This window comes from Mobilibacterium timonense, assembly GCF_900155555.1.
Classification (GTDB): Bacteria; Bacillota; Clostridia; order Peptostreptococcales; family Anaerovoracaceae; genus Allobaileyella; species Allobaileyella timonense.
In genome coordinates, this window is sequence record NZ_FUHN01000008.1 from 173,014 (window position 1) to 634,386 (window position 461,373).

The 461,373-nt window shown below is 53.6% G+C and carries 433 protein-coding genes, 5 tRNA genes, 2 other RNA genes, 2 pseudogenes and 3 riboswitches (2 of these 445 cut by a window edge); of the genes and pseudogenes, 187 read left to right on the forward strand and 255 right to left on the reverse strand.

What is annotated here, in order from left to right; all coding sequences use genetic code 11:
- The 3 genes in view from BQ7382_RS06815 to BQ7382_RS06825 are tightly spaced (at most 53 nt apart) and all read right to left on the reverse strand, a layout consistent with a single transcriptional unit that may run on beyond the window.
- Positions 1–2,021, reverse strand: partial view of an ABC transporter permease gene (locus BQ7382_RS06815; protein ID WP_077391374.1) — the 5' portion only. Its footprint begins 583 nt before the window's first position; 2,021 of the gene's 2,604 nt are visible here — the first part of the coding sequence; its start codon is at positions 2,019–2,021; the stop codon falls past the left edge of the window.
- A 53-nt stretch (positions 2,022–2,074) separates the two neighbouring features.
- The gene (locus tag BQ7382_RS06820; protein ID WP_077391375.1) at positions 2,075–2,803 is read right to left on the reverse strand and encodes a PrsW family intramembrane metalloprotease; all 729 of its coding nucleotides are present in this window, start codon (positions 2,801–2,803) and stop codon (positions 2,075–2,077) included.
- 21 nt (positions 2,804–2,824) lie between these two features.
- Positions 2,825–3,994 carry an iron-containing alcohol dehydrogenase gene (locus BQ7382_RS06825; protein ID WP_077391376.1) on the reverse strand — a complete coding sequence of 390 codons (1,170 nt, stop codon included), beginning with the start codon at positions 3,992–3,994 and terminating at the stop codon, positions 2,825–2,827.
- 186 nt (positions 3,995–4,180) lie between these two features.
- On the opposite strand from BQ7382_RS06825, the gene BQ7382_RS06830 reads away from it, so the two are divergent.
- From BQ7382_RS06830 to BQ7382_RS06855, 6 genes are all read left to right on the forward strand, one after another.
- The gene (locus BQ7382_RS06830) at positions 4,181–4,639 is read left to right on the forward strand and encodes a RidA family protein (RefSeq protein ID WP_077391377.1); all 459 of its coding nucleotides are present in this window, start codon (positions 4,181–4,183) and stop codon (positions 4,637–4,639) included.
- Between the two features lie 225 nt (positions 4,640–4,864).
- A complete protein-coding gene (locus BQ7382_RS06835) occupies positions 4,865–5,830 on the forward strand; it encodes a DMT family transporter (RefSeq protein ID WP_077391378.1) in 966 nt (321 codons plus the stop codon).
- 85 nt (positions 5,831–5,915) lie between these two features.
- Positions 5,916–6,782, forward strand: a complete 867-nt coding sequence (locus tag BQ7382_RS06840) for a nitroreductase family protein (protein ID WP_077391379.1) — start codon at positions 5,916–5,918, stop codon at positions 6,780–6,782.
- 281 nt (positions 6,783–7,063) lie between these two features.
- A complete protein-coding gene (gene rd / locus BQ7382_RS06845; protein WP_077391380.1) occupies positions 7,064–7,222 on the forward strand; it encodes a rubredoxin in 159 nt (52 codons plus the stop codon).
- A 1,244-nt stretch (positions 7,223–8,466) separates the two neighbouring features.
- Entirely contained in the window at positions 8,467–8,679 is a 213-nt protein-coding gene (locus BQ7382_RS06850) for a DUF1858 domain-containing protein (protein ID WP_077391381.1), read from the forward strand.
- A 6-nt stretch (positions 8,680–8,685) separates the two neighbouring features.
- A complete protein-coding gene (locus BQ7382_RS06855) occupies positions 8,686–9,276 on the forward strand; it encodes a hypothetical protein (RefSeq protein WP_077391382.1) in 591 nt (196 codons plus the stop codon).
- Between the two features lie 145 nt (positions 9,277–9,421).
- Here BQ7382_RS06855 and BQ7382_RS06860 read toward each other — a convergent pair whose 3' ends face one another.
- The 10 genes from BQ7382_RS06860 to BQ7382_RS06900 form a co-directional block, all read right to left on the reverse strand.
- Positions 9,422–10,570 carry a DHHW family protein gene (locus BQ7382_RS06860; RefSeq protein ID WP_235847975.1) on the reverse strand — a complete coding sequence of 383 codons (1,149 nt, stop codon included), beginning with the start codon at positions 10,568–10,570 and terminating at the stop codon, positions 9,422–9,424.
- Positions 10,571–10,582: 12 nt separating this feature from the next.
- On the reverse strand, positions 10,583–11,986 hold the full coding sequence (locus tag BQ7382_RS06865) for an MBOAT family O-acyltransferase (RefSeq protein WP_077391383.1): 1,404 nt from the start codon (positions 11,984–11,986) through the stop codon (positions 10,583–10,585).
- Entirely contained in the window at positions 11,976–12,539 is a 564-nt protein-coding gene (locus tag BQ7382_RS06870; protein WP_077391384.1) for a DUF4358 domain-containing protein, read from the reverse strand. The genes BQ7382_RS06865 and BQ7382_RS06870 overlap by 11 nt, the downstream gene beginning before the upstream one ends.
- Before the next feature lie 36 nt (positions 12,540–12,575).
- Complete coding sequence (locus tag BQ7382_RS06875) at positions 12,576–13,391, reverse strand: GDSL-type esterase/lipase family protein (protein ID WP_159437254.1); 816 nt, start codon at positions 13,389–13,391, stop codon at positions 12,576–12,578.
- A gap of 257 nt (positions 13,392–13,648) precedes the next feature.
- Entirely contained in the window at positions 13,649–14,815 is a 1,167-nt protein-coding gene (locus BQ7382_RS06880) for an aminotransferase class I/II-fold pyridoxal phosphate-dependent enzyme (RefSeq protein WP_077391386.1), read from the reverse strand.
- A gap of 312 nt (positions 14,816–15,127) precedes the next feature.
- Positions 15,128–15,922, reverse strand: a complete 795-nt coding sequence (locus BQ7382_RS06885) for a basic amino acid ABC transporter substrate-binding protein (protein ID WP_159437255.1) — start codon at positions 15,920–15,922, stop codon at positions 15,128–15,130.
- A gap of 220 nt (positions 15,923–16,142) precedes the next feature.
- Entirely contained in the window at positions 16,143–16,616 is a 474-nt protein-coding gene (locus BQ7382_RS09680; RefSeq protein ID WP_235847976.1) for a threonine/serine exporter family protein, read from the reverse strand.
- Positions 16,617–17,375: a threonine/serine exporter family protein gene (locus BQ7382_RS09685; protein WP_235847977.1), complete on the reverse strand. Its 759-nt coding sequence runs from the start codon at positions 17,373–17,375 to the stop codon at positions 16,617–16,619.
- Positions 17,376–17,493: 118 nt separating this feature from the next.
- Positions 17,494–19,164: a putative manganese-dependent inorganic diphosphatase gene (locus BQ7382_RS06895; protein WP_077391388.1), complete on the reverse strand. Its 1,671-nt coding sequence runs from the start codon at positions 19,162–19,164 to the stop codon at positions 17,494–17,496.
- 92 nt (positions 19,165–19,256) lie between these two features.
- Entirely contained in the window at positions 19,257–19,733 is a 477-nt protein-coding gene (locus tag BQ7382_RS06900; protein ID WP_077391848.1) for a peptidylprolyl isomerase, read from the reverse strand.
- 350 nt (positions 19,734–20,083) lie between these two features.
- On the opposite strand from BQ7382_RS06900, the gene BQ7382_RS06905 reads away from it, so the two are divergent.
- Positions 20,084–20,617, forward strand: coding sequence for a MarR family winged helix-turn-helix transcriptional regulator (locus BQ7382_RS06905; RefSeq protein ID WP_077391389.1), 534 nt, complete (start codon positions 20,084–20,086; stop codon positions 20,615–20,617).
- Positions 20,618–20,751: 134 nt separating this feature from the next.
- Here the strand turns inward: BQ7382_RS06905 and BQ7382_RS06910 are convergent, their stop codons facing one another.
- The 3 genes from BQ7382_RS06910 to BQ7382_RS06920 form a co-directional block, all read right to left on the reverse strand.
- The gene (locus BQ7382_RS06910) at positions 20,752–21,288 is read right to left on the reverse strand and encodes a flavodoxin family protein (protein ID WP_077391390.1); all 537 of its coding nucleotides are present in this window, start codon (positions 21,286–21,288) and stop codon (positions 20,752–20,754) included.
- A 142-nt stretch (positions 21,289–21,430) separates the two neighbouring features.
- A complete protein-coding gene (locus BQ7382_RS06915) occupies positions 21,431–22,486 on the reverse strand; it encodes a D-2-hydroxyacid dehydrogenase (protein ID WP_077391391.1) in 1,056 nt (351 codons plus the stop codon).
- 379 nt (positions 22,487–22,865) lie between these two features.
- Positions 22,866–23,510 (reverse strand): flavodoxin domain-containing protein, encoded by a 645-nt coding sequence (locus BQ7382_RS06920; protein WP_077391392.1) that lies wholly within the window; start codon positions 23,508–23,510, stop codon positions 22,866–22,868.
- A 248-nt stretch (positions 23,511–23,758) separates the two neighbouring features.
- Between BQ7382_RS06920 and BQ7382_RS06925 the strand changes: the two genes are divergently transcribed.
- Positions 23,759–24,082 carry an ATP-binding protein gene (locus tag BQ7382_RS06925; protein WP_077391393.1) on the forward strand — a complete coding sequence of 108 codons (324 nt, stop codon included), beginning with the start codon at positions 23,759–23,761 and terminating at the stop codon, positions 24,080–24,082.
- Positions 24,083–24,111: 29 nt separating this feature from the next.
- On the opposite strand, the gene rlmD is transcribed toward BQ7382_RS06925, so the two are convergent.
- The 11 genes from rlmD to BQ7382_RS06980 form a co-directional block, all read right to left on the reverse strand.
- On the reverse strand, positions 24,112–25,599 hold the full coding sequence (rlmD, locus tag BQ7382_RS06930; RefSeq protein ID WP_077391394.1) for a 23S rRNA (uracil(1939)-C(5))-methyltransferase RlmD: 1,488 nt from the start codon (positions 25,597–25,599) through the stop codon (positions 24,112–24,114).
- Positions 25,586–26,560, reverse strand: coding sequence for a DNA-binding protein WhiA (whiA, locus tag BQ7382_RS06935; RefSeq protein ID WP_077391395.1), 975 nt, complete (start codon positions 26,558–26,560; stop codon positions 25,586–25,588). The genes rlmD and whiA overlap by 14 nt, the downstream gene beginning before the upstream one ends.
- Entirely contained in the window at positions 26,560–27,438 is an 879-nt protein-coding gene (gene rapZ / locus BQ7382_RS06940) for an RNase adapter RapZ (RefSeq protein ID WP_077391396.1), read from the reverse strand. Before rapZ ends, whiA begins: the two co-directional genes overlap by 1 nt.
- Positions 27,435–28,223, reverse strand: coding sequence for a PHP domain-containing protein (locus tag BQ7382_RS06945; RefSeq protein WP_077391397.1), 789 nt, complete (start codon positions 28,221–28,223; stop codon positions 27,435–27,437). Before BQ7382_RS06945 ends, rapZ begins: the two co-directional genes overlap by 4 nt.
- A gap of 45 nt (positions 28,224–28,268) precedes the next feature.
- The gene (murB, locus tag BQ7382_RS06950) at positions 28,269–29,231 is read right to left on the reverse strand and encodes a UDP-N-acetylmuramate dehydrogenase (protein WP_077391398.1); all 963 of its coding nucleotides are present in this window, start codon (positions 29,229–29,231) and stop codon (positions 28,269–28,271) included.
- Between the two features lie 9 nt (positions 29,232–29,240).
- Positions 29,241–30,707, reverse strand: coding sequence for an AI-2E family transporter (locus BQ7382_RS06955; RefSeq protein ID WP_077391399.1), 1,467 nt, complete (start codon positions 30,705–30,707; stop codon positions 29,241–29,243).
- A gap of 156 nt (positions 30,708–30,863) precedes the next feature.
- A complete protein-coding gene (locus BQ7382_RS06960; RefSeq protein ID WP_077391400.1) occupies positions 30,864–31,136 on the reverse strand; it encodes a DUF3343 domain-containing protein in 273 nt (90 codons plus the stop codon).
- Positions 31,137–31,157: 21 nt separating this feature from the next.
- Positions 31,158–31,742: a sulfurtransferase-like selenium metabolism protein YedF gene (yedF, locus tag BQ7382_RS06965; RefSeq protein WP_077391401.1), complete on the reverse strand. Its 585-nt coding sequence runs from the start codon at positions 31,740–31,742 to the stop codon at positions 31,158–31,160.
- A gap of 299 nt (positions 31,743–32,041) precedes the next feature.
- Positions 32,042–33,064 (reverse strand): 3D domain-containing protein, encoded by a 1,023-nt coding sequence (locus BQ7382_RS06970; RefSeq protein ID WP_077391402.1) that lies wholly within the window; start codon positions 33,062–33,064, stop codon positions 32,042–32,044.
- Positions 33,065–33,114: 50 nt separating this feature from the next.
- Positions 33,115–34,554 (reverse strand): nicotinate phosphoribosyltransferase, encoded by a 1,440-nt coding sequence (locus tag BQ7382_RS06975; RefSeq protein WP_077391403.1) that lies wholly within the window; start codon positions 34,552–34,554, stop codon positions 33,115–33,117.
- 36 nt (positions 34,555–34,590) lie between these two features.
- The gene (locus tag BQ7382_RS06980; RefSeq protein WP_077391404.1) at positions 34,591–34,872 is read right to left on the reverse strand and encodes a hypothetical protein; all 282 of its coding nucleotides are present in this window, start codon (positions 34,870–34,872) and stop codon (positions 34,591–34,593) included.
- 285 nt (positions 34,873–35,157) lie between these two features.
- Here BQ7382_RS06980 and BQ7382_RS06985 point away from each other — a divergent pair, with 285 nt between their 5' ends.
- The 3 genes from BQ7382_RS06985 to smpB are packed head-to-tail and all read left to right on the forward strand — an operon-like array spanning position 35,158 to position 37,468.
- A complete protein-coding gene (locus BQ7382_RS06985) occupies positions 35,158–36,405 on the forward strand; it encodes an RluA family pseudouridine synthase (RefSeq protein WP_159437256.1) in 1,248 nt (415 codons plus the stop codon).
- 12 nt (positions 36,406–36,417) lie between these two features.
- Complete coding sequence (gene lepB, locus BQ7382_RS06990; RefSeq protein WP_077391406.1) at positions 36,418–36,972, forward strand: signal peptidase I; 555 nt, start codon at positions 36,418–36,420, stop codon at positions 36,970–36,972.
- Between the two features lie 25 nt (positions 36,973–36,997).
- Positions 36,998–37,468, forward strand: a complete 471-nt coding sequence (gene smpB / locus BQ7382_RS06995) for an SsrA-binding protein SmpB (protein WP_077391407.1) — start codon at positions 36,998–37,000, stop codon at positions 37,466–37,468.
- 271 nt (positions 37,469–37,739) lie between these two features.
- Here the strand turns inward: smpB and BQ7382_RS07000 are convergent, their stop codons facing one another.
- The 9 genes from BQ7382_RS07000 to BQ7382_RS09755 form a co-directional block, all read right to left on the reverse strand.
- Entirely contained in the window at positions 37,740–38,417 is a 678-nt protein-coding gene (locus tag BQ7382_RS07000; RefSeq protein WP_077391408.1) for an HAD family hydrolase, read from the reverse strand.
- A 121-nt stretch (positions 38,418–38,538) separates the two neighbouring features.
- Positions 38,539–40,098 (reverse strand): glycosyltransferase family protein, encoded by a 1,560-nt coding sequence (locus BQ7382_RS07005; RefSeq protein WP_144082104.1) that lies wholly within the window; start codon positions 40,096–40,098, stop codon positions 38,539–38,541.
- Complete coding sequence (gene gtfA / locus BQ7382_RS07010; RefSeq protein ID WP_077391410.1) at positions 40,068–41,591, reverse strand: accessory Sec system glycosyltransferase GtfA; 1,524 nt, start codon at positions 41,589–41,591, stop codon at positions 40,068–40,070. The genes BQ7382_RS07005 and gtfA overlap by 31 nt, the downstream gene beginning before the upstream one ends.
- 18 nt (positions 41,592–41,609) lie before the next feature.
- Positions 41,610–43,943 (reverse strand): accessory Sec system translocase SecA2, encoded by a 2,334-nt coding sequence (gene secA2, locus BQ7382_RS07015; protein WP_077391411.1) that lies wholly within the window; start codon positions 43,941–43,943, stop codon positions 41,610–41,612.
- Positions 43,940–44,389, reverse strand: a complete 450-nt coding sequence (gene asp3 / locus BQ7382_RS07020; protein ID WP_077391412.1) for an accessory Sec system protein Asp3 — start codon at positions 44,387–44,389, stop codon at positions 43,940–43,942. The genes secA2 and asp3 overlap by 4 nt, the downstream gene beginning before the upstream one ends.
- A 1-nt stretch (position 44,390) precedes the next feature.
- Complete coding sequence (gene asp2 / locus BQ7382_RS07025; RefSeq protein ID WP_077391413.1) at positions 44,391–45,884, reverse strand: accessory Sec system protein Asp2; 1,494 nt, start codon at positions 45,882–45,884, stop codon at positions 44,391–44,393.
- Entirely contained in the window at positions 45,850–47,460 is a 1,611-nt protein-coding gene (gene asp1, locus BQ7382_RS07030) for an accessory Sec system protein Asp1 (RefSeq protein WP_077391414.1), read from the reverse strand. Before asp1 ends, asp2 begins: the two co-directional genes overlap by 35 nt.
- 21 nt (positions 47,461–47,481) lie before the next feature.
- On the reverse strand, positions 47,482–48,675 hold the full coding sequence (locus tag BQ7382_RS07035; RefSeq protein WP_077391415.1) for a hypothetical protein: 1,194 nt from the start codon (positions 48,673–48,675) through the stop codon (positions 47,482–47,484).
- 245 nt (positions 48,676–48,920) lie between these two features.
- Complete coding sequence (locus BQ7382_RS09755) at positions 48,921–49,106, reverse strand: hypothetical protein (protein ID WP_077391416.1); 186 nt, start codon at positions 49,104–49,106, stop codon at positions 48,921–48,923.
- Between the two features lie 16 nt (positions 49,107–49,122).
- Between BQ7382_RS09755 and BQ7382_RS09760 the strand changes: the two genes are divergently transcribed.
- The 4 genes from BQ7382_RS09760 (at position 49,123) to BQ7382_RS09730 (ending at position 54,990) form a co-directional block, all read left to right on the forward strand.
- Positions 49,123–52,719, forward strand: a complete 3,597-nt coding sequence (locus BQ7382_RS09760) for a hypothetical protein (protein ID WP_205408173.1) — start codon at positions 49,123–49,125, stop codon at positions 52,717–52,719.
- A gap of 69 nt (positions 52,720–52,788) precedes the next feature.
- The gene (locus BQ7382_RS09765; protein WP_077391418.1) at positions 52,789–53,259 is read left to right on the forward strand and encodes a hypothetical protein; all 471 of its coding nucleotides are present in this window, start codon (positions 52,789–52,791) and stop codon (positions 53,257–53,259) included.
- A gap of 87 nt (positions 53,260–53,346) precedes the next feature.
- Positions 53,347–53,514 carry a hypothetical protein gene (locus tag BQ7382_RS09770; protein WP_159437257.1) on the forward strand — a complete coding sequence of 56 codons (168 nt, stop codon included), beginning with the start codon at positions 53,347–53,349 and terminating at the stop codon, positions 53,512–53,514.
- 624 nt (positions 53,515–54,138) lie between these two features.
- Positions 54,139–54,990 carry a hypothetical protein gene (locus BQ7382_RS09730; protein WP_159437258.1) on the forward strand — a complete coding sequence of 284 codons (852 nt, stop codon included), beginning with the start codon at positions 54,139–54,141 and terminating at the stop codon, positions 54,988–54,990.
- A 570-nt stretch (positions 54,991–55,560) separates the two neighbouring features.
- Here the strand turns inward: BQ7382_RS09730 and BQ7382_RS07065 are convergent.
- From BQ7382_RS07065 to BQ7382_RS07085, 5 genes are all read right to left on the reverse strand, one after another.
- Entirely contained in the window at positions 55,561–55,803 is a 243-nt protein-coding gene (locus BQ7382_RS07065) for a DUF3955 domain-containing protein (RefSeq protein WP_077391421.1), read from the reverse strand.
- 86 nt (positions 55,804–55,889) lie between these two features.
- Positions 55,890–56,294, reverse strand: coding sequence for a C-GCAxxG-C-C family protein (locus BQ7382_RS07070; protein ID WP_077391849.1), 405 nt, complete (start codon positions 56,292–56,294; stop codon positions 55,890–55,892).
- 231 nt (positions 56,295–56,525) lie between these two features.
- On the reverse strand, positions 56,526–56,756 hold the full coding sequence (locus tag BQ7382_RS07075) for a hypothetical protein (protein ID WP_077391422.1): 231 nt from the start codon (positions 56,754–56,756) through the stop codon (positions 56,526–56,528).
- Positions 56,757–56,786: 30 nt separating this feature from the next.
- Complete coding sequence (locus BQ7382_RS07080) at positions 56,787–58,790, reverse strand: DNA/RNA helicase domain-containing protein (RefSeq protein ID WP_077391423.1); 2,004 nt, start codon at positions 58,788–58,790, stop codon at positions 56,787–56,789.
- 469 nt (positions 58,791–59,259) lie between these two features.
- Entirely contained in the window at positions 59,260–60,399 is a 1,140-nt protein-coding gene (locus BQ7382_RS07085) for an ATP-binding protein (protein ID WP_235847978.1), read from the reverse strand.
- 808 nt (positions 60,400–61,207) lie between these two features.
- Positions 61,208–61,370, forward strand: a riboswitch (Lysine riboswitch).
- A gap of 172 nt (positions 61,371–61,542) precedes the next feature.
- Here BQ7382_RS07085 and BQ7382_RS07090 point away from each other — a divergent pair.
- On the forward strand, positions 61,543–63,009 hold the full coding sequence (locus tag BQ7382_RS07090) for an APC family permease (RefSeq protein ID WP_077391425.1): 1,467 nt from the start codon (positions 61,543–61,545) through the stop codon (positions 63,007–63,009).
- Complete coding sequence (locus tag BQ7382_RS07095) at positions 63,002–64,630, forward strand: amidohydrolase (RefSeq protein ID WP_077391426.1); 1,629 nt, start codon at positions 63,002–63,004, stop codon at positions 64,628–64,630. The genes BQ7382_RS07090 and BQ7382_RS07095 overlap by 8 nt, the downstream gene beginning before the upstream one ends.
- Before the next feature lie 120 nt (positions 64,631–64,750).
- Here BQ7382_RS07095 and BQ7382_RS07100 read toward each other — a convergent pair whose 3' ends face one another.
- The 4 genes from BQ7382_RS07100 to BQ7382_RS07115 form a co-directional block, all read right to left on the reverse strand.
- The gene (locus BQ7382_RS07100) at positions 64,751–65,419 is read right to left on the reverse strand and encodes a helix-turn-helix domain-containing protein (RefSeq protein WP_077391427.1); all 669 of its coding nucleotides are present in this window, start codon (positions 65,417–65,419) and stop codon (positions 64,751–64,753) included.
- Between the two features lie 27 nt (positions 65,420–65,446).
- Positions 65,447–66,070, reverse strand: coding sequence for a class I SAM-dependent methyltransferase (locus tag BQ7382_RS07105; RefSeq protein WP_077391428.1), 624 nt, complete (start codon positions 66,068–66,070; stop codon positions 65,447–65,449).
- 213 nt (positions 66,071–66,283) lie between these two features.
- A complete protein-coding gene (locus BQ7382_RS07110) occupies positions 66,284–67,630 on the reverse strand; it encodes an MATE family efflux transporter (RefSeq protein ID WP_077391429.1) in 1,347 nt (448 codons plus the stop codon).
- A gap of 66 nt (positions 67,631–67,696) precedes the next feature.
- On the reverse strand, positions 67,697–68,974 hold the full coding sequence (locus BQ7382_RS07115) for an ATP-binding protein (RefSeq protein WP_077391430.1): 1,278 nt from the start codon (positions 68,972–68,974) through the stop codon (positions 67,697–67,699).
- 189 nt (positions 68,975–69,163) lie between these two features.
- Between BQ7382_RS07115 and BQ7382_RS07120 the strand changes: the two genes are divergently transcribed.
- A complete protein-coding gene (locus tag BQ7382_RS07120; protein WP_077391431.1) occupies positions 69,164–70,240 on the forward strand; it encodes a M24 family metallopeptidase in 1,077 nt (358 codons plus the stop codon).
- Positions 70,241–70,743: 503 nt separating this feature from the next.
- On the opposite strand, the gene BQ7382_RS07125 is transcribed toward BQ7382_RS07120, so the two are convergent.
- The 7 genes from BQ7382_RS07125 to BQ7382_RS07155 all read right to left on the reverse strand — a co-directional run bounded on the left by BQ7382_RS07125 (position 70,744) and on the right by BQ7382_RS07155 (position 79,327).
- Complete coding sequence (locus BQ7382_RS07125) at positions 70,744–71,502, reverse strand: EFR1 family ferrodoxin (RefSeq protein ID WP_159437259.1); 759 nt, start codon at positions 71,500–71,502, stop codon at positions 70,744–70,746.
- A 254-nt stretch (positions 71,503–71,756) separates the two neighbouring features.
- A tRNA-Val gene (locus BQ7382_RS07130) sits at positions 71,757–71,832 on the reverse strand.
- A 168-nt stretch (positions 71,833–72,000) separates the two neighbouring features.
- A complete protein-coding gene (locus tag BQ7382_RS07135) occupies positions 72,001–73,413 on the reverse strand; it encodes a Na+/H+ antiporter NhaC family protein (RefSeq protein ID WP_077391433.1) in 1,413 nt (470 codons plus the stop codon).
- A gap of 127 nt (positions 73,414–73,540) precedes the next feature.
- Positions 73,541–75,916, reverse strand: coding sequence for a glycyl radical protein (locus BQ7382_RS07140; RefSeq protein ID WP_077391434.1), 2,376 nt, complete (start codon positions 75,914–75,916; stop codon positions 73,541–73,543).
- A 72-nt stretch (positions 75,917–75,988) separates the two neighbouring features.
- The gene (locus BQ7382_RS07145) at positions 75,989–76,912 is read right to left on the reverse strand and encodes a glycyl-radical enzyme activating protein (protein ID WP_235847979.1); all 924 of its coding nucleotides are present in this window, start codon (positions 76,910–76,912) and stop codon (positions 75,989–75,991) included.
- A gap of 150 nt (positions 76,913–77,062) precedes the next feature.
- Positions 77,063–77,240, reverse strand: a riboswitch (Lysine riboswitch).
- 174 nt (positions 77,241–77,414) lie between these two features.
- Positions 77,415–78,599, reverse strand: coding sequence for an oxygen-binding di-iron domain-containing protein (locus BQ7382_RS07150; RefSeq protein WP_077391435.1), 1,185 nt, complete (start codon positions 78,597–78,599; stop codon positions 77,415–77,417).
- Positions 78,600–78,673: 74 nt separating this feature from the next.
- Positions 78,674–79,327 carry a cupin domain-containing protein gene (locus BQ7382_RS07155; RefSeq protein WP_077391436.1) on the reverse strand — a complete coding sequence of 218 codons (654 nt, stop codon included), beginning with the start codon at positions 79,325–79,327 and terminating at the stop codon, positions 78,674–78,676.
- A 160-nt stretch (positions 79,328–79,487) separates the two neighbouring features.
- Between BQ7382_RS07155 and BQ7382_RS07160 the strand changes: the two genes are divergently transcribed.
- Together BQ7382_RS07160 and BQ7382_RS07165 are read left to right on the forward strand one after the other, a co-directional pair.
- A complete protein-coding gene (locus BQ7382_RS07160) occupies positions 79,488–80,162 on the forward strand; it encodes a Crp/Fnr family transcriptional regulator (protein ID WP_077391437.1) in 675 nt (224 codons plus the stop codon).
- Between the two features lie 139 nt (positions 80,163–80,301).
- Positions 80,302–81,624: an MATE family efflux transporter gene (locus BQ7382_RS07165; RefSeq protein WP_077391438.1), complete on the forward strand. Its 1,323-nt coding sequence runs from the start codon at positions 80,302–80,304 to the stop codon at positions 81,622–81,624.
- Positions 81,625–82,084: 460 nt separating this feature from the next.
- Here the strand turns inward: BQ7382_RS07165 and BQ7382_RS09870 are convergent.
- A pseudogene (locus BQ7382_RS09870) lies at positions 82,085–82,336 on the reverse strand (nitroreductase family protein); the annotation flags it as partial.
- A 145-nt stretch (positions 82,337–82,481) separates the two neighbouring features.
- On the opposite strand from BQ7382_RS09870, the gene tnpA (BQ7382_RS07180) reads away from it, so the two are divergent.
- Positions 82,482–82,967, forward strand: a complete 486-nt coding sequence (tnpA, locus tag BQ7382_RS07180; protein ID WP_077391440.1) for an IS200/IS605 family transposase — start codon at positions 82,482–82,484, stop codon at positions 82,965–82,967.
- A 267-nt stretch (positions 82,968–83,234) separates the two neighbouring features.
- The gene (gene tnpA / locus BQ7382_RS07185; RefSeq protein ID WP_077390623.1) at positions 83,235–83,720 is read left to right on the forward strand and encodes an IS200/IS605 family transposase; all 486 of its coding nucleotides are present in this window, start codon (positions 83,235–83,237) and stop codon (positions 83,718–83,720) included.
- 127 nt (positions 83,721–83,847) lie between these two features.
- Here tnpA (BQ7382_RS07185) and BQ7382_RS07190 read toward each other — a convergent pair whose 3' ends face one another.
- Positions 83,848–84,237 (reverse strand): nitroreductase family protein, encoded by a 390-nt coding sequence (locus BQ7382_RS07190; RefSeq protein WP_077391441.1) that lies wholly within the window; start codon positions 84,235–84,237, stop codon positions 83,848–83,850.
- Between the two features lie 12 nt (positions 84,238–84,249).
- Entirely contained in the window at positions 84,250–85,020 is a 771-nt protein-coding gene (locus BQ7382_RS07195; RefSeq protein WP_159437260.1) for an EFR1 family ferrodoxin, read from the reverse strand.
- Positions 85,021–85,111: 91 nt separating this feature from the next.
- On the opposite strand from BQ7382_RS07195, the gene BQ7382_RS07200 reads away from it, so the two are divergent.
- Together BQ7382_RS07200 and BQ7382_RS07210 are read left to right on the forward strand one after the other, a co-directional pair.
- A complete protein-coding gene (locus BQ7382_RS07200; RefSeq protein WP_330618580.1) occupies positions 85,112–85,513 on the forward strand; it encodes a helix-turn-helix domain-containing protein in 402 nt (133 codons plus the stop codon).
- 228 nt (positions 85,514–85,741) lie between these two features.
- Positions 85,742–86,653, forward strand: a complete 912-nt coding sequence (locus BQ7382_RS07210) for a patatin-like phospholipase family protein (RefSeq protein ID WP_328587317.1) — start codon at positions 85,742–85,744, stop codon at positions 86,651–86,653.
- On the opposite strand, the gene BQ7382_RS07215 is transcribed toward BQ7382_RS07210, so the two are convergent.
- The 11 genes from BQ7382_RS07215 to BQ7382_RS07265 all read right to left on the reverse strand — a co-directional run bounded on the left by BQ7382_RS07215 (position 86,615) and on the right by BQ7382_RS07265 (position 97,904).
- Positions 86,615–87,391 carry a hypothetical protein gene (locus tag BQ7382_RS07215; protein WP_159437261.1) on the reverse strand — a complete coding sequence of 259 codons (777 nt, stop codon included), beginning with the start codon at positions 87,389–87,391 and terminating at the stop codon, positions 86,615–86,617. The two genes, BQ7382_RS07210 and BQ7382_RS07215, sit on opposite strands and share 39 nt — an antisense overlap.
- A 301-nt stretch (positions 87,392–87,692) precedes the next feature.
- Positions 87,693–88,715: a DMT family transporter gene (locus BQ7382_RS07220; RefSeq protein WP_144082107.1), complete on the reverse strand. Its 1,023-nt coding sequence runs from the start codon at positions 88,713–88,715 to the stop codon at positions 87,693–87,695.
- Between the two features lie 36 nt (positions 88,716–88,751).
- Complete coding sequence (locus tag BQ7382_RS07225) at positions 88,752–89,045, reverse strand: hypothetical protein (protein WP_077391445.1); 294 nt, start codon at positions 89,043–89,045, stop codon at positions 88,752–88,754.
- A gap of 115 nt (positions 89,046–89,160) precedes the next feature.
- Positions 89,161–89,406, reverse strand: a complete 246-nt coding sequence (locus BQ7382_RS07230; protein ID WP_077391446.1) for a hypothetical protein — start codon at positions 89,404–89,406, stop codon at positions 89,161–89,163.
- Between the two features lie 266 nt (positions 89,407–89,672).
- Positions 89,673–90,030, reverse strand: a transfer-messenger RNA (tmRNA) gene (gene ssrA, locus BQ7382_RS07235).
- Positions 90,031–90,235: 205 nt separating this feature from the next.
- Positions 90,236–91,129 carry an L-serine ammonia-lyase, iron-sulfur-dependent, subunit alpha gene (sdaAA, locus tag BQ7382_RS07240; protein ID WP_077391447.1) on the reverse strand — a complete coding sequence of 298 codons (894 nt, stop codon included), beginning with the start codon at positions 91,127–91,129 and terminating at the stop codon, positions 90,236–90,238.
- 120 nt (positions 91,130–91,249) lie between these two features.
- Positions 91,250–91,912: an L-serine ammonia-lyase, iron-sulfur-dependent subunit beta gene (gene sdaAB, locus BQ7382_RS07245; RefSeq protein WP_077391448.1), complete on the reverse strand. Its 663-nt coding sequence runs from the start codon at positions 91,910–91,912 to the stop codon at positions 91,250–91,252.
- Between the two features lie 166 nt (positions 91,913–92,078).
- Complete coding sequence (locus BQ7382_RS07250; RefSeq protein ID WP_077391449.1) at positions 92,079–93,356, reverse strand: Sapep family Mn(2+)-dependent dipeptidase; 1,278 nt, start codon at positions 93,354–93,356, stop codon at positions 92,079–92,081.
- Between the two features lie 48 nt (positions 93,357–93,404).
- A complete protein-coding gene (gene pepD, locus BQ7382_RS07255) occupies positions 93,405–94,844 on the reverse strand; it encodes a beta-Ala-His dipeptidase (protein ID WP_077391450.1) in 1,440 nt (479 codons plus the stop codon).
- Positions 94,845–94,877: 33 nt separating this feature from the next.
- Entirely contained in the window at positions 94,878–96,077 is a 1,200-nt protein-coding gene (locus BQ7382_RS07260) for a hypothetical protein (protein WP_077391451.1), read from the reverse strand.
- Between the two features lie 264 nt (positions 96,078–96,341).
- A complete protein-coding gene (locus tag BQ7382_RS07265) occupies positions 96,342–97,904 on the reverse strand; it encodes an MFS transporter (RefSeq protein ID WP_159437262.1) in 1,563 nt (520 codons plus the stop codon).
- Positions 97,905–98,231: 327 nt separating this feature from the next.
- Between BQ7382_RS07265 and BQ7382_RS07270 the strand changes: the two genes are divergently transcribed.
- Together BQ7382_RS07270 and BQ7382_RS07275 are read left to right on the forward strand one after the other, a co-directional pair.
- Complete coding sequence (locus tag BQ7382_RS07270; RefSeq protein ID WP_077391453.1) at positions 98,232–99,248, forward strand: M42 family metallopeptidase; 1,017 nt, start codon at positions 98,232–98,234, stop codon at positions 99,246–99,248.
- A 120-nt stretch (positions 99,249–99,368) separates the two neighbouring features.
- Entirely contained in the window at positions 99,369–100,043 is a 675-nt protein-coding gene (locus BQ7382_RS07275) for a GntR family transcriptional regulator (protein WP_077391454.1), read from the forward strand.
- Here the strand turns inward: BQ7382_RS07275 and BQ7382_RS07280 are convergent.
- From BQ7382_RS07280 to BQ7382_RS07315, 8 genes are all read right to left on the reverse strand, one after another.
- Entirely contained in the window at positions 99,999–100,655 is a 657-nt protein-coding gene (locus tag BQ7382_RS07280) for a GntR family transcriptional regulator (RefSeq protein ID WP_159437263.1), read from the reverse strand. The genes BQ7382_RS07275 and BQ7382_RS07280 overlap by 45 nt on opposite strands.
- Positions 100,656–100,812: 157 nt before the next feature.
- A complete protein-coding gene (gene uvrA / locus BQ7382_RS07285; protein WP_077391456.1) occupies positions 100,813–103,665 on the reverse strand; it encodes an excinuclease ABC subunit UvrA in 2,853 nt (950 codons plus the stop codon).
- A gap of 56 nt (positions 103,666–103,721) precedes the next feature.
- Positions 103,722–105,695, reverse strand: a complete 1,974-nt coding sequence (gene uvrB / locus BQ7382_RS07290) for an excinuclease ABC subunit UvrB (protein WP_077391457.1) — start codon at positions 105,693–105,695, stop codon at positions 103,722–103,724.
- Positions 105,696–105,723: 28 nt separating this feature from the next.
- Positions 105,724–106,935, reverse strand: a complete 1,212-nt coding sequence (locus tag BQ7382_RS07295; RefSeq protein ID WP_328587318.1) for a cation diffusion facilitator family transporter — start codon at positions 106,933–106,935, stop codon at positions 105,724–105,726.
- Between the two features lie 36 nt (positions 106,936–106,971).
- Positions 106,972–107,355, reverse strand: coding sequence for a thioesterase family protein (locus BQ7382_RS07300; protein ID WP_077391458.1), 384 nt, complete (start codon positions 107,353–107,355; stop codon positions 106,972–106,974).
- A 220-nt stretch (positions 107,356–107,575) separates the two neighbouring features.
- Positions 107,576–108,361 (reverse strand): mechanosensitive ion channel family protein, encoded by a 786-nt coding sequence (locus BQ7382_RS07305; RefSeq protein WP_159437264.1) that lies wholly within the window; start codon positions 108,359–108,361, stop codon positions 107,576–107,578.
- 60 nt (positions 108,362–108,421) lie between these two features.
- On the reverse strand, positions 108,422–109,021 hold the full coding sequence (gene thrH, locus BQ7382_RS07310; protein WP_077391460.1) for a bifunctional phosphoserine phosphatase/homoserine phosphotransferase ThrH: 600 nt from the start codon (positions 109,019–109,021) through the stop codon (positions 108,422–108,424).
- A gap of 197 nt (positions 109,022–109,218) precedes the next feature.
- Entirely contained in the window at positions 109,219–110,577 is a 1,359-nt protein-coding gene (locus BQ7382_RS07315; RefSeq protein ID WP_077391461.1) for a Na+/H+ antiporter NhaC family protein, read from the reverse strand.
- Between the two features lie 204 nt (positions 110,578–110,781).
- On the opposite strand from BQ7382_RS07315, the gene buk reads away from it, so the two are divergent.
- Together buk and BQ7382_RS07325 are read left to right on the forward strand one after the other, a co-directional pair.
- Positions 110,782–111,951 carry a butyrate kinase gene (gene buk, locus BQ7382_RS07320; protein WP_077391462.1) on the forward strand — a complete coding sequence of 390 codons (1,170 nt, stop codon included), beginning with the start codon at positions 110,782–110,784 and terminating at the stop codon, positions 111,949–111,951.
- 177 nt (positions 111,952–112,128) lie between these two features.
- Positions 112,129–114,585, forward strand: coding sequence for an EAL domain-containing protein (locus BQ7382_RS07325; RefSeq protein ID WP_159437265.1), 2,457 nt, complete (start codon positions 112,129–112,131; stop codon positions 114,583–114,585).
- A 101-nt stretch (positions 114,586–114,686) separates the two neighbouring features.
- On the opposite strand, the gene BQ7382_RS07330 is transcribed toward BQ7382_RS07325, so the two are convergent.
- On the reverse strand, positions 114,687–114,875 hold the full coding sequence (locus tag BQ7382_RS07330; RefSeq protein ID WP_077391464.1) for a ferredoxin: 189 nt from the start codon (positions 114,873–114,875) through the stop codon (positions 114,687–114,689).
- A 192-nt stretch (positions 114,876–115,067) separates the two neighbouring features.
- Here BQ7382_RS07330 and BQ7382_RS07335 point away from each other — a divergent pair, with 192 nt between their 5' ends.
- Positions 115,068–115,763 (forward strand): DUF542 domain-containing protein, encoded by a 696-nt coding sequence (locus BQ7382_RS07335; RefSeq protein WP_077391465.1) that lies wholly within the window; start codon positions 115,068–115,070, stop codon positions 115,761–115,763.
- Positions 115,764–115,848: 85 nt separating this feature from the next.
- Here the strand turns inward: BQ7382_RS07335 and recR are convergent, their stop codons facing one another.
- From recR to BQ7382_RS07530, 39 genes are all read right to left on the reverse strand, one after another.
- Positions 115,849–116,451: a recombination mediator RecR gene (gene recR, locus BQ7382_RS07340; RefSeq protein WP_077391466.1), complete on the reverse strand. Its 603-nt coding sequence runs from the start codon at positions 116,449–116,451 to the stop codon at positions 115,849–115,851.
- A gap of 1 nt (position 116,452) precedes the next feature.
- The gene (locus BQ7382_RS07345; RefSeq protein WP_077391467.1) at positions 116,453–116,803 is read right to left on the reverse strand and encodes a YbaB/EbfC family nucleoid-associated protein; all 351 of its coding nucleotides are present in this window, start codon (positions 116,801–116,803) and stop codon (positions 116,453–116,455) included.
- Between the two features lie 54 nt (positions 116,804–116,857).
- Positions 116,858–118,942, reverse strand: a complete 2,085-nt coding sequence (gene dnaX / locus BQ7382_RS07350) for a DNA polymerase III subunit gamma/tau (RefSeq protein WP_077391468.1) — start codon at positions 118,940–118,942, stop codon at positions 116,858–116,860.
- A 97-nt stretch (positions 118,943–119,039) separates the two neighbouring features.
- Positions 119,040–119,139, reverse strand: an RNA gene (ffs, locus tag BQ7382_RS07355) — signal recognition particle sRNA small type.
- Positions 119,140–119,292: 153 nt separating this feature from the next.
- Positions 119,293–119,634 carry a 50S ribosomal protein L17 gene (rplQ, locus tag BQ7382_RS07360; protein ID WP_077391469.1) on the reverse strand — a complete coding sequence of 114 codons (342 nt, stop codon included), beginning with the start codon at positions 119,632–119,634 and terminating at the stop codon, positions 119,293–119,295.
- A gap of 19 nt (positions 119,635–119,653) precedes the next feature.
- Positions 119,654–120,601 carry a DNA-directed RNA polymerase subunit alpha gene (locus BQ7382_RS07365; protein WP_077391470.1) on the reverse strand — a complete coding sequence of 316 codons (948 nt, stop codon included), beginning with the start codon at positions 120,599–120,601 and terminating at the stop codon, positions 119,654–119,656.
- Between the two features lie 51 nt (positions 120,602–120,652).
- Complete coding sequence (rpsD, locus tag BQ7382_RS07370; RefSeq protein ID WP_077391471.1) at positions 120,653–121,240, reverse strand: 30S ribosomal protein S4; 588 nt, start codon at positions 121,238–121,240, stop codon at positions 120,653–120,655.
- Positions 121,241–121,262: 22 nt separating this feature from the next.
- Complete coding sequence (gene rpsK / locus BQ7382_RS07375) at positions 121,263–121,658, reverse strand: 30S ribosomal protein S11 (RefSeq protein WP_077391472.1); 396 nt, start codon at positions 121,656–121,658, stop codon at positions 121,263–121,265.
- Positions 121,659–121,678: 20 nt separating this feature from the next.
- Positions 121,679–122,044, reverse strand: coding sequence for a 30S ribosomal protein S13 (gene rpsM / locus BQ7382_RS07380; protein WP_077391473.1), 366 nt, complete (start codon positions 122,042–122,044; stop codon positions 121,679–121,681).
- Positions 122,045–122,290: 246 nt separating this feature from the next.
- A complete protein-coding gene (gene rpmJ / locus BQ7382_RS07385; protein ID WP_077391474.1) occupies positions 122,291–122,404 on the reverse strand; it encodes a 50S ribosomal protein L36 in 114 nt (37 codons plus the stop codon).
- Positions 122,405–122,486: 82 nt separating this feature from the next.
- Complete coding sequence (infA, locus tag BQ7382_RS07390) at positions 122,487–122,705, reverse strand: translation initiation factor IF-1 (protein ID WP_077391475.1); 219 nt, start codon at positions 122,703–122,705, stop codon at positions 122,487–122,489.
- A gap of 15 nt (positions 122,706–122,720) precedes the next feature.
- On the reverse strand, positions 122,721–123,467 hold the full coding sequence (gene map / locus BQ7382_RS07395) for a type I methionyl aminopeptidase (protein ID WP_077391476.1): 747 nt from the start codon (positions 123,465–123,467) through the stop codon (positions 122,721–122,723).
- 11 nt (positions 123,468–123,478) lie between these two features.
- On the reverse strand, positions 123,479–124,123 hold the full coding sequence (locus tag BQ7382_RS07400) for an adenylate kinase (protein WP_077391477.1): 645 nt from the start codon (positions 124,121–124,123) through the stop codon (positions 123,479–123,481).
- Positions 124,124–124,176: 53 nt separating this feature from the next.
- Positions 124,177–125,451 (reverse strand): preprotein translocase subunit SecY, encoded by a 1,275-nt coding sequence (gene secY / locus BQ7382_RS07405; RefSeq protein ID WP_077391855.1) that lies wholly within the window; start codon positions 125,449–125,451, stop codon positions 124,177–124,179.
- Positions 125,452–125,458: 7 nt separating this feature from the next.
- Positions 125,459–125,899 (reverse strand): 50S ribosomal protein L15, encoded by a 441-nt coding sequence (rplO, locus tag BQ7382_RS07410; RefSeq protein ID WP_077391478.1) that lies wholly within the window; start codon positions 125,897–125,899, stop codon positions 125,459–125,461.
- Positions 125,900–125,914: 15 nt separating this feature from the next.
- Positions 125,915–126,097: a 50S ribosomal protein L30 gene (gene rpmD / locus BQ7382_RS07415; RefSeq protein WP_077391479.1), complete on the reverse strand. Its 183-nt coding sequence runs from the start codon at positions 126,095–126,097 to the stop codon at positions 125,915–125,917.
- 12 nt (positions 126,098–126,109) lie between these two features.
- On the reverse strand, positions 126,110–126,613 hold the full coding sequence (gene rpsE / locus BQ7382_RS07420) for a 30S ribosomal protein S5 (RefSeq protein WP_077391480.1): 504 nt from the start codon (positions 126,611–126,613) through the stop codon (positions 126,110–126,112).
- 12 nt (positions 126,614–126,625) lie between these two features.
- A complete protein-coding gene (rplR, locus tag BQ7382_RS07425; protein ID WP_077391481.1) occupies positions 126,626–126,991 on the reverse strand; it encodes a 50S ribosomal protein L18 in 366 nt (121 codons plus the stop codon).
- Between the two features lie 18 nt (positions 126,992–127,009).
- On the reverse strand, positions 127,010–127,555 hold the full coding sequence (rplF, locus tag BQ7382_RS07430; protein ID WP_077391482.1) for a 50S ribosomal protein L6: 546 nt from the start codon (positions 127,553–127,555) through the stop codon (positions 127,010–127,012).
- Positions 127,556–127,565: 10 nt separating this feature from the next.
- Positions 127,566–127,964 carry a 30S ribosomal protein S8 gene (rpsH, locus tag BQ7382_RS07435; RefSeq protein WP_077391483.1) on the reverse strand — a complete coding sequence of 133 codons (399 nt, stop codon included), beginning with the start codon at positions 127,962–127,964 and terminating at the stop codon, positions 127,566–127,568.
- A gap of 70 nt (positions 127,965–128,034) precedes the next feature.
- Entirely contained in the window at positions 128,035–128,220 is a 186-nt protein-coding gene (locus BQ7382_RS07440; RefSeq protein WP_077391484.1) for a type Z 30S ribosomal protein S14, read from the reverse strand.
- A gap of 8 nt (positions 128,221–128,228) precedes the next feature.
- Positions 128,229–128,771 carry a 50S ribosomal protein L5 gene (gene rplE, locus BQ7382_RS07445; protein WP_077391485.1) on the reverse strand — a complete coding sequence of 181 codons (543 nt, stop codon included), beginning with the start codon at positions 128,769–128,771 and terminating at the stop codon, positions 128,229–128,231.
- Positions 128,772–128,788: 17 nt separating this feature from the next.
- Positions 128,789–129,094 (reverse strand): 50S ribosomal protein L24, encoded by a 306-nt coding sequence (rplX, locus tag BQ7382_RS07450; protein WP_077391486.1) that lies wholly within the window; start codon positions 129,092–129,094, stop codon positions 128,789–128,791.
- An 11-nt stretch (positions 129,095–129,105) separates the two neighbouring features.
- Positions 129,106–129,480, reverse strand: coding sequence for a 50S ribosomal protein L14 (gene rplN, locus BQ7382_RS07455; RefSeq protein ID WP_077391487.1), 375 nt, complete (start codon positions 129,478–129,480; stop codon positions 129,106–129,108).
- Between the two features lie 12 nt (positions 129,481–129,492).
- A complete protein-coding gene (gene rpsQ, locus BQ7382_RS07460; RefSeq protein ID WP_077391488.1) occupies positions 129,493–129,747 on the reverse strand; it encodes a 30S ribosomal protein S17 in 255 nt (84 codons plus the stop codon).
- Between the two features lie 18 nt (positions 129,748–129,765).
- The gene (gene rpmC / locus BQ7382_RS07465; protein WP_077391489.1) at positions 129,766–129,969 is read right to left on the reverse strand and encodes a 50S ribosomal protein L29; all 204 of its coding nucleotides are present in this window, start codon (positions 129,967–129,969) and stop codon (positions 129,766–129,768) included.
- Positions 129,969–130,403 carry a 50S ribosomal protein L16 gene (gene rplP, locus BQ7382_RS07470; protein ID WP_077391490.1) on the reverse strand — a complete coding sequence of 145 codons (435 nt, stop codon included), beginning with the start codon at positions 130,401–130,403 and terminating at the stop codon, positions 129,969–129,971. Before rplP ends, rpmC begins: the two co-directional genes overlap by 1 nt.
- A gap of 21 nt (positions 130,404–130,424) precedes the next feature.
- Positions 130,425–131,294 carry a 30S ribosomal protein S3 gene (gene rpsC, locus BQ7382_RS07475; protein WP_077391491.1) on the reverse strand — a complete coding sequence of 290 codons (870 nt, stop codon included), beginning with the start codon at positions 131,292–131,294 and terminating at the stop codon, positions 130,425–130,427.
- Complete coding sequence (rplV, locus tag BQ7382_RS07480) at positions 131,278–131,655, reverse strand: 50S ribosomal protein L22 (RefSeq protein ID WP_077391492.1); 378 nt, start codon at positions 131,653–131,655, stop codon at positions 131,278–131,280. Before rplV ends, rpsC begins: the two co-directional genes overlap by 17 nt.
- Positions 131,656–131,680: 25 nt before the next feature.
- Positions 131,681–131,959, reverse strand: coding sequence for a 30S ribosomal protein S19 (gene rpsS / locus BQ7382_RS07485; RefSeq protein ID WP_077391493.1), 279 nt, complete (start codon positions 131,957–131,959; stop codon positions 131,681–131,683).
- Between the two features lie 14 nt (positions 131,960–131,973).
- Positions 131,974–132,807, reverse strand: a complete 834-nt coding sequence (rplB, locus tag BQ7382_RS07490; RefSeq protein ID WP_077391494.1) for a 50S ribosomal protein L2 — start codon at positions 132,805–132,807, stop codon at positions 131,974–131,976.
- Positions 132,808–132,827: 20 nt separating this feature from the next.
- On the reverse strand, positions 132,828–133,118 hold the full coding sequence (rplW, locus tag BQ7382_RS07495; protein ID WP_077391495.1) for a 50S ribosomal protein L23: 291 nt from the start codon (positions 133,116–133,118) through the stop codon (positions 132,828–132,830).
- Positions 133,118–133,741: a 50S ribosomal protein L4 gene (gene rplD, locus BQ7382_RS07500; protein ID WP_077391496.1), complete on the reverse strand. Its 624-nt coding sequence runs from the start codon at positions 133,739–133,741 to the stop codon at positions 133,118–133,120. Before rplD ends, rplW begins: the two co-directional genes overlap by 1 nt.
- 23 nt (positions 133,742–133,764) lie before the next feature.
- On the reverse strand, positions 133,765–134,400 hold the full coding sequence (rplC, locus tag BQ7382_RS07505; RefSeq protein WP_077391497.1) for a 50S ribosomal protein L3: 636 nt from the start codon (positions 134,398–134,400) through the stop codon (positions 133,765–133,767).
- 74 nt (positions 134,401–134,474) lie between these two features.
- Entirely contained in the window at positions 134,475–134,786 is a 312-nt protein-coding gene (gene rpsJ, locus BQ7382_RS07510; RefSeq protein WP_077391498.1) for a 30S ribosomal protein S10, read from the reverse strand.
- Between the two features lie 1,540 nt (positions 134,787–136,326).
- Positions 136,327–137,856, reverse strand: coding sequence for a Mur ligase family protein (locus BQ7382_RS07515; RefSeq protein ID WP_077391499.1), 1,530 nt, complete (start codon positions 137,854–137,856; stop codon positions 136,327–136,329).
- Between the two features lie 169 nt (positions 137,857–138,025).
- Entirely contained in the window at positions 138,026–138,526 is a 501-nt protein-coding gene (locus BQ7382_RS07520) for a zinc ribbon domain-containing protein (RefSeq protein ID WP_077391500.1), read from the reverse strand.
- A gap of 33 nt (positions 138,527–138,559) precedes the next feature.
- The gene (locus tag BQ7382_RS07525) at positions 138,560–139,891 is read right to left on the reverse strand and encodes a metallopeptidase TldD-related protein (RefSeq protein ID WP_077391501.1); all 1,332 of its coding nucleotides are present in this window, start codon (positions 139,889–139,891) and stop codon (positions 138,560–138,562) included.
- A gap of 134 nt (positions 139,892–140,025) precedes the next feature.
- Positions 140,026–141,459: a TldD/PmbA family protein gene (locus tag BQ7382_RS07530; protein WP_077391502.1), complete on the reverse strand. Its 1,434-nt coding sequence runs from the start codon at positions 141,457–141,459 to the stop codon at positions 140,026–140,028.
- 139 nt (positions 141,460–141,598) lie between these two features.
- Between BQ7382_RS07530 and BQ7382_RS09555 the strand changes: the two genes are divergently transcribed.
- On the forward strand, positions 141,599–141,832 hold the full coding sequence (locus BQ7382_RS09555; RefSeq protein ID WP_083708779.1) for a hypothetical protein: 234 nt from the start codon (positions 141,599–141,601) through the stop codon (positions 141,830–141,832).
- A gap of 94 nt (positions 141,833–141,926) precedes the next feature.
- Here the strand turns inward: BQ7382_RS09555 and BQ7382_RS07540 are convergent, their stop codons facing one another.
- The 4 genes from BQ7382_RS07540 to BQ7382_RS07555 are packed head-to-tail and all read right to left on the reverse strand — an operon-like array spanning position 141,927 to position 149,857.
- Entirely contained in the window at positions 141,927–142,856 is a 930-nt protein-coding gene (locus BQ7382_RS07540) for a site-specific integrase (RefSeq protein WP_077391503.1), read from the reverse strand.
- Positions 142,857–142,902: 46 nt separating this feature from the next.
- Positions 142,903–146,094 carry a type I restriction endonuclease subunit R gene (locus BQ7382_RS07545; protein WP_077391504.1) on the reverse strand — a complete coding sequence of 1,064 codons (3,192 nt, stop codon included), beginning with the start codon at positions 146,092–146,094 and terminating at the stop codon, positions 142,903–142,905.
- Positions 146,095–146,109: 15 nt separating this feature from the next.
- On the reverse strand, positions 146,110–147,273 hold the full coding sequence (locus BQ7382_RS09695; RefSeq protein ID WP_077391505.1) for a restriction endonuclease subunit S: 1,164 nt from the start codon (positions 147,271–147,273) through the stop codon (positions 146,110–146,112).
- Positions 147,266–149,857, reverse strand: a complete 2,592-nt coding sequence (locus tag BQ7382_RS07555; protein WP_077391506.1) for a type I restriction-modification system subunit M — start codon at positions 149,855–149,857, stop codon at positions 147,266–147,268. The genes BQ7382_RS09695 and BQ7382_RS07555 overlap by 8 nt, the downstream gene beginning before the upstream one ends.
- Positions 149,858–150,383: 526 nt before the next feature.
- On the opposite strand from BQ7382_RS07555, the gene BQ7382_RS09700 reads away from it, so the two are divergent.
- A complete protein-coding gene (locus BQ7382_RS09700; protein WP_235847981.1) occupies positions 150,384–150,941 on the forward strand; it encodes a TM2 domain-containing protein in 558 nt (185 codons plus the stop codon).
- Between the two features lie 55 nt (positions 150,942–150,996).
- Here BQ7382_RS09700 and BQ7382_RS07565 read toward each other — a convergent pair whose 3' ends face one another.
- The 15 genes and pseudogenes from BQ7382_RS07565 to srtB all read right to left on the reverse strand — a co-directional run bounded on the left by BQ7382_RS07565 (position 150,997) and on the right by srtB (position 168,711).
- Positions 150,997–152,358, reverse strand: coding sequence for a CCA tRNA nucleotidyltransferase (locus tag BQ7382_RS07565; protein WP_077391507.1), 1,362 nt, complete (start codon positions 152,356–152,358; stop codon positions 150,997–150,999).
- A 316-nt stretch (positions 152,359–152,674) separates the two neighbouring features.
- On the reverse strand, positions 152,675–154,531 hold the full coding sequence (locus BQ7382_RS07570) for a Cna B-type domain-containing protein (protein WP_235847996.1): 1,857 nt from the start codon (positions 154,529–154,531) through the stop codon (positions 152,675–152,677).
- A gap of 285 nt (positions 154,532–154,816) precedes the next feature.
- On the reverse strand, positions 154,817–155,341 hold the full coding sequence (locus BQ7382_RS07575) for a nitroreductase family protein (RefSeq protein WP_077391509.1): 525 nt from the start codon (positions 155,339–155,341) through the stop codon (positions 154,817–154,819).
- A gap of 254 nt (positions 155,342–155,595) precedes the next feature.
- Positions 155,596–155,943 (reverse strand): DUF488 domain-containing protein, encoded by a 348-nt coding sequence (locus BQ7382_RS07580; protein ID WP_077391510.1) that lies wholly within the window; start codon positions 155,941–155,943, stop codon positions 155,596–155,598.
- Between the two features lie 75 nt (positions 155,944–156,018).
- Positions 156,019–157,656, reverse strand: a complete 1,638-nt coding sequence (gene hcp, locus BQ7382_RS07585; RefSeq protein WP_077391511.1) for a hydroxylamine reductase — start codon at positions 157,654–157,656, stop codon at positions 156,019–156,021.
- Between the two features lie 452 nt (positions 157,657–158,108).
- Positions 158,109–158,417, reverse strand: coding sequence for a type II toxin-antitoxin system RelB/DinJ family antitoxin (locus tag BQ7382_RS07590; protein WP_077391512.1), 309 nt, complete (start codon positions 158,415–158,417; stop codon positions 158,109–158,111).
- A gap of 110 nt (positions 158,418–158,527) precedes the next feature.
- Positions 158,528–158,965 (reverse strand): annotated as a pseudogene (gene msrB, locus BQ7382_RS07595) (peptide-methionine (R)-S-oxide reductase MsrB); the annotation flags it as partial.
- A 267-nt stretch (positions 158,966–159,232) separates the two neighbouring features.
- Positions 159,233–161,167, reverse strand: a complete 1,935-nt coding sequence (gene lysS, locus BQ7382_RS07600; RefSeq protein WP_077391514.1) for a lysine--tRNA ligase — start codon at positions 161,165–161,167, stop codon at positions 159,233–159,235.
- Between the two features lie 39 nt (positions 161,168–161,206).
- A complete protein-coding gene (gene greA / locus BQ7382_RS07605; protein WP_077391515.1) occupies positions 161,207–161,683 on the reverse strand; it encodes a transcription elongation factor GreA in 477 nt (158 codons plus the stop codon).
- Positions 161,684–161,699: 16 nt separating this feature from the next.
- Complete coding sequence (locus tag BQ7382_RS07610) at positions 161,700–162,809, reverse strand: alanine racemase (RefSeq protein WP_077391516.1); 1,110 nt, start codon at positions 162,807–162,809, stop codon at positions 161,700–161,702.
- Positions 162,810–162,866: 57 nt separating this feature from the next.
- Complete coding sequence (locus BQ7382_RS07615; RefSeq protein WP_159437266.1) at positions 162,867–164,720, reverse strand: AMP-dependent synthetase/ligase; 1,854 nt, start codon at positions 164,718–164,720, stop codon at positions 162,867–162,869.
- 62 nt (positions 164,721–164,782) lie between these two features.
- Positions 164,783–166,600: an AMP-dependent synthetase/ligase gene (locus BQ7382_RS07620; protein WP_077391518.1), complete on the reverse strand. Its 1,818-nt coding sequence runs from the start codon at positions 166,598–166,600 to the stop codon at positions 164,783–164,785.
- A gap of 27 nt (positions 166,601–166,627) precedes the next feature.
- On the reverse strand, positions 166,628–167,050 hold the full coding sequence (locus BQ7382_RS07625; RefSeq protein ID WP_077391519.1) for a hypothetical protein: 423 nt from the start codon (positions 167,048–167,050) through the stop codon (positions 166,628–166,630).
- A 46-nt stretch (positions 167,051–167,096) separates the two neighbouring features.
- The gene (locus BQ7382_RS07630) at positions 167,097–167,690 is read right to left on the reverse strand and encodes a phosphoribosyltransferase family protein (RefSeq protein ID WP_077391520.1); all 594 of its coding nucleotides are present in this window, start codon (positions 167,688–167,690) and stop codon (positions 167,097–167,099) included.
- A gap of 223 nt (positions 167,691–167,913) precedes the next feature.
- Positions 167,914–168,711 (reverse strand): class B sortase, encoded by a 798-nt coding sequence (srtB, locus tag BQ7382_RS07635; RefSeq protein ID WP_077391521.1) that lies wholly within the window; start codon positions 168,709–168,711, stop codon positions 167,914–167,916.
- A 139-nt stretch (positions 168,712–168,850) separates the two neighbouring features.
- Here srtB and BQ7382_RS07640 point away from each other — a divergent pair, with 139 nt between their 5' ends.
- Entirely contained in the window at positions 168,851–170,365 is a 1,515-nt protein-coding gene (locus BQ7382_RS07640) for a phosphohexomutase domain-containing protein (RefSeq protein ID WP_077391522.1), read from the forward strand.
- A 191-nt stretch (positions 170,366–170,556) separates the two neighbouring features.
- Here the strand turns inward: BQ7382_RS07640 and BQ7382_RS07645 are convergent, their stop codons facing one another.
- The 21 genes from BQ7382_RS07645 to BQ7382_RS07745 form a co-directional block, all read right to left on the reverse strand.
- Entirely contained in the window at positions 170,557–171,279 is a 723-nt protein-coding gene (locus tag BQ7382_RS07645; RefSeq protein ID WP_077391523.1) for a Crp/Fnr family transcriptional regulator, read from the reverse strand.
- A gap of 193 nt (positions 171,280–171,472) precedes the next feature.
- Positions 171,473–176,434 (reverse strand): Spy0128 family protein, encoded by a 4,962-nt coding sequence (locus tag BQ7382_RS07650; protein ID WP_077391524.1) that lies wholly within the window; start codon positions 176,432–176,434, stop codon positions 171,473–171,475.
- Positions 176,424–178,148, reverse strand: a complete 1,725-nt coding sequence (locus tag BQ7382_RS07655; RefSeq protein WP_077391525.1) for a hypothetical protein — start codon at positions 178,146–178,148, stop codon at positions 176,424–176,426. Before BQ7382_RS07655 ends, BQ7382_RS07650 begins: the two co-directional genes overlap by 11 nt.
- Before the next feature lie 312 nt (positions 178,149–178,460).
- A complete protein-coding gene (locus tag BQ7382_RS07660; RefSeq protein WP_077391526.1) occupies positions 178,461–179,150 on the reverse strand; it encodes a V-type ATP synthase subunit D in 690 nt (229 codons plus the stop codon).
- 27 nt (positions 179,151–179,177) lie between these two features.
- Positions 179,178–180,569 carry a V-type ATP synthase subunit B gene (locus BQ7382_RS07665; RefSeq protein ID WP_077391527.1) on the reverse strand — a complete coding sequence of 464 codons (1,392 nt, stop codon included), beginning with the start codon at positions 180,567–180,569 and terminating at the stop codon, positions 179,178–179,180.
- Positions 180,566–182,341 carry a V-type ATP synthase subunit A gene (locus tag BQ7382_RS07670; RefSeq protein ID WP_077391528.1) on the reverse strand — a complete coding sequence of 592 codons (1,776 nt, stop codon included), beginning with the start codon at positions 182,339–182,341 and terminating at the stop codon, positions 180,566–180,568. Before BQ7382_RS07670 ends, BQ7382_RS07665 begins: the two co-directional genes overlap by 4 nt.
- 15 nt (positions 182,342–182,356) lie before the next feature.
- On the reverse strand, positions 182,357–182,677 hold the full coding sequence (locus tag BQ7382_RS07675; protein WP_077391529.1) for a V-type ATP synthase subunit F: 321 nt from the start codon (positions 182,675–182,677) through the stop codon (positions 182,357–182,359).
- A complete protein-coding gene (locus BQ7382_RS07680) occupies positions 182,670–183,665 on the reverse strand; it encodes a V-type ATP synthase subunit C (protein WP_077391530.1) in 996 nt (331 codons plus the stop codon). Before BQ7382_RS07680 ends, BQ7382_RS07675 begins: the two co-directional genes overlap by 8 nt.
- 35 nt (positions 183,666–183,700) lie before the next feature.
- Positions 183,701–184,276 carry a V-type ATP synthase subunit E gene (locus BQ7382_RS07685; protein WP_077391531.1) on the reverse strand — a complete coding sequence of 192 codons (576 nt, stop codon included), beginning with the start codon at positions 184,274–184,276 and terminating at the stop codon, positions 183,701–183,703.
- 46 nt (positions 184,277–184,322) lie between these two features.
- Entirely contained in the window at positions 184,323–184,796 is a 474-nt protein-coding gene (locus BQ7382_RS07690) for a V-type ATP synthase subunit K (RefSeq protein ID WP_077391532.1), read from the reverse strand.
- A 2-nt stretch (positions 184,797–184,798) separates the two neighbouring features.
- Complete coding sequence (locus tag BQ7382_RS07695) at positions 184,799–186,781, reverse strand: V-type ATP synthase subunit I (RefSeq protein ID WP_077391533.1); 1,983 nt, start codon at positions 186,779–186,781, stop codon at positions 184,799–184,801.
- Positions 186,768–187,094, reverse strand: coding sequence for a hypothetical protein (locus BQ7382_RS07700; protein WP_077391534.1), 327 nt, complete (start codon positions 187,092–187,094; stop codon positions 186,768–186,770). Before BQ7382_RS07700 ends, BQ7382_RS07695 begins: the two co-directional genes overlap by 14 nt.
- Before the next feature lie 171 nt (positions 187,095–187,265).
- The gene (locus tag BQ7382_RS07705; protein WP_077391535.1) at positions 187,266–187,463 is read right to left on the reverse strand and encodes a hypothetical protein; all 198 of its coding nucleotides are present in this window, start codon (positions 187,461–187,463) and stop codon (positions 187,266–187,268) included.
- A gap of 200 nt (positions 187,464–187,663) precedes the next feature.
- Entirely contained in the window at positions 187,664–188,617 is a 954-nt protein-coding gene (locus BQ7382_RS07710) for a DUF975 family protein (protein WP_077391536.1), read from the reverse strand.
- Positions 188,618–188,698: 81 nt separating this feature from the next.
- Complete coding sequence (rlmH, locus tag BQ7382_RS07715) at positions 188,699–189,178, reverse strand: 23S rRNA (pseudouridine(1915)-N(3))-methyltransferase RlmH (RefSeq protein WP_077391537.1); 480 nt, start codon at positions 189,176–189,178, stop codon at positions 188,699–188,701.
- A 98-nt stretch (positions 189,179–189,276) separates the two neighbouring features.
- Positions 189,277–190,083 carry an MBL fold metallo-hydrolase gene (locus tag BQ7382_RS07720; protein ID WP_077391538.1) on the reverse strand — a complete coding sequence of 269 codons (807 nt, stop codon included), beginning with the start codon at positions 190,081–190,083 and terminating at the stop codon, positions 189,277–189,279.
- A 3-nt stretch (positions 190,084–190,086) separates the two neighbouring features.
- Positions 190,087–193,464: a PD-(D/E)XK nuclease family protein gene (locus tag BQ7382_RS07725; RefSeq protein ID WP_077391539.1), complete on the reverse strand. Its 3,378-nt coding sequence runs from the start codon at positions 193,462–193,464 to the stop codon at positions 190,087–190,089.
- Positions 193,465–193,474: 10 nt separating this feature from the next.
- Positions 193,475–194,119 carry an HAD family hydrolase gene (locus BQ7382_RS07730; protein WP_077391540.1) on the reverse strand — a complete coding sequence of 215 codons (645 nt, stop codon included), beginning with the start codon at positions 194,117–194,119 and terminating at the stop codon, positions 193,475–193,477.
- Positions 194,119–195,262 (reverse strand): peptide chain release factor 2 gene (prfB, locus tag BQ7382_RS07735; RefSeq protein WP_144082111.1). Its coding sequence is split into 2 segments (ribosomal slippage): positions 194,119–195,198 and positions 195,200–195,262, totalling 1,143 coding nucleotides; the frame shifts between segments, so codons are not numbered across the junction. Before prfB ends, BQ7382_RS07730 begins: the two co-directional genes overlap by 1 nt.
- An 84-nt stretch (positions 195,263–195,346) precedes the next feature.
- The gene (gene secA, locus BQ7382_RS07740) at positions 195,347–198,142 is read right to left on the reverse strand and encodes a preprotein translocase subunit SecA (RefSeq protein WP_077391542.1); all 2,796 of its coding nucleotides are present in this window, start codon (positions 198,140–198,142) and stop codon (positions 195,347–195,349) included.
- The gene (locus tag BQ7382_RS07745) at positions 198,139–199,374 is read right to left on the reverse strand and encodes a hemolysin family protein (RefSeq protein ID WP_235847982.1); all 1,236 of its coding nucleotides are present in this window, start codon (positions 199,372–199,374) and stop codon (positions 198,139–198,141) included. Before BQ7382_RS07745 ends, secA begins: the two co-directional genes overlap by 4 nt.
- Before the next feature lie 333 nt (positions 199,375–199,707).
- Here BQ7382_RS07745 and BQ7382_RS07750 point away from each other — a divergent pair.
- Positions 199,708–199,783 (forward strand) — tRNA-Arg (locus BQ7382_RS07750).
- A gap of 438 nt (positions 199,784–200,221) precedes the next feature.
- Here BQ7382_RS07750 and BQ7382_RS07760 read toward each other — a convergent pair.
- The 5 genes from BQ7382_RS07760 to BQ7382_RS07780 all read right to left on the reverse strand — a co-directional run bounded on the left by BQ7382_RS07760 (position 200,222) and on the right by BQ7382_RS07780 (position 203,994).
- Complete coding sequence (locus BQ7382_RS07760) at positions 200,222–200,608, reverse strand: hypothetical protein (protein ID WP_077391543.1); 387 nt, start codon at positions 200,606–200,608, stop codon at positions 200,222–200,224.
- Positions 200,595–200,921 carry a hypothetical protein gene (locus BQ7382_RS07765; RefSeq protein ID WP_077391544.1) on the reverse strand — a complete coding sequence of 109 codons (327 nt, stop codon included), beginning with the start codon at positions 200,919–200,921 and terminating at the stop codon, positions 200,595–200,597. Before BQ7382_RS07765 ends, BQ7382_RS07760 begins: the two co-directional genes overlap by 14 nt.
- Before the next feature lie 100 nt (positions 200,922–201,021).
- Positions 201,022–201,525: a pyridoxamine 5'-phosphate oxidase family protein gene (locus tag BQ7382_RS07770; protein WP_077391545.1), complete on the reverse strand. Its 504-nt coding sequence runs from the start codon at positions 201,523–201,525 to the stop codon at positions 201,022–201,024.
- Positions 201,526–201,606: 81 nt separating this feature from the next.
- Positions 201,607–203,298: an autotransporter outer membrane beta-barrel domain-containing protein gene (locus BQ7382_RS07775; RefSeq protein ID WP_144082113.1), complete on the reverse strand. Its 1,692-nt coding sequence runs from the start codon at positions 203,296–203,298 to the stop codon at positions 201,607–201,609.
- Positions 203,299–203,430: 132 nt separating this feature from the next.
- A complete protein-coding gene (locus tag BQ7382_RS07780; RefSeq protein ID WP_144082114.1) occupies positions 203,431–203,994 on the reverse strand; it encodes a biotin transporter BioY in 564 nt (187 codons plus the stop codon).
- 274 nt (positions 203,995–204,268) lie between these two features.
- Here BQ7382_RS07780 and BQ7382_RS07785 point away from each other — a divergent pair, with 274 nt between their 5' ends.
- Entirely contained in the window at positions 204,269–204,910 is a 642-nt protein-coding gene (locus tag BQ7382_RS07785; protein ID WP_077391547.1) for a histidine phosphatase family protein, read from the forward strand.
- 3 nt (positions 204,911–204,913) lie between these two features.
- Here the strand turns inward: BQ7382_RS07785 and BQ7382_RS07790 are convergent, their stop codons facing one another.
- Positions 204,914–205,858, reverse strand: a complete 945-nt coding sequence (locus tag BQ7382_RS07790) for a DMT family transporter (protein WP_159437267.1) — start codon at positions 205,856–205,858, stop codon at positions 204,914–204,916.
- Complete coding sequence (locus BQ7382_RS07795; RefSeq protein WP_077391549.1) at positions 205,858–206,772, reverse strand: DMT family transporter; 915 nt, start codon at positions 206,770–206,772, stop codon at positions 205,858–205,860. The genes BQ7382_RS07790 and BQ7382_RS07795 overlap by 1 nt, the downstream gene beginning before the upstream one ends.
- 355 nt (positions 206,773–207,127) lie before the next feature.
- Here BQ7382_RS07795 and rplM point away from each other — a divergent pair, with 355 nt between their 5' ends.
- Together rplM and rpsI are read left to right on the forward strand one after the other, a co-directional pair.
- Positions 207,128–207,556: a 50S ribosomal protein L13 gene (rplM, locus tag BQ7382_RS07800; RefSeq protein WP_077391550.1), complete on the forward strand. Its 429-nt coding sequence runs from the start codon at positions 207,128–207,130 to the stop codon at positions 207,554–207,556.
- 17 nt (positions 207,557–207,573) lie between these two features.
- Complete coding sequence (gene rpsI / locus BQ7382_RS07805; protein ID WP_077391551.1) at positions 207,574–207,969, forward strand: 30S ribosomal protein S9; 396 nt, start codon at positions 207,574–207,576, stop codon at positions 207,967–207,969.
- 156 nt (positions 207,970–208,125) lie between these two features.
- Here rpsI and BQ7382_RS07810 read toward each other — a convergent pair whose 3' ends face one another.
- The 3 genes from BQ7382_RS07810 to BQ7382_RS09735 all read right to left on the reverse strand — a co-directional run bounded on the left by BQ7382_RS07810 (position 208,126) and on the right by BQ7382_RS09735 (position 211,049).
- On the reverse strand, positions 208,126–209,346 hold the full coding sequence (locus tag BQ7382_RS07810) for an ATP-binding protein (protein ID WP_235847983.1): 1,221 nt from the start codon (positions 209,344–209,346) through the stop codon (positions 208,126–208,128).
- A 152-nt stretch (positions 209,347–209,498) separates the two neighbouring features.
- Positions 209,499–210,635 (reverse strand): Fic family protein, encoded by a 1,137-nt coding sequence (locus tag BQ7382_RS07815; RefSeq protein ID WP_077391553.1) that lies wholly within the window; start codon positions 210,633–210,635, stop codon positions 209,499–209,501.
- A gap of 288 nt (positions 210,636–210,923) precedes the next feature.
- Positions 210,924–211,049: a hypothetical protein gene (locus tag BQ7382_RS09735; RefSeq protein WP_268874719.1), complete on the reverse strand. Its 126-nt coding sequence runs from the start codon at positions 211,047–211,049 to the stop codon at positions 210,924–210,926.
- Between the two features lie 139 nt (positions 211,050–211,188).
- Here BQ7382_RS09735 and BQ7382_RS07820 point away from each other — a divergent pair, with 139 nt between their 5' ends.
- The 5 genes from BQ7382_RS07820 (at position 211,189) to BQ7382_RS07840 (ending at position 216,896) form a co-directional block, all read left to right on the forward strand.
- Positions 211,189–212,013 carry a polysaccharide deacetylase family protein gene (locus BQ7382_RS07820; RefSeq protein ID WP_077391554.1) on the forward strand — a complete coding sequence of 275 codons (825 nt, stop codon included), beginning with the start codon at positions 211,189–211,191 and terminating at the stop codon, positions 212,011–212,013.
- Positions 212,014–212,093: 80 nt separating this feature from the next.
- Positions 212,094–212,753 (forward strand): YdjY domain-containing protein, encoded by a 660-nt coding sequence (locus tag BQ7382_RS07825; protein WP_077391555.1) that lies wholly within the window; start codon positions 212,094–212,096, stop codon positions 212,751–212,753.
- Positions 212,753–213,886 carry a glycosyltransferase family 2 protein gene (locus BQ7382_RS07830; RefSeq protein ID WP_077391556.1) on the forward strand — a complete coding sequence of 378 codons (1,134 nt, stop codon included), beginning with the start codon at positions 212,753–212,755 and terminating at the stop codon, positions 213,884–213,886. Before BQ7382_RS07825 ends, BQ7382_RS07830 begins: the two co-directional genes overlap by 1 nt.
- Positions 213,887–213,902: 16 nt before the next feature.
- The gene (locus BQ7382_RS07835; protein WP_077391557.1) at positions 213,903–215,315 is read left to right on the forward strand and encodes a flippase; all 1,413 of its coding nucleotides are present in this window, start codon (positions 213,903–213,905) and stop codon (positions 215,313–215,315) included.
- Between the two features lie 21 nt (positions 215,316–215,336).
- A complete protein-coding gene (locus BQ7382_RS07840; protein WP_077391558.1) occupies positions 215,337–216,896 on the forward strand; it encodes a hypothetical protein in 1,560 nt (519 codons plus the stop codon).
- A gap of 19 nt (positions 216,897–216,915) precedes the next feature.
- Here the strand turns inward: BQ7382_RS07840 and arsS are convergent, their stop codons facing one another.
- The 11 genes from arsS to BQ7382_RS07895 all read right to left on the reverse strand — a co-directional run bounded on the left by arsS (position 216,916) and on the right by BQ7382_RS07895 (position 233,295).
- Positions 216,916–217,839 (reverse strand): arsenosugar biosynthesis radical SAM (seleno)protein ArsS, encoded by a 924-nt coding sequence (gene arsS / locus BQ7382_RS07845; protein WP_408633459.1) that lies wholly within the window; start codon positions 217,837–217,839, stop codon positions 216,916–216,918.
- A 62-nt stretch (positions 217,840–217,901) separates the two neighbouring features.
- Complete coding sequence (locus BQ7382_RS07850; RefSeq protein WP_077391560.1) at positions 217,902–218,231, reverse strand: arsenosugar biosynthesis-associated peroxidase-like protein; 330 nt, start codon at positions 218,229–218,231, stop codon at positions 217,902–217,904.
- A 72-nt stretch (positions 218,232–218,303) separates the two neighbouring features.
- Positions 218,304–219,452: an alginate O-acetyltransferase AlgX-related protein gene (locus BQ7382_RS07855; protein WP_159437268.1), complete on the reverse strand. Its 1,149-nt coding sequence runs from the start codon at positions 219,450–219,452 to the stop codon at positions 218,304–218,306.
- Positions 219,453–219,527: 75 nt separating this feature from the next.
- Positions 219,528–221,126, reverse strand: a complete 1,599-nt coding sequence (locus tag BQ7382_RS07860) for an MBOAT family O-acyltransferase (protein ID WP_159437269.1) — start codon at positions 221,124–221,126, stop codon at positions 219,528–219,530.
- Positions 221,123–222,427: an O-antigen ligase family protein gene (locus tag BQ7382_RS07865; protein ID WP_077391563.1), complete on the reverse strand. Its 1,305-nt coding sequence runs from the start codon at positions 222,425–222,427 to the stop codon at positions 221,123–221,125. Before BQ7382_RS07865 ends, BQ7382_RS07860 begins: the two co-directional genes overlap by 4 nt.
- Entirely contained in the window at positions 222,424–224,556 is a 2,133-nt protein-coding gene (locus BQ7382_RS07870; protein WP_077391564.1) for a glycosyltransferase, read from the reverse strand. Before BQ7382_RS07870 ends, BQ7382_RS07865 begins: the two co-directional genes overlap by 4 nt.
- The gene (locus BQ7382_RS07875; protein WP_077391565.1) at positions 224,556–226,613 is read right to left on the reverse strand and encodes a TIGR04283 family arsenosugar biosynthesis glycosyltransferase; all 2,058 of its coding nucleotides are present in this window, start codon (positions 226,611–226,613) and stop codon (positions 224,556–224,558) included. Before BQ7382_RS07875 ends, BQ7382_RS07870 begins: the two co-directional genes overlap by 1 nt.
- Positions 226,613–227,611 carry a (Fe-S)-binding protein gene (locus BQ7382_RS07880; RefSeq protein WP_235847984.1) on the reverse strand — a complete coding sequence of 333 codons (999 nt, stop codon included), beginning with the start codon at positions 227,609–227,611 and terminating at the stop codon, positions 226,613–226,615. The genes BQ7382_RS07875 and BQ7382_RS07880 overlap by 1 nt, the downstream gene beginning before the upstream one ends.
- Before the next feature lie 18 nt (positions 227,612–227,629).
- Positions 227,630–228,400 carry a TVP38/TMEM64 family protein gene (locus BQ7382_RS07885; protein ID WP_077391566.1) on the reverse strand — a complete coding sequence of 257 codons (771 nt, stop codon included), beginning with the start codon at positions 228,398–228,400 and terminating at the stop codon, positions 227,630–227,632.
- Between the two features lie 18 nt (positions 228,401–228,418).
- Positions 228,419–229,222 (reverse strand): TVP38/TMEM64 family protein, encoded by an 804-nt coding sequence (locus BQ7382_RS07890; RefSeq protein ID WP_077391567.1) that lies wholly within the window; start codon positions 229,220–229,222, stop codon positions 228,419–228,421.
- 410 nt (positions 229,223–229,632) lie between these two features.
- Entirely contained in the window at positions 229,633–233,295 is a 3,663-nt protein-coding gene (locus tag BQ7382_RS07895) for a MucBP domain-containing protein (RefSeq protein WP_077391568.1), read from the reverse strand.
- 420 nt (positions 233,296–233,715) lie between these two features.
- On the opposite strand from BQ7382_RS07895, the gene BQ7382_RS07900 reads away from it, so the two are divergent.
- On the forward strand, positions 233,716–234,045 hold the full coding sequence (locus tag BQ7382_RS07900) for a helix-turn-helix domain-containing protein (RefSeq protein WP_235847985.1): 330 nt from the start codon (positions 233,716–233,718) through the stop codon (positions 234,043–234,045).
- A 19-nt stretch (positions 234,046–234,064) separates the two neighbouring features.
- Here the strand turns inward: BQ7382_RS07900 and rarD are convergent, their stop codons facing one another.
- Positions 234,065–234,973: an EamA family transporter RarD gene (rarD, locus tag BQ7382_RS07905; protein WP_077391569.1), complete on the reverse strand. Its 909-nt coding sequence runs from the start codon at positions 234,971–234,973 to the stop codon at positions 234,065–234,067.
- Between the two features lie 274 nt (positions 234,974–235,247).
- On the opposite strand from rarD, the gene BQ7382_RS07910 reads away from it, so the two are divergent.
- Together BQ7382_RS07910 and BQ7382_RS07915 are read left to right on the forward strand one after the other, a co-directional pair.
- Complete coding sequence (locus BQ7382_RS07910; RefSeq protein ID WP_077391570.1) at positions 235,248–236,510, forward strand: ArsB/NhaD family transporter; 1,263 nt, start codon at positions 235,248–235,250, stop codon at positions 236,508–236,510.
- A 22-nt stretch (positions 236,511–236,532) separates the two neighbouring features.
- Entirely contained in the window at positions 236,533–237,036 is a 504-nt protein-coding gene (locus BQ7382_RS07915; RefSeq protein WP_077391571.1) for a hypothetical protein, read from the forward strand.
- Between the two features lie 184 nt (positions 237,037–237,220).
- On the opposite strand, the gene BQ7382_RS07920 is transcribed toward BQ7382_RS07915, so the two are convergent.
- The 5 genes from BQ7382_RS07920 to BQ7382_RS07940 all read right to left on the reverse strand — a co-directional run bounded on the left by BQ7382_RS07920 (position 237,221) and on the right by BQ7382_RS07940 (position 246,125).
- Positions 237,221–240,241: a translation factor GTPase family protein gene (locus BQ7382_RS07920; RefSeq protein ID WP_077391572.1), complete on the reverse strand. Its 3,021-nt coding sequence runs from the start codon at positions 240,239–240,241 to the stop codon at positions 237,221–237,223.
- Positions 240,242–241,582: 1,341 nt separating this feature from the next.
- Positions 241,583–242,548: a TIGR03943 family putative permease subunit gene (locus BQ7382_RS07925; RefSeq protein ID WP_077391573.1), complete on the reverse strand. Its 966-nt coding sequence runs from the start codon at positions 242,546–242,548 to the stop codon at positions 241,583–241,585.
- Between the two features lie 21 nt (positions 242,549–242,569).
- Positions 242,570–243,703, reverse strand: coding sequence for a CobW family GTP-binding protein (locus tag BQ7382_RS07930; RefSeq protein ID WP_077391574.1), 1,134 nt, complete (start codon positions 243,701–243,703; stop codon positions 242,570–242,572).
- Between the two features lie 145 nt (positions 243,704–243,848).
- On the reverse strand, positions 243,849–245,834 hold the full coding sequence (locus BQ7382_RS07935) for a heavy metal translocating P-type ATPase (protein ID WP_077391575.1): 1,986 nt from the start codon (positions 245,832–245,834) through the stop codon (positions 243,849–243,851).
- Positions 245,835–245,891: 57 nt separating this feature from the next.
- Positions 245,892–246,125: a cation transporter gene (locus tag BQ7382_RS07940; protein ID WP_077391576.1), complete on the reverse strand. Its 234-nt coding sequence runs from the start codon at positions 246,123–246,125 to the stop codon at positions 245,892–245,894.
- 246 nt (positions 246,126–246,371) lie between these two features.
- Between BQ7382_RS07940 and BQ7382_RS07945 the strand changes: the two genes are divergently transcribed.
- A complete protein-coding gene (locus BQ7382_RS07945) occupies positions 246,372–246,788 on the forward strand; it encodes an ArsR/SmtB family transcription factor (protein ID WP_077391577.1) in 417 nt (138 codons plus the stop codon).
- A 149-nt stretch (positions 246,789–246,937) separates the two neighbouring features.
- Here the strand turns inward: BQ7382_RS07945 and BQ7382_RS07950 are convergent, their stop codons facing one another.
- From BQ7382_RS07950 to BQ7382_RS07960, 3 genes are all read right to left on the reverse strand, one after another.
- Complete coding sequence (locus tag BQ7382_RS07950; protein WP_077391578.1) at positions 246,938–247,510, reverse strand: DUF3793 family protein; 573 nt, start codon at positions 247,508–247,510, stop codon at positions 246,938–246,940.
- 121 nt (positions 247,511–247,631) lie between these two features.
- A complete protein-coding gene (locus BQ7382_RS07955) occupies positions 247,632–248,063 on the reverse strand; it encodes a flavodoxin (RefSeq protein ID WP_077391579.1) in 432 nt (143 codons plus the stop codon).
- A 902-nt stretch (positions 248,064–248,965) separates the two neighbouring features.
- Positions 248,966–249,835, reverse strand: a complete 870-nt coding sequence (locus BQ7382_RS07960; RefSeq protein ID WP_077391580.1) for a phosphoribosylaminoimidazolesuccinocarboxamide synthase — start codon at positions 249,833–249,835, stop codon at positions 248,966–248,968.
- Positions 249,836–250,229: 394 nt separating this feature from the next.
- Here BQ7382_RS07960 and BQ7382_RS07965 point away from each other — a divergent pair, with 394 nt between their 5' ends.
- The 4 genes from BQ7382_RS07965 to BQ7382_RS07980 all read left to right on the forward strand — a co-directional run bounded on the left by BQ7382_RS07965 (position 250,230) and on the right by BQ7382_RS07980 (position 253,890).
- On the forward strand, positions 250,230–251,084 hold the full coding sequence (locus BQ7382_RS07965; RefSeq protein ID WP_077391581.1) for a YlmH/Sll1252 family protein: 855 nt from the start codon (positions 250,230–250,232) through the stop codon (positions 251,082–251,084).
- A gap of 215 nt (positions 251,085–251,299) precedes the next feature.
- Positions 251,300–252,571: a double-cubane-cluster-containing anaerobic reductase gene (locus BQ7382_RS07970; RefSeq protein ID WP_077391582.1), complete on the forward strand. Its 1,272-nt coding sequence runs from the start codon at positions 251,300–251,302 to the stop codon at positions 252,569–252,571.
- 110 nt (positions 252,572–252,681) lie between these two features.
- Positions 252,682–253,014, forward strand: a complete 333-nt coding sequence (locus BQ7382_RS07975) for a DUF3343 domain-containing protein (protein WP_159437270.1) — start codon at positions 252,682–252,684, stop codon at positions 253,012–253,014.
- A gap of 102 nt (positions 253,015–253,116) precedes the next feature.
- Positions 253,117–253,890 (forward strand): acyl-CoA dehydratase activase, encoded by a 774-nt coding sequence (locus BQ7382_RS07980; RefSeq protein ID WP_077391584.1) that lies wholly within the window; start codon positions 253,117–253,119, stop codon positions 253,888–253,890.
- Positions 253,891–253,937: 47 nt separating this feature from the next.
- Here the strand turns inward: BQ7382_RS07980 and BQ7382_RS07985 are convergent, their stop codons facing one another.
- Together BQ7382_RS07985 and BQ7382_RS07990 are read right to left on the reverse strand one after the other, a co-directional pair.
- Positions 253,938–254,687: a metallophosphoesterase gene (locus tag BQ7382_RS07985; RefSeq protein ID WP_077391585.1), complete on the reverse strand. Its 750-nt coding sequence runs from the start codon at positions 254,685–254,687 to the stop codon at positions 253,938–253,940.
- A 106-nt stretch (positions 254,688–254,793) separates the two neighbouring features.
- Positions 254,794–255,252: a C-GCAxxG-C-C family protein gene (locus tag BQ7382_RS07990; protein ID WP_159437271.1), complete on the reverse strand. Its 459-nt coding sequence runs from the start codon at positions 255,250–255,252 to the stop codon at positions 254,794–254,796.
- Between the two features lie 235 nt (positions 255,253–255,487).
- Here BQ7382_RS07990 and BQ7382_RS07995 point away from each other — a divergent pair, with 235 nt between their 5' ends.
- The 4 genes from BQ7382_RS07995 (at position 255,488) to BQ7382_RS08010 (ending at position 261,965) form a co-directional block, all read left to right on the forward strand.
- Complete coding sequence (locus BQ7382_RS07995) at positions 255,488–255,739, forward strand: type II toxin-antitoxin system Phd/YefM family antitoxin (protein ID WP_077391587.1); 252 nt, start codon at positions 255,488–255,490, stop codon at positions 255,737–255,739.
- A 241-nt stretch (positions 255,740–255,980) separates the two neighbouring features.
- Entirely contained in the window at positions 255,981–257,486 is a 1,506-nt protein-coding gene (locus tag BQ7382_RS08000; RefSeq protein ID WP_077391588.1) for a type I restriction-modification system subunit M, read from the forward strand.
- A 21-nt stretch (positions 257,487–257,507) separates the two neighbouring features.
- Entirely contained in the window at positions 257,508–258,653 is a 1,146-nt protein-coding gene (locus BQ7382_RS08005) for a restriction endonuclease subunit S (RefSeq protein WP_077391589.1), read from the forward strand.
- A gap of 15 nt (positions 258,654–258,668) precedes the next feature.
- A complete protein-coding gene (locus tag BQ7382_RS08010; RefSeq protein ID WP_077391590.1) occupies positions 258,669–261,965 on the forward strand; it encodes a DEAD/DEAH box helicase family protein in 3,297 nt (1,098 codons plus the stop codon).
- A 30-nt stretch (positions 261,966–261,995) separates the two neighbouring features.
- Here the strand turns inward: BQ7382_RS08010 and BQ7382_RS08015 are convergent, their stop codons facing one another.
- Complete coding sequence (locus BQ7382_RS08015) at positions 261,996–262,907, reverse strand: LysR family transcriptional regulator (RefSeq protein WP_077391591.1); 912 nt, start codon at positions 262,905–262,907, stop codon at positions 261,996–261,998.
- Between the two features lie 480 nt (positions 262,908–263,387).
- On the opposite strand from BQ7382_RS08015, the gene BQ7382_RS08020 reads away from it, so the two are divergent.
- Positions 263,388–263,675, forward strand: coding sequence for a Dabb family protein (locus BQ7382_RS08020; protein ID WP_077391592.1), 288 nt, complete (start codon positions 263,388–263,390; stop codon positions 263,673–263,675).
- Positions 263,676–263,733: 58 nt separating this feature from the next.
- Positions 263,734–264,873, forward strand: a complete 1,140-nt coding sequence (locus BQ7382_RS08025; RefSeq protein WP_077391593.1) for a hypothetical protein — start codon at positions 263,734–263,736, stop codon at positions 264,871–264,873.
- A 204-nt stretch (positions 264,874–265,077) separates the two neighbouring features.
- On the opposite strand, the gene tyrS is transcribed toward BQ7382_RS08025, so the two are convergent.
- The 15 genes from tyrS to rho form a co-directional block, all read right to left on the reverse strand.
- Positions 265,078–266,409, reverse strand: coding sequence for a tyrosine--tRNA ligase (gene tyrS / locus BQ7382_RS08030; RefSeq protein WP_077391594.1), 1,332 nt, complete (start codon positions 266,407–266,409; stop codon positions 265,078–265,080).
- Between the two features lie 379 nt (positions 266,410–266,788).
- A complete protein-coding gene (upp, locus tag BQ7382_RS08035; RefSeq protein WP_331465917.1) occupies positions 266,789–267,430 on the reverse strand; it encodes a uracil phosphoribosyltransferase in 642 nt (213 codons plus the stop codon).
- Positions 267,431–267,619: 189 nt separating this feature from the next.
- Positions 267,620–268,051, reverse strand: a complete 432-nt coding sequence (gene rpiB / locus BQ7382_RS08040) for a ribose 5-phosphate isomerase B (protein ID WP_077391595.1) — start codon at positions 268,049–268,051, stop codon at positions 267,620–267,622.
- 96 nt (positions 268,052–268,147) lie between these two features.
- Positions 268,148–269,143, reverse strand: a complete 996-nt coding sequence (locus BQ7382_RS08045) for an L-threonylcarbamoyladenylate synthase (protein WP_077391596.1) — start codon at positions 269,141–269,143, stop codon at positions 268,148–268,150.
- A 20-nt stretch (positions 269,144–269,163) separates the two neighbouring features.
- The gene (gene prfA, locus BQ7382_RS08050; RefSeq protein WP_077391597.1) at positions 269,164–270,228 is read right to left on the reverse strand and encodes a peptide chain release factor 1; all 1,065 of its coding nucleotides are present in this window, start codon (positions 270,226–270,228) and stop codon (positions 269,164–269,166) included.
- 225 nt (positions 270,229–270,453) lie between these two features.
- Positions 270,454–270,651, reverse strand: a complete 198-nt coding sequence (gene rpmE, locus BQ7382_RS08055; RefSeq protein WP_077391598.1) for a 50S ribosomal protein L31 — start codon at positions 270,649–270,651, stop codon at positions 270,454–270,456.
- Between the two features lie 238 nt (positions 270,652–270,889).
- Positions 270,890–272,284: an NADPH-dependent glutamate synthase gene (gltA, locus tag BQ7382_RS08060; protein WP_331465918.1), complete on the reverse strand. Its 1,395-nt coding sequence runs from the start codon at positions 272,282–272,284 to the stop codon at positions 270,890–270,892.
- Positions 272,277–273,125, reverse strand: a complete 849-nt coding sequence (locus BQ7382_RS08065) for a sulfide/dihydroorotate dehydrogenase-like FAD/NAD-binding protein (RefSeq protein ID WP_077391599.1) — start codon at positions 273,123–273,125, stop codon at positions 272,277–272,279. The genes gltA and BQ7382_RS08065 overlap by 8 nt, the downstream gene beginning before the upstream one ends.
- Positions 273,126–274,127: 1,002 nt before the next feature.
- Positions 274,128–276,374, reverse strand: coding sequence for an SHIRT domain-containing protein (locus BQ7382_RS08070; RefSeq protein ID WP_077391600.1), 2,247 nt, complete (start codon positions 276,372–276,374; stop codon positions 274,128–274,130).
- Positions 276,375–276,714: 340 nt separating this feature from the next.
- Positions 276,715–277,509 (reverse strand): pyrroline-5-carboxylate reductase, encoded by a 795-nt coding sequence (gene proC, locus BQ7382_RS08075; RefSeq protein ID WP_077391601.1) that lies wholly within the window; start codon positions 277,507–277,509, stop codon positions 276,715–276,717.
- Between the two features lie 53 nt (positions 277,510–277,562).
- Complete coding sequence (locus BQ7382_RS08080) at positions 277,563–278,264, reverse strand: L-2-amino-thiazoline-4-carboxylic acid hydrolase (RefSeq protein WP_144082117.1); 702 nt, start codon at positions 278,262–278,264, stop codon at positions 277,563–277,565.
- A gap of 107 nt (positions 278,265–278,371) precedes the next feature.
- Positions 278,372–279,448, reverse strand: a complete 1,077-nt coding sequence (locus BQ7382_RS08085; protein WP_077391603.1) for a D-alanine--D-alanine ligase family protein — start codon at positions 279,446–279,448, stop codon at positions 278,372–278,374.
- 117 nt (positions 279,449–279,565) lie between these two features.
- Positions 279,566–282,052: a peptide chain release factor N(5)-glutamine methyltransferase gene (gene prmC / locus BQ7382_RS08090; RefSeq protein WP_144082118.1), complete on the reverse strand. Its 2,487-nt coding sequence runs from the start codon at positions 282,050–282,052 to the stop codon at positions 279,566–279,568.
- Positions 282,045–283,073, reverse strand: coding sequence for a DUF1385 domain-containing protein (locus BQ7382_RS08095; protein ID WP_077391605.1), 1,029 nt, complete (start codon positions 283,071–283,073; stop codon positions 282,045–282,047). Before BQ7382_RS08095 ends, prmC begins: the two co-directional genes overlap by 8 nt.
- Before the next feature lie 9 nt (positions 283,074–283,082).
- Positions 283,083–284,639, reverse strand: a complete 1,557-nt coding sequence (gene rho, locus BQ7382_RS08100; protein ID WP_077391606.1) for a transcription termination factor Rho — start codon at positions 284,637–284,639, stop codon at positions 283,083–283,085.
- Between the two features lie 423 nt (positions 284,640–285,062).
- Here rho and aroB point away from each other — a divergent pair, with 423 nt between their 5' ends.
- Complete coding sequence (gene aroB / locus BQ7382_RS08105) at positions 285,063–286,181, forward strand: 3-dehydroquinate synthase (protein ID WP_077391607.1); 1,119 nt, start codon at positions 285,063–285,065, stop codon at positions 286,179–286,181.
- Positions 286,182–286,266: 85 nt separating this feature from the next.
- Here the strand turns inward: aroB and BQ7382_RS08110 are convergent, their stop codons facing one another.
- The 20 genes from BQ7382_RS08110 to BQ7382_RS08205 form a co-directional block, all read right to left on the reverse strand.
- Positions 286,267–288,369, reverse strand: coding sequence for an LTA synthase family protein (locus tag BQ7382_RS08110; protein WP_077391608.1), 2,103 nt, complete (start codon positions 288,367–288,369; stop codon positions 286,267–286,269).
- Complete coding sequence (gene rsmA / locus BQ7382_RS08115) at positions 288,370–289,218, reverse strand: 16S rRNA (adenine(1518)-N(6)/adenine(1519)-N(6))-dimethyltransferase RsmA (RefSeq protein WP_077391609.1); 849 nt, start codon at positions 289,216–289,218, stop codon at positions 288,370–288,372. It abuts the gene before it with no gap.
- A complete protein-coding gene (locus tag BQ7382_RS08120; protein ID WP_077391610.1) occupies positions 289,215–289,862 on the reverse strand; it encodes a toprim domain-containing protein in 648 nt (215 codons plus the stop codon). Before BQ7382_RS08120 ends, rsmA begins: the two co-directional genes overlap by 4 nt.
- A 44-nt stretch (positions 289,863–289,906) precedes the next feature.
- Positions 289,907–290,269, reverse strand: a complete 363-nt coding sequence (locus BQ7382_RS08125; RefSeq protein WP_159437272.1) for an FtsB family cell division protein — start codon at positions 290,267–290,269, stop codon at positions 289,907–289,909.
- A 69-nt stretch (positions 290,270–290,338) separates the two neighbouring features.
- Entirely contained in the window at positions 290,339–292,282 is a 1,944-nt protein-coding gene (locus tag BQ7382_RS08130; RefSeq protein WP_077391612.1) for a peptidoglycan DD-metalloendopeptidase family protein, read from the reverse strand.
- Positions 292,252–293,700, reverse strand: coding sequence for a DnaD domain protein (locus BQ7382_RS08135; RefSeq protein WP_077391613.1), 1,449 nt, complete (start codon positions 293,698–293,700; stop codon positions 292,252–292,254). The genes BQ7382_RS08130 and BQ7382_RS08135 overlap by 31 nt, the downstream gene beginning before the upstream one ends.
- A gap of 58 nt (positions 293,701–293,758) precedes the next feature.
- Positions 293,759–295,126 carry a replicative DNA helicase gene (gene dnaB / locus BQ7382_RS08140; RefSeq protein ID WP_077391614.1) on the reverse strand — a complete coding sequence of 456 codons (1,368 nt, stop codon included), beginning with the start codon at positions 295,124–295,126 and terminating at the stop codon, positions 293,759–293,761.
- Between the two features lie 21 nt (positions 295,127–295,147).
- Complete coding sequence (gene rplI / locus BQ7382_RS08145; RefSeq protein WP_077391615.1) at positions 295,148–295,594, reverse strand: 50S ribosomal protein L9; 447 nt, start codon at positions 295,592–295,594, stop codon at positions 295,148–295,150.
- A gap of 71 nt (positions 295,595–295,665) precedes the next feature.
- A complete protein-coding gene (locus tag BQ7382_RS08150) occupies positions 295,666–297,549 on the reverse strand; it encodes a DHH family phosphoesterase (RefSeq protein ID WP_235847986.1) in 1,884 nt (627 codons plus the stop codon).
- Positions 297,546–298,532 (reverse strand): ParB/RepB/Spo0J family partition protein, encoded by a 987-nt coding sequence (locus BQ7382_RS08155; protein ID WP_077391616.1) that lies wholly within the window; start codon positions 298,530–298,532, stop codon positions 297,546–297,548. The genes BQ7382_RS08150 and BQ7382_RS08155 overlap by 4 nt, the downstream gene beginning before the upstream one ends.
- Positions 298,525–299,307, reverse strand: a complete 783-nt coding sequence (locus BQ7382_RS08160) for a ParA family protein (protein WP_077391617.1) — start codon at positions 299,305–299,307, stop codon at positions 298,525–298,527. The genes BQ7382_RS08155 and BQ7382_RS08160 overlap by 8 nt, the downstream gene beginning before the upstream one ends.
- 325 nt (positions 299,308–299,632) lie before the next feature.
- Entirely contained in the window at positions 299,633–300,472 is an 840-nt protein-coding gene (gene rsmG / locus BQ7382_RS08165) for a 16S rRNA (guanine(527)-N(7))-methyltransferase RsmG (RefSeq protein ID WP_077391618.1), read from the reverse strand.
- On the reverse strand, positions 300,438–302,393 hold the full coding sequence (gene mnmG / locus BQ7382_RS08170; protein ID WP_235847987.1) for a tRNA uridine-5-carboxymethylaminomethyl(34) synthesis enzyme MnmG: 1,956 nt from the start codon (positions 302,391–302,393) through the stop codon (positions 300,438–300,440). The genes rsmG and mnmG overlap by 35 nt, the downstream gene beginning before the upstream one ends.
- A 72-nt stretch (positions 302,394–302,465) precedes the next feature.
- Positions 302,466–303,866 (reverse strand): tRNA uridine-5-carboxymethylaminomethyl(34) synthesis GTPase MnmE, encoded by a 1,401-nt coding sequence (gene mnmE / locus BQ7382_RS08175; protein WP_159437273.1) that lies wholly within the window; start codon positions 303,864–303,866, stop codon positions 302,466–302,468.
- A 184-nt stretch (positions 303,867–304,050) separates the two neighbouring features.
- Positions 304,051–304,917, reverse strand: a complete 867-nt coding sequence (gene jag, locus BQ7382_RS08180; protein ID WP_159437274.1) for an RNA-binding cell elongation regulator Jag/EloR — start codon at positions 304,915–304,917, stop codon at positions 304,051–304,053.
- A 24-nt stretch (positions 304,918–304,941) separates the two neighbouring features.
- On the reverse strand, positions 304,942–305,703 hold the full coding sequence (locus BQ7382_RS08185) for a YidC/Oxa1 family membrane protein insertase (protein ID WP_077391621.1): 762 nt from the start codon (positions 305,701–305,703) through the stop codon (positions 304,942–304,944).
- An 18-nt stretch (positions 305,704–305,721) separates the two neighbouring features.
- Positions 305,722–305,952: a membrane protein insertion efficiency factor YidD gene (gene yidD / locus BQ7382_RS08190; protein ID WP_077391622.1), complete on the reverse strand. Its 231-nt coding sequence runs from the start codon at positions 305,950–305,952 to the stop codon at positions 305,722–305,724.
- Between the two features lie 46 nt (positions 305,953–305,998).
- Positions 305,999–306,352 carry a ribonuclease P protein component gene (gene rnpA / locus BQ7382_RS08195; protein ID WP_077391623.1) on the reverse strand — a complete coding sequence of 118 codons (354 nt, stop codon included), beginning with the start codon at positions 306,350–306,352 and terminating at the stop codon, positions 305,999–306,001.
- 28 nt (positions 306,353–306,380) lie between these two features.
- A complete protein-coding gene (rpmH, locus tag BQ7382_RS08200; RefSeq protein WP_077391624.1) occupies positions 306,381–306,515 on the reverse strand; it encodes a 50S ribosomal protein L34 in 135 nt (44 codons plus the stop codon).
- Between the two features lie 236 nt (positions 306,516–306,751).
- Positions 306,752–308,527: a Cna B-type domain-containing protein gene (locus BQ7382_RS08205; RefSeq protein WP_159437275.1), complete on the reverse strand. Its 1,776-nt coding sequence runs from the start codon at positions 308,525–308,527 to the stop codon at positions 306,752–306,754.
- A gap of 352 nt (positions 308,528–308,879) precedes the next feature.
- On the opposite strand from BQ7382_RS08205, the gene dnaA reads away from it, so the two are divergent.
- The 6 genes from dnaA (at position 308,880) to BQ7382_RS08235 (ending at position 318,285) form a co-directional block, all read left to right on the forward strand.
- Complete coding sequence (gene dnaA / locus BQ7382_RS08210) at positions 308,880–310,220, forward strand: chromosomal replication initiator protein DnaA (RefSeq protein ID WP_077391626.1); 1,341 nt, start codon at positions 308,880–308,882, stop codon at positions 310,218–310,220.
- A gap of 159 nt (positions 310,221–310,379) precedes the next feature.
- Complete coding sequence (dnaN, locus tag BQ7382_RS08215) at positions 310,380–311,483, forward strand: DNA polymerase III subunit beta (protein WP_077391627.1); 1,104 nt, start codon at positions 310,380–310,382, stop codon at positions 311,481–311,483.
- A complete protein-coding gene (gene recF, locus BQ7382_RS08220) occupies positions 311,484–312,623 on the forward strand; it encodes a DNA replication/repair protein RecF (RefSeq protein WP_077391628.1) in 1,140 nt (379 codons plus the stop codon).
- Positions 312,624–312,974: 351 nt separating this feature from the next.
- Positions 312,975–314,900 carry a DNA topoisomerase (ATP-hydrolyzing) subunit B gene (gene gyrB, locus BQ7382_RS08225; RefSeq protein ID WP_077391629.1) on the forward strand — a complete coding sequence of 642 codons (1,926 nt, stop codon included), beginning with the start codon at positions 312,975–312,977 and terminating at the stop codon, positions 314,898–314,900.
- Between the two features lie 21 nt (positions 314,901–314,921).
- Positions 314,922–317,414 (forward strand): DNA gyrase subunit A, encoded by a 2,493-nt coding sequence (gene gyrA / locus BQ7382_RS08230; RefSeq protein WP_077391630.1) that lies wholly within the window; start codon positions 314,922–314,924, stop codon positions 317,412–317,414.
- A 277-nt stretch (positions 317,415–317,691) separates the two neighbouring features.
- Positions 317,692–318,285 carry a nitroreductase family protein gene (locus tag BQ7382_RS08235; protein WP_077391631.1) on the forward strand — a complete coding sequence of 198 codons (594 nt, stop codon included), beginning with the start codon at positions 317,692–317,694 and terminating at the stop codon, positions 318,283–318,285.
- A gap of 307 nt (positions 318,286–318,592) precedes the next feature.
- Here the strand turns inward: BQ7382_RS08235 and BQ7382_RS08240 are convergent, their stop codons facing one another.
- Positions 318,593–319,351, reverse strand: coding sequence for a lysophospholipid acyltransferase family protein (locus BQ7382_RS08240; protein WP_159437276.1), 759 nt, complete (start codon positions 319,349–319,351; stop codon positions 318,593–318,595).
- A gap of 243 nt (positions 319,352–319,594) precedes the next feature.
- Between BQ7382_RS08240 and dtd the strand changes: the two genes are divergently transcribed.
- From dtd to BQ7382_RS08275, 7 genes are all read left to right on the forward strand, one after another.
- A complete protein-coding gene (gene dtd / locus BQ7382_RS08245; protein ID WP_077391633.1) occupies positions 319,595–320,065 on the forward strand; it encodes a D-aminoacyl-tRNA deacylase in 471 nt (156 codons plus the stop codon).
- Between the two features lie 127 nt (positions 320,066–320,192).
- Positions 320,193–320,477, forward strand: coding sequence for a 30S ribosomal protein S6 (gene rpsF / locus BQ7382_RS08250; RefSeq protein ID WP_077391634.1), 285 nt, complete (start codon positions 320,193–320,195; stop codon positions 320,475–320,477).
- A gap of 50 nt (positions 320,478–320,527) precedes the next feature.
- Entirely contained in the window at positions 320,528–320,989 is a 462-nt protein-coding gene (locus BQ7382_RS08255; protein ID WP_077391635.1) for a single-stranded DNA-binding protein, read from the forward strand.
- Between the two features lie 46 nt (positions 320,990–321,035).
- The gene (gene rpsR / locus BQ7382_RS08260) at positions 321,036–321,287 is read left to right on the forward strand and encodes a 30S ribosomal protein S18 (protein WP_077391636.1); all 252 of its coding nucleotides are present in this window, start codon (positions 321,036–321,038) and stop codon (positions 321,285–321,287) included.
- Between the two features lie 147 nt (positions 321,288–321,434).
- Positions 321,435–322,043, forward strand: a complete 609-nt coding sequence (locus tag BQ7382_RS08265; protein WP_144082119.1) for a cyclodeaminase/cyclohydrolase family protein — start codon at positions 321,435–321,437, stop codon at positions 322,041–322,043.
- A 16-nt stretch (positions 322,044–322,059) separates the two neighbouring features.
- Positions 322,060–322,365 carry a hypothetical protein gene (locus BQ7382_RS08270; RefSeq protein WP_077391638.1) on the forward strand — a complete coding sequence of 102 codons (306 nt, stop codon included), beginning with the start codon at positions 322,060–322,062 and terminating at the stop codon, positions 322,363–322,365.
- A gap of 51 nt (positions 322,366–322,416) precedes the next feature.
- Entirely contained in the window at positions 322,417–323,748 is a 1,332-nt protein-coding gene (locus BQ7382_RS08275) for an MATE family efflux transporter (protein ID WP_077391639.1), read from the forward strand.
- An 830-nt stretch (positions 323,749–324,578) separates the two neighbouring features.
- Here the strand turns inward: BQ7382_RS08275 and BQ7382_RS08280 are convergent.
- Positions 324,579–325,280: a TetR/AcrR family transcriptional regulator gene (locus BQ7382_RS08280; protein WP_077391640.1), complete on the reverse strand. Its 702-nt coding sequence runs from the start codon at positions 325,278–325,280 to the stop codon at positions 324,579–324,581.
- Between the two features lie 339 nt (positions 325,281–325,619).
- Here BQ7382_RS08280 and BQ7382_RS08285 point away from each other — a divergent pair, with 339 nt between their 5' ends.
- Positions 325,620–327,758, forward strand: a complete 2,139-nt coding sequence (locus BQ7382_RS08285) for an efflux RND transporter permease subunit (RefSeq protein WP_077391641.1) — start codon at positions 325,620–325,622, stop codon at positions 327,756–327,758.
- Between the two features lie 22 nt (positions 327,759–327,780).
- Positions 327,781–329,607 carry a hypothetical protein gene (locus BQ7382_RS08290; RefSeq protein WP_077391642.1) on the forward strand — a complete coding sequence of 609 codons (1,827 nt, stop codon included), beginning with the start codon at positions 327,781–327,783 and terminating at the stop codon, positions 329,605–329,607.
- 135 nt (positions 329,608–329,742) lie between these two features.
- On the opposite strand, the gene BQ7382_RS08295 is transcribed toward BQ7382_RS08290, so the two are convergent.
- Entirely contained in the window at positions 329,743–330,729 is a 987-nt protein-coding gene (locus BQ7382_RS08295; protein ID WP_077391643.1) for an ROK family protein, read from the reverse strand.
- Between the two features lie 249 nt (positions 330,730–330,978).
- Between BQ7382_RS08295 and BQ7382_RS08300 the strand changes: the two genes are divergently transcribed.
- The 10 genes from BQ7382_RS08300 (at position 330,979) to BQ7382_RS08345 (ending at position 338,777) form a co-directional block, all read left to right on the forward strand.
- The gene (locus BQ7382_RS08300; RefSeq protein ID WP_077391644.1) at positions 330,979–331,893 is read left to right on the forward strand and encodes a phosphate ABC transporter substrate-binding protein; all 915 of its coding nucleotides are present in this window, start codon (positions 330,979–330,981) and stop codon (positions 331,891–331,893) included.
- 132 nt (positions 331,894–332,025) lie between these two features.
- Positions 332,026–332,916: a phosphate ABC transporter permease subunit PstC gene (pstC, locus tag BQ7382_RS08305; RefSeq protein WP_077391645.1), complete on the forward strand. Its 891-nt coding sequence runs from the start codon at positions 332,026–332,028 to the stop codon at positions 332,914–332,916.
- Between the two features lie 9 nt (positions 332,917–332,925).
- The gene (gene pstA / locus BQ7382_RS08310) at positions 332,926–333,822 is read left to right on the forward strand and encodes a phosphate ABC transporter permease PstA (protein ID WP_077391646.1); all 897 of its coding nucleotides are present in this window, start codon (positions 332,926–332,928) and stop codon (positions 333,820–333,822) included.
- A gap of 77 nt (positions 333,823–333,899) precedes the next feature.
- Positions 333,900–334,751 (forward strand): phosphate ABC transporter ATP-binding protein PstB, encoded by an 852-nt coding sequence (gene pstB / locus BQ7382_RS08315; protein WP_077391647.1) that lies wholly within the window; start codon positions 333,900–333,902, stop codon positions 334,749–334,751.
- Between the two features lie 139 nt (positions 334,752–334,890).
- Positions 334,891–335,562 carry a phosphate signaling complex protein PhoU gene (phoU, locus tag BQ7382_RS08320; protein ID WP_077391648.1) on the forward strand — a complete coding sequence of 224 codons (672 nt, stop codon included), beginning with the start codon at positions 334,891–334,893 and terminating at the stop codon, positions 335,560–335,562.
- A gap of 186 nt (positions 335,563–335,748) precedes the next feature.
- The gene (locus BQ7382_RS08325) at positions 335,749–336,234 is read left to right on the forward strand and encodes a hypothetical protein (RefSeq protein WP_077391649.1); all 486 of its coding nucleotides are present in this window, start codon (positions 335,749–335,751) and stop codon (positions 336,232–336,234) included.
- Positions 336,235–336,377: 143 nt separating this feature from the next.
- On the forward strand, positions 336,378–336,596 hold the full coding sequence (locus BQ7382_RS08330; RefSeq protein WP_077391650.1) for a helix-turn-helix domain-containing protein: 219 nt from the start codon (positions 336,378–336,380) through the stop codon (positions 336,594–336,596).
- A 337-nt stretch (positions 336,597–336,933) separates the two neighbouring features.
- Positions 336,934–337,009 (forward strand) — tRNA-Arg (locus BQ7382_RS08335).
- Between the two features lie 914 nt (positions 337,010–337,923).
- Positions 337,924–338,439 carry a hypothetical protein gene (locus tag BQ7382_RS08340; protein WP_077391651.1) on the forward strand — a complete coding sequence of 172 codons (516 nt, stop codon included), beginning with the start codon at positions 337,924–337,926 and terminating at the stop codon, positions 338,437–338,439.
- Complete coding sequence (locus BQ7382_RS08345; protein ID WP_159437277.1) at positions 338,439–338,777, forward strand: hypothetical protein; 339 nt, start codon at positions 338,439–338,441, stop codon at positions 338,775–338,777. Before BQ7382_RS08340 ends, BQ7382_RS08345 begins: the two co-directional genes overlap by 1 nt.
- Positions 338,778–338,885: 108 nt before the next feature.
- Here BQ7382_RS08345 and BQ7382_RS08350 read toward each other — a convergent pair whose 3' ends face one another.
- On the reverse strand, positions 338,886–339,356 hold the full coding sequence (locus BQ7382_RS08350; protein WP_077391653.1) for a tRNA (cytidine(34)-2'-O)-methyltransferase: 471 nt from the start codon (positions 339,354–339,356) through the stop codon (positions 338,886–338,888).
- Positions 339,357–339,479: 123 nt separating this feature from the next.
- Here BQ7382_RS08350 and BQ7382_RS08355 point away from each other — a divergent pair, with 123 nt between their 5' ends.
- The gene (locus tag BQ7382_RS08355) at positions 339,480–340,268 is read left to right on the forward strand and encodes a CPBP family intramembrane glutamic endopeptidase (protein WP_077391654.1); all 789 of its coding nucleotides are present in this window, start codon (positions 339,480–339,482) and stop codon (positions 340,266–340,268) included.
- 162 nt (positions 340,269–340,430) lie between these two features.
- Here BQ7382_RS08355 and BQ7382_RS08360 read toward each other — a convergent pair whose 3' ends face one another.
- Together BQ7382_RS08360 and BQ7382_RS08365 are read right to left on the reverse strand one after the other, a co-directional pair.
- Positions 340,431–341,312 carry an SDR family NAD(P)-dependent oxidoreductase gene (locus BQ7382_RS08360; protein WP_077391655.1) on the reverse strand — a complete coding sequence of 294 codons (882 nt, stop codon included), beginning with the start codon at positions 341,310–341,312 and terminating at the stop codon, positions 340,431–340,433.
- A gap of 150 nt (positions 341,313–341,462) precedes the next feature.
- Complete coding sequence (locus BQ7382_RS08365; protein ID WP_077391656.1) at positions 341,463–344,273, reverse strand: oxidoreductase; 2,811 nt, start codon at positions 344,271–344,273, stop codon at positions 341,463–341,465.
- A 242-nt stretch (positions 344,274–344,515) separates the two neighbouring features.
- Here BQ7382_RS08365 and BQ7382_RS08370 point away from each other — a divergent pair, with 242 nt between their 5' ends.
- From BQ7382_RS08370 to BQ7382_RS08410, 9 genes are all read left to right on the forward strand, one after another.
- Positions 344,516–346,021: a PucR family transcriptional regulator gene (locus BQ7382_RS08370; protein WP_144082121.1), complete on the forward strand. Its 1,506-nt coding sequence runs from the start codon at positions 344,516–344,518 to the stop codon at positions 346,019–346,021.
- A 213-nt stretch (positions 346,022–346,234) separates the two neighbouring features.
- A complete protein-coding gene (locus tag BQ7382_RS08375; protein ID WP_077391658.1) occupies positions 346,235–347,608 on the forward strand; it encodes an acetyl-CoA hydrolase/transferase family protein in 1,374 nt (457 codons plus the stop codon).
- Positions 347,609–347,825: 217 nt separating this feature from the next.
- A complete protein-coding gene (locus BQ7382_RS08380) occupies positions 347,826–349,103 on the forward strand; it encodes an adenylosuccinate synthase (RefSeq protein WP_077391659.1) in 1,278 nt (425 codons plus the stop codon).
- A 236-nt stretch (positions 349,104–349,339) separates the two neighbouring features.
- Positions 349,340–350,497, forward strand: a complete 1,158-nt coding sequence (gene alr / locus BQ7382_RS08385; RefSeq protein ID WP_077391660.1) for an alanine racemase — start codon at positions 349,340–349,342, stop codon at positions 350,495–350,497.
- A gap of 794 nt (positions 350,498–351,291) precedes the next feature.
- Positions 351,292–352,671 (forward strand): sodium-dependent transporter, encoded by a 1,380-nt coding sequence (locus BQ7382_RS08390; protein ID WP_077391866.1) that lies wholly within the window; start codon positions 351,292–351,294, stop codon positions 352,669–352,671.
- A 252-nt stretch (positions 352,672–352,923) separates the two neighbouring features.
- Positions 352,924–353,481: a phosphatase PAP2 family protein gene (locus tag BQ7382_RS08395; protein ID WP_077391661.1), complete on the forward strand. Its 558-nt coding sequence runs from the start codon at positions 352,924–352,926 to the stop codon at positions 353,479–353,481.
- 9 nt (positions 353,482–353,490) lie between these two features.
- Positions 353,491–354,177: a uracil-DNA glycosylase gene (locus BQ7382_RS08400; RefSeq protein ID WP_077391662.1), complete on the forward strand. Its 687-nt coding sequence runs from the start codon at positions 353,491–353,493 to the stop codon at positions 354,175–354,177.
- A gap of 116 nt (positions 354,178–354,293) precedes the next feature.
- Positions 354,294–354,818 carry a hypothetical protein gene (locus BQ7382_RS08405; protein ID WP_077391663.1) on the forward strand — a complete coding sequence of 175 codons (525 nt, stop codon included), beginning with the start codon at positions 354,294–354,296 and terminating at the stop codon, positions 354,816–354,818.
- A 188-nt stretch (positions 354,819–355,006) separates the two neighbouring features.
- Positions 355,007–355,082, forward strand: a tRNA-Ala gene (locus BQ7382_RS08410).
- Positions 355,083–355,227: 145 nt separating this feature from the next.
- On the opposite strand, the gene BQ7382_RS08415 is transcribed toward BQ7382_RS08410, so the two are convergent.
- From BQ7382_RS08415 to BQ7382_RS08435, 5 genes are all read right to left on the reverse strand, one after another.
- The gene (locus BQ7382_RS08415; RefSeq protein WP_077389500.1) at positions 355,228–356,322 is read right to left on the reverse strand and encodes a tyrosine-type recombinase/integrase; all 1,095 of its coding nucleotides are present in this window, start codon (positions 356,320–356,322) and stop codon (positions 355,228–355,230) included.
- Between the two features lie 134 nt (positions 356,323–356,456).
- Entirely contained in the window at positions 356,457–357,626 is a 1,170-nt protein-coding gene (locus BQ7382_RS08420; RefSeq protein WP_235847895.1) for a DUF4041 domain-containing protein, read from the reverse strand.
- 72 nt (positions 357,627–357,698) lie between these two features.
- Positions 357,699–358,769: an IS30 family transposase gene (locus tag BQ7382_RS08425; protein ID WP_077389887.1), complete on the reverse strand. Its 1,071-nt coding sequence runs from the start codon at positions 358,767–358,769 to the stop codon at positions 357,699–357,701.
- 68 nt (positions 358,770–358,837) lie between these two features.
- Positions 358,838–359,113, reverse strand: a complete 276-nt coding sequence (locus BQ7382_RS08430; protein WP_077391664.1) for a hypothetical protein — start codon at positions 359,111–359,113, stop codon at positions 358,838–358,840.
- Positions 359,114–359,202: 89 nt separating this feature from the next.
- Entirely contained in the window at positions 359,203–359,829 is a 627-nt protein-coding gene (locus BQ7382_RS08435) for a LexA family protein (protein ID WP_077391665.1), read from the reverse strand.
- A 175-nt stretch (positions 359,830–360,004) separates the two neighbouring features.
- On the opposite strand from BQ7382_RS08435, the gene BQ7382_RS08440 reads away from it, so the two are divergent.
- From BQ7382_RS08440 to cytX, 51 genes are all read left to right on the forward strand, one after another.
- The gene (locus BQ7382_RS08440) at positions 360,005–360,208 is read left to right on the forward strand and encodes a helix-turn-helix domain-containing protein (protein ID WP_077391666.1); all 204 of its coding nucleotides are present in this window, start codon (positions 360,005–360,007) and stop codon (positions 360,206–360,208) included.
- 38 nt (positions 360,209–360,246) lie between these two features.
- Positions 360,247–360,438 carry a hypothetical protein gene (locus tag BQ7382_RS08445; RefSeq protein ID WP_077391667.1) on the forward strand — a complete coding sequence of 64 codons (192 nt, stop codon included), beginning with the start codon at positions 360,247–360,249 and terminating at the stop codon, positions 360,436–360,438.
- Positions 360,439–360,466: 28 nt separating this feature from the next.
- Entirely contained in the window at positions 360,467–360,667 is a 201-nt protein-coding gene (locus BQ7382_RS08450; protein WP_077391668.1) for a helix-turn-helix domain-containing protein, read from the forward strand.
- 48 nt (positions 360,668–360,715) lie between these two features.
- Positions 360,716–361,009, forward strand: coding sequence for a hypothetical protein (locus BQ7382_RS08455; RefSeq protein WP_144082122.1), 294 nt, complete (start codon positions 360,716–360,718; stop codon positions 361,007–361,009).
- Positions 361,009–361,287 carry a hypothetical protein gene (locus tag BQ7382_RS08460; RefSeq protein ID WP_077391670.1) on the forward strand — a complete coding sequence of 93 codons (279 nt, stop codon included), beginning with the start codon at positions 361,009–361,011 and terminating at the stop codon, positions 361,285–361,287. Before BQ7382_RS08455 ends, BQ7382_RS08460 begins: the two co-directional genes overlap by 1 nt.
- Positions 361,280–361,465: a hypothetical protein gene (locus BQ7382_RS08465; protein WP_144082123.1), complete on the forward strand. Its 186-nt coding sequence runs from the start codon at positions 361,280–361,282 to the stop codon at positions 361,463–361,465. The genes BQ7382_RS08460 and BQ7382_RS08465 overlap by 8 nt, the downstream gene beginning before the upstream one ends.
- A gap of 13 nt (positions 361,466–361,478) precedes the next feature.
- Positions 361,479–361,667, forward strand: a complete 189-nt coding sequence (locus tag BQ7382_RS08470; protein WP_077391672.1) for a hypothetical protein — start codon at positions 361,479–361,481, stop codon at positions 361,665–361,667.
- Complete coding sequence (locus tag BQ7382_RS08475) at positions 361,657–361,839, forward strand: hypothetical protein (RefSeq protein WP_077391673.1); 183 nt, start codon at positions 361,657–361,659, stop codon at positions 361,837–361,839. The genes BQ7382_RS08470 and BQ7382_RS08475 overlap by 11 nt, the downstream gene beginning before the upstream one ends.
- A 179-nt stretch (positions 361,840–362,018) precedes the next feature.
- Positions 362,019–362,219, forward strand: a complete 201-nt coding sequence (locus BQ7382_RS08480) for a hypothetical protein (RefSeq protein WP_077391674.1) — start codon at positions 362,019–362,021, stop codon at positions 362,217–362,219.
- A 3-nt stretch (positions 362,220–362,222) separates the two neighbouring features.
- The gene (locus BQ7382_RS08485; RefSeq protein ID WP_077391675.1) at positions 362,223–362,447 is read left to right on the forward strand and encodes a YdbC family protein; all 225 of its coding nucleotides are present in this window, start codon (positions 362,223–362,225) and stop codon (positions 362,445–362,447) included.
- A 3-nt stretch (positions 362,448–362,450) separates the two neighbouring features.
- On the forward strand, positions 362,451–362,807 hold the full coding sequence (locus BQ7382_RS08490; RefSeq protein WP_077391676.1) for a hypothetical protein: 357 nt from the start codon (positions 362,451–362,453) through the stop codon (positions 362,805–362,807).
- Between the two features lie 2 nt (positions 362,808–362,809).
- The gene (locus BQ7382_RS08495) at positions 362,810–363,094 is read left to right on the forward strand and encodes a hypothetical protein (RefSeq protein ID WP_077391677.1); all 285 of its coding nucleotides are present in this window, start codon (positions 362,810–362,812) and stop codon (positions 363,092–363,094) included.
- Between the two features lie 29 nt (positions 363,095–363,123).
- Positions 363,124–363,564: a RusA family crossover junction endodeoxyribonuclease gene (locus BQ7382_RS08500; protein ID WP_077391678.1), complete on the forward strand. Its 441-nt coding sequence runs from the start codon at positions 363,124–363,126 to the stop codon at positions 363,562–363,564.
- A gap of 202 nt (positions 363,565–363,766) precedes the next feature.
- The gene (locus BQ7382_RS09485) at positions 363,767–363,985 is read left to right on the forward strand and encodes a hypothetical protein (protein WP_144082124.1); all 219 of its coding nucleotides are present in this window, start codon (positions 363,767–363,769) and stop codon (positions 363,983–363,985) included.
- A complete protein-coding gene (locus BQ7382_RS08510) occupies positions 363,964–364,332 on the forward strand; it encodes a hypothetical protein (protein WP_077391680.1) in 369 nt (122 codons plus the stop codon). The genes BQ7382_RS09485 and BQ7382_RS08510 overlap by 22 nt, the downstream gene beginning before the upstream one ends.
- Before the next feature lie 83 nt (positions 364,333–364,415).
- A complete protein-coding gene (locus BQ7382_RS08515; protein WP_144082125.1) occupies positions 364,416–365,246 on the forward strand; it encodes a rolling circle replication-associated protein in 831 nt (276 codons plus the stop codon).
- 28 nt (positions 365,247–365,274) lie between these two features.
- Positions 365,275–365,661, forward strand: a complete 387-nt coding sequence (locus BQ7382_RS08520) for a hypothetical protein (RefSeq protein WP_077391682.1) — start codon at positions 365,275–365,277, stop codon at positions 365,659–365,661.
- A gap of 106 nt (positions 365,662–365,767) precedes the next feature.
- On the forward strand, positions 365,768–366,064 hold the full coding sequence (locus tag BQ7382_RS08525) for a type II toxin-antitoxin system RelE/ParE family toxin (protein ID WP_077391683.1): 297 nt from the start codon (positions 365,768–365,770) through the stop codon (positions 366,062–366,064).
- A gap of 23 nt (positions 366,065–366,087) precedes the next feature.
- Entirely contained in the window at positions 366,088–367,140 is a 1,053-nt protein-coding gene (locus BQ7382_RS08530; RefSeq protein ID WP_077391684.1) for a HigA family addiction module antitoxin, read from the forward strand.
- Between the two features lie 155 nt (positions 367,141–367,295).
- Positions 367,296–367,652, forward strand: a complete 357-nt coding sequence (locus BQ7382_RS08535) for a hypothetical protein (RefSeq protein ID WP_205408174.1) — start codon at positions 367,296–367,298, stop codon at positions 367,650–367,652.
- A 129-nt stretch (positions 367,653–367,781) separates the two neighbouring features.
- Positions 367,782–368,018: a hypothetical protein gene (locus BQ7382_RS08540; RefSeq protein WP_077391685.1), complete on the forward strand. Its 237-nt coding sequence runs from the start codon at positions 367,782–367,784 to the stop codon at positions 368,016–368,018.
- An 82-nt stretch (positions 368,019–368,100) separates the two neighbouring features.
- Positions 368,101–369,369 (forward strand): terminase large subunit domain-containing protein, encoded by a 1,269-nt coding sequence (locus BQ7382_RS08545; RefSeq protein ID WP_235847999.1) that lies wholly within the window; start codon positions 368,101–368,103, stop codon positions 369,367–369,369.
- Positions 369,370–369,378: 9 nt separating this feature from the next.
- Positions 369,379–370,812 carry a restriction endonuclease subunit S domain-containing protein gene (locus BQ7382_RS08550; protein WP_077391687.1) on the forward strand — a complete coding sequence of 478 codons (1,434 nt, stop codon included), beginning with the start codon at positions 369,379–369,381 and terminating at the stop codon, positions 370,810–370,812.
- Entirely contained in the window at positions 370,812–372,245 is a 1,434-nt protein-coding gene (locus tag BQ7382_RS08555) for a VG15 protein (RefSeq protein WP_077391688.1), read from the forward strand. Before BQ7382_RS08550 ends, BQ7382_RS08555 begins: the two co-directional genes overlap by 1 nt.
- Positions 372,245–372,445, forward strand: coding sequence for a hypothetical protein (locus BQ7382_RS08560; protein WP_077391689.1), 201 nt, complete (start codon positions 372,245–372,247; stop codon positions 372,443–372,445). The genes BQ7382_RS08555 and BQ7382_RS08560 overlap by 1 nt, the downstream gene beginning before the upstream one ends.
- Before the next feature lie 81 nt (positions 372,446–372,526).
- On the forward strand, positions 372,527–372,928 hold the full coding sequence (locus BQ7382_RS08565) for a YjcQ family protein (RefSeq protein ID WP_077391690.1): 402 nt from the start codon (positions 372,527–372,529) through the stop codon (positions 372,926–372,928).
- A 268-nt stretch (positions 372,929–373,196) separates the two neighbouring features.
- Positions 373,197–373,751 (forward strand): hypothetical protein, encoded by a 555-nt coding sequence (locus BQ7382_RS08570; RefSeq protein ID WP_077391691.1) that lies wholly within the window; start codon positions 373,197–373,199, stop codon positions 373,749–373,751.
- Between the two features lie 11 nt (positions 373,752–373,762).
- Positions 373,763–374,596, forward strand: a complete 834-nt coding sequence (locus tag BQ7382_RS08575) for a hypothetical protein (protein WP_077391692.1) — start codon at positions 373,763–373,765, stop codon at positions 374,594–374,596.
- 14 nt (positions 374,597–374,610) lie between these two features.
- Positions 374,611–374,868: a hypothetical protein gene (locus BQ7382_RS08580; protein WP_077391693.1), complete on the forward strand. Its 258-nt coding sequence runs from the start codon at positions 374,611–374,613 to the stop codon at positions 374,866–374,868.
- Positions 374,865–375,248: a Gp19/Gp15/Gp42 family protein gene (locus BQ7382_RS08585; RefSeq protein ID WP_077391694.1), complete on the forward strand. Its 384-nt coding sequence runs from the start codon at positions 374,865–374,867 to the stop codon at positions 375,246–375,248. The genes BQ7382_RS08580 and BQ7382_RS08585 overlap by 4 nt, the downstream gene beginning before the upstream one ends.
- On the forward strand, positions 375,241–375,594 hold the full coding sequence (locus BQ7382_RS08590) for a hypothetical protein (RefSeq protein WP_077391695.1): 354 nt from the start codon (positions 375,241–375,243) through the stop codon (positions 375,592–375,594). The genes BQ7382_RS08585 and BQ7382_RS08590 overlap by 8 nt, the downstream gene beginning before the upstream one ends.
- 261 nt (positions 375,595–375,855) lie before the next feature.
- Positions 375,856–376,146, forward strand: coding sequence for a hypothetical protein (locus BQ7382_RS08600; protein ID WP_235847988.1), 291 nt, complete (start codon positions 375,856–375,858; stop codon positions 376,144–376,146).
- Between the two features lie 14 nt (positions 376,147–376,160).
- On the forward strand, positions 376,161–376,715 hold the full coding sequence (locus BQ7382_RS08605) for a phage tail tube protein (RefSeq protein WP_077391698.1): 555 nt from the start codon (positions 376,161–376,163) through the stop codon (positions 376,713–376,715).
- A 9-nt stretch (positions 376,716–376,724) separates the two neighbouring features.
- Positions 376,725–376,988, forward strand: coding sequence for a hypothetical protein (locus BQ7382_RS08610; RefSeq protein WP_077391699.1), 264 nt, complete (start codon positions 376,725–376,727; stop codon positions 376,986–376,988).
- A 14-nt stretch (positions 376,989–377,002) separates the two neighbouring features.
- Positions 377,003–377,365: a DUF5361 domain-containing protein gene (locus BQ7382_RS08615; RefSeq protein WP_077391700.1), complete on the forward strand. Its 363-nt coding sequence runs from the start codon at positions 377,003–377,005 to the stop codon at positions 377,363–377,365.
- A complete protein-coding gene (locus BQ7382_RS08620) occupies positions 377,365–379,236 on the forward strand; it encodes a phage tail protein (RefSeq protein WP_077391701.1) in 1,872 nt (623 codons plus the stop codon). Before BQ7382_RS08615 ends, BQ7382_RS08620 begins: the two co-directional genes overlap by 1 nt.
- Positions 379,237–380,091, forward strand: coding sequence for a phage distal tail protein (locus BQ7382_RS08625; protein ID WP_077391702.1), 855 nt, complete (start codon positions 379,237–379,239; stop codon positions 380,089–380,091). It begins immediately after the preceding gene.
- A complete protein-coding gene (locus BQ7382_RS08630; protein ID WP_077391703.1) occupies positions 380,088–381,218 on the forward strand; it encodes a Gp37-like protein in 1,131 nt (376 codons plus the stop codon). The genes BQ7382_RS08625 and BQ7382_RS08630 overlap by 4 nt, the downstream gene beginning before the upstream one ends.
- Positions 381,219–381,226: 8 nt before the next feature.
- Entirely contained in the window at positions 381,227–382,168 is a 942-nt protein-coding gene (locus BQ7382_RS08635) for a hypothetical protein (protein WP_077391704.1), read from the forward strand.
- 2 nt (positions 382,169–382,170) lie between these two features.
- The gene (locus BQ7382_RS08640) at positions 382,171–382,485 is read left to right on the forward strand and encodes a hypothetical protein (RefSeq protein ID WP_077391705.1); all 315 of its coding nucleotides are present in this window, start codon (positions 382,171–382,173) and stop codon (positions 382,483–382,485) included.
- Positions 382,486–382,538: 53 nt separating this feature from the next.
- A complete protein-coding gene (locus tag BQ7382_RS08645; protein ID WP_144082127.1) occupies positions 382,539–382,844 on the forward strand; it encodes a hypothetical protein in 306 nt (101 codons plus the stop codon).
- 52 nt (positions 382,845–382,896) lie between these two features.
- Positions 382,897–383,196: a phage holin gene (locus BQ7382_RS08650; RefSeq protein WP_083708781.1), complete on the forward strand. Its 300-nt coding sequence runs from the start codon at positions 382,897–382,899 to the stop codon at positions 383,194–383,196.
- 56 nt (positions 383,197–383,252) lie between these two features.
- Positions 383,253–384,038, forward strand: coding sequence for a peptidoglycan-binding domain-containing protein (locus BQ7382_RS08655; protein ID WP_159437278.1), 786 nt, complete (start codon positions 383,253–383,255; stop codon positions 384,036–384,038).
- Between the two features lie 9 nt (positions 384,039–384,047).
- Positions 384,048–384,389: a hypothetical protein gene (locus tag BQ7382_RS08660; RefSeq protein ID WP_077391709.1), complete on the forward strand. Its 342-nt coding sequence runs from the start codon at positions 384,048–384,050 to the stop codon at positions 384,387–384,389.
- A gap of 445 nt (positions 384,390–384,834) precedes the next feature.
- Positions 384,835–385,059 carry a chemotaxis protein gene (locus BQ7382_RS08665; RefSeq protein ID WP_235847989.1) on the forward strand — a complete coding sequence of 75 codons (225 nt, stop codon included), beginning with the start codon at positions 384,835–384,837 and terminating at the stop codon, positions 385,057–385,059.
- Positions 385,060–385,287: 228 nt separating this feature from the next.
- Positions 385,288–385,542, forward strand: a complete 255-nt coding sequence (locus tag BQ7382_RS08670) for a hypothetical protein (protein ID WP_235847990.1) — start codon at positions 385,288–385,290, stop codon at positions 385,540–385,542.
- An 18-nt stretch (positions 385,543–385,560) separates the two neighbouring features.
- Positions 385,561–385,923 carry a hypothetical protein gene (locus BQ7382_RS08675; RefSeq protein ID WP_205408175.1) on the forward strand — a complete coding sequence of 121 codons (363 nt, stop codon included), beginning with the start codon at positions 385,561–385,563 and terminating at the stop codon, positions 385,921–385,923.
- A 217-nt stretch (positions 385,924–386,140) separates the two neighbouring features.
- Positions 386,141–386,243: riboswitch (TPP riboswitch) on the forward strand.
- 83 nt (positions 386,244–386,326) lie between these two features.
- Positions 386,327–387,148 (forward strand): hydroxyethylthiazole kinase, encoded by an 822-nt coding sequence (gene thiM, locus BQ7382_RS08680; protein WP_077391711.1) that lies wholly within the window; start codon positions 386,327–386,329, stop codon positions 387,146–387,148.
- Between the two features lie 38 nt (positions 387,149–387,186).
- A complete protein-coding gene (gene thiE, locus BQ7382_RS08685) occupies positions 387,187–387,867 on the forward strand; it encodes a thiamine phosphate synthase (RefSeq protein ID WP_077391712.1) in 681 nt (226 codons plus the stop codon).
- A gap of 81 nt (positions 387,868–387,948) precedes the next feature.
- Positions 387,949–388,764, forward strand: coding sequence for a bifunctional hydroxymethylpyrimidine kinase/phosphomethylpyrimidine kinase (thiD, locus tag BQ7382_RS08690; RefSeq protein WP_077391713.1), 816 nt, complete (start codon positions 387,949–387,951; stop codon positions 388,762–388,764).
- A 51-nt stretch (positions 388,765–388,815) separates the two neighbouring features.
- Positions 388,816–390,000, forward strand: coding sequence for a putative hydroxymethylpyrimidine transporter CytX (gene cytX / locus BQ7382_RS08695; RefSeq protein WP_077391714.1), 1,185 nt, complete (start codon positions 388,816–388,818; stop codon positions 389,998–390,000).
- 141 nt (positions 390,001–390,141) lie between these two features.
- Here the strand turns inward: cytX and BQ7382_RS08700 are convergent, their stop codons facing one another.
- The 5 genes from BQ7382_RS08700 to BQ7382_RS08720 form a co-directional block, all read right to left on the reverse strand.
- The gene (locus tag BQ7382_RS08700; protein WP_077391715.1) at positions 390,142–390,432 is read right to left on the reverse strand and encodes a hypothetical protein; all 291 of its coding nucleotides are present in this window, start codon (positions 390,430–390,432) and stop codon (positions 390,142–390,144) included.
- Complete coding sequence (locus BQ7382_RS08705) at positions 390,429–390,818, reverse strand: hypothetical protein (RefSeq protein ID WP_077391716.1); 390 nt, start codon at positions 390,816–390,818, stop codon at positions 390,429–390,431. The genes BQ7382_RS08700 and BQ7382_RS08705 overlap by 4 nt, the downstream gene beginning before the upstream one ends.
- Positions 390,818–391,450 (reverse strand): DUF4417 domain-containing protein, encoded by a 633-nt coding sequence (locus BQ7382_RS08710; RefSeq protein ID WP_077391717.1) that lies wholly within the window; start codon positions 391,448–391,450, stop codon positions 390,818–390,820. Before BQ7382_RS08710 ends, BQ7382_RS08705 begins: the two co-directional genes overlap by 1 nt.
- A 209-nt stretch (positions 391,451–391,659) precedes the next feature.
- On the reverse strand, positions 391,660–392,211 hold the full coding sequence (locus tag BQ7382_RS08715) for an ImmA/IrrE family metallo-endopeptidase (RefSeq protein ID WP_077391718.1): 552 nt from the start codon (positions 392,209–392,211) through the stop codon (positions 391,660–391,662).
- A gap of 3 nt (positions 392,212–392,214) precedes the next feature.
- Positions 392,215–392,526: a helix-turn-helix domain-containing protein gene (locus BQ7382_RS08720; RefSeq protein ID WP_077391719.1), complete on the reverse strand. Its 312-nt coding sequence runs from the start codon at positions 392,524–392,526 to the stop codon at positions 392,215–392,217.
- 147 nt (positions 392,527–392,673) lie between these two features.
- On the opposite strand from BQ7382_RS08720, the gene BQ7382_RS09560 reads away from it, so the two are divergent.
- From BQ7382_RS09560 to BQ7382_RS08735, 3 genes are all read left to right on the forward strand, one after another.
- Positions 392,674–392,868, forward strand: coding sequence for a hypothetical protein (locus BQ7382_RS09560; protein WP_159437279.1), 195 nt, complete (start codon positions 392,674–392,676; stop codon positions 392,866–392,868).
- 29 nt (positions 392,869–392,897) lie between these two features.
- Positions 392,898–393,923 carry a Maf family nucleotide pyrophosphatase gene (locus tag BQ7382_RS09800; RefSeq protein WP_077391721.1) on the forward strand — a complete coding sequence of 342 codons (1,026 nt, stop codon included), beginning with the start codon at positions 392,898–392,900 and terminating at the stop codon, positions 393,921–393,923.
- 122 nt (positions 393,924–394,045) lie between these two features.
- Complete coding sequence (locus tag BQ7382_RS08735; protein ID WP_077391722.1) at positions 394,046–395,410, forward strand: ATP-binding protein; 1,365 nt, start codon at positions 394,046–394,048, stop codon at positions 395,408–395,410.
- Positions 395,411–395,465: 55 nt separating this feature from the next.
- Here BQ7382_RS08735 and BQ7382_RS08740 read toward each other — a convergent pair whose 3' ends face one another.
- A complete protein-coding gene (locus BQ7382_RS08740; RefSeq protein ID WP_077391723.1) occupies positions 395,466–396,083 on the reverse strand; it encodes a hypothetical protein in 618 nt (205 codons plus the stop codon).
- Positions 396,084–396,118: 35 nt separating this feature from the next.
- Positions 396,119–396,313, reverse strand: coding sequence for a DUF1858 domain-containing protein (locus BQ7382_RS08745; protein ID WP_077391724.1), 195 nt, complete (start codon positions 396,311–396,313; stop codon positions 396,119–396,121).
- 223 nt (positions 396,314–396,536) lie between these two features.
- Here BQ7382_RS08745 and BQ7382_RS08750 point away from each other — a divergent pair, with 223 nt between their 5' ends.
- Together BQ7382_RS08750 and BQ7382_RS08755 are read left to right on the forward strand one after the other, a co-directional pair.
- Positions 396,537–397,421, forward strand: coding sequence for a DUF2156 domain-containing protein (locus BQ7382_RS08750; protein WP_159437280.1), 885 nt, complete (start codon positions 396,537–396,539; stop codon positions 397,419–397,421).
- Position 397,422: 1 nt separating this feature from the next.
- Positions 397,423–398,484, forward strand: coding sequence for a GNAT family N-acetyltransferase (locus BQ7382_RS08755; protein ID WP_077391726.1), 1,062 nt, complete (start codon positions 397,423–397,425; stop codon positions 398,482–398,484).
- Between the two features lie 54 nt (positions 398,485–398,538).
- On the opposite strand, the gene BQ7382_RS08760 is transcribed toward BQ7382_RS08755, so the two are convergent.
- Positions 398,539–398,934 (reverse strand): hypothetical protein, encoded by a 396-nt coding sequence (locus BQ7382_RS08760; RefSeq protein ID WP_077391727.1) that lies wholly within the window; start codon positions 398,932–398,934, stop codon positions 398,539–398,541.
- A gap of 439 nt (positions 398,935–399,373) precedes the next feature.
- Here BQ7382_RS08760 and lpdA point away from each other — a divergent pair, with 439 nt between their 5' ends.
- On the forward strand, positions 399,374–400,765 hold the full coding sequence (lpdA, locus tag BQ7382_RS08770) for a dihydrolipoyl dehydrogenase (protein ID WP_077391729.1): 1,392 nt from the start codon (positions 399,374–399,376) through the stop codon (positions 400,763–400,765).
- Positions 400,766–401,442: 677 nt separating this feature from the next.
- Here the strand turns inward: lpdA and BQ7382_RS08775 are convergent.
- The 6 genes from BQ7382_RS08775 to BQ7382_RS08800 all read right to left on the reverse strand — a co-directional run bounded on the left by BQ7382_RS08775 (position 401,443) and on the right by BQ7382_RS08800 (position 407,799).
- Positions 401,443–402,441: a lipoate--protein ligase gene (locus tag BQ7382_RS08775; protein WP_077391730.1), complete on the reverse strand. Its 999-nt coding sequence runs from the start codon at positions 402,439–402,441 to the stop codon at positions 401,443–401,445.
- A 104-nt stretch (positions 402,442–402,545) separates the two neighbouring features.
- The gene (gcvPB, locus tag BQ7382_RS08780) at positions 402,546–403,979 is read right to left on the reverse strand and encodes an aminomethyl-transferring glycine dehydrogenase subunit GcvPB (protein ID WP_077391731.1); all 1,434 of its coding nucleotides are present in this window, start codon (positions 403,977–403,979) and stop codon (positions 402,546–402,548) included.
- A 2-nt stretch (positions 403,980–403,981) separates the two neighbouring features.
- Positions 403,982–405,298 (reverse strand): aminomethyl-transferring glycine dehydrogenase subunit GcvPA, encoded by a 1,317-nt coding sequence (gene gcvPA / locus BQ7382_RS08785; protein WP_077391732.1) that lies wholly within the window; start codon positions 405,296–405,298, stop codon positions 403,982–403,984.
- An 84-nt stretch (positions 405,299–405,382) separates the two neighbouring features.
- Positions 405,383–405,763 carry a glycine cleavage system protein GcvH gene (gene gcvH / locus BQ7382_RS08790; protein ID WP_077391733.1) on the reverse strand — a complete coding sequence of 127 codons (381 nt, stop codon included), beginning with the start codon at positions 405,761–405,763 and terminating at the stop codon, positions 405,383–405,385.
- Between the two features lie 93 nt (positions 405,764–405,856).
- Positions 405,857–406,951, reverse strand: coding sequence for a glycine cleavage system aminomethyltransferase GcvT (gene gcvT, locus BQ7382_RS08795; protein WP_077391734.1), 1,095 nt, complete (start codon positions 406,949–406,951; stop codon positions 405,857–405,859).
- A gap of 215 nt (positions 406,952–407,166) precedes the next feature.
- Positions 407,167–407,799 (reverse strand): CvpA family protein, encoded by a 633-nt coding sequence (locus BQ7382_RS08800; RefSeq protein WP_159437281.1) that lies wholly within the window; start codon positions 407,797–407,799, stop codon positions 407,167–407,169.
- Positions 407,800–408,183: 384 nt separating this feature from the next.
- Here BQ7382_RS08800 and BQ7382_RS08805 point away from each other — a divergent pair, with 384 nt between their 5' ends.
- The 12 genes from BQ7382_RS08805 to BQ7382_RS08860 all read left to right on the forward strand — a co-directional run bounded on the left by BQ7382_RS08805 (position 408,184) and on the right by BQ7382_RS08860 (position 424,072).
- Positions 408,184–409,275 carry a M24 family metallopeptidase gene (locus tag BQ7382_RS08805; RefSeq protein WP_077391736.1) on the forward strand — a complete coding sequence of 364 codons (1,092 nt, stop codon included), beginning with the start codon at positions 408,184–408,186 and terminating at the stop codon, positions 409,273–409,275.
- Positions 409,276–409,384: 109 nt separating this feature from the next.
- A complete protein-coding gene (gene pepI, locus BQ7382_RS08810) occupies positions 409,385–410,278 on the forward strand; it encodes a proline iminopeptidase (protein WP_077391737.1) in 894 nt (297 codons plus the stop codon).
- Between the two features lie 292 nt (positions 410,279–410,570).
- A complete protein-coding gene (locus BQ7382_RS08815) occupies positions 410,571–411,044 on the forward strand; it encodes a nucleoside deaminase (RefSeq protein WP_077391870.1) in 474 nt (157 codons plus the stop codon).
- Positions 411,044–411,931, forward strand: a complete 888-nt coding sequence (locus BQ7382_RS08820) for an Ig-like domain-containing protein (protein WP_077391738.1) — start codon at positions 411,044–411,046, stop codon at positions 411,929–411,931. The genes BQ7382_RS08815 and BQ7382_RS08820 overlap by 1 nt, the downstream gene beginning before the upstream one ends.
- A gap of 49 nt (positions 411,932–411,980) precedes the next feature.
- Entirely contained in the window at positions 411,981–412,943 is a 963-nt protein-coding gene (gene ispE / locus BQ7382_RS08825; RefSeq protein ID WP_077391739.1) for a 4-(cytidine 5'-diphospho)-2-C-methyl-D-erythritol kinase, read from the forward strand.
- Positions 412,944–412,945: 2 nt separating this feature from the next.
- The gene (locus BQ7382_RS08830) at positions 412,946–413,620 is read left to right on the forward strand and encodes a GntR family transcriptional regulator (RefSeq protein WP_077391740.1); all 675 of its coding nucleotides are present in this window, start codon (positions 412,946–412,948) and stop codon (positions 413,618–413,620) included.
- A 321-nt stretch (positions 413,621–413,941) separates the two neighbouring features.
- A complete protein-coding gene (locus tag BQ7382_RS08835; RefSeq protein WP_330618723.1) occupies positions 413,942–415,036 on the forward strand; it encodes a carbamoyl phosphate synthase small subunit in 1,095 nt (364 codons plus the stop codon).
- Positions 415,029–419,075, forward strand: a complete 4,047-nt coding sequence (carB, locus tag BQ7382_RS08840; protein WP_077391742.1) for a carbamoyl-phosphate synthase large subunit — start codon at positions 415,029–415,031, stop codon at positions 419,073–419,075. The genes BQ7382_RS08835 and carB overlap by 8 nt, the downstream gene beginning before the upstream one ends.
- Positions 419,076–419,081: 6 nt before the next feature.
- Positions 419,082–419,714 (forward strand): TetR/AcrR family transcriptional regulator, encoded by a 633-nt coding sequence (locus tag BQ7382_RS08845; RefSeq protein ID WP_077391743.1) that lies wholly within the window; start codon positions 419,082–419,084, stop codon positions 419,712–419,714.
- A gap of 352 nt (positions 419,715–420,066) precedes the next feature.
- Complete coding sequence (locus tag BQ7382_RS08850; RefSeq protein WP_159437282.1) at positions 420,067–421,221, forward strand: iron-containing alcohol dehydrogenase; 1,155 nt, start codon at positions 420,067–420,069, stop codon at positions 421,219–421,221.
- A 48-nt stretch (positions 421,222–421,269) separates the two neighbouring features.
- Entirely contained in the window at positions 421,270–422,658 is a 1,389-nt protein-coding gene (locus tag BQ7382_RS08855) for an aldehyde dehydrogenase family protein (protein WP_077391745.1), read from the forward strand.
- Between the two features lie 235 nt (positions 422,659–422,893).
- The gene (locus BQ7382_RS08860; protein ID WP_077391746.1) at positions 422,894–424,072 is read left to right on the forward strand and encodes an MFS transporter; all 1,179 of its coding nucleotides are present in this window, start codon (positions 422,894–422,896) and stop codon (positions 424,070–424,072) included.
- A 77-nt stretch (positions 424,073–424,149) separates the two neighbouring features.
- Here BQ7382_RS08860 and BQ7382_RS08865 read toward each other — a convergent pair whose 3' ends face one another.
- The 3 genes from BQ7382_RS08865 to BQ7382_RS08875 are packed head-to-tail and all read right to left on the reverse strand — an operon-like array spanning position 424,150 to position 428,170.
- Complete coding sequence (locus tag BQ7382_RS08865; protein WP_077391747.1) at positions 424,150–425,991, reverse strand: acyl-CoA dehydratase activase; 1,842 nt, start codon at positions 425,989–425,991, stop codon at positions 424,150–424,152.
- Complete coding sequence (locus BQ7382_RS08870) at positions 425,984–427,255, reverse strand: 2-hydroxyacyl-CoA dehydratase subunit D (RefSeq protein WP_077391748.1); 1,272 nt, start codon at positions 427,253–427,255, stop codon at positions 425,984–425,986. The genes BQ7382_RS08865 and BQ7382_RS08870 overlap by 8 nt, the downstream gene beginning before the upstream one ends.
- A 3-nt stretch (positions 427,256–427,258) precedes the next feature.
- Positions 427,259–428,170: a LysR family transcriptional regulator gene (locus BQ7382_RS08875; protein WP_077391749.1), complete on the reverse strand. Its 912-nt coding sequence runs from the start codon at positions 428,168–428,170 to the stop codon at positions 427,259–427,261.
- 229 nt (positions 428,171–428,399) lie between these two features.
- Between BQ7382_RS08875 and BQ7382_RS08880 the strand changes: the two genes are divergently transcribed.
- On the forward strand, positions 428,400–429,515 hold the full coding sequence (locus tag BQ7382_RS08880) for a 5-methyltetrahydropteroyltriglutamate--homocysteine S-methyltransferase (protein WP_077391750.1): 1,116 nt from the start codon (positions 428,400–428,402) through the stop codon (positions 429,513–429,515).
- A 248-nt stretch (positions 429,516–429,763) separates the two neighbouring features.
- A complete protein-coding gene (locus BQ7382_RS08885) occupies positions 429,764–430,324 on the forward strand; it encodes an ECF transporter S component (RefSeq protein ID WP_077391751.1) in 561 nt (186 codons plus the stop codon).
- A gap of 137 nt (positions 430,325–430,461) precedes the next feature.
- On the opposite strand, the gene BQ7382_RS08890 is transcribed toward BQ7382_RS08885, so the two are convergent.
- Positions 430,462–431,955, reverse strand: a complete 1,494-nt coding sequence (locus BQ7382_RS08890; RefSeq protein WP_077391752.1) for a monomeric [FeFe] hydrogenase — start codon at positions 431,953–431,955, stop codon at positions 430,462–430,464.
- Positions 431,956–432,334: 379 nt separating this feature from the next.
- Positions 432,335–433,462 carry a S1C family serine protease gene (locus BQ7382_RS08895; protein WP_235847992.1) on the reverse strand — a complete coding sequence of 376 codons (1,128 nt, stop codon included), beginning with the start codon at positions 433,460–433,462 and terminating at the stop codon, positions 432,335–432,337.
- A 299-nt stretch (positions 433,463–433,761) separates the two neighbouring features.
- Here BQ7382_RS08895 and BQ7382_RS08900 point away from each other — a divergent pair, with 299 nt between their 5' ends.
- The 13 genes from BQ7382_RS08900 to BQ7382_RS08960 all read left to right on the forward strand — a co-directional run bounded on the left by BQ7382_RS08900 (position 433,762) and on the right by BQ7382_RS08960 (position 447,366).
- Positions 433,762–434,964: an FprA family A-type flavoprotein gene (locus BQ7382_RS08900; RefSeq protein ID WP_077391753.1), complete on the forward strand. Its 1,203-nt coding sequence runs from the start codon at positions 433,762–433,764 to the stop codon at positions 434,962–434,964.
- A gap of 8 nt (positions 434,965–434,972) precedes the next feature.
- Positions 434,973–435,587: a DUF1934 domain-containing protein gene (locus BQ7382_RS08905; RefSeq protein WP_077391754.1), complete on the forward strand. Its 615-nt coding sequence runs from the start codon at positions 434,973–434,975 to the stop codon at positions 435,585–435,587.
- Positions 435,588–437,342, forward strand: a complete 1,755-nt coding sequence (locus tag BQ7382_RS08910) for a ClC family H(+)/Cl(-) exchange transporter (protein WP_077391755.1) — start codon at positions 435,588–435,590, stop codon at positions 437,340–437,342.
- Between the two features lies 1 nt (position 437,343).
- Positions 437,344–438,561: an Mbeg1-like protein gene (locus tag BQ7382_RS08915; protein WP_077391756.1), complete on the forward strand. Its 1,218-nt coding sequence runs from the start codon at positions 437,344–437,346 to the stop codon at positions 438,559–438,561.
- 279 nt (positions 438,562–438,840) lie between these two features.
- Positions 438,841–439,935 carry a DMT family transporter gene (locus BQ7382_RS08920; RefSeq protein ID WP_077391757.1) on the forward strand — a complete coding sequence of 365 codons (1,095 nt, stop codon included), beginning with the start codon at positions 438,841–438,843 and terminating at the stop codon, positions 439,933–439,935.
- Between the two features lie 91 nt (positions 439,936–440,026).
- On the forward strand, positions 440,027–440,422 hold the full coding sequence (locus BQ7382_RS08925) for a flavodoxin family protein (protein ID WP_159437283.1): 396 nt from the start codon (positions 440,027–440,029) through the stop codon (positions 440,420–440,422).
- Between the two features lie 152 nt (positions 440,423–440,574).
- On the forward strand, positions 440,575–441,075 hold the full coding sequence (locus BQ7382_RS08930; protein ID WP_077391759.1) for a metallophosphoesterase family protein: 501 nt from the start codon (positions 440,575–440,577) through the stop codon (positions 441,073–441,075).
- A 131-nt stretch (positions 441,076–441,206) separates the two neighbouring features.
- Positions 441,207–442,229 carry an asparaginase gene (gene ansA / locus BQ7382_RS08935; protein WP_077391760.1) on the forward strand — a complete coding sequence of 341 codons (1,023 nt, stop codon included), beginning with the start codon at positions 441,207–441,209 and terminating at the stop codon, positions 442,227–442,229.
- A 70-nt stretch (positions 442,230–442,299) separates the two neighbouring features.
- Complete coding sequence (locus BQ7382_RS08940) at positions 442,300–443,028, forward strand: DUF6873 family GME fold protein (protein ID WP_077391761.1); 729 nt, start codon at positions 442,300–442,302, stop codon at positions 443,026–443,028.
- Between the two features lie 164 nt (positions 443,029–443,192).
- Positions 443,193–444,317, forward strand: coding sequence for an elongator complex protein 3 (locus BQ7382_RS08945; RefSeq protein WP_077391762.1), 1,125 nt, complete (start codon positions 443,193–443,195; stop codon positions 444,315–444,317).
- Positions 444,318–444,339: 22 nt separating this feature from the next.
- Positions 444,340–445,302 (forward strand): acyl-CoA dehydratase activase-related protein, encoded by a 963-nt coding sequence (locus BQ7382_RS08950; RefSeq protein ID WP_235847993.1) that lies wholly within the window; start codon positions 444,340–444,342, stop codon positions 445,300–445,302.
- A 1-nt stretch (position 445,303) separates the two neighbouring features.
- On the forward strand, positions 445,304–446,383 hold the full coding sequence (locus BQ7382_RS08955) for a 2-hydroxyacyl-CoA dehydratase (RefSeq protein WP_077391763.1): 1,080 nt from the start codon (positions 445,304–445,306) through the stop codon (positions 446,381–446,383).
- Entirely contained in the window at positions 446,383–447,366 is a 984-nt protein-coding gene (locus tag BQ7382_RS08960) for an acyl-CoA dehydratase activase (protein WP_077391764.1), read from the forward strand. Before BQ7382_RS08955 ends, BQ7382_RS08960 begins: the two co-directional genes overlap by 1 nt.
- A 196-nt stretch (positions 447,367–447,562) precedes the next feature.
- Here BQ7382_RS08960 and BQ7382_RS08965 read toward each other — a convergent pair whose 3' ends face one another.
- Positions 447,563–449,206: a CTP synthase gene (locus BQ7382_RS08965; protein WP_077391765.1), complete on the reverse strand. Its 1,644-nt coding sequence runs from the start codon at positions 449,204–449,206 to the stop codon at positions 447,563–447,565.
- Positions 449,207–449,375: 169 nt separating this feature from the next.
- Positions 449,376–450,032, reverse strand: coding sequence for a SanA/YdcF family protein (locus BQ7382_RS08970; RefSeq protein ID WP_077391766.1), 657 nt, complete (start codon positions 450,030–450,032; stop codon positions 449,376–449,378).
- A gap of 278 nt (positions 450,033–450,310) precedes the next feature.
- Between BQ7382_RS08970 and BQ7382_RS08975 the strand changes: the two genes are divergently transcribed.
- Positions 450,311–450,385, forward strand: a tRNA-Thr gene (locus BQ7382_RS08975).
- Between the two features lie 118 nt (positions 450,386–450,503).
- Here the strand turns inward: BQ7382_RS08975 and BQ7382_RS08980 are convergent.
- A complete protein-coding gene (locus BQ7382_RS08980) occupies positions 450,504–451,409 on the reverse strand; it encodes a hypothetical protein (protein WP_077391767.1) in 906 nt (301 codons plus the stop codon).
- Positions 451,410–451,454: 45 nt separating this feature from the next.
- On the opposite strand from BQ7382_RS08980, the gene BQ7382_RS08985 reads away from it, so the two are divergent.
- The 11 genes from BQ7382_RS08985 to queE all read left to right on the forward strand — a co-directional run.
- On the forward strand, positions 451,455–451,742 hold the full coding sequence (locus BQ7382_RS08985; RefSeq protein ID WP_144082128.1) for a hypothetical protein: 288 nt from the start codon (positions 451,455–451,457) through the stop codon (positions 451,740–451,742).
- Positions 451,743–452,286: 544 nt separating this feature from the next.
- Positions 452,287–452,829 (forward strand): glutathione peroxidase, encoded by a 543-nt coding sequence (locus tag BQ7382_RS08990; protein WP_077391769.1) that lies wholly within the window; start codon positions 452,287–452,289, stop codon positions 452,827–452,829.
- A gap of 740 nt (positions 452,830–453,569) precedes the next feature.
- Positions 453,570–455,036: an alanine/glycine:cation symporter family protein gene (locus BQ7382_RS08995; RefSeq protein WP_077391770.1), complete on the forward strand. Its 1,467-nt coding sequence runs from the start codon at positions 453,570–453,572 to the stop codon at positions 455,034–455,036.
- A gap of 260 nt (positions 455,037–455,296) precedes the next feature.
- Positions 455,297–456,700: an MATE family efflux transporter gene (locus BQ7382_RS09000; RefSeq protein WP_077391771.1), complete on the forward strand. Its 1,404-nt coding sequence runs from the start codon at positions 455,297–455,299 to the stop codon at positions 456,698–456,700.
- A gap of 42 nt (positions 456,701–456,742) precedes the next feature.
- Positions 456,743–457,360, forward strand: a complete 618-nt coding sequence (locus tag BQ7382_RS09005; RefSeq protein WP_077391772.1) for a 5-formyltetrahydrofolate cyclo-ligase — start codon at positions 456,743–456,745, stop codon at positions 457,358–457,360.
- 109 nt (positions 457,361–457,469) lie between these two features.
- Positions 457,470–458,543 (forward strand): tryptophan--tRNA ligase, encoded by a 1,074-nt coding sequence (gene trpS, locus BQ7382_RS09010; RefSeq protein ID WP_077391773.1) that lies wholly within the window; start codon positions 457,470–457,472, stop codon positions 458,541–458,543.
- 148 nt (positions 458,544–458,691) lie between these two features.
- Complete coding sequence (locus tag BQ7382_RS09015; protein ID WP_077391774.1) at positions 458,692–459,516, forward strand: 4Fe-4S dicluster domain-containing protein; 825 nt, start codon at positions 458,692–458,694, stop codon at positions 459,514–459,516.
- A gap of 72 nt (positions 459,517–459,588) precedes the next feature.
- Positions 459,589–460,074: a preQ(1) synthase gene (queF, locus tag BQ7382_RS09020; RefSeq protein ID WP_077391775.1), complete on the forward strand. Its 486-nt coding sequence runs from the start codon at positions 459,589–459,591 to the stop codon at positions 460,072–460,074.
- Positions 460,074–460,772: a 7-cyano-7-deazaguanine synthase QueC gene (gene queC, locus BQ7382_RS09025; protein WP_077391776.1), complete on the forward strand. Its 699-nt coding sequence runs from the start codon at positions 460,074–460,076 to the stop codon at positions 460,770–460,772. Before queF ends, queC begins: the two co-directional genes overlap by 1 nt.
- A 43-nt stretch (positions 460,773–460,815) precedes the next feature.
- Entirely contained in the window at positions 460,816–461,148 is a 333-nt protein-coding gene (gene queD / locus BQ7382_RS09030; RefSeq protein ID WP_077391777.1) for a 6-carboxytetrahydropterin synthase QueD, read from the forward strand.
- Positions 461,149–461,170: 22 nt separating this feature from the next.
- Positions 461,171–461,373, forward strand: the start of a protein-coding gene (gene queE / locus BQ7382_RS09035) for a putative 7-carboxy-7-deazaguanine synthase QueE (RefSeq protein ID WP_077391778.1). The gene runs 439 nt beyond the window's last position; only the first 203 of its 642 coding nucleotides appear in the window; its start codon is at positions 461,171–461,173; the stop codon falls past the right edge of the window.

The window sequence follows — 461,373 nt, forward strand, 5'->3', positions numbered from 1 at the left end:
AAATACCTGTCGGACACAACGATGATGTTCTCCTGCCTGCCTCTTCCGAACTCGCCGGTCAGGATCGCATATTCCCTGCTCTTTATCTTATGGGGAGGAAAATACCGGTCTCTCGCGTGCCAGTTGTAGTCATTCAGCGGCTGGCCGATGCGGAAGTTCGGATCTCCGTACTCCATGAACCATTCAAGCGGATGTGAGGACCTGGAAGAGTCCTGCTGGAAGACCACGTGGATCTCATCGCCCTTCAGGTCGAGGCGCTCGTTGAAGGTATTGGTGGTGTATCCCCTGTGCTGCCTTCTGTCTCCAGAGGCCATTTCCTTGAGCTTGTAATACTCCGATTCGGGGATCATCACCTGCTGGCCCTGAGGCCACATCACATCCATGTATGCGTTGCTCAGCACATCGGCCCAGGAATAGGGAGCGCCGTGGGCAGTTGTCACCCTGATCATCGGGAACTCCTTCACCGCTGCTCCCAGGTCCCTCAGAGCCGCCACGTCCTCCTGGTCTCCGGCGTCGCTGGAACGACCCATCATGACGTAGTCATATGGAAAAAGGTCCGACGGATCCTCGGCGGTCTTCTCTCCGCCGAACTCAGCGGCAAATGGTCCCAGGATGGCGAACTGTATCCCCGTGAGGAGCATCACCGTGAGAACGGTGGTCATGAAGTGATACATCAGAGAAGAGCGGCTGACCTTGTTCAGCGTGCCCCTTTTCCTCGTCCTGATGGCGATCATCGCCGACGCTCCGTAGATCACCAGCCCGATGCCGGCAATGAACAGAAACTGATATTTCAAGTCCTCAGATGACAGTTCTCTGTGGAACATGGACGCCTCTGCGGCCGCCAGCACGGCTCCGGCCGCCGCAGAAACTATGGCCTCCCACTTCCATGGGCTCCTTTCCTTTTTCACCGCAGCCCTCTCGCTGGAAGTCTGCCACACCGCCACCTGATAGTTCACCATCAGCGAAAAAAACGTAAGTACCGCATAGAACCCCAGCGTCTCGAGATATATCACCGGGGAAAAACTTCCCGCGGCTACACCTGCGGCATCTTTTGCCCATGCACCGATGGCGAGAGCCGCCACTGTCCCTGCCGCGCAGCCGATGGCTACACTTATCAGAGAGCTGATCGCGTACTCCATCACCTCGTCTGCGGCCAGCAGCCGTGACCTGGCTCCGAGAGCCCTGAGGGTCCCGACCGTCCTGCGCCTCTTCGCCCCGTAGACACCATATGCAAAGGCCATGAGCAGAACATTAAGTATTATCGCCGTGACCACGGTGTCCTTGAGTATCTCCTCAAGGCCGCCCCCGATCAGTATCTCTTCGGTGCTGTGCACCGACATGAACATCTCACGCAGGCCGAGGGCTGTGCACAGGAACGCGGATGACAGGGCACCGCAGAATGTGAGCAGGATGTACTCCTTTCTGTAGGCCCTGGCGACCTTCCGATGGATCCTGTATATACCGGAAGAATAGCGGCCAGCAAAGGCCAGCCGCCTCTTCTTTTCCTCCTCGTACTCATGGTGCTTCCTGTCCAGCTCTCTGTTCTTCACGGCCAGGTCTTTGTATTCCAAGGCGTATTTGTTGAGGAGAAAGTCCAGTATCGTCAGGAACGGCCAGGCGTAGCCTATGAAGGTGCAGGATATGTAAAAGGCGAAAAAGTACGCCATGTACAGTACCGCACAGCCGCACATGAAGTGGGTGACGCGTATGAGGCGGGGAGTGAGGCCTTTGCCCCTCAGCAGTTCGACCCCCTTGTACAGGCCTGCTGCGCCGCCCGCCAGAGGCGCTATGGACATGACTCCCGACAGGACCGAATATCCACCTTCCCCGTTCACCACGTGGAGCCCGTACTGTATTATGCTTTCAGCGCTGCCGGACTCCCGGGTCCAGGGAAGGAACACAAAAACAAACAGGGCCAGATCTATTACTGCCCCTGTGAGTTCCAGGATCCTGTCCTTCCTGGTCTTTGTCGTTTCTTCTTCTCTGTCTGTTTTATCTGTTCTGTCTGCTCTGCCTGCCACCGGATCTGTCCTCCCTGATATACAGCTCGATTATATGCCCTGAAAGGGTGGCATTACAACGGTGCATCTTCCGCGGATTCCTTCTTGATCAGGTGGTATATCCTCCAGTACATGAAGACCACGAAAACGAAGAAGAGTGCCGACGCTCCCGGCGTGCCCATCATGGCACAGGTGTCGTAGAAGCCGTGGGCCAGCACCGAGAGCACATAGCCCTTGAGTATTTCCGGCTTCACCATGCCGTAATTCCCGTGGACCTCGGCCCTCTTGGCCCTGCCGTAGTAATAGCCGAACACCACCGCGAAGGCCATGTGCCCCGGTATCGAGAGAAATGCCCTGGACAGAGCGACTCCCAGTCCGTAGGTGAAGACGTACATGACGTTTTCGAAGGCGGCGAATCCGAGTGACACGAATACGGCGTAGACTATGGCGTCGAACATGTAGTTGAAGGCCGGGTGGTTCCAGGTGGCCTTGTAGAGCAGAAAGTACTTCGCAAATTCTTCCGCACAGCCCACCACCAGAAAAGCCAGCAGTATTGTGTACATCGGGCTGCGCCTGCTCAGGCTGAAGGAGCCAAGGATGCTCTCACCTATGGTCTCCAGGATGATGGCCAGGAGAGCCGCAAGGACCCCGCACATCAGCAGTTTAAATAGCAATCCAGCAGGCTCTTTTTCCACAGTATCTTTTTTGTATATGTACCTGAGCAGCACGATCGCCGGCAGCAGGGCCGCAAGCATGTACACCCAGTACTGTATTGTAATTGCTTCGACGAAGAATAAGATCATGTTTCCTCCCTTACAGGCGGCCTACAGGCACTCGAGAAATATCTGATAGATCTCGTCCTTCGTGAGCTGTCTGTAGGCTCCCTGAGAGATGCCGGACGAGTCGGCAGCCTTCCTCAGGATGTCCCTGTCGGTGATCCCGAGATCCGTGAGCGTCCCGGGGAGCCCGCAGTCCCTTATGAACTTTTCCAGGGCGTCTATCCCGGCGAGGGCCATCTCCTCGTCCGTCATGTCTCCCTGATCTATGCCCCAGACGTTCCGGGCGAAGCGGACGAACTTTTCCAGGCCATCCTTGTATATGTGCCTGTAGTACACCGGATGGAGGACCGCCAGGCCTTCTCCGTGGTTGCAGTCAGTGAAGGCACTGAGCTGGTGCTCCATGTTGTGAGCCTGGAAATCCTTGTCCTTGCCCAGCTTGATGATCCTGTTCTCCGCCATTGAGGAGTCCCACATCAGATTGCTCCTGGCCTGATAGTCCTCAGGATCCTCGATGGCCTTCCTCATGCTGGCGATGGTGTTCCTCATGAGGGCCTCGGAGATGTCGTCGGAGACGTTCCCGTCGTCAGGCCCGGAAAAGTACGTCTCCATTATGTGGCTCAGTATGTCGAAGCTTCCGGCACGGAGCTGTCTCGCGGACACGCTCATGGTGTAGACCGGATCCAGAAGTGAGAACCTGGCGTTGGCTTCCGGATAGTCGATGTCCGTCTTGATCCCGGTCTCTGTGTTGGTGAGGACCGAACCGCCGTTGACCTCGCTCCCCGTGGCCGCCGCCGTGACTATGATGCCGAGGGGTATCAGCTCGTGGGATATCTTGCCTTTTTTTGCCCAGTACTCCTCCCACGGGTCGCCATCGTAGTTCGCGGTCATGGCGATAGCCTTGCAGCAGTCCATCACGCTGCCGCCCCCAACGGCGAGGATCAGGTCAGGGCAGAACTCACGGGCGAGATCCCTCCCCTCCATCATCTTCTCGTATGTGGGATTCGACATTATTCCGCTGAACTCGATCACGTTCTTACCCGAATCCCTGAGGACGGAGATCACGGTGTCGTAGATGCCGTTTTTCTTGATGGATCCGGTGCCGTAGCCCAGCATCACGTTCGGGCCGTAGCCCTTCAGGATCTCCGGGAGGTACCTGCGGACGCAGTCCCTGCCGAAATAAACTCTGGTGGAATTTTCAAATACAAAATCTTTCATCTCCGGGCTCCTTCTCGTCTTCCTCCTGCTGAGGATGTTGTCCCGCTAATTGTATATTCTCACCGGGAAAACCGTCAACAAATAACCGCACTTCTGTGTAATGTGGTATAATCGTCTGGCGATGATTGTCAGATATCACAAATTCATTGCCATCATAATGTGGAAATTTCCAAGGAGGTGCTTGATATGAAAGTGGAGAACAAGATCAAGGAAATGGGCATCACCCTGCCCCTGTCCTCGCCGCCAAAGGCCATGTACGTACCGGTAAAGAGAGCCGGGAACCTGATATTCGTTTCAGGACAGCTGCCGACGAAGGACGGCCAGCTGCTCCACACCGGCAAGGTCGGCGAAGACGTCACCCTGGAGCAGGCTCAGGAGTGCGCAAAGTACTGCATGATCAACCTGCTGTCGGCTCTTAAGGCCGAGCTGGGCGACCTGGACAAAGTCAAGAGCATAGTGAAGCTCCAGTCCTTCGTTGCCAGCAAGACCGGATTCGACCAGCAGCACATCGTGACCAACGGCGCCAGTCAGCTCCTGTTCGACGTGTTCGGAGAGGCCGGAAGGCATGCCAGGACCGCCGTCGCCGTAAACCAGCTGCCCCTCGATTCACCGATCGAGATCGAGGCCATCGTGGAGGTGGAGTAGGCTCCGGGCATTCGCGTGGAAAAAGCCGTGTTCCCGCTGCGTGACAGCGCGGGGATGCGGTTTTTTTCGTTTGTCGCCCCGCTTCCCGGTGTGTGAAAAATTTGTTTTTCTCTTATGGATAAAACCAATACCATGGTGTAGAATCATTCCGTAACGTGCAGTCTTGTGATCGGAAAGTCCGGAAAGTCCTGAAAAGACTGCTGACAGCACCGCGGGAGGCATGAAATGACAGCAAGACGGGGATACTTTTACGCGGCCATGGCCAATATCGGCTGGGGCAGCATGTTCGTTGCCACGAAAATCGCGTATCAGGTCATCACCCCCTGGGACATTCTTTTTCTCAGGTATCTGATAGGATCCATAGCACTTTTCCTGGTATACAGGCATCAGCCACGCAAGCCCGTGCAAAAAGATGACTACGGCGCCATCGCATTCATCGGCATCTTCGGATACTTCTTTTCCATAGCCCTGCAGATGATCAGCATCAAGCTCATAAGCTCATCGCTCGCTTCGATCATAAACACCCTTGGGCCTGTGGTAGTGATGATCCTGGCCATCCCGATCCTTCACGAGGTGAGCACCCGGGAAAAAAGCGCTTCTATCATCGTCACCGTCATCGGTGCCGCGATCGTCATCGGCGGGTCCGGGTCAGGCAACAGCCTCATCGGCATCGCCATATGCTTCGGCGGAATGGTGGCCTGGTCTCTCACATCGGTCATGATAAGGAAGACCTGCTCTAATTACGACGGCATCTGGCTCACCATCTACACCCAGGTGATCGCATGTATATGCTCGGCGCCCCTGGCCTTTTACGACATGGCGAAGAACGGGTTTGGCGGGCAGATCCGCCCCGTGCACATCGCCGCGATACTTTTCGTGGCTATCATCAGCACCGCCGGGGCGAACCTCTGGTGGACGAAGGCCCTCGAGATCAACGACGCTAACACCAGCTCACTTTTCTACGCAGTGATGCCGCTGACCGCAAGCATTCTCGGAATAATAATTTTCCACGAGAGCATCACCCCGAACTTCATCGCCGGGAGCCTGGTGATAATCGCCGGCATGATGCTTGCCGCCTTCAGCGAGGTCATCCGCCAGAAGCGCAGGGAATTTCTGGAGCGCATCACCGGCGCGCGTCCCGTTCCTCTCCAGAGGGCTTCCGACGACGGGCCGGACAGGGATCCGAGATAGATTTTTCGAAAATTAATCTTTGACAGCACCTGAAACCCTAGTACAATGATTCTGAAAGGCAAGTCCAATACAAGGAGGGTATGATATGGAATATATCGAATACTTTGAAGAGATCAAGAAGCATCAGTCCTGCCGGGACTTCACGGATAAGGCCGTGGGCACCGACGAGCTGAAACAGCTCCAGGAGTACTTTCACAGATGCAGGAGACTCATTCCGGAGCTGAAGCTGGAGATGCTTGTTTACAATGCCACCGCCGCTGACAAGATCGGACGTGCGGCCGGATACAACGGTTTTCTCATCGGCGCTCCTAACTACCTGCTCCTCTTCTCCGAGACAGGTGACCACTGGCTGGAGAACGCGGGGTTCGTGGGAGAGGCTCTCACGCTCAAGCTGACCCAGATGGGCATCGACTCATGCTGGATGACCATCAACGACGGAAAGGCTATCAGAGACAACCTCGTTCCTGAAATGGAGAAGGAGCTCGGCGTTCTCATTGCCTTCGGATACAAGGCAAAGGAAGAGAAGCTGGCAAGGCTCGACATCAAGAGCCCATCGAACGTGAAGATGCACAAGAGGACAGGCCCTTACGCCGCTCCTAAGATCGAGCTCAGCGATCTGCTGTACGACAAGAAGTGGGGCAAGCCTGTCGACGTGGACCTCATCTACAGAGATCTGAAAGAGCCGCTGCTGGCCCTTGGAGTTTCCCAGTCCTTCTTCAACCGCCAGCCATACAGAGTGATCCTGGACGACGACATCATCAGCCTTATCGCCATTCCTGACGAGATGACTTCTGAGCACGACACCAAGCTGGGACAGGGCATCGCCATGTTCAACTTCGAGGCCGTTCTGGCAGCTCACAGGCCAACGGATACAAAGTGGCACTTCGAGGCCCCTGACAGAGACCTGGGTCTGCCTGAGGACGCCGAGTTCGTAGCATGGTGCGCCATCTAGTGCCACCTCTGCGCGGCGGATCTACGGTGAAAATAAATTCACCAAAATGTTGTTTACTGAGTCGGTATAGTATGCTATCCTAAGGACAGATAAGCAAAAGATAACACAGGGACCGAGCGGTCGTCCTGTCGACTTCAGACAGATATCTGAAAAATGCCGGCAGGAAGCCGATCAAACGCGGATCAGGGGCTGATCGAATACCGATCGGGGGCCATTCGGACGCGAACACCGGTTCCTTCACCAGGCAGGGGCCAGAGGCCCGTGTGAAAGGAGAAAACGAAATGAAGTATGTATGTGACGTATGCGGATATGTTTATGATCCTGCTGTAGGCGATCCTGACAACGGAGTTGCACCTGGAACAGCATTCGAGGATCTGCCAGAGGATTGGGTATGTCCACTCTGCAGCGTAGGTAAGGATTCCTTCTCACCTGAGGAGTAATTCGGGCAGGCGCCATCAGAACGCCATCGGCAGATGCCGAAGAGTAAGATTTGATGAAAAAGGACCGACGCATTTGTGAAGATGCGCTGGTCCTTTTTTAGCTGTTGTTTTCTAGTCGGGTCTCATAACACTCCTCACTGACACACTTTGCGGAGGTCTCACAGCACTCGAACAGTGGGGATTCCAGGTGCCCCCTGAGGCCATCAGAATACCTGTAAAGTCCGCAACCTCATTGGCGGCAGTTGCGAGCACGCGAGGCCTCGGGTCTCATTTGTCAGTCACATGACAATTAAGATATATGAAAATGAGACTATTTTGTGTGACCAAAAGGATGGGAGTCCTGGCGAGTTGTGTTTGTTGCATGTTTATGCAGATTATTGCATAGAAACATGCACAATTTCGGAAGAAATTGTGCACACCGCTTTTGTGGGATGAGGATTTTTCAGGGGAAACGCGGATTTTCGGCGTTTCCCCTGGAAAATCTACCGATCGAAGACCTGAAAAAGAAGGTCAGCACAATGCGATCCTCGACCTGGCAGCTGGAAATCGCCAGACGGTCACATAGATCAGATTTTTAGGTCTCACGAATATGGTAATGAGACTAAATGCTCTGATATCGTAAGACCGGGGAGCACCTGAAGACAGAATATATATACTTTTTCTATTCATTACCTAGTCAGCACCTCCGATCACTTAAAAAAATTCCAGGGGAAACGCCGAAAAAGGGCATATTATATGGAATCAAGATTTTGCATAAAAATCCACAGCCATTTTTCGATCACTTCATGAGACCCACCACGAAGCCAACGAACAGAATCTGCAAATTCCCGCCACATCTACTGCATCCGCCGATTTCGTAGAACTGCTATGCACAGGTAAGCCGAACCGGTTGCCATGGATGTCTCTGTTGAACTCGTTGGCCTGGCAGCGCCGACCGGAAGACCGAAGTGATTCGAGTGCGATGCAAAGGAATGCGCTTAGTACTCTGCGCACAGTTAAGGGAGGCGCCTAGCGCCCAGGCGCACAGTTAAGGGAGGCGCTTAGTGCCCAAATGCGCGAAGCAATAAGCAATGCGACACCCGAAAGCGCCCGACATGCGAAGAACTTTTTTCCAGAAATATCCATGCGTTGTAATTCCAACATACATGACCTCGCCTTTCCTCTACAATACGACCAGAAAGCAAAATGAAACCAAAAAGATACAGATAATCATGAAGTTCTGAAAGCAAAAGGAGGAACGCTCAATGAATAACTACGTAACGGACGCCACTCTGGTAGGCGAGATCGTTGAATCATATCCGGAAGCCATCGACGTGCTGCTGAGCAGCGGCATGCACTGCCTCGGCTGCCCGGCTTCCCAGGCCGAGAGCCTTGCAGATGCCTGCGCCGTTCACGGACTGGATCCTTCCACGCTGGTGGATTCCGTCAACACGAAGATCGCAGAGATAAGGGGGTAAGAAAACATGAGCATGTTTTTGGGCCCCGTACACTACTGGCTTTACGGCAAGATCGGCAACCAGGAGGAGCTGACGCGCCTCTTCGCCGAGTCCGCCCTCGAGAACGGCAGGCTTGACGACATCAGCGAATACGTCAGCGAGCTGCCTCAGCTGGAGACCGTTATCGACGAGGGGAACATCCACGGCTGGCTCCAGTCCAGGATCGGAGACGCGGAGCGCAGGTATGCTGCGCTGGTGACCGCCCTCACATCAAAGGATCCGGACGCCATAGACAGCCTTACCGAAAAAGCCTACGCTTTTGGAGCGCAGCACGCGCTGCCGGAAGGAACGGCGCCGGCGGAAGCCTACAAGGCTTTTGAGGACTTTTTTGTGAACGGCATGCCGTGCGACCAGGTGAACATGGTCACGGAGAGCACAGACCAGTCCCTGTCCTGGGAGCAGACCCAGGACCTGCACGCCGGAGCCTGGTCCTCACAGGGCGGCGACGTCAGCACCTACTATCAGCTGCGTAAGAGCGTCATGGACGGAATGCTCTCCGGGAGCGGACTTCAGCTGTCCATGCCGGATACAGACCACTACACCATAGAGCTCGCGTAGGAGCTCGCGTAGGAGCCCACGACGACCCACACACAAAAAAGCCGGACAAGGCACAGACATTCTGGTCTGATTCCTTATCCGGCTTTTTTATATTTTCGAAAAGCAACATTGAGCGCGTTATCTGCGACGCTCTCCGTCAGTCTGCCTATTCCACCTGCTCCAGTGCGAGAGCCAGAGAATCGTCGCCGAAGAACGTGTCGCTGTTGTACAGGAACAGCACCTTGGTGATCCCCTCCGAATCCATGAGATCATCGATGTTCTCAAAATAGTATCTCGGGTCCACCACCACTATCTCGAAGTAGTCCTGGGTCAGGAACGGTATGAAGCAGTTGGCGTAGGAATCCTTCACGATCAGCAGGCGCTCCTTGGACTCCACCGGCGTCTTGATGGTGTACTTCGGGTGGTTGCTGCCGCCGAATACCGTGTACTGATCCTTTTTCTTAAGGTTACCGAAACGGTAGAACTTGGTGGTCCTGGTCTGGGTGTCATCGTAGAAGATGACGGACTGCTTATAGCCGTCGTAGTCCGGGAGGTACAGGGAGATGGCATCGTTTTTTCCATTGGAAAAGCCGCTCTTGGATGCCAGGGTGCCCCGGAAGTCCTTGGAGACTACGGCCTTGCGGTACTTTCTCGGCGTGAGGCCCATTGTCGGCGCCGCCTTCTGATAGGCCAGGTATGCGCCCGTGGTCGTCCAGTGGTGATCCGTGCGGTAGTATACCTGAGTGCCCTTATCTGCCGCCTTTCTCAGCTCCGACCTCACGTCGATGGTATTGATACCACCGGCCTGTACCGACTTGAAGAACTGGTCCATATAGGCGTCCTGGTCTGCCACCCTGACAGACCTCGGAAGCTTGTCCGACATTATGTTCCCCGCCGTCGGAGCCAGGAGAAAGTACATGTCCACGTTTGAGTGGCGGGCCTTAAAGTCCGCCAGGGCCTTCTCGGTCCTGGACAGGCTCTTCCTGTCCGGCTTCGTCACGTCCTCGATGAGGTAACCGTCACGCCCCTTGTAGACCCCGTTGGCCTCCAGGCCGCCGGCAGTCACGTCCGCGGCGGATTTGATTTTTACAAAAAGATCTCTTCCCGGGAACTGGTCGTCGGCGTAGCTCTCCATGCGCTTCTCGAAGCGCCCCTCCATGTACTGTGAGATGGAAAACCCCGGAAACTGCTGGAGTGCCCGGTTTTCCGTATCAGAGAACGACCTGTCCTTCGAGAAAAGGCTCAGCAGAACGATGGCCGCCACCATGACTATGAAGCAGATCCCCGCTTTTTTGTAATAGCCTTTATTATCCATTTAAACCTTCTGTCAGAATCTGAAATACAGGAACGGATTGTAGGATCCGAACACCAGATACGCCACGGACAGCACGAACACCCCCGCCATCACCGCGATGGACCAGCGAGGATACCTGTCGGCAAGCTTTTTGAACTTTTCCAGGACGACAGGCGTGCTGCACAGGGCCGAGGCCCCGAGGAGCACCAGAGAGGTCCTCAGGAAGTACAGGGTCTTGATGTTCGCCACCGGATGGCCGCCCATGAAAAACATGGTCTTCAGGTATTCCAGGGCCTGGCCGATGTCGGTGATGCTGAAGAACACCCAGCTGATGATCACGATCACCATGGTGTAAAGGTGCTGTCCCCAGGCAGGGAGCTTTTCGATCTTCTTTCCGTATACGTATTTCTCCAGTATGAGGAGCACTCCGAAGTAGGTGCCCCACATGATGAAGTTCCAGTTCGCACCGTGCCACAGCCCGGTGAGAGACCAGACTATCAGCAGATTCAGGATGTGCCTCGGCACCGTCACCCTGTTGCCTCCCAGCGGGATGTACACGTATTCTCTGAACCAGCTGCTGAGGGACATGTGCCACCTGCGCCAGAATTCAGTGATCGATTTCGAAATGTACGGATAATTGAAGTTCTCCATGAAGTGGAACCCCATCATCCGCCCGAGTCCTATGGCCATGTCGGAGTATCCGCTGAAATCGAAGTAGATCTGGAAGGTGTATGCCAATATGCCTATCCAGTATGTGAGCACCGATACCTGCCCGTCTGGCAGTGCGGTGATGCTGGAGTACAGAGCCCCCAGGTTGTTTGCCAGGATTATCTTCTTGCCCAGTCCGAAGACGAACCTCATGGATCCGGCCCCGAAGTCCTCCAGGGAGTGGGTCCTGTCCTCAAGCTCCTCCGCCACGTCTCTGTATCTCACGATCGGTCCCGCTATGAGCTGAGGGAACAGCGACAGATACAGGGCGAACCTGAAGAAGTTCTTCTGAGGCCCCACGGTGCCTCTGTACACGTCGATGACGTAGGACATGGCCTGAAAAGTGTAGAAGGAGATGCCGATCGGCAGCGCCAGTGCGGTGTATTTGATGTTCGCTCCGGTGATGTCGTTGATGGTGTCCATCAGGAATCCGTAGTACTTGAAAAAGCCCAGGATGAACAGGTTCATCACCACGGCGAAAAGAAGGTTCTTCTTACCCGTGCCTCCATCGTGCTGCTCTCTCCTCACCTGAAGTGCGGAAAAATAGTTGAGGAATGCGCTGTATATCATGAGGAAGACGTATACTGGCTCTCCCCAGCTGTAGAAGATCAGGGATGCGGCCAGCAGTACCCCGTTTCTCGCCCTGAGGTACCTCTCCGGTATCGCATAGTAGATCACCAGTGTTATCGGCAGGAAATAGAATATGAAGATGGTGCTGCTAAATAGCATCTCTGAACACCTCCTCATACTTCTCCGGGGACTTCGCCGTGCAGTAGAAAAGGTACTTTCCCTTTTTCTCGATGATGGCGTTGTTCAGCTCCCTAACCTGAGACGGCCCGTAGCTGTCGAACTTTGTGATCTGGCTGCTTATTCTTTTGTCCACAGCATCCTCGACGCCCGTGAGATCGCTCCTGTTTTTCACCTTCACGATGAGGAGCTCGTCCACGCCCAGCGCCTCGCTGGTCTTGTAATACACATAAGAGTCGTAATCGCGGTAGTCCAGTCCCATGAACTGAAGCAGATCCCTGTCACCGCAGGGCTCCATGATCTTCTCTATGTTCGTCTGCTTCACGAGAGCGGTCTCTATGTCCTTTACCGGAACATCCTTTGCGGAGTTCCCACGGTATACAAAAAACAAGAAGAGAAGGAGGACCGCCACAAGTACGATCTTTATGACCAGTGCTCCTCTCTCTGCCGTTGTCATCTCAACTGTGCTGCTGTTACCGTTCGTGTTATTCGTATCTGTTTCTGTTTTCGTATTTATATTATTCTTTATATTCATCTGGCCCTTTCGGCAAGCCTTTCTCAGAAGAAGTTTTTACAGCTGCGCCGCCTTCGCAAGGGAGTCCAGCCACAGCGGATAGTACTCGGAGCTGGCGTGGATGCCGTCTCCTGCATACAGTTCAGGATGATCTGCAAGGATCGAAGTGTCGTCCACGAAGGTATATCCCTTCTTCTCGCACATCTTTCTTATAGCCTTGTTGAACTTCTTGTAATCTCCCAGGGAGCTGTTGTTCTTGATCGCGTCGGCATCAGGTGTGGATATGGAGCACACGTAGATCTCGGAATCCGGGGACTTCTTGTGGAACCTCTTGAGGAGAGACTCGTACTGCTTCACGAAGGCCTTCGCATTTCCGGAGTAGTTGCCCATGTCGTTCATCCCGAAGGCGAAGAATGCGGCCTTCGGATACGTCCCAGCGGCCTTGTCAAAGAGATCCTGACTGTTCAGCACAGAGGCTCCGATCTTGCTGTAGACCTGTTCCTCAGTCAGCCATCCGTAGACCGTCAGGCCCTCCGTGAGGGAGTCTCCCGTGACGGTGCAGTTCTTGAACAGCTTCTTGTATCTTCCCTGCCTGTCTTCCGACTGGGTGCCTCCGTTGGCGGCAGCGTCCAGCTGGTCGACGGCGTGTTCCACGTCCACCACGCTGGCGTTCTGGACTGCCTGGGCGGCAGAAATGTTCTTTTTTATGCTCTTGTCGCTGTATGCAGCGTCCACATTGGGACGGAAAAGCTGGAACACGAAGACTATCAGCAGCACCGCAATGATGACGTACACCGCCGTGGAGCCTCTCCTCCCCGGCTGCAGCGCCTCAGCCACCGCATTTTTCAGCTGTTCTTTTTTCCTGTCGTCCATCGCCAAACACCTCTGTTTCCGAAACCGCTCAGGGATACATCCCATCCTGAGACACCTACTTATGATAACAAATTAAAGTATTTTTGCAACCGGACCGAAATCCGCCGCGGCCCTGACCCGCGCGTTGCCGAAAGTCCCGTAGGCATTGAAAAAAGCGGCTTTCGCCGCTCTTTTCCAGGTTGTCATATCGCGGGGCTGCCCGAAGCCCTGACCCCTTGCGCCAGGCGGGAATGCCCTATCATTTCTCCCCTGCGGTTCTATTTTCTGAACAGGCTCATCTTGCCCAGCCTGTCGAAGGCCTTGCCAAGCTCCTCCACCGGAAGCGTGCAGCACATCCTCACGTAACCTTCGCCGCACTGGCCGAAGCCGATGCCCGGTATCATGAGCACATGGGCCTCTTCCAGGATCCTCTTGCAGACCTCCGTTGACGTGAGGCCCGTGTCCTTGATATTGATGAACAGGTAGAAGGTCCCCTTCGGCGGATAGATCACGTGCATGTTGTTCAGGGCGTTGATCCTCTCTGCCGCATAGTACGCTCTCTTTTTGTACTCGGCTATGATCGGAGGCTGTATCTCGTGCCTCATCCTCAGCGCCGCGATGGCCGCCCTCTGGGATACCGAAGGAGGTGTGAATGTAACCGCCTCATTGATCGTGGCGATGGTGTCGATGATATTCTTAGGCGCCACGATGTCCCCGACCCTCCAGCCGGTCATCAGGAAGTCCTTGGAAAATGAGTTTATGACGATGCTCCTCTTGTCCATCCCCGGCAGAGTCATGAAAGGAACGAACTTTTCCTGGTAACTGAAGGCTGTGTAGATGTCGTCGCAGACCACCAGCAGGTCGTATTTCTCCACTACCTTAGCCAGCTTCTTCATGGTGTCCAGGCTCAAGGTGCTTCCCGTCGGGTTGTTCGGGGAGTTGATGACGATAGCCCTGGTGCGCTCGTTGATCATGCTCTCCAGCCTGTCCACGTTGAACTGGTAGTCTTCTTCTTCCTTGGTGACGAACTCGATCGGGATTCCTCCCGCCATCTTCACCTGGTTAGGATACGGCAGATAGTACGGGGACTGGATCAGGACCTCGTCGCCCGGATCCAGGATGGCCTGCATGGCGTAGAACATGCCGATGTTTCCGGAGGCCACTATCATCACGTTATCGATAGGCAGATCGTAGCCGTACTCGTCCCTGTAAAAATATACCAGCTCTCTTCTCAGCTCCACGTCTCCTCTCTGAGGCGTGTAATGAGTGTGCCCGGCCATGGCATCCTTGAAGGCTGCCTCGGTCACCCTTGGGTCTGTGGTGAGGTCAGGGTCGCCGACGCTCAGGTTGATTATGTCGTCGTAGGCTGAAGCCATCTCGTATACATTCTTCAGTGGCGTTGAAACATCCTTCCAGTACTTCTTTGCAATATACTTATCCTTCATATCTCTTTCCTCTGCTGCGGAATAATACCGTTAAAAACTGCGGCTGAGTTTTGGCCGTATCTCTAATTTCTGTAATAATATATTGCATGTCACCACAATTTTCAATAGATTTTTGTGTTTTATTTTAAATAAATCACTGTTTTTTGATTTTATAAACAATTCGGTGTTTCGTTAGAAAAAAGCTCGTGTCGGTCTGGGAGACGGCGATATCGGGCGGCGTCGCAAGGCGCAAAAAAAAAACGACGGGAGAATGCCGCCCGCACGGGCAGCGTTCTCCCATCACTTTATTAAACGGTTTTACTTAAAAGATCTCTATTCGTGATCCAGTCCTGTGATGCCCCACTTCTTGCAGAGCTTGTCATAGGTGCCGTCCTTCATAACGTCTTTAAGTCCGGCGTTGATCTTGTCCAGAAGCTCGTCGTTGTCCTTGCCGACGGCTATCTTCATCAGGCTGTCCTCATCTGCAGCTGTGGAGATCTCTCCTGCCAGCTTGTAGGTGTCGGCCTTCTTGTTCATGTACTCGTCCAGAACAGGCATGTCTCCGGCAACGGCGTCAACGTCTCCGTTCTCCAGCATGAGGACGCATGTGCTGTACTCGTTCAGCTCCTTGACCTCGCCGATCTTACCCTCCTTCTGGAGTTCCTTTACGTAATCATCAGTAGTAGTGCCCATCTGAACGGCTACCTTCGTGCTGGATGTGAAGTCGGACTCGGAATTGATGGCGCTGTTCTTCATCACCATGTAGTACTGGCCGGCATCATAATATGGATCGGAGAACTGCACGTGCTTGTCCCTGTCAGGAGTTTCGTTGAATCCAGCGATGATCAGGTCCGCATTTCCGGCCTCAACGGCAGGCACAAGAGAATCGAAGCTCATGGTCTTCATCTTCACCTTGAAGCCCTGATCCTTTGCGATGGCCTTGATCAGATCGATGTCGAATCCCACCAGCTTTCCGTCGTCGTTGGTGCTCTCGAACGGAGGGTATGTAGGCTCAGTTACGGCGATATATGTCTCTTCCTTGCTGCTGCTTCCACAGGATGCCAGCATGAATGCCATCATACATGCAAGGGCAGCCAGGAACACCTTCTTGAAAACGTTCTTGTTCATATCTTGCTCCTTTATCATTCTGTCATAAACTTCAGTCGTTATCGTAGTACACAATGTGATGGTCTGTCCTTCACACCGGCATCACATTTTGCATAGGAACAATATAAAACAGAGCCGTCCCCTTGTCAATAATTAATATTAAATTTTATGTATATTTTTTCATTCCTCTCCGGCTGACATCGTTTCGCCCCGGTAAGCGTCAGCGACTCGCCGGCTCAGGCTAGATCGTCGCCTTTTTTCCCCTGATCTTTCCCCAGAGCATGGACAGGTACTTGTTCAGGATCTCCACGATCATGAAGCCAAGGGCGATGGCCACGCAGCTCACCAGGAGCTCGATCGCCTGGGACTTGGCTATGTTCATGTCGCGAAGGGCGACGCCGTACATCATCCAGTAGAGCTGGGCTCCCGGGATGACCGGGAAGATGGATGCCGTGAGGAACACGGTGGCAGGAGCCTTGTTGATCCTCGCCATTATCTGGGCATAGCCGGCCACGAAGATGGATGCGCCCATGGTGGCGTAGAAGTTGCTCGGGTCAAAGTGGTATACGGCCAGATATACGGCCCAGCAGAAAAAAGCTCCGATACCTGAATAGATGACCTGTTTTCCTCTGATGTTGAACCAGAGCGCAAAGCCTGTACAGGCTATGGTACTTGATATGAGCTGTACCCATATGTTTGGATTCATCGGTGCCATTTATATTATCCCCCTGAAAAGCATAAGTGAAACTACGATGCCAGCTGCGATGCCCGTTGCTCCCAGGATCGAGTTGGTGATATTCAGGATGCCCGACAGGATGTCCCTGTGGAGGGTATCCCTGATCCCGTTGGTCGTGCCCAGGGCGCTGACCAGGAGCATTACCACTCCCGTGGTGATCCTGCCCACGTGCTGGGCGGCTCCGAAGTATACCATCCAGACGATGAATGTCTCCGTGATGAACGCCAGTATTGCGTTGTAGATCATAGGATTGGACTCGACTTTTCCGAGCTTCACGCCCAGGAGGACTACTATAGCCGAGGCTATTATCGCGATAATGGTGTCGGAGACGGTACAGTCGAAGAACACGCCGAATCCGGCGCCTCCCATGATGCCGGCCATCACCGTGATCCAGAGAGGCTGCTGCTTCCTGTTAAGGACCTCACGCAGCTTTGCGTCCAGCGTCTCTCTGTTAGGCCTGGCCGCACACACGTATCTTGACAGATTGTTGAGATAATCCAGCCTGTCCAGGTTCATGCCTCCGAGAGGAATATGCCTGATCTGGGTTATGATCCTTCCGTCCGGCGCCTCCACCGTCGCCTGGATATTGGAAGAGATCACCCAGACGTTGATCCTGCGGAAGCCGTACGCAGAGCACATCCTGTACATGCTTTCCTCTACCCTCTTGATCTCGGCGCCGCTTTTCATCATCTCTTCGCCGATATCCAGAAGCCCCTGTAAAATTCTTTCCGGTTCCATGTTCACATCCTTTCGACTGTCCCGGCGCCGCGCGCCCGTAAAGCCTTACCACAATATCTTCTGTATTTTTATACGATTACCCGCAATAACTTCTTATAACCTTACCGGAATGCATGAGTCACATGTAGTTGATCGCCGTCATGAAAGCCGGGATAAGCTGCTTTTTCCTGGAAAGGAGCCCCGGCACGTTCACACAGCCGTCCTCCGCCTCCAGACCCGGGTAAGCGCTCCTTATCACGTCCGAAGCACGGTCCCCTGCAAATAGTATCTCTGACGAGCTGGTCTTGATGTTCGTCAGCAGGAAAAACGCCATCGAGATGTCCGTCTTGTTCAGTTCCTTCTCCAGCACCGGCTCGATGCTGCTCTTGATGACGTCAAGCTCCTGCTTGTCCATGGAACTGATCTGTCCCACACCGAAGGTATATCCGGAGATGGTGAACTTCTTGTAGTCCTGGAAAAAGATCTCTTCAGGCGATTTGTTCCTCAGGTCGGAGCCCGCCCGGAACATGGCCTCGGCGAACTCTTCGATGTTTATCTCGGCGATGAGAGCCAGCGCCCCCGCCGCCATCTTGTCCTGGAGCGTACAGGTAGGAGACCTGAACATCAGCGTGTCCGAAATTATGGCTCCCACCAGGAGACCTGCGATCTCCTTCGGGATGTCCAGTCCCTTTTCCACGTACATCTGATAGAGGATCGTGGCTGTGCACCCTACCGGCTGGTTTATGAAATAGATCGGCTGCAGAGTCTGCAGCGTCCCCAGCCTGTGGTGGTCGATGATCTCCAGTATCTCGCCCTCGTCGATGTTGTCCACGGCCTGCGACTTCTCGTTGTGATCCACCAGGATCAGCTGCCTCTTCTTGATACCGAGCAGGTTTCTCCTGGAGACCGTGCCCACGTAGTCGCCCTTGCTGTCCACTACCGGAAAAGCCCGGTGTCTTGTGCTCGCCATGACAGACCGGATCTTGTCCGTGTAATCATCCAGTTTGAAGGAATTGATGTCCTCCGTGATCATGATCGCCCTCAGCGGCACGCTCTTGTTGATCTCCCTTGTCACCGAATAGGTGTCCAGGTCGGTCTCCATTATCACGGCCCCGATGGCCTTCGCCTCTTCCACCGTCTCCCTGCTGGCGTGGGCGCCAAGGCAGATGATGAGGCAGGCGGCCTTCTTTTCCAGGGCAGCGGAGTGGTTCTCACCCCTGTCTACCAGGATCACCAGGTCCCCTTCGTCCACCACGGCCTTCATCCTATCGGGAACGGCCGCTCCCACCAGGACCTTGCCGTGGTCGAAGATCTTTTCCGGATCGCCGGTCACTATCTCCGCCTTCACCGTCTCGGCGATGTCGCCGAAACGCGTCCTGGAGTCGGACAGGAAGTGGGTATTGTCCATGTCCATGAATGTTCTGGCGATGTCGCCCTTTGTGACCAGGCCAACTACCTTGTTGTTCTCGGTCACGGGCAGCGTCACGGCGTTGGTCTCGTTCATCAGATCCCATGCCCTGCCGATCGTCATGCTGGCAGGAACACCCGGAGTCATCCTGATCTCCATGTCCCTGACCTGTGTTGACACGTCCCCCACGTACTCCGGATCCGGAACTCCGAAGTAGTCAAGGACGAACCTGGTCTCCGAACTGATCTCCCCGGCCCTTCCCGGGATGTACTTGTGGCTGTGGCTGACCCTGTTCTTGATATCGGCGTAGGCGATGGCGGAGCAGATGGAATCCGTATCCGGGTTCTTGTGCCCGATGACCGTGACCTTTCGCTGTATCTTTCTGTACTCAGCTTTGCTCATATGATGTCTTCACCTTTCGAATCTTTCTTTAAAAAGCCCGGGCCTCGGCCCGGACTTCGCTTTTCCCTTTTGTGACGGGCTTTCCAGGGAAGCTATTTCATCCGAATGGATCTGATCTTCTGATCCTTCAGAGGCTTATCAAAATAGTCTCTCTTGGCGTTTACGATCCTGTCAGCCACGTCCATGCCGCTGGTGATCTTACCGAAGGCCGCATACTGGCCGTCGAGATGCGGTGCGTCCTCCGTCATGATGAAGAACTGGGAACCGGCCGAATCCGGGTCGGCGGCTCTCGCCATGGATATCACACCTCTTGTGTGCTTCAGGTCGTTCCTGAAGCCGTTTGCGGTGAACTCTCCCTTGATGGTGTATCCCGGGCCGCCCATTCCGTTCCCCTGAGGGCATCCTCCCTGGATCATGAACCCTGGGATCACCCGATGGAAGATCAGGCCGTCGTAGAACTTCTTCTCGATGAGGCTCTCGAAGTTCTTCACCGTCTCGGGAGCGATGTCTTCGTAAAGCTCGCCCTCCATAACTCCGCCGTCTTCCATTTCAATGATAAATTCCTTCATATTCTCTTCCTCACTGTTATCTGAATTTTTCATGCCCTTCCGGCCTTCTTTTGATTTTTCCTATACACTCATCACTTAAAAAGGCCCCAAGGCATTGTTATCTTACCATGTTATCCATTTTCTCTCAACGCCCGGAACACTGTAATTCACTGTGAAAAGTGATTATTTTGGTGAGGTTGTCACATTGAAAAAAGGGCGTCGAAACGCGCCTGCCGGCGGGGATGGAGAAAAGTTCTTGCATTGCGGGCGGTTTCACTATAAAATGTCCTGTAAATTCAATGTTGCGCAATTAAATTGCCGTTTATTGAATTGCAGGCTGGATCTACTTGATGATATAAAAGGAAACTGAAATGGCAACTCCTGAAGATAAATACGACAGATTGAAGCTGGACAACCAGCTGTGCTTCCCTCTTTACGCCTGTGCTAAAGAGGTGGTGAAGCAATACAAGCCTTTTCTGGAACCGCTGGGCCTCACCTACACGCAGTACCTGGTGATGATGGTTCTGTGGGAAGACGGCGAGATCAGAGTCAAGGACCTCGGGCAGAAGCTTTTCCTTGATTCCGGCACACTGACACCGCTGCTGAAGCGCATGGAGGGAAAAGGCCTCATAACCAGAGAGCGCCCTCGCGAGGACGAGCGCAACCTTGTCATACGGCTCACCGAAAAGGGACAGGACATGCGTGAGGATGCAGTGAAGATACCGACCCAGATGGCCTGCTGTCTCCCTCTCGGGAAGAAAAAGGCAAAAGCTCTTTACTCCACACTGTACGAGCTCCTGGGGATAATGGGCGGATGCTCAGAAGAGAGTGCCGGTGGCTCACGACCTGCGAAGAAGGTGTCGGCTGCCCCAATGAAGAAGTCAAAGTCAGAAGCAGACGAATAACACAACAAGAGAGCATCAAACGCAAACGAAAAAGCAGGCCGGGATCAGCCGGATGGTGCGCCGTTCAGCGCTCCCTCCGGCCGGTCCCCCCTGCTTATTTCATTGCACTGTCCCGCAGACGTCACGACCCGTGCTTAAAAGTTTTTTCCAAGCCTGTAAGCCTGAGTCGGATAGCTGGACTGGAGAACGTCGTCCGCGTTGCTGCAGCCCTGTGCCGCCACGATGCCCCTGTCTTCCCAGCCCATGTACCTGAGGGTGAGCTGATAGGTCTTGACCAGACCGCTGCAGGCATCCTCCTCGTCGTCCGCAAAGGCGGTGATCAGCGCGGCCTTCTTGTCCTGGGTCATCAGCTTGTCGTTGAAGGCGTAGAACCTGTCTATCGCCGCGGCCAGCTGGGCGTTCATCCCGAAGTAGTACACGGGAGATACGAAAACGATGGCGTCGGAGTTCAGCACCTCCGGCCTCAGCTCCTCCATGTCATCCTTGAAAACGCAGCCGTCACCAGTCTTGTGACAGCGCTCGCACCCCATGCACGGATGGATGCTCTTGAACGATGCGTCGAAACGACAGACTTCGTGCCCCGCTTCCTCAGCGCCTGCTATAAAGTTCTCCGTAAGAAGTGCGGTGGAACCGCTCTTGTGCGGGCTTCCGGAAATGACCAGTATCTTCATTGCAAACACTCCTTCCTGTTTTTATCGTCCCCTCATCATTCTCTGTTTTCTGAATTGTACTCCTGCTGAAAAAATAATGCCAGCCAGCCACCGCGGCCGGGGGCTGACAGGCATTTTCGTCTCTGTTGCTCTGCGGCACCCGCTAGTACCCGCGGGTGAGGTCCATGAGGTTTTCCAGCCTCTCGCCGTTCACGTAGTGCTGCAGGTTCCTGCAGAAAAGGTCGACTATCAGCTGCCTCGTGGTCTTCAGTGTCATGTTCCCGGCAACGTGCGGGGTGATCACGCAGTTTTTTGCGGTCCAGAGAGGATCGCCCTGAGGTAGCGGTTCCTTTTCCATCACGTCCACGGCAGCTCCGGCGATGATCCCGGAGTTCAGCGCCTCCACCAGGTCCTTCTGTACCACCGACAGGCCGCGGCCGACGTTAACAAGAATGGCCGACTTTTTCATGAGTCTGAACATGTCCATGTCCATCATCCCCACGGTCTCCTTAGTGCCTGGCAGGCTCATCACCACCGCATCCGCCTCCGGGAGGACACCGGCCAGCTCCGTGAAGCTGTGCATCTCGTCATAAACTCCCGGATAGCGCACCCTGCCGGTGCGGCTGACGCCGATGATGCGGGCGGCACCAAGGGCCCTGGCCTTTTTTGCAAACGTCGTCCCGATGTCTCCGGCGCCCAGCACCACGAAACTGGACCCCATAATGGAGCCAAGCTCGAGCCGCGGCCCCCATGTCTGTTCGCGGTGGCACTCGATGTATTCGGGCTCACGCCTCCACAGCATCAGCAGCGCCATGATGATGTGCTCGCTGATGGTAGGGCCGTAGACGCCCGAGGAGTTTGTGAGGAAAATGCCCTCGTGGGGCAGGATGGATGTGCCGTCTTCCCGGGGATAGTACACGTCCATACCCGCGTAGGTGTCGGCGGCCCACTTCAGGTTTTCGCTGCACTTCTCCACGTGGCGGCCCCTCGATGTCAGTATCACTTCGGACTCCCTCAGCCACTGCAGCTGCGCCCTCTCACCGGCGTCCGCCTGTTCTTCGGTCTTCTTTTCCAGGAGATGCCTGTCGATGAACTTCACGCTGAAGCCGAGTTCTGCCGCTCTTCTGCTCAAGTCGTCGCGGAGCTCCTGCTCCAGGTGGCTCACGGAAACGGATATTTTTCTGGTTCCGCCGGCGGTGTTTTCCTTCTGAATGCTCATATTGTTCCCTCCTCCTCTTCAATGACGGGAGCAGTCAAAAAAAACGAAAAGCACGGCTGACGCCGCACTCCCCGTCGTTGTCACTATAAAGTTCCGGCCCGCGCCGCTGCAGGCGTATCAGCCGAGAACCGCTGTTGGCATGAGAAACATTATAACGAAATAGATCAGTACCAGTACGACGATCATCTTCATCGCTCTTGTCTTTCTCATTTCGCACCTCCCTGCGTTTCCCCTTCGCAAAGGGGTAAATGTCTCAATGCCCGAAAGGAGATCACTTCCTTCACCTGCATTATAGTCTCAGGGATATATTTGGTCAATACCCCAAATTTTTTATTTGTTTTTAGGGTGTATTGACAATTTAATTATATTTTTTATGTTGTCACTTTCTCATCCTGCGCAGAGTATGCTGGAGGATGAGAAGCGGCGTGGCGATGGAGATGCCCGCGGCCACTTCTGCTGCGGTCTTCACCACCTTGTCCTCAGGATCCTGTGGTGAGTTTCCTGATCCGCCTGACGGCGGCAGGTTCGCCACCATCCCGGCCCTTCCCCCTTCCTCGCTTCTCTCGGACTCAAGGCGATCCATCATCTCATTGTAGAAATTCACCGCACTGCGGATCTCCTTGAAGGACGGGTGTCTCTTGCCGCCTGTCTTTCCAGGCATCGAAACACTGCCCCTGCAGCTGTAGACTCCCGCGACGCCGGCGCCCTTTTTCTTAGCCTCCTGCATGAGAGGTTTTACGTAGGACGACCTGCCGGAACCGCTGGTACATACGAAAAAGACCTTTTTCCCCCTCGGAAGATCCCGCTCAAGTATCTTCATGACGGACCGGTCCGGGCTCCCGTAGTATATCCCGGAGGCGAAGCCGATGACGTCGTAACCTCTGAGATCAACGTGCTCCACGGATCTGGCGTTGTAAAGGTCTATATCATTTCCCGCGGCGATGGCGTCTACGAGTATACGGGTGTTACCCTTGAACTTAGAGGCGTAGACGATGGCCGTCTTCATTCTCTCATTCTCTTCCATAACTCCTCCTGCCGGGGATCCCGTATGTATCTCATATCGTGAGAAAGGCCCCGGACGATACAGCCTTAGGGATACCACAGGAGAGAGTATGTGTCAAGGATATGGACCGCGAACGAGCCGGCATGGCGATGCCCCCCTTCCCCATTTGCTACTTTACAATATTGCCGCCTGTCGCAAAATTGTAAAGTACTGCTTTACGATTTTATTGATTTCTGAAAAATCGTAATGTTTCTCTGAACAGCATCCGGGTGTCCGGAAACCGGTATGATGTTACGCACAACCTGGAAAACATCGTCCTGAACGAATTGATCTACCTGGGATACGAAGTGACTGTGTTCGACAACAGAGGGAGGGCGATCGACTTCAGAGCGACAAAAGGCGACAAGCTGTACCTGATCCAGGTCGCCTACAGCGTTGCAGAAGAAAAAGCCTATGACAGGGAGTTCTCCGCATTTGCGGGGATCGATAACACGGCGAAAAAGATCATCATCACAAACGATGATATCGATTACTCGACCAGCACAGTATACCATTACAAGCTCAGGGATTTTCTTCTGATGGATGAGCTGTAAAGACCTGCAGCACGACAGTACCTCCAGTCCTACCGCCTCTTCAGCACGCTCACGCACTCGATCTCCGTCGTCCAAGGGAACATGTCGAAGGGCGTCGTCTCCACGAGATCGTAGCCCAGCTCCCTGAGCCTCGCCACGTCTCTGGCCATGGTCCCCGGATCGCAGGAAACATAGACGATGCGATCAGCCCCGGTGGATGCGGCGGAAGCCAGCAGGTCGGGATCGCATCCCTTCCTCGGCGGATCCAGTATCACGATGGAACCCGACGCGTCCTTCCAAGGGATGCCGAAGGTGTCCTTGATGGCCTGGGAGAGAGCATCGGCGGAGCTATCAGAGTCATCAGCCCCACCAGACCCGGCGGCCTCGTCGAGTTCCCTCATGAGTCCCGGCATTACCTCCTCTGCTTTTCCACGATAATACCGCGCGTTCACGATCCCGTTGATCACCGCGTTCCGGTTTGCGTCCACCACGGCGGACTTCACGGTTTCGATGCCAACTATATATCTGCACCTGTCCGCCAATGGCAGGCCCATGGTGCCGATGCCGCAGTAAAGATCGAAGAGTATCTCATTTCCATCCGGCCGGGCATAGTCATACACCCGGGTGCACAGGTTTTTCATCTGCAGAGGGTTCACCTGGTAAAAGGCCAGTGGCGAGATCTCGTATTTCACCGAGCTCTTCATCCCCGGCTCCCGGAACTCCACCTCGTCCACTATGGTCGGCGACCCGGCGATGGTGATCACCTTGTCGGAAAAGTCATACAGGCTCTTGTTCCTGTTCACGTGTAGCACTACGCTGGCCAGGTAAAAATCGTCGTCGGCGTCTTCCACGGCCTGGTCCATCGCTTCCACGAGCGCTTCTGCGTGAGGCAGGCGGCTGTCCGCTCCGGTCAGCACCACCATCATCTGGCCCGTTCCGAAGGCACACTTCACCGTGACCTCCCTGAGGAATCCCTTTCCGGACCTCCCGTCGTAACACGAGATCGATCTGTTATTTATAAATTTACGTATCTCATTGATAACGGCCATCACAGATACCGGCAAAAGCTGGCAGTCCTCTATATCTGCTATGTCGTGACTGCCCCTTTTGTAGAATCCGATATGGCCAGATTTTACTGCAAAGACACCCTTGTTCCTGTACCTGCCGGTCATGGGCGACGGCACCGTGTCCCTGACGACAGGATCCTGTACGCCGCCGATCCGGCTGAGCTTGTTCCGGACCTGTGCGGCCTTCAGCTCCAGCTGCTTGTCATAGTCCAGCTCCCGGAATGAGCACCCGCCGCATTCTTCAGAGTACGGACATTCGGACTGCCGGCGAAACGGAGAAGGCTCCACGACCTCCACGACCTCCGCCGAGGCGAATCTCTTTTTTGCCCGGGTGACCCTGGCGTCGACCACATCTCCCGGCAGAGCCCCGTTCACAAAAACGGCAAGGCCCTCTGCCCTGCCGAAGCCCTTGCCTTCATCACTGACATCGGTGATCTCGAGACGGATCACCTGTCCCTTATTCATCTCCATTTTCTTTTCCCTCAAACTCCTGTGCCAGTTCTCTTATCCTCTTGAATCTCTTGTTCACGCCGCCCTTCTGGATTGGCGGGTCCAGCGCCTCGCCGATCTCAGTGAGGCTGGCCTCCGGCCTCTCCAGCCGCAGCACGGCCACCTGGCGCAGCTGCTCCGGGAGCTCGTCCAGAGACATGTGCTCCTGGATCATTCTTATGTTCCTGACCTGCTCTTCTGAGGCGTTCAAAGTCCTGTCCACGTTTGCGTTGTCGCAGTTGGCGATCCTTGCAGCCTCTCCCTTTATGCCCCGGCCGATCTTGATATTCTCGAACTCCAGCATGGCACCGCTGGCTCCCATGATGCCCATCATGTCGCCGATGTAGTCGGCCTTCTTGATGTACACCACCCAGTCGCCGCCCCTTTCGGTGATGCCGGCGCTGAGGTCGGTGAAGGATCCGATGAGCTTCTTGAGATCCAGGGCCACCTGATGGCTGTCCAGTACGAACTCCATGTGGTATCCCTTGTGGGGGTCGGAGATGCTGCCGCACCCCAGGAAAAGGCCTCTTATATACGCCCTCTTGCACCCCTTCGTGCGGACGATCGGCTGGTAGATGCCGTCCGACAGGTAGTCGTTGCCCTCACGGATGAGCATCATGCCCGTCTCCCGGAGGATCTGCTCGCTCTTGTCCTCCGGCCGTATCCTGAGGGAATACCGGTAGCCCTTTTCGCTGCGGCCCGGCACCTGGGAAAGCCCCACCTCGAGCCCCGGATTGCAATCGAAGTAGTCGCGGATCAGCTTTTTGTAGTGGCGTGCTACCGCCGGGTTTTCCGTGGCCGCCAGGATGGAGAACTTTCCGCCACCCGCCAGGCGCAGGCTGCCGGACACCCTGAGGAACCCGGAGATCTCCGCCAGCATGTGATCCTTGTTTTCCACGTTGAGCCGCGACAGCTCCCCCTTGAGTTCCGACGAAAAGGACACTACTTCCCAGCTCCCTTCTTCACATAGCCCAGGTCTCTGTGGTTCACGGTGACCCTGTAGCCCTGCTCTTCAAATATCCTCGCCATCTCGTTGGCGACCGCCACCGACCTGTGATGGCCCCCGGTGCACCCGAAGGCGATGTTGAGATGATACTTTCCTTCCTTGATGTACCCCGGTATCAGGGTGTTTATCAGCTTGTCGGCCTGACTGATGAAATCCTTCGTGATGTCGAATTTCATGACGTAGCTGCTCACCTTCCTGTTGTTCCCGGTGAGTTCCCTCAAACTGTTCACGTAAAACGGGTTCGGGATGAACCTCATGTCGAAGGTCATGTCCGTCTCAGTCGGGATACCGTATTTGTATCCGAAGCTGGTGATGTTGATGTTGAAGCGGCTGCCGCTCTCGTTGCCCAGGAAGATCCTGTTCATCTCCATGTTGAACTCGGCGACCTTCTTCTTGGTGGTGTCGATCACCACGTCGGCCTTTTTCCTGATCGGCTCCAGCTCCTGCCGCTCCTTCTCGATGACCTCTCTGGTCGCCTTGCCGCTGGTGAGCGGATGCTGGCGCCTGGTCTCGTTGTACCTGTGGACGATGGAGTCGGTGGATGCCTCTATGAAAAGCACGGTAGTCTCCACGTTGTCGGCCTTCCGCAGGTTGTCGATGCAGGTCTCCAGGTCCTTGAAAAAGTTCTTTCCCCTCAGGTCCGCGACGAAGGCGGCCTTTTCGATGCCGGTGTCTCCCGCGGAGGTGAGTTCCAGAAAATTCGACACCAGCGCCGGCGGCATGTTGTCGATGCAATAGTACCCCTGATCCTCGAACCAGTCTGCCGCCTTGGTCTTGCCTGCGCCGGACATTCCGGAAATGATCACTACTTTCATAGGTCCTCCTCCCGTTCCCTCAGATTCACTATCCTTCCGGGGTCGATCCCCCCTTCAATGGCCCTTGCCACGCTGGCCGCGTATCTGCCGACGTGCTCGGGCCTGTGGGCGTCGCTGCTAATTACGAAGCTCACGTCGAACTTTCCTGCCACTTTCAGATCCTCCACTGTCATGTGGGTATGACGGGCGTTTATCTCCATCCAGATCCCCTGTTCCTCGCAGGTCCTGGCGATAACGGCAATATCGAAAGGGCCCTTGTCGCCCGGATGGGTGAGGATCCAGATCTTGTTGGACTCCAGGGCGTTCACTGTCATCTCGGTGTTGATGGCTCTGAGGTGCTCACGGCTCCCCGACGGCCTGCCGAATTTCGAGTCGATCATGTTCCTCGGCATGTGGCACCCTGGCAGACCGTAGTGGTAACCGCAGTTCACGAAGTCGAACTGATCGAACCACTCAGGCTTCACGTCCAGGCCGTTCGGTTTATTTGCGACTATGTTCGCCTCGACACCCAGCCAGATCTTCACCTCGGGAAAACTCTTCTGCGCTTCCTCTATGTCCCGTCTCACCTTAGGGATGTCCCTCATGCTTATTCCGTAAAATCGGTGTCCCGGCCCGTGATCGGTGATGGCGATCTCCTTCAGGCCTCTCTCCGCCGCTACCCTCACGTTGTCCATGACCTGGCCCTTGGCGTGCCTGTACGGCCCCATGTGGGAATAGATGGTGTGGGTGTGGTAGTCGAAGGTGAGGCACCACTTTTTCCTTATCGTATCCAGATCCGTGTTCAATCCGTCCTCCTTTTTTCAGAGAATTACCTGTCCGGTCTGTTCAGGTCAGAACCGCTCGTTGAGCTCCGTCCCGTCCCTTCCTATGATGCGCACCTCGGGCTCCAGACGGATGCCGGAATCCTCCAGCACCTTGTCCCTCACCTTTTCCATGAGCGTCACCACATCTCTGCAGGTGGCACCACCGGCGTTTATCACGAAGCCAGAGTGTTTTTCGGATACCTGTGCGCCTCCCACCGAAAAGCCCTTGAGACCGGAGTCCTGGATAAGCGCCGCGGCGTATCCTCCCGACGGTCTCTTGAAGGTGCTCCCGGCACTTGGAAACTCCACCGGCTGCTTTGCGTTTCTCTTTCTGTTCAGCTCCGCCATGGACGCCTTTATGGCGTCGCGGTCTCCCTTTTCCAGTGCGAAGTCGGCGGACAGGACGATCAGCCCCTCATCCTGCACCGCGCTGTGCCTGTAACCAAAGTCCATGTGTTCTGCGTCTCTGGTAAAGGTCTCGCTGCCGTCGGCCCTCATGAGTCTAACGGAAAGCACGGTGTCCTTCATCTCTCCGCCGTAGGCTCCCGCGTTCATGTACACGGCCCCTCCCGTGGAGCCGGGTATACCGCAGGCGAACTCCAGTCCTGTCAGGCTGCTTTCCGCCGCAAAGGCGCTGAGCCTGGACAGGCGAACCGCACTTCCGGCCCTGATGACGGTCCTGTTCTCGGGAGCACCGCTCTGATCGGGGAGCTCCAGCTTCATGAAGTCGCCGTCGAGGAGGATCACCACTCCGTCGTACCCCTCATCGCTGAAGAGGATGTTCGAGCCGTTTCCCATCAGCATGTGCTGGATTCCCTCGGACGTGAGGAGGCCGAGCAGAGCCGAAAGCTCCTCTTCTGTCGCCGCCCTCACCAGCAGCTCCGCAGGGCCGCCGATCCGGAATGTGGTGTGTCCGGACAGCGGTTCATTTTCCAGTATCCTCTCCTCCGGTATGCGGAGGGCCATTATCTTCTGTTTGATGTCTGTCATCTCTTTGTATTACTCCTTTGGGCGGGAGATCACCTCGTCGGTGTCCTCAATTCCGAATTTCGAGAAGTCGTAGTACCCGTCTGTAGCGGAAACTCTCTCTTTTTTCTTCAGGCGCTTTATGGCTATCTTGTTCACGTACTGGTATATCACCGCGAACACAGGAACGGCCAGTGCCATTCCAAGGAAGCCAAAGAGACCTCCGCCTATAAGGACGGATATCAGCACCCAGAAGCTGTTCAGGCCGATGGCGTCCCCCACTATCTTCGGGCCGATGACGTTTCCGTCCAGCTGCTGGATGACGAGTATCATTATTGCGAAGTATACGGCCTGCATCGGGTCTCCCTGGATCAGAAGGAGGCAGAAAGAAGGTATCGCCCCCAGGAAAGGTCCGAAGAATGGTATCACGTTGGTCACTCCTACGATGACGCTGATGAGCAGAGCCAGAGGCATGTTGAATATGCTCATCACCAGGAAGGTGAGGATGCCGATGACGAGCGCGTCCAGGATCCTTCCGACTATGAAGCCGATGAACGTCGTGTTTATTATGTTGGCGAACTCATAGAGATTCCTCGCCGTTCTCTCCGAGAAGTTTGCTGACGTGATCTTCCTGGCGATGGCGCACAGCCTCTCCTTGTAGTTGAGAAGATAGATGGCGAGAAGCATTCCCACGAACACGTCGATGATGGTGCTCACAAATGCGAATATCTGGTTGGAGACCACCGCGGCGATGCTTGTGGCGTGTTTTTTGAGGATGTTCGTCTGCACCCAGGTGATTATCGCCGTTCCCCCTGAGTTCGATATCTCGTCGATCTTCTTGACCACGGCAGGGTATTTAGACAGGTGATGATGTGACCACCTGGCGAATGTCTCGAGCCTGTGCGGCGCAGTCTCGACCAGGTTCATCATGGTGGAGACTATCTGGGGCATGACCGTGTACATGAGAAGAGCCGCAGCTCCCAGGACGATGGCGAGACAGCACACCGACGCGATCACTCTCGCCCTGGACAGCATCTTGTGGTTATCACGGACTTCCTTTTCCTCCTGGGTGATCCCCTTCTTATCGCGCTGTTTCGAAACGGCCTCGTAAACGCCTTTTCTATATCCTGCAGCTCCAGCTCCCGTAAGGATCTCTCGACCCTGGTCGTCAAGTTCATCCCCGGCCCTGGCCACGAGACCCGGGCTGAAAGTTTCTCCTGGCTTCTTGCTGTTCACGACCTCCTTGTGGGCCCTGTTCAACTCTCTGTTTTCCTTGAAAAAAGCATAGCAGTGCCTGACTATCGAATTGTAGATCGGGCACAGAACGAAGGCCAGCAGCACTCCGATGTATACAGGCATCAGCGTGTTGTTGATGCTGTCCACAACAGCACTCAGGCTGGTGGTCTCCATTATCCTCCTGAGTATCAGCAGGAGAGTCCCCGCCAGCAGCAGTGTCCCCGCCGCCTTCACATATGCGCTTCTGAAAAAGTTTCTGAACATTTTCTGTTTCGTTTCCTCCGGTACAGCACTTCATACTGCATATCAAGTAATGATACATCAAATTCCGTAACATTTGAACCCGCACAAGAAAAGGCCGCTCCTTCGAAAAGGAACAGCCTCGTCGTATTCTGCTTTTCGGTCCGCCTCAGCCCCGGTCTACAGTTCAACTTCTTCATAGTCGAAGATCCCGGCCTTCTTGTCGCTGTGGATCAGGTACACCGTGTACTCGTCGGGACTCAGGTCGCTCTCCTTCTCGAAGATCTCCCTGGACTCCCGGAACTTGTCCGGCTGGATCCTCACGGATATCCCGCAGCTGGTGGAAATGGCCCTGGGTACCGGCATGACCGTGCAGTTCAGGGGCTTCATCAGTTTCTCTGTGGAGATTGCTCCATGGGTGGACTCAAAAGTATAAAGATAATATTCTTCCATATGTCAGATGATCATCTGGCCTTACAGTGTGATGACCTTGGATACCTCCTCCATGGCGTTGAGTATGTCGTACATGTTGCTGACAGTGCCCACCTTGCAGTCGTCCTTCAGACCGTAGAAGTTCAGGCATGTTCCGCAGACCAGTACCTTCGTTCCCTTCTCGATCAGGGTGTTCAGGTTGTCCACGATCTGAGGCTCGATGCCCGTCGTCAGCTTTACACCGCCGTTCATGAACAGGATGTAGCTAGGAATGTTGTCCTCCTGCTCGCTGAGGGTGAAAATAGCCATCTTGGCCAGGTTCTGTCCCAGCTCGTCGTCTCCAGTGCCTACGCCGATCTTGTTGAAGAACACGGCATAGCTTCCCTCGTCGTAGTTCTTCGCGTTCTCAGGGATGGTGCCGTCTCCGTCCTCGAATGTCACCAGGAACTTGTCTCCCTCAGGTGCGGAAGTGGCCTTCCTGCCGTATGTATCTCCAAGGCGTGTCAGGTTGTCGATCTGAGTCTGTCCGTCGACCACGATGGAAAGGTCCTGTGTTCCCTTGTCCATCTCCTTCTTTGCCATGATCACTGGAATCGGGCATGCCTTGCCTGCTGCATCTAACTTCATTGGTACTACCTCCCATTGTCTTTATCTGTTCAGGGGCCTGGAAAAAAATTCTTTCGCTATGCCTTCTCTTCCGGCATTCCGGCGGAGAGCGATCCCGCCCCGGTAATAATTTTACTCTAACGCGACCATATGTACACAGCCCGCGGGACGAATAGATTTTTTCTATAATCAACGCAGCGCTGCCGCGCAAACAATAATATCTCCCTCTCGAGGGACTTCAAAAGGCTGCCACATTCCGTCCAAATGCAACAGCCCCGAATAGTAAGATCAGATGTTGATCTGTGGTCACCTGAAACGCATTATTCCAGCACGTACACCTTCACGTGGCGCCGTCCCCATGAAATGCATTCCGCGGTGCTGCGCATGTACAGGTCCACGACATTTCCTTTTACAGCGCCACCGCAGTCGTTTGCTACCGCGAAGCCATATCCCTCTATGTAGAGCTTCGTGCCGTAAGGGATCACCGACGGGTCCACGGCGCAGGTCCCGTACTTGCACAGGCCTCCTGTGGAGCCATGGGCATTTTCACCGGCATAGTATGCGGTGGTGTTCCCCGTGAAGGTCCTCACCACCTTCACCGATCCGGACTGGCCGGTGAGCGAAGTGCCGAGCCTGAGGCCCTTGTTGGTGACTGGGGTCACCACTTCCTTCAGTGTCTTCGAGGTGCCTGTCTCCTTGCCGTCCACGATCGTAGTCGTATAGGTGTAGATGGACTGGCCGTCCTGTCCGTCAGACGAGACCACTTTTCCAGATGCCAGGCTCGGGTCCAGCACCGTGTCCTCTCCCGCTGGCTCGGTCTCGGTGACGTCCTTCGTCTGTGTCTCGACCCTCTGGACCTGTATCTTAGTGTCCTTGTCCACCTCTGTATCCAGTGACGGGGTGATGATGTCGTCATCATCGTATTCGATATTGTTGAACTTGAGGTTGTCAGCGACGGTGCCCTTGGTGAGGTTGAAATCCTCCTCCTGGCCGCCGATGATGGCAGTGGTCTTGATGGACTCCGTGACCTTTACGGTCATGCCGTCCTTCACAGAGTGCTCACGGCAAGGGTAGACCTTGTCCTCGTCGGTGACCTTGATCCCCGCATCCTTGATGGCTCCCGCCACGTCGGAGGCGCGGGTCTCCACCACGTCTTTTTTGTCATCCGATCCGATGGCCGCATAGACCACCGTCACCTGGGACGGGATGATGTACCGGATGCATGCGGTCATCAGAGCCGCCGTGCCCAGGATGAGCATCACCCCCAATACCTTTCTGTGTACGTTCTCTGTGAAGTAGGCCCAGATGTTGAAGTGCCATATTCTGCTAAGTGCTCTTCTCATTGTACCTCTCTTTCTTCCGGCTCCCGATCGGCTCAGGAGCCCCGCAAAAACTACTGCAGAGCGTGGTGCCTGTTCAGCAGCTCGTGCTTCAGGCTCCACAGAGGCTTGGACAGGTCGACGTAGTAGGTCTGCGGGTTCTCGAAACGCAGGGTCTCGCCCCACAGGGTGTCGATCTGCTCCTTGCAGTAAGCCTTGATGTCGTCCAGGGCAGGCGACTTGTAGACGCACTTCCCCTTGTCGAAGATCTGCACGAGGAGCTCCTTCGCTGTGAAGTTCCTGAGTTCCTTCCTCTTCCACACGGCGTGCTCATCGAAGATCTCGTAGCTCTCGTGGTATTTGATAGGGCCTTCTTCCCTCAGTGTTATGACGTCCGCCAGGGCCTTGCCCGTCTCGTTGTCGTACAGGCGGAACACGTTCTTGAATCCCGGGTTGGTGATCTTCTCGATGTTCTCGGAGATCTTCATCTTAGGCTCCATCACGCCGTTCTTCTCGATGGCGGCCAGTTTGTACACACCGCCGAAGACAGGCTCTGACTTCGATGTGATCAGCCTCTCGCCCACTCCGAAGGAGTCGATCTGTGCCCCCTCCATTATCACGTCCCTGATCAGGTACTCGTCCAGGGAGTTGGAGATGACGATGGAACATTCCTGAAGGCCCTCTTCGTCGAGGATCTTCCTGCACTTCTTGGTGAGGTAGGCGATGTCTCCGCTGTCGATCCTTATTCCCATCTTCGCAGGCTTCAGCTCCTTGAACACCCTGATGGCGTTAGGAAGTCCCGACTTCAGCACGTTGTAGGTGTCGATGAGGAGCACCGCGTTGTCCGGATATATCTCCGTGTACGCTTTGAACGCCTCGTATTCGCTGTCGAAGGTCTGGACCCAGCTGTGAGCCATGGTCCCGAGGGCGGCCACGCCGTAATCCCTGTCAGCTATGGCGCAGGCAGTTCCCGCACAGCCCGCTATGTAAGAAGCCCTGGCGCCGTAGATGGCTGCCGATGCCCCCTGGGCTCTCCTGCTTCCGAACTCCATGATAGGACGCCCCTGAGCCGCCCTCACTATCCTGTTGGACTTGGTGGCGATCAGGCTCTGATGATTGATGGTCAGCAGCAGCATCGTCTCCACCAGCTGGGCCTGTATCAGAGGTCCCTTCACAGTTACGATGGGCTCGTGAGGAAATATAGGCGTGCCCTCCGGCACCGCCCACACGTCGCAGGCGAATTTGAAGTTCTTGAGGTACTCCAGGAATCCATCGCAGAACTGGTGCTTCGATCTCAGATAGTCGATGTCCTCCTGGGAAAAGTGGAGATTGTCCAGGTATTCGATGAGCTGCTCCACGCCGGCCATGATGGCGAATCCCCCGTCATCAGGCACCTTGCGGAAGAACATGTCGAAGCAAGCTTCGCTGTCTCTTACATCAGACTGAAAATAACCGTTGGCCATGGTGATCTCGTAAAAGTCCACCAGCATGGTCAGGTTCTTTGTTTCTATCATGGTTCTGTTCTCTCCTTAAAATGAACGATAGAACGCCTAGGCCATAACCTCTACAGGCGAGTCCGGAGACTCCGGCAGGGCTGATGTCTCCTGAGATGAGGAAGTACTGTTCTTCTGCTGTGCCATTACGGCCGGGTAGTTCAGGATGGCCTGGAGCCTCCACGCCACCAGGAACGCCGCCACCAGTATGATCACCACCGCCAGGAGTATGTCGTTGTAATCGTGGATCCTGTCTCTGAAAGAACCCTTCTTCTTACTGCCATGGCTGCGGCCGGTCCGCCGGTCCCCAGATCCTGCGCGCCTGTCTCTTCTGGACATTCTCTCCTCCTTATCTCAAAAAACTCTGCGTATACTTTGTCAAGTATAACCCTTATGCAAATTCTTTGCAAACTCTCTAAGCCTTGAATTTGCAATGCTGCGCCACTAGTGATAGAATTTACAGACGATTGCGGCCTCCGTGCCGGCGGCGCCACGCTGTGTTGTGGCCCGCCCCGGAAAAAGGGACGATATGTTGCCGGATCTTTTCCGGTCATGCGTGACCGGCCCGTGCCGCCAGCAGAAGCATCAAACACGACGATCGATATATCGGACTTTGCATATATTATGAAAGAATTTACCATCGGGCCTGACGACGGCGGCCAGAGGCTTGACCGCTTCCTCCGGAGATACCTGTCCGGCGCCGGCCTCGGATCCATCTACAAGATCATCCGGAAGGACGTGAAGGTCAACGGACGCCGGGAGAAGAAGGAATACATTCTCCAGGCCGGGGATACGCTGACGCTGTACATTGGAGACGCCACGCTGGAACAGCTCACCGGCGATACCGGTAAGGCCGGCGCCGGGACCCGCCGCGGAGGGCGGCCGGGCAACGCAAATTCCCGGAAGGCCCGCAGGAACTTCAAGATCATATACGAAGACGAGAACATCCTCATCGCGGACAAGCCCTTCGGGCTGCTGACCCACGGCGACAGCCACGAGAAAAAGAACCATCTCGCCAACCAGGTCCTGGACTACCTCATCGAGACCGGACAGTACGACCCGCGGGGCTCGCGTACTTTTTCCCCTGCTCCCGCCAACAGGCTCGACAGGAACACCACCGGGCTGGTCCTCTTCGGGAAGAACGCCTCTTCTCTCCGTGCACTGAACGCCATGATCCGGAACGGAGGCATCCACAAGTACTACGAGACCGTGGCCTTCGGGAACATCCCGGAGCCGATCATACTGGAAGGCGCCCTCACCAAGAACGAGGAGCAGAACCGGGTGAAGGTCTCGGGTGTCCAGGTAAAAAAAGCCTCTGATCCCGCCTGCGCCGGCGGTTCTCCCGACACGGACCGGGATGCGAAGGGCTCTGCAGATCTCTCCGGCCTCAGAGGGCATGTAAATCCGGACGGCTCCCGGAACATACGGACCGTAGTCACGCCGGTAAAGCACTTTTCCGATTCCACCCTGCTGGAGATCCGCCTGGAGACCGGCCGGACCCACCAGATCAGGGCCCACCTGGCGTCCATCGGCCACCCTCTGGCCGGGGACTTCAAATACCAGACCAGGGCATCCGCAGGCTTCGACCGCAGACTCAAGGAGGCCACCGGGCTCTCCACCCAGCTCCTCCACAGCGCGAGGCTGGAGTTCTGCGATTGCACGGAACCGCTGGAGTACCTGGAGGGCCGGGAGTTCACGGCGCCTCTGCCGCCGGGTTTTCAGAGGGTCCTTGGGTTCCTGGAAAAAGGAGATGCCGGTCCTGTGAAGGGCAGGCGAGCCGGGCGATCGGACAGGTATCGGGAGCCGGACGATCCAGGCGCAGATTACCGTGGCAGGAAAAAAGCAGAATTTACAAAAAGGAAAGACAGATAAGGAAACAGATAAATGAGTGATCCCAGCACGACAACACAGAAGAGACCGCCATCGGTCACAGTAAGCCTATTGAAAGATATCCTGATAGCCGCTATCATCGCGGCGGCGATACTCTTTTTCATAAGGCCTACCATCGTGAAACAGACATCGATGCAGCCGACGCTGAACCCCAACGACTACCTGATAATGTACAAACGCGCGTACGTTCATCATCAGCCTCAGCGGGGGGATATCATCATTTTCCAGTCTCAGCTGCTGGATGACCGCGGCCGGGAAAAGCTGCTGATAAAACGTGTCATCGGCCTTCCGGGAGACACGCTCACGATCACCGACGGCAAGGTCTACATCAACGGCAAGGAATACGACGAGCCGTACCTTAAGGACGGTTACACTCCGGGCGAGATCTACGACTATACCGTCCCCGATGGGCAGTATTTTGTAATGGGAGACAACCGTGTAGTCAGTGTGGACAGCCGCAGCAGTGAGGTCGGCACAGTCGCGGCCTCTGCCATCAAGGGCCGGGCGGTGGTCCGGCTGTATCCGTTCAACCAGATAACGAAGCTGTAGGAGATCCCTGCAGCAGGAGCGCATCATGGCAAAAAAAGGAAGAAAGCTCGTGGCGGCTAACAAAAAGGCACGCCACGATTATTTCATAGAAGAGACTTACGAGGCCGGGATAGTTCTCACCGGCACGGAGATAAAATCGGTGCGGGCAGGCAAGGTCAGCATCAAGGAGAGTTTTGCAAAGGTGGAAAACGGCGAGCTGATAATATACGGCATGCACATTTCCCCGTATGAGCAGGGCAACCGCTACAACGTGGAACCGCTGCGGCCGCGAAAGCTCCTTCTCCACAAAAAGCAGATAATGAAGCTCATGGGCCAGACAAAGAACCCGAGCCTCACCATAGTGCCCCTTTCCATGTACATCAACGAGGACGGCCGTGCCAAGGTGGAGATCGGCCTGGCCAGGGGCAAGAAAAACTACGACAAGCGAGAATCCATCGCTAAAAAAGACGCCGCGCGGAAGATGGACAGAGCGATCAAGGATTCGCGGCGGCGGTGACGGGCGCAGCTGAGGCAATCGGCGCAGCTTAGGCAATCGGAGTAGCTGATGTGACCGGCGTAGTTGATGATCGATCATAACGCTTAGTAAAATGATGCGGGCATCTGTACCCTTCGCTTTTATTCATTTGATGAAATTGCGAGGGTACAGATGCCTTTTTGTTATTCACGGGTCGTGGGCTCTGGGGGCGATGTCTGGCACGGGCACGAGAACTAGAGCTAGTGCTGGCACAAGTGTAGGGGCTGGCCGGAACGCCGATAAAACGCCTCTTTTACTGGAAAACTGATTTGTTCACCTTGTCCACCACGGCCGGGAAGTCCGCGGCGGAATCGATGATCATGTCTGCGTGGTAGTCCTCCAGCTCTTTTCTCGGCCTGAAGCCCCAGGTGACCCCAACCGTGAAGAGTCCTGCGTTGTGACCTGTCATCATATCGGTGTTGGTGTCGCCGAAGTACAGGGCTTCAGACTTCTTCACGCCGAAGATGCCCAGGATCTCGAATACCCCCGTCGGGTCCGGCTTGATCGGGATCCTGTCGGTCTGGCCCTGGACGTGATCGAAGATGCCTTTTCCGAAAATGGTCTCGACGACGTTTATCGCGCTGTTGTGAGGCTTGTTGGAAAAGACCGCCAGCTTTATCCCCCTGCGCTTCAGCTCGTGCAGCGAATCAACCACGTGGGGATACGGCTCCACCTGGTACAGTGGATCCTCGTCCATCCACTTCCTGCACATCGGGAGCCCATCCTCCAGATGTGAGGCGCCGGCGTCTCCGGACGCGATGAGCGCCCTCTCCAGGGCGTTCTTGATCCCGTCACCCGCAAAATAGTTGAACTTTTCCACGGGCTGCTCCGGCAGTCCGTAGTACTTCAGCGTCATGTTGATGGGTCTGGCGATGGACGCCTGAGTCCTTGTCAGAGTACCGTCAAGATCGAAAATACATGCTTTTATCATAATAATCTCCAGTTTCTTTTTTCGACTCTCGAATCCCGGCTTCCGAATTCCGGTTTTCGAATCTCCATCTCGCAGGTGCTGCCTGTGCGGCGACCGCCTCATGTCTCCAGATGCCGCGCCGTCAGCGAATCAGCGCCCGGTACGCCTCAGCCTTCTCCGCCATGGCCCCCCGCCGCTGCAGCTCGAGACGCTCATCCATCTTTTCCGGGTGATCCGCCACCTGCCGGAGAGCGGCGCAGAGCGCACCTTTTTCCTGAAAAACGTTCTCCTCCCCGGTGAAGGCCCTGCGGTGCATCGTGTTCCTGAAGGCCAGGATCAGCTGATCGTTCAGGAAGGCCTCCTTCACCGATGACAGGATCTCGCCGCCGTGATTGATGTCAAGGTAGATGTCGCACCTGTCCATGAGCTGGCGGACCTTAGACTCCCAGGCGACGGGATAGAGCCTGACGTTCGGGTATTTTCCGAAAGCCATCAGGCGGCTCGACATCTCCGTCACCGCCGCGATGTGGAACGTCAGATCAGGGAACTCCGTGACCAGGGTGTCCAGATCCCTGATCTGGTCCGAGTTGGTGCAGATGAGGATGTTCTTAGAATAGCGGTTTTTCCTCCTGAGATCGTAGGCGAAACCCATCGGGCGCAGCATGCACTCCGGCGAGCCCGGCACGCGCCGCGGGTCGGATGCACCCGGGTCCAGGAGGCCGTCGGCCACGCAGAGTTCCATCAGCCTGTTACAGCTCTCCCTGTTCTGGACGATGATGAGATCCGTCTTCGAGCGTCCCTCCAGGATCATGCGCATGTTCCCGGGGATGTCGTCACGGGGGCCCTCCTGCCAGAATAGGATGTTGCCGCGTCTGCCGCCTATGCCGCCTCTGCCAGCTCTGCCGCCTATGCCGCTATCGGTGCCATCGGTACCGGCTGGCCTTTTCAGGTCTTCAGTCACGAAAAGGGGCACCGACAGAGAGTTATAGAAAAAGGTGCTGCCTTCCAGGCCGGCTTCCCGAAGCATTGCGGCGGCCATGGCCGGGAGGCCCTTGAAAAGACGTGTCTTTTCGCCCTCGCCCCAGCCGCTGACGATTATGTCGCCTGTGACGAAGTTCTCCACTATACGCTCCCTACCGCGCCGGTCGAACCAGGAACGGCAGAACTTTTTTCCGCTCCTGTTGAAGACCGTTCTGGAATATATGTACCCCTGGCGGTCGTAGTGGTCGGTGAAGGCCACCATGCCGTTCTCGCCGAGCCAGTCCACGTCGCTCACCAGGCGATGGCCCTGCTCTTCGGAATAGAAGATCTTTCCCCGCAGGCGGTGGAGATCCTTCACCTCTCCCGAGGCCGAGCTCCCGCTGATCTCCCAGTACTCCGGGCACTCGATCTGGTCGAAAAACCGGGCTTTTCCCGGAGTCCATCCTGCGTGGTTCAGGGCATAGCTCCTTCCGGATGGATCCGCCGAACTCCAGGGAGCCTGAGCCTCATCGGCCTCCTCTGAAAACCACTGGTACACCGACATCACGTCATCCGGCAGAAAGCCGCCGCCCGAGATCACGAACACCGGGCCGGAAAAGCCCGCAAGGCGAAAGGACTTTTTCAGCGCGTCCGCCAGCTCGTCGTAGTGGTCCAGCAGAAGCACGCCCTGCTCGCGGCCCTTTTCCATCTCTATATTTCTCCAGCTAAAAGCCTCTCCCATCTCCTCATCACCTTTTCCGTCAGATACTCCGAAGCCACCTGATAGGACTTTTCCCGGAAAGCCCTGCGGCCGTCCCCAGAATGAGTGAAGAACTTCTCCACGGCCCGCGCCAGGGCCTCCACGTGATCGTTCACCGACATTTCGTCGGTCACAGGGATCAGATATCCGTTCTCCCCATCGCTGATGAACGTCGGATCGCCGTATGGCACGTCGAATCCGATGATCGGCAGACCGCTGCCCACCGCCTCCATGAGGCTGAGGCCGAATCCCTCGCTTGTGGATCCGGAGAGATACAGCTCGTAATTCCTGTAGACGTCCGACATGTCATGCTGACCCATGAGGCGGATGTACCCTCCGGCCTGGTTTTCCTTGATAAGATCGCGCAGGCTGTTGTACTCACCGCCGGCACCGTATATGTCGAGTGTCAGCTCCGGGAACTTCTCCCGGGCAATGACGCAGGCCCTGATGACCCAGTCGAGGTGCTTTTCCGAGGCAAGCCGCGACGCTGTGACGATGGAAAAAGGCCTCCGACCTTCGCAAGTCCCCGCGCCGGTCTCCGGATACGTGAGCTTTTCCAGGCTTCCCACCGGGATGGTGCAGATCGCGGGCGCCTCCCCCACGTATTTCAGGAACTGCTCCCTCATGAGATCCCTCTGGGCGTCCGTGGACGTGATGAAAAAGCTGATATGCCTGTACATCCTGAAGGAATACTCGTAGTAGTTGTTCCACAGTATATAGTCGTCCGTGGTGTTCCCGGCGCTGTAGTGGTCGGCGTGTACAACGATCCCGGTCCGTGCGTCACCGCAGTTTTCAAGGATCGCCTGGCCGATCCCGGTCGTCCTGTCGATGATCGCCACATCGTCACCGGTCATGTTCATCCGGCGGGTCATGTATCCCACCAGCTCTTCCTTGGAAAAGAGGATCTCGTCAGGGAAGCGATACACCGGCTCCTGCCCGTCGAGGTACTCTTCGTAGGCCGTGGTCCCGTCGGTGTTGAAAAATCTCCTCATGTACAGATGGGCCTTCCCGTCCAGCGGCGCATAGTATTCAGTATACAGTCTGCCTCTCGTGAAGTAGTCCTTCCTTATGAGAAAGCCTCCTGACACGTATTCCACCCTGTGCAGACGGTTGCAGTTCTCATCCACGAAATACAGGGTGCAGAAGTCCCCGCCGCCGTTGAACACCAGCCGGCCAGTCCTGCCCGTCCTGTTAAATCGAAAGTCCTGATCCGCCAGGGTCTTTTCGAAGTCCTCCAGCGTGTATGTCACCGGAGCGATCTTCTGGTCAGTAAAGAATGTATACAGCCAGATCACCTCATCATCCCGGAACCCCAGGTTGCTCGTGTAATGCTGGATGTTCTCCTGGGGGAACATGTCCGTAAAAACGAACCGGGCCGGCTCCCCCAGCTCCCGGAAGATCCGGCAGCGGTACAGCTGGGCGTATTCCACCCCGCTGGAGGCCCACCCGATCCCAAGATCAAAGTTGTATATCATATGAAGGCTCCTTAATTCCTAAGGAAATACAATATTCATCCTGCCGTCTTTTCCAGTTTGCGGGTCGCCCAGGAAGAAGTTCCTGACGATCTTCTTCTTCATGGTCTTCTTCATGTCCCCGAAAGACTGGTAGGCCTCGCGGCTGTACTCGAAAATAGGGTTCCGCTGGGCCGTGCCCCTCGTGGTTATGGCGTACTGGAGCTGCTGCAGGTAGTCCACCTCGTCGATCCAGCAGTCGTCAAGGGCATTCAGGATGCACTGCCTGAGGTACTCCTGAAGCTGCTCCTCATCCTTGAACATCGCCGTCTTCCTGTCGTACAGCTCGTCGGCGTAGTTTTCAAGACGCTCCAGCAGCCTCTGCCTGTCGGACCTGGAGCGCCCCGGTTCGGGAAGCTTTTCCGGATCCAGTTCATAGGTGAGGTTGTCAAGAGCGAACCGGGTGAGCTCGCCGTGGGTGAGCTTCGGGTTTTCGTCCATGAAGATCCTGAGGTCATCGATGATGAGTCTCCTGACCACGTCCTTCTGGATGGTGTCCCTGTCCAGCAGCCTGTCCCTTGCCCCGTACAGGATCTCACGCTGGCGGCGGAGGATCTTGTCGTAGCGGACGGACTGCTCTCTGGAAGAAACGCTCTGCTCCACCATTGTCTTCTGGGCGCCGTTGATCAGCCGCCGCAGCTTTCCCTGGGAAATGTGCCGCTCACCGTCGATGTACGGAGCAGTCTTTTCCCCGGTCATGGCCGTGACCACCTCGTCTTCAAGAGAGACGAAGAACTGGCTGGAACCGGGATCTCCCTGACGGCCCGCCCGGCCTCTGGCCTGCCGCTCGAGGCGCAGGTTCTCCATCCTTCCGATACCTATCACCGCAAGGCCCCCGAGCTCCTGTACTCCATCCTGGAGCCTGATGTCGGTGCCGCGGCCCGCCATTCCGGTGGATACCGTGACCGCGTTCATCTGGCCCGCCTCGGCTATGATCTCGGCCTCCCAGTACGCGTTGTTGGCGTTGAGCACGCTGTGCGGCACCTTGTGGTCCACGAGCATCCTGGAAAAGATCTGCGTGTCCTGTATGGTGGCGGTCACCACGAGGACGGGCTGTCCCGCGCGGTGTCGCGTGAGGGTCTCCTCGAGAGCCGCCTCGAACTGCTCCTGAGCGGATGCGAAGAACCGGTCCTTCCGGTCCACCCGCTGCACTTTTTTCCTCGGAGGGACCACGAACACCAGCTTGTGATAAACGTCAAAAAGCTCTCTCTTCGCGTCGGAGATCGTGCCGCTCATGCCGCACATCTTCGGGAACATGAGGAACAGGTTCTGGTATGTGATCGATGCCACCGAGCGCTGCTCCTGGGAGAGCTTCACGTGCTCCTTTTCCTCCAGGGCCTGGTGTGCGCCTCCCCGGAGCTTCATCCCCGGAAGGCTGCGGCCGGTGCTGTTGTCCAGCAGGACGATCTCCCCGTCGTCGGAGAGCATGTAGTCGCTCTGTTTCTCGAAAAGGACGTGCGCCCTCAGGGCCAGTGTCACATGGCGGTTGATCTCGAAGTTCTCGTGGGCGTAGAAGTCCGATATCCCGAAGAACCGCTCCGCGTATTCCACTCCCCGGTCGGTGAGCCACACTGACTTGTCTTCCTTCTCGTAGTCCCTGTCCTCCTTGAGGGTGGTCACGAAAAAGTCGGTCATGGCATAGAGGTTGGACTGGACCCTCGGGGATCCCGATATCACCAGAGGCATCTGGGCCCCGTCCAGGAGGACTGAATCAGCCTCGTCGATTATCACGAAGCAGAATTCCCTGAGGAACCTGTCCTCCGCCCTGTCCACCAGGTTGTTCAGCAGGTAGTCGAAGGCCAGGATACTGTGTGTGGTATACAGGATGTCCGCGGCGTAGTTTTCTTTTTTCTGTGCGTTCGTCAGGGGTTCTCCAGGTTCCCGGGGAACTCCCGCCCGCTCAGTGAGGCCCATGAAGCTGAAAACGGGTCTCAGGTCGTCGGCATCTCTGGAGGCAAGGTACTCGTTGGCGGTGACCAGTATGGTGCTCTTTCCCGTCAGGGCATTGAGATAGAGCGGCAGCGTCGCCATGAGGGTCTTCCCCTCTCCTGTGAACATCTCCGCCAGATAACCCTTGTGGAGCGCTATCGCCCCCAGTATCTGGACGTCGTATGGCATGGTCCCCAGTATACGCCTGTCCGCCTCACACATGGCCGCATAGGCCTCCGGAAGGATCTGATCCGTGGTCTTCCCGTCCTTGAGCTGAGCCTTCAGCTTTGCCGTCATCCCCTGGAGATCCTCGTCCGTCATGGACCTCATGGTGCCTTCAAGAGACTTTACTTTTTCCAGGATCTTGTATATGCGTCTGTCTTTCATGACTGATCCGTTCTTTCTGTAATGGTGATGGAGTGGAACCGGAAATGATGGGCGCCGGCGCAGATGAGCTGGGCCTCATAGCTGTAGGCCTTGAGCGGGCATCGGAGATCCATCTCAGCGCCGTCCATGATCACCTGCCCTGCCTCTTCTCCGTTTTTTCCACGGAAGACGAACCTCAGAAGGATCCCTTCCGGCACGTCGCACTCGATGTCAGCAGAGACGTGATACCGTCCCTCTCCATCGATTATAGGCAGAGAAGGCTCGATGCGCCCCGCCTGATAATTCACCCTTGAATACCAGGTCTTGATGACGGTCCCGGGAGGCATGAGCTGGTTCCTGAACTCCACGTCCTCCCTGCTGTGGAACGTGATCTCAGACCCATAGAGGTATGCGTCGTTGACGAACTCGTTCCAGTATATTTTCCAATGCTTGATGCGTTCTGTCATTTCAGTTCTGCTTCCTGTCGTATTCATCCCGCAGGATCCTGTTGTACTGTCTCAGGAACCAGCCCACGATTCCCGAGGTGTCGTCGTTGTGCCTGCCGTGAAGGCCCCGGCCGATGACCCTGGCACCCTTTCCCTTTACCCGTGAAAGGAGCTGCTGATAGGCCGTCATGTCGTAGTCGTCCTCGATCATGTACGCCGCACACATTGTCCGCCCCGACCAGTCGGTCTTGTCGAACCGTTCCCAGAATCGTTGATTCATCTTGTCTATGGCCTCCTGATCCAGGCCTCCGTACTGCTTCCACATGACGTCCAGAGAGGTCGGGAACCCGCCCGGACGGCTGAGCCGCTCGGCTTCGGCCATGTTCCCCAGGCTCACCAGCGGCTTGCCGACTATCAGATAGGCCGGCCTTATCATGGTGCCGTAGTAAAGGGCCCCGAAGGTGCCCATGGAGAGCCCTGAGAAGATCACCTGGTCGTTGTTGAATCCCAGGTTATTCATGCATTCCAGAATATAGTTCCTGAGTTTGTCCTCGTATTCCTGAGAGCCCAGATAGAAGGCACCTCCCTCAAGCCTGGCCTCGCTCACCAGGATGAACGGACACCCCATCCTCCTCATCATGCGGTATCCCTCGAATCCCTCCATAGTCTTATACCCCGAGAAATACACGCACAGCGGCGGCTTCAGGTCCCCCGGGTCCATGTAGGCGAAGATCTCCTCTCTGTCGCTCGTCACCATGCGGCGGCTTCCCGGGAAAAAAGTACCAACGCCCCGGCGAGACCAGCGGTCGTGGAGAGACGTTATCCTCAGAGTTCCTCTGCCCCTCGCATGGAGGCACACGAACACCGGGCCTGCCTCCCGGCCCTCGATGGTCACCGGCTTTTTCATGTCTTCCTCTGTGAAAGTCCAGGTATCTTGAACAGAAGACACGCTTCCGCTGACGAACTGGATGATCTCCATCCGGATCTCAATGGCTCCTTCTTTCCTGTACTCGAGCCAGAAGTCTATGGCCTGGTTTTTTTCCACCGGGATGTTCCCCTTCCAGAAGACTATCTGTTTGAAGCCATCTCCGAAGTCCCCCTTCAGGACCGCCTCGGTGTATCCGTGCCAGCAGATGCTTCCGCGAAAATCCGGAGATATGCTCATGCTGTGAGAGTCGAATTTCTCCCCGTACGGCCTGCCGTAGTAATTCGGGAGCCAGTCACGGAGGAAGGTCTCCAGGTCTTTTCCCATGAGCTTCTTGCCGCAGCGGCTCCTGATGAGAAACTTCATTTTTTCTGAAACCGGAACATCACTCAGCACGAAAAGGCAGTGGGCCCTCACGATCCTCGCGAGTATGTCCGACTCTTCGTCTGAAAGGACCCTGTCTATTATCGCTATGTCGTACTCCGGGTCCTTCACGGAGAGCTCCGGCTCGTAATTCCATTCAGCCTCAGGGCAGATCTCGAACCTCTGGGAAAAATCAGTTCTGCCCAGCTGCAGTGCTGTTATCTTCAACGCTCTGAAGCACCTCCTTCCAGGCCTTTACCAGCTTGTCCGTGGTGAACTGGTCTCCCAGGTCGTAGGACGCGATCTGGGCTTTGTTGTAGTTGGCGATGCTGCTCAGATAAGTATCCAGCGCATCCGGCAGATCCACTATGTCTCTTATCACCAGTCCGTTCCTGCCGTCCTTCATATAATCAGTCTCCATCGCCGTTATCTGTGGTATCCCCATACTCATTGCAGCGATCTGAAGAAACTGGTCAGGGATCTGCTGGAGATCCACCACCAGGCGCTGTTCTCTCAACGTTCTGCTCACGGACATCTCGTCCACGCACTGGGCCACGGAGAACACAGAGCGCACCTGTCCCACGGAATCTATGAGGTTCTCGGAAACACCCTTGTCGTCTCCCGCCAGTTCAGGATCGAGGCCGGCCTTCTCAAGGGCTCTCCTGCTCTTTTCCATGAGATTTCTCCTGGCGCTGTAGCCCGCTGATCTGGTGAAGAGGCAGACCCTGGCCCGACTGTTCACGTTCTGTATGTACGCTCCGAGGGCCGCGGCCATATCGTCGAACAGTTGATCTTCAACGCCGTCCACAGCGACCATGATGTTCTGCACCCTGAGCTGCTGGCTGATGCCGAACTCTACCCTGGAATCGTAAGGGGTGATCACCTTCAGCTTAACGCCCCCGGCTTCTGGATGTTTCCTGATCCTGTCAGCCGTCTCCTTCTTATCTGCCACTATATAGTCCGCATACTTGAGGAGCTGGCTGTCGGTCTCTCCGATGCCGTGCTCTTCCATGCGGCGGCCGAAAAAGGACAGCACCAGCTTGTGTTCTCTGAACGCCCTGAGCAATATCCCGGAGTGGAGCGGATCCATAGCAGCTATGAAAATATCCTCTTGCCAAACGTCCTCCAGGTGTTTTCTCAGGACCTCCTCGATCATCTCCTCGATATTACCGTATCTTTCCTTTCTGTAAGGGATCTTTTCCCCGTCGTTACCGTAAAACCAGGCGCGCTCCGGGTTGATCACCACATGGCCGTCCTTCAGGAACCTGGCGAATCGCCAGTTTCCCGCCTCGTCGAAATACTGTTCGCGAAAAGAAATGCCTTTTTTGTAGACCACCTGACAGGAGATGAAGCCCCTGTCGTCGTAAATGTTGCTGCAGGTCTTTTCGCCGTCGAACATGTCCACCCTGAACACGTTTCCGTCCTCGGCGAACTCCACCTGAGCGTATTTTTTTCCATCTTTATTGACTATCACCGCGAACGGCGAATATATGAACTCAACTCCCTCCGGCCAGTCCAGATCCCTGAAGGAAAACACCTGCATGTCCTGGCTCTCTATGCCCTGCATGGCGTCGAAGCAGGACCAGTACGGGGCGTGGTACACCCCCTGGCGGTGGAGAAAATGCCGGAAATTCGGGGTGAACCCGAGTATCAGCATCTTGAACGGCGCCACTTTTTTCCTGAAAAAAAGCTGCACCTGCTTTACGGTATCATCGAATTCCGTTACGGATCTGGATCTGTACCAGACCTGCTCTTCCTCTTTCCAGTCATCCTTCTGATACCAGGCAGGGATGAAATACTGCATACGTGCTCCTCGATTCCTGTGCTAGAAAAAGAATTTATACGCGTCGTACCGGCGGTAGGAGGCGATCTCCTGGGCGGTACTGCAGATGATGCTCACCAGTATCATCGCCGAGGATGGCATCATCGCCAGCGGCAGGGACACCTCGCCCCTCAGGACCATGATGAGCGAAAGGGCCATGCCCGCCGCCTGCAGCAGGCCGCTTACCAGGCTGAGCCGCCACACAAGGCTCACAAGATACTTTTTCGTCTTTTCCCCTGCATATACACCTATGATGCTGTCTCCATTTCTCTGGAGCTGCCTTGCGCTCTCCATCGGGTTCAGCATGATGAAGGAAAAGGCTACCGACAGCACGACCACGATCACCAGGTATATGGCTATCCCCTCCGGTTTAGTCATCACCATGTCCTTACGGATCTCGGCCAGCCTGACGTTCTCAGGGAAGATCAGCGTCAGCATGCGGACGAAATACCTTGGGATCACAAAGGCCACCGTGGCGAACATCACCGGCATGATGCCGACAGGATTCCGCTTGTAGGCCATGTAGTTCTGATCGGCGTGTATGTTGTGGATGGACACCCTCTGCAGAGGTATCTTGATGATGGAGTTTTCCATGAAGACCGTTGCCGCAACGACCACGGCACACACCACCATGAGCCTCGGATACCTGAAAAAATGGTTGGCGCTTATGCTCCCGGCCAGACTGGTCAAGATGTTCACCAGAATGATCGGCATGGACGCACCGACGCCGAGATCTTCGTTTTTCATGCAGAGGAAATACGTGATCATGGCTCCTGCGAACATCTCCAGCATGACCACTCCCCTCACAATGGTCTCCGGACCTGCGCCTGGCAAAAGGCTGACGTCCGCCGACTGGATCACGGCCATGAATGCGGCGATGACGACGGTCGTTATGAACATCCACCTGTCGCTCCTCTGCTTGGATATCTTCGCCCTGGCATCGGAGCTCCTGAAGGCCGTGATGATCTGCACCAGCAGGGATGCGTTGATATACGGCATGATGCCCAGAGCCATCAGTGTGTTGTGATACCTGTCGCCGCTGAACATCATGGTCACCATGTACTGGCCATTCATGCCTGACCGGTCGCTGGTGTCGACGCCGTACAGTAAAATGCTTTTTCCGAGCAGGTACACGGCAAGCATAAAAACCGTAAATAATATTCTGTTTCTCAGTTCGTGGGTCTTGCTGCTCCCCATTACTGGTTTCCTTCCTGTTATGACGAACGGATCCCGTGGCACCGAGGCCCGGCACGAGGCGTGTTCTCATACGCGGCACCGCATTGTTCGATCTGCCACATGTACGCTTTTTCTTTTTCCAGAAAAGCACTGCGCCACTTCGTCTATTTTAAGACTATCGAAAAAAATGAGCAACACTCAGCGTCAGTCAGCAAGTCGATCTATGACCTAAGCCCGGGTATTGCTCATATTTAATTCGACGGCCTTTACTTTAATACTTTGAGAGGCACGACGTTGTTCAGATCCTCCAGTTCTTCCGGCGATGCCTGTGACTCGCTCGATGCCGCGCCGGCTGTCCTGGATGCGCTGACCTCACCGTTATCCGCTGACGCTCCCGTTCCGTTGCTCATCCTGTTACTTGAGGATGCGCTGAGGGAATCCTCGACCGACATGCTGATGCTCTCTGAGATGCTGTTGCTGTTCTCGGTCTCGGACTCTGAAGCCGCTGTAGATGCGGAAGCCGACTTGCTCTCGCTGGCAGCTGCGCTTGCGCTGTCGCTGGAGCTTGCCCTCTGGCTAGCCGTTGACTGTTCGGTCGCGAGCGACTGGAGTCCGGCCGGAGTCTCAGAGCGGCTGATGGTCACCAGGGTGCTCCCTGCTGCCGGGGCTGCGGCTGCGGTGATCGCACCTGCAGGCGCTGCCGTGGCTGCGGCCGTTGTCACAGCTGCTGTCGTTGCTGTGACTGTTGCCGCTGCGGCAGCAGATGTGGATGCGCTGGCACTCGCGCTGGCTGACGCGCTCTGGCTCTCTGCGGCCGATGCCGACTGGCTTGTGGAGGCCGATCCTGATCCGCTGATGCTGGCCGACTCGCTTGCACTCCTTGCCGATTCTGACTCCGATATCGACGCACTCTCGCTTGTCGATGCGGACTCGCTTGCGCTACGTGCGGATTCGCTTTCCGAAGTCGATGCGGACTCGCTTGCGCTACGTGCGGATCCGCTTTCCGAAGTCGATGCGCTGGCCGAGGTGGATTCACTTACGCTAGTCGATGTGCTCTCGCTGGTGCTAGCGGATGTCGAAGCGCTTTCGCTTGCAGACGTGCTGGCACTTTCGGATGCACTTGTGCTTCCACTCAGTGAAGCGCTCGTTGAAGCGGATTCGCTTTCGCTCATCGATGTGCTCTCGCTGGTGCTAGCGGATGTCGAAGCGCTCTCGCTTGCTGATGTGCTGGCACTTTCGGATGCACTTGTGCTTCCACTCAGTGAAGCGCTCGCTGAAGCGGATTCGCTTACGCTTGTCGAAGTGCTTGCGCTGGTGCTAGCGGATGTCGAAGCGCTTTCGCTTGCAGACGTGCTGGCACTTTCGGATGCACTTGTGCTTCCACTCAGTGAAGCGCTCGTCGAAGCGGATTCACTTGCGCTTGTCGAAGTGCTTGCGCTGGTGCTAGCGGATGTCGAAGCGCTTTCGCTTGCAGACGTGCTGGCACTTTCGGATGCACTTGTGCTTCCACTCAGTGAAGCGCTCGTCGAAGCGGATTCACTTGCGCTTGTCGATATGCTCTCGCTGGTGCTAGCTGATGTCGAAGTGCTCTCGCTTGTCGATGTGCTGACACTTTCGGATTCGCTCGTACTTACGCTCAGTGAAGTGCTCGTTGAAGCAGATTCGCTTACGCTTGTCGACTCGGATTCACTTACACTTGTCGACTCGCTCTCGCTCGTACTTACAGATTCGCTCTCAGATTCGCTTTCGGATTCTGACGCGCTAGTACTGATAGACTCAGATTCACTCTCTGATTCGCTTGTCGATTCGGATTCACTTGCGCTTACTGACTCGCTTTCTGATTCGGACTCACTTGCGCTAGTCGACTCTGATTCGCTTGTGCTTACTGACTCGCTTTCTGATTCGGACTCACTTGCGCTGGTCGACTCTGATTCGCTTGTGCTTACTGACTCACTTTCTGACTCGGACTCACTTGCGCTGGTCGACTCTGATTCACTTGCGCTGATCGATTCGCTCTCTGACTCACTTGTGCTAGTGGATTCACTCTCGCTTGCGCTAGTCGATTCGGACTCGCTTGCACTTATCGATTCGGATTCACTTGTGCTTACTGATTCGCTCTCTGACTCACTGGTGCTTGTCGATTCAGACTCACTTGCGCTGGTCGACTCCGATTCACTTGTGCTGATAGATTCACTCTCAGACTCGCTAGTGCTCGTGGATTCGGACTCACTTGCACTCGTCGACTCCGATTCACTTGTGCTGATAGATTCACTCTCAGACTCGCTAGCGCTCGTGGATTCGGACTCACTTGCGCTGGTCGACTCTGATTCACTTGCGCTGATCGATTCGCTCTCTGACTCACTTGCGCTCGTGGATTCGGACTCACTTGCACTCGTCGACTCGGATTCGCTTGCGCTGATCGATTCGCTCTCTGACTCGCTTGTGCTCGTGGATTCGGACTCACTTGCACTCGTCGACTCCGATTCACTCTCACTTGCGCTGGTCGACTCTGATTCACTTGCGCTGATCGATTCGCTCTCTGACTCACTTGCGCTCGTGTATTCGGACTCACTTGCACTCGTCGACTCGGATTCGCTTGCGCTGATCGATTCGCTCTCTGACTCGCTTGTACTCGTGGATTCGGACTCACTTGCACTCGTCGACTCTGATTCACTTGCGCTGGTCGACTCTGATTCACTTGTGCTGATAGATTCACTCTCAGACTCGCTAGCGCTCGTGGATTCGGACTCACTTGCACTCGTCGACTCGGATTCGCTTGCGCTGATCGATTCGCTCTCTGACTCGCTTGTACTCGTGGATTCGGACTCACTTGCACTCGTCGACTCTGATTCACTTGCGCTGGTCGACTCTGATTCACTTGTGCTGATAGATTCACTCTCAGACTCGCTAGCGCTCGTGGATTCGGACTCACTTGCACTCGTCGACTCTGATTCGCTTGCGCTGATCGATTCGCTCTCCGACTCACTGCTGCTTGTCGATTCACTCTCGCTTGCGCTGGTCGACTCCGATTCACTTGTGCTGATAGATTCACTCTCAGACTCGCTAGCGCTCGTGGATTCGGACTCACTTGCGCTGGTCGACTCTGATTCACTTGCGCTGATCGATTCGCTCTCTGACTCACTTGTGCTCGTGGATTCGGACTCACTTGCACTCGTCGACTCGGATTCGCTTGCGCTGATCGATTCGCTCTCCGACTCACTAGTGCTTGTCGACTCTGATTCACTAGTGCTTATCGATTCGCTCTCTGACTCCGACTCGCTTTCGGATTCAGACTCACTTGCACTCGTCGACTCTGATTCACTTGCGCTGATTGATTCGCTCTCTGACTCGCTCGTGCTAGTTGATTCGGACTCGCTGGCGCTGGTCGACTCTGATTCACTTGTGCTGATAGATTCACTCTCCGCCTCGCTCGTGCTAGTTGATTCACTCTCGCTAGCGCTGGTCGACTCTGATTCGCTTGCGCTTACTGATTCGCTCTCTGACTCCGACTCGCTTTCGGATTCGGACTCACTTGCACTCGTCGACTCGGATTCGCTTGCGCTGATCGATTCGCTCTCCGACTCACTGCTGCTTGTCGATTCACTCTCGCTTGCGCTGGTCGACTCCGATTCACTTGTGCTGATAGATTCACTCTCAGACTCGCTAGCGCTCGTGGATTCGGACTCACTTGCGCTGGTCGACTCTGATTCACTTGCGCTGATCGATTCGCTCTCTGACTCCGACTCGCTTTCGGATTCGGACTCGCTTGTGCTTACTGATTCGCTCTCGGATTCGGACTCACTCGCGCTAGTCGATGTGCTCACGCTGGTGCTTACGGACGTCGATTCACTTTCACTCGCCGATGTACTTGCGCTTTCAGATGCGCTCGTGCTTCCGCTCAGTGACGCACTCGTCGACTCGGATTCTTTTATGCTTGTTGACTCGCTCTCGCTCAAAGACGCGCTTGTCGATGCCGATTCGCTTGCGCTCGTCGATGTGCTCGCGCTGGTGCTGGCGGACGTCGACGCACTTTCACTCGCCGATGTGCTGGCGGAGGTGCTCTGAGAAAGCCTTTCGCTCTGGCTCCTCGACAGTGAATCCGACCTGCTGGCGCTGAGGCTCTGGGATGCAGAGGTGCTCTCGCTGGCGCTGATCGATTGGCTTATCACTGTGCTCAGGCTCTCGCTGCCGCTTTCGCTTGCACTCGTGCTGCTGGACTCCTGTGCCGAAGCACTCTCGGACGCAGAGACTGAAGCGCTTTCGCTGAGAGACTGGTTTTCCGAATCCCTCTGGGAAACGCTGTTGCTCACGCTTGTGGAGGCTTCGCTCAGAGAAGTGCTCCTGGACGCTATGCTCTCGCTTTCAGATGCAGACGTCGAAAGGCTGAGCGACTTGCTCGTGCTCGCGCTTTCGGACTCGCTCGCCAGGCTGCGGCTCTGGGAGGCGGACTCAGACGCCGCGCTTTCGGACTGCGACAATACCTCAGACAGGCTCTGCGATGCCGACCTGCTGGCGCTGTCAGACTCAGAAGCCTCTATCGAGGCGCTGGCCGAGGCGCTGGCATCGCTGGCAATGCTCCTCGAAGCACTCTCGCTCGCCCGCTGAGACAGGGATTCACGCTCAGATGCTTTTTCCGACTGAGACCTGCTCACCGATGCTGAACGGGAGGCCTGCTGGGAAATGCTCTGCGAAATGGATCTGCTCGTGCTCTGCGAGGCGCTGGCGTGGCTCTGGCTCTGGGAAAGAGAAGTGCTGGTGCTGGCGCTCAGGGAGCGGCTTTCCGAGTTGGAAAGGGACTGGCTCTCCCGCGTGGAGGCCGAAGCACTCTGCTTGTTCGAAACAGAGGCAGACGTGGACTGAGACATGGAAGTCAGCTCGCTGACGTTCCTCGCCTCGTCTGTGTAGTTGCCGCTGTATGAGACCACCACAACGCCCCTGTTCGTCCCTTCAGCGCTGGTGCTTTCACCAACGGTAGGATGAACAGTATATCCTCCGGCGTTTCTGCTGTAGTGTGATGCCGATGTGCTTGATGTGGCCTGGATGCTCACCGCAACATTGGCGATGGTCTTGCCCCAGTTCTCGTAGTCTCCGAGCTGCGTGTCGAACTCGATGGTGACAGGGCCGGAAACATCGATTTTTTCAGTCGTCGAATAGCTCTGGCCCCAGTATCTTCCGGTGTAATCCAGAGTGTTTATGTTGGAGCCGAGAGATGTTTTCTTCAACTCTCCAGATGGGCTCCACTGGGTCCTGCTGAATGAATCCTCGTTGTTGTAAAGGCCTTCTTCCAGAGTGTAGGTGTTGCCCGATGCATCGGTGACGGTGATGTTCTCCTGGGAGCCCGCTCCGGCGATGACATTGAGATAAAGGCCGAAGTACTGGTACTTGTTGCTGCTCCACCAGAAATAGGAGTTTACGTCCTTCGCCTGGAACACGGCGGTCCAGTGGATCACGCCAGTCTCCAGGTCGAGAGTGCCGACAAGATTCTTGATAGTACCGTTGGATGTAGCCTCGAACACCTTGACCTTGGTCACTTTTTCAATTCCCGCGGCCTCGCTCATGGATGCGGAGGTGCTGGCGCTTATGGACGCCGACTCCGAGGCGGACTGCGACGCACTGGCGCTTGCTGAGGCGGAAAGGCTCTGCGACCTGCTTTTTTCAGCCGAAACAGACCGGGAAGCGGAAGCCGATGCACTCATGCTCTCGCTCTCGGATACAGACATTGAAGTACTCTCGGAGTCCATCTGGCTGAGATGCCTGGATCCCTCCAGCGACTCGGAAATGATGGCGCTGGTCTCCAGCGATTCCTCCATTGATGCGGAGGCCGATGCACTGGCCTCTGCTGAAACTGATCCGTTCATCATTCTCCTGCTGGTGGACGCCGATGCGGACTCGCTGGCGCTGGCGCTGGCCGACTGCGACTGGCTCAGGGATGCACTGGTGCTGGCCTCTGCGGAAGCCGAAAGGCTCCTGCTCTGCTGCTCGCTGGCTGCCGTGGAAAGGGAGTCGCTCTCGGAGGCGGACTCGCTTGCCTGCCTGTGGGAGACGCTCACCGAAGCCAGCTGGCTGGCCGCCTCGGAAAGGCTGGCCTTGTCCTGCTCGTCCTGCTCGGAGTTCACGTTCGACACGGACTGGCTGGTGGCTGCAGACTCTGCTGTAGACTGTGCCGCAGAAGCGCTCATGTTGGTGCTCGCCGAAGTCGACATGGATGCCGACTGCACGCTGCTGTCTGATGCGGCGCGGGAAGCGCTGTCGGACTGGGCAGTGCTGGCTGAAGCTGATTCGTACGCCTCGCTGTCAACGGCGCTGTTGGACTGGCTTATTGAATTCGCTTCCTGATCCGACTGGGAAAGTGACAGCGACAGGGAATCCGTCTCGTCGGTGTCAGATTCGGATAGGGATTCAGTACGTGAATCCGAGGCCGATTCCATCAGGCTCTCTGAGAGCTGACTTTCGGACTCCGTCTGCGACTCAGCGCCATAAACAACGTTCCCCTGCGCATACATGGTGGTGCCGCCGATGACCACCCCGGCAGTCGCTGCGCTTTTAAGAAGTGCGTTTTTTCTCTTTCTCTGGGCGGTTGTTTTTTGCTTTTTACTCTTCTTGCTCATGATGACACCCGTTTTGTTGAAAAATATAATTGCTTATCTGTTTGGTGTTCAGTTGGTAACAAATCGATAGAACTACCCACCGGAACCGCTGTTCCGTGTGACCAGATTTATTGTTTTTGTGACATAACACAAATTATCGTTATCTGTTTATCTATTGTAACACAAACAAAATACGCTGCTTCACCCAAAGGTGTAAAAACAGCGTAAAATGTGATTTTTTTTGTGTCCAAAATCTTGTCCGGACATGCTTAAGGGGAAGGAACAGGCCGTCGCCTCTCTCACCCCGGTCCCATGACGCTTATCGATGATCTCCTTCCATCGGATTTTCTTTTTTCCTGGTCCTGGACCAAGAGACAACCCCGGTGACCACCATCTCCGCGGCACCGGCGAAGATCATCAGGAAGCCGACCGGGATCAGGTAAAAGTTTTCGTGGAGCATCCCCGATGCGTACACGTATTCCACGGAGTTTGCCTTGATGAACAGACACATAAGTCCCATGATCACCAGCATCAGCCCGATGGCCGCCGCCGTGCGGTTCATATGGGCGCGGCAAGCAAGTGGCCCTTGCAGCGCCGCCGCAAATGGTATTTTACAGCGCAAGCGGTGCTTTACAACACCTGAAAACTCTACAGCCCCAGGAACTCCTCGGCCACCTCGACGCCTGCCCTGATGCAGTCCTGGCAGCTGCAGATGACCACTCCCGTATCGATCCCCTTGAGATCCTTACAGACGAGCGCACCAGTCTTTTCCTTAAAAGCCTCTGTCATATCCCTGCACAGCTTGTACGTGGACGCCTTGGTCTTCGGGCTCTCCAGGTCCCCGTCGCTGTACTTCAGGCCGGCCAGCATGATGGCGCCGGACAGGGCGCCGCAGGTGTTCTCCATGCTGCCCATCCCGAGGCCGAACCCCTCGGCCATCTTGAAGGCCGTCTGCGGGTCCACTCCCAGCTCATCGCACATGGAGAGAAGCACCGCCTGAGCGCAGTTGTATCGCTTGTCGTGGAGCGCTATCGCTTTTTCTTTATTAGTCATGACTTTTTTCTCCTCTTCGAAAAGTTTCCTGAAAAAAAGGCTCCCGGCACTGCCACAGCACCCGGCGCCTTCGCAGTACATTTTACACCTTTTGAAGGGTTTGCACACTCAACTTATCATTCAACTTATCATTCAACCTGACGACACGATCGTCCGGAGCTGTAAACTTTATCATGATGTCTCAGGGTGAAAGATAATCATTTATTTCAAGTAGAATATCGTGTTCTCAATTCATTTCACCAGGTGAGCCACAGCCAGCAGCGAAGCCACTCCCGCGATCAAGATCGCCGGCAATACGAATATCGCAAATCCAAGCAGGCTCACCGCGATCACGCCAAGTATCAAATAAAATACCATCCCAAGGAAGAATCCAAGGACAGTCCCAACAACGTGGAAGACAAGGCCTGCCACCTTGAAGAGCACCCAGAGCATGAAAATAATAAATATCGTACTTAGCAGCATATTATCCTCCCCTCAACGAATTGCGTCATTCTAACACTGTTGAGGGAGATCTTCAATTCCACAAGATTTAAGATAATCATAAATTTCGTCGTAGAACTTGTGATTTCTGGTTGGATCTTCTTCCGGGTCGACGCCCCTCGGAACGAAGATCACCATTCCCTGCCGGGCCCTGGTCAGAAGTACGCGATAGGAATTCACCAGGTATCTCTGTTGCTCCGGTTTTTTCCTTCTTTGCCAGTCCTTGCCTCTAAAGTTGAAATATCTCCATCCCTCACCGCTCTCGTTTCGCCTGAGATCAGCATCCCAGCATACGACTGACCAGTCCAGTTCCAGTCCCTGAACATCAAACTCGCTGGCCACCACCTCCATAGCATTCGAGGACCTGAGATCATCGCTTGAGGCCAAGAACCAATTTTCAACGTCCATGTTCTTGATGATATATATGCCCTCCGGCCTGAGCCTCTGGGCGTCACTGCACGCCAGAACGCCGCACCGCTGAGAACCCCGGACCTGTCCTCGTGCCCATTTTTTTGCAGAGGCGTAATCTCTCGTGATAAACACTGGATATTTCTTTGAAATTTCCCTGTAAGTCTCTGCTGCACTGACGGGATCATTGTCCAGAAGAGCATCCACAAATCGGCACTGCTTGTCCGCCCTGAATGATCTGATAGAGGTTTTCAAATGCAGATCCTTCAGCGGATGGCAACGGGCGCAATTCTCAATCATCTCCCTGTCGATGCTTTTGTCTTCTACCTGATTGAAGATGTCCGGTGAATAGTAAATCTCCCAGCCCGGAAAGTCCTCCACACCACACCTGAACCACTCGTTAATTCCAACCTCTCCGTCATAAATGTCCTGGCCCAGACCAACTAGACCTATCACCACGGCCCAGTCCTGGTGCCTGTCCATGACATCGATTATCAGGTGCGGCTCGCTCACGTCCATTGCGGGATTGTCCGCGTGTTTTCTTTTCATTTTTCCCTGATTCCACACACGCTGGGCTTCATCAAAGATCAAAATGTGTTCAGCCGTGGGCATGTTGTGTGATGCGTTATCATTCTTAAACGCGAAGCTGCTCTGTATCAAGGCTTCTATCGCAGTTTTCGTTTCCCGGTTAAGCTGCTTCCTTGCCTTCACGCTTTTCTTGAGCGCCTCCCGAAGCACCTTGACCAGCGGGCCATTTCCAGAAAGATACACGCTCAAGTTTCCAGCGCCGCGATCCATGTTTTTCGCAACTACATCGAGGCCCACGAGAGTTTTTCCTGCCCCCGGAACCCCCGTGACAAAGCACATGCACTTTTTCTTGTTCTCCCTGGCGTAATCGATCAGCCTGAAAATCTTCTCTTCGCAGTTATCGATGTTTGTCTGTCCCGCTTCTGACTGGGCGATATCGCTGAGATTGTGGGAACTGTAGGCCTCCACCGCAGCAGCGATTATCGTGGGGGTTGGGTAATAGGGAGAATTGAACCACTTGTCAAAATCGATACTCTCGTCATCGCCGTACAGGTCGACGATCTGCGAAATTTTCGGGATCACAGTCTCGATGTTTTCCCGCTGGAGATGAACCTGCTTGTCCGGATAGCAATCCAGAGACTGGTGCTTTTTGTACGGTTTCGCATCGGTGGCAATCAAGATCGGGCACACGTATAGGTTTTCCGATTCCTTGTGAAAGTTCTTTATGTCAAGTGCGTAGTCTTCGGCCTGCTGGGCGTCCTGTGCGGTAAAAACATTTTTTCCGTTCTTGAACTCCAGCGAAAAGACCATGTGGCGGATCAGCAGAATGACGTCGATCCTCTTTCCCAGCCTGACTATGTCGTACTCAAAGATGATGTCGCCTTCCATCTCGCAGGCTTCCAGCCTCGTCTGAAGCTCGCTTACCTGATTTTCCCATGCATTGGACTGCTCTTTGTTGATTTCGAAGGAATGCTTAACCAGCTGGCCGATGATCGAACTCGAGTTATCCTTGATAAAACCCGGGATTGAGTTGCAGTAATAGGCCTTGCCGGACTGCGTCGAAAAAGTATATTTGTTCACCCTTGTGCCACCTCGTTCTTATTCTCTGAATACGTTGATTTTACCCTATTACACGTCATGCGGTCAAAAGGAGCGCTTGATTTTTCGGCGAGTTGGCAAGATATTTTTCGGCGAGTTGGCCGATTATTTTTCGGTGAGTTGGCCAATTATTTTTCGGCGAGTTGGCGTTTTTTCAGGCTGGCTGTAAGCCGCGTCGGAGATCTCTCACTATCCACTCCGCTTATACCGTCTTCAGCCATCGGCAGTGTACTCTTTTCTCTTCTTGAATCATCATCTTCAGTGAGGCCCCGACGGCCGTAACTGGAAGGATCGTTAAAGGCCGACGCATGAAATACAGATGCGCCGACATTCTTTTCCGATTACTTCAACAAATTCGAAGAGCACGACATCTCAAACAGAAAGGTGATCCCGATCAGCGACCCGGAAGCCTCCGTCGATCCAGTCATTCTCGCCCGTTGCTACGGTATTCTCAGTCTTCGTCTCCTGTGTCTTCAAAGCCATAGTCGTCTACCGTGTAGTACCTCTGGTTCTTGCTGCGCGGCCTGTCGGCGAGGGTCATCCCAAGCTTTCCGGACTCCAGCAGCGGCTGCACGTATTTGGACATGGCGTAAAAGACCGTTTTCACATGCATGTGGTCGGCGATCTCCTGGCGGGACTTCGGGGTCCGGCAGTATGAGAGCAGCTCCTGCTCCGCATCCTCCAGCGTCATTTTCTCCCGTGGGCTCTCAGGCTCCTGCGATCCATGAGGATCCTGCGATATTCGCGGATCCTGCGGCCGGCCGCCCTCTGGGTGTGCGACTTTTTTTTCATTATAAAAAGTAACTACGAACTCATCTCTCCTGTTCTCGAACACCGGTTCCGGAAGGCCGTATTCCCTCATGGCCCTCCTCATGGTCGGTATCCCTGAATACCTGTTTTCGGCGCTCGTGAGGGTCTCAGCCATCACCGCCAGTGCCGGGTTCCTCTGATCCGGCTTCGCATAGCCCAGCTGCTCCAGGCTCATCCTCCCGTACAGGTCCCCCGGACTGTGTATCTCAAGCCTGTCCGCAAAGATGTCGATCTGCACCGGCGTCCCTTGCGTGTAAATGCTGTAGTCCCTGTGTATCAAGGCGTTCAGGATAGCTTCCCGCAAGGCCTCCACGGGATACTCCGTGCGGTCCCGGCGCAGGCCCGTCTCCGGATCTATCACCGTCCTGGTCTTCATGTTCCTGCGGCAGAACAGAAGCGCCTCCTCTATCATCCCGGGGATCGTTCCCTCGATCCGCCGGTTATCCAGGAACCGGGCATCCTGTTCGTCCGTATCCCCTATCTCAGTTCCTGGAACAACGATGGCTGTAATGCAGAGCTGCGGGAAATATCCCTGGGGATATATGCCGAAGTTCATGACCGCGGCAAGCGTCGGCCTGTCTCCCCGTGTAAGGTTGAGCATCTCGCAGGCCTGATCGTGGGAGAGCCTTGAGAATCCCGGCCGCTCCTGCCGCCGGAGCTCGATGTACTTTTCCATCTCCTCTTCGTCCAGGCTGTCGATGCACGCCCTCTCCACGGGACGTTCGTCATCGTGAAGGTGCTTCCGGAAGGCCTCAAAGCTGTACAGCTCGTACTCGGTCATTTGCATGTCCGCATCCCCGACCCGGACATACGAGCCCCGGACTTTCCCGACGCCCCTGTAATAACAAGGCCTTTCGGATATGTCGATGGCCGGTATCTCGGCGGAACAAATCCATTTTCCATCTATATAGGATCTGGTTCGGTCTTAGGCTCGAATTCTTATCTGATCACAAGTTTTCAATCAGATGTCACGGCCGATGTCAATACACAGTTCTGGCTAATTTTAGATGATTCAAGGAGTACAGCCTCATGGATATTTATGCAAAATAATAATTCCACTCCACATGCCCTTTTTTCGGCGTATCCCCTGGAAAATATTAGAATAGTTGAGCTGCGGCGATTCAGAAATTTTAAAGGAGTCTCATTATTTGGTCTCAACAGCGTAGTTATCTGTTCCGATGTGACCATGTCGTGTGACTTTTCTGGGACAGGCAAGGTCAGAAGCCACATGATGTGAATAAATATGTAAAGTAATCAGAAAAAATACTAAATTGTTTGGTAATGTACTTTTTCTTAGAGGTGAGCAGAAGAAATTTTCCAGGGGATACGCCGAAAAGCACGTCTTTTACTGGAAAATGGATCCACTCAAGAAACCCAAAAGCCCACTTCCTGCAACTAGAAGTCTCACGGCACCCGAATCTCTATATCTGAGAGCGGCTCATGTGACCTGGTTCCTATCTGTGGTCTCACAATACTCGAACGGCCCATGTTTGTGATTTTGCATTAATTCGCGTTCGAGATAAATTGTTTTTTAATTAAATTTTACAAATTTCCCCTTGCCATAGCCTTTTCCTGTGTGTATAATCTCCCCAATAGATAGAGGCGCGACTGACAAGAGTATCCGGAGCGCGGCGCAGGGGCCGCCGGAGAAAGGGGATGTCGCCGAAGGTTTCGCACCTCCTGAAGGTGCGGATCCTGGGCCGCAGGTCAACAGCCTGCGGACTGTCGCGAAAGCGGAGCGCTATCATGTTAAGAATAAGCTAATTGGTGTATCTCTTCCTGGAATGCCGCACGGCGGCTTTTCGGGAGGCGGTCGGCCTGACTAGTAAATTCTGGAGTCATGATGGTGGCATCATGGCTCCATTTTTCATGATGCCTCTATTGTACGTTTCATTTTCACAACGTTCGACAGGAGGAAAAAACCATGAACGACGAGAGAAACCTTACAGGGATCAACGCCATCCCGGTGGGACATCCCCACACCAGATCATCCGCCCCGGATGCGGGAAGGATCGCCGAGCTTACTACTGATAAGACCGATTTCAAGAGAGAGATCGGCGTCTTCGGGGGAGTGAGCGTCATCGGAGGTATCATGATAGGCTCAGGCATCTTCTACCTGGGTGCCTATGTGCTCCAGAGGACCGGCATGAACAGCGGCCTCGCCCTGATATGCTGGATCGTGGCAGGCATCATCTCCCTCTTCGGAGGCCTGTGCTACGCAGAGCTGGGCTGTGCCATGCCGAGAGCAGGCGGCTCCTTGGTCTACCTCAACGAAGCCTATCACCCGGTAGTCGGATTCATGTCCGGCTTCACAACATTTCTCATCGGCGGCCCCGGCTCTATCGCGGCCGTGGCCATCGCCATGATGACCGTGCTCCAGTCCCTCCTCGGGATCAGCTCGGCCGGCGTCAAGATCGGCGCAATCGTCCTCATAATCGGAACCACAGTTTACAATCTCTACGGAGTGAAGCTCGCTTCCACCGTACAGAACGTATCCATGATCGCAAAGCTGGTGCCGATCGTGATAATACTGGCAGCCGCCCTTTTTGCAGGCTCACAGACGCCTGACCTCTCTCTGGGCTCCGCCTCCACATACGCCACGGACAACAACACCAGCATTTTCGGGATGATGGCACTGGCCATCGTAGCGGCCCTCTGGGCATACGAGGGCTGGACCAACCTGAACACCGTCACCGAGGAGATGAGGAACCCTAAGAGGAACCTGCCTCTGGCCCTCATCATCGGCATCGGCGGAGTCACGCTCCTGTACACGCTTTTCAACTACGCCATCATGAGGGTGCTCCCTCACAGCACGATGGTCTCCATGATCAACAGCGGCGACGTATACCTGGGCACGGCCGTGGCAAGACAGGTGCTCGGAAGCGCCGGAGCCATGGTCATCGCAGTGGGCATGATCCTCGCTATGTTCGGATCGCTCAACGGCATGACGCTTGCTTTTCCAAGAATGTACTACGCAATGGCGAAGGAAGGCCACTTCTTCCAGAGCTTCGGACGCCTTCACCCAGTCCACAGGACACCGACCACGGCGATCCTGGTGCAGTGCGTGATCTCCTGCGCCCTCGTCCTCATGAGGGACCTCGACCAGCTCACGAACCTGGTGGTCCTGTCGAGCATGCTTTTCAACATCCTCGTGATCATCGCTGTGCCGATCCTCAGGAGAAAGTACCCTCACATAGAGAGGCCTTACAAGGTCTGGTTCTACCCTGTGTCCGTCATCATCGTGGCCGCGATCTTCATCGCCCTGTTCATCCAGGGTGCTGTGGACGACCCGGTGAACGGCTTCGCCGGATTCATCGTGCCTGCAGCCGGAGCAATTGTTTACTGGCTCTTCGACAGGAGAAACGCAAGAGAGGAGCAGATCAATGGCTAGAATGCTTTTATATAATGGAAAAGTCTATGTCTCCCGCGGACATTTCGAGGAGGCGGTGCTCGTCGAGGACGGCGTCATCAGCGCCGTTGGAAAAAGCGAAGAACTGCTGGCTCTTGCCGGCCCGTCGGCGGAGCTGCGGGACTGCGGTGGCAGAACGGTGATCCCGGGTCTCAACGACACCCACATGCACCTGATGCAGTTCGCCCAGGCCAGGAACCAGGCCCAGATAATGGGGGCCACGTCCATCGCTGAGCTGATCGACATCTGCCGCAGGTTCGCCGAGGAGCACCCGGAAAGGGTGACCGGCGGCCTCCTTGCCGGAGGCTGGAACCAGGACTGCTTCACGGACAGCAGCCGGCTGCCTGATCGCCACGACCTGGACCAGATCAGCACGGAATATCCGGTGATGCTGATCCGAGCCTGCTACCACATCTCCGCGGTGAACACCAGGCTGCTGGAGATGCTCAACGTGACAGAGGATCCACGGTTCAGCGAGCGCGATTACGGAGTCGATGAAAACGGCGAGCCAAACGGCCTGCTCTACGAAAACGGAAGCAACATCGCCCAAGGGATCATGACGGAACTCACCTCTGGAAGTGTCAGGCAGGACATCCTCGATGCCATGGATTACTGCGTTTCCCGCGGTGTCACATCGATGCACAGCAACGATGCCGGCAGCAGCGTAATGGAACGCCAGGACGTCTTCGATCTTTTCCACGAAATATACAACAGCGGCGAGGGCAAGCTGCGCTACCGCCATCAGGTATGCTTCGACACTCCGGAGCAATTTCTGGATTCATTGGAAAACGGCGAATATGCTCGCCAGGCTGAGCTCTATCCCGAAGGATCATGGCTCACCCTGGGACCTCTCAAGCTCTTCAAGGACGGAAGCCTCGGCGCCCGCACTGCGCTCATGAGCGATGGATACGTCGGCGATCCTGACAACCACGGGCTGGAAGGTGTTTCAGACGGACAGATGGAAAGGTTCTGCTCCATAGCAAAAGATCACGGTATACAGATGGTAACCCACGGCATCGGCGACGAATCCATCAGGCGCATCGTGCGCAGCTATAGAAACGGTTTTGTGAATGGCAGGAACACGCTGCGCCATTCCGTGAACCACTGCCAGATCACGGATCACGAGATCCTCGATCAGATCGCACGGGACGACATCCTGGTTCAAGCTCAGCCGATCTTCCTGAATTACGATATGCACATCGCCGAGGATCTGGTCGGGCACGACCTCGCCTCCACCTCTTACGCCTGGTCCACCCTTCAGCGGAGCGGCGTTCACGTTTCCTACGGCACGGACTGCCCGGTCGAAGACTGCAATCCGTTCCCGAACATCTACATGGCCGTGACGAGAAAAGATCTGAACGGGTATCCGGAAGGCGGCTACTTCCCGCAGGAGTGCGTGGATGTAGAGACGGCGATCGACGCCTACACGCTGGAGAGCGCTTACCTGGAGTTCCAGGAAAACGAAAAGGGACGGATCAAGCCGGGGTATGTGGCTGACATGGTGGTCCTGGGCAGGGATATCTTCACCGTTGAACCGGATGAGATCAAGGACATATTGCCGGTTATGACGATGGTTGGCGGACAGATCGTCTTTGAAGGCTAGCGGCAGCTGCAGAAAGGCGGTTGCCTGAATACAGTCGAAAGAAAGCAGTTATAGAGGGGCGTCAGCGCCTCATCTGCTGAGAGCCCGGGGCGCCAGTGACTGGTGCTCCGGGCTCTTCATTTATTTTTCCGGGTTTTCAGGGCGCTCCGGGCGGATGCCTATCTGGATCAGCACTATCACGAGCAGCAGCACCGAGAATGCGATGACGGCAGACAGCGCCGAAAATTCAAAGAAATAGGTGCTTATCCCAAAGACACAGGCGCTGTTCACCACGCCGTTGCCGTTCCAGTTTGGACCGTAGGAATAGAAAAAATCCAGGTTTTTCCTGCGTTCTATTACCGCCAGCACCACGCCCGCCGCGGCGATGATGAAGCCGACCACGACGGATACTTTTCCCGGGATGCCCTCGAACATAACATCGCCGGCGAAGTTCCTGATGAAGGCCACAAAAAGGCTGACCACCGCAAAGTATATGAGATTTCTCCGCAAGGAGAGGCGCATGCCGCGCTGCCAGGCCTCTTCCCTTGCGAGGCTGATAAAATTGTTCTCCGCATTCGCTTGATAGCTGCTTTCGTCCGGGAGCCTTTTCCCCGAAAGCAGCTCATTTACTGTTATTCCAAGCTCATGGCTGAGCGGCAGCATCAGAGACGGATCAGGAAGGCCGCGGCCGGTCTCCCACTTGCTGATGGTCTTGTCGCTGACCCCCAGGGCGTCGCCCAGCTCCTGCTGAGTCATGTGCTTTTCCCTGCGGACATCCGCGATGAATTTCCCGATAGCCTTCTGATCCATGGTAAAACTTCCTTTCTTGCATTTTTCTTATTTTACGCTTCTTACCGCCACCCATGGCTTTGATCCGTGGCCGATCACTTCGACCTCAGTGAAACTGGCCTCCATGAGGGCGGCCCTGATCTCCTCCGGGGGATAGATCTTCATTCCGTCTATGATCTTTTCGTATTTCAGGCTGGATGGATCCGAACCGTCGGTCTCGTTCACGATCAGGAAAGTCCCTCCCGGGCGGAGGACCCTGGCCACCTCTGAAAAGCAGTGTGCCAGCCCCGGCCAGAAGTATACCGTCTCGAAGGCGGTGGCCAGGTCGAAGGAAGCGTCTGGGAACGGCAGCTGCGAAACGTCTGCCTGCAGCACTGTGCACCGTCCCCTGTCCACGTTCTTCCGGTTATACTCGATGGTCTTCTCCACGGAAAGGTAAGAATAGTCCACGGCGGTGACGGTGGCGCCAGCGTATTTTTTAAGGAGCTCGTCGGCGTTCCGGCCGCCGCCGCAGCCGATCTCGAGAATGCTCTCCGGCTCCACTCCGCCCAGGCAGCTCATCCCCCAGTCGGAGACCCTGGCGTGACCGGAGTTCATGCTGCTGATCATCATTTTTCCAAGCCTGCCCTCAGGCTTGCGGGTCTGGTTCATAAGGTCCTTGATCATTCCCATTTTACAATCCTCCTTACAGTAAAAAGAATCGCATCGCAGGCGCAGGTATGCGGCCGGTGCACGTGGCAAGCACCCGTAGCGGGTCATTCGCAGCACGTGCATGCTACAGACCGTACGCAGTATAGACTAGCCTATTCACGCTTAGTCGTATCTAACACGCATACTACCATCAATTCTTTTTCCTGTAAAGCACGCGCGGCGAGGCACCCGCGATCACCTAACGACTGCCGATCCCGCCTTTTTCCCGCGCCCCATCCTGATGAAGCACAGGTAACCGGTCACGTCGGCCAGGGCCCAGCCGATCGGCACCGACATCCAGATCCCGGTCTCTCCGATCACCGGCGCCAGCGCATATGCCAGCGCGACCCTCGTCCCCAGGGATATGATCGTGAGCACAAGAGAGACGCCCGGCTTCCCCATACCGCGGAAAAGCCCGTAGAGCAGGAACAGGCAGCCGATACCCAGGTAGAACGCTCCCTCGATGTGGAGGTACCGCACCCCGCAGCGGATAACCGCTGTCTCGCTGCCGTCAACGAAGATCTTCATAAGCGGCTCCGCGAAGATCCACACGAGAGCCGAGACCGCCAGGGAAAACGCGACGCTGATGGCCGTCCCCTGGCGGACGCCCTTTTTCTGGCGTTCGGTCTCCCCCGCACCGCAGTTCTGAGAAATGAACGTGGAAAAGGCGTTGCCGAAATCCTGCACCGGCGGGTACGCGAAGGCGTCGATCTTCACGCCCACCGCGAAGGCGGCCATGGTCACGGCCCCGAAGGTGTTCACCAGGCGCTGCACCAGCAGGATGCCGAAGTTCATGCAGGACTGCTGGGCGCAGGTCAGGAGCGACAGCCCGAGGATCTCCCGTAGGATGCCGCCGTTATAGGAAAAGTCTTTTCGCCTCGGCACGAGTTCCCGGCATTTCCACAGGAAATAGATCAGGATGCCCGCCCCGGAGAAGAGCTGTGCGATCACCGTCGCCGCAGCCGCGCCCCGGACGCCCCACCCGAACCCGATGATGAACCACAGGTCCAGGCCGATGTTGATCGCTGCTGAGCACCCCAGGAAGATCAGCGGCGTCAGGGAATTCCCCGCGGCCTGGAGCGCGCAGGCAAAAAAGTTATAAAGAAACACCGCCGTCATCCCCACGAAGATGATCATAAGGTATGCACGCATGTCCCCGTACACGCTCCGCGGCACCTCCAGGAACCGGAGTATCGGATCTACGAAAGCGAAAAGAAGCGCGTTGAGGACGACCGTTATCAGCAGTATCAGCACGAAAGCGTGGGCGATGGCCGCACGAAGCCCCGCCATGTCGCCGCGGCCTTTTTCCATTGCAAAAAGAACCCCAGCTCCCATGGACATCCCCAGGAATATCGAAGTGAGAAAGGTCATGAGCGAATAGGCGGAGCCCACCGCCGCCAGCGCCTGGCTGCCGATGAATCTGCCTACTATCAGTGTGTCCGCGATGTTGTAGAGCTGCTGGAGAAGATCTCCGGCGATCATGGGAAGGGCGAAGAGGATGAGGTTCCCCGCGATGCGCCCCTTTGTGAGGTCGATGTACAATGTTTTTCCTTTCCCGGGGCCTTTGAAAAAAGGGCTCCGGTGTGCGATGGGTCTTCGGTTTATCTATTAATTCCTGAGTGCCGTTATCGGTATAACGTAAACGCCATCCGGCCGACGGTATGCGGCATTTAACATACCGCATATCACTCCCAGGAATTTCGGCGGGCGACCCTTAGGATCATTGCTGAAGTCGTCCTGCAGCTTCAGGAGGCCTTCTGCCGCGGCGTCTATCTGATTCGCCCCGAGTTTTATCTCAAAAGCAGCCCACTCTCCATCAGGGTGCTGAACTACCGCGTCGATCTCTTTTCCTCTATAGTCCTGATAATGATACAAGGCACCTCCAAAGGACTCTGCGTATATCCTCAGATCACGCTCGCACAGAGCCTCAAACAGTAACCCCAGAGTGGTCAGATCTCCCATGAGACTTTCCACTGTGCAGTTCAGCAGAGATGCCGCAAGAGACGGATCGACGAAATGTCTTTTTGCTGACTGCTTCAAGCGGACCGACGACCGAACCTCCGGAGAAAACGGCGGCTGATCATCTATTATGAACAATCGCTCCAGAATGTCCAGATAATCACTGACTGTATCAATATTTATATCTTCATCATCTATTTCTTTCATGTCTTTTTTTATGGTCCTGTTGGTGACCGTCGTGCTCTCGTTCCTCGCCAGAGAGCGCAGGAGTTTGTTCATTTTTACCGCATTTCGTTTGATACCATCGATGCGGAAAACATCATCTTCCACCACTGCCTTCAAATATTCCTCTGGCAACAGCGATGCTTGTTCCAATGTGAGTCCAAGACTTCCAGGCCATCCGCCCCTGATGATGTACTCTATCAGCCGGTCCAGCCCAACTTCACCGGTGAGCGCAGGTGTGAATTCATTTTGAAAGAGCGCCTCCAGGGAAATATTTCCCGTGGAATCTCCGGATTCGTACAAAGACATAGGTCGCATCCGTATCCTTGCGATCCGCCCGGCGCCGCTGTGAAGTATGCCCTTGTGGTTAGGTGTAGCCGAACCTGTAAGGATGAAAAGCCCCCTTTCACTGCTCTTGTCCACCTTGAATCTGACTGCATCCCAAAGCGATGGCGCCTCCTGCCACTCGTCCACCAGATGCGGCGCTTCTCCTTCCAGGACAAGTTCCGGTGCCATCTCTGCAAGCCTCCGGTTCTGGAAATTATTGGCAGGATCCCCCAGGAAGATAGCACTGTTGCTGTGGAACTCCGATGTCCATGTCTTTCCGCACCATTTTGCTCCTTCCACGCAAACAGCGCCAAAGGCCTTCAGGTATTCTTCGATCTTCTTGTCTATCAATCTCGGCATGTAACCTTTAATATCCATAGCGGGTACCTCCATGGACTCATTCTAGCCCAACCCGACAGATTTCGCAATTTCAACCTGACAGATTTCGCATTTTCAATCCGACAGATTTCATCGACCGCGGTATGAAATCCCGTACAATAAATTCTTGTTTATCAGCCCGCGCAAGACTATAATTTCAGTAGCGTTCAATAGCTAGGAGGTTTAACAATGAGCAACGAAAGAATCGAACGAGTTATCGAAAAGATGAAGAAAAAGGGTCTCACCCAGCTTCTGGTCTCTGATCCATTCAGCATCAGGTTTCTCACGGGCGTAAACGTAAATCCGGGCGAGAGACTGTACGCGCTGATCCTCAGGACCAACGGCAAACACACCTTCCTCCTGAACTACCTGTTCTTCGTGCAGGACACAGGTTTCGAGGAAGTATGGTTCGGAGACACCGTTGACCAGATCAAGATCATCCTCGACAACATCGATACAAAAGAGACTCTGGGCATCGACAAGACATGGCAGGCAAGATTCCTCATCCCGCTCATGGAGGCTTGCCCTGAGCTGAAGGTAGTCTGGGGTTCAGACTGCGTCGACGACGTAAGGGCCGAGAAGGATCCGGAGGAGATCGCTCTCATGAAAAAAGCTTCCGAGATCAACGACTCCGTCATGCTCAAGGTCAGGGATTTCATCAAGGAGGGCATGACCGAGAAGGAAGTTGCCGAGTTCATCGACAACGAGTACCTGAAGGCCGGAGCCGAGGGCGTATCCTTCGACACAATAGTCTGCTTCGGTGAAAACGCCGCCGACCAGCACCACATGCCGAGCGAGACCCGCAAGCTCGCCGCCGGTGAGTGCATCCTCATAGATATGGGCTGCAAATACAAGGGCTACTGCTCCGACATGACCAGGACCTACTACTGCAAGTCCGCCGACCCTGAGCAGACCTTCGCCCACGACATCGTCCGCGAGTCCGTAGAGAGAGCCGAGGCACTCTGCAAGCCGGGAACACCTATCTGCGACATCGACAAGGCCGCCAGAGACCTCATGGACGAGCACGGCTACCTCAAGTACTGGACTAACAGGACCGGCCACTTCATCGGCCAGGAGGACCACGAGTACGGCGACGTATCCCCTCTCAACAAAAAGCCTGCAGTTCCGGGCATGATCTTCTCCATCGAGCCGGGCGTTTACATCCCTGGAAAATACGGAGTAAGAGTCGAGGACCTCGTCCTGATCACAGAGGACGGACACGAGATCCTCAACCACGTGGAAAAGAAGTGGGAGATCGTAGGCTAGTCCTGCGTACCAGGGAAAAAGCGGTGCGGTCCGCCGAAGGTTTGCGATGGATCGCCTGACGAAAGAAGGGTGTAGCATTTGGACAGATATGCTACACCCTCCTTTATTTGTAATTATCTGTATACTCTCTTCAGCAGTTCTACTGCCATCTCATTGCTGAGTCCGTACTCTTTTGCTACGCGGTTTGAAAAAATGTTTTTCCAGTAATAGTCATGTTTTTTCGGCGTTTCCCTGGAAAATTGATGCCGATCACCTCTTGAAAAAAGTACATCAGCATACAATCTGGTGTTTTTACATTTTTTTATGCATATTTATTTACGGAGCGTGATGCGCGACCATGACGTTCCTCGAAAAGTCACACAGTTTGGTCACAGCACAATAGTTTTTCTCCATGCCGCGACCCTGTTCTTGTTCATGTCCGATCCCTCCTGTTTTTCAGTAATTACGGGGCTTCATTATACACGGAAAAGATCTCGTGCAGGAAGCAAAGTCCGCGGGAAGCACTAGTTGTTCGCCTCCACCAGATCCCTGATGCTCACCTCCGGGTTGCGGAACCTGGCGTTGCTCTTCTCGTTCTTCAGGTGGATCGCATTCTTCGGACAGTTGTGCACGCACCCCAGGCATCCCTCGCAGTGATCCAGAAACTCGACCTTTTCCTTCGTCACAATAATATTGTCCGCCGGGCACACCCTGGCGCACGTCCCGCAGTGTACGCACTGGTCGTTCACTATGTGGGACTTTGCCTTTTCCGGAGCCACCTGTGACGCTCCCGCCGTGTGGTACAGCCAGTCCACGAACTTGTCTCCGGCGCCGACCTTAGGCGTGCTGTGCCTGCGACTGGAGATATTGGAAAGGATCCTCTCCATCTGCTGATCCACGTGCTTCTCAGGCAGGGTGTCTATCTGCTTCTGGGACTCGAACCTGGTGAGAGCGGTGTCCACCATGATGATCTTGTCCACGTAGTCCGCGTGGCCCGCGGCCTTCTTGAGGTATTCTGCGGCGTGATCGGTGTACGCACCAGCCATGTAGCCGTATGTCCCTATGAAAAAAGTATAGTCCGCCTCGATTGTGGCTTTTGCGAGGTACTCCCTCACCATCCTCGGCACGTCAGCGCAGTAGGTAGGACAGACCAGCCCCACCACATCGTCCTTGATCTCGTATCTTCCTTCTCTTACCAGCTTCGGTATGGAGAGCAGCTCCCCACCGATCTTCTTTGCCACAAAAAGACTGTTTCCTGTTGCCGTGAAATACAAAACCGTCATGTCCATCTCCTCCTCGTCTTCGGCATCCTGGCTGCTGTCCTTGTGCGGCGACAGTCCACTGCCTCTCTCAGGCGACCTCGCCGTTCCAAGAGCTGCTGGCCGCCTCCTTTTCCTTCATGCTGAGTAGATTATAGGACATCATCTGCGTCGGCAGAACATCATAACGTGCCATGCATTATCATTTCGTGCCAGATCCAGCATGAAATAGAAAGAAAAATCCCCTGGACCGTTATCTGCGGTCTCAGGGGATCTCCTGGTGGTCCATACAAGACTCGAACTTGTGACATTCTGGTTGTGACCCAGACGCTCTCCCAGCTGAGCTAATGAACCATATTGTTGACGAATGCACAGCGCCTGTCCAGGATCGTCAGACCCTGTCTGCAACTTTGCACAGAACAATATAGCAGAATAGCGCGGCGACGTCAACCTTTTTCACCTGCCGCGGGTGTCAACTGTATTCCAATTGACACAGTTGACACCCTTTGACACGTTCTCTTGCTACGCCATCATAAATCCTGCGATGATATACATCACGAAGGTGATGGCCGTTACTATCCCGATATATGGCAGCTGTGCCACCGCGTAGTCCACGTTGCTGATCCTGCAGGCCGAAGCCGACAGCAGCGTAACATCAGAGTAGAAGCAAGCCTGAGCCCCGAAGCAGGCGGCGGATATGATAGCCCCCAGTGTAAGAGGTATGCTGGCTCCTGTGGAAACTGCCAGAGGCAGGATTATCGGAGTACACACCGCCGGAACGCTCCAGATGTTTCCAGTGGCGAAGCACACCAGGCCGATGAGTATAAATGCAATGGCCGGCAGCCAAACAGCGTTCATATAAGGTCCCGCCAGCTTGATGAGGTAGTTCGGCAGTCCGATCAGGTTGATGGAGTCCCTGTAGAACAGCGATGTCACCAACACCACCGCTATGAAAAGCATGTCCTCCAGGCCCTTGTAGCATGCGTCGCAGAATGAGCTCAGGCTCATGATCCGGGTCGGCAGGTACAGAACGAAACACGCTGCGATCCCAAGTGTCACGCCGTACAGGATGTCGTCCAGCCACAGCGCCGCGACAATCACCACGGCCATCGGGATCACGAAGGTCCAGAGGTGAGGCTCCACCTCCTTTTCCTCCTTCTTGCTGTTGTCGGTGATGGCTCCCATAACCTCTCCCAGCTCGTCTCCCTGATTCTGCATGTTGCTCGACTCAGGCCAGAGCTGTCCGGTGGTCTCCACCCTTTCGTAGGCCTTCTTGATGCCTCCCATCTTCGGCACTATGCCCAGGATCACCAGGAGCACGAAGAACACGCACAGGAACGGATAGAAGAAATACGGCATGATATGGTAGTAGATGCCCATGGCGCTGCTTCCCACGACGGCCGCCGCCTTCTGCTGCTCGAAAATGCCTGAGAAGAACACCACCCACGCAGAGATCGGGATGATCAGGCACACCGGCGCGGAAGTCGTGTTGATGATGTAGCAGAGCATCTCACGGGGAGTTTTTTTCTCGTCTGCCAGATCCAGGACGCAGTTCGCCGTCACCAGGATGCTGAGATAGTCATCGATGAAGATGATGATACCGCACAGGTATGTCAGCAGCAGCACCTGTTTCTGAGTCTTGATGTATTTTCTGGCCAGGTTCCCCACGGCCAGCGCGCCTTTTGACTGCCGCAGCAGCTGGACAAGGCACCCGAACAGCAGGCAGATTATGACGATGTAGTTGTTGTCGCCGTCACATGCCGCCTTCTGCAGGGCCTTCATCATCGGGAAGAAAAACCCCGGCCCGTAGTAGAAAAAATACCCCATCATGCCTGAGAGCATGATACTGAGAATGCATTTCTTGGTCACCAGTGCCAGCACCAGGAAGCTGATCGCCGGTATCAGCGTGATGACCCCAAGATCCGTTCCACTCATTTGATATCGTCCCCTCTATTATCCTTTGAAAAAGTTTTTTCGTAAGTCGCAGTTTTGCGGGGTGCCCGGGAGTCCCGGAATCTGCAGCGTGGACGGGGCGCCTGCAAGTGTGCCGCCCCTGCACACGCTATTCTGCCGAAGCCAGATGCGGCCTCCTGTAGATGATGGCGTCCTGGGCGCTCTTGTCCAGCTCGGTGAAGTAAGCCATGTAACCGGCCACCCTCACCATGAGTCCCCTGTAGTCCTCCGGCTTTATCTGGGCCTTCTTGAGCGTCTCGTTATTCACCACGTTGATCTGTATGTGCTGGCCGCCGTCCTCGAAGTACGTCTTGATGACGCCCTCCAGGATCTCCAGTCCCTTTTCGCCCTGCACACCGTGAGGGTCGAACCTCAGGTTGTACAGCGCGCCCTCGTGGAGCTCCGCATCCACCATGCTGGCAACGGACTTAACCGTGGCTGTAGGTCCGTGGACATCTCTTCCCATCATAGGTGAGGATGCGTCACACAGAGGCTCTCCGGCCAGCCTTCCATCCGGCAGGGCGCCCGTGACCGCACCATGTGAAAGGTTCATGGTCTGTGAGTCGATGCCGAAGGCGTAATGGCCGCCTCTGGCATCTGGCCACTCCTGGACGGTCCTGGCGATGTAGTGCATCATCTCCCTGTATACTCCGTCCACGTGGGCGTCGTTGTTGCCGTACTTTGCCGGCTTGTTCAGAAGCAGCTGGCGAAGCCTCTCGTTCCCCTGGAAGTTTGTGTCGCAGGCGTGGATCAGTTCCTTCATTGTCACTGTCTTGTCCCTGAAAACGCACTGGTCTATGGCTTCGATGGAGTCCGCCAGGTTGGCAGGACCGGTCACGAAAACGCCGCATGTGGAATACTTCGCCCCGCCGTTCTGGACAGGCTTTCCCTTTTCCACGCACCCCTCTGTGACCATGGAAGCGAAGATCACCGGATACCTGTTCATGTGGATGCTCTGCATCAGGTTATAGCCCTGGCGGATCAGGTCGTAATGGTGGATGATCTGCTTCTTGAGGGCGTCCTTCACCTCTTCGATGTTCTGAAACTTTTCCGGATCTCCGGTCTGAAGGCCCATGAGCTTCCCGGTGGCGGGATCCACGCCGTTGTGGAGCACGAACTCGATCATCTTCCCCATGTTCACATAACCGGCGTCAGGAGATCCCTCGGCGCCGCCGCCACCTGGGGCAGGCTGAGTGCATCCCACGATGGCCCAGTCTCTGGCCTCCTCCATGGTGCCGCCTTTTTCCAGGCTGATCTCGATGCCCCTGCGGTCGCTGAAGAACCCCGGATTGGCCTGTCCCTCCTGGACCATGCGGCAGCCGTAACGGAAAAGCTCTTCCGGAGTGTGCTCCCACACCCTCAGCGCCATGATGGGCTGTCTCGTCTGCAGCTCGCTGGCCGCCTCGAGGCACAGGAACGACAGATCGTTGGTTGCGTCCCTGCCGTCTCTTGTCTGCCCTCCCACCATGAGCGTCTGCCACATAGGGTAGCCGGCAAAAGACGTGGCGTACCAGTTGTCCCTCACCTCGTAGACTTCGTTAGTCTTGAGGTAAAAGCTCTCCAGCATCTCAAGCGCCTCCTGGCGTGTGATGTTCTTTTCGTCTATCACGTCCTTCTTGTACAGCGGCCACATGTACTGGTCGAACCTGCCGAAGCCGCAGGCCGTGGTGCAGACCTCGATGTAGAAATAAAGGTGGACGAACCAGATCATCTGGAGCCCCTGATAAAAGGTCTCCGGCGGGTTTTCCGGCACCACCCGGCAGTTCTCCGCGATGCGCAGAAGCTCCTTTTTCCTCTCCGGATCCCCGCACTCGCCCGCAAGCCTTTCGGCCTCGTCCGCCATCCTGTGAGCGTATGTTATGAGGCCCTGGCACTGGATGATACAGGCGTTCCAGAAGTCGACCTTCTCCTGCTCCTCCCTGGTCTGCGGCAGGTGGGCGTCAATGTTCCTCTGGCACTCCTCCATGTAGCCACGGAGGCCCAGCTCCATGATCTTGTCGTGGTTGCATGTGGTCTCACCGCACACGCCATTCTCCAGACCGACGCAGATGATGTCGTCCTTCTCCAGTTCCTTGATGTGGGCGGGCATCACCTTGTCCGCCAGGTCTTCCATGGACTTGCCCTCCCAGTATGGCAGGGTCTCCAGGATGATCTTCTTGTCCTCAGGAGAGATGTAATACGGGTCCTTCTTTCTCGTGGAAAAGTCGTCGATATCGCTTATGTACCAGGAGCTCGACTGAAACTCCGGGAAAAGGCTGGCCCCTCTGTAGGCGTTCGTGGCGGTCCCCACGATGAGCTCGTCGTCAAGGATGAGCGTCGTCATGTGCTCCATGATGTACTGCACCACCTTGGCGCGGAAGATCGGCGTTGCCTCTCCGGCGAATTTTTTGTAGGCCTCAGTCTGGAGCACAAGGCGCTCCGCCGTGATGCACGGTATGGTGTTCAGGTGCCGCTCCTTCATGCGGCTTATTCTTGGTGAGAGCATTTTTTCTCCTCCATATTCATATCTTCTGGCGACGGTTCCGCCGCTCCTGGAAAAAAAGTTTGTCGTTTCGCGTCATTTCCCGGGCGTCCCGGAGATGTTCACCGCGGCGCCGGTCTTTTCCAGCGCGCGCCTTATCTCCTCGAGCCTGGCTTCTGCGGGCGGGGAAAACCGTTCCTGCATTCCTCCGATGTTTCTCTTTTTTGAGATGCCGAAATCGTGATAAGGCAGGATCGTCACCTGTGTTATGCCCAGTTTTTCTATCTCCAGGGCAACGGCCTGAATGTCCTCATCTCCGTCGTTCAGGCCGGCGATCAGAGGCATCCGCAGGTGGATCTTCCGTCTCGTGGCGGGATCCTCCGCAAGTCTCCTGAGATTTTTCAGGATCGGCTCGTTGCTGACGCCTGTCAGCTCCTGGTGTTTCCGGTCGTCCATAGCCTTGATGTCGAAGAGGATATTTGAGACATTGCTGCGCGAGGCCATCCGGAAAAGGAACTCCCCGTCGCCATAGCCGCTGGTGTCCAGGCAGAAGTCGATACCGTCTTTTTCCCCCATATCTATGAGCTCCTCCACGAATTCCCTGTGCAAGAGGAGCTCACCGCCGCTGATGGTGATGCCGCCTCCCGTGTGCTGGTAGAAGCTCCTGTCCTGCAGAGCCTCTTCGTATACCTCACGGACGGTCATCTTCTTTGCAACAGGTTTGAGGGCCTGTGACCAGCACTCATCCGCGCATCTCATGCACCTGGTGCAGCGGTCCCGGCGGATATCGATGTTGTTTTCTTCATCTACGAATACCGCATCTTCCGGGCAGATCTTCATGCAATATCCGCAGTGTATGCACCGCCCGGGCACTCTGATCAGCTCCTGTTCCGGATCTATGAGCTCCGGATTGTGGCACCACCTGCAGTTCAGAGGGCAACCCTTGAGGAAAACAGTCGTCCTGATCCCCGGCCCGTCTTCAGTTGAGAATTTCTGTATCGACCCGATCAGCGCTTCCAATGTCCCTTCCTCAATTCCTTTCCGATCTCTCCGCTTTCCTGCAGCCTGTTTTTTCCCCGAAACTAAAAAACACGGCGGGCAGCGCGCCCTCCGTGATGTCATGCAATATCCCCGGAAATGCTGCATTCGCATTCCCCGTTTTATTTCACTCTCTCAGACAGCGCTCCGCATGCATCATCTGCAGCGACAGTCCGTCACATGTTCTGTGACGTCCCAGGCACCGGCGTCGGGAAGCCGGCTCCTTCGGCGGTCCGCCCTTTCCGCAGATCGGGCTCCCTTGCCCTCTCTCGTCTGCGTACTCTTGCTCACCGCGACCTCTATCATCTTCATGTATTGTGACTTCAATTAAACCATTCAGTCACAGCAGAGTCAATTATTTTTTGGCGTACAATCACAAACGATGTGATTTGTTTTATTGAAGTGCCACAAAGCAGTGGACAAAGAAACAGGCTGCTGCATTTCGAAAGATAATACAACAGCCTCAGCTGACACGATCGATGCCCTACAGCAGGTCCTTCACGAGCGCCTCGAGCCCCTCGAAGTCCGACTCCTCCGGGTTCCAGTTGGACTCGATCTTTTCCTCGATCACCTGGAACCCCGCCAGGTCCAGGGCCTCCCTCAGGTGCTTAACACTGCCGCCGCCCCAGCCATAGCACCCGAAGGCAGCCGCTTTCTTGTTCTTGAACTTCAGTTGCTTCAGGAACTCCAGCCAGCCGGCCACCGAGGACAGGTAGCTGCCGCCCACTGTTGGCGAACCCACGGCGATAGCCTTCGACTTGAAGATCTCCGTCATCACCTCGTTCTTGTCCGACCTGGCGATGTTGAAGACTTTTACAACGGTGTCCGGACTCTGCCGGTGGATCTCGTCCGCGATCCTGTGAGCGATCTTCGCCGTGCCCTCCCACATGGTGTCATAGGCGATGGTCACCTGATCCTCCTGGTACGCATCGGCCCAGGCGCTGTATTTATTCACGATCTGCAGCGGGTCCTCTCTCCAGATGGCTCCGTGGGACGGAGCGATCATCTCGATGTTGAGGCCGAAACCGGCGATCTCGGACAGCTTTTTCGTGATGAGCGGCGCAAAAGGATTCAAGATGTTGGCGAAGTACTTCATGGCTTCCCTGTTCAGGATGCACTGGTCCGCCTTGTCATTGAAAAGCTCCTCCACGGCGTAGTGCTGGCCGAAGGCGTCGTTGGAAAAGAGGATGTTGTCTCCCGTCATGAAGGTGGCCATCGAGTCCGGCCAGTGGAGCATCTTCATCTCCACGAAGATCAGCTTCTTGCCGTTTCCGATGTCGATGCTGTCACCGGTCTTCACCACGTGGAAGTCCCAGCCCCGCTTCCCGTACTGGCCCTCGATGCTCTTCACGGCATTGGCCGTGCAGTATATCGGCGTATCCGGGATCTCGTCCATGATGGCCGTGAGCGACCCGGAATGGTCGCATTCACCGTGGTTAGCGACGATGAAGTCGATGTCCTTGAGGTCGATCTCCTTCTTCAGGTTCTCCACGAAATCGAACCTGTGCGGCAGCCACACGGTGTCCACCAGGACGGTCTTCTCTTCCTGGATCAGGTACGCGTTCTGACTCGATCCGTTGATGATCGAGTAATCGTCTCCGTGGAAGCTCTCCAGTTCCCAGTCGATATACCCTACCCAGCTTACATTTCCTTTTACGTGTTTTTTCATCAGCATCCTCCTGTGTTCAACAACGTCTCAGACCCGACGCGTCCGTCTCTATCCGCATTCTTCCCTTGATCCATTTATTCCAGCGTCAGCAGCAGTCCCATTTTGAACTTCTCGGTCGCCTTCACGTAGTGCAGGCCGCCCTTCGCGAAGTGGAAGTTCTCCCCGGCCTTGATCTCGTGCTCTTCTCCCTCGTAACCGATGATACCCTGCCCGTCCAGGGCGAAGATCAGCGCCTCTCCGGGAGCGCTGTGCTCGGAGAGCCCGGTTCCCTTGTCCAGCGCCATCACGACGAACTTCATCTTGTCGTTGTGGACCACGTCCATGTTCACTATCTTTCCTTCCTGATATGGCACCAGATCCGCCAGCTTGAATACCTCTCCTGCCTTGATAACTTCGTTCATAATGTCCTCTCCTCCTATGGCTGTTTCCGTGTAAACGCCGCCTTCCTGAGAACTCACCCCGACGGGAGTGCCCACCGGGGCGACTATAGATTCTCCAGTTCTCAAAACCTTCTCTTCCAGTTCAGGTCCGTAGACTCTCACATCACCGTCCGCCACCATTATCAGCTTGTGATACGGGTATATCTCCGGACTTATATCCGTCCCCCTGGCGAGAGAATAATACGCTATGTAGTTCTTTCCGCCGTGGATCTCACGAGAGATGGTGCAGCCCGGCACCGGCCGGTCGTCCTCCGCGATGGAAAAAACTGTGCCAACTTTTTCGTTCATTTCGAACCGCCTTTCCGGGCTTTGCCCCTCTTGCCCTGCACGTCAAAGATACATTGTTTTACACGGAAAAGATGTATCCACAGATACACTTTATATTATTATTTGTTGTACAATCAGTACATGTTACAGGAATCGATCCAGAGAGGAGAAGGAGGAGCAAGTGGATTATTCAGTTCTTGAAAAGAGCCCGATATTTCAGGGCCTTTCCGCGGAGGAGCTGCGGCAGGTGCTCCAGAAAACGCCCCATCACATCCAGTGCTATGAAAAAGGTGAGATCGTTTTTCGCCAGATGGACGAGGCACGGAAGATCGGACTCATGCTCGAAGGCAGGGTGAAGGCGGAAAAGACTTTCCCGAACGGGAGCATGGTGAACGTTTCCATACGCCACCCCGGAGATCTCATAGGACCCGCCGCCGCCTTTTCCAAAGACGGCCGCTATCCCTGTGATGTCGCCGCACTGTGCCCCGTCACTATCATGATGATAAACAAAGAGGATGTCCTTGCACTGATGCAGAAGGATATACGGATCCTGAACAACTTCATCGCACAGATCTCCACTGCTGCATATCTGCTGCAGCAGCGCATCGAGCTTTTTTCATACTCAGGGATCAGCCGGCGGGCAGCGTTCTGGTTGCTCATGAAAAAGAGAGAATCAGAGAGAGACCAGATCCCTGTGCCCGGTTCGATGACGAAGTGGGCGACACTTATGAACGTATCGCGACCTTCCCTTCACAGGGAGCTGAAAAAAATGGAGAGTCAGGGGCTCATCCTGTACTCTCCAAAATGTGTGAAAATTGTTGACGCTTCCGGGCTGGAGGAGCTGCTGTCCGATTAGCGTGTCAGTTTGTCGCTGTGCCGCTTGGTCACACCCGGTGCTCCAGCGGAACGAGCCACCACGAGCGGTGGACAAACCGCCCGACTTATGAAACAATATCTGCCGACGCTATAAACAGGATTTCAGGAGACAGGCAGATATGGAAAGCAGCAGAGGTCTGAAAAAGCAATTCATACACTACATCATCCCGTCCATCGCATCTCAGATGGTCTTTACTCTTTACACACTGGTGGACGCCATCTTCGTTGCCCGCGGCGTGAACGCCCAGGCTCTCGCCGGAGTGAATATCTCCAGCCCGTTCGTCACGCTGCTTTTTGCCATCTCCATAACACTTGCGGTCGGCACCTCCACCCAGGTCTCCCGCCTCCGCGGCGAAGGACACCATGAGCAGGCGTCGTCCATCTTTTCCCTGAACTTCGCAGTCGCCTCCGCCCTCTCCGCCATCATAACCATAGGGGCACTGGCCTTCACCGGCCCCATCGCCGACGTGCTCGGGGCCACACCTGATACCAGAGTCTACGTGATCCATTACGTTCGGGCGATCGCGCCGTTCTCGGTCTTCTTCATATATTCATACCTTTTCGAGATCCTCATCGCCGCAGACGGCTTCCCTGCAAAGGCCACAAAGATCGTGACCCTCGGCGTCATCGCCAATTTCGCCCTGGATTACTTCTGCATCTTCGTGCTCCACTGGGGCGTGACCGGCGCGGCTCTGGCCACCGGCGTCTCCCAGTTGCTCGTGACCGTGGTGTATCTCTTTCACTTCCTGGGGCCGAGAGGGACCATCAAGTTCCGCCGCTTTTCCTGGAGCTGGAAAAGCATCGGAGGCTCTCTCTACCGCGGCCTTCCGTCAGGCGTCATGGAGGTCTCACCAGGACTCATCACTTTCATCCTGGTCCATTTCGTGAGATACAACCTCGGAGAAAAAGGCCTCGTGACCTTCTCCGCCATGGCATACATGGCGGGCATACTCATCATCCTGTCCGTCGGCGTGGCCCAGGGCGCCCAGCCGCTCGTCAGCTTCCAGAACGGACGCGGGAACAGGAGCGCCATCCGCAGGCTCCTGAAGTATCAGCTGATCACAGGAATCTCCCTTGAGCTCATCGTGTACGTGCTGGTCTGCATCTTCTCAAGAGACTACGCAACTGTCTTCCTGAAGGACGGCGCCGCGGACCTCATCGGCTACACCGCGCACATGATGCGGTTCTACCTTCTCTTCGCGGTGATCGACGGCTTCACGGTGGTGATCTCCATCACCATGACGGGGCTGGAAAAGCCTTTTCCGGGCATCGTTCTCTCCGGCCTTCGAGCCACTGTTTTTCTCCTCATAGGCTGCGGCATAACCACCTGGATAGGCGGAGACGCCATCTGGTTCGCAATGATCATCGCCGACATGCAGGCAGCGGTGTGCGCGGCGTGGGTCATGAAAAAAGAGTTCGGCTGGAAGAAGGTCAGCGAGTAGCTTGAGGCCTTCCGGCTCGGCTTCGCTGTATTTTGAAGACTTTTCCAACCTGCGGCGCAATTACCGCACTTCTTTTAATAGCTGCTCAGTGCGGTGCCCACTGACATGAATACCACCGCCAGGGCGGCCACGATGATCAGGAAGCAATTGTAACATGAGGAGATCAACTATTTTATAATATCCTCATCTAACAGGAACTGTTCTATCCCCAGATAGATGATCCCATTTTCATCCTGCCATGGATCAATTTAATCCCTCACAACCACGATTTTACTGAAAGAATCGTGTTGTATTCTACAACACCGACATCGACATCCATGCCTCTTCGGATCAGGTCATTGTACAGCACATTTTCCATAAACCGATGACTGCTTTTTTCGCTTTCGCGGTCGTGACTGTGGGAACACCATATTCCGAGGCTGAGATGGCAGGACCGCTATTTGAGAAATGTTGATGTTTATTAGTCCTTGATCGTAAGAATATCATCAAGCGGAACGCGATCACTTTTGAACTTGTTTATTTTATCGTCACCCCGGTATCCCATCCCGATTCCCATGACGACCGCTTCGTCGTCTGGAATATTCAGTTTTTTATGCAGATAGCTGGCATGAGCTACAAATGCCACTGCCACAATGGTGTCTACGCCCTGGTTATATGCACTCAGAAGCAGGCTCTGTTCAAATGCTCCCGCATCCAGTATTTCCCAGACAGGAGCATCTTTTGATTGTGATCTTTAGTGTAAAAAAACCACCGGCTAAGCCGGTGGAGTAAGAAGCTTTAGCTTCAAGAAAAAACCTCCTGTGATATCATGAATGAGGCTTCCAACCGCACTCATGTAACAAAGGAGGAATAAATCGATGGGTAATATTACCAAAACCGACATCAATAGTTTAACACATTCGAAGTGGCGGTGTCAGTATCACGTAGTGTTTGCGTCGAAGTACAGGAGACAAATTATCTACGGAAAAATAAAAGAGGATATTGGCAAGATACTTAGGCAGTTGTGTGATCAGAAAGGCATAGAAATAATAGAAGCGGAGTTGTGCCCTGATCATGTACACATGCTGATATCAATTCCGCCAAAATACAGCGTATCGCAAGTGATGGGATATCTGAAGGGAAAAAGCTCACTGATGATATTCGACAGACATGCGAATATGAAATATCGGTATGGGAACAGGCATTTCTGGTGCCGTGGCTATTATGTCGATACAGTTGGCAGAAACAAAAAGGCAATCGCAGAATACATACGAAACCAACTGCAAGAAGATATCGCAAATGATCAATTAACATTGAAGGAGTACATAGACCCGTTCACGGGTAGCAAGAATACGAAGGCATAATAAAAAGCGCCCTTAGGCGCAGCCGGAAAATAGAGATGCGGTTGGCAGTCTATTTCGGTGCGTCTTAAGACGCCTGCAAGTAACAGGCCCTTTTAGGGCAAGGACAAACCACCAGTTCAACTGGTGGTTATGATTNGTGATCTTTAGTGTAAAAAAACCACCGGCTAAGCCGGTGGAGTAAGAAGCTTTAGCTTCAAGAAAAAACCTCCTGTGATATCATGAATGAGGCTTCCAACCGCACTCATGTAACAAAGGAGGAATAAATCGATGGGTAATATTACCAAAACCGACATCAATAGTTTAACACATTCGAAGTGGCGGTGTCAGTATCACGTAGTGTTTGCGCCGAAGTACAGGAGACAAATTATCTACGGAAAAATAAAAGAGGATATTGGCAAGATACTTAGGCAGTTGTGTGATCAGAAAGGCATAGAAATAATAGAAGCGGAGTTGTGCCCTGATCATGTACACATGCTGATATCAATTCCGCCAAAATACAGCGTATCGCAAGTGATGGGATATCTGAAGGGAAAAAGCTCACTGATGATATTCGACAGACATGCGAATATGAAATATCGGTATGGGAACAGGCATTTCTGGTGCCGTGGCTATTATGTCGATACAGTTGGCAGAAACAAAAAGGCAATCGCAGAATACATACGAAACCAACTGCAAGAAGATATCGCAAATGATCAATTAACATTGAAGGAGTACATAGACCCGTTCACGGGTAGCAAGAATACGAAGGCATAATAAAAAGCGCCCTTAGGCGCAGCCGGAAAATAGAGATGCGGTTGGCAGTCTATTTCGGTGCGTCTTAAGACGCCTGCAAGTAACAGGCCCTTTTAGGGCAAGGACAAACCACCAGTTCAACTGGTGGTTATGATATGGTTATCACTGCTATTGTCGGTGCATTAAAAAGATTTTTCTGACCTTCACCGAACTGATATGCGTCAGAACTTAAAAATCCGCGAAGCTGCTGTCCCCAGTGCCCCATATTCCGTTGCTCTCGAATACCCCAGTGTTCGTCCCGGAAAGAAGGCAGTTCAGCTTCAGATGGCAGGCTGCCGCTTTGATAATCACGCCTGATTTCACGGGCCGTATCCCCTGTAGCGACATACAGCTTCCAAGGCTGCGCGTTTGCCCAGGATGGTGTCCACTGTGCATCTTCCGCGATCTTACGGATCACATCGGCCGGTACGGCCCTGTCTATGAATCTGCGAACGGATCTTCTGTTTGTGAGTGCATCGTGTATCGTATTATCAACCATTTAAGGACCTCCTTATCTGATATCTGGTTCTGTATTCGGATTGAAATACTGTCCGTGACCGACGGTTTTCTTTGTGTAGGAGATGGCGTTCACAGGACAGCGGTGTACACAGCCGAGACAGAGCGTACATTCAGGCTTTACCCAGACAGGCTTTTTGTCTTTGAGCTTGATGGCGTTTACCGGACACTGGCGCTCACACAGGCCGCAGCTGATGCAGGCACTGCTGACGGCAAACTTTCTGGTTTTACAGTAGCTGTGGTACAAGCGCGTAGAAAATGCTTGAAGAATAGTGGGCATATTTTTTGCGGGAATATCTGTTTTGACATGATTGGAGATTTTTTGTACCACGTCTCCGATGGCGGATTCCGCTTCGGATTCTGCCTTTGAAATATAGTCTTTGTCGTTCATATTGAAATACGGGTTCCAGTTGTCCACCATTTTTATCGTGAATGCCGCATCAGGTTTCCTCCCCAGCTTCTCGAGCCTTCGAAAAGCTTCCTGACCGATGTTCCCACAGTTTGCCCCGTAAGTGCCGACAAAGAATACGTAATTCCTGTCAGGCCACTGAATATCCAGCTTCTCGAGAAAATCAATTATGATATTCGGAAATCCGCCGAAGTAAGTCGGGATGACGAGCCCAAAATTTTCTCCTTCCTTCAGAGTATAGGAAAAATGACCGTCGTGCATACATCCAGAGACTGAATATATAGTATCCTTCGTTGATTCAGCAATTCGGGCAGCTGCATATTTATCATTTCCGGTTGAAGAAAAATAGAAAATCATAGATGTCACCTCATTCATTTGCGCTTGACATAATATAACTGATAAGTGTACATTTAACAAGTACTGTAATAAAGGTAAGTATGGAGGTAACATGGAACTTACAGCGGAACAGACCAGATTTTATGAAAGCCTTGATGATATGGGACGGGATGAACGGGATAAAGTCCTGTGTGCAGCACGAGAGTGTGTGAAAAACACCGGCTTCAACTATACTATGTCCCTGATCAACGGAAAATACAAAATGACGATTCTTTATACGATCGCAGAGTTCGGGACGATCAGAACGAATGAGATGCAGCGCTACATCGCAGACATATCATTCAAGACGCTTAGCCTGAATCTTAAGGAACTGGAAAAAGACGGGCTGATCAACAGGAAGGAATATTCACAGGTTCCACCAAAAGTGGAATATTCGCTGACAGAGAAGGGCAGAACGCTTATTCCGATTTTAAATGCTATGTGCGCATGGGGATACGTACACAGGCAGAGATAAGGTGATCACTCAGGATAATATGCCGTTCACCCGGAATGAAAAAGATCTGTTGGTGCTCAAGGCATGGAGTGAAAAATCAAAAAAGCAGGGCAGGCCGGAAATGTCGGCCACTTCCCCACTGACGTCAGGATATCAACTTACGAAGATGGATTCAATTTTCAGTTGTGATAAGATGGGCACCGATCGGCGTTCTGGCTGTGCCAATTCAGGATTTCAGGAGATGACGGAGTGAGCAATAAGACAGATGAGCAGAAAAAGGATGCAATAAAGACAGGATTGATCATGGAAGGTGGAGCCATGCGCGGAATGTTCACAAGCGGCGTAATGGACGTCCTCCTTGAAAACAACATCACATTCGACGGCGCCGCAGGGATCTCTGCAGGCGCCGTATTCGGATGCAATTTCAAGTCGAAACAAATAGGCAGAGTGATCCGGTTCAACAAGAAATACTGCAGGGATCAGAGATACTGCAGCATTCGATCACTGATAAAAACGGGCGATCTGTACGGTGCGGACTTCTGTTACCGGGAGCTTCCCGATGTGCTCGATCCGTTCGACAGAGAGACTTTTCGGAAAAACCCTGTGGAGTTTTACGTCGGTGCAACGGACGTGCACACCGGAAAATGCATCTATCACAAGTGCTGCGACGGCGAAGACAGAGACATGAAGTGGATGCAGGCTTCCGCTTCAATGCCGATCGTTTCAAAGCCCGTAAAAGTTGACGGCTACACATTGCTTGACGGAGGGATCGTAGACGCAGTTCCGTACAGGTTTATGGAGCAGCAGGGATATAATCACAACGTGATCGTCCTGACTCAGCCCAAGGGATACAGGAAAAGCAAGAGCAAGGCGTCTCCCGCAATCAGGTTCTTACTGCGCAGATACCCTGCTGTGGCAGACGCAATGGCTGACAGACACGTAATATACAACCGGCAGATGCAGGAGATAACGGAGAGAGGGGAAAAAGGTGTTTCCCTTGTGATCAGGCCGCCGGAACCTCTGAAGATCCGCCGGACTGAAAACGACCCGGAGGAACTGGAACGAGTTTATCAAATCGGCCGCAGAGAGGGAGAGACCGAGCTGCCAAAGATAAAGAGCTTTTTACAGGTCGATGCCGCCTCCTGCGGCATATCCGTATAATCCGCTTTGCGTGCCATCTACCGCGGTATTGTTCTGAATGACCCCGCCTGACATGGTCATCACAGAATGATTCTCCAGAAAAACACCGCCTCCGAAGTTCGCGGAATTGTTTTCGATCGTGCCTCCTGTCATCGTGATCGTGCCTTCATCCGCAACAATTGCTCCTCCTAAGGCACAAAAATAGCCCAGATCCCGCAGCACGTTGTTTTTCAGCACGGTACCGTCCTCGATAGTCAACGACCCCATATCGCGGATCATCGATTTGGTCGTTCCGGTGGCCTCGCTGCTGTTGCCGTCTATCGTGATATTCTTCAAAACAACGCTGTCGCAGCTATTGATGACCATAAGATAACCACTATAAGAAGGATCTCTCTTCACAACGGCATTGGTCCCTTCTAATGAGATCTCCCCACTGATACTCACGGAATTAGTAATAAAAATGGTCTTAACATTCTCATTTTCCTGAGCGATCTCCTTCGCCCTGGCAAAGGTCTTCACCGCATTCTCTGCTGAAGACCCGTCCGCACTGTCGTTTCCGGATCTCCCGTTGAGATATACTGCTTCCTGTGTTGCTTCCTGTGTATTTCCCTGATCCTTCGTCTCCAAACTGTCAGTACTGTCCGTTCCTGTCTGAACTGCTTCCGCATTATTGTTTGCCGTGGTGTTCCCGGCAGATGCAGTCTCATCCGCAAAAACGCTGACATTACTCATGGCACCCAAAAGCAGTATCAGCATCATTGCCACACATGTAAAAAACGGGGTGTACTCAGTCCAGAGTTACTCAGAACATGTGATCCCTGGAAAGGGAACTGGGTTTTACGCTTTTTACGAAGAATCATTTTGGCGCAGAACTGACAAAGTCGGTACGGACTCTTCTTCCGAGGATCCAGCAGATCCTGAAGAATCTGAGAATGCATCAGGTGGATCTGGGACTGATCAGTCGCCCTGACAAACAGGAAAATCCCGGTATAAAATTTCTGCCGCTTGTAGAAGTAAAAAAGCACCGTCCGAAGCAGGCGCTGTCACAGATCTAGTTTAACTATTCTCTAATAGTATTTTTCTTCCGCCGGTCTGAAGTCGTGACTGCTCCGCTATCTTCCTTCCCTGTGAACACGACAATGATACCCACGCAGATCAGCGCGAGCGCGCTCAGTGCCCACATATTGAACACGGATCGCTCGTCAAGCAGCAGCGAAGAAATGATAACTCCGGCAGCCGGCGTCACGAACGAGAACATCGAAACCCGGCTGACCGGATTGTATTTTAGAAGGATGCCCCAGAGCGTATAGGCCGCCGAAGAGATGAAGGCCATATAGAGAATCAGCAGGAGCGAGCTGCCGCTCTTTACGGTCAGCCGTCCGCCCGCCGCAAAGGAAAGAGCCGCCATGACCGCACCGCCGAGCATGAACTGGCAGCCGCTGAGCATGACCGGGTCGAAATCCTTCGAAAATTTTTTGATCAGGCAGCCGGCGAGCGCCGAAGCGAAGACAGCGATCAGCACAAAGCCCTCACCATTCAGTGTAAATCCGAACTCCAGTGAACTGCCAAGCGTCTCGAGCAGCACCACGCCAGCGAATCCGAGCACACTGCCGATAACTTTCCGCATCGTCAGCTTTTCGTAGCCAAAAAGGAACACTGCCAGCAGAATGGAGACGAATGTGCCGGCACCGTTGATGATCGACGAGCGAACAGCGGACGCATGAGCGAGTCCGATATAGAAAAATACATACTGCAGCACAGTCTGCGTCGATGCCAGCGACGCGACCGCCCGAAAAGATCCGCGTGCCGGCAGAATGATCCGACGCTCTGCAATACTTCCGAATATAAGCGTCATGACTCCGGCCAGAAAGAACCGCACCCCGGCGAAAAAGATCTGCCCGGCAGCGTCACCCTCACTCACATCAAAGAGCCGGTATCCGATTTTTATGCAGGAATGCGCGCTTCCCCAGAGGGAGCAGCAGAAGATCGCCGTCAAAACCAGGATCGGTTTTCTCTGCCATATAACTGTTTTTTCAGTTTCACCAACGTGTCCTCCGCTCCGAGTGCTGTCCTTCCGGATCAATTTGCTGTATCCTTTCCCTGTCTTCCCATCCGTTAATTACTTGAAAAATCGGCCGGCTTCGTCCCGATAGACAAAATTCGTCGTCCCGCCGCATTTTCTGCAGCGCACGGATCTATATGCGAAGCCTTCTCCAGACCCGCCGAAGCCGCTATCAAGATCGTCCGACCCGCAGTGAGCGCAGGTTTTCGCCGCATCGCCCGCGCGGTCATCGACATAGGCGGTCTTCCCGTAATTCGGAAGGGAATGAAAGTCAAGCGGGTTCGCCCCACTGAAAGTCAGGTCCACCCGTTTCGCATCATCTGAGGTCATCACCCATTTGCCGTCTGCCATTTTTCCTCCGTCACTCAACCGAAATTCACATCCGCCATTATGCATAACACACTAATACGTAAATTGCAATAACGAGCTGGACACCCGCCACCAGGCAGCAGCCTTGCAGATCCGGTCAAGTTCTTCTTCTCTGCTGCCTGATGAGAAGGGCATTGGAACCCAAGCTTCGGGCCTCGGGCTCCTTCTTTTCACGCTCATCCTCTTCCGGAAAATATTTTTCCTTATCCTTGACGCTTCCTGTAACGGATGCCGCAATCGCAGATGCGCGGATCTGACTCATCATCGATCTCCAGGTTTTGGTAAGCTCTCCCGGCTTAAGGAAAAGCACCCGAAGCTCTTCTGTTTCACTCTTTTCGTTCATGTGCGGCTCTCCTTGCTCTGGAACATGCCCCGCCGCCAGCCTTCCACATAGTTTTCATGGTCTCCATTGTTGTAGCCATCTCTTATCCTTTCTCCGGATACCGGATAAACAAATAACCCCGCGCCGGATCGTGCGTGGCTTCAGGTGCGTCTGAGAGGGTTTCTGTGCGTTTTAAAGGAGGCATAAAAAAAGCCGCTGACCATTGAAATCAGCGGAATTCGTTGCAATGTAAAAGGTTCAGAGTTTTGCCTCTGAACCCTGAAAAATGGTGGAGACGGTGAGAGTCGAACTCACGTCCAGAAACACATCCGAGAGACTTTCTCCGAGCGCAGCTGATAATTTGTGTCTCGCCTTACCTGCCGTCTGTCAGCAAACTGCAGTCAGGCCAGCCCGTGATGTTCCTGAGCTGCCGGGCTTTCACTCAGGAGTTTCCTGCATATCTTAGACCGGTTATGTCACCTGCAGGTGAGTGGCGCCGGCCCGCGGGGCTGAACTAAGCAGCCAGTGCGAAATTGCTATTATTATTCTTAGCGTTTATATTTAGGTTGCCACTTTTTACGTAGACTTGGCGACTACGGCTCGCTTATCCCTGTTCAACATCCCTGTCGAAACCATTACGTCCCCATGTACTGGAACTTTTGCAGTACAACAGTATACGTTTTTCCGGGAAAAAGGTCAACTGGTTTTTTGAGAAAATCCGGGTATTTGGAATGGATACGGGTGTTCCAGGAGTTTTTTCCGGCGCTCCGGAGGATCCTGTTCGCTCGAATGCGATCGTTTGTATCCGTGCTACTGCCTCCCGTACCACTACATCACGCGCCTCGATCTCTTACACCTCGGCGCCAACGCTCCCCTCGTTCAGCCGCCTGCTGATCTCCCGTCCCGCAGGCGTGGCGGCAAGTCCTCCTTTTCCTGTCTCTCTGAGGCTCTCCGGAAGCTGACGGCCGACGCTCTTCATTGCGTCCACCACCTGGTCCGGAGGAATGGTGCTGCGAAGGCCTGCAAGGGCCATATCAGCTGCGGTCACCGCGTTTGCCGCACCCACCACGTTACGGCGGACGCAAGGGATCTCCACCAGTCCGGCCACGGGATCGCACACCAGTCCCATGAGGCCGGACAGTGCCATCGCGCAGGCGTGTATTATCGCCAGGTCAGAGCCGCCGAGCAGCCAGACCGCTGCTCCTGCAGCCATCCCGGAGGCAGAACCGACCTCAGCCTGGCAGCCGCCCTCCGCGCCGGAGAGGCAGGCCCTTTCACCGATGACGCCTCCGATCCCGGCTGTAACATAGAGGGCCTGGATCATCTTCTCATCGGAAAAGCCGAATTTTTCCTGCATTGTGATGAGCACGGCCGGCACAACGCCGCAGGAGCCGGCCGTCGGAGCCGCGACGATCCTCTTCATGCAGGCGTTTGACTCCGATATGCGGAGGGCACGCTCCATGATCCGGCTCTCGAACTCGCTGCAGAGGGTATTGTTTCCCTCCTTCTCGCGACGGTTTTTCACCATCGCCGCGTTCATGCCGGTAAGGCCGCTCTTGGACTTCAGGTGTTCATCGTAATTCCGGTCGGAATCCACCATGGCCTGCCAGATCGCCCTCATCCTCTCCAGGGACTCCTCCTCAGATATGCCCTCCTCCCGGCAGTCGTCGCGGCATACCGTCTCCCAGAAGGGCGTGTTGTTTTCCTTGCATTCTTCAAGAATATCTAAAAATGATCCAAACATGTTTTCCTGTCTCCCGTGCTGCCGCCTCCCGCGCAGCCATCCAGTTACAATGCGGTCATCGTGCGGTCATTATGCGGTGATTCTGCGCGTCGCCGTGCCGCCCGTAATGCAGCCGAAGCCCTACGCCGGGCTGTAATAAGTCACGCTTTCCACGCCGTCCAGTTGCTCCAGTCTCTCCAAAGACTCCCGCGGCACCTCATCGTCACACTCGATCACCATCACCGCGTGGCCGCCCCGCCCTGAGCGATAGACCTGCATGGTGGCGCTGTTGACGCCCTTTTCGTGAAGCATCGACGTGACATTGGCTACGCACCCAGGCCTGTCCTGGTTGTGGACGATCAAAGTATGGTATTCGCCGCTGAACCCCGCCTTCATCCCGTTGATCCTGCTGATCCAGATGCGCCCGCCACCGACTGAAGACGCAACGACCTCAAGCCTTTTCCCGCTGACGGACTCGAGGACGAGCTTCACAGAGTTGGGGTGCACGTCATCCCCCAGGTCTATGGCGCCGAAGCGGAAGGACATGCCTTGCCTCTTCGCCAGTAAAAAGCTTTTTCTTATCCTCTCGTCATCTACGGCAAGTCCCATGAGGCCTGCCACCAGCGCCAGGTCCGTCCCGTGTCCGTGGCCCGTGGCCAGAAAGGACCCGTGAAGCAGTATCTCCGCATCCTTTATCTCCTCACCCATGAGCTTCCTGGCCGCAAGGCCTATGCGGACAGCTCCGGCGGTATGGGAGCTGGAAGGACCCACCATCACGGGCCCAACGACATCAAAAACATTCATATATTTTCCCCTGTTTAATTCTCTTGTTTTCCCGAATCGCGAAGCATTTTTTGTATATATCCAACAAATACTCCAGTCCTTTTGTGGATAGTATATCATTAATTTCCCGCATTTACGAGAAAAGCCTCCGCGTCTGCAGAGGCTCCAATGTCGATGTTGATGCGTTCTATATCTCCAGCAGGTTCTGAAGCGCCAGGCGGTAGATCTCCCGCAGCTTGTAAAAGTCCTCCAGCAACAGGTACTCGTCGCTGTTGTGCTCCCTGTTCTCGTGACCCGGAAAATTCGGTCCGAAGGCCACGATGTTTTTCATGGACCGGGCGTACGTCCCTCCGCCGATGGCCAGCGGCTCCCCGAGATCCCCCGTCACCTGGCGGTACGCCGCGAGCAGGCGGCTGATCACAGGCCCGTCCTTTTCCATGTACACCGCCGGCATCTCAAATGACTTTTCCACGGTAAGCCCGAGACCACTGTACTGGCCGAGCGCCTCCCTCATGCCCGCCACCACCTGGTCGGACGTGACGGAAATCGGGAAGCGGATGTCCATGTCGAGGGTGAGCCGGCCATCCTCCGACCTGATGATCCCCGGGTTCACCGAGAGCCTCGTGCCGTCATCGGAAAAGTCGATGCCCAGCCCCTCTCCGTGGTGCTTGTCCGCGATGTGGCGAAGGTATATGGCCGGAAAAGGCAGGTCCTCCTCGCCCTCAGCTTCGGCGGCACGCCTCATGGCGTCCGAGATGGCGTTTTTTCCGAGCCATGGCGCACAACCGTGGCTCATCTTTCCGTGGCCTTCGTACGTGCCGCGGGCGGTCTTCAGCTGGCAGAGATCAGGGACCACGTTCGGGGCAGTCCCCGCACAGGCGTACTCCAGGCCGCTGTTTTCAAGGGGCATGGAGATCCTGGCGATCATTATCCCGTTTTCGCAGTAGATCGCAGGGAAATCCCCGTCGGGCGTAAAGCCGCAGTCCGGCGCGTCCTCGTTCTCGAGGTAGGCGGTGATATCGTCCCAGTCGCCGTTTTCCTCGGTCTGGCCGAGGATGAGACGGATCCTTTTTCCCGGTGTGCCGTGGTCCAGGATGTCCTTCATGGCAAAAAGGCTCGCCACCGCCGGTCCCTTGTCATCGATGGTCCCCCTGCCGTAGATCCTGTCGTCCTCCATGGTGGCCTGATAAGGAGGATAATTCCAGTCCTTTCCGGCCTCAACAGTGTCCAGATGGGCCAGGATGCCGATCAGCTCCTCGCCCTCTCCGATCTCCGCGTAGCCGTAGGTCCCCTTGTTGACGGTCTTGAAGCCCATGGCCGCCGCCTGCTCCAGCATGTATTCCAGGGCCTTTGCCGGGCCCTCGCCAAATGGATGGGACTGGTCGCCCCTCTTGGCGATGCTCTTGATGGAGACGAGCTCCTCGAGCGTCTCAAGCATTTTTGTGTTGTCGCGATCTTTGCTCATAATTTGATCCTTTATTGCATCCTTTCGACGGCCGTGCAGGGCGAAAACCTACATCCTCCTCAGAACTTCTGTCAAAACATCGAACGTGCGCTCATATGAATCCATGTCCAGGTACTCATGAAAAGTATGGACATTTTCGTGGGTCGGTCCAATGGTTATGGCGTCAAGGCCCGGAATCCTGCGCACGAACACAGAAATCTCCAGTCCTCCTGGACAGATATCTTCTTTGAGCTTCACTCCCTGTTTTTCCATCAGCACCTCGTTGAAGAGCGCCTTTATCCTTGAATCAGGGCTGCTCTGCCAGGATATGATCCTCTCGCATCTCGCGAAATCACAACCGAAAGTCTCCGCTGTATACCTGATGTGCCTGCAGAGCTCCTCCCCCATGTCCCTGTGACGTGCTCTGGTGCTGCCGGTCATTGTGAACCTGGATCCATTAAGTTCAATGACCCCGAGCATATGAAGCGCCTCCATCTTTCCAGTCGCGATATCCGAAGCAAAGGTATTCGACTCCATGAGATACATCATCCTTATCAGTCTGTCACTTTCCTCCGGGCTCACCACATCTCCTGCTTCAGCTTTTTCAAAGCTTATCGCAGCTGAGAACTCAGTCCCCCGGTAGCGTTCCATCATCTCGTTAAAAGCCTTTTCCAGGAGACCCGTAACAGCATCATAGTCCTCGTCACAGGAAAAGACAATCTCACAGGAGAGAGGATTACGGTTTTCCGCTGAGCCTCCTTCTGCGGAACATAGCCCGACCTGTATTCCTTCATCGAGCAGCTCTGCCAGCATACGGAAGCTCATTTTTATTGCATTCCCCACCTCGGGATCGGAGCCGCCCAGGAAAACATCTCCCGTTATCCCGTCCACCGTCATCTTCACGACGGTACCGGAACACGGCACTCTTTTCCTCAGATTCTTTGAGACGACGGTCTTGTCGCTGCACACACAGCCAACATAAGTTACACCCTCCTGCTCGGAATCAAGGTTTATCAGGGTCCTGCTCTCAACATCCGATACGTCGAACCCGCGAGCCCCGGTCATACCCGATTCTTCGTCGATGGTGAAAAGGCACTCCAGGGGCGGATGGCTGTAATGGCCTTCATCTGCAAGGAGCGTCAGCATATAGGCCATCCCGAAACCGTCATCGGCGCCCAGGGACGTATCCTCAGCCATCAGGTGACGGTCTTTGACCACCAGCTTTATCGGATCCTTCCTGAAATCATGATTGCTTTCAGGTCTCTTCTCACACACCATGTCCATGTGTGCCTGGAGCAGCACTGGTGGATGGTCCTCATATCCTTCGGTCCCATTTTTCTTGATGAAGACATTATTCAGTTCATCACGGCGGTACCAAAGTCCCTGCGCCCTCGCAAATTCAACGAGATAATCGCTGATCTCCTTTTCGTGACACGACTCCCTCGGGATCCTGGATATTTCTTCAAAGAACCTGTAGACAGGCATGTCATGATCCAGTATATTTTTCATTTCTTTCGCCTCGAAAGCAATTAATTACCGATGCTATATCAGACTTACCAGGATACCGGCTATTATCCCTGTCTCTACAGAGATAGTTACAACCCCCGAGATCACTATCTGCGGCTGATAATATGCGACCATAGCTTCATAGGTCTCATCATCGAGGTCCATGTTCGTCTTCAGATCGGCTGCGGCAGCCTTTGCTACCAGCAGGCTTGGCGGGAATCCGACCATGCATCCGAGAGCCACTGCCCATGTCTCAAAGAAGTTTTTCTTGAAAATCCTTGAGAAGATGGCTCCGCAGACTGCACACCCGGCAACCCCTATAGCGAAGAAAAGCGCGACTATCGGAAGCATGCCGAGGATCTCTTCCCAGGACAGCTCTACGAAGGCCTCACAAATGACCGGATACATGAGGCCGAAGATCATTCCGCCAGCTCCTGCTTTGTTCAGTGCATCCTTTGGGATGATACCCACCTGTACTGCAGCAAATCCGAGGATTATCTCCCATACGTAGTGACTTATCCTTGTCCACTGTCCCACGTAGAAAGAAAGCAGGCATATGAGTGTGAACACCACGAATACATAGTAGAAGGAGCTCTTGACATCATCAGGGATCCTGAAATTCATGCCTTTGTGTTCCTCCGCCCCGGACCTCTTTTTAGCAAGTGCACCTGAGGCTATTTCCATCATGTCTCCTGCCATGAGGTGCTTCTTCATCCCGGCTCTGAGCGAATATACACAAGCAGGATATCCCACGAGTATCTGCATGTTCATCAGCAGCAGCATAAGTCCGACCATCTTTGTGTCGCCGATCTGCTGAGCCTTCGTGAGCATGATGAGCCCGGCCTGTCCGCCGCCTGCTACCTCTACAGAACTGTAGAGCGAGGTCCTGAGGTCTGTCAGCGGAGTTCCGATCAACGATCCGGTCAGTATTATCAATGCTACAGCCGCCGTGCCGATGATGAAAGTCTTGTACTGCCCCTTCATTTCAGACAGGGATACGCTGGCCCCAAAGCTGACTATGGCAAACGGTATGCCGAAATTGTTGATGATCGTCATGAATCCGGTCGCTTCAAACGTCGACGGAGTGATCACATGCAGAACAGAGCCGAAAACGATAAGTAATACGATGGAGAATATCAGGCTGTCCACCCGATACTTCACCAGCTTGCTCAACAGATCTCCGGCCAGAAACGTGCCGAGGATGAGGAGCATAGGAACGTAAACTTCAGGACTCATTTTTTCTCCCTTCCTTTAATCCGATATAATACACAACACACAAATCGATTTAGGGTATTATACATTTTGTGTGTTACATTTTGCAATATGCATTTTAATAATTCTTATGGATCTGAACAAATTACTTTATCGATGTATTGTGAAAACATCAAACCTGATCGAGCAGACGCACAGCTCAAATGAGCACCTGGTGAAATACAAAAGGCCCTGCCGCACGCTGTGGCAGAGCCTTATCTCTTTTTCAAAATATACAGTTTTTTCCTGCTACTGCTCCGGGGCGTCCTCGCCCTCAGCTTTTTCGTCCGGCTTTTCAGCAACTTCTGCAGAAGTCTCTGTTCCATCGGTCTGTGCGGAGTCATCTGTCACTGACTCAACAGCTGCTGCCGCCTCGGCCTTCATTGTACCAACCGCCTTCAGCTCGGCTGCATCTCTTGCAGCTATCTCCGCTTCCATCTGAGGAATGTTCTTCTCCAGTCTGGCGAGATACATGAAGAGGAAGAACAGCACGATGAACGTTACAGCAGGCATCGTTACTATCTCGTTGAAGAACAGGCTCTTCACGGCCTCAGTCTGGCTCTTCGCGTTCGGTACGTAGTGGTAAGCTGTGAGCAGGCTGCTGGCGATGATGCCGCCGAGGGCCAGGCCCAGCTTCTGAGCGAATGTGTAGATGGACATTACAGTTCCCTGGTTGTCCACGCCGGTCTTCCACTTGCCGTATGTCATGGCGTCAAGCGCGCACTGGTAGATCATCTGTGCGAACAGGCCGGCGCCGATGCCCTCGATGCCCCAGCAGGCGAAGAGCACTGGCAGAAAGGCGTCGTGGGTCAGGAACCTTGTCCCGTAGCTGATGATCAGGAGCACCGACGCGATGCCGCAGGACTTCGCGTTGCCAAATTTCTTTCCCATGAAGCCCATGCCCGCGACGGCGATGAAGCCGATCACGGACGTCATGATCGAGTACACGCTCATGAGTCCCTGGTTGTGGAGGTTGTAGTTGAGGTAGTAAACGGTGGATGCTCCGTTCAGTGCGTTGTATATCAGGAAAAGGGCGTTGATCAGGCAGACGATCAGGGCGTACTTATTCTTGAGGAGCGCCACGATCAGAGCCTTGACGGATGTCTTTTCCTTGTTCTTCTTTTCTTCTTCCTTAGTCTCCAGCTCTTCAGGATCGAAGTGCTCGTAGCCCTTGCTGGCGTAGAACACCAGGAGAAAGCCGGCGGCATAGATGACTCCGCATATGATGGCGAATGCGAAAAATCCCTTGGTCTGGTCGCCGTGTCCGATGAGCTTTACGAGAGGAAGTGCGGTGGCGGTGATGAGGGTGCTGGCGATCATTCCGCCGAATCCTCTCCACTGGCCGAGCTTTACACGCTCTTCCTTGTCGGTCGTGATCCTTGCAAGCAAGGTGTTGAACGGGATGTTCGTTATGGTCTGTGCCATCCCCTGGAAGATGTATGTGATCCCGACCCATGCGATCAGTGCGTTGCCCTTAAGTCCTGGACATGTGTAGCTGAGCACGATGAAAACTCCGGCTGGAACAGAAAAATACTTGAGCCAGAATCTGCACTTTCCTTCCTTTGATCTGGTCTTGTCCAGAAGAACGCCCATCATCGGGTCGTTCACCGCATCCCAGACACGGGCGATGATCATGATCACCGTGGCGGCGGCCGCAGGGATCTTCGCTACGTCCGTATAGAACCACAGCAGAAAAAATGCATTGAGGATCTGCAGTGTACTTTTACTGAAATCTCCTACTGCAAGAGAAAATTTCAGGAAGACCGGCAATTTAGTGGTCTGTCCAGCTGTTTGTGCAGTATTCTGGTCCATTTCACCCTCCTGAATACTCTTCAAAACATAAAAGCAACGTTTTGTAAATGTGTGTTGAGTTATGTGAGCCCCACCACCGGAAGGGTGGGACGGGACTTGAAGATGTAAATGGGTCATTGCATTGTGCATAATCCATTTACGGTTATTATAATAATTCATCATTTATTGTCAAGTCTTTTGTAGTTTTTATTAAATACTTGTCAATATAGTATATTTTTGATAATATCCTAGCAAATATTATAAAATCATGCCGAATTTCGCCGGTGTCATTCGTCTTGAAAGTTCCGCAGACGGATCAGCCGGCCTGTGTGATGAGAGGAGGAAAAAATGGAACTTCTTAAAGAGCTGACTCAGGCATGGGGAGTTTCCGGACGGGAAAAGAATGTAAGGAAGATCATCAGGGAGCAGGTGAAGGTCATGGCTGACGAGGTGGTCACGGATGCCATGGGCAATCTGATTGTCCTCAAGAAAGGAAACGGCTCTCCAGACGGCAAAAAGATCATGTTCTCTGCCCACATGGACGAGATAGGATTCCAGGTGACCCACATCATGGGGGACGGAAGAGTCAAGGTCTGCAGCGTCGGCTGGACGTGGACGTCCTCCGCCTACAACGACAAGGTAGTATTCCAGAACGGCACGATAGGCGTCGTGGGATGCGACGGTCCTGTAGAGGAAGCCAAGAACAAGGCTCAGCAGCTCTACATAGATATAGGCTGCGACTCAAAGGAAGAGACAGAAAAGTACGTACAGGTCGGCGACTATGCAGGCTTCATCGGAAACTGGTATGAGATGAAGGGAGACAAGATCACCGCCAAGACCTTCGACGACAGGGCCGGCTGCTACGCCATGATCAAGGCTCTCGAGAAGAATGACGGATCCGGCCCTAATGATGTCTATTATGTTTTCTCTGTTCAGGAAGAAGTTGGCTGCAGGGGCGCCGTGACATCTGCAGAACGCATCCGCCCGGACATCGGTGTCTCCATCGACGTTTCTCCAGATCACTACTATCCGAACGATCTGACAGGAGCCAACAAGGTGGGAGCCGGCGTAGGCGTCACCATCGGTAATCCGTCCGCCATGCTCGACGAATATCTTGTAAACGAGATGCTCGCCTGCTGCCAGGAAAATGAGATCCCGTATCAGCGAGACGTCATGGACAGAGGCGGTACCGACGCCAGCAGCATCAACCAGTCCGGCATCGGCGTGCGAGTAGCCGGCATCTCCATCATCGACAGATTCCCTCACAGCCAGAGCTCCGTCATATCTAAGAAGGACCTCGAGGCCACTATCGACCTGATCGACAAGTATTCGAAACGCACATTCAGGTTTGAGGAGGAGTGGTAGACCATTCCCGTAATGCAAAAAGGAGAAGGCTTCGTTGCCTCCTCCTTTTTCATTTGATAATATATTCGAAGATTTGTTTGATATATTCCGGAATTTGTTTCTGGACTGAGAGGATACCACATGAAAAGCGATAATGACACCACTCTTTCCGAAAGGCTTTACCACGAGCTGTACGATGACATCACCCAGCGGCGCCTGGTCAGTGGGCAGAAGCTCACACTGAACATGCTGAAGGACCGGTTCAACGTGAGCCACACCCCTATCAGGGAAGCTCTGTCCCGCCTCGTTTCCGACGGCCTTGTCACACACTCCACCAACCGCGGAATGACCGTTGCCGAGTTCTCTCCTCAGGAAATACGGGAGATGTTCCAGTTCACCGCGGAGCTGGAGGCCACGGCAGTCAAGATGTGCAGCACAGGCTTTGCAACGGCGCCGATGGAATCCGAGCTCAAGCAGGCCATAGACCAGGAGAAAGCGGCGCTGGAGAACTACCCTTCCAATGAGTCCATTGAGGCCTTTTCCATCGTAGGAGGGCAGATCCACGATATCTTCTACAAATACGCAAACAACCGATTCCTCTCTGAAGCGGCAAACAGGCTGGCTGCCCGAATGGAGCTGATGTCCAGCATCTACGCCACCCAGGACAACTACCCTCAGATCTACGAAAACCACCTGCGGATCTACGAGGCGATCTGCCACAGGGATTTCGACCAGGCCGCCGACCTGGTCCGTGCACACCTTCAGTTCAGCCTAATGCGCACCCTGGAAAACCTGGAGAGCACGAGCCTTCGATGACATGAGGTGCGCCCTCAGTATGCTGCTGGCCTCATCCACATCGCCCTTCTCCAGGGCGTCCAGCACCCTGCCGTGCTCCCTGGCGATGTCCTCCTGATTTTCCTCTATGCGCTCATAGGCGTTGGAGAAGATGGTCATCTGCGCCCGGATCTTACGGGCAGCTATGGTCAGCCTCGAGTTGTCGGCATAATCATACATGAGGAGGTGGAAATCGTCGCTGAGCCTGATCCACTCATCCCCGTCCTTTTCAGACGGATCCCCCGAGATCTTCTCCAGGTTCTCCCTCATGGCGCTGATCATCTCTTCGCCGTTGCCCTTGTTCATGGCAAACCTCATGGCTATCACGTCCATCTCGGCCATGAGGTCGAAGATCTCATCCACATCCTTAGCCGTCATGACGATGACGCTCATGCCCACGTTCGGCTTGTACTCTATCAACCCGTCGTCCTTAAGCTTGGTGAGGGCCTCGCGTATAGGTGATGAGCTGACGCCATACATTTCGTGAAGCATCTTCACCGTCAGCTTTTCTCCCGCAGGGATCTCCTGTGTCATGATGGCGTGTCGGATCTCGTTGTATATCTGTTCTGTAACTGTCTTAACCATGCCGGCCATATCATACCTCCCGGTTTTTATCATTAACTACTGGAATAATAACATCCCGGAAAAAAGGATTGCAAGAAAATTCGCACAAAACGCAAAATGCATTTTGTGCGTTATCCGTTTGCCCTTTAAAAAACTTCTCCGGCTTACGCCTTCTATGAACAACCGGCTACAGGTGCAGGATCTTTTTCAGATACTGACCCGTGTATGACTCCGATACCATAGCCACTTCTTCCGGCGTTCCCGTTGCCACAATGGTGCCACCGCCGTCGCCTCCCTCAGGGCCGAGGTCGATGATCTGGTCGGCGCACTTTATCACATCCAGATTGTGCTCTATGACTATAACGGTATTGCCCTCGTCGACAAGGCGCTGGATGACGTCCATGAGCTTGTCCACGTCTGCAAAATGCAGCCCTGTTGTCGGCTCATCCATGATATACAGAGTCCGGCCCGTCCCCTTCCTGGAAAGTTCCGTTGCGAGCTTGATCCTCTGCGCCTCTCCGCCGGAGAGCTGCGTCGACGGCTGCCCAAGCTTCACGTATCCGAGTCCCACGTCATTCAGCGTCCTCAGATATTTCTCGATGTTCCTGTGGTTCCTGAAGAACGGCAGGGCCTCCTCCACCGTCATGTCCAGGACCTCGGATATGTTCTTCCCTTTGTATTTCACCTCAAGGGTCTCACGGTTGTACCTGGCACCTCCGCACACCTCGCACGGAACGAATACATCAGGCAGGAAGTTCATCTCCACCTTGATGATGCCGTCTCCGCCGCAGTTCTCGCAGCGGCCGCCCTTCATGTTGAAGCTGAACCGGCCCTTCGTGTATCCGCGCATCTTTGCCTCAGGCATCTCGGAAAAGAGCTCTCTTATCCCCGTGAACATCCCGGTGTATGTGGCCGGGTTGGAGCGCGGGGTCTTTCCGATAGGCGTCTGGTCGATGTCTATGATCTTGTCGAAGTTCTCTATTCCCTCGATCTTCCTGAACTTGCCCGGCTTCGCCTGGGTCCTGTTGGTGACCCTTGAGACCGCCTTGTACACGATCTCGTTGACGAGTGTGCTCTTGCCGGAGCCAGACACTCCCGTGACGCAGATCAGCTTGCCGCCATCGAATGTGACATCCACGTTCTTCAGGTTGTGCTCGGCCGCACCGTACACCTTAAGGTGAGTGCCGTTGCCCTCTCTCCTGTGATCAGGCACCTTGATAGATTTCTTTCCCGAGAGGTACTGACCGGTGATGGATTCCGGACACGCCTTGATGTCCTCCACGGTACCCTGGCACACCAGGTGTCCGCCGTTCATGCCGGCGCCCGGTCCTATGTCCACGATGTGATCCGCGGCGTACATGGTCTCCTCATCGTGCTCAACAACGATGAGGGAGTTACCCATGTCGGTGAGCCTCCTCAGAGACTGGAGCAGCCGGGCATTGTCCCTCTGGTGCAGCCCGATGCTCGGCTCGTCCAGAATGTACAGCACACCTACCAGGCCGGAACCGATCTGGGTAGCAAGGCGGATCCTCTGGGATTCTCCACCGGACAGAGTCCCACTGCTGCGGTCAAGAGTCAGATATCCGAGGCCGACGCTTTTCAGGAAGCCCAGCCTGCCCTTTATCTCCTTGAGCACCATCGCGGCGATCTTCTGATCGCGCTCCGACAGCTCCAGCTTATCGAAGAAGTCGATAGCATCCAGTACCGACTTCTCCGTCAGGTCGATGATGTTTATCCCGCCAACGGTGACCGCCAGGACCTTGTCCTTCAGCCTCTTCCCGTGGCACACCTTGCACACCGCCTCCTCCTGGAGGTCGGAGATCTTTTCCTTGATGTAGTCGGAGTTGGTCTCGCCGTATCTCCTCTCCAGGTTCGGTATTATGCCCTCGAAAGGATGGTTCATGTGGCTGACCTTCCCGGCCCTGCTCACGTAGTCATAGGAGATCTTCCTGCCCTTAGTGCCGTAGAGGAGATCCTCCTTGAAAGCCTCAGGCAGGTCCTTGTACGGTATGGACAGGTCTGTGTGGTGCACGTCCGCCAGCGTGTTCAGCATGTGCCTGTACCAGCCCATGGCGTCCATGGATCCGAAAACGTTTCCCAGAGCCCCGTCCAGTATCGAAAGGTTCTCGTCTGTCACCAGCCGGTCCGGATCGATCCTCAGAGTAAAGCCCAGGCCTCCGCAGTTGTCGCAGGCTCCGTAAGGGCTGTTGAAGGAGAACATCCTCGGTTCCATCTCCTCGATGCACACCCCGTGCTCCGGGCAGGCGAAGTTGGTGCTGTAGGTCTCCATGAACTCGTTGGAGTAACCGCTCTCGTCTTTTACCTGGAAAAGCACGTTGACAATGCCCTCGCCCTCCTTCAGCGCCAGCTCGACGGACTCGGAGATACGGCTGTGGTTGTCGTCACGCACCCGGATCCTGTCCACTGCGATCTCGATGGTGTGCTTCTTGTTCTTGTCCAGAGTCACCGGCCCCTGGTCCAGGGTCATCATCTCGCCGTCGACCCTGACCCTCGTGTATCCGTCCCTCTGGATCCTGGAGAACACCGCCTTGTGCTCTCCCTTTCTCCCCCGCACAACGGGAGCCAGAACCGTTATCCTAGTCCCCTCCCCCTGCTGGGCTATCTTGTCTACAATGGTGTCCACCGAGGCGCTGGTTATCTCCCTGCCGCACACCGGGCAGTGAGGCACGCCGATCCTGGCGTATAGAAGCCTCAGGTAGTCGTATATCTCGGTCACCGTTCCAACGGTCGACCTCGGGTTCTTGTTGGTGGTCTTCTGGTCGATGGATATGGCCGGGCTCAGGCCCTCGATGAGGCTCACGTCCGGCTTCTTCATCAGCCCCAGGAACTGCCTGGCGTATGCGGAAAGGCTCTCCACGTACTTCTTCTGCCCTTCTGCGTATATGGTGTCGAATGCCAGTGAGGACTTTCCGGAACCGCTGAGCCCGGTCATCACCACCAGCTTGTCTCTCGGTATGGTAACGTCCAGATTCTTGAGGTTGTTCTCTCTGGCTCCTTTAATTACGATGTTCTTTTCCAATCGATACCTCGCGTTCTCGTAAAAAAATTTTATCGTTATGCTCTGCGCGTGCGGCGCTACGCCCGCCTGCTGCTCCGCAGGTCGAAGAGGAGGTCACGCAGCTCTGCTGCCCTCTCGAACTCGAGATTCTTCGCAGCCTCCTTCATTTCCTTTTCCAGGTTCCTGATGGTCTCTCGCAACTCCTTCGTTGTCATTTCCTTCGGGCTCTTCGCCTTGCCATCACCGGTGTAAGCCTTGGTAGCCTCTATTACGTCGCGGATCGGCTTGACGATCGTGTGTGGAACGATGCCGTTAGCCTTGTTGTAGTCGTCCTGCACCTTGCGCCGTCTGCCGGTCTCGTCTATGGTGTACCTCATCGCCTTGCTGATGTGGTCGCCGTACATGATGACCCGGCCGTGCTCGTTCCTGGCGGCCCTTCCCACGGTCTGGATCAGCGACGTCTCGGTCCTCAGGAAGCCCTCCTTGTCGGCGTCCAGTATGGCTATGAGCGACACCTCAGGGAGGTCGAGGCCCTCACGCAGGAGGTTGATGCCCACCAGGACGTCGAATTCTCCCAGACGCAAGTCCCTGATGATCTCCAGCCTCTCGAAGTTGTCGATGTCCGAGTGGAGATATCTGACCCGTATGCCGGCGTTCCTGAGATAAGCCGTCAGGTCCTCCGCCATGCGCTTGGTCAGGGTCGTGACCAGGACGCGCTCTCCTTTGTCTGTAGTCTTGTAAATCTCGCCTATCAGGTCGTCGATCTGGCCTTCGGTCTTTCTCACCTCGATCGGAGGATCGAGGAGTCCTGTAGGTCTGATGAGCTGCTCCGCCGTTATCCCGCCGGAATGTTCCAGTTCATATTTCCCCGGGGTGGCGCTGACATACACCGTCTGGCCGACCAGATCCTCGAACTCCTCGAACTTGAGCGGCCTGTTGTCCAGCGCCGAAGGCAGCCTGAACCCGTACTCAACCAGCGAGGACTTCCTCGCCCGGTCTCCGTTGTACATGGCACGGAGCTGAGGGAGCATGGCGTGGGACTCGTCGATTATGCAGAGGAAATCATCTGGAAAATAGTCCAGCAGCGTGTACGGCCGCTCTCCCGGCTTCAGGAAGTTGATGTGTCGGGAGTAGTTCTCGATCCCCTTGCAGCGCCCCACCTCCATCATCATCTCTATGTCGAAGTTGGTCCTCTGCTCCAGCCGTTCCGCCTCCAGAAGCTTTCCGTTGGCCTTGAACCAGTCCACCCTCTCCTTGAGCTCTTCCTTTATGGAGGCAACGGCCAGCTCCATGTCGGCCTTGTCGGTGACATAATGGGACGCCGGGAAGATGCTGATGTGATTCCTGATACCTGTGATCTCACCTGTGACGCTGTTCAGTTCCTTGATCTCGTCGATCTCGTCCCCGAAAAGCTCCACCCTCACGGCGTTCTCTCCCCCCGCAGGGAATATGTCTATGGTGTCCCCCCTTGACCTGAACGTGCCCCTCTGGAAATCCAGGTCGTTCCTGGTGTACTGAATGTCCACCAGCCTGCGGATGATCTGATCTCTCTCTATCTCCATGCCCGTCCTCAGGCTGAGCAGCTGATTGCGGTAGGACTTCGGAGAACCCAGTCCGTATATGCAGGACACGCTGGCGACAACGATCACGTCCCTTCTCTCGAGGAGTGCCGCCGTGGCCGAGTGCCGCAGCTTGTCGATCTCGTCGTTTATATCCGCATCTTTCTCTATGTATGTATCCGTCGATGGGACGTAGGCCTCAGGCTGGTAGAAATCGTAGTATGAGACGAAGTATTCCACCGCGTTCTCCGGAAAAAACTCCTTGAACTCCCCGTGGAGCTGTGCAGCGAGCGTCTTGTTGTGGGAGATCACCAGGGTCGGCTTGTTCACTCTCTCTATGATCTTGGCCATGGAAAAGGTCTTTCCAGAACCCGTGACTCCCATAAGCGTCTGGTGCCTGTTGCCCATCTCTATGCTGTTTACTATCTTATCCACCGCCTGGGGCTGATCCCCGGTCATGTCAAAATCAGAATGGACTTTAAAATCCGGCATTGCGTCTCCTTCTTACTGCTTTCCCGTACTAGTCGCTCGTATCGCTGTCCATGTTCACCACTATCTGGTAATCCGGATAGGCAGCTTGTACCTTGTCGCACACGTTCTTCCACACGGCCTTCCTGTCCGGAGCATCGTAGTCCACCACCACATCAAAGGAGATCTTCTTGTTCTCCTGATCGAGATAGAAGCCGTGTATCTGCAGGATGTAATCATCATCCGCGATCAGATGGTAGATATTCTTCCTTATCTTGACCGCCTCTCCTCCGCAGGTGTTGTAGGAATAGATCCCGATACCTGTAAGGATGACTCCGTGTTTTTCAAACACCTTATCTGCGATCTTCCTGCTCAGGGCGTCGATGTCAGCGGCATGGAGCACGTCAGGTACCTCAATGTGGACAGAACCAAGCCACCTGTCGGGCCCGTAACTGTGCATGACCAGATCGTACGCCCCCATGACGTTATCAAAAGAATTGATTGTGCTCTTGATGTCCTTGGCCATCTCGCTGTTCACACGCTCTCCGAGTATCTGGCTGTATCCCTCGCGGAGCAGGTCGAGGCCGGCTTTTATTATGACCACGGAGATGACTGCACCAAGCCAGGCTTCAAGGCTGAGACCGGTGCCGATGAAGATCAGCGCCGCCACCAGCGTCGAGGCGGAGATCACCGAATCCAGGAGAGCATCCTGGCCGGAACCTATCAGCGAACCGGAATTCACCTTTTCACCCACCGACTTAACGTATCTGCCCAGCAGTATCTTAACAACTACGGCCACCGCAACTATTACCAGAGACAGAGTCGTGTACTCCGGCACAGTCGGATGTATGATCTTCTTGACCGACTCCACCAGCGAAGTTATACCTGCGTACAGGACTATTACTGCGATGATCATGGATGTCAGGTACTCCACCCGCCCGTGGCCGAAGGGGTGTTCCTTGTCCGCAGCCTTTGCTGCCAGCTTCGTTCCTATTATCGTTATGAGAGATGACAATACATCGCTCAGGTTGTTCACCGCGTCCAGCACGATGGCGATGGACCCCACCGCCATGCCTATCACGGCCTTGAACCCGGCCAGGAAAATATTGGCGATGATCCCTATTACGCTGGTCCTTACTATCACCTTGTCCCGACTGCCGCCGGGCAGCATGTCAGCAGCACCGCCGCTGTTCTCCGCCGGGCCGCCTGCCTTTCCCTCTTCTTTATTTTCTTCTCTTTCTGTCTGTTCTTTTTCTTCGCTCATAGCCGCCTCCCGGCTTTCAAATACACCTGCTCCGGACTACTGCAGCTTGTCCTGGCACTTCTTCATGAATTTCTCGTCGTCTACAATAAACCTCTCGTGAGAACCCTCACCGATCAGGCCCTTCTCGTCATATGCCTTCACGCTGAAGACCAGCCTGCGCCGGTCCACCGCGGTGAGCTCAGACTCGCACCACACCTTCATGCCGATCGGGGTGGCAGAGAGGTGCGTCACGTTAATGAGTGTGCCGACCGTGCTCTGGCCCTCCGGGAGCTCCCCCTGGACCGAACCGCTGGCCGTGCTCTCCATCAGGCTTATCATGCACGGGGTGGCGAATACCCTGAGTCCGCCGCTGCCGACGGCCTGCGCTGTAAGCTCCTCAGTGACTGTCAGTTCCTTTTTCCCCTTGATCCCTGTCTCCATGAAAACCTCCATTTTTTTCGAACATCTGTTCTCAGATTATACCATCTGGCTCCGCTTATGCAACAGCCTGAACTTGCCCTGCCTTGCATTTTTCCATTATAACACCATTTTAATTGCACACAATCGTTTTCCCCGTGTACCGGAAAAAGGCCGCCGCAAAATGCGACAGCCCCCTCTCTTCTTATCCCCGCGATCCGCCGACGGCCGATCCGGTTTTTTCCTATTCCGCCTTCTGCCTCACGTCCAGCTCCTGGTTCGGCACCCTGACGCCGCTCTCCTGCAGGTTGCTGTACACGTGGGCCATGGCCCTCCGCCACATCGGCCACTTCTCAGCCGGTGAACACTTGAAGCGGATCTTGTGGATGAACTGGGCGCCGTTGAAGTTCTGCACGCCCATGTATTCGCAGCTCTCGAAGCCCTTCTCCGCCGCGATCTCGCCGGCGATCTTCTTCATGAGGGCCTCCACCTTCTCCGGGTCCTCCGCTCCGCTGACCGGAAGGTCGATGTCGTACAACCCGCACACCACGGCGGTAGTGCTGATGTCGCGGTTGCAGATGGTGACGAGATTCCCGGAGTTCAGGTCCCTGACCTGTGTGGCCAAGAGCGTGAATGATACCACCACGCCCTCGTACCCGTTGATGGTCACCACGTCTCCGTACTTGAACGCCTTGTCGCTGACGATGTGGAAGCCCATGATGATGTCCTTGAAAAGGTCCTGCATGGCAAGTCCGACGATGGCGCCGGCAACGCCCACTCCCGCGATGAGGGATGTGATGTTGATGCCGTTCATCTGCAGGAGAGCCATGATCACAAGGGTCCACACGATGACCTCGACGGTGCGGATCATGGACCGGAGCATGGACTCCAGCCGGCGATCCGGGTCGTTGCGGCTGATGTACGCCTTTACGAGTTTTCTGAAGATCCCCAGCAATATGAAAGTCGCGGCAACTATGCACAGGCTGGCTATGATATTAGTAGATAAAATCCTCTGCAGTATTCTCTCCAAAAAAGTTCTCCTGACTGGTCGATACTGTCCGGGCATTCCGCGGCAAAGGCCGCAGCCCGTCTACAGCGCCGCCTCGATGGCCTCAAGCAGCTCCGGGAAATCCTCGAACGCCGGGATCTCCGGATGCGTCGCCTTAATGGCATCTGTGCTCTTGAAAAGGAACCCCGCCTTGCTGGCCTGTATCATCCCAAGGTCATTGAAGCTGTCCCCGGCGGCGATGGTCTCGAAGCCGATGGACTGAAGTCCCTTTACCGTTGTAAGCTTGGACTGCTCACATCTCATGCGGATGTCCTCGATGGTGCCGTCATCACCTACCACCAGCTCGTTGCAGAACAGGGTCGGGTAATTCAGCTTCTTCATGAGCGGAGCGGCAAACTGTGTGAATGTGTCGCTCAGGATTATCACCTGAGTCTCGGTCCTCAGCCTGTCCAGGAACTCCTTCGCCCCTGGCAGCGGATCGATGGTGGCTATGATATTCTGCACGTCCTTCAGCTTCAGTCCGTGTTCTTTGAGTGTGTCCAGCCTGAATTTCATGAGTTTATCGTAATCGGGCTCGTCTCTTGTGGTTCGCCTGAGCTCCGGGATCCCACTGGCCTCAGCAAAGGCTATCCATATCTCAGGAACCAGAACTCCTTCCATGTCCAGACATACTACATTCATGGTCTTCTCCCTTCGGTAAATAATATAATTAAATCATCTTAAATTGGAATTTCTAACAAAACCCGATGAAAGTATAGCATGTTTTTACGAGTCCCTCAATCACGAATTTGTGTGCGTCAATCGCGGACTGTCGCTCGCCGGCGCACATCCGTCTCTGCTTTTCCAGGGCGAGAATTATCGCGGGCCAAAACCCTTCTCTACTCGTAGACCACCTTTTTCTTCTCCCAGTCCCATCTGCCCTTGAGGGTGAGCCTCTCGTATGGCGGCAGGAAAATGGAGAGTATCACGAATGCGCCCAGGAGGAAAAGGTACCAGTTGTTCGGGATGATGTCCACCGGGCTGATGCGTCCCTTGCACAGGCTCGCCACCAGAAGGAACTGCGCACCGTATGGGATCAGTCCCTGTACGATGCACGTGAACGAGTCCAGGATCGACGCGGTCTTCCTCGGATCGATGTCGTATTTTACGCTGATGTCATGGGCCATTGAACCGTCCACGATTATGGCTATGGTGTTGTTGGCCGTGGCCACGTCTGTCAGGGCCGCCAGGATGCACAGCCCGACCTGGGCGGACCTCTTTCCGTGGAACTTGTCGGCGAGGTTGTCGATGAGCCAGTCAAGGCCTCCGTAATGCTTTGTCATCTCGGCAATGCCTCCGATGAATATTGAGAGCAGGAACACCTCGATCATGCTCTGGTATCCCTCCCAGATCTTGGAGGCGAAGGTTATCACCGTCAGGTCACCGTAGGCGATGCCTATGATGCCCGCAGACAGGGTCCCGATGATCAGCACCACGAAAACGTTGATCCCCACCAGCGCCAGCACCAGCACCAGGAGATAAGGAAGCACCTTTACCAGGTCGTAGTCACCTGTCTCCATGGCAACGGCGGTCTCCGGCCTCCCGAAAATTATCAGGAGGACCAGCGTGATAACAGCAGCGGGAAGAGCGCACCAGAAGTTGGTGCGGAATTTGTCCTTCAGCTCCACGCCCTGCGTCCTGGTCGCAGCTATGGTGGTGTCGGAGATCATGGAAAGATTGTCTCCGAACATGGCTCCGCTGACGCATGCGGCCATTACGAGAGGGAGCGACAATCCGGTCTTGTCCACGATCCCGAGAGCCAGCGGCACCAGGGCGCCTATGGTCCCCATCGATGTACCGGTAGCGGTCCCCAGGAAAGCCGAGATCACGAACACTCCTGCCGTGAGCAGGGACGGTGGCACGATGGACACTCCAAGGTTCACCGTGGAATCAACTCCGCCCATGGCGCCTGCGACTGCGGAAAAGCCTCCTGCAAGGAGGAAGATCATGAGCATGGTCATGATGTCCACGCTTCCGCCTCCCCTTGCAAAAAGCTTGAAGTTTTCATTTATACCTGCCTTGTGGAAGATACCGAACGCCACGATCGTTGCTATCACCACGGCCACTACTGACGGGAACTGGTAGAACGCCATCTCCACTCCCCGGGCCTGCAGGATGATGCCCGCCCCCAGGTAGATGACGATGAACGTCAGAGGCGGTACCAGCGCCAGCGCCCTTTTATTACCCTCTAATTTCATAAAAGATCCTTTCTGCACCTTAAAGTAAACTTGCCTTCAAGTTTACACATTTACGGCAGGGTTTTGCAATAATCTTCAGGCCGTTTTTCGTTTTTTCACAAAAAAAGCATGTTCTGACTTTGTTTTCCCCTTCAACTTCCGGAGATATACATTTATAATAGTCAGTAAATCTTACATTTAAAGCTAATTAGGAGGATCATACCAATGGGTAACAAGACAGAGCGCATTCTTGTGCTGAACCTCGGTTCAACATCCAGCAAGATCGCCGTATATGACAACGACAAGGAAGTTTTCAAGGAGACCATCCGTCACTCTCAGGAAGAGATGAGCCAGTTCAGCGGCGTTATCGACCAGTTCGAGTTCAGAAGAGACAAGATTTATGACGCGCTTAAGAAGAACGGCATCTCCACCGATTCTCTCACAGCAGTTTGCTCCAGAGGCGGAAGGATCATCGCCTGCCCTCACGGAGCTATCGAGATCGACCAGGAGATGGTGGACTACCTGACGAGACCTGACGATGCTTACCCTCACGCTTCCCTGCTGGGCAGCCTGGTAGCTTTCGACCTGAAGAAGCAGTACGGAATCCCTGCCTGCATCTACGACGCCATCGGAACAGACGAGATGCAGCCTATCGCAAGAGTTACAGGAGTTCCTGAGATCCCTCGCTTCACAGTAGGGCACACTCTGAACACCAGAGCCATGGGCATCAAGTGTGCAGAGGAGATCCTGCACAAGGACTTCGACGACTGCACATTCATCGTTGCACACCTGGGCGGCGGTTCTTCCATCCGTCTGTATCACAAGGGCGTGAACATCGACGCCGTGAACGACGACGAGGGCAACTTCACACCTGAGAGAGGCGGCGGAGTAAGTGCCAAGGAGCTGATCAAGTTCACCGGCGACCGCATCGCTGAGGGACAGACAGTAAAGGATGTTACCAAGAGATTCCACGGCGAGGGCGGCCTGAAGGCTCACCTTGGCACGACGGATGCCATCGAGGTGGAAAAGATGATCGAGGCCGGCGATGAGTATGCGAAGATCGTTTACGATGCTATGGCATACAGAGTTGCCAAGGACATCGGCACACTGGCAGTTCCTGTTGCCGGCAAGGTGGACAGGATCATCCTCACCGGAGGTATCGCTTACTCCAAGATGCTCACACAGAACATCATCAAGCTGGTAGACTGGATCGCGCCAGTTGAGGTGATGGCTGGAGAGTACGAGATGGAGGCACTTGCCGGCGGTGCTCTCAGAGTTCTCCAGGGCAAGGAGAAGCTCCAGAACTTCGGAGAGATCAAGAAGGCTGCTGTAGACAGGATCCGCATCTGCGACGGAGTTGAGCCGTTCACAGCACCTGCAAAGTACCACAAGTAGTCTTTCCCGGAAAAAAGGAAGAACGCTCGGCGGCAGCTTCGGCTGTCGCCTTTTTTTTGCGCAAACGGGGCAACATATATTTTGGTTTTTTCCCTACTACCCCCCCCGATTTGTGCTAAAATACAATTCAGAATGGGGGGTAAGTTTATTTATACACAATTTTTTCGGGTATCAGAAATGGCTATTGATTATGACACATATATAAGATCACATCTGGAAACGGCTGTTTCACACGGTGATATCGAGATCTGGTATCAGCCGCAGATCCGGGCCCTGTCCGGGCAGGTGTGCGGCTTTGAGGCCCTGGCCCGGTGGAAGGATCCGGAGCTGGGATATCTGTATCCTAACAAGTTCATACCGGTCCTGGAAAAGAATTATCTCATCCACAAGCTAGACTCCTTCATAGTTGAGGAAGTGTGCAAGGTCCAATCCCAGAGGCTGACTCAGGGGATCCAGCTCATACCGATATCGGTCAACCTGTCGCTCGAGGATTTCCAGGCCATGGACATCGTCGGCTTCATCGATTCCTGCGCGGACAGATACCAGGTCCCTCACAATTACATAAAAATAGAGATCACGGAGACCATGATCCACGGCGATCCCGAGTCCCTTCACAGGCAGCTGGATTCCCTGCGGGAGCTCGGCTTCGAGGTGTGGCTCGACGATTTCGGGAGCGGCTACAGCTCGCTAAACGTGCTGAAGGACTACGACCTGGATCTTCTGAAGATCGACAGGGAGTTTTTCAGCGACTTTTCACAGAAATCCAGGAGCATCATAGCCTCTATCATCCGCACGTCCAAGGATATAGGAATGAGATCTCTTGCCGAGGGCGTGGAAACGGAGGAGCAGTTTCTCTTTCTCAGGAAGATCGGCTGCGACCTCATCCAGGGATATTACTTCGGACGCCCGGCTCCACTGGAGCAGGAAATGGAGGATCTGAAAAGGCGTGGCATCTTCCCGGAGGAACGCTCCGCGATAAACTTCTGGAACGAGGCCGACAAGATCAAGCTGCTCACTGATCTTCCTATCGCGCTCATCATGGATGATGGAGAGTCTCTGAATACTGTATATATCAGCGATGCGCATCTCGAAGAGCGACTTTCCTGCGGTCTCTCGCCTGTCCGCGACGGAGAAGACTACTGTCCGCCTGAGGATCACTTTTTCAACCAGAAGGCCGCCTCTTTCCTGCGCTCCCTCCCGCCGGACGGTGAAAACTCCAGCGAGCTCGTGAACCACAACGGAAACTACATTAAGCTCACGGCACGGGAGGTGGTGAGGTCAAAGTGGCACGTGCTGTATCTCCTCACCCTCAGCAACATCTCGGTGTCGGAAAACCAGGTGGCGAACGCGTCCATCAACGGGATACTGAGGGACAATCTGCAGCTGTTCAACCAGGTGTCCGTAATAGCTCCAGAAGAGATGAAGATCACCTTCTTTTCGGGCAGCCACTCCAGGTACTCGGGCAAGCCCGGCATGGCTCGGGAGGACATCCTGGATTTCGCGTCAAGATCTGTATATCCGGACGACAGGGCGCTTTTCCTTGAGTTTACCGACGTCGATACCCTGCCTGAAAGGCTCAGAAAAAATGACGTTCCATTCCTCTCACAAGCCTTCAGGATGCGCAACGATAAGGGTGAATATCAGTGGGAGGAGCTTTGTTACGTCTTCGGCAGCGGGATAAACAAAGACCTCGTGGTCTCTTTCCGCCACACCATGCCGGTGAATAACGACGAGATAGCCCACAGGGTGTTCACGTCTCTGGGCGTCTCAGAGAAGCAGATGGACTCTCTGGACGTTTCTGTCACCTCAGAAGACCTCTGGCGCAACCTTCAGCTGGGCAGCACCCTGAAGTTCTTCTGGAAGGATACGAACCGGAGATTCCTTGGCGCTTCACGCACATTCCTCAATTACTACGGCATCCAGGACGTTAAGGAGATAATCGGAAAGACCGACGACGACATACAGTGGAACGTGCCACCAGAGACCTACCGCAGGGATGAGCTGGAGGTGCTGGAGTCGGGCAGGCACGTCGTTGCAAGCCCCGGAAAATGCATTGCCGGCGGCGTTCCCCGGGACATCGTCGCCACGAAGCTACCTGTTTTCAAGAACGGCAAGATCGTAGGCCTGGTGGGATTTTTCATAGATTCAGATAACTCCGCCTACGTGGCCAGAGACATCAGGTCCGCCCGCTTCCTGGACAAGACTACGGGTTTTCTCAACACCCAGGGACTCATACCGGTGATACGGGGTTACGGAGACAACTGGGAGGTGCGCGGAACGGACTTCACCCTGAAAAAGTTCCACCTTCACGGTTATCGCCGCCTCCTTCGGGAATATGGCCCCGGCGGCACGGCTAAGATCCTGCGGGCCGTAGCCGACAAACTCAGGGGAGCCGTAGGTCTGCAGGCTGTCCTCGCCTATGGAGGTTCCGGCGACATATTCACCCTTTACCAGTCGGGCGCTCCCGAGGATGACGCCAGGTTCGAGGACACAGTGATCGAAACTATCCAGTCCGTACGCGAAGTAGACGGGCTCGCATGCACGTTCTTTGCCGACTGCACATCTGTGAGGTACAGTGATTCAGAGAACACCGATGCCATGACCCGCCTGCTCACGGAGAAGGTGCCGGTATGATAAAACAGTCTGCCGTACCGCGGATACAAAAGGCGGCCGCATCAGATGCGGCCGCCACGGCTGACTTTACGAGGGGCTCGCCCCCTCTTTTTCGTTATCTTTTACTCCTGCTCGCGGATAGCGCTCACCGGGCAGTTCTCGATGGCCTCCAGCACACCGTCTCTGTTTTCATTCGTTGTGTCAGCGACGGCCTCGGCCTTTCCCTCATCGTTCATCTCGAAAACCTCCGGGCAGGTCGATGCACACAGTCCGCACCCGATACATACATCCTGATCTACATATGCTCTCATTTGTCATTCCTCCTTTGCTTTATCTTGTGTATCTACTATAGTGCAGCTGCTTCTTATCTTCTGTATCCGGGGATACAGAATTCTGGTTGTTTTTGAAGTACATTATCCATATCCAAAGGCGAGATGAAAACAACGAAAACACTCAACTAAGATCACCGAGCGGGTGTCACCCGACAACAAGGAGGAATAGATATGATCACAGAAAAAATGTCTCTGGCCGAGGTCGTAAAGGAGTACCCTCAGACCATCCCTTATCTCAACGACCTGCATCTGGACTACTGCTGCGGCGGCCATCAGCCGATGGACGAGTCTTTCACCGACGGCTCCGTGGATCTCGAGAAAGTCCTGGCGGAGCTCAACCGCATCGCGAGCCAGCCGGAAAAAGCAAGCAACGGTCAGGCGGGCACCATCGAGGCGTTCGAGAAGCTCAGCGTGAACGAGATGCTCTCCGATCTGGAGACCACACACCACATTACCGAACGCGAGATGATGGACGAGATCGACGCCCTGCTGAACAAGATCCTCGTAGTCCACTACCCGAACCACGGAGAGGAGCTCACGAAGGTGCACAACCTCTTCGCAAAGCTGAGGGCAGAGCTCGAAGAGCACTTCGCCAAGGAAGAGCGGCTCGTGTTCCCGATGATGCGTGCAAACCCTCACCCTGACAAGGAGACCGTAGCCCAGGTCAAAATCCTCGAGAATGAACACACATCCGCCGGCGACATGCTGAAACAGCTGAAGATTCTGACAGATGACTACACACTACCCGAAGACGCCTGCCCGACATTCGCCCGGACATATTCCGTCATGAAGGCGTTCACCGAGGACGTTTTCGTACACGTCTTCAAGGAAAACAGCATCGTATTCCCTGAGTACGAGGAGCAATAGAAGCGATAGAAGCGCAAACATCGCGCAGGCGAAAAAAGACTTCCCGGCGGAACACCCACCTGGAAGTCTTTTTTTACTTTTATATTTACAGCTCCCTCCTGCCTTCCATCGCCTTCAGCAGGGTCACCTCGTCAGCGTACTCCAGGTCGCCTCCCACCGGTATTCCGTGGGCGATCCTGGTGACCTTGATCCCTGTGGGCTTCAGCAGCCTTGCGATGTACATGGCCGTCGCCTCACCCTCTATGTTGGGATTTGTGGCCACGATTATCTCCTTGACCCTGTCGTCCTTCTGCAGCCTCACGATCAGGGACTTGAGGTTGATGTCGTTCGGGCCGGTGCCCTCCGCCGGAGAGATGACCCCGTGGAGGACGTGGTATCTGCCCTTGTACTCCCGGATCCGCTCCATGGCGATGACGTCCTGCGGGGTCTCAACCACGCAGATGACCGATGGATCCCGGCTCTCGTCGGAGCAGTAGATGCAGGGATCCTGGTCCGTGAGGTTGCCGCAGATCGAACAGTAGTGGAGGCTTTTTTTTGCCCCCACGATGGCGTTGGCCAGCTCGCCGGCCTCCTGATCGCTGAGGGACAGAATGTGAAAAGCCAGCCTCTGCGCCGTCTTGCCGCCGATGCCCGGGAGCTTGGAAAGCTCGTTCACCAGCCTGTTAAGAGGTCTCGGGTACTCTCTCATCTTACAGCCCCGGGATGTTCAGGCCTCCTGTGATGCGGCCCATCTGCTCCTCTACCATCTCGTCGATCTGGCGCATGCCCTCGTTTACGGCTGCGATGATCAGGTCCTGGAGCATCTCAGGATCCTCCGGATCGATGACGTCCTTGTCCAGCTTCAGAGCCACCAGCTCCTTGTTGCCGTTGATCGTCACCTCCACGGCACCGCCGCCGGCAGTGGTGGTTATCTCCTTTTCTCCCAGGCTGGCCTGAGCCTCTTCCATCTCGCGCTGCATCGCCTGCACCTGCTTCAGCTGTGCCTGCATGCTGCCGCCGCCCGTCTTAGGCTTCTTGCCTGCTCTCATTCCTCTTCCCATGTCATTCCTTTCCGGGCCTCGCCCTCATCTGGAAAATCCGATATTTCTGTTTCTCTATTCGATAGTGAACGGCACATCGCCGATCTTTGACTTTATCAGGGCCGCGATGGCATCGTCCTCTCCCATCGGCTCGTCATCCCCATCGCCTGCCGTCTCAGGGCCGTCCGCCACGGGCGCCATGTTTTCCACCTCAGGCGGGACGTAGTCCGCCGGAGGTATCGAGTCCTCGTAGTCTTCGTCTCCTGAAAAAGGAGGTTCCGGTTCGTACTGCTCTTCCGGCATCTCGCGAGGCTCCGGCCTTCCCTGCGGCTCCGGCTTTTCGCGGGTATCCTGCCCCCTGCTCAATTCTGCGGACTGGACTGCATTCTCTGCCGGCTCTGCCGCATGCTCCTGCTCGGTTGCAGATGATGGTGCCTGACCTTGTCCACCGCAGGAGCCCGAAGAAGTTGAAACTCCCTGGGATGCCGCGATCCTCACATTGTCCTCCTTCGGCCTCAGTGTCACGTAATAGTTCTTTCCGAACCTGGATCTCACCAGCTCCTCTATTTCGTCCTTCTTATTGGCCGCGAGCTTTAGCGACCGGGTCTTGAGAGCGGAGATCATCACCTCTCCGTCGATGACCGCGGTCAGTTCAAGATTGGAAAAGATCATATGATTCGAAGGTTCACGGCTCTCCATCTGGGTGCGGATGAATTTCCACATTTTATTGATGTCCGGCTGGTTATCTGCCGGCTTCTGTCCGGCAGCCTGGGAGGCTGCCCCTGCGGTGGCTCCAGCTGGGCCGCTCTCCGGCTTCCGGGTCGCTTTCCGCGGCACGGGAGTTCCCGGGGCTTCCGCCGGAGCGCCTTGAGCCGCGGTCTGATGCCTGGCGGTTTTTTTCTTTTCCACCTCATGAGGCGCAAAAGCCTCTTTCCGCTCTGCCGCGAGGATCTCGGCGCGCGATGCCCTCTTTTTCTCCGTGGATACAGGAACTATCTCCGGTTTCGCGGGACGCGACGGCCTCGGTGGCTGAACTGGCTGCCCCTGCTGCGGAGCCTGGCCTCCGCAATATGCGGCCGGACCCTCTATGAGCTGGACCGTCGCCGTGTCCAACAGGATACCTGTCTTTGTGGAATATCTCGCGAGGTCCACGAAACCCGTGAGAGTCCTGATGCCATCCGTGATCTGCGAAAGCTCCATCCGGGCGGCCTGGTCCCTGAGTCGCTCCATGTTCTCCGGGGAGACCTTGACCATGACCTCTGGCTTTTTTGCCACCTTCACCACCATCAGATCGCGGTAGTGGCCCATGAGGTCGCCGATCATCACCTTAGGGTCTGCACCTGCGGCGGTCATGGCCTGTATGGCCTCAAGCGCTCCCGCCGCGTCCTGGTCGATGATACGGTCCGTGAGGTCCAGGTAAAAATCCCTCCCCGCGGCCCCGGTGTACTCCAGCACAAGTTCTTCCGTCACCGGGTCGTCTCCGGCGCTGATGCACTGCTCGAGGATGCTGAGGGCATCCCTGACCGAACCATCGGCGCTCCTCGCGATGAGCCGGAGCGCGGGCTCCGTTACGTTGACTCCTTTTTTACTGCAGATGCGGCTCATGCCCTCTGCCAGCTCGTCCTCGGAGACCCGTTTGAAATTCAGGGTCATGCAGCGGGATCTTATGGTCGGCCGCACCTTCTCCGGGTCGGTGGTGGCCAGGATGAACACCGCGTACTCTGGCGGTTCCTCAAGGGTCTTGAGAAAAGCATTCTCCGCGGACGCGGAGAGCATGTGGACCTCGTCGATTATGTATACTTTGTACTTACCGAGCACCGGTGGATAGTACACACTGTCGATGAGTGATCTGATATCGTCCACGCCGTTGTTGGAGGCGGCGTCCAGCTCAACGACATCCATGTATTTTCCATCTCTAATGGCCTGGCAGTTCTGACACTGGCCGCATGGTTTGTCCTCTGTGTCGCCGGTGCAGTTCAGGGCCTTGGCCAGTATCCTGGCCGTCGTGGTCTTGCCCGTCCCCCGGATCCCCGTGAAGAGATACGCCTGGCTCACGGTCCCGTTCTTCAGCTGGTTCTGAAGGATCTTAACGATATGCTTCTGGCCGATCATTTCGGAAAAAATCTCCGGTCTCTCCGACCTGTACAGCGCGTAGTGCACGGGTGCCTCCTTTCTTCAGCAGTTTCTCGGGCCTCGGTGTGCGGTCTGCGGATGGTTTCCGCAGAGATAGAAAAACGCCCTTAGATAGCTTGCAGAAAGCAGCGAGGTTTAGCTGCGGCACACGAGATGGTCCGCTTATTGCTGCTTCCTCTCGGACCTGACAAGGTTCACGGTATCCCGTTGCGCAGGACCCCGAAGCTCTGCAAGCTATCTAAGAGCGCCGCTGACAATTATAATAAAACATCGGGGGGCTGTCAATCACGGAGACAACATGAAAAAAGACTGCAGAAAATTTGATTTCCCACAGTCTTCCCGTTCGACTTATTTATCAAGTACCATCAGTCTCCGGACTATACCAGCTCCAGGTAAACGACTTCTGCGTTGTCTCCCTGCCGAGGTCCCAGCTTCAGGATCCTTGTGTATCCGCCGTTCCTCGCCTCGTATCTAGGAGCGATCTCCTCGAAGAGCTTTGTAACAACGTCCTCGTCTACGATATATGCCAGGGCCTGTCTTCTGGCGTGCAGGTCGCCGCGCTTGCCGAGAGTGATCATCTTCTCAGCGACTCTGCGGGCTTCCTTGGCTCTGTCTTCAGTGGTAGTGATTCTTTCCTCTCTCAGGAGGTCTGTCACAAGATTCCTGAGCATGGACTTCCTGTGCGCAGAATCTCTGCCCAGTTTTTTGTAACCGTTCATTCCGCGTTACTCCTTTCCTTTAGTTTTCGTCGTTAGGCTTAAGACCAAGTCCAAGCTCAGCCAGCTTGTTCTTAACTTCGACCAGGGACTTCATTCCCATGTTTCTAACCTTCATCATATCCTCTTCGGTGCGCTGAGTGAGCTCCTCAACGGTGTTGATGTTGGCTCTCTTCAGGCAGTTGAAGGAACGGACGGAGAGCTCCAGCTCTTCGATGGTCATCTCAAGAGCCTTTTCCTTCCTGTCTTCGTCCTTCTCGATCATGAATTCCATGCCCTTGACATCGGAACCCAGACCGATGAACAGATTGAGGTGCTCCAGCATGATCTTGGCTCCAATGGAAACACCCTCCTCAGGAGTGATGGATCCGTCTGTCCAGAGCTCAAGTATCAGCTTGTCATAGTCCGTAACCTGTCCTACTCTCGTGTTCTCAACGGTGTAATTGACCCTTGTAACAGGAGTGTAGATAGAATCAACAGGGATAACGGAGATCGGAGTGAACTCAGTCTTGTTCTGCTCGGCAGGAACGTATCCTCTGCCGGATGCGATGTTCATCTCCATTACCAGTGTGGCGTTCTCTGCCAGTGTGGCAATGTGCAGATCAGGATTGAAGATCTCTGTATCGGAATCAACGATTATATCTGCTGCGGTGACCTCCTTAGGTCCGACAGCGTTGATGATCGCCCTCTTATCCTCATCTCCTGTGATCTTTACAGCCAGTCTCTTCAGGTTCAGGATGATCTCTGTAACGTCTTCCTTAACTCCAGGGATCGTAGAGAACTCGTGAAGAATGCCATCGATCTTGACCGATGTGATGGCAGCACCTGGCAGCGAGCTGAGGAGGATTCTTCTCATGCAGTTTCCCAGCGTAGTACCATATCCTCTCTCGAGAGGTTCTACGACGAACTTACCGTACTTGCCGTCCTCACTGATTTCCTTAGTGATCGTAGGCTTTTCAATTTCGATCATTCTATTCCTCCCTATCAACTTTCCAGTCTGTACACCAGCATCAGCATCCTACTATCTGGAGTAGAACTCTACGATGTAGTGCTCCTCGATCGGCAGGTCAATGTCCTCACGAGTAGGGGCGGCAACGATCTTTCCCTCGAGCTTGTCCATGTTGATCTCGATCCACTGTGGAGTGGTGATGACCATGTCCTTCAGCTCCTTGAACTTAGGGGAGGACTGGGACTTCTCCTTAACGGTAATAACGTCACCAGGCTTGAGCTCCATTGAAGGGATGTTTGCCTTCTTGCCGTTCACCAGGAAGTGTCCGTGGTTAACGAGCTGTCTGGCCTCTCTTCTTGTTGCGGCAAAGCCCATTCTGAATACTACGTTGTCGAATCTGCTTTCCAGCATGATGAGCAGGTTCTCACCGGCAGAGCCAGGTCTCTTTGTAGCCTTGTCGAAGGTGTTTCTGAACTGCTTCTCCTGAAGGCCGTACAGGAACTTCACCTTCTGCTTCTCGTTCAGCTGAACGCCGTACTCGGACTTTCTCCTTCTGCTCTGCTGAACCTGTCTCTTAGATTTCTTATTAATACCCATGTACTGTGGTGCAATGCCCAGAGCCTTGGCTCTCTTCAGTACAGGCTCTCTGTTCTTAGCCATGTATCGTAAATCCTCCCTTCAATTAGACTCTTCTCTTCTTAGGCGGACGGCATCCGTTATGAGGGATAGGTGTGATATCCTTGATCATAGTGATGTTCAGTCCTGCTGTCTGAAGTGCTCTGATAGCAGCCTCTCTACCGGAGCCCGGTCCCTTTACATAGACCTCTACGGTCTTCAGACCATGCTCCATGGCGGCCTTTGCAGCTACCTCTGCTGCACTCTGAGCAGCGAATGGGGTGGACTTACGGGATCCCTTAAATCCGTTGGATCCGGCGCTGGACCAGGAAAGTGCATTCCCGTCCATATCTGTAAGAGTAACGAGAGTGTTGTTAAAGGTAGTCTGGATATGAGCCTGGCCTCTCTCAACGTTCTTACGTTCTCTCTTCTTCTTTCTTACTGTTTTCTTAACAGCAGCCATATTCTCTTACCTCCTATCCCTTACTTCTTCTTGCCAGCAAGTCTCTTAGGGCCCTTGCGAGTTCTAGCGTTAGTCTTGGTCTTCTGTCCTCTGACAGGGAGGTTTCTTCTGTGTCTGATTCCTCTATAGCTGCCGATCTCCATCAACCTCTTGATATTCAGGGAAACCTCTCTTCTGAGGTCACCTTCTACCATGTAGTTGTTTTCGATGACTCTTCTGATCTTACCAGCATCTTCCTCGGTAAGATCTCTGACCCTGATATCAGGATCTACTCCCGCTTCAGCGAGAATCTTCTTGGATGTTGCGAGACCAATTCCGTAGATGTAAGTAAGACCGATCTCGATCCTCTTATCTCTTGGCAGGTCAACTCCGGCAATTCTTGCCATTTCTTCCTCCTTTCCCATCTTCCGTCACCATCCCGGGGGCGATATAGACGGGGGTTGCAATAAATAAACTTGCGCAGTGATCCCGGTACCACCGCGTGCAAAAAAACAACACTTCATTTTAACAGGAAACGAAAAAAATTTCCTGTCTTTTTTTGTACTGTTATCAGTACACAGGAAGGCTGCGGTCAGCCCTCAGGCCCCCGCATCCTCTGCATACATCTGACTGTGCCTGTAATACTTTTTCGACTAGCCCTGTCTCTGCTTGTGCTTAGGGTTCTCGCAGATTACCATGACCTTGCCATGTCTCTTGATAACCTTGCACTTCTCGCAAATAGGCTTTACTGAAGATCTAACCTTCATTTGCTTGTCCTCCTTAATGTCAGTCGCGGGCGGCCCGCAAGCAGCTCATTCTGCGACTCCGAAAATAGTCCCCATTCCCGGACTATTTCTCTCTCCAGGTTATTCTGCCTCTTGTCAGATCATAAGGTGAAAGCTCGACCTTTACCTTATCTCCCGGCAGGATCCTGATGTAGTTCATTCTGATCTTGCCGGAGATGTGAGCAAGGACCTCAAATCCATTCTCCAGCTTCACTTTGAACATCGCGTTTGGCTGTGCGTCCACAACTGTGCCCGTTACCTCGATAGTATCTTTCTTAGACATACTACCAGCCTCCTTCTACAGTGTGAGCAGCTCCGGCTCCCCGTCTGTGATCACCACGGTGTTCTCGTAGTGAGCAGAAAGCTTGCCGTCAGCAGTAACCACTGTCCAGTCATTGGACAGCACCCTCGTATCGTATGTTCCCTGAGCAAGCATCGGCTCGATCGCCAGAACCATGCCCTCCTTCAGGTGTGGTCCTGTATGAGGTCTTCCGTAATTAGGCACCTGTGGATCCTCGTGCAGATCTCTCCCGATCCCGTGTCCCAGGTACTCCCTGATAACAGCCATTCCGTTCTTCTCGGAATACTCCTGGATGGCGTGGCCGATGTCGTGAAGCCTGAAGCCTACCATAGCGTACTTTACGCCCTGGAAAAAGCTTTCTTTCGTAACGTCGATCAGCTTCTGAGCGTCGGCGGTTATCTCTCCTACGGCGTACGTCCGCGCGGCATCGCTGGCGTAACCTCTGTAGGTAGCGCCGGTGTCCACACTGACGATGTCTCCTTCATTCAGCACCCTGTTCTTGGAAGGGATACCGTGGACGATCTCATCGTTCACGGAAACGCAGGCCCCTGCAGGGAACCCGCCGTACCCCTTGAAAGTAGGTGTCATCTTGTAGTGAGCGATCTTATCTTCTACATAAGCGTTCACATCGTACGTGGTCATTCCCGGTTTGATGAGGGTCTCCAGGTCTCTCAGGATCTCTCCCGTGACCTTTGCCGCATCCCTCATCAGATCGATCTCCCGCTTCGATTTGATAATGATCATTCAAACGACTCCTATCCTATAGTCTGGACTATATCACCAAATATGGCTTCAGCATCCTTGGTCCCGTCGAAGTCGGCCAGGACGCCGGTGTTCTTATAGTAGTCCACCAGCGGAGCAGTCTGCTCGTCATAAGTCTTGAGCCTGCTGGCAACAGTCTCTGGAGCGTCATCCTTTCTCTGATAGAGCTCGCCGCCGCATCTGTCGCACACGCCTTCCTTTTTCGGAGGGATGGTGACGATGTTGTAGCTCGCTCCACAGCTGCGGCAGATCCTCCTCCCGCTGAGGCGGCTGATGATCTGCTCTGAAGGAACGCTGAGGTTGATCACGATATCCAACTTCATGCCGTTCTCCTTCAGGAACTGATCCAGCTTGTCAGCCTGGAAGATCGTCCTTGGGAAACCGTCCAGCAAAAATCCGTTTGCGCAGTCGTCTTCCAGAAGTCTGGATGTTACGATCTCGCATGTCAGCTCGTCCGGTACCAGCTTTCCGGCGTCGATGTAGCTCTTGGCCTTGACGCCCAGCTCTGTACCCTCGCTGATGTTTTTCCTGAAGATGTCTCCTGTCGAAATGTGAGGCACCTGATACTTATCTACCAGCTTCACGGCCTGAGTGCCTTTTCCTGCACCCGGAGGCCCCAGCAGTACTGCTCTTAACATGACCCAACTCCTATACCTTGAATACTAAAGCACCATTTGATCTGTTGAATAATTTATTTGAGGAATCCCTGATAATTTCTCATAAGCATTTGGTTCTCCAGCTGCTGCACCATGTCCAGCGCTACTCCTATCAGGATCAGCAGAGATGTTCCTCCGAAAGCGATGTCCAGCGGTGTGAGCACGCTTATGATGGTAGGGATGGTGGCTACCGCCGCCAGGAAAATTCCGTCCGCCAGGCACAGTCTGGACATGATCCTCGAAAGGTAGTCCACTGTAGCCTGTCCCGGTCTGATTCCCGGAACGAATCCACCGTTCTGCTTCATCTGCTCTGCGACCTCAACTGGGTTGAAGGTGATCGCAGTATAGAAATAAGTGAAGAACATTGTAAGCGCGATGTTCAGGATCGCATATACCCATACTCCAGGGTTTCCGGATGGCGACAGATACTTGGTCACGAAGTCCGTGAATCCGGTGTTCGGGAAAAAGTATGTTATCGTCAGTGGGAACTGGAGCAGAGAGAGAGAGAAGATGATAGGAATTACTCCGGCCTGGTTCACCTTCATCGGAATGTGGGTGGACTGACCGCCGTACATCTTCCTTCCAACGACTCTCTTTGCATACTGTACCGGGATCTTTCTGACTCCCTGCTGCATCTCGATCACGACCATCGTGACCAGGACAGCTATGATGACCATCACGACTACTGCCACAGCGCTTATAGTCCCCTCAGATACCTGAGTTGCGATGCCTCTGATACTGGACGGGATCCTGGCAACGATACCGGCGAAGATGATAAGGGAAATTCCGTTACCAACGCCAAACTCGTTGATCTTCTCCCCGATCCACATGAGGAACGTGGTACCCGCTGTGAGCACTGCGATGATGACGATCATCGTGAAAACGCCCTGATCGATGATGGCCTTTCTGAAAAGGCCGATGGTCAGACCTGTTGCCTGGATCAGTCCCAGGGCAACGGTCATGTACCTTGTGATCATAGCCATTTTCTTGCGTCCTTCATTTCCTTCCTTTGCGAGCCTCTCAAAATAAGGGAACGCTATGGTGAGGAGCTGAACGATGATAGACGCCGTTACGTATGGCGTAATGCTCAGTGCGAAAATGGTGAAGTTGCTGAACGCTCCACCGGAAAACAGGTCGAACAGGTCCAGAAGGCCCGTGTCTCCTGAGAACATCTGCGCTAAATACTCTCTATTAATGCTGGGTACCGGAATGTTTGATCCGATCCTGTACACCAGGAGCATGAGGAGGGTGAAGATTATCTTCTTCCTCAGCTCATCGATGTGCCATGCCTTCGAGAAAGTCTTTAGCATCTCCATTCTAGAGTACCTCTGCCTTTCCGCCTGCAGCCTCGATTTTCTCTGCAGCACTCTTGCTGAACTTGGCTGCCTTTACGGTCAGCTTCTTCTCCAGCTCTCCGTTGCCCAGCACCTTAACGCCGTCGTTCAGCTTCTTTACCAGACCGCAGTCCAGCAGAGCCTGCTGATCAACAACAGCGCCGTCCTCGAATCTGTTCAGGTCCTGAACGTTCACCTCGGAATATACTGTAGCGAAGTGGTTGGTGAATCCTCTCTTAGGAAGTCTTCTGTAGAGAGGCATCTGGCCTCCCTCGAATCCCAGTCTTACTCCGCCGCCGCTTCTGGACTTCTGTCCATTCATTCCTCTGCCGCCGGTCTTACCCTGACCGGTAGCAGTACCGCGGCCTCTTCTCTTACGGTCTCTGGTAGACCCTTCAGCCTTCTTCAGTTCATGAAGTCTCATGATCTCTGCACCTCCTTACAGCTCTTCAACATCCAGAAGATGAGAAACCTTAGCAATAGCACCCCTTGTTGCAGGAGTGTCGCCCAGCTCTACAGACTGGTGCAGCTTCTTCAGGCCCAGGGCTTCTACGGTCTTCTTCTGCTTAGGAGGTACGCCGATAACACTTTTTACCAGTGTGATCTTTAATGTCTTTGCCATTGTACGATCCTCCTATCCTAAAATTTCCTCTGGTGTCTTGCCGCGACGCTTAGCAACTTCCTCAACAGTTGTGAGGTTCTTCAGTCCCTCCATGGTAGCCTGTGCCATGTTTCCTGTGTTGCTGGATCCCAGCGACTTGGCTCTTACGTCCTTGATACCTGCGGACTCCAGTACTGTACGCACGGAAGATCCTGCGATAACTCCGGTACCCTTTGCAGCAGGCATGATCAGGACTTTTCCTGCTCCGAAAATTCCAACAGTCTCGTGAGGAACTGTTGTCCCTACTGTCGGAACGAAAATCAGCTTCTTCTTGGCATCCTCGGTAGCCTTTCTGACAGCCTCAGGGATCTCCTGAGCCTTTCCGAGACCGATACCAACGTGACCCTCGCCGTCTCCAACGACAACCGTAACAGAGAATCTCATGTTACGTCCGCCCTTTACGGTCTTGGCTACACGTCTGATATTTACGATGGTCTCAGTGAGTTCAAGCTTGGATGCATCTACTCTACTACGCATTCCATTTCCTCCCTAGAATTCTAATCCTGCTTCACGAGCGCCGTCAGCCAGCTCCTTGACTCTGCCGTGATAGAGATATCCACCTCTGTCAAAAGCGACCTCCTTGATCCCCTTTGCGAGAGCTCTCTCACCTACTGCCTTGCCAACTTTTGCTGCAGCCTCTTTGTTTCCGCCGTTAGCGATCTCTGCCTTCAGCTCCTTGTCCAGAGAAGATGCGGATGCCAGTGTGACACCGTGAACATCGTCGATGATCTGAGCTGAAATGTTGCTGTTAGATCTGAATACACACAGTCTAGGCTTCTCAGGAGTTCCGAAAACGTCTTTTCTTACTCTGGCATGCCTCTTCAGGCGTCTGTCATTTCTGCTTAATGTTGCCATGTTTCAAATCCTCCTTTCCTAAGCGGATGCGCCGCTCTTGCCTTCCTTCTTGTGGATAACTTCACCATCGTACATAACGCCCTTGCCCTTGTATGGCTCAGGTTTTCTCCAGGCTCTGATGATGGCTGCGTAGTTGCCTACCTGTGCCTTGTCAGCTCCCTTTACTACGATAGTGTTGGCGTCAGGAGTCTCTGTTGTGATCCCCTCAGGATCTTCCATCTCGATCGGATGGGAATAACCCAGCTTCAGGACCAGCTTGCTGCCCTGCTTGCTGGCTGTGTAACCAACTCCGCTGATCAGCAGCTTCTTCTCGAAGCCCTTCTCAACACCCTCGATCATGTTGTTGATCAGGGTCCTTGCCAGACCGTGCTGAGATCTCAGGATCCTTCCATCGTCAGGTCTGGATACTGTCACTACACCATCCTCAACAGTGATCTTCAGATCCTCGTTGATGGACTGGTGAAGCTCTCCCTTAGGTCCCTTTACGGTCACGTTGTTGTTCTCGTCTACTGTTACCTCAACGCCGGCAGGGATCTGGATCGGTTTGATACCTATTCTTGACATTTCTTACCTCCTACCAAACGTAACAAATAACTTCTCCGCCTACTCCCAGCTTCCTGGCTTCCTTGTCGGTGATTACGCCGTTGGAAGTGGAGAGGATGGCGATTCCCAGGCCTCCCAGTACCTTAGGTACATCGTTTGCCTTTGCATATACTCTCAGGCCAGGCTTGGAGATCTTCTTGATACCGTAAATGGTCTTCTCCTTGTTAGGACCGTACTTCAGCTCTACCTTGATGGTTCCCTGAGCGTTGTCCTGAACGACCTGATAGTCACTGATGAATCCCTCGTTCTTGAGGATCTCAGCAATTGACTTCTTCATGTTGGAAGCAGGAATGTCGACAGTCTTGTGTCCCGCTGTGTTAGCATTCCTGATTCTGGTCAGCATATCCGCGATTGGATCTGTCATTGCCATAGCAGTAATTTCTCCTTTCTTCGCGCGGTTCCCCCGCCGCCTTGCGTCGAGGGCCTTCGCAAACTATATCTTACCAGCTCGCCTTCTTTACGCCAGGGATCTCACCCTTGTAAGCAAGCTCTCTGAAGCAGATACGGCAGATGCCGTACTTCTTCAGAACGGAATGAGGTCTTCCGCATATTCTGCACCTTGTATAAGCTCTTGTCTTATACTTAGGCTTTCTCTGCTGTTTGATCTTAAGTGAAGTCTTAGCCATGTTTCCTCCTATTTCTCAAACGGCATTCCCAGCATCTCGAGAAGGGCCTTTGCTTCCTCGTCGGTCTTAGCCGTTGTCGTGAATACGATGTTCATTCCCTTGATGGTCTCTACATCATCATATACGATCTCAGGGAAGATGAGCTGCTCTCTGATGCCCATGGAGTAGTTTCCTCTTCCGTCGAAGGAATTCTTGCTTACGCCCTTGAAGTCTCTTACTCTCGGGAGAGAAAGGTTGAAAAGCTTGTCCGCAAATGCGTACATCTTGTCTCCTCTAAGAGTAACCTTTGCTCCTACAGGCATTCCCTGTCTCACCTTGAAGTTGGCGATGGACTTTCTGGCCTTTGTTACAACAGGTCTCTGTCCGGAGATCAGGGCGATCTCCTTAACGGCGCTGTCCAGGATCTTGGAGTTGTCCTTGGCCTCGCCCAGTCCCATGTTGATGGTGATCTTCTCGAGCTTAGGGATCTCCATTACATTCTTGTACTGGAACTTCTCGTTCAGGGCTGTGCGGACTTCATTGTTATACTTGTCTCTCAGTCTGATTTCCAATTGTCACTCCTCCTTTCCTAGTCTATTACAGCACCCGTCTTCTTGGATACTCTTACCTTCTTGCCGTCCACGATCTTGTAGCCGATCCTTGTGCCGCTCTTTGCTTCCTTGTCGTAGTACATAACGTTGGAAGCGTCGATAGGCCCCTCGATGTGCTTGATCTCTGCCGGTGAAGTCTGAGTTGCCTTAGCATGCTTTGTCTGCATGTTAACGCCCTCAACAACTACCTTGTTCTTCTTAGGGATAGCTCTCAGCACGGTACCGGTCTTGCCCTTGTCCTTGCCGGAGATAACCACTACTGTATCGTCTTTCTTGATTTTCATCGTCACACCCCCTACAGTACTTCCGGTGCAAGAGATACGATCTTCATGAAGCCTGCATCTCTCAGCTCTCTGGCAACTGGTCCGAAAATACGAGTTCCGACCGGGTTCTTGTCGGTTCTGTCCTTGATGATAACTGCAGCGTTCTGGTCGAACTTTACGTAGCTTCCGTCATCTCTTCTGGCGCCACTCTTGCTTCTGACAACTACTGCTTTTACAACGTCGCCCTTCTTTACAACTCCACCTGGTGTAGCATCCTTTACGGAGCAAACGATGATATCACCGATGTTAGCGTACTTGCGTCCTGTACCGCCGAGGATACGGATGCACAGAAGTTCCTTAGCTCCGGAGTTGTCGGCAACCTTTAATCTTGTTTCTGTCTGGATCACGATTGCGCCTCCTTATTTAGCCTTTTCAACGATCTCGACAACTCTCCATCTCTTGTCCTTGGAAAGTGGTCTTGTCTCCATGATTCTAACCTTATCACCGATGCCGCACTGGTTCAGCTCGTCGTGGGCCTTGAACTTTCTGGTCCTCTTGATTCCCTTACCGTAAAGAGAATGTCTTACGAATTCCTGAGTAGCGACAACGACAGTCTTGTCCATCTTGTTGCTGGATACGATTCCTACTCTTGTCTTTCTTCTGTTTCTTTCCATCGTACATCCTCCTTTCCGTTAAGCTTTTGGCTGCTCGAGCTCTTTCTCTCTGATGATGGTCTTGACTCTTGCGATGTCTCTCTTGACCTCTCTCATCTTTACAGGATTCTCGAGCTGTCCGGTAACGTGCTGAAATCTCAGGTTGAAGAGCTCCTGCTTCATTCTCTGCAGCTCGGCGTCTCTCTCCTGGTCAGTCATCTTTCTAATCTTGTTCAAATCCATTACTCGTCACCACCCTTTGTCGCTTCCTGTCCTTTGACAACGAACTTGCACTTGATAGGCAGCTTGTGAGAAGCAAGTCTCAGGGCCTCCTTGGCCTGTGCCTCTGTTACTCCGTCGATCTCGAACATAACTCTGCCCGGCTTAACAACTGCAACCCAGTACTCTGGTGCACCCTTTCCGGAACCCATTCGAACCTCTGCAGGCTTCTTCGTAATAGGCTTATGTGGGAAGATCTTGATGTAAACCTTTCCGCCTCTCTTGATGGATCTGGTCATGGCGATTCTGGCAGCCTCGATCTGCTTGGAGTCGATCCATGCACACTCCTCAGCAACAAGACCGTATTTGCCGTATGTAACGGTGTTGCCCTTTGTAGCAACGCCCTTCATTCTGCCTCTGTGAACTCTTCTACGTTTAACGCGCTTAGGCATCAACATGGCAAGTCACACTCCTTTCTACTATTCTTCAGTTACCTCTGCAGGAGCATTCTCAGCTTCTGTCTGTACTGGAGCCTCGACCTTAGGCTGCTTTCTGACTCTCGTGGTTGCAGGCTTGATCTCAGGCCTTGCGTCACGACGGTCGTTTCTTCTGCGGTCACGACCCTCGAAGTTTCTCTTGTTCCTTCTGTCGTTTCTCCTGTTCTTCTTGTCCCTTCTGTCATTTCTGGATGTCTCAGGGATGGCCTCCTTCAGGCCCTTGTCCAGGATCTCGCCGTGGTTGATCCAAACTTTTACGCCGATCTTGCCGTATGTGGTGTCAGCCTCAGCGAAGCCGTAGTCGATGTCTGCTCTCAGTGTGTGGAGCGGAACGTTGCCCTCACTGTACTTTTCCTTACGGGCGATCTCAGCTCCGCCAAGTCTTCCGGAGCACTCGATCTTGATACCCTTTGCGCCGGCCTTCATGGCTCTGCCGATAGGCTGCTTCATGGCTCTTCTGAAAGAAGTTCTTCTCTCAAGAGACTGAGCTACGCTCTCGGCTGTCAGCTGTGCATCCAGGTCGTAGCGTCTTACTTCCTCGATGTTGATGTCGGCCTTTCTGTCGGTGATCTTGCTCAGGCCCTTCTTCAGCTGCTCGATGCCGCTTCCGTCGCTTCCAATGATCATTCCAGGTCTTGCGGCCAGGATGTTGATCTTTACTCTGTCAGCTGTGTTTCTCTCGATCACGATGCTGGAGATGCCAGCGCCGTACAGCTCTCTCTTAACGTATTTTCTGATCTGGTTATCCTCGGCGATGTAATCAGCGAAATCAGCCTTGTCAGCATACCACTTGGAATTCCAGTCTTTATTAACGCCGACTCTTAAACCGTGTGGATTAACTTTCTGCCCCATTAGACTGACCTCCTTCTGTTTCTGTAGTCTCCTTCTCTCTCAGAGTTACGCCGATGTGGCTACTCCTCTTGAGGATCATTGATGCTCTTCCCTGAGCGCCTGCTCTGTAGCGCTTCATGGTCGGACCCTGGTTTGCGTAGATCTCTGCTACGTACAGGTTGTCAGGATCCATATCGTGATTGTTCTCAGCGTTTGCTGCTGCGGACATAACTACTTTCTCGACCAGCTCAGAACCCTTGCCAGGTGTGAACTTCAGAATAGTCAGAGCTTCCTTCAAGTCCTTTCCTCTTACCAGGTCAGTAACAGGCTTGAGCTTGCTTGGAGACATTCTGACATACTTAGCAACTGCTTTTGCTTCCATCTTATCTTCTCCTTTCTGTTACTGTTTATTTTCCCTTGGTAGCCTTGTCACCTGCGTGACCCTTGAAGGTTCTCGTAGGAGCAAACTCACCCAGCTTATGTCCTACCATATCCTCGGTGATGTATACCGGAACATGCTTGCGGCCATCGTGAACTGCGATGGTGTGTCCAACCATCTGAGGGAAAATTGTGGATGGTCTGGACCATGTCTTGATGACTTTCTTCTCGTTAGCGTCGTTCATCTCCTCGATCCTCTTCAAGAGCTTTTTGTCGACGAACGGGCCTTTCTTAAGCGATCTTCCCATTATATGCTCCTTCCTTACTTAGCCTTTCTGCTTCTGACGATGTACTTGCTGGAAGCCTTATGCTTGCTGCGAGTCTTGTAGCCAAGAGCAGGCTTGCCCCAAGGGGTAACTGGACTCTTACGTCCAACTGGTGCTCTTCCTTCACCACCGCCGTGTGGGTGGTCGTTAGGGTTCATGACGGAACCTCTGACGGTAGGTCTCCAGCCCATGTGTCTCTTTCTTCCTGCCTTACCGATCTGGATGTTGGCGTGTTCGATGTTGCCGACCTCACCGATGGTAGCTCTGCAGTTGATCCTTACCATTCTTACCTCGCCGGAAGGAAGCCTTACCTGTGCGTAATCTCCCTCCTTGGCCATGAGCTGAGCGCCGTTTCCGGCGGATCTTACCATCTGAGCACCCTTGCCAGGCTTGAGCTCGATGTTGTGGATGATCGTACCAACCGGAATGTTTGCGATAGGAAGCGCATTTCCCGGCTTGATGTCTGAATCAGGTCCGGATACGATCACGTCTCCTACCTTCAGCTCGTTAGGAGCGATGATGTATCTCTTCTCGCCGTCTGCGTAGCACACCAGGGCGATGTTTGCGGATCTGTTAGGATCGTACTCGATGGTCTTCACTGTTGCAGGGATGTTGTCCTTGTTCCTCTTGAAGTCGATGATCCTGTACTTAGGTCTCGTGCCGCCGCCTCTGTGCCTGACGGTGATCTTTCCTCTTACGTTTCTTCCTGCGTTCTTCTTGAGAGTAACTGTAAGAGACTTCTCAGGCTTGCTAGCTGTGATCTCCTCGAATGTGGAGACGGTCATTCCACGCAGGCCCGGAGTGGTTGGATTGTATTTCTTGATTCCCATTTCTTACATTCCCTCCTATATTACAGACCCTGGAAGATCTCGATCTCCTTGCTGTCAGGAGTGAGTGTGACGATGGCCTTCTTGTAATCAGAAGTCTTTCCAACGGATCTTCCCAGTCTCTTAGTCTTGCCGTTAACGTTCATGATGTTTACCTTTGCAACATCTACGTCGAAGATCTCTTCGACAGCATTCTTGACCTCAGTCTTGTTAGCTCTTGGGTCGACCTTGAATGCGTATTTCCTCTCAGCAGCCAGGTCCATGCTGGACTCGGTGATGATCGGTCTGATCACTACGTCGTAAGCTGTCTTCATTATGCGTATACCTCCTGGATCTTCTCGGCTGCTGCCTTAGTCAGTACAAGGCTGTAATGATTGAGGATCTCATATACGTTCATTGTACTTACGAGAGCAGTCCTTACGCCCTGGATGTTGGATGCGGACTTTACTACGTTCTCGTCCTTCTGATCCATCACGATGAGCGCCTTCTTGTCAGCGTTGATGTTCTTCAGGACGTTGACCATCTCCTTAGTCTTAGGCTCCTCGAACTTCAGCTCGTCCACAACGATGAGCTCGTTGCCGGATACCTTAGCGGAGAGAACGGACTTCAGCGCCAGCCTTCTCAGCTTCTTAGGAACGCTGTATCTGTAGTCCCTTGGCTTCGGAGCGAACACGATACCTCCGCCGATCTGTGAAGGATCTGTTGTGCTTCCCTGTCTGTGGCGTCCTGTTCCCTTCTGTCTGAAAGGCTTGCGGCCGCCTCCTCTTACCTCGCTTCTGGTCTTGGCAGATTGGGTCCCCTGTCTCTGGTTTGCCAAGTAATTCTTAACTGTAGCCTGAACGGCGTACTCGTTAGGCTCGATACCGAAGACTTCGTCGTTCAGAGTGATCTCGCCCACGTTCTCGCCGGCCATGTTCAGTACTTTTACTGTTGCCATTTCACTTCCTCCTTTCTGCCTGACTACTTATCCTGGCCCTTAACGGCATATCTGATCTTCAGCAGACCACCCTTCTTTCCAGGAACTGCGCCCTTTACGAGCATGAGGTTCCTGTCAGCGATGACCTTGACCAGAACCAGGTTCTGAACAGTGACTGTGTCTCTGCCCATTCTTCCCGGACCGTCGTTGCCCTTGAATACTCTTGATGGATATGTACCGGCAGCCAGACCACCTGCAAGCCTCTTGTGCTTGGAACCGTGACCCATAGGTCCTCTTCTGTGGCCGTGTCTCTTGATGTTGCCCTGAGTTCCCTTACCTTTGGTGATACCTGTCACATCGATCTTGGATCCCTCCTCGAAGTCAGCAACGGTGATCTCCTGGCCGATCTCGTACGTCTCGCCATCCTCGACTCTGAACTCTGCCAGATGCTTCTTGGTGGATACTCCGGACTTCTCGAAGTGGCCTGTGAGAGGCTTGTTGACTCTCTGAGGCTTCTGCTCCTCATATCCGACCTGTACTGCGTCGTAACCGTCTGTCTCAGCTGTCTTGATCTGAGTTACGTACTCAGGACCTGCCTCGATGACCGTAACCGGAACAACAGCACCTTCCTCGGTGAAGATCTGGGTCATGCCGATCTTCTTTCCCAACAGTGTCTTCATTTTAACCTCCTACTTTCTTACAGCGGATCGCCCTGGTTTGGCCTGTGCCCTCTCATGCGATCTTTCTAATCAGCTTAGAGCTTGATCTCTATATCGATTCCAGCAGGCATATCGAGCTTTGTGATAGCGTCGGTAGTCTTTGTGGAAGCGTTAGTGATATCGATCAGACGCTTGTGAGTTCTCTGCTCGAACTGCTCTCTGCTGTCCTTGTACTTGTGGACAGCCCTGATGATGGTCACGACTTCCTTCTCTGTTGGCAGAGGGATAGGGCCGCTTACATCAGCGCCTGTTCTCTTCGCGGTCTCTACGATCTTGGCAGCGGACTTGTCCAGCAGTGCGTGATCATAGGCCTTGAGTCTGATTCTGATCTTCTGTAATTCGCTCATTAGTGTTACCTCCTGTGATTTGTACGGTTTTCGCTATGCTTGTACAGGACCTCGTTTTCTGAATTCCGCGATCTTATTGTTTCTGCGCTTCTGAAAAAGTGTTTTCGTCTCTCGTCATTCCCCGGGAGGCGTCTTACACGTCTTCGTGCGTTTCCTCAATCATGACGCAGAATAAAAAAAGCGAACCCCTTCGCCCCCATCTGGTGAGGACAATTCTCCACGGAAATTATCTGTTAGCCCAGTAACTTCCCGCTTCATCGCCTTAAACAAGCCTTTAGATTATACATGGCCGAAAAATCAAACGCAACAGTTTTTTAATATTTTTTCGGGCCAAAACAGCGTTTTTCTTGTTTTTATTTCCAGTCATTGCAAGGTGTTCACGCCCGTTCTGTCATACACGGTTTCACGCGTTTCCTCGCGGTGTGTATTTTACCGGTTTTTCCTTGAAAAATCAAGGGCTGCGCCCTTTTCTCACGCATCGCGTATTTTACCGGAGACCCGCCAGCTCCGCCAGGCGAAGTCCTTTTTTGTGAGATCCCACACAGCAGCTCCCGGTGCATACCTATAAATACACAAAAAAACATATTTTCGTGCGCCACGCACGATTATTTGAGGTATAATGCAGACAAGAAAAGAAGAGGAGCTCAAACAGAGATAGAGCAAATCTGATTTTGGGAGGTGGGTCCAATGACACACTAACACCTCAGCAACCATCAAGGCAGACCGGCAGAATCTCATAGACGGTCAGATGGAAGCAGCCTTCCCTTCGTAGCGGGGGTCGGGTCGATGGTCCAGACGGGCGGCAGTCGAAGTTCAGGCGTGAGGCAAAACGCATGAAGGTGTCGAAGCCGCAGGCGAAACGCCGGAGGAGCGTTCGCGAAGGCAGTCGGGCCCTGGATGTATTCCAGGTACAGACATCGGTTCAGCAGACCGGGTCTGGAGACACGGTTCCGGGAGTGAAGGGACGATCCCAAGGAGCAAGAGCCTAAGGTCGGGGACGAAGTCCAGTTCCGGGAAGCATTTCTGGCAGGTCGGTGGAGATCCTGAGTACGTCAGGAACGGTCTTCCGGCAGAGAAGATGAATTTCTCCCGCCGCTCTCCCGAGTGAGAGACAGGGTGTGGGAACCGCAGCGATCAGTTGCATGATCTGAGGCCGGTGCAGATTCGGGGCGAGGGCCACGGGATGCGGATGGATAACAGCCGAGGAGCAACAACTTAATACGAATTGGTTATCACTATTGAACAGGATACGGTAAAGCGAAGGCGTCATCGGTATGACGCAGTAATCTGCAGGGTGAGTGAGTTGCACAGCAGGAGAACAGCCACAGGTCACCATGAAGCGGAAGTGAGCGCGTATCAGGTTATTACTAAGGATGCTGAGGATTCAGCTGAAAGAGTAAGATGAGAAAGAAAGAAGTGTAAATGGAGCCAGTTAATTAGCAGGCGGTACGTCCGAGAGTTGGAAGTACCGCCTTTGTTTTGCCTTTTTCTGTTTAATGGTCCTTCGCTGGGCCCTTTGATCTTACATCAGATCCTCACATCACATTCCGGCGGGATGCCTCATGTCATACTCCCGGATCTGCTTTTCCACGTGATCCACATCGGACGGACAGTCAACGTACTCCTGGCCGATCTTCTGCCGGGTCTCCCGGCCCTTTCCGGTCACCAGGATCATCGCGGGCCTGCCGCTCTCCTCCGCCTGACGAAGGGCTTTTTTTATGCCAAGGCCTCTGTCATCCACGATCTCGTACGGGCAGTCCTGCTTAGTGACGTACCGGGAGATCTCGCGGGAGATGTCGTCGGCCGACTCTTTCCCGGGATCCTCGGGAACGAGGAAGACCTTGCTGGAATACTTTCCGGCTATTCTTCCGAGGTCCGCCCTCCTCTCCAGGGCCTTTCCGCCCGGACAGCCAAATACGGTATAGATGCTGCGGTCCTGCCCTTCTTTTTCCACGGTCTCGAAGAGCTTCCTGAAGCTGAGGCCGTTGTGGGCGTAGTCCACCACGGCGACGATCCTGCTGTCGGCTGTGGTGAAGATCTCCATGCGGCCGGCGGCGCGGGCCTGGATGAGGCCTTTACGCACGCAGTCCTCAGGGATGCCGCAGACTCCGGCGGCGGCGATGACGGCCATGGCGTTTTCAACATTGAAGAGTCCCAGCATTCCGATGGCAAATTGTCCGCTGATATTTTTTCCTTTTACTTTGAATGAGTAACCTTCTCCCCAGTTCTCAATGTCGTAGCCATAGTAGTCGGCGCCGGGATCTTCAATGCTGAACGTCGTCACATCGCCTGCGCTGTGGGCGGCCTCGAGAGCCATGTTCGAGAAACCGCTGTCGAGGTTTACCACGGCGTGGTCGGTCATGGGGAACATCTTCATCTTGGATTCGAAGTAGTCCCCGAAGTCCTTGTGCTCCACGCTGCTGATGTGATCTCTGGAAATATTCAGGAAGACCCCCACATTGAAGCGGAGGCCGTCCACTCTATGATATTTGAGGGCCTGGCTGGAGACCTCCATCTCCATCCAGGTTATCCCGTTTTCGACTGCCCTGGCCATGTGCCTGTGGAGCTCCACCGCCTCAGGGGTGGTGAGGCGGGATTCTTCGACTGTTCCTCCGTCGTAGTAGCATATGGTGGACAGGAGCCCGCTTGGCTTTCCTCCGGTCACCTTCATGTACTCGTCCACCACGGACTTCATGAAGCACGTGCTCGTGGACTTTCCCTTTGTCCCCCCGAAGGCTATGATATTCAGGTTCTTCCAGGCGCTGCCGGAAAACTTGTCCGCCAGCACCGCCATGGCCTTCCGGATGTCTGAGACGATGATGCCCGGAACGGGAACATCATAGCTCTTCTCGGATACGTAGGCCACGGCCCCCAGGTCCACGGCGTCCCGGAGGAACTTTTCCCTGAAGCCCGCACCTTTACAGATGAAGAGAGTACCTTCCTTCACTTCGCGGGAATCGAAGGTCAGGAAAAGGACTTTTTTTCTCCTGAAGGGCTCCGGGACGCCGGTGACCAGGAGGTCAGTAACCTGAAGGATCTTTTCGTATTCGTCTATGGAAAAAGCTGTCACTAGTCTTACTCCTGTTTACAGAGTCTGGATCTTTTACCTAAATCTTTCACCTAACGTAAAGATACTAGCACCAATAAAGGCCCCGTTGTAGCTCGGAGCCTCATCTTTAAGTATTCTTAAGTTTTCCTTCATAATTATCCCAGGTTTCTGACGGGCATTATGGATCTTTTTACGCCTCTTTGCGCGGAAGCTCTGCCCCGCACTCGAAGCAGTACTGCTGTCCCGGCTCTACCTGGACGCCGCATTCCGGGCAGTAGAGGGCCTTGGACTCGTCCACCGCGTCCATCACGGTTATGTCCACTCCGTCCTTCACCTTGTCCGAAATCTTGCGGGCGTACTGAGCGATCTTGTAGTTCTGGCGGCTGAGCGCCACGGCGCCGGCGTGCTTCTTCGCCCCGGCCTTCAGGCGGTCGTACTCCCCGTCGTCCGACAGGATCAGCATGGAGACGGTGCCCGTCTTCTTCTGTATGAACGACAGGTTCCTGATCTGGTCACAGTACAGTATCGTGTACATGTCAGAGAGATTGACCACTCCCCTGTCCAGCGGCCGCCCCTCCGGATCCATGACAAGCATGGCGCTTCCGGCGAATACGGCTTTCCCCGCATTCTGAGGCTTTCCGTCCACAATGTAGTGGGCTCTCGTAAAAGTTATCGTGTCCTTGTTTTCCATTTGTTTCGTTTCGCTTTGTCCTGATCTATACAGCTAGTTGTCTTCTATTCCCGTCACGGTGACGTTCCTGAGCAGGGTAACGGCGGGCACGAGCGCAGTGCCGAACTGCCGGGTCTCTCCGGAAAAGCTGAGGCCAGCCATGAGCTCTCTCACGTTGCCGGAGACCGACCCGCCGGTGACCGTCTTTTCCTGGTCGCCGCAGTGCCAGTACCCCAGGCGTATCTCCCCCGCCATGTCCCCGGTGAGGGGATCCACGTCGAAGCTGGAGAACTCCACCACCTCCAGGTAGTCGCCGCTCCGCAGCTCCTCTTCGGAAACTGAGCCGCCCTCCACCTGATAGTTGTAGACAATGGAGCCATCCTCGATGCCCAGGTAGCTGCAGTACTGGCGGCCGCCCCAGAACCTGCGGGGAACGTTCTCCTCCAGGAGCACCCGGTCCGCCTCGGGGCCGCCCTGGCTGTCGAAGCTGTGGTTTTCCGGTGAGTTCGGGAGGTATCTGACCTGCCTTATGGTCAGCTTTTCCCGCATCTCCTCCTCCGGGTCGATGGACCTTCCGATCTCCCAGTCGCTGAACTTCCGGTAGATATTCGCGGCGTTCATCTGGGAAAGGAAGTATTCGTAGATCCGGCAGCTGTCCTCGGTGGAGAGCATGAGATCCGCGGTGCCCATGGCCGGCGTCGGCCCGGCCTCGAGCCTGTCGCGTCCGTACCGGAAAAGGTCTGTCACGTAGCTCTTCAGCTCCGCCGCGTCGCAGGTGCCGAAGGACGGCAGGCGATAGAGCTCGATCTCCTTGTCGCCCTTTCTGGCATTCACCACCAGCTCGAGGGTGGACTGAGGGTAGTTCTCCGTGAGATCCACTCCCCTGGAGTTCATGTAGTGCCTGGTGATGTCCCGAACGAATATCTCGTAGGAATTCATGTATTCCGTGTCCGTCTCAGGGAGACTGTCCATGGTCTCTATGAAGTCCTTTGCTATCCGGAAAACGTCGGCATCCGCCTCGCCCTCTCCGGCAGCGCCGGTGCCGCCGGACTCCGCGTCGCGGTCATCTTCTTTTTCCATGTCCTCGGGGCCGTGGAGGGAAAACTCCGGGTTCTTCACGAACTCCGCCTCGGTGAGGAGCTGCGAAATGCAGCTGCGGATCTCCTCGTCAGTGGAGCCCTGGGGGATCTCCATCTGGGCGCTGCCGGTGAAGCCCTCCTCCAGCGCCCTGTACACGGTGACGGAGGTGTGGCGCGTCTCAACGGCGCGGTTCTGGTCGAGGCGGTGGCGGATGAAATAGAACTCCCAGTCTTTTTCAGTTGTATCTGTGAGCTCCCAGGCCCAGGCGTCCGAGGCCCGGAGAGCGTCTGTTATCTTATTTATCATTTCTAAAACTCCTGTCGCGTGTGATACCACGCGAATCTCATCTGTGGCGATCCCTGCCGGATCAGCTCGCTCCGTCCTGTCTCACCTGCATTATGCATCGGCACGGCGCGGGCATCGCTTCCGCCGACACGATCTTAACCAAGTCTTGCCCTGGCCTTGAGGTAAGGGCCGCCGTCGGCCACCTTGACCCACTCCTTGTGGCCCTTGCCGCAGCCACCGTTTCCTTCGATGACCCTGTCAGTGGAGGCCATCGAGACCGACTTCAGCAGGTCCGGCACGAAGCCGGTGAGGACCACAGGCGCCACCATCTTGCCGGTGAGCCTGCCGTTCAGGATCTCGTAGCCTCTTGAGACGATGCACTGGATGCCCCAGTGTTTCGGGTCCTCCATTCCGCTGTCCATGCCCTGGAGCAGGTAGCCGTGTTCTATCGACGCGATCATGTCATCCAGACTGTCGCTACCCGAGTCGAAGACCGTGTTGGTCATCCTGGTGTAAGCCTTGTGGGCGAAGTTCTGGCGCTTGCCGTTCCCGGTAGGCCTGATGCCAAGGCGCTCTGCCGCAAGTGCGTCGCAGATGCCGGCCTTGAGTATTCCGCGGTCGATCTCCGTCACGTCTCCGGCCAGGGTACCCTCGTCGTCAAAGGCGTATGCGGTGACGCTCTCGTCACAGAGGGCGCCCTCGTGCATGGTCACCAGGTCTGAGCCTACGCGCTGGCCCATGTGATCCGCAGCGATAGCCCTGTGCTTCACGAACATGTCCATCTCCACGCCGTGGCCGAATGCCTCGTGGGCGATGAGACCGGTGACGTCCGGTGCCGTGATTATGTCGTAGGTGCCGGCGGGCACGGGCTCCGCGTCCAGCATTTTCACGGCCATGTCCGCGGCCCTGTCCACCTTGTCCAGCAGGCCCCTGAACATCTCCGGCCCCCGGCAGCCGGACACGACCTCGTAGGCCATGCGGTTCCTCCCGTCCCTGGCGGCGACCACGGCTGACATGGCCTCAGAGTAGACGTAGCTCTGGCGGAGGTATCTGTTCGGCGTGATGAACATCTTGGAAATGTGAGTGGACTGGGCCCTGAGGATGGTCTCCACTATTTCCTCTGAGGCCTCCAGGCCCTTGCGGGTGATCTCCTCCAGGAGCTCCATTATCTCCCGGACGACCGCCTTCTCAGGCAGGACCTCAGTCTCCTTTTCCACGAAAAGCTCTTTTTCCTCGTCCGCCAGGACTCCCGTTTCGTAGACCTGCGTACCGGTGAGCCTGAGGAGCTCCAGCTGGGCGTCCAGCTCCTTCCGGATCCTGCCGGCCAGCGCGGGGATGTCGTCCCTGTCAAAATCGTTGAAGGCGTACTCGCTGTACAGGCCGTCCCTGCAGACTCTCACCACGTTGCCGCGCTCGGTGGTCATGGTGCTGTGGCTGGCCTGCCGGCCGCTGCGGGAGCACACGAGGGTAAGCCCCGGCGAGTCGGTGGACAGCACGCTGACGTAGTCGTAATCCGGGCGCAGGAGCTCCACCAGCTCCTTCATGGCACCGGATATGCTGTTGAGATATGTCGAAAATGGTGCTTTCATATTGTGTTCTCCTGGTATTTCTCCTGGTATCTCTCCTGGAAAAAACGGGTGGCAGTGCGAGGTGCCGCGGCAAAGGCGGCAGGCGTCCCGCGGCGCGGATTCCGGCACTGCAGAGGCTATTATACCATGATATGGGGGAATGGCGCAGTGGGATCCATCTGGCGATCATACGAAAAAAGAGCGGAAGGATCAGCTCCCCCGCTCTTCCGTGTTTTTGCATCATTCCCAGACGGCGGGCTGCACGCAGGCGTTTTTTATCTCTGCTGCAGGCAGCGCCGAGGCGCGAATGCCGGACTACCTGCGCCGTGCGACCTTTTTCCTGGCCGCAAGAAGCGACATAAGGGCTATCGACAGCACCAGCGTACCGGCGTAAAGCCCGGTGTGGGTCTCGTCCCCTGTTCTCGGACCAGCACCGCTGCTTTCAGGGCGTTACCAATGTATCGATTCTTCATTGGCTATTTTTCCCGTTACATCAGATTCGACAAAGACCTCATTACCAGATCAACGTCCTGGTTCTCAAGTTCCTGAATTATATGCAGATATGTTTTCTGCGTAGTAGTCATACTGGCGTGGCCAAGACGTCTTGCTACGCTTGGCAGTGAAACGCCTGCAAAAAGAAGTATGGACGCATGTGTGTGCCGAAGTCCATGTACAGAAATAACAGGTATGTTCAACTTGTTGCAATGGCTTTCCAGTATATCGTTCACTGTGGAGTTATAGACCTTCTCGTTCGGCACAAATATAGGCCTGTCTTGAGGAAGGTCCTTAACCAGCGTTGCGAACTGCATGACGACCTGCCAGTCGATCTGTATTTTCCTTACTGAAGACTTATTCTTCGTTGGAGAAAAGCCACCTCCATCTTTATAATTCCATGTTTTATTGACCGATACAGTCTGGTGCGCAAAATCGAAGTCAGCCGGAGTTATCGCAAGCGCTTCGGAAAAACGCATGCCCGTCTTCGCTATCAAAAGAATGAACCAGTCCCAGCTGACCTGATCACCCAGATCCAGTCCTTTTAACAGAGTGTGAAGTTCAAATTGATTGAGATATTTGATCTTCTTTTTTGACGGTGTTTTCCCCTTTATTATCACCTTTCTTGTCGGATCTCTGGGAATGAGGCCTTCGTCGACCGCATCCAGAACAGCGCCCTTGAGCTGATGGTGAAAATCCATGGTCGTCTGCCGCTCATGCTCTCTTGCATATTCATTTATTATCTGTTGATACGCAATCCTGCTCACATCGCAGAGCTTCAGATCAGGCGCAAGCTTTTCGACCCATTTCAGGCTCATTTTGTACTTGGATAATGTGACGTCTCTGATAGCACCCTCTTTATATACAGACACCCAGTTGTTGAAATAATCCACAAGGTGATCAGTTGATTGAAATTCATTCAGCATAAAATAATTCTCCTTTTATGCCAATGAAGAACCGACCTTCATCCGATCATTTCTCACCAGTCTCTTCATCATCTGGCTCAGGGATATCAAATCCACCCGAGAGCACGAAGTCTGTCAGGAGCTTATTTGCACGATTTCTGACCTTAAACGGAGGCATAGAATGTCCTTCTTTCTTCGTAAAATACTCCTGCGCTTTATCTCTCACAACTGTGGATTTGAGTTCATCAAATCTGCCGTATTCGTTCAGATTGTTCTTTGTTGGATGTGCATCCATCACTTTTCTCAGAAGCTCCTCCGAACACCCGGTGATCTCTACCAGTCGACTGATCTGTTCATCCTTCTCACTTTTCGCATACTGTGTAAGATAGTCCTGAAAAGTCCTCCCCTCCTCCAGGACCGCATCTCCCGTCTGAACATCGTGCAGGAACAGGTTCGCATGCTTCTGGTCTTCTTGAGAGAGGAATGCAAACGATTTGTGCAGTTCAGCCAGAGTCTCGTCCAACTCCACCGGATCCACATCTGGATCACTGAGTTGCTTCTTCCACTTCTCAAATCTTGAATTCATGTAATTCTGATCTATCACACCTGTATTCTGCTCTGAGAGATACGGATCGATCGGGAATGTTATTTCTCCATCCTCAACTCCATCAGGCCCTCCATCTCTTCTAAGTTCTTTATAACGCATAAGAAGGATCTCATACTGGTCTTCCGTTGGGATCAAAGGGATCATCACTTCTTCCCTTTCGTCCTCAGCATCGATCTTTGAGGAGTATTCTTTTTTATCCCAACTGAATCCCTGAATTTTTGCTGCCTGCAGGTAAGTCGAAAATTCCCGGAACAATTTGGCGAACTTAGCTTTAGACGGTGTGTCATCCGGCAACCGGTCAAGATCTGTGATCCCTGCGCTTTTGAAGATCTCTTTCATATCCAGGAATGACTCATTCATATGTCTCACATTATCTGGAAGATGGTCCGCAAAAAGGCCCTGCGGCCTGTCGCCAGAGAACAGCTTTACCGCATCCTCTATGTTCCTTTTCATCGTGTGAGGCATCCTGTAGTATCTGATGGATCCGAACGGCTTCTCATTAATGTTGAACAGTCTGTTCGTCCTTGAAAAAGCCTGTATAAGGTTCTCATACACCAACACCTTGTCGAGATAGAGCGTATTGATCCATTTTGAATCGAACCCTGTAAGCATCTGGTTCACAACTATGAGAAGATCCAGTTGTTTTTCACTGTCTATACGATCATATGGCCTCTTGTGCGCCAGCCTGGCCGATACATCCTTCTTAAACTTTCCATATCCACCGATATCGAAATGCTGATCGTACATCTGATTGTAATCTTCAAGCATCTCCTTCAGGCCATCCTCCTTGTCAAGGGAACGCTTCCCGCCCTTGTTGTCGATACTCGGATCAAAGAGACCGGTGACCTTCAATTCCGGAAATCTCTGGCGGAATTTCTTGTAATATCTGATCGCCTCCGGGATACTCGATGTGGCAAATATGGCATGAAACTTGTTGTTTCGGCTCATGGTAAACCAGTTTTCTGCGATATCCTCTACCACTGCGTTCTGATATTCATCTGTGAGCCACGCCTCAGCCTCAACATAGTCTTCAATTCCGCGATGGCAATTTCCGTCTTCAAGCAACCTGCCGGCCATCGGGACTTCATCTGGCGACATGTAGTGATAGTATTTTTTGCTCATCGTCGGATCTTTGACCGCCTCTTCTTCTGACGAAGCACCCGACTTCTGCAGCGCCACCCTTTTCCTCAGATCCCGGTCTTTGTACACCATAACCATGGTCGGATCAAATCCGAGGACGTTTTTATCTCTTATGCCATCTGCAATGCTGTACCTATGAAGTTCATCGCCGAAAATGTCCGCCGTTGTGGTCAGCAGTTTTTCATTCTCCTGAAAAACAGGCGTGCCCGAAAAGCCGAAGAATAACGCATTTGGAAAAGTCTTCTTGATGATCGCAAGCATATCGCCAAACGTAGAACGATGGCATTCGTCAATAATGAACACTATCCTCTTTTTCTGTATCTTTTCCAGATCCTTTGACTGCATTTTTACATCGGCGTCTTCCTTGATATTGCTCATCTTCTGGATAGAAGAAACTATCAAGGTGTTTTTAGTGTCCGTGCTTGTCAGCTTCGATATCAGAGCAACCGTGTCCTCTGTTTCCTGTACATCGTCGATGTTATCAGAAAATGCCTGGTATTCCTTTAATGACTGAGTGCCCAGCTCTATGCGGTCCATCAGAAACACGACCTTATCAGCGTCCATGGAGCTTGCGATAAGCTGGGCAGATTTAAAGGATGTCATTGTTTTACCCGAACCTGTTGTATGCCAAACGTATCCTCCAAGCTGGTTGCCTTCTGACCAGTCGTTCTTGGAAACCTTGTCGGATATCTTGTTTGCCGCATAGTACTGGTAACTGCGCATTACTTTCAGAACGCCATCTGAGTCGTCTGCAACGGTATAGAATCCAATAAGCTGATGCGCCATCGGAATGGAAAGGATCGTAGAAGCTATGGTCCTCCAGTCGTTGATCGGCTCGTTGTTAAAATCCGCCCAGTGAAAATAAAAGTCCGGATTAAACTTGCCGTCCGGTCCCGGATTGGCAAAATACAATGTTTCTTCCGGATTCATCGCAACAAAGATCTGGACCAGAGAAAACAGGCCGGTGTAGACACCTTCATGAGCATACTTCTCGATCTGATTCACCGCCTCCTGAACTGGTACCCCTGTCTTCTTCAACTCAATATGAAAAACAGGCATGCCGTTTATAAGGAGCATGAGATCTCCCCGTCTGTCCTGAAGCACCTCCTCATGACGGTGGAACTGTGGCTGCTCTACGATCTGGTAACGGCTCTGCCCAGCCGCGATCTCCTGCCGATCGTATATTTTCAGGCTTACCTCTTTACCATAATGGAGCTTGTCCTCCGGATTTTTACGTGTTATAGCTACAGTTTTTCCGTTGATGAAACCATTTATGGCATGAGGTGTGCGGGCATTTTTCACCTGTTCCAGGAGCTCATCCATTTCTTCATCTATGAGAGGACAGTCATTGAGCCTGTCGATATTTCTGTTGTTTTCGAAAAGGATATCTGCCCAGTTCTTTATCAAATCCTTTTCAGTAGGATTGCAGATTACTTCCTTCTCCCATCCATAACTCTGCAATGCAGCGATAAGAGCTCTTTCAAAATCAGCCTCTTTCTCAAAATGATCCATAATAATTGCTCCTGTTTATAGTGTTATTAAACTTTTTCCCTCTCGTTGATGAAGGGTGATAAGGTTGTCGAGGCTCTTAAAGTAACGCCCAATCAATCGCTGTTCCTCTATGTCTTGCGGAAGCGTCAGCGTTGTCTCAAAGAAATCGGCCGGCGCAATATTCAATAATCCATGGTTCCTAGCACCTTCAGCAGCAACAGCTTGAACGCCTTTATGCCAGAGGTCAGTATCATAATATGACACCAGATAGTCCGAGTCTGTCTTGCTATCATCAAGAATCCGGAACACGATATAAAGCGTTGATAATACGCCACTTTCATAGCGGTCAAGACGTTTTATCGCTCCCCACGGGGCATCTGCTGAAGTGCTCTTGTTGTACGCAAATTCGCCTTTACGGACAAGGTAATAACCGCTCACATCTTTACTGGCGATTCGTTTATCGAAGAACTCATTTTGATCGATTAACCCGTATTGAGCCGAAATCGTTAGTGGAAGAGTAGATTTCAAATCTTGATTCTTGCGTGTGATTCGCTCAACTACATCTCCCAACTTACGCTGTTCCCAAGGGTCAGTAAATCCTGGAAATCTTATTTCCGGGACAGTCCCCCCATTTTTCGGAAACATTTTTTGAAGCATACCATTTTTAAATTTTTTGTACGAGTCAAGCTCACGCTGATGAAGGGTGATAAGGTTGTCGAGTTGAGCAAGATACTTGCCAATTCGTATTTGCTCAGCCTTGTTTGGCAACAGTAAGTCTATGCCCATTAGTGTTTCAGCATTGAGTTTTGCACGACCCCCGCCGACCAAAAGTGACTCAATATCCGCTTGACTAATGGCATAGGCAAGGAATTGATTGTCTGCACAATCATACTTTCCTTGTAGAACGTGAGCGTGATTATTGACCCAAATTCTCCCTTTTACGCACTTTACAGGATAATTTTTAAGGTCATTCGCTCCATCTTCTGCGACAAGGATAAACTCACCATCGTGAGTATATCCATCTACATAGTCTTGAATTCCGTTCGCTCCGTAATAAGGAGTTGTGCCTGCAACTCGCAAACTTGCCGCCACCGGGATACGCAAATTATCATATCTGTCCGTTACTTCACTAACCTTACGCTGTTCCCAATCATCTGTATAACCTTTGAATCTGATCTGAGGTGTCTTTTCTTTACTCATGGCTTCCACCTCCCAGAAGGGCCTGCATCTCTCTGATGCCTTCCATGTCAGAATCACTTCCTGTCAGATCCGAAAGCATTGAATATAGAGCATCCTCTGTTTTCTTTATTTCCTCATCAAGGTCACGCATTGTAACGGCATATTTCGATGCCAGTCCCTCAATGCATTTTGTAAAGGAGTCGATCATTGACTCTGCTAATGCCATTGTTCCAGATACGATTGGATCCACCCACTTTTCGTGAAGCATCAGATGCATTTCATCTGACGTGAGATTTTCTATGGTCTCTTTTGTTTTTTCGTGAAGTTTTTTCTCTTTAACCTTTAATTCAGACTTGAGTTTTTTCTCCTTCTTGTTTAAATCCTCAGCTGTTTTAAGGACATCTATCAGTTCTTTGTACTCCGTTTCATCCTCTGACAGATTTTTTATGACACCCTTGATGTTTTTAAACACGAAGCCGTCATTCTCGTCGTTCAACGCATCAGATATAGTCCCTTTTTCCTCTTCACTCAAGTTGTCCAAGGCCTCGTCGTATGCCGAAGGGATATCTGCAAGCTCATTCTTCATTTCGTTGATCTTTTCCAGATCATCTGTTAGGAAAACCCTCTGCACAAGTTCAAACGGTAAAATATGGCCCTTCCAGCCATCCTGCACCTCTGCATCCTTCCCGTTCTTTTTCTTTATCACCATGTTAGGATCTACCTGGTTTACAGCCTCCAGACCCTCTGTTTGTATCAGCTCGATATCCCCTGATATCGTTTCAAATTGATCCTTGAACACCTGATATGCCTCATATGGATCCAGCAGATCAACATTGGCAAATCTTTTGAACAGGTCCTGAGCAATTTCTTCCTCTGTCTTCGGCAGTGACAAAGTTTCAACATCATCTATCAATCTATTGTCGAGACTGCTTCCCAGATCTGAAAACGTTTCTTCAAAGTTTTTCAGATAGGTTTTTACATCTGCATTCTGAAGGATGGTCTTTTTCACATCTTCAGTGCATATATTCTTGTATTCCTCCTCTCCTTCAAAAAGCTCATCCTTCAGTGAAGGGAACACACTCCAATAATCCGAGAAATCGTCTATTTCATTCTCGGGAATTCCACCAAACATAGAAGCATAAATATCGTAACTCTCGGCTTCTTCTGAGGAATCTACGTAACGAGGGATATTCAGGTTGTAATCATTGTTCCTGATCTCATCGCGTCCCACGACTCTTGAATAACTGTCGACGCTTTTTCTCTCACGGACAGTATCTGCTATCCTCCTGATATCGCAAGCTCTCAGCTTGTTGTTTTTCCCTTCTTTTGTAAACCCTTTTGATGCATCTATGATCAGAACGTCTGTATTCTGGCGTTTCTGCTTCAGGACCATGATGATCGTCGGGATACCGGTGCCGAAGAAAATGTTGGCAGGAAGTCCTATGACCGCGTCGATATTATTATTCTCGATCAGATTCTTGCGGATCTCACCCTCTTCGCCACCGCGAAACAAGACACCATGAGGCAGAACGATAGTCATTATTCCATCTGGTTTCAAGTGGTACAGATCATGCAACAGAAACGCATAATCTGCTTTGGACCTCGGGGCTACTCCATATCTGGCGTAACGTGGATCATTTTCTTTTCCTGACGGATCCCACCTCTGGCTGTATGGCGGATTGGAAACTACAGAATCCACATAGAGAGGCTCATATGTTCCCTTAGGATCGTTTTCATCAAAATAAGGCCAGTCATCCTCCAGCGTATCGGCATTTCTAGTAACGATATTGTCTGGAAGAATACCTCTCATGACCAGATTCATTCTTGTCAGGTTGTAGGTGTTGGCCTTCAGCTCCTGAGCATAGTAACGTATATGGTCTGAACTTCCCAGATACTTTGAAGCTGTTGTTCCTATGTTTATAAGCAAAGAACCAGATCCCGATGTCGGATCCAGGATCTTTATCTCCGATCTGTCCTTAAGATGATCTGCAACGATCTCAGACATCAAAAGGGACACCTCATGAGGTGTATAAAACTCCCCTGCCTTTTTCCCTGCATTCGCTGCGAATTTTGAGATCAGATATTCGTATATAAAGCCTAGTACGTCATAATCCTGGCGGCCGTTTATCGGAATTTCATCTATTAAATGGATAAGATCACTGACAGCCTTGGTCTGTGCTTTTGCATTTTCTCCAAGTTTAGATAAGCCGGTTTCGAGAGTGTTGAATATTCCTTCAAAGACATTCTTGTGAGACTCGGAGATAAGCCTGCTGAACGAAGAGAGTGCTACACGCACGTTGTCAACAGAGAAGTCTGGTCCCATTTCTATCCATGTAGAGAACAGGTTTTCATACGCAATGAAATAACCAAGACTCTGCTGCATTTCAGACTTTGATGAATCTTCGTCCTCAGCCGATTCATTCACATAGTTTTTGATATCTTCTTTCGTGTAATCCTTAGTGTACAGCCATTGCTCTTCCTTATCTGACAGGTATTTGTAAAATATGAATCCCAGTATATAGTCCTTGTACTCATTTGCTTCGATCTTCGACCGCATACGGTTTGCGGACTCCCAGATTTTTGTCGCCAGCTGTTGCTTGTTCATTTGGTCTTATCTCCTTAACACACAATATTTCTATATACTACGCAGAAGAATTCCTTCCACGCTCTTAATAAATATACCAGAATTAGAATTGCTACCCACTTAATTTCTTAGTACTTAGATTTTTTCAGTATTGCTCTTAACACTGCAAAAGGAAATAGCAATATCATCAGTATTACAGTGCCCACATCGTTGTTTTTCATGATATCCCCCTCTACCAGTTACTTCTTGTCTGTCTCTGTGTTTTCGTGCATTGTTCAATTATTTATACTTTATAGCATCTGAGTGATTTCGCCAATAGTTACACCTCTCGATTTCCCCCTCGAAATTACCCGCAGATCGTCAGAGTCACTTTTTTATGACTCTTTCTTTTCCCAGTCCAAAACGCCCCCTTTCTCCCTCGATATTGTTGTATAATGCTCCTGTGTGGAACGCATATGCGGTGCATGCGGACCCCACTCGTAGAGGGTGCGCATGCACCGCGCGAGGCAACGAGACTAACGCCAGTTTCCAGAAGGGGTGTGATCATATGGAACATATAGTGAGGATAGATGGGGAAAAGGTTTTTATCAGCGACGGCAGCGGCAATCTTTCGGAGGCCCCGCTCTCGGCCGTGCAGTACGAGGATCCGCGGGAAGGGGATACGGTGAGGCTTTTTGAGACCGACAACGGAATGCTGGTGTCGAAGGCGGAGGACGAGCCGCTGGATGCGTATCCGGCGGACGGCGCGCAGGCCGGGGCCGGCGGCGGACAGTATGGCGGACAATACGGAGATCAGTATGGATCCGGGCGGTATGCGGGATCTGGAGCCGCGAACGGAATGGGAGGACAGCGTGCCGGAGGGGCCATGAGGAAGTGCAACAAGCACGTTTTTGTGTGGCTCTTCGCCTTCGTGCTGGGAGAGTTCGGAGTCGACAGGTTTTACAGGGGGCAGATCGGGCTCGGCATCCTGAAGTTCATCACTGCAGGCGGCCTCGGAATGTGGTTCCTGGCGGACTTCATCATCGCGGCGATTAAGGCCTACAGCAACTCAGCCTTCGGACCTGACGAAGATGTCGTATTCGTAAACGGGCAATACGCAAAATAAGCGCAAAATAAATCACTGGCACACCGCGCCGGGCAACGGGCGGTATGCCAGTTTTTTATTTTCTGTTTTTCCTTTCTTTCCTGGCGTACGCCATTGTCTGCTTCAGTGCCGAGTCTCTGTCCACTCCCGCCAGCCGCATTTTGTGAGCGTAGGCCAGGAACTCGCCGAAGTCCGCACCTGGCTCCAGACCTTTTTCCATGAGATCGCGGCCGGTGAACCACGGCCTGTCCATGATCTGGCGGTACTGATCCAGCCTCTCCCGAAGAAATTCCGGATCGCCCGTAAAGGCTTCGGTGCCCGCCCTCACCGGGGCATCTGCCTGGGCGAACCATATCAGGTCCTCAGGCGCGCTGGCCTGGTCGAACATGCGATTCGTGGATTTGAGGGCCGGGTGAGATCTCGAGGCCACGTTGGGCTTCATGTGGAGGGGGACCATGTTCATGACATAGCTTTTCGTTTTTTTCTCGGAGACCAGGCGGTCCAGAAAAGCGCCGACCAGCGGCGCGCCCTCTGTCTCGTGGCGGTAGGCGTGGATGCGCCCCTTCACGAACTGCGTCGTCGTGATCTTCCCCAGGTCGTGGGTGAGGCAGAGGAGCATGAAAGCGTAAGGATCCGAGACCTCGCCGCGGAATGCGGCGGCCCTGTCGATCACATCCATGGTGTGGTTCCACACGTCGCCCTCGGGATGGAAAACGGGATCCTGCTCCAGCCCGATCAGCTGCTCCAGCTCGGGGAACCAGCAGTGGAGCTGCCCCATCTGCCGGAGAGCCTGGAAAAACCTTGAAGGCTCTTCCCCCTTCACCAGCGCCTTCCGCAGCTCCTCCTCCACCCGCTCCCGGGAGAGCGCCGAAAGGTCCATGACGCCGCAGAGGTCGATGGTCTCAGGGGCTATGGAAAAGCAGAACCGCGCCGCGAACTGGGCGGCCCGCAGGACCCGCAGGGGGTCCTCCGGAAAAGTTCGGGGATCCACGTGGCGGATGATCCCTTTTTCCAGATCCTCCCTGCCCCCGAAAAAGTCCAGTATCTCTCCGGTCAGCACGTCCTCCATCATGGCGTTCATGGTGAAGTCGCGGCGGCGGACGGCCTTCTCAGGGCCGATGAACGGATCCACCTCCACCTGGAAATCCCGGTGGCCGTTCCCCGTGGCCCGTTCCTTCCTGGGCATGGCGATGTCCAGATCCAGGCCGCTCATGGACATGATACCGAAGCTGGCCCCGTACTCCAGGGGCTTGCCAAGCCTGCACAGTATCTCCTTGAGCTCGCCCGGCTCGATGCCGTGGACCTCCACGTCCACGTCCTTGTTTTCAATATTCAGAAGGCGGTCGCGGACAAAACCGCCAACGAAGTAGGCACGCCCGCCCTTCTTTTCCACCATCCCGGCGATCTCCCGGGCCTTTTCCATTGCCGGATCGTTCATGACTGACCCTCCCGCTCTCGTACTCACTGCGACCATCTGCCGTTCAGTCTTTCCGGATGTCCCGGAACTTTCTGCCCATATGATACCACGGCCGGGGCACAGCCGGAACGCGGCTGGTGCACTGCCTGCCGGGACACGATCTGGGCGCGGCTGGCGAACTGCCTGCCGGAACGCGATCTGGGCGCGGCTGAAGCATTGCCTGCCGGAGCACGGCTGGAGTGAAGTGAGGACGCCGCAGGACGAGTCGGCCTCAAAAAAAAGTTCCCCCGCCAGGCGGATCAGTGCCTGACGGGGGCGTGTATGTAAGGGTATCGTTCTACCTGTTCTGGTGAGCCTTCTTTCCGGATGCCCTCCTTGCCGCAAGGAATAACAGCGCCGCTGCGGAGCCGGCCAGCAGCACCATGTAGTCTCCTGTTTTTCCAGGATCGTATGTCTTCGGCACCGGAGCCTCGGCCTTTGTGGCCTTTGTCGTTGCGGTCTTGGTGGTCGTCGTATTTCCGGAGTCCGGCTTGTCGGTCGTGTTTGCCGGGACGTTCGGCTTCTCCTCTTTCTTCTTGGTGTTCGTGACCACGAATCCATCGTCGCGGCCGCCGGTCACCTCTGTGGTGTACCCGTCAGCGCCGTCGGTCTCCATGGTATAAACGATGTCTGTGCCATTCTCCTGCTTCTTAAGGTCGGTGAAAGTGTAACTCCAGTTGTTGCCCGGGTTCAGGTCGATCTTGCTCACGACCTTGCCGTTGGCCTTGAGGTACACGGTCTCAAACTCTTCCATGCCGCCGAACCACTTGCCATTAACGTCGATGGAAATCTTTTCATCCACAGGCTTCGGCTCCTCCTTCTGGACCTTGGTGGTCTTGGTGGTGTTGCCGCCCACGGAGTTCTTGACGGTGTAGCCCACCGGAACATCACTCATGTCAACGGTGAAACGCACGTATGTGGTGGTGGATCCGTCTATCGCCTTGGTGTTGGTGATGTGGATCTTCTGCGGGTCGTCCTTGTCCTGTTTTATGGAAAAGTATTCGTTCTCCTCTGCGCTCAGGAACTTCACGTGGGAGTCCAGGTCGTCCGTGAGGTTTATCTCGTTCTCGGAAAAACCGTTGCTGTTCCAGAACTTGATTGTATACGTAACGATCTGGTCATCCGGGTCAGTGGTGATCTCCGTTTTGTCCACGCTCTTCTCTCCGTTGGAGGCGTTGTTGGCGCTGCCCTGGAGAACGTAGCTCTTGTGCTCCTGGTGGACATCTCCGTTCTCGGTATACGTGATGTTGGCCGTGTTTGTGAACTTGGCGGTGTTAGACCCGGCCGGAACCGTGGCCCAGTAAGTCACCAGGATGTGGTTGCTGAAGCTGCCCGGATACTTGAACACCAGGTTCTGCTGGTCCATTTCCCATGAGTACAGAGACGGATCTATGGCCTTATGTGAATCCCAGTCTGTGACCTGGATCCCCTTATCCTTGTCCAGTGTCATTCCATCCGGGATCCTGTCGTTCACTGTCACCTGGGAAATATTTCCTTCTTTCCTGTTGATATAAAGTCTGAACTTATAGCTTCCGCCCTTTGTCAGGTCAGCGATGCCGATCTGAGCTGCACTGGACGGATCCGAGTAATCATAGCCACCAAAACTGATGCCAGGGTTGTCAACGGCGTCCTTCATTATGGTATCGGTGAACTTCCCGCTTCCTCCTGTCGATGAACTCTGAGGAGCCACTGTTATTTTTTTCGAAGCCTCTCCCAGAGATATGTTCCCTGCCGACGAGGTGTCTTTGCTGACAGCTGTGACGAAGGCGCTGAAGCTGCCGGACAGGCCGCTCTCGATGCCGTCGCCGAAGATGATCTTGTACCTGCCGCCCCCCAGGTCTTCTTTTCCTGAAAAGTGCTGGCTGTTCAGGGAAAAGCTGACTTTTGACGCGATGTCTTCCGGAATAGTGACGATGGCGTAATCACCAGGGTGGATGGATCCCCGGTCAATGGTGTATTTAAAAGACACTATGGATGTGACTCCTGCCTCCCAGGTGTCGTTGGTCACGGATATCTGGGCGTGAACATGTGATGTTGCGTCGCTGCCGCCTGCCTCTGCAAAAGCCTGCCCCGGCAGGAGCATGGTGACGGCCGTGAGGAAAGCCACAAAAGCCGCTGCCACTCTGCGCTTGATGGTACTACGTCTGATAAGCATCTCCAATTCTGATCCTTTCAAATAACATCAGGTATTTACTATTTCTATGCAAACCTTTCATAGTATAACGCAAATCTTAAAATTCACAAGCGCATAATTATAAAATATACATCATTTATACAAAGTCACATGCGCGGATCAACATCTGAGTTTATTTGAAATTTGAGACCAGTCCCGCGGAAAATCTTCGGTTATCCTTCTCTAACCTAATATACATTTCCCAGTCTCACTGAGCGCAGGAGATCCACCTCCAGACCGCCACCTGACACTGTGACACCCCGACACTTAGATCGAAAACACCCGTCCTTCTTTTCTCGGACCTGCCGGCGGGATCTCCCCCTCCGGGAAGCCTACCACCACGCTGTCGACGCACTCGTAGGCATCGCCGTCGATGCCGGACTTCTTGAGGAGCTCTTTTCCCTCTGGAGTCTCAAACTGCTCCTTGCCCCTGTGGATCCAGCAGGTGCCAAGGCCCAGGGACGCCGCCTCGTTCATCATATTGGACAGTACGCTGCAGCCATCATGGATGCCGGTGCGGGCACCCCTCCTGGAAAAAATGCAAAGCACCGCCGGCGCTCCGTAGAAGCCATCGAATCCTTCCCGGCCCATGAGCTTCCCGTTGATCTGCCCCAGTTCTCTCACGGCAGAGGGCTCGGTGATCTTCAATATCAGAGTCTCCTGGCGGTTCATCCCGGTAGGAGCGTAGAGCCCGGCCTGGATGATCTCCTCCATGAGGTCTTCCGGAACAGGTTCTTCCTTGTACTTGCGGACGGAGCGCCGCCCCTTCAAAACATCTAAAATATCATGCATATCCAAGTCTCCTTTCTTTTTCTCTGTTCCGTTGATTATAACCCCGGCGGCGGGAAATTGCGCGGCCGCAGCAGGAACTTTGGGTGGCGGTATGGAAAAAAAACAAGATGCTGTCTGGGAGGCTGCAACGGCCAACAGGGCGCGGCTGGAAACAGAAAACAGGCCGCCGCACTTTCTCTCTCAAAATGCGACAGCCTGTTTCCAAATCGATCATTTCAGGTCGTCATCGTGATCTGTTGTGATTCCAGAATGTGTCAGTCCAGCAGACACCACTCGCGGAGGACGACGGCGTTGTTTTCTTCAGGGTTTTTCGAGGAAAAAAGGAATGTCACTCTGCCCCAGCTTCGAACATGCTCCAGAAATTCCGGGGCGCAGGGATTACGATCCAGTTCCCTTGTGTACTCCCGGGCGAACTCAATGAAGTCCATGCCTCCCTTGTGGTATCTGGTCCGCAGCTCCCTGGACGGAGCGATCTCCTTGCACCACACATCTATACCGGCTTTTTCCTTTGAGATCCCCCGTGGCCAGAGGCGGTCCACAAGGATCCGCTTTCCGTCCCCGGGTTCAGCCTCTTCGTAGATGCGCTTGATCTCTATTTCCATAAACCCTCTCCTGACTTGCTCAAACGTGTTACCGGCATCTCCCGGCGTATCCCGGTACCTCGTCTTATCTCTCCACTAGTTCAGGAACAGCTTCAGGTCGTCGTCAACTGTGCCGATACCCGCGATGCCGAAGTTCTCTACCAGTACGTTTGCAACATTTGGTGAGAGGAATGCAGGCAGTGTAGGTCCGAGGTGGATATTCTTCACTCCCAGGCTCAGGAGAGCCAGGAGCACGATCACTGCCTTCTGCTCATACCATGCGATGTTGTACGCGATAGGGAGCTCGTTCACGTCGTCCAGTCCGAAGATCTCCTTGAGCTTCAGGGCGATGAGGGCCAGAGAATAGGAGTCGTTGCACTGTCCGGCATCCAGAACTCTCGGAATACCGTTGATGTCTCCCAGGTTCAGTTTGTTGTACTTGTACTTCGCGCATCCTGCTGTGAGGATCACGGTGTCCTTTGGCAGCGCCTTCGCAAACTCTGTATAGTACTCCCTGCTCTTCATGCGGCCGTCGCAGCCCGCCATTACGAAGAACTTTTTTATAGCTCCGGACTTGACCGCGTCCACTACCTGATCTGCCAGGGCGAAAACCTGCTCGTGGGCGAACCCGCCGACGATGCTTCCGGTCTCGATCTCGGTAGGAGCCGGACATGTCTTAGCCTGCTCAATGATGGCGCTGAAGTCCTTTTCCTTGCCATACTCACCGTCGATGTGCCTGCATCCAGGGTATCCCGCAGCGCCTGTCGTCCAGAGGCGGTCTTTGTAGCTGTCCTTAGGAGGCACGATGCAGTTGGTGGTCATGAGGATAGGTCCGTTGAAGCTCTCGAACTCCTCCTTCTGCTTCCACCACGCGTTTCCGTAGTTGCCTGCGAAGTTGTCGTATTTCTTGAAGAATGGATAGTAGTGGGCAGGCAGCATCTCGGAGTGTGTGTACACGTCTACGCCTGTGCCCTTTGTCTGCTCCAGCAGCATCTCCAGGTCCTTCAGGTCGTGGCCGGAGATGAGGATGCCAGGGTTCTTTCTCACGCCGATGTCTACTGTTGTGATCTCAGGGTTTCCGTATGCCTCTGTGTTGGCCTTATCCAGGAGAGCCATGCCCTGAACGCCGTACTTTCCGGTCTCCAGAGTCAGGGCTACCAGGTCGTCAACGGTGAGGCTGTCGTCCAGTGTTGCTGCCAGGGCTCTCTGCATGAATGCGTCTACATCAGCATCGTCCTGCAGGAGAGCGTTAGCGTGCTTGGAGTACGCAGCCAGTCCCTTCAGTCCGTAGGTGATCAGCTCTCTCAGGGAGCGGATGTCCTCGTCCTTTGTGGCCAGAACGCCTACGTTCTTAGCCGCTGCGCCGTACTCATCTCTGGAAACACTCCACTTCGCTGCTGCAGGGAGCCCGGAAGCATCCTTTACCTGTGAGAGAAGCTCAGCCTTTGTGTTGAGGGTCATCTCAACTCTGTCCGCGATGGCCTCAAGGTCGAAGTTCGCGTTGGTGATAGTGGTGAAAAGGTTTACCGAAACCAGGTGGTTTACGTCTTCTGCAACGGTCGTCCCTTCAGCTCTGAGCTGTGTGGTCACTGCAGAAAGGCCCTTTGTAACATAGATGAGCAGGTCCTGCATGGCTGCCACGTCAGGGGTCTTACCGCACACGCCCCTTACTGTACATCCCTTGCATCCCGCCGTCTCCTGGCACTGATAACAAAACATTTTTGCATTTTCCATTGTTGGATCCTCCTGTTCATCGAGAACTGTTATTACCTTTGATCAACTTCCGGAGACCGTGCTGTTTCTGTGGCCGTCGGCGCACCCGGAATCTGTGCTCTGTTTTCCTTACAGCTGTATTCTACAGCAGGACAAAAAAACATCCCGTTGGAAATCCAACGGAATGTTATTATTTTTCGCTATTTATTTGATCGGCTCGATAGATCCCAGGGAACAATCCGCCGCAGCATAGATTAACCTTGTCCAACGGGTGAAACAGCACCTCGCCGCTCACCACGTTCACGCATATATTCCCTTTCGAAGGCTTTATTCATATTGCAGTACGCCTGAGCACACACTATTTTATTTATCTGAAAAGTCTTCCGTCTGACTTAACTGCTCGTGAACATCACGTCCATGATACATAATCCGCAGATCTCTTCTAGCTTCTGCTGTATACATCACTTTATACTTCATAAACCGAATTCCCGTTTCATTGCTGCTTCAACTTCATCTGCTGAGTAAACTCTGCCAGCACAAATATCTTTCGTGCCTTTTTCTATTTCTGCATCAAACTGTTCCTTTGTAAGAGAGCCATATGCAACAGGTTCCTCATAAGCCGGAAGTTTCATTTCAAAAGGAATCCCTCCCTGGAGTACAATCTGTCTCAGAAACATTCCTACTGCATTGGACATCGGAATGCCAAGTCGATCAAGCACTTGCTCTGCCTGTTCTTTCACCTCAGGCTCAACACGTGCAAATACATTTGCTGTTCTTGCCATAGACATCGCCTCCTCTTTTTTCTCCATTATATTTCGTCTGATTGCAAATCGCATTCAGTTCGCAATCTTTATCGTTTCTGCACTTACAGTAGGCAGATGGGAAATGAAGATCAGTCAAAAAGCTTCCTGTACTCTCCGTACCCCTGCTCTTCCATTTCGTCATACGGCACGAATCTCAACGCGGCAGAATTGATGCAATACCTAAGGCCTCCCGTTTCCTCTGGCCCGTCCGGAAAAACGTGCCCCAGATGAGAGCCTGCCTCTGCGCTCCGGACCTCTATGCGGATCATGCCGAAGGACGTATCTGTTTTTTCCTTAAGTGCGTCCTCCGCCACTGGCCTGGAAAAAGCCGGCCAGCCGCAGCCCGAATCGAACTTGTCCAGAGATGAAAAGAGCACCTCGCCGCTCACCACGTCCACGTATATCCCCTTTTCAAAGAAGTCATCATACTCCCCGGAAAAAGGCCTCTCTGTGGCGCCATGCTGCGTGACCTGGAAAGCCAGGTCGCCTATTCGTTTCCTGAGATCATTGTCGTTCATAACTTCACCCCTTTTCCTGATGCAGAGAATACCTTAACCCAGATCAGAGATCCAGGCTTCCCGGGTCCAACATAAAATCCATTGCTCCGATCACCAATATACCATCATCTGTCCGCCATAGTCTAATGAAGATTTTTGCCATATCTGGCATTTTTCTTCAGTACAGAAACAGCAATTGCAAGAATCATGCTTGTGATCTACCAAAAAGCACTCCCTCTCAGACCGCTTCTGAAAGGGAGTACCTCTTATCATCTGTATTATTCTATTATCCTTGTCTTAGTACAGCTTCGCTCCCGCCGGTATGTGGTCGTCCAGCAGTATGAAGTCCAGGTGCTCTTCGCCCTGGTACTGGCACACCATAGAGCAAAGCATGCCGCAGGAATCGATGCCCATCATCTTCCTCGGCGGGAGGTTCGTGATGGCAAGGGCGGTCTTGCCCGCCAGCTCCTCCGGCTCGTAGTACATGTGGATGCCGCTGAGGATGACTCTGTCCTCTCCGGATCCGTCATTCACCACGAACTTCAGCAACTTGCTGCTCTTAGGCACGGCCTCGCAGGACTTGATCTTCACTGCCCTGAAGTCGCACTTGCTGAAGGTGTCGAAATCCACCATGTCCTGGAATAGCGGCTCCACCTGGACCTTGGAGAGATCCAGATCCACCTTTTCCTTAGGAGCCTTCATGCCCTCAGGCTTCATCGTCGGGAAGAGGATCACGTCCCTGATCGAAGGCTGGTCGGTGATCAGCATGATCAGCCTGTCCACGCCGATCCCGAGTCCGCCCGTAGGAGGCAGGCCGACCTCGATGGCGTTCACGAAGTCCATGTCCATCGGATGGGCCTCGTCGTCTCCCGCTTCTCTTTCTCTCTGCTGCTCGGCGAAGCGCTCGTACTGGTCGATAGGGTCGTTGAGCTCGGAAAAGGCGTTGCCCAGCTCCCATCCGTTTATGTAGGCCTCGAAGCGGCGGGTGATGCGCGGATCGTGAGGATCCTTCTTGGCCAGCGGGGATATCTCCACCGGATGTCCCGTGAGGAAAACAGGTCCGTCCATCAGACCCGGAACGTCCTCACAGTAGTCGTCGAACATCTCTGCGATGATCTTTCCGCGTGTCCACTTGTTTACATCTTCCGGATCCATTCCGTATTCGATGGCGGCCTTTCTGGCCTCCTCGTCGGTATCGATCCTGTCAAAAGGAATTCCCGTCACCTTCTGAACGGTCTCGGTCATGTCGATCTTGTTCCACGGCGGAGTCACGTCGAACTCCTTGCCCTGATACTTGATGATCGGTGAGCCGTTGATCTCCATCGCGGACTTGTACACGATCTGCTCAGTGATGTCCATCATGTTGTCCAGATTGCCGTAGGCCATATAGCACTCCATGGAGGTGTACTCAGGGTTGTGGCGCTGGTCCATTCCCTCGTTTCTGAAGCACTGTCCCAGCTCGTAGACTCTGTCCATTCCTCCCACGATGCAGCGCTTCAGGTAAAGCTCTGTGGCGATCCTCAGGTACATGTCGATGTCCAGGGTGTTGTGGTGGGTGATGAAAGGACGGGCCGCGGCTCCTCCTGCTATGGTCTGGAGTATAGGGGTCCTTACCTCCAGGAATCCGTAGTCCTCCTCCAGCACCTGCCTGATGATGTGCTCGATGCGGGACCTCTTCACGAATGTGTCCCTCACCTCGCTGTTCATGATCAGGTCGACGTAACGCTGGCGGTATCTGAGATCCGGGTCCTTCAGGCCGCTCCACTTGTCAGGGAGAACCTGGATGGACTTGGTGAGCAGAGTGAGCTCATTTGTGTGGACGGATATTTCTCCGGTCTTCGTCTTGAAGACGATGCCCTTGATGCCCACTATGTCTCCGATGTCGTAGGTCTTGAAGAGCCTGTACTCCTCCTGGCCGATATCGTCTCTCCTGACGTAGCACTGGATCCTGCCCTGCTTGTCCTGGAGGTCAAAGAAGGCTGCTTTTCCCATGACCCTCTTGGTCATTATCCTTCCGGCGATGGCCACTTCCTCTCCGTCCATGGCCTCAAAGTTGTCCTTGATGTCACCGCTGTGGGCGGTCACGTCGTAAGTCTCGTGTACGAAAGGGTCACGGCCCATCTCCTGGAGATTCTTCAGCTTCTCCCTGCGGATCTTCCTCTGCTCGCTGAGGTCCTCTGCGGTCATCTCGCGGTCTTCAACAGGAGCCTTCTGTCCATTATCCTTGCTCATTAAAATTCCTTTCCTGTTTTTTCTGTTATAACTGAAAGCCTATGCCTTCTCTATCTTCATTACCTCGTACTTAACGTCTCCGCCCGGTGTGGTGAACTCCACCAGGTCGCCCACCTTGTGGCCGTCCAGGTTGGAGCCTACAGGAGAGTCCTTGGAGATCTTGCCGCTGAACGGATCGGCCTCGGTGATGCCGACGATGGTATATGCCTCTTCCTCGTTCGTGAGGATGTTCTTAACAGTCACCTTTCTTCCGATGCCGGCAACGTCGTCGGCCAAGTCATCGTCCCCTACGACCTTGGCTGTCCTCAGCATGTTCTCCAGCTCGGCGATCCTCTGCTCTGTCTCGGCCTGAGCTTCCTTGGCGGCGTCGTACTCGGCGTTCTCGGAAAGGTCTCCGTAGGAAATGGCGACCTTGAGCCTTTCAGCGTTTTCCTTTCTCGTTACAGAGACCAGGTGATCCAGTTCTTCCTCAAGCTGTTCCTTGCCCTCTCTCGTCATTTCTACAACTTCTGTCATCGCGTTATGTCTCCTTTCAATTCTCCTGCTTATCTATGATATGAACGTTTTCGCTCCCAGTGAGCCTGAGAAGCGCCGTATATCTTGGCTTGAATCTGATAATGTCTCCGACCTCCGGTGTCGCCGGGGCGTCCTCTACGTCCAGGATAAGGTGGTCTCCCGAGCAGCCGACTACCTGGATGCCGGGATCAAGAGGGATGATGTCGCCCGGGTCGCCGAAGTCCGCACCGCCGACGGCGCAGAGCGCCCTTTTTCTCATACCCCTGTCCACATAGGTGTTCTTGTGGCCGAAGGCATCCACTCCCAGGGTCCCGATCGGGTGAGAGGCCTTGAGCTTCACCTCTATGACCTGGGCCTCCAGGGTGAAGCTGTCGTCGTTGAGCATCTCCATCTGGTGGTAGCCATAGCAGGTGCAGGTCTCGTCCAGCGGTCCTACGAGGATCCCCGCTCCGATCCTGAGCATGTTTACCTTCGCAGGCATGTAGTCGTCGAAGACTCCCATGAGGCTGCTGGTGGCTCCCCCGGAGACGATCTCCAGAGGGCGTCCGATAAGGCCTTCCACGTCCTCCGCCAGGGCGGCAAGGGCGTCCATCTTGTCCTTCGTCGGCATCACGGAGCCGTAGCACCCCAGGTTCGTTCCGATGCCCAGGAGCTCGAGGCCCTTCATCTCTTTTTCCACCTTCACCGCGGCGTCCTTGAGTTCCTGGTGATCGAAATACCCTTCTCTCAGGTCTCCCAGGTCGGCCATGAGGATGACCCCATGGCTGGTGTTCTGGCTGAGAGCCGCCTCGTTCAGGGCCTCCAGGGTCTTCATCTCGCTGTTCAGGCTGGCGTCGCATATCTTCACCAGCTCTTCCACCTCCGAGAGCATCGGCACGCGGATCATCAGGAGCTTCGCCGGCATGCCTGCGTTCTTTACTCTGGCCAGCTGCTCCAGCCTGGATGAGGCCAGCAACTCTATCCCGCAGTCGGTGAAGTCCCTGGCCACGGAGACGATGCCGTTGGCGCCTTTGATGACCCCTGCAACTTTGATGCCGTGGCCTTCGCAGAGTTCCCGCACCTTGGTAACGTTTTCTCTAACCTTCCTGTGGTCTATCACTACCGCAGGATATCTGATCTCTCCCATGAGTTCCCTTCTCTCTTCGGGCCATCGGCTGCGCCCTGCAGTCTGAGGTCCATGCAACTAAGCCCTTCTGTTGTCCTTTACGAACCGCCTGATCTTCATGGCGGTGGTCACGTCAAAAGGCCTCTTCCTTATTATCACCTTGTTTATCTTCTTGAAGGCCGGAAGCTTTTTGTTCACTTCCTCCACCTCTCCCATGATCAGGACGTATTCCTGTTCATCGGTGAAGTCCTTCCCCAGCTTGTCCTCCACGTTCTCCTGAGATGTCCTCAGGGTCACGCAGATCCGGTTGTTGTTCACCGTGCCGGCTTCCTCGTCTCCCCAGACCATGCACTCCTCGATGTAATCGGAGTTCAGCAGGTAGTTCTCCAGCTCTTCCGGATACACGTTCTCCCCGTTGGCGGTGAGGATCATGTTCTTCTTCCTGCCCGTTATGTACACGTAGTTGTCGTCGGTCATGTACCCGAGGTCACCGGTGTGGAACCAGCCGTCCACCATGGCCGCGGCAGTGGCATCAGGGTCCTTGTAGTACCCCAGCATGATGTTCGGTCCCTTGAAGCAGATCTCTCCGACGCCCTCTTTGTTCGGCTCGTAGATCATGCACTGGTCCATTGGAAAAACATGTCCTATGGATTCGTTCCTGGTGTGGCCGCCTGCATCGGGGTTCAGTGTCACCATAGGCGAGGTCTCCGTCAGTCCGTATCCCTGCACGGCTCTGTATCCCAGGTCTGTGAGGAAGTCCAGCACCTTCACGTCGGCGGCTGCGCCTCCAACTATCGGGGTCCTGAGCTTCGAGCCAAACGTAGCCCTTATCTGCTTCGTCACCAGTTTCGACGGGTCGAGGCCGACCTTTCTGGTCACACGGCTCACCGCAAAGACCGCCTTCAGACTCTTTTCCTTTCCTTTCTTCCTGACCTCCCTGATGATCTTCGAATAGATCTTCTCAAAGACCAGCGGCACGGCCAGGAGCAGCGTAGGCTCCACCTCCTGCAGATCACTGACGATGTACTTGAGCCCCTGACAGAATGCCAGGGAACCCGTGCAGTAGATGGATTCAATGAATGAGCAAGTGCACTCGTAGGTGTGGTGGATCGGAAGAAGGGAGAAGAAAATGTCTCCCTTTTCCACCTGTATAAATGTCTGGGCCATCATGACGTCGGTGATGATGTTCTTGTGGCAGAGCATCACGCCCTTGGAAACTCCGGTGGTGCCGGATGTGAAAAGGATGATGGCCAGTCTGTCGTTGTAGACCTCCGCGTCGATGTAGTCCCTGACGCCGCTCTCCGTCATCCTTCGACCGGTCTCCCTGAGCTTTTCCCAGGAGAGGATGCCCTTGTCCGGATCTTCGTCCTCCGGCGCCAGGTCGATCCCTATGACATACCGTATGTCTGTGTCTCCGCTGTCCTTGATCTGGATGAAATCGTCGAAATGCTTTGAATCGGTGACGACGGCGGCCAGGTCTCCCTTCCCGGAAAGCTGGTGCAGCTCTCCCTCGTGGAGCTCCTTGTCCAGGGGCACGATCACGCCCACGCCGCCGACCACGGCCAGGTAGGTCTCGGCCCACTGGTAGCAGTTCCTGCCGATGACTCCGATGTTGCGGTCCTTGAGACCCAGCCCCAGCAGCGCCGTTCCCAGCGCGTTCACGTCCTCCAGCACCTGCCTGTAGGTGATGGATCTAAAGGGCTCGTTCCGCCTGAACTTCTGGAGGAAAAGAGTCCTGTCCCCATCCGTCGTGGCCCTCTTCTGGAGCATCTGCCGTATGTCCGTCACGGCGTCCCTCCACCTGTATAGCACGCATGGATCCGGGCTCCCGTTGAGCTCCTCCATGAACCGCTCCATCTCCTCCATTTCCCTGGCCTTGACCGCCAGGTACTCAGAAGACTGGTTTTCCGGATTTGTCAGTTGATCCCACATTTCGCCTCTCCTCGTTCTCGGGCTGATGAAAAAACGTATACGGTTGTGCCCCGCGTGGCGCATCACCTGAAAGTACGGTCGTCGTACTTGTATTCGTAATTTGCTTCCTCGAAGCGCTTGATCTTGAGTGTGGTGGTCTTCACGAACTCCTTGTCCCTCACCTCGAACCTCCGCACTCTCTTGTACGGCGGCATCTTGGCGTTGGCCTCCTCCACCGCGGCGCTCAGGATGCTGGCGATCTCCTTGTCGGATGTAGCCCCGATCTCCTTGAGGGCGGCCATCTCAGGATAGATGATAGCCGTGCAGAGCAGGTCTCCCTTGCTCTCCTCCGGTTTGCCATAAACCAGGACCTCGTTGATGTACGGGTTCAGGAGCAGGTAGTACTCCACTTCTTCAGGGAAGATGTTCTTCCCGCCCTTTGTCACGATCACGTTCTTCTTGCGGCCCGTGATGTACACGAAGCCGTCCTCGTCCATGTATCCGTAGTCTCCAGTCTGGAGCCATCCGTTCACTATTGTCTTCTCGGTGTTCTCCGGGTCCTTGTAGTAGCCCATCATCACCGATGGCCCTTTACAGATGATCTCTCCGATACCGGTCTCGTCCTGGTCGATCACCCTGACCTCCGTGCCCGGCATCACCTTTCCTGCGGCGTTGGCCTTGCTGTACCTGTCGGTGTTCATGGCGATGATCGGAGCGTTCTCGGTCATTCCGTAACCCTGGATTATCGGCAGACCCATGGCCTGGAACTCGATGATCACCTTAGGGTCGATCGCAGCTCCGCCGGCGATGAGGCAGTACAATTTATCGCCGAAGATCTGGTGTACCGGCTTGAACATCCGCTTCGTCACCGAAGGCCTGTTCTGGAGGTTCAGCCTCTTGGAAAGGGCGATCGCCCTCCTCAGCTGCTCAGAGCTGCCGCTCTTCTCCGCCTGGTGCCAGATCTTCCTGTAGATGTTTTCGAATATCAGAGGCACTCCCAGCATGATGCAGCAGCCGGCGTCCACGAAGTTGGTCTGTATGTGCTTCAGGCCCTCGCAGATGACCACCGTCGCTCCCTGGTAAAAGCACGTCATGATGGTGCATGTGCACTCGTATGCGTGGTGTATCGGGAGCACGGAAAGGACTCTCCCGCCTTCCGGTATGTGGAAGTACTTGCTCATGTTCACTACGTTCTGTGTCAGGTTCCTGTGGGAGAGCATCGCTCCCTTGGCCAGTCCCGTCGTGCCCGATGTGAACAGTATCGTGGAAAGGTCTTCCTGGTCCACCTCCTGCTCCATGTAGATCCGGTCTCCTGCGGCCAGGCGCTCCCGGCCTTTTTCGATGAGCTCGGACTGAAGCAGTATCTCAGCCTTGCTGCCGAAAGCGTTGAGACGAGCGCCGTCAGGCCCTTCCTTTTCCTGGAGATACTTGTCAACATCATCGACCGGTGAATCCATGATCACCAGGTACTTCAGCTCGGGGAGCTGATCCAGGAAGGAACCGATCTTGTCCGCCATCTTGGCCGAGGCAAAGAGGAGCTTCACGTCCGCCCTGGTCAGGAGGTTGACCATCTCTCCCTCCTCCAGGTTCTTGTCTATCGGGACCACAACACCCGCTCCCGAGGCGATGGTGAAGTAGGAAAGCACCCACCTGTAGCTGGACTCTCCAACTACGGCCATGTTCTCGCCCTTGAGTCCCATATTCAGGAGGGACGTGCCAAGACCGTTCATCTTGCGGTAAAAATCCTGGTAGGTTATGTGCTTCCACGGCTCGCCGTGAACGTCCTTGTACATGTAAGCCCACCTGTCAGGGTATCTGTTGACAGTAGCCCTTATGAACTCACGGATGGTCTCCACGTATTCCACCTTGTACAGGCTGTTTTCATATTTCCTGCTGTTCAATTCATTTTCCCCCGTCGAATATGATCTCTATCCCAGTGTGCTGCCGTACCTGGCGTATATCTCCTCGAGCTGTGCCTGCTCTTCTGCGGTGAGCTTCTGCTGTGCAAGCTGAGCCAGCGCCTCTGTGTCACCGCTGCTGGCGTATCCGAGAGCCTCCTTTACCGTGGCCGGATCGTCGTGGTTCTTGATGATGTTCTCCACCGTGGCCTTGTCCCGGCTGCTCATCTGAGAGAGGACGCTGTCAACCTGCTCCTGGGTGTAACCCTGGCTGGCCAGGGCCTGGCTCACGGCCTCCTCCGAGACCTTCGAGATCAGTTTGTCATACACGAAGAGACGGAAGATCAAACCCAGTGCCACCAAAACGATGATGATGATGGCAAGGACCTTCCGCCACTTTCTGCCAGTTTTCCTGTTTTCCTTCTTAATGTGCTTTGGGGCTGTTTCAGCCATCTCTACCTCCGGTTTCCCGGCCGGCGGTGTCCCCTCTTATCCGGGTCTACTTGATCTCCGGATGGTTGTCGATGTTGTCAGCCTCGGCCGGTTCCTTGATGGAGCCGTCAGGGTTGAATACAGGGAGCTTCTCCAGGTAGATTATGCCGTCCATCTCGGTGGCATCTCCTTCCGCCAGGACCGCTTCCCTTGCTGTTATCACTCCTCCGGTGGCTTCTACCAGCTGCTCCAGAGCCCTCAGGGACTCTCCGGTGCTGATGACATCATCTACGATGAGGATCCGCTTGCCGTTCATGATATCCCTCTCCTGACGTCCCAGGCACAGGGTCTGCATGTGATCCGTCGTAATGGAATCGACGTTAACGGTCATGATGTCCTGCATGTACAGCTTCGGGCCTTTTCTCGCAACGATATAAGGCTTTCCCGACTGCCTGGACATCTCGTATGCCAGAGGAATCCCCTTGCTCTCTGCCGTGATGATGACGTCGAACTCAGGTGACTTTTTCAGAAGGGCCTCTGCCGACGCCACGGTGATCTCCGTGTCTCCGAACATGATGAAGGCTCCGATATACAGATCGTCTGTTACCTTGCACAGGGGAAGATGTCTCTCGAGCCCTGCTATCTTCATGATGTGATCCATGATTCTTCCTCTCAGTCTGTTCTCTTCAGTCTGTTTTCAGTCTGTTCTTCTCTCAAAGTTCATCGAAGGGGCGCGCCCTGCGGTTTTCGCCCGGCCGCCCGCTGTCTGTAACGGGGTTATTATACCACAGACCTGCGTGTTTTCAATGTCTGCGGGTCTCGTCAAACTACTTTCGGGCAGGCTTCACAAAGCGCCCGTCTTCTCTTCTGCCCGGTCTCAGCGCCTACTTCTGTGCGTCGATCTGCTTCTGGAGCTTCTCGCCTTTCGCGATCTCCTTTTTCGTCCAAGGGACCGCCTTGCAGACCGCCACGTATCTGGCCTGATCGTACTCGTAGGCGCAGGTGGAAAGGGTGATCAGCTTGTCGCTTATGGTCGCCGTGTACTTAGGCGTTATCTCGGACTTGGAGACGGTCATGTCCAGGAAATCCTGCTTCGCCTGGTCGTCTGCGAACGAGGTCTTGTAGGTGTCGCTCACCGCCGGAGTGGTGTAAAAGGAGATGACCTGCAGGTGGTACTTGCCCGTCGGTGTCACGTACTCAAGCTGGCTGTGCTGGTCGTAGTAGTCCTGTTCCTTGTAGCTCTGTAGGGACCCGAACATGCTGCCGTCTTTCATATGGTGTCCGTAGATGATGGTGTTGAAATCGCCCAGGTCGTCCTGGTTGTTGCAGTCTATGAAAAGGGTCCCCGCTCCCGCTGCCTCTCCATAGATGTTGTGGTGGAGGTAGTAGTCGTTGTCCGCTCCCTTGGCCACCGGGTAATTGATGATGGTGTCCTTGGAATACAGCCATCCCGCCACGTTCGGGTCTATGTCATGCAGGGCATCGAAATCTATGACTCCCGTGAACTGGTCCGGATCCACCTTTGCTGTCTTTTCTACTTTCTTATAATCCTGGCGGTCCGAGTAGTAGCCCCACAGTCCCGTGGCCACCTTGTATCCGCTCACCGCGATTATACCCACGAGTGCCACGATGATGACCTTGTAGGCCGCATCCCTGGCGCCGCCCTTCTTTCTTTTTTTCATATTTAACGCCTTTCGCCTTCATTCAATGCGCTCGATTATAACACGCCCGCCGAAGCTATGGCAATGCGGCCCGCCTTGGGTTATCATATTCGGAGCAGGGCATGGCCCGGAAGGCATGACCCGGAACAGGAGAAGTACTATGAAAAAGAATCGTTTTATGGAGCTGCAGAACGGCAGCGATATACGCGGAGTGGCGCTCCCGGGAGTCGAGGGGGAAGAAGTAGACCTGACTCCGCTGGACGCCATGAAGATCGGGGCGTCCTTCGCCAACTGGCTGACATACAAGCTTAACAAGAATCCGCTGAATCTGAAGATCTGCGTGGGCAGGGATCCGAGGCTCTCCGGGGAGGACCTGGTGGACGGACTGCTGAAGGGAATCGCATATTACGGTGCTCAGTCTGCCGATGCGGGACTGGCGTCCACCCCGGCGATGTTCATGTCCACGGTCATGGAATACTACGAGTTCGACGCCGCAGTCATGGTGACGGCGAGCCACCTGCCTTTCAACAGGAACGGTTTCAAGTTCTTCACGGCGGAAGGCGGGCTGAACAAGGAGGACGTGACTTCCATCCTCAAGATGGCCTCCAAGATAAACATGTCTCCGGATTTTCCATATGAGACCGAAAAAGTCCAGCTCATGGACATGTATTCCGCAACTCTCAGACAGATGATCGCAGGAGGACTCCGCAGTGATCTCTCGGGGATGCACATCGTCATCGACGCGGGCAACGGCTCCGGCGGCTTCTTCGCCACGGACGTCCTGGCCCCTCTCGGTGCCGACATCTCGGGGAGCCAGTTCCTGGAGCCGGACGGGCATTTTCCGAATCACATCCCGAACCCGGAGAACCCTGAGGCCATGGAAAGCATCTGCAAGGCCGTAAAGGATTCCGGCGCCAATCTGGGTATCATATTCGACACTGACGTGGACCGGATCTCCGCCGTGGACGGACATGGTGAGCCGATAAGCCGGAACCACATAATCGCTCTGGCCGCCGCCCTTGCTGCCGACGATCATCCGGGCGGGACCGTGGTCACCGACAGCATCACATCCGATGAGCTGCGTGTCTTCCTTGAGAATGACCTCGGCCTCAGGCACCTCCGCTACAAGCGCGGCTACCGCAACGTGATCAACAAGGCCCAGGAGCTTCGCCAGGCAGGTGAGGACGCCTTCCTCGCCATAGAGACCTCCGGCCACTGCGCCTTCTCCGACAATTACTTCATGGATGACGGCGCCTTCCTGGCGGTGAACATCATAGTCGCCGCAGCGAAGATCAAGAAGGAGTCCGATGGTCGCGAGGACATCCGGTCCCTCATCTCAAGTCTGAAGACTCCTGCGGAAGCACGGGAGTTCAGGCTGGACATCGTGGATCCGGATTTCCAGGAAAAGGCCGACGAGATCCTCGCCGCAGTCGAGTCTCTGGTTCGTGAAAACGACTGCCTGACTCTGGTGGAGCCGAATTTCGAGGGCATCCGTGTGAATTACTCACTGGACGGAACCAACGGCTGGTTCCTTGCCAGGAAGTCTCTCCACGATCCGGTGCTGCCGGTGAACATCGAGTCGGAGCAGGAAGGTGGCGTGGAAAAGGCCGCCGCTCTGCTCGCGGACTGCCTCGGGGAGATCGAGGGAGTGGATCTGGCGCCGCTGGGGAGATAACTGCATTTCGGTTTCGGAATAAATTGCATATGCTTTAGAAAAAACAGGGCAGCTGTATCCTTCGTTTTTCTCAATTCGTTGAGATCGCGAAAGTACAGATGCCATGTTTTTTTATTTTGTATTCAGTTATTTCGTATTTTTCACGCCGCTCTGGAGCATCAACTTTCCTCCGCCCGGGGCGGCCGCTGCGTTCACAGGATCACGAAGTGGTTTTTCCTGAACTCTATCATCCCCTCGTCTCTCATGTGACCGAGCTCCGAGGACATGGCGCTGCGGTCAACGCACAGGAAGTCCGCCAGTCCCTGGCGGTCCAGGGAGATGTCGAAGCTGTTCGATCCGGCGCGCTCCGCCTCCATACGCAGATAGGCCATGAGCTTTTCCCGGGTGGTCCGGCGGGAGATGAGCTGGAGTTTCCTGTTCTGGATCAGGTTCTTGCGCACCAGCACCTTCATCAGATTGTCGAGGATCCTTCCGCGGATGCTGTCGTCGCTGCGGTACCGGGCGAGGATCTGGCTGTCCTTTCCCTCGGGCAGGTCAGGCGTCTCGAAGGACATGAGGCTCTTGTATGATATAAAGGCTAGCTGTGAGTCCTTCTCACACATGGCATTCACTGGAATACTGTCGTACTCGGCCGCCACGAAGGTCTCCGCGAAGATCTCCCCGGGCTCGACCACGGCTATAACGCTCCTCCGTCCGTCGAGGTCATCCTTTGTTATTGAAACGCTGCCGTCGATCAGGATCGCGATCTCGGTGACCTTGTCTCCCTCGGAATAAATGAATTCCCCCTTCTTGAACTCCTGGAACCTCAACCTCGCGATCTCGTCCAGGCGGGCGATCTCATCTTCCGCGAGCCGGTCCATGATCCTGCACCTGGTCAGACCCTTGTACAATTCCTCTCTCGTCATTTTCCTCATCTCCCCACCTCTGGCTGTCTACCTAAGCAATTTCGTTGTAAATCCAACATTTCTTAATTAGAGTATAGTAGCCATAGTTGGTGGAGTCAAAGAAATTGTTTTTCCATTTTCCTGTATTTTAATGCGGTTCGAGCGCAAAAAGAGACGCAGCCACGATGGTGCGTCTCTTTTCCTTACCTTATGGAAGGCCTGGCTACTGCCTGTGGCCTAACTTGTTTTTCCTGCGGTGCTCTGTGAGCATTATGGTAAGAAGGCCTACTCCTGCCGTTACCAGCAGCGCGGCCCAGATCATCAGGACGCTGTTGTCGCCGGTCTTCACGATGACCTTCTGGACCTTCACGGAATCCGGCTGCTCTACGACCTTGCGGGTCTCCTTTCTGGTGACCTTGGTGATCGAGATATCCATCATCTTCAAGGTGTGGGTGTTTGCCAGCTTCTCTGTGGTGTCCTTGTCCTCCACGAAACCTCCGTCCGTGCCGGTCTTGTAGACGGTGATGCCGCTGTCGTACTGGCCGATGGCGAAGACGATGTCGTCTGCCAGCTGGTACCCTTCAGGTGCGGATGCCTCGTGGAGCACATAGTACGTGCCCACGTTCAGAGATTCGCCCTTGTCGAGCCAGCGTGCAAACGGTTCAGCCTCTTTTCCGCTCGTCCAGCTTGCAACGACCTTGCCGGTCTCCGCCTCGCGGATCTCCATCTTAGCTCCCGGCAGATATTTTCCGGAGGAGTCGATCTTGGCTATCTCCAGCTTAGTGACCGCGTCGTTCACGTTCGTATCCGATGCGGAGATCACGTAGTTTCCGCTGAAGGTGCTGTTCCCGGCCAGGTCTACAACTCCGAATGTGGAGAAGGAAGCCGAGTTCACGCTCATCTGAGTCAGCTTGCCGCCACTCACGGATATGGTCCCCGTCACCGGAGCCACAGCCGTGGCCGAATCGTTGAGAAGGTGCACGATCTTCAGGTCTTTTGAAGCGGCGCCGTTGGTGTCAACGCCCGCCTTCGGCTGGATCGTCACGTTCACCGACGTTGCCGGCTCAACTTCGTTTCCGGCCGAGTCTCTGAATGTGATGTCATAGAACGCCACATCCTTGTAGTCGCCGATCGATGCCTTGAGGTTAGCCTTAACGGCATCTCCAGGCTCCACCTTCTTCACGGTCATGGAAGGCTTTATCACCTTGCCGCTTGCGTCAACGAATGCATCCTTGGATGTGATCCCGACGGCCTCAACGGTTCCGTCCGAAGACTTCGCCTCATATCTTGTCTCGCCCTTTTCGGCCTTGATGCTGTCGAGAGAGACCTTTTCCTTGTCCTGAACGTAGTCGAAGCTGCTGTCCGGCTTCGTCACGTCCGCGGAACCGATGGCGTTGCCGCTCTCGTCCACCATTACAGGAACTCCGTCCTGATACTTGATCTGGAACTTGACGCCCGGATAAGGATCCACCTCGTGCCCCGCCGGTGCGGAGATCTCCTTGAAGTAGTATGTCACGCCCTCCTGCACCTTATCGAAGTACATGTAGCCGTTCTTGTCCGACGTGGATGTCTGGACGAGGATGTCGTTTCCGCCGTCAACCACCTGATACAGCCCGTAGATCGCACCCTGCAGAGGGTCGTGAGGCTCTTCTCTGGAGGTCTTCTGGATACGCAGCACCATAGGCTTGTACGTGTTCACGAAGCTCTTCTTCTCGCTGGTGATCCTGCCCTGGCTGTCGTATGTTATGCTTCCATCGTCGTATGCGATCTTGCTGTCCCTGGAGCCGTCGTCCGGGATGACCTCGGTGACGGTGTACCCGGCGCTGTCGTACTTCACGTTCTGGAAGCGGATGTTGCCGTTCTCGTCACATACTCCGTACTGGAGGATGCTGGAATCGCTGTTGCCAGTGAGCTTGAACACGAACTCTCCGTCCTGGAGCACTGCGCCCTTGAGGATCTTCTTAGCGGAGATGTCCACGCTCTTTTCCAGGGAGTTGGTGATGGTGGCCGTCCTCATGCCGCCGTCCCCTGTTCCGTAAACGATCTGGCCTGTGTAGCCCAGATCCTCGAGGCTCGTGTCTCCGATTGCCTTCTCCGTAACGGTGTACCCGCTTGTGTCAGCGTCGAGACCGGTGAAAACATATTCCCAGCCGTTGTCACTGGAGAGCACCGCGCTCTGGACCACCTTGTCTCCCTTGTGGAGCTGGACTGCGATCCTGTCAGGCCTCAGCCCGCTCCGGTCGTTGCTGTCGTTCCATATCTTTTTCACCTGGAGCTGTCCGGCTGCGGTGTTGGTGAATGCCGCGCCGTCCCCGCCGTTGTCGTAGGTGACGGCCGCGTTCAGGGCGTTGGTGTCCTGATCCTTTGTGACATCCACTGTCACCTTCTCACTGTGCCCGTCGTAGGCCACGTCGTTCAGGGTCTGGCCTCCGTGCTCCTCGGTGATGTAGTAGGTGTAAGTACCTTCCTTGTCGTATGTGAGCTTGGAAAAGTAGAATTCTCCACTGCCGTCGTTTGCGGCCGTGTCGATGATCTCGCCCTTCGGAGAGTCTTTTCTCAGCTGGAACCTGTAATCTCCGGCCTTCAGCTTTCCTCCGCTCAGGCTCTTGCTGCCGCTGATGACAGCCGCAGCCCTGGAGAACCTGTTGGTGAAGCTGGCCTTGCCGTTCTTGTCCAGGCCTGATACATTCGCTACAAGGCTCTCGGTACCGTCTTCCTTTACAGTGACTGTCACGTTGTAGACCTTTGAGTCGTATGCGACTCCTGCCTCGCTCCCGGCCTCCTCCGAGATGGTATAGTGATACTCGCCAGGCTTGTCGAAGTTAAGCTTGCTGAAGCTGATGCCGCCCTTCCCGTCGTTGGAGACGGTCTCCACTACGTTGCCGCTTTCGTCCTTGAGGTCGAACTTGAATTCTCCGGACTTCAGGTCTCTGCCCTCCAGCTTCTTCTCACCGGTAAAGGCCACGGAAGCGGATGACTTGCCCTTCTCTTCCTTCGAGTTGTTGACGATGACCCTGGCTGTCCTCTGAGTGGTCAGGGAGTCCTTGTGGATCTCAGTTCCGTTGCTGCGGTCCACCTTGTTGGCGATGACCTCGCCCCTCAGGCCGCCTTCGTTGATATAGGTGGCTGCAGGAGCCAGGATCGTACCGGCTGCCACGTTCTGGATCTTTACCGTGCCGGTGTAAGGCACGTAGCTGTCCCCGTCCTTCTGGACGATGTTGTAGATGATGTGCCTGCCAAGTTCCTCGTAGTTGCCATCCGCACCGCTGCCATCAATATTCAACTGCTGCAAATAGTAAGTGTCATAACCGGTGGCATCTATGTTGATGAGAAGGAATCCATTCTCGTTCAGAGTGTTCTTGATGCCAGTGCCGTTCTGGACCCAGTTGAACTCGGCACCGTCGTTCAGGTCGTTCTCGAGCTGTCCGGTGGTGGATCTCAGGTTGATCACGCTGAGGGAGCCCTCTCCCTCCTTCGCGCCGTTCCTGGCGTTTGCCAGCTGGGCTGAAACCCCCTTCAGGTACTCAAGATTGCCACTGACCTTTGCAGTGATACCATCACCTTTCTGGATGTACTTCATCTCGCCGTCGCGGTTCCGGTAGTTCTCCACGACCACCTTGTGTCCATCCGAAGTAAAGGTCAGATCTCTGTTGTTGTTCTTGTCTCCGTTGTTGCTTCCGGTCCAGGCAGGATCGCTGAAGTTTTCGATATAGGTCATGTAACCTCTGCCCTCGTTATCGAAATAGTTCATGATCAGCTTGCCCTGGGTGTCCTGGATCAGGGTCCCGATATAGTTGGAATAGTTCGATTTATTCTCTATCGAACGGATGTGATTGTACTCGTAGGAGACTCTGAAATCTCCTGCCTTGTCCCCATCCTTGACAGGCGATCCGTCGCTCAGCTCGTAGACTGCCACGTCCTTCTTCTTCACTTTTTGCAGAGTATTCTTCGCGTTGTCCGACGTCAGGGTCACGGAAGCCTTCGTCTTTCCCGCAGGCACCGTTATCTCAAAGGTGTCCAGAGGCTCTGTGGTACTGCCTTCCTCGTATGTGGCAAACTTGAAGGTCCTGTCTTTTGCCAACGCCTTGTTCAGAGTCTTGGTGACGCTGATCTTCGTGACCGCGTTGTTCTCCAGGGTCCTGCTGTCCTGGTTCAGGTCGGCGCTCGGGCTCGTGGCCCTCAGCACGCCCACCTTGATGTTGCCCTCCAGGTGCTCGTGGTTGATCATCTCGTTGGCGTAGACGGCGTAGTTGGTGGTGTCGTCCTCCTTGTTGATCATCCTCAGGACCTGATTGTAGGTATAGTCAGTGGTGCCGTCCCAGTAGTTCTTCTGCTGGCCGTTCTTGAAGGCGAATACGGAAAAACTGTCGGTGGAGAAATCGGCCTTCTCGCCGCTCCCCAGCTTCACTGTGGCATCGCTGACGTTTTCCACGGTAACGTCCTTTGCGCTTATGTCTGCGCCCTTCGTGACGCCGTTGTTCTGGGAAAGAACGTCGCTACTCAGCGCCAGGTGGCGGATCTCGATGTCCTTTTTTGAATCAGCTTCAAGGTCTCCGGAGAGCTGGTCGTCCAGGAATTCCACGGAGAGCTTTACGGAACCCTTCGCAGGCTCGTACTCCACCGTGCTTCCGTCACTTGCTTTTCCAAGAAAAGCAAAATCGTACAGCAGTGTGTTCGACGGTGTCCATGTGTCGTCGCCGGCGGATCTGCTCTTGTTCAACGCCTTCATGTAGGCCTTGTAATCGTAGTCGCCGGAGCCTGATACTACAGGAGTCACCGTGAGTTCTGCGTCGTCAGGCACTGCCGCCGGATCGCTTAGGGTGGCAGTCACTCTAAGGCTGCCGTCCTCGGACGTCCACTGGTACTCTGTCTTCTCGGCTGTGCTCAGATCTGCCTCCTGGGTCGCCTGAGATGTCTGCGCATTCTGCCCGTTCTGGGCGCTCTGTGCGCTTCCTGCGCTCTGTGCAGCTCCTCCGGATGCTGTCTGCTTCTGAGCTTCTGAGGCGGATGCAGATGAGCTGTTATCTTCCGATGCAGCGGATGAGGATGCCGCCTCCCCTGAAGTCTGATATGTCTGCGAGTCGTTCGACGCCTTCAGATTTGAAGCAGTGGTGAAAACTCCGCTGGTTATCACCATGGCCGCGCAGCAGAGGAGCGCCAGTATCTTCTTCATGTTATTTTTCATCTGCGCTTCCCCCTCTCCTTCTTCTCATGGCCAGAACGATCAGGGCAGCCGCCACAGCTGCGATGGCCACGCACCATACCAGAGGCTGGTTTATGCGGTCCATGAGGCTGGTGTCTTTCTTGTTCAGGTCGATGTTGCCCTCTGGCGTCTTGATGTTGTCCTTCTGAACGCCGTCAACGGAGGTGCCTGCCGAGCTGCTGCTGTTCACGGCTGCTCCGTTCGAGGTCTGCGTCCTCAACACCCTTGTGCTGCCCGTGGCGGTGTTCCTGGCCACGTATCTTATGATGTCCGGAAGCACCTGATATCTGGTGTTGCCGTTCTTAACGGTGATCACCTCGGTGATGATCTCCTCGACGGTCACGTGTCTGAATTCAGTGTTCGCCTCGTCCCTGTAGTACACGGAATACGAGGTCCTCGGGGAAAAGTAGCTGTGCTCCAGTGAGGCCTGCTGCCCGTCCACTCTGAGATAGTGCTTCCCGTCCTTGTCCATGGAGTCTGGAAAAGCGATCTCCGTGTCACTGCCGGCTTTTGCGGCGACGGTGTCAGTGCCTATGACGTTCCCCGTGGCGATGTCCACGTACTGGATCGTCACCTGCCTGTCCGGCAGGTCCGTAGAATTGCTGTATCCTTCCGGATCGTAGTAAACGTAGGTCTTCTGCTGGCCGTCACCCCACTTGTGGGTGATCTTGCCGGAAAACTTCTTGTTTACGGTATATCCGTCTATCTTGTTCTCAGTTGAAGGATCGAAGGTCTCTGTGCCTCCCTCCGAGATGTTCTTTCTCACCACGCCGATGCACTTGTTGGTGGCCGAGTCGTATTGCAGGATGTACCAGGTGTAGGAGCCTGATCCGGAGCCTGCTTTTTTATAGGAAAAAGTGTATTCTCTCGTTGCGTCTCCCACCTTGTGGGTGATGGTGTTGCTGCGGGATGTGAGAGTGTAGTATGAATCTTTGCCGTTCACGGTGACCTTGAAAACATCCGGCGCATAGTAGGTCACCGGCTGTCCGTTCACTGTGAAGGTATTGGTCTGGAGCACGTTACCGGACTCGTCTTCGTATTTCACCTTTACCTGATAGCTGTCCTTGCTGCCATTGTTTCCGGACTTCGTGTAAACAAGGGTCTCAGATGTGGAAACAGAGCCGTTGCCCTTCTTGTATTTCACCGGATATGCGATATTTCCGTCACCTGCGCCGGAGCCGCTCACCGGACATTTGTAAGTTGCCGACCCGGACTTTATCTCCTCAGGTACGTCAACAGTGCCCCCGTCCTCTGTGGAGATGCGGGCGCTTACTTTTTTGAGCACGTTCTTGTTCTCATCCGTGCAATATACCGTGTACGTCACCTTCTCGCTGTGCTGAACGTACTTGAAGGTCACGTCTCCATTTGCCACAGCGTCCTTCGGAGCCGATACATCCACAAGGTCGTAGTCCTGCTTTTCCGAGGCGTCATAATAAGTGGACCTCACGGAAACACCGTCCGCCAGCTCGTCCTGGGACAGCTTGTACCCGTAGTGAGCCCCGTCCTTGATCTCAAAAGTCACATCTTTGACCTTTGTTTTTCCGTCCGCCCTGTACAGCTGAAAAGTTATGGTATGGTTTCCGGAAGCCGCATAGGAAAACATCCCCGGCGCCATCATGCCGATACTCATCAGCAGCGCCAGCACCATGACGAATATCCTTCGCACCGTACTGACTTTTCTCTCTTCTGCTCTCATACGATCCTCTTTCCTGGTCTTTCATTGCCGCAAGAATTCTGAGTTTTGATTTTTTTTGCCATTATCTGAAACTACATTATACGCCGGTTCAGACAATTATTCACACGCTTTTCATTATCAGGACAATGTTTTTTCTTATAGCCAAAATCACAGCATCTTCAACGCTAATGCGGCGTTCTATGGTTTTGTACTTCCCGACGGGCGCACACTAAAACAGGGTGCCACGTGAAAACACGTGACACCCTGCCTTTGCCATTATTGCATTTTTGCCTCCCCCATGCGGTCCCAATGCGGTTCCACAGAGGTTACGGCCTATCCTGCGAAGTCCTTGAGGACCTCCTCGTCTTTTGCCCTTCTGGCCTCGATCTCTTCCTTCAGCATCATGTCCTTGACCTTCATGAGCCTTGTCTGGTTTCCACGCTCGTCCTCGTCGAGCTTCATCTTGATGTACTTGATGGTCTCCTGGTAGTCAGGGATCTTCACGTACTCGAGGGCGTTTACACGACGGCGGGTCTTCTCGATCTCGTCCGCCAGGAGCATGGCCTCTTTTTCCATGGCCGCAAGCTTGAGCAGCTTAGGAAAAAGCTCGGTCAGCTTCTCTATGGATTTGTCCAGCTCTCCCGAGGTGGTGGCAAATCCGTAAGGATATACATCAGACTGGTCGGTGGAGTTCATCTCGAAGTCGAACTCCGGGACCTCGACGCTCATGACGTTCTTGGTGGACGCTATGAGGTTCACGCTCTGCTTAGGATACATCAGCGCTTCCTCCAGCATCTCCGGCGTCATCACCGCACGAGCCACCGAAAAGCTTCCGTAGACATCCTTCAGCTGGGGATCCACTTCTTCCCTCAGCTTCTGGATCTCTCTGGCCAGGTCAAGAAAGATCTTCATCATCTCGTCTCTCTTGTCCTTCAGGAGCTTGTGCCCCTTGATGGCGACTCTCAGCTGATCTTTGAGGGTGGACAGGACCATACGGGTAGGATTTACATTCATTCTAGCCATAGGATCATCCCTTTCTCTGTGCGGTTATTACTTCTCTTCCTTCTTGCCTTCCGGATCGTAAAACTCGTCCAGATATGCATCTCTTACACGCTTCAGCTCGGAACGAGGCATCTCTCTCAGGAGCTCCCAGCCGATCTCCAGAGTCTCCTCTATGGATCTGTCGGTGTTGAAGCCCTGGGATACGTACCTCTCCTCGAACTCGTCGGCGAACCTTGCATACAGCTTGTCCGTGTCGGACAGTGCGGCCTCGCCCAGGATGGCCATCAGTTCCTTGGCCTCCTTACCTCTTGCATAGATAGCGAAGAGCTGGTTCAGCACGTCTGCGTGATCCTTACGGGTCTTGCCTTCTCCGATACCCTTATCCTTCAGACGGGAAAGAGAAGGAAGTACGTCGATAGGCGGCGTGATGCCCTTACGGTTCAGGTCGCTGGAAAGAATGATCTGGCCCTCGGTGATGTATCCCGTCAGGTCAGGGATCGGGTGAGTTATGTCTCCCTCAGGCATGGTGAGGATCGGGATCATGGTGATGGATCCTTCTACGCCCTTCTTCTTTCCTGCTCTCTCGTACATGGTAGCCAGGTCGGTGTACAGGTATCCAGGATATCCACGACGGCCAGGTACCTCTTTACGTGCGGCGGATACCTCACGGAGGGACTCGGCGTAGTTGGTGATATCAGTGATGATGACCAGTACGTGCATATGCTTCTCAAAAGCCAGATACTCGGCTGCGGTCAGTGCCATACGCGGCGTGGCGATACGCTCTACCGCAGGGTCGTTGGCCAGGTTCATGAACATTACTGTCCTGTCGATGGATCCTGTCCTTCTGAAGTCGGATACGAAGAATTCCGCTTCCTCGTATGTGATACCTACGGCTGCGAAAACAACGGCGAAGTTGGAATCGGAACCCAGTACCTTGGCCTGTCTTGCGATCTGTGCGGCCAGCTCGGCGTGAGGCAGTCCGGCCTCGGAGAAGATAGGCAGCTTCTGACCTCTTACCAGAGTGTTCAGTCCGTCGATGGCGGATACTCCTGTCTGAATGAACTCAGACGGGTACTCTCTTGCGGCAGGGTTCATAGGCAGGCCGTTGATGTCCATCATCTTGTCCGGGATGATGTCAGGGCCGTCGTCGATAGGGTTGCCCATTCCGTCGAATACACGGCCGAGCATGTCCATGGACACGCCCAGCTCGATGCCGTGACCCAGGAACCTCACCTTGGACTGCTCCAGGTTCAGGCCTGCAGAGTCCTCAAAGAGCTGTACCAGCGCATCTGTGCCGTTCAGCTCCAGGACACGGCAGTGTCTGATCTCGCCGCTCGCCAGCTCGATCTCGCCCAGCTCATCGTAGCCTACGTTCTCTACGCCCTTCACGAGCATAAGAGGGCCGGCTACCTCCGATATGGTTTTATATTCTCTTATCATTCTGCTTCACCTGCCTCCTTGATCAGATCGTTGATAGTGGATTCCATTCTTCCTACGATGCTGTCGTAGTTCTCGTCCACCTTATCCTCAGTCAGGTATTTGAAACGTCCGATTTCCTCTCTGATAGGAAGGGCTGCCAGCTTGCTGAACTCTACTCCGCCTTCAACTCCTCTTACTGACTCCTTGTAGTATCTGAGGATCATGTCGAGCATCTTGAACTGCTTGTTGGTGGAGGAGTAAGTGTCTATCTCGTGGAAAGCGTTCTGGTGCAGATAGTCCTCACGGATCATCTGGCATGTCTCCAGCTTCAGCCTGTCTGTCTTGGACAGTCCGTCGACACCTACCAGCTGAACGATCTCGTTGAGTTCAGCCTCCTCCTGGAGCATGTGGAGGGCCTCTGCTCTGTGAACAGGAAACTCCTTGTCAACGTGCTCTGCAAACCACTTGTCCAGTCTCGAAGAGTAAAGCGAATAGCTCTTCAGCCAGTTGATGGCAGGGAAATGTCTCGCGTGAGCCAGAGAAGCGTCCAGTCCCCAGAACACCTTTACGATTCTGAGTGTCGCCTGGGATACAGGCTCTGAAATATCTCCTCCTGGAGGGGATACGGCTCCAATGGCGGAAAGCGATCCCTCTCTCTGATCGGCGCCCAGGCAGATGACCTTTCCTGCTCTCTCGTAGAACTGGGAAAGTCTGGATGCCAGGTATGCAGGGTATCCTTCCTCACCAGGCATCTCCTCCAGACGGCCGGACATCTCACGGAGGGCCTCTGCCCATCTGGATGTGGAGTCGGCCATGAGGGCTACTGAGTAACCCATGTCTCTGAAGTACTCGGCGATAGTGATACCTGTGTATACGGAAGCCTCACGGGCGGCTACCGGCATGTCTGATGTGTTGGCGATGAGCACAGTCCTCTTCATCAGGGACTCGCCTGTCTTAGGGTCGACCAGCTCAGGGAACTCCATCAGTACCTCGGTCATCTCGTTTCCACGCTCGCCGCAGCCGATGTAGACTACGATGTCAGCCTCGGCCCACTTAGCCAGCTGGTGCTGAACTACCGTCTTTCCTGATCCGAAAGGTCCAGGTACTGCGGCACAGCCTCCCTTTGCGATAGGGAACATCGTGTCGATCACTCGCTGACCTGTGATCAGCGGTTCATCAGGCGGAAGCTTCTCCTTGTAAGGTCTCTCTTTTCTTACAGGCCACCTCTGGAGCATCTGGACCTCTACGTCCTCTCCGTTCTCCTTTGTGATGACCGCCACCGTCTCGGTCACGGTGTAAGATCCGGACTGGATGGACTTGATGGTCCCCTTCAGTCCATAAGGCACCATGATCTTGTCCACAACGGCGATGGTCTCCTGGACAGTTCCCAGGACGTCTCCGGCGGCCACCTCGTCGCCGACCTTGGCCGTCGCCTCAAAAGGCCACTTTTTCTCTCTGTTCAGGGCAGGCTCGCTCACACCTCTCGTGATGTTAGTGCCGAACTTGTCCATCAGGGAGACCAGCGGTCTCTGAATACCATCGTAAATGGTCTCGATAAGTCCTGGTCCGAGTTCAACAGAAAGCGGAACCCCCGTGGTCACCACCGGATCTCCCGGCATCAGACCTGCAGTTTCCTCGTATACCTGGATAGACGCATTGCCCTCACGCATCTCGATGATCTCTCCGGTAAGTCCCAGTTTACCTACCTTGACCACGTCGTACATGTTGGCGCTGCCCATTCCAGAGGCAACTACAAGAGGTCCGGCTACCTTTACGATTTTACCTTGTTCCATATTTCCTTGCCTCCATTATTTATCGCTGAACAGAATGTCGGCTCCTACCGCTTTTTCAACGGCTCTCTTGACATTGCTGAGACCCATGCCATAGCTGCCGTCTATTCCCGGTACAGGTACGATAGCAGGTATCCGCAGTTCCTCGTATTTCGCGATATCTTTTCCTAATTCTCTGTAGAACCTCTCTGTTATGTAGATGATTCCGTAATCTTCCTTGACGATCCTGTGCAGTGTCTCTGCGGCTTCTTCTCCAGTTTCACAGGCAAATGCTTCCATGCCGAAGACCTTGAACCCCAGAACACTATCGGCGTCGCCGATGATCCCGATCTTATTCATAAGTCTCTCTCATCCTTTCTCTGATGACCTCCGGGTCCATGCCCGCCAGCTTTCCGGTCATCAGTATCCTGATGCACTTGATCTCCATCTGCCTTGCTATGAGAAATGCCACCAGGGGCTCCAGACCGAAGGTTATCCCCTTCGCCTCCTTCACCTGCTCCATGAGAACATCATCACAGAGCTTCTCCAGGAGGGTGAAGCTTCCCTTGGTGTCGATCTCCTCTCCGCCTTCGCTTACAGCCCTGTAGATGTCGTAGGCCTCGAAGCGAGGTGCGGACTGTTTGTAGTCCTCTTCATACGCTCCGATGAAGGTCTGCAGATCCACGTTTCCTCCGGGAACGAAGACGTTCTCGTAATATGACCACGGGTGTCCGATCTTCTTTACTCTGGCAAAGGTCTTCAGATTCGTGGTATCTATGAGCAGCCTCACGTATTTCTGAACATAGTCGTTTCCGGACTCGTCCGCGATGCGGCAGATGTCCATGAAGCTGTACTTGTCACAGATAAAGTCGATGATCTGCGGGTCCTTCGTCCTGGCGTGGGTCTCCGATGCCTCGTCCAGAGCCATGCCCATGTACTCCGTGAGGTCCATCTTGTCTCTCTCGGTCACCGCCCTGACCATGTCCTCAGGCGCGATGGTGCCGTTGCTCAGCAGGATGTCGTTCCTGTTGATACCGAGTGACTCCGCCTTCAGGAGCACCTTGATGTTGTGGTAATCGGAAGGGTAGGAGAAAATGTTGAATACTGGATCCTCCTTGCTCAGCGTCTTCACGTTCCGGAAGATCTCCGCTTCGGCGTCCTTGAGGACCTGAGCGTAGTTCCCTGGTGTAAGAGGATTGCTCTCAGTACCGTAACCAGCGTCCTGCAGGACCTTGCATATATCGTCGATATTTTTGGATTCTGTCATCGCCCGCAGCTTCTCGCCGTTGAGCAGTTTGCATTCTTCTGCCCTGATGCACGCTGTGGCGTATATGAAATCAGCTCCCATCAATTCGACCTCCTTTCCGGTTCAATACTGTAGAACTATGCCTCCTCAAAAAGAAGCTTAGCGATCTCTGATGTTGCCTCGGCTTTCACGTTGTCCAGCAGTTTCTCAAGGGATGCGTTGTATGAGATGTTTCCTCTCCTGAGGATGAACCCTCCCTTGATATCCGCTGACTCGTCTGCCAGTACAAGGCCGGTGCCGGCGAATCCGCTGCTGAGGACCGAGGCCATTCTGTCTCTGTCCTTCTCGTTTACCAGGATCTCGCCGCCTCCGTCTCTGAACTCCTCCAGGAGTCCTGAGACGAACTTCTGATACTCATTGTCGTCCAGCGCCTGAAGCTTCTCTACAGCCTTCTCGAAGCTCTCCTCGATGACCTCCTGCTTGGCGGCCAGCTTCATTTTCCTGGACTCCAGGTCTGCCACGGAAGCTCTTCTGTCCTTGAGCACCTGACAGTCCCTTTCGGCATCTTTCTTCCTGTTTGCCTTGATCTCTTCAGCCTTACGGCGAGCATCGTCGAGAGTCGTCTGCTTCGCGGCCTCTGCACGGGCCTTCTGATCAGCGCCGTAGGCCTCTGCCTCACGGGTGATCCTTTCAGTTATTGACTCTATACTCATACTGCCTGTTCCTTTCTTTTGTAAAAGAAGTACCTGTTCTGTTGATTTAGCCTACAGAGATACCACTGTACATCAGGAAGGAAACGATGAATGCCAGGATGGCGTAGGTCTCTACCATTACAGCGTAGATGATGGCCTGACCGAGCTTGCCGTCCTTCTTGGATACAAGCATGATGCCGGCGGCTGCAGCCTTGCCCTGGGAAATAGCGGAAAGGATGCCGATGATGCCGATAGGGATTCCTGCTACCAGGAGAGCCAGTCCCTGCTCTGTGGAAACGCTTGCAAGGTTTCCGCCGAGAACGCCGACCTTAGTCATGATCATGATGGCGATAACCAGTCCGTAAATTCCCTGTGTGCCAGGCAGAGCCTGAAGTACCAGCGTGGATCCGAAGCTTGCCTTGTCTCCGGACATTACTCCGTCAGCAGCCTCACCTGCAAGGCCTACACCAATAGCGCTTCCGATACCAGCGCATGCTGCGATAGCAGCTCCCAGAATTGCTAAAACGATTCCTGTACTCATTTTTATTTGCCCTCCTCAACTATGTTGACAAATTTAGTATCTTTCTTAAACGGCTCGAATTCTCTGCCGCCGCCTTCATAGAATTTTCCGAAGAACTCAACGAACTGAAGTCTGCAGGAATGCACGAATGCGCCCAGTGCGTTGATGGCGAAGTTCAGAGTGTGTCCGAACAGCTCTATCAGTATGAACATCACGATGCCGGCGAAGCCCTTTCCTCCCATGGTCGCCAGGAAGTTGATGACCGTGGCGATGGAAGATGATGCCAGGCCCAGGCCGAGCAGTCTTGAATAGGACAGGATATCCGACAGGTTGCCGGTGACTCCGCTGTAGATGTTCCAGAGTCCCAGGCCCTTGCCCGCACCCTTCTCGATGAATATCGGCAGGACGATCGCCAGCACGAATCCGACGATGGACATCCACTTTCCAATTGCGGAGGCGTTCTCTCCAACTCTTCCGCCGAAGATCCAGAGGATGATACCGATCACTATCAGGTACCAGATGAACACATCGTTTATAGCCTCCAGTATCTTTCCGTCCTTGATCTCCTCATACGCCTTGATGCCCATTCCCACGAACAGGTGGATGACACCCAGGCCGCAGGAGAAGGCCAGGAAGAACATGGCTTTCTGAGCCGGATCCAGCCACAGCGGGCTGAAGTTTATCCTGTGGCTTCCGAAGGTCTCCGTCACCGCTCCGATGAGGTCCCCGAAGAAGCTTCCGAAGAGGAATCCCCAGATAACGCTGGAGATGCCGCTGTAGAACAGGACCTTCATGAGCTGGAGAACAGCTCCCTCCTTCATGCCACTCCTCTTGATGACCAGTCCTGTGGCCACCATGAGTATAAGACCGTATCCCACATCTCCGAACATGATGCCGAAGAACAGGATGTAGAAGAATGTGAAAATCGGTGTCGGATCCACTTCCCTCGCGTTTGGAAGAGAGTACATCCTGGTGATGAACTCTGCCGGCTCGAAAAAGCTCTTGTTGCTGAGCTGAGTCGGTATGTCATCATCCTCAGCCGGTTCCTCGAACTGGAACCAGCAGGTGTACTTCTCCAGAAGCTGTGAAACGGCCGTGTTCGCCGCCACAGGCACCCAACCGTCAAAGGTGAAGGTGGATTCTGTCTTTACGAGCTTGCTGCGTATGCGGGCCTCATCTCTCCTGATCCCGTTGATGTCATGGTAGAAATGAAGATCCTCCAGCCACGATGCTCTATCCTTGATATCGGCTGTCAGCTTGTCTCTCCTGGCGGCCAGGTCCGCGACCTCGGCCTCCAGCCTCTCGATGTTCTGACTTACCGTACCGGTGAGCTCACCCAGCTGTGCCAGGGTGAAGCCGCAGCCCTTCACGACATCAAAGACCTTTTCCTGGTCCTCCGTGAAGTACCAGAGACTCAGATAACACTGATCCTTGTCCCTGTTCAGCTCTGTGAGCACACAAGGCAGGCCTTCTGCCTCCAGAGCTTCCGAAGCCGCGTTTACATCTGCTGTCGGCGGGCACACTCCCAGTCTCAGCTGAATGCGATCCGTATGGGTCTCTTCGAGAGGAAGCTCGTAGCTCGTCCAGGGTCTCAGGGAGGCGATCAGATTGTTGTCCGTGTTCTCCTGAGAAAAGGCTTCGTTCAGCTGGTCGTTGAGACTTATCAGCTCGTCGACCTCCTGCCGGAACTTTTCACCCTGCGATGCGAGCTTGAGGCTGTCCTCCGCAGAGATGGTCTTCTTGACGTTGAAAAGCGGTTTCTTCACCTCGCCGTATCTTGCGAGGACGTCCAGGGCTGCCTCTGTGCGTGAGACCTCCTTGTCGTACTGCGCCGCTGTCGTCTCGTCCCCGTCCCGGACTACCAGCTTCCGCCACTCCTCGTCCTGGAGCTTGTCCGTGGAGCTGGAGATCTCGACGACGCCAAGATCCATCAGATCCTTCAGCAGAGATTTCTTCTCCTCATTCATACCGATGACAGATAGTTTGTTCATCTTAACTATTGCCATAAGTACCCACTACCTTTCCGACTATCAGATCGGCTGCTTCTTCCAGACGTTTCCCCGCAGCCTTCCTGATCTCAGCACAAGCATCCTTCTCGCTGCTGATCCGGCTTTCATAGATCTCATCCGCCTGAGATCCCGCCTGATCCATCGCCGCTTTGTAATCCTCGTCGGCCTGCCGTCTGGCTTCCTCGAGTATGTCTCTGCTTTCCTTCTTGGCAGATTCAGCGATGGCCCCGGCTTCATCTTCGGCAGACTTCCGTATTGCCGCAGCCGAGTCTTCAGCCTGTCTGATCTTTTCAATACCTGCTATCGACATAAGCTTCTTCCTTTCTGCGCACAAGTAAAAACTTAGTTATTTTGTGCACGATTTACGTGGATTATACCGCATCGTGCACTGCCTTTCAAACAAAGCTAATAAAAAACGACCCCGCAGGATCGTTAAAGCGATATCGCGCATACGTACATATTTGTTTGTATACCTTTACAATCAGTTGAGAAGATACATGCCCGCGGTAGCGAACGAGAAGATGACCATCAGTGCGATCATGAGGATAGCCATGAACCTCGCACCCTTACGTGTGCCTGTACCTTCAGATCCTCTCTTCTCATTTCTTGTGGACTTCTGAGAAAATGCGGTGTCCCCGCCCTTTTTATTCGATTTTGCTCTGGAGTTTTTTTCTGACATTTCTTTCTTTTCCTCCTCCGTTACACGCGTTTCCTGATATCCTGCGGTCATCTGTCAAATCACAGGACCGGGCCCTTGTTCAAATAGGAAAACATCAGGCCCGGTCACTGTCGTTAATAAATTATCGGTTTTTGTATTCTGGTTTTTTTATATACTTTCACAAAAGCACTTGCGTGAATTGTACTTTTTCTATCAGTGTCCTAGATGTCGAAATCACGATCATCCTGTGATTTTTCCTCTCCTGCGGCCTTTGCTTCGGAGACGTCGCCATCTGCCGACTGCTGCGGCTCCTGCTTTTCCGCCTCTCCCGAGCTTTCAGTATACTCGGAGAACACCTCCGTCTCAACATCCGTCACATTTTCTTTTGCATCGTCGCCATCCGGCATATCGAAGCCCTGATCTGCTGAAGGGGCTGTGGAAGGAGTGAACGGTGCGGCCCCGGTGGATCCGCCATATGCATCGCCATTTCCACCGCCGGCATACGCGCCGTAGTTATCCTTGCTGTCCCAGCTGCTGAAGTCCTCTCCGCCGCCGATCCTCTGGGCGAGCACCCTGTACACCTCGGCCTCTGTCTGGACCATGTAAGGAGTTACGAAGAAGATGTTGAGTATTCCGAACGTCAGGCCTCCCAGGAGGACCCAGCCGATCCAGGACAGGTCCAGGACGAACAGGTTCCATTTCTCTCCGTCGGTCATCCTCGTGGAGAGCTCCTTCGCCTCGTTCCAGGAAATGTCAGGATTCTCCGCCACCAGGTAAGGCACGAACTTGTACTGGTACGCCTTTATTATCCCCGGCACGACCAGGAGGAGCGTCCACAGGAATATGAAGAGCACCATCTGGAACATCACTATGATAACGTTGCTCAGGTTTTCCCTGTAGGCGCAGAACAGATCTCCGAGGTCCGCCTTACCCTCGTCGTTATTGAGCACGAACCTGCTGAGCCCCACCTGCACCGGCAGTGTGATGAATATCAGCACCGCGATGCTTATCAGCGCCGGTATGGCCGAAAAATATTCGGCGTTCCTGAAAACGAAGTCGAATCCGGACCCGATGGCACCCAGTACCGTGGCCAGGAAGCATGCCAGGATCGTTCCTCCTCTGTTCGTATAAAATACCGATTTACCTCTGGACTTTACCATTTCGCGAGTCCACATAACAGTTCCCCTCTTTCTATAACCGTCCCGGAACGGAGCCCGGGCACCTCGAATGTTGAATCAACTTTTTTACAGCAGAACTCACTTGTGATACGCTTCCCCGGCATCTATCTTGAAACTGCGGTAAAGCTGCTCCAGGAGGATCACTCTCATCATCTGATGAGGGAACGTCATCGGAGAAAAGGACAAGCCAAGATCTGCCCGCTTCTTCACTTCCGGAGAAAGCCCCAGGCTGCCCCCGATGATCAGGTCCACGGCCTGAGGGCTGGAGTCCAGGATCCCGCGGAGCTTCCTGGAGAGCCTTACGGAATCCATCATCTCGCCCTCCACCTCCAGAGCGATCACGTAGTCTCTCTGGCCGATGTGGCTGAGGATGGACTCCCCTTCCTTCTTCATGACCTCCGCCTCGTCGGCGGGACTGCTGTTCTTCGGAAGGGGAGCTTCCTTGAGCTCCAGAATGTTGAGCCGACAGAAGCGGCTGATCCGCCTGGAGTACTCCTCCACGGCCTCCCGCCAGTACCGTTCCTTCAATTTTCCAATGCATATCAGGTTTATGTTCATCTGTGTATTCCAATAATAAAGAATGAATGCAAAAAAGCAACCGAATATTCTTAAGTATTATCTTAATTTTTTGTAACATCGGGGCCGCAGGCCGCCTTCTAAACGCCTACAAGGCCGCTGAGCTGATCTTTCCCCGCGATCCCCATGACGTAGTCCCGGTCCTCCGCAAAGCTGTTTTCCATGAGAACTCCCTCCACCGTGAGCCTGGCCTGGAGAGGTGTGTTGTTGTGGAAGCTCAGGTGTGCCAGCATGATCTTCGGTGCGTCTCCTCCGCCGCGGATGTCCAGCATCCTGCTGAGCGTGTTCCCCGCCGCAACGTTGGAAAGGTGTCCGTGATCGCTGAGGATCCGCCTTTTCACGGAATATGGATAAGGGCCCATCTGCAGGAGTTCCACCTCGTGGTTGGCCTCGAGCACGAGCACGTCCGCCGTGCGTATCTCCTGAAAGATCTCGTCGGTGACGATGCCAGTGTCGGTGACCACCGTGAGCTGCCGGCCGCCGCTCCTGAAGCTGTAGCTCACGGGCTCCGCAGCGTCGTGGGACAAGGCGAATGTTCTGACCTGGATGGTTCCGACGTTGAAGACCTCCTGGGATGAGACGTATTTCAGACGATCCTTCGGGACGTACTGGAACTTTTCGCAGCTGTTCACCGTGCCCCTGCTGGCGAAGACCCGGGCGTCCCCGCAGATCCTTGAGATCATGCGGATGCTTTTCACGTGATCCTCGTGCTCGTGGGTCACCATGATCCCCTGTACGTCCTGCGGCCCGAGCGACCTCGCCGCCAGGCCCTCCCGTATCTTCTTGCCGCTGAGGCCCACGTCGAGGAGGAGCCGCGTTTTTCCATCTGAAATAATGTACGAGTTTCCGGCGCTGCTGCTGCCAATGGAAACTATTCCTATACTCATGTGCTAGTCTTCCTTTTTCTTTCTCTTTTTCTCCGGCCTCTTGAGCACCCGGTAGCTGTTGCCCCTGTTGACCTGCTCGAAGCGGCAGATGGTCCTGTAGTTGCAGTACCTGCAGCCGTTCACTTCTTTTTTCAGGAAAAAAGGGCTTATGCTTATGTCGCCGGTGACGATCCCCGTGGAGATCTTCTCAAGCTCCTTCCGAACGTCCAGCTCCAGCTGGCGGAAGTCCTCGCCAGAAAGACCTGCGCTCTTTTTGTCCAGTGCCTCGCGGGGCATCATGTCCGGGATCCCCCCGTCCTCGACGTAGGCCCCCTGGAGCTTGAACCGGTTCCGCTCAGCATCGCTTACGGCCTTCTGGCTGTCCTTGCCGTTTGCGCTCACGTTCTGGTCGGCGATCCTGAAGTAGAACATCCCCGCGGGTTCCATTGCGGAGCTTCCGTCCTCGCCGGTGCCCGAAGCGCTCTGGAGGTACACCATGAGCTGGAGCTTGTATCCCTGGCGCATGTTGTTCAAGTCCAGCTCCTCGTTCCCGGTCTTGTAGTCGATGACCCGCACGCTGCGGTCGTCGAGGATGTCGACCCTGTCGATCTTTCCTTCTATGTACACCTTCTGCCCGTTCAGTGTGAATATCACCGGCTCGAAGGTGCAGCCTCTGCCGAACTTCTCTTCGAAGAAGGCCTCGGTTATGTGGCCCGAGTCTATCTGCTCTGCTATGGCTTCCACCGCCTTCAGGCAGATCTCCCGGATCCGCTCCATCCTGTACTGTTCACGTCCGGCAGACAGGAAAAGTCCTCCTTTGTAGTCCCTTGCCAGCCTGTCCAGCTCACTGTCCACCATGGATCTGAGATTTTCCTCCGATCTGGCCGTAACAGTTCCGGACTCTGACGGCTCGTTTTTTTCTTCCATTATCCTTCTGGAGACCTCCATTATGCACTGGTGGTAGATGTCTCCTATGTCGTTGGCGGCGCTCCTGAACTCCTGTTCCTCCTGGGGCTTCAGGCCGTAGCTCACGAAATGGGCGAACGGGCAGGCAAAGAACCTGTCCAGCCGGGAGGCGCTGAAGGAAAAGTCTCCTCCCCTTGCGTAAAGTCTCCTTGCCAGCGACTGACTCACGGGTCCGCGGGAGTTGTCGTCTTCAAGCGTCCGCTTCACCCGCTCCATGAGTTCCGGGCGGTTCTCCTCGAACCAGGCCATCACTTGATGGACCAGCTCATCCCCGTCCTTCCCTTCCTCGGAGCCCTTCTCGGACGGCCGCTGCTTCAACCTGTTCAGCATGTGCCTTAGAGTCTCTTCCTCTCCCGCCACAAGGTCCATGGAGAACCCGCGCTGAACGATGTCCTTTTCAACTTTTATTCCCGGAAAAAGCTCTCTTATCTGTTCTATCACCGACGAGGCCTTGGACTCCCCTCCATCCGCGCCCGCCAGAGACCAGCTGATGTAAAGCTCCTCCGAAGGCTTGGAGACGGCGCGGTACAGAGCTGCCCGCTCCTCCATCTGCTTCACCTCGTCCAGTCCTCCCAGTGACAGGCCGAACTGGCTGAATACCGTCTTGTCCTCAGGCGAGAAAAGCCCTTCTCCCGCCGGCTCCATAGGAAGCATCCCCTCGTTGGCACCGAGGATCACCACCGCCTTTTTCTGGCCTGTGCGCGTCCTGATGGCCGTGCCCAGGGACAGACCGTCCGCCGCAGGAGGCAGCAGCCCCACATTGGTGTTGGCCAGTCCCTCCTTCAGCATGTTCACGAAGCTGTCGATGTCCAGAGGATCGTCTCCGATGAGCTCTCCGATCTGGTCCAGGATCCTGAAGATCCCGTTGTAGCTCCCCTCGCTCCTCTCGGCCTCCTCGTTCTCTCCGGCCTGCTGCTGCCGGCGGATGATGCCTTCCATTTTCCTGGTAAGATCCCAGGACTCTTCCAGGTAAGCCGCGAATCCGTCGATGAAGTCCCTCACCAGCGGCCCTGAAGCCACCAGCTCCTCAAGAGGCTGCAGCTTCTCCATCAGCTGAGACCGCGTGTCCTCCAGCGCCTGGAGCTCGCCCTCTTCATACTTGAACTCGCCGTATTTAAAAGGCCTCGTCCACATGGATCCCTTTATCCCGAAATCCCGGACGTAGTTCTCCAGCTCCTCCCACCTCTCGCGGCTGAAACCGGAAAGGCTGTTTTTCACCAGCGCCAGCATGGCCGCCGTCTGGTGGTCCCGGGCCACAGCCTCAAGCTGGCTCACCACGAAAACCGCCGCCTGAGAATCGCTGATCCCCCGCCGCCCGTCGATGAACAGCGGCAGGCCGTACTCCCTGAAGGTCCTCTTGATTATGGACTGTCCGCCCTCCGGGTAGTTGGAGATCACGGAGATGTCCCTCATCCTCAGACCCCTGTCCCTCAGGAGCGAGAGTATGTATGCCGCGGCGCTCTCCGCCTCGAAATACTGGTTGGCGCACTCCACGAGCCGGATGGTGTCACCGGAAAAAGAAGTGTTTTTCTCTTCAGTGCCATTCCCCGGGGAGGCCTCCTGTGACGTTTCCTGCAAGGTCTCCTGCGCGATCTCCTGGGAAAAGAGTTCTCTCTCCAGGCGCACGATCTCCGGCCTGCGAGTCACTCTGTACTCCTCGCCTATCGCACGCGTCATCATCGGGATGCCCCGCTCGCCTGCGGCCTTCTCGATCCTCTTTTCCAGGATCCTCTCAAGGCCGAAGTCGGTCTCGTTCACGATGATGTTCACGCTGTGGGCATTCACCGCGATCTCGCCGATGGTCCTTATGCTCTTCGGAGAAATCGTGTCGAAGCCGTAGAGCCACACGTCTGCGTCCTTCGTGACCGGGGACCCAGCCGCGAGATCCGTGTACAGGTCGATGTAGTCATCATTGTCTATGTACTTGCCTTTTATGGCTTTTTCGTATTCTTCCAGGATCAGGCAGATCTCCTCTAGCTTCCCGGCCAGAAGCTGATGTCCGCCGGACTCCTCCAGCATATCCAGGATCACCTCAGGCGAGCAGTTCTGCTGCTTGAAATCAGAGATGCCGCTGCTCAGCATCTCGATATAGGAGCTCTTGTCCGTCATGTTCTGGAATATCTGGAGCTGATCCCTGTACTGGTTGACCAGCTTGTACAGCAGGATGTAACGGCCGTCGGCGCTGAGCACCGGCGTGTTTTCCAGTCCCGCCTGGCTCAGGAGCTTCCGTCCGAAACGCCTCATGCTGGTTATCTCGACGTCAAAAAGGCAAGCCCCTCCCATATATTTCAGGGCTTGCTCTTCTGCATCCAATGTGTACTGGTCGGGAACTATGGCGAAGACGTTCCGCCTCTCCCGGGCCTGGGACTCCTTGATAGTACCGTACAGGAACTTTTCCTTGTCTCTGTCCTCCCGGGCAGTGTACAGATAGATCATGCTGCCTCCTCTACACCAGAGCCATCAGATCCTCCGGTCTGGAGAGCCTGTAGTCCGGCGTGAATTCAGGTGCTTTCAGTTTTGTTTCGTCCACCGGGTGGCTCCACTGGACAAGGACGCTCTCCGCCCCTGCGTTGTTGGCACAGCCGATGTCGAACCGGGTGTCACCCAGCATTATGGAATTCTCCGGCCTGCCGCCCGCCTTGTCCAGCGCGGTGAGCAGAGGCTCCGGATCGGGCTTGTGGGCCTTCGTGTCGTTGCTTGTGATCACCACGTCGAAGTAGTCCCTGAGCCCGAAGTATTCCAGGTATTCCATGGTGGTGGGCTTCAGCCTGGACGTCACCAGGAGCAGGCTGTGCTCCCTCTCCTTCAAGGTCTCCAAGAGGTCCTCCACCCCCGGAAAAACGGATATGTCCTCTTTCCAGCTCTTCAGCTGGTAGTCTCTGTAGCTTTCGATGGCCATGTCCGCAGTATCTCCGGGAAAAAACTCTTTCATCGAGTCGTAAAGTGTCTCTCCGAAGGTATCGAGTATCTCCCTCTCACTGTGCTCATACCCGTGGTATTTCCGGAATGTGTACTGCCAGGAATTGATTATAAGCTGATTTGTATCCAGAACAGTTCCGTCAAAGTCGAAGACTACGAATTTCTTTCTCATCAGTTGTTCACGCCCTCCCTGGCATCCTGTGTCAGCTTGGCCTTGATAAAGAGATCGAGGTCTCCGTCCATAACAGCGTTCACGTTTCCGGTCTCAGCTCCCGTCCTGTGATCCTTTACCATGGTGTACGGCTGGAACACATAGGACCTGATCTGGGCGCCCCAGGTCACCATCCCGGTGTCGCCCTTGAGTTCGTTCAGGTTCTCCTTGTGCTCTTCCTCTGCCATCTTTGTGAGCTTGGCCACCAGGATCTTCATGGCAACTTCCTTATTTCTCAGCTGAGATCTCTCGTTCTGGCAGGTGACCACAGTGTTGGTAGGAAGGTGGGTGATCCTTATGGCGGAATCGGTGGTGTTTACGTGCTGGCCACCGGCGCCGCTGCTCCTGTAGGTGTCGATCTTCAGGTCCTGAGGATCGATGTTCACCTGGAGCTCGTCTCCCAGCTGAGGGACCACCTCCACAGCAGAGAAGGATGTCTGTCTCTTCCCCGCCGAATTGAAAGGCGATATTCTCACCAGCCTGTGCACCCCGTTTTCGCTCTTGAGATATCCGTAGGCGTTCTCGCCGCTCACCATCACCGTGGCGCTCTTTATACCCGCGGCCGTGTCGTTCTGCAGGTCTACGACCTCGGTCTTGAATCCCTTTTTCTCACAGTACCTGAGGTACATGCGGAGCAGCATCTCGGCCCAGTCCATGGCGTCGACACCGCCGGTGCCGGCGTGAATGCTCACGATGGCGTCGTTGGAGTCGTATTTTCCAGAGAGGAGCGTGTCCAGCCTCATCTCCTCGAGTCGGTCCTCCAGGTCGGATATCTGGTGGTCCAGCTCCTTCAGTTCCCCGAAGAGTTCTGACTCGTCCATGCTGTCTTCCACAGACTCGCTGAGGAGCTCGATCATGGCCTCGCCGTCCTCCTGGGTGGACTTCACCTCGTTGTATGACTTCAGCTTTTTCTCGGCCTGGCCCTTCTCGCGAAGGATCTTCGTGGCCTTCTCCTGGTCATCCCAGAAGTCCGGCTTCTCTATCTGTGCCGACAGTTCCTGATTCTTTTTCTCCAGCCCAGCCGGGTCAAAGAGAGTCTCCGAGCACGGTTATCATCTCACTTGTCCTGTCGAGGCGCTGCTTCAGATCTGCTATCGTTATCATGGTTCCTCCCCGGCGGGGCCATCCCCCGCCTGTCTATTCATCTGGTCCTCTGCATCCGGTCATCATCTTCCCGGTTTTCTGCGTCTAATTCTCGAATCTGCCGTGGCAGTTCTTGTACTTCTTCCCCGAGCCGCAAGGACACGGATCGTTCCTTCCGATCTTCGGATGGTCTCTCCTGATCGGAGTGTGGTTCTCCTTCTTATCTTCCTTCGGCGCCTCCTGAGGCATGCCGCCGCCATTTTTCGCCATCCTGGCCATAGCCCTTCTCTCCTGAGCCGCCTGCTCCATCTCCTCATCCTCATACTCGTCCTTGCGGGTGATGCTGATGGTGACTGCATTCCGGCGCTCTGTCTTCGTCTGGAGAGTCATGCTGTAGCAGTACTTCACGGTCTCTTCTCTGATGTCGGCGACCATCTCGTCGAACATGGCAAAGCCCTCAGATGCGTAAGCTGCGGTAGGGTCCTGCTGGCCCAGCGCTCTCAGGCCGATGCCGTTCTTCAGCTGATCCATGGCGTCGATGTGGTCCATCCAGCGGTTGTCCACCACTCTCAGGAGGATCATGCGCTCGGCCTCCCTCATGTGCTCGGCGCCGATCTCGGCCTCCTTGTCGTCGTAGATCTTCCTGAAGGTCTCCTTCACGTCCTCCTTCAGCGACTCAGGCGTGAGGTCGAGCTTCTCCTCGTCGGTGTACACGAGGGCCTCTTTGAAAAGAGGGTTTATCTTGCACAGGTCCACGCTCATGGCATCAAAGTCCCACTCCTCGGGGTATCTCGACTCCATGGTCACGGGATCGATGATGCTGTCCACCAGCTCCTCCATCATCCCCATGATGTATCCCTTGAGGTCCTCTCCATCCAGTACCATGCGGCGCTGGCTGTAGATGATCTCCCTCTGCTTGTTCATGACGTTGTCGTACTGGAGCACGTACTTACGGATGCCGAAGTTCTTGCCCTCAACCTTCTTCTGGGCGTTCTCGATGGTCCTTGACAGAAGCCCCGCCTCCAGGGCCTCGTCGTCCTCCAGCCCGAACCTGTCCATGTACTTCTGGATCCTGTCGCCTCCGAAGAGCCTCATCAGGTCGTCTTCAAGGGATATGAAGAACTGGGTGTCACCAGGATCTCCCTGACGTCCGGAACGGCCTCGCAGCTGATTGTCGATACGCCTCGACTCGTGGCGCTCTGTACCCACAATGCACAGGCCTCCAAGGTCGATGACCTCCTGCTGCTCGCCCTTCATGGCATCTTTTTTCCTGCTCAGGATCTGGCTGTATTTCTCTCTGGCCTCCAGGAGCTCGGGATCGTCGCTCTTCTCAAAGCCAACGGCGAAGCCGATCTGGTCGGCGGTGTACCCGGCCCTCTCCATTTCCTTTCTGGCCTCGAAGTCCGGGTTTCCTCCCAGGATGATATCCGTACCACGGCCGGCCATGTTGGTGGCGATGGTGACGGCGCCCTTGCGGCCCGCCTGGGCGATTATCTCGGCCTCCTTCTCATGCTGCTTGGCGTTCAGCACGTTGTGAGGTATGCCCCTCTTCTTGAGCATCTTGCTGATGTGCTCGGATATCTCGATGGAGATGGTACCTACCAGCACCGGCTGCCCCGTGGCGTGGGCCTCTGCCACCTTGTCGGCGATAGCCTTGAACTTGCCGGTCTCGTGGGCAAAAACGGCGTCCTCTCTGTCGTCACGGATAACCGGCTTGTTGGTAGGGATCTCCACGACGTCCATGTTGTAGATCTCTCTGAACTCGTCTTCCTCGGTCTTTGCGGTACCGGTCATACCGGCCAGCTTGCCGTACATCCTGAAGTAATTCTGAAGCGTGATGGTGGCCAGCGTCTTGGACTCGGCCCTGATCTCCACGCCTTCCTTGGCCTCGATGGTCTGGTGCAGGCCGTTGCTGAAGCGGCGGCCGTACATGAGACGTCCGGTGAACTCATCTACTATGAGGATCTCTCCGTCCTTCACAATGTAGTCCACGTCCCTCTTCATTATGTAGTTGGCACGGAGAGCCTGCATCACATAATGGTTCAGCTCCATGTTGTCCGGGTCGGAAAAGTTCTCGATGCCAAAATACTTCTCGCACTCCCGCACGCCATCTTCTGTGAGGGAGATCTGCTTGTCCTTTTCCTCGATCTCGTAGTCCTTGCCCTCGTCCAGCGTTCTCACGAAGGAGTTGGCGGAGCGGTACGTGCTGCTGGAATCCACGCCTTTTCCGGATATGATCAGCGGGGTCCTGGCCTCATCGATGAGGATGGAGTCCACCTCGTCGACTATGGCGTAGTGGAGATCTCTCTGGATCAGGTCTTCCTTGTAGGTGACCATGTTGTCACGCAGGTAGTCGAATCCGAATTCGTTGTTGGTGCCGTATGTGACGTCCGCGTCGTAGGCGGCCTTCCTGTCCGGGCCGTTCACGGAATGGATCACGCATCCCACCTTGAGGCCCAGGAAGCTGTACAGGCGGCCCATCCACTCTGCGTCTCGCTTTGCCAGGTAGTCGTTGACTGTGACGATGTGGACGCCCTTTCCTTCCAGGGCGTTGAGATATGCCGGCAGTGTGGCCACGAGGGTCTTTCCTTCACCGGTCTTCATCTCGGCGATCCTTCCCTGGTGAAGCACGATGCCGCCTATGACCTGAACGCGGAAGTGTTTCATTCCCAGGCTCCTCCAGGCCGCCTCACGGCAGACCGCAAAGGCCTCCGGGAGCAGGTCGTCCAGTGTCTCCCCGTCCGCGAGCCTGTCCTTGAACTCCTGAGTCTTACCTCTGAGCTCATCGTCGGAGAGCTTTTCCATCTCCGGCTCCAGTGCCATCACGCTGTCGGCTATCGGATAGATCTTCTTGAGCTCACGCTCGTTGAGGTCTCCAAACAGCTTTTCCATTAAACTCATTGATCTTCCTCCTCCGGTCTGTCTTCGACCGTTATGTGGGTCATCAGCGCCCTTCTCGAGTCTGCCTTGGTGACTCTCACGCTGAATATCTTGTGCTTCGATTCGTATCTGAATGTATCTCCCGCTCTCGGCAGGCGGTCCATCTGGATCATGACCCAGCCGTTGATCGTTGTGGCCGGCTCGTCGATGTCCTCTCCGAAGAGCTCAAAGAACTTTTCCAGGTTGGCGCCTCCCGCCACCATGTAGCTGCCGTCGTAGATCCTCGTCACGTCGCGCATCTCCACGGTGTCGTGCTCGTCGTAGATCTTTCCAACCAGCTCTTCTATTATGTCCTCCATTGTGACCAGGCCGGTGGTGCCGCCGTACTCGTCGACGATTATGGCGATGTGTGTCTTCTTGGCCTGCATCTTCTTAAGGAGGACCGCCGCCTTGATGGACTCGGCAACGTAGGCGACAGGCTTGATGAACTCCTCGAGAGGCCTGCCCTCAGCCACCACGTAGTTGTGGAAATCCTTCTGGTTCAGTACTCCGATTATGTTGTCCAGGTCGTCCTCGTAGACCGGCAGCCTGGAAAGCCCTGTGTCCTTGAAAATCTCGGCGATCTCCCTGTTTTCCGTCCCCAGCTCTATGGCGACCATGTCCACCCTCGGGGTGATCACGTCGATGGCCTCCAGGTCGTCGAACTCGATGGCGTTCTTGATCATGACGCTCTGCTCTTCACCGATGCTGCCGCTCTCCCTGGCGTCGTCGATTATGGTGATCAGCTCGTCCTCGGTGTAGGCAGGTCCTTCGCTGTCTCCGAAGATCTTTCCGAGAAGCTTCTTCCACTGGGCGAAAAGCCAGTTCAGAGGCGTGAGAAGCACCACCAGCACGCTCACCGGTCTCGCCATGGCGAGGGCAAAGCCCTCAGGATGCTCCTTTGCTATATTCTTAGGGGATATCTCGCCGAAGATCAGCACCAGTACGGTTATCACGACCGTAGAGATGGTTGCTCCCATGTTCCCGAAGATCTTCACGAAAAGGACGGTGGCGATGGCCGTGGTGCCTATGTTGGCGATGTTGTTTCCGATCAGTATCGTGGTCAGGAGCTTATCGTAATTGTCGCTGAGCCTGAGCACGAGATCCGCGTTCTTCACGTCGTCCGCCGCCATGTTCTTCATCTTGATCTTGTTGAGAGAAGTGAAGGCCGTTTCCGTCGCGGAAAAGCAGGAAGACAGTAATATCAGGATCACTATGCTTATTATTTGCGGTGCCAAAGAAAGATCATCCCTCCAGTCGATTTTCTGAATATTGGTTCTGGCGTTCTGACTGCTCGCGGCCGCCATGCGGGCACTGGCCGTCTCAGGCGTTGCCGTTTGGCGTGGCCTCCGGCCGTCCGGTAAGCCGTCAAAATCGTCTCATACAGAGGTGAGTATACTACAGGTTTGTGTTGAACAAAAGTTAAGAGTTTGTGTGGTGTTTACGTGAGTTGGGGGAGAGGCCTGCCTCGCAGGCTGTGGACGACTGGACCCGGATGTGGTAAAATACGTTGCGTATTTTGATTCGAAGAAGTAAATAATGTTTATGCGCCAGTAGCTCAGGGGATAGAGTAGCACACTCCGAATGTGAAGGCCGCGAGTTCGAATCTCGCCTGGCGCACCAGCTGAAAAGCCTGCAAGCTCAAGGACTTGCAGGCTTTTTCATTTGTCTTTCTTAGTTTAGATTTTGCCTGTTTTTACCTGTTTTTACCTGTAAAGTGTGGTACTCGGTGTGGTACTTCGCAGATCGAAACTTGCATCACATACCATAACAGTTAAGTCACTGGAGAAGGTTTTTACTTTCCAATATCGATTCGTATTCTTCTTTTGACAACGGACAGTTCACGAGATCCATGAATTGATTCTTCGACAGATTTACTTGCTTTGCCATCATACCGATAAGTGGATCCGATATTTCAGACTTCCCGTGACTGAGCTTCGTCATGACTGCAGTCTTTTTCCCGTCACCATTAATATAATGGAAAAAAGTATGATCTCCTTCAGATGCAACAAAGCCTTTTTTTCTGTAAACTGCTCCTTATACGAGCTGTCTTAAGGACCGTCATCTCGCGCCCCTCACATTCTCAAGCATCCATTTCTTTACCGCTCTCGCGCTTTCAGTCAGATCGCTATCATCCTCCGAAGTGTAATATTCCCATACATGGCTGAACTGACTTTTCAGATCTTTCAACAATTCGTCGACAGTATCTTCCGCAGATGCTATCACCAGGTCTCCGATATGATAATTTGCCACGTAGCAACCATCTTCACAGTGATAACGGATCACCATTCTGCTCTTGAATTCCAGATGTTCATTTATCTGCTTTAATGAAATACAATATTGTGGCCTGCATTCACTATATTTTCTTCTGACAGACTCTTGCCTGTTGATCGGTACACCGCTGAAATTTCTTCTTGAATGCACTGATCTCATACTAGTCACGTTCATCCCCGGCCTCCATTTCGGTCACAACATCCTGCAGCCAATTGAGTAGAGCTCTTGCAGTCTCCTGGTTCATCACTACGCCATTTCTGACAGATCGGATGAACTTATAGTCCTGAGGGGAAACAACGCTTGATTCACAGGTGCTTCCGTCTTCAGAAAACGTAAGTTCTTCCTCATAAGGTAGCGGAAGTCTCTCCAGATAAAAATGCATCACAAGTTCTCCGCTGGGATTTATCCCACCATAAAAACCGTTTACGTAATCCGGGTCGTATCTTTTATCAAACAAATACTTAAACCTGAATTTATTATCTTCCATACCGCACCTCCTGCTTAAGAGCTGTGTGGTAAGTATAGCATATTTCACACTCATCTTTTTATAAAAGAAATGGCGGTCCGAAGACCGCCTTACGATATGCTCAGTGTGCTTTTCCCGATATGTGCTCCACCGCGATGTCCACCACCTCGACCCTGTCCAGCGGGCCGGCAGCGCATTTTTCAGCGGCCAGGCGGGCCTCCTGGTCGCCGGGCGCGAGAGCGACGGTGAGGTCAACGAGGAGTTTCCTCTTTTCCTCCTGATCCCGGACCACTGAGGCCTCACCAAAGGCTATGGCACTCTCGTAAAATGTGGTGATGTGCGGCCCGTCGACGGAATCGCTTTTTACCACAGTGAATGAGACGCGCGGGCAGCTTGCCAGGTTGTCCATCTTGTGGCCTTCGGCGGCGCAGTGGAAGTAGATGTGCCCGTTCCTGTAAAAATAGTTTACCGGCACTCCGTAGGGAAAACCGTCCTGGCCGAAGGTGGACAGGATGCCGTACTTTCCTTCCTTTAATATAGCCTCGGCCTTCTCAGGGCCGATAGCCCGCTCACTGCGCCGGATCTGCCGCCAGGCGCCGTTATATCTCTTGGTATCCTCATTCATTTTTCACCTCCGCTTCGGGTCAGCCCCGGAGATCGCATCATCGATCCCCGGAAGATTCTTGTTGTCGGAAACACTATATCGCTACTCTACCACCGCGCCTCTTTTCTTTCCATCATTTTCGCCCATGGTGGTGGATGTGCCGAAGTATTCGTCAAAGGCGCTTCGGCTCAGGGACTTTCCACTTGATTTTGCCGAAGACGGCACACTTGCGGTGGTGCTGTATGTACCGCTCACCGTGACTGTGACGCTGCTCTTCCCATTGACTACCGTCTTACCGTTGGCGACAACGGAAACAGTTTTTCCATTCTCGTCCACCAGCTTTGCGCCGGAGGCCAGGTTCAGGGATGACACGGTGCAGTCGCCCGTGACCACCCACTTGGATCCCTTTGCCACCGTAACAGACGTGTTTGCCTCTCCGTCGGTCTGGCCGGTCCAGCTGGAGCCCTTGGTCAGGTACAGATCCACGCTGCTTATGCCGTCGGTGTAGATGTCCCCGGACAGGGTCTCGTCCTTGGCCAGCAGAGACAGGGTCCCGCCGTTGCTGCCGCTGGTCCCCCAGTTGTTGGATGAGTTGCCGGAGGCGTTCACAAGGTACACGTTGTCGCTGTCAAAGCCCAGCTTCGTGTTCTGGAGTATCACCTTCGCGTCGGTATTGGTCACGTAGAACATGGCTCCACTGGTGATGCTCGTCCTGAGCGTAGAACCATACGCTTCAAAAACAGATGCCTCGTCGGCGGAGGTATCGGCGTCCCCGGATGTGGACTGGTAAAGGATCACTCCGTTCTTGATCGGGTCCGAGCCGGAGATCGCGTCGTTGGTGCTGGTGAGAGTCGAGTTCTTGATGAGGATGCGGTTTTTTCCCTCCATGCCGGCGATCTGGCTGCCGGAGGCCGTTCCCTTGACGTTGTCCACCTCGATGTCTCCCGTAGAGTAGATCAGAGGAGAGCCGGATCCGCGAGTCTTAAGCGTGCTGTTCGTGACAGAAATGTATCCGCCGCCTCTGTCTGTTGCCAGAGCCGCAGAGTGGTCTCCCTCAGTGCTTACGGTGAGCTTGTTTCCGTAGATGCGGCCACCGTAGGTGGCGTCCAGGCCCCTGGAATTTCCGCCTGAAGTGGTGGTTATCTTAGTGTTGTTCACGTATACCCTGGCGGAATCCGTGGCGAAGATCCCGTTGGAGCCGATGCTGGTGCTGTAAATGCCGCTGTTTTTGATATAGAGCTTCGAGCCGCTGCCCGCTGCCAGGACGCTGGAGTTAACGCCGTAGAAATTGCAGTTGTCTCCGTCTTCATCGGAACCGCTCTTCTTGATCCTCACCCGGTTCAGCTTGAGTGTCCCACCATTCTGTGCCAGGACCGCATTCTGGTCCTTGTCCGATGCGGTGATCGAAGTGTCTTTCTTAGTGACGGTCTTTCCATCTGCTGTCAGGGCTCCCGTATAGCTTCCGCTGTAGTCGTAGGACTGTGTGTCAGCCCCGCCCGGGGCGCTGCCGCCCTGGCTCCCGTTTCCCGGACCGCCTGATCCGCCGGGCCCTCCGCCGGCGCCTGAACTTTTTTCCGAAGAACTGCTCGTGGCAGTGATGACCTCTGAGGCATCGACCGTGGACGTGCTCGCGTGGTGCAGCTCCTCGATCCGGACGCCATCTCCGTCGCCACCGCTCGCGGTCGAGCTGGCGGAAATGGCCGCCGTGTCCGTGGCTATCATCGACAGGCAAAGCATGAATATCATGATGCCCGTCAGGATCTTGCTTCGGTATCTGGATAAAATGGAATTCATGATGACACCTCCTAACTCCCTGTCTCAATCGTCAGGAGCCTGCTTTAACGAATCGTCCCAAGGATACTGCCTTACTGTGGAGAAAACTCGTCACTCGTATATAGGAAAAGAGGTGTTCGTATATCGATGGGATCAGGTCCTCAGGAATTTTGCCAGGCGGCAGGCCAGGATCCAGGCGAGGATCATCTTCGCGACGTCTCCCGGTATGAACGGGATAACGCACGCCGCCATTGCCGCGGTGAAGCCCGTCCCCGTAAGGTGGATGAACCACAGCGTTCCCAGGAGGTACAGCACCGCCTCGCCGGCGATGACCGCGAAAATGTATCTTTTTGTGCTTCGTACGTGGCCGATCGGCGATGCCAGTCCTGCGAATGCGGCCAGGAAAACATATCCTATCAGGTAGCCTCCCGTAGGGCCGGCGAGTATGCCGAGGCCTCCGGTGAAGCCGGCGAACACCGGGATGCCGACGGCGCCCAGCAGCAGGAACACAGCTGTTGCCGATGCGCCCTTCCTGCTCCCCAGGAGGAGCCCGGTCAGTATCACCGCGAAGGTGGCCAGATTGATGGGAACTCCCGTACCCGGCAGCGGGATGGATATCCAGGAGCATACGGCCATGATGGCGATCAGCAGCCCGGACTGAGTGAGCACTGCTGTTTTCGAGATGTCGCGGGTCTTGTTTCTTGCAGGTCCTGTCATTTCGGATCCCTTCCTTCTTATATGTGTGTTATGCATATGCGGCTCGTATTTACGTCGTTGGAAACAAGGCTAACAGTTTGGTCACCCTCTGTCAACCCACGACCAATTAACGGGTGACAGCACTTCCGGTCATCCCGTGACATCCATGTGGATCTTGTGGCGGCGGTGCTGCCTTGATTCTTCTCCCGCCCGCTGATAGAATCTCCGGGAAAGACAAATACGGACATAGATTTGCCCCGGTGGATCCGGGGCAAAGACGACACGGGATATCATAATGACAGGAACAATAACAGAGACAAACACAAACACAAATACAGGAACGAAAAATGACCTTTTCCTCATCCGCCACGGACACACCGAGGGAACATCACAGAAGATCTTTTACGGCAGCACCGACCTGGCTCTCACGACAGACGGTGCCCGGGAGATACGTGAGCTGCGCGACCAGGGCATCTACCCGTCCGCCGACCACGCCTGCCTCTATACCACTGGCATGCTGCGCACCGAGCAGACCTTTCGCCTGATCTTCGGGGATCAGCCCCACGGCACGATACCGGAGCTGCGGGAGATCAACATGGGTGAGCTGGAGATGGCGCCCCTGGAAAAGGTGATGGAGCACGAGCCGTCCCGCCGGTGGTTCAACGGGGAGACGGACCGTTTCGATTTCCCGGGAGGCGACAGCACCGAGACATTCACCAGGCGCATCCTTAAGGGCTCCGACAAGCTGATGGGGATAATGAAAAATGCCCCGGGCAGGGACACCATTCTGGTGTGCCACGGGGGCGTGATCTCAGCGCTTATGGAATTGTATTTCTCGGGGATCAGAAACAACACATGGAAGTGGCTCCCGGAGCCGGGCCACGGCTACGAGATATCCTTCCGCGATCTCTCTCCGGTGGACTTCACCCGCATCTGAAGACTATTGACCAGCCGCCTGTCCGGCGGCTTTTTCTTGTGCTCTCTCTTCTTTCGAAGGAAGCTGCGCCACCATCACCGAAGCAAAGATCAGCAGGCACCCCACCAGTTCCCTCGGAGTCATGGACTCGTGCAGGATGACCACCCCGAACACCGCGGCGAATGCGCCCTCGAGGCTCATGATCAGGGACGCAACGGTCGGAGAGACCTTTTCCTGGCCGAATGTCTGGAAGGAAAAGCCTATCGCCGTCGGGAAGACCGCCGTGTAGATGATGGGAAATATGCTCGCCCGGATGGCCTCCAGGGTGTACCCGTCGAAGACGGCCCCGCACGCCAGGGATATGGCGCAGCATACCACAAGCTGGCCGAAGGCCAGGAGCATGGCGTTGTTTGCGGTCACATAGTGATTCAGAGCCACTATCTGCAGAGAGTATATGACAGCCGAGGCCAGCAGGATGATGTCACCGCGGCCGATGCCGCTGCCGCCGCCCTTGAGGCTGAGCAGCGCGAACCCGGCAATGGCAACGGCCACGCAGGCCCAGAGCCGGAGGCCGGGCCTTTTCCCAACGGCGACCCCCATGACCGGAACGATTATCACATACAGAATAGTAATGAATCCTGAGCGCCCGGCGCTGCAGAGGCCGAGCCCCGCCTGCTGGAGGTTGATGCCCCCGGTGAGGAGGATGCCGCAGATCAGGCTCCCGGTGATCATGCGGATGCGGCGAGTGCGCGCCAGCTCGTAGCCGTTTTCTTTTACGTTGAAATACTTCTGCCGGCGCAGGTCCCTCACCGCGAAGGGCAGGAGCACCAGAAAGGCCACCAGGAATCTCATCCCGTTGAAGCTGAAGAAGCTCATGGTGCCCGCGCCGATCTTCGCAGCCACATATCCGCTGCCCCAGATCACGGAGGCAAGGAGAAGGACCAGGCTGCCTTTCGTCTTTTCTGACATCATTTTCCCCTTTCCTTTTCAGGAAGCTGCGCGACGACGATAGAAGCGAATATCAGAGCGCATCCCCCTATCTCCCGCAGGGACATGGTCTCCCCCAGGATCAGGGCACCGAAGATCGCCGCAAACACTGACTCCAGGCTCAGGAGCAGCGATGCTACAGTCGGCTCCGTGTGTCCCTGCCCCACGATCTGGAGAGTGTATCCCAGCGTGGTCGGGACCAGCGCCAGATACAGGATCACCGGCGCTCCCGCGGCAAGCTGAGCCATGGTGGCGTCCTCGAAGATCAATGAAAGGATTATTGAGATCACCGCCGCCACCAGCATCTGTCCGGCGGACAGGGCCACCGCGTTCCTCGGCGTGACGAACCGGTCGATGGCCAGCATCTCCACGGAAAAGGCCACGGCGCATCCCAAGGTGAGCCACACTCCCGGTGAGATGCCCATCTGGCCCTTGAGCGACAGAAGCCCGAAGCCAACTATGGCAACGGCCGCACAGCCCCAGATCTTCCTCGGGATCTTCAGCCCGAGAAACGTCCCGAAAAACGGCACTATAATAACGTACAAAGTCGTTATGAAGCCGGACTGGCCGGCGTTTATCCACTGAAGGCCCGCCTGCTGCATGTTGGTCCCGAGAGCCAGGAAAGTTCCGCAGATGAGGCTTCCCTGGAAAAGAAGTTTTTTCCTCCTGCGAACTTCGTCGAGCCCTTCGGCCTTCTCGTCTATGTAGCCGTTGCGGCGGATCATCCAGTACCCGACCGGTATCAGTATGAGGGCGGACACCAGGTGCCGCGAGCCGTTGAGTGCCAGCGGCGGCAGTGAGCCCAGTCCCAGCTTCTGACCAATGAAGCCGGAGCCCCAGATTATGGCCGTGAAGAGCAGCGCGATATTCCCCTTTATCTTTTCCGATCTGTTCAAGTTCTGTATTCTCCTTACTCAAGTAAGAAAATTATATGAGCCGCATTGGCTTTTATCAAGGTTTTTCAAGGGTTTTATGAGATTTGCTATTGACTTGAGGGAGCTCGGCTAATAAAATGTTACAGCGTAAATTTATCGGCGTCATCTCACGGTGCCGCGGGTTTGCGAATTGGAGCAGGTATCATCCGGAGCTCCGACACTAAGTTATTATTTAGTATGCCGAAAACGATGGGCAGGCGGCCTTGCCACCTTCGCATTACATCCAAGTAGGCAGTGCCGAAACCGAGGCGCGTCCGTCTTTCCTTTTTTCCAGGAGAAGCGGGAAAGCGAACTGAGTAGGTAGAAAGGAACACACATGAAATCTTACATTGCAAAGCCTGCAGATGTCGAGCGCAAGTGGTATGTGATCGACGCTGAGGGAAAGACTCTGGGAAAGCTGGCAGTCGAGGCTGCTATGATCCTGAGAGGAAAGAAGAAGCCGACCTACACTCCTCATGTTGACACCGGTGACTACGTTATCGTTGTTAACGCCGAGAAGGTGTGCGTGACTGGAAAGAAGGAGTCCGACAAGATCTACAAGCACCACTCCGGTTATCCGGGCGGGCTCAAGGAGACTCCACTGAAGGAGCTGAGGGCAAAGCAGCCTGAGGAGATCATCCGCCACGCTGTAAAGGGCATGATGCCAAAGGGCAAGCTGGGCAGACAGATGTACAAGAAGCTGAAGGTCTATGCTGGTCCTGAGCACCCACATGCAGCTCAGCATCCAGAAGAGTACACATTCTAAGAAGGGAGGAATCATAGATGGCTAAGACACAGTACCAGGCAACTGGAAGAAGAAAGTCTTCTGTTGCAAGAGTCAGACTTCTCCCTGGAACAGGAAGAGTCGTTATCAACAAGAGAGACCTGGAGAACTACTTCGGCACCGAGCTGCTGAGGCAGGAAGTTCTGAGACCTTTTGACGTCACAGGCACTGCCGGCAGATTCGACGTTATCGCCACTGTTCACGGCGGCGGCACAACGGGACAGGCCGGAGCCCTGAGACACGGCATCTCCAGAGCGCTCTGCGAGGTCGACAATGACGAGTACCGTCCTTCCCTGAAGGCAGCGGGCTTCCTGACAAGAGACCCTCGTATGAAGGAGAGAAAGAAGTACGGACTGAAGAAGGCGCGTAAGGCTTCCCAGTTCTCAAAGAGATAGTTTCGAGAGAGGCTGTTTCGCGGGCCCGGGGACGGGTCTGGAAAAAAAGGATTTTTTTACCGCTGGAGGCGTGCGCTTCCGGCGGTTTTTTTGATATACGAAAAATGCAGCCATCTGTGTCACAACAGATAGCCGCATGTATAAGGCAACGTGATCTTATCTTCCCAACAACCAGTCCGAAAGATTCACGACCTGGATGCCATCGTAGTTTCCTGCAGTGAGCCGGTCTCCGGTCAGGACGATCTTCTCGTAGTTGTCCCGTATATTCGTCAACGACTTCAGCTCGCGGTCGAAGGTCTCCTTCGCTGTCATATCTGCGGTGACCTGAAAATACGTGTAAATTCCCTGCTTTTCTGCGACGAAGTCCACTTCCGTATTGCCGACTTTTCCGATCATGACACGGCAGCCCCGGCGAAGGAGCTCGAAATAGACTATGTTTTCCAGTGAAAATCCCAGATCGTATTCGCTGCGCGGCAGGATGTAGTTACGCAGGCCAAGGTCTACGATATAAAGCTTCCGGTTTGCTTTCAGAAGCTGTTTTCCCACTATGTCAAAGCGCTCTGCCGGGTAGAAGATAAAGGATTCAGTCAGGGCCTCAACATAATCGCTGACCGTGTTGGGTGAAACTTTTCTTCCGTTTGAAGACAGGTAGTTTGTAATGCTCCGTATGGAAACCGGGTTCCCGGCCACACTGGCCAGATATCTGGCTATCGTCTTCAGCAGAAGAATATCAGTTATCTTCCTCCTGTCCGGCTCGCTCTCCTTCCTCGCCTGTCTATCTTCGATGTCCTTTACGATCACGGTATTGTAAATACCCTCTAAATAGGTATCCACCTTCTCCGGAGTACGGTCCATAACGGCAACATAAGGGAGCCCTCCGTCACGCATATATTCTGCGAGGCCGCGATCTGGATCCATTCCGGTGATCTCCAGAAATTCCCGGAAAGACAAGGGCAACATCTGAATTTCCACATAGCGTCCAGTCAATAAAGTGGCAAGATCTCCAGAAAGCATGCAGGCGTTTGAGCCGGTGATGTATATGTCCACGTCAGGTTTGACATACAGACTGTCTACGACCTTTTCAAATGATGGCACCTTCTGGATCTCATCCAGGAAGAAATAGGTCTTTTCCCCTTCACACAGGTGCTCCTTAAGATAGGAATACAGCTTTCGGTAATCCTGAAGGTCCTCATATTCCAGCTCTTCAAAATTGATAGAAACGATCTGTTTTTCAGATATACCATTTAACTTGAGCCACGACTGATACTGCAGCAGCAAAGTGGATTTTCCGCAGCGTCTGATCCCTGTCACGACCTTGATGACCTGTTCATCCTTCCACTGGATCAGACGATCCAGGTATTCTTTTCTTTCAACCAAGATGCTCACCTCCATCAGCTCATATTCCGATTTTAGAACGCAACAGGCAAAATATCAATTTATATTCCGAAATCGGAACGCTCCGATTTTTACTTATCTACAGATCACTAATATATACATGAGTATAAAGTGCGTCGGACTCGAATCTCAACCTAATTGATTTCTGTTCCTCTACTTAATATTGCAAGATATTTTGCAAATGCATATTTTTTATATCTCTTGCTTTCGGGCTTTTGGTCGACAAGAATTCCCAGGTCACAGAATTGATCGACTATCCTGTTTGCTGTTGGTTGAGAAATATCCAATTTATCCGCAACTAATTGCTTATCGATAACAGGTGATTCAAAAATAAGATTTAAAAGCCGTCTGTTATTGTTGTTAGACTTGACCATCATATCTTCACATACTTTCTTTAATGACAATATCTCTTTTGCAGTCGATATAGCCTCCTCCGATGTCTCCGCTACACCTTTAAGGAAAAATTTGACCCACTGTTCCCAGTCTCCCGTCTTCCTAACCGTCATCAGACGATCATAATATTCCTGCCTGTTTTGTTTAAAAAAGTAACTAATATACAGCAGTGGCTGTGATAATATCCTTTGCTGGCATAGCCAAAACGTAATGAGAAGTCTTCCCATTCTGCCATTGCCATCTAGAAATGGATGTATAGTCTCGAACTGTGCATGTATAAGCGCTATTTTTATTAATGGCGGCAAATTGCTTTCCTTATGCATGAATAACTCTAAAGCACCCATTGCTTCATTCATGTCTGGAACACTTGGAGGAACAAAGGTCGCTTCATTTAATGTGCACCCTGGAGCACCTATCCAATTTTGACTCGTGCGGAATTCCCCAGGACTCCTTTTACTACCTCTGCCGCTAAATAATAAGACACGATGTATCTCCCTCAGAAGGCGCAAAGATAACGGAAACTCTTTAAGCCTCTCCAATCCATAATTCATTGCACCGACATAGTTTACAATATCTCCTATATCCTCTTTTTTCTCCCTGGACTGGTCACCATCAAAAACGTCCACCAATGATGCTTGCGTCCCTTCTATCTGTGAACTAAGGACAGCTTCCTTCTGAACGTACATCGCAACGAACAATTCCGGATCCGGCAATGTTTCTGTTACTCCATCAAGTCTGCCAAGCATCCTGTCCGCACGTGAAAGCAGATCTATCATCTCGCTATCGTAAAAAATTGGCGGGTCTGGCGGCAACGGCTTTGGTTTGAACGTTTTATACCCTAATGGTTGGGAAATGAATATCCCTGCTCTATTTTCCATGGCTCACCTCTAAATAACACTTTTGTTAGTTATGCCAGCTATCGAGTTTTTTAAATAAATTTTTTGCTCTTATTTTTTACTTAGAATATCATCTTTGTCCTTATTTACAATTGTTTTTTTCCCAATTGCAATAACAAGTTGAACATTGACAGTTGAATAGTCCTGAAGAAGCACTGTTGATAAGTTTTCTGCTATCAAAAAAGCTCCAGCGGATCACCGCTGGAGCACAAAATCTTACTTCGGGCATGGGCCGATTCAGGATTTGCCCCCTTTCTTAGTTTCAGCATCTTATTTCTCGGTCTTCTTCCTGTTTCTCTGTCCGGTCCTCCAGACCAGCAGGATCACCAGTGTAGCCACTGCTGCAGCCAGTGCAGCTGCCGGAAGTATAATAGATGCTCCCGATAGCACGATCATTCATTATCTGCGGATTTTATATGCGGCTCTTCACTTTGCAAAAAGCCCACTTTCCACAAAATTCAAGCACTCCAGCGTTTGCCGCATTTTTCGCCCCTGTGTATAATCCAAGAGTAACACTTGGAAGGGCGGTGAGCATTTGTACCGGGAGAAACTGAAAACATTCCTGATTCTGGCTCTGGTGGCGGCAATCATCCCTGCTGCCGTCTACAGATACAGTGTCGCCCGGGACCCCTACGCCCGGGAGATCCCTGTTTTTACATATCACCGGATATGCCCCGATGAGGAGTACGCTTCTTTTTCCAGGGAGAAGGACCTCTGGACCAAAACGAGCGACTTCGAGAAAGAGATGCGCTGGCTCCACTGCCACGGCTACCGCACGGTGTCCATAGACGAGCTTTACCGCTGGCATCAGGGGAGGCTGGACCTTCCAAAGAAGACCGTGGCCATCACCTTCGACGACGGGTATTACAGCGTGATCCGCTACGCCCTTCCCATCATGGAGAAGTACCACATCAAGGGCACGATGTTCGTCATCGGCAACATGGTCACGGAACACCAGGACACTGAGGACCCCATGGCCTACGTGAGCCGGGACACCATCCGGGAGCTGCGCCGCACCTGCCCGGAGCTGGAGTTCCAGTCGCATTCCTACGGGCTCCACCACGATTCCAACCGGAACGCCGTGATATACCGCACGGAGTATCCGGGGATCCTGAGGGATTTTCGCAGGCAGGAGAAGGTGCTTGGAAAAGGTGTAGACGTCATCGCCTACCCTTACGGTTACAGGACGGAGGGCTTCGAGAAGGCGGCCAGAAAAAGCGGGTACAGAATGGCGTTTCTGTACAGCCAGCAGCGGGGCGTCAGGCGGAGCGACTCCCTGTTCAGCCTCCCGCGCATAGGAGTGCGGGGAGACGTGGATCCGGATGTGGCTTTTTTCAGGTGGCTCGGGGACGATCAGTGACGGGCGGCGATCGGCGTAAACATGCGGCGGCAACGTTGACAATGGAAGATACAGCGATTTGAGATGAAAGGACGATTTTTATGAAAGCTGAAAGACTCAGGAAATTCACCAAGATCACTGCGGTCCTGGCCGCAGCCGTGATCATGACGGTAGCCCTGGCGGGGTGCGGCTCGAAGCAGACCACGGACAAGAGCCTGTCGAAGATACAAACGGACGAGAACGCGAAGTCCGTCACCATAACCGCCACCACCCAGGGGAAATTCACAGACAAGGACACGATGCACTGCGTGGTCTTCAACGACGGCAAGATGGCCAGCCACTCAATGTTCGTGACCGGCTGCACTCCTGAGAAATTCCACGAGGCGCTTGTGAAGGTCGGCGGCACCCCTTGGAACACCACGGACAAGGAGTTGAAGGACGGCGAGTACACCGACGGCCAGAAGGTAAATGTCACCCTGACCTGGAAGGGCCAGGAGGAGCCGGTGGAGCTGGGCGACATCCTCGTGACCAACGGCGGGAAGCACCCTGACACTGACATCAGATTTTCCGGGAACAAGGAAAACATCGACAAGGCCGGCTCCGGCTGCATCCTCTGCCTGAACAGTTGCTGGGCGGGAATAACCTCCAACGCCTCCTACGCCTTCAACGACATCGACTCCGGCAAGGTGAAGATGAAACTGGACAAGGACAATGCGCCAGACGATAAGCAGAAGGTGAAGATCACCTTCACCCTCGAGTGATGGAGAAACTCCTCACCATTTCCGTAGCTGCCTGCAACGCCGCGCCCACCCTGGGGGAGACCCTCTCCTCCATGTGCCTGAACGCGTATTACATGGAAAAGCTGGAGGTCATAGTCACTGACGACGGCTCCGGCGATGACACACCGCAGATCGCACGGGGTTTCGTGGAAAAGCACCCCGGCACCTTCCGCCTCATCTCCCAGGAGAACAATGGCTACGGCTCCTCCCTGGAAAACGCCCTGGCCCGCGGCCGGGGCCTCTATTTCAAGGTGGTCGACGGGGACGACAAGGTGGATCCCCGTGGGCTTGAAAGCCTGCTGGACAGGATCCAGGAGCTGAGGAACACTGGCGGATCCCCCGACCTGATCGTCACTCCGTTTTTCACCTGGATATCCGGGCGCAGTGACTGCGGCGGCGTGTACCAAAAAGTCGAAAATCATCCAGGGCTGTCTTCCGTGCCTGTGTCTCTTGAGGCGGCCGGCCTGAGCAGGGGCCTCTCCATTTTCGAGATCACCTGCAGAAGGGACTTGCTCTTGGACGCACACCCCGACTTCCTGCACCACTGCCTTTACGTAGACAACGAGCTGGTGATGGCTGTGCTCCTGAGCGCCCGGACTCTGTGCCGCCTTGACCGCCCGGTGACGGTATACAGGACCGACAGGCCGGGCCAGAGCATGAGCCAGGCGGTCCTGGGCGCTCGGTTCCGGGATATAATGAGGGTGTGCGACCGGGTCTTTTACATGTTCACGGAAAAGGAAAAAGAGCGTTCACGCGCCGGGGTAATCAACGCATCCTGCAGCGAGGATGCATCCCGCGCGAGTCTTACCGGCGGCCGCCGCGAGGCGGCGGAGCTCCTCGTGAGCTCGATGGCAAGGCTGGCCTGGCTGGCCGGACTCCTCTCGCCGCATCCACTGCGGAGCCGCAGCACCCTCAGGAAATGGGAACGGGCTATCAAGATGAAAAGCCCGGAGCTTTTCCAGGTGACACAGAGATCCCGGATCGCCAGAGCCGGAAGGCTGGCGGGGCCACTGGGTTTTCTCGTTATGTCCGCGTCGTTCAAGATAAAGAACCGGATCACCCATCCGGGGCAGGTCGTCTATTTTGCAAAGAAAAACACGTCAGAAAAAGAATAAGTCGATCAGAAAAAACATGATCATGAACGTGCTGGTCACCCTTTCAGGTGCGGTGAACCCGCTGATCGTCCTGCCTTACGTGAGCCGGGTGCTCCACCCCGCAGGGACGGGCCGGGTGTACTTTGCATCGTCGGTGATATCGGTTTTTATGCTCCTGGCCCAGATGGGTATCCCTGTCTACGGGATCAGAGCATGCGCCAGAGTCAGGGACGACCGCACAGAACTTTCTGCCGCAGCGAGCTCCATCCTGGGCCTGCAGGTGCTTTTTTCCGCAGGGTCCTTCGTTCTGCTCATACTGGCAGCATTCGCCCTTCCCCAGCTACGGCCACAGCGGGGCCTCCTCATCCTTATGGGGCTGGGGGTCCTTCTTAACGGCATCAACACCGACTGGCTCTTCCAGGGGCTTGAGGAATACCCGTTCCTCACCGGGAGAGCCGTGTTTTTCAAGCTGGCCTCTGCGGCAGCCATCCTCATTCTGACCAGGACGCCCGGCGACTACCTCATCTACGGCGCACTGACCATGGTGCCCGCAGCCGCCGCATCCGTGTATAACCTCTTTTTCCTCAAAAAACACATCGACCTCCGGATCACAGGGCCTGGCGAAATCTTGCGCCACCTGACGCCCGCCCTGCACTTCTTCCTGCTCACCGCCATGACCACCGTATACACCAATCTGGACATGCTGATGCTGGGTTCCATGCGTGGGGACGCCGAGGCGGGCTACTACGGGACCGCCGTGAAGATAAAGCTGGGGCTGGTGAACCTGATGATCGCAGGGGTCTCGGTGCTCATGCCGCGGATCAGCTACCTGGCGGAGACCGGGGAGACCCGGGAGTTTCATCGGACCATCGCCCGGGCGGTGACTGCGTGCCTAATCTTTTCCGTCGGGGCGGCGGCACTCTTTGTCATGTTTGCGGAAGATTCCATCCTGCTGCTGGCGGGCCGCGACTTCGAGCCGGCGGTCGTCCCGATGACGGTTATCATGTTCACTCTTATCCCGATCGGGCTGAGCCAGATCCTCGGGATGGAGGTATTGATACCCCTCGGCCGGGAAAAGCAGGTGCTCCTCGCCGCGGCAGCCGGCGCCGTGGTGGACATGTCGCTGAACATTTTCCTGATCCCCGCGATGGGGGCTACCGGTGCGGCAGTCAGCACTCTGGCATCGGAGGTTGTGGTCATGCTCGTGATCATGTGGGGCATAAAAAAAGAGGGTCTCGAGCTCGTGGGGCAGCGGGGTGCCGGGATCCTGCAGGTGATCGCGTGCAGCCTGCTGCCGGCGGCCCTGGCGGGACTCCTCTGCCACCGCATCGCCGCAGGACTCGGAGTGACGGGAAGCCTTTTCCTGTTCACGTCTGGGGCCCTGCCTTTCCTCCTGGTCTACGGGCCCATCTCTCACTGCACGTACAGGAAACTTTTCGCGAAGTTCTGAGACAAACACGGGAAAAATCCAATGATCTATTTCACCCACTACATTCCATGGAATGACGACTCCAGAATGACCTCCGGAGTCAAGGGCATCGAAGATATAGAAACGATCTTCTGCCGGAATGGCGCCCGGCTGCTGCCGATACCATCAAAACGCCGGACACACCACCTGACACCAGCCCGGCGCCTGGCCCTCCAGCGCCCGATACTCCGGACCTGGCAGGAGGCCTGCGGCCCCCTGCTCCCCGGCGACGCGCTGGTCATATTGCTGCCCCTCCACGAAAAATTCGGACTCCTCGGCCGCCTGATCCGCAGCCTCAAAAGCCGCGGCATCAAGATCGTATTCCTGGCCGCCGACCTGGAACTGGCACGGCCTGCCACATACTCAGGCCTGAAAAGGTCCTATGTGACACGCCAGGAACTCTCATACCTGAGGCAGGCCGACGGGATCATCACCCACAACCAGGCCTACACCCGCCTGCTCCAGAGCCGCGGCATAACCGGGCCGTTCATGGAGTTCGGCCTCTTCGACTACCTGATCCCGGAGGCGCAGCTCCGGAATCTCCAGTCCCGCCGGAACGGCGGGACGCCCCTCTCTCCGGATGCGGGATCCAGTCAATCAAACGACGGGACGCCCCTCTCTCCAGATGTGGATCCCGGCCAGTCAAACAGCGGGACGCCCCGCCCCGATGGACCAGTGATCATCGCCACCAACCTGAACCCCGAGAAGGCCGGTTACGCCTACCGCCTCCCGGCAGGCACCGATTTCGTCCTCTACGGACCTAACTACCGCCCGGAACTTCAGAGGTCCGACGGGGCGTCCGGAGGCTCCGGAGCCTCGGAACGGAGGCCGGAGGACCGTAAGTCCGATAATGCGCCCGGTAGCTCCGGGGCCTCAGAACTGAGACCGGAGGACCGTAAGTCCGATAATGCGCCCGGTAGCTCCGAAGCCTCAGAACGGAGACCGGAGGACCGGAATTACCACAATGGCGCCCAGCCATCCGAGCCGGAGGACCGTAAGTCCGATAATGCGCCCGGTAGCTCCGAAGCCTCAGAACCGAGGCCGGAGGACCGGAATTACCACAATGGCGCCCAGCCATCCGAGCCGGAGGACCGGAAATGCCATGATGAATCCAAGGGCTCCGGAGCCGCGGAACCGAGGCCGGAGGACCGGAATTACAATAATGCTCCCAGTCCTCATATAACCTACGGTGGGGCATTCCAGGCCGACGACCTTATAGACCACATATCCGGCTCCTACGGACTCCTCTGGGACGGACCTTCCCCCGACACCTGCGCCGGACCATACGGAAGCTACATGCGGGTGAACACGCCGCACCGGATAAGCCTTTTCCTGGCCTGCGGCATCCCCGTGATCGTGTGGGACCAGTCCGCCATGGCGCCGCTGGTGCTGGAAGAGGGCCTGGGCTTCGCTGTCTCCAGCCTCGGGGAGATCCCGGCAAAGCGCATGGAGATCTCCGCCGAGCAGTACAGTGAGATGGCAAAAAAAGCCTGGCTCACAGGAGCCAGGCTTCGCCGCGGTGAAAACACCGCGAGTATTCTGGAACAGATCAGACAGCTCTGATCTGCAAATGCCAGTTTTTCTAGCTCGTGGCACCGCCGCAGCTGGAACCCTGGCCGGCAGTGCAGCCGTAACAGTGGTTCGCTAGGGCGATGTGCCTCTTCTGGATGCCGTGCTCCCTAAGGTCAAAGATGGTCTCCTTTGTGGTCACCGGCAGATCCACGGCCTGGTTGAAATCGCAGTCGAAGATCCGGCCGTCGTATCCGACAGAGATCTGGTATCTGCACATCATGGCCGGCTCAGACGCCGGATTGTAGGCGTCGAAGAGCGTATTCATGTAGCGCTCAAGGTTGCCTGACCTCTCCAGGAAGTCTCCGAACCTGCCAACAGGATTATTGGTGATGGCGAAGAGGTTGGAGAAGTGGATGCCGAAGTCCTTTTCAAGCTTCTGGTGATACAGGTCTCCCATGGATCCCTGGTCCGGAGGCAGAAATGCCCCGCCCGGGTTGTACACCAGGTTGAGGTCAGGGCCGCCAGGCTCTCCGATTCCAAGGGAGTTCAGCTTCTGGAGCATCTTTATGGAGCTCTGGAAAACGCCCTTGCCGCGCTGACGGTCGGCGTCCTTTTCCCTGTAATACGGAAGTGAGGCGAAAACTGTGACCCCAAGATCCCTGTAGAGCTCCGGCAGGTCCTCGTATCCCGTCTGCTCCAGGATCGTAAGATTGGTCCTCACGTAGACCGTGTCTGCCAGCTTGCAGCACTCCTTGAGGAACCATCGGAATTCAGGGTTCATCTCGGGAGCCCCGCCGGTGATGTCGATGGTGGTGAGGTTTTCGTCGTTCCGGAACACGTCCAGACAGCACTCCATCACCTCTCTGGACATGGTCTCGGTCCTGTCCGGGCCGCCCTTCACGTGGCAGTGCTTGCACGCCTGATTACATTGCAGGCCCACGTTCACCTGCATGGTAGTTATGACGTCGGTGTACGCCGCCTCCGGATCGGACATGTGAGGCTCGAAAGCGGGTACAACTGAAAGTCTTTTCAACTGATCGTTCAAAACAGCTCCTCCTAGAACTCAAGCTTTTTTACGATATTCTTCATCTGAAGGCCGTGAGCCAGAGTCGCTCCGCCCCTGATGGCTGCCGCCACGTGGATGGCCTCTGTCATCTGCTCCTCGTCCACGCCCTTGTTCAGGCAGTCGTTGGTGTAGGAGTCGATGCAGTAAGGGCACTGGAGAGCAGTGGCGACGGCCAGGGCGATGAGGGATTTCTCCCTTGCGGTGAGCGCACCTTCAGCGAAGACGTCGCCGTAGTAAGCCATGAACTTGTTCCACAGCTCAGGAGCTTCCTCTCCCATGGTCCCGAACCTTGCCAGATCCTCTTCGTTGTAGTAAGCCATTTTTTCCTCCAATTCAAATTCATCACAAGTGATAAAAGTTTTTATATCAAGGCCGGATCTCCGGCCGGGATATCATTTTCTGCTGAAAAAAGAAAAGTTCCGCCCCTCCAGTGATGCGGGATTATACGCGATCACCACGCAGTCGAAGGAATTCTTTTCCAGGTACTCCCACAGCGACACGTCGGTGAAGTCCCTCATGTCCACCGCGGTCACCCGCCCGTAGTTCATGGCCAGAAAAGGCACCATGCACCAGGAGTAGGAATCTCCCACCAGGAGAATGCTCCCCCTTGATCCTGAGTCTTCATTCACCACTGTGGCGATCGCTCCACGTCCGTTCATGTAGGCGTCGTAGGAGACGCGGTGGTACAGGTCTCCCCGGGAGATGATGCTCCTGTCCACCAGGGCTTCTCCGAATTTTCCCCTCCTGGAAAAGGTCTTTCCGTCCCTGCGCCAGGTCACCCGGAAGTCCGGGGAGTTTTGGGGAGTCAGGAGGGTGAAGTCGTCTGTGCCGGCGTATGTGGCTCCGGTCTTCTTTCCAAGGGCTCCGAGGTAGTAGTTCCTGTACGTCTCAGTGTCGTAGGTCCCCGGATCGAATGCCGCTTCATCGTAGCACAGACCGAAGTCATTGTGGAGCCTGCCGCCCAGGATCCCGGCGGCCATCAGTGCCGCCTCGGGACGCCAGTGGTGGTCGGTCCGGAAAAACATTTCATCGGCGCTCATCCTGCCATCCATCTCCCGCCGGAGATCCAGAACTTCAACGCCTCCGGCTGTCAGGCCGCTTATGAGCCTGTCGCAGTTGGAGTCACTGTAGTCGGCGGCACCTCTCTCCAGGCCGCCTTCCATCCCGGTCTTGAAAGGCACCTGGACGTAGATCAGAGGGACGCCGCGGGCCTCGAGCTTTTCCTTGAGAGCGACCGTGTTCGCCACGTAGCCGTCGAGGCGACCGTCGCCCAGCCTGTCGATGCCGTAGGAGAGCTGGCCGTCCTCCAGCTTCGTGACGCCCACCTCCTGGTCCGGTATGTATCTTATCCCGAGGGTCCTGTTGACTCCTCCGTATACGCCCATCCAGAAGGTCAGGCCCGGGAATTCCTTTGCCAGCGCTGAGTCGAACCGGGATCCCTGTCCCCTGTCGCCCAGCACACCTTGAAAATTCGTGTCACTGTAGGTCAGTACCCTGCGGGCCGCCGGTGCAGACACCAGGCACAGCACACTTATGATCAATATGAAAAATACCGCTGTAAATCGCTGTGCCTTCATCGATGCTCCTGAGCGGGATCCCGCCCTTATGATTCTCTATCAGAACTGAAAATATATAAAGGGGCTATAGCCACCTTTAATAACAAAAGAAAGTGATATGACCAGAAGCAATACCATTGCGACTCCGAAGATCACCTGATACCAGCCGTCACCGAGCTTTTCCTTCAGCCACGCGCCGGCCGCCGGGACCACCGGGAACGACAGCACGGCCCCCACCAGCATCACGTACCAGTACTCCCTCAAGAGGAAGAGAGTGAGCTGATCTCCCGTCACCAGGGCGCCTCCGGCCGCCAGAGCACCGCCGGCACCACCTCCTGCGCTTCCGGTGAGGCCGGAGAGCCCCGCCATTGAGAGCAGATAATGACCGGCCTGAGGCAGGCTCCCGCACCTGAATATGACCGAGCCCAACAGCATCACCAGGATGATGTAGCAGTGGCGGGCGAACCATTTTGCGAGCTTGTTGTGGCTCACGCCATCAGCAATGTGACTTTCTCGAATTCGACCGTCGCTCGTTCCACTTCTTCGGGCCAGGCCCCCGGCACCGCCGCCTGGGCCCCGATCCACCGTGGTTTTCTTTTCAAAGAAAAGCTTTTCCACCGCCACCAGCGCGAACCAGTACAGGCCCCAGGCCAGAAAGGTCCAGCTGGCACCGTGCCACAGGCCCGTCAGGAGCCACACCACCAGCAGGTTGAACATGTGCCTGCCCGTTGTGACACGGCTCCCTCCCATGGGGATGTACACGTAGTCCCGGAACCAGGTCCCGAGGGAGATGTTCCACCTCCGCCAGTACTGGGTCAGGGAGTCCGAAGCGTACGGGTAGTTGAAGTTCTCCCGGAACCGGAACCCCAGCATTGCACCCAGTCCGATGGCCATGTCCGAGTACCCGCTGAAGTCGAAATAGATCTGAATGGCAAAGGCCACCGCACCGACCCAGGCCAGGCCGGTGGTCAGCTCTGCGGCCCCTCCCATGTAGGTCCCGGAGGCGCTCACCCCGAACACGGCGTCGGCCGCCGAGGCTGCGGTGTTGGCGATGATGACCTTTTTCCCGAGGCCCTGGATGAACCGGCACACTCCCCAGGCAAAAAGATTGGGATCCTGCCGGCGGACGCGGATCTGCTCAGCAACGTCCCCGAAGCGGACGATCGGCCCGGCTATGAGCTGTGGGAACATGGAGATGTAGAGGGCGACGTTCACCGGGCTTTTCTCGGCGCTCCCCGGCCGCCTGTAGACGTCAATCACATAGGACAGGGCCTGGAAGGTGAAAAATGAGATCCCCACCGGCAGTGCTATGTCCGGTATAGAGATGCTCATCCCTGGCAGGCGGTCCAGGTTCTCCAGCGCAAAGCCCAGGTATTTGTAAACGAAAAGAAGGCTCAGATCCCCCGCCACGATGGCGATGAATATGGTCCTGCGGGCGGCACCTGTGTTACGGTCCATCCAAAGAGTAAGCCCCCAGTTTAGGACCAGGGCTCCGACCATGAGGAACACGAACCGCGGCTCCCCGAACCAGTAGAAAAAAAGGCTGGCCAGAAGCAGGAAGGCGTTCCGAATCCTGAGGTGCCTGTCAGGTATCAAATAGTAGACGGCCAGCGTCACGGGAAGAAAAAGAAAAATGAAGGTCACGCTGGAGAATATCACGGCCGGCCTCCATTGAATCTGATCATGTCCTTCATCAGCATGCATACCATGAACATGGTGATGTACTGGTACGGGACGATGGTCACGGCAAAGAGCACTAAGAAACAGATCTCAAAGGCGATGTGGGCGTAGCTCCCGGATCTGATGCTCCCGGATGCGCCCCTGACTATGGCCCAGGCGTAAGGTATGAAAAGCATGAGCCCGCCCTCCGCCAGCACCTCCACGGGCGAATTGCTGTAGCCGAGGTTGCTTAGCCTCCATGGTGAGGCGAACCTGGCGATGTACGGGGTGTTTTCGAAGCCCACTCCCCAGACAGGACTGCTGAGCCAGGCCTTGAAGCCCGACCTGATGTCGTCCATCCTTATCGACGAAGACTCCGTGGTCGTCTTGTTCCACAGGAGCAGCACCACGAAAGCGAGCACCAGCGCAGCCAGTAGTATCATCTTCTTCTCCTGGGCCAGGTGCTCCCTGAAGGAGTCCGCGGATCTGCGCTTTCTCCTGACGTCCGGCAGGTTTTTCATTATCCACATGAGTGCCAGCAGGAACCAGCCGGTGGCGGTGAACGTCGTCAGCATCGCCAGTGCCAGGATCACCCTGCACCACCTGTGGGTCTTCGGGCTCCTGCCGTCCTGTGTGTAGACGTCGGTCATGAAGGCAAGGGAAAAGATGTAGTTGGCCATAGGTCCCTCTACGAATATCGCCGAGTTCCTGGCCACGTAGCCTGTTATAAACCACTGGGTCTCGTAGTAGATGTACATGAAATGTGTCCGCCAGATGATCTTCCCGTCGTCCGACCAGTCCACGTACACGCTCCCGGACCACGGATATGGGATCAAGTGGAGCAAAGAGAGCAAGAACCAGCAGACCACGGAGACTCCCGCAACTATCACGACCACGTCGCGAAAGGCCGCGAGGAGCGAAGCGGCTTTTTCCCCGCCGCCACGGGACTCCAGAAATATTACGAATGCGCACAGCAAAAGCCCGCATCGCAGGGCGCGGCGGTAGTTCACGGGATCCAGCAGGACGAACAGCACCAGGTAGAGCATGACGATGATCCCCGTCTTCACGGAGGACCACCGGATGCCAGGCACGCCCTTTTCTCCGTCGTTTCTGAAGGCCAGCGCCATGAGGCAAAGCCCCAGTATCAGCGCCGTCGCCCGGTTCACCCAGGGGCCGTAGTCCCGGAGGTGCATCCAGATGCTTCGGCACTGTATCACCATGGTGGCGGCGGCCACGTAGGTGACGGCGAGCCATACGATGCTGAAGCCTGTATTCTGTTTTGCTGTGGTTTTTTCAGTCAATATATGCTCCTGATAAGCCTTGCCGTCTCTCTGATGTCCAGGCCTCTCGCCTCGATCTCTCCCGAGTTGTCCGTACGTACGGTGTCAAGCTCCATGAGGGCCTCCTTCCAGGATCCCCTGTCACCCAGAGATATGCGGCGGAAGTTCTCCGCCACCCGGCTCTCCGTAACCACGCCTGTGGAGGCCACCACCGTAAGGCCGTTTGCCTGTGCCTCCAGTGCAGCGATGGAAAAGCCCTCGAACAGGCTCGGAAGGGCGAACACGTCCATGGCCTGGTAGTAGTCCTCCGGATTCTCCACGTTGCCGGTGAAGATCACCAGCCCGTCCATGGAGCTCCCGCGCACTTTATTTTCCAGCTCCCTGCGCTGGTCACCCTCTCCGACGAGCAAAAGCCTGATGTCTTCTCCCGGATACTCTCTCCGGATCTCATCTGCCAGGGAGAGGAGAAAGCCGGGATTTTTCTGCCCAGTCAGCCTCCCCACGAAGCCGATGACCCGCGCGCCATCCGGGATGTCCAGCTCCCGGCGCATCTCGCGCCTCTTCGCCGGGTCGAAGGCGAAACGCCTTACATCCACCCCGTTTTTCACGACCTGGAGCCTCTCCCTGCAGATCTTTTCCGGGAACATCCACTCCCCTGCGGCCTGTGAACAGGCCAGCCATCGGGAGGGATACCTCGTGAGTACCCTCCTGGAAAAAAGGGACGTCAGCGTATGCGACAGATTCGGGATGCCGGCGCAGTGGGCGTGGACCACGATCTCCGGGATACCGGCCCGGTTCGCCAGCTTGCAGTACTTCCGGAGCATGGTCACGCTTCCCGAGTGGATGTGGACAGCATCCCATCTTGATGCCCTGAGGACATCCCTCATGGCTCGTGTCTCCCGCCTCCTGGCGCCTCCCGGGCGGAACGGGCAGTCTCTCGTGAACACCCTGTGGCCCAGGGTCTCCATCTCCCTCACTATCCTCTGGTTATCGCAGTAATATGGTGTGAAGAGGTCCACCTGGAGACCACTGGTGTCCATTACCTTCAGGATCTCGGATACGAAGATCTCCTCTCCCCCGAAGGAAATGGGTTCGCCGAAGACCTGGAGGATTTTCTTTTCTTTTGTTGTATTATCGCGGTCACCGGCCTGTCCGCTTTCGGGCACTGACGCCCACGCCCGGCCGCCTGGTATCTCATCAGCGCGTCCTTCCCCTGGTCCGGCCTCCGGATAGCGTATCTCCGGGCAGAAATCCAGCCCCGCCCGGGTGCCCCGGAACATGGCGCCGAGCCGCTTCCTTTTTTCATGAGCGGTAAAGACGATGCGGAACCAGTGGCCTATCAGCCTCCTGGTCTCATAGATGAAGCCGTTCAGGCCCTCTCTCCTGTAGAGATACACGTCGTTCCGGTACATGGTCTCGTACCTGCTTACCGGACGGTCCTCATCGGCAGCGATGTTGGCGCCCCTGTTTTCCCCGGTCATGTGGAATACGCGGCTGCCGTTCACCAGATATGAAGGATACACCCTGGAGATCCGACGGGTGAACTCCCAGTCGTCTGTCCAGGTGCCGAACTCCCTTATAGGCAGGCCCATGTTTTTTATCACGCTGGCCGGGACGAGCAGCGAAACGAAGGACGCCATCACCACTGGTACGGCCGGGCTCAGAAAGTCCCTGACCTTCATTGTCAGGCTCCTCCTCTGGATGTTCATCCTGTTGAGGGTGCCGTCCTTCCACAGCGCCTGGCTGGAGAGAAAACCGTATCTGTCTCGTTTGTTCTCGTGGACCTCCAGCAGGGCCTCCAGGGCCCCGGGCTCCGGCTGGGTGTCGTCGTCCATGACCCACACCAGCTCGTATCCCAGCCTAACGGCCTCTTCCATGCCGAGGCTGAAGCCGCCGGCCCCGCCCAGGTTCTCCCCTGTGTCCAGGTAGATGATCCTGCCTCCATCTTTCAGAAAGACTCGGATCTCTTCCACCTCCTGCACCTGAGGTATCTCGCGGATGGAGCTTCGTCCGGCGCCCCCGTTGTCCACCACGATGATGTCCATTTTCCCCGCAGCGGTCTGGAGACTCAGGCACCTGAGACACTGAGCCAAGAGCTCATCTCTTTTGTACGTGACCACCACCGCGGCAGTCTGCCTGACTTCTCTCATCACTTCATCTTCCTCACGGCCTCTGCGGTGAACATCTTGAAAAATATCTTCGCGTCCAGAGCCAGGCTCGCGTTGTCCGCGTAAAAGAGTTCCATCCTCTGCCTGCTGCCGTCGTGGTATCCCGCCCAGTCCCGGCCGTAGGCCTGCCAGTACCCCATCCATCCGGGCCTGACGCTCTGGAGCCGCTCCAGCTCCTCACCTGTATATTTCTCTGTTTCCTCCGGCAGGATGGGCCTCGGGCCGATGATGCTCAGCCTGCCCTGGAGCACGTTCACGAGCTGCGGCAGCTCGTCCAGTCCCCACCTACGGATAAAACCCCCTCCGGGTATCACCCGCGGGTCTTCCTCCAGCCTGTATTCTTCACGGTATTCACGGCGCTGCACCGGATCCAGGGAGCTTTCGATCTCCTCAGCGTCTTCTTCCATGGTCCTGAACTTCCATATGACCACAGGCTTTCCGTGGTATCCGATGCGCTCCTGCCGATAAAAGACCTTTCCCCTTCCCCGTACCTTCACGGCGACCGCGGTGATCACCATGGCCGGAGAGAGTATCACCAGCCCGACGACGCCGAGCACGATGTCGAGGGTCCTCTTCGCAAAAAGATACCCCTTGTTTTTCTCCCTCCAGTTCCGGCGGTCCGGGCAGAGCCTCTCGTACTCCATCTCCCCCTGGTAACTGTCCATGCCCTTCATGTACATCCTGCGCATCCTGGCCATGTTCCTCATCACCAGGAGCTTGTGGGCGGTGGAGCCCCTGTATCTCCTGTCGGAGGCCAGGATCCTGTGCTCCGCCATCCCGGGCGTGATGCCCATTTCCTTTAAGTTCAGCGAAAACTGCAGGTCCTCCATTATCCTCAGCTCCGGGAATCCCCCGACCTTCTCGAAAAGTTCTTTTCTTATGAAGATCCCCTGATCCCCGAATACTATGTGTCTCCTGCTGGCCCTGAAGTTGGAGATCCATTTATTTGTATACATGAAAAAGTTCCTGCTGTCGAACCGCACCCCGAAGCACCCCCACTGGTGGTCCTTCAGGACGGCCTTTATCTCCCCAGCAGGATCATCGGGAAGCTGGCAGTCCCCGTGGAAAAAGAAGAGTATCTCTCCCGCGGCGGCCTCCGCCCCGGCGTTGAGCTGCGCTCCTCTCCCTCTCGGGCTGCTGATGATGCGGATCCCGTCGTCATCTGACATCGCCTCTCTCAGCCTCTCCAGGGTGCAGTCCGTGCTGCCTCCGTCCACCAGGATGATCTCCCGCGGCTTCCGGATCTTGCGGCACTGGCGGATAACCGACTCCGCCATCTCCTCCTCGTTGAAGAGGGGCACCACGGCGGAGATCAGCGGATACCTCCTCGTGAACTCCATGGTGCAGGACATTCCGGTGAAGAAGCCATCCAGCTCATCTTCTCCCAGCGCCCTGAACCTCTCCAGGTCCTCTGGCACGTCGATGTCGAAGGCCTCCGGCAGGAGCTCCCATGTAACGTCTCCGGGTATCCTCTCCAGCGTCTCCTCCATCACGGCGCCGTGGCTGTATCTCTCCAGGGAAAAAGCCTCTCTGCACGGCGTTCCGGCCCCCACCAGGCAGTAGCCCCCGTCCTCTGTGGGAGTGAACACCATGTCCCTCTCCTCCAGGCAGCGGAAGGCATCCATGATGTCCCCGCATGTCAGCTGAGGCGAGTCGGTGCCGGTCAGGACGCAGCTCCTGTATCCCATGCCCAGCACGTCCCTGATGGCGTTGTCCATCCGCTCCCCAAGGCCCTCTCCCCTCTGGGAAAAGAAGTCCATCTTCACGCCCGCTTCTTCGGCCATGGCCTCGAGACCCCTCCGCTGCGAGGGTCCTCCGCTCCAGGCAAAAAACAGGGCGACCCCCTTTTCCCGGAGCCTCCCTGCCCTCCTGAGCCCGTCTCTGATCAGCGCCATCTGGAGTTCGAGGCACTGATCATCATCGTAAAAGGGCTTCATTCTGGTCTTCACCTTCCCCCTCTCAGGGGCCTTGGTGAAGATGATATACGCCTTGTCTTCTTTTGCTTTCTTTTCTGTTGTCTCCCCTGTTCTCTCTGCCATCACTTGTATTTCGTCATCATTCTGTTCACATACGATGTCTTAACGGCCGGCTTCTCGTCTATCCCGAGCATCAGGGAAAGGGTGTGCCGAAGGTCGCCGCCGTTCCTGGCGAACTGCCCGGCGCAGGAGGCACAGCAGGTGCAGAGGGTCTTTTCCCCGCCGGCCGGGTACTTCTTCCCTATGGTCTCCGCAGATCCCTTTGCGAGCTCAGGCTCGCAGGCCCCTGCGATGCCGCCAAGGCCACAGCAGTTGACCTCATCTTCCTTCTCCGGTCTGTATCCGAGAAGCTCTGAAATGTCATCGTACCACTCTCCGGTCTCCCTGTCGGGACACGGCATGAAGATCTTCAGGCCCTGAGGCTTTTCCACCTCGATGCCCAGTTCCAGCAGCCGGCGGTACACGCTGACCACCCTGATGCCAAGCCTGTCCTTCAGATAGTAATAGCAGTTGGGGCACATGGTGACGATCTCCTCGGCGCCCGCCTCCTGCAGGTTTTTCCTTATGGTCCCGATGATGCGCTCTTCTTCCTTTTCCAGCCCCAGGAGCCCGATCGGCTTGCCGCAGCAGTCGTAGGCGATGCCGTAGCCATATTTTTTCTTCATCATGCCGGCAAAGGCCTTGTTGGTCTTGGGGAATAGAGAAGGAAAATTGCACCCCGGGAAGATCACCGTCTTCCCTGCGGCCTTCTTGTAGTTCCGGAAAATATAGTCGCTCTTTTCCTTCAGCATGCCGGTGTAACGTCCCGGATCGTAGATCCCGTTCTCCCGGGCCACGTGCTCCCGGCGCATCTCGAGAAAAAGCTCAGTGCCCTTTATGTCAACCGGGCACACCTCGTCGCACTTCCCGCATATGAAGCAGTGGTACGCCAGGGGCGCCAGCTTCTCCACGTCGCTCAGCTCGCATCCGTATTCAGTGAGGAAGCTGCAGTTCTCCCTGCAGGCACCGCAGTGAATGCAGGAGCTGGTCATGTTTCTGTATCTGATATAGTCGAAATCCATCATCTGTCTCTCTTGCCTTCAGTCGTTCTTTTTCTTCTCGCCGCCAGCCATTCCTCCACCGGTGGCATTTCCGTCCGGCGCAGCCTCGCCGCCTTCCTCCGGCCCGACGTACTTCTTTTTCAGGAGCCTGCTGGCCACTATCACCACTGCGGCGATCACAACCGTAGCCAGGGCGTAGAAAAGCCTGTTCGTCCCGTCGATCACAGCGTAAGTCCCGAATGTGTACATCGCCGTGCCCGGGATCATGAATACAAAGGTCCCGAGGGAATACTTCGCCAGGCTCATGTCGGTGATCCCGTAGGCGAAGTTCTGCAGGTTATACGGAAAGATGGGCACCAGCCTGGTGACCATCAGCACCGTCATCTCGTTCTTGGTCTTTTCGTCGAAGAGCAGCCGGTCGATGTACTTGTTTTTCATCACCTTGTCTCTCAGGCTGTCCCTCAGGAAAAAGCGTCCCACGAGAAAAGCCAGGATCGCGCCGATGGTAGCGGCTACGGAGCACAGGAGCGTCCCTATCCAGGGACCGAAAAGCGTTCCGGCTATTATGGCGAAGGTCACTCCCGGCAGGGCCAGGACGACGCATCCCACGATCATCACCACCATGTAGATGGCAACGACTTCGAGGTAGTTATCCTTCATGGTCTCCTGGAGCCGCTGGTACCACTGTGGGTCCGTGAAGTAGTCTGACCAGCCGTATCTCCTGTTCAGGAGGAACACAATGAGAATTGCGGCCGCGAATATCACGGGTTTCACCAGCTTTTTCCAGCTGGTTCTGTTTGTTTCTTTCATTTGCATCGCACCGCCAGATTACTCGGCTTCGTTCTCTCCTGACTCGGTCCCGCTGCCTGACGCACCTTCGCCGCCCTTTTTTCCAAGGCTCCTGCGGATACCCTTGCCCTGCCTTTCGTTGTAGATCTGCTTCATGAGGACTACGAGAGCCGAGAGTGCAAAAAGGATCATCAGGCCCATCACCAGCTTGCGGCTCCCTCCGGTCAGCATGCCACCCACGTATGAGTAGACGATGGTGGCCGGGAGCTGCCCGATGCCTGTGGCGATGAAAAAGCTCCAGAACGACATGGAGGTCAGCCCGGCGGCGTAGCTCACGATGTCGAAGGAAATGAACGGCAGGAGCCTGGCGATGAGGATGCTCATGGCTCCGTGCTTGTCGAAGAACCGGTCCACCTGCTCAAGGCCAGCCTTGGATGTGAGCTTTATCACGGCGTCTCTTCCCAGGACCCTTCCGATCCAGAAGCACACCGCGGCTCCCGCCATGGCGCTGGTCCAGGACAGGATCGCGCCCTGCCACCAACCGAAAAGGCTGGCGTTGGCAAAGGTGATGAGAAAGGCCGGCAGCGGCGCCGCCACCGACTGGAGTATCATCAGCAGGAAGGATATAGCCATGGCGTATTTTCCATATGACTGTACGAAGGCCTCCACCTGGTGGAAGTCTCCCGTGGCGAACATGTGGAACACCCTGTTCAGTCCGCTGTGAACGGACGGGATCAGGTAGTAGCTCGCAAAGGCTCCTGCGATCAGGGCGATGACGACGATCCTCTGGATCCACCTGGATCTTCTGCTCTTCCCGGTTATCTTTGTATTTTCTTCGGTCATGTGATTTCCTCAAATCTTCTGTATAAAAAGATCTTTCTGCCGCTCCGCAGGTTTATGCGGGCGTTTTTAAAAGTATATCGGTAATACCGTTCCGCGTCACGGTCTCCGGTAATAATGCATCACCGTTATTTGTTTTTTCTATAGTTGACAGACGCAATATTCTCAAGTAAATCAAAAGGAGCGGCCGCACCCGTCAGGTGAAACCGCCCCTCCCAAGCATTTTCATACGACCGGTCCCCATCTGGATCATCGGTGGACGGGGACACAATGTTCTTTTTCCATCTTTCCGGTCACAGTTATTTTAGTTTAAGGTCTCTAATGAATCAAAAAAGTCTTTTTGATTCATTCAGCACCTCACATAACTATTATGCATAGCTGTGCAAGGAGAAATGGATCGATCCACGGAAGTACTACTTGCTTTCTCTTCTTCTGAAGCAGAGGACCAGAGCCAGTCCTGCTGCGATCATCAGTATAACTGCGTACAGCCCAAGCGATGTCTCGTCGCCAGTGCGCACGGCGTTCACTGTTTTTTCCGTCTTCACGGTCTGGACGGTCGTCTTGCCGCCGTTTCCCGGCTGCACGTTGCCGCTCTCGCCGTTTCCACCGGATGTTCCTGCGGCTGCCACCGTGAACTCGGCAGTTGCGGAACCGTCTGTGAACTCGGCCGTGAGGGTATGCTTTCCTGTGGACAGGCTGTTCATGAGCTCAGGGCTCAGCACTACATTCAGGCTGCCCTTGGAGGCGGTGAACTCGTCTGCCTTGAGCTCTCTTCCGTCCAGGGTGAGCTTTCCTGTGAACTTGTCGAATGTGCCGTTGACCTCGTCTGCCGTCTTGTCTCCGTACTGGAACCTGATCCTGAGTCCGCTGTCAGAGCCCTTGGTCCACGTGGACTTGTGGCCCTCTGCCACCCAGTACTGATCTGCAGGAGCAGTCTCGTCCTTGGCGTAGATATAGGTGATCACAGGATCTTCTCCCAGATGTGCCACGAAGTAGTTGGCGTTGGTGTACTGTCCGTCCTCGTTCTGGTCAGGCATCTTAAGGTATTCCTTCAGAGTCGCCGGATCAGGAGTGGAGCTCTTCAGGGTGTATCCCTTGATGTCCTTCGGCTTGATGCCCAGGTTGTACAGCTCTGTTACGGCATATGCCGGATACTTGTCCGTTTCGGCGATCTCGTTGCCCTGCTCGTCCACGTAATTGACCTTTACGGCCTTCAGCTCGGTCAGCTGCTCATATGTGAAACCGCTTGGAATGTCGATCACATGATCGTTGTGGACTATAACTGTTCCCACAGGGGAATCCTGGAAGTTCTTCCCGTCAGGTGCGAAGTACAGCTTGAAGGTGTGGTCCTTTCCTAGAGCCCTCGGTGCCAGCATTTCGATGGCCTGCTCGTTCTTAGATTCCTTCTCAGGAAGATAGGAAGCGGAGTTCTGCCAGCGGATGGTGGCACCGCACTCGAACACCGGATGAGCCGGCCACTCGATGCCGTTCTCGTCCACTACTTTTACCGCCGTCCTCTTGCTGCTAAGGTTCGCTCCCCTGATGTACACGTTGAGCTTGTAGGACACGACGCCGGAGTCCATGGTGGTCTCCAGAATATCCGGGGCATCGTTTTCATCGTTTCCACCGCTGATGGTGATGGAGGAGATTACGCTGGTATTTGGATCCGCTCCTGCAGGGAGGACCGTGATGACGTCATAACCCTTGATATACGCAGTGTAAGCGTTGTTGCCGTCCACCACCGGCAGCATCCTGTAGGATACCGGCTTGTCCGTCTTGTTCTCAGGCAGGGTCACACGGAACTCGGCCGTGGTCGGATCCTTTACGGTGACATTCGCCTTCAGCTCTGTGGTGGAGAGCTTGTCGTTGTCTCTGAAGATCTGGAAGCTGATGGCAGGGTCGCTCTTGTCAAGCTGTGTTCCCTTGATGGTGCCGACAAGCTCGCCGCCCTTGCTGTCGAAGGTGATCTTGTTGTAGGACATGGAGTCGATGTGGGCTCCGTACTGTAAGTAAGTCTTGTGATCTACACCCTTGGAGTAATCTCCAAGGTATGCGCCGCTGCCGTTAACGAGGCCGTCTGCCTTGATGCACAGAGCTCCAGGAACGCTTGCCGTGGTGTCCTTTAGCTGGATGGTCATAACATTTCCATCCATGGATACCTTATCATCAGCCGTGAGTTTCCTTGTCGTCGAACCCTCATAGCCGTAGCTGAAGTAGATGTAATCGTTGATGTTCACCGCCGGGTTGAGGCTGACGTCCTTCTTGAAGGTCGCAACGATCCTGCCATCGCCATAGTTGACAGCAGACCAGTCGTCTACGTCGAGCTTGAATGTCTTCTTCTCGGGATCTGTGGTCTGACCCCCGCTCTTGCCGGCTACGGTCAGCGGCGTGATGCCGTCTATGCCGTCATTAGAGGCTGTCCCATACTGGCCCTTCTTGAACTTCAGTTCGTAGGACTTAGCCTTGTCGCCCGTGTTCTCAGGAAGGGTGAACGTGAGAGACGCGCTGGACGAATCCTTTATCGTGTAATCGAGTTTTACGTCTGTGGCCTCGGTGCCGTCGCAGTACAGGACAGGCTGGAACAGGAAATCTCCCACGTCGAGCAGTGTCCCCGTGACGTCCACGGATACCTCTCCGCCCTTGCTGTCAAAGGATGTCTTGTTGAAGGCCACCTTCGTCACCTTGGATCCAGCGTTGGTGTATGCTGTCACTTCGTTGGATACCGCGCCCTTGGCATTCGTCAGGGCTCCTGCGCCGAAGACGACATTTCCGTATTTATATCCACCTGCGATGGTGATGATCACGTCGTTGCCGGAGGCAGTGACCATGTCGTCTGCTTTAAGAGGTTGAGTTGCAAACTGGATCTTCGCCTTAGCATCGGATGCCAGTGATACAGGATCTGCGAAATGGATCTTGATTGTGTTCTTGTCGATCCAGTTTGCTTCCTCAATAACAGGGGTAAACTTCTTTACGGTCGCCGCCTTGCCCGCTACTGTGAGGGTCTGGTCGGTCCCGGAAAGCTCATCGGTGCTGTAATAACCATTGGCACTATTTTTCATTCTGAATGTGTAGGTCTTATCCGTCGTTTCGGTGTTTTCAGGCAGAGTAAAAGTGATGGTGCCCTGGGTGTCGTCTACGGCAGTCCAGGTGTAGTCTCCAATGACATCTGTTTTTACGTCCTGCCCCAGGTCCTCGTTGTAAACAGAGGTCATGAGCTTAGGGGTGAAAGGCAGATTGTCCTTGGTCAGGTCCTTGAGGTTGCTGCCCTTCACGGTGACCGTCACCTGTCCTCCTGCAGATGTAAAGGACGTGGCGCTGTAGGACAGGCTGGTGATGGCAGGGTCCTCGGAAGGAGCCTCGCCGGAGCCTGCGGCCTGGGTCATCTGGAAGGCAGGTAATTTCTCACTCGTGTTAGGATTAGAAGATTTCTTCGCATTTAATGTGTAGATGTGCTCTGTTGCGTCCGTGTTGACCGGAGCCGTAAAGGTCAGAGTTCCCGATGTGGCGCTGTTGGCTTTGAAATCAGTGTAGATAAAATCTGTCGGTGCACTACCGTCAATGTAGACCTTGAATGAATAGCTGCTGTCCATGTCCAGAAGTCTTCCGGCCACATTCACCGTGACCTTTCCTCCCTCTGCAGGGATCGTGGTGCTGTCCGCGGAAAGCCCGGTGATGGCGGAATCCACACTGTTTGTATAAGCAGGCTTCGCACTGCTAAAGGTATTTCCATTTGCATCGGTTATGGATCCCGGCGCAAAGCTCAGTGATGAATACTTGCTGACACTGGAATAACCTGCGGCGACATGTATCTTTATCTTGGTCCCCTCAGCCGTAACGGTGTCTCCTTCGGCGAGGGCAACATCTCCGCTCTCCCATTTGATGAGAGACTTCGTATTCTCGTTCGTCTTCACCGTCTCTCCGACATCGATGGTGAACGTGTTTGCATCCGTCCATTTTCCATCAAAAACCGGGTTCCACGTAGCTGCATCCACGTATGAAAAATCAAACGCGCCGCAGCACAGGAACATGACAGCAGACATGAAGAGAACCATTCCCTTCTTGATGATTTGCGTCATACTTAACTCCTTTGGTCATTCTGAAAAAATAAAGTAGTCGTATCGGGGAAGGCGCCTCTGCCTGAAAGCGGCTCCCCCTCCACATCGATAGTACCATCATGACCTGAAGGGTTTAATATATATGGATTTTTCTTATAATCAGTAGAATTAATAGCAATCTCATGTCAAATGATTAACATCTATCTTAATTATTTATTAAGAAATTTGGCCCCATAGCATCGATTTAAGTCAATAAGGTGTTATCTGGTGAGACTCTTTGTAGTCACCAGGGAATTTTTTTCTACACGACCAAGATGATCCATAGCAACGCCACCCCTTGATCTAACACGTAAGGCCTTATCCCAATCAATACATAACGTTTTTTAATATTGACAGAATCGCGTTATATGTTTATTATAATAGACATTGTAAGGATGGTGGATGAAAATGAAAAAAGCTACGTACAATATTTTACCGGGAACTGAAAAAGTGTTGGCAACCATGGGCGAACAGATCAAACTAGCCAGGCTCAGAAGGAGATTATCTGCTGAGTTGGTCGCAGAACGTGCCGGGATCAGCCGAGCATCTCTCTGGAAGGTCGAGAAGGGAGACCCGTCGGTTGCCATGGGCATATATGCAGTTGTTCTGCACGCTTTGAATGATCTGGATAAGGATCTGCTCCTTGTCGCCAGGGATGATGAGATGGGCAGGCAACTTCAGGATCTGGGTCTGATCACCAGGAAACGAGCGCCGAGGAGATCGAAGAAATGAGGCCTGCATTCAGTTTGTGTTACGAATAAATATCGTCATCCATACCCTTGTACGACCTAAACTCTCCCGCGGTAAAGAAGCAGAGGCCTATCCAGATGATGACCAGGGCGATGAACTGCACCCTGTCCAGCGGCTCGTGATAGATGAACACGCCGATGAGCAGGTTCAGAGTCGGGCTGATGTACTCGGCCACGCCGAGGGTGAACATCTGGACCTTCTGGGCTGCACCGGCGAACAGCGTCAGCGGGATCACAGTCACCAGGCCGCAGAGCATGAGGAGCCCGTACTGGTACGGCTGGCCCTGGCCGAGGGCGCCGCGGCCGGTGAACTCAAGGAAGAGTATGACCACCAGGGCGATAGGCGCCAGGAAAAAAGTCTCACACACCAGCGAGATGGCCGGTGGTTCGGAGATGCTTTTTTTGATTGCGGAATACACCGCGAAAGAAATAGCTATCAGGAGCGCGATCGTCGGCAGCTCCCCATAGTGGACCAGCATGATGATCACCGCGGCGAGGGCGAAAAGGAGTGCCGTCACCTTGTACTTCGTCAGTTTTTCGTGGAAGATCAGCACCCCGAGGAGAGCAACGGCCATTGGCTCAATGTAATATCCTATGCTCGACTGGAGGATGTGGCCGGAGTTAACGGCCCAGATGAACACGCTCCAGTTCAGCGTGATTATTATGCCGGCGGCCAGGAATTTTCCCGCGCCTCTGAGGGTCCTCACCGGCGCAAAAATCTCCTTCATGCTGTACTTCCGCAGCGCGAAGATCAACGCCACCAGGAACACCAGCAATACCCTGTATATGATTATTATCCAGGAGTTTATCGGCACCAGGGACTTCCAGTATATTGGCAGGACGCCCCACAGCACCATGCACAGGATGATCTCCTGCAGTCCTTTTCTGTATACGCTCTTTTCGTTCTCCATGCCTTACCCCGCGCGTCAGTCTTTTTCTTACATATATTTATGAATGTTTGGTCAGTAATAACGTGCATTATATGATACCATTTCGGACAAGTTGATACATAATCAGAAATTATTTTGTTCATTTTAAAAAATCTTTTGGCATTCAGAACGAAATGCCCCGGGGAAAGCCACGAACAGCGTCTATCCCTGTTTTTTAAGGGTTTACAACGATTTTAAAGGGAGTAAAATAAACAGGTTAAAAAAAGAGAATAAATATTGAGGAGGCAAATCATAGATGAAAGTTTTAGCGATCGTCATCTTCGTCTTCGTCATGGGGGCGATAATGACGGAAAAACTTCACAGGACCACCGCGGCTCTTACCGGTGCGGTCCTGCTGATCATCTGCGGCGTGATGACCGGGAAGCAGGCCATCGGCTACATCGATTTCAACACCATCGGTGTTCTTATCGGAATGATGATCGTGGTGGCCGTGATAAGGACCACTGGATTGTTTGAGTACATTTCCATCAAGGCAGCAAAGGCTGCAAAGGGCGATCCCTGGAAGATCCTCGTGGCCTTCGTGCTGATCACCGCACTTCTGTCCGCGTTCCTGGACAATGTTACCACCGTTCTTCTGGTCGGCCCGATGTCCATCGCCATCGCCAGGATGCTGGAGATCAATCCTGTACCTTTCCTGATGATGCAGATACTGGCCTCTAACGTAGGCGGTACTGCCACCATGATCGGTGACCCGCCAAACATCATGATCGGAAGCGCCTCCGGACTCTCGTTCATGGACTTCATCACCAACACCGGTGCGGCTTCACTACTGATCGTGATCGCCCAGGTGATCATGATGAAGTACCTCTACAAGAACGAGCTGGAATCTGGCACCGTCAACACCCAGTCCGTGATGGAGCTGGATCCTGACAAGTCCATCACCAACCACAAGCTGATGAAGCAGTCAATCGTGGTGATGATCCTCGTTGTCATAGGCTTCATGATCCACGACAAGCTGGGATTCGACTCCTGCATCGTAGCACTGACCGCGGCTGCCGTCATGCTGATAATCGGCCACCAGGAGGTCGACCACATCATCGGAGAGGTGGAGTGGACCACCATCGTGTTCTTCATGTCTCTGTTTGTGGTAGTAGGCGGACTGGAGCGCACAGGAGTCATCCACTCCATTTCCAACTGGCTCATCAGCGCAACAGAAGGACATTACGTCCTCACAATGCTTGTGCTCCTGTGGGGAGCCGCGCTCCTGTCGTCAGTGCTGGACAACATCCCGTTCGTAGCAACGCTGATCCCTCTGGTGCTCGCGATGCAGCAGCAGGGAATGAACGTAGAAGCATACTGGTGGGCGATCTCACTGGGCGCATGCCTGGGCGGAAACGGAACCATGATCGGAGCATCCGCCAACGTGGTCCTCTCCGACATCGCCAACAAGCACGGATACCCTATCACCTTCAAAAGCTATCTGAGAGTTGGATTCCCGTTCATGCTCATGTCTGTGGGCATCGCGACGCTTTTCCTGCTCGTGAGATATGCCCTCTAGGAAATGTTAAAAGGAGGTCATTATGGACAGAACCGGTAACGACATCGTAGTTATGATGCTCAAGCAGATGGGTGCCTTCAGCATCAAGACCACACCCGCAAAGGTGACCATCGCAAAATTCCTGGTGGAGGACGAGGCAAACCTGGACGAACATCCGGAGCGCTCGCTGAAGCTGACTTATGTTTTCGAAGCCCGCGATGAGGAGAGCACATACCTGAGTAGAGTGGCTCCATACCCGATGGTCCTCGGACTGTTCTTCGGAGAGCAAGACGTCATCGACTACATTCAAAAGGATCTGGCGCGGTTCAAGAGGGCCTGCACCAGCAGCCAGTTCGGCAGCTTCCTGCGCCTCGCCGAAGACATGTCACACTTCAACAGGGAGCTGGAGCACCTTTTCCTGGAGCGCAAGACCAGCGACGAGTCCATCCAGTACCTGGATACAAATGTAAAGAAGCTCCAGGAGGCACTGGATCAGATAAAGGAGGACTCCCCGCTCACGACGGAAAAGCTGACAAAAGAGCTGTAGACAGCTTTCTGCGGGGAGACTGCTGGGAGGCCACGAAAGGCTGAGATTTGACGGACCGACCTGAAAACTGAAAATAAGGTACTCAAAACGGGGCCACCGCACTTGCGAAGGAAAGTGCGGCGGTCCCGTTCTTATTTCGCTTCTTTCGGGCTGCGGGCTCGTTAGCGATCTTTGCGCCCGAGTCTCAGTCTGTCTGGCTGTTTATCTCCTCCACTGCGCTGTTTATCTGGCTCTCGGTCTTCTGGACCTCCTGCAGGAAGCGCATGGAGCTCATGCGCAGAGCTCCGTGTCCGAAGGAGGACTGCTGCACGAGGGTATCCGAGCTGATGACCCACAGGTCGTACTGGCGGGCCAGCTTTTCAGAGGCCTGCTGGATGTATGCGTCGGCGGTCTCGTTTTCCCTGGTGTATACGATCTCCAGGCCGCCGTCCCGGGTGCGGCTCCCGAGACCTCCTTCCACGTTGTATGCATCGAAGACCAGGATCACTCTGTAGCCTGTAAAACCCTGATACTCCATGAGCCTGCTCACCAGCTGTTCGCGGGCAGGGCCGTAATCGCGGGGCACGCGTTTTTGGGCTGGGGCTGCAGACGCGCGTGCATCTGCCTCCTTGCCTTTAACGTCTTCTCCAAAGATCATCTCCTTCAACTCCGGCCAGGCGTTCATCACGTTGTATCCGTCTACCATGATGCAGATCTGGCGTCCGCGACCGCTTCCGTAGATGCCTCTGGAAAGGGAATCGTCGAGCCGATATTTTCTCGGAGGCTCGAAGCTCCCCTCCCCGGCTCTGCCGGGGCCGCGGTCCCTGCCGCGGGCGAGAGGATCTTTTTTCCCGGAGCCGTACGTCCTGCGAAAGATCTCCATGAGCTCCTTGTCGCTGGCGTTTCGCCAGTCGCCGCCGGAGGAAGGGGAAAAAGTATCGGACCGGCGCAGCTTTTCCAGGTCCATCGGGCAGACCTCGACGCCGTCTGGTATTTTCGAGGGATCCAGGTAACGCCAGATCTGTGGCGGCACAGCCATGCGCTCCTCCACGTCGCGCCATCTGACGATCTCCCCGGAACCATGGGAACAGAAAACGGAATCCGGAGTGTTTTCCAGGTCCTGCTCGGGGTCGTAGGCGGCCTCGTCGACGACCTTTTCCTGGTCGTGACATGGTTCGTAACCCCGGAACTTCAGGGCCATGCGGCCCCTGCCCTTCGACATCTGGATGATCTGCTTCTGGTAGTCCAGGAGCCCCGACGCCGGTGCCATGCCTCTGATAACAGAGATGTCCCCTTCGTTTTCCGGCTCGCCGAACTCACCGCCCATGCGGTCCAGATCTGCCATCACACGGCCAATGTTTCCAGTGGGAACGCGGATCTCCAGATCCATCCACGGCTCCAGCAGGCGGCAGCCCGCCTTCATGAGGCCGCAGCGCAGGGCCCGGTAGGTGGCCTGGCGGAAATCGCCGCCTTCGGTGTGTTTTTTGTGGGCCTTCCCTCCCACCACCGTGATGACGGTGTCCGTCAGGGGCGCACCGATGAGGGTGCCGCGGTGGGTCTTTTCTCCGAGGTGTGTAAGGATCAGCCTCTGCCAGTTCAGGTCCAGCTCGTCTGTGCTGCAGGCGCGGCGGAAGACCAGTCCGCTCCCTGGCTCCCCCGGCTGAAGTACCAGGTGCACCTCGGCGTAATGGCGCAGCGGCTCGAAGTGGCCAACGCCCTCGGCGATGCTGGCCACGGTCTCCCTGTACAAGATCCTGCCCGTGCCCAGCTCCACCTCATATCCGAACCTGACCGGAAAGATTTCTTTCAATATCTCCAGCTGGATCTCGCCCATGAGGCTGATGTGGATCTCGCCGCCTTCTTTTTCCAGGCGCGGAGAGATCTTGGGATCCTCCTCGGCCAGCGCCTCCAGGTCTTCCATGAGGCGGTGGTCATCCACACCCTGATCCGGCGTCGGCCGGATAACGTAGTCCATAAAAGGCTCCAGCACTTCCTCGTGCCTGTCCTCCTCCACGCCCAGGCCCTGGCCCTCATAAGTGTTGCTCAGGCCTGTAATGGACACCACCTGTCCCGGAAGGGCCTCATCTATCGCGTTGAATTTCTCACCGGAATAGACGCGGATCTGGGAGACCTTTTCGCCGTCGGTGATCTGATCCCTGACCCGGAGCGTTCCAGAAGTTATCCTCATGAAGGTCAGCCGGGCGTTACGGTCGTCTCTGGCTATCTTGAAAACTCTGGCGCCAAAAGCCTGATCTTTCAAGTTCTCTTGCCTCTGCCGGCCGGCTGCGGCGGCTGAGCCGGGGACTGTGACTGCAGCGGCTTCAGCAGCTTCAGCAGCTGGATCTGAGGAGAGCGCGACTGGATCGTGAGCCTGACATCCAAACATCTCGAAATAGAGATCCATCATGTCAATAAGAACGTCGATCCCCTCAAGCCTCAGCGCAGAGCCGAAGACCACGGGAAAAAGCTCTCTCTTTTCCACTGCCTCCGCTATCTCGCTCCTCCACTGCCCGGCGCAAAAATCTTTTTCCACATCTTCCAGCGCCAGCCGAGTAAGCCCCTCGCTGGCCCTGGCCAGATCCTCTGCGAGCGCATCCGCCAGCGCCTCGCGGCCCTGGCCTTTTTCCACGTCCTGACTCGCCTCGCGGCCCTGACCTTTTCCCACATCCTGACTCGCCTCGCGGACCGAGCTCTCTTCCGAAGCTCCGCCACCATTGTGGTCGCCCACGGCACCCGTCATGTCCACGAAGGTGCCCCCAAGCGAATTCTCCATCTCCTCGAGCAGCTCCGCCCGAGTCCGGTGGCTGATGTCCATCTTATTCACGAAAACCAGCACCGGGATCCCTCTGCGCTTCAGCAGCTTCCACAGAGTCTCTGTGTGGGACTGGACGCCCTCGCTGCCGCTGACCACGAGGATCCCGCAGTCCAGCACGCTCAGGACGCGCTCGGTCTCTGCCGAAAAGTCCCCGTGACCAGGTGTGTCCAGGAGGGTGATCTCGGTATTTTTCCAGCGGAGCATGGCCTGCTTGGAAAAAATCGTGATCCCACGTTTTTTCTCCAGCGGATCCGTGTCCAGAAATGCGTCGCCGTGATCCACCCGTCCCAGGCTCCGTATGGCTCCCGCGCGGTAGAGCATGGCCTCTGACAGTGTGGTCTTACCGGAATCCACGTGGGCGAGCAGCCCCGCACAGAGGTATTTAGTCTGATCATCGGATGATATATGCATAAAAAGTCCTTTTTTTGTTTTGTGTACTGTTGATAACTTGCCACATATCGCGCTCTGCTGCGCATTGCCGGTTACAACACAAGGCCACAACTGTGATCACGGCTGCTGTGCCCTGCATGTTACGTATTCTGTTGCGCGCTCCATGCTGCGCACTATGCTGTTCGCTCCATTCTGCGCGTTCCATGCTGCGCACTTCATGTATTCTGTACCCTGTGTTCTGTTCGCGCATCGGGCTTATCCATGCGCGCTGCTGCAAGTGCAATTACGGAGCTGTCAGTAGAACATCTGGAATATTTATATCACGGAAACGGGTTTTAGTCGACAAACCACAGATCCGGAGCGGGCTGGCGAAACTGAAATATCCGGGACCGGTGTTGCCAGGCGGGCGGCCGAACAGCGCTGACGCTCGGCAATCGACGCTTAGTAAGCGAGCACGCCTGTCTGGACTGCTGGTTGCGTCATCCGCAAAAATCCAGTTATGCACGCAGTTATCAACATGTATGAATAACTGCATTTTTGTAAAACTGAGATCGTGCATGGATAGTTATCCGGTGATAAAAATTGTACAAAAATATTTTCCCCTTTTCGTGCAAAAGTTCATTTAGATCCAAACGGACAGTAGGAAATCTCTTTTTCTGCTATTCTACTGCTCAAAACCGACTTCCCGAGCAGTACTGGCGAACTTTTCCTGCGGTTCTACTGCTCGTATCCATCTTCACGAGCAGTGGAAATTCTCTTTTCCGGCTTCTCTACTGCTCAAAACCGACTCCCCGAGCAGTACTGGCGAACTTTTCCTGCGGTTCTACTGCTCGTATCCATCTTCGCGAGCAGTAGGAAATCTCTTTTTCTGCTATTCTACTGCTCAAAACCGACTTCCCGAGCAGTACTGGCGAACTTTTCCTGCGGTTCTACTGCTCGTATCCATCTTCACGAGCAGTAGAAATTCTCTTTTCCGGCTTCTCTACTGCTCATTACCGGCTTCCCGAGCAGTACTGGCGAACTTTTCCTGCGGTTCTACTGCTCGTATCCATCTTCACGAGCAGTGGAAATTCTCTTTTCCGGCTTCTCTACTGCTCATTACCGGCTTCCCGAGCAGTACTGGACGCCTTTTGGCAAAAAAAGGCATTCAAACCCGCACATCTCATGGTTTTGAATGCCTTCGTCATTTTTTAACAGTTGCGAAACGGCCAGCGGCCCCAAACCCGCATCGCGGCTGCAGCTCCAGAAATCCGGCAATGCGATTTGTTGTGACTAGCGCAGTTGTCGGGATCAGCGGCAGGCGTCCCAGTGCCCCCGAACCCGCACCGCGGCCCCGCTCCGCACTTTTTTCCTCGAACTTCCCTAGAACGTCGCCACCTCCGGATCCGCCGGCTCGCAGGCCTCCACGGACTTGCAGTAGAGCACAGGGCCTTTTTCCTCGTAGACCTTGCTGTACTCCACGCGGACCTTGGCCTTGATCGTAACCCAGTCGCCCGTCTTGAAGTCGCCCGCGCCGCTGTAGTAGCACAGGAGGCCGGCGAACTGGATGTCCTGGACGCAGCAGGTCATCACGTGCCTGCCGAAGGCGAACTGCCCCTCCGGGAGCTCGTCGGCCATGGCCACGCGGCCCTTTACGATGATGGTCTTGCCGTCGTATTCGGCGTCGTTTTCGTTGATATCCCGGTACCACTCCGCGTACCAGTCGTCCTTGATCTCGATCTGGGCCGCCTCCTTGTCGAACGGCAGCGGATCCTCGATGTTATCAGGCTCCATGTCGAACTTGCTGTACTCGTATACGATCAGGTTTTTGCGGTTGGCGATGCGGACCTCCTTGTGGTAAGGCATTTTGTCGAAGCCCTTCTGGCACCTGTTGAAGACCACCATCTCCGCGGTCTTCATCTTGTCGAAGCACAGCTGCCTCATGTTCTGGTTGTACATGAGGAATGTGGTGGCATCGAAGAAGGTCATCTCCTGTGCGATCACCCAGTTCCGCGGCATGGCCCGGAAAAAGTCCTCCAGCATCCACATGCCGTTGTACTCGACCATGACCCTGTCGGGCTCGTACAGCCTCACCAGCTCCCGCAGGTCGTCGGGGTTCAGCTCCTCCTTGTCCTCGATGACGTGGATGGCCACAGGGTCCACGAATTTCGACTCATCATACTCCTGCTCGCCTTCCTCGCACACCAGTAAAAGGGTGGTCTCTCCCCCGTTGAAGTCCGGGGTGGAGAGAGTGTCCTGGATGAAGTCGGTTTTTCCAGCCCCCAGAAAGCCGGTAAACAGATATACCGGCACGTCGTTGTTCAGATTTTCTTCTACTCTCTTAGGCATTCATTGACTCCCGTGGAAAAATTACTTTATCTGGAAAAGCTCTTTGATGCGGTCCTGCTCCAGGCCCACGCCGATGACGCAGATCATGCCCGTCGTCTCAGGGCTTCCCAGCCTCACCTCCGGCTCGCCCGGAACGTAGTCGAACTCAAGCCAGCCGCCGTCTTTTGAAGGAACGATGCCCTTCGCCCTCAGCACCTGGCCGCACTCGGCGAAGTTCTGGAGGGAATCCAGAATCTCCACCAGCTCCTCAGCGTCGTACTTGTGGGCGGTCTGAACGCCGAACTCGTCGAATACATCGTCGGCGTGGTGATGGCCGTGGTGATCGTGGTGATGATGGTGCTCGTGGTCGTCATGGTCATGATGGTGATGCTCGTGCTCATCGTGATCGTGATCATGGTCGTCATGGTCATGATGGTGATGCTCATGCTCGTCGTGGTCGTGGTGGTGCTCGTGCTCATCGTGGTCGTGCTCGTCGTGATCATGATGATGATGCTCGTGTTCGTGCTCGGCCTGCTCTGCATAGGCCTCTTCCCTCAGCCTGTCCAGCTCTGCGGAAAGGGTCTTCTTCTCCTCCATGATGTGGAGGATCTGCTTTCCGTCCAGCTCGTCCCAGTCTGTGGTCACGATGTTGGCATCCTCGTTGTGCTCCCTCAGGAGGGCGACCACCTGGTCGAGCTTCTCCTGGCTCATCCCCTGAACGTGACTCAGGATGATGGAGCTGGCGTTTTCCACCTGATTCTCGTAGAACTCGCCGAAGTTCTTCATGTACATCTTGCACTTCTTGGCATCTACAACGGTAGTGAATCCGTTGAGCTGGATCCTGTCGTTGTGGAGATCCTGCACGGCGATGATAACATCGCTGAGCTTGCCCACTCCGGACGGCTCGATGAGGATCCTCTCCGGATCATACTCGTCTATGACCTGGTTCAGGGCCCTTCCAAAATCTCCCACCAGCGTGCAGCAGATGCAGCCGGCGTTCATCTCGTTGATCTGGATCCCGGTGTTCTTGAGGAATCCCTTGTCGACGCCGATCTCGCCGAACTCGTTCTCGATAAGGACGACCTTTTCTCCCTTATATGCCTCTGCGATCAGCTTCTTGATCAGCGTCGTCTTGCCGGCGCCGAGAAATCCCGAAAAAATATCTACTTTTGTCATTTTTCTCCTCCTATTCAAAAGCAGGCACCTCCTCCGGGGCGCACCCCTGGTGATGCCTGCGCGCAACCAGTTCATCACCGGTTGATTATATATTCGCGTGCCTGTGATTTCAACACTTGCAGCCTCCGCCTGTTTGAAGTTTTCGTCATATTCTCTCAGGCTTTTTCTCGGGCTGGAAAAGCCTTTTTACTCTTAGCGTTCTCAGTGCGTTCAGCACGGCGATGACCATGACGCCCACGTCTGCGAAGATCGCGGCCCACATGCCCACTATTCCGAAGGCGCCGAGCACCAGGCACAGGAGCTTGACACCTATCGCGAAGTAGATGTTCTCATATACTATGCGGAGCGTCTTCCTGGAGATGCTGATGGCCTGGGCGATCTGCCGCGGGTCGTCGTCCATCAGGACGATGTCCGCCGCCTCGATGGCGGCATCGGAGCCAAGGGCTCCCATGGCGATGCCCACGTCCGCCCTCGCAAGCACCGGAGCGTCGTTGACACCGTCGCCGGTGAAGGCGACTTTTTCCTTGCCCCTCTCCTGGGCGATGAGCTCCTCAACCTTCTCCACCTTATCTCCAGGCAGGAGCTCGGAGTGGTGCTCGGTGAGCCCGAGCTTTTCCGCCACGGCCGCGGCCACGGACTCCTTGTCGCCCGTGAGCATGACGGTCCTGCGGACGCCCTCTTTTTCCAGGAGCCTGATGGCTTCCTCCGATGTGGACTTCACCACGTCGCTTATGAGGATGTGCCCCATGTACTTTCCGTCGATGGCGACATATACGAGCGTTCCAGTTGAGTGGCACCCGTGGACCTCAAGGCCCAGCTGTTTCATGAGCTTGGCATTTCCGGCCGCCACCGGCACACCGTCCACCACGGCCTTGACTCCGGCTCCGCTGATCTCTTCGATATCCGAGACCCTGTCCCTGTCGATGACCTTGCCGTAGGCCTTCTGCAGGCTGCGGCTGATCGGGTGGGACGAGGCGCACTCCGCCAGGGCGGCGCACTCGAGGATCCTGTCCCTGAGCCGCCTGTCGGCTTCAGCGCACTCCGGATCGGCGTGGTCGCACTTGTCACAGCCCTTGCACAGCAGGTCGTGGTCGTTGACGTCGTGGACGGCCTGGACCTGGAAAACGCCTTTTGTCAGTGTGCCGGTCTTGTCGAATACCACGGTCTTCACCTGGGCGAGGTTTTCCATGTAGCTGGAGCCCTTCACCAGGACGCCCGCCTTGCTTGCCCCGCCGATGCCGGCAAAAAAGCTCAGCGGAATGCTTATCACCAGCGCACACGGGCAGCTGATGACGAGGAACGTAAGGGCCCTGTAGATCCACTGTCCCCACTCCGGGGCTATCCCCATGAAGGCCATGCGGATCACCGGCGGGAGCACCGCCAGTGCCACAGCACTGTAGACTACCGCAGGGGTGTAGACCCTTGCGAATCTCGTGATGAAATTCTCCGTGCGGGCCTTCTTCGAGCTTGCGTTCTCTACCATGTCCAGGATCTTCGAAGCAGTGGAATCCCCGAATTCCTTCGTCGTCCTGATCTTCAGGACGCCTGTCTGGTTGATGCACCCGCTGCTGATCTCCTGATCCGGGCCGACCGAGCGCGGAACGCTCTCCCCCGTGAGGGCGCTGGTGTCCAGTGTAGACGTCCCTTCAACCACGATGCCATCGATCGGCACCTTTTCCCCGGGCTGGACCACTATGATGGAGCCGACCTCCACGTCGTCCGGATCGACTTTCTCAAGCTGGCCGTCCCTCTCTATGTTCGCGTAGTCCGGGCGGATGTCCATGAGCTCCGTGATGTTCTTGCGGCTCTTCCCGATGGCGTAGTTCTGGAACCACTCTCCCACCTGATAGAAAAGCATCACGGCTATCGCTTCTGTGTAGTCGCCGTCCTCGTAGATCGCCAGCGCAATGGCTCCGATGGTGGCCACTGCCATGAGGAAGTTCTCATCAAGAGCCCTGCCCCTGATCAGGCCCTTCCAGGCCTTCTTGAGGATGTCGTATCCAACAGTCAGGTAAGGGACCAGATACAGCAGGAACCTCACCAGTCCGTGGACCGGCATGAACCTGATGACCACCAGCATGGCCGCGGCCGCCAGGATCCTCACCAATATTTTCTTCTGTCTCTTATCCATTTTATTTCACTCTCGATACACTCCGGCTGCACGCCGGGCTTCCGGGCATAACGGCCGCTACTTGTAAAAGATCTCGCAGTCGTCGTCCGCCTTCTTCCGACAGTTCTTCAGGACCTCGTCCATCACCTGGTTCCTCGTCTCTGGAGTCACATCGTCCTCGAACTCCACGTTCATCTTGAGGGTCATGAAATTCACCACCGCGTTCTTCACGCCGGCCACCTCGTTGGCAGCCTCCTCCATCTTGTTAGCGCAGTTCGCGCAATCTACGTAGATCTTGTAGCTCTTCTTCATCTCTGTGCCTCCGGTTCGTTTATCTGGTGTATCCTTCGGTTTTGTTTTAATGCGTCACAACGATTAAGTATTTGTTTAATTGTTTATCTGTATGATATACTGCGTAATAACATTTGGCAAGGGGCAAGTGTAAAAAAAGTTTGTCGCCCCGCGGCAGCCCGCGGCAAGGCGCGTGTCGCCTGACAGCAACAAAGACGGATGGCCGGCGCCGCCACAATCCCCCGCCTTTCAAAAAGGAGTTTTTTCATGAAAGACCAGAACGACCTCAGCAAAAAACCTGACTCTTCCACGGACGGAAGCGCAAAAAAACTGCCCCACGACCACGGGCAGCAGACTCACATACAGCAGCTCCAGGACCACATGCCGGAGGACCGGGAGTTTTCCCACATCGCGAACATCTACAAGCAGATCGACGACGAAAAGCGCCTCAAGATCTTCTGGCTCCTCTGCCACGTGGAGGAGTGCGTGATCAACATCGCGGCCATGATGGACATGAGCAGCCCGGCCGTATCCCACCACCTGGCGCGCCTCAAGGCCAGCGGGCTCATCGTCAGCAGCCGCAAGGGAAAGGAAGTCTACTACAAGGCCGCCGACACAAAAGAAGTCCGGCTCCTCCACGACATGATCGAAGAGCTGGTGGATATTACCTGCCCGATATCGTGATCGGACAGGCGCTCCTCTGTGCGGCAGCTGCCCTCGGCGGCCTCGCATGGAAGAGAAAGAAGAAAAACTAGTGACGAAGCTGAACGCAGCTGCTTCGGCCGACCATACAAAATTGCCGACCGGCGATCACTCGCCGGCCGGCAGCTTTTTTATATCGCAAACTCGGGCACCGTGAGCCTGTCGATACTGGCCCCTTTTTCCAGTGCACTCTGGTACACCTGAGTGCAGTGCCGGACCCGCGAAAATATCCGCCGCGCCTCCTCCTCCCTGCTGTAGGCCTTCCAGACCCCGCAACACAGGTAGTTGCGGCCGTTGTTCTCGATGAACTGCCCCACGTCGTAGGCCGGATACCCCAGAAAGATCCCGATCTCGTGGGGAAACCCGCTGCTCTCCCGGAACCTCTCCCGGAGGCGCTCCAGGGAATCGCTCATTTCAGCGCTGCTATATCCGTACCGCAAAAGTATCTCCTGCGCTTCAGGCACAGCCAGGCACCTGGCCAGACGGCTCGGGCGATAGACGTAGATGAGCGCAGTGTTTTCCCGGAAAAGAAGTATCTCCGCCAGGACGCCCTTTGGCGACAACCTGCGGTTGAGCTCGATCAGGCGCTCCTCAAGACACCTGCGGTCCGGACAGCCGGCGTTGAACATCCCCGCCGTCCCGAGGCCGGCCAGCGTGGCGGCGCAGTTTTTTATGATGTTGCATTCCAAGGGGTCTCTTTCCATGGTGCCTCCAGCACTCTCCTCATCTCAGTTTCACGATCGCATATTGATATCCGGGCATCACGCTGTCCTCGCGCGTCTCAGGACTCGCCGTCTCGCGCGGACCTCGCTCCAGCGCAGCTTCCTACAGGGCCGCCAGCGCTTTGCCCAGCTCCTGACAATCCGCCACGGCGCTGTCGTCCGGCGCCTCGTTGCAGATGACGCCCTCGCCGCCTACGACCTCGGCGCCCACCTTTTCCATGCGCTCGGCCCAGTCTCTCATCCACTGGCCGTCGCCCCAGCCATAAGAGCCGAAGAGACCGACCTTTTTACCGCTGAGGGAACCCTCAAGCTCTGAAACGAAAGGCTCAAACTCCCCTTCTTCCAAAACCTCGTCTCCCATGGCCGGGCAGCCCAGGGCGAATCCCGCCAGGTCCTTCAGCTCATCGGCGCTTACCTCGCTCACGGACTTGAGCACAGCCTCCTTGCCGGCGGCAGCGGCGCCCTCGGCCACAGCCCGGGCCATTGCCTCAGTATTTCCAGTCATCGACCAATACACAACATATACCTTGTCCATATTTTTTTACCTCCTGCAATCGAAAGCGGATGGGCGCGATCAGGCCACATTCCATGCAGTCAGGCTACGCCCACATGCGGCTAGACTACGGGCCACGTGGTTAAACTACAGGCGCGTGGTTAGACCTATCTAACCACGTCCATCTCTCAGTATATCGAAAGTTTCCGGCCTGTCAACGGGAAAAGTTAGATTTGTCTAACTTCTATTATCGGGACGCGTCATGCGATATACCTCGCGATCACCGACAGATAAAGAAACGCAGGCGACGTCCGTCCGCCTGCACACCGCAAAACTCACGAATTTTCACAACTGTCAATAGACAGTTGCGAAAATTTTCTGTCCAAATGATCAGAACAGATCTAATAACGGCTGTGGATTTTTACGCAAAATCCTAATTCCATATACATGCCCTTTTTTTGGCGTTTCCCCTGGAACTTTTTCCAGTGATCAGCGGTGTTGACGAGGTAATGAATAGAAAAAGTATATATATTCTTTCTTCAAGTGCGCTCCGGTCTCACCACATCAAAACGTTTAGTCTCATCGCTATAGTTCTGAGATCTATGGATCTGATCCCTGTGACCATCTGGTCATTTCCAGCCGCCAGATCGAGGATCGTATTGTCTTGTTCTTTTTTTCAGGTTATCGATTGGTAGATTTTCCAGGGGAAACGCCGAAAACCCGGCGTTTCCCCTGGAAAATCCCCATCTCACAAAAGCGGTATCCACAATTTCTTCCAAAATCGCGGATTTTTTTATTCAAAAAAATATATAAATATGCTGCTAACGCAATTTCCCCATAGCTCCCACCCTTTTGGTCACACAAAAAGGCACCCGCAGCCCCCATATCTGATCGTCAGATACAGGGGCCGCGGGTGCCCTTATTTCATGCTTTTCCCGTAATCCCTACAGCTCTTTTCCCGTGAGCAGCTTATATGCTTCCTTGTACTTTGCGATGGTCTTGTCGATGATCTCCTGCGGCAGGTCGTAGTCGCTGTCCGGGTTAGCCTTCAGCCAGTCTCTCACGAACTGCTTGTCGTAGCTCGGCTGCGACTGACCTTCCTTGTATCCCTCCAGCGGCCAGAACCTGGAGCTGTCCGGAGTCAGGACCTCGTCAGCCAGAACCACCTGTCCGTTCTCATCCACGCCGAACTCGAACTTCGTATCCGCGATGATGATGCCCCTGCTGAGCGCGTACTCGGCGCACTTCTTGTAGATTGCTATAGTATAATCCCTGATCTTCTCTCCGTATTCACGGCCTTTTCCAGGAAAATACTTTTCGATCTCCTCGCAGCTCTTCTCGAAGCTCACGTTCTCGTCGTGATCACCGATCTCCGCCTTAGTGCTTGGAGTGTAGATAGGCTCAGGCAGCTTTTCCGACTCCTTCAGGCCCTCAGGAAGCCTGATCCCGCACACCTCGCCGGTCTTCTGGTAGCTGGCCCAGCCGCTTCCGGTGATATAGCCGCGGACGATGCACTCCACAGGCAGCATCTCCAGCTTTTTGCACATCATGCTGTTGCCGTCGAACTCCGGCGTCCTGAAAAACTCCGGCATGTCGTTCACGTCAGTGGAGATCATGTGGTTCGGCACGAGATCCTTCGTCAGGTCGAACCAGAACCTGGACATCTGGGTCAGGACCTTGCCCTTCCCCGTGACCTTGTTCTTCAGGATGTGGTCAAAAGCCGAGATCCTGTCTGTTGCGACCATGATCAGGCTGTCCCCGTTGTCGTAGATCTCCCGGACCTTTCCGGACTTGATCGGTGTGTATTCCTGCATCTCTACCTCCCGGAGCTCCAGGCTCCATTTTTCATAATATCTAAGCCGCGGCCGCTGCTCGCTCCAGCCCCCGGACGCGGCGCCCTTCCAGAAAAAATTTTACCCTTCATTATACATCCCGCACCCCGTCGTGGAACAGCACTTCCAGGGTTTTTGCAGGCGCGCGACCTGCGGTGAAGCGTTTTCATTCTTTTTCCCGAAAAAGATTCTTCGCCCCGGCGTGATCGTTCGGGTTTTCGTTCGCCGGCCGAGGCCATCATCGGCCGGCTGCGTCTCGTCGCTGGCCGATACGTTCCAGCCTCCTGCATCCCTGCCTGCCGCATTCCGGCATCCATAGAGATACACCCATGAAATATATTATAATTACCACATACCAAATGAAAGAAGGACCACGATGGACAAGGACAAGCTTCTGGCCGGCAGGATAGCCGACCTTTCAAGGCAGTGCTGGAACGGCGACTACCTGACACACACGAATTTTCTTTCCGCCTCGGAGCTGGCGGAATTTTACCAGATGCCCGGGCACCAGCATTCGCCTGGGCTGAACACTTTCAACGGCGTTCCGTATATCGTCTTCGGCGGGCGCGAAGACAGCGACAGAGCGAGGATATTTTTCCTGCCGTCATATATGGATGCCGATCAGCTCATACAGGACGAACTCTCCGGAAACGGCTCCATCAGTCTGGTGTGCGCCAGCCCCGTGAACCCGGGCTTTGCGGACCCGCTGACCCACCGGGACTACCTGGGTGCCCTGATGAACCTGGGCATAGACCGGAGCATGACCGGCGACATACTGGTGAACCAGCACGACCCGGAGGACGGCCAGAGGCCCCAGGAAACCGGGAGATCCCATCCCCGGGGAATGGCGTATATTTTCTGTGCAGAAAACGTAGCGGAACTGATCGCCAGTGAACTCACCCGTGTGAAACACACCACTGTCTCCTGCCAGATCATTCCGCCGTCCGCCTGCGACCTGGAGCCTGACTTCCGTGAGCTGACCGGCACCGTGGCCTCCATACGGCTGGACTCCATCATCACTATGGTGTGGCACCTCTCCAGGGGGAAGGCGCAGGCCCTGATCCAGGGGGAAAAGGTCACAGTCAACGGCCGGCTGATCACCAGCTCATCCTTCGAACCGGGAGAGAACGATCGTGTCTCGGTAAGGGGACTTGGGAAATTCATCTATCTCGGGGATGAGGGCAGCACTCGGAAGGGGCGGCTGAGAGCGAAAGTCCATCTTTTTGTATAGTGCGTACGGACTCCAGAACGGACGCTTACGCCGCATAACTCACGGCCCCGCAGGCCCCGGCACCGCCACTGCCCTTTTTTAAATACCTTTTCAGTCTACTATTTGAATCTTCTATAATGCTTTCAATTGCCATTGTCACCGGCAATTTGTCCACTTCTTAACACAAAACTATAATTGTTTAGGTAAGTGTTTGAGATCAAATGGAGGCATTATTCATGGCTGACAATCTGAAAATGTGGAAAGAACTCGGAATGGACGTTGAGCACCACGACCAGTTGTGCTCGGTTCTTCCTGCTGCTGTAGGGGACGTTTTCATGTCCCAGAAGAACAGACCGGAGAAGATGGACTACTTCGATTTCGTCCTTGCGGACGTTCACGGGGTGAGACCTGCTGAGCTGGTGGAATTCAGAAAGAACGGCGGCAAGGTTTTCGGCACCTTCTGTACATATGTTCCTGACGAGGTCATCCTGGCTGCAGGCGGAGTTGCCACGGGACTCTGCGCGGGATCCGATTTCTGGGTACCAGGCGGCGAAAAGGTGCTCCCTGCCAACGTCTGTCCTCTCATCAAGGCCAGCGTGGGCGCAAGGCTGGACCGCACATGCCCGTTCTTCAGGCTCGTTGACAGGCTGATCGGCGAGACCACCTGCGACGGCAAAAAGAAGGCATATGAGATCCTGGCTCAGGACGTTCCTATGACCGTGATGCAGATCCCTTCCATGAGGAGACCTGAGGACATCAAGGCGTGGGCCGAGGAGATCAAGAAGCTGATCAAGGTAGTCGAGGAAGACACCGGCAATAAGGTGACAGAAGAGAACCTGGCCGAAAACATCAAGAAGGTCAACGCCAAGAGAAAGGCTCTCATGCGCCTCTACGAGACACGCAAGGCCCAGAACCTGCCTATCTCCGGCACCGACGTTCTCCTGATCATGCAGATCGCGTACTACGATGACCCTGTCCGCTTCACACAGATGGTCAACACCCTTTGCGATGAGCTGGAGACCAGAGTCAAGGACGGCGTGAGCGTATTCCCTGAAGGCACCAAGAGGATCCTCCTCTCCGGAACACCTCAGTCTATCCCTAACTGGAAGCTCCACAACATCATCGAGACCTCCGGCGGCGCCGTTGTCTGCGAGGAGACCTGCACAGGAACCAGATACTTCAGCAACCTGGTAGACGAGTCCGGCAAGACCATCGACGAGATGGTGGACAACCTGGCCAACAGATACATGGACATCCACTGCGCATGCTTCACGCCGAACGAGCACAGGATCGAGGATGTCATCAGGCTGGCAAAGGAGTACAATGTAGACGGAGTCATCGACAGCCACCTGAAGTTCTGCCAGACCTACGACATCGAGAGCTACAACCTCCAGAAGGCCCTCAAGGAAGCCGGCATTCCTGTACTCTCTGTTGAGACCGACTACTCAGAGAACGACACTCAGCAGCTCAAGACAAGGATCGGCGCATTCATCGAAATTCTGGGATAAGCCCGGAAAATTTCCCTTCTAGCTCAGGCGGCGGTGTCCGCCTGAGTTTTTCTTTTGAAAGGCCCTCATCGGCAATGCAAGATCAGCCAGGAAAGGATCAGGAAAAAGATATGGAAAAGAACAAGGATTTTGAAGAGGCGTGGTACAGCGACAGGGAGCGGGCCTTCCGGGAAAAACCGGAGCCCGGGATGGAGCACTACTACATGCTATTCAACAACAGCAACGAGGCCTTCGCCATGCACCAGGCGATGGATCAGGCCGGCCTTTCCAACCGGATCGCCCCTACTCCCCGGCAGCTCAGCATCTGCTGCGGGGTCACTCTCATCATCGAGTATGATGACATCCAGAGCATCGAAGATCTGGCCCGGGACAAAGGCCTGTCGTACCTGGGGATCCAGGGGCTGGACAACAAGTTCGACGGCCACCGCCACAAATACGCGTAGCGGACCGGGTGGCCGCACCTGTGGGCCGGCCACCGTACGGCGCATAGCCGCAGAACTCCGGCATACGATACTGTTTTTTTCAGAGAAAGAGAATAGATAAACATGAGCAAAAGATACAGTGTAGGCATTGACATCGGTTCCACCGCCTCGAAGGTGTGCGTCCTGGGGGCCGGGGCAGGGCCTTTCTACCAGGTCCTGCCCACGGGCTGGAACAGCAAGATAACAGCGGGGATCATCCGAGACCACCTCGAAGAGACCATCGGCGACCTTGAAAACGCCGGCATCATCGCCACGGGCTACGGCCGCATCTCCGTGGACTACGCCGACGCGGTGGTCACCGAGATCACCTGCCACGGACGCGGCGGCTACCAGCTCATCGGCCGGGACTGCTCCATCGTGGACGTGGGCGGCCAGGACACAAAGTTCATCAACGTGCGGAACGGCAAGGCCGTGGATTTTCTGATGAACGACAAGTGCGCCGCCGGCACGGGGAAGTTCATCGAGGTCATGGCGAACAGGCTGGGACTGACGATCGAGGAGCTTTTTGAGGAGGCCGGAAAAGGCACCGCGATCCCGATCAGCTCGATATGCACGGTTTTTGCGGAGTCCGAGGTGATCAACTACATGGGCGAGGGAAAAAGCAAGGAAGACCTGGCCGCCGGCGTCATCGACTCGGTGGCGCAAAAGGTGGTGACCCTCATGCAGCGGAAGGATCTGTATGACACGATCATCATCACCGGAGGGCTGAGCAGCAACGAGTTTTTTGCGGAGCTGCTCTCGAAAAAACTGAAGGCCACCGTCCTGCCACAGGCCGACGGCCGGTACGCAGGCGCTCTCGGTGCGGCCCTGATCGCAAAGGACCGGTTCGGGGAGTAGCAAGGCTGGAGACGCTGCGTCAGAGTCGGGATCGGAAGAGAACCTTATCAGACGAGGTCGATGTAGATGAGTTCAGTGGGGTTTCCGAGGCGCGGCACCGGAATGGTATTGGACAGGCCGCGGGATACGATCATTCTCCCATTCGGGCCAGTGAACATCCCGTCGGTGTACTTGGGGATAAGCCCCTGGTCAGGCGAGAAAAGCCCGTGACCGAATATCCGTATCTGCTCTCCGTGGGCGTGTCCGGACAGGACCAGATCGATATTTCTCTCCCTGAGGAACGGCGGCTTCAGAGCCCAGTACTCCGGGTCATGACAAAGGAGGAGCCTGAGACCAGGCTCCTTTTCGAATGCCCCGAGCCACTCGCTGCGGGGCTTTTTCTTGTACCCGTAAAATCCGCCGGAGGTCAGGCCCCCAAGCACCAGCTCCCCTTTCCGGACATATTCGTTGTCCAGGATGACCGCTCCCGTTTCCTTCAGATCCTCGAGATCCCGGCCGCTCAGCATCCACTCGTGGTTCCCAAGCGACATGAACACCGGTGCCACCGCGCGGCAGTCCCTCAGAAAAGGCAGCACGTTCTCCTGCTTCTCCCCCAGCGCCACGTTCCTGTTAATGATCTCGCCGTTCCGGATCTCGGAGCGCCGCCGCTGGACCAGATCGCCGGCGAGAAGGATCATATCAGGCCTGCGATCTTTCAGAGATCTGATGACCTCCAGGCCTCTCCTGTTGTGGATGTCCGTGATCAGCGCCAGGCGCATCTCCATGCCGGCGTCTATCCTGTAAAAAGTTTCTTTCATTCGTTCTCCAGTTCACGGGGCCGCGTGACTTGCGTCGCCTGCGTCCGGCCTCATGCGGCCGGCCTGTGGATCCGCCGTTGCCGCCGGCCGCCCGACGCCCGCAAGCCTACCGGATGATCTTCACTCCTTTTTCCCGCTCCATGATCTCCGCGAAAGACGTTACCACCGACATCATGATCCCAACGCAGTGGTCCTTCCTCTCCGGATCCTTGAAGTTGTAGTCCTGGATCAGGGTCGGGCAGATCGTGGTGTCGTAGTCCGCGATCACATCGTCGTTGAGCTCCCTGACCAGGTCAAGACATTTCTTGTACTTCGGGTCGCCCGGCTCGGTGCGGCCGAACACCATCCCGAGGCACATGGTGGCCCCGGCCACTCCGCCGCAGACGTTGCCCCCGTCTCCAAATCCAAACGGAAAGCCCGTTGCCATCGCCATCGCCGACTCCGGCATCCCCAGGTCAAAGAACTTGTTCAGCACGTAGACAGCCGTCTCCGAGCACATGAAACCACTGCGGAAAACCCTCTCGGTCTCGGCCTTCAGCTCATTAAGATCAACACTCTCAACCATGATAAACCCACCTTTCGAAAGAATGATAGCTAACGCGAGCCAGGTGTGGCTCACGAGATCCCATCTGCCTTTCCCCGGCGGAACCACGAGGTCCCTGCCGGAAAACATCCTGATTTGATTATACAATCAAAGGGAGTGTTTGATAATGACGATTCTTTCACATTGACACACACTAATAGACGGGCGCATTATCACGATATGGATAAAATAATGATAAAGTAAGGTTGTGAAAATTATGATCCAGATCAGGCCTGTTTCGGATCTTCGCAACAAGTTTACGGAGATCGAAAGTTGTGTGAAAGACGGAGAGCCGGTATATCTCACGAAGAACGGCTACGGCTCCATGGTAGTGCTGAGCCTGGAAGCATATTCCCGGCTGGTGGATCCAGTGGAGTATGCATTGGACGAGGCGGATGCCGCTGCCGAAAATGATTCGAAAAGAATGACTCACGACGAAGTGTTCGGAGATATACGGGAGAAGTTGTAGGGAATTACACGGTGTATTACGTGGCGATCCATGAAGAAGGCAAGTCCGTGATGGAAGTAAGAAGACTTCCGTACAACGGTCGTGACAGAGATAGTTTACTTTAGTCCTCCTGAGATATCGACAACGCCTGTTTTATTTGTGCATGCGAACTTGCACAATTTATGGAAATGTTGTTCGAATACTATAAAAAGCTGTAAAATTATAAACGACGTAAAATCAAAGATATACGACGGAGAATAAAATGATCACAGGTGAACTAAAGAGCAAAGTTGATGGTATTTGGGATATTTTCTGGGCAGGAGGACTCACCAATCCACTGGATGTCATTGAACAGATAACATATCTCATGTTTATTCATGATCTCGATGAAGCCGATACAAGGCGAATCAAAGAGAGCGAAATGCTTGGGCTTCCATTCAAAAGCATTTTCTCCGAGGATGTGGAAATAGGTGGAATCAAAGTAAATGGCGATCAGCTGAAGTGGTCTGTCTTCAGGGACTACCCTGCGGAGCGCATGTATTCTGTCGTTCAGGAAAAGGTTTTCCCTTTCATAAAGAACCTGCATAGCGATAAGGATAGTGCGTATGCAAAATACATGGGAGATGCTATCTTCAAGGTTCCCACTCCATTGATGCTCTCAAAAGTTGTAGACAGGTTAGATGATATATTCGATGATATCTCAAAGTCTGGCAATACAGACGTCCGTGGAGATGTTTACGAATATTTGCTGAACAAAATTGCACAGTCGGGGGTCAATGGTCAGTTCAGAACGCCACGTCACATCATCAGAATGATGGTGGATCTTATGGAACCTGAATCGAATGATATCATCTGTGACCCTGCCTGTGGCACATCAGGTTTCCTGATCTCCTCAGGGGAATACCTGAAAGAAAACAGAAAAAAAGAGATCTTCTATGACAAGAAGATGAAAGAGCATTATATGAATCACATGTTCCATGGATACGATACCGACAGGACGATGCTTCGGATCGGAGCCATGAATATGATGACTCACGGGATTGAAAATCCATCGATCGAATATCGTGACAGCCTTTCTGACCAGAACCCCGACAGAGAAATGTACACGCTGATCCTGGCCAATCCACCATTCAAGGGCAGCCTTGATTACGACATTGTTTCAACGGACTTGCTTAAGGTCTGCAAGACAAAGAAAACAGAATTACTTTTCCTGGTACTGTTCCTTCGCATGCTGAAAACGGGTGGACGGTGCGCATGTATCGTACCGGACGGGGTCTTGTTCGGTTCATCTAGGGCTCATAAAACCATTCGGAAAGAACTGGTGGAAGAGAACAGGCTGGAGGCTGTTATTTCAATGCCTTCCGGAGTATTCAAGCCTTACGCCGGAGTTTCGACCGCAGTGCTTATTTTTACAAAAACATGCGCTGGCGGTACTGACGATGTGTGGTTCTACGATATGAAAGCCGACGGGTACAGTCTGGATGATAAGCGTTCTGAGATCAGCGAAAATGATATTCCTGACATCATAGAGCGATTCCATAACCGAGATGCAGAAAAAGAGCGGAAGCGCACAGAGCAGAGCTTCATGGTACCAAAACAGGAAATAGCCGAAAACGACTACGACCTCTCCATAAACAAGTATAAGGAAATTGAGTATGTCCCAGTTGAATATCCACCCACGGAAGAGATATTGGGCAATATCAAGGAAATAGAAAACGAGATCCAGACAGAACTGAAGGAACTGGAATTGCTGCTGAAAGAAAATTGAGATTTGTGGGGATAATAATAAATGGCAAAATTGATAGAGATTACGGGTAAAGCTTTATCTGGTGAATGGGGAACGGAAGATGAAACTGGAGATGGGATTCCAGTCTTGAGAACAACTAACTTTACGAATGAGGGAGTTATAAATTATCAGAACATTGTCACGAGATCCATAAGGAAGAAAAACATCGCTGATAAATATCTTCGATATGGAGACATTATCATTGAAAAATCAGGAGGAAGCGATAAACAACCAGTTGGAAGAGTAATCTTCTTTGATGGTCCAGAGAACACGTACCTATTCAACAACTTTACTGGATTACTTAGAGTGCAAAATCAGGAATGTTGGCTTCCAAAGTATGTGTTTTACTCACTCTTTGAAAATTATCGAAGAGGAGGAACTCGACCATTTGAGAACAAAACTACAGGATTACATAACCTTAAAATTGACGATTTCGTATCAAGATTCGAAGTAACCGAGGTTGGTTATAAGAAGCAAGTTGATATTTGTGAGCAACTTGACAGACTATATTATGTTATCAAACTTCGCGAAGAAGAGTTAAGCAGGCTAGACGAACTCATCAAAGCCCGATTTGTCGAGCTCTTTGAGTCAGAGAATGATGTTTACGAAGAGATACAATTAGAAGAAATTGCAGATATTGTGTCTGGAATAACAAAAGGAAGAAAGACAAAATCCACACATTTACGAAAAGTTCCTTATATGGCTGTTTCAAATGTAAAAGATGGGTACATTGACTGGACAACAGTAAAGACAATACTTGCCACTGAAGATGAAATTGAACAATATCGATTAGTTCCTGATGATGTGCTTATGACAGAAGGCGGGGATCCAGATAAGGTCGGCAGAGGCTCTATAATTACTGAACCGCCTATCGACTGTATACATCAAAATCATATTTTTAGAGTACGCTTAGATGAAAATCAGATTCTACCTAGATTTTTTTCAGCATTTCTTCAGAGTCCTAAAGCAAAAACCTACTTTTTGCGTGCAGCAAAGCAGACTACTGGAATTGCAAGCATCAATATGAAACAGTTACGAGGACTACCGACAATTGTTCCGCCGATGGATAAGCAGCTAGAATATGTTAGAATCAGCGAGCAAATCGACAAATCAAAATTGTTATTATCACGTGTCGCATTTTTTTCATAGTTGAAGGGTAAAACGATGACAAATTTTGACTTCCTGAAAGAAGAACCAAAATTCAAGGCTTTTGCGGACGTGGCAATTTCCGCAGAAAAGATCCTTTTCATAGATAAAGAGGCCTGTATTCTGAATTGCCGTCGCGCTGCAGAGTTCGCTATCAAGTGGATGTATTCCGTTGACAGCGATCTTGTGATGCCTTACCAGGATTCCCTCAACAGCTTGATGAACACAAAAGAATTCTTTCAGATAGTCGATATCAACCTTTGGAAAAGGCTGGATTTCATCAGGAAGGTCGGTAATGCGGCGGCTCATTCAGGCAGGAAAGTGACGATGGACCAGGCGAAACTATGCCTGCAGAATCTCTTCATCTTCATGGACTTTGTCGAATATTGCTACGGAGATCATTACGAGGAAAGAGAATATGACCCTAAGCTGGCAGATAACCATCATGAGGACAAATTAAAGCCTGAGGATAATACACTAAATGTTAAACTCGAGGAGCTGGTTCGAGAGAATAAAGAGTTGCGAGAGCAGCTGACCCAGCGCCGCGAAACACAGATAGAGACGTATGTTCAGAAGCCACTTGAACTGACAGAATACAAAACCAGAAAAATATACATCGACACTCTGCTCGTTGATGCCGGATGGACAGAGGGTCGTGACTGGCTTGATGAGGTTGAACTGCAGGGTATGCCAAACAAGTCCGAGGTCGGTTATGCTGATTATGTACTGTATGGAGATGACGGAAAAGCTCTTGCTGTCATCGAAGCAAAGCGGACATGCGTTGATGTATCTAAAGGTCGTCAGCAGGCAAAGCTTTATGCAGACATTCTTGAAAAGAAATACGGGCGCAGACCTATTATCTTCCTGACAAATGGCTTTGAAACCAGAATAATCGATAACCAATATCCAGAAAGGCCTGTTGCCGCATTCTATTCAAAGAGAGATCTGGAGAAGGTCTTCAATTTGCGATCAATGCGAACGAGTCTCGAGCATATCCATATAAATAAAAATATTGCAGGAAGATATTACCAGGAAGCAGCAGTAAAGGCCGTATGCAGGGATTTTGATACCAACAACAGAAGGAAAGCACTGCTCGTAATGGCTACAGGATCCGGGAAAACCAGAACGATCATTTCCCTTGTAGATGTTTTATTACAGCACGGCTGGGTAAAAAACATCTTGTTTCTTGCTGACAGAAATTCTCTGGTGACACAGGCAAAAAGAAGTTTTGTAAACCTACTTCCAGATCTTTCCGTCACCAATCTTTGTGAGGACAAAGATGATTATAACGCCCACTGTATTTTCTCTACATACCAGACAATGATGAACTGTATCGATACAGTTATAGATGATGAGGGCAAGCTTTTTACATGCGGGCATTTCGATCTGGTCATCTGCGATGAAGCACACAGGTCTATCTACAACAAATATAAAGACATTTTCAATTATTTTGACGCTCCTCTCGTCGGGCTTACAGCTACGCCTAAGGACGAAGTAGACAAAAACACCTACGAAATTTTTCAGCTGGAAAACGGAGTTCCAACTTACGGCTATGAGCTGGCTCAGGCCGTAAAAGATGGATTCCTGGTCGATTTCGTATCAGTAGAAAGCAAGCTGAAGTTTATAGAACAGGGCATTTCCTACGATGAATTGACTGAAGAGGAGAAGGAATTTTACGAGGAGACATTCGAAGAAGAGGACGGTCATCTGCCTGAAAGCATAAAATCATCAGCACTTAACGAATGGGTCTTCAATGAGGATACCATACGCAAAGTTCTGGATGTATTAATGACAAAAGGCATCCGGATTAATTACGGAGAAACACTGGGGAAAACCATAATTTTTGCAAAGAATCACAAGCACGCGGAGAAAATACTTGAGGTATTTGGAAAAGAATATCCGGATCTGCCTGGTTATGCAAAAGTTATCGACAACTACATGAAATATGCGCAGAGCGCAATCGATGAGTTTTCGGATCCACGAAAGCTCCCTCAGATCGCCATTTCTGTAGATATGATGGATACGGGAATTGATGTTCCCGAAGTTGTGAATCTAGTTTTCTTCAAGAAGGTGATGAGCAAGGCCAAGTTCTGGCAGATGATAGGCAGAGGCACCAGATTATGTCCAGGGCTGATAGATGGAGAAGATAAGAAGATATTCTACATCTTCGATTTCTGCGGGAATTTCGAATTCTTCAGAATGAATAAGGGTGCAAATACGGCTAAGCAGATCGCGCTGCAGGGAGCTATCTTCAATCTCCAGTTCGAGATGGCATACAAGCTTCAGGACATTGCTTATCAGACAGATCCTCTGATTGATTATCGCAAAGATCTCGTGAACGACATGTCCTGTAAGGTCAGCGATATCAATCGAGATAATTTTTCCGTACGCCAGCACATCAGATATGTTGATCAGTATTCAGAGAAGGATAATTATAATGCTCTTACTTACGAGGATACACTGCTTGTAAAAGATGAATTATCCCCTCTGATAAATCCAGACAAGGATGAAGTTAATGCCGTGCGTTTTGATGCCCTTATGTATGGCATTGAGTTAGCATACCTTGCCGGAAAAAATCCTGCAAAGGGAAAATCGGATCTCATAAAGAAAGTGACCGCGATCTCAAAGATCTCCACGATCCCTGAAGTCACTAGACAGTCAGAATTGATCAATAAGATATTAAAAACAGATTACCTCGACAATGCGGAGATCCCTGAACTCGAGCATATCAGGATCAGCCTCAGGAATCTGATCAAATTTATTCCGAAAGATGGAAGAATTTACGACACAAATTTCAGTGATGAGATCCTTGGGGAAGACTGGAATGAGTCTCAGCTTGAAAATGACGATCTGAAAAATTATAAAGCAAAGGCAGAATTCTACGTCAGACAGCACCCTGACAACCTGGTGATCGCAAAGCTCAGAACCAACGTTCCGCTGACAAAAAAGGATCTGTCCGAACTGGAAAAGATCCTGTGGAGCGAAGTAGGAACGAAAAAAGATTACGAATCCGCCTTTGGCGAAAAGCCTTTAGGTGAATTTGTCCGCGAGATCGTCGGCCTGGATATGAATGCTGCAAAAGCCGCCTTTTCAAAATACCTGGAAGATACAAGCCTTGATGACAAGCAGATATACTTCGTGAATCAGATCGTTGAATATATCGTTCATAATGGCATGATGAAAGATCTGTCCGTATTGCAGGAGTCTCCATTCACGGACAGAGGAAGTGTGGTCGAAATATTTACAGATCTCAGCGTGTGGAATGGCATCCGCGGGGTGATCGACCAGATCAACGCTAATGCCGTCGCTTCGTGATACTTTGATCCCAAAATCGCATCTCTCGTATCACATCTGTCCAACGACTGCCCTCTCTCTCAAAAAATCGATGTAGGCGCTGCCGTAACGGGTCATCTGCACATTTTTCTTTCTTATGAAACCGATGCTCATTTCCCTGTCTATATCGAGAGGCTTCGAAATGATGTTCGGACCGTCAAGTTTCGTGTCGATTATCCCGGAGCAAACCGTGTAGCCGTCAAGGCCTATGGCCAGGTTGAAAAGGGTCGCGCGGTCGTGCACCTTGATATTCTTTTTCCGTTCAAGGCTGCTCAGCGGCTCCTCGGAGAAATAGAAGGAATTGTTCGACCCCTGTTCGTAGGAGAGGTATGGATACGGTTCCAGATCCTCCAGTGTAACGCTGTCGCGGTCTCTGAGCGGATGGCTGTTGCTTATGAAAATGTGCGGCTTAATCCGGAAGAGCTCCGTGAAGACTAGAGCGTTTTTCCTGAACACCTTTTCCAACACATCGTGGTTGCGCGAACTGAGATATAGAACGCCGACCTCGCTCCTGAGCAGGCTCACGTCCTCGATGATCTCATAGGTCTCGGTCTCCCTGAGAATGAAATCGTATTCGTCCGCAGGGAAGCGCTTTATCACGTCAACGAAAGCGCTGACCGCAAATGAATAGTGCTGGCACGAGACGGCAAAACGCAGATTGCTGTTGTCGCCGCGATCGTACTTCTCCTCCAGCAGATTGGCCTGCTCGATCACGCTCCTGGCATATCCGAGGAACTCATCACCTTCCCTCGTCGTGGTGAGCCCGCGGTTGCTGCGTGTGAAGATCGTGATGTCGAATTCTTTCTCCAGCTCGGAGATGGCATGTGTAAGCGAAGGCTGTGATACGAAAAGCCTTGAAGCGGCCTCAGTCATGTTGCCGATCTCAGCGACTTTCAACGCATATAGAAGTTGTTTTAGTGTCATAAGCTGCTCCCCCGTTGATGTTAATTGGTGAAATCTCACAGAATCCCATTGTTTATTTGTAAAAATTATACTATTTGAATGATCGCTATTGGATACAAAAATATGAACATAAATAATTGCGATAGAGTGCATATCACACTCCCGATCAGTTGTTTTTCTCTGGTGACCAACACGACTTTGTACGTTAAAAAATTACCATACTTTTATTAAATCGTTATAATAAATAAATTGTATCGAGTGAATTTGTGTAAAAACATTGAAAATGAAGACTGAGACTATATAATAAAGTCAAATCAAAAGAGCAGTAACCCTTCAGAGTCCTGAGGGTGACAGCAAACCATTGTGACACCGCGGTTCACATAAATACTCGAAAATCGCAGAACGGAAAGTTCGTCAGCTTCCCTGTTGCTGCAGAAGAGTATTTATCGGCCAGCGGTGTTTTTCATACGAAAAATTTAATATTGGAAAGGAGACGGGACAATGAAACATTATGTTTTTCTGAAATTCAAACCAGAGCAGGATCTGGATGAAGCCGAGAAAATAATCCGCAGTACTTTCAGAGGTTTGGACAACGCACTTCCTTGGTTTATGAATCCATGTGTCTACAGGAACACGATCGACCGCGACACGAACGCCGACATTCTTGCTACTGTAGAGATCGAGTCAGAGGAGCAGCTGACAACGTATCTGGCTCACCCGCTCCACCGTGCGATGGCAGCGAGACTGGATCCGGAAGTCGAACGACGAACCACATTCGACCACAAGTAATACCGGCCTTTCTGTACAGATCAGCTCACTTGTAGATCTTATGAAAGGGGGACGAGTCATGAAAAAGAAAAGTATATTCACCGCTTCTTATATGGGAGTGGCAGCCGTATGGCTGGGAGGTCATTTCGGACCGGGATTTGCGACCGGCGCCTTCTCAGTTAACTACTATGTAAAGTATGGTGTTATTGGCCTGGTGATGCCTCTGCTGGCAATGCTCATCACCGGAAGCGTCATCTTCTATCTGACAGAGTATGCCCGTGCGAGCGGGGCTTCCAACTATCGACCGTTCTGCTCATCGTGTTTCGGCGGGACCTTTGGAAACGTCATGGGATTCATTTATGATATCCTGTTCCTGGCTACCGTGATGTGTGCAGGCGGCCTGGCTTTCTCGGGCGAAGCGAATGTTCTCATGAACTTCGGATTCTCGTACTGGGGAGCAGCGATCCCTACGATCATCGTATCCGCTCTGCTTTGCCTGTACGGGGCCAAGATCCTCTCGATCTGTTCAAAGTACATGATGTACGCCATCGTTGCAGTCGTGCTGCTGATCGCGGTCATCAGCTTTACAAAAGGGCACTATGATCTGAGCGCTGCCGTTGCGGCCCCTCCGATCAGCACAAAGGAGCCTAACCTTCTCTATGCGATCCTCAGTGCTATGCTCTACGGCTGCTTCCAGTCTACGATCGCATTCAACGTAATGTCTGTAGCGGACGTTCTTGAATCGAGAGAAGACACGAAGAAAGCGATGATAGCCGGATACATCATCACAGTTATCCTGATGATCGCCATCGCATTCACTCTGTTCTGTTATGTGACCGTGATCCCTGATCTGTGTGACCCTGGTGTCATCCCGGTACCTATCATGGCAGTGCTTGGAAGTCTCGGTTATAAATGGCTCACGATGCTCTTCGTAGTCCTGATGACTCTTGCCGTACTGACTTCAGCAGCAGGGCTCGCGAACGCAGGATGCCGCAGGTTCGACGCACAGTTTGGCTTCATCAAAAGCGTTCAGCTCCGCCGCACTGTGATCACAGTAATCCTCCTGGGCATAGCAGCCATAGGAGCATCCTTCGGGATGAAAGCCCTTCTTCAGCAGGGCACATCCATCATCGGATACATCGGGATCCCTACCATGGTGATACCTGCACTTACGATCGTGCGCAGCAAGCTCAAGAAAGGTGTTACGAGATCAGAGTAGAAAAACATCTCCGTACTTATATCAACTTATAACGATTCATAACAGCTAAGCCACATAAGACGACATGCATTTGACCGCATGTTATTCCACCAGAAAAGGCCGGGCGTGTGCCCGGCCTTTTCAAATCGCTTATTTCTGCGGCATCGTGCAGGATCCCGGCACTGCGACAGGCTCCCGCATTCCGTCCAAGTCCCCCGGCAGCCGCTACTTGATGTCTACCGCCATGAACTTTTTCTTGCCCTTCTGGATGACCAGCCTGCCGTCCTTGAAGTCGGCCGTGGTGATCGCCTTCTTCTTGTCGGTCACGGTCTCGTCGTTCAGCTTCACGCCGCCCTGCTCGATGGTCCTGAAGCCGTCGGAGTTGCTGCTAACGAGGCCCAGCTCCTTCATCAGGCTTACAAGGCCGACACCATCGCCTTCAAACTCAGTACCGTCTTTTTCAATGGAAGGAATGTCTGCAGCGGCAGCTCCGCCCTTAACGAATACCTGGCGGGATGCCTCCAGAGCTTCTCTTGCCTTCTCTTCGCCGTGAACCAGCTTTGTAACCTCAAAGGCCAGAACTTCCTTGGCCTTGTTGATCTCAGCCCCTTCAAGAGCACTCAGTCTGTTGACCTCATCCATAGGAAGGAACGTCATCATTCTCAGGCATTTGTTGACGTCGGCGTCGTCCACGTTTCTCCAATACTGGAAGAAGTCGTATACGGATACTCTGTTCTCGTCCAGCCACAGGGCTCCGCTGGCGGTCTTGCCCATCTTCTGGCCATCTGCCTTGGTGAGAAGAGCAAAGGTCATTCCGTAAACATCCAGGTTCGAAGCCTTCTTTGACAGATCCACACCTGCAATAATGTTGGACCACTGGTCGTTTCCGCCGAACTCCATCTTAAGGTCGAAGTCCCTTGCCATTACATAGAAGTCATAAGCCTGCATGAGCATGTAGGTGAACTCGAAGAAAGTAAGACCTCCCTCGTTTATTCTTCTCTTGAACGCCTCTGCTCTCAGCATGTTAGGAACGCTGAAATTCTTTCCGATCTGGCTTACAAACTCCACGAAGTTCAGGTTTCTCAGCCATGCGCCGTTGTTTACGCTTACAGCCTTGCCCGGCAGCGGCTCCCTGTTCTCGTGACCTGGCACGAAAACTCCGCCGTTCCCTTCGTATTTCCACTCATCGTCGAAGTCCAGGAACCTGTCAAAAAGCTTCTTGAACTGGGCGCAGTTGTAGTCGATCTCATCAACAGTCATCATCCTTCTCATGTCAGTTCTGCCAGAAGGATCTCCCACCATTCCTGTACCACCGCCGATAAGTGCAACAGGAGTATGACCGTACTTCATCATCCACATCATCACGATGATCTGCACGAGGTGGCCTACGTGAAGGCAGTCTGCAGTAGGGTCGAAGCCAATATAGAACTTTATTTTCTCCCGGCCCAGCAGATCCCTTGCTGCTTCCGGATCTGTGACCTGTTCAATGAAGCCTCTTTCCTGCAGTACGTCGTATACATTGTCGTACTTGCTCACATTGTCAGGAATTTTAAACATCGTCATATCTCCTTTTCTTGTGCTGAATTCTTCCGTGCACGATGTACGCGGAAATTTAATACGATTATACACTATAGGCAATAGTTTTGGGGCCATGTTTTTGGTGATCACACAAATTTTCCCGCAATAACTGTGCCCGCTGATCACTGTGGCCCCAGACCCCATCATCAGGTTCGAAGTGCCGCCGGATCGTCAGCGGGAACGGTTCTCAATTTCCACATACCCGTGGTAGTCGGAAAACTAAACCATGAAAACAAGAGGCATCTGTATCCTTTGTTTTTCTCAAATTCTCGAGATTTCAAAGGTACAGACGCCTCTTGTCTCAGTACAAAGCCAGAAACTTGCCCGCAGGAGGCACCTCCGGATCCACAGTGACAGACTATTTTGTTCCGTACAGTCTGTCTCCTGCGTCTCCCAGGCCCGGCAGGATATAGGCATCATCGTTCAGCTTTTCATCCTTTGCCGCAATGTAGATGTCCACATCCGGATGGGCCTTCTGGAGCGCGTCGATCCCCTCAGGGGCGGCGATGAGACACATGAATGTGATATCTGTAGCTCCTCTCCTCTTGATGAAGTCGATGGCCGCGATTGCGGATCCGCCGGTGGCCAGCATAGGATCTACCACAAAAGATTTTCTCTTGTCTATGTCGCTAGGCAGCTTGCAGTAGTACTCGATCGGCTGGTGTGTCTCGGGATCCCTGTAGAGGCCCACGTGGCCCACCTTGGCGTTCGGCACAAGAGCCAGCATTCCGTCCACGAATCCCAGCCCTGCCCTGAGGATAGGAACAATGGCGATGTCCTCACCCTTCAGCATTTTCACCGTTGTCTTGCACATCGGAGTCTCGATCTCCACATCCTCCAGTGGAAGATCTCTTGTAGCCTCGTATCCCATGAGAGTCGCCACCTCTGTAGCAAGCTCCCTGAATTCCTTTACGTTTGTGTCCTTCTTGCGCATCATTGCGACCTTGTGCTGAATCAGCGGGTGGTCAAAAACATACACCTTGCCCAGCTTTTCACTCATGGCAGATCTCCCTTCACTGTTCATCTCAGACCCGGTCCTGCCGGCTGCCATGCCGGCACCGCTGCCTGACCGACCAAATACATCGTCTTTTTTCGTCTATAAGCTCAAACGTCATGGTCTTGACAGACCGTTGACATTATAGCATACCGCCAGCCTTCCGTGGGAAATACCCGGCCCCGGGCCAGATCCCTACATCTCGTCCAGCATGTTTATGCGCCTCTGGTGCTTTCCACCCAGAAACTCGGCATTGAACCACTCATCGATCATCTGGAAAGCCAGTTCTTTGCTCGTGGTCCTGCCGCCCATAGCCAGGATGTTGGCGTTGTTGTGCTCCTTTGCCAGCCTCGCCATCTCCACGGAGGTGCACAGGGCGCACCTGATTCCCTTCACCTTGTTGGCCGCTATGGAAATGCCGATGCCGGTGCCGCAAACGGCTATCCCCTTTTCGGCCCTTCCCTGGGCAACAGCCTCTCCTATGGCCTTGCCGTAGATCGGATAATCCACGGACTCCGTGGAATCGGTGCCAAGATCCAGGATCTCGTACCCTTCCTTTTCCAGCTTTTCCTTGATAGCCATCTTCATCTCGTATCCGGCGTGGTCACACGCCAATGCAATTTTCATTTCGCTCCTCCCGGCTCCTCGCCTCTCTCCACGGACACCGCAGCCTGTCTCAGGGCCGCCGGCCGCCGCGGACTCACAGCGCCTTTTTCCAGAGGTTTAAACGTGGATCACGTTGTACCCCGCGGACTTCAGCATCCTGTTCATCACGGAAAACCCCAGCTCCTTCTCGGGCAGGGCATACACGTATATTATATCAACATTCTCTCTGTCCAGCTCTCTCAGGCGGGAAAAAAAGTCCTTCGCCGCGGCCCGGCTGTCACGGCCGTAGTCTATGAGGGCGGTCTTTTTCCCGAGGTCCTGTGCCTGAGCGCTGAGGCTGGCGATCATGGCGAGGGCCTTTTCCTCGTCCCCCTCCACGATCTGGACCTGTGCCTTCGGGGCGTAGTGCTTGTATTTCATCCCCGGAGCCTTCGGGTGGAACTCCCCCTTTTCCCCGGGATCCTGGAACAGCGCCGGGTCATACGTGACCTCCAGCCCAAGGGATCTGGTGATCATCTCCGCGGTGATGAATCCGGGCCGCAGTATCACCGGATGCTCCCCGGTGACGTCGATGACCGTGGATTCAATGCCCACATCGCATGGCTCTCCCATCAGGACCCCGTTGATCCTGCCGTCCATGTCCTCCAGCACGTCCTCCCACGTGGTGGGACTCGGCTTGCCTGAAAGGTTCGCGCTCGGTGCAGCCACGGGAACTCTGCAGCTGTGGAGAAAAGCCGCAGCCGTCCTGTTGGAAGGCATGCGGACCCCCACGGTGTTCAGGCCGCCGGTGGTTACGTCGGGGATGTCCTCGTTTTTTTCCATGATGATGGTAAGAGGACCAGGCCAGAAGACCTCTATCAGCTGCCTGCCAATATCGGGCACATTCGATACCACGTCTTCCAGCTGGTCAAAGTGGGCGATGTGGACGATCATCGGGTTGTCCCCCGGCCTGCCCTTTGCAGAATACACTGATTTCACAGCCCTGGCGTCGTAGGCGTTGGCTCCCAATCCGTAGACCGTCTCCGTGGGAAAGGCGACGAGGCCGCCTTCCCTGATGATCTTTCCTGCTTCTTCAATTGAGTCCTGATCAGTCTCAAGTCTCAGTGTTTCCATTATAATGCTCCAGTCAGAAATTAAAAATTCTTCATCTTCTCCGCCTGATCCTGTGTGATCAGCCCGTCGATGATCTCGTCCAGGTCACCGTCGAGAATTGCATCCAACTTGTACAAGGTCAGATTGATCCTGTGGTCTGTGACCCTGCTCTGAGGGAAATTATATGTCCTGATCCTTTCGGAGCGGTCTCCGGATCCAATCTGGCTCTTCCTCTCAGCTGAAACGGCGTCGTTCTGCTCCTTCAGCTTGAGGTCGTAAAGCCTGGACTTCAGAACTTTGAAGGCTTTGTCCTTGTTCTTGATCTGTGATTTCTCGTCCTGGCACGTGACCACCAGTCCAGTAGGGATGTGGGTGAGCCTTACCGCGGAATCCGTGGTGTTTACGCACTGTCCGCCGTTGCCGGAGGCCCTGTACACGTCCACACGCACGTCGTTCGGATTCAGGTCCACCTCGACGTCGTCGATCTCCGGCAGGACCGCAACGGTGGCCGCCGAAGTGTGTATCCTTCCGCTGGACTCGGTCTCAGGCACGCGCTGCACCCTGTGGGTGCCGCTCTCGTACTTCAGGCGGGAATAGGCTCCTTTTCCCTTGATGAGGACCACCGCCTCCTTGACGCCGCCGATCTCCGTGTCGTTCATCTCGATGATCTCGGCCTTCCAGCGGTGACGCTCGGTGTAGCGCAGGTACATCCTCAGCAGGTCGTTTCCGAAAAGCGCCGCCTCGTCTCCGCCCGTGCCCGCACGTATCTCCAGAATGACGTTCTTCTGATCGTTAGGGTCTTTCGGTATAAGGAGCACTTTCAGGCTCTCCTGGAGCTGCTCCAACTTGTCCTCGTTCTCCTTGAGCTCCTCCCGGGCCATCTCCCTCAGCTCTTCATCGTCCTCGGCCTCAAGGATCTCCTTGGCCTCGTCGATCTCTTCCTTCGTCTTCTTGTATTCCTTGTACTCGTTCACGATAGGCTCCAGCTCGCCCATTTCCTTCATGTAGTTCCGCCAGGTCGGCTGGTCGGAGATAATGGCCGGATCCGCCACCTTGCGGGCCAGCTCCTGGTATTTCTCCAGGGTAAAATCCAATTTGTCAAACATCTTCTGTTCTCCTGTGTTTTATATATGGGGAAAAATGTGTTTTCTTGAAAAAGATTTGTTCCTCTGTCACGGTGCCCCGGCGTGTCCGCACGCTATGGCCATGCCCCGCTGCACCGTCTCCGTCCTCCGAAAATGCTTTCTCCGTGTGTCAGGCAGGTGAAACAATCGGGTACACCAAAAGAGAGGCTGCCGCTCTCTGCGTCAGCCCCTCCTGATTTTGCTTCCCTAAAGGTTGTATTTGTTCTTGAACTTCTCTACACGTCCGCCACGGCTAGCAAACTTCTGCTGACCTGTGAAGAACGGATGGCACTCAGAGCAAACGTCAACTCTCATCTCGTCCTTAGTTGACAGAGTAGTGAACGTATTTCCACATGCGCAAGTAACTTTACATTCCTTATACTCAGGATGGATTCCTTCCTTCATGTTGTTCGCCTCTTTCTGTTAGAGTCTGCCGACAGATCCCCGTGATCCAGCCTGACAGCTGTATCATTCTATCACCGGCGATGGAATACGTCAATTTGTTTTTTGCAAAGGCCCGTACGCCTTTTGTTTTCTAAGCGCCGCCAGAAAAAAGAGGAAGGCGCGACCCGCCTTCCTCTCATCGTTACCTTATTACTGCATTCGCGAAGTTTCAGGCTCATGTCCTAGCAGTCGCATGATCTTACTTGTTCAGGTAAGCGTCTATTCCTGCCGCGGCTTTCTTGCCTGCGCCCATGGCCTTGATGACCGTGGCCGCCCCTGTTACTGCGTCTCCGCCTGCAAAAACTCCCGGCCTCGTGCAGGCGTTGTTCTCCTCGTCGATCTTGATACCGCCCCTGTCGTTCTGATCCAGGCCCTCTGTGGTATCGCAGATCAGGCTGTTCAGCCTCGTGCCCAGCGCCATGATTACGGCGTCGACGTCGATGGTGAACTCCGAACCCTCCACCGGCACAGGTCTTCTCCTGCCGCTGGCGTCCGGCTCACCGAGCTCCATCTTGATGCACTCGACTTTTTCCACCTCGTTCTTGTCGTCGCCCAGGATGCGAACAGGGTTGTTGAGCAGGTGGAAGATGATCCCCTCTTCCTCGGCGTGCTCGATCTCCTCTGCCCTTGCAGGCATCTCGTCCCTGCCTCTCCTGTAGATGACGTGGACGTCGGCGCCCATCCTCTTTGCGCAGCGGGCCGCGTCCATGGCAACGTTTCCGCCGCCGACAACTGCCACCTTCTTGTGCTTCTTGATAGGTGTGTCGTAGTCGTCTCTGTAGGCCTTCATCAGGTTGATCCTGGTGAGGTACTCGTTTGCGGAGTACACGCCCACGAGGTTCTCACCCTCGATGTTCATGAATCTAGGCAGGCCTGCTCCGGTACCGACGAAAACGGCCTGATATCCCTCGTCAAAAAGGTCATCCACGTTCAGGGACTTTCCGATCACCACGTCCTTGATGAACTTCACGCCCTTGGCCTTAAGATTGTCTATCTCGTATGCCACGATGTCCTTAGGGAGCCTGAACTCAGGGATGCCGTAGACCAGAACTCCGCCTTCCTTGTGGAGGCTCTCGAACACGGTCACGTCGTATCCCATGTTTATCAGGTCGCCGGCGCAGGCCAGTCCCGCAGGGCCGGAACCCACGACTGCCACTCTCTTGTCCTTGTTGCTATCGTTCGCCGCGGCGGCGGAAGCCTTTTCCTTTTCCTGGTGCTCTCTGTGCCAGTCGGCCACGAAACGCTCCAGACGGCCAACTCCAACAGGCTCACCCTTGATGCCCCTCACGCACTTGCCCTCGCACTGGGTCTCCTGCGGGCACACGCGGCCGCAGATGGCAGGCAGGGAGTTCGTTGAGGTGATTATCTCGTAGGCTGCCTCGAAATCTCCCTCGGCCACCTTTGCCACGAACTCAGGGATGCGCACGTTCACGGGACATCCGCTGACACAAGGCTTGTTTTTGCAGTTCAGGCACCTCTGAGCCTCGCTGACGGCCATCTCCTCTGTGTATCCCAGGGCTACTTCCTGGAAGTTGCCGTTCCTGACGTTGGGATCCTGGGATGGCATCGGTGTTTTCACCATGCTGTTATTCATAATGTCTCACACCTCCTGTCAGTCTGCACACGTGCTCTCTCTCTTCTTTTTCCTCAGGCATGTAGTATGCGTTCCTGGCGATCAGGGTATCCCAGTCCACCAGCTGGCCGTCGAACTCCGGTCCGTCGACGCAGGCGTACTTGGTCTCGCCGCCCACGGAAACTCTGCATCCGCCGCACATTCCCGTGCCGTCGATCATGAGGGCAGTGAGAGACGCCACGGTCTTGATGCCGTATGGCTCTGTGACCTTGCACACGAACTTCATCATCACAGGAGGTCCTACGGTGATGACCTCGTCGTACTGAACACCGCTGTCGATGAGGGCCTTGAGCTTGTCGGTGGTAAAGCCCTTCTCGCCCTTCGTTCCGTCGTCGGTCATGAGGTAAAAATTGTCCACCGCTGCCTCGAACTCGTCCTCAAGTACGATGAGCTCCTCGGTCTTGAATCCGCTGACCATGTCCACGACGACGCCGGCGTCGTGAAGTCCCTTGGCAACAGGATACGCCAGGGCATTGCCGGTGCCTCCGCCTACGACGCAGACCCTTTTCAAGCCCTCCATCTCGGTAGGACGGCCAAGCGGTCCCGTGATGTCGGCGATGGACTCGCCCTCCTCCACCTGGGACAGAAGGCTCGTGCTCCTGCCGACCGCCTGGAAGATGATGGTGATGGTACCTTTTTCCTTATTGCTTCCTGCCATGGTGAGAGGCACTCTCTCGCCGTATTCGTCCACCCTGAAAATGATGAACTGCCCCGGCCGGGCTTTTGCGGCTACGTAAGGGGCCTCCAGCTCCATCCAGAACATGTCGTGGCTGAGCTGGCGCTTATATACCACTTTATGCATAAAGTCCTCCTTAGATCTTGATTCGCTAACAGTACAATTATACCGTCCGGCCTGGAAAACACAAGCAACACAGTGAACCAAACCCATTGATACAAATAGTGCATTTGACCAAAAAATAAACAATTGGGGCGTGAGGCAGCGGCTGCCCGTGCCTCCCGCAGCTCTGCCGCGTCCTTGTCGGAGGCTGGCCCACGGGCGGACGGATGCGGGCGGGCGACGGGATGCTACTGCGGGCGGGTGAATGCGGGCGGGCGACGGGATGCTACTGCGGGCGGATCGCGGGGAGCAGAAATTGAACTTCCTGAAAAAATACCGATCGTGATCCACTTTGAAATCGTTCATTGTGTTCAGAGGAGCAGTGCAAAGTAGATATTCCCACGTTTCTGCTGCTCATGGTGATGGTAGACGAGGGCTTTCCAGGGGAAACGCCGAAAAAGCCATGTTTTACTGGAAAAATTCATTGCTTTTACTCTCGGAAAAAATACAATCGACGTACAATCGGGATGTTGCGCCACGCGTATGGCATAACATTACCTATCCAAAGACCTTGGTCACATATGTCGGTCACATGAAGCATCATGCTATGCCAATGAGACTCTGAGCTATGACTCATCCCGTAAACCGATCTGGTTTCTCCTCTATGGATATCCCCTTTGGAGTTCTGGATCAGAATTTTTCCAGGGGAAACGCCAATTTTCGGGCATGTGGAGTGGAATCACAAATTTGAATAAATATTAATGCAGGGTTTTAACCGCTGTTCTCATCGTTTTGGCAAAAAATTTCAGCAACTGTATATTTACATTTTGAAAGATCTATGATTCGATTGCCCTCGTTTTCTTTCTACTGAGCCAAAATGGTCTTCTATCCAACAACAATGCCGTGCCGCTGGAGGCGGCCACAAGCAAGCCGGTCTCCAGCGGCATCGTTCTCGGAGCAGACAAGAGCGAAAAAAGAGAGATGGCAAACTGCCATCCCCCAAAAAAACATGAAGAACCTAATTCTTTACTTTTCCTGAACTTTTCTCCTCCGCCTTGCTATCGCAAATGCGGCCAGTGCGGCCCCGCTGATGCCCAGTATGGATGCGTACAGCTCAAAGTCTGTATCGTCTCCTGTACGCGGCGTGCCCTGTGCATCGCCGGTCCGGGTGATCTTTGTGTTTGTGGTCGAGCCGGAATTCGTATTTGAATTCGAATTCGCATTGCCCGGATCCGTCTTTTTGTCCGAGGTGAATGTCCAGGTTCCCGTGAGGGTGATGTCCTCGGTGCCCACGGTGACTTTTTCCTCGACAGGCTGGCCGTTGAGGGTCCAGCCTCCGAAGGTCCATGTACCGCCGTTGATCGGATCCTTCACCTTGCGCTGAACCGGGTCAGTGGAAACAGAGACGGCATCGTTTTTTGCATACTCATTGCCGTCCTTCGGGACAGAGATGACCTCTGCCGGGAAGCTGGAGGTATCAATGCCATCGGCACCTTCATACCTCAGCTGGTAATTCACCCTGTAGGTCTTTTCCCACTGGGCGTACAGCACGTCGTCGGCCTTGCCGTTGAGGACATATGTGCTGCCAGGCGCATACGGCGTCCCCGTCCCGTCGGCCTTCGTGTTCCAGCCGGTGAATCGGTAGCCCTGGCGGGTGAAACCGTTCTTTTCCACGGAAACACCGCTGCCGGCGTAGCCCTGTGACGGCGCAGTCGTCCCCTCAAACGCATCGCTGCCGGCATTAGCGTCATAGGTCAGGGCGTCCTGATCGGCCTGGAAAAGCCATCTTCCCTCGAAGTTCAGATCGTCGTCCCCCATGGTCGTGGTGCCGCTGATCAGCCTGTCGTAGAGGTACCAGCCCGTGAAATTCCAGGAACCGCTGTTGGCGTCATCCCTCACTGTGCTGCCAGTGGCAGGAGTTGCGGAGATGTTCACGGTGTTGCCCTTGGTGTACGCGTTGCTGTCCGTCGGCAGTATCGGGAATCCGGTCGGCGCAGTCACGCCGCCGAGGAAAGAGTAACTATAGCTGACCTTGTGGGCTTTTGCGTAGCCGTCGATCACGATGGCATCGCTGCTGGAATCGATGGTCGCGTTGGTCGTGACGCTGTATTGCTGGTTGTTTGCGCCCTTGAAAGGGAACTCGTAGCTGTAGATGAAGTTTGCCTCCACGCTGGCGTTGAGGCTGTTGTTTTTGATGTCATCCGCGGTCACGGCGTACTGGACCGTGCCGGTGTAAGTGTCGTTGCCAGACTTAGTCACATTGGAAAGAGGGATGTCTGTGGTGCTGGTTTTTCCGACGTGTACCACCGGTGTGCCGTTCAGCGCGGCTGAGTACTGATTCTGCATGTCTCCGGCACGGAGAGTAACAGTCAGCGTTATCACATCGCCTTCCTTGAGGCCACTCGTTCTGTCCGGCTCGATCTTAGCCTCCGGGACCGGCTGGAAGGCCTTGGCATCTACGGTGAGAATATTACCTTCTTTCTGGTATGCAGTGCCCCATCCGAAGGTGGCCACATACCCCTGATCCTGCATTCGCTTTACGTCCGAAGCTTTCAGGTACTTGCCCGGGCGGCCGAGGTAACTGCCATTGAGCGGGTATATGAAGTTGTTTACGTCGGCGGAGTCGATCCTTGTGATCAGGTAATTAGCATCAGGCTTCACAAACACCTCCACGAAGGCTTCCGAGCTCTGCGGTCCAGGTGCCGTCACCGGGGTAGCCCCGTTCACCGGACCCTCCGAGAGGACATTCCCTTTGGTGTCCACCACCATGTAGTACGCTGTCATGTTTTCCAGCTTCGGGGCCAGTGTCAGGCTCTTCTGCCACACTGCATACAGCGTGACTCCGCTCGATGGGACCACATAGTCGTCCCCCGGCTTGTATTCAGGCGTGGAAGTCGTGCTGCTCGTGGACCATCCCGCCAGGTGGCTGGCCTGATTCCCCGTTAGCGTCGCCACGTCAGCACCCGGGAGTGTGATGTGAGCCCCCGGGGCGGCCGAGACCTTGTTGGTGAAACCGGACTTAAAAGTCCCCCTGTTGGCGTTGTATGTAATCTGTACTGTTGCAGCATTTGCGGCGGCAACTGCTGTGCTGCTGTCGTTTCCGGAAGTGGAGTCGGCCGCAAAGGCCATCGCTCCCGGACTTATAGCCACCATCATCATCACCAGGACCGCGGAAAGAAACGCGTTGAACCTGGTATGCAAACTTCTGCTGCGGCCCGGCGTCAGGCCTGTGTTCCTGTCTTCTGTCTTGGACGTCATAATTCTTCTGATCATGCAAAACACCCCTTTTGATCTGATCTCACTTGCTGATGAATGTTTTATATTATTTGTTTCCAAGATGTATATTTACTATATTCTTTTAGTGCACATTTGTATTACCACCGGAGGACTTTTGTGTCAATAATTGGACAGGAAAAAGCGCACTTACCGTTATTTGTGCCGCCATTTGTCACCGAAAACGCTTCTCACTGGCACACAAAAAAGCGGCAGCCCCCGCCGCCGCTTTCGATCTTCAGATCCAGTTCTCCAGATCCCGGCACACAGCCGGTCTCCAAGTCCTGTCCTCAAGTTCGGTCATCGACCGGTTTTCAGGTCACGGTACCTCGCTCGCCTCTTAAAGGCTCCTGGACCTCTCGCTGGCTCTGACCACGCAGTCTATCACCGCATGTCTGAATCCGCCTTCCTCCAGTGCGTCGCAGCCCTCGATAGTGGTGCCTGCCGGGGACGTGACCATGTCCTTCAGCTGGCCCGGGTGCATGCCTGTCTCCAGGATCATCTTCGCGGATCCCAGGACGGTCTGTGCCGCAAGCTTGTAGGCCACATCTCTGGTGAGCCCTTCCTTCACGCCGCCGTCGGCGAGCGCCTCGATGAACATCGCCACGTAAGCCGGACCGCCGCCGCTGAGGCCGCACACCGCGTCAAGGTCGCTCTCCTTCACCCATAGAACAGTGCCGATAGATGCAAAAAGCTTTTCCGAGAAAGCCTCCTCTTCCGGTGAAAAGTCGTTGCCCTTGTTCAGCGCGAATGCTCCCTCATAAACGAGCGCCGGTGTGTTCGGCAGGAGCCTGAGGATCCTCGGTGTTCCGTCTATCGCCGCCTGGAGCCGGTCGGTGGTGACACCGGCCACGATGGAGAGCATTGCCTTTCCGTCCAGAGCTTTCCCGGTCATGGCCGCCGCCTCCTCGTACTGCTGAGGCTTCACCGCCATGAGCACGATGTCGCTCTTTGCCGCCAGCTCCTCATCGTCTTTTACAACGGTGAGGCCAAAATCCCTGGCAGCCTGCCGCGCCTCCTCCTTGATGTCCGCAACGTAAACGTCTTCCTTAGAGAGATAGCCGGCGTTCACAGCGCCTCTGGTGATGGCTCCTCCCATGTTTCCGAATCCGATGACTCCGAATTTGATCCCCATTTCAGCCTCCTTCTGCAGATGCTCTGCATTTTATATCCCAATGATTTATGCGGCTATTTTTCCGGCAAAAAGTCCTCCGGGCCGTATTTCAGCAGCGGGTCGAACTCCTCACGGCCGAAGATACCGATGTATTCATCGGAGGCTTTTCTGATGATGTCCTCCGCCTCTTCCGGAAAAGCGTCTCTTATAGCTCCGGTGATCGTGTTGTAGATGTGTGCGGTGTGATACTCGAAATCCTTCATGCAGGACGTTCCGAGCTGGGCTTTTTTTGACCTGACTTTCTCCTGGTCATTCTTGCTGAGCGGCTGTGTCCAGTTGAAAACGCACTTCTCTCCGCCCCAGCTCATGGTCGGGTACTCCGGAAGACATTTGAAGTCCGGGTCGAAGCCCTCGTACACCGCCTTATCCACGTTCACGCAGTAGTCGCGGCCGTACTCCAGAAGACCGTACTTTCTCCAGGCGTCGCACCATGCGCACTTAGAGATATAAGTCTTGTACTCCGGTTCGTTCTCCAGGGTGCCGAACTCCATCTGGCCGTCGTAGTCCGGCTTCCATTCTCCATAGGCCTGATTCGTCCAAAGGGCGATCGGGTCCCCGTTGGCCCTGGCGTTGGCCGCCATCCGCCGGCCGCGCTCCTTGCCGTACTGGATCATCCCCTGCTGGATGACGTGACGCCCGAGCTCTCCCTTTTCAAGAACGGTGTACTTGCAGAGAAGAGCGAACATCACCGCCTGATTTTCGATCCTCATAGTCATCAGATCACCTCCCGTTTCGAATGTTTTGATCATGCTTTTGAAAAAAGGGCGTTTCGTAACGACTCAGATCACGTCGATGCGAAACGTCCCCGCGTCACTGTGTCGTGCTATTTCCAGGTACTGTGTTCTTCCATCGCCAGCTCTATCAGGCTGTCCAGAAGCTGCGGCTGCGGCAGCCCCATGTCCTCCCACAGCATCGGGTACATGCTGATGTTGGTGAATCCCGGAAGGGTATTGATCTCGTTGAAGACGATCTCACCCTCGTTGCTGTAGAAGAAGTCCACGCGGGCCAGTCCCCTGCAGTCCATGGCCTTGTATATGGCCACGGCGTACTCCCGGATCCTGTTGATAGTCTCCTCTGGCAGGTCGTCCACTACTCTGGTCGTGGACTTCGGGTTGTTGTACTTTGCATCGTAGGTGTAGAACTCCTCGCCCGCCAGGATCTCGCCGACGCGGCTGGCCTTCGGATCGTAGTTGCCGAGGACGGCACACTCGATCTCCCTGCCGACGATCGCCTCCTCCACGAGTACCTTGGTGTCGTACTTGAAGGCCTCGGCAACGGCTTTTCTCAGGGACTCAGCGTCCTTCGCCTTGGAGGCACCGACCGAGGATCCCACGGAGGAAGGCTTCACGAAAAGAGGGAACTTCCCGTTGTGGGCGGTGAGCGCGTTCATCACCTCTCCCTCAGGGTCCTCCTTGTAGCTGTGGTACTGGAGCACGCAGTGCTTCGCCTGCCTCACCCCGGTGGTCGCCGCAAGCACCTTGGTTATGGTCTTGTCCATGGAATTCGCCATGGCTGCCACTCCGGATCCCACGTACGGGATCTCCGCCAGCTCCATGAGCCCCTGGATGTCTCCATCCTCTCCGTGTGCGCCGTGGAGCACAGGGATCACGCAGTCGATGTGCTTCGTCTCCGCCCTGTCTTCGCTGTCAAAAACAAGAAGACCGTGCACCACAGGATCGTGAGGGAAGACCACCTGACGGTTTTCCGGGTCTTTTTCCCAGCTGCCGTCGGCGATGGCCTCATATCCTGCCTCCGTCATGTACCATCTGCCTTCCTTGGTTATGCCGACTCTGCACACGTTGTACTTGTCCTTGTCCAGAGCCTTCAGCACGTTTACAGCTGAGTGCCTCGATACCTCGTGCTCCGGTGATTTTCCTCCGAAAATAACTGCGATTTCCATTTTTTCAATACTCCTGTTCCGCGGGCCAGCGTGCCGGATATCGAGTGATGCCGTGGCATGCGATCTTCTGACCGCACGAGCCGCAACACGCCTGCCGGCAAAAGCCCTTTTTCCATATTATTTATTTTTCAAAGCGATGATTACTCTGTCCTTGTTGTCCAGATCCTTGATGATCCTGGCGCCGTCGAAGTCGCCTCCCTGGCCAAGTATGGTCACCACGTCCACCGCCTGGTCGTAGCCGATCTCAAGGGCGAGGACACCGTGGGACACCAGGTGAGCCCCGGCCTCCTTCGCGATCCTGCGATAGATCGTCAGGCCGTCTTTTCCTCCGTCGAGAGCCCTTCGCGGCTCGTGGTCCCTGACCTCAGGCTGCAGGGTCTCGATGACATCCGATTTGATATAAGGCGGATTGCAGACGATGACGTCGAACTTTTTCCAGCCCGGGAGTGCGTCAAAAAGGTCTCCCGTCACGAAGGTGCACCTCTGGAAAACACCGTTCAGCTGAGCGTTGTCCATAGCCACGCTGATGGCCTCGGTGCTGATGTCCGCCATGGTGACCTGGGCGTCCGGCCTTTCGTATGCCAGCGATACCCCGATGGCGCCGCTGCCGGTGCACATGTCGAGGATCTCCGGTTTTTCCAGCTCCCTGCCCTTGATCACTCCGAGGACCTGCTCCACCAGCACCTCGGTGTCCTGGCGAGGTATGAGCACGTATTCGTTCACCCGGAAAGGCAGCCCCATGAACTCCTGCACACCGATTATGTACTGGAGCGGCTCGCCGTGGAGGCGGCGCTCGATCATCTTCTCGTATTCCTTGATGGCCAGGTCGTCCAGGACCTCGTCCCTGCGGAGGATTATGTCCTTGTCGGAAAAGCCGAAGACATATCTGAAGATCTCCGTGGCGTCGTGGCGGCCGTTTTCCACGAACATAAGCTCCTGGCGTCCGTACTTCAGGGCATTCCGCACGGTGCGGTGATCCTGCCCGTACCGGGTCGCCTTCACTTTCATGTAGCTCTCCCGGCGGTTCTTGTCGGCGATCTCCCGCTCTGCCGCTGCAGCGAACTCCATGGCGCTGGCGGAAGCCTCAGGCAATTTGCTTTCTTTTTTCGCTTTCTTTATAGCTTCCTCAGATTCAGTGGCGGCATCGCTCACGGCCTGGCGCATCTTCTCGGCCATCTTCCTGGCGCCTTTGGACTCATTCCCGAATACGGCGTCCAGCTGCATGGTCACGTCGCTGCGAGCAGGCTTCGGTGCTTGTTCAGGCGTCTGCTTCTCAGTGCCATGCTTTTCATCGGTTCTCGTCGGTATCTGTGCAGGTCTGCGGGCAGGGTCAGCTGTGGCCTGCGCCCTTGCCGTCTCCTCTTCCTTCTTCTTCAGCCTTGCCTCAGCCTCGGCTATGGACCGGGCAAGAGCCTCGGCCTCTCCCTGGAGCTCGTACAGAGTCTCCCTGCGCTTCTTCGGATCCATCTTACTGAGCGGAGAGTCCTCATCGGCAGGCTTTGTGGTCACCGCCGATGCGGTCGCTCCACTGCTGTGTTTTCCTATGTAAAAGTCTTCTGGCTCTGCGCCAGCCGCGGCTGGCGAGTCAGGTGAAACTGCCGTTCCAGACGCTTCGTGTGCGCCATGGCGAGGTCCTGGTGCCGGTTCCGCATCCGTAGCACTGGAGGCCTCCTCTGTTGCTTGCGCAGCTGCGGCTGGCACCGTCTCTGCAGCCTTCAAATCGGACTTCTCGTCGACCTGTCCGTCTGACTTTTCGTCGACCTGTCCGTCGGACTTCTCTGATCCCGGAAGCTGAGCTATCTCCTCTGCCTCCTCTTCCTCAGGCTCGTGCTCTGTGAACTTCTTCTTAAGCCGCTCGAAGAACTCTGACAGCTTCCCCTTTGACTTCTCCAGCGTCTTCTGGGAGACCTCCTCCACGGTGTCAACCGCGTGGCCGATCATCTTCTCCGTTCTCGACTCCGGCTCCTCGTCCAGGATCGGCGCACTGCGCTGGCGCTCCAGCATCTGGGTCACCATCTTGTCGGCCTGCTCCCGGCGGCGGCGGATCTCTTCCATCTCTTCATCCATGCCGCCGGCCCTTGTCACTGATTTGTGATCGCCAGCCTGAAGGGCCGTGGTGGTCAGTGTTCCCATGCGGGTCATGGAGGTCCGGGCGGCCGCCTCTGCGGCCTTCGAGCCGATGAGGTCAAAGGCTTTTCCAGGTTTCCCTGGTCTTCCCGGCATTCCAGGCCTCTTCTTCCTCTGAGATTTGTAAAGCTGTGTGTTGTAGGCGAGGTCTTCCCTGCCTGCAGATCCCGCGGCGCCTGCGGTCTCTGATATTCCAGAGAGCACCGAGTTTCCGGCCACTCTGGTCCGGTCCTTATCCGAGCCGCTTGAAAAACTGTCCATCAGCTCGTCGTCGAACGTCCGCATCACGCCCAGGTGGTCATCATAGTCAGAGCTCTCCCCGGCCGCATGGCTGCTGCCGGAAAAATCTTTTTCCTGAGTCGTCGCGCCTTGGCCTGCCTGAGCGCTGCTGTCCTCGGGCTCTTCCTCTCCCGCATTCCTGTCCAGCTCCTGGGTGAGCCATTCATCGATATCATATCCTTTTGTGACGTCATTCATCTTGACCCTCCTCGTACTCCGGCGGAACGCCGTCAACATCCGAATCTTCTTCCCCGACCACGCCGTCGACATCCGGCGCATCCGGGTCCACCAGCACTGCCTTCAGGGCTGTCATAGCTATCTCCACCTGGCTGTCTTCTGGCTCTGCCGTGGTGATCTTCTGGAAAAGAAGGCCTGGCACCGACAGCCAGCGAACTATCACGTTGTCGCTTCGGCCCGCCCAGCGCAACAGCTCGTAGCTGATGCCCGCGATCACCGGTATCAGCAGGATCCTCGAGGCGATGCGCATGCCCAGACTTGGCCACCCCAGGAACGAGAACAGCAGCAGGCTCACGATCATCACGAACATGAGGAAGCTGGTGCCGCACCTCGGGTGGAGAGTCGGGAACTGCCTGGCGTTTTCCGGGACCAGCTCCAGTCCGCTCTCAAATGTGTGGATGGACTTATGCTCTGCCCCGTGGTACCGGAACATGGTGTCCACGTCGTCCATTCTTCGTATCGCAACGATATACAGCAGGAAAAGCAGTATTCTGAAGATGCCTTCTATCAGATTCAGCGCGATGTCGCTGTGGATGAAGGCCCCAAGCCAGTTGACCGCCCAGGTCGGGAAGATCACGAATCCCAGCACCGTGATGGCGATGGCCAGGATCACCGATATGGTGAGCATGACATTCCACGCCGCCCTTGGCCCGAATCTGTCGTTGAGCCAGTTTTCGAATCTCGTCGGCTCCTCCGTCTCCTCCTCAGGCAGGTACCTCTCCAGTATGTCCGCGGAGTCCATCAGCGTGCCCATTCCAGTAGCCAGGGACTGCACGAAGGACACCACCCCTCTCACGAGTGGGATCTTCCGCCAGCGCCCCGGCGGCTTCTGCTTTTCCGTTCGCAGATATACGTCTCCCCCGGGAAGCCGCATCGCCAGGGCCATCCTGTCCGGCCCCCGCATCATGACACCGTCCATCACGGCCTGACCACCGATGGACGTAGGCTTGACTCCTGGGATAAAAATCTTTTTAAAATCCATATACTCTCGCTATCTCCCCTGGCGCAGCTCCGTCTCCATTATATCGAGAAAATCCTGATTGCTCCTGGTGTGAGAGATGTTGTCGATAATGTCCTCTGTGACCTCTGCGGCATTGCCGTCCGCCATGGCCCTGCGCAGGAGGTTCATCACGGTCCACTCCTGAGGGCTCAGGAGGAGGTCCTCCCGGCGGGTGCTTGACCTGCTCAGGTCGATGGCCGGGAAGATCCGGCGCTCGGACAGCTTCCTGTCCAGTACCAGCTCCATGTTTCCCGTGCCCTTGAACTCCTCGAAGATCACGTCGTCCATCCTGCTGCCCGTGTCCACCAGGGCCGTGGCCAGGATCGTCACGCTTCCGCCCTCCTCGAGGTTTCTGGCAGTCCCGAAAAACTTTTTCGGCGGGTGCAGCGCCCCCGGGTCGAGTCCTCCAGAAAGTGTGCGGCCAGAGCTCGGCACCTCCATATTATACGCCCTCGCCAGCCTGGTGATGCTGTCCAGGAGGATCATCACGTCCTTGCCCTGCTCGGCCAGTCTCTTGGCGCGGCTGTTCACCATCTCGGCCACCTTCACGTGGTGAGCCGGCAACTCGTCGAATGTGGAATATATCACCTCTCCCCTGGTGAGTGACCTCTTCATATCCGTGACTTCCTCAGGTCTCTCGTCGATGAGGAGCACTATCAGCTCGATGTCAGGGTAGTTAGTCTCCACAGCGTTGGCGATCTTCTTGAGGAGCACCGTCTTTCCTGCCTTAGGCTGGGCGACGATCAGGCCCCTCTGGCCTTTTCCGACCGGGGCGATGAGGTCCACGAGCCTGGTGGACAGCTCGATGCTGGTTGCCTCCAGCTTGATGCGCTCGTTTGGAAAAATCGGTGTCAGATCGTCGAAGTGAGGGCGGTTCCTGCACACTCCCGGGTCGTCGCCGTTTACGGTGTTCACGTAAAGGAGGGCGCCGAAGCGCTCGTCTCTGTGCGGCTTTCTCGAGATGCCGTTGATCTTGTCTCCCGTCTTGAGGCGGAAGCGGCGGATCTGGGCAGGTGAAACGTAGATGTCCTTATCTGAGGTCAGGAAGTTGTTGAACCTCAGGAATCCGAATCCTCCCTCGGCGATCTCCAGGATTCCCTCGACTACAGGGCGCTCCTCCTCGTTCTCCCTGTCGTTCTCTTTTTCGCGATCTTTTTCGTTTTCCTTATCTGTTTCCCTGCTGTTTTCCTTGTCGCTTGTATTTTCCTCCTCGTCGCCGGTCTCATCGTTTACCGTACTGGCATCTCCGGACTCGGCCGCAATGGCCACCTCCTCTCCAGCGGAAGCATCAGATATATCCTTAAGATCCTCAGCCCCGGCAGCGCCGTTCGCCTCGGTCTCATTGGCTGTCTCATCCGCCCCGGCCGTTTCGGACGCTTTCGGCTCCACCGGCTTCTTGCGCGGACGACCCCGGCGTTTCGCCGGCTTTTTTTCCTTTTTCTCGTCCTCGCTCTTCTCCACCGCCTCTGTCTTCTGCTCCTGAGCTTCCTTCAGCTCGGCCTCGGCAGCTGCGGTCTCGGTGTCCTTTTTCTTTCTAGCTGGTGCCATTCTCTACTCCGTTTCGTTCTTTCTGTTATTGCAAAAATCTTCTATTCTGTAGTCCTGATATGATGATAACGCCCGACTGACCCGTTGAAATTCGCAAAAAACCGCTCTTTTGCTGGTATCAGTTCCTTCTTTTCCAAATCATGAGATCTCCGGGGAAAATTCTTCTTGGATCGATCCGGGTGACATCCGGATCCGTGGAAACCACCGGCAGGCCTCCGGTGGGATCTGCGCCTTCGGCAGATCGTTCATGGCTGGCGGGCCCGGACCGGCTGCTCGCCTCGCTCCGGGCCCACATAAGATCAGCGTTTCGGACGGGCCTTGTCTTTGCCAGACAAAACCCTTTGTGCTACTATCATTTATTATACAAATATTAGTCGAATATTAAAGTATAACCCGTGAAAATTACAAGGAAATGAGGTGCTCATGAAGGAACTGGACATCAGGGGCGACCGCCCTTACAAAATGCTGATCGAACCCGGACTCCTCCCGGAGGCCGGAAAATATATCTCTCATGCTCCCGGAGGCAGCCGCGCCTTCGTGCTCACCGACTCCACGGTGGCGTCACTGCCTTCCATGCCACTCGCCACCATATACAGATCGCTGACTGAGGCGGGATATCAGGTCTCCACCTGCCAGCTCCCTGCCGGCGAGTCCTCAAAAAATCCCACCGCCTACCTCGATGTCGTCTCCATGATGGCCGACCGCGGCCTTCAGCCCACTGACATACTGGTGGCCCTCGGAGGAGGCATGATCGGCGACCTCGGCGGCTTCGCTGCCGCCACATACATGCGCGGGATAAAATGCGTCCAGATCCCCACAACTTTCCTGGCCGCGGTGGACTCATCCGTCGGCGGCAAGACGGCCATCGACCTCCCTCAGGGCAAAAACCTCATCGGTGCCTTCTGGGAGCCTTCCCTGGTTCTGTGCGACCCGGATCTCCTCCTCACCCTGCCGGCCACGGTATTCATGGACGGCTGCGCCGAGACCATAAAATACGGCATCCTCAAGGATCCCGAGATCATCGCTCTTCTTCGTCAGGCCCTGGAAAAAATTCCTGAGCGTTCCGCGAAAACCAGTGACTCTGCCGATAACGCGACCGACCTCCTGTGCCAGGTCATCGCGAGAGCGGTCACCACAAAAGAATTCTATGTTCACGGTGACGTTACCGATAAAGGAAAAAGAGGTTTCCTCAATCTCGGCCACCTCCTCGGACACGCGATAGAAGCCTGGAGCTGCTTCTCCCTGTCCCACGGCCAGTCCGTCGCCATGGGCATGGTTCTGGAGGCAAGGGGCTGCGCCGCTCTCGGCCTGACCTCTTCCGATACTGCCGACGAGATCCGTGAGCTCGTCAACGACTTCGGCTTCGCGATCGATCCACCTTGCACGGTCCAGGACATCCTGCCATATCTTGTTCACGACAAGAGGATCCGTAACAACAGCATCGGCCTGATCGTTCCTGATTCAATTGGCAACTGCCACATGGAACCGTATCCCGCAGATGAGCTTGAAAAATTCGCCAGGCTGGGGTTCGGAGAGCAGTAGAAATACAGTAGAAATAACGAAGGGAATTGCCGCCGGCAATTCCCTTCCTATAATCACTATTTCGCAATGTATTAAGCTCTTCTTTTTACAGCTCCTCCAGCGAGTTGATGCTGGACAGCACCGTATCGTCCTTCGGATCCACCTGGCTCACTTCAAGCTTCGATACGTCCTCAGGATCCACCTTTTCGTTGAGACCGAGGAGCGTCGGGCTCAGATACGTGGTCTTCAGCACCTTGCCGTCAAGACTTACGGAGCTGTACTCGGTGAAGTTTTCTCCTGTGATGTAGTACTTGCTTCCGATCTTGACGATGTCGTTGATCTTGATCTTCCTGAATCCGAGGCGCATGTTCACACGCTGGAACGGATTCTTTCCACCGAATGTATAGTTATCTCCGTAGATCATGTCGTATGCCAGAGTCTTCAGATTCTGCTCGTAGTCCTTGGAATTCTCGTTGGCTGTCTGCTCGTAATCGAAGGTCACTCCCTCGTGGGCCATTCCGATCCTCTCAAGGATCCTGGATGCGACCTCGTAGGCATTCAGGTTCTCGTCCTGCTTCTGCAGTCCGATGTTGTCCCATAGCACGTACCTGGTCTGGTACAGGTCTCCGGTACCGTAGTCCTTTTCCTTGATGTCCAGTGCCGGGATGTGGTCTCCGTAGATCAGCACCACAGTCGGCTCGCCGCTTGCCTTTATCTCAGAAAGCAGGTTTCCGATGAAGGTATCCATCTCGTGGCACTCATTCACATAGTATTCGTACTTCCACTTTGTCTCCTCATCTCCGTCCTTTGCGGTGACCGTAGTGTAAGGATCCTTGAAAACCTGCTCCGTCGGATATGCGCCATGGCCCTCGACAGACACCACGTGGAGGAAATCGCGGCCCTTGGTGCTGGCCATCTCGTCCATGATCTCGTCCGTGAGTACCTCGTCCTTGCACCATCCGGTAGGAGTCTTGGTAATGTTGTTCATGTACTCCAGCGATGTGAAGCTGTCGAAGCCCAGGTTCGGGTATACCTCGTTTCTGTTATAGAAAAGTCCTCTGTGGTCGTGCATTGCTGCCGTGGTGTAGCCGTGGCTCTTCAGCACGTAGGCCATGCTCTCAAGCGTCTGTGTCCTCAGCTTGCCCTTGTACGGATATTCTCCCGGAGCGAAGAACCTTGCGCTTATCCCCGTGAGCACTTCGAACTCTGTGTTCGCAGTTCCCGCACCGCAGGCCGGGACCTCGAACCAGCCGGTGGAATAATTTTCCATGAGGTTGTTGAACACCGGAGTCGGGTCGTTGTCCACGGTAATGTTGTGGTAATCCTGAGCCCTCGTGAAGGACTCCATCTGCAGGATGATGACGTTAGGATGATCCATGTCGTCGTTCGTCTGCTTCAGCTGGGTGTCCAGGCCGTTTGTGGTATCCTGCTTCAGGATGTTCTGGACCGTTGCCTCCGAATAGTCCGACGGCTTGCTTATGCCGTGGAGCACCGACGTGGTGCCGAATCCGTAAACGAATCCGTAGTCGTTATAGGCGTAGTTCAGGTTTCCGAAAAAAGTCCCCAGTACGTTTGTCTTGATCAGCCCGAAGGTAAGCATGATGCAGAGCAGGAGACTTCCTCCCACGGTGATCCCCGCCTTCTTGTAGTTCACCTTATCCCACTTCGGGCAGGTGATGGCGTAAATGGCAAGCAGGATCACGCAAATAACAAGACCTGCCAGCACAAGAGTTATCTGGATCTTCGAATAGTATGTGGACGCCAGCGATATGCCGTCTGCGGCATTCTGCAGGTCGTACAGGGTAAAAGGCGTCATTCTCTTCAGCAGGATGATACCGTTGGTTATTCCGAGGATGCCCCAGAACACCATCACCAGCAGGAGAACGATGCCCCTTTTCCTGAAAAGGAGACACAGCGTCAGCGTGGTGAATATTATCAGCCAGTTATAGAAGAATATGATCGGATGCTGCACCAGGAAAAGTATTCCTCCTATCGGACTTATGGTTATCCTCGCGAACTCTTCGATGAAGAGATACATGAAGAAGGCGCACAGCATGAGCTTGAAAACGTACTTCCTGTAATGCACCGAATCATCGAAATACTTCGGCGGCTTCTTAGGGAACTTCTTCCTGTACTTGTCGTAGACCTTCATGATCGCTTTTTTTATCACTCCTGCGACCTTGGCCACCGCGGCTTTAACTTTTTTCATCTAAACTCTAACCTCCTCCATCGAATCAGCCAGCCTCGCGAACTCTTCCATCGAAAGGCTCTCGGCTCTCCTCTCCGGACTGATACCCGCTTTTTCCAGGACTCTGCGGATCTCCTCCTTTTCCATGCCCTCAGCGGCGGAAAGCGAGTTGAGCAGGGTCTTGCGCCTCAGGGCGAAGCCCGCTTTCACGCACCTGAAAAAGGCCTTCTCGTCTCGCACCTGCACCGGCGGCTCTCTGCGGATGTCCATGCGCAGCACCGCAGAGTCCACCTTCGGCACGGGATAAAAAGCCTCTTTTCCCGCGTCGCAGATCTTGGACACTTCTGTATAGTACTGGACCTGATATGTTATAGCCCCGCATTTGGAGGTGCCCGGTCCAGCCATCAGCCTCTCGGCGACCTCCTTCTGCATCATCGCCGTCACGCTCTCGATGGGCAGACGGCCGGTGATCAGCTTTGTGATTATAGGTGTTGTGATGTAATAAGGAAGATTCCCTATCACCCTTGCTTTCGTGAGCCCGTACTCCTCCCGGCCTCTCGCCACCAGCGCCGCAACGTCGCACTCCAGAATGTCCTGGTGTATTATCTCCACGTTGTTATATGCGATAAAGCGCGCCCGCAGCTCCGGGATCAGACGGTCGTCCAGCTCGACCGCCATGACACGGCCGGCGGCCTCCGCCAGCTCGGCGGTCAGTACTCCCTGCCCGGGTCCTATCTCAATGACCAGCGTGTCCCGGTCCACCTGGCTACCCTCCACGATCTCCTGAACTATAGATATGTCCTGGAGAAAGTTCTGACCCAGGCTCTTGGAGTGCCTGAACCCCTTCTTGCTTCTGTGATCTCTGCTCATATGTTCCTGTCGCGCTCCTGCCGTTCCGGATCGTCTGTTCTCGCGGCCTCCCGGAGCTCTGCCTCGGTGATGCCGAACTGCCTGAGCTTCCTGAGAAAAGTCTTCGTATTTCCGTAGCCTATCCCCAGCCTTGCGCCTGCCGCAGCCCGCCTGGCGGATGCGTCCGGTCCTCCCGCTAGCCCCAGCTCCCTGAGAGTCTCTGCGTTTATGGAAAAAAGTTCTTTTCCGCCGTCAGAGGCTTTTACGCCATGAGCTTTTTTGATGGCTTCGGCTACGTCCTGCGGCCGGGCGTTCTCAATGCCGATATCCCCGTCCGACTTTCTCACCGCCTCATTCAGAGGAAGATAAGCCTGGATGGAGTCCGGGAACCTGGCGGTGAGCCGCCTCCTTATCTCCTCCCCGGAAAAGTCCGGATCGGTCAGGATCACTAGTCCCTTTTCCTGGTACGCCTTTTCCAGAAGCTCCCAGGTCTCCTTGGTGATGCCAAAGCCGTGGGTCGGTATCACAAGAGCATCGCAGGCACGGTTCACCACATCTACGTCATCCCGCCCTTCAACTATGATGGCCTGGGATACCTTAAGCCGTTCAAATGGCTCATTGCTTTCAGTTCCGGTGTTTTCTCTCTTGTCTCTATCGTCTCTCAAAATCTGCTACAGATCCTTCCTGTCGTCTCCTCATTCCTGTAATATCAGGAGTTTCCGGAGCTGTCACTGCTGTTGCTGTCAGAGCTGCTGTCTCCTGTCGTGCTTCCGTTCTGATCCGGGAACACGAAAAGGATCTCGTCTGGATTCACCAGCCGCAGTTGTTTCCTGGCCTGGTCCTCTATGTACTCCCGACTGTTCACATTCTTCAGCTCTATGCGAAGCTGACGCCGCTCCTCCTTTAGCTTCTGATTCTGCTCTACCAGCTGATGATGCTCGATCTCCAGCTTTACTATGTTCCTCACATAGGCGCCGGACAGCAGGACGATGGCGATGATGATCACCAGAGTCAGTGGCTTGAGCCGCCTTTTTTTCCGTTTTCTTTTTTTCGTCTTCTGCTGTTCCGACACTTTGTTTCTCCTGATGCGCGGAACCGCCCCGGATATCGCCACCCGGAGCAGATCACGCTCATTCTTTTTTTACAGATAATTCCGCGGGTTCATCGCGGTTCCGTTGATGCGTATCTCGAAGTGGAGATGCGGTCCGGTGCTTCGTCCGGTGTTTCCAGAGTATCCGATGAGCTGTCCCTGGTATACCTGGTCGCCCTCGGAGACCACAAGTCTGCTCATGTGTCCATATCTGGTCATGTAGCCTGAACCGTGATTTATGTCCACGCTGATACCGTATCCTCCGTACACTCCCGTTCTGGATACTGTTCCTCCGTCAGAGGCGTAGATCGGCGTTCCTACAGGTGCTCCGAAGTCGATACCCTCGTGCATCCTGCCCCATCTCTGTCCGAACTCGGATGTGATGGTAGCACCTCTTATCGGCATTGCAAATGTCCCGGTAGGAGCTGTCTTAGGCTTCTCCTTAGTTCCCTTCAGAACGATCTGCTTCACCGACTCCTTCAGGACTTCCTTTTTCTTGATGTCCCTGCTTACTTCCTTGCCGTTCTCCTTGGTGATCTTTCCGGTGATGGACTGTCTTCCATCCTCGCCCTGCTGCTGTACGTATGTATCACCGATGTACAGATCGGCGGACTCCTGCTCCTCGGTCTCATACGGGATGACCTCAGTCGTGGTACCGCTCTCAACGGTGACTACTGTAAGAGGATCCACTTTCTTCTTGATCACCACTCTGTCTCCCGACTCTATCTTCGTGGCAGGGTTTCCGGAATCCTTCAGGTAAATGTCTGTAGTCGAAACGTCGAACTTCTTAGCGATGCTCCTGATGGTCTCGCCTTCTCCTACGAGGTGTGTGATCTCGATCTCGCCTCCGTCGGTGAGTTCCTTGAGAGCGTCTCCCTTGCTCTGTACGCTGGTAAGCATAACGCTGATGGTCTTCGTCTCCACCGGCTGCTTGAATTCGGACTTCGTTATCTTCATTCCCTCATCAGGAACTCTGTAGCTTGCCTTGATGCGCTTCAAAACAGCATCGGCGGCATCCTGATTCTCCACGATAGTCTCCACCTTACCGTCCTGGCAGATGGCGACCGCGGATACCTCGATGTCGGTCATGTATGTGAGCTTGTTCACCACCTGATCAGGGGTGTCCATGTCCTTGTTGAACACGGCCACCTTGTTCATGGTGACGTTGTCGTTGGCGGTGAACTTGATGTTCGCTTTATTTGAAGAAGAAAGCTTGTTTCCCGCCACGTCCAGCACGTTCACCACGTCGTTCTGATCCTTTACGTATCCCAGGACCCTGCCGTTGTAGGCGTACTGATATGCGGTGAAGTGCTCGAAAACCAAGAGCATCGCGCAGGTTATGATGACCATCAGGAAAAAGCTTGCATATATCTGCCGGCGGCTCCGTCTGTAGCGGCGCACAGCAGAGTCGTACTCTTTCACGAGGCTTATGCCTATGGCTGCAAAAAAACGGTCGCAGGCTCCCTGTACTCTGTCGTGGAATTCCACGGTGGCGGCGGCTCCATTGACTATCTTGCATCCGGCCCGGCGGAATATTCCGTCACCCTTTTCAGCCCTTTTTTCCTTGCGCTTCTCACGCTTCTTCTGAGCCTTCTTTTCCTTCTCCAGCTCCTTGCGGGTCTTAGCTTCTTTCTTCTTCGCCTTTTCTGCTTCTTTTGCCGCCCTCTTGCCGGCCTTCTTTTCTGCCTTTCTGCCCTTCTTCCCGGACTTCTCGGTCTTCTCGGTCAGAGGCTCTGCAGCCACTGGCGGCTTGGCGTTCGCGGTGTTCTGTCTGTCGCCCGCCTTTATTGCAACAGGCCTGTCTTCTACCTTCTCTGGAATATCGGAGATCCGTTCCTTCCGGGTCCTCTCCCTTTCGGCCTCAAGAGCCCTGAGCCTTGCCTCCGCCTTGGCGGCGGCCTCGGCCCACCTGGCGCTTTCGTCTGATCTCCTTCGGAGCTCATCCAGCTTCGGGTCCGTCTCCTTTATCTGGTTTGGTTCCTTTTTATGTTCCATCTATATGCCTCTTCCGCACGCTGCTTCACGCAGGTACAGCTCCTCCCCTCATTATCGGTTCCCGTGTCCTTACATTTTCTGCACACGTATTTCATCTCAAGATAGTCCTCGGGATATCCCCTGGACCTGAGCAGATCTCTCTTTTCCGCCTCTATTTCGGCACGGTGCTTCCTCGCCGCCGCCCTCACCTTCCTGGCCTCCTGGCCGCCGGCGGTGAGACTGCTGAAGTTCACACCTTTTTCCAGTTCAAGTACCTCCTTCATGAGAGGCTCCTTCTCGCACACCTCTCTGATGCGCTCCTCCTGCTTCTGGCGGTCCTGATCTCTCAGATATTCATAGTACTCCCTCAGGACGCGGCGGCTCACGGTGATCTCTTCGTTCTTCTTGCGTGTGCCCTTCCAGTCAGGCGACACAGGCTCTTCTCTCCTGTTTTCCCCTGTGGTCTGCACGCCTTCGGCATGACTGCCGGAAGTACTGTCTGCTGATCGCTGTGCGCCCTTTTTCACGTAACTTGCATAGCTCTTTCTGATGCCACCGTTCTCCAGCATCCTGTTTCTCAGAACGGCGTTTATGTATTTCAGGCTCGGGTTCTGCATTCCAGCGTGATCTCTGCAGGTCTGCAGCACCTGATCCTGTGTGTATCCCATGTCGTCCAGCCAGGAGTCCATGATCTCGATGTCTCCCGGAGCCGGCGTTCTGCTGAAGCCCATCTCCCGGAATACGAGCCTGTAGTATGTCCAGCGCTTTCCTTCCGTAGCCAGCAGCTCCTTAACGTCGTCGATCGTGGCACAGCCTCTGGTGGTCCAGTTTTCGGCAACCTTGCAGATGTAGTTCACGTTTCGCTTATCCATTTGCAGGCTGTAGTCGATGGCGTAGGACATGACGTCCGGCTTTACCAGGTTCTCCTTGAGACTGGTTACCACCGAATCGATCTCCTTGCGGCTGAGTGTCCTGCCCAGACCGTTTTCCATCTCCCTCAGAACTCCCTGAAGGTCCAGATCCACCAGGGCCCGGTCAGCCTCGGACAGCGCCTCCTCTGCCTCTTTCTCGGGAGACAGATCCTCATTGGCCTTCTGCCTCTTTTTCATTCCGTAGAGGCTTTCGATCTGGTCTATGAACTCCACGGAATAATCGTTCTCGTCTCCATCTTCGGAGGGCAGGCACCTGACTACCCCGTTTTTTTCCCAATAGTTCCAGGCTTCATCCAGAGTCTCCCGGTCGATGTCCAGGATGTTCAGTATCTCGCTCATGGAAATGGAGACCTCCTGCTCGGCGTACATGAGGCAGAACAGGTAGATCTTCACGTAGTCTCCCGGGGCATCGGGCATGATCTCGTTAATAAAAAGGTTCTCCACCTCTGTGCTGTGGAGATACAATTCCCTTCTTTTCCTTTTTATCAGCTTCAGTTCATTAGACATCGTGTGATTTTACTCCGATTATATGTTATTTTTCTGTGATGTTTGTGTAGTCACCCCGTTAGAACTCCGGTCCACCGTATTCCAGATTTGCGAACTTTGTGTATTTTGCGACCCAAGCCAGGTTCACGGTTCCGGTCGGGCCGCTCCTGTGCTTGGCGATGATGACCTCGCATGTATTATTCGGAGCGATCTCCGCCGGTTCGTCCTCCTCCACGTAGTAGTCATCTCTTTTCAGAAAAATTACTATGTCCGCATCCTGCTCGATCGAGCCGGAATCTCTCAGATCTGAGAGCTGAGGACGGTGGTCAGGCCTCTTTTCCGAGTTTCTGGAGAGCTGGGAGAGCAGTATCACCGCACAGTCCAGCTCCTTGGCCATGATCTTGATGTTTCTGGTGATGGCGCTGACCTCGTTTACACGGTTGTCCACTCCGTAGCCAAGGCTCATCAGCTGGAGGTAGTCTATGACGATGAGGTCCAGGCCCTTCTCCGACTTGAGCCGCCGGCACTTGTTCTTCATCTCCAGTATGGACATGTCCGTGGCGTCTGTGATGTTTATGTTCAGGTCTTCGAACTCGTCCATTGCGGCGTCAACGCTCATCCAGTCCTCCTGGGACAGGCTTCCGTGCTTCAGTGTCTCCATCTCCACGTTTGATGACATGGAGAGTATCCTCATACCAAGCTGTTCGCTTGACATCTCCATGCTGAATATCAGCACCGAGTTCCCGGCCACAGCGGCGTTCCTCGCCACGTTGAGGGCAAATGCTGTCTTTCCCATACCTGGCCTTGCGGCCAGGATGACAAGGTCTGTTCTCTGGAGACCTCCCAGGATCTTGTCCAGATCCCTGAATCCGGTGGTTATGCCCGTGATGTCTCCGCCCATCTCCTGGAGCTTCTGCAGCTCTTCCACGTTCCTGATGAGGACGTCGTTCAGGTCCTCGTAGTTCTTCTTCTGGCCGCTCTGGGCGATCTCGAAAATCTGCTGCTCCGCGAAATCCAGTATCTGGTCCGCCGGCTCTTTTCCGTCGAGGGCCTTGGACTTGATGATGTCCGCCTGTCCGATCAGTGCCCTGAGCCTCGACTTCGCTACCACGGTCTCACCGTAGAACCTGGCGTTCGTCGGAACGATGGCATCCGAAGTAAGGCGGATGAGGTAGGAGAGTCCTCCGGTCATCTCAGCCGTCTTCCTCTTCTTGAGCTCCGAGTGCACGGTGGTGATGTCGATGTTGATGCTGTGCCTGTACATGTCCACCAGGGCAGAATAAATTTCCTGGTGTTCCTTGATGTAGAAGTCCGACGGCTTCACCAGATCTATCACATCTGATACCGCGTCCTCGCTCTTCATCATGGAACCCAGGACAGCTTTCTCCGCTTCTATATCACAAGGCAGCTCTACCCTTACGTTAGTTTGGTTATCAGCTTCTGCCATTGACAGTTCCTTCCTGTGCTGCTATTTCTCTGTGACTATCAGGCTCACCTCTGCGGTCACGGCCGTGTGGAGCTTGATCTTCACCGTGAAGCTTCCCACAGACTTGATAGGCTCGGCGAGCTCGATCTTCTTCTTGTCTATCTCCATCCCGGCCTGCTCCTGTATCGCCTCGGCGATATCCTTGTTGGTGATGGACCCGAAAAGCTTTCCGCCCTCGCCGGTCTTCGCCTTGATGACGATGTTCTTTTCCTTCAGCTTCTCCGCAGCTGCCTCAGCCTCGGCCTTCTCCTCTGCCTCCTGCTCGGCCCTCAGTGCCTTCTCCTTCTCGATGGCCCTGATGTTCTGCTTCGTGGCCTCTACAGCCTCTCCGGACGGGATCAGCTTGTTCCTGGCAAACCCGTCGCTCACCTTCACTACATCTCCGGCCTTGCCGGTACCCCTTACGTCCTTCTTAAGAATGACCTTCATTTTTTCCTCTTTTCTACTCTCCCGGGTAACTGCCGGGTCCTCGTGAAATATGCTTCATGCCGACAATCCGGCTACTCGCCGGCCTCGGCCTTCTCCTTTTCCTTTTTCCTGTTCTGCTCCTCGACGTACTCGGAGATCACTTCCTTGATCTGCCCGATGACTTCCTCTGGTGGCTCGTCTACCTGTGCGCCAGCCGAGTTCAGGTGTCCGCCGCCGTTGAACCGTTCCAGGATCACCTGGACGTTTATGCCGCCCAGCGACCTGCCGCTGACCACGGTCTTGTTGTTGTTGTTTTTGCCGGCAGCGAATGAAGCCCGCACGCCCTTCACGTTCAGGAGCTGGTCCGCTACCTGGGCGTTGATGACCTGGGCATCTGCGGAATACCCCTCGGTAATGGCGTAAGCCACACCGTCTTCAGTATACTCCGCATGAGCGATGGCGTCCGCGCGCATCTGGAAAGTGGATATCTCCATCTGGAAAAATCTCTTTACCTCTGTAGTGTCTGCTCCGGCCCGCCTCAGCCACGCCGCGGCCTCAAATGTACGCACCCCCGTCTTTATGGAAAAGCTGTTGCTGTCCACGGTTATTCCCGCAAGCAGCGCCTCGGCGTCGAATTTCTTGATGATCCTCTTATTTGCGGTGTATTGGATGATCTCAGTCATCAGCTCGCTGGTCGACGATGCGTAAGACTCGACGTATGAAAGCACCGGATTCTCTATGGCGTCCTCCGAAAGCCTGTGATGATCTATGACCACCACTTTTTCCACTATGTCCATCAGCTCCGGGCAGGCAGTCCTTCCTGGCCTGTGGGTATCCACAACGATGACCAGAGTGTTCCTGTCGCAGATCTCCAGGGCCTTCTCACTGCTGATCACCGGGTAGTTCTCTCTCTCGTGGGCGTAGTACATGATCTCCTGGAGAGCCTCGTTGTACTCGTCGATGACTATCTCGGCCTCCTTGTCGTAGTACCTGGCTATCTTGTAGGCGCCGATGGCCGACCCGAATGAATCCATGTCAGGCCACTTGTGGCCCATGATAAGAACGTTTCCCGAGTCCTTTATCAGCTGCCGCAGCGCGTGGGCAATGATCCTGGACTTGCCCTTGTTGTTTTTCTCCATGGACTGCAGCTTTCCGCCGTAGTACTTGGTGCGGTCTCTGTCCTTCACCACGGCCTGGTCGCCTCCCCTGCCCATGGCAAGCTCGAGAGCCGCCTCGGCCAGCTCCGCCTCTTCTTCCATGGTCTCGCCGTCAAAGCCCATGCCGATGCTTATGCTGACTGGAAAATCTATCTTCGCCTCGATATTCCTTATTCTGTCCAGTATTTCGAATTTTGTGTCTATGATCTGCTCTGCGTCTCTCCTGAAAAGCGTGAACACGTAGGTGTCCTCGCTCGTGCTCTCCAGGGAACCGTTGTATTTCTCGGCCCACTTTCTCAGGATCCTGTCCACCTCCGTAGGCACGGCCATCTTGCTGTCCTCTGTGATGCTGGACATGAGCTCGTCGTAGTTGTCTATGGAGATGTATGCCAGGCAGATCCTCTCCTCGTTGTAGTGGATCCGCAGCTCTTCACGCTCCGTCACATCGTAAAAGTATACCACCATGTCTCCGTCCGTCGTTGCGTCGGAGTCGGTGTGGAGCTCGAAGAAGCTGTCGTTTCTCTCTATCTTCGGAAAAACAGGATCCGGCCCTTCCACTGCATCGATCAGTTCACTCCTGCGGACCCCCGTGAGCGCAAAGAAGTTGGTGTCTTCGATGTTTTTGTATGTAAAAACAGAAGACATCAGCTGGTTGGCATACTTCACCGAGTCGTCAGGACCTACCAGACACGCTGGAAATGGTATCCTGTCCATGAACGCCATACCGTCAGGGGCTTCCTTCTGGACCTCAGGTGTAATTTTCACGGCTTCTGTTTTTACATCGTCTGCGATGTCTTTTCTTACATCCTGGGTACTCATTTAACGCTCCTAAGCAAATCTATGAGACGGTTCAGCTCTTCGAGACTGTAGTATTCCATCTCTATCTTTCCGGAATTTTCACTTCCGTTAATGCGGACCTTCGTTCCGGTGATCGTCCTGAGCTCGGATTCGGCCGCAGCCAGGTCCGCTGACTTCGGAGACTTCGTTCTCTTGCGCTCAGGACGGGCATCGTCCTTGATCTTCTCCGCCAGCCGCTCTGTAGCTCTGACAGAGAGTCCGTCTTTTACTATCTTGTTGGCGACAGCCTTCTGTTTTTCTTTGTCTTCAATATTTATTATCGTCCTGCCGTGGGCCGCAGACAACTGGCCCTGGCTGATCATATCCTGCACTTCAGGTGGAAGCTTGAGGAGCCTCATGGAATTCGCTATGTATGCCCTGCTCTTGCCGAGAGACTTGCTCACCTGTGCCTGAGTGAACCCGAACCTGTCCACCATCTCTCTCAGACCTGCGGCCTCCTCGATAGGATCCAGGTCCTCGCGCTGCATGTTCTCGATGATGGCTACTATCATGTTCTGCTTCTCGTCGAAGTTGCGGATCAGGCAAGGGATCTGCTTCATCCCCGCGAGACGGGAAGCCCTCCAGCGCCTCTCGCCAGCCACCAATTCATAGGAAGAGCCTTTTTTCCTTACCACAACAGGCTGGATGACTCCGTTCTCCTTGATGGATTCCGCGAGATCCTCCAGCTTTTCCTTGTTGAAATTCTTCCTCGGCTGAGACGCGTTAGGCTTAATGTCGTCTATATCGACATAGATCACCCTGTCCGGATCATCCTCAGCTGGCGTCTCAGCGCTGACTCCAGCTGCTGCCTTTGAACCTTTGCCTGAAGCTGATGATCTCTCCAACTTCCCGGCCTCTGCTGCCGCCTGATGAGCCTCCTGTTCCAGCTCCTCTGGAATTATCGGAGCCGCATCTGCGAACAGAGCGTCCAGACCACGCCCAAGGCCTCCTTTTCTTTTAGCCATCGTTCTCCTGCTCCTCTCTCTGAAGGAACTCCACGGCAAATCTCTGATATGCCTTAGCTCCGGTGGAGCTTGGATCGTACTTCACTACCGGCATTCCGTAGCTTGGCGCCTCCGCAAGCCTTACGTTTCTTGGGATGACCGTGCTGTACACCAGTGCGCCGAAGTATTTTTTTACCTCGTTCACCACCTGGATAGACAGGTTAGTTCTTCCGTCAAACATGCTCAGTATTACTCCGGAGATCTTCAGATTCGGATTCATGTTCTTCCTCACCAGCTCGATGGTGTTCATGAGCTGACTTACTCCCTCCAGGGCGTAGAACTCGCACTGGATAGGTATGAGAACACTGTCAACAGCTGTCAGCGAGTTGATGGTGAGGAGGCCAAGTGAAGGAGGACAGTCTATGAATATGTAGTCATAGTCCGCTCTCAGTCTGTCGATGGCCTTCTTCAGCGTCTTCTCTCTTCCCTCGATGTTTACAAGCTCTATCTCCGCACCTGACAGGTCCACACTTGCCGGGATGATACTGAGGTTCTTGGTCTTTGTTTTCAGTATCGCCTTTCTTACGTCAAAGTCTTCGTTGATGAGCACATCATAAAGGGTGTAGTCCAGGTTTCTCTTGGTTATACCGATCCCGCTGGTGGTGTTTCCCTGCGGGTCAATATCCACTACGAGCACCTTCTTTCCCTTGAGTGCAAGACATGCACTGAGGTTGATGTTTGTAGTGGTCTTCCCCACTCCGCCCTTCTGATTGAAAATAGCGATAGCTTTACCCATATATTTTCCTCCGTAAATGAGACTTTGTAGATTATACAACACCGGCCATCCTTTTTCTATGTTCTGAGTGTGAAGTGAGGCCATTTCTGGTTTTTTTATACTTGTTTTTATGACTGGATGTTTCACGTGAAACATTTTCGTCTCATTTTGTGATATTTTATCCCTGATGGTCATGGAATGTTTCACGTGAAACATTCCATGAAAAAAGCAGGCCCCATTTCCTGCTGGAAAATGTAAAGCCCGCCCGCAACTATCAACTGCAGTTCAGACTGATGTACAATTCAGAGCACTGCCGTACCAGGACCGTTGAACAACTGTATATAACCTACCTTATCGGTGCCTTCCTGGCCACACCAGCCTTTCTCGGATACTTGGCCGGAGTAGGTCTGATCTTCCTGATGGTGACCAGCTTGTGCATAGTCATGGAAGGGTCTTCGCTTTCCACATCTATGACATCTTCCAGCTCTCCTCCAAGAGTCTTTATCGCTTTTTCGGCCTTGTCCACTTCCTCCTGGGCCTTCTCTCCTTTGTATGCAACGAAAAGTCCTCCCACCTTTACGAAAGGCAGGCACCACTCCGCGAGCACGTTAAGGGAAGCGACCGCCCTGGATACGCAGACATCGAAACCTTCCCTGAAGTCATCCTGATGTCCCAGGTCCTCTGCCCTGCCATGTACGACCTGAATATTGGATATACTCAGATCCTCGACGATCTCTCTGATAATAGAAAGCTTCTTATTCACAGAGTCTATGAGAACGAACTGGGAGCCCGGATTAGATAAAGCAAGTGGAACTCCTGGAAGACCGGCTCCAGTGCCCACGTCTATCACACGAGGCTTTCCTCTCATGTCTTCAAGTTTGTTCACAGCAAGAGAGTCGACGATGTTCTTCTGGAGAAAATCGTCTCTGTTGTCTACACCTGTGAGGTTGACCATTTCATTCCAAGCGAGTATGGCGTTCATATATGCGCACATGCGCACTGCAGAGTCATTTCCGTAGAGCTTGATGAGATCGTTCACGGTCTTCCTTGACCTCACACGAGCTTCAGAATCGTCCTGATTCAGTTCTTCATAGTCTATCTTGAATTCGGACAGATCCTTTTCGAGAACGCCAGCCTGAAACTTTGCCTTTTTAATCTCGGCATCTATCAGCTTCTGGTCGATCATTGCCTTTCACCTTCCTGCTCCTGCTTTCCTTCTCGAGATAAATGAGGAGAACATTCACGTCCGCCGGGTTCACTCCAGAGATACGGCTGGCCTGCCCCACCGTCTCAGGCCTGATACGGTTCAGCTTTTCGACGGCCTCAAGACGAAGACCTCTGATGCTGCCGTAATCGATATTCTCGGGAAGCCTCCTGTTCTCCATCTGTCGAAGCTTCTTCACGTTAGAGCGCTGTTTCTCTATATAACCTGCGTACTTTATCTCGACCTCTATCTCAGTGATCTCATTTCTGGTAAGCCGGGGCCTTGTTTCATCATCCACTCTTTCGAGATAATCATATCGCACTTCAGGCCTCTTTAGCAAATCGAAAAAGCACGGATTATCCCTCGACTCAGGAGCCCCAATCTCTCTAAGGAATTCCTGCATCGAAGCCATGTCGATCCTTTTGTGTTTAAGGCGATCCACCTCGTCGGATATACGCTGCTGCTTCCTGAGATATTTTTCATATCTTTCCTGACTCACAGATCCATAGGCATATCCAATAGGGGTCAGCCTCTGATCCGCGTTATCCTGTCTGAGGAGGAGCCTGTACTCCGCTCTTGAGGTGAGAATCCTGTAAGGCTCATCAGTGCCTTTTGTCACCAGGTCGTCGATGAGAACTCCGATGTATGCCTGGTCTCTGCGGAGGACCAGAGGATCCATACCCTGTATCTTTCTTGCGGAGTTGATTCCGGCGATGATCCCCTGAGCTGCCGCCTCCTCGTATCCGGAGCTGCCGTTGAACTGCCCGGCACAGAACAGGTTTTTCACCCTCTTGCTCTCCAGGCTCGGCCTCAGGCTGAGAGGATCGATGCAGTCGTATTCGATGGCGTACGCCGGCCTGACAATCTCTCCATGCTCCAGCCCCGGTATGGTATGGTAAAAGCTCTCCTGAACGTCCTCCGGCAGGCTCGTGGACATGCCCTGTATGTACATCTCATCCGTATCGAGGCCTTCCGGCTCCACGAAAAGCTGGTGCCTCTTTCTGTCTCTGAATCTAGACACTTTGTCCTCTATAGACGGACAGTATCTCGGCCCCACACCGGTTATATTTCCGGAATACATGGCGCTCCTGTGTATGTTGTCCAGTATTATTTTATGGGTGTCCTCATTAGTATACGAGAGCCAGCAGTCCGCCCTGTTGCCGCCGATGTCCCTGCCTTCGTTCATGAAGGAAAAAGGAACTATCTGGTCGTCGCCATGCTGCACCTTCATTTTAGAATAGTCCAGTGAGCGACCGAGCATGCGCGCAGGCGTGCCGGTCTTGAACCTCCTCAGCGGGAACCCCTCACGATAGAGATTATCCGCAAGCTCGTCAGAAGCGGCCAGGCCCGACGGACCTCCGGAATACGCCGCATCTCCGATGAATATTTTTCCACCGAGAAAAGTGCCTGTAGCCATCACAGCAGTCCTGCAGCTGTACCTGGCCATCGCCTTCGTTACGACTCCGCAGACCGCACCGTCATCGTTGATTATGAGGTCGGTGACCTCCGCCTGTTTCAGGAAAAGGTTTTCCTGATCCTCGATGGTCTTCTTCATCTCGAGATGGTACCGGTTCTTGTCGGCCTGCGCCCTGAGGGAGTGGACCGCCGGGCCCTTGGATGTGTTGAGCATTTTGCTCTGGATGAATGTCTTGTCGATGTTTATCCCCATCTCCCCTCCGAGGGCATCCACCTCGCATACGAGATGGCCCTTCCCGGTGCCTCCGATGGAAGGGTTGCACGGCATCATGGCCACTGCCTCCAGATTCATAGAAAGCATTAGCGTCTTCATGCCCATTCTGGCGGAGATCAGCCCTGCCTCGCAGCCGGCATGCCCGGCCCCGATGACGATAGTATCGAAGTCTCCCATAAAAGAGTATTCAGAAAGATCGTCTGTTATCCTCATTTATCTCCTAAATCTGTATATATAAAATGATAAAACAATTTGCAAATCTGTATATGAATCGCAGTAAAAATTCTATTTACCAAGACAGAATCTCGAGAAAACAGCGTCGAGTATCTGGTCACCCGCTTCTTCGCCTATGACCTCTCCGAGGATGTCATAGGCGCTGTGTACACCGAGTTCGCAGATCTCCAGAGCCTCTCCTGCCCTGAGCATACGGACGGCGCTGTCTGCCTGTTCGCACGCCCTTTCCAGGGCATCGAGCTGTCTCTCGCTGGTGACCACGGCAGATGGTATCTGGCTGCCGGTACCGGCAAAGATCATCCTCTCGATCTCCTGACTTACTTTCTCTACGCTGATATCGAGGTATTTTCCTTCAAGCAGCGAAGTCTGTATAACGCGCGGATCATCAAGGATCTCCCCTATATCAGCCTCTCCAGATAAAGCACTCAGATCCTCTTTGTTCAGGATTGTAATGGTACGCTCCTCCTTGCCGCACTCTCTGATAGCCCTGGCTATCTCCCTGTCCTCATCGCTGAGAGGACGGCTGCCGTCGACCACAAAGAGAACGACATCTGCACGTTCCAGTGCTTTCCTGGACCGGTCTATTCCGATCTGTTCCACCTGATCCTGGGTATCCCTTATGCCAGCCGTGTCCTCAAGAATCACCGGCATGCCACCGACGTCCATCATCTCCTGTATGGTGTCCCTGGTCGTCCCTGGCACGTCTGTGACGATGGCCCGTTCCTCTCCCAGGAGGCCGTTAAGAAGAGAAGACTTTCCGGCGTTAGGGCTTCCAACTATTGCGACCTTGACACCTTCGCGTGTGATCCTTCCCGCCGGAGCGCTGTTGATGAGACTGACGATATTTTCTTTTTCCCGGGAAACGTCGCTGACAAAAGCATCGTATTCCATCTCCTCTATGTCCTCGTCTGGAAAATCGATGTTCACGGCCATCTGCGCCAGAACATCCAGAAGGCCCTGGCGTATCTCGCGTATGCGCCTTCCCAGGCTTCCCTCCAGCTGGCTCTCGGCGATCGTATAAGGAAGATCGGTCTTTGCGCTGATGATGTCCATCACAGCCTCCGCCTGGGTCAGGTCCAGCCGACCGTTCATGAATGCGAGTTTGGTGAACTCGCCCGGCTCCGCGAGGCGGGCGCCGTTTCTGATGACCGTCCGCAGGATCTTTTTCATTCCGACGGGACCTCCGTGAGCCTGTATCTCTACCACGTCCTCGCAGGTGTAACTGTGTGGAGCCTTCATGTATATGAAGACAGCCTCGTCGATCACCGCTTCCGGCCCGGTCTTGTCCGGGTCGACGACATGTCCGAAGTAGACGTGACGAGGCGCCGGATCTTCAGGGCACTCGGAAAAGACTTTTTTCATTATGCCCAGTGATCCGTCACCGCTTATTCTGACTATGCCGACGCCGCCCTGCCCGGGGGGTGTGGATATCGCTGCAATAATATCTGACATTTTAAACACCATGCCATATGTGTCACTTGGACACTTTAATGAGAAACGTCCATTTTGACACACCAACAATAACTAAACAATTATACTCTCAATAACATACCCGGGTAAATAAAAATGACTCGTCCCGGGTGCTCCCCGAAGATGAGTCACTTTTACTAACATAACTGCCAGATCCGGCTGTGCCCTACTTGAGCTCGATGATGACCCTTCTGTAAGGATCCTTTCCCTCGCTCCTGGTCTTCACTCTTGGGTGATTCTGCAGCGTAGCGTGGATGACCTTTCTCTCGTAAGGATTCATAGGCTCGAGGGTGATGCTCCTCTCTGTTCTCTCCACCTTGCCAGCGAGCCTGTTGGCGAGGTCGATGAGCGTCTGCTCTCTCTTGGCCCTGTAGTTCTCGGCGTCAAGAACGACCCTGATGTACTCCTCGCTGTCCTTGTTTACCACGAGGCCCGCGAGGTACTGGATGGAGTCGAGTGTCTGTCCTCTCTTGCCGATGATAGTACCGGTGTCCTTACCGGAAATATCCACGTGGACGAAGTTCTTTCCGACTTTTACCTGGAAATCCAGGTCCAGGCCCATCTCCTTCGTGACCTCCTGCAGGAAGTCCTTCACGGGATGCTCTTCCACAGGCTCCAGGTCGGAAAGGTCGAACATCAGTGAGACCTGAGGTCTGCTCTGTCTCCTCCTGCTCTTTCCCCTCTTCCTGTCCTTCCTGTTCTTTCTCTCCGCAGCTCTTGCGGACTCGCTGGCCCTGGCGTCCTCCAGCTCTTCCTGTTCGAATCTGTCGTAATCTTCTCTGATCTCATCAGGCACCTCGATCTCCCTGTTCTCAGGCAGATCCGCAAGTATCCTGTCGATATCGTCAAACTTGGCCTTTTCTTTGCGGCTGTTATCGGCAACATCCTCTTTGGCTGTCACTCTGACTCTGGCAAGCTTTGATCCGATGCCGAGAAAACCACTGGAGCTCTCCTCCAGCACCTCAACATCCACATCCTCTCTTGTGAGCTTGAGTTCCTTCAGCGCGAGGTCGACTGCCGTATCAACATCCACACCCCATTTCTCCGAAGATCTCATTTACCTGTTTATTCCTTTCATTCTGGCCGCTTTCTTCTTCTCAAGCTCCTTCTCTGCTCGAGCCCGCTGCTTTTCAAGCTCCATCTTCTCGTTCATCTCTCTTCTGATCTTGTTCATGCGGATGTTGAAGAAGATCTGAAGGAACTGACCGCCTGCCCAGTAGATGGCAAGTCCGGCCGGGTAAGAACGTCCGATCCACAGGATGGTGAGAGGGAAAAAGTACTTCATCACCTTCTGCATCGCCTGCGTCTGGGCGTTGCCCTGATCAGTCGTGAGCTGTGAAGTCATGGAAAAAGAGAAATATGTGGAAACGGCTGCCAGTATAGGCAGAATCCACAGGTCAGGCTGTGCCAGATCCTTGATCCAGAGGAAAGACTCGTGGATGGCGAAAAGCATCTTTTCGTCCGTCATGTACTGCATCGGATATCTCAGCAGCTGGAAAAGTCCCATGATGATAGGGAACTGAATGAGCATAGGCAGGCAACCACCCATAGGATTGAATCCTTCCTCTGAGTAGAGCTTCTGCATCTCTTCAGCCATCTTCTGCTGGTCGTTTGCGTACTTCCGCTGTATCTCCTGCATCTTCGGCTGCACCGAAGCCATCTTGGCAGTTGATTTGATCTGTCTGGAATACAGCGGGTACATGATGCACTTTACGAGCACCGTAAGAATGATCAAGGATATTCCGTAATTACCTACGAGACCGTAGATAAACGTGAGAAGCATGCCGAGCGGCTTAGCTATTATTCCTAAAAAATCCATTGTATCTCCCGATATTTTCTATTTCAGAGGGTCATAACCACCGGGATTCCAGGGATGACATCGCAGAATTCTCTTGATCCCCAGCCAGCTGCCCTTAAAAGGCCCGTACTTTCTCACAGCCTGAAGGCAGTATTCGCTGCACGTAGGATAAAACCTGCAGGTCGGCGGGAACATGGGAGATATAAACTTCTGATAACCTCTGATGATGAGAATTAACACATTTTTAAGCAAGTTACTTATGTGTTTCATCTTATTGTCCTTTGCAATTCTCTATTGCTCCGGGAAAAGATATATTTCACTTCGCGGGGTTCTTCGGCCCTATGAGCCCAGCACCTTTGAGTGCGCCGAACATGGACTTCTGAACATCCTTCATCTTCTGTCCGATGATAGTCTTCCTGGCTACAAAAATTATATCGTAACCCGCTCCCGGCTTCGGATCCATGAGTCTGTAGCTTTCTCTCATGAGCCTTCTGGCCCTGTTTCTCATGACGCTGTTCCCAACTTTCTTGCTGGCGACGAACGCAATGCGGGTACGTCTGAGATGATTTTTCCTGTACAGAACTACAACGAATCTGCTTCCCCTGGAGCTCCCTTTTTTGTAAACAGAATTAAAGTCTCTCTGGTTCCTGAGTATATCTTTCCTGAGCATAAATGAATCCAATCAGACGGGGGTAAAACTAAGCTGTCAGCTTCTTTCTTCCCCTTGCTCTTCTTCTCTTCAGAACCTTACGGCCGCTTACTGTAGCCATTCTCTTTCTGAATCCGTGCTCCTTGAGTCTCTGTCTCTTCTTAGGCTGATAAGTCCTCTTCATTTGAATCCTCCTTGCCCTCGTGGGCGTGTATCACAATAAAATAAACTTCAGCGGCAAAATGCCGCCTGCACCGCAGCCTGGCTGCAGAAAAATCATCGCGCCATCTGAATTTCAAAAGCGCAATATCGAGTTATTATACTGAAAAAGATATGTAAAAGTCAAATATGAAAAGGTGCCGCAGTTAAATGCGGCACCTTCCTGTCAGTCATCTATTATCATCTGGATATGAGCTCACGCTATCTGCTGTGATAATGCTTCCTCTTTCTGATCTGCACCAGAAGAACTACGAGCACCGTGGCGCACACCAGAGCCGACCCGTACAGGAGAACGTTCCCTGTGTCTCCGGTCTTGATGATGCTGCTCACTTTCTTGGTAACGGTGGTCTTGCCGCCGCCGTTGTCGGTAGTGTTCGATGGGTCCTTAGGATCATTGTTTGATGGATCTTTAGGGTCTGTCGGGTCCTTCGGATCAGCCTTTTCCTGAGTATTGGTTATCGTACCGCCGTTTTCCACAGTTGACTTGTCGGCGTCATAACCCGTCACATCATCTTCCTTCACAGTGTACTTGATCTCGTTTCCGTTTTTATCATTAAGCGGAAGATTTTCGTATGTAATTGTGTATGTGTTGTCCAGATTATCCGTGATAGAAGGAGTGACTCCCGTGACCTCTGTATCGCCATTCATCAGATGAAGGCTCTTGGCGAATTCATCTACAGAAGGACGATTGCCATCCTTATTGTCATCGTCTTTCCAGATCTTGGTAACTTTTACACTTGTAGTTTTTTCAGCAACAGTGAGAAGCTTAGAAACGGAAACATTTTCATTTTTGATTTTCGCACCTACCATGTTCTGGAAAGCTTTTCCATCTGATGCCTTCTGTCCGTTAACAGCCTCAAAAACCATCAGATCTCCATCCATCCACGGAATAGTGGAAGAAAGAGTAATATCCAGTACACCTTTAGGCTCAGTATCAGAAACAAGAACGAAACTGTCACCAGACTTTACTACATTAACTCCACTTGTAGTGGTAATTCCCTGAGGCAGAGTCAACTTGAAATCAGTAAAGTAGTCAGACGGTGTCTTAAGCGTAAGTGTATTTGTATACCACTTTCCATCTGTAGTGTTTTCTTTGAAAACAGCATCTCCTTCAATGGAAATATCCGAAGAAGAAGGCTTACTGTCCAGAACATTGCTTGTGCTGACCTGGTAAAGTGCATTAGTCAGTGCCAGGTTATCAACCTCGTGATTATCCGCGATTCCGTAATTGTACATCAGATTCCATACTGCATTTGACGTACCTTTATATGCCTGAGTTTCAGTAAGGAATGGATACGATCCGTAAGTAGCATTATATGCTTGAACAGGATCATCATATTGCATCATAAAGGAAGCAGCACGATAAAAATCAGTCGAATAGATATCACTCCTTGTAAGACCTGACTTCGTCTTTCCAGTGCTTCCAAGCTGAAAGACATCGGTAGTGAAATCTATCAATGACTTATAATTATCGCTGTCTTTTGACTTAGAATTCTCTATGGTAAATACCTTGTTCCCTATCGAATCAGGGAAATCATTTCTGATAGAAGCAGGGGCATCAAGCAGCTTGTTGAAACCTTCTTCGGTCATCGCTCCAGTATTTTCAGTGATCTCATATAGAGAGTTTCCATTATAAGGATAACCTGAGTAAAGGATGACCTTTAATCTCTCGCTGAATTCACTGATCTTCTCAGGATCAGTGATACCATTCTCAGTGCAGAATTCCTCAATGGAAGTCTTTTCGTAAAGAGGAACAGGTCCGGTCGCCGCTGTATAGTGCGGCCAGTGGCGCTGATTGTTCATACAGAAGATGATCACCTCTGATCCGTCTTCCAGTTTTACAGAGTGTATGTCTGTCTGTTCGTTGTAATCTATTTTATATGTATTATCAGCTGCGAATACCGAACCGGATCCGAAGCAGGCTATCACCGCAATGGCGAGCAGGACCACTAATAACTTTCTCTTACCTTTTCTCAATGTCTCTGTCCTCCGCTGAAGTCTCTGTCTCATACCTTCCGTATACAATCTTACCCTAATAGTATACATTGAGAGTTTATATTAACGATTATCAATTGTCACCAAAAAAATAAAAAAAACTCATAAAAGTACAAAGCGGTCACACGAGAATGTCATATAGAAAATAAAATTCTCAAAAAATAAGATATCCACAATATGTAGTACAGCCCGGAAGTTATTAACAAAGTTTTCCACAACATGTGTATAACTTTCTTTTTGACGCATCAATTCTGGTTGTTTTCAACGGGTTACCGTTCCTTGCGGATGTTGATAAATTTATGTAAAATGTGTTCACGAATTCAGGAGATGCAAATTGGACAAGAACAAGATATGGGAAGAGCTCCTCATCAACGTCCGCACGGAGATGACCGCCACCAGTTTTACCACGTGGATCATCCCCCTTTCCATCAAGACCATCGATGAGAAGGCCGGAGTCATTTATCTGGAAACGAGCGAGGAACCGGTGGTGCGTTTCGTCACCAGCAGATATGTGGAAACGCTTGAGGAGAATTTCAAGAAGATCATTGGAAAACCTTACACGGTAGTAATAAAGACGACAGAAGATTACGAGGAGCAGAACAAATCGAAGAAAGCTTCTCGTCCTTCTTTTGATGCGGAAAAAACGCTGAACCCGCGTCTTAACTTCGATAATTTTGTAGTCGGAAACAGCAACAAGTACGCCCACGCCGCCTCCTACGCGGTGGCCGAGGCACCATCAGAGGCCTACAATCCTCTTTTCCTGTACGGCGGATCCGGACTGGGAAAGACCCACCTTATGCAGGCAATCACCATACACATACTGACGAACAACCCAAACATGAACGTACTCTACGTTTCATCAGAGCAGTTCACCAACGAGCTTATCACCGCCCTTTCGGAGAACAGGACTAAGCAGTTCAAAGACAAATACAGGAAGACCGACGTACTCCTGATCGACGATATCCAGTTTCTGGAAGGAAAAGAGAGCACACAGGAAGAGTTTTTCCACACATTCAATGCCCTTTTCCAGGACAACAAGCAGATCGTGATATCCAGCGACAGGCCTCCGAACAACCTGGTCAAGATAGAAGACAGGCTCAGATCAAGGTTCGCCTGGAACATGATCGCAGACCTCCAGCCGGCGGACTTCGAGACCCGTGTGGCCATCCTGAGAAAGAAAGCCGAAAACGCAGGTATCCCTTGGGATCACGACATCTACGACGTATGCTGTCTCATCTCCGAGCAGGTGACTGACAACATCCGTGAGCTCGAGGGAGCCTTCAACCGTGTGGTCGGCATGGCACAGCTGATCCCGGGAGAAAAAATAAATGTAGAATTCGCAAAGAGGATCCTCAACGATATAATAAAGGACAACGAAAAGGCTGTCGCGCCTGAGCGTATCCGGTCCATGGTCGCAAGGCACTACAAGATAAAGGTATCCGATATGGACTCGAAGAAGCGCAACGCGGAGATAACCATGCCGAGGCAGGTGGCCATGTACATCTGCAGAGAGGCGACGGACCTTTCTCTTCCTAAGATAGGAAAGCTTTTTGGAGGAAGACACTACTCTACGGTCATCCACTCCCACGAAAAAGTCCAGAGCCTCATGGACAACGACGAGAACTTCAGGGCAGAGGTCGAGAAGCTCATGAACGAGCTGCAGAGCAACAAATAATTAACACCCTTTTAACATGATCCACATGTTATCCTCAGGTGAAATCAACTTGTTACATCTCTTGAAGCCATTGAAAGACAAAGCACAGGGGAGTTTTCCACATTATGAACACCCCCTACTACTACTACTGAATAGTAAGTATATATAAGGAGCCAGCAAATGAAATTCTACTGTTCGAAAACAGCTCTCACAAACGCACTGAACAATGTGTCCCACGCTCTGCCAGCGAGGACGACTAACAAGATCCTCGAGGGGATCCTCGTTGAGATAAGAGACGGACAGATGACGTTCACAGCAACAGATACCAACATCACCATATACACGTGGATGGGTATCGACCTTGGAGAGAACGTGAGCTTTGTGGTACCGGCCAAAAAATTCATCAGCATCGCTGCAAAGCTCCCGGAGGACGAGGTCATCCTGGACTACAATGAAGAAAAGAACAAGCTTTCGATAAAGAGCGGCAAATCGCTGTCTCACCTGGTGACTTTTCCGGCAGACGAATACCCGAAGGTGATGGTGAGCAGGAGCGAATCGCCGGTGATCCTCGACAAGGAAAACTTCCGCAGAATGATAAGGAAGACCGCCTTCGCTGCCAGCTCCGATGAGATGAACGGAGTGCTCACAGGCGTTTTCCTGGAGATAAAGGAAACAAAAATAAGAATGGTGGCCATAGACACGTTCCGCCTCGCGGTCTACGATGACCCTGTTGAGACGGATCACGAAGTCAGCGTCATCATCCCGGCAAGGCTCCTGAACGAGGCTTCCAAGATCATTCCGGACGAGGGAGACGAGAAGCTCAAGCTGGACATCACCGATAACAAGGTGGTCATGTCCTTCGACAACAACATGGTAGTGATCAACACCATCAACGGAAATTACATCAACTACGAGCGCATCATCAGGAAGGACGGGGACATCAGGGTAAGAGTCAAGAGAGAGGATCTGCTGAACTCCATAGACAGAGCGTCCCTCATGACCACCGTACAGACCAACAACCTGATAAAGTGGAATATCAGCGACAGCGCCCTGGAGATGAGCTCCCTATCAGACGAAGGAAACATCGACGAGAGCGTGGAGATCATCAAAGAGGGAGACGACCTGGAGATCGGCTTCAACTACAAATACATCATGGACATTCTGAAGGTCATCGATGACGAGGAGGTGTACCTCCACTTCAAGGACAGCCTGAGCCCATGCATCATCACCCCTCTTCAGGGAGAGAAATATCTCTATCTGGTGCTCCCTGTAAGGATCAGCTAGATGTACATTAAGAATATCAAACTCAAAAACTTCAGAAACTACCGCGATCTGGATCTGGACTTCGACAGGAGCCGGAACGTGATCATCGGGGAAAACGCACAGGGGAAGACCAATCTCATCGAGTCGATCTACCTCTGTGCTTTTTCGCGTTCGTTCCGCACCAGGTCCGCCGCAGACATGGTGATGATCGGGGAAAAAAGCGCCTCCGTCTCGGTGGAAGTATTCAGCGACGACCTGGACAAAAACATCTCCATCAGCCTGAACGACCGCGGTGGCAAGATGATAAAAAAGGACGGAGTGGTCCTGCGGAGGACTGCGGATCTGCTGAACAACCTGGTGGTAGTAGTTTTTTCGCCGGAGGATCTGCGCATCGTTAAGGATGGTCCTGAAAAACGCCGCGACTTTATAAACCGGGAGATGAGCCAGCTCAGGCCGTCATACTACAACCTTCTCAAGGACTACAATTCCGTCCTGAGAGAGAAAAATGCCCTGCTCAAAGAAGGCCCTGAGAGCAAAAACATCGACATGCTGGACATCTACGACCTACAGATGGCTAAGTACGGGATCCAGATAATCAGGGCCAGGAGAAAATTCATCAGCCGCCTTTCCGAGATAGCCGGGGGCATCCACAGCCGTATCTCCGGCGGAACAGAGGAGATGCGAATACAGTACAAAGAAAATACAGACGACCAGGTTCTGCAGGACACGATCTTCCTCCAGCGGGAAAAAGAACTGCGCCTCGGCCACGCCATCGCAGGCCCCCACCGGGACGACATGGAATTTTACATCAACGGCATGAACGCCAGGAACTACGGATCCCAGGGACAGCAGCGGACCATCGCCCTTTCCCTGAAGCTGGCTGAAATAAAGATCGCAAAGGAGATGCTAGGCGAAAACCCCGTTCTTATCCTCGACGATGTACTCTCAGAGTTCGACCTGAAGAGGCAGTCGTTCCTGTTCAACGAGATCGAGGACGTGCAGCAGTTCCTCACATCCGCGGAAGTGAACCGGCAGCTCATCGAGAACATGGACGAGGGCTGGGTATTTCAGGTAAAAAACGGGATCGCCCGCCGGGTGACAGGCGATCTGAGTGAGATATACACAGGCGGTGGATCCGATGAGGTCGAAAACAGAAAATGAGTTCAGCGCAAAAATGCAGTTATGCATATGTTTATCAACATGTATGCATAACTGCATTTTTGGATGACCAAAACGGATGGCAGAGAAGCTCCATACATCTCTTCACCGCCCTTCCCGCAGACTGACGGCCGCCCGAAAGCTCTTTTTCCAGTACCACCCGGATAGACCCTTCGAAAAACCGTGAAAATTTCGCCGTAAAACGGTATAAAACCGACCAGATAAGGTACCATACGGCTATTGAAGAAAAAATGAAAAAATGGTAAAATAAGCCGATTTTTAGGTGGCAGCTGCGATCCGCAGATGGCGGGGCTGCCACTGTTGTTGTTTATTGTTAAACGAAGGTAATCATTAATGTGTGCAAAGAAAAAAGAAAACTCATATGACGCGTCCCAGATCCAGGTGCTGGAAGGACTTGAGCCTGTCAGACTGAGACCTGGTATGTACATAGGAAGCACCGGCCCTGCCGGACTCCACCACCTGGTCTACGAGATCGTGGACAACAGCGTGGACGAGGCCCTCGCCGGGTACTGCAGCCACATCAGAGTGACCATAGAGCCTGACAACTCCATCACCGTCCGCGACGACGGACGAGGGATGCCGGTGGACATCCACCCTAAGATGAAGATCCCGGCAGTGGAGGTGATCCACACCCAGCTCCATGCGGGAGGAAAATTCGGAGGCGGAGGATACAAGGTATCAGGCGGACTCCACGGCGTCGGAGCTTCCGTCGTTAACGCCCTTTCCACCCACATGGAGGTAGAGGTCAGCAGGAACGGCAAGGTATACAAGCAGGTATATGAACGTGGAAAAACAGTGACGCCTCTCGAGGTCATCGGGGAGTCGCAGGAGACAGGCTCGTTCACACACTTCTGGCCGGATCCGGAGATCTTCGACGAGACTGTCTACGACTACGACACTCTCCAGAGAAGGCTGAGAGAGATGGCTTTCCTGAACAAGGGGCTGAGGATCTCCCTCGAGGATAAGAGGCCCGGCAAGGAAAAGCAGGAGAGCTTCCACTACGAGGGCGGCATCAAGGAATTCGTCCACTACCTGAACAAGAGTAAGCACCCGCTGACTGAGGATATTTTTTACTTCGAGTACAAGAAGGAAGGATATGAGGTCGAGATCTCTCTCCAGTACACCGACAGGTTCAGCGAGCTGATACTGTCCTACGCCAACAACATCAACACCGTTGACGGAGGATTCCACCTTGTGGGATTCAAGACAGCAATCACAAGGACCGTTAACGACTACGCCAGGAGAAAGAACTTCCTCAAGGAAAATGAGGATTCTCTCCAGGGCGAGGACATCCGCGAAGGCATCACTGCGGTCATCAGCGTCAAGCTGCTGAATCCTCAGTTCGAGGGACAGACCAAGGCGAAGCTCGGAAACTCCGAGATGAGGGGAATAGTGGAGAGCGCCATGGCCGATTACTTCTCGGCCTATCTTGACGAGCATCCAAAGGAAGCCAGGGCCATCGTAGACAAGTGTCTGAACGCGGCCAGAGCTAGAGTCGCTGCCAGAAAGGCCAGGGATACGATCAGGAGAAAGAGCGTCCTGGAGGCTACTTCCATTCCAGGAAAGCTGGCGGATTGTTCGGAGAAAGACCCTGAGCTGTCGGAGATCTTCCTGGTCGAGGGAGATTCCGCCGGCGGTTCTGCCAAGGCAGGAAGAGACAGGAAGAGACAGGCGATACTGCCTCTGAGAGGTAAGATCCTCAACGTTGAGAAGGCAAGGCTCGACAGGATCCTCAACTCTGAGGAGATCAAGAACATGATCACGGCCTTCGGCTGCGGGATCGGAGACCACTTCGACATCAGCAAGCTGAGGTATCACAAGATAATCATCATGACCGATGCCGATGTGGACGGAGCTCACATCAGGACGCTGCTCCTGACGTTCTTCTACCGCTACATGACTCCTCTGATAGAGAAGGGATACGTGTACGCGGCTCAGCCACCTCTTTTCCAGAACAAGAGAGGAAAAGATATCGCATACACCTACTCTGACGAGGAGCAGAACCGCGTCCTCAAGGAGTGGAGAGAGAAGAGCAGCGGGAAGATCGAGATCCAGAGATACAAAGGTCTTGGAGAGATGGACGAGAACCAGCTGTGGGAGACCACTATGGACTACAACCACAGGACTCTGATCCAGATAACCATCGATGACGCCACCGCGGCGGACGAGATCTTCAACACCCTCATGGGAGACAAGGTCCCGCCGAGGAAGAAATTCATCGAGGAGAACGCCAAGTACGTGAAGAACCTGGATATCTAGTTCGGGAAGGAGCAGATACGAATGTCTGAGAATTTAATAGATCAGAGCAAGCTGATCAAGCATGAGATATACGACGAGATGAAGAACTCGTATATCGACTACGCCATGAGCGTTATCGTCGCCCGTGCCCTTCCTGACGTGAGAGACGGACTGAAGCCGGTGCACAGGAGGATCCTCTACGGCATGAGCCAGCTGGGGACCACGCCTGACAAGCCTTACAAGAAATCCGCCCGTATCGTGGGAGAGGTAATGGGTAAGTACCACCCTCACGGAGACAGCTCGATATACGACGCCATGGTGAAGCTGGCCCAGAACTTTTCCACCAGATATCCTCTGGTAGACGGCCACGGAAACTTCGGCTCCATCGATGGAGACGGTGCCGCCGCCATGAGGTACACAGAGGCAAGGATGTCCCCTTTCTCGCTGCAGATGGTGAGAGATATAGAAAAAGACACCGTCGACTTCATGGACAACTTCGACGGCGAGGAGAGAGAGCCGGTGGTCCTCCCTTCGAGAGTGCCGAACCTGCTGATCAACGGGTCTAACGGTATCGCCGTAGGAATGGCCACATCCATCCCTCCTCACAACCTGGGAGAGGTGATCGACGGCTGCGTCAAAATGATCGACGACGATGACTGCACCATCGAGGACCTCATGAAGATCATCAAGGGACCGGACTTCCCTACCGGTGCTCAGATCATGGGGAGAAAAGACGTCCGCGAGGCATACATGACTGGCCGTGGAAAGATACAGGTGCGCTCCAAGTGCGAGTTCGAGGAGAGCACAAGGGGCAAGATGAGGATCGTGGTCACGGAGATACCTTTTCAGGTGAACAAGGCCAGGCTCATCGAGTCCATGGCAGACCTCGTGAAAAACAAAAAGATCGAGGGAATCACGGCCATCCGCGACGAGTCCAACCGTGAGGGCATGCGCATAGTCATCGAGCTCAAGAAGGACACGAATCCTAATGTTATCCTGAACAGGCTCTACAAGCATACCGCCCTCCAGTCCAGCTTCAGCATCATCATGCTGGCCCTGGTCAATGGAGAGCCGAAGATCCTGAACCTTTATGAGATCCTGGACGAGTACCTGAAGCACCAGAAGAACGTGATGACCAGGCGTACGAAGTTCGACCTGAACAAGGCCGAGGCCAGAGAGCACATCGTGGAAGGATTGCTCATCGCCCTGGACAACATCGACGAGGTCATCAAAATCATCAGAGAGAGCTACAACGACGCCAGAGAGCGCCTGATGGTACGCTTCGGATTTTCCGAGAAGCAGGCTCAGGCCATCCTGGACATGAGGCTGGCAAGGCTGCAGGGACTGGAGAGAGAGAAGCTCCAGGACGAGCAGAACGAGCTGCTCAAGAAGATCGCATACTACAAGGAGCTTCTCGCCGACGAGCACAAGCTCATGGGCGTGGTAAAGGACGAGCTCCTGGAGATAAAGGATCGCTACGGCGACAAGCGCAGGACGAGCTTCATCAAGGACACCGGAGAGATCGACGAGGAGAACCTGATCAACGAGGAGAACGTCGCCATCACCTTCACCCACCTGGGATACATCAAGAGGATGCCAGAGGACACCTTCAAGGCCCAGAAGCGCGGAGGCAAGGGAATAGTCGGACTCACCACCCGTGAGTCCGACTTCGTGAAGGACCTCATAATGGTATCCACCCATGACACCCTCCTGTTCTTCACGGACAAGGGAAAAGTCTTCAAGATGAAGGCATACGAGATTCCTGAGGCTTCTAGGACGGCCAAGGGCACTCCTGTGATCAACTTCCTGAACCTTGATTCCGGCGAGAGAGTCACTGCCGTGATCCCTATGAGGGACTACAACGAGGACGACTACCTGGTTATGGCCACCCTCAACGGGACCATAAAAAAGACTCCGCTGAACCAGTTCGAGAACATCAGGAACAACGGCCTCATCGCCATCAACCTGAAGGACGACGACAAGCTCATCGGAGTTGCCGACGCAAGAGGAGACGAGAACATCTACATCGTCACCAAGATGGGCAAGGCCATTGCCTTCTCCGGAGACGAGGTAAGGAGCATCAGCAGGACAGCCGCAGGCGTCAGGGCCATCATGCTCGACGAGGGAGACGAGGTCGTCTCCATGGAGCTGGATGACGGATCCAGAAACGTCAGGATGTTCGTCCTCACCGAAAAGGGCTACGGCAAGCGCACCGCCCTCAAGGAGTACAAGCTCCAGGCCAGAGGCGGCAAGGGCGTCATGACTTACGACAAGAACAAATTCGAAAAGACCGGATTTATAGTAGGCGCAGCCCTCGTGACCACAGACGACGAGCTGATGATCATCAACTCCAACGGTGTGATCATCAGGATCAGGGCCAAGGAGGTCTCCACTTCCGGCAGGACCACTCAGGGCGTCAAGATCATGAAGGTGGAGGACGACGACAGGATCGTGTCCTTTGCAAAGGTCGTTGACGACGATGAAAAGGAAGATCCGAAGGGCGAGGGTTCCAGCGACCAGCAGACACTGTTCTGATATTGAGGTTTCTGCGGACCAGTGGATGTTGATGCGACATCCCGGTTTCTGCGGAATACCGATATAAATCGTGGTAGAATATCCACGGGACAGCCACGTATCCGGCTGTATGGAATTTCCGTCACCGATCGGAAACAATTGTCGGTGACAACGGCCGAAGGCGGCGATAGAAAACGTCGTTCAAATGCGGCGATTTTCGAGAACGGATCGAAGGATCGGATCAGGAAATCGATTTGATACGACGTATCGAGACATCTGTTTGAGAGAAGGTGATCATATGCTCAAGGATCTTATCAAGGAAAACAGGAGCACCAGGGGATTCGACAGATCCCGAAAGGTCAGCACAGAAGAGCTGAGAGAGATGGTGGACTGCGCCAGGCTTTCAGCTTCCAGCATCAACAAGCAGCCGCTGAGATTCTACATTTCAAACGAAGAGGACGAAGTCAGCGTGATAACGTCCCACGTGAAGCTGGGAGGTCTCCTTCCGCAGCTCGGTCTTCCTGTAAAAGGCACCGAGCCTGTCGCGTACATCCTCATCTGTCAGGATACGAGAGTGAGCTTCAGCAAGGAGGGATTTTCCAAGGACGTGGGCATCTGCGCACAGAGCATCACGCTTGCCGCCACCGAGATGGGACTGAACGCCTGCATGATCGGAAATTTCCTGGGAAAGAGGCTCGGCCCTGCTATCGGCCTCAAGGACGACTATGAGATCAAGCTCGTTATCGCCATTGGCAAGTCGGCCGAGAAGATACAGCTGGAGGACATCTCGTATGGAGAGTCCACCAACTACTACAGAGACGAAAACGGAGTCCATCACGTTCCGAAGATACGCCTGGATGATGTGGTGATCAGCAAGGGTCATCAGAAATAGGTGTAAACGACCTGGGCTGATCGAGCAGATCGGAAAGTCTGATGTCTCGACCGGCTTTGGTCTGTGTGGATGAACCGGACAAGACTGAGACAGGAAAGCTTAAAAGTCGAAATATAATTAGATCGATACAGTAGAACAGAGGCTGACGCATTTTCGAGATGCGTCAGCCTCTGTTCGTACGTGTTTTTTCGATGCAATGTACAGCAACTCTATGAGGTTCTTGGATCAGATTCCGGCTCTTGAACTGGTTCTGGTTATGGTTATGGTCCTGATCATGTCTGACTCGAATTTCTGGTCGCGAGCTGAGCTACTCCACGAAGTCCACTTTTTTCCCGGTGAGTTCCTCGAGCCCCTTGAAAACTGTCTCTTCTATCTGGGTGTGTATGGTCGCCTGCTCTCTCCTGTCCATCTCTTCGATGTGGACCAGAGGATGGATCATGCACTGGTAGTGGGCCGGATGGAAGCTGCCGTATTCCTCGAAGGTGTGGTATGTGCCTTCGATGGACACAGGGAGGATCGGGACTTTTGCCTTCTGGGCGAACTTCAGGCTGCCTGCCTTGAAGTGGCGGACCGGGCCGCCCTTGCTCCGGGTTCCCTCGGGGAAGATGACGAGGGAGTCTCCCCTCTTCAGCCTTTCGGCGCCCTCTCTCAGGACCTCGATGGCGCCGCGGGTGTCTCCCCTGTTCAGGAATATAGTGCCGGTGAACTCGGCGGCGTCCTGAATGAGCTTGACGCGGGAGAGCTCCTGCTTTGCAACGAATCCGGTCTGCATTTTCTGGAAAACGTAGTACATCAGGAGGATGTCTGCGTATCCCTGGTGGTTAGGGACGATGAGCACAGGGCCGTCCTCGGGGATGTTTTCCTGGCCGTAGATATCATAGGTTATCTTGAGTTTCGGGGAGATGTTGCGGGCAAATTCAGAGGTCCCCTGCACCTGGAGTTCCCGGGCCTTTGCAAAATCCCCTTCTGCCCTGGCCTGCCTGATCCCCGGGCCGTAGTGTTTGTTGAAATGGTTTATTCCTGCAGCCGCCTTGATCAGGGCACCGCCGGTGGTAAATGGGTTCATTCTGTGATCCTTTCCATTGAAGGCGGCCGCGCCGCCCGAGCAATTACAGAGAGTATAGCACAAAACGGCCTGCAGGCGGTGGATTTGGTGACATTGGTGGCATGCCGCGAGCGTGGCGAATGACCGAAAGATTTTTTTTCGGGAAAGATCCCTGTGCCACACAGCCGGCCATCCGCTATAATTAAGCGAGTTAACGCAATTTAAGATAAGACGGTCGCAACACGACAGATACGAGAGGTGCATATGAAAATTGTGATACAGAGAGTCACCAGGGCTTCTGTGACTATAGACGGAAAGGTCGAGGGCGAGATCGGGAAGGGCTTCATGGTCCTGGTGGGTATCGCTCAGACGGACACTCAGGAGATCGCGGACAAGATGATCAGCAAGATGTGCAAGCTGAGGATATTTGAGGACGAGCAGGGAAAAACGAACCTTTCTCTGGCGGACGTCGGCGGCGAGGTGATGATGATATCGCAGTTCACGCTGTATGCGAACACGAGGCGCGGAAACAGGCCGTCGTTCATCGAGGCCGGCGCGCCGGACATGGCGGAGCCGCTTTACGAGCACATGATAGAGGAGTGCGGAAAGTACGTGGATCACGTGGCCCGTGGGAGATTCGGGGCGGACATGAAGATAGACCTGCTGAACGACGGGCCTTTTACGATCGTGATGGACTCGGACGAGATGCTGATGCCAAGAAGCAATAATCATTGATGTTCCGGGATGAAGTTCTTGAAAAACTCCTTGATATATTTTTTCAAGGCGATATAATGCTAGTTGGTCTGACTACGCGGACCGATCCTGCACCGCAGGGTGCCACTAGTCCACAGGAGGTGAAATAATGAGAGATTATGAAGTGCTGTTCGTTCTCGATCCAACACTGGATGACGAGAAGAAGAACGGACTCATCGAGACCGTTAAGGGCATCATCAATGCCGACGGAGAAGCCGGAGAGGCCGATGTCTGGGGCAACAGAAAGCTTGCCTACGAGATCGACAAGAAGAAGGAAGGATATTACGTTGTCCTGCCTTTCAAGGCGAACCCGGAGCTGCCTAAGGAGCTCAGCAGAAGGCTCAGGATCTCTGACAGCGTAATGAGATTCATCGTTACCAGCACAGAGGAATAGGCAGGCCTGCATAAGGTCATGAACTTGCAGAGAAAGCAAGAGGTGTAGACATGAATCAGGTCGTATTGATCGGTAGATTGACAAGAGATCCGGAGCTGAGTTATACAGCTAACAGCCAGACTGCAGTAGCCCACTTCACTCTTGCTGTAGACAGACCTACGGCAAGGAGAAATGACGGAGAGCAGACGGCTGATTTCATCAGGATCACGGTTTTCGGCAAGCAGGCCGAGACATCCGAGAGGTATCTTTCCAAGGGCCGCCAGGTGGCCATTCACGGAAGGATCCAGACCGGAAGCTACACGAACCGTGATGGAGCTCGTGTTTATACCACAGATGTCATCGCTGACAGGGTGGAATTCCTGGGCAGCGGAAACGGCGGCGGACGCGGCGGCCAGGGATATGACGGAGGTCAGAGATTCGATGGAGGCAACGGAGGAGATTCCTTCGGACAGCCTGACATGGGAGATCTGCCGGACGCATTCCAGGCAGCAGAGGACGACATACCGTTCTAGATCGTCCGGGACCGCGACCAATTCTTAACGGAAGGAGATAAGTCTAATGAGCAATGGATTCAACAAGCAGAGACGCGGCGGAGTCAGAAGAAAAAAGGTCTGCCAGTTCTGCGCTGATAAGGACAAGAAGATCGACTACAAGGACGTGGAGACACTGAAGAAGTTCACCACAGAGAGAGGCAAGATCCTGCCTAGAAGAGTGACAGGAACCTGCGCTATGCACCAGAGAGCTGTTACAACAGCGATTAAGAGAGCTCGTGTAGTTGCCCTTCTGCCATTCGACGCTGACCTGAACTAGTTCGGCGCGACGAGAGACGGCAAGCGGGAGGTCGGAGAAATTCGCCCTTCCGCTGTTTTTTTTTACTCCCGAAAAGATATATAATGTTGTAGAAAGCGTGCGGCATTGCCGCGGGATCCCATATTTTCAAGGAAAAGGAGAAGAACCGTGCTTGTTGATATGACTTTGAAGGCATACGTTGACGATCTCAGCTCCGACTCCCCTGCTCCCGGCGGAGGCGCTGCTGCGGCGCTCACAGGAGCTCAGGGTGCGGCCCTGGTCATGATGGTGGCCAACCACACGAAGGGCAAGAAGAAGTACCAGGAGTACGAGGAGCTGATCGCATCCGCTCTGGAGGATGGCCAGAAGCTCAAGGAGAGCTTTCTCAGAGGAGTCGATGCGGATAAGGAGGCTTTTGGAAAAGTTGCTGCAGCCTACGCCATGCCAAAGGACACCGATGAGGAAAAGGCTGAGCGCAAGGAGTCCATCGCGGAGGCATCCGTGCCGGCGGCGGAGGCACCTCTTCAGGTGATGAGAGACGGCCTCGCGGGGCTTGAGCTGACGTATTCCCTCATGGGAAGATCAAATAAGAACCTCGTCAGCGACCTCTATGTAGCGGCTATACACCTGGAGGGCGCGGTGGCATCGGCGGCTTATAATGTTTTTGCCAACACACCTGGATTCAAGGACAGGGATCTCGGACAGAAAATGTCCGACGAGGCGGAGGAGATCCTCAGAAAGTCCGCCGAGATGAAGGATAAAGTACTGAATTTCTAATGATCGGAGCTATCAGATGAAGACCAGACACAATTCCAAGGGAATGTATTTTCTGCTGATGATTTTTTACGTCGCCATGACGGCCATCATGTTCGTACTGGGCATGCTGTCCAACAGTGGCAAGATGTATACTGTTTTTCTTTACGTCGTAGCGGGGCTCTGGCTACTCATGGCCTACAGGGAGTACCACGCATGGCAGCTCGACCGTGACCGCTTTGAAAACCCGGTATACATGGACGACCTTGCCACCAGTGGAGGCAGCCGTATCGGCAAGAACAAGAAGAGAAAACAGAACCAGAAAAATCAGGGAAGGAGAAAATAGGCGCAAGGCCTTGTATAAGCAGGCCTTAGACCTGGAAAGAAGCTTTATTTTATGGACTTGTATCTGGCGAGAAAGCCCAGCAGAAGAAGGACCGCAGTAAAATACGTGGTGCCATCCATGCTTTCGAATCTCTGCATTTTCCTGTTCACTGTGATCGACGGGATATTTGTGGGAAACGGCGTGGGAACAGATGGTCTTGGAGCAGTTAACCTCGACCTTCCGGCGGAGACCATGATCTACGCGGTCTTTCTTGTTACTTCCGTAGGAGGCTCGGCCACCGCGGCCATCGCCTTTGGCTACGGAGACGAAAAAGAGGCCAACAAGGCTTTTCTAAACTCCCTCGCTGTCACGTTATTCATCGGCGTCATCTTCACGGTGGCCGGCGTTTTCTTCACCGAGCAGATCTGCAGAGCCCTCGGGGCGAGCCGGACCTTCCTGGAGCCTGCGGCTGACTACCTGAGGTGGTACTCTGCATTCTCCATCGCCGTGGGACTCTCCGCGTTCCTGCAGGCCTTCTGCCGGAACGACCGTGCTCCGGGCCTTGTGAGTTTCGCCGTGATCACCGCCACACTGTGCAATATCTTCCTGGACTGGCTCTTCATTTTTCCAATGAAAATGGGCACAGCCGGTGCCGCCATCGCCAGCGGCATCGCCCAGACCATGGCGTGCGTCATACTGTTACCCCACTTTTTCTCGGGAAACAGCAAGCTGCGTTTTTCTTCCTTTAAGCTTGACCTGAACCTGATACGCGAGCTTGCGGTGCGCGGGCTCCCCGAGTGCGTGGCCCAGCTTGCGACCCCGGTGATGACCCTCTGCCTGAATCTGGTGCTGGCTCGGATGGTGGGCGACGTGGCGATCAACGGCTTTTCCATAATAAACTACGTTTCCTACCTTGCCCTCGCCCTGTTCTACGGGACGAGCGAAGGGCTGCAGCCCCTGTTCGGCAGGTGCTACGGGCGAAAAAGCATCGGCAGCCTCAAGTATTTCCGCAACCTCGGTCTCAGGATAAACGTCTTCGGGAGCCTGGCAGTGATGGTACTGCTGGTCGCAACCGCTCAGCCGGTATGCAGGATGTTCGGAGCCGGTGCAGCCGTGACCGCATACGTGGTCTCCGTTATGCCACTCTTCTGCTGGGGCTTCATCCCGATGTCCATCAACGTGATGTTGGCGACCTACTTCTATTCCACATCCCACTCCGACTACGCCATGATCATCAGCGTCCTCCGCAGCCTGATCATGGACTCGCTGGTGATACTGATCTTCCCGGTGATCTTTGGCCCGGGGATAATATGGTATTGCTTCGGGATATATGAAGTCTTCGTGATGCTGGTGGCACTGGCGCTTTCCAGGAGGTCAAGGAAAAAGAAGCTGCGCGCCGCGTGAGTGTGCGGCTGCGAGGTAACAAGCGGAGATTCGATCTCACGAAATGCGCGGAACTACTACGGTTCGTGGGCTCTGAGACCGCAATGATTCCAGATGTTGGATCATGGTCTCATGAAACGCGTGGAATTTTGAAGATCCTGAAGTTCTAAGACCTCGTGACGATTTTCTCTGGAAATCCATGGGCTTCCGACCGGAAACTGTTACCAGGCTGACAAGATGTAGAGCGATTGGAAAAGATTTTCCAGGGGAAACGCCGAAAAAGCCGTGTTTTACCGGAAAAAGTTCGGTGAACTGCCTTTCAAAAAAATGCAATCGACATACAATCTCAAAGTTACGCCACACGTGCGGCGTAACTTAGGCTATTGAAAGATTTGAGTCACATCTGCAGGTCACACGAAAAAAAGTTTCTGCATCTGTGAGACCACAGATTGAGATAGATTCAAAAAACCAATCAAATTTTCATGTAGTGGGCGCTTGCTATCCATTTCTAAAGCTAAATTTTTCCAGGGGAAACGCCGAATTTTGGGCGTGTGAAATGGAATCAAATTACTGTATAATCATTCATTCATCTGTACTCCCTGAATTCTTAGAAATTTCCTTGATCTGTGTATTTACATTTCACGTGGATCATGATTCGATCGCCCGCGATCGGAAACGGGCACCGGTTGCAGCCGTAAGCAGGGCAAGAAAGTGCTGGACCGGTATCGTTATCGGAAGCTGGAACCAAAAAAGAAGACTGTCGCAGTTCTCAAACGCGGCAGTCTCAATTCATTCTCTATTCTATTACTGTGTTACTGTGCTCATACGGTCGCTCGCCTCGAACGCTCAGATCACTTTTCCCGGTGCGCGTCGATGTAGTTCGTCACCTCGCCCCTGTACTTTTCCGCTTCAGGTGTCCCCGGCGGGATTATGGAGTGGTCGATGAGCACCCTGATGGTGTCGTACAGATATGGCTTGTACTCGCTGAAGGTCACCGGCTCACCCTTGAGAATGATGTTGTAGCAGGTGGAGTTTATCATTTCCAGGATGGTGAATATGAGCAACATCGGCTCGCGGATGGCGATGTCTTCCTTGGCGAATTCCTCCATGAGGAACTGCTGGAAGCTACCTATCTCCTCGTTGTCTTTTGCGGCACTGGAGGAGTTCACCAGCATGCCCCAGCTGAGGTTCTTGGAGATGAACTTCAGGAGCGCAATGTCCTTTGACAGGTAATTTATCACGTAGTCGGTGATGAAGATTATCTTGTCCGTGATGGTCATGGCCGGTGCGCCGGCCTCCTCCTGTTTCTTCTCATATTTCTTCAGCTCCTGGACCGCCTTGTTCAGCAGGATCGCCGACTGGTTCACGATGAGCTGCTCGCGGATCTCCGCCTTGTCCTTGAAGTAAAGGTAAAAAGTTCCTTTTCCCACGTCGGCCTTTGCGGCGATGTTATCGATGGTGGTTTTCGAGAATCCTACGGTGGTAAAAAGCTGGTAGGCACTCTTCAGAAGATCGTTTCTTTTCTTCCGCTTCTTTATTTCGTTCTTTCCCATTTATGTCACTCTTCCAACAGCGCTGCACACGGCACGGCCCGGAGAGCCCGGGACGCCCATGCAGACGTAACTTTTCCTAAGAAACTCTATCATTTTACTGACTGCGCGTCAAGGCGCAAAATGACTCATATTCACAATTAGTCACTTTGATTTTGTTGAAAAATTAAGGTGCTCAAAATCAACAAAAAATAATCAAAAAAAATCCAACAAAATATTGACCAATGGTCACTAGAGTGGTATGCTCTTGAACGTAAAAAGACTGAACGTTGGTCAACTATTGTAAATTTAAAGGAAATGCTGTGGAAAGGCGCATTTCAAAACTTTTGAGGGGGATGACAAATGAGATTCGGCGAAAAAGTAGTAAAGCACCGACACATCATTCTGATAGTGGCAGTGCTTTTGTTGATCCCGTCCATCATCGGCATGAAGGCCACGAGGATCAACTACGATATGCTGACTTACCTTCCTGACGACATCGAGACCATGAAGGGCCAGGAGATGCTTCAGAAGGACTTCGGAAAAGGCGGATTTTCACTGATCGTAGTTGAGAATATGAAGACCGGAGATGTCAGCAAGCTGGCGAATGAGATCAAGGACGTAAAGTACGTCGACAGCGTCGTTAACCTGGAAGACGTGATAGACCCTACCGTTCCTCAGGAGATGTATCCGACCGAGATCAGGAAAAATCTCAAGAACAAGGATGCAAGTATGCTGGTGGTCTTCTTCAAGACTTCTACGTCTGACGACAGGACGCTGGAGGCCGTGCAGAAGATCAGAGGACTTACGAAAAAAGACGTATATGTATCGGGCCTAAGCGCCATGGTAGTGGATCTGAAGGATCTGTGCCAGCAGGAGGAGTTCAAGTACGTGGCCGTAGCGGTCATCCTTTCGCTGGCGGCAATGATGCTGCTCCTGGATTCCTTCGCAGCACCGTTCATCTTCCTGATATCCATCGGAATGGCGATCCTGTACAACATGGGAACGAACATCTTTTTCGGGGAGATATCCTACATCACGAAGGCCATCGCCGCGGTGCTCCAGCTGGGAGTCACGATGGACTATTCCATCTTCCTGTGGCACAGCTACGCGGAGCAGCTTGGCAAGATGGGCGGAGATGAACATCGACTTGATGCCATGGCCAAGGCCATCGACGAGACCCTGACCTCGGTAACAGGTTCGTCAGTCACCACGATCGCGGGATTCCTCGCACTTTGCTTCATGACATATACGATGGGAAGAGACCTTGGTCTGGTAATGGCTAAGGGCTGCCTGCTCGGCGTGATCACGGCCGTAACGGTTCTGCCGTGCATGATCCTCGCTTCTGGCAAGCTCCTGAACAGAACAGTTCACCGCAGCCTGATCCCGGACTGCAGCAAGCTGGCCGAGGGACTCACCAGCCACTTCTGGATATATCTGCTGGTGTTCGCCATCCTGCTGGTGCCGGCCATCCACGGATACAACAACGAGAACGTGATCTACGATTTCACCAAGATGCTCTCCAGCAGCTCTAACGACGTGGATCTCGGACCGAGGAACTTCAGCGTATCCAACGATAAGCTCAAGGAAGACTTCGGAATAAGCACGACACACATGATCATCGCCGACTCCAGCATGTCCGACAAGGACGGCAGAGCGATGTGCGACGAGATAAAAGACCTCGACGGAGTCGAGAACGTTCTGGGGATTGATTCCTTCCTTGGAACATCGGTGCCTAAGTCGGTCCTCCCGGCGCAGCTCACAGGAAGCCTGACGGCCAAGGGACACCAGCTGATCATGGTGAACTCGGCGTACAAGGTATCCACGAACAAGTGCAACAAGCAGCTCGACCAGATCAACAGCATAGCTCACAAATACGACAAGAGCGCCATGGTAATTGGAGAGGCGGCGGCGACCAAGGATCTGATACGCATCACCGACAAGGACTTCAAGGTCGTGAGCCTGATATCCATAGCGGCGGTGTTCGTGATAATTCTGCTGGTTCTGAGATCCGGATCCCTGCCGTTCATACTGGTGGCGACCATCGAGTTCGCCATCTACGTGAACCTGGGAATACCAGGGTATACCGGCCTTGAGCTCCCGTTCATAGTCCCGGTGTGCATCAGCACCATCCAGCTGGGGTCCACGGTAGACTACGCGATACTGATGTCCACGAGATACAAACAGGAGAGGATGACCGGCAAGGCCAAGAGGACGGCCATAGAGATAGCCGCGAGCACCTCCATCCCATCCATACTGGTGAGCGCCATCGGCTTCTTCGCCGCTACGTTCGGAGTGTCGATCTACTCCAACATCGGCATCATCAGTACCCTGTGCCAGATGATGGCGAGAGGCGCGATCATCAGCATGCTTTCAGTAATACTGGTACTTCCGTCCCTGCTGATGGCATTGGACGGCCTGATCTGCAGGACGACAAAAGGCCTGAAGGAGGTCTACAGGAGAGATCACGAGAACGGCGGCAGCGAGGCCGCAGCACAGTAATTATTCTGAGGGGGATTTTAAGATGAAAAAGGAAAAAGAAAAAAGGTTATCATCCGGAAAGTCTTCGGCAGCCAGGAGGCTGGGCGCAAGCACGCTGGCCGTGGCGATGATCGCCACATCTTTCATCGGAGCCGCCGGTGCGGGAACCTTCGCTGCGTCGAAGTCTGACAGCACAGACGCGAGCAGCACCGGAAGCTACAGCGATGTTTTTTCCGAGAACAGCTCCAGCAAGAAGGACAAGAGCGAGACCGTATATGCGATCCTCGACGCGGACGGCAACAAGGAAAAGGTAGTCGTGAACGAGTGGCTCACCAACAAGTCCGGAGCCGACGAGATCAGCGACACATCGAACCTGAAGAAGATAGAGAACACATCCGGAGATCAGAAGTATACAAAGGATGGGGATCAGCTGACATGGAAGGCAAACGGATCTGACATCCACTACCAGGGCAACACCGACGAGGAACTCCCTGTGAACGTGAACGTTTCCTATTACCTGAACGGCAACGAAGTATCTGCCAGCGAGATCGCCGGAAAGAGCGGCGACGTTGAGATCCACTTCGACTACGATGTGAACAGGACCGAGGTAGTAGACGGCACATCTGTTACAAAGCCTTACACGATGGCCAGTGCAGTAGTGCTCGACGGAACTCATTTCTCCAACATTTCCGTCAGCAACGGGAAGGTGGTAAACGACGGTAACACCAACATGTGCATCGGCGTCGCCTTCCCGGGCCTGGCCAGCAACATCGGCCTGGGGGCTTCCGGAATCAGCATCCCTGAGTCGGTGGTCGTGAAGGCTCACACCGATAACTTCCAGATAGACGGCACCTACACCGCGGCTATGTCCGGCGTGCTGAGCGACATCAACACCTCCGGAGCCAGCGGCGTGGAGAGCAAGGTCAGCCAGCTGGAAAGCGGGCTGGATCAGCTGGTAAGCGCTTCGGACAAGCTCCTGGCAGGAACTGACGAGCTGAAGGCCGGCATCGACCAGCTGCAGGCTGGAGCTGGGACCCTGAAGAACGGAACACAGGAGCTGGCCACAGGTGCGGATCAGCTGGACAAGAGCGTGAAGTCAAGCGGGAGCGACCTGAGCTCGCAGATACTGACAGATGATCAGATCAATGCATACGGAGCACAGGCAAAGGCGATTGCAGAGGCCGACAAGGACGGTAAGATCGATGCAGGTGCGCAGCAGGTGACTGACAGCATCATGAACGACGCGGTCAAGGAGACCGTGCGCCAGTCCGTAAAACAGTCGGTAGTTGGAGTTCTGGTACAGAATGCCGGTGCTACGAGCATCGATCAGCTCCCTACAGAGGCTCAGAAAAAGATCAATGATACAGCAGATGTTATTGCAGAGAAAGCAGCCACAGAGGCCAGCACGAATACCACCGTTTCCAGCGGTATCAAGGCCGGCGTAAAGACTGCGATGACACAGACCGCCGGGACCGCCGCCAGCACAGCTACTGTCACTACGGCGACAACTTTCAATGACAAGATCAAGGCCGCAGTCCAGAAGCTCTCGGCACAGATGAGCGCCCTCTCTGAGGGTACCGGAAAGCTCAGTGCGGGAGCCAGCAAGCTGAACAGCGGAGCCGGAGACCTTTACACAGGCACTGCTAAGCTCAGCGCAGGCGCAGCCACCCTGGACAGTGGAATGGCACAGTTCAACAAGGAAGGCATCCACGCCATGGCAGACCAGCTGAACAGTTCTCAGCTCCTGTCTATAGGCACAAGGCTCAAGGCCGTATCAGATGCAGATAAGATGGATTACCTCGTGGGAGGAAAGTCCGCAGGCATGTCTGGAGAGAGCAAGATCATCTTCAAGACGGCCGAAGTAAAATAGCCCCTCAAATTAATTCTTTATAAAAGCCCCGGAAGAGAGGAAGAAATTCCGATCCGCCGGGGCTTTTAAAGTTTTTGTTTAGTGCGTCAACGCATCAACTGTCGTGTCACCGGGGACGTTTCCGGCTGATGCGTTCTAAAGCACGATCTTCGCAGCGCCGTAGATCCCGGCCGCCGGGCCAAGCTCTGCCAGCTTGAACTGGGTGTCCCGGGAGGCGTGGAAGGCGTTCTCTCTGTATGATCTCTCGATGTCCTTCAGGAATGGCTCTCCCGCCAGGGATATCCCCCCGCCTATGACAAATACCTCAGGGTCGTAAACGCAGGACACATAGGAAAGAGCTTTTCCGATAAGATGCCCCGTCTCACGGCGCACCTGCAATGCGAGCTGGTCGCCGTCTCGGGCGGCGTCGAAAACGTCTTTTGCGGTAAGACGGTCGTAGGCCATGCGCCTCAGTATGGTTGAATACTGAGGGTATTCCTTGAGGAGCGCCAGCGCTCTCTTCACGATGCCTGCGGCCGCGGCCCGCTGCTCCAGACATCCGGTGCCACCGCAGGAACACATCTCACCGCCGGCGTTCACCATCTTCATGTGGCCGATCTCCCCGGCTGCCCCGTTGGCCCCGGTGATCAGCTCGCCGTCGTATACGATGCCAGCGCCGATGCCGGTACCGATGGTGACCATGACCTCGCTGGAGTATCCCTTTCCCCCGCCCTGCCACATCTCGCCGAGGGCGGCGAGGTTGGAGTCGTTCTCCACGCGGATGTTGGAGAGGCCGGTGATCATCTGGAACCTTCCGGCGATGTCGGTCACGTCCCACCCCATGTTCACGCATCTGTTCACGGTGCGGTGGTCCTTCACGGCGCCGGGCACGCCGACGCCTATGCCAGCCAGGTTCTCGGGGCTCAGGCCGTGGCTCTTGAGCATCACGTGCATGGAGAGGCCCATGTGTGGGAAAAATTCATCAGGATCGGTAATGCCCTCGGTCTCGATGTTGCGCTGTTCGAGCAGGGTGCACTCGTCCTCCCGCGGGTACTTCTCGTCGTGGACCGGAGACTGGCGGAGCTGGAAAAGCCCCATCTTTGCAGTGGTCCCGCCGATGTCGATGCCGAATGAATATTCCATGTTCTGGCTCCTTTTCGTGATGCTGTTCGGAAAAACGATAATTAACCGTGAATTAACATTAGTTGGCTTTTTGACTTTACACAGTGATCTTAGAATGTCATTGAACTTGAGATGACGGATCCATCAAGAGCGAATGGGGTCATCGGTTCCGGGAGCCAGGCGTATTTGTAAGGCCAGAGGGCCTTAGTGAGCCGGCTCTAAATAAGCCAACAATATTTTAATATATTTTACTACCTAAAGGAGAAAAAAATGAAAGAAACATCTAAGAGTGGAAAGAGGAGCAAAGTCTTCAAGGTATTGGCCCTCTCCTGCGTACTGGCAATGGCGGGAGCTGTATTCACAGGCTGCGGAAACAGCAGCAGTTCCTCCTCCTCAGAGAAGGTCAAGGGCACACTCACGGCTTCCGGTTCTTCCGCCCTGCAGCCTCTGGCACAGCAGGCAGCTGATGACTTCACTGCCGAGAACCCTGACGCTTCTGTTACCATCAACGGCGGCGGATCCGGCACAGGACTTCAGCAGGTTTACGATGGTTCTGTAGATATCGGAAACTCCGATGTATTCGCTGAGGAAAAGCTGGACGCATCTCAGGCTGCTGAGCTGAAGGATCACGAGGTAGCTACCATCACTGTTGCCGCAGTAGTAAACAAGGATCTGGGAGTAAAGAATCTCACGACTGATCAGCTCACAAAGATCTTCACAGGTCAGATCACCAACTGGAAGGATGTAGGCGGTCCTGATGAGGCTATCATGCTGGTAACAAGACCTTCTTCCTCCGGAACAAGAGCGCTGTTCAAGCAGTACGCCATCGGCGGACAGGAAGAGACAGCAGGATCTCTGGAGACAGACGACTCCGGTACGCTCCTGGAGGCTGTTAAGCAGAACAAGGGTGCCATCGGATACGTTGCTCTCTCTTACCTCGTAAACGACAAGGACGTTGTAGGAGTATCCATCGACGGAGTAAAGCCAAGCCTGAAGAACACATACAACGGCAAGTACAACGTATGGGGCTATGAGCACATGTACACAAAGGGCAAGGCAAGCAAGATCGAGAAGGCTTACATCGACTTCCTCACAAGCGATGATTACGCAGAGAACGTTGAGAGCCTGGGTTACGGAGCTATTTCCAAGATGAGCGACAAGGCCATCAAGAACCACGATAAATAAGCCAACCAAACACATTATCCATAACAAGTCAGGGGCGCGGGGCACATAAGGGTCCCGCGCCTTTGGCCAGTGTTGAGTGAGTGTTCAAAGTGTTCTGCCAGCATACAGCTGGTGCTTAGGAGGAAAGACAACATGTTCAAAAAGGAATATCTGGGACGGGGGATAGTCACCGTCTGCGGAATATTCATAATCGCCCTTACGCTTGCCATCAGCGTATTTCTGCTGGTAAAGGGAACCGGGGTGTTCACACAGTTTCACCACAGCGTAGCCGAATTCCTGTTTTCAGACAACTGGGCGCCTAAAGACGTTCCGGGAGAGGGCGGCGGCCACATCGGAGCCAGCATTTACATCATGGGTTCCCTGATGACCTGTGGACTTGCCCTTCTCATAGCCGTGCCCTTCAGCCTTGCGGGAGCAATATTCATTGCGGAGATCTCCCCTCGCCTGGGGTCAAGAATTCTCCAGCCTGCCATCGAGATCTTCGTAGGGATCCCTTCGGTAGTCTACGGCTGGGTAGGACTCACCATTCTGGTGCCGTTCATCAGAGACAAGCTTCACGCACCTATGGGAGGATATTCGGTGCTGGCAGCGGGAATAGTACTCGCGATCATGATCTTCCCTACTATTGCAACGGTTGCAGCGGACGCCCTGAGGGCTGTGCCCGACTCCTACAGACAGGCGGCCTACGGTCTGGGATCCACCCGCTGGCAGCTGATCTACAAGGTGTCGGTCCCTGCGGCAAAATCAGGGATCTTCACGGGAATAATTCTCGGCCTGTCCAGGGCGTTCGGAGAGACCCTTGCGGTGGCGATGGTCATCGGAAAGACCAGAGTATTTCCTAAGGGCATCCTTTATCCAACCAACAACCTGACTGCAGCCATCGCCGCAGATATGGGAAATACAGCAAACGGCGGAGAGTACAACATGGCTCTGTGGGCCATGGCTCTCCTGCTCCTGATCATTTCCCTGGCCTGCATCGTGGTCATCCACCTGCTGGCCCGCTCAGGAGAGAAAGACAAATAGGAGGAGTTCATGAACGAAAACAGTTCCAGGTACAAGAGAGTAAGAGGCGTGGACAAGTTCATGACCGGAGTGTTCTACGGGATCGGAGGGTTCTTCATACTCCTGCTCATCGTCCTTGCCGCCTACATCATAGTAAAAGGCATCACAAGCATATATCCGGGGGTCTTCAGCTTTACCAGCATGGGGATCGGTAACCAGTTCTTCAACACCATCTATCTGGTATTCCTTTCCCTTATCATCAGCGTTCCGCTGGGAGTGGCCGCAGGATCCTACCTGGCGGAATACGCCAGAAAAGGCCGCCTTACCGAGATGATCACCATGAGCATCGAGGCCCTGTCCTCCCTTCCATCCATCGTAGTAGGCCTGTTCGGATATCTTGTATTCATCCTTATGACGGGAATGAAGTGGAATCTCCTGGCAGGAGCCATGGCAGTGACCATCCTCAGTCTGCCTGCCATCACCACCACCACGAGAGACGCCCTGGCCGCCCTCCCCGCCCACTACAGGAGCGGAAGCATCGGCCTCGGAGCCACCAGGTGGCAGACGCTGTGGCACGTGCTTCTTCCGGCCTGCGTCCCGAGAATAATCACAGGAGTCATCCTCGTTGCGGGAAGAGGCTTCGGAGAGGCCGCAGCACTTCTGTACACATCGGGACAGAGCACGGTCCTCAACTGGGCCAACTGGGACATCACATCCCCTACATGCCCTCTCAACGTGTTCAGACCGGGCGAGACCCTTTCCCTCCACATCTGGGTGATGAGGACCGAGGGAAGCATGAATCCTCACTCGGTGGAGATCGCCAACGTATCATCCATGGTTCTGATAATCATGGTCCTGGGCTTCAGCCTTCTGGCGAGATACCTTTCCAGGAAGCTTGACGAGAAGAACAAGGGAGCCGCGAAGTAGCACTGAAGCGCAGGGGCTTTTTCAAGGAAAAAAAAGAAACAGACGCACGGCGTCATTTACGGAGGAAGAGGAAGAATATGGAAGGAATAGGAATTCTCAACACTGCAGGCACAGGAGCCCTGGCCCGGGAGAGAGCAGATGAGGAAACGCAGACGGTGACAAGAACAGCATCAGACGAAAACCTGAAATACAAGATCAGGGATCTGAATCTCTACTACGATACGACTCAGGCCCTGAAGGCCATCAACATGGACATCAAGCCTCACGAGGTCACAGCCATGATCGGACCGTCCGGCTGCGGAAAGTCGACCCTGCTCAGGACACTGAACAGGATGAATGACCTGGTGGATGGTTGCCGCGTGGAAGGAAAGGTCATCCTCGACGGGACTGACATATACGGGAACATCGACGTGAACGAACTCAGGAGAAACGTGGGAATGGTTTTCCAGCAGCCTAACCCGTTTCCGATGTCGATATACGACAACATAGCCTACGGTCCGAGGATCCACGGGGAGAGGAACAAGGCCAGGCTGGATCAGATCGTAGAGGAGTCTCTGAAAAAAGCCGCCATCTGGGACGAGCTCAAGGACCGCCTCAAGAAAAGCGCTCTCGGACTGTCGGGAGGACAGCAGCAGAGGCTGTGCATAGCCCGCGCCCTTGCGGTGGATCCGGACGTTCTCCTCATGGACGAGCCGACATCCGCTCTGGATCCTATCTCAACCACCATGATCGAGGACCTGATCCAGGAGATGAAGGACAACTACACAATAGTCATCGTGACCCACAACATGCAGCAGGCAGCGAGAATCTCGGATAAGACCGCATTTTTCCTCCTGGGCGAAATGGTGGAGATGGACAGCACTGATGTGATCTTCGGACAGCCTAGGGACAAGAGGACAGAAGACTACATCACGGGAAGATTCGGCTAGAGATACGTCCTCTTACACCGGAGTCCGGCGGCCAAGGCGGGCGCGCAGCCTGCGCCGATATGGAACTTGCTGGATGCCCGGTGCCTGACGAAGGATGAAAATACTTTTTTTCAGAAAAAAGTGACAATAAGGAGAGAAAATGAGGAACAAGTTTGAGCAGGAGCTGGAGGCTGTAAAGGTCAACCTGGCAAAGATGGGTGCCATGTGCGAAAACGGCATCGACATGGCCATCAACATGATCGCAAAGCCAAGCACAGCCCTCGAGGCGGCCATTTCCGAGACGGAGCAGGAGATCGACGACATGGAGAGCCAGATCGAGAGCCAGTGCCTGAAGCTTTTCATGAGGGAGCAGCCTGTGGCCAGCGATCTCCGTGCGGTGTCCGCCGCAATGAGGATGATCTCTGACCTGGAGCGCATCGGCGATCACGCCGAGGACATCGCCGAGGTGGCCAAGTACCTGGCCCCTGGGGTGCAGAGCAACCGCTCCATGAGGGAGATCGAGGAGATGTCGAAGGCCGCATCCGAGATGGTACGCAACGCGGTGAAGGCCTATGTGGAAAGGGATCTGGAGCTGGCTGACTCGGTCCGCAAGGCAGACGATGTCGTGGACAGCTATTTCGCCTCCATCAAAAAAGACATCGCAGAGGACATTTCCAAAAATGTTGAGTCCGCCCAGCAGGGCCTGGACAGCCTGATGGTGGCCAAGTACCTGGAGAGGATCGGCGACCACAGCGTGAACCTGGCCGAGTGGGTCAGATTCATGATCACAGGGAGCAGGTACGAGAAGGAAAAATTTCAAAAAACATATTGATTATCGATATGCTCTGTTGTATTATGCAGTTAAGAAAACATATCGTTTTTCGATATACCAGGATCGCATCGCGACGGCCAGACATGTCGCACGCCCTTCTGCCGAGATCCGACATCCAGCTTTAAACGGCGAGCCGCGAGCACTGGCACTTCGAAAAGATTTTTCCCTGATCGTGAGGTGAATGTCATGAAACATATTACGAGTAGAGAGAATTGCGGACTAAGCATCACTGAAAAATTAACGGCGATTTTTACATTACTAATGATGCTGGCAGGTATTCCGGGGTTGATTGTATTCTTGATGCAGATCGTGGGTTCTTCTGATAGATCTGCTCTTCAGGTTCTGCATTTTCTGTATCTGGTGAGCATGGTGGCCGGGGTGACGACAATTATGGTAAAGGTAATGGTTTTGCCTGGTAATCCCAAGGAGTTTAAGGCCCGCAGCTGCCGCGGCACATTCAGAAGTTGCGGCAATATTTTTATTTTCCTGGCTCTGTGGGAGCTGGTCTACGCTTCTGCGGATGGGGTTAAAACCGGGCTTTTTGAGATTTTCAACCTGGAGATCACACTGCAGCTTATTCTGTTTGTATTTAATGCCTTTATAATGTACTCCATCGCCCGTTTTCTTGATGTGTATGCAGCCTATGAAGAGGATTCCAGGCTGACGATATGAGGCTTGAAGATAGACCCAGAAACCCAGGCTTGAGGAGAATCACAGGCTCGAAATCATGAGCTGGTATAGATTGGTCGGCTAAAGAGAGATCTGGATTTGTTGGGCCTTGAAGGTGAAGCTGGGACTTGGAAGGAGAAGAAAATATGGCGATAAAGATGAATCTGGACAGGCTTCTGGAAAAAAGGGGTGTTACCATCCGGGAGTTGTCCGAGGCCATCGGCATAACGCCGGCGAATCTGTCGGTGCTTAAAAACAATCATGCCAGGGCCATCCGCTTTTCCACCCTGGAGGGCATCTGCAGGTATCTCGACTGCCAGCCGGGTGAGCTGCTGAGTATGGAGGATGATGAAGCAGAGCCGTGATGCGGCTCTGCGTTGGTTATGGTTTGTTATGATTGGTTATGATGGTGTTGATTTCGGGAATTGAATAGCCCGGGATTATGGTAGCTGCTGAATGTTGTGCAAGCAGGACAAGACAGGGCAAGTAAGGACAATGTGGTACAAGGGAGGACAATGGATTACAACGGATGAGGAACGCTGCATTTTGAGCGTGGGAGACGATTGTACTTGAAATTAATTTCCACGATGCAGGCTGTGAACTGCTCTTTCTTCTTTTTTCCTTGTAATAATTCCCGATTCGTGTTAACATAATTAACGCGTTCGAGTACATCGAATGGGAAAACTGAACAAGTAATCATATGTCTCAGTAGCTCAGGGGACAGAGCACCGCTCTCCTAAAGCGGGTGTCGGAGGTTCGAATCCTCTCTGGGACACCATGAAAAATCAAAGAACCGCCGCGTTTGGGTAAATGTGGCGGTTCTTTTTTTATATCTTTACTTAATGTGTCTGTGCCCGGGCGTCGTGAGCAGTAGAGAAAGCAGATTTGGACATCAGTACTGCTCGGCCCGGCGTCGTGAGCAGTAGAAAAAGCGGATTTGGACATCAGTACTGCTCGTAACGGGTGTCGTGAGCAGTAGAAAAAGCAGATTCGGCCAGCAGTACTGCTCGGCTCGGGCGTCGGGAGCAGTAGAGAAAGCGGATTTGGACATCAGTACTGCTCGTAACGAGTGACGGGAGCAGTAGAAAAAGCAGATTCGGTCATCAGAACTGCTTGGCCCGGGCGTCGGGAGCAGTATAAAAATCAGATTCGGCCGGCAGTACTGCTCGTGACAGGCACCTGGAGCAGTATAAAAATCAGATTCGGCCGGCAGTACTGCTCGTGACAGGCACCTGGAGCAGTATAAAAAGCAGATTCGGCCAGCAGTACTGCTCGGCAAGGAATCCGGAACTGTTTCAAGTAGTGTCAGTATTGTCATATATATAATTTGAGCAGTATAAATTCTGATTATAAGAAAAATACTGCTTCAGCCGTTCAGCCGTTCAGCGCTTCAGCCGTTCAGCGGTTCAGCCGTTCATCAGTTTAGTCATACTGATAGTTATGTAGATAGTGCCGAACAAGATAGCTGCCGTACACCTCACTTGTTTTGCAACTCCCTTTCTTCATCTGTTTGATAGCTCCCGTCCATCGGCAAATAGTGACAAATGTGGTGACATCCCCCCTCTATTTACAAAAAAATACATACTTCTTACATCAGAATACCTTTTTGCTTATGTCTGGTTGAAACATGGAAATACACAGTGGAGAATGCTTTTACATCGCTTACTGGAGTAAATAGGAAGGGTACTTGGTATGAATCGATTTACTAATATTAACATCAGAAATGGTAACCCGGACAGAATGAACAGGAATAAGAATACTGATATCCACACATGGTTCCGTGTACTAAGCGATCTTATTTCAAAAACCGAACTGTTTTTGAAAACAGCTCCTGAAGGTTCTATTTGGAGTTCGAAAAGAAATAATGGAACATTTCAGTATTACTATGTACAGCCTGGAACGAGGATGAGGGTATTTATCCGGCAAAATGATATGTCAATTGCAAGGGAGCTGGCTCAGAAGAAGTATGTTTTAATGCTTAACAAAATAGCGATTCATGGTATGAACCGCCTGAAAATGACGGAGGTTTTTACAGAGTTGGATCTGTATGGCATATATGATGAAGCATATTATCAGCTGTCAGAAGGATTAAGAATTCTTGTAAAACCGTGGAAGGAGCCAAGAGATGTTTTTCTTGAAACCAGACCTATGAGCCTCTGGAACATATGGGCAGAGAAAGAACGCAGGTATCAGATCGTGGTGAGATGATGGGTTCCAAGTCGGAGGTGTTAATTGGCAATACCCTTAACAGGCGAAACATCGAATACCATTATGAAAAACCTTTGTTACTTAAGAAAAACAAAATGTTCCGTCCGGATTTCACACTGATGAATATCTACAGCAGGCGGGAGTTGTTTTGGGAGCATCTGGGAATTGTGGATAATGAGCATTACGCATCTAACGCAATGAAAAAGCTCATGATTTATGAACAAAATGATATTTTTATTAATGATCGGTTGATTCTTACCTATGAGACAGCAAATGATCCTCTGAACCTGAGGACCATCAACGATATCATTGACCAGATCGAGTATATGCTAAAATAACCTTTACGATTTTGCAGAATGACTCCAAACCTGCAAATGTGGACCTCATGTGGACCCCATTGGATGGATATCCACCAGAGATCCTCCTGAAAAACCATTATGCAAGCGTTATTTCAGCCCCGGAAATCCCAGCTGTCTCAGCGCCTCAAACAGCACGATGTTGGCGGAGTTGGAGAGGTTGAATGACCGCAGCCGCGTCTCCTTGCTCATGGGTATGCGGATGGCCCACTCTTTTCGGGATCCGATGAAGTCCCGCGGAAGGCCGGCGGTCTCTTTTCCAAAAAGAAGCATGTCTTCGTCGCGGAACTCGGCCTGCGTGTAGAGCTTTTCGCCCTTCGTGGTGGAGAGCCACATCCTGCGGTCCCCGTATTTTTCAAGGAAATCATCCAGGCTCTCGTGTATCTCCAGCTTTACGTACGGCCAGTAATCCAGGCCGGCACGGCGGAGGCTCTTCTCGTCGAGACTGAAGCCAAGGGGCTTCACCAGGTGAAGCACGCTGCCGGTGGCGGCTGCGGTGCGGGCGATGTTTCCGGTGTTCGGCGGGATCTCAGGTTCGACGAGTACGATGTGCAGGGACATTTACAACCTCCGTTTTTATGGAAAAATGCAGAACCAGATGACAAAACCAGTCTATAATAATTCTTTGACTGACGGCTAATGATTATAACACTAAAATCGTGCTGTGGATGTGGAGGCCATCGAATGAAAAAAGCTTTGATCACTTTTATGAAGATCGCGGTATTCTTTATGGGATGGGCCGTTTGTACGGCGATAGACATTCCAGCTGAGGATCCGGCTGTCTGGAGGTTCTTTGCCGAACTTGTTCCACTGGCATCGATGATCCTGTTCACGACCGTGTTTATCCTCATAGAAAAAAAGAATGTCAGGATCCCGATCGCAGCGAATGCCAGAGAAGGAACGCTGGTCGGGACGATTGCTGGAATTATCTGGATAAGTGTATCGGCTGGGATCCTTATCGCAACTCACCAGCTGGTGATAACAGGAAAGAACCATATCCAGATACTGTGGCTCTGGATGCTTTCTGCTTTTATCAATGTGATCATGCAGGAACTCCTCGTCCGTGGATATATTTATCAATTGCTCAAGACAAAATATGATCTGCCTGTGGCGATCGTTGTTTCCACAGCGCTGTTCAGTTTGATGCACGGAGGTGCATTTGAGGCAGGCCTGCTGCCGGTCGTGAATGTGATTACGATGTGCCTTTTCACCACAGCTTTATATGAAGCGGAAGGTACCCTGCTTGCTCCAATCATGGCTCATGCAATATGGAACATCGTGGGAGGTATCGTTCTCGGCGGAGTAAGCCTGGCAGATGATTATCCAAGTCTCTACAGCATGACTCCGTCTGATAACGTGATCCTGTCCGGCGGCACATGTAAGATCGAGGGAAGCGTTGTGGTACTGGTCGTCAATATCGCCCTGATGCTGATCTTTTTGCGTTCCGCTCGGAAAAGACAAAATAAAGATTGACCATTAAGGCCGGCAGGGTAATAACATTTCAATTTAAAGTAGTATCAATATCCTCTTCTTTTATTGTTGTGTTGGATTCTACAGATTACGGTGCAACCAAAAACCGGGCCGCAGAAATCTGCGACCCGTAAGGAGGAATGCCTGTCACGGCAGACCATATATCTATTTTTCAGCAGCGCCTTTCAGCATTGCCATCAGCTCAGCCAGGTTTGGGCTCTTCCGCTGTAGTTTTTCGCCGGTCTGGATCTTCAGCAGGCCGTCATACTTCTCGTGAGGCAGTACGTAGAATTGATCTTCCTCAATAGCTTTGAACACCAAATCGCCGATGCCGTCAATTGGATATCCGGTCTCGATTACGTATTTTGCCTCAGCCTGGCCCTTTTTGAAGGCCTCGCTCTGATAATAAGGATCCCTTTCATCCTTGAATCTCTCAGGCCTGTACCACTCTGAGTGATCCAGGTTGGTCTGCACGTATCCAGGGCAGAAAACACCCATTGCGATGTCAGCGCCCTGAGCCTGCAGCTCATAGTTCAGGCTCTCAGACAGAGCAACGGCTGCGTGCTTTGTGGCGTAGTAAGGAACCATTCCCGTGAAATTGATGACGCCGGCCACTGAGCATGTGTTCATGATGTTGCAGTGAGTGCCCTGTTCCAGCATTACAGGAATTACCTGTCTCATGAAATAAACGTGAGCCATGAAGTTGGTCTGGACTATCCACTCCCAGTCTCTGAGAGGCAAGTCGTAGCCCTTGCCAGGAACGGCAACGCCGGCATTGTTCATGAGCAGGTCGATGTGACCGTATTTTTCGAGAGCGGTTTTTACGACCTTTTCGGTCTCCTCGTAAATGCCCACATCGGCAGTGACCAGAGTGATATCCTCTGCGCCCCACTCCTTAGCCAGGGGATCCAGTTTTGCCAGCTCGTCGCCCATAATATCAACGGCAACGATCTTCATTTTTCTCTTAGCCGCCTGCTTAACGAACTCCTTGCCAAAGCCGTAAGCCGCGCCGGTGATAATTGCTGTTTTTCCTTCAAAATCCTTCATTGTAAGAACCTCCGCAAGAATTCCTGTAAAAGTTGATCTATAAGTAAAAACCTTATTCGCTTTTCGAAGGGTTGCGGGCCTTCGGCAAAACAGAGACCCGCGACAGTCCTTTATTGCTATTCTGTTCCGCCATGCAGCGCGAACAGCAGACTACTTCTTTCCGCCCTTCATGAAGGCTGTCTGGTCGTACCATGCAGGGATGACCTTGACCATCAGCTCTTCAGGATCCACATCCTCCAGGTATTCCAGAGAAGTGATCAGCAGATTGTTTTCAGCGTATGCACCGCCGATAATGGTGTTCACCGGCAGGCAGCCCCATGGATCATCTGGGCTTGAGTGGAGCTCCAGCTTCTTGATGTATCCCGGAGTCCATGCATCGTAGGTGTAGTTGCACACGTTGCGGATCAGGCCGGTATTCTTGAATACGAACTTTCCTGTTTCGTCAGGGAGACGGTCGAAGTGGAAATAGTAACCGCTTCCGGATGTTACCTTGCCTGGCGCAGGAGCCTGGTAGAGCACGTGTGTCAGCGGGCTGTTATAGCTTCCCAGCTGCAGCTCAGCATCTACGATCTGATATCCTCTTCTTGAAACGCCTACAGTTACCTTGCCGTCATCGTTTTTGCGGATGAAGAACTCGGCATCCAGCTTCTTAGGGATTGCAGAGTTGTCACGGCCCAGCTGTGTGGCCATTTCAGCACCAGGTCCGCCCAGGAGGCTGATGGTGTACAGACCTACCTGACCCTTGTATGTGCAGTAAACTCCCAGAATGGTCTCATAGTAGTTATCTGCAAATGTAGGATCCTTGATGTGGCAGACGCTGACTGTTACTACAGGGAGCATGAATGGCTCCAGTGGAGCAGGCAGCAGTTTTTCAATGGCTTCAGGATAGGAGAGGTATGCCATGTATACACCTTCCTGTCCCCTCATGTTGGAAACCTTGGCGAAGTTGCCCAGCTCGTCTTTAGTGATCACGAAGCTCGGTTCAGGAGTTCTGAAAAGGTTTGCACCGATTTCATATCCTGTTCTTGTGGCAGGGGCGATGGTGCCGTCCTTGATGGCAGAGCCAACCAGGCAAACAGGGATGCCCTTCTCTTCCAGCCCGGCCTTCAGGCTCTGGTCAGGCTTGTATCCCAGAGAAAGAACTACAGCATCGGCTGTCACTTTCTTTTCTTCCTTTGTATCAACGTTTTCAATTACGACGCCGTCAGCTTCGATGGACTTCAGGGCGTTGCCCAGCTCCCAGGCCACATCCATCTTCTGGAGCCTGGACATAACATCCAGAACGTTGTTCTTGTATGCGTTTGTACCTGCTTCCTTCAGCATGTCAATGAAGGTGACTTTGCAGCCCTTGTCGCCCAGGAATTCACCTGCCTCAAGACCCGTAAGACCGGCGCCGACCATGGCAACTGATTTTCCGGAAAGATCTTTCTTTCCTGTGAGAACTTCCTCTATGGTGTAAACGTTGCTTCCCTCAACGCCAGGAATGGAATTAGGGAAAATAGCTGCTGATCCAGTAGCCAGGATCACAGCGTCCGGCTCGAGAGCTGCGATGTCCTCAACTGTAGCCTCTTTGCCCAGCTGAACATCAACGCCCAGACGATCAAAGCTGTCTCTGAAGTAATCTGCGATCCATTCCATCCTCTCTTTCAGCGGAGGCTTTTTTGCCAGGTTAACAGTGCCGCCCAGAGATTCCTGACGGTCTATCAGAGTAACTTTTACGCCTCTCTTTGCCAGTGTTTCGGCTGCTGTCATTCCGCCAGGGCCGCCGCCGATAACGACTACATTATGGTCTCCAGTGTCCGGCTCCAGGTCGCCGTAGCGATACTCTTTGCATGTTCTAGGGTTGAAGGCACACTCCAGAGGGAGTCCTTGTGCGTTGAGGCTCATGAGAGTCTCGAAGCATCTGAGGCAGTTTATGCATTTCTTAAGTTCGCTTTCTCTGCCCTCCTGGACCTTTCTGCCCCATTCAGGATCGGCCAGCCAGGATCTGCCCATTCCCACGAAGTCCACAACGCCCTCATCCAGGAAGGACTCAGCAACCGCAGGCTCGCGGATGGATGAAACGGCGATAACAGGAACAGATACGTTGTCTTTTACTGCTTTTACAAAAGGCTTTCTCCAGCCCTGAGGGAATGAAACCGGTTCGATTGCCATGAGGCCTGTTTCGTAGAGGGCGCAGCTCACGTCGATGAAGTCAACGCCGGCGGCCTCCAGAGTTTTGCAGATCTTGATGCCGTCCTGGATGTGGATGTAATCTTCGGTAACGCCGATGGTGTCCAGGAACTCATCTACAGATACACGGCATCCCAGAGGAAAATCAGAGCCGCATTTCCTGCGGATGTCTTCGATGATCTCCAGGACGATGCGCATGCGGTTCTCGAAGCTGCCGCCGTACTCGTCAGTCCTCTTGTTTGTGTAAGGTGAAAGGAACTGCTGGAGCAGATAGCCGTGAGCGCAGTGAAGCTCGATGCCGTCGATGCCGGCCTTCTTGCATCTCAGGGCTGCGTCTCCGAACTGGCCTACCAGCTCGTGGATCTCGTCCAGGGTCATTGGCCTGGTTTCCTGCTTGGAAACGTTGCACATCCTGTCAGATGCTGATACGCAAGGCTGGCCGCCGATAAGGGCGGAAACCCCTTCTCTGCCCGGGTGGTGGAGCTGGATGAAAATCTTCGATCCGTATTTGTGAACGGTGGTGGCCAGTTTTGCCAGGCCAGGGATGTGCCGGTCGCTGGTAGCAGACAGCTGGCGGAACATTCCTGCTCCGGTAACGTCGTTTACCCTGCAGATCTCAGGCATGATGAGACCGCATCCGCCCTTTGCTCTTTCTTCGAAATATGCCAGCATGGCAGGTCCTACAGTTCCGTCCAGCTCGGCCAGGTTGGTTCCCATAGGGGTCATTACCAGCCTGTTCTTGACCTCTACATTTCCGATTTTTCCTTTTTCAAATAGCTTGTCGTACATTAAATTCCTCCTTTCAGGGGATCGCAGCATTGACTGCCCGGTAATCTGAGCACGGGACCGGGTCCGGGGAAAGCACTCAGATCCTTGGATGGCATTATCTTATTAGAGGCGCTTGTATTTTCATAGGTGCACGATGCATGATAAATTGTTGACAATTTGGTTATGGTGTACTACTGTCATGGCAGGAAAATAATAAACAGATCCCGCAAAAGTGATGTTGGAGGAGGGAGGAAACGGTATCCGTGAAATTTTGCAGAATCGTTGAAATATTAGGAAAAAAGTACAGAATATCCATTGCTGAAGATAACTCGGAAAAAGACGTGGACAGGGTCCGCCTGTGGGATGGAAAGACATCTTCAGACGAAGGAGCGACTTTGTATTTTAGTTACGGTAAACATACGGATGATCTACCCTCTCTGTGTGTTATCGTGGGAGGGGAAAAGGAAATAACTTTGTATAATGAGGAGGCTTCAGAGCTGAGAGGCAAGAGCCTGGCGGTGGTGTCCGAAGAGGATTTTGTCCCTGCTTTCAACTATGCACAGGACTTTCTCGCCAGCCACCATAGCAGCAGCTTTTACGCATATCTCTCCGATGTGGCCGGCAGAGTGAGCAATTACGATACTCTGGTAGACATTGCATCTCAGTCGTTTGGAGCTTCACTCGTTTTTATCGACAGGGATTTCAGGATATTGAGCTATTCCACTCAGGTACCTGTGACAGACAGGATCTGGGCGCAAAACATCGAGAAAGGCTATTGCGACTACGAATTCATCCAGGCGGTCCGCAAGCTGAAGGCCGTCAGGGAATCCTTTTCAGATGCGACCCCGATGGAAGTGACGTGCACTTCTTCTCCTTTCAGAAAGCTGGCAAGCCGCGTGTATTGCCGGGGGGCCTGGATCGGTTTCCTGATACTTATCGAAGGCGATACAAGTTACCGTCAGAGCCATGTTGATATGCTCCATTCTCTCAGTGATATCCTTGCCCAGTTTATTATGGATCATTCCCCGGAGCTCCTGTGCCAGACGGATGAGTATCACCGTTTCCTCTACAATCTGATAATAGGTGCACCGCTTGAATCTCAGCCTGAGGCCTATAGAGATCTTGATTTCAAGAAGCCTCTGCAACTGATGTACATCAGAACTGAAGATAGTGAGAAAAAAATCAACAGAAGTCTCAAAATAGAAAAATACCTGAACAAAAGAGATCAATGCCAGATTTTCTCCAACAGGGAAAGCACTATAGTAATTGATGAAGCGGAGGCGCTTGCAGATCCCGAATATCTGTTGGAGGGCATCCCTGAAGACGTAAACATCTGTGCGGGGATAAGCCTGCCTTTTGACAGGGTGGCCAATTTGAAGGCGGCTTTAAAGGATGCGAGAGACGCACTGGCTATCGGCGTTGAGATGGAACCGGGTAAATGCATTTATACGTTTGCGGAATATGGGATGTATGTGATGCTGAAAAATCTGTCATCCATGGAGGATATAAGGCGGTACTATCACCCTGCGTTTTTAGTTTTGCAGGACTACGACAAAAGTCATGAAGGAAATCTTCTGCCTACTCTCCGTATGTTCCTTTCTACAGGTCAGAGCATCAAGGAAACTGCAGAAAAACTGTTTATGCACAGGAATTCGGTGATATATCGTCTGGAGAAGATACATGAAATGACATCGGCAGATCTCCATGACCCGGAGATATGCTTCCGGCTGAGACTTTCGTTTGCCATATATGAACTGATGAGTCGATGATCCCGGTATTCTCCCGCAACGCATTTCGTTGTGATTCCGGCATATCCCGGCTGCACCTGCTTACGAACACCATTTTCCTTGCAATAGGCACATAAATAATATAGAATTCTTTGTAATATATCCCAAAATAGTACGGTAGAGAAGGAAGAATTTTATTTCGGGCCGCACGGCCTTTTGTCATGCGGGCAGAAGCGGCTTTAAGGGGTGACATGGATGTTCAACATCAAGGAAATACAGAAGGAATATAAAGACAAGCTCATAGATGCGGACTTTGCGGCCGGGCTGGTGAAGAGCAACATGCGGATCCACTTCGGAGTGGGAACGGACTCTTCCGTTTACATGGACAAGGCTCTCGGGGAGAGGCTGAAGAACGACCGCCTCCTCCGCGGCCTGGAGATCCAGTCAGAGACGGCGATCAGGAGCGACGACTTCGAGACCTTCAAGGCGGTGCAGGACAACGTGGAAGTCGCCCGTTTTTACTCGTCCCACTTTTCCGCGAGAGACAGAAGGATGATGGACAGGGGCAACTCCTGGCACGTTCCGATCATCTTCAGCGAGGAGTCGCTTTACTGGGGCCTGGAGGACAACTATTTTGACATCTGTTGCATACAGGTGGCCCCGATGGACAAGTACGGGAACTTCAACTTCGGGCCGATCAATGCAGACCTTCACGGAATAATCCAGAACTCCAAGACCGTGATAGTGGAGATCAACGAGAACATGCCGATCGCCCTTGGGTACGAGTCCCACATCAACATCGCGGACGTGAACTACATAATCGAGGGGGACAGCCCTGAGATCTGCACCATACCGAACAAGCCGGCCACATTCGAGGACAAGCGCATCGCCGAGTTCATAGTGGAAAAGATCCGTAATGACAGCACGCTCCAGCTGGGGATCGGGGCTCTACCGAACTGCGTGGGGAACATGCTCGCGGAGTCCGACCTGAGGGATTTCAGCGCCCACACCGAGATGCTGGTGGACGCCTATATGAACCTCTACTACGCGGGAAAGCTCACCTCCCTCAAGAGCCGGGACAAAGGCCTCATCGTCTATACTTTTGCAGGAGGAAGCAAAGAGCTCTACGATTTTGTGGACGACAACCCGATATGCTGCAGCGCCCCGGTGAGCTACGTCAACGACATATCCGTGATCTCGGACATCGACAATTTCATCTCGGTGAACGGGTGCATCGGCGTGGACCTCTACGGGCAGGTGTGCTCCGAGAGCACCGGCTTCCGCCACGTCAGCGGCACCGGCGGGCAGCTCGACTTCGCCCTGGGGGCGTTCAGGAGCAAGAACGGCAAGAGCTTCATCTGCACACACTCCACCAGGACCATGAAGGACGGGACCAGGGAATCCCTGATCCACAACATCCTTCCGGCCGGGTCGATAGTCACGACGCCGAGGTCCGCGGTCCACTATCTGGTGACGGAGTACGGCGCGGTGAACCTCAAGGGAAAATCAACCTGGCAGAGGGCAGAGGAGATCATCAACATCGCCCACCCGGATTTTCGCGAGGACCTCATCCAGGAGGCGGAAAAGATGGGCATCTGGCGGAACACCAGCCGCCGGGAGTATATCTAGGCGATGGTTTTCTGAAAAAATACTCAAAAAATCGCAAACACCGGTAACGAAGCCGGCGCACTGTAGTATAATCTATGGGTCCTGTGTGTTCTCTCCGAACAGAGGGCACACGGATTTTTTCTGAAAAAATATAACTCAGCGGGCTTTACAGAAGGTCGAAAAGACGGGGTCATAAAGCTTTGAGGGAGCGAAGCTCTCAAGAAGAAAGGTGGAAATTATGATTACAGCTGTAGTAGGAGCTAATTGGGGAGACGAGGGAAAAGGAAAGATCACTGATGTGCTTGCCCAGGACGCGGACTACGTAGTCAGGTTCCAGGGTGGCAGCAACGCCGGTCATACTATCAAGAATGACTACGGCAAGTTTGCACTTCATCTGATGCCGTCCGGGATCTTCAACAAGGACGCGGTAAATATCCTGGGAAGCGGAGTCGCTGTCAACGTGGACAAGCTCATGGAGGAGCTCCACGGACTGGAGGCCGCCGGTGTGGATCACGGAAAGCTCCTGGTGTCCGACAGGGCTCACCTGGTGATGTCCTATCATGTGCTCCTGGACACATATGAGGAAGAGAGGCTGGCAGGCAGGTCCTTCGGATCCACCAAGGCCGGCATGGCGCCTTGCTATTCGGACAAGTACGCAAAGATCGGCTTCCAGGTCGGAGAGATCTTCGCCGACAGGGACTACCTGATGCCGAGGATCCAGAACGTGTGCACCATCAAGAACGCTCTTCTGGAGAACCTCTACCACAAGCCGCTCCTGGATCCTGAAGAGATCTACAATGAACTCATGGGATACAAAGAGGCCCTGGCACCATACGTGGCACACACCACGGCGGAACTGAACAAGGGCCTGAAGGAAGGAAAGAGCATCGTCCTGGAGGGCCAGCTCGGCGCCCTGAAGGACGTTGAGCACGGCATCTATCCGATGGTGACCTCCTCCTCTACACTGGCGGGATACGGCGCCACCGGCGCAGGCCTTCCTCCTTACGAGATCAAGAGAGTCATCGCCGTTTCGAAGGCCTACTCCTCAGCCGTGGGAGCCGGCGCTTTCGTAACAGAGCTTTTCGGAGACGAGGCCGAGGAACTGAGAAAAAGAGGTGGAGACGGCGGAGAGTACGGAGCCACCACCGGACGCCCGAGGAGAGTCGGCTGGTACGACGCTGTCGCATCCAGGTACGGCTGCATGATGCAGGGTGCCACAGAGGTCGCATTCACAGTGGTGGACGTCCTGGGCTACCTGGACGAGCTGAAGATCTGCACTGGATACGAGATCGACGGCAAGGTGACCACAGATTTTCCTAACACGCCGCTGCTCGAGAAGGCGAAGCCTGTCTACGAGACAATGCCGGGCTGGAAGTGCGACATCAGCGGTATCTCTAAGTACGAGGACCTGCCGGAGGCCTGCAGGAACTACATCGAGCGCATCGAGGAGCTCATCGGAGTGAAGATCTCCATGGTGTCCAACGGACCTAGCAGAAGCGAGCTGATCTACAGGTAATAAACATTCGCGGAGAGGCCGCAGGAACGATGTCCCGGACGATTCGCAGACCTGCTTCGGCGCTTTGCGCCGACCGCAGACATGGGCACTGTCGAGAGATCTTTTCCGTGAAAAAATAATTTCAAAGAAAAAACACGACGAGGGGGGTGAAGCGGAGCCGCGGATGCTTGCGGCGCTGCGGAGCTGCCCCGTCGTTGATATTAGAGACGTTGACGCAGAACCAGAGGAAGAGGACTATGGGAGTTGAAGACATACGTCAGACCTGGGTGGAGATCGATCTGGACGCCCTGGCCTGCAACATTGAGAATATCAAGGAAAAGGTGGGCCCGGATCACGACATTATCGGTGTGGTCAAGGCCGACGCCTACGGCCACGGAGCCGTGCAGGTGGCGAAGGTGCTGAAAAAGCATGGAGTACAGAATTTTGCCGTCGCCACCGTGAAGGAGGCTCTCGAGCTCAGGAACGCCGGCATCAACGACCGCATCCTGATCCTCGGCATCACGCCGAAGTCATGCTACGACATCATCGTCAGCGAAGGCTTCGTTCCGGTGATCGGGAGCTACAACGAGGCGCTGGCACTTTCCCAGGCAGCCACTGCCATGGACAAGAGCGCCAGTTGCATGATCGCACTTGACACAGGCATGGGCCGCATCGGATACGTTATCAGAGAAGAGGAAGACATCGACGCAGCGGAGGACGAGATCGACGAGATCTTCAGCCTGGACAAGCTCATCGTGGGCGGGATAATTTCCCACTTTTCCAAGGCCGACGAGGAGGACAGCAGCTACACGGACAGGCAGCTGGACATCTTCAACAGGTTCTACGAAAAGCTCAGCGCCGACGGCTACTCCCTTCCCTTTATGACCATCGCCAACAGCGCGGCTATCATGGAGTATCCGAAGGCATATTTTGACGGGGTCCGCCCGGGCATCATCCTCTACGGCTGCTACCCTTCCCGCGAGGTGGACAGGAGCCTGCTGGACCTGAAGCCGGTCATGTCGGTGAAGGCTAATATCGTTTACGTAAAAAAGCTTCCTGAAGGCTCTGCCGTGAGCTATGGCGGCCGGTTCGTTGCCGACCGGGAGATGAGAGTTGCCACCGTCGGGATCGGCTACGCAGACGGGTACCCCCGCTGCATTTCCGGAAAAGCCGAGATGCTCGTCAACGGTCACCGCGTTCCTGTTCTGGGGAACATATGCATGGACCAGTGCATGATAGACGTCACAGACCTGCCAGAGGTCTGCAAGGGCACGCAGGTAACCATCATGGGGAGATCCGGGGACGAGATCATAACCGCCGACGACCTGGCGGAGATCGCCGGGACCATCAACTACGAGATCCTCTGCGACTTTGGCATGAGGCTGGACAAGAAGTACATACAGGCGGGCGAGTAGGCAAGGGCATGCACCCTGAGGCCTGGATGAGCGAACAGGCTGCCGACGATATAATGAAAAAGAGGCTTATAGGACAAAAACGTGCTATTGAACTGCTTTGATCATTGAAATCTCAATGATCAAAGCAGTTTTATCTTTATCTCACCGTAGGCCGATCAGAAAAACATGAGTTTCCTACGACGGGATAACGTTTGCATAACAGCCCTGATCACCACGGAGTACCACGGGGATCCGGAAAATCCATTTTTCGTCGTAAAAGCATGCAGAAATATCTTGTACGTTACCACGATTTTTTTGATATTTAAAATCTAGTGGTACCCCATAGTAGTTTTAATGAATCTCGGGGTAAAACTGGGAAACGCAACTCAGCACTGCTCGCCGCTGACTTAGACGGTATTTTCTTTCCCCACTTCCTATTCAAATGAAGAAAAAATTTTTTCCTTGGCCCTCGGGATGTACATATCGTCAATTGTTTAACGTGATGAACACAAAAAACGGCACTGTTTTGTGCTGAAGCACTATTATTCCGAGCAGACAGGCGATGTATCTGTTTGAATACACAAATTAGTGCGCAATTTTCTATACAATAGGAAATACAGGATTTGTACAAGCTAACAAAAACAGAAAATATTATTGTTGACATTACCAAATGGTTTTCGTATACTCTTGTTATCGCTTTTTCGAGACGGGCACATGTTCGGGACTGACGGATGCCCCTGTCCAGTATGGGTTTTGGAGGAAACAGAAAGAGCGGGAAACAGAAAGAACAGATCATAGTTTTGGAGGTTACTGTAATGAGTGATTCTGGCAAGTCTGCCAAGAGAAGTTCCTTTTCCGGCAGCATCGGTTACGTAATGGCCGCAGCGGGCTCTGCTGTAGGCCTGGGAAACATCTGGCGATTTCCCTATCTGGCGGCTAAGTACGGCGGAGGCGCGTTCCTCCTCGTCTACATTATTCTCGTAGTCACCTTCGGCTACACGTTGATGCTTTCCGAGACGGCCCTTGGACGCAAGGCCAGGAAAAGTGCAGTGGGCACTTTCAAGGCTTACGGTGGAGACAACGGTGCCTCCAGGCTCGGAGGATGGATCAACGCCATCGTTCCGATGATTATCGCACCTTACTATTGCGTTATCGGCGGCTGGGTATTCAAGTACCTGTACGCCTATATCGTGGGAGACGTTAAAGAAGCCGCCGGGGATTCCTACTTCGGCAACTTCATCACATCTACCAGCGGATCGATGTTCTGGTTCATCGTGTTTGCCGCGTTCACCATGGTGGTCATCTTCATGGGTGTTGAGAGCGGCATCGAGAAGGTATCCAAATTCATGATGCCGGTACTTGTAGTTCTGGCCTTCGTGATCGCTATATACTCCATGACGAGACCGGACGCAGCCGAGGGCGTGAAGTACTTCCTGATCCCTAACTTCCACCACTTCTCCTGGATGACAGTAGTGGCGGCTCTGGGCCAGATGTTCTACTCGCTGTCACTGGCGATGGGCATTCTCTACACATACGGCTCCTACATGAAGGACGACGTCAACATCGAGCACGCAGGCAACCAGGTGCAGATCTTCGACTCACTGGTAGCCATCCTGGCGGGACTCATGATCATCCCTGCAGTTTTCGCCTACTCCGGTGGCACTGCAAAGAACCTGAGCGCAGGTCCTTCCCTGATGTTCATCACGCTGCCGAAGGTGTTCGCAGACATGGGCGGATCCAGGATCGTTGGTGCGGCATTCTTCGTGCTGGTGCTTTTCGCAGCCCTCACCAGCTCCATTTCGCTGGCCGAGACATGCACATCCACATTCCAGGACGAGCTGAAGATCAGCAGAAACAAGGCTGCATGGCTCACAGTAGTCGTGATATTCGTTCTGGGAAGCCTGAGCTCTCTGGGCTACAGCGCACTGAGCAACGTGACTATCATCGGGATGCAGATGCTCGACTTCTTCGACTTCGCATCCAACTCCGTGCTCATGCCGATCGCGGCATTTGCAACATGCCTGCTTGTAGTGAGAAAGGTCGGACTGGACAAGTTCTCCGACATCGTGAAGGAGACATCTCCATTCAGAAGAGAGAAGATGTACAGAGTATTTGTAAAGTACATCGCCCCGGTATTCCTCATGGTTATCCTCCTGTCCTCGATCCTGTCAGCATTCGGCATCTTCTCACTGTAGAAGCGCGGGATATCTGAAAATACTGTGAACCAATGTGAAAATACCCCCGGGCCATTTGCCCGCCGGGGACAATACGGGTATAATCAACCGGAAAAGCAAAAGAGCGGGAATCGGCCCGCTCTTTTCTGGTTGTGCGCGGAAAGTGCGCAGACCGCAGAGATGAACGACCTCGCAGGCCTCCGGGCACCGGGAAAAAGCTTTTTCCGGAAGAGCGCAGGATGGCGGCAGGAGAGAAAAGGAGTGATCTGAGGAATGCTGGAAACTATCAACTACTGGGACGGTGAGCTGCTCATCAGATTTCAGGAGCTGGCCATCCGCCCGGAACTGACGCCAGTGATGAAATTTCTTTCATATATTGGGAACCACGGGATGATCTGGATCGCGATCATCGCGGTGCTGCTGTGTTTCAAGAAGACCAGACACGCCGGGGTGCTGGCAGCCATAACGCTCCTCATATCCTTTTGTCTGAACAATCTGTTTCTGAAGGAGATCGTAGACCGGACGCGCCCCTACGAGGCGCTGGATCAGGTGCGGCTCCTCATCGGAAAACAGCCGGATCCGTCGTTCCCGTCGGGTCACACGGCGAGTTCTTTTGCAGTAGCCACAAGCCTGGCGCTCTCCCTTCAGAGGCGCTGGGTGGGAGTCCTGCTGATACTGCTGGCCGCCGGGATAGCCGTGTCCAGGATGTATGTCGGCGTGCACTACCCTCTTGACGTGTTGTGCGGCATGGTGGATGCTATACTCATCGCCTACATCGTAAACTACATCGACCGTGAGCATCAGGAAGAGCTCAGGCCGTCGAAGCACTAGGAGCAGAAAATGGTACACATAGGAAATCAATGGGACGAGCTGCTGGCGCCGGAGTTCGGCAAGGAATACTATCAGAACCTGAGGCGCTTTCTGTATTATGAATACAAGGAGCACCAGGTGTATCCGGATATGTATGATATTTTCAACGCGCTGAAATATACCGATTATGAGGACGTGAAGGTGGTGATCCTCGGCCAGGATCCGTACCACGAGCCGGGACAGGCGCACGGGCTGGCGTTTTCGGTGAAGCCGGGGGTGCAGCAGCCGCCGTCGCTGGAAAATATTTTCAAGGAGCTGGAGTCGGATCTGGGTATCCCGAGGCCTCCGAAGGATCAGGGATGTCTCGTGCCCTGGGCGGAGTCCGGCGTGCTCCTGCTGAATACCGCTCTCACCGTCCGGGCCCACCAGGCCAACTCCCACCAGGGCAAGGGCTGGGAGCAGCTGACCGACAGGATCATCGAGCTGCTGGACCAGCGGGAAAAGCCGATGGTGTTCATCCTGTGGGGCGGTAACGCCCGGCGCAAGAAGGAGCTCATCAGGAGCGGACGGCACCTCATCCTCGAGGGACCGCACCCTTCCCCGCTCTCCGCGTACAGAGGCTTTTTCGGGGGAAAATACTTTTCCAGGGCAAACGACTTCCTCGAAGCCACCGGCCAGGAGCCCGTGGACTGGCGCCTTGAAAAAGCCCGTTCATGAGAAAACCACAATCCTGTCATTAACTGAAACTTGTTAAATGTTACAATACTCCCGCGGCAACACTGGAATTTTCATATCTCGTGCCGCGTGATATCAATCAGAGGAGATGTAGATCTATGAAGAAGAAACTCAAACGTTCAAAGCTTTCGGTCACATTCTATGTGATCGCCTGCATTCTGCTGGTATATGCTGTGTACTCGATGTTCAGCACGGTTTCTTACCTGAACACCTATTTCACGACATACGGAACATCCATCGGCGCTAACCTTGGAGACGCTATACCTTACATCATCAGCAACTCCATCGTGTACCTGGTGTACGCTGTGCTGGTGTTCATGGGCGCTGTGATCTTTGACGCAGTGAGAGCCCTGGATCCTGCCAACTGCCTGACGGAGGCCGAGATCGCCGCAAAGGAAAGGGAAAAGCAGCAGAAGGCTGCAGCGAAGGCTGCCGAGGCCAAGAAGAAGGAAGAGGAGAAGGCGAAGGCCGCTGTTGAGGCCGCTTCCAAGAAGGCTCAGGAAAAGGCCGAGAAGGGCGAGGCGCCAGTCGAGGAGGCAGATGCCGAGGCTGAGGATAAGACTGAGGACGCTGAGAAGGCCGACGACGCCGATGAGAAGAAGGACGAGGCTGACGCAGAGTAGTCCCGCCGTGGCGTAACGGTCCGGTCGGACGATCTTCGAGATTTAAATAATAATGGAAACCTGGATGAGCCGCGATAGATCCTTGAGCGAGCCAGCCCGACTGCCCGGCTGCCCGTCGGGCATGCCCGGAAAAAATAATTGTGGCAATGAATGACGAATTGTTGTATCATAGAAAAGGTTTCCAATACGGGGCGTTGGCGCAGCTGGGAGCGCGTTTGACTGGCAGTCAAGAGGTCAGGGGTTCGAACCCCCTACGCTCCACCAGATGAAATGAGAAAAGCCGCTGAGATCAACAGAGATGTTGAGATCGGCGGCTTTTTTAGTGCCTTTGCTAGTCTCATTGACCGTCATAAACGGTCAAAAATATGCCACATTTTAGACCACTATGCCACACTTTATGCCACACTTTTTACTCTCCCATGAATGCCAGAAAGCGATTCAGTGCCTCGGCCTTGTCAGACTGATAGACGTGATTGTAAACATCTATGGTGGTTTTTACGTCGGTGTGGCCCAGGCGGTCCTGCACTTCCGGGATGGATACCCCGGCCGAAAACAAAAGGCTGCAGTGGGTATGTCTCAGTCCGTGTGGCGAGATGTATCGAAGATCTGTGCCATCCACAGCCCGATGCATCATCCTGATCACCATCGATGGAGTTGTGAAGCTGCCTTTGGAATTTGGGAAGACGTACTCAGATTTGCACTTTAAGCTGTGGATCAGCTGCAGAGTCTTATCGTCCAGCATGATTACCCTGTTGGATTTGTCCGTCTTGGGAGTGTCGGATATGTATGCTCCTTGCTCTCCGTGAGTGACGGTCTTCGTGATCCTGATCGTGCGCTTGCGGAAGTCGATGTCCTCCCATTTAAGGGCGATAGCCTCTCCACGTCTCAGGCCAGAATAAGCCAGGAGGCGGAAAAAGACGTACCACTGGAGAGGAAGACGCTCTTCGCACAGATGCAGGAATTGCTCAAGCTCTTCCTTAGTGTAGAAGTTCATTCCCGCTTTTGCAGATCGGCCTGACTTAGACTTCTTCGGCCGGTCTATCATCAGAGCAGGGTTCTTGTCGATGACGCCTTGCTTGAAGGCAAAGTCAAGCACCTTGGAAAAGTAATTGAAGCGTCTTCCTGCGGCTGCTGGGTCTTTCTTCACCTGAGCCGTGGTCCACTGCTGGCATTGGAGAGGTGTGATGTCCTGGACACGCATTGAGCTGAAGGCGGGAAGGATGTGATCACGGAAGATCTGTTCAGTATGCCTCAGAGTGCTCTCCTTGACGGAGAGGCGGTAGGACTCCAGCCACAGCTCGTAGATCTCGCAATAAGTGATGTTCTTTGCCTTCGCCGGTTCCGCCTTCGCGATGATCTCCGCAGCGGCGAGCTGAGCTTCCCTCTTTGAGTCGAAGCCGGAGCGCTGGACCCTGACAGGTTCACCAGTGACAGGATCCAGGCAGATGTATGCCCGAAACCTGTATTTGGTCTCACCACGGACCTTGTAGCTTTCAATTTTCATGCTTGCCTCCTTGAAAGGACGGCAATGCAATGATAAACTGACAAAGCAGTGGATACAATCATTGCATTACCTTGAGCCACATCTGTTGCAGCAGGTGTGACTCTTTTTTACTTATGAAGTTGTTTCATGAATGTTTAGCTAGTGGCAAATGCCTTTTTCTTGAGCATCATCGTTTCACGATATTGCTCTGCGTCAGGAATGGCCTTGAACTCAACTGTCTTATCAAAGTTCTTCTTGACTACATCTTTGATTTCATCGAGTGTCACATTGAAAAATTCTCTGCGAGTATTGATCATGTTCAATTTCCTGTCATCGAAAGCTCTGTGAAGAGCAGCTTCCAATGCAGGAGCATCATCAGAGAAAATCATTGCATGGACGTCGAAATTGAATGGGACGGAAGCGTCACCCAGTTCATTTATACGATCAAGTGGCTCGAGCCTTCTGGTCATGCCGATCTTATAGACGTTTTCGCCAAAACTTCCTATGTTAGAAATGACATAAACATATCCGGCTCTCTTGTTTGCCTCACGGTAATCAATATCGCGTAGATTTGCCTCAATCTTTTCTACGTGTGCTTCAAGCTCTTCTTTCTTTTTCAGCAAATCAGGGTTTTTTGGATCCTGATCGAGCTGGAGAAGAAGAGTGCGAAGGGCGTTTTCATAATGCTTCTGTTCTTTTTTCGCGGCAGCTCTAGCCTCTTCGATTTCCTTTTGCAGCTTGGCTTCTTCACGAAGTCTTGCTCGTTCTTCCTTAAGAGCTTCCTTTTCCTCTTGTTTCTTTAAAGCGTATTCGTATGCAAGATTCAATTCATCAAGTTTCAATTCTAAATATTCAGGAACCAGACGGATTTCCATACGGGAATTCATCTTATTTAACTGATCGAAAGATTTCTCAATCTTCTTGCGTGTGTTTTCAACGGTGTTGAACTTGACGTTGTTGATCAGTACGTCGCATTCGTTATTGAAGGATCTGAGAATCTGTTTTACATTGTCGTTAACGAGGGCCTTGCCTTTAGAAAGGCTGTTATTCAAAGTGAAGTTCTCAGGGAAAATAACGGCGCGTTTTTCCTTCACCATCTGCTTTTGCTTTTGCCTTACAACAGACAATCTATCTTTGTATTGTTCTGAATTTGCAAATTTGTATACTGGCTGGTAAAGTCCGAATTCCTGAAGAGATAGCTCATCGTTAAGATCAACCAACTCATCTTTGAGCGCTTTGATCTGCTTCTGTTTGTCGGTTACTTCCTTTGACAATTGCGCTAATTTTACTCGTTTAGCTTGAATGGATCCTTCCAGTTCGCTCATGATCTTTTCTTTTTCCGCATCCCTATTGTTTATCATATAAATTGCAATTCCAACTTGAACACTAGCGTAAAATTAAGCACTTTGAACTTTGACAACTGAATACACTTGATCGAGAAATTCGTCGAAGAGCTCTTCTGGTGTAAAGTATCCAAGACGTTTTCGCGGCAAAGCGTTCATCTCATCGGCAAAACTCAGTATTTGATCTGCAGAATATTTGTCGATGGACACTCCTTTCGGAATGTATCTGCGAAAGAGACGGTTGTGTCGCTCGTTCTGACCTCTTTCCCAGGATGAGTACGGATGAGCAAAGTAGACGCCTACACCCCAATACTTTAGTTCAGAGAGCCTTTCAAATTCAGGTCCGTTATCTGCGGTGATGGTCTTGAAGATCTCTGAAAAATGTGTGTCACCATATTCTTCTCTAAGGGTCTCCATTGCAGCCATTACCGAGTCAGAGTCTTTGCCGGGAATCTTTATAGCCAGATAGAAATCAGTGACTTTTTCAACCAGAGTGAGAACCACTGATTCCTTGCCAGCTCGTTTGCCCACTACTGTGTCTATTTCCCAATGACCGCACACGATGCGCATGGATGCTTCCTCTGGACGATCATCTATGCTCTTGCCGAGGACCTTCTTGTTCTTGCGAGTATGGGCCTTCTTCGACTTGCGGGAGAGAACTTCAGGCAAGTCGAATGGTGAGAGAGGCAGATTACCGGCCCACAGCTCACGGTATAGCGTCTTTGTGCAGACGATATACTCGCTTGGAAACAGCTTCTTACGTCTGGCGTACCCTACACAGCAATCCAATGACCAGTGCTTTTCTCGCACCTGCTTGACCATCCAATCGATAAAAGGATTTTCTTCTTCTAGTTTGTGCGGCTTGTGACAGCGGGTCCGGTTAGTTTCATAATTTGCCTGCCCCCTTTTAGCTGAATACTCAGGGAACCTCCCACGATTGCCTTTGCGCTTTCCTGTACCGCGGCGCAACTCATTGAGTACAGTGGATGCAGAACAGTTTACAACTTCGGCAGTTTTGCGTAGAGACATCCCCAACTTCTTGCAGGTCTTGATGCTGCATCTGTCTTCGAATCCGAGATGCTGTCCTCTTTCTCTTTCAGGTGTGGTAGAATTGTCACGATCCATGGTGATCTCCTTTGGTGATTTTGTGTGGTGACTTAATTCTACCAAAGATAGGTCCTGTGGATCTTCTTTTATTTAGTTTTAGTGTTCAACTTCATATTACAATTAACCCTATTGTTTATCAGTGAATTTAACTCGTTCTGAAGATCTTGAAGCTTTCCCTCCATCTGAGCAACTTCACCTTTCTTCGCAGCAACAGCTGCATCATATTCAGGTGGGAGATTGACTTCCGCTTTACGCTGTTTTACGAGCAGAATAATGCCAATGATTGGTGGTATAAAGAAAAACCAGAATGCGAAGAGCAGAGCAATGAACCAAGTATTGTAATACCATTTCTTATAAGTCATATTCGTACCTCATGATTGTCTTTCTCAAGCAATAGAAGAAATATCTCCTGTTGGGTTAGCAGCTGTCAAGTATGTTCATGTCATACCTCCTAAACATACGAGTGATAAACCCCTACAAGCCTACCTACAATCCGGACCTCGGAGAGGTCTGTTACCATGATATTGTAATCTGGGTTGCAAGGAGTGAGAACAATTGAGTCACCGTCACGATTAACTCTCTTCAATGACGCTTCATTTGTCATATTAAATTCCACGGCATAAATCTTTCCGCTAACGAATTCTGTAGCTCTTTTAATGAAAACGATATCGCCATCAAAAATATCAGCGCCAATCATGCTGTCACCGTGCACCCGGAGACAGTAATCTGCAGATACTTCGAGGTCAATGATGAAATGACCCTGAAAATCATCTTCGCAGACTATGCCGTCACCAGCGCAGATGGTGCCGATGATAGGCAGCGAGCGGGCGGAGGGCAGGATCGCGTTCGCTGGAAGGTGTGAATCGCTTTGTGGTTCATCGTCAAATCCCATAAGGTAAGATGGTTGGCAGTTGAATATTTCAGCCATTTTTTTTATGGTTGACTGTTTTATATTTTTTACACGTCCATTTTCGTATTTGGCGATTGCAGATTTACCAAGTCCGAGCTTAAAGCCAAGTTCTTCTTGTGACATACCTGCTGCAAGCCTCAACTCTTTTATACGTTCGGCCATACCCATGACAGCACCTCCATTAAAAATAATGCGTGTCTTAATAGTAGCATTTACAAGGCAAAAATCAACGAAAATAATAATAAGTGTCTTAAAAATACAAAATTATAGTTGACACAGAACGGAGGAGGCATTATCCTAGTGGTGTCTTAAAAAGACACATGCCGAGAAGGGAGACGATTAGATGAACAAAAATGAACTCGAAGCAGAGATGAAAAGATATGGAGACACCGGCGCTGCATTAGCTTCATATCTCAACATGGCAAGATCGACGCTTTCCAATAAAATGAACGGAAAGGCGGAGTTTACACAAGGCGAGATAACAGCAATTAAAGAGCGCTATTCATTGACTCCAACGCAGATTGACACAATATTTTTTTTACCGTAAAAGTGTCTTAATAAGACACAAACAGAGAGGAGGGTCAGATGAGCCAAGAAGCAATCCAGAAATTGGAAGAAGAAAAGAAGCTGCATCCTTATGACTACTGCAGCGAATGCGAGATGAGCGCACGAAACGGTGGCCATTGCTATGTTTATGACAAATACCAGCGTTTACCAAGGGATGAGTACAAGGGTGCGCTGAGTCAGTGCATGAAGATCGGCGGCCCTGGCTGCTGACCGGGAGAGGAGTAAACCAGATTACCCGATGGGTAATTTAGCGATGAAAGAGAGGTGGATCATGGACGACAAGAGAGAGCTGCTGACCATCAAAGAGATGTGTGAAGTGATGGGCATAAGCGAGAGCACCTGGAAGAGGAACAAGATTGGAGCAAAGCTGACACCTTACAAGGTGGGCAAGAAGATCAAGTACAGACGCTCAGAAATCGAGCGGTTCAGGATGAGGTAGGTAGAGATGATGAAGGACAATGTGACGATGGAAGAGGTGAGTACAGAAATGCTGACAATCGAAAAAATATACGCCAACAAGAAGCATTTCGTGGAGAAGCTGCAGGAGGCCTTGCTGGAGATCCCGGAGATCCGCGGTATTGAGTACCGGCACAATTCTACATTCGAGCTGGTGAGGATAGATCTCCACGGAGAGGGAGATCTTCACGATTACATCAATATGACTGCCAATAACAAGGCGACGATGATGCTGGAGATCAGCAAGTACCTCCTTGACTATAACCCGGTGGGACTGCTGAGACATCGCGCAGCCGGAGACAAGCTGTGGGAGGATGCTGAGTGATGGACATGATAGAGATCCAGAGAATGGAGGCTTGTAAGATACTGCCGGCTTTTACCTGCATCTTAGGCACGGGGCACGGCTGCAACCATGATTGCTCAGTATACAGGGCATATCAAGCCGGCAGGATGGATGTCACATCGGTACATAGCTTTATCGCAGAGAGTATCTGCGACCATATCTGCAAGTATGCAGATATGACTATGACACAGAAGGAGCTGGACAAGCATTGCAATGGATGCCCAGTAAGGAGATTGATGGAGGACTTCGATGATGAGTGAAGATGAGACGATCGAAAGCATACAGATGGAAACAGCGCAGATACTGCTGAGATATCTGAAAGCAATAACAAACACAGACATGGCACTGCCCGAGGCACAGGTAAGGGCCGTGCCTGAGGTTACATTAGCAATAAATACTATTCTACGCGATCTGCGCGATCTAGAACGTCAAAACTGACAGGAGAGGAACGATGGCTAAAGACTCATATGCAAGTAGATATACCCGCAATCTCCTGAAGGCGGCATTTGAAATAAAGGAGAAGTGTGCAAGGACAAGCTGCGCACAGTGCCCGCTGACATACGGCCGAGCCTATTGCAGATTCGATCGCCACACACCAGCGGAGTGGCAAGTGGAAGTGGAGGATTTCGATGAAAACTAAGACTCTTAAAAGGCTGCTGATCTTCACGGTCATAGTGGCCATAGTGGAATATCTCAGGACGAACACCGTCAACGGAGTGTGCTTCCTGCCGATCCTGCCACTGCTTTTCATGCTGGATCAGTCAGAGTGGGATAAGTGGGCGAGAAAGAAGCTGGAGGAGAGGAACAGATGAGGCTGATAGATGCAGATGAGTTAAAAAAAGAGATCCGTGCTTATGCGTGGGGCCACAAGGGAGCAACGCCTCCTGGAAAGCGAGGCTGACTCGCTGGATCGAGCGCTGTCGATGGAGCGGGGCAAGCTTTTTCAAAGAAGAAGACGACACAAGCGCTGAAGAAGAGGGAAGGAGAAAATATGAGGATCAAAAACCATGATGTAGTGCAATTCATAGAGCACCACAAGTGGTGCGGCTGTCTTGGTATCGTGGTGAAGGTCAGGCAATCGGGCAGGGTGATGGTAGGAGTGCCGATACCGCAAAAAGGCACAGCTTATATGTTAGCGCAGCCTGATGAAGTCGAAGTAATTGGACGAGCAGCGATGATACCACAGGAGTAGAAAATGAAGTCAGAATTCAAATACGAAATAAAGGAATATTTAGGCGTACTGTCCACCAGCAGACAGGGATGGAATAAAGAGGTCAACGTGATCTCCTGGAACGGGCGGCCGGAAAAGATCGATATAAGAGAGTGGTCACCGGAGCACGACAAGATGTCGAAGGGGCTGTCACTCACAGCGGATGAAATGGACGAACTGGTAGATATTTGGGTAGCAAACAGGAGGTAGGAAGTGAGCAAGTACGGACCTGGACTTTCTTTTAAGGAAGTATGCGAGCTGGAGCTGGAGCAGATAGAGCATGCGCTGAACGGCGAACTGGTGTCTGGAGAGGATGAAACGGGATTCACCTACGAGAAGAAGCCGGAGGAAGAGTGCAAAGCGTTCATTCTGGATGCGTATGAAGAGTGCGCCCACCAGGGACTGGTGGCTATGCATGGCAGCAGGGCAATCGAAAAGGTGTATGTGGATCAGTGCGGTGGAAAACCTCCGCGGGATTACCTGCAAAAGTATGTTGCAGCAATGTACGCCACGGCGGATCCAGACAACCTGGACGATGTTATCGGAGAAGACGATGGAGAGGAACAGTAGTAATGATGGACGGTGCAACATTCGATGTTTTGGGGATTAAGTACAAGGTTCGTGAAGTTCCTGTGGTCAACAAGGATGAGCCGAGGAAAGGTCAGATCAATTTTCTGACCAATGAAATACTACTCGACGAGTCAATGCCAAACGACGTCAAAGAACAAACACTGATGCATGAAATCCTTCATGCTATATGTGACCTTACGGGAAACTACGATATTGGAGATAACGAAACAGCGGTGCAGAGCCTTTCAACAGCACTTTACTACTTTTTCAAACATAACCTGCTCTGATATTAATGGAATGAAAGATGGAGCGATAAATGGAAGTAAGAACCGTAACGATTGAGGGCAGGCCGGTGCCAAAGGGCCGGCCAAGGGTCTTCCGGGGCCATGCAGTGACACCCAGAAGAACACAGCAGGCAGAAGAGCAACTTCTGGCAATGTATCGGTTCCAGAATCTGGGAGAGGAACCATTCACAGGTCCGGTAGAAATACATTGTGTATTCTTTATGCCGATAGCAAAAACATGGAGCAAGCACAAGCAGGAGCGGGCCGCAAAAGGTCTGCTCCGTTGTACGGTAAGGCCTGATCTGGACAATCTGGTGAAGCTGGTGTTGGACGCATTGAACGGCGTCGCTTATGCAGATGATTCACAAATTGTCAGGATCCATGCATTCAAAAAGTATTCAGGGGCATATCCCGATGGAGCAACCATCGTAGATATCGTTGAAGAGGAAAGGCAGGAAGATGCCGTCAAATAAGTGTCACGATTCACGGTGCAGGGGCTGCACCATGTTTTCCCAGGGCTTTTGTATTGCGCTCAAAGACACTGACTTCGGCGATAAGAAATGCCCGTTTTTCAAGGACAGAAAAGGACGCAAAGAGGAACCCAGTGAAAGCTTCCTGGAAGGACCGCCAACAACAGTCAGAAGATACACGAAGCTTCCGCGTTTCAACTTGCGAATGGAAAGCATCATGCAGTCAGCAGATCAGAAAAATGATCTATACACCGTGGATTCTGACAATGTGGCGTATAAGTTCATCGCCGACGAAAACGACATTCTGATCATGTCCCATAAGAACGGATATTTGAGGGTGCCACTGGAGGAAGTTGAAGATCTGGCACAGGAGGTCACCGAAGTTGCGGAGGTGGTCAGGGTATGGAGAAGAGGGAAGCACTGAGCTGCCCGATCTGCGGTGGTGACGGCCATGACGGGTGGATCCGCTGCAGGAAGCACGACCAGATGATCTGCATGAAGTGCTGCGTTGCCTGTAATGATCATAAAAAATTCAGCGGGCTGTTCAACTGCAGCTATGGAGAAGGATTCGCATCACGGGCGGAAGAGGACATCCGTCACTTGGAAAATCAGATAAAAACTAAAGATCTGCAGATAAGATTGGCACTCAGGAGAGGATCGAAAGAAGACGCAGAAAAGGCCCGAGAAGAAAAGTACAGCATTGAGCGGAGTCTGATCCGTAAGAAAAGAACGCTGGAAGGATACAGCAGGGCCGACAAAAGGACAATTTAATCTGGTAATTCAGTGCCCGGCCTAGTGCCGGGTTCAGGGTTCATCAGAGTATTAATACTAGGACCACAAGCAAAGGTAGATCGATGGACAAGGTGATACGAGAGACTTGCATAGCAGGTGCCGTGATAGATCGCACGGTGAAAGCCAGCTTCCCTCACGGAGGAAGCCGGCGGCCAAAAAGCAAACCGACGACAGATGCAGTCAGAAAAAATAATGATCGAATAGCAGCGAAACATCTTACGAGATTGATCAATGCTAATTTCATGCCAGGCGATCTGCACGTAACACTGACTTATGCAGAGGTAGTAAGCGTAGAGCAAGCAAACCATGAACTTGACCTCTGGCTGAGGAGAATGAGGAGAGAGTATCGCAGGAGAGGGAAAGAATTCAAATACATAGCAGTTACGGAGTATCAGAACAAAAGGATCCATCATCATATCGTAATGGCCGAGATAGATTTCAGCACTATAAACCGGCAGTGGACGGCCGGAAGGATAAGGTGCACAGCACTAGACGAGACGAGGAGCTATAAAGCACTTGCTGATTATCTTATCAAGGAAACACAAAAGACTTTCAGGCAGCCGGACAATGCCGTCAAAAGAAGGTGGAAAGCATCAAGGAATCTTACCCGCCCGGTTGTGAAAAGAGAATGGGTATCAGTAAGAGAACTTTTCAGAGACCCGAAGGCGCTTAAGGGATACCAGTTGAATGAAGATTCTATCCGGAGATACCAGAATCCAGTCACGGGACTTGAGCACTTAGAGTATCAGATGATAGCTACAGATCCGGAGCCGAGACTCAGACGATGGAAAAAAGGAAGGAAGGCCAGACCAGAAACATATATCAGAATGGACGAATTTAGGGATCAGGAAAAGGAACTCGGAGAGGAAGAAGGCACATGGGAACTGTGCTAGATTTGCAGTGGAATAATGGAGAGGTGAGATGAAGGAATACCAGCCAAAGAAACATAGGCAATATGTGCTGCCACATAACACATACATGGAGACTATTTACATAATCCGCTCTTATGATGCGTTGAAGCAGGAGTGCGCCGATATCCTCGTTTCCTCTCCGGATCCGGAAGACGGTCCCTCTGGATCAGGGGTATCAAATCAACCACTCGCTTACGTCATAAAAACCGAGGAGAGGACGCGACGGATCGACGCCGTAGACAAGGCTATGGAAAAGATACCACCGGAGTACAGGAGAGGAGTGATGGAAAACATTATTTATCGCAAGCCTTTTCCAGATGATGCTGCGAGGTCTACATATTCAGACTGGAAACAGAAAATGGTTTATTATACAGCAAAGGAATTACATATTGTCTGATAAAATAGTCATTGATTGCTGATAATAAATTATTATTGAATTAATTAATATAGCATGTTAACATAAATTAACCTAACAGGTTAATTCTGCATTGAGAGGGACATCTTTGGAAGTTACGTACAAAAGTAAAAAAATTAAAAAAGTTTGTACGAATGCAAAAGATGCAGAGAGAGCATATGGCCGAGAGATGGCAAATAAAATTCATCAAAGAATTGATGAAATCACTGCATCAGATACAGTTGAAGTTTTGGTACAGTGCAGGATTGGTAGGTGCCATTTGCTGTCAAATAACAGAAAAGGACAATATGCTATGGATTTGGTTCATCCATATAGATTGGTGTTTGAAAAAAGGGGAGAAGAGATACAGATCGCCAATATATTAGAAATTGTAGATTATCACTGAATGTAAAAGAAGGAGGTGGCAATATGTTGAGGAGCCGAAGCTACATTGCAACGCCACCAGGGGCGACAATTAAAGAACAATTAGAAGACAGAGGAATGAGTCAAAAGGAATTTGCCGCCAGGATGGACATGTCGGAAAAACATGTCAGTAATCTGATTAATGGTGATGTGAAGATCACTCCAGATACAGCATACAAGTTGGAAATTGTTTTGGGCGTGCCGGCTGAATTCTGGAACAATTTAGAGGCTATCTACAGGAGTAAAATTGCAAAAGTAAACGCTGAGAATGCAATGGATTCTGATATGGAAATTGCAAGAAGATTTCCATATGGCGAAATGGCAAAATATAATTGGGTCCCAGCAACAAAGGACCCCAAGGAAAAAGTACTGAACTTGCGAAAGTATTTTGAAGTTGTTCAGTTATCGCTATTAGATAATGAACAAATTACTAAAATTGCATGTAGAAGGCTAGCTACTACAGAAAAGAGTAATTTGGCATTAATTGCATGGGCACAAAGAGTTAAAATCCAATCAAGGAACATATCAGTGGAGCCAATTAATTTGGATAGGCTCGTTGATTTTATTCCGGAATTCAAGCACATGACACTATTGGATCCAAAAGATTTTGTTCCACAACTTAAGATGGATTTTGCAAGGTGTGGGGTTGCTTTGGTATTCGTACCGCACTTAAAAGGATCGTTCCTTCATGGAGCATCTTTTGTCGATGGGAATAAAATAGTGATAGGAATCACTGCAAGAGGGAAGGACGCTGACAGATTTTGGTTTAGCCTCTTCCATGAAATTGCACACATACTTCTCGGACATATTGGTCAGTATGGAGGAATTTCCGAAGAAGACGAGAAAAGAGCGGATGGATACGCAAGAGATATGTTGATCGACCAAGATGCATTTCTCGCGTTTAAGGAAAAAAAAGATTATTCGAGGCAGAGTGTCCTAATGTTTGCAAAAGAACAAGGTATCGCACCTGGTATTGTAGTTGGCAGGATGCAGACCGAAAGAATGTTGCTTCACAATGAACTTAATGATTTGAAAGAAAAATATAAAATCGTAAGTTAAGTCCGGACATTAGGGGAAAAAATGTGTGTTATTATAGTAGTGTCCAAAGACGGACAAAAACAAGAGCGCCGTCCGTCTTGTTGATTTACCTAGTAGCCGGGTTGACCACCCGGCATTTATTATGCCTGGAAACAGGCCGGGGAGAGGGTGTAGAAGTGTCAACGAATCCACGCTATCAAAATGGGGCCCTCCGTAGAAAGTACCGGGCAAGGTTAAGAGCTATGGGGTGTGACTGCGGGATATGCCGCGGGGCCCTGGGACCGATCCACTACGATGAACCTAGTGATGCAGATCATCCGTTATCATTCGTGATAGATGAAATAAAACCGATAAGCAAGTGGAAAGAGTTCGGTTATGGCTCTCCGAGGGAAGCCGCCGAAGACTGGGACAACATACAGGCCGCTCACTACATCTGTAACCAGGTCAAGGGCAATAAAACAGGAAATTGTATACAGGAACGGCAAAAAATACAAATTGACAAGAAAAATTACTCTTCAGATGGAAATTGGTAGGGGAGAGGACCCTCCCGGAGGGCGACGGAGACCAAACCCGTCCAAGCGCCAATTTACACACAGGGATTTTTGATAAAAATGGCATATAGAAAATTGACAAGTGCCACGAGGGCAGGGAGTCGGTTAGAGATGCTAAAAACCTTGGCCAAGGAGCTGGCCAAAAGCATCGATACGGCTGCAGCAGATCCGGATGCGGTGAAGCAGCTGGCTCCGCTGGCAAAGCAATACAGGGAAACGATCAAGGAGATAGAAGACATAGAAGGAGCGAATACAAGTGACGACGAGATTGGCGAGATTATCGCACAAAGAGCAGATAACGGGAAGCCAGGAGCCGTCAGAAAGGATCGCACCGGATTACACAAGTAGTGATGGCTTTGACGCCTGCAGGATATTACAGGCTGGAGGTATCACGCTGGATGAGTGGCAGGCAGATATGCTATGCGATTGGATGGGTCGCAACTCATCGGGACGGTGGGCCGCATCAACCTGCGGCGGATCAGTGCCCAGACAAAATGGGAAAAGCTTACTAGTACAGGGGCGTGCCGAAGCCGGCATGCTCCTTTTTAATGAACAGGTTATCTACACGGCACATCTGCAGAAAACGGCGACAGAAACGTTTGAAGAGATGCGAGATTTCTTTGAATCACGTGCGCTGCGCAAGTATGTCTCAGAGATAAAGACAGCCATTGGTAGAGAGCAGATCATTTTGAAGTCGGGTGCGCGCATAAAGTTCCTGGCACGCACAAGGAACGGCGGACGTGGACAACATGGTGATCTGCTCATAATTGATGAGGCACAGGAAATAGACGAGACAGCCCAGGCATCATTCCTGCCAGCGATCTCAGCGAGCTTGAATCCGCAAACTATCTATGTGGGCACACCGCCGGATCCGTCGGTAACGGCCACTGTATTCCGAGACATACGACAGAAGGCACTAAATGGCAAAACAGGTAAAACCGCGTGGTTCGAGTTTTCCGTGCCAGAGATAGGAGACATAACCGACAGAGCTCGGTGGGCAGCAACAAATCCTGCCCTAGGGAAAAGAATACTACTGGCAACGATAGAGGGGGAATCAGAACAGATGGAACCAGATACGTTTGCTCGGGAGCGCCTGGGATGGTGGTCTCCAGTTGTGGAGAGGACAAAGGCAATAATGGCGATAGATCCTGAAGCATGGAAAGCGTGCAGATCCTCCGAACCAAAGCCAGAAGGAAAGACGGCTTACGGAGTCAAGTTTACGGCAGATGGGTCTGAGGTGTGCCTCTGCGGTGCAGTCATACCGAAAGAAGGCCCTGCGAGGATATCCATCATCGAAAGGACAACGACTGCTCGTGGTACACGGTGGCTGTCTGAATGGCTTAATGCAAGATATCACCAGGCATCATGTGTAGTGATAGACGGCCGCAATGGAGTTGACCTCCTGGTGGATCGGATCGCTGACACGTGGAGAATGAAAAATTCTGTCATCAAGCCTACCGCAAAGGAAGTAGTTGCGGCAGCCAGCCTACTGGTCAATGACATCAATGAAGGAATCGTTACCTGGTATGAAGGGCAACCGGCACTTGAAGACAGCGCACTAAGCGCAGAACAGAGATCCATAGCGGGCGGCTGGGGATTCGGAGGAGATAATTCAGCACCGATAGAAGCGGCTAGTCTGGCACTCTGGGGTGCTGCCACAAGCAAGAGAGATCCGCATAGGAAAATGCGCATAGGATAAAGGAGAAAGATGGATAGCATCACTATCAACCCGACTAATGTCACGAATCTCGACAAGGATACAGCTGAGAAGCTGTTCCGCCTTATCGAAGTTTATAACCATCACAAAGCGAAAAACGAGGGCAAGGAGAGGTACTATAACGGGCATATTCCACTGAGTGAAGTAAATCTCGGAATAGCTCTTCCTGACGGTATAAAGGGCCTTGAGATCGGTTGCGAATGGGGCGGTAAGTGCGTTGATGTGCTTGCCGCTCGTTCTATGTTCGATGGCTTTGTAGGCGCTGATGGTGATGTGGTCAATACAGTTCAGCGCATTGCTGTAGCAAACCGGTTCATTGCGGAGTACATGAAAGCCTGCCGCGATGAGCTGAAATTCGGATGCACTTTCACCACACTATCCGCAGATCCGTTGAGAGGGTGCAGAATAAGATTCCACTCTCCGCAGACTGCTGCAGCTTTATGGTCCGGAGAGGAAGGGCGAATAGACTGCGGAATGGCCATAATAGATGCCAGGCAGGATGAGTCAGACAAGCTGTGGAGACCATCGATAATTAATATTTATACAGCTACGGACATCTGGGTATTAAGACGGCCTTCCGGAACGACAAGCTGGATAGCGGAACGACATCCACAGAAGATGGGACGGCCGCTTATGGAGCCACTGATCTGGAATGCTACAAGCAAGAAACCATTTGGCAGATCTCGGATAAAGGAGACGGTCAGACACCTTATCCAGGGATATGTGCGCACGGTCGCAAATGCCACCATCGGGCTTGAGTTCGCGACCTCTCCGCAGAAGTATCTATTGGGAGTAACAGATGATCAGTATGACTCGCTGATCAATCAAAAATTCAGGCAGTATGTAGGCAACCTTATAGCAGCAACATCAAATCCGGAGACGGGAAATAATCCGACTTTTGGACAGCTTGCGCAGGGGTCGATAGAACCGCATGTGCAGATGCTCCGGATCCTATCGACGCAGTTTTCAGCGGCAACAGGACTTCCTGTGACGGATTGCGGGGTGATCAATGATGCCAATCCAACATCATCGGATGCGATCCTTGCGCAGACACAGACCCTGATCACGCTCGCAGAACAGCTTAACGCATCCAATGGTGACTCACTGAAGATGATAGCCATGATGGCACAGGCCATAGCAAGGAATGCGACTCTGGAAGAGCTGACCGACGAAGAAAAGGATGTGATCCCACATTTCAAGAATCCGGCAATGCCGTCCATTGCATCTACAGCTGACGCGGCAACAAAAATTGCATCAGTGAGGCAGGGCTTCGCAAGCACAGACGTGTTCCTGGAGATGCAAGGATTTGACCAGGCGGACATTCGCAGGATCAAGTCACAAGAACAGAGGGCGCGAGGTCTGGAACTGCTTAATGAGCTGACAATGGATGATGCCTCAACAGGATCTCCGGAGGGAGATGAATAATGGCCAGCAAAAAACAGTGGATGCAATATGTGCAACTGATGTCACAGCTGAAAGGTACTGCCAGAAAGCAGATGGATGATTATCTGGCGAAGTATGGCACTGGAGACATGGAAGCGGTGATCAAATATGCTTTCAGCCTTGCAACAAAGTATGGAGAGGGTACATCTGCAGTCGCTGCGGAAATGTATGATGCGGTCGCGAAATCGCAGGGTGCAAAAGTGCCGGCGGCTGAGTTGGCCAGTACAGCATCATATGAAGACACGGCTAAGGCAGTGACGCATGCGAAAGGAGTCAGTGACCGAAATATCCCGGGAGCGGTGGAAACACTTGTTAAACAGGCTGGAGAGGATACGACGATAAAGAATGCCATTCGCGATGGTGCAGAATTCGCATGGATACCAAGTGGCGATTCCTGCCCGTTCTGTCTTGCGCTTGCCTCCGGAGGCTGGCGCCACGCATCGAAAAAGACCCTGAAAGGGGATCATGCAGATCATATACATGCTCACTGTGATTGCTCGTTTGCGATCCGCTTTGATGGCAAAACATCAGTAGAAGGATATGACCCTGACAAGTTGCGTGAGCTGTACGAGAATGCAGATGGAAGAACGTGGAAAGATAAGATCAATTCCATGAGGCGGGAGCAGTATGAACTGGATGGAGAAAAGATACGTGCTCAGAAACGAGCTGCGTATAAACGGAAGCATCCAGTGAGAGGTGCTACTGATACAGGTGAAGCGATTGTGATGGCCGATGGCCAAGAAGTACCATATGGAAGCAGAGCAGGCTTCACGGGCATGACCAGAGATCAGGCTGTGAAGCAAGCACAGATGTATAGCCTGAATAAAAGCAGAGATATCCAATCAGGAGCTTTACGCGAAGAAAGTCATAAGGGCAAGATCAGAACTACCGAAATAGCACGGGCGAAAATAGAATCACCGGATTATGGAAGAAGAATGTCGTTAGTGGATGCATCAAAAGACGTTACAAACACAATGACTAGTGAGGCAAAAAAAATACTGTATCACAGGAGTGGTACGGTATACGAAGATCTTATGTTTATTGACACCAGAACGGGAAAATTCATAACGCGCACCGATTTCGACTATGAAAGAAAGGTGATGCCAAGTAAAAAAATGTGGAAGATGTTAGATGAGGCACCGGATTATACAGTAGCGGCTTTACATAATCATCCTGGAAGCACACCGCCTAGTCCATCTGATGTTAATGCAATATCTATAAGAAAAAATGCGTATGGAGTAGTTGTCTGCCATGATGGAACGATATACAAATATAGTGTGGATGCAAGTTCGTATAATGAGGCTGGTTACTGGTCGAGCTTTGATTTTCTTGATCAAAACGGATATAATGAAAAAGCAATAATGAAATTCATAGAATTGTCAAATGAAGCCGGCGTAAATATGGAGATTTTGTGATGGCTAAAATTACGATGGAAAGCATAATAAAGAAGTTGGGATTTGATCCTTTAAGGTATAATTATTCTAAAGGGATTGATTGGGAAGACGATAATTGGGAAAGCCCGTTTAAAGGATTAACTTCTGAAGAAGTTTTGTTCATTCATCAAGCTGCTATCGCTGATCCGATGTGTTACGCAAAGAATCAACATAAAGACTAGGAAAGCACCTGTTTCGGCCGGTGCTTTTTTCATACCTCGCGGATATTCGCGGGGTTTTATTATGCGGAAAAGGAGAACGACATGGGTAAAGATGACTATGAAGTGATCGTATGTAAAGTGCTTGTTTACTTTTACAGGAAGCTGAAGGGGAAGATATCAGAAGAAGATTTGGAATACTATCTATATCCCATGACGAAACAGCTTCCCATATCACAGGAGTATCTGGACGCTGTCCTCCTGGATCTTATAGACCAAGGCTTTATCGCTGATGTCCGTGTTTCTAAAGCATGGGGCGGAGATGTGGTCGGTATTGACATAAAGCGTGCTCGAATAACATTGAAAGGAATCGAGTATCTTAAGGAAAACTCCACGATGAGAAAAAATTGCAGAGACGCTAAAAGAAGCGATTCCGATCTGGAGTTTATTCGCATAGGGAGAGGTTGTGGTGAGAGTCAATGGATAGCAAGGAGAAAGAATACTTAAATCCTAATATCATGTATTCATGTTTCCTAAGCGGGCTATGTACAGGAATAGTTTTGGTGATGATTATCATGGAGCTCATGCTCGTGGTCAATATTCCAATATGGTCACTGCTATTGCCGGTGATAACACCGGCGGTATGTGCTTTTCTATGTTATGGGGAAGAGCATGAATAGACATCAATTCAGCATATAGGTCGCCGATGGGCGGCCTTTTAATATGCGGCAACTCGGGCCGAAACCGAGGAAGACAACTCAAGGAGGAAAAGATAATGGCTGAGGATACCAGCAAGAACAACCAGACAACAGGGAGAGACCTGGAAGATAAGCAGACAACGGGGAGAGACCCGGAAGATACGCAGACTGAAAGGACTTTCACGAAGAGCGAAGTTAATGCAATCGTCGTAGATCGCCTTGCCCGTGACAGGGAGAAATACAAGGACTACGAGGAATTAAAAAAGAAGGCGGAAAAATACGACGAGTATGAAGAAGCTAATAAAACAGAACTGCAGAAAGAAAGGGAGAGAGCGGATGCGCTTGAGAAGAAGGTTAATGCACTCGAAAGGGCCAATAAAATCAAGTCTGTAAGAGACAAGGTGGCAAAGGAAACTGGCGTACCAGCACACTTGCTTTACGGAGATGATGAGGAATCATGTAGGACACAGGCAAAGGCTCTTGTGGATTACAAGAAGGATGGGACATATCCAAACGTCAAAGACGGAGGAGAATCACATAACACGATGAGTAAGGAGGACATCCTGAAAATAAAGGATCCTATCAAGCGCACAAAGGCTATTCAGAATAATATCGAACTGTTTAATAAATAAGGAGGAGTAATATGACAGACGTAGCAATACAGGCAAGAGCTCAGGACATCAATTTTGTCACAACATTTGAAACAGATCTGCATAATATGCTGAATGTTCTGGGACATGAAAGTGTTCAGGTGGTGGCACCAGGAACAGCCCACAAGATCTATAAGGCATCTGGAACACTGGAATCCGGAGCTGTTGAGGAGAAAGCGCTGATCCCGGATTCCGGCATTAAGATGAATGATGGAGAACTTGTAGAGATCACATATCAGAAGTACAGAAAACTGACCTCCATCGAAGAGATCGGGAAGAAGGGCTATGACGTTGCAGTCGGTGGCACAAATATCGCAATGCTGAAGGAGATCCAGAAGAACATCAGGAAGACTATATTTAATGCGGTAGCAACCGGGACTGAAACAGCTCAGGGAGCAACATTCCAGGCAAAGGTGGCCAAGGCGGCAGCTTTCCTTGAAAAGAAGTTCGAGGATGAGGCATTCACGCCTATCATATTTGCTTCCCCAGATGATGTTTATGATTATCTGGGATCGCACACCGTGACTCTTGAGACGAACTTCGGCCTTTCGTATCTTTCCAACTTTATGGGCATTGGGAATGTTATCGTCGATTCCAATATGGCAGCAGGAACTGTAGCCGGTACTGCTGCGGAAAATCTCGTGATCGATGCTGCATCCATTACATCTATTCCTGGCATGGAACTCGAAACTGACGAGCTTGGAATGATTGCCGTACACAATGGTGCGAAATACGAGAATGCCGCACTTGAGGTAGTAGCATACTGCGGGTTGGCAGTACTTCCTACATATAAGGACCGCATCATAAAGGTAACCTCTGCAGCATAGAAAAGGAGATAGCAATGAGAAACGTAAGAGTTAATTATGATTTTTACGATCTCGTAGAAGGTGCTGACCGGAAGGCCGGCAGCACCTTTATCTGCGATGATGATAGGGCAGAATACCTGTCAAATCTGGGACTCGTCCTTAAACTCCATAAAGTTGAAGATAAAGCAGAGGAGCCCGTGAATGACTCTGATAGATCTTCAAAGGGAGAGGAAGAGACATCGGCCGCACCAGTGTCTGCAAAGAGAACGGCAGGGGCGAGGAAAGCAAAATGAGTGCTTATGCAATAGTTTCTGATGTAGAGGCAGGGTTTCGGGCGTTTGATGCTGATGAGAAAGCAAAATGCGCACAGCTCCTGCAGGAAGCTGCTGTGATGATAGATGCATATGCAGTCAGCGCATCAGAGGAAGTCAAGAAACTCGTGTCATGCAGGATGGTCCGCCGGGCGATCGGAGAAGCTGGTAACGGTAATGCATCATTCCCTATGGGTGCGACGCAGGGATCTGCATCAGCTCTCGGATATACGCAGTCCTGGACGATCGGAAGCGGATCAAACGGTGAGCTCTATTTTTCCAAGAACGAGAAACAGATGCTGGGCCTCGGAAACCGGATCGGATCATATAGCCCTGTAGAGGAGTTGGTAAAACATGATTAGAGGGGTGACCATTAAATTAAAGGTCAGGACGGAAAACGGGACCGATGAATTCAATCAGCCGATTTATTCAGATAGTTGGGTCGATGTGGATAATGTTTTGATCGGAGAGCCATCATCCAATGACGTCGTAGCAGCACTGAACCTTTATGGTAAACGCCTCGCGTTTACCCTGGCAATTCCGAAGGGCGATGACCATAACTGGGTAAACACTGAGGTCAGATTCTTCGGGAGGATATTCAGGACCGTCGGAGAACCGGTGCAGGGAATAGAAGAGCTCATACCGCTCAGCTGGAACAAGAAAGTACAGGTGGAAACTTATGGCTTCGAAAGTGAAGATCAAGCTTAATAGTGCAGGTGTACGTGAGCTGATGAAATCGCCTGAAATGCAAGCCGTGTTACAGGAATATGGGGAACACGTAAGAGAGAACTGCGGCGATATCGCAGATGAATGTGAAGTCAATGGTGGTATAGGCCAGAAGAGAGCCCACGTGAATATCCATTGCACGACTCCTCGCGCGTATTATCACAACCTTAAGCACAACACATTATTGAAGGCACTGAAATGATAGAAAAAACCATACTTGATTATCTCAGCGGGAAATTGGACATGAAAGTTTACATGGAGATCCCTGAGAAAAAGCCTGGGGCATTTGTGGTGATAGAAAAGACGGGAAGCAGCCGGATCAATCATATTGAGTCGGCTACGCTGGCGGTGCAGTCTTATGGTCAGACGCTTGTAGAAGCAGCGAAGCTTAATGAACGGGTAAAACAGGCGATGGATGATGCTATCGAGCTGCCATCGATAGGCAGCGTGCGATTCAGCACCGACTATAACTTCACTGACACTACCTTGAAGCACTACAGATATCAGGCCGTGTATGACATTACCTATTATTAGCAAAGGAGACCAAAATGTCAGATACAAAAAACGTAAGTGTAGCAAAACCAAAGATAGGTGGAGCGATATTCAGAGCACCATATGGGACAAAGCTCCCAACAGATGCCGTTACGGCACTCGACCCGACATTCAAACAACTGGGATATATTTCTGATGATGGTATCTCAAACGACAATTCGCCGGACTCTGACGCCATAAAGGCATGGGGAGGAGATACGGTAAAGACCATACAGAACGAGAAGAATGATACTTTTACATTCACATTTATTGAGTGTCTCAATTTGGAAGTTCTCAAAGCAGTGTATGGAGATGATAACGTCTCCGGCACACTTGAAGATGGAGTAGTTATTAAGGCTAATAGCAAACCACAGGAAGCTTGCAGCTGGGTGTTTGAAATGGTCCTGAATAGCACAATTGTAAAAAGGATCGTCATTCCGAACGCTGCTGTTTCTGAGGTTGGTACTATCAGCTATAAGGATGATGAAGCCATCGGATATGAGACGACCATCCAGGCGATGCCTGATACAGAAGGTCAGACTCACTACGATTACATGAAAAAATCCGCGTAAGGAGAGGAAATGGAAGGAAAAACAAAATCAGGATTTCAGTACAAGATAGCCGCCTCTGCCGCAGATGATATGGAACTGCTGGAAAATCTGGTGGCTATCGACAAAGGAGAAATAACAAAGGTTCCGGCCGTCCTCGATGCGATATTGGGAGAGGAGCAGAAGAAAGCCCTTTATGATCATTTGCGTGGAGAGGATGGCCGCGTGTCGGTCACCAGGGTGATACAGGAGCTGACGGAGATCTTCCAGAATGCAGACGATGACTCAAAAAAATAATAGCCCTCGCCGACATGATCGCGAAGGACAGAGATGCACTCATATGCGATCTGGCCGAGACGTATCAGATCTACGACTATAAGCAGGTACCAGTATCTACGCTGGCCACACTTGCAGTCGGTCTGAGGGACACAAGTAGAATCAAGCTGAAGATGGCAGGAATGAATTACAGCCTGGAAACTCTCCTGCTAGCGGCAGCAGTAGACAGACTTAGCCTGCTGCTTTGGTCCAGGACAAAAAATGCAGAGCGTGGAAAGAATGCGCCGCAGCAGATATTAAGTTTGCTGACTTCTGGTTCCAGGAAACCAAAAGGCTTCAGTTCACCTGCAGATTTTTGGAACACCAGGGAGAGGATCATCAAGGGAGGTGAAAGCTAGTGGCTACTCTGGGCGAAGCATATGTGCAGATCATTCCGTCTGCGAAAGGAATAGCCGGATCTTTGCTCGGAGCTATCGCTCCGGATGCAGAAAAAGCCGGAGTGACAAGTGGAACACTTTTCGGGAGCAAATTCGGTGCTGCAGCGAAACTTTTGGCCGGATCAGCAGCAGTGGCGGCATTTGGAAAATTTATACAGATGTCGGTCAAAGCCGGTGGTGCGCTTGAGCAATCCATAGGTGGAGTAGAGACGCTGTTCAAGAAAAGCGCGGGCACTGTGATCAAAGATGCAGATAAAGCTTATAAAACAGCTGGTCTTTCTGCCAATGCATACATGCAGCAGGTGACCAGCTTTTCAGCATCTCTGCTCCAGTCTCTTGGCGGTGATACGCAAAAGGCAGCTAAGCAGGCCAAGATGGCAATAACCGATATGGCGGATAACTCCAACAAAATGGGCACATCTATGCAGTCCATCCAGGACGCCTATCAGGGATTCGCAAAGCAGAACTACACGATGCTTGATAACCTGAAACTCGGGTACGGTGGGACCAAAACAGAGATGGAAAGGCTCCTGTCTGATGCTGAAAAGATAAGTGGAGTCCACTACGACATCAACAACTTGAATGATGTCTATAGCGCAATCCATGTTATCCAGGGAGAACTTGGCATAACTGGGACCACAGCAAAGGAAGCCGCGACAACACTGGAAGGATCGTTCAATTCCATGAAGGCCGCAGCAGAAAATGTGCTGGCGGACCTGGCTCTTAACAGAAATGTGAATAAAGCCATGACGGCCCTTGCACAGACAGCATCGACCTTTGTTTTCGGCAACCTGATACCTATGATTGGCAATATCGTTGCTGCGCTTCCTAAAGCGATAGCCGCATTCCTGCAGACTGGAGTACCACTTCTTTTCAACGGAGTGAAAACCATGATGTCAAAGCTGGGTAGCTACATCATTGCCAACGGCCCTGCAATGGTAAAAGGCATCCAGTCGGCTTTCAAGGGGCTGACTACAGCGATCATGAATATTGATCCTGCGACAGGTACCAAGATAATGTCAGACCTTGGTAGATTCCTGATAGCAGCATTTCCGATTCTGATCAATGCACTTACAGCGATACTGGAGGGCGTGTCAAGCTTACTGGGTACACTGGTCGTAAAGCTGGCGCAGATGGGCTGGGAATGGATCAAAGCCCTTGCCAAAGGCGTTGCAAATGGAGTCGGTGACCTTGTGCTTGCAGGAGGACAGGCTGCCGCTAACTTCAATGCAAGGATAGTACAGGCTGTTGGCGACCTGATCAATTCGGGCCTCGCCTGGGTGAGAGGTATCGCTACAGGGATCGGGAGAGGACTTGGATCTGCGGTAGCTGCAGCTGCCAGGATAATCAGTGGAGCTGTCTCTGCCGTTCGAAGTGGCGTTGGAAGCATGATGTCTGCCGGGCTGGACCTTGTGAGAGGAATCTGGCGAGGGATCAGTAATGGTTATGGATGGATCACTGGAAAAATAAGAGGATGGGTCGGTGATGTAGTCAATTACATGAAGCGGGCCTTCAAGATCGGATCACCGTCAAGAGTTATGGCAGATGAGATAGGTCACTGGATCCCGGCAGGAATCGCAATGGGTATCCAGGGAAATGCTAGTGCTGTTACAAGAGCAATGGACGACATATCAGCGAGTGTCATCAAACCACTTAACGCGGGTACTGCACTTGCCGATATTTCGAGCGTTGTCGCAGGCCACGCTGATCAGGAAGGCGCAGGGAAAAGCATTACGCAGATCATAAACATCAATCAACCCGTCTCGTCACCAGTGGAAACCGCCAGAGCGATCAAGAATCAGGCGATTAGATTAGGACTTGCGGGGGTGTAAATGGACATAAGAAATGCAGACATAACGGCCACTCGCAGTGATGGCAAAATATTCCATTATCGGTCGGATGATTGGCTGCTGAAACAGATCGATGGCTTCGACAATGCAGATATTGAAATCTTTAAATCAGCACGTGGTGTGGGTGATGGTGAGATCATTACCGGACAACGCAGGAAGAGCCGCGAGATAACGATCACTGCTCGGCCGCGAAGTATCTACGGCCTGCGAGAGATCCGCAATCAGGCTATAGCTTTCCATTCCAATCGCTATACATATGATGTTGCCTGTACTTATATGGGACGGACATTGGTAGCAAAAAAATGTTATCTGCAAGCATTCAGTTTTCCGGTGACCAATCCCAGGACGACCAGTAAATTGACAGTAGTATTCCTATCCGGTGATCCGGACCTTTTCGCTAGCGCATCCAGCAATGTCACTATGACGGACATCACAGCAAAGTGGAAAGTAACACGGTCGTACATAAGTGGCAAGCCGCTGGTATTCGCTACAGCGGCAAGGGCTGATTCGATAGTGATCGGATACGAGGGCATAAACTCGGCGACGATCAAATTGACCATAAACTTTACCGGATATGCCAAGGGCATCCACATCATCGTTGGTCAGGAGTCAGCGACGATAGAAAAAGAGTTCAACGAAGGCGATAAGTTGACGATAGACAGCTCGAAATCATTCGCAGATCTTAATGGGACAATTTTGCCATATGCGGAAACCGGCAACTATGATTTTCGACAGATGACGTTGGAAGCCGGTGACAATAGAGTGTCAGTTAAGGCAGACACGGGGTCCGCCTTTTCAACAGCGATAGAGTACACAGGAAGGTATAACGGCTTATGATCACTTTTTACGACAAGACTGGTAAACAGCTTGATGAGATCACGTTTATCGAGTGCCAGTGGGAGAGGAAGTACTCAGAGGCCGGATCGTTTTCTATCTACTGCGCTGCAGCCGATTGGAATTTTGATATCAAGTATCTGATGAATACTGACCGGAAAGAAACGGCGATAGTGCAGAAAATCGTATTTGAGAAGAAGACCGAGGGGAACTTTATTACAGCCTCAGGGTTCTTCCTGGAAAAGGTGCTGTCATGGGGATGCAATTATGAACCTGTCACATTGACCGCATCCACGGAAGCCGCAGTCAAGGCGGCGATCACAACCCTGATGACCAAGGACTTCAGTTCTAACTCCAGTTATAAGCAGCTGGGTGAAATCTCCTTTTCAGACGATTCAACTTTTCCGGCTTCAATCAATCAGTCATTGGATCCAGGTACAGATTTTGCCTCAGTGCTTTATGACAGCTTGCAGGAGAATGGTATGTCCTTCTGGTGCGAGCCGGTCTTCCACACTGATGAATCGGCGCCGCTTCTTGGTGTAGTGATCCATACTTACAAAGGAGCTGACAGGTCAGGGGCTGTATTTTTCTCTGAGGGATACAATGACGTTTCTGATGTTAGCTATACTCTCGACGAGTCTGCGGAATATCCGCTATATGGCATCATGCAGGAAGTGCAGGCTGCCAGTGGCTTTGACAATGTGATATCCGTAAATACCAAAGAGGGCGTTAAGTACTTTATTAGTGAGACTATCGCCGTGGACACGAATTGTCCATCAGATCTGGGTGCATGCTGGCCACTGAAGGTCATCACCGGGAGCGTTTCGGGTATGGAAATGGTATCTGCGAATCAGCAGGCGATTAGAGATGCAATGAAGCAGCAAGCCACGACTGACATGCTCAACCACTACAAAATCGAGACGATCACGGCCAATGTGATACAAGAAACTTTTTTGTATCTTGAGAATTACGACCTTGGTGATATTTGCACGGTGATCCTCGACGATCTTAAGCAAATGTTTGTGGCACGGATCGCAGAGATAGAAGAGGTACATCGAAATAACACAGTAGAAATAACTCTTACGCTCGGGACGCCACAAAAGACAAAGTATCGAGCTGTGAGGGTATAGGAGAAATCATGATTAGTTATCCATTTGAATCGAAAAATGTGACGACGGACAATCCATATGGTGACAGGGCGATCACAGATGAAATGGAGAGGGAATTTAATCAGCTGACCTGGACTAACGGAGTTTTTATTAACGACAATAGCCTGGTCAATTCCCTGAAGGTATCTGCAGTCGGGGGAATGCAAGTAGCTGTTGCGCCCGGCGGGTGTCACATAAACGGTGCCAAGGCGTATGAGTCTGCGACCAGGACTTTTACACTGGAAGCGTCTAGCGACACATACATGCGTATTGATAGAATCGTGGCCCGCTTCGACACGTCGGACTCGGTGCGATCCATTGAACTTTACGTGAAGCAGGGTACGCCATCCACAACAGCGGTTGCTCCGACGCTCGTAAGGGCATCAAACTATTACGAACTTGCACTTGCTGACATATACATAGGCAAGAGCGTAACAGAGATCACGCAGAGCAACATCACGGACCAGCGCCTCAATTCTGAGGTCTGCGGCATGGTGGCGCCAGCATTTCCGACGTCGATAGACACTACTGACATTTTCAATCAATTTCAGTCCGCACTCGATAAGTATATGAGCCTGGTGCAGTCTGCAATTGACGGAACCACGGCGGGCAACCTGCAAAGCGAAATTGACGCAGCAAACGCGGGACTAACAAAGGCCAATCAGCGGATGCTCATCTTCCAGGACAAGAGCCTCGACTTAACAAAGGCCGTATCTGATACGACATACAGCGAGCAGGGTTACACCTATCACGTAGATCTGGCACTCTCCGGATGCACGGCAGATTACATCCCTGATGTCTATCTGTCAGCACCATCATCGGTGATAAGTGACATCTGCCAGACCGGCGCGGGGTATGTCCGCTTTTTCGTCAGCACCAACACGGGGACTATCACAATCCCGGTCATCAGACTGACAAAGGGGGGTGAGTAGCGATGATTGGCGCCACGCACGGAAAGAAACAGCCGCACGGAGTTAAGGACTCTGTGATCATCACGGAGCAGTTTGCAAACAACGTTTGGACGGCTCCGGCTGACGGGATACTCACAGTATGCCTGGAACCGGCAGCAACAACAATCTGTATTTTGCGTTATACCCGCAACGGCTCGCAGCAGAGAGGGCTTTGCGTAAACAGCATAAGCGGCGCAATCGCCACAGGCACGATGCCAGTGCATAAGGGCGATGCAATTAAGCGAGTCTACACGAGCAATGTACAGACGGAAACCATCACATTTGATGAATTTGAATAGGGGGTAATCATGATTGGTAAAGTATACGGGGGGGTAAGAAACCTTTGCAAATAGTGAATCAGAGCATTCTCGACGGCGGCGGAGAAATAACGTACTACGTTTTCAAGGAGCTGAAACTGGTAATCGCATACTTTACGATAGCAAGCTCGATCACGATTGCCAGCAACTACTGGTACAACTACGCGATTCCTAGCGCGGTGGGCGTGCCTGCGGCGCATCGAGACGCGCCAATGGTAGGCGGAGCCGGCGGAAACGTCGGCGGCATGCTCAGGGTCAACGCCGGAGAAGCTAAGATCAATTTCTACTCCGGCAACGTCGGGAGTGCGCCATCAGGCACTATAATTTTTCCAATTAAGTAATCATGAGCCTGGAATGAGGCTCTTTTTTATTACAGAGAAAGGAGAGGGAAAAATGAACAAGGGGACAAAAATAAGAACCATACTTGCCGTCGCCACATCTATAAACACCGCATTGATCGCAACAGATGTAACGGGATTCAATAGCAAAATGTTGAACACAATTTACACGATTTTGTCCATCATCTGCAATTTCATAATTGTCGCCCTGACGACGTACTACAATAACGACTTCACACAGGCGGCCGCACAAGGAACGGAGTTTACAAGAGCAATAAAGGCCGGTGTTGATCCGCTGGAGCATGTCGCAATGGGCCCTGGAACTGATAACGATACAGAGGAAGGAGCGGAATAATGGAATATATAACAAAATACAATTCGCCTTACTTCTTCCCGACGAATAGTCCGCAAATGATTGTACTCCATCACTGGGGCAGCGACGGTCAGACAATGGCGGGCGTGATCGACTGGTTCTGCCGGAAGGGACGCGGGAGTAATGGTACAAGCGCGCATTACGTAGTCAGCGGGAATCAGTGCGCCTGCCTGGTCAACGAAGGCAAGGGCGCATGGCATGCCGGTAACCATTGGTACAACGAGCATTCAATAGGTATTGAAGCCAGGCCTGAAATGGATACGGAGACCTACAAAACGGTAATCGAGACTGTGGCCATGATTTACAAGCACCTCGGAAAGGTCGTACCAATAATCGGACACTTGGACGTGCCTGGTGTTAAAACAGCCTGCCCGGGAAGATACTATTCACATATTGCTGACATACAGGCTCAGGCTACTGCTCTTTACCAGTCCGGTAAGGCACCAACAGGCCCTGCGGCCTCCGGTACAACCTCTGATGGCAAGCTTGTAATAGATGGTGAGTTCGGCTCCGCCTCCTGCAAGAGGCTCCAGGTGTGGCTCGGTGCGCCGTACAGAGATGGTATCCTTTCCGGACAGCTCAGATCTCAGAGCACCTATATCCGCAACTTCAAGTGGTGCGTATCATATGCCAGCTCCGGCGGATCTGCGACGGTCAAGCTGCTCCAGCGCAAGGTGGGAGCCGGAGTAGATGGCTACCTGGGCAAAGAGACGATCAGCAAGCTGCAGACATGGCTTAACAGATCGGGCTATAAGCTGGCCGTGGATGGCATCGCTGGTCCTGCGACCTGCAGAGCACTGCAGCAGTATCTCAATGCTCACTAGGAGGTCGCGATGGGATGGAAAATAGGCCTTATTAACGCGCTGCTTTCCGGCGGGTTCTTCGTGTTCCTGGAGTTTCTTATAAAGAGGCATGACCGCAAGAAGGCGAACGAGCTCGATCCCAAGGTCCTGAAAAATTTGATGCTGGCCTCCGGCGCCATCATCCAGGACAGGATCGTGCAGCTGTCACGGATGCACATCAAGCGTGGTAAGATCAGCGTGGAGGACAAGGAAGAGCTCTGGCAGATCGTGGATCCGTACTTCAAAGCAGGGTTCAACCATTTGGGTAAAGAGTACTGGCACGCAGTGGATAAGCTGCCCGTTATAGACAAGTGCGAAGAAGTCGATGAGTAGGGCGCAAAAGTATGGCACAGTGGCTTTTTCAGTGCCTGCTGGAGCATAGACTCGTTGCAGGCGATGATAATGAAAAGGGAGTCGAGGCAATCCCGGCTCTTTTTTTATGGGTAAAATCAGACTTCCTGAAATAATCTGTTAACATAGGGCGCACACTATGTTAATATAATTACAGAAAGGAGGTACGGAGATGAGCAATAAAAAAAGCGGCAATAAGGCCGAAAGAATGAACCTCATAACCGCAATAATCAATTTGATCGTTGCCTTGATCACCTTGATTATATCAGTCAGAGGCCATTAAGAAAAGGGGGAACCATTCCCCCGTTGTGCTAGCTCATCACCGAAAATATCATGAGAACAATAGCAATAATTCTAAGCTTGGTAGCAATGGTGCTATCCATTACGAGCATCATCATCTCAGTCAAGTCTATCAGGAGGAGAGCTGATGATGGAGAGGGAGGTGGCGATGATGCCAACAGGTAAACCTAACGCACAGACTATAGCCTCAAAGAAATATCAGCAGAAAGTAGGGTTGATTGCGAAAAGCTTCAAGATCAAGAAGACTCTAGCTGATGATTTCAAGGCAGCCTGTCAGAAACGTGGAGAGGGACAGGCTGCAGTGATCTCCAGATTGATGCAGGAATATATTGATGAAGCATCCAAAGAATGAGCGTATGCCACACTTTATGCCAGAGAAATCATAAAAGTCTGTAATATCAAGGCATACACGAATTGAAGTAATTACCCCTACGCTCCACCAGATGAAATGAAAAAAGCCGCTGAGATCAACAGAGATGTTGAGATCGGCGGCTTTTTTGTAGTTTGCCTTGACAGGAACACGTCGATCAAATAATATGTATGTGGGAATTCCCACAACCCCACATAGGAGGTGATGAAAATGAAAATGAAAACGACGATCAAGGAATATGATGCAAAGATAGACTCGAAGAAGAGGCTTACCCTACGCGAAAGTCCTTTTGAATATTATCATGTTGAACACTTTTCCGACGGGAGGATCGTTCTCCAGCCGAGAGAGCTGGTGGAACCTTTCCGTGTTTCAGAGAGCGCCCTTGAGATGATGGACAAGTCCATGAACAACGTCAATGAGGGAAAAGCAGGCAAAGCAGTGGATGTTTCGAAATTCAAGGAGTGATCCATGTTTACGATACGAATGGGTATCCCTGAAATGGAAGGGTTCTGGGATACGCTGGAGAAAAAAGTCGAGGCAGGAGCAGCATCCAGAGAAGAGATCAAGCTATATAAGAAAATAGGAAAAGCCCTATACCTGTTGTCAGAGGATCCACGTTATCCTGGGCTTAATTCTCACGAGATCTCCTCTTTGATGGCTCGCTACGGAAGGAAAGTGTGGGAATCATATCTGGAAAACAGGACTCCTGCCGCAGGAAGAATGTTCTGGACATATGGACCAGGACAGGGAGAAATAACTGTCGTTGCAATTGAGCCACATCCTGACGATAAATCAAATGCGTACAAAAGCATCACATTGTCATCCATGGGAGAGGTTTTAAAATAGATGCAATAAATGGATGATCCATCGCAAATTGAAAAGCTTAAGAGTTGAGCGTTGAAAATCCTGGGGATTCACTGCGCCTCGTCAAGCTTGGCGGAGAAAAGTCGCGGTGTGTATAAACGTGGATTAGCGCATTTCCCAGATACGTGCTATAATCATTTCGCTATAGCGGGTGATCTCCGGATCGCACACGACACCCTAAATACAACTCAATAGACAAGATCGATTTACAGGGAGCTGATAACGGCTGAGAGGAAGTGCAGACTTCGACCTGATGACCTGATTTGGATAATGCCAACGTAGGGATAGAATAGAGACTTTTGCCGGGCAGGATCCTCTTCGGGGGCCTGCCCTTTTCAGTTGCCAGACAACTTTCTGGACCTGATGCCTGAGAAGGAGGATAAAAATGTTCAAAGACTGTTTTGACAACGTAAGAAAAAGCGTGCCGCTCGTGCACAACATCACCAACTACGTGACGGTAAACGATGTAGCAAACATCCTGCTTGCCGCCGGCGGCAGCCCTATCATGTCCGACGACAAGAACGATGTGCCTGACATCCAGACCATATGCGGAGGCCTGAACATCAACATCGGCACGCTGAACGCCAGGACCATCGAGTCCATGTTCATAGCCGGACGCAAGGCGAACGAGCTCGGTCACCCCGTCCTGCTGGATCCGGTCGGTGCCGGCGCCTCGAAGTTCCGCACGGACACCGCTGTCGACCTTCTCAAGGAGATAAAATTCGACGCGGTCCGCGGAAACATCTCTGAGATAAAGACCCTTGCCATAGGCAGCGGGACCACAAAGGGCGTGGACGCAGATGCGGCAGATGCCATCACGGACGAGACGCTTCCGAAGGCCGTAGAGTTTCTGAAGGGCCTTGCAAAAAACATGGATACGATCGTCGCAGTGACCGGCGCCATCGACATAGTCACCGATGGCGAGAAGGCATACGTCATCCGCAACGGCCGCAAGGAGATGGGACAGATAACCGGGACCGGATGCCAGCTTTCCGGCCTGATGACGGCGTTCATAGTCGCCAACCCTGACAACAAGCTGGAGGCCGCAGCCGCTGCTGTATGCGCGATGGGCCTGGCAGGAGAGATCGGGTACGAGCACCTCGCGCCGTACGAGGGCAACTCCACCTACAGAAACCGCATAATAGATGCGATATGCAACATGGACGGAGAGCAGCTCGAAAAAGGAGCGAAATGCCAGATCATGTAGCTCTATCAGCTTTTGAAGGAAAAAAGGAGCCTGAAAAAATGAATCAGAACACTGGAAAATTCTCGGGAGAGGCCCTGGTGCCGACGCTTGCGGTATACGCTGTGACGGACAGGCACTGGCTGAAGCCGGGACAGAAGCTGGCCGACCAGGTCAGGGAGACGCTTGAAGCCGGAGCAACTTTCATCCAGCTCAGGGAAAAGGATCTGCCGGAGGATTCGGAAGAGTTGCGGCAGGAGGCCCTTGAAATACAGGAGCTGTGCAGAGAATACGGCGTGCCTTTCGTCCTGGACGACGATGCAGCCCTGGCGGCCGAGATCGGCTGTGACGGCATACACGTCGGACAGGAGGACATGGAGGCTGGTGCGGTCAGAGAGCTGGTAGGACCGGACAAGATCCTGGGCGTATCTGCACAGACCGTCGAGGAAGCGGTGCTTGCCGAGGAAAGAGGAGCAGACTACCTCGGAGTCGGAGCCGTCTTCCCTACCGGCAGCAAGGATGACGCCATTGAGGTGGATCACGACACCCTTGAGGCGATATGCAAGGCGGTATCGATCCCTGTGATAGCCATCGGAGGGATCACCGTGGACAACGTTAAAGAACTTGCCGGAAGAGGCCTGGTGGGCGTAGCCGTGATAAGCGCCATTTTCGGCGCCGACGACATCGGAGCTGCCACCAGAGAACTTTCGCGAAATGTCGACAAGTACCTGTTGAATAAATAATTTTTTTCCAGAAGCGGTCCATCGGGAGCACCACTTTGGGCCGCTATACAAAATTAATGCATTTCACAAGGAGGAGCATCTATGTACACTGCATTAACGATCGCTGGGAGCGATTCCAGCGGAGGCGCTGGGATACAGGCAGATCTGAAGACCATGCTTGCAAACGGTGTTTACGGCATGAGCGCCATCACGGCACTCACGGCACAGAACACCACCGGCGTCACGGACATCATGAACGCATCACCGGAATTCGTGGGAGAGGAGATCGACGCGGTCTTTACGGACATCAGGCCGGATGCTGTGAAGATCGGGATGGTCTCAGCAAGCGAGATCATACACGTGATAGCGGAAAAACTGAAGGAATACAAGGCGGAGAACATCGTGGTGGACCCTGTGATGGTCGCCACCAGTGGGGCGAAGCTGATCTCCGACGATGCCGTGGAGGCACTGGAAAACGAGCTGCTGCCTCTGGCCACCGTCATCACGCCGAACATTCCGGAGGCGGAAGTCCTTTCCGGTATGGAGATAACTTCGGAAGAAGACATGGTCACGGCCGCAAAGACGATAGGAAAAAAGTTCGGGATGACCGCCGTCCTGGTCAAGGGCGGCCATAACCTGAACGATGCAAATGACCTTCTGTATACAGTAGCAGACGGAAGCGCCAGGTGGTTCCGGGGGAAGAGGATCGACAACCCGAACACCCACGGCACCGGATGCACCCTTTCGAGCGCCATCGCCTCGAACCTGGCAAAGGGCTTTTCCCTGGAGGATTCCGTCGACATGGCGAAGAAGTACATCTCCGGCGCCCTCGGCGCGCAGCTGGATCTGGGAAAAGGCAGTGGTCCGATGGACCACGGTTTTGCGATATCCGACATAGGACGGTACTTCGAACAGTAACCGGGACTGGCGAATACAAAAGAAAATAGCAAATACAGGAAGGTCATTTTAATGGAAAACAAGAAAACAAGCACTTTCAGCAACGGGCTGATCTGGTTCGGCGCAGGCGTGTCCATCGCCGAAATAATCACGGGCACCTACCTCGCCCCTCTCGGCTTCAAAACTGGCATCATCGCGGTGATACTGGGGCACATCATCGGATGCGTAATGCTTTTTCTGGCGGGTCTCATCGGCGGCCAGACCGGTAAGTCCTCCATGGAGACGGCTGCCATTTCGTTTGGAAAAAAGGGTTCATCGTTTTTTGCCGTCATGAACGTACTGCAGCTCGTGGGCTGGACTGGTATAATGATCTACGACGCTTCTCTTTCTGCTGAGACGATCTTCAGCGTGGGAGCAAAGCTGTGGGCAGTGATCATCGGAGCTCTGATAATAGTGTGGATCCTGGTCGGGATGAAGACGCTGGAAAAGATAAACGTCGTGGCGATGCTTTCCCTTTTCGTCCTCACCATCGTCCTATGCGTTCAGATAGTGAAGAACGCCGGTGCGGCAGTGATCGGCGCCTCTGATGCTCTGACCTTTGGCGGCGCCGTGGAGCTGGCCGTGGCGATGCCGCTGTCCTGGTATCCGGTCATCTCGGATTACACGAGATACGCAGAGAAACCGTTCAGCGCCACCCTTGTCAGCACCGTGACCTACGGTCTCGTGAGCTCCTGGATGTTCATCATCGGCATGGGAGCGGCCATCTTCACCGAGACGTCTGACGTGGCTCAGATCATGGTGAAAGCCGGGCTTGGGATCGCAGGCCTCATCATCGTGGTGTTCTCTACGGTTACGACGACGTTCCTGGATGCGTTCTCCGCAGGAGTTTCCAGCGTTTCGGTCTATGGAAAGATAAACGAGAAGCACGCGGCAGTCGCGGCGACCGTGATCGGCACCGTGGGCGCATGCCTCATCAACATGGATGACATAACGAATTTTCTCTATCTCATAGGCTCCGTGTTCGCGCCGATGATCGCTGTGCTGATCGCCGACTATTTCATACTTGGCCACGACTCCAGCAGCAGAGAATTCGACACAGGAAGATTCGTTATCTGGATCGTCGGATTCGTTGCGTACAGGATGCTGATGACTGTGAACACGCCGGTGGGCAATACCCTTCCGGACATGCTTTTCACTATGATAATAGCGGTGGTTTATGGAAAAGTTACCATGAGGAGCGAAGAGCAGGAACAGTGAACGGGAAGGAATTTAGATGATAAAAATACTGTTCGTCATTTCAGCATCGGGCAGAAAAAACTGAGAAGAACTGGATGAGCCGGAAGGGTGGGAGGAGTATTATTATGGCCACAGTGGATGTGCTTCCGCTGTGGCCATTCCTTATCCAAAAAGAACTTCTATTTCGGATTCCGCATCATAGATGGTCATTCCGTCAAAAATGGTAGCTTTCTCAAATTGCTCAAAGCACTCTCGGAAACCTCTTCCATGACAGCGAAAAACATAATTCTCATCTCCGAAGCACTCGAAAATAACTAGTTCCGTAAGAGATGGATCTGCTTCATATTTCTGACACTGTAGCATATATTTTTTCCCACGGAAGAGAAATTCTTTTTCTGGCCCACCCATAGTGAGAATATCATCTATGAATTCTGATAGTGTATTACCAATCATTGCTTAACCCCCTTGAATAATTTTTTATATTTTTCATATAGTGGATGTCCTGGCTTAATTACGAACTTATCTGCTTGTCCGTGATGTTCGACTCCGGGTGTATTGTGAACATGAACATGCAGAATGTCACCATGACCGAGACTTTTTTCGTGGTGATATCCGATTTCAAGAACAACTTCATGATTTGAATTATATTCTCGGTACTGGTGAAAAACACCATCCCTGTCATAAAGAACATAGCCAACGCTGCTGTGGGATTCTTCCGGAAGTTTTAGCGACTTGCTCTTATCAATAGGATTGATAATTTTCACTCCATCAACTGTTCCAACTGTTTCATATGTGTAAGCAACCTGTTTGCCGGCTGCAAATGTACCACGACCGCCCATTATCGCACCACCTTCCTAGAGGAACGATAATCAACAGGGATAATATTTCCTCGCATTTCATCAAATGGTGTGCCAAAGCAAATGACGGCTTCAGGCTCGATTTTGCTTAGCATGTAGTCATATCCGCGTAAGAATTCCTTCTTATTTTGCTTACAGCCAATCATTCCGATTGCAATGATAGAATTCTTCTCGACACCGTCAAAGCAGAATTCATAGCTACGAGGCGTACTCCAACTGATCGTTGGAATCACAGTAAGCCCCTGTTCTTGCCAGTAACATCCGCACCAGCGATTTTTTGCAACACTTTCTAGTTGTCTCCACAAATTCATATCAGCATATGTTGAAAAATCTGGACTTAGAAGAAACGCGTATTGAGAATACTTCCTCAGTGACTTTTCAGGATTGTTATATATTCCGTTGAAACGATAATCATCCACGAAGAAATGAACTCCATTTTTGGTGTTAGTTTCATTGTCATTTGAACGAGTATCGGAACAGGCGATCAATGTAACATTTTCAACATCTACTGCCTGCTTTTTTATAAGTGGGATATTCCACTTGCCGTGACTACTGTACTCATTGCGCATAAAAAGATTGTCGCTGCGCATACTTTTGCTTGTGTTAATATTCATTTATAATAACCTTTCCGCCCTATAAAAGAGCTGTGTGTTTTTGTCAATTGGCGTTTTGTACAAAATGTCAATTGAAGTAACGGAAAGGATATGCTACAATCTTAGTTACCTGGAGAAAGGATGTAGCACATCCAAAAGTGAAACGTATTTTAACTGCTGGAACAGTTATGAATACGTTTTATTATTTTACCCTCAATAGAACCACCTCCTTAACTTGTCCGCGAGAAGAGGCATAGAATTTTCTCCTCGTAATCAGTATATTCAGAATCACCATAACGAAGCCATTTGTGATAATAAGACAAGGCATTATAAGCAGCTTCATAACTGATTTCAAAGATGTCAGCAATTTCTTCTGGGGATTCTAGCTTCAGCTTATGAATGAGCACCGGCGGTGCAAGTGCAAACTTGGCAAAAAACTTAACTTCTTTTTCTGCTAATTCACTGTCCTCTGTGTGGTCAAGTACAACATGACCAATTTCGTGCATGATTGTGTTATTGATTCGTCCGTACCCTTTTTTGTCATTGTAGTAGATATACCACTCACCAGTATCAAGCTGTAAACAGAAACCATCATTGCTTTTCTTCAACAACAATCTCTGTGTAGCTTCCGGATATGCGGAATACGGAATGACTTTAATGTCCATCTTGCTGGCTATTTCAAAACCATTGATAGGCACACAACTGATATCGTATTCTTCATACATTCGAACCACGATTTGCTTAATCTCTTCATAACGTTCATCTGATAATCTGATTCCCAAATTCTATTCTCCTCCAAATAACGCATTAATTAGTTCTTTCTTCTCTTCATCTGACATAGCGGATGCATTACGAGCAATAAGTCTGCGTACACGTGGGTAACTGAATTCGTCATTTTCAATTCCCAAGAGATAGTCGGATGTTGTGTGCAGAGCAGTAGCTATACAGGCTAATGTCTCTGGTTTAGGGTCTCTGGTTCCAGATATATATCTGGACATTACACCTTCTGTAATACCGACACGTTCAGCCAATTCCTTTTGTTGTAGGCCTTGTTTTTTTAATAGGATGGATATGCGATTGCCTAACTCCTTACTCATGTGAATTCCTCCTTTGATTACCAACTTGTTCGTGGTTATTTATATCGTACTGCAATCTTGACATATTGTCAAGTGATATTGCCCGAGATAAAATTAGAATTCGTGTGATAGTGGCACCCAATGGTTCCAATGGTTATCTGCCATATCATGTGCGAATTCTGTATTGTTGATGAAAAGCTGATTGTCTTTGTCTCGGACGAATCCCCAGTGGAGGGAATGCTCCGCACTCCCATCGACGGATATAATTTGATCGAAAAAGTTTCTAATAATGACGAATTTTTACAGGAATGGAGTGAGGAGTATTTACCGGAGTATGAAAGAGAGATTATTATAATCAAGTAGTATCAATTGGAGAGTGTTAAGGGGGGTAAATGATAAAAATACTTTTCGTCTGCCACGGAAACATCTGCCGGTCGCCCATGGCGGAGTTTTTCATGAAGGATCTTGCGGAAAAAAGAGGCCTTTCAGGCCGCTTCCACGTGGAGTCTGCGGCGGTGTCCACCGAGGAGATCCCCGGTGGCGTGGGGAATCCGGTGTACCTTCCTGCCCGCCGGGAGCTGCAGAAGCACGGCATTTCCTGTGATGGCAAGCGCGCCAGGCTCATGACCCGGGAGGACTATCAGAAATTCGACATCCTCGTGGGAATGGATCGCAGCAATATTTCAAGAATGGAGTCCATAGCCGGGGGCGACCCGGAAAACAAGATCCACCGACTTCTCGACATATCCGGTGAGTGCCGCGACGTGGCCGACCCGTGGTACACCGAGGACTTTTCAAAGACCTGGGATGACATATCCGCGGGCTGCACGGCGCTGGCGGACCTTCTGACTTTCGAGGGTGAGCTGGTGCTGGCCTCTGCTTCGCCGCGGCGCCGGGAGCTCCTGCACCAGGTCGGGATCAGGACTGTGGTGGATCCCTCGGACGGAGAGGAGTGGTCACAGGAGAGTGATCCGGGCCGATACGTGGAGGAGCTGGCCAGGTGCAAGGTCTTTGACGTGGCGGACAGGCACGGGGATCAGTGGGTCCTGGGTTCGGACACGGTGGTCACCCTGGATGGGAAAATACTGGGAAAACCAGCAGACGAAGAAGATGCGATAAAAATGCTCCGGGAGCTTTCCGGCAGGACCCACAGGGTATTCACGGGAGTCTCCATCCTGCGCATGGACCGGGGACGTGTGTTGTACGAAAAGACTTTTTCCCGAAGCACAGACGTCACGTTCTATGAGCTCTCAGACGAGCTGATAGACAGGTACGTGAGCAGCGGTGAGCCCTTCGACAAGGCTGGGGCTTACGGGATCCAGGGCCGGGGCGCCGTGCTGGTAAAAGAGATATGTGGCGATTACAACACCGTGGTCGGCCTGCCTGTGGCCGAGGTGTACCGCGCATTGGAATACTGATGGGGGAAACATCACTTTATCAAATCGTAATTTGACAAATTATAATTTGTCAAATTACGATTTGCTTTTTTGCCATTTCGAATATAATATTGACATGACGCTTGAAAGGGAGGTGAAACGGAATGTTGTATTTTCGGGAAAAGGAGCTGGGGATCCTGGACAGGTTCAGCAGTACTGACGGCCACAGGGCCTGTGCTGTTTATGGCCGAAGGAGAACGGGCAAGACAGAGCTGCTGCTGACATATATTAGGGAACACTATTCCGGCCACAGTGTATATTACCAGTGTACAGGTTACGATTATTCAACCTGTCTCGGGGACTTCAAATCAGCACTTCATACTGAATTCCCGGACGACTCGATTCTCGACTCACTGAACACCTTTAAAGATGTTTTCACGTATATAGATAAAATATCCGATGACAGTTTGCTTGTCGTTATAGATGAGTTTCCTTTCCTTTGTAAAAGGAATGATGACGTAGCTGTCGAGTTTCAGTGGATCATCGACCATGCTCTGGGTTCATCGAAGCTGGTACTCCTGGGATCGAATCTTTCATTTATGAAAAGGCAGATCAACGACCAGAAATCACCGCTTTATGGACGGTTTTCCGAGATAATCGAGGTTCGCCCGTTTACATTTGATGAAGTTCACCAACTCTTTAAGAACTTTGAAGATGCGGTGGATGTCTATGCACAAACTGGAGGCGTGGCGCAGTATGTCATGATGTTTTCAGAATTCGGGTCTGTGCGGGAGGCGACAGATGCACTTTTTATGGACAGGGATGGGCGCCTCTTCCAGGAAGCTCATAACCTGCTCATGCAGGAGCTGCGGGATATCACTACATACGTATCCATACTGAGGGTGCTGGCGCTTGGCGAAAAGGACTCTGGTCAGATTGCGTCAAAGGCAGGGATCGACCCCAGAGGTATCTTTTCATATATGGCTAAGCTAATGGACCTTGAGATCGTGACAACTGTGGAGAATGCTTTTTCAAGAAAAAAGCATGACAGGCGATACAGGATCAAAGATAATATGTTTCGGTTCAGCTATGCGTTCATTGAGCCGAATATTTCCATGATCAACTCTATCGGTCCAAAGGCAGGCCCGTACATATTGAATGACGCTTACAAGGAATACCTGGGTTTCGTTTATGAAGACATTATCCGCGACGCTTGCTTCGAATATGCGCTTCAGAAAAGAATACCATTTATGCCGATCACCGTTGGCAAGTGGTGGGGCAACGTTAAGGATAAAAAAGGCTGGCATGAAAGCGAGGTCGACCTTATCGCGTTTGATGACAAGAATGTGATCATAGGAGAGTGCAAATTCAGAAACAAGTTGGTTGGTATCAGCGAGCTGGACAAGCTGAAGACAAAGGCTCAATTTATTCCTTTGGGAGACAGGACCGTATATTATCTTCTGGCCAGCAAGAGTGGATTCACAAATGAAGTCAAGGATCGGGATGTGATACTGATCGAAAAGGCGTAAGATGACAATGGGCCGCCGCAATCGCGGCAGCCAATCCACATCAAATCGTAATTTGTCAGATTTCGACCGGATCAGTATCGTACAGTATCAGTCCGCCCTTTCTCTGGTATCCGGTGTCCCACAGCTCCTCAAAGGGGAGCCACTGGTACTCGCTGTAGGTAACTGCCTTTACGAGAGTGCGGCTTTCGTCAATGGTTTTGTACCCGTTGACGAGGAACCAGTGCCAATTGTAATCACGGAATTTGCGGTTTTTGTGCATAAGCACCAGTACAGGCACCGGCAGCCCCCTGTCGATCCGGGCAATCAGGGCGGCCCGGGCCTTTTCCACAGGTTCATACCCTTCCAGGCCAGTCATGGTCACCTGTGTGACGCCTCTGTCCCGGAGGTACCGGCCATACCCGTCCATAAAGATGTCCAGGCGGTCGATGCCGCTGCGCCTTGGCTTGAGATATGGCTCCATGATCTTTGAAAATTCCACGTACTCCTTCCGTGTCAGTTGCTGAGCGTCGTAGGGGTACGCCTGTGTGATGCCCTTTTCCCTGGCGAAGTAAACGCTGCTGTCGCAGGCAGTCTCAGCAGCGCAGCCCCCAAGGCGCATCATGAAATTAGAAAACCACTCCTGATTGCCGCCGTAGGAGCGGCCGATCATGAAGTGGTCAAGCTCTTTCTGCATTAAAAGAAAGCCTCTTATTCTGTAGCTGACGCGGCTTACAGTGCTGCGTTCAGTGCTGCAACCAGCTGGTCTGCATCGATACCGTGAACTGCGCTTGCCTGCTCGATGCTCTCACCCTGGGATGCAGGGCATCCGATGCACATCATTCCATTCTCGAAGAACGTTCTTACCAGCTCAGGATTAGCGTTGATAACATCGCTGATGATCATGTCCTTTGTGATTTTCTCCATGGTATTTGTCTCCTTATCAAACATTTATATAACGGGCGGGGGGATTCCGCCACCCGCTGTTTTCATCCATGACAATTTAACATCGTTTTCCCTTTTATTCAATAGGAATTGTGGATTATTTTTAATTCCTATCGGTTCACAAGGATTTCACAAATTGGTTGTTTACAACCAATTCCCACGTTAGTATAATTAGTAGGATTTTTATGAGGAAATGGAGCGGAAAATGCTGGAATTCAGACCGATAGAGATAGACGACAGAGACGAGGTGCAGACTCTGATCTGCGCCAGCGGATGTCATGGAGCGGACTACAGCTTCGCAAACCTGTACATCTGGAGGAAGATCTACAAGCCGCTGGTGGCCTTCATGGACACCAGGATGCTGCTGTACCTGGGAAAGCCGGGCTTCTACGCCTACCCTAAGGGGGACGGGGATCCCCGCCCTTCCATCGAGTACATGAGGGAGGAGGCCCACAGGAACGGGGCAAAGCTGATGATGAGGGGCCTTACCCCAAAGACCCTGGAGGAGCTGCAGGAATACTACGGCGAGGACGCCTTCGCCATCTCGGAGGACAGGGACAACGCCGACTACATCTACACCACTGATAAGCTCAGGTACCTCAAGGGTCGCAAGCTTTCATCCAAGCGCAACCACCTGAAGCATTTCGAGAGGAACGGCCCGTGGCACTACGACAAGGTGACACAGGAGAACCTGGCGGAGGCGCGCGCCTTCGTGGAGGAGTTTTACCAGGAAAAGGACGATCCGGACCTGGCGGCGGAGTCCGTGGCGATCGGTGAGATGTTCGACAACTACGAGACACTGGGCTTCATGGGAGGACTGCTTTTCCAGAACGACAGAGCGGTAGCCTTCACCGCCGGCACCCGGCTGGACCAGTCGACAATCGACGTGCACTTCGAAAAGGCACTGCCCGGCGTGGAGGGCGCATACACCATGATAAACTACCAGTTCGCCAACATGGTGGCAGAGGAAAATCCTGATATACTTTATTTCAACCGCGAGGAGGACATGGGCCTGCCCGGGCTGCGCAAGGCCAAGGAGAGCTATCACCCGGACGTGCTGCTCATGAAGTATTACGCAGAGGAGAAGTAAGATGACTCAGATGATCCAGGAGCTTCGGCCGGAAGAATACCCGGAGTTCTGCGCACTTTGGAAAAAGGCTTTCGGCGACGGGCCGGAGGTGGTCGACGAGCTGTTCCAGGCGCTGGGAGACAGTGTGACGGCCTACGTAATGGGATTCGATCAACTGGCGGCAGAGCTCACCCAGTTCGACATGGGGTCCGTCATCATGGCGGATGGCAGCGAGCTGCCGGCCCTCATTTCCTATGCCATCTGCACCGACCCGGACTACAGGGGAAAGGGACTCGGGTCTAGTATCACCACCTTTGCAAAAGACAGGGCCAACGGAGACCATAAGGCTTCCATCCTGTGTCCCGCCGAGCCTGGGCTGGTGTGGTTCTATCAGCCGCTTGGCTATCACGCCCTGTTCCCGGTGAGGGAGACCATCATGCGCAGATCCGCCATCGACGCCCTCAGAAAAGACCTTTTCCAGGCAGCGGAAGGCCTCGAGGCCCGCAAGCAGAATGGCGTCGTGCTGGAGATCCTGACTCCCGGAAAATACGGTGACGTCCGCGAGTCCTATCTCCAGGGCACCGTCCACTTTCGTCTGTCCCCGGAGGTCCTGAAGTACATCGGCGGCGGCTGGACCCGCTTCTGCCGCATCCGGGTCAACGGCATCGAGATGGGGATATGCACCGTCCACGTGGAAAAAAGGGCCGAGGAGGCGCCGGGGCTGCCGGCGGCCGGGCCGGAACAGGTCATGGTCATCGAGGAGCTGCTGGTGAAGTCTGAAGTGGCAGATCATTTCACTGCCGAGATGCTTGGGGCGGCGGTGGCCGACTGGGGCAGGTGCAGGATCTGCCAGATGAGATCTCCTGTGGAGAACGCACCGGCTGCCGAGGCCTCCGGATCGGAGGGGTCACCGGAGAAGTCGGGCGTTTTGGACGCACGGGTCCAGACGGTATTTACGGCGATCCACCACGACGTGGAGACCCAGGCAATGATCGCCTTCCCTGATGAGAAAACAAAAAAAGCCTTTCTCAAAAGCGCTGAGAAAAGCCCGTTAAAGCCATATTTCGGATTCCCGCTGGACTAGGGACGACCTGGGACATGGCAACGCAAGTCCGGCACTGAGAGGCGCCGTGGACTTTTACTTCACCATGGTGACCTGGAAATCCGTGTCCAGATATTTGAAGCCGTACCTGCGGCAGATGGCGTCTATCGGCCTGTCTACGGTCACGAATACGCGGCTGCCCTTCGTCCGGTGCATGAGGAGATAATCGTTGATCTCGTTGAGGACCTGGTAAAGCAGGTTCTTTTTTTTGTATCTCGGGTCCACCATGATGTCGCATACACAGTAGACCAGTGCGCCGTCTCCCACTACCCTGCCGAAGGCCATGAGCTGCCCCCTGTCATATACGCCCACCGTGAGGAGACTGTTGATGATGGCCTTCGTGGCGGCCTCGGCCTTGGTGGGTTCGTTACCGCTTCTGATCATGAGACTCACGAAATCCCTTGGAAGCGTCTGATTTATCCTTGTTTCCATTTCTCTATCCCTGTATTGAATTATCCCGAGTGCCTTTTATAAAAAACCTGATAGCACCTCTGCTCATCAGGAGCGATTTTCTACCGGTAGATTATACAACAGGGGGGTGATGCTTGTGTGTGAATTTTTTCAGCCGCCGTGTGACCAGGCCTGGCAGCAAGGCTTCACAAACGATCCCACTGTTTGCCGGGAATGGCCGCAAGCCCTCGCGGGTTGGCCCTTTCTTTTACGGGAATGCCAGAAAATCAACGAAGTCCGCAGCTCTCGCGCGGCTGAAATGCGGGTTTTTCCAAATGATTCAAAGGCTTATGTATGATATAATCTCCGTGTTCGGGTCAGTGAACAAGTCTGAGAACAGGCCCGGGGATATTATGAAGGCTTTTGGAGGTGCCCGGGAGACCGGCATCGTTACGCAACGAAAGGAACGAAGGGAACGGAAATGAGTGACTACGATTTCGATCTTGTGATCATAGGCGCGGGCCCGGGGGGCTACGAGGCCGCTTTTGACGCGGCTGCCAGCGGAATGAAGACGGCCGTCATCGAGAAGGACAAGGTGGGAGGTACCTGCCTGAACAGGGGCTGCATCCCGACCAAGGCCATCATGCACTCCTCGGACATCTACAGGGGCGCCAGCGCGGGAGCGGCCTTTGGCGTCGACGTGGAAGGCCTCAGCGCTGATATGGACAGGATCATCGCCAGGAAGAACCAGGTGGTAGCGACACTGCAGGACGGCATTCTCGCCCGCTTCAAGAAGGAAAAGATCACCCTGCTCCAGGGAACCGGTGTCGTGAAGGATGGCCATACCGTGGCCTTTTCCCCGAACGGGGACGGCGAGGAGCCGCGCGACGTCACTGCGGATAAGATAATGGTGGCCACGGGCTCCCATCCGTTCGTGCCGCCGATCCCGGGCGCTGACCTGCCGGGAGTCATGACCAGCGACGACCTGCTGGACATCTCCGGCCCTGTGCCTGAGGAGATGGTCATCATCGGAGGCGGAGTCATCGGCATCGAGTTCGCCACGGTCTTCTACGATCTGGGCACGAAGATCACCATCATCGAAGCTCTGGACGGCCTCCTGCCGACCATGGACAAGGAGCTTGGGCGCAGCCTCAAGATGAATCTCAAGAAAAAGAGTGTGGACGTCCACACCGGCGCTTCCGTGACGTCGTTCTCGAAGGATGGGAACAAGATCGCCGTCGCTTATAAGGAGAAGGAAAAAGAGTTCGTGGTTCCTGCGGACGTCGTGCTGGTGTCCACGGGAAGGCGCTCCAGCACAGCGGGCGTCTTCACGGATGAGTTCCTGGAAAAGCACCCTGACTTCATGAACCGCGGACAGATCAAGGTCAATGACCAGTACCAGACCCAGGAGCCGAGCATCTATGCCATCGGCGATGCCATCGGAGGCATAATGCTGGCACACACGGCCACAGCCGAGGGCAGGAACGCCGTCGCCGCAATGAACGGCAAGAAGGGCGAGATCCGCATGGATCCTGTTCCAAGCGTGATCTACACCAGCCCTGAGATCGCCCAGGTCGGCCTGACCCAGGACGAGGCCAAGGAGCAGGGCATCAAGATCAAGACGAGGAAGTTCCCTATGTCCGCTAACGGCAAGACCGTGATCGAGGATCTGGACAGAGGATACATCAAGCTGATCTCCCGCGAGGAGGACGAGGTGCTCATCGGTGCACAGCTCATGTGCGGAAGAGCATCAGACATCGTGGCCGAGCTGGCCGTGGCCATCGGAAACGGCTTGACCGTCCAGGACATCGCCAATGTCATCCACCCTCACCCATCATTTGTGGAAGCGGTGATGGATACGGCGAGACTGTAGACGGATGGCGGGATATGGTTCCAAAAAGTCGGAACACAATTGTGGAATAAGGTAATAAACGGCTCACAGGACAGAAAACGTGTTTAAAAACTGCTTTAACCATTGAAATTTCAATGGTTAAAGCAGTTTTATCTTTTTGGGAAGAAGATAGATGGTGGAAAAAAACGTGTTTAGAATGCTTGTTAACAGTTGAAATATCAACGTGTATGGGCGTTATATCTTCCTTATGAATAAATAATCAGGAATATACAATTTTGAGGTTGCCCCGGGATTTGAAAATATTGATATCCCGCCGTAGGCCGATCAGAAAAACATGAGTTTCCTACGACGGGATAACGTTTTTAATTAGATCCCGCCGTGGATCACAAACATGATTCTTGTAATTGCTGTTTCTGTATACCTGATTTTGATGAATTTTATTGCAATTATGGCGGACAGTTGCATGTATTATGCAAGCATAACAGCCCTGGTCACCACGGATGGAAGCTTCCACGGAAAACGCCGGAGATTCCTACACCGTGGAAAACACCAAAGAAACCTTCCATGGTAAAACGAAAAAAATCTTCCATGGTATATGAGATCTCTCATATATCATGGAAGCCATCGTTGGTACTCTGGTCCAGTCGCTGCTCCAGCTGCACCTGTTCTTCGACCGCGAGTATTCTACAGCCGTGCCGCTACTCCATCTGTCCGCTTATCGCGTCCAGTATGTCTGCGGCTATCTCCGCCTGCTGCTCGTCCAGATCATCCGGCAGGTGGTCCTTCAGTTCTTCAAGGGAGCTGCGTGTGTAGTTGCGCCCGGCCAGGAGTTCTTCCAGCTCCGGAAAAACAGTTGTGTCCAGGGAGTCTGAGTAAAGTCGCGCTTCCTGGATGGTCTCGCCCTTCATGCTCAGCTGGGCGTTGATGTTTCCCCAGCTCCGGCGCTCATCCAGTTCCACGTCGAACGGGATGCGCCGGCCGTAGCGCCACTCCTCGGAGGAATATTTTTTTACGAGCTCCGCCAGGGCCGGATCATTGTCCGGATCAAGTGCCGGGCGGGAATCCGGGGTGCCGCCGTATACCTTCGCGAAGGACCTTATCAGGCTGTCGCACAGCATGTCCTTGTCGATGTCGGGCCTGTAGGCGCTGAGGTTGGTGACCCTGGATCGCACGGACTGGACGCCGTGGGACTTGAGCTTGGCTTTGGACACCTGCAGATAGTTGGACAAGTCGTCGAAGTTGACGTCCATCATCAGGGTGCCGTGGTGGTAGCAGCGGCCCTGGCTGGAGTAATAGGCGTGGCCGGAGAACTTCGCCCCGTCGATCGTCAGGTCGTTCCTCCCGGTCACCTCGGCGTGGATGCCCAGGTTTTCCACGGCCTGGAGGATCACCTGGTTCTGCTTAGGCACGCTGTACATGTCCTGCGGGGCGATTATGGTAAAATTCAGGTTCCCCAGGTCGTGGTACACGGCGCCGCCTCCTGAAAGGCGGCGGGCCAGGTGGGCACCGTCCCGGTCAATGGCCTCGACTTTGCATTCGCGCCACGGGTTCTGGTTTTTTCCGATGACAACAGTATTGGCGTTCTGCCAGAGGTACAGGATCACCTCATCAGATCCGCCGTTCATGGTGAGCAGTTCTTCCGCCGCCAGGTTCACGTAAGGATTCGTACAATCCGTAATGATAGTGGTCAGTTTCATATAAACTTTATCCCTTTAAAAGCCCCGGGATCCAAGTTTCTCCCAGATCCCGGGGCAATACCTCGCAATAATTTTATTTTACTTCCGGGAGCGTGTCAGCACACTTACTCAGCCTTTTCCCCGGAGAAGTCGTACTTCAGGATCGGATGTCTGGCTGCTCCCACCTCATCCAGTCTCTTGATAGGAGTGGTGACAGGGGATGCCGCCACGGATTCAGGAGACTCGATGATCTTCTTGTAGATGGCTCTGAACGCTGCGATGGCGTTGTCCAGGACCTCTCTGCTCTCTGTCTCGGTAGGCTCGACCATCAGGGCCTCGTCTACGATGAGAGGGAAGTACATCGTCGGTGGATGGATGCCGAAGTCCAGAAGTGCCTTGGCAACGTCCAGGGCGCTGACGTTCTTTTCCTTGTGGATGCTCTCCAGGCTCATCACGAACTCGTGCATGCAGGTCGTGTCGTAAGCGACAGGATAGAGATCCTTGAGCTTTTCCTGCATGTAGTTGGCGTTGAGCACGGCGTTCTTCGCCAGTTCAGGCACGCCGTCCGAACCGTTGAACAGCAGGTATGTGAGAGCCCGCACCATAACCAGGAAGTTTCCGTAGAATCCCGTCACGCAACCGATGCTCTCAGGAGCCTGTGTGTACTCACCGTCGATGACTCTCTTGCCAGGGAGGAACTTCGCCAGGAAGTCCTTGCACCCGCAAGGGCCGCTTCCCGGACCGCCGCCTCCGTGAGGCGTGGAGAAGGTCTTGTGGAGGTTCAGGTGGATCACGTCGAATCCGATGTCTCCAGGGCGGACCATTCCGATAACGGCGTTAAGGTTCGCTCCGTCGTAGTAGCAGAGACCGCCGGCCTCGTGCACCAGACGTGTGATCTCCATGATGTTCTCGTCGAAAAGGCCTACCGTGTTAGGGTTGGTGAGCATCAGTCCTGCGGTCTGCGGTCCGAGGTGGGCCTTCAGGTCGTCCATGTCGATGGTGCCGTGATCGTTGGACTTGATCTCAACTACCTTGTAGCCGGCCATTGCGGCGCTGGCAGGGTTCGTGCCGTGAGCGGAGTCAGGAACGATGATCTCGGTCCTGCCCTCGTCTCCCCTGCTCTTGTGATATGCCTTGATGAGCAGCAGTCCGGTGAACTCGCCGTGAGCTCCGGCTGCCGGCTGGAAGGTCATATCGTCCATTCCCGTGATCTCGCACAGGATGTTTCTCAGGGTGTCGATCGCCTCTGTACAGCCCTTTACAGTATCAGCAGGCTGGAGAGGGTGAACGTTTGTGAATCCCGGGAGAGAAGCCATGGCCTCGTTGATCCTCGGGTTGTGCTTCATGGTGCAGGAGCCGAGCGGATAGAATCCGTCGTTTACTCCTCTTGCTTCCTTTGCCAGCTGAGTGTAGTGCCTTCCCATCTCGTTCTCGGAGATCTCCGGAAGCTTTGGAGCTTCCTCTCTGAGAGGAGTCTCAGGAAGTCTGATGTCAACATCGCACTCCGGGAAAATGTCCTGTCCTCTGCCGGGAACGCTTCTTTCGAAAATCAGCTTCATGACTAGAACACCTCCTTTACTGTAGCTGCCACTTCATCCATGTCTTCCTTCGTGCAGAGCTCTGTGGCGCACCACAGGATCCTGCCGTCCTCGAGAGGAAGTCCGCCTAGGATGCCCTTTTCCTCCAGAGCAGCCAGGAGCTTGCCTGAGTCAGGGCAGTCCGTCACGAATTCATGGAAAAACTCTTTGTCGTATGTCAGTTTCAGTCCGGCCTTCTCCAGCTGCTCTGCCAGGTAGTGAGCCTTGGACGTGCAGAGGGTGGCGGCCTGCTTCAGGCCATTAGGGCCTACTGTCGCCAGGTAGATGGAAGCCTTGAGAGCGCACTGGGCCTGGTTGGAGCAAACGTTGCTGCTGGCCTTGTCTCTCCTGATGTGCTGCTCTCTTGCCTGGAGCGTGAGGACGAATCCGCGCTCTCCCTGAGAGTCAGTGGTCTCGCCGACCAGACGGCCGATGATCTTTCTCATGTTCTTCTTGGTGCAGGCCAGGATGCCCAGGTACGGTCCGCCGTATCCGAGTCCCAGTCCGAGAGGCTGACCCTCGCCGCAGACGATGTCGGCGCCGATCTCGCCAGGAGTTTTCAGGAGTCCCAGCGCGATAGGGTTCACGCTCATGATCAGCTGAGCTCCGGCCCCGTGTACTATGGATGCGATCTGGTCTGCGTCCTCAACGATGCCGTTGAAGTTAGGATACTGCATGAGGAAGCAGGCTGCGGAAGGATCTCCCTCCAGCATCTCCTTGAGGGCCTTGAGGTCGGTCTCGCCGTCCACTTCTGGAACTACGACGACCTTGGTGTTCCTTCCGAAGGAATAGGTGTCGACTACCTCTCTTACTCTGTGGTCTACTGCGTGGGAAATGTAAATGGTGCTGTGCTTCCTGTCGTGGGTCATGGCGCAGGCCTCTGCGGCTGCGGATGCGCCATCATACAGGGAAGCATTGGAGATGTCCATACCTGTGAGTTCACAGATCATGGTCTGATATTCGAAAATGGACTGGAGTATGCCCTGGCTTATCTCCGCCTGATATGGCGTGTAGGCCGTCAGGAACTCCTCCTTGTTTGCTATCGCGTTTACAGTGGCCGGAACGTAGTGGTTGTAAGCTCCGGCTCCTCTGAAGATCTTGTGGAAAACCTTGTTGTCGTCGGCCATGCCGCTGACGATGGCTGATACCTCGCACTCGGACTTCCCCTTCGGGAAGTTCAGCGTGCCCTTGAATCTCGCCTCTTCAGGAATGTGCTTGAAGAGATCGTCAAAATCCTTGTAGCCGATCTCGTGGAGCATCTTCAGCTGCTCCTCTTTGGTATTGGGAATGTATGTGCCCAATTTTTACCTCCTGTTACTGAAACCAGTTTCAAAAAACATACCGGGGTCCGGCAGGGCGACCCCGGCGGGAATTTCAGATCGGGCCTATGCCTCTTCCTCCTTGACGAACTCGTCGTACTCGTCAGCGCTGAGGAGATCCTCTGTCTCCTGAACGTCGGTGACCTTTACGAACCATGCGTCATATGGATCCTCGTTGATCATCTCAGGGGAATCAAGAAGTGCCTCGTTGATCTCAGTAACCTTTCCGGAAACAGGAGAGATGATGTCGGATACGGCCTTTACAGACTCTACGTCTCCCAGAGCCTCTCCAACTGTAAGCTCATCGTCAACTTCTGGCAGGTTTACGAAAACCAGGTCTCCCAGGCTCTCCTGTGCGTAATCGCTGATGCCGATCACGACATCGTCGCCGTCATAGCGGACCCACTCATGAGACTTTGAATATTTCGGTTCCTTTGGATCGATCATTGTTCTTCTCCTTATTATGAAAATTTATTGTGTTTATTCTCACGCGCCGTGGCGCATAAAAACCGCTTTACCGGAAGCCCTTTTTTCAAAGACCTACTTCGACCTCTTGTAGAAAGGCAGCTTCACCTGCTCGGCATCGACCATCCTGCCTCTTACGTCCACCTGTACAGGTGCGCCGATTTCCCTCTTGGATGAGTCCACGATGGCCATTGCGTAGGAACCTCCCAGGTAAGGAAGGAACGTGCCGGAGGTGGTGTGGCCGATGACCTCGCCGTCTCTGTAGACGTCGCAGTGCTCTCTTACGATACCTCTTCCGGTGACCTTGATGCCGACTCTTCTCCTTGCGAGAGGCTGATCAGCGACCAGGGCGTCCTTTCCGATGAAGTCGTCCTTGTCCATCTTTACGGCGAAGCCCAGGCCCGCAGTCTTTGGGGAAACTGTGTCGTCCATGTCGTTTCCGTAGAGAGGCATGGCGGCTTCCATTCTAAGGGTGTCTCTTGCGCCCAGTCCGCAAGGGAGGATGCCGAACTCCTCGCCGGCCTTGAGGATCATCTCCCACAGAGCAGGAGCGTTCTCAGCTGCGGAGTAGATCTCGAATCCGTCCTCGCCGGTGTATCCGGTCCTGGATACCACGCAGTCGATGTCTCCGACCTTGCCGTTGAAGATAGCCGTGTAGTACACCTCAGGAATGGACTCAGGTGCGGCGATCTTCGCCAGGATCTCAGGGGACTTCGGCCCCTGGAGAGCCAGCTGGCACCAGTTGTCGCTGTCGTTCACCAGCTTCACATCGCAGCCCTCAGGAACGTGGCTGCACATCCAGTTGTAGTCCTTCTCGGTGTTTGCGGCGTTTACGACCACGAAGTAATCGTTGTCTCCCCTCTTGTAGACGATCAAATCGTCTACGGTACCGCCGTTCTCGTTGCACATAGGGCTGTAGCGCGCCTGCCAGTCCTCCATGTCGGTGAAGTCGTTGGTCAGCACATAGTTCAGGTACTTCAGGCTGTCAGGGCCGGATACCAGGATCTCTCCCATGTGGGAAACATCGAAGAGGCCTGCGGCAGTGCGAACCGCCATGTGTTCCTTCTTGATGCCTGTCTCGTACTGTACAGGAAGGATGAATCCCCCGAAAGGTACCATCTTTCCGCCGTATTTGACATGAGTTTCGTAGAGTGGTGTTTTCTTTTCCATTTCCATGCCTCCGTTGTTCGTCTAGAGATACACTGGGATTTTACCACAGGGGGTATAGACCGTCAACGAGCTGTGACGGCCGGAAACCCGCTGTTTATCATGTGTTTCCAGTTATCTTCTTAACGATTGGGGCAATGCGGGGAGTAACGGGCTGACGAGAAAGTCTACCGTTTCAGTGGTGGTTTTGTTCTCTTTGAAAAACAAAAAACCGGCGGTCAGACCGGCAGGTTGCGGATGAATCGCAGGAGAGGATTGATGTTGTAAAGGTATCCCGCGATATATGAGTTGTTGAGACTTTCGTTAATGGCGTGGAGGTGCTCAGGCATGAGTACTCCCGCCAGGGGGAACATGAATGCAAGAAAAAGAAAGACCAGTATCACTCCCCGAACGGCGCCCAGCAGCATGCCCACCGAGGCATCCACGCGGCCGAACACAGTCTTTTCCCGGCGCCCCCTGGAGATCCTGCGTATGATGATGGATGCCACGATCCAGGTCGCCAGCACGATCAGGAGAAAGGACATGACGTTGATGATGGCGTTTGCGAAGTGGGCCGTGTTCTGGGACGGCTGCTGCACTCCCATGGCCTGGATGATGGAGGCCAGAAAATCCGGGACGTACTGGGTGATGTCGAAGGTGCCTGAGGCGGCCAGTTCCGTCAGATGGGTGTTTATCTCATCGCTGACCGGTGTGGCCATGAGGAGGCTGGCCACGTCCTGGGTAAAAGAGACTCCCAGTATCAGGGCGGCGGTCCAGGCCAGGAGGCGGATCAGGATGTGGGCGAAGCCGCGGGCCCTCCCCCGGACGGTGGATATTATGAAGATCAGGATCACGGTTATATCGAGTGCCATAAAAACTACCTTTATGTACTGAAAAAATGCCGGGGTCTTCACGCTGCCCCGCTTCTTTCTCGCGAGCCTGGCGAGACGGAGTCTCCGGCGGATGAGATATCTTTTACCACAGGCGTACGAACATTGCAAGGAGCGGTCACATACGCCCGTTTTGAAAATGTCACTAAAAGTGCTGTGAAACCCCACATATGACCCGCTGTCAATCCTTGAAAAAGAGGGGGAGCGTGTTATAATCATCAAGGATGCTGTGTAGACCACGGGACAAGGAACGGCCTGCAGGTGTACAGCGTTATGAGGCGTATCTCAAGCCTCAGGCATCAACGAAGACTCCGCTGACGCGGGGCCCGTAACCCAATATTTTACATTACATGGAGGTCATGAAAGATGGACACAAATAAGCTCAACAGAATTGTGGCTAAGATGAAGGAGAAGGATCTGTACCAGCTGATCATCACCGATCCTACATCTATTTTCTATCTGATAGGCAAGTGGATCATTCCTGGAGAGAGAATGCACGCGCTGTACATCAATGTTGACGGAGACAACCACTTCGTAATCAACAAGCTGTTCCCGCAGGAAGAGGACCTTGGAGCTCCTATTACATATTATGACGACGTTGATGACGGCGTTGAGGTGCTGGCTCAGTACGTTCACAAGGACAAGCCGATCGGCGTTGACAAGAACTGGCCTGCTCACTTCCTGCTGAGACTGCAGGAGCTGGGAGCCGGAAGCGCTTTCGTGAACGGATCCAAGATCGTCGACAAGGTTCGTCAGATCAAGAGCCCTGAGGAGGCTCAGCTCATGAGAGAGTCCGCAGCCAAGATCGACCAGGTAATGGATAAGCTGATCCCTTGGGTAGCAAAGGGGCTGACAGAGAGAGAGCTGAACGCGAAGTGCCTGGAGCTCTGCGAAGAGGTTGGATTCTCCGGACCTTCCTTCGACCCTATCACAGCATACGCTAAGGGTGCAGCTGACCCTCACCACATCACAGACGATTCCAAGGGCAAGCACGGTGACTGCGTCATCCTGGACATCGGTGGAATGTGGAAGAACTACGCTTCAGATATCACCAGGACCGTATTCATCGGCGAGGTGAGCGAGCGTCAGAAGGAGATCTACGACATCGTTCTCGAGGCGAACAAGAGAGGTATCGCTGCTGCTAAGCCTGGCGCAAAGATGAGCGACGTCGACAAGGCAGGAAGAGACTACATCGCTTCCAAGGGCTATGGCGAGTACTTCACACACAGACTGGGACACTCCATCGGAATGGAGGACCACGAGGTCGGCGACGTTTCCCTGGTGAACGACGAGATCATCGAGGTTGGACAGTGCTTCTCCGTTGAGCCTGGCATTTACCTGGCAGACGAGGGCATCGGTGTGAGGATCGAGGACATCGTATACATCACAGAGGATGGCTGCGAGGTACTGAACCACTATCCTAAGGACGACATCATCGTTGTTCCTGACGGAGAGTAAGCGCCGAAGAACATAGAATATCGTATATAAAAGGATGCCGGAAGCAGCTTGTGGCTGCTCCCGGTATCTTATCGGGGGAAAAGGTTTAATTTTTAACAGGAGGACAGACATGGCAAAGGTCACAGAAGGGTATATGCCATTTCTCGGCTACAAGACATACTACAGGATCGTGGGAGAGAGGAAGGACAACGGAAAGGCTCCGCTGATCTGTCTCCACGGCGGACCTGGCTCCACGCACAACTACTATGAGGTACTGGACAATGTCGCAGACGATGACGACCGTCAGATCATCATGTACGACCAGATCGGCTGCGGAAACTCATATCTGGACGGACATCCTGAGCTGTGGACGCAGGACACATGGCTGGACGAGCTGGACGCTCTGAGAAAATATCTCGACCTGGACGAGTGCCACATCATCGGACAGTCCTGGGGCGGCATGATGCAGATAGCTTACGCTATCGAGAGAGGCGCCAAGGGAGTTAAGTCCTACATCATCTCCAGCGGCCACCCATCCAGCAGCCTCTGGGAGAAGGAAGGCCTGAGACGTATCAAGATGATGCCTCAGGACATGCAGGACGCCATCAACCACGCCCTGAAGACAGAGGATTTCTCAGGAGAGGCATATGACAGAGCAGTTGCCGAGTACATGCACAGATACTGTGACTACTGGATCGGCGACAAGGCACCTGAGTGCTGCACACGCCCTAAGAAGTCCGGCGGAGAGGCTTACCTCTACGGATGGGGCCCTAACGAGTTCGCACCTACCGGAAGCCTGAAGGACTTCGAGTACGTTGACAGACTGGGCGAGATCAAGGTTCCGTCCCTGATCTGCAGCGGAATCTCCGACCTGTGCTCACCGCTGATCGCGAAGACCATGGCAGACGGTATCCCGAACTCCAGATGGATCCTCTGGGAGAGATCAAGACACACATGCTTCGTAGACAGACACGATGATTACTGCAAGGTACTCATTCCGTGGATGAACGAGCACGACAAGTAGTCGGCCGATGCGGCGCCTGGCCCGAGCGAGGGCCTTTGATATGAAAAAACAAAAAGCGGAGAAGCCACGGTTATGATGCCCGGCTTCTTCGCTTTTTTGCGCTGTGCGGAGACCTGCGGAAAGCGCGGGAGGTGGAGCAGCGGCTGGCGGCTTTTTCCACGTGTTTACCCCTCTAATACCAATTGATATTACATTTTTCCTGTGATAGAATATTACGGATATGGAATCTGACCAGACGAATTTGGGAAAAGTCTCCGGGAAACCGGAGTTTACAGAGGCTGACCTGGGTTTTATGAGAGAGGCCATGGTTGAAGCCGATGCAGCCGCACGGCAGGGGGAGGTCCCTGTGGGAGCTGTGATCGTAAAGGACGGAGAGGTGATCGCCAGGGCGCACAACCTGGTGGAGACCTTAGGGTCATCGGGGGCTCATGCCGAGATGCTGGCCATCAGAAGCGCCGAGGAGGCCACGGGGTTCAAGTGGCTGAGCGGCTGCAGCCTGTACGTGACACTGGAGCCCTGCTCCATGTGCGCCGGGGCAATAGTCCTGTCCAGGCTGGACAGACTTTACATCGGAACGATGGATCCCAAGAACGGCGCCTGCGGCTCGCTGAGCAACATCGTGTGCGACCCTCGCCTGAACCACAGGGTCGAAGTGGTCAGAGGGCTGATGGCAGAAGAGTGTTCCCGGCAGCTCAAGGATTTTTTCCGCGAGAGGCGCGAGAGACGGCTGGAGAGAAATATACCGAAACCGGAGGATAAACGATAATGAAGAGAAGAAGCCTGGCAACTTTAGTTCTGGCGCTGATCCTGGTGGTCATGAGCGGAGCGTTTGCCTTCGCGGCAGAGGATACGGGAGCCCTGGTGCTCAAGTCCTCATACCCTAAGGACGGGCAGAAGAACACCTCGATCGAGAACGTAGGTGTGAAGCTGAACTTCAACCACAGCATAAACGGCGAGGCGACCAAGAAGCACAACGCCAAATGCGTCAAGATCGTAAACAGCGAGACTGGAAAGAAGGTCCCGATCAAGGTCCTCACCAGCGATGACACCGACGGAATGATGCTCGTTCTCGCTGACAGCACGGACAAGAAGCTGAAGCTCCAGTCCAACACGAAATATGAGCTCGTGATCTCATCCAACTTCATGGACGATGAGGGCAACATGCTGGTACACAAGGAGACCATCTCCTTCACCACATACAACCAGACCATGAACACGGTGGTGAACACCGTGATGATGGTGCTGATGTTCGGCGGTATCACCGTGATCATGATCAAGCAGCAGAGAGAGCAGGCTGAAGAGAAGGCACGTGCCGAGAGCTCCGGAAAGAACAAGAAGGAGACCTTCAATCCTTACAAGGAGGCCAAGCGCACAGGCAAGTCTGTCGAAGAAGTCATAGAAGAAGAGAAGAAGCGCCAGGCCAAGGCGGACAAGAAGGCCGCCAGAGAGGCTAAGAAGAAAGAAGCCGCAAGGGAGAAGGTAGAGGCGGAATACGATCTCAGCGAGATCCTGCCGTATGTCTACAAGGTGCACAAGCCACAGTCGATCACGGCGGCCGGCGGCAAGTTCAGATCTGGACGCGGAACGCGCAGCATAGATGATTCCGGGAGAAAGAATGGCAAGAGCAGCAAGGACAGAAAGAACAAGCGATAAATAGTCAGAGGGGATGCCGCGGGCATCCCTTTTTTTGAGAAGGTGACACATGGGACACATGAAGATCAACGCCTATGGAAAGATAAACCTGTCTCTGGACGTGACCGGCAGGCGGGAGAACGGATATCACGAGATCCGGTCGGTGATGCAGGACATAGACCTCTGCGACACCCTGGAAGTGGCTACAGATAAGGAAAACTTAGGTAAAATTTGTTGCATACCCGTTGGAATTGCTATAGAATTTTGTACAGATGAACATACAATCCCCGAGGATGAGAGCAACCTTGCCGTGAAGGGCGCAAAGGCCCTGATACAGCGGCTTTTCCCGGAGGACGGGACGGTCGCCGGAGAAGGACGGCCTACGATCCCGAAGCCTTCGTCGGTCTCCGTTTTCCTGGAAAAGAAGCTTCCGTCAGCCGCAGGTCTTGCGGGGGGGAGCGGCGACGGCGCCGCGGTGATGCTGGCGCTGAACCATCTTCTGGGCTCTCCGCTGAGCCTGAGGGAGCTGATGGAGCTCGGCATGACCGTGGGTTCGGATCTGCCCTTTTCCATCATGATGAACGCCTGCAGGAACAGAGAGAGACTGGAAGGCCTTCAGGGGCTGGAGGAAGCCGGAACGGCCGCCATCGTACAGGGGATCGGTGATGTGGTGATCCCGTGTGATCCTATACACACCTATGTTATCTTGATGAATCCGGGAACTCAGGTCTCCACGGCCAGAGTGTATCAACACCTGGATGAAATGAACGTCAGAAGTTCCGGTGAGGGACAGCTGTACACCAATGTCATGGAGGCCAGTACCTTTTCCATCTGCCCCGAGGCGAAGGAGCTGAGGGACAGGATGAGAGAAAAGCTCAGGGCCGATCATGTGCTGATGAGCGGAAGCGGGCCTTCCATAGCCGCATATTACGCCCACAGGGAGACAGCGTCAGAGGACTTTTCCTCATTGGACGGTGGGGCGTGGCTGGGCCGCGGCTGGAAAAAGTGGTTTGTGGAAAGCGGGAGGAGATAAGGATGAACTTTGATTTGCAGATTCAGAAGCCTCTTAGAGAACTGGTGTATGAGGAGCTGAAGCACAAGATCCTCACAGGGGAGATCGCATCTCAGACAAGGTTGATGGAGATCGATCTGGCAGAGAAGATGAACGTGAGCAGGACACCGATCAGGGAAGCCATCAGGGAGCTGGCTGCAGACGGTCTGGTGACTATAGAGCCTCGCAGGGGGGCCTACGTATCCAGGATATCCATAGAGGACATGCTGGACGTGTTCGAGGTCAGGGAAAATCTGGAGGGCTTTGCGGCGTTCCTCGCGGCAAGACGTGCCAGCGACCAGCAGAAGGACCACCTGAGAGAACTCATGGACCAGTACGAGGTGGCCATAGACCACGATGAGAAGAAGGCGAGCGTTGAGAGAGACGAGGATCTCCACAAGTTCATCGTTGAATGTGGTGGCAACAGGACGCTGCAGCAGATGGTGAATCACGTTCAGGAACTCTCCCTCAGGTTCCGCTATCTGTACTATGACGATTTTACCCATTACAAGAAGATGCCTGCCCAGCACAGGCGCATAGTCGACGCCATTGCGGCCGGCAACGCGGAGCTGGCGAGACAGGAGGCCGAGGATCACGTCAGGGGCCTCAAGCAGTACATATACGATCTGGACAAAAAGCTCAACGGAAATGAGCGGTGATATTTGTATTTCAATGAGAGCATGACTTTGACCATGCTCTCATTTGCTGTGCCGGGTCAGGGTACACTGTACGCGCGCACAGCACATCGCTGCGCATCGCCGCACATCGCCGTACAATGGAGCCCGGCCGCAGGCCTTTTGTCCGAAAAAAGTGAAAATAAGACCTCTGCTGGCAAAGCCGGGGACCTGGGTCCTCAAATAAACCATTCGCCGGCGGAGGTCCTGGAGTATAATAGTAAAAATGTCACGATGGCTCACCGGTTTTCGGGAGAAGAGAACCGATGGGGTTTCGTGCGGTCTGAAAGGAGAAAGGGGATACCGGTGAACAGAAGAACAGACAGGAAAGCATATCTGGTACTCAGCGACGGTACTGTTTTCGAAGGCCGGAGGTTCGGAGCCGAGGGGGACAGCACAGGAGAACTGGTATTTACTACAGGCATGGGAGGTTACGTGGAAACGCTGACCGACCCCAGCTACTATGGGCAGATAATCATGCAGACCTTCCCTCTCATGGGAAACTACGGGATCATGGAAGAGGATTTCGAGGGAGAGTGCTGCTGCAGCGGATACGTGGTAAGGGAGTTCACAGACCAGCCGTCAAACTTCAGGTGCGAGTACGACCTGGACACATTCCTCAAGAACAAAGGGATCCCGGGCATCTACGGCATCGACACGAGAGAGCTCACCAGGATGATCAGGGAGAGCGGCACGATGAACGCCATCATCTGCTCGGATCCACCGGAGGATCTTTCCGAGGTGAAGGCCTACGAGGTGAGAAACGCGGTGAAGTCCGTGACCTGCAAGGAGCCGTACATCGTTCCGGCTGAGGGGGAAAAGAAGTATAACGTCACCCTGATAGACTACGGCGCTAAGAGGAACATCCCGAGGATGCTCGCGGAGAGAGGCTGCGAGGTGAAGGTGGTGCCGAGCAATACCACTGCATCCCAGATCCTGAGCGAGGATCCCGACGGAGTGATGCTCTCTAACGGCCCTGGAGACCCGACGGAAAACACCGCCTGCGTGGGCGAGCTGAAGAAGCTTATCAACAAGGTGCCGATCTTCGGCATCTGCCTGGGCCACCAGCTCATGTGCCTGGCCTTCGGAGGAAAGACGTACAAGCTTAAATACGGCCACAGAGGTGTGAACCAGCCGGCCACGGAGATCGTGGACGGCGAGACCGGGAGGACCTTCATAACGACCCAGAACCACGGATACGCGGTGGATCCGGACAGCCTCTCGGACGTGGGATACCAGAGCTTCACCAACGCCAACGACGGCACCTGCGAGGGGATGACCTACCCTGATCTTTCCTGCTTCACAGTGCAGTTCCACCCGGAGGCCCACGCGGGCCCTCACGACACGGGATTCCTTTTTGACAGATTTATCAAGATGATGGAGGAGGATAAGAATGCCTAGAGATAAAAGCATAAAGAAAGTACTCGTCATCGGTTCCGGCCCTATAATCATAGGACAGGCCGCCGAGTTCGACTACGCGGGAGCTCAGGCATGCAGGGTCCTGAAGGAGGAAGGCATCGATGTGGTGCTGGTGAACTCCAACCCGGCCACCATCATGACTGACAAGCACATGGCCGACGAGATCTATCTGGAGCCTATGAATGTCGAGACCGTCAAGAGGATCATCGAGAAGGAGAAGCCGGACAGCGTCCTGGCAGGCCTGGGAGGCCAGACCGGACTCACCATCGCCATGCAGCTGTCCAAGGACAACTGGCTCGAGGAGCACGGAGTTCGCCTGCTCGGCTCGGACATCGACGCCATCGACAAGGCTGAGGACAGGGAGCTTTTCCACGACATGATGGAGAAGATCGGAGAGCCTGTGGTCCCTTCCGGCATAGCCGAGGACGTGGACACGGCCCTGAAGGTCGCAGAAGACATCGGATACCCGGTGATCGTCAGACCTGCCTTCACCCTTGGAGGAACGGGCGGCGGCATAGCCGACGACGAGGATGAGCTCAAGATAATAGCGAAGCAGGGGCTCGACCAGTCCCCTATCACCCAGATCCTGGTGGAGAAGTGCATCTCCGGCTGGAAGGAGATCGAGTTCGAGACCATGAGGGACTCTCTGGGCAATGTCATCGCCATCTGCTCCATGGAGAACTTCGACCCTGTGGGCATCCACACGGGTGATTCCATCGTAGTAGCTCCTACCCTGACCCTGGCGGACAGGGAGTACGAGATGCTGAGGACGTCTGCCCTCAAGATCATATCCGCCATCGGCATAGAGGGCGGCTGCAACTGCCAGTTCGCCCTGAACCCGGACAGCTTTGAATATGCCGTCATCGAGGTGAACCCGAGGGTATCCAGATCATCGGCGCTGGCGTCCAAGGCCACCGGATATCCAATAGCCAAGATAACCACCAAGATAGCCCTGGGCTACACTCTTGATGAGATAACGAATGATATCACCGGAAAAACCTGCGCCTGCTTCGAGCCTGCACTTGACTACGTTGCCCTGAAGCTCCCGAAGTGGCCTTTCGACAAGTTCGCCGGAGTCAGCAGGACTCTCGGCACCAAGATGAAGGCCACAGGAGAGGTGATGTCCATAGCCCACAGCTTCGAGGCAGCCCTCATGAAGGCGGTCCGCGGAGCCGAGATCAAGCAGGACACCCTGGACATGGATCAGCATTCCGACAGGAGCGTCAGGGAAAGGCTGTATGACCAGGACGACAGGAGGGTGTTCACCATTTTCGAGGCCCTCAAGTCCGGCATCTCCGTAGACGAGATCCACGAGATCACGAAAATAGACAAGTTTTTCCTGAACAAGATCCTGAACCTCGTGAACATCCACCAGGAGCTGGTGGACAGCGTCGCCGAGGGAAGGCTGCCTAACGACCTCTACGCGGAGGCCAAGAGGATGGGATTCACCGACGACTCGATAAAGGAGATATCCGGTGTCGATCAGGTCCCTGGACTCAAGTTCAGCTACAAGATGGTAGACACCTGCGGTGCCGAGTTCGATGCGGAGACCCCGTATTTCTACTCCACCACAGACGAGGTATGCGACTCGAGAAGATTCCCGAGGAGCGGCCGCCCGGTGATCATGGTGCTGGGCTCCGGTCCGATCAGGATCGGGCAGGGCATCGAGTTCGACTACTCATCGGTACACTGCGTCTGGACCCTGAGGAGCATGGGTTACGACGTGGTAATTGTAAACAACAACCCGGAGACCGTCTCCACAGACTACGACACGGCAGACAGGCTGTACTTCGAGCCGCTCTGCCCTGAGGATGTCATGAACATCATCGAGGTGGAAAAGCCGATCGGAGTCGTGGTTGCCTTCGGCGGACAGACCGCCATCAAGCTCACCCAGTTCCTGGACGACCACGGCGTGAACATCCTGGGCACCTCTGCGGAGTCCATCGATATCGCCGAGGACAGGGGACGCTTCGACGTTCTCCTGGAAAAGTTCGGCATCAGCCGTCCTAAGGGCCTCAGTGTGACCTCTCTCGAGGGAGCTCTCGAGGCTGCGGGAGAGATCGGGTATCCGGTCCTCCTCCGCCCGTCCTATGTCATCGGCGGTCAGAACATGACCATCGCAGGAGACGAGGACGACGTTACGAAATACATGGAGAGGATACTGGCCAACGACGCCAGCAACTCAGTTCTGGTGGATAAATACATGCCGGGCATCGAGCTGGAGGTGGACGTCATCTCCGACGGAAGCGACGTGCTCATCCCTGGCATCATGGAGCACATCGAGAAGGCGGGCATCCACTCCGGAGACTCCATAGCCGTATACCCTCCGTATAATCTTACGGACAGACAGCTCAGGAGGATCGTGGACGTCAGCGAGAAGCTGGCCCTGGCACTCGGCACAAAGGGTCTCGTGAACATCCAGTATCTGCTCTACAAGGGCGAGCTGTACGTGATCGAGGTGAACCCGAGGGCTTCCAGGACAGTTCCGTATATCTCCAAGGTGGCAGGAGTTCCGATGGTGGATCTGGCCTCCGAGGTGATGCTTGGCAAGAAGCTCTACGACCTCGGCTACGGCACAGGCCTTTACAGGACGCCGCCTTACACCGCGGTAAAAGTACCTGTTTTTTCCTTCGAAAAGCTCACTGACGCGAACTCCATCCTCGGACCTGAGATGAAGTCCACTGGAGAGGTGCTGGGCCTTGGAAGGACAATGAACGAGGCTCTTTACAAGGGCCTGACGGCTGCAGGCTTTGCAGTCCCTCACAGGAAGGCCGGGGAGGAGCAGGGAGTCATGATCTCTGTGCAGAAAAGAGACTACCCTGAGATCCTTCCGATCGCCATGAAGTTCGACGCCCTGGGCATGAAGATCTACGCCACCAGGGGCACCGCCGAGGCCATAAGGAACACGGGTATCGAAGTGACCACCGTAAAGAAGGCCCAGGTGAACAACGACATCATCGACCTGATCGAGAGTGGCAAGACAAGCTATATCATATTCACGGGTACGGAAAACGACGCTTCCCTCGGAGACTACACCGCAGTTCACAAGAGGGCCATGCAGCTCGGCGTTCCGTGCCTCACATCCGTGGACACCGCCGGTGCCCTGGTTAGCATGATCGCCTCCAGATTCACCGCAGGCAACACTGAGCTGGTGGACATCAACCACATGAGAGCGAGCCACAGGAACATCAGGTTCACGAAGCTCCACAGCTGCGGAGACGACTACATCATCATCAAGAACTTCGACGGCCGCATCGAGGGACCTGAGTCCCTTTGCGTCAGCCTCTGTGACAGGAAGAGATCCGTCGGCGGCAACGGCATCGTGCTCATCGAAAAGTCCAGAGTCGCCGACGTCAGGATGCGCGTCTTCAACAGAGACGGATCTGAGGCAGGGACCTACGACAACGGCATCCGCTGCGGTGCCAAGTACATCTACGAGGAAGGCTTCGTGGGCAGAGACCGCATAACCGTGGAGACCGTTGACGGCGTGAGGAACCTCAGGCTCTTCCTGAGAGACGGCAGGGTCAACTCGGTTTCCATAGAGTGCGCAGAGGTGAGCTTTGCCGCTGACGACGTTCCGGTGGTCACCAGGAAAAAGAAGCTTCTTGATTCGCTGGTGAACGTTGGCGGCCGGGAGTACAGGGCTACATGCCTGTCCGTGGGGAACCCGCACTGCGTCCTCTTCCTGGACCAGATCGACAATCTTGACCTGGAAAAGCTGGGTACGGAGTTCGAGTATTCAGAGCTTTTCCCTGACAGGATCAACACCGAATTCGTGCGGATAGTTGACAGGAGCACCATGAGAATGAGAGTATGGGAGAGGTCAAACGGTGAAACGCTCTCCTGCGGCTCTGCTGCAATAGCGGCTGCCGCTGCGGCAGTGGAACTGGGATACTGCGACGGAGACAAGGACATCTCCGTGGAGTTCCCGGGAGGTGACATGCTTGTGAGCTGCCAGGACGGCAAGTATACCCTGACCGGAGAGGTAATGTTCTCATTTGAAGGAAAGTTTGAGTATTAGAAGAGTATGAAGAGAAGCAAAGAAGACATGCTGAAGACCCAGCAGCAGGTCCTCCAGGCGGCATTTGAATGCTTTAAGGAAAATGGTTTCGACGGGACCACCATCAAGGACATCGCTGACAGGGCCGGAGTAACAAGGGGTGCAGTGTACTGGCACTATTCTGACAAGGAAGATCTGTACAGGGCGGCAGTGAACCTGACCATGGAAAAGGGAGACGTGGCGAAGTACGCCAGCGAGCTGCCTACCGACATGGATATGGAGGAGCGGCTGGTGGACGTTTTATGGATGGCCCTCCACGAGAACCCTTATGTTGACTTTGTTTATCAGACGCTGAATTTCGTTACCAACAGAGAAGGCTTCGAAGATATTTATGAGAAGCTGAAGGATGCAAAGAGGAGACTGCTGGCCTTCTTCGAGGAGGAGGTGCACGTGTTCCTCCGCATGAACGGGCTGCCTCTCGACGTGGGCCGGAACAACGGCATCGGACTGTATCTCCTTTTCGAGGGGATGTTCCTCACGAAAAACGTTCCGATAGGCATCAACATCACCATCGAGGACGTAAAGATCCACATCCACTACCAGGTGGCGGACCTTCTGGAGATGGCCGACGGCAAGAGAGAGGTGCCGATCCGTCACTAGGGTAAAGTACCCGCAAAAATACATTTAAAAAACATTCGTGGATGTATGTAAACTGACACGAATTTAACGAGTGTATTTCGTGCGCTGTGGGCGAAATTCACGGAAGAACTCAGGCTTAACCACAATATAAATCAATATTGGCAAGGGAAAAGGGAGCTTTTTTAACAAAGTTCCCTTTTTTTGTGCACAATTTTACTATTGACTGTACGAATGCTTATGTTATTATGCAATTGAACATACGTGAATGTATGTAAACACCTTCCGGTGCTCATCGGCCGAGGCACCCCAAGGTGGCACAGGGAGATATTGGTCAGGGCCCGAAAAAAGGCCCGGTGTCAATAGGAGGAAAGAAATGCTTAACTTCCAGTTTTATCAGAGAGTAAAAATGCTTTTTGGTGAGGGCAGCGTTGACCAGGTAGGAGAGCTGGTTACGGAAGCCGGATACAAGAAACCGCTGATCGTATGCGATCCCGGGATCGTGGCTACAGGCCTGATCGACAAGATCGGTAAGAGCCTCGAGGATGCAGGTCTCGAGTACCTGGTATACGACAAGGTGATTCCGGATCCTCCATATACAGTAGTGGATGAGGGAGCAGCGCTATGCAGAAAAGAAGGCTGCGACTGCGTTATCGCCTGTGGAGGTGGCGGATCCATCGACACTGCGAAGTCCATCAACATGCTGAGATTCAACGAGGGTTCGGTGACAGATTACGCAGATCCGTCCAAGGAGATGAAGCACTCACCTGGACTGATCTCCATCCCTACGACTTCCGGAACAGGATCAGAGGTATCTGACGGAATGGTCATCAGCGACAAGGATCACAACAAGATCCCTATGCTGGCTATCAACGCAATGTCAGAGTACGCAGTGCTCGACCCTGAGTGCATGGTGGGAATGCCTAAGAAGCTGACAATCGCCACAGGACTGGATGCGTTCTCCCACGCTGCAGAGGGACTGGTAACAACAGTTGCAAATCCTTTCACTGATTTCTTCAATGAGCAGGCGGTAAGGACGATCAGAGAATATCTGCCGAGAGCCGCTGCAGACGGCAAGGACATCGAGGCGAGGACCAAGATGGCCATCTGCTCTTCAGTGGGCGGATGGATGCTGGGATACTCCCACACACACGCAGGACACTCCTTCGGACACGTTCTGGGTGGAAAGTTCGGAGTTCCTCACGGCATCGCAGTGATGGCGGCGGAGCCTTATGTCATCGAGTTCAACGCACCGGCAGTACCGGAGAGGACGAAGAGACTGGGCGAGCTGATGGGAGCAGAATTCACAGGAAACGAGACTCCTGAAGAGATCGGGGCCATCGTAAGAGACGTACTCATCGACTTCAGGGACAACAAGGTCGGAATGACATCCATCAAGGAGTTCCCATACGACGAGTCCAGATTCGAGGAAGTGGCAAAGCTGGTGTCTGAGGAGCTGTTCCAGGCATTCAACAACAGAAAGATGGAGCCTGCTGACGCGCTGGAGATCCTGAAGAAGATCTACGCATAGCCGCAGGAGCACGAGAAACGGAAAAGGTTTTTTCCATAAGGAGGAGACATGGATTATCAGAAGCAAGTAGATGAAATGGTGACAAAGGCCAGAAAAGCGCTGGCGGAGCTTGAGAGCTACTCCCAGGAGGAGATCGACAGACTCTGTAAAGTATGCTGCGAGGCTTTTGCTGAGCACGCCGAGGAGATGGCAGAAGAGGCTGTTGCCGAGACGGGTCTGGGCAACGTTCCTGACAAGATCGCCAAGAACACAGGCTCCCCTGACGGCGTATGGTACGCCATCAAGAACAAGCCGTCCGTAGGCGTCATCGGAGAGGACCCTAAGAGACACCTCAAGTTCGTGGCTCACCCTAAGGGGATCATCTCCTGCGTCATCCCTACGACAAACCCTAACATCACTATCCTTTTCAACGGAGTTTACGCGCTGAAGGGAAGAAACGTGATCCTCTGCGCACCTCACCCGAGGGCAAAGAAGTCCACACTGCACACATGCCAGATCTTCAACGAGGCTCTGAAGAAGGCAGGCGCTCCTGACAACATCTTCCAGTGCGTTGAGGAGCCGGCCGTCGAGCTGACACAGGCCATGATGGCTGCATCCGACACGGTTCTGGGGACCGGCGGACCTAGCATGGTGAAGGCTGCTTACTCTTCCGGAAAGCCTGCATACGGCGTAGGACCTGGAAACAGCCAGACCATCGTTGATGAGGAATACGACGATCTGGAGAAGATGGTAGGAGATACCCTGTTCGCCAACAGATTCGACAACGGTATCATCTGCGCCTGCAACAGATCTTTCATCACACCTGAGTCCATAGCAGACAAGGTCGTTGACATCATGAAGGACCAGGGTGTTTACTACATCGACAACGATGAGGAGAGAGACAAGCTGAGAGAGTGCCTCTTCCCTGAAGGATACGGCAAGATCAATGGAAAGCCTGTTGGGCAGAGTGCTGAACAGGTCGCTGAGATGGCCGGCATCAAGGTGCCTGAGGGAACGAAGAACATCGTTGTCAGGATCTACAAGAACGGTAAGGACGAGCCTCTGTGCAGAGAGAAGATGATGCCTGTGGCAGCCCACATCGTATCCAAGGATTTCGACGATTCTCTGAGACTGGCCAAGGAGAACCTGATGGCCGAGGGTGCCGGACACTCTTCGGTCATCTGGACCAACGACGAGGCCAAGATCGAGAAGGCCGCAGAGATGCTGCCTGTATCCAGATTCCTGGTGAACGTTCCGGGCGTGTTCTGCGCGAACCCTGCTCTGGCAGTAGGTCTCGAGCCTACGGCAACACTGGGCTGCGGTTCCTGGGCAGGCTGCTCTGTATCCCAGAACCTGGGATTCGAGGATCTCATCAACGTTTCCAGGATCGCATATAAGTATCCTGACGCGGAGATCCCGGATCACGACGAAGTGTGGAACGGGACTGCCACGTTCTAGGAATACTGGAGCAAAGCGGTTGAAACTTCCTTGTTATTTTAGCTATTACCTTTAAAGCCTTTCACATCATACACCGAGAAATTCCGAACTGCAGAGTCCGGAAAAAAGGGCGGCTGCACGGCAGCCGCCCTTTCTCGTACTTGTGACGAATTTGACACTTCGGCGTGATCAAGCTGAATATTGAGTACTACGATCCGGGGCCGCGGCGCTCCGGAAATGAAGGGAGAATAATACAATGAGTAAGGGAAGAATAAAGGTCGGAATATACGGAGTATCGCTCCTCATGATGGGGGTGATCTTTGTATCCGGAGCCCTTTCAACTATCGGAAGCAATTTCCCGGACGCGTCCCAGACAATGATCCAGAATCTGGTGTCCATCCCGTGCCTGGCGGTGATTCCTACGACCATCATCGTGGGGCTTGCCATAGACAAGATATCCAAGAAGACGCTTGCCATCCTTGGGGTCATCTTGTTTCTCATCGGCGGCATCGTGCCAGTGTTTCTGAATTCGCTCGGGCTGATCCTCGTGTTCCGCGCCATCCTGGGCGTAGGTATAGGTATCTGCCAGGTGATACCTACAGCGCTGGGAGCTCAGTACTTTGAGGGAGCAGAGCGCGAAAGGGTCCAGGGCATGGTGACCGCCATGCAGATGCTCGGTGCAGCCGTGATGATCTTCATCTCCGGCCGTCTCGCTGAGGTGTCATGGAGATATTCATTCATAGTCTATGCGGTCGCCATCGTGTCCCTGATCCTTGCGTTCGCGTGCATCCCCGGAGACAAGCCGGTGAAGGCGTCCGCGAGCGAAGCGTCTGACGCCACTAAGGCAAAGCTCACCGGGAAGGCCTGGATCTGGGCCCTCGTGATGTTCATCTTCTTTATCGCTGGAATGGTGTTCTCCGTGTTCGCTTCTTATCTGATCGCGGAAAAGGGAGTGGGGACCGCAGCACAGTCCGGCAATGCGGTATCACTGCAGATGATCGGCGGATTCATCATGGGTCTTATTTACGGAAAGTTCGCTTCCGTCACCAGGAAGGTCTCCCTGAGCATCGGTTTCCTTGGTATCGCGCTGGCATACGTCCTCATGGCGGCAGCGAGTTCCGTTCTGCTCATCTATGTTGGAGCGTTCATCTTCGGACTCGCCCTTTCCATCGTTATGCCGTGCATCTTCGTTGAGGCAGGAAACGCAGTACCTCCGGCAGTCGCCGGACTTTCAATCTCCATGACGACATGCGCGCAGAACCTTGGCCAGTTCGTTTGCCCATACATCATGAACCCATTCGCAGGAGCGCTTTCTGGTAGCACAGGCGCCGGAGTCAACACTACGGCATTCTGGATCGCCGCAGTGTGGATGGCAGTGATGTTCGTGATCGCCCTCATCTGGGGGATCGCCCAGAACAGGAAGCTGTCGAAGTAAGATCGGAATTGAATGATCAATATAGGAAAACCGGGACCGCGGCGTGCGATCCCGGTTTTTTGATGAAAAAGGGCTTCCTACCTGATCGATGAGTCTCTTGCGAAGAGGGCGGCGCCAATGGCACCGCATAGCTGAGAGTACGGGCTGATCACCAGTTCACACCCCAGTTCTTCTTCCAGCGCCTTGACCAGGCCACGGTTCCTGGAAACGCCTCCGGTCATCATGTATTTCTCCTGGCCTCCTACCCTGGCCACAAGGGTGCCTGTCTTTGCGGCAACTGATTTGTTGAGTCCGTGGACGATGTCGTCTGCGGACTTGTTTTTTGCGATCAGAGAGACCACTTCGGATTCGGCAAATACAGTGCACATGCTGGAGATGGTGATGTCTTCTTTGTATTCCAGGCCGCGCTGAGACATCTGGTCCAGGTCCATTTCCAGGGTGCGGGCCATGTTGTCCAGGAATCGTCCGGTTCCGGCAGCGCATTTATCATTCATTACGAAGTTTTTCACGCTGCCGGAAGGGTCGAGGCTGATGACCTTGCTGTCCTGACCGCCTATGTCGATGACCGTCCGCACATCGGGATCGAGGTAGTGGGCGCCGCGGGCGTGGCAGGTGATCTCGGTGACCTGGCTGTCGCCCATCTGTATCGAGCCACGCCCGTAGCCCGTGGCGGTGAGCGCGGCCAGGTCATCACGGGTGAGGCCGGCTTTTTCAAGGGCCGCAGCGACGCCACGGGCCGCGCTGTTCTCAGCGCCGGCGCCCGTTGGAAGTATCACTGTTGTCACTATGCTGCAGGCTTCGTCCATTATCACGATGTCGGTGCTGGTGGAACCGCTGTCCACACCGGCAAAATATTTTTTCCCGGCCTCCAGCGTTGCATCCGCATCGAGCATTGAATATGCCTCCGGCCCTGTACCTGCCTCTGGCGCTGCTGCGGCTCCCGGCTTGTCCTCAGGACTGCAGGCAGGGCCGGCCGCCGGCCCTTCGGGTGCACGACTCTCTTTTTTCCCAGAGATGCCACTGAACCTGGCGCCGGCCGACATCCTCAGCGTCTCCCCGAAGGCCTCCAGCCTGGTGAGGAGCTGGCCGCTGCTCTGCAAGGTGAAATCGGTCTCGATCTTGAGCATCGGCACCTGGAGGTCGTCCTTGACCCGGGAGTACTCGAAGCTGTAGAAATCGCAGAACTTGAGGGTGTGGTAGATCACACCGGCGAGGTCAGGGTCGCTGAAAAGCCTTTTCCGCCCCGTGACGTCCTCCATGCGCATGCACGGCGTCTGTGCCAGCAGCTCCCCGGCGTACCAGTCCATGAGCCGGTGGAAATCGTCTGTCTCCGGCGGCCTGGAGGCACCGAGGTCCCGTCCCCTGACGCAGGAGAGGTTTCTACAGGGGAGAGGCATGGTCTTTTCCACCATCTCGAAAAGCTCGTCGCTCATCCTTGCTCCGATCACGGCGATGTACGGACCGTCCGGCCACTCAACGGTTGTGAAGGCCTGGCGGAATTTGTCGGGATCAAAGGTCAGCCCCGTGTGCTCTCCGTATCTCATGGCGAAGTCTTCCAGGTGCGCGGTCATGAGCTCCCGGCTGCACTGGGACATGCAGTGCGGCAGATCCATTGTGTAGAGGAACCCGGTATCGCCTGCGTCAGCGATGATGTCCGCGGCGCTCCGGATGGTGTCGCAGCAGTTCACCAGGAAAAGTTCTTTTATGTGTTCGTCGATGGCGGTCTCGATCACCGACTTGCCGAAGCCGCACAGGTTCGGGCTCCCCAGGATCTCGGCCTGGCGAAAGGTGTCAGAGCTCCGGTTCAGCAGCTCCGGCTCTCCACCGAAGGCCTCGATGAGTTCAACGGGGGTGTATTTGCATTCGTAATGTATCTTGTGGTCACTTGATCTGTGATCGATCGATCTGTTCTCACTCATTCCGGTCCTCCAGCATTTCAATAAACGCACCAAGTCTGGTGGCTGTCTGGCCTTCCCCGCCGTGGGCCCTGTCCACTCCGTCCCCGTCCAGGACGAGGCACGGGATGCCGGCCTCCTGAAAGCGCTTTTTTGCCAGGGCCGAGCCTCCAAGTGTGTGCTTGCACCCCCAGTGGTTGAACCAGACAGCGCCGTCGCAGCCGGTCTCCTTCGCCTGCTGTATCGCGGCCTGTATACGCCTTTCGACGCTCCCGTTCAGGTGGTTGAATACCATCTGCCTGGCCATGGCCTCATATGGATCCTGCGCTGCCATCTCCTCAGGGTATACGACCTGCTCCATGTCCGAGCCGATGATCTGGGCACTCTCGTTGATGTAGAGCGCTTTGTGCATGGCGTCTGACCAGTATGGATTGGTGTGGACCCAGTAGATCCTCTTTCCTCTTGCAGGACCCGCCAGCTTCACGTCCTTGAGGAGCATCCTGGCGAATTTCTCCACTTCAGGTGTGCCGAGGAGAACGTTGTTTACCATGGCGCCGTACTGAGGGGACACCAGGTCCGTCGGGATGTATTTATCCTTCTGCAGGCGCCTGGCCTGGCGGAAGGTATCCATGGTATCAATGCTGCGGCGGATCCGGGACATCAGCCGCTTTTCGTCTGTTTTATTTCCGGTGATGTCCTCCAGGAAGCGCCCCAGGTCGCGCAGCTGGGAAGCCACTGCCCGGACATCGGCTTCGGTCTGGGTCCACGGTACGTCTATGAAAAAGGCGGGCACGTTGAAAAATCTCTCCATGCGCTTGAAGGTCAGCATGTTGGCGTCGCAGGTGAGGTTCGTGTACACGATGCACCTCGGCCGTGGCAGTAGTCCCTTTTCGGCGGCTCCCGTAAAGATCTTATGGTAGGAACACAGTGTCTCCGGAAGGCCGGCGGCCTCTGCGGTGAGGATGCAGCTGTGCTCGCATCTGGATCCCAGGAGATAGGCGGAATAGGCCTCTGCGTTGTACGGCGACAGCCCCACCTCCTGGAGGAGCTGGGAAGGCGTGAAGATGCTGACCACCGCCGAATGGCCCGGATCCCGCAGGGGCTTCAGCATGGTGTCCATCATCAGGGCGGCCAGGTACTGATACGCGGGCATCAGGGCCTTCACCGGCATGTGGCGGAACCGGAAGAGCTGTGCTTCCCATCCGGCGCGAAGCACTCTGCGGCCCTTTGCCGGATCCCTGTCGCACTGGCGGTCAACGGTTTTTCCAAAAGTCTCGACTACGTCCATAGATCACTCCTCTCCTTCCTGTACGTGCCTCTTCAGGAAGCTGATGAAAGCGCTGCCATACCTGGATGTGGGATAATTTTTTCTTCGTATGATCCCGATTCTCATGACCTCATCGGCCTCCAGGGGCTTGGCGATGATGTTGCTGCCGTTGAGCTTCCTGTCGATGATCCCCGAGCATACTGTGTATCCGTCAAGGCCGATCGCCAGGTTGAAAAGCGTGGCTCTGTCCCGGACCTGGATGTTCCGCCTGCGTTCCAGGGTGCTGAGGATCTCCTCGGAAAAGTAAAAGGAGTTGTTCTCCCCCTGCTCGTAGGAGAGGTACGGGTACGGTTCCAGGTCCTCGAGGGTCAGGAAGGCCTTGTCCTTCAACGGGTGAGTGTTGCTGATGAAAACGTGGGGAGTGGCCTGCATGAGCTCCGTGAAGACCAGCTCGTTCTTGCGGAAGACCTTCTGCATAACGTCCTGGTTCCTCTTGGAAAGGTAGAGGACCCCCACTTCGCTCTTCAGCCTGCTCACGTCCTCGATTATCTCATATGTCTCGGTCTCCCGTAGGATGAAGTCGTATTCCTCGGCCGGGAAAAGCTTTATCACGTCCACGAAGGCGCTCACCGCGAAGGAGTAGTGCTGGCACGACACGCAGAACCGCGGGTTGTCCTGGTGGCCACTCTTGTACTTTTCCTCGAGGATCGACGTCTGCTCCATGACGTTCCTCGCGTACCCGAGAAACTCCTCGCCTTCCTTTGTCACGGTGATGCCCCGGTTGGTGCGGACGAAGATGGTGATCCCCATTTCCTTCTCCAGTTCGGAGATGGCGTGGGTCAGCGAGGGCTGAGCTATGAAAAGGCGCGCGGCGGCCTCTGTCATGTTTCCGGTCTCCGCCACTTTGAGGACGTAGTGAAGCTGCTTGAGAGTCATGTTTTCTCCTGAAATAGATTTTTGCTATGAAAAAATTAAAATAATGATATTTTATCTAAGGCGAATATTCAAGTATTATCTGAACATGCAAAGCGCGAAGGGCTGTGAATAAATTGTTTCGAATCACAGACAGAATGCATAGGAGCGGCGCGGCTCCGGGGCACGTGGCCGGGGCGGCGCGAACCAGTGATAATGAAGGATAATACAAAGGATAGAGGAGGACAGAGACATGGGAAAATTGAGAACACCGTTCAGATACGATTTCGTGGGGAGCTTTCTGAGGCCGGAGAGGCTGAAGGAGGCGACCGATAAATACAGGAGAGGAGAGATCACCAAGGCGGAGCTGAAGACGGTCCAGGACGAGGAGATCACCTACCTGGTGGCGAAGGAAAAGGAGCTGGGCTTCCACTGCATCACCGATGGTGAGTTTCGCAGGGAATTCTGGCACCTGGACTTCATGTGGGGCTTTTCGGGAGTCGAGCACGAGGACAAAGGCAACGGGATAGATTTCAACGGCGAGCTGGCAAAGCTTGACGACGTCTACCTGGTGGGGAAGATCAGGGCTGATCACCAGCACCCTTTTGTTGAGCACTTCCGTTTCCTGAAGCAGTTCGAGGACGAGAACACCGTGGCGAAGCAGACGATCCCAGCTCCTGCCCAGACCTACATGCAGTTCGTTGTCCCTGGGAACCTGGGGAAGACCAGGGAGTTCTACGCTACGAACGACGAGCTTATAGAGGACATCGCAGCCGCTTACAGGACCGTTATCGGTCAGCTCTACGAGGCGGGCTGCAGGAACATCCAGCTGGACGACTGCACCTGGGGAGCCATCGTGGCACCGGGAGCTGCAGGCATATTCGGCGGAGACAGGGCGCTGTCGGACGTCAAGAAGGCTCTGCTCAAGGTGAACAACCTAGTCCTGGAGGATCTGCCGGATGACCTCACCGTGAACACCCACGTGTGCAGGGGGAACTACCACTCCACGTTCTTCTCCTCGGGTGCCTACGACTTCGTGGCGCCGGAGCTTTTCGGAGCGGAAAATGTGAACGCCTATTTCCTTGAATTCGACGACGAGCGCTCGGGAAGCTTTGCCCCGCTCAGGTTCGTGTCCGGTGAAAAGAAGGTTGTCCTCGGCCTCGTCACCACCAAGACTCCGGAGCTGGAGGACAAGGAAGTCATAAAGAAGAGGATCGCCCAGGCCGCGAAGATCATACCTCTGGACAGGCTGTGTCTCAGCCCTCAGTGCGGGTTCGCCTCCTGCGCCATCGGCAACAAGCTCACTGAGGACCAGCAGTGGGCCAAGCTGAAACTTGTGAAGGAGATAGCCGAAGAGGTGTGGGGATAGGCCGCTCCGCCGCGCAGCGCCGCAGTGTGCCGCAGCGTGAGGCATGGCCCGTCCTGAAAAACTGTTATGAACAAAAAAATCAAAATCTGTACTTGCTGTTCCGCGTAAGCCCTGTAAATTGGCTTCCATATGTAAAACTGTAATCCAAAAAAACAATCAAATTGCGTATTTAAATACGAACAGTTTGGTGCTATCATTCAACACAACGAAAGAAAGACAAAAATACAAAGATCCTGGAGGAAAGACATATGGAAAACAACATCAACAACAACGGCAGGAGCGGCAACCTGAACAAGCTGGTGTTCACCGCCCTCATCATGGGAATGATACTCATCGCCACATCATTTTTCCGTATCCCCGTGCCGATGACTCAGGGTTACGTGAACCTTGGAGACGCGGTGATCTTCCTGGGCGTTCTTCTCCTGGGCAGAAAATATGGCGCCGTGGCCGCCGGCCTTGGCGCCAGCCTCGGAGACGTGCTGGGCGGGTACGCGTTTTTCGCCCCTTGGACGTTCCTCATCAAATTCGCCATGGCCTTCGTCTGCGGCCTCATCATAGAAGCAGCTGTTAAGAAGAGCCACGGACAGGCAGGCAAAAAAGCCGATGTTCTCGCCATGACCGCCGGAGGTCTGGTGATGGTGCTGGGATATCTTGTAGTGGAGATCCCGATGTATGGAAACGCCGCAACGGCCCTGGCCGAGGTCCCTTGGAACATCTGCCAGTTCATAGTCGGTGAGTGCGCCGCCCTAGCCATCGGAGCGGCCCTCAGCAAGACTCCCGCAAAAAGGTATTTCGCTCTGCCGATGTAGGCGGGCGGCTCGCCGGGAGCACAAGGAGCTGCTTTTAGAGGAAGTTGTGTAAGATAATAAGAAAAAAAGAGGCTGCCGCATTTAGGTGTGTTACCCGTCATGGTAAGCATCACTTAAGTGCGGCAGCCTCTTAACGTCTATCTGTGTCTCTTGAATTCCGGGGAGTCCTCACTCTTGAAGACCGTGTCCAGGCTCTCCATGATGGTGCGGTCGTCGGCCTTGCTCAGCATGTCCTCCCGGACTTTTCTTGCTTTGACCGAGGTGTCGTTGCTGCACGGGCCGTGGAAGCAGCCGCCTTCGCAGCACATGCCTTCGATGAACTGGGCGTGGTAGTCCTCCATGAGGCGGCCTTTTACCGCGCTGTCGAGTACCTTCTTTATCTCCTTGACGCCGCTGACGCGGATCACCGGCAGCTCGTCGTTAAAACCTTTTTCCTTGAGGTACTCCACGACGCTGTTGGCCACGCCCCCGGCGTTTGCATATCTCTTTCCGTAGACGCTTCCCTGCTGATCAGCTCCGGTCTCCCTTTCCTCCTGAGGCTCGAACCATACGCCGCGGGACCGGAGCAGAGCCTCGAACTCGTCGAAGATGAGAGAATAGTCGGCATTGCCATCTATCTTCTGGTCCTGGACCTCGGACTTTTTGGCGACGCACGGGCCGATGAATACCGTGACCGCCTCAGGGTCCTTCGCCTTGATGAGCCTGGAAAGCTGGCACATCGGGCTGACAGAGGTGCTCACCCAGGAGGACAGCTCCGGGTAGTAGGTGTTGATCAGGTTAACGAAGGCAGGGCAGCATGAGGTGACCTTGTTTTCGCCCTTGAGGTAGGCCTCATGCCACTCCATGGCCTCCGCTTCCGTTGTGAGGTCTGCTCCGAGAGCGACCTCCACGAGATCGTAAAATCCTATTTTCTTTGCGGCCTGCCGCCAGCTCTCCACGGTTATCCCCTTGCCGTACTGCCCCTCGGCAGCCGGCGCCACCATGGCGTAAACCCTTTTTCCCGACTGGATCGCCCGGATGACCTGCAGGATGGAATCCCTCGTGCCGATGGCACCGAACGGGCACTTGTGGAGGCACTGGCCGCAGCTGATGCACTTTTCCGGATCGATGACCGCGAGGCCGTTTTCGTCGTAGGTCAGGGCGCCTACCGGACAGGAGGTCTTGCACGGGCGCTTTATGTGTACGATGGCGTTGTACGGGCAGGAGCGGGCGCACATTCCGCACTCCTTGCACTTGGTCTTGTCGATCTCGGTGCGGTCCTTGCCGATTATGACGGCGCCGAACTTGCAGCTGTTCAGGCAGGACTTCCCGGCGCAGTTCTGGCAGACCTCGGTCACCAGGTAACCGGAGATCGGGCAGTCGGAGCACGCCGGCGTGAGCACGTGGATCATCCTGCCGTTGTCCTCAGGGACAGGGGCCTTTCCCGTGGAAAGGCGGATCCTCTGGCGGAAGACCTCGCGCTCCCTGTAGATACAGCATCTGTATGTTGGAAGAGGACCCGGGATGACCTTGTCCGGCAGATATTCCAGCTCCTTGTCCAGATCGTCCGGGTGATCCCAGGCCAGGCTGGCCACCTGGTACACTGTGTTTTCTCTGGTCTTCATGAGGTTCTGGTCGGCATATACGGTCATCAGGGTGTTCTCCTTTCTTTTCCGGTGAAAAAAATGTCATGCTGCGGTGCTTCGCGAGGAAAAGCAGTCAGCGCCGTGCGGTGCTTTTGCAGGTATAAGCATACAGCGCGGTGCGATCTCTGTGCGGCGCTTCAGGACAGGCGCGTCCCTGCCTGGCGGTGAAGGCATAAAAATATGCTCCGGAGACAGGCTCGGGAGCATTTATTCGTATTAGTATCGAAAAGCCTCACATCGTTAATAGTGTAACATACCGTAAAAATCTCGAAAAGGCACATGGCATAATGCATTGTACATATTGTAGAACAACACGTGTTTCGTGAAAGATCGCATGTTCCTGCAGATTGCCCGGCCCTTCCGCCGCTGCAGCTATCACCTGGTATCACTCGGCGTCTTCGATTATCTGATTTATTATCGGCGCAGCCGTGTCGATAGGGATGGCAAAGCCCAGCCCCTCGATGCCTGTGCCGGAACCCTTTGCCACCACGATGCCGATCAGCTTTCCGCTTCCGTCAAAGAGTCCGCCGCCGGAGTTCCCCGGGTTGATGGCAGAGTCCGTCTGGAGGAGGGAGAGCTTTCTGCCATCGATGGTCAGCTCTCTGTCCAGGGAACTTATGATGCCCGATGTGGCGGTGCCGCCCAGAGTTCCCAGAGGATTTCCGATGGCCACAGCCAGGTCTCCCACATTCACGGAAGAGCTCTTTCCAATCGTTGCGGCGGTCAGATCCTTCCCGTCGATCTTCAGCACCGCTATGTCGTTGTTCGAATCGTATCCGACGACCTCGGCATCGTAGGATTCACCGGAGTGGAGTTTTACCGTCACCTTGCTGCTGCCCTCGATCACGTGGTAATTGGTGGCGATGTAGCCGTCCTCGGAGACGATGACACCGGAGCCGGCACCCTCGCTTGTCTGTACTCCGAACATGGACATCTCCTGTGATTCCGTAGTGATCTCCACCACAGAGTCCTCGTTTTCCGAGACGATCTCCTCTATGGTCTTCTCGCTTCCGGCAGCGGATTCCAGGGATACGTTGGAGAGGTTGGAATAACTTGAGCTGCTGGCGCGGTCGTAGAGCCAGAAGCCGAAGAGACCGCCGAGCACGGTGGAGACGGCCATCGTTATTATCAGAGCGACTACCAGAAAAGTCCTGGAAACGTAGTGCACCGGCTTCGGCTGACGAGGTGCTGCGCCGTTTCCGCAGCCTCCTCCGCCGTTACCGTTTCCGTTCCAGCCGCCATTATCGTTTCTGCTGCTCCCCTGTCTGCTCCAGTCTCCATAAGAAGGCGCCTGAGCCTGTGAGTTACCTGATACACCGCTTCCGGCGCCACCCCAGGTCTTCTCAGTGTCACTGTGACTCTGTTTCCCCTGTTCTGAAGGGTTCCCGGCGGTCCAGCCGTTTTGGCGGGGATCGCCGCTTTCTGATGTGTCGTTCTCCAGGGTGCCATATGGACGCCCTGTGGCAGGGTTTATGATACCACCGCCGTTTCTGTTATTTCTGTCGTAATCCATCTGGGATCCTCCTGTAGCGTTTTATCGTCTGACATTAGTATATTGTCACCTTATGTAATAAAAGTGTTTTCAATGTGTGGTCATGTGTCACTGAAAAAGGAGATACTGCGAAAAGAACTTTAAAAAACGGGGAGTGACAGCCTGTTTGATGACGTGGAAATATACAATGACGACCTTATCTGCCGTTGATTAAACATGGACGCAGGCGGTATAATCATAGGGCGTATGTGAATGTGAAAAGCCAGCGGGACCCCGTGGTCTGCGGCTTTTGAGATAAGGTTTTTTCAAGGAGGCACCGAATGTACTGCGTTAACAAAATCAGCGATGACATGTACTGGATCGGCGGCAACGACCGCAAAATCACTGTTTTTGAGGGAGCGATACCGATCCCTGACGGAATGGCGTACAACTCTTATTTTATAGATGACGAGAAGACGGTGGTGATGGACACCGTTGACCACAGCGTATCCAAGGTGTTTTACGAGAACATCAGGCATCTCCTGGATGGCAGAAAGCTGGACTATGTTATCGTGAACCACGTGGAGCCTGACCACAGCGCGTCTCTGGAGGACCTGATCCTACGCCACCCTGAGGCTAAGGTGGTGGGCACATCCAAGATCAAGGCCATGGTGAAGCAGTACGTGTGCTGGGACGTGGACGAAAAGTTCATGGTGGTTAAAGAGGGAGAGACTCTGACCACCGGGCGCCACAGCTTCACCTTCATCAACGCGCCGATGGTCCACTGGCCTGAGGTCATGGTCACCTACGACAGCGCGACGGGAACGCTTTTCTCGGCGGATGCCTTCGGTATCTTCGGCGCCCACAACGGAAATATTTTTGCGGACAAGTACGACTTCGACAGAGAGTGGCTTCCTGAGGCGAGATCATACTACACGACCATCGTGGGCAAATACGGAAACTTCACCGCCAACCTCCTGAAGAAGGCCGCGGGCCTGGACATCAGGATGATCTGTCCACTCCACGGATACGTCATCAGAAAGGACCTGGACAAGTACATCGACGCCTACATGAAGTGGGCTCTCTACGAGCCTGAAGAGAAGGGCGTGCTGATGCTGTTTTCCTCGCCTTACGGGAACACCCAGAACGCGGTGGAGATCGTGGCCGCGGAGCTTGCGGAAATGGGCGTGGACAACATGAAGATCATGGACGTGTCCAGAAAGGATCCTATGGAGATCCTGCCGGAGGTGTTCAGGTACAGCAATCTGCTGGTGGCCGCCAACACATACAATGCGGAGATCTTCATCAAGATGGAGGAGGCTCTCTTTGAGATGAAGTCCATGGGCGTCCAGAACAAGAGGGTGAGCATCATCCAGAACGGGTCCTGGAATCCTGCGAGCGGGAAGAAGGTAAAAGAGTTTTTCGAGGGTCTCAAGAGGATGACCTTCGTTGGAGATATGGTGACTGTCAGGTCTTCGGTCAAGGAAGAGACGAGAGCCGATCTGGAGAAGCTGGCGTCAGACATAGCAGCGGATTTGAGATAGGAGGCCAGATGGCAGCTTATACAGCAGATTATACAGAAGAACAGAACGGCATGATCGACGAAGGTGTGACTGACGAGGAGCTGATGGATGGCCTGGAGGGCACGTCCGATGACGGCAGGGTGAAGAAGCCGGTGTTCATAAGGCTCCGCAGCGCCCAGTACGGTGAGCGCCTCGAGGAAAAGGGTCCGGCCTTCGCCAGGCAGTACGACCTGGAGGACAGCCTGGACATCGATACGGAGGGGGTGTTTTACACGGTGAACGGCACGAAGTATCTCCTCTACGACGAGGCCGAGGAGATGGGCATGGGCACCAACGTGAAGACCCTGATCCGCATAAAACCATCGGAGCTGGAGATAAAGCGCTTCGGGACCGAAGAACCCGGTGACATGGACATCCGGCTGGAAAAGGGTGTCCGGACCATCACCAGGTATGTGGCCCCCGTTCAGGCCATGAACTTCGAGCTTGAGATATATACAAACAAGCTGGACATCGACATGAGCGACGAGGGCGTCGGGACGATCGATGCCGAGTACTTCATGAGATTCGACCAGTTCGGCAGGAGGAAGAACAAGCTGAACATCAAGGTGGAGGCTAATGATGGTCCGAAGCCGGAGAGAGTTTAGATGACTGAAAAAAATACTGGAAAAAACAAGGCGGAAGGAGCGAGGTACCGGGTGAGGAACGTGGCGCGCCGGGAGCACTTTCAGAGGAGGATGATCCTCGAAGGTGCCCTGGTGGGCGGGGTGACCGGCACGGTGATAGCTCTCTTCCGCCTTGCTCTTAACAACGGAGACGTAATAAGAAACAGAATGGTGGAGTTCGCCAGGACGGGCGGATCCCACTCTCTTGTGGTGCTCGGGATCCTGATGGTGCTGGCAGTGCTGATATACCTGCTGCTCCGCTGGGCGCCGGATATTTCCGGTTCCGGCATCCCACAGGTGGAAGGTGAGATGAAGGGACTTGAGGATCAGTGCTGGTGGAGGGTGCTGCCCGCAAAACTTCTGGGCTGCACCCTGGCGATAGGCGGCGGCCTCGCCCTGGGCAGGGAGGGCCCCAGCATCCAGATCGGCGGGATGCTGGGGAAGGCCTGCGCCCGCATAAGGAAGACAAACCTCACGGAAGAGCGCCTTCTCATGACCTGCGGAGCGGGCGCAGGCCTGGCCGCCGCCTTTGGTGCGCCGCTGGCGGGAGCTCTCTTCTCACTGGAGGAGCTCCACAAGAACTTCTCCCTGGAAGTCCTGGTACCGACAATGGTATCCACGGCCGTGGCCGACTACGTGGCCGTGAACATAATCGGACTCACCCCCGTATTCGACTTCAGCATCACGGAGAAGCTCCCGCTCAGGCTCTATTGGTCTGTGCTCGCCCTGGGACTCATCCTGGGCGCCTTCGGCGTCCTGTACAACAGGACTCTGGCGGCGATGCAGGATCTGTTCGACGGCATCGGCCGCCTGGTGGACAAGGCCGTCTCCTCGGTCTTCACATCCGGAGATGCAGCTGCCGGTCCTTCCGGAAGACACGGGAGAGACAGAAAGCCTCTCTATAAAATGATCGCCGCCATGCTCATGGCCTTCGCGGCCATGTTCCTGTATCCGGTGGTGCTGGGTAGCGGCAGCTATCTTGTCGCAATGATCAGCGCGGGGAGATTCACCCTGGGCGCCCTCGCCATCCTGCTGGTGTGGAAGTTCTTTTTTTCCACCGCAAGCTTCGGCTCAGGCTCCCCGGGAGGCATCTTCCTGCCGCTCCTGGTCCTGGGCGCCCTCACCGGCGGCCTGTATTCCCGCGGCCTTTCCGCGCTGCTGGGAGTGGACCAGGTGTACATCGCGTCCTTTGTGATCCTGGGGATGGCGGGCTACTTCGCCGCCATCGTCAGGGCGCCGATCACCGGGATAATCCTGATAACCGAAATGACGGGAGACCTGAGCAGCTTCCTGTCCCTCACCTTCATATCCGTGGTCGCCTACATGGTAGCCGACACCCTGGGCGGAGAACCGGTCTACGAGCAGCTCCTGAACAGGCGCCTTGAAAAAAGGAAGCTGACGCCTCAGGAAGAAGACATCGTGGAGATCGACAGGCCGAGGTACCAGAAGGAGCGTACTGTAGACAAGAAGACCAGGGGCCGTGAGAGGAGAGCCATCATATTCGGCGACATCCACACCGGCTCCTACATGGACGGCAGGCAGGTCATGGACCTGGAGCTGCCGCCGGGAGCCCTCATCACCTCCGTGCGCAGGGGCGACAGAGAGCTGATCCCGGGGGGCCGCACCAGGCTCCTTGGGGGAGACGTGATCGAGGTGCTGTGCAGGAGGAGCGACATCGGCCCCGCTCAGGACATTCTGGAGAAAAAATGCCACATGCTGACCGGCGAGGAGGAGTGACATGCCCGATACACACCGGAACATAATCGACTACGTGAGAGAGACCAACGAGACTTTCAGCCAGTCTCCATTCAACCCGGTGGACAGCCTGGTGCTGTCCCAGCTGAGCTATGCACGTCTGGAGCGGGTGAAGGACGAGCTGGATCTCCCGAAGACGGGAGTCTTCGGCCGCAGCCCTGCGCCGAGGGTAAAAGACTTTTTCCGGGGAGAGTTTTTCCGCCGCGTCTTCGACGACGACATCTCCGACGAGAGCAACCTGGAGCTCTTCGCCTTCGCGGCCGCCAGCCCGCGGTTCAGGGACCTGCAGATACTCAATATCGAGGCGGAGATGGACCGGGACATCGAGGCCCAGTTCGGGGCCATGACCTTCGTCCTGGACGACACCACGGACTACATTGCCTTCCGGGGCACAGATGGGAACCTTCTGGGCTGGAAGGAGGACTTCAACATGTCCTTCATGGAGGAAGTCCCGTCGCAGGGGATGGCTGTGGACTACATAAACAGGTTTTTCGGGGAAAAGGACCGGCGAGGCCGGCGGAGGCGCGTCATCATCGGCGGCCATTCCAAGGGCGGGAACATGGCCATCTACGGCGGCCTGAAGTGCGACGGCGGCATACACAGCCGGATAATACAGATCTTCAGCCACGACGGGCCGGGCTTCCGCAGTGACGTGCTCGAGAAGCTCCAGGAGATACAGGACAGGGATAACATCTATGTCCGCAAGTTGGTGCCCAAGGCCAGCATCATCGGCATGCTCATGAGCGACACCGGGGACTATGAGGTGGTGGACTGCCAGGGCGTGGGGATCATGCAGCACTACGCTTTTGCCTGGGCCGTTGATGGCATGGACTTCGTCTACTGCGACGGCCTGTCTCAGGCCGGCGAATTCAACGACAGGACCATCAGGGACTGGCTCACCTCCGCCACGTACGAAGAGAGGGAGAACTTCACCGAGACATTGTACGGTCTGCTGGTGAACAACGGGATCAACACCCTGACGGATCTCAAGAACTTCACCCCCGGCAAGATCGTCACCATCGTGGCATCCCTCGGGTCGGTGGACGAGGAGAGCAGGAAAAACTTTTTCCGCATCTTCAGGTCGCTCGCCTCGGCGTCTCTCAGGCAGCTGGCTCCGGGGGACAGGCGACGGGCACGCGACGGCCGTGAGCTGGACGACCGTGACAGCCAGGACGGACAGGAAAGCGACCAGGGCGAATAGTGCTAAGTATTTCATGCACTGTTTTTCTAAAAGTGCTTAATTGCAATGGTTACAAAACAAGAGTAACATATCCGTGGAGGCCGGCAGGGGCAAGTTGGAACAGCTCTGCCGGGTCGGTCTCTTTTATTGCGCCGGATGGCCTGTGAGGCCGTCCCCGCGGAATACCACTTCAATAAACATTTGTTTTTTCAATAAACGTCTCATCATAACACTACATTACAAAAACATATCTTCGATTCACCGCAGAAAGGAAGGCAGGGGCGGGTGCCCCGGATCTCTATGAAAAGAGTAGTAACTTGTGTTTTACTTACCGCACTTCTTTTCGGCACCATGGAAACGGCGCTGAAAATCGGAGGGAGTTCATTTGACTCCGTCCAGCTCACATTCCTCAGATTCATGATAGGCGGACTGATCCTTCTCCCTATGGGGATCAAGGAGGCCCACGAAAGCGGATACAGCCTCACGGCGGGCGATATCAGATGGCTTACACTGGTCGGAGCCGTGGGGATCCCGATCAGCATGCTGTGCTTCCAGCTGGGAGTGGAGAGGTGCAACGCCGCGACAGCCGCTGCACTGATCTGCATGAACCCGCTGTTCACCATGGTGATAGCCCACATTTTCACAGAGGAAAAGATGACATCCAGAAAGGCGCTGGCCTTTGCCGTCGGCATCGTGGCAGGCGTGTTCCTCATCAGGCCATGGGACGTTGAGCCGGGAAACACCATCCCGGGGATCATCCTCATGCTTGTGGCGGCCGTTACGTTTGCGGCGTACACTGTAATGGGAAAGAGGTCCATCGCAAGAGTCGGGACCTTCATGCAGACGAGCGTGAGCTTCATACTGGGGTCTCTGATCCTGCTGGTAGTCCTGGTGCTCACCGGACGCCCGATACTCGCCGGTGTCACCGCAAACCCGCTGGTGGTGCTGTACAGCGGCATCTTCGTAACAGGGCTCGGATACCTGTTCTACTTCATAGCCATTAAATACTCTGACGCAACCACAGGTTCCCTGGCCTTCTTTATCAAGCCGGCCATCGCACCGATATTCGCCATCACCATCCTCGGTGAGTCCATCGAGTGGAACACCGTCGTAGGCATCCTGTTCCTCCTCACGGCTTCTGTGATCACCCTCACAGGCGAGAAGAACAAGGTCGCCGAGGGCGCAGGTGCTCAGGAGATGGAGACTGCAAGAGAGGTCGCCCAGGAGGCGGAGAGAGGCATGGAAAAAGAGGCGGCCAGAGACTACGCCGCCATCGAGACCGCACAGGAGAGCGAGCTTGCCAACATCGAGGCGACTGAGGAGAAGATCCGCCAGAAGCGCCAGGAACATAAAGAGCACAAAGAAAACAAAGGACAAAAGACACTTCAGGCATAAGATGTGTCACAGAATCGTTTGAAAGCTCACCGCATATGATATATAAAGAGTCCAGTGCTTAAGAAGATATATCGACTAGGAGGATATGGACATGGATCACGCAGTGAGATATTATTCAAGGTCCGGTAACACTAAGATCGCGGCAGAGGCAATGGCAAGCGCCCTGGGCGTGGAGGCGGTTTCTGTTGATCAGCAGGGAGCGGAGATCTCCCGGCCTGTAGACGTGCTCTTTATCGGAGGAGCCCTCTATGCCTACGGTATCGATAAACACCTCAAGACTTACATCGCTTCACTGAAGAAGGAAAACGTAAAAAAAGCCGTGGTGTTTTCCACATCATGGTTCTCAAAGCACGCAATAGACCTGATCAAGGAGGAGTTGCAGGGACAGGGGATCCAGGTGGCTGAGCGTTCTTTCTACCTGCGGGGAAAGCCTTCCGAAAAAGATCAGAGGGAAGCGATGAGGTTTGCAAAAGAGAACGCCGATTGATACAGGAAGGGGCGGATGATATTGCAACAGTCTCAAACATAACTTTTTTCTCGAACACTTCGCCTTTGTGGTGTAATATGTAATGGCCTGAGCTTTTCCCCGGAGAAGCCCGGGCCATTATTGACAATAAGAACAGGAGATGTTTTTTCCACATGCTGATGCTTGTATTATCCGACACTCACGGTAAGCTGGACCGGGGGGAGAAGACGATCCGGAAATATCCTGACGCTCAGTACATAATCCACCTTGGGAACGATTTTCAGGACGCCTTTGACCTTGAAAGAAGCACGGGCCGTCCTGTCATTCCTGTGGCCGGCAACGGTGACGGATGGGGGCAGGCGCAGGGAGTGCCATGGGACAGGGTCCTGACCACTTCTGCCGGAAAGATCTTCCTCACCCACGGCCACAGATACGGTGTGAAGTCGGGCTATGAGGCGCTGGCGGGCAAAGCGGCGGAGCGGGGATGTGTGGCAGCCTTCTTCGGCCACACCCACCAGGCGGTCCTCACACAGTGCGGAGGGATAACGATCTTCAACCCAGGAAGCATAGCGTATCCGAGGGACGGTTCGAATGGTTCCTACGGGATCGTGGAGATCCAGGGAGATACAATGACCTGCCACACCGAGGAGCTGGGATTCGAGTCCAGACCTTAGGAGCCGCACCCTTGCAGCGCCGACGCGGCACCGGGCCGGAGACAGGTGCGACCGCAGTCTTCGCCTGGCGGAAAAACCTTTTTCCTGAAAAAAATCAACGAAATGATCAACTGTTTTCCCTGGAGGACCGAATGAGAAAAGTCTGTATCATATACACCGGCGGCACTATAGGAATGGTGCCGACTGAAAAGGGCTACGCTCCGGAGAAGGGCGCCCTGAACAAGGAGCTGTCAAACCTGAAGGACCTGTCCGCCGCGGACATGCCGGAGTGGGACCTGGTGGAGCTGGACCCCCTTCTGGATTCCTCTAACATCACCTACCGTGACTGGAACAAAATAGGCCGGGAGATCGCCGGCCGTTACGAGGACTACGACGGGTTCGTGGTTTTGCACGGCACGGACACCATGGCCTACACGGCGTCGGCGCTGTCCTTCATGCTGGAGAATCTGGGAAAACCGGTGATACTCACGGGATCCCAGATCCCGCTGTGCCAGCTCCGGAGCGACGGCAAGGATAACCTCATCACCTCCATGCTCATCGCTGCGGACTCGGTGGTGCCGGAGGTCTGTCTCTACTTCGGAAACAAGCTCCTGAGGGGGAACAGGTCCTACAAGTCCTCCGCGGACAGGCTGATAGCCTTCTCTTCGCCGAACTACCCGTCTCTGGCATCTGCGGGGATCGAGATCAGTTACAACTGCAACCTGATCCTGGAGAAGCCCGACCCGGAGATCAGACCTTTTAAGCTCACGGAGATGCGCCGGACTTCCATCGGCGTGATCAAGCTCCACCCGGGGATACACTTCGACGTTTTCGCGCCCATCGTCACGAAAAACCTGGAGGGTCTGGTGATAGAGGCCTTCGGCACCGGGAACATGCCGAACTACGATGAGGAGCTGCCGTATGTAATACGCCAGGCCATCGAGAACGGAACGGTGGTGGTAGTGGGCACCCAGTGCGCTCAGGGAAAAGTCCGCCTGGGGACGTATGACGTCAGCTCCCAGCTGGTGGAGGCGGGGGTGGTCAGCGCAGGAAACATGACCACTGAGGCCATAGTGACGAAGCTGGCTTATCTGCTCAGCCTGGGCCTCAGCCGCCAGGAGATCCACGAGCTCATGGAAGGGGACCTGAGAGGCGAGATGGACGACCGGATGTAGAAGATCCGGGGCAGTATAGTTTGCAGACGTAATGGCATTGTTCGCGTATTACTTATACGGGGGGAAAATTATGATCAGAAAAGTAAAGGTTTTCAGCAGGGAATGGAACGAGATGGTTGACCCATATTCGAAGATATTCCTCTCAGTGGATGCGGATAAGAGGCTTGTGGACTACATATCAGCGAAGGATCTGGACGTGGTCCTCATGTATTCCGAGGGGATCGTGGAGGAGGCCGTGGCCAGCCACCCGGACATCTTCCTCTGCCGCCTGGGATACAACGACATCAACGGGAATGCCATCCTGTACAAGGCGGACTGCCACGACTTCGATACCCGGAAAGGTCCATGTGGATATCCCGAGGATGTGGCATTCAATGCCGTCTGCACCAGCAGGTATTTCATTCACAATCTGAACTACACAGACCCCGGGCTCCTGGAGAGGGCCAGAGGGGTCTGGACCGTGGACCTCATCGGCTGCAGGCAGGGATACACGAAGTGCAATACCGTCGTGGTGGACAGAGAATCCCTGATCACCGGTGATGAGGGGATCGCGAAGGCATGCCAGAAGGTGGAGGATCTGGAGGTGCTCCTGGTCAAACCGGGACATGTGGAGCTGCCGGGTCACGATACTGGATTTATCGGCGGAGCCAGCGGCAGGATCGGGAATGAGATCATCTTCAACGGCGACCTCAGCAGACATCCCGACTTTGAGAAGATAAGAAAATTCATCGAGGACCGGGGATTGACATGCAAGTGGTTCCCGGAGTACCCTCTCACAGATATCGGTACTATAATGTAAATTCATAACGTAACTTACGGGGCCGTCATGGCTGTCCGCGGATCTGCGGGCCGTCTCAGCGGCCCCGATGACCGAAAGGCGGAAAAACCGGACTTCCCGGACAGATACGGTTGGTCCGGTTCCGTGACCGGCCTTTTGCATGCGGCGGAGACGCAGCGGAGATAATGAAGAAAAACGGAAAAAAACACGCTATCATACCAATTTTCATACCGCACCTGGGGTGCCCCTACGACTGCGTCTTCTGCAATCAGCGGGAGATAACCGCCAGGACCGCCGCACCGGATACCCGCCAGGTGGACGCCACAATAAAACAGTGGCTCACGACGCTCCGGGACGCTGAAGTGGAGATCGCCTTTTACGGGGGAAGCTTTACCGGCATTCCCATGGAAATGCAGTCTGCCTACCTTGACGTGGCGAAAAAATACAAGGACAGCGGGGTCGTCACTAAGCTCCACCTGTCCACCAGGCCCGACTTCATCGACGAGGAGATCCTGGAAAATCTCAGGGCTCACGGCGTGGACGTGATCGAGCTCGGCGCCCAGTCCTTCGACGACCGGGTGCTGGCCCTCTCGAACCGTGGCCATACGGCCGACGACACCCGCAGGGCTTCGAGGCTCATCAGGTCATACGGATTCGAGCTGGGCATACAGCTCATGATCGGCCTCCCCGGGGACTCCAGGGAGAGCTGCGTCATGTCCGCACGCGAGGCCGTGAAGCTGGAGCCGGAGCTGGCCAGGCTGTATCCGACCATCGTGCTGGACGATACGCGCCTTTACCAGATGTACCGTGAAGGACTGTACACGCCGCTCACCAGAGAGGAAGCCGTGGCCACCACCGCTGACATGTACAGGATCCTGGACGATGCCGGTATACGGATCATGCGCGTGGGACTCAAGAGCACCGACATCATCGGTGACGGAGGCGCCATAAACGGCGGAACATATCATCCGGCTTTTCGCCAGCTGGTGGAGGGGCGGATCGCCCGGGAAAAGATCGAGCCTTTGCTGGAAAAGGCTTCGTCGCAGGCGGAAGCTCAGGCGGCTGACGCCGGGGACGTAAGCGCCGGAGAGGAACGTGGCGCGAACATCAGGAGAGACCGGACGCTGAAGGTAGACGTGTTCTCCAGCCCGGCATGGTTTTCCAACATGATAGGCAACTCCGGGGAGAACAGAAAAAGATTCGCCGAGGAATTTCTCCGGCTGAACATCAGGTACCGGAGCGACCCGGACATCAGAGATGGTGAGTTCCGTGTGGTGGTGAAGGAGGATCCGGCAGAAGATCCGGCGTGAGGAGACACTGAAGGAGATTTCTATGAACATGATAAAAATGCCTGGAAGGGAAAATACGACCGACGAGATGGTGGTGGGGCTCCCGAGAGCGCTTCTGTATTTCAGATACAGAGTGCTCTGGGAGACTTTTTTCAGGGAGCTCGGGGTGAAGACCACCGTCAGCCCGGAGACCAATCTGGAGATAATGAGGAAGGGGGCGGAGCGCTCCGCCTCTGAGATGTGCATGGCCATGAAGATATACATGGGCCACGTGGACGCCCTCCGGGGAAAGTGCACCCACGTGCTGGTGCCGAGGATCCTGGATTTCGGAATCAGGCGGGTCATGTGCACCAACTTCGAGGCCCTGCCCGACCTGGTGTCCAACATCTTCCGTGACAGCAGCTTCAAAGTCCTGTCCTATGATGTGGACTCGGGAAAAAGAAAGGATGAGAAGCGGGCCATGATCGAGATGGCCACGGGGCTGGGCTTTTCCGGGAAAAACAGCGCCCACGCCTACAAGGTCGCCTCGAGGGCCCAGGAGGAAGCCAATGCCGCGGCCGCCAGGAGGACAGAGGCCCTGTACCACAAGGATGGCCTCAAGCTGATCCTGGCGGGGCACAGCTACGTCCTGGACGACGAGTACATCGGGAAGCCGGTGTTCCAGAAGCTGGAGAAGATGGGCGTGACCGTGATAAGGGCGGATCAGGTGGACAGGAAGCAGGCCCTGAGGGAATCGGAAAAGGCATCTCCTACGCTCAAGTGGGAGCTCTCCCGGGAGATCGTGGGCTCGCTGGTGATGCACTACCCTCAGGTGGACGGCATCATCCTTCTCGCCGTGTATCCGTGCGCCCTGGATTCCATGGTGAACGACATGCTCATCCACAAAAACAGCATAACAAAGGTCCCAGTGCTCCAGATGACCCTGGACGACCAGACAGGATCCGCCGGATTGGATACCAGGCTGGAGAGCTTCGTGGACATTCTTGAAATGAGGAAGGGGGAATAGCATGGGGGAAAAGAAAAACAGAAAGATCGCCTTTCCCATGGTGGCCAGGTACAACGAGGTGGTGCGCTACTTCGTTGAGCAGGGGCTGAAGCAGACCTACATCATGCAGCCTCCTATGACCAGGCACACGCTGAACCTTGGAGTGAAATACGCTCCAGACATGGTCTGTACGCCTTTTAAGACGATCCTCGGAAGCATGATCGAGGCCCTGGAGGCGGGGGCGGACACACTGATCATGGTGTTTGGCTACTGCCGCCTCGGGTATTACGGAGAGCTGGCAGAGACCATACTGAGAGACCTGGGATACGAATTCGACTATCTGAATCTGGCAGAATACACCACGGGGAAGAGCAAGGACTACCTGAAGGCCCTGCGGAAGCTGAACCCCGACGCCAAGGCCGTGCCGCTCGGAAAAGCCGGCATCGACGGCCTGAAAATGCTGGAGCGCATCGATACGATAGAGAGCCTTTACTACCAGAACTGCGGGTTCGAGATAACGAAAGGACAGTACAGGAAGGCTTTTGACCGTTTCATGGACGACATGAGCAAGGCGCAGAAGGGCTCGGACATAGACGAGGGATATGACCGCTGCCGCGAGACCTTCGACTCCATACCTGTGGACAAGGGACCGTTCCCTCTCAAAGTCGGGGTCCTGGGTGAGTATTTCACCGTCATGGACGAATTTTCCAATATAGACCTGGAGCAGACCCTCGCCGACCTGGGGGTGGAGGTCCACCGCTGGATGAACGTCTCCAACCGCAATCTTCACTATCCGGGCGAGAAAAACCTGAACGCCAGGATAAGAGAATACTGCACTTACGAGATGGGGCCGACATCCACGGCCAACATCTGGTACGCCAAGGACTGCGCGGAAAGGGGCTATGACGGCCTGATCCACGTGAAGAGCGCCGGCTGTACTCCCGAGATCGACATAATCCCGGTGCTCCAGCGGATAGGAGAGGACTACAAGATCCCGATCCTGTACCTGACCTACGATTCCCAGGACGGGAGCGCGGGATTCCAGACGAGGATAGAGGCTTTTTACGACATGATAGAGATGAGAAAGAAGGTCATACACTGATGGAAGATGTATACATGGGAATAGATGTTGGATCCATCTCCACCAAGGGAGTGATCCTCACAAAGGACAACAGGATAGTGGCCAGCGCCTACATCTGGACCGAGGGGAACCCGATCGGCGCGGTGAAGCAGCTGCTGCACCTCCTGGAAGAGCAGGTCTCCGGGGAAGAATACAGGATCGTCGGAACGGGCACCACGGGCAGCGCCCGTCAGCTGGTGGGGACGGTGGTCGGAGCCACCGTGGTGAAAAACGAGATCACCGCTCACGCAGTCGGCACCACCACGTTCCATCCTGATGTCCGCACCATTCTTGAGATCGGCGGACAGGACTCCAAGATAATCCTGGTGGAAAACGGCGTCGCCATCGACTACGCCATGAACACCCTTTGCGCCGCCGGAACAGGCGCATTCCTCTCCAGCCAGTCCAACAGACTGGGCATCCCGGTAGAGGAGATGGGGGAGATCGCCCTGAAGTCCAGCCACCCTACACAGATCGCCGCCAGGTGCACCGTTTTTGCGGAGTCCGACCTGGTCCACAAGATTCAGGTGGGGCACACCAGGGAGGACATCGTGGCGGGCCTGTGCCAGGCTGTTGTGGGGAACTATCTGAACAACGTGGGCAAGGGGAAAAAGATTTTGTCTCCGGTCGTGTTCCAGGGCGGCGTCTCCAAGAACATCGGCGTCGTGAAGGCCTTCGAGCGACAGCTCGGATGTCCGGTGCTCGTTGACGAGAACGGACACCTCATGGGGGCCATCGGTGCGGCCATCCTTGCCCGCCGCAGCAAGAAGAGAAAGGAATTCAGCTTCGACATAGAGGACATGGAGTTCATCACTCGTGAGATCAACTGCGGCGGCTGCCCGAACAACTGCGAGATCATCTGCGTGTACAGAGACGGCCAGATGATCGACAGCTGGGGCAACCGGTGCCAGCGCGGAGACGCGGCCGCAAAAAAAGCCGCGAGACGCTTTTCCGAGGAAAACTAGGCGTGTGGTGCATCCGCGCCGGACGTTCACACGCGGGCATCTCGCAAGACTCGCGCACAACAAAAGGGCAGGCCTGCCGGCGACGATATCTTATCTGATATCTGTTTCGCCGGGCGGACCTGCCCGCTTTTTTTGTGTAAAAACGTTTCACGCGCGACCTGAGCATCCGCTCCGGTCTGCCGTTCGGATCTTCAGGCTACCTCTCGGTCTCCTTGCTGGCCTTGATGAACTCCCTGAAAAGCGGATGAGCCGCGTTCGGCCTCGACTTGAACTCAGGGTGGTACTGAACGGCCACGAAGAACCTGTTCTCAGGGATCTCAACGGCCTCCACCAGCCTGTTGTCAGGAGAGGTGCCGGTGATCTTCATGCCGGCGGCCTCGACCTGCTCTCTGTAGTCGTTGTTGAACTCGTATCTGTGTCTGTGCCTCTCGTCTATGATCAGGCGGCCCTCGTCGTCATCTCTGATGAAGGTACTTCCGCATGTCTTGTAGGCGTCCTCCATGATGCTGTCAGGGCGTACCCAGCAAGGGTAAGCGCCCAGGCGCATTGTGCCGCCCTTCGGAACGTTGCCTCTCTGGTCAGGCATCAGGTCGATGACTCTGTGCTGGCTGCGCTCGTCGAACTCTCCGGAGTTGGCGTCCTTCAGGCCCAGCACGTCTCTGGCAAAAGAGATGACCGCCGTCTGCATGCCCAGGCAGATGCCCAGGTAAGGCACGTCGTGGGTCCTGGCGTATGAGCCGGCAAGGATCTTTCCTTCTACACCCCTCTGACCGAAGCCGCCCGGCACGAGGATGCCGTCCACATCGCCGAGGATCTCGTCCAGGTCATCGGATCTTTCCAGGTCCTCCGACTCGATCCACTTGATGTCCACGTCCACGCCGTTCTCGTAGCCACCGTGGCGCAGAGCCTCTGCGACCGAGAGATATGCGTCGTGGAGCTTGACGTACTTTCCGATGAGGGCGATGGTGACCTTGCCGGAGAGGTGGTGTACTCTGTCCAGCATCTGCATCCATCCGGACATCTCGAGAGGGCTTGCCTCGATGTTCAGCTCGCGGCAGACAATCTCGGAGAAGTGCTCTTTTTCCAGCATCACCGGCGCCTCGTACAGCTGGTCGACGTCCAGGTTCTGGATGACACAGTCCTTCTTCACGTTGCAGAAAAGGGAGACCTTGTTCAGGATATCGTCGTCCATGCGGCACGGCGTCCTGAGGACGATCATGTCAGGCGAGATGCCCAGGCCTCTCAGCTCCTTGACGGAGTGCTGTGTCGGCTTCGACTTGTACTCTCCGGAGCTTGCCACGTACAGGATCGGGGTAACGTGGATGAAGAGGCAGTTTTCCCTGCCTACCTCGATGGAGATCTGGCGGATGGCCTCCAGGAAAGGCTGGCTCTCGATGTCGCCGGTGGTGCCGCCGATCTCGGTGATGATGATGTCGGCGTCGGTGGTCTTGCCTACTGTGTAGACGAAGCTCTTGATCTCGTCGGTCACGTGAGGGATGACCTGTACGGTGCTGCCCAGGTAGTCTCCGGCGCGCTCCTTGTTGAGGATGTTCCAGTAGACTTTTCCTGTTGTGAGGTTGGAGTACTTGTTGAGGTTCTCATCGATGAATCTCTCGTAGTGGCCCAGATCCAGGTCGGTCTCGGCTCCGTCCTCGGTCACGAAGACCTCGCCGTGCTGGTAAGGGCTCATGGTGCCCGGGTCTATGTTGATATAGGGATCCAGCTTCTGACTGACTACCTTGTAGCCTCTGGCCTTCAGCAGGCGGCCCAGAGCTGCGGCGGTGATTCCCTTACCCAGTCCTGAAATAACTCCACCAGTGACGAAAATGTACTTTTTCATGGATCCCCCTTTATAGATAGAATGATCTGCAAACTCGAACTAATCCAATATATATTAAACGATTTTAAACTGTAACAAAACAACTTTTATTCTATCCCTATGCCGGCCCGATGACAATTGAGAAAATAAAAAAACCGGCCGTCTTTCTGCGGCCGGCGGAGTGGACTTGTTACCAGCTGGCGGTGCCGTCTCCGGAGATCGGGATGGCCGTGCCCAGATATGTGGGATCCGGCTTTGCGATGCACTGGAAGACCGCTTTGCACCTGGCGAAGTATTCCCGCACGTCCTGTGATGTGGAATTGCTTGAAAAAGAGGTGCTGCAAGGCACGCCCACCGGGCTCAGGCCCAGCATGCGGGCAGTGAATACCGCGCGGTATTCGTGATACTTCTGGGTGACGATGACAGGCCTTTTTACCTGAAAAACAGCCTTCGCCCTGTATATGCTCTCGTAGGTGGAGAAGCCGGCGTGATCAAGGAAGATATCGCTGGACGGGATTCCCGCGGCCAGCACGTAGTTCTTCATGACTTCCACCTCGTTGTAGTTGGTCTGGCCGTTGTCTCCAGATAACAGGAGTTTCGGCGCGGCACCCGCCTCGTACAACTCGATGGCCTTGTTCAGCCGGGACTTCAGGGCGCCGCTCGGCGTGCCGTCCGGCCTTACAGCCGCCCCGAGGACGAGGATGCAGTCGGCGTTCTTTCCCGAGGAACTGTCGTAATTCTGTTCCATATTAAGTGCGCCGGTGATGATCACTGCAGCGTTGAGCACCACGGTAAGGATCACCAGAAGCAGAATTCCTTTAAATATGAATCTGAATAATTTCTTCATGAAAATCCTTTCTGAAAAACTCGTTCAGTATACCACAAAATGGCTGCCCGTTCCGGCGGGTCCCGTGGAGTTCATGAAAAAAACATCTGAAACTTATGCCGCCCATCCCATCGAAGAGTGGCGCGCTGCCGTTCTGCTCCCGGGAGGGCGGATCAGCTGACGTGGCGGCCATCAGATATGCGAACCGGCTTGGCAGCCAGCGGGCGTTTCGGACGGGCGGCGCTGAAGATTTCCTGTTGAAAAGAATTCTTTCATAGTATAAAATATATGAGCAGTTTGCTACTGTGGCTCAATGGTAGAGCACGGCATTCGTAACGCCGCGGTTGCGAGTTCGATTCTCGCCAGTAGCTCCATTCTTAGAGGCTTTCGGAGGATTCCGGGGGTCTCTTTTTTTACAAAAAACGGTCAATGAAAAATGAGTCGACTTCCCTGAAGAGGAGGTCGATGAGATGAAAATGTCCGGCATTCATTTCAAGTTTCGGTGTGTATTGCGTCAGAGGACGCGGGCCATATTCCAAAACCAGGTGGGCATGAAATGCACGGCGGTTCTGCCTTCAGCATCTGAATACCAGAGTTCAATCTTTTGGAGATCCGCTCAACATGCTTTGTGTCCAGAGGAGAGTTGGAAGACTCAAATGTTATGATTAGACGTTCTCCAATGTAGATGCCGCTTCGCTGATATTCCATGATCCTTTTTATCGCTTTGAGAGCGTAGTCGGGGTCGTCCATCATCCCAAAATGTTCCCAATATATCTCCTGACGGCTTTCAACATCCCATATGGTGATATCCGGATATATCACCTTGCTGAAATCATCATTTACGATGCGTAAAGGCTTCTCATAAAAAAATGGTATACCATATCTGACTAAAATCATTGCTATGATATATTCAGATTTTGACCTGACAGAAGAAAAGTTCGATGAAAAGAATCGCTTGTTTTCCTTAAAGTAATCGTTGCCTTTATAATTTTGGGATGCCCACAGTTCACATGCCTCTTCATTAGTCATGAGCGAATCTTTTAACAATTCTCTGATACATGGTGGGAGGCTCAGCGGAACGTTTTCCACTGTGCAGCAAGAGTCGTAAAAATCTTTCAGCTTTTTCAGCATTTTCAGCTCTTTTGCAGCAGCATTCAGCATCTGAGTGAACAGTCGCTTATGGATAAGTGCTTGAATAAGTTTCTTCTGACTGCCTCTAATGTACCTGCCAGTTTTTTCCGACGGTGAAATTCTGTGGTAGCACTGGACCACTCCTTTGTTCCTTACAGCTTTGATTTTTCCGGGAGGCGCAGTGCTTAATTCGTTCACCAGCTCTTCTAACAGCATCTCAAGAAAAGAGATCCTGCCGTTGACCGTTGAGATCAATCCTTTCAGCATTACAGATCCTTCCTTTGTGTTATTAACTAAGATCGCCGGATATCCATGCCTGCATCATTTGGTGAGAAAGTTATATCATTGACCGTGATTTTAGACAAACAAAATAATATCGAAAACCGGCATTCTATTGCCGAAATATTGCGTCTATTTTGCGGTGGCGGCAGTTTAAAACCGGGAAAACCAGAAATAGTGGAGCAAGAAAGAGGAGATAATAAAAACGCCGGATATTACCCCGAGATTTACGAAAACTACAGAGAGGTGCCACGAGATTTCAAATATCTGAAAAATCGGGGTAACGTACAAGATTTCCAGCATTTTTTTACGACGATATAGTGACTTTTCAAATTCTCGTTGTAGTCCGGGAGAGTTGGAAAAGAAAAATCTGTATAACATTTGCATCTGTGCACTTCTAAATCCAATACAACTGAGCAAACAGGGTGTACAGATTCGATGACAGCGTGGATCAAGCAAGGGCTTTACCTCGGGATTTTCAAGAGCTGTTGTCTAGTCGTAGAAAACCAATGTTTTTTTGAAACCCTACAGCGGAAAGACGATGTTTTCAGATCCCGGGGTAAATTTAAGATAATTGGTCTCATCTGCTCAACGTTACATTCATTCAGGCTGGTATCGCCGGTACAGAATATCAGAAACTCGGCTGCGATCCGATGCTGGCGTCATTTCCAGCGTCGGTGTTCGGACCTGCGTATATTCCGTATATAACAAAGGAGCTTGCCACAGCTAGAGATCGACCCCAGCCGGTTTTTTCGCGAAAAAATTTTCCAAACCCCTTGACAAATTCAGTTGCGCGCAATAAAATACAGACAAATAAATCAATTGCGCACAATCAAACACGACAACCAGAAACGGAGGTCAGAATATGTCAATATATGATTACAGCATTCCAACACCAGACGGCGGCCAGTTCGACCTGGCAGACAACAAGGGCAAGGTGATGATCATCGTGAACACAGCTACAGGCTGCGGATTCACACCTCACTACGCACCTCTCGAGGAGATGTTCGAGAAGTACCACGACAAGGGGCTGGAGATCGTCGACATCCCGTGCAACCAGTTCATGAACCAGGCACCGGAGAGCGACGAGGAGATCCACCAGTTCTGCACACTGCACTACAACACGAAGTTCCCGCAGATGAAGAAGTCCGACGTCAACGGCGAGAACGCTCTTCCAGTATACGGATACCTCAAGAGCCAGCAGGGATTCAAAGGCTTTGGTGACGGCGAGATCGCCGGAAAGATGGATGGCCTTCTCAAGTCCATCGACCCTGACTACGAGAGCAACCCTGACATCAAGTGGAACTTCACGAAGTTCGTCGTAGACAGAAACGGCAATGTGGTCGCCAGGTTTGAGCCGACAGAGGACATGGGCAAGCTGGATGAGCTCGTGGCATCCCTGCTGTAGAACCAGGAAAAATTTGAAAAAAGTGATCCGGTGGTGCGCCGGCGGGCGGTTCATCGGCATCATATGACACCATAGCAGCGTGAGAAAAATACCCTTTTAACTCATTAACTTATTCACTCACTCATTTAACTCACTAACTCAACTAACTTAGACACATTTGATCTAGCATTCACACATTTGAAACCGACACTCAAGTTCACCTTTTTGCCCGGCCCAGGAGGGGCCGGGTTTTTCGTGCGGAATGTGTCACTTGGAACATCCCGCTGCAGTCTGGCGCCTTTCGCTTGCGCCCGCACAGCTCGCCATATGCCGCCAGCCCGCATCTCCTTTTTTCGGAACTTTTTCCATCAGGACCGCGAAAATGTTCGCAAACGCTAATTGTCAAAAAAATACTTTTTTCTCATAAATTATGCACGATTGTACGAAAAACTGTACAAACCCCAGTATTTTCAAGGCTTTCAGGTGCATTGATTTTAGTTTGACAAACAAATATTTTAAAAATTCTTTGTTGACATCGATAAAAACACGCTTTATCATCTACTCATGTACCGATGGACCGGTTGAAAAACCGGCGGAATTTTTTTTATTTACAGATCCGGGCGGTGAAATTCACCGGGTGCCTGGCGCCGGATTGGGAGCATAGAGAGATCGTAGAGATAGGATGAATATTATTCACGGTACGAGGGTATAGTTTAATGGGTTGTCATAACGCCGGGCACAAAACGCATTGGAGGTAGCTAATGGAAAGATTTACTGCGATTCTTGAGGTGATCGACGGCTATGTGTGGGGCGTGCCGCTGATCGTACTGATCATGGGCACAGGAATTCTTTTGTCAGTCAGAATGGGATTCCTGCAGTTCAGAAAGCTTGGCAAGGCGCTCAAGTACATGGTCCACAACGAGGAGGACGGTGAGGGAGAAGTTACGAGCTTCGGAGCCCTCACGACAGCGCTTGCCGCGACTGTAGGAACAGGAAATATCGTGGGCGTCGCCACGGCGGTGGTAACAGGAGGTCCGGGAGCCCTCTTCTGGATGATCGTGGCCGCCTGCTTCGGAATGGCCACCAAGTACGCAGAGGGCCTCCTGGCTATTAAATACAGGGTCATCGACAAGGACGGCCACGCACTGGGCGGACCTTTCTACTACATCGAGAACGGAATGGGAGAGAAGTGGAAGTGGCTGGCCAAGATGTTCGCCTTCTTCGGATTCACCGCCGGCGTAATGGGCATAGGTACCATCACCCAGGTGAACTCCATCACCTCTGCGATCAACACCGTTTTCGACCCGAACAACGAGCACATCGCATTCAGCATCGGTGCCAACTCATATTCATGGGCTACTCTGATCGCTGCCATCCTTGTAACGCTGTGCGTTGCACTGGTAATAATCGGCGGCATCAAGAGGATCGCCAACGTGGCTTCCTTCGTGGTACCTGCAATGATGATCACTTATGTTGTCATCGGAGTTGCGATCATCCTCTGGAACATCACTGACGTTCCTCACGCCATCGTAATCATCGTAGAAGAGGCCTTCGGGGCAAAAGCCGTGGCCGGCGGCGCGCTCGGCGCCATGATGGTGGCAATGCAGAAGGGCGTTGCAAGAGGCATCTTCTCCAACGAGTCCGGACTCGGATCCGCTCCTATCGCAGCGGCCGCAGCACAGACCAAGGAGCCTGTAAGACAGGGCCTGGTATCCATGACCGGAACATTCCTGGACACCATCGTGATATGCAACATCACCGGACTGAGCATCGTCCTCACCGGATCCGACAAGGCAGGACTGGAAGGCGTTGCCGTGACCATGAGAGCATTCGGCAAGGGGCTGCCTTGGCCTGATGCCATCGGAGGAGTAGTCCTCATGGTATGCCTTGCCATATTCGCCTACACGACCATCCTCGGATGGGACTACTACGGCGAGCGCTGCCTGGAGTACTTCAGCAACAGGAACCAGAAGGCCGTAAAGGTCTACAGGTGGGTATACATACTGGCCGTTCTCATCGGACCTTTCCTGACGCTGGACTTCGTATGGACATTCGCTGACATCTTCAACGGACTCATGGCCCTGCCGAACCTCATCGGATTGGTGGCCCTCAACGGAGTGGTGGTTGCCGAGACCAGGAGCTACTTCAAGAGGCTCAACGCCGGCGAGATCGACGAGGGTTCCAAGTTCAAGAAGGTCGAAAGGGCGTCAGCAGACGCGGAAGCTTAGAAACGCTAGAGATACACTTACTATACTTCTTACTACTTCTTTTGAGAAAGGCTGCTTCACCAGGTGAGGCAGCCTTTTTCCGCGGCCGCGTCACGTATTGTCCTTTTTCTCGAACACCGGGCCGCGGTTTGGTGATAATACAAAAATGTGTTACCATTAGGCGAGCAACAGAAGCGTGACCACACCTGTCCCCATACGGGGACAGCTTTTGTATATTCAGAAATTCCACTTCACACATCATCAACGGGAGATCAGAATACATGAGTGAAAACATCACAGAAAACAGAAAAACAGAAAACCCCATGGGCTACGAGCCCGTGCAGGGACTGCTGCTCAAGATGTCGGCGCCCCTCATGGTATCCATGCTGGTGCAGTCGCTGTACAACATCGTGGACAGCATTTTCGTTGCGCACCTGAACGAGGACGCGCTGACGGCGGTGTCCCTTTCATTCCCTATACAGAACCTTATCATGGCTGTGTCCATAGGAACGGCGGTGGGCATGAGTGCCCTGCTGTCAAGATACCTTGGGGCCAAAGAGATGGAAAAGGTGGACAGGGTAGCCCACAACGGCATATTCCTGGCCTTCGTCGGATACTCCATATTCCTGGTGTTCAGCTTTTTCGCCGGGGACTTCATAGCCAGCCAGACATCCGATGCCAGGATAGTTGAGTACGGCACCCAGTACCTTTCCATAGTGTGCCGCCTGTCGATCATGGTGACCATGCAGGTGACCATGGAGAGGATCCTCCAGGGCACGGGGAAAACAAAATACATCTTTTTCATTCAGGTGTCCGGAGCCGTCGTAAACGTTATCATGGATCCGATCCTGATCTTCGGCCTACTGGGGGCACCGAAGCTGGGAGTTGCCGGGGCAGCGATCGCCACCGTGTTCGGCCAGACCGTGGGCACCTGCCTTGGGCTCTTTTTCAACGTGACAAAGAACAAAGAAGTTGATCTGAACATGAAGGGCTTCCACCCGGATCCCCTCATGATAAAGGAGATATACTCTATCGGCGTACCGTCCATAATCATGCAGGCCGTGGGATCGATCATGGTCTTCGGGATGAACCTGATCCTGGTGAGCTTCTCCACCACGGCGGTGGCCACCTTCGGGGCGTACTTCAAGCTCCAGAGCTTCGTGTTCATGCCGATATTCGGGATGAACAACGGCGTGGTCCCAATCATCGCCTACAACTACGGGGCGCAGAAGCCGGGGCGCATCCGCCAGTGCATGAAGATAAGCGTGAACTACGCGGTAGCCTTCATGGGAGCGGGTACGCTGATATTCTGGCTGATCCCCGGAGTTCTCATGTCCCTCTTCGATCCGTCTCCGGTGATGATGGCCCTGGGTATGAGGGCGCTCAGGACGATATCACTGTGCTTTCCCTTTGCCGGATATGCTATTATGAGAGGAAGCGTTTTCCAGGCCCTGGGCAAGAGCGTCTACAGCATGAACATCTCCCTGATCCGCCAGCTTGGAATACTGCTGCCGGCGGCTTGGATCCTGGGCAGGATCGCCGGAGTAAACGCGGTGTGGTTCGCCTTCCCGATAGCGGAGATAATGGGAACTACGCTCTCCGCACTGTACACCAGGAAGATAAGAAGGGATATAATAGATAGGATACCGGACGCGGAGCAGCAGACCGCAGGAGCCAGTGCGTAGCGGCCTGAATGCTTCGAAGAGAGAGCGGGGAGACCCGAATACATGGGAGTATTTATGGAAAAGGATCTCAAAAAAGAAAAGAAGGTCCAGCGAAGGGAGGCGGCAGACCGGCTCAAGGGGCTTTCCACGGAGTATGTGGACTCCGCCAGCAAGTCCATAGCCAGGGCACTGATCGACACCCCGGAATATCGAGATGCCGGCACGATCTTTTGTTACATGAACTTCGGCAAAGAGGTGGTCACTGACATGATCATCGCCGATGCCCTGAGCAGTGGCAAGAGGGTCTGCATCCCGCTGTGCAGGGGAGCCGGGATCATGGACGCCCGGCTGTATACCAGTGAAACGCAGCTGGTGCCTGGTGCCTTTGGGATCATGGAACCTTCGGCAGACGAGCCGGTGATCTCTCCTGAGGAGATCGACCTTGCCGTGGTGCCGTGCGTCACCTGCGACCGGGAGCTCCGGCGGCTGGGACATGGCGCTGGATATTACGACAGGTTTTTCCAGGAGTTCAAAGGTCCGAAGATCGCCCTGTGCCTGGAGGAGATGCTCCTGGACGAGGTGGTCACGGAGGAACACGACGTGAGGATGGACATGGTCATTTCAGAGGAAAAGATCTACGACAAAGACTCCTTTGGGGAGCACAGGCGATGGCGGCCCTAGAGAGCTGGAGGCAGACAGCGACCCGTGCCCCGGAGAGCCGCACGGCTTTCCGCAGAAAACGACAAGTGGAACTGAAACGCATCTGAAGATTTGACTAAGGAGAAAAATCATGAGTGGAAAAATAATGCTCACAGGCGACAGACCTACCGGAAGACTTCACATCGGACACTACGTTGGATCGCTCAAGCAGAGGCTGGAGCTACAGGACGACCCCGAATTCGACAAGGTGTTCGTCATGCTGGCGGACATCCAGGCCCTGACGGACAACTTCGACGACCCTGAGAAGGTGAGAGACAGCGTTTTCCAGTGCGCGCTGGACTACCTGTCGGTAGGCATCGACCCAAAGAAGACGACCATCCTCATCCAGTCTGAGATCCCTGAGCTCCACGAGCTGACCATGTTTTTCATGAACATGGTGACGGTAGCCAGAGTCCAGAGGAACCCTACCGTCAAGAACGAAATAAAACTGAGAGGCTTCGAGGCCAACGTGCCTGTGGGCTTCTTCACGTATCCTATCAGCCAGGCTTCCGACATCACCGGCTTCAACGCCACAACGGTGCCTGTCGGGGAGGATCAGGAGCCTATGCTGGAGCAGTGCCGCGAGATAGTGAGAAAGTTCAACGCCACATACGGCGCGGAGCTGAACGAGCCGGAGATTTACCTGCCGAAGAACAAGTCGGCCCTCAGGCTGCCGGGAACTGACGGACAGGCCAAGATGTCCAAGTCCCTCGGGAACACCATCTACCTTTCAGATCCTGAGGACGTCCTCCAGAAGAAGGTCATGAGCATGTATACAGACCCTCAGCACCTGAAGGTCAGCGATCCGGGCCATGTGGAGGGCAACACGGTGTTCACGTATCTCGACGTGTTCTGCAAGGACGAGGACTTTCAGAAGTTCATGCCTGAGTACAAGAACCTCGATGAGCTGAAGGACCACTACAGGAGAGGCGGCCTGGGAGATGTGAAGATCAAGAAGTTCCTCTTCCAGGTGATGAACCAGTTCCTGACGCCGATCAGAGAGAAGAGGGCCTACTACGAGGCACGTCCTGAGCTGGTGGTACAGGTCCTTGAGGAGGGTACCGCAGAGGCGAGAGCCGAGGTGCAGAAGGTCCTCCAGTACTGCAAGCACTGCATGAAGATAGACTACTTCGAAGCGTGGGACGAAAAGTACGGCAGGAAATAGAAGATTTTCGGGGCATTCTTTTCATTCTTTCTTCACCGATCTTTCTTATAGAAATGGCGTCAGGTGGTAAAATTCCATTTGAAGTCACGTGGAGGCGCGGTGCGCCATCCGGGAGAAAGAGAAGTATTTGAGGAGAGATGGAAGAAAAATGATCAGGAATGTGGTTGGGATGTTCTTCAGCCCCTCTGGAGAGACGGCTAAGATCACCAGGAAGATCACAACTGAATTATCTGAGAGACTGGACGAGCTCTGTATCGACCCTATCGGGCGCAGCTTCGTGGATCTGCTGAAGGATCCCATTAAGGAAGACCGCACGCTGGACAGCGAGACCATCGTGGTCATGGGCATGCCGGTCCTGTCCGGCAGGATCCCGGAGGTTTGCACCGAGATGCTGAAGAAGCTCCACGGGAACGACACCCTGGCCATAGTCCTGGTGTCATATGGAAACAACACCTACGGAGACGCACTCAAGGAGCTGTACTGTACGGTGTGTGACCAGAATTTCGGAGTGGTGAGCGCCGGAGCCTTTATCGCAAGGAATCCGATGTTCGGGACCATCGCCGAGGACAGGCCGGACGCCTACGACCTGCAGCAGATAATAGAATTTTCCAGGGTCTCCGCCAACAAGATACGGAGGTTCTGCGGGACGGAGATACAGGGGATGAAGGCCAGGCTGGCGCCCCTGAACGTCAAGGGCGATCTGCCTTCGAGAAAGCCTTCCAGGTTCCCGATACATCCCGTCGCCGGTTCCGCCTGCACGAATTGCGGCAGGTGCAGGGATATCTGCCCGGTCGGGGCCATCAACATGGACGACCCAAGGAAGGTAGATGGAAAAAAGTGCATCTCCTGCTCAGCCTGCATCGCGGCTTGCCCCGAGGGAGCCATGAGCTACGCAGGACCGCTGTATGCGGCTTCCAGGGTGGCCCTCGAGCGGCTGTACAACAAAAGGCAGGATCCGGAATGGTTCATCTGATCAGTTGAAACAAGTGTCCCTCCCCGCTATCATCAGGAGAGGGACTTTTTTAATTTCAAGGAGAAATATCAAATGTCGAGAAACAAGGAAGAGCTGGAGGGCCTTACCCTCCTGGGCAACAAGGGGACGAAGTATGACGCGGACTACGATCCCGGGCTGCTGGAGGCCTTCGTGAACAAGCATCAGGACAGGGACTACATGGTCACCTTCAAGTGCCCCGAGTTCACAAGCCTGTGCCCGATGACGGGCCAGCCGGACTTCGGCACCATATACATAAACTACGTGCCGGACGTGAAGATGGTGGAGAGCAAGTCGCTGAAGCTGTATCTCTTCAGCTTCAGGAACCACGGGGATTTCCACGAGGACTGCGTTAACATCATCATGAACGATCTCAAGGAGCTCATGGATCCGAAGTACATTGAGGTGCGCGGTGATTTCAACCCGCGGGGAGGGATCAGCATTTTTCCTTTTGCCGCCTGGGGCAGACCGGGCACCAGGTATGAGGAGATAGCACAGAACAGGATCTTTGCTCAGCTGGACAGAAGGGAGAACTGGTAATGGAAAAGGCACTGGTCCTCAGCAGCGGCGGCGTGGACAGCACGACATGCGTCGCCATGGCCGTTGAACGCTTCGGGGAAAAGAACGTGTCCACGGTGTCGGTCTTTTACGGCCAGAAGCACTCGAAGGAGCTCCAGTGCGCCAGGGCGGTGGCTGAATACTACCACCTGAATCACTACGAGCTGGACCTTTCACCCGTAATGGAATACAGCGACTGCTCCCTCCTGGAGCACAGCACGAAGGACATAATCCACGAGAGCTACGGAGAGCAGCTGGAGAAAAAGGGCGGCAGCGGCATCGTTGAGACCTACGTTCCCTTCAGGAACGGACTCATGATGTCCTCAGCGGCGGCGCTTGCCATGTCCATCTACCCGGACGACACCACCCACATATACCTGGGAGCCCACGCCGACGACGCGGCGGGGAACGCCTATCCCGACTGCAGCCGGGAGTTTTCCGAGACCATGGGGAAGGCCATAACGCTTGGCACCGGCGGGCAGGTCCTTGTGGAGGCGCCTCTCGTGAACTGGAACAAGGCCAGAGTGGTAAAGGAAGGGCTCAGGCTCAAGGTCCCTTACGAGCTCACCTGGAGCTGCTACGAGGGAGGAGAAAAAGCCTGCGGCACCTGCGCAACCTGCATCGACAGGCTTGCGGCCTTCCGGGCCAACGGCGTGGAGGATCCGATAGAGTACCAGTAAAAGAAGTGTAAGGAAGCGCCGGAGACGGCGGGGAGACATAGAAATGTACCGAGTTAAGAAGAGGATCGAGGTGAGCGCCGCCCACAGCCTCACCCTGGATTATGAGAGCAAGTGCACACAGCTCCACGGGCACAACTGGATCATCGACATCTACCTGGAGTCGGAGACCCTGGATCAGAACGGCATGGTGATGGACTTTACGAAGATAAAGGAGCGCGTCAAGGATCAGCTGGACCACAAGAACCTGAACCAGGTGCTGCCATTCAATCCCACCGCGGAGAACATCGCCTGCTGGGTATGCAGTCAGTTCGACTGCTGCTACCGTGTGGACGTGCAGGAGAGCGAGAATAACGTGGCCAGTTACATAAAGGACTGAAGGGACACAGGCGGACGATAGAATGATAGTGAATGAGATCTTTTACAGCATCGATGGTGAAGGCCTGAGGGCGGGAGAACTGGCGGTGTTCATAAGGCTGGCCGGCTGCGACCTGAGGTGCAGCTACTGCGACACCGGATACGCCCTGGACGGTAACGCCGGAACAGAGATGGACATCCGGGAGATCGTGGAAGAGGTCAAAGGATACGGATGCAGAAACGTCAC

Bases quoted from the DNA above. Each gene is read 5' to 3' on its own strand.
- BQ7382_RS06820 (WP_077391375.1), bottom strand. From the start codon at position 2,803: ATGATCTTATTCTTCGTCGAAGCAATTACAATACAGTACTGGGTGTAC.
- BQ7382_RS06825 (WP_077391376.1), bottom strand. From the start codon at position 3,994: ATGAAAGATTTTGTATTTGAAAATTCCACCAGAGTTTATTTCGGCAGG.
- BQ7382_RS06830 (WP_077391377.1), top strand. From the start codon at position 4,181: ATGAAAGTGGAGAACAAGATCAAGGAAATGGGCATCACCCTGCCCCTG.
- BQ7382_RS06835 (WP_077391378.1), top strand. From the start codon at position 4,865: ATGACAGCAAGACGGGGATACTTTTACGCGGCCATGGCCAATATCGGC.
- BQ7382_RS06840 (WP_077391379.1), top strand. From the start codon at position 5,916: ATGGAATATATCGAATACTTTGAAGAGATCAAGAAGCATCAGTCCTGC.
- rd (WP_077391380.1), top strand. From the start codon at position 7,064: ATGAAGTATGTATGTGACGTATGCGGATATGTTTATGATCCTGCTGTA.
- BQ7382_RS06850 (WP_077391381.1), top strand. From the start codon at position 8,467: ATGAATAACTACGTAACGGACGCCACTCTGGTAGGCGAGATCGTTGAA.
- BQ7382_RS06855 (WP_077391382.1), top strand. From the start codon at position 8,686: ATGAGCATGTTTTTGGGCCCCGTACACTACTGGCTTTACGGCAAGATC.
- BQ7382_RS06860 (WP_235847975.1), bottom strand. From the start codon at position 10,570: ATGGATAATAAAGGCTATTACAAAAAAGCGGGGATCTGCTTCATAGTC.
- BQ7382_RS06865 (WP_077391383.1), bottom strand. From the start codon at position 11,986: ATGCTATTTAGCAGCACCATCTTCATATTCTATTTCCTGCCGATAACA.
- BQ7382_RS06870 (WP_077391384.1), bottom strand. From the start codon at position 12,539: ATGAATATAAAGAATAATATAAATACGAAAACAGAAACAGATACGAAT.
- BQ7382_RS06875 (WP_159437254.1), bottom strand. From the start codon at position 13,391: ATGGACGACAGGAAAAAAGAACAGCTGAAAAATGCGGTGGCTGAGGCG.
- BQ7382_RS06880 (WP_077391386.1), bottom strand. From the start codon at position 14,815: ATGAAGGATAAGTATATTGCAAAGAAGTACTGGAAGGATGTTTCAACG.
- BQ7382_RS06885 (WP_159437255.1), bottom strand. From the start codon at position 15,922: ATGAACAAGAACGTTTTCAAGAAGGTGTTCCTGGCTGCCCTTGCATGT.
- BQ7382_RS09680 (WP_235847976.1), bottom strand. From the start codon at position 16,616: ATGGCACCGATGAATCCAAACATATGGGTACAGCTCATATCAAGTACC.
- BQ7382_RS09685 (WP_235847977.1), bottom strand. From the start codon at position 17,375: ATGGAACCGGAAAGAATTTTACAGGGGCTTCTGGATATCGGCGAAGAG.
- BQ7382_RS06895 (WP_077391388.1), bottom strand. From the start codon at position 19,164: ATGAGCAAAGCTGAGTACAGAAAGATACAGCGAAAGGTCACGGTCATC.
- BQ7382_RS06900 (WP_077391848.1), bottom strand. From the start codon at position 19,733: ATGAAGGAATTTATCATTGAAATGGAAGACGGCGGAGTTATGGAGGGC.
- BQ7382_RS06905 (WP_077391389.1), top strand. From the start codon at position 20,084: ATGGCAACTCCTGAAGATAAATACGACAGATTGAAGCTGGACAACCAG.
- BQ7382_RS06910 (WP_077391390.1), bottom strand. From the start codon at position 21,288: ATGAAGATACTGGTCATTTCCGGAAGCCCGCACAAGAGCGGTTCCACC.
- BQ7382_RS06915 (WP_077391391.1), bottom strand. From the start codon at position 22,486: ATGAGCATTCAGAAGGAAAACACCGCCGGCGGAACCAGAAAAATATCC.
- BQ7382_RS06920 (WP_077391392.1), bottom strand. From the start codon at position 23,510: ATGGAAGAGAATGAGAGAATGAAGACGGCCATCGTCTACGCCTCTAAG.
- rlmD (WP_077391394.1), bottom strand. From the start codon at position 25,599: ATGGAGATGAATAAGGGACAGGTGATCCGTCTCGAGATCACCGATGTC.
- rapZ (WP_077391396.1), bottom strand. From the start codon at position 27,438: ATGAAAGTAGTGATCATTTCCGGAATGTCCGGCGCAGGCAAGACCAAG.
- murB (WP_077391398.1), bottom strand. From the start codon at position 29,231: ATGACAGACATCAAACAGAAGATAATGGCCCTCCGCATACCGGAGGAG.
- BQ7382_RS06955 (WP_077391399.1), bottom strand. From the start codon at position 30,707: ATGTTCAGAAACTTTTTCAGAAGCGCATATGTGAAGGCGGCGGGGACA.
- BQ7382_RS06960 (WP_077391400.1), bottom strand. From the start codon at position 31,136: ATGGAAGAATATTATCTTTATACTTTTGAGTCCACCCATGGAGCAATC.
- yedF (WP_077391401.1), bottom strand. From the start codon at position 31,742: ATGAAGTTAGATGCAGCAGGCAAGGCATGCCCGATTCCAGTGATCATG.
- BQ7382_RS06970 (WP_077391402.1), bottom strand. From the start codon at position 33,064: ATGAGAAGAGCACTTAGCAGAATATGGCACTTCAACATCTGGGCCTAC.
- BQ7382_RS06975 (WP_077391403.1), bottom strand. From the start codon at position 34,554: ATGATAGAAACAAAGAACCTGACCATGCTGGTGGACTTTTACGAGATC.
- BQ7382_RS06980 (WP_077391404.1), bottom strand. From the start codon at position 34,872: ATGTCCAGAAGAGACAGGCGCGCAGGATCTGGGGACCGGCGGACCGGC.
- BQ7382_RS06985 (WP_159437256.1), top strand. From the start codon at position 35,158: ATGAAAGAATTTACCATCGGGCCTGACGACGGCGGCCAGAGGCTTGAC.
- lepB (WP_077391406.1), top strand. From the start codon at position 36,418: ATGAGTGATCCCAGCACGACAACACAGAAGAGACCGCCATCGGTCACA.
- smpB (WP_077391407.1), top strand. From the start codon at position 36,998: ATGGCAAAAAAAGGAAGAAAGCTCGTGGCGGCTAACAAAAAGGCACGC.
- BQ7382_RS07000 (WP_077391408.1), bottom strand. From the start codon at position 38,417: ATGATAAAAGCATGTATTTTCGATCTTGACGGTACTCTGACAAGGACT.
- BQ7382_RS07005 (WP_144082104.1), bottom strand. From the start codon at position 40,098: ATGGGAGAGGCTTTTAGCTGGAGAAATATAGAGATGGAAAAGGGCCGC.
- gtfA (WP_077391410.1), bottom strand. From the start codon at position 41,591: ATGATATACAACTTTGATCTTGGGATCGGGTGGGCCTCCAGCGGGGTG.
- secA2 (WP_077391411.1), bottom strand. From the start codon at position 43,943: ATGAAAGACAGACGCATATACAAGATCCTGGAAAAAGTAAAGTCTCTT.
- asp3 (WP_077391412.1), bottom strand. From the start codon at position 44,389: ATGACAGAACGCATCAAGCATTGGAAAATATACTGGAACGAGTTCGTC.
- asp1 (WP_077391414.1), bottom strand. From the start codon at position 47,460: ATGCAGTATTTCATCCCTGCCTGGTATCAGAAGGATGACTGGAAAGAG.
- BQ7382_RS07035 (WP_077391415.1), bottom strand. From the start codon at position 48,675: ATGGGGAGCAGCAAGACCCACGAACTGAGAAACAGAATATTATTTACG.
- BQ7382_RS09755 (WP_077391416.1), bottom strand. From the start codon at position 49,106: ATGTCGGTCGAGGATTCCCTCAGCGCATCCTCAAGTAACAGGATGAGC.
- BQ7382_RS09760 (WP_205408173.1), top strand. From the start codon at position 49,123: ATGCTGTTGCTGTTCTCGGTCTCGGACTCTGAAGCCGCTGTAGATGCG.
- BQ7382_RS09770 (WP_159437257.1), top strand. From the start codon at position 53,347: ATGGATCTGCTCGTGCTCTGCGAGGCGCTGGCGTGGCTCTGGCTCTGG.
- BQ7382_RS07065 (WP_077391421.1), bottom strand. From the start codon at position 55,803: ATGAACCGCACGGCGGCGGCCATCGGGCTGATGCTGGTGATCATGGGA.
- BQ7382_RS07070 (WP_077391849.1), bottom strand. From the start codon at position 56,294: ATGACTAATAAAGAAAAAGCGATAGCGCTCCACGACAAGCGATACAAC.
- BQ7382_RS07075 (WP_077391422.1), bottom strand. From the start codon at position 56,756: ATGCTGCTAAGTACGATATTTATTATTTTCATGCTCTGGGTGCTCTTC.
- BQ7382_RS07085 (WP_235847978.1), bottom strand. From the start codon at position 60,399: ATGACCGAGTACGAGCTGTACAGCTTTGAGGCCTTCCGGAAGCACCTT.
- BQ7382_RS07090 (WP_077391425.1), top strand. From the start codon at position 61,543: ATGAACGACGAGAGAAACCTTACAGGGATCAACGCCATCCCGGTGGGA.
- BQ7382_RS07095 (WP_077391426.1), top strand. From the start codon at position 63,002: ATGGCTAGAATGCTTTTATATAATGGAAAAGTCTATGTCTCCCGCGGA.
- BQ7382_RS07100 (WP_077391427.1), bottom strand. From the start codon at position 65,419: ATGGATCAGAAGGCTATCGGGAAATTCATCGCGGATGTCCGCAGGGAA.
- BQ7382_RS07105 (WP_077391428.1), bottom strand. From the start codon at position 66,070: ATGGGAATGATCAAGGACCTTATGAACCAGACCCGCAAGCCTGAGGGC.
- BQ7382_RS07115 (WP_077391430.1), bottom strand. From the start codon at position 68,974: ATGGATATTAAAGGTTACATGCCGAGATTGATAGACAAGAAGATCGAA.
- BQ7382_RS07120 (WP_077391431.1), top strand. From the start codon at position 69,164: ATGAGCAACGAAAGAATCGAACGAGTTATCGAAAAGATGAAGAAAAAG.
- BQ7382_RS07125 (WP_159437259.1), bottom strand. From the start codon at position 71,502: ATGACGGTTTTGTATTTCACGGCAACAGGAAACAGTCTTTTTGTGGCA.
- BQ7382_RS07135 (WP_077391433.1), bottom strand. From the start codon at position 73,413: ATGAGTGGAACGGATCTTGGGGTCATCACGCTGATACCGGCGATCAGC.
- BQ7382_RS07140 (WP_077391434.1), bottom strand. From the start codon at position 75,916: ATGCTCTCACCAAGAATAAGCCGCATGAAGGAGCGGCACCTGAACACC.
- BQ7382_RS07150 (WP_077391435.1), bottom strand. From the start codon at position 78,599: ATGAAAAAACACGTAAAAGGAAATGTAAGCTGGGTAGGGTATATCGAC.
- BQ7382_RS07155 (WP_077391436.1), bottom strand. From the start codon at position 79,327: ATGAACGAAAAAGTTGGCACAGTTTTTTCCATCGCGGAGGACGACCGG.
- BQ7382_RS07165 (WP_077391438.1), top strand. From the start codon at position 80,302: ATGGAAAGCAGCAGAGGTCTGAAAAAGCAATTCATACACTACATCATC.
- tnpA (WP_077391440.1), top strand. From the start codon at position 82,482: ATGGGTAATATTACCAAAACCGACATCAATAGTTTAACACATTCGAAG.
- tnpA (WP_077390623.1), top strand. From the start codon at position 83,235: ATGGGTAATATTACCAAAACCGACATCAATAGTTTAACACATTCGAAG.
- BQ7382_RS07190 (WP_077391441.1), bottom strand. From the start codon at position 84,237: ATGGTTGATAATACGATACACGATGCACTCACAAACAGAAGATCCGTT.
- BQ7382_RS07195 (WP_159437260.1), bottom strand. From the start codon at position 85,020: ATGATTTTCTATTTTTCTTCAACCGGAAATGATAAATATGCAGCTGCC.
- BQ7382_RS07200 (WP_330618580.1), top strand. From the start codon at position 85,112: ATGGAACTTACAGCGGAACAGACCAGATTTTATGAAAGCCTTGATGAT.
- BQ7382_RS07215 (WP_159437261.1), bottom strand. From the start codon at position 87,391: ATGATGCTGATACTGCTTTTGGGTGCCATGAGTAATGTCAGCGTTTTT.
- BQ7382_RS07225 (WP_077391445.1), bottom strand. From the start codon at position 89,045: ATGGCAGACGGCAAATGGGTGATGACCTCAGATGATGCGAAACGGGTG.
- BQ7382_RS07230 (WP_077391446.1), bottom strand. From the start codon at position 89,406: ATGAACGAAAAGAGTGAAACAGAAGAGCTTCGGGTGCTTTTCCTTAAG.
- sdaAA (WP_077391447.1), bottom strand. From the start codon at position 91,129: ATGTTTGGATCATTTTTAGATATTCTTGAAGAATGCAAGGAAAACAAC.
- sdaAB (WP_077391448.1), bottom strand. From the start codon at position 91,912: ATGAATGTTTTTGATGTCGTTGGGCCCGTGATGGTGGGTCCTTCCAGC.
- BQ7382_RS07250 (WP_077391449.1), bottom strand. From the start codon at position 93,356: ATGAGCAAAGATCGCGACAACACAAAAATGCTTGAGACGCTCGAGGAG.
- pepD (WP_077391450.1), bottom strand. From the start codon at position 94,844: ATGAAAAATATACTGGATCATGACATGCCTGTCTACAGGTTCTTTGAA.
- BQ7382_RS07260 (WP_077391451.1), bottom strand. From the start codon at position 96,077: ATGAGTCCTGAAGTTTACGTTCCTATGCTCCTCATCCTCGGCACGTTT.
- BQ7382_RS07265 (WP_159437262.1), bottom strand. From the start codon at position 97,904: ATGGACCAGAATACTGCACAAACAGCTGGACAGACCACTAAATTGCCG.
- BQ7382_RS07270 (WP_077391453.1), top strand. From the start codon at position 98,232: ATGGAACTTCTTAAAGAGCTGACTCAGGCATGGGGAGTTTCCGGACGG.
- BQ7382_RS07275 (WP_077391454.1), top strand. From the start codon at position 99,369: ATGAAAAGCGATAATGACACCACTCTTTCCGAAAGGCTTTACCACGAG.
- BQ7382_RS07280 (WP_159437263.1), bottom strand. From the start codon at position 100,655: ATGGCCGGCATGGTTAAGACAGTTACAGAACAGATATACAACGAGATC.
- uvrB (WP_077391457.1), bottom strand. From the start codon at position 105,695: ATGCCGGATTTTAAAGTCCATTCTGATTTTGACATGACCGGGGATCAG.
- BQ7382_RS07295 (WP_328587318.1), bottom strand. From the start codon at position 106,935: ATGAGCGAAGAAAAAGAACAGACAGAAAGAGAAGAAAATAAAGAAGAG.
- BQ7382_RS07300 (WP_077391458.1), bottom strand. From the start codon at position 107,355: ATGGAGACAGGGATCAAGGGGAAAAAGGAACTGACAGTCACTGAGGAG.
- thrH (WP_077391460.1), bottom strand. From the start codon at position 109,021: ATGAATGTAGTATGTCTGGACATGGAAGGAGTTCTGGTTCCTGAGATA.
- BQ7382_RS07315 (WP_077391461.1), bottom strand. From the start codon at position 110,577: ATGAAATTAGAGGGTAATAAAAGGGCGCTGGCGCTGGTACCGCCTCTG.
- buk (WP_077391462.1), top strand. From the start codon at position 110,782: ATGGGTAACAAGACAGAGCGCATTCTTGTGCTGAACCTCGGTTCAACA.
- BQ7382_RS07325 (WP_159437265.1), top strand. From the start codon at position 112,129: ATGGCTATTGATTATGACACATATATAAGATCACATCTGGAAACGGCT.
- BQ7382_RS07330 (WP_077391464.1), bottom strand. From the start codon at position 114,875: ATGAGAGCATATGTAGATCAGGATGTATGTATCGGGTGCGGACTGTGT.
- BQ7382_RS07335 (WP_077391465.1), top strand. From the start codon at position 115,068: ATGATCACAGAAAAAATGTCTCTGGCCGAGGTCGTAAAGGAGTACCCT.
- recR (WP_077391466.1), bottom strand. From the start codon at position 116,451: ATGAGAGAGTACCCGAGACCTCTTAACAGGCTGGTGAACGAGCTTTCC.
- BQ7382_RS07345 (WP_077391467.1), bottom strand. From the start codon at position 116,803: ATGGGAAGAGGAATGAGAGCAGGCAAGAAGCCTAAGACGGGCGGCGGC.
- rplQ (WP_077391469.1), bottom strand. From the start codon at position 119,634: ATGAACGGTTACAAAAAACTGGGCAGAGATTCTGCGCACAGGAAGTCC.
- BQ7382_RS07365 (WP_077391470.1), bottom strand. From the start codon at position 120,601: ATGATCGAAATTGAAAAGCCTACGATCACTAAGGAAATCAGTGAGGAC.
- rpsD (WP_077391471.1), bottom strand. From the start codon at position 121,240: ATGGCTAAGAACAGAGAGCCTGTACTGAAGAGAGCCAAGGCTCTGGGC.
- rpsK (WP_077391472.1), bottom strand. From the start codon at position 121,658: ATGGCTGCTGTTAAGAAAACAGTAAGAAAGAAGAAGAGAGAACGTAAG.
- rpsM (WP_077391473.1), bottom strand. From the start codon at position 122,044: ATGGCAAGAATTGCCGGAGTTGACCTGCCAAGAGATAAGAGGATCGAG.
- rpmJ (WP_077391474.1), bottom strand. From the start codon at position 122,404: ATGAAGGTTAGATCTTCAGTAAAGCCTATTTGCGAGAAGTGCAAGGTT.
- infA (WP_077391475.1), bottom strand. From the start codon at position 122,705: ATGTCTAAGAAAGATACTATCGAGGTAACGGGCACAGTTGTGGACGCA.
- map (WP_077391476.1), bottom strand. From the start codon at position 123,467: ATGATCATTATCAAATCGAAGCGGGAGATCGATCTGATGAGGGATGCG.
- BQ7382_RS07400 (WP_077391477.1), bottom strand. From the start codon at position 124,123: ATGTTAAGAGCAGTACTGCTGGGGCCTCCGGGTGCAGGAAAAGGCACT.
- secY (WP_077391855.1), bottom strand. From the start codon at position 125,451: ATGCTAAAGACTTTCTCGAAGGCATGGCACATCGATGAGCTGAGGAAG.
- rplO (WP_077391478.1), bottom strand. From the start codon at position 125,899: ATGAGACTTCATGAACTGAAGAAGGCTGAAGGGTCTACCAGAGACCGT.
- rpmD (WP_077391479.1), bottom strand. From the start codon at position 126,097: ATGGCAAAGACATTAAAGATCACACTGGTAAAAAGTGTTATCGGCGTA.
- rpsE (WP_077391480.1), bottom strand. From the start codon at position 126,613: ATGCGTAGTAGAGTAGATGCATCCAAGCTTGAACTCACTGAGACCATC.
- rplR (WP_077391481.1), bottom strand. From the start codon at position 126,991: ATGGCAACATTAAGCAGAAATGACAGACGCCTGAAGAGGCATGCCAGA.
- rplF (WP_077391482.1), bottom strand. From the start codon at position 127,555: ATGTCAAGAATAGGTATCAAACCGATCCAGATCCCTGCCGGCGTTGAG.
- rpsH (WP_077391483.1), bottom strand. From the start codon at position 127,964: ATGGCAATGACAGATCCAATCGCGGATATGCTGACCAGAATCAGGAAT.
- BQ7382_RS07440 (WP_077391484.1), bottom strand. From the start codon at position 128,220: ATGGCTAAGACTTCACTTAAGATCAAACAGCAGAGAAAGCCTAAGTAT.
- rplX (WP_077391486.1), bottom strand. From the start codon at position 129,094: ATGAAAATCAAGAAAGACGATACAGTAGTGGTTATCTCCGGCAAGGAC.
- rpsQ (WP_077391488.1), bottom strand. From the start codon at position 129,747: ATGGAAAGAAACAGAAGAAAGACAAGAGTAGGAATCGTATCCAGCAAC.
- rpmC (WP_077391489.1), bottom strand. From the start codon at position 129,969: ATGGATTTGAACAAGATTAGAAAGATGACTGACCAGGAGAGAGACGCC.
- rplP (WP_077391490.1), bottom strand. From the start codon at position 130,403: ATGTTGATGCCTAAGCGCGTTAAACGTAGAAGAGTTCACAGAGGCAGA.
- rpsC (WP_077391491.1), bottom strand. From the start codon at position 131,294: ATGGGGCAGAAAGTTAATCCACACGGTTTAAGAGTCGGCGTTAATAAA.
- rplV (WP_077391492.1), bottom strand. From the start codon at position 131,655: ATGGAAGCAAAAGCAGTTGCTAAGTATGTCAGAATGTCTCCAAGCAAG.
- rpsS (WP_077391493.1), bottom strand. From the start codon at position 131,959: ATGGGAAGATCGCTTAAGAAAGGCCCGTTCGTCGACAAAAAGCTCTTG.
- rplB (WP_077391494.1), bottom strand. From the start codon at position 132,807: ATGGGAATCAAGAAATACAATCCAACCACTCCGGGCCTGCGTGGAATG.
- rplW (WP_077391495.1), bottom strand. From the start codon at position 133,118: ATGAAGACAGCTTACGACGTAGTGATCAGACCGATCATCACCGAGTCC.
- rplD (WP_077391496.1), bottom strand. From the start codon at position 133,741: ATGGCAACAGTAAAAGTACTGAACATGGCCGGCGAGAACGTGGGCGAG.
- rplC (WP_077391497.1), bottom strand. From the start codon at position 134,400: ATGAAGACACTGTTGGGAAAGAAGATCGGCATGACCCAGATCTTCACC.
- rpsJ (WP_077391498.1), bottom strand. From the start codon at position 134,786: ATGAGCGAATTACAGAAGATCAGAATCAGACTCAAGGCCTATGATCAC.
- BQ7382_RS07520 (WP_077391500.1), bottom strand. From the start codon at position 138,526: ATGGAAAACAAGGACACGATAACTTTTACGAGAGCCCACTACATTGTG.
- BQ7382_RS07525 (WP_077391501.1), bottom strand. From the start codon at position 139,891: ATGATAAATAAGATAACAGACGCTCTCCGGGCCTCGGACGCCTGGGCC.
- BQ7382_RS07530 (WP_077391502.1), bottom strand. From the start codon at position 141,459: ATGAAAGCACCATTTTCGACATATCTCAACAGCATATCCGGTGCCATG.
- BQ7382_RS09555 (WP_083708779.1), top strand. From the start codon at position 141,599: ATGGCGCAGTGGGATCCATCTGGCGATCATACGAAAAAAGAGCGGAAG.
- BQ7382_RS07540 (WP_077391503.1), bottom strand. From the start codon at position 142,856: ATGCTGAATGAATTTCAATCAACTGATCACCTTGTGGATTATTTCAAC.
- BQ7382_RS07545 (WP_077391504.1), bottom strand. From the start codon at position 146,094: ATGGATCATTTTGAGAAAGAGGCTGATTTTGAAAGAGCTCTTATCGCT.
- BQ7382_RS09695 (WP_077391505.1), bottom strand. From the start codon at position 147,273: ATGAGTAAAGAAAAGACACCTCAGATCAGATTCAAAGGTTATACAGAT.
- BQ7382_RS07555 (WP_077391506.1), bottom strand. From the start codon at position 149,857: ATGAACAAGCAACAGCTGGCGACAAAAATCTGGGAGTCCGCAAACCGT.
- BQ7382_RS09700 (WP_235847981.1), top strand. From the start codon at position 150,384: ATGGAACATATAGTGAGGATAGATGGGGAAAAGGTTTTTATCAGCGAC.
- BQ7382_RS07565 (WP_077391507.1), bottom strand. From the start codon at position 152,358: ATGAACGATCCGGCAATGGAAAAGGCCCGGGAGATCGCCGGGATGGTG.
- BQ7382_RS07570 (WP_235847996.1), bottom strand. From the start codon at position 154,531: ATGCTTATCAGACGTAGTACCATCAAGCGCAGAGTGGCAGCGGCTTTT.
- BQ7382_RS07575 (WP_077391509.1), bottom strand. From the start codon at position 155,341: ATGCATGATATTTTAGATGTTTTGAAGGGGCGGCGCTCCGTCCGCAAG.
- BQ7382_RS07580 (WP_077391510.1), bottom strand. From the start codon at position 155,943: ATGGAAATAGAGATCAAGCGCATCTACGAAGAGGCTGAACCCGGGGAC.
- hcp (WP_077391511.1), bottom strand. From the start codon at position 157,656: ATGGAAAATGCAAAAATGTTTTGTTATCAGTGCCAGGAGACGGCGGGA.
- BQ7382_RS07590 (WP_077391512.1), bottom strand. From the start codon at position 158,417: ATGGCAAGAACAGCAAATGTATTTGCACGTGTTGAGCCTGAGGTGAAA.
- lysS (WP_077391514.1), bottom strand. From the start codon at position 161,167: ATGAGCAAGGATAATGGACAGAAGGCTCCTGTTGAAGACCGCGAGATG.
- greA (WP_077391515.1), bottom strand. From the start codon at position 161,683: ATGACAGAAGTTGTAGAAATGACGAGAGAGGGCAAGGAACAGCTTGAG.
- BQ7382_RS07610 (WP_077391516.1), bottom strand. From the start codon at position 162,809: ATGGGAGAGATCAGATATCCTGCGGTAGTGATAGACCACAGGAAGGTT.
- BQ7382_RS07615 (WP_159437266.1), bottom strand. From the start codon at position 164,720: ATGTGGGATCAACTGACAAATCCGGAAAACCAGTCTTCTGAGTACCTG.
- BQ7382_RS07625 (WP_077391519.1), bottom strand. From the start codon at position 167,050: ATGGCTGAAACAGCCCCAAAGCACATTAAGAAGGAAAACAGGAAAACT.
- BQ7382_RS07630 (WP_077391520.1), bottom strand. From the start codon at position 167,690: ATGGATCACATCATGAAGATAGCAGGGCTCGAGAGACATCTTCCCCTG.
- srtB (WP_077391521.1), bottom strand. From the start codon at position 168,711: ATGAAAAAAAGAAAGAAGGGCGGCGCCAGGGATGCGGCCTACAAGGTC.
- BQ7382_RS07640 (WP_077391522.1), top strand. From the start codon at position 168,851: ATGAAAAAGAATCGTTTTATGGAGCTGCAGAACGGCAGCGATATACGC.
- BQ7382_RS07645 (WP_077391523.1), bottom strand. From the start codon at position 171,279: ATGAGGAAAATGACGAGAGAGGAATTGTACAAGGGTCTGACCAGGTGC.
- BQ7382_RS07650 (WP_077391524.1), bottom strand. From the start codon at position 176,434: ATGAAAAATAACATGAAGAAGATACTGGCGCTCCTCTGCTGCGCGGCC.
- BQ7382_RS07655 (WP_077391525.1), bottom strand. From the start codon at position 178,148: ATGAGAGCAGAAGAGAGAAAAGTCAGTACGGTGCGAAGGATATTCGTC.
- BQ7382_RS07660 (WP_077391526.1), bottom strand. From the start codon at position 179,150: ATGGCTAGAATGAATGTAAATCCTACCCGTATGGTCCTGTCCACCCTC.
- BQ7382_RS07665 (WP_077391527.1), bottom strand. From the start codon at position 180,569: ATGATAAGAGAATATAAAACCATATCGGAGGTAGCCGGCCCTCTTATG.
- BQ7382_RS07670 (WP_077391528.1), bottom strand. From the start codon at position 182,341: ATGGAACAAGGTAAAATCGTAAAGGTAGCCGGACCTCTTGTAGTTGCC.
- BQ7382_RS07675 (WP_077391529.1), bottom strand. From the start codon at position 182,677: ATGAATAAGATCGGGATCATCGGCGACGCCGATAGTGTTCTGGGGTTC.
- BQ7382_RS07680 (WP_077391530.1), bottom strand. From the start codon at position 183,665: ATGGGAGCTGATTTCATATACGCCACAGCGTGCATCAGGGCAGAAGAA.
- BQ7382_RS07685 (WP_077391531.1), bottom strand. From the start codon at position 184,276: ATGAGTATAGAGTCAATAACTGAAAGGATCACCCGTGAGGCAGAGGCC.
- BQ7382_RS07690 (WP_077391532.1), bottom strand. From the start codon at position 184,796: ATGAGTACAGGAATCGTTTTAGCAATTCTGGGAGCTGCTATCGCAGCA.
- BQ7382_RS07695 (WP_077391533.1), bottom strand. From the start codon at position 186,781: ATGGCAATAGTTAAGATGAACAAACTATCTGTCATCGGTATGAATGAG.
- BQ7382_RS07700 (WP_077391534.1), bottom strand. From the start codon at position 187,094: ATGTCGATAGCAGGTATTGAAAAGATCAGACAGGCTGAAGACTCGGCT.
- BQ7382_RS07705 (WP_077391535.1), bottom strand. From the start codon at position 187,463: ATGTCAGAAAAAAACTCCAGAGCAAAATCGAATAAAAAGGGCGGGGAC.
- BQ7382_RS07710 (WP_077391536.1), bottom strand. From the start codon at position 188,617: ATGTGGACTCGCGAAATGGTAAAGTCCAGAGGTAAATCGGTATTTTAT.
- rlmH (WP_077391537.1), bottom strand. From the start codon at position 189,178: ATGAACATAAACCTGATATGCATTGGAAAATTGAAGGAACGGTACTGG.
- BQ7382_RS07720 (WP_077391538.1), bottom strand. From the start codon at position 190,083: ATGAGTATAGGAATAGTTTCCATTGGCAGCAGCAGCGCCGGAAACTCG.
- BQ7382_RS07725 (WP_077391539.1), bottom strand. From the start codon at position 193,464: ATGATCTATCTGTACACTGCCCGGGAGGACAGAGACAAGGAAAAGTTC.
- BQ7382_RS07730 (WP_077391540.1), bottom strand. From the start codon at position 194,119: ATGAGAAAGAAATTCGTAGTCTTCGACTTTGACGGAACTGTTCTGGAT.
- secA (WP_077391542.1), bottom strand. From the start codon at position 198,142: ATGAGTTTAATGGAAAAGCTGTTTGGAGACCTCAACGAGCGTGAGCTC.
- BQ7382_RS07760 (WP_077391543.1), bottom strand. From the start codon at position 200,608: ATGAACGTGACTAGTATGAGATCAGTGCATTCAAGAAGAAATTTCAGC.
- BQ7382_RS07765 (WP_077391544.1), bottom strand. From the start codon at position 200,921: ATGGAAGATAATAAATTCAGGTTTAAGTATTTGTTTGATAAAAGATAC.
- BQ7382_RS07770 (WP_077391545.1), bottom strand. From the start codon at position 201,525: ATGAATGAGGATACCAAGAGATATAACGGCGCCTGGCGGCAGATCCGG.
- BQ7382_RS07775 (WP_144082113.1), bottom strand. From the start codon at position 203,298: ATGAATTCCATTTTATCCAGATACCGAAGCAAGATCCTGACGGGCATC.
- BQ7382_RS07780 (WP_144082114.1), bottom strand. From the start codon at position 203,994: ATGACAGGACCTGCAAGAAACAAGACCCGCGACATCTCGAAAACAGCA.
- BQ7382_RS07785 (WP_077391547.1), top strand. From the start codon at position 204,269: ATGACAGGAACAATAACAGAGACAAACACAAACACAAATACAGGAACG.
- BQ7382_RS07790 (WP_159437267.1), bottom strand. From the start codon at position 205,858: ATGTCAGAAAAGACGAAAGGCAGCCTGGTCCTTCTCCTTGCCTCCGTG.
- rplM (WP_077391550.1), top strand. From the start codon at position 207,128: ATGAAATCTTACATTGCAAAGCCTGCAGATGTCGAGCGCAAGTGGTAT.
- rpsI (WP_077391551.1), top strand. From the start codon at position 207,574: ATGGCTAAGACACAGTACCAGGCAACTGGAAGAAGAAAGTCTTCTGTT.
- BQ7382_RS07815 (WP_077391553.1), bottom strand. From the start codon at position 210,635: ATGGAAAATAGAGCAGGGATATTCATTTCCCAACCATTAGGGTATAAA.
- BQ7382_RS09735 (WP_268874719.1), bottom strand. From the start codon at position 211,049: ATGATCGTGCTATCGGGAGCATCTATTATACTTCCGGCAGCTGCACTG.
- BQ7382_RS07825 (WP_077391555.1), top strand. From the start codon at position 212,094: ATGAAAGCTGAAAGACTCAGGAAATTCACCAAGATCACTGCGGTCCTG.
- BQ7382_RS07830 (WP_077391556.1), top strand. From the start codon at position 212,753: ATGGAGAAACTCCTCACCATTTCCGTAGCTGCCTGCAACGCCGCGCCC.
- BQ7382_RS07835 (WP_077391557.1), top strand. From the start codon at position 213,903: ATGATCATGAACGTGCTGGTCACCCTTTCAGGTGCGGTGAACCCGCTG.
- BQ7382_RS07840 (WP_077391558.1), top strand. From the start codon at position 215,337: ATGATCTATTTCACCCACTACATTCCATGGAATGACGACTCCAGAATG.
- arsS (WP_408633459.1), bottom strand. From the start codon at position 217,839: ATGTCCGATCCGGAGGCGGCGTACACCGACGTCATAACTACCATGCAG.
- BQ7382_RS07850 (WP_077391560.1), bottom strand. From the start codon at position 218,231: ATGGCTTACTACAACGAAGAGGATCTGGCAAGGTTCGGGACCATGGGA.
- BQ7382_RS07870 (WP_077391564.1), bottom strand. From the start codon at position 224,556: ATGAGAGAAGTCAGGCAGACTGCCGCGGTGGTGGTCACGTACAAAAGA.
- BQ7382_RS07875 (WP_077391565.1), bottom strand. From the start codon at position 226,613: ATGGCAGAGAGAACAGGGGAGACAACAGAAAAGAAAGCAAAAGAAGAC.
- BQ7382_RS07880 (WP_235847984.1), bottom strand. From the start codon at position 227,611: ATGGATTTCGACTATATCAGATACAGAAACATGACCAGCTCCTGCATT.
- BQ7382_RS07885 (WP_077391566.1), bottom strand. From the start codon at position 228,400: ATGAAAGAAACAAACAGAACCAGCTGGAAAAAGCTGGTGAAACCCGTG.
- BQ7382_RS07890 (WP_077391567.1), bottom strand. From the start codon at position 229,222: ATGACCGAAGAAAATACAAAGATAACCGGGAAGAGCAGAAGATCCAGG.
- BQ7382_RS07895 (WP_077391568.1), bottom strand. From the start codon at position 233,295: ATGACGCAAATCATCAAGAAGGGAATGGTTCTCTTCATGTCTGCTGTC.
- BQ7382_RS07900 (WP_235847985.1), top strand. From the start codon at position 233,716: ATGAAAATGAAAAAAGCTACGTACAATATTTTACCGGGAACTGAAAAA.
- rarD (WP_077391569.1), bottom strand. From the start codon at position 234,973: ATGGAGAACGAAAAGAGCGTATACAGAAAAGGACTGCAGGAGATCATC.
- BQ7382_RS07910 (WP_077391570.1), top strand. From the start codon at position 235,248: ATGAAAGTTTTAGCGATCGTCATCTTCGTCTTCGTCATGGGGGCGATA.
- BQ7382_RS07915 (WP_077391571.1), top strand. From the start codon at position 236,533: ATGGACAGAACCGGTAACGACATCGTAGTTATGATGCTCAAGCAGATG.
- BQ7382_RS07920 (WP_077391572.1), bottom strand. From the start codon at position 240,241: ATGCATATATCATCCGATGATCAGACTAAATACCTCTGTGCGGGGCTG.
- BQ7382_RS07925 (WP_077391573.1), bottom strand. From the start codon at position 242,548: ATGCCTAAGAGAGTAGAAGAAAATCTGAACAACGACGTGCCGGTATAT.
- BQ7382_RS07930 (WP_077391574.1), bottom strand. From the start codon at position 243,703: ATGACAAAAGTAGATATTTTTTCGGGATTTCTCGGCGCCGGCAAGACG.
- BQ7382_RS07935 (WP_077391575.1), bottom strand. From the start codon at position 245,834: ATGGATAAGAGACAGAAGAAAATATTGGTGAGGATCCTGGCGGCCGCG.
- BQ7382_RS07940 (WP_077391576.1), bottom strand. From the start codon at position 246,125: ATGAAGAAGAGCTACAAGATCTACGTAGATTGCGCGAACTGCGCTAAC.
- BQ7382_RS07945 (WP_077391577.1), top strand. From the start codon at position 246,372: ATGAAAGACCAGAACGACCTCAGCAAAAAACCTGACTCTTCCACGGAC.
- BQ7382_RS07950 (WP_077391578.1), bottom strand. From the start codon at position 247,510: ATGGAAAGAGACCCCTTGGAATGCAACATCATAAAAAACTGCGCCGCC.
- BQ7382_RS07955 (WP_077391579.1), bottom strand. From the start codon at position 248,063: ATGGACAAGGTATATGTTGTGTATTGGTCGATGACTGGAAATACTGAG.
- BQ7382_RS07960 (WP_077391580.1), bottom strand. From the start codon at position 249,835: ATGCAGGAATACACACCGATCAAGTCCGGAAAGGTCCGGGAGATCTAC.
- BQ7382_RS07965 (WP_077391581.1), top strand. From the start codon at position 250,230: ATGGACAAGGACAAGCTTCTGGCCGGCAGGATAGCCGACCTTTCAAGG.
- BQ7382_RS07970 (WP_077391582.1), top strand. From the start codon at position 251,300: ATGGCTGACAATCTGAAAATGTGGAAAGAACTCGGAATGGACGTTGAG.
- BQ7382_RS07975 (WP_159437270.1), top strand. From the start codon at position 252,682: ATGGAAAAGAACAAGGATTTTGAAGAGGCGTGGTACAGCGACAGGGAG.
- BQ7382_RS07980 (WP_077391584.1), top strand. From the start codon at position 253,117: ATGAGCAAAAGATACAGTGTAGGCATTGACATCGGTTCCACCGCCTCG.
- BQ7382_RS07985 (WP_077391585.1), bottom strand. From the start codon at position 254,687: ATGAAAGAAACTTTTTACAGGATAGACGCCGGCATGGAGATGCGCCTG.
- BQ7382_RS07990 (WP_159437271.1), bottom strand. From the start codon at position 255,252: ATGGTTGAGAGTGTTGATCTTAATGAGCTGAAGGCCGAGACCGAGAGG.
- BQ7382_RS07995 (WP_077391587.1), top strand. From the start codon at position 255,488: ATGATCCAGATCAGGCCTGTTTCGGATCTTCGCAACAAGTTTACGGAG.
- BQ7382_RS08000 (WP_077391588.1), top strand. From the start codon at position 255,981: ATGATCACAGGTGAACTAAAGAGCAAAGTTGATGGTATTTGGGATATT.
- BQ7382_RS08005 (WP_077391589.1), top strand. From the start codon at position 257,508: ATGGCAAAATTGATAGAGATTACGGGTAAAGCTTTATCTGGTGAATGG.
- BQ7382_RS08010 (WP_077391590.1), top strand. From the start codon at position 258,669: ATGACAAATTTTGACTTCCTGAAAGAAGAACCAAAATTCAAGGCTTTT.
- BQ7382_RS08015 (WP_077391591.1), bottom strand. From the start codon at position 262,907: ATGACACTAAAACAACTTCTATATGCGTTGAAAGTCGCTGAGATCGGC.
- BQ7382_RS08020 (WP_077391592.1), top strand. From the start codon at position 263,388: ATGAAACATTATGTTTTTCTGAAATTCAAACCAGAGCAGGATCTGGAT.
- BQ7382_RS08025 (WP_077391593.1), top strand. From the start codon at position 263,734: ATGAAAAAGAAAAGTATATTCACCGCTTCTTATATGGGAGTGGCAGCC.
- tyrS (WP_077391594.1), bottom strand. From the start codon at position 266,409: ATGTTTAAAATTCCTGACAATGTGAGCAAGTACGACAATGTATACGAC.
- upp (WP_331465917.1), bottom strand. From the start codon at position 267,430: ATGAGTGAAAAGCTGGGCAAGGTGTATGTTTTTGACCACCCGCTGATT.
- rpiB (WP_077391595.1), bottom strand. From the start codon at position 268,051: ATGAAAATTGCATTGGCGTGTGACCACGCCGGATACGAGATGAAGATG.
- BQ7382_RS08045 (WP_077391596.1), bottom strand. From the start codon at position 269,143: ATGGAAACACTGAGACTTGAGACTGATCAGGACTCAATTGAAGAAGCA.
- prfA (WP_077391597.1), bottom strand. From the start codon at position 270,228: ATGTTTGACAAATTGGATTTTACCCTGGAGAAATACCAGGAGCTGGCC.
- rpmE (WP_077391598.1), bottom strand. From the start codon at position 270,651: ATGAAGGAAGGAATCCATCCTGAGTATAAGGAATGTAAAGTTACTTGC.
- gltA (WP_331465918.1), bottom strand. From the start codon at position 272,284: ATGAATAACAGCATGGTGAAAACACCGATGCCATCCCAGGATCCCAAC.
- BQ7382_RS08065 (WP_077391599.1), bottom strand. From the start codon at position 273,125: ATGCATAAAGTGGTATATAAGCGCCAGCTCAGCCACGACATGTTCTGG.
- BQ7382_RS08070 (WP_077391600.1), bottom strand. From the start codon at position 276,374: ATGATCAGAAGAATTATGACGTCCAAGACAGAAGACAGGAACACAGGC.
- proC (WP_077391601.1), bottom strand. From the start codon at position 277,509: ATGGGGATCAAATTCGGAGTCATCGGATTCGGAAACATGGGAGGAGCC.
- BQ7382_RS08080 (WP_144082117.1), bottom strand. From the start codon at position 278,264: ATGACTATGAGGATCGAAAATCAGGCGGTGATGTTCGCTCTTCTCTGC.
- BQ7382_RS08085 (WP_077391603.1), bottom strand. From the start codon at position 279,448: ATGGAAATCGCAGTTATTTTCGGAGGAAAATCACCGGAGCACGAGGTA.
- prmC (WP_144082118.1), bottom strand. From the start codon at position 282,052: ATGAATGACGTCACAAAAGGATATGATATCGATGAATGGCTCACCCAG.
- BQ7382_RS08095 (WP_077391605.1), bottom strand. From the start codon at position 283,073: ATGGATTTTAAAAAGATTTTTATCCCAGGAGTCAAGCCTACGTCCATC.
- rho (WP_077391606.1), bottom strand. From the start codon at position 284,639: ATGGCACCAGCTAGAAAGAAAAAGGACACCGAGACCGCAGCTGCCGAG.
- aroB (WP_077391607.1), top strand. From the start codon at position 285,063: ATGAAGGAACTGGACATCAGGGGCGACCGCCCTTACAAAATGCTGATC.
- BQ7382_RS08110 (WP_077391608.1), bottom strand. From the start codon at position 288,369: ATGAAAAAAGTTAAAGCCGCGGTGGCCAAGGTCGCAGGAGTGATAAAA.
- rsmA (WP_077391609.1), bottom strand. From the start codon at position 289,218: ATGAGCAGAGATCACAGAAGCAAGAAGGGGTTCAGGCACTCCAAGAGC.
- BQ7382_RS08130 (WP_077391612.1), bottom strand. From the start codon at position 292,282: ATGGAACATAAAAAGGAACCAAACCAGATAAAGGAGACGGACCCGAAG.
- BQ7382_RS08135 (WP_077391613.1), bottom strand. From the start codon at position 293,700: ATGTCTAATGAACTGAAGCTGATAAAAAGGAAAAGAAGGGAATTGTAT.
- dnaB (WP_077391614.1), bottom strand. From the start codon at position 295,126: ATGGCAGAAGCTGATAACCAAACTAACGTAAGGGTAGAGCTGCCTTGT.
- rplI (WP_077391615.1), bottom strand. From the start codon at position 295,594: ATGAAGGTCATTCTTAAGAAGGACGTAAGGGGTACCGGCAAGGCCGGA.
- BQ7382_RS08150 (WP_235847986.1), bottom strand. From the start codon at position 297,549: ATGAGTACCCAGGATGTAAGAAAAGACATCGCAGACGATGTAAAAACA.
- BQ7382_RS08155 (WP_077391616.1), bottom strand. From the start codon at position 298,532: ATGGCTAAAAGAAAAGGAGGCCTTGGGCGTGGTCTGGACGCTCTGTTC.
- BQ7382_RS08160 (WP_077391617.1), bottom strand. From the start codon at position 299,307: ATGGGTAAAGCTATCGCTATTTTCAATCAGAAGGGCGGAGTGGGGAAG.
- rsmG (WP_077391618.1), bottom strand. From the start codon at position 300,472: ATGATCGACCAGAAGCTGATAGATGCCGAGATTAAAAAGGCAAAGTTT.
- mnmG (WP_235847987.1), bottom strand. From the start codon at position 302,393: ATGAGGATAACAGACGATCTTTCTGAATACTCTTTTATGGGAGACTTC.
- mnmE (WP_159437273.1), bottom strand. From the start codon at position 303,866: ATGTCAGATATTATTGCAGCGATATCCACACCCCCCGGGCAGGGCGGC.
- BQ7382_RS08185 (WP_077391621.1), bottom strand. From the start codon at position 305,703: ATGGATTTTTTAGGAATAATAGCTAAGCCGCTCGGCATGCTTCTCACG.
- yidD (WP_077391622.1), bottom strand. From the start codon at position 305,952: ATGAAACACATAAGTAACTTGCTTAAAAATGTGTTAATTCTCATCATC.
- rnpA (WP_077391623.1), bottom strand. From the start codon at position 306,352: ATGCTCAGGAAAGATATACTCAGGAACCAGAGAGACTTTAATTCTGTT.
- rpmH (WP_077391624.1), bottom strand. From the start codon at position 306,515: ATGAAGAGGACTTATCAGCCTAAGAAGAGACAGAGACTCAAGGAGCAC.
- dnaN (WP_077391627.1), top strand. From the start codon at position 310,380: ATGAAATTCTACTGTTCGAAAACAGCTCTCACAAACGCACTGAACAAT.
- recF (WP_077391628.1), top strand. From the start codon at position 311,484: ATGTACATTAAGAATATCAAACTCAAAAACTTCAGAAACTACCGCGAT.
- gyrB (WP_077391629.1), top strand. From the start codon at position 312,975: ATGTGTGCAAAGAAAAAAGAAAACTCATATGACGCGTCCCAGATCCAG.
- gyrA (WP_077391630.1), top strand. From the start codon at position 314,922: ATGTCTGAGAATTTAATAGATCAGAGCAAGCTGATCAAGCATGAGATA.
- BQ7382_RS08235 (WP_077391631.1), top strand. From the start codon at position 317,692: ATGCTCAAGGATCTTATCAAGGAAAACAGGAGCACCAGGGGATTCGAC.
- BQ7382_RS08240 (WP_159437276.1), bottom strand. From the start codon at position 319,351: ATGAACCCATTTACCACCGGCGGTGCCCTGATCAAGGCGGCTGCAGGA.
- dtd (WP_077391633.1), top strand. From the start codon at position 319,595: ATGAAAATTGTGATACAGAGAGTCACCAGGGCTTCTGTGACTATAGAC.
- rpsF (WP_077391634.1), top strand. From the start codon at position 320,193: ATGAGAGATTATGAAGTGCTGTTCGTTCTCGATCCAACACTGGATGAC.
- BQ7382_RS08255 (WP_077391635.1), top strand. From the start codon at position 320,528: ATGAATCAGGTCGTATTGATCGGTAGATTGACAAGAGATCCGGAGCTG.
- rpsR (WP_077391636.1), top strand. From the start codon at position 321,036: ATGAGCAATGGATTCAACAAGCAGAGACGCGGCGGAGTCAGAAGAAAA.
- BQ7382_RS08270 (WP_077391638.1), top strand. From the start codon at position 322,060: ATGAAGACCAGACACAATTCCAAGGGAATGTATTTTCTGCTGATGATT.
- BQ7382_RS08275 (WP_077391639.1), top strand. From the start codon at position 322,417: ATGGACTTGTATCTGGCGAGAAAGCCCAGCAGAAGAAGGACCGCAGTA.
- BQ7382_RS08280 (WP_077391640.1), bottom strand. From the start codon at position 325,280: ATGGGAAAGAACGAAATAAAGAAGCGGAAGAAAAGAAACGATCTTCTG.
- BQ7382_RS08285 (WP_077391641.1), top strand. From the start codon at position 325,620: ATGAGATTCGGCGAAAAAGTAGTAAAGCACCGACACATCATTCTGATA.
- BQ7382_RS08290 (WP_077391642.1), top strand. From the start codon at position 327,781: ATGAAAAAGGAAAAAGAAAAAAGGTTATCATCCGGAAAGTCTTCGGCA.
- BQ7382_RS08295 (WP_077391643.1), bottom strand. From the start codon at position 330,729: ATGGAATATTCATTCGGCATCGACATCGGCGGGACCACTGCAAAGATG.
- BQ7382_RS08300 (WP_077391644.1), top strand. From the start codon at position 330,979: ATGAAAGAAACATCTAAGAGTGGAAAGAGGAGCAAAGTCTTCAAGGTA.
- pstC (WP_077391645.1), top strand. From the start codon at position 332,026: ATGTTCAAAAAGGAATATCTGGGACGGGGGATAGTCACCGTCTGCGGA.
- pstA (WP_077391646.1), top strand. From the start codon at position 332,926: ATGAACGAAAACAGTTCCAGGTACAAGAGAGTAAGAGGCGTGGACAAG.
- pstB (WP_077391647.1), top strand. From the start codon at position 333,900: ATGGAAGGAATAGGAATTCTCAACACTGCAGGCACAGGAGCCCTGGCC.
- phoU (WP_077391648.1), top strand. From the start codon at position 334,891: ATGAGGAACAAGTTTGAGCAGGAGCTGGAGGCTGTAAAGGTCAACCTG.
- BQ7382_RS08325 (WP_077391649.1), top strand. From the start codon at position 335,749: ATGAAACATATTACGAGTAGAGAGAATTGCGGACTAAGCATCACTGAA.
- BQ7382_RS08330 (WP_077391650.1), top strand. From the start codon at position 336,378: ATGGCGATAAAGATGAATCTGGACAGGCTTCTGGAAAAAAGGGGTGTT.
- BQ7382_RS08340 (WP_077391651.1), top strand. From the start codon at position 337,924: ATGAATCGATTTACTAATATTAACATCAGAAATGGTAACCCGGACAGA.
- BQ7382_RS08345 (WP_159437277.1), top strand. From the start codon at position 338,439: ATGGGTTCCAAGTCGGAGGTGTTAATTGGCAATACCCTTAACAGGCGA.
- BQ7382_RS08350 (WP_077391653.1), bottom strand. From the start codon at position 339,356: ATGTCCCTGCACATCGTACTCGTCGAACCTGAGATCCCGCCGAACACC.
- BQ7382_RS08355 (WP_077391654.1), top strand. From the start codon at position 339,480: ATGAAAAAAGCTTTGATCACTTTTATGAAGATCGCGGTATTCTTTATG.
- BQ7382_RS08360 (WP_077391655.1), bottom strand. From the start codon at position 341,312: ATGAAGGATTTTGAAGGAAAAACAGCAATTATCACCGGCGCGGCTTAC.
- BQ7382_RS08365 (WP_077391656.1), bottom strand. From the start codon at position 344,273: ATGTACGACAAGCTATTTGAAAAAGGAAAAATCGGAAATGTAGAGGTC.
- BQ7382_RS08375 (WP_077391658.1), top strand. From the start codon at position 346,235: ATGTTCAACATCAAGGAAATACAGAAGGAATATAAAGACAAGCTCATA.
- BQ7382_RS08380 (WP_077391659.1), top strand. From the start codon at position 347,826: ATGATTACAGCTGTAGTAGGAGCTAATTGGGGAGACGAGGGAAAAGGA.
- alr (WP_077391660.1), top strand. From the start codon at position 349,340: ATGGGAGTTGAAGACATACGTCAGACCTGGGTGGAGATCGATCTGGAC.
- BQ7382_RS08390 (WP_077391866.1), top strand. From the start codon at position 351,292: ATGAGTGATTCTGGCAAGTCTGCCAAGAGAAGTTCCTTTTCCGGCAGC.
- BQ7382_RS08395 (WP_077391661.1), top strand. From the start codon at position 352,924: ATGCTGGAAACTATCAACTACTGGGACGGTGAGCTGCTCATCAGATTT.
- BQ7382_RS08400 (WP_077391662.1), top strand. From the start codon at position 353,491: ATGGTACACATAGGAAATCAATGGGACGAGCTGCTGGCGCCGGAGTTC.
- BQ7382_RS08405 (WP_077391663.1), top strand. From the start codon at position 354,294: ATGAAGAAGAAACTCAAACGTTCAAAGCTTTCGGTCACATTCTATGTG.
- BQ7382_RS08415 (WP_077389500.1), bottom strand. From the start codon at position 356,322: ATGAAAATTGAAAGCTACAAGGTCCGTGGTGAGACCAAATACAGGTTT.
- BQ7382_RS08420 (WP_235847895.1), bottom strand. From the start codon at position 357,626: ATGAGCGAACTGGAAGGATCCATTCAAGCTAAACGAGTAAAATTAGCG.
- BQ7382_RS08425 (WP_077389887.1), bottom strand. From the start codon at position 358,769: ATGGATCGTGACAATTCTACCACACCTGAAAGAGAAAGAGGACAGCAT.
- BQ7382_RS08430 (WP_077391664.1), bottom strand. From the start codon at position 359,113: ATGACTTATAAGAAATGGTATTACAATACTTGGTTCATTGCTCTGCTC.
- BQ7382_RS08435 (WP_077391665.1), bottom strand. From the start codon at position 359,829: ATGGGTATGGCCGAACGTATAAAAGAGTTGAGGCTTGCAGCAGGTATG.
- BQ7382_RS08440 (WP_077391666.1), top strand. From the start codon at position 360,005: ATGAACAAAAATGAACTCGAAGCAGAGATGAAAAGATATGGAGACACC.
- BQ7382_RS08445 (WP_077391667.1), top strand. From the start codon at position 360,247: ATGAGCCAAGAAGCAATCCAGAAATTGGAAGAAGAAAAGAAGCTGCAT.
- BQ7382_RS08450 (WP_077391668.1), top strand. From the start codon at position 360,467: ATGGGTAATTTAGCGATGAAAGAGAGGTGGATCATGGACGACAAGAGA.
- BQ7382_RS08455 (WP_144082122.1), top strand. From the start codon at position 360,716: ATGCTGACAATCGAAAAAATATACGCCAACAAGAAGCATTTCGTGGAG.
- BQ7382_RS08460 (WP_077391670.1), top strand. From the start codon at position 361,009: ATGGACATGATAGAGATCCAGAGAATGGAGGCTTGTAAGATACTGCCG.
- BQ7382_RS08465 (WP_144082123.1), top strand. From the start codon at position 361,280: ATGAGTGAAGATGAGACGATCGAAAGCATACAGATGGAAACAGCGCAG.
- BQ7382_RS08470 (WP_077391672.1), top strand. From the start codon at position 361,479: ATGGCTAAAGACTCATATGCAAGTAGATATACCCGCAATCTCCTGAAG.
- BQ7382_RS08475 (WP_077391673.1), top strand. From the start codon at position 361,657: ATGAAAACTAAGACTCTTAAAAGGCTGCTGATCTTCACGGTCATAGTG.
- BQ7382_RS08480 (WP_077391674.1), top strand. From the start codon at position 362,019: ATGAGGATCAAAAACCATGATGTAGTGCAATTCATAGAGCACCACAAG.
- BQ7382_RS08485 (WP_077391675.1), top strand. From the start codon at position 362,223: ATGAAGTCAGAATTCAAATACGAAATAAAGGAATATTTAGGCGTACTG.
- BQ7382_RS08495 (WP_077391677.1), top strand. From the start codon at position 362,810: ATGATGGACGGTGCAACATTCGATGTTTTGGGGATTAAGTACAAGGTT.
- BQ7382_RS08500 (WP_077391678.1), top strand. From the start codon at position 363,124: ATGGAAGTAAGAACCGTAACGATTGAGGGCAGGCCGGTGCCAAAGGGC.
- BQ7382_RS09485 (WP_144082124.1), top strand. From the start codon at position 363,767: ATGGAAAGCATCATGCAGTCAGCAGATCAGAAAAATGATCTATACACC.
- BQ7382_RS08510 (WP_077391680.1), top strand. From the start codon at position 363,964: ATGGAGAAGAGGGAAGCACTGAGCTGCCCGATCTGCGGTGGTGACGGC.
- BQ7382_RS08515 (WP_144082125.1), top strand. From the start codon at position 364,416: ATGGACAAGGTGATACGAGAGACTTGCATAGCAGGTGCCGTGATAGAT.
- BQ7382_RS08520 (WP_077391682.1), top strand. From the start codon at position 365,275: ATGAAGGAATACCAGCCAAAGAAACATAGGCAATATGTGCTGCCACAT.
- BQ7382_RS08530 (WP_077391684.1), top strand. From the start codon at position 366,088: ATGTTGAGGAGCCGAAGCTACATTGCAACGCCACCAGGGGCGACAATT.
- BQ7382_RS08540 (WP_077391685.1), top strand. From the start codon at position 367,782: ATGCTAAAAACCTTGGCCAAGGAGCTGGCCAAAAGCATCGATACGGCT.
- BQ7382_RS08545 (WP_235847999.1), top strand. From the start codon at position 368,101: ATGGGTCGCAACTCATCGGGACGGTGGGCCGCATCAACCTGCGGCGGA.
- BQ7382_RS08550 (WP_077391687.1), top strand. From the start codon at position 369,379: ATGGATAGCATCACTATCAACCCGACTAATGTCACGAATCTCGACAAG.
- BQ7382_RS08555 (WP_077391688.1), top strand. From the start codon at position 370,812: ATGGCCAGCAAAAAACAGTGGATGCAATATGTGCAACTGATGTCACAG.
- BQ7382_RS08560 (WP_077391689.1), top strand. From the start codon at position 372,245: ATGGCTAAAATTACGATGGAAAGCATAATAAAGAAGTTGGGATTTGAT.
- BQ7382_RS08565 (WP_077391690.1), top strand. From the start codon at position 372,527: ATGGGTAAAGATGACTATGAAGTGATCGTATGTAAAGTGCTTGTTTAC.
- BQ7382_RS08570 (WP_077391691.1), top strand. From the start codon at position 373,197: ATGGCTGAGGATACCAGCAAGAACAACCAGACAACAGGGAGAGACCTG.
- BQ7382_RS08575 (WP_077391692.1), top strand. From the start codon at position 373,763: ATGACAGACGTAGCAATACAGGCAAGAGCTCAGGACATCAATTTTGTC.
- BQ7382_RS08580 (WP_077391693.1), top strand. From the start codon at position 374,611: ATGAGAAACGTAAGAGTTAATTATGATTTTTACGATCTCGTAGAAGGT.
- BQ7382_RS08585 (WP_077391694.1), top strand. From the start codon at position 374,865: ATGAGTGCTTATGCAATAGTTTCTGATGTAGAGGCAGGGTTTCGGGCG.
- BQ7382_RS08590 (WP_077391695.1), top strand. From the start codon at position 375,241: ATGATTAGAGGGGTGACCATTAAATTAAAGGTCAGGACGGAAAACGGG.
- BQ7382_RS08600 (WP_235847988.1), top strand. From the start codon at position 375,856: ATGAAAGTTTACATGGAGATCCCTGAGAAAAAGCCTGGGGCATTTGTG.
- BQ7382_RS08605 (WP_077391698.1), top strand. From the start codon at position 376,161: ATGTCAGATACAAAAAACGTAAGTGTAGCAAAACCAAAGATAGGTGGA.
- BQ7382_RS08610 (WP_077391699.1), top strand. From the start codon at position 376,725: ATGGAAGGAAAAACAAAATCAGGATTTCAGTACAAGATAGCCGCCTCT.
- BQ7382_RS08615 (WP_077391700.1), top strand. From the start codon at position 377,003: ATGATCGCGAAGGACAGAGATGCACTCATATGCGATCTGGCCGAGACG.
- BQ7382_RS08625 (WP_077391702.1), top strand. From the start codon at position 379,237: ATGGACATAAGAAATGCAGACATAACGGCCACTCGCAGTGATGGCAAA.
- BQ7382_RS08630 (WP_077391703.1), top strand. From the start codon at position 380,088: ATGATCACTTTTTACGACAAGACTGGTAAACAGCTTGATGAGATCACG.
- BQ7382_RS08635 (WP_077391704.1), top strand. From the start codon at position 381,227: ATGATTAGTTATCCATTTGAATCGAAAAATGTGACGACGGACAATCCA.
- BQ7382_RS08640 (WP_077391705.1), top strand. From the start codon at position 382,171: ATGATTGGCGCCACGCACGGAAAGAAACAGCCGCACGGAGTTAAGGAC.
- BQ7382_RS08650 (WP_083708781.1), top strand. From the start codon at position 382,897: ATGAACAAGGGGACAAAAATAAGAACCATACTTGCCGTCGCCACATCT.
- BQ7382_RS08655 (WP_159437278.1), top strand. From the start codon at position 383,253: ATGATTGTACTCCATCACTGGGGCAGCGACGGTCAGACAATGGCGGGC.
- BQ7382_RS08660 (WP_077391709.1), top strand. From the start codon at position 384,048: ATGGGATGGAAAATAGGCCTTATTAACGCGCTGCTTTCCGGCGGGTTC.
- BQ7382_RS08665 (WP_235847989.1), top strand. From the start codon at position 384,835: ATGATGGAGAGGGAGGTGGCGATGATGCCAACAGGTAAACCTAACGCA.
- BQ7382_RS08670 (WP_235847990.1), top strand. From the start codon at position 385,288: ATGAAAATGAAAACGACGATCAAGGAATATGATGCAAAGATAGACTCG.
- BQ7382_RS08675 (WP_205408175.1), top strand. From the start codon at position 385,561: ATGGGTATCCCTGAAATGGAAGGGTTCTGGGATACGCTGGAGAAAAAA.
- thiM (WP_077391711.1), top strand. From the start codon at position 386,327: ATGTTCAAAGACTGTTTTGACAACGTAAGAAAAAGCGTGCCGCTCGTG.
- thiE (WP_077391712.1), top strand. From the start codon at position 387,187: ATGAATCAGAACACTGGAAAATTCTCGGGAGAGGCCCTGGTGCCGACG.
- thiD (WP_077391713.1), top strand. From the start codon at position 387,949: ATGTACACTGCATTAACGATCGCTGGGAGCGATTCCAGCGGAGGCGCT.
- cytX (WP_077391714.1), top strand. From the start codon at position 388,816: ATGGAAAACAAGAAAACAAGCACTTTCAGCAACGGGCTGATCTGGTTC.
- BQ7382_RS08700 (WP_077391715.1), bottom strand. From the start codon at position 390,432: ATGATTGGTAATACACTATCAGAATTCATAGATGATATTCTCACTATG.
- BQ7382_RS08705 (WP_077391716.1), bottom strand. From the start codon at position 390,818: ATGGGCGGTCGTGGTACATTTGCAGCCGGCAAACAGGTTGCTTACACA.
- BQ7382_RS08710 (WP_077391717.1), bottom strand. From the start codon at position 391,450: ATGAATATTAACACAAGCAAAAGTATGCGCAGCGACAATCTTTTTATG.
- BQ7382_RS08720 (WP_077391719.1), bottom strand. From the start codon at position 392,526: ATGAGTAAGGAGTTAGGCAATCGCATATCCATCCTATTAAAAAAACAA.
- BQ7382_RS09560 (WP_159437279.1), top strand. From the start codon at position 392,674: ATGTGCGAATTCTGTATTGTTGATGAAAAGCTGATTGTCTTTGTCTCG.
- BQ7382_RS09800 (WP_077391721.1), top strand. From the start codon at position 392,898: ATGATAAAAATACTTTTCGTCTGCCACGGAAACATCTGCCGGTCGCCC.
- BQ7382_RS08735 (WP_077391722.1), top strand. From the start codon at position 394,046: ATGTTGTATTTTCGGGAAAAGGAGCTGGGGATCCTGGACAGGTTCAGC.
- BQ7382_RS08740 (WP_077391723.1), bottom strand. From the start codon at position 396,083: ATGCAGAAAGAGCTTGACCACTTCATGATCGGCCGCTCCTACGGCGGC.
- BQ7382_RS08745 (WP_077391724.1), bottom strand. From the start codon at position 396,313: ATGGAGAAAATCACAAAGGACATGATCATCAGCGATGTTATCAACGCT.
- BQ7382_RS08750 (WP_159437280.1), top strand. From the start codon at position 396,537: ATGCTGGAATTCAGACCGATAGAGATAGACGACAGAGACGAGGTGCAG.
- BQ7382_RS08755 (WP_077391726.1), top strand. From the start codon at position 397,423: ATGACTCAGATGATCCAGGAGCTTCGGCCGGAAGAATACCCGGAGTTC.
- BQ7382_RS08760 (WP_077391727.1), bottom strand. From the start codon at position 398,934: ATGGAAACAAGGATAAATCAGACGCTTCCAAGGGATTTCGTGAGTCTC.
- lpdA (WP_077391729.1), top strand. From the start codon at position 399,374: ATGAGTGACTACGATTTCGATCTTGTGATCATAGGCGCGGGCCCGGGG.
- BQ7382_RS08775 (WP_077391730.1), bottom strand. From the start codon at position 402,441: ATGAAACTGACCACTATCATTACGGATTGTACGAATCCTTACGTGAAC.
- gcvPB (WP_077391731.1), bottom strand. From the start codon at position 403,979: ATGAAGCTGATTTTCGAAAGAAGCGTTCCCGGCAGAGGACAGGACATT.
- gcvH (WP_077391733.1), bottom strand. From the start codon at position 405,763: ATGATCGATCCAAAGGAACCGAAATATTCAAAGTCTCATGAGTGGGTC.
- gcvT (WP_077391734.1), bottom strand. From the start codon at position 406,951: ATGGAAAAGAAAACACCACTCTACGAAACTCATGTCAAATACGGCGGA.
- BQ7382_RS08800 (WP_159437281.1), bottom strand. From the start codon at position 407,799: ATGGCACTCGATATAACCGTGATCCTGATCTTCATAATATCCACCGTC.
- BQ7382_RS08805 (WP_077391736.1), top strand. From the start codon at position 408,184: ATGGACACAAATAAGCTCAACAGAATTGTGGCTAAGATGAAGGAGAAG.
- pepI (WP_077391737.1), top strand. From the start codon at position 409,385: ATGGCAAAGGTCACAGAAGGGTATATGCCATTTCTCGGCTACAAGACA.
- BQ7382_RS08815 (WP_077391870.1), top strand. From the start codon at position 410,571: ATGAGAGAGGCCATGGTTGAAGCCGATGCAGCCGCACGGCAGGGGGAG.
- BQ7382_RS08820 (WP_077391738.1), top strand. From the start codon at position 411,044: ATGAAGAGAAGAAGCCTGGCAACTTTAGTTCTGGCGCTGATCCTGGTG.
- ispE (WP_077391739.1), top strand. From the start codon at position 411,981: ATGGGACACATGAAGATCAACGCCTATGGAAAGATAAACCTGTCTCTG.
- BQ7382_RS08830 (WP_077391740.1), top strand. From the start codon at position 412,946: ATGAACTTTGATTTGCAGATTCAGAAGCCTCTTAGAGAACTGGTGTAT.
- carB (WP_077391742.1), top strand. From the start codon at position 415,029: ATGCCTAGAGATAAAAGCATAAAGAAAGTACTCGTCATCGGTTCCGGC.
- BQ7382_RS08845 (WP_077391743.1), top strand. From the start codon at position 419,082: ATGAAGAGAAGCAAAGAAGACATGCTGAAGACCCAGCAGCAGGTCCTC.
- BQ7382_RS08850 (WP_159437282.1), top strand. From the start codon at position 420,067: ATGCTTAACTTCCAGTTTTATCAGAGAGTAAAAATGCTTTTTGGTGAG.
- BQ7382_RS08855 (WP_077391745.1), top strand. From the start codon at position 421,270: ATGGATTATCAGAAGCAAGTAGATGAAATGGTGACAAAGGCCAGAAAA.
- BQ7382_RS08860 (WP_077391746.1), top strand. From the start codon at position 422,894: ATGAGTAAGGGAAGAATAAAGGTCGGAATATACGGAGTATCGCTCCTC.
- BQ7382_RS08865 (WP_077391747.1), bottom strand. From the start codon at position 425,991: ATGAGTGAGAACAGATCGATCGATCACAGATCAAGTGACCACAAGATA.
- BQ7382_RS08870 (WP_077391748.1), bottom strand. From the start codon at position 427,255: ATGGACGTAGTCGAGACTTTTGGAAAAACCGTTGACCGCCAGTGCGAC.
- BQ7382_RS08875 (WP_077391749.1), bottom strand. From the start codon at position 428,170: ATGACTCTCAAGCAGCTTCACTACGTCCTCAAAGTGGCGGAGACCGGA.
- BQ7382_RS08880 (WP_077391750.1), top strand. From the start codon at position 428,400: ATGGGAAAATTGAGAACACCGTTCAGATACGATTTCGTGGGGAGCTTT.
- BQ7382_RS08885 (WP_077391751.1), top strand. From the start codon at position 429,764: ATGGAAAACAACATCAACAACAACGGCAGGAGCGGCAACCTGAACAAG.
- BQ7382_RS08890 (WP_077391752.1), bottom strand. From the start codon at position 431,955: ATGACCGTATATGCCGACCAGAACCTCATGAAGACCAGAGAAAACACA.
- BQ7382_RS08895 (WP_235847992.1), bottom strand. From the start codon at position 433,462: ATGGATTACGACAGAAATAACAGAAACGGCGGTGGTATCATAAACCCT.
- BQ7382_RS08900 (WP_077391753.1), top strand. From the start codon at position 433,762: ATGTACTGCGTTAACAAAATCAGCGATGACATGTACTGGATCGGCGGC.
- BQ7382_RS08905 (WP_077391754.1), top strand. From the start codon at position 434,973: ATGGCAGCTTATACAGCAGATTATACAGAAGAACAGAACGGCATGATC.
- BQ7382_RS08910 (WP_077391755.1), top strand. From the start codon at position 435,588: ATGACTGAAAAAAATACTGGAAAAAACAAGGCGGAAGGAGCGAGGTAC.
- BQ7382_RS08915 (WP_077391756.1), top strand. From the start codon at position 437,344: ATGCCCGATACACACCGGAACATAATCGACTACGTGAGAGAGACCAAC.
- BQ7382_RS08920 (WP_077391757.1), top strand. From the start codon at position 438,841: ATGAAAAGAGTAGTAACTTGTGTTTTACTTACCGCACTTCTTTTCGGC.
- BQ7382_RS08925 (WP_159437283.1), top strand. From the start codon at position 440,027: ATGGATCACGCAGTGAGATATTATTCAAGGTCCGGTAACACTAAGATC.
- BQ7382_RS08930 (WP_077391759.1), top strand. From the start codon at position 440,575: ATGCTGATGCTTGTATTATCCGACACTCACGGTAAGCTGGACCGGGGG.
- ansA (WP_077391760.1), top strand. From the start codon at position 441,207: ATGAGAAAAGTCTGTATCATATACACCGGCGGCACTATAGGAATGGTG.
- BQ7382_RS08940 (WP_077391761.1), top strand. From the start codon at position 442,300: ATGATCAGAAAAGTAAAGGTTTTCAGCAGGGAATGGAACGAGATGGTT.
- BQ7382_RS08945 (WP_077391762.1), top strand. From the start codon at position 443,193: ATGAAGAAAAACGGAAAAAAACACGCTATCATACCAATTTTCATACCG.
- BQ7382_RS08950 (WP_235847993.1), top strand. From the start codon at position 444,340: ATGAACATGATAAAAATGCCTGGAAGGGAAAATACGACCGACGAGATG.
- BQ7382_RS08955 (WP_077391763.1), top strand. From the start codon at position 445,304: ATGGGGGAAAAGAAAAACAGAAAGATCGCCTTTCCCATGGTGGCCAGG.
- BQ7382_RS08960 (WP_077391764.1), top strand. From the start codon at position 446,383: ATGGAAGATGTATACATGGGAATAGATGTTGGATCCATCTCCACCAAG.
- BQ7382_RS08965 (WP_077391765.1), bottom strand. From the start codon at position 449,206: ATGAAAAAGTACATTTTCGTCACTGGTGGAGTTATTTCAGGACTGGGT.
- BQ7382_RS08970 (WP_077391766.1), bottom strand. From the start codon at position 450,032: ATGAAGAAATTATTCAGATTCATATTTAAAGGAATTCTGCTTCTGGTG.
- BQ7382_RS08980 (WP_077391767.1), bottom strand. From the start codon at position 451,409: ATGCTGAAAGGATTGATCTCAACGGTCAACGGCAGGATCTCTTTTCTT.
- BQ7382_RS08985 (WP_144082128.1), top strand. From the start codon at position 451,455: ATGCCTGCATCATTTGGTGAGAAAGTTATATCATTGACCGTGATTTTA.
- BQ7382_RS08990 (WP_077391769.1), top strand. From the start codon at position 452,287: ATGTCAATATATGATTACAGCATTCCAACACCAGACGGCGGCCAGTTC.
- BQ7382_RS08995 (WP_077391770.1), top strand. From the start codon at position 453,570: ATGGAAAGATTTACTGCGATTCTTGAGGTGATCGACGGCTATGTGTGG.
- BQ7382_RS09000 (WP_077391771.1), top strand. From the start codon at position 455,297: ATGAGTGAAAACATCACAGAAAACAGAAAAACAGAAAACCCCATGGGC.
- BQ7382_RS09005 (WP_077391772.1), top strand. From the start codon at position 456,743: ATGGGAGTATTTATGGAAAAGGATCTCAAAAAAGAAAAGAAGGTCCAG.
- trpS (WP_077391773.1), top strand. From the start codon at position 457,470: ATGAGTGGAAAAATAATGCTCACAGGCGACAGACCTACCGGAAGACTT.
- BQ7382_RS09015 (WP_077391774.1), top strand. From the start codon at position 458,692: ATGATCAGGAATGTGGTTGGGATGTTCTTCAGCCCCTCTGGAGAGACG.
- queF (WP_077391775.1), top strand. From the start codon at position 459,589: ATGTCGAGAAACAAGGAAGAGCTGGAGGGCCTTACCCTCCTGGGCAAC.
- queC (WP_077391776.1), top strand. From the start codon at position 460,074: ATGGAAAAGGCACTGGTCCTCAGCAGCGGCGGCGTGGACAGCACGACA.
- queD (WP_077391777.1), top strand. From the start codon at position 460,816: ATGTACCGAGTTAAGAAGAGGATCGAGGTGAGCGCCGCCCACAGCCTC.